Genomic DNA, 461,373 nt, shown 5'->3' with positions numbered 1-461,373 from the left:
TGGGCAGGTTCGCGGAGAGATGCAGGAGCGCATCCGCGAGTGAGGCACCTTGCGGAGCGATGTGCGGGTCGTTGTTGATGGTCAAGCTGCCTCCGCCGGCGCCGTTTGCAAACACGAAGCCGTCTTTGAGGGTGTCCACCAGGGCTGAAACGTCGTTGCCGTGGTGCGCGGCTTCTCCAGGGTTGTGGTCGGCGACGAACTCGGCGCCATGGGCGCTGCCGAATTTGAAACCGGGCGCGTTGGCCGCGGAAACGAGTGCGGTGAACTGTCCGGTCAGCGGATCGACCACGCCGAACGCATTGCCGACCGAGGCAAAGTAGTCGTTGGTGTTGAGGCCGGTGGCGTGAACCGCAAGCACGCGGTTGTCGGCGGTATCGGACAGATAGAACGTTCCGGCGCTGGCATCGACCTTGAGCACGTCGTCGAGCCCGGCGCCAGCCGGCTGGCCTTGCACCTGGGTGAAGGTGACCGATTGGTGCGAGGTGCCGGCATCGTGCACATCGATGATGACCTGGTCGCTGCCGCTGGCAAACAGCAGATCGCCATTCGGCGCGAGCTTGAGCGAGTCCGGATCGTTCTGTGGGATGACTTCGGTCTTGCCGGTTTCGAGATTGAGGCCAGTGTCGCCGAAGGCGAGGATTGGCTTGGTCTTGAGCGAACCATCCGGGTCATTGCCGTTGGTCAGTTGCACCAGTGTCGGATCGCCGGGATTGACCGGGTTGGTATAGCTCAAAAACTCCTTGCCGTGGGTGAACACGACGTCGTCATAGCCTCGCGTCGAGGAGGGATCTGCATAGGACAACGGCTTGCTGACCGTGTGGTCTTCGGGATCGATGATGCTCAGGGTGGAATTGCCGTCCTGGTTCTGCAGCGCCCAGATATCGCCGGTGTACGGATCGAACTTCAGACCGTCGACGTAACCGCCGATCTGATAGCTGTGATCGATATGCCCGTTGCGATCATATTCGACGATCGTGCTGTGACCCGACAGGCCGGTGGAGTCGGCGCCGTTGGTGTAGGCAACCCAGATGTCGCCGTTCGCCAGCGTGATGGAATCCGGCGACTTGCTGCCGGCGGGCGCGACCGCCAGGGTAGAGATGTGATCGACTTCGGCCGCTTCGGAATGGTGGTCGGCGACGAACTCGACGCCGTGGGCGCTGCCAAACTTGAAACCGGGCGCGTTCGCGGCGGAAACGAGCGCGGTGAACTGGCCGGTCAGCGGATCGACCTCGCCGAAGGCATCGCCGACCGAGGCGTAGTAGTCGTTGGTGTTGAGACCCGTGGCGTGGAACGTGAGCACGCGGTTGTCGGCTGTATCGGACAGATAGAACGTTCCGGCGGTGGCATCGACCTTGAGCACGTCGTCGAGCCCGGCGCCGGGTGGCACGCCTTGCACCTGGGTGAAGGCGACCGATTGGTGCGAGGTGCCGGGGTTTTGCACATCGATGATGACCTGGTCGCTGCCGCTGGCAAACAGCAGGTCGCCGTTCGGCGCGAGCTTGAGCGAGTCGGGATCATTCTGCGGGATGATCTCGGTCTTGCCGGTTTCGAGATTAATGCCTTGATCGCCGAACTTCAGGATCGCCTGGGTCTTGAGCGGACCATCCGGATCGTTGCCGTTGGTCAACTGCACCAGCGTCGGATCGCCGGGATTGACCGGATTGGTGAAGCTCAAAAACTCCTTGCCGTGGGTGAACACGACGTCGTCGTAGCCTCGCGTCGAGGAGGGATCTGCATAGGACAACGGCTTGCTGACCGTGTGGTCTTCGGGATCGATGATGCTCAGGGTGGAATTGCCGTCCTGGTTCTGCAGCGCCCAGATGTCGCCGGTATACGGATCGAACTTCAGACCGTCGACGTAACCGTTGATTTGATAGCTGTGATCGATATGGCCGGAGCGATCATATTCGACGATCGTGCTGGAACCCGACAGGCCGGTGGAATCGGCGCCGTTGGTGTAGGCAACCCAGATGTCGCCATTCGCCAACGTGATGGAATCCGGCGACTTGCTGCCAGCGGGCGCGACGGCCAGGGTAGAAATGTGATCGATTTTTGTCATGACAAAGATCCTGCGTTCGGCGGGGCGTGATGCGATTGAGAGGCAATCACATCGATGTAACCGCGATACGACGCTCGGATGTCGGGATCGCGGGAACCGCCGCCGGCGTCAGGACAATGCTTGCAAGCGGGTAACACCCGCCCGTTTGGTATCGGCGGGGCGCCCGGCCTTGAGGTGGTGACCAAGCTTGCTTTCTGACATAGCCAGGAGCGATGGGTTTCGCTTCGCTCTACCTATCTTGCGCGCTATCGCCTTCGCGATTTCCGTGCTCCAATGAAAATATAACTCGACTTGTCCTCTATAAGGGCAAGCGCATTTCAATAACGGGATGGAAGCGATGGAATTGAAGGGTACGGTTGCACTGGTGACAGGCGGCAATGGCGGGCTGGGGCAGCGCATCTGCCACGCGCTCGCAAAGGAGGGCGTACATATCGCCGTCATGTATGCGAAGAGCCGCGAGCAGGCGGAAGGCGTCGCCAGCGAACTGAAATCGCAATATCAGGTCAACGCGCACGCTTTCGCCTGTGACATCACAGACGACGCGGCCGTCCATCGGCTGATCGGCGAGGTAACCCAGGCGTTCGGCCGCGTCGACATCCTGATCAATGATGCCGCTTACAACCTCTCGATCCCGTTCGGCGATCTTGACAGTCTCTCGATGGAAGTATGGGACAGGATCATGGCCACCAACCTGACGGGGCCGATGCGCCTGACCAAGGCGGTGGCTCCCGTCATGAAGGCCCAGGGCCAAGGCCGCATCGTCAACATCGCGTCCGTCGCAGGGCTGAGCCCGACCGGCTCTTCCATCGCCTATGCGGTGTCGAAGGCGGGGCTGATTCACCTGACGCGCTGCATGGCGGTGGCACTGGCGCCCGAGACGCTGGTCAACTGCGTGGCGCCGGGCCTCCTGGACGGCACGCGCGCGACCGCCAATCTCAAGCCCGAGCAGGTCGAGCGCTCCGCGTCGAGTTCACTGCTGAAGAAGCCCGCCGACAAGGACGACTGCGCCGACATGGTGGTCACCATGTGCCGCACCGAGACCATGACCGGCCAGACGGTCGTCATCGACGCGGGGCGGATATTTCATTGAGAGGACGGGCTTGGCCGGATAGCAGATCCCGCGCGGCACGGCCTGCATCGGAGATCCTCCCAGCAACCGTCGAAGTGTTCTCGGCAACGATCTGAAGAAAGGACCGCCGATATCCTGCTGCAGAAAGCGGACGCGATAGCGTGCTCACGACAGCACCTCGCCGGTGTGATCCTTCAGCATCAGCACCGTTATCAGGCTGATGGTGGCCGCTCCCATCAGGTAGAACGCCACCGAGATCGGCTGCCCCGTCGAGCCGATCAGCGCGGTAATGATCGCCGGCGTAAATCCGCCGAAGATCGCCACACCAAGGCTGTAGGTCAGGGAAATTCCGGTCGCCCGAACCGCCGTCGGAAACAGCTCCGCCAGTACCGCGGATGCCGGCGCCGTGTAGATCAACATGCAGACGGCAACAGCGATCTGCGTGGCGATCAGATGTTGCGTGGATGGCGCTGCAATCAAATACGAGAATGCGGGATAAGCCACGACCACAAGGCCGAGCGCGCCCACGATCATGACGCGCTTGCGCTGGAACCGGTCCGCCAGAATACCCACCACCGGGCAGAACAGAAGCACGGTGCCGACCACCAGCGGCCCAAGATAGGATTGGGAGAGCGAGACTTTCAGCTCCCGCACCGCAAATGTCGGGAAGTAATTGGTGATGTATTGGGCAACCGTCCACAGCATGACGACCAGCATGCCCGTCAGAACCGCGCGCCAATGGTCTCGCAACACGACGAGGATCGGCAGCTCCTTTGCGTGCTGGGACGCCTTGAACAGCGGAGCATCCTCGAGCTCGCGGCGAATATACAGTCCAACGGGTGCGATCAGCAGGCCGACCACAAATGCGAGGCGCCAGCCCCAATCAAGGATCGCATCGGCCGGCAACAGCAGCGCGATGGTGGTCGCGACCAGGCCTGACAGCAATGTCGATCCGCCCTGCGACAATTGCTGGAACGAAGCATATAGACCGCGACGCTCAGGCGGCGCGTATTCGACCAGCGTCGACACCGCCCCGCCGATTTCGCCTCCGGCGGAAAAGCCCTGAATCAGGCGCGCCAGCAGAATAACGATGGGTGCCGCGATTCCGATGCTGTTGTAGCCAGGGCAGAGCGCGATGATGCCGGTGCCAAGCGCCATCAGCATGATCGTCAGGCTGAGCGCATCGCGCCGCCCGCGCCTGTCGGCATAGCCGCCGAGAAAGGCCGCGCCGAAGGGCCGCGCGACAAAGCCCAGCCCGAATGTTACCAGGCCCAGCATCAAGGAGACGACTTCGTTGTCGGCCGGAAAGAACGTCTTCGAGATCGGCACCGCGAACGCGGCATAGATCGTGAAATCGTACCATTCGAGCATGTTGCCGACCGTTGCGGCAACAACTGCGCGGCCGACCGATTGGCGTGGATTCGCCGTCGTTATTTCCGCAATTGCGCTCACCCCTACCCCCGATGTTGTTTGAGTTTCTTGAGACGTCAGAATCAACGGAGACATGACGAGGGCCGGATTCATCCGACAGTTCGACTCTCGTCAAAGCCATCACGTGTCCGCGCGCGCCAGCGGCGCCGCAAAGAACTTGCACGTAAGTTCCTGTTATGCAATTATTTATTTAAATTAGGAAAATCTATGCGAAAAATGAATAGTCAAAAGATGGCATCCGGCGCCGCGGAAGGCATCAGCGTTCGTCCCTCGCTGCGCGAGATCGAGGCCCTGCGCGCCATGGTCGCGACTGGAAAAACCACGCAGGCAGCGCGCGATCTCGGCACCTCGCAACCTTCCGTTTCGCGCGCGATCGCAAGCCTCGAAGCACGGCTGGGTCAGCCGCTGTTCATGCGAAGAAACGGCCGCCTGGCGCCGACCGCGGAAGCGCTCGCGTTCGAGGCGCGCGCGGCGGTGATCTTTGATCTGCTCGACCAGCTTGCCGCGCCGCGGGCCGGCATCGATGCCGTGACCACGATCCGCTTCGCAACTCCGCCAACGCTGGCAAACCTGTTTCTGGCGCCGATACTCGCCCGCTTCATCGCGAGCGAGCCAAGGGTGAGGGTTCAGGTCGAGATCGGCAAATCAACCGACTGCCTCGCGGCGGTGGCGGAAGGCAGCGCCGACCTCGGACTTGTCGACCAGACGCCATCCCATGACGGCGTCCGGCTGGAGGTCTTCCGGCGGGCGCGGCCGCATGCGTTGTTGCCGAAACGCCATCGTCTGGCGAGCCGGCCGGAACTGGCGATCGGCGATCTCGTCGGCGAACGCATCCTTGCCCTCAGCCGGCGCTTTTCGCTTCGCACCAAACTCGACGCCGCATTTGCGGCGCAGCGCGCCGAGCCGCTGATCGTCGCAGAAGCAACGACCTCGGTGTTTCTGGCCGAAATGGTGCGGGCAGGTCTTGGAATTGCCGTTCTAAATCCGTTCCCGCTTGAACTGCGTCCAGACAAAGCCCTGGTGTTCCGGCCACTGGACCTCAAGATCTCGCTGGAGACCGCCGTTGTCGTTCCGGCCAGAGGATCACTGGCGCCGGCGGCGCGCGCGCTGGCCAATTTCATCCGCGCCGAGCAGCCGGCCAGTCCTTTTTCGACTCCCGTCAAATGAACCACGCAATCGGCAATGCGTTGCGGTGCCTCATCCGATCGCGGCGATGACCCGATCGATCTCCGCAAATGCCTTGCTCTTCTCGTCAGCCGTCATCAGCGACGCCTCAATCCCGTTGCGAACCAGCGCGACGATCTCGTCGCGACCGAGCCCCAATGCCTCCGACACCGCGCGAAAATTCTGGTTCACGTAGCCGCCGAAATAAGCGGGATCGTCGGAGTTGACGGTCACCACCAGTCCCTTGTCCAGCATTCGCCGCAGCGGATGGTTGGCGAGGTCATCAACCACCTTTAGCCGCAGGTTTGACAGCGGGCACACGGTCAGCGCGGTCTTGTCCCGCGCCAGCCTGCCGACCAGCACCTGGTCTTCCATCGAGCGGATACCGTGGTCGATGCGCCCGACGCCGAGCACGTCGAGCGCTTCCCAGATGTAGCTCGGCGGGCCTTCCTCGCCGGCGTGGGCCGAGAGGAAGAAGCCGGCATCGCGGGCGCGGTTGAAGACGCGCTTGAACTTGCTCGGCGGATGCCCGGCTTCCGATGAATCGAGGCCGACGCCGACGATGCGGTCCCTGAACGCCAGCGCGGCATCCAGCGTCTTCTCGGCATCGGCCTCGTCGAGGTGGCGCAGGAAGCACATGATCAGGCTGGCACGGATGCCCAGCGTTTTTTCGGCATCGACGATGGCGCGATGCAGGCCGTTGATCACGGTGGCGAACGCAACGCCCCTGGAGGTATGGCCCTGCGGATCGAAAAACATTTCGACGTGCACGAGGTTGTCGGCGCGCGCCCGCTCCAGGTAGGCCCACGCCAGATCGTAGAAATCCTGTTCCGTGATCAGGACGGACATGCCCTGATAGTAGATGTCGAGGAAATCCTGCAGGTTCGAAAATTGATAGGCCCGGCGCAACGCCTCGACCGATTCATAGGGCAGCGAAATGCCGTTGCGGTGCGCCAACGCAAACATCAGTTCCGGCTCGAGGCTGCCCTCGATGTGAATGTGCAGTTCGCATTTGGGTAAACACGTGATCAGGGTTTCAATCATGGGCATTTCACCGCGTGTTGCCGGCATGGGCCGCTCCGGGGGGCGAAACAGCGAGCTTGCATATATCATGCCGGCGAATCATAATTTTCATTCGTTTCGCCGGGCACGGGCAGCGATCGCGCGGCCATGAAAGCCAACAATTGCGTTCGGCCCGACGCCGTGAAAAAATGGTTACGCCATTGTGGCGCAGCCGTTCGGGCTATGCCGCTTTTTCCGAATCGGCTTGGAAGTTTTTCGCGGTTCGCCTAACCAGGCTCAGGAAGTTGCGAACCACCGCTGAGGGGTCGCCGCGGCGCGATGCGAGAGTCAGAACGGCCTTCGGTTGCGCGGCGCCCTTGAGCCGACGGTAAGCTACACCGTCCATCGCCATTCGCTGCATGGAAGCCGGCACGACAGAAATGCCAAGTCCGGCGGCGACGAGACCCAGCGCCGATGTGACGCGAGGGGCTTCCTGGCCGAGGCGTGGGCTGAAGCCTGCCTTGAGGCACGCCACAGTCGTCGCGTCATACAGTCCCGGCCCATGTTGGCGCGCGTAGACGATGAAGGTTTCGCCGGCGAGGTCTTTCAATGACAATGCCGCGCGGTCACCGTCGTTCTGAACCAGCGCATGAGCGTTGGGCAAGGCCACCACCATCGGTTCCTCGATCAAGGGGGCGATGACAAGGTGCTCCGGCTCGGCCATGGGCGTTCTTAGAAAGGCTGCGTCCATCTGCTCGTTTCGGAGGCGTATGAGAAGTTCTGGGCTGAGGCACTCTTCCAATGTCAGGCTCACCAGCGGGAAGGCCTCCCGGAACGCGCGGATAACACGCGGCACGAACGGATGAAATGGACCGGTGGGCGTAACGCCTACGCAAAGCCGGCCCTGCTCGCCGCGTGCCGTACGCCGTGTCGAGTCGATTGCCCGCTCGTTATGCGCGAGCATCGCGCGCGCATTATCAAGGAAGACGCGGCCAGCTTCGGTCAACTCGACACCGCGCGCCTTGCGGCGAAAGAGCTGGACGTCAAGTTCGCGCTCGATCGCCTTGATCCGTTGGCTGAGCGGCGGCTGCTGGATCCCGAGGCGCTCCGCGGCCCGCGTGATATGCCCCTCTTCCGCGACGGCGATGAAAAACCGAAGATGCCTCAGCTCCATTGCCATATCCAATTCAATATGATTTTCGCTATTCTCATACTATATCTCGTCTTTCTCGAAAATGGTAATCTGGTCTCTTGGGGAGCATTGACGCCGAGGCAGTGCTGCAACGATGTTCCCTAGAAGCCGGGAGATCCGTCATGAGACTTTTGCGCCGGCAATTTCTGCAGCTCACGGCGGGTGCGGCCTTCGCGCCTATTCTGTCGACGGCTGCGTCGGCGCAAACGTATCCGACGCGGCCGGTGCACGTGATCGTTCCTTACGCAGCCGCCGGTCCGACCGACATCCTGGCGCGCCTCATCGCACAAAAATTGTCCGACCAGCTCGGAAAGACGTTCTACGTCGAGAACATCGGAGGTGCCGGTGGCAATATCGGCATCGGTCAAGGAGCGAGAGCCGCACCCGACGGTTACACCGTCCTTGTGGTTCCGCCAAATATCGTCGTCAATCCAGCCATGTACGATACGGTACCTTACGATCCCTACAAGGACTTCGACCCGGTAACGATTGCCGTTACCTCGCCCACGGTGCTCACGGTCCATCCGTCCCTGGCAGTCCAGACTGTCAAAGATCTCGTTGCATTGATCAAATCCAGTCCCGCCAAATACAGCTTCGCTTCTCCGGGAACCGGGACACCTCCACATCTGATCGGCGAGCACTTCCGTCTGTTGCTCGGCCTCGACCTTGTGCATGTACCCTTCAATAGTGCCGGCTTGGCGGTCGGCTCGACGCTCGCCGGGCATACGCCCATTGCCTTCACCTCGTTGCCGCCGGCCGTGTCGCAGATCACCGAAGGCAAGCTGCGCGCGCTGGCTGTGACGAGCAAGATGCGGTCGCAGGCACTGCCGGAGGTGCCCAGCATGGCGGAGGCCGGCTATCCTGAAGTAGAGGGCGAGGGATGGTTCGCGTTCATCGTTCCGGCCGGAACGCCGAAGGAGATTACCACGCTGCTTCATCGCGAGATCGTCAAGATCATCGCGCTGCCTGACATCAAGGAGAAAATGGCGACGCTTGGCTTCGTGGCGGTCGGCAATACGCCTGACCAGGCTGCTACCCTGTTCAGGACCGAAGGCGCGAAATGGGCAAAGGTCATTCGAGAGGCGGGCATCAAGACCCAGTGATCACGGCCACGCCGTCGGCACCGTGGTCACGACCCGCCGCCGGTTTCTGCGATGAATGCCGCGATCAGTTCCGCCAGTTTCTCCGGCTGGTCTTCCGCCGTAAAGCTGTAGGCGTCGGCGATGGTATCGACCCGGGCGTTCGGCAATCTCAATGCGTAGGCCTGCGCATGCGCGAGCGGAAACACCGGATCCTCCGCGGCCCAGGCCATCAGCACCGGTTTGCGGAAGTCCGCGATCAGCGCGTCGGCGGCGCGCCGCACATGCGTCTCCGACGCCGAGCGCATCGCTTTGGCGATATCGTGCAGGATGCGATCGTCCTCGACCACCGGCAGCGCGTAGCTGTCGAACACGTCATCCGGTATCGGATGTTTCGCCAGCAGCCCGAAGGCTTCCGGGCGCAGCCGGCGCTCGCGGCTGCGCAGCCCCTGCAGCGCGCCCTTGAGAAATTCGACCGACGCCGCCGCCTGGCGCAATCCGGTGAAGGGTGGCGGCGGAAACACGTCGTCCGGCGTCTCGCACGAGGCCAGCACCAGCCGCCCGATCCGCTCGGGGCGGGCGGCAACGCCGACTTGCGAATAGGCGCCGCCGGAATCGTTGCCGACCAGCGTCACGTCGGTGAGCCCGAGCGCCTCGATGACGTCGACAATGATCGCGCCGCAGCCGGGCGGGCTGAGGTCGGCCTCGCGGTCGACCGGGATGCCGTGGGCGCCGAGCGGCAGGTCGAGCGCGATGCAGCGGTAGCGGTCGGCGAGCCGCGCCACCACGTTGCGAAACAGGTTGGCATTGGCGAGCCAGCCATGCGCGAACACGATGGCCGGTCCGGCGCCGCGCTCGAAAACCCTGATGTCGCCGGCCTCGACGCGGACATTTCGGGCGGTGCCGAGCAACGGCGAGCGGTAGAGGTGGGCGGCCATTGGCGCATCGACGGTCATCGGACACTCCCTAATTAGTATACATACTATCTGTATGTTTATGATTGGAACCCCTCCCCTGTCAAGACCGGCGCGGAGCCTATATCGTCGCTGACATGAGCAAGTCAGATGCGCCGGCGCGCAAGAAACCGCGAAAGACCCAGCAAGAGCGCTCGGCCGCCACCACCGCGCTGCTGCTGCGCGCCGCGCGCGACCTGTTCGCGAAAAAAGGATTTGCCGACACCGCGACCGAAGACATCCTCACCGCCGCCGGCGTCACCCGCGGCGCGCTCTACCATCACTTCGACAACAAGGCGGCGCTGTTCCGCGCAGTGTTCGAGCAGGAGGAGGCAGCGCTCACCGCGCGCCTGATGAAGGTCGCCCAGGCCCAGCCCGATGCGCTGGCCGGGCTGCATGCCGGCTGCCGCGCCTTCCTCGAGGCCTGCCTCGACCCGGTGGTGCAGCGGATCGTGTTGCGCGATGCCCGCGCCGTGCTGTCGCTCGACGAGCTGCGCGAGATCGAATCGCGCTACACGCTGGCGGCGCTGCGCAACGGCCTCAGTGGCGCGATCAAAACCGGTGCGATCGCCGAGCGGCCGGTCGACATGCTCGCGCACATGATCCTCGGCGCGCTGTCGGAGGCGGCGATGGCGATCGCGCGGTCGTCGCATCCCAAGAAAGTGCTGAAGGATGCGCTGCGCGAGTTCGATATTCTGATCGACGGCGTGACGGGGCGCGCCGGGTCGGCCAAACCTGCTCCTTGAATGAAGCCCGCTCCCTGAACACGATCGGGTTGTCCTGTGACCTCCGATCTTGACTCGCCATTCACTCTACTTCAAGTTGACTGGACTTCGTAAAGCAATGACAGATGAGGGAGGAATGTCATGCGGCTTCACAGTATTGCGACGGGATTGGCGTTGCTTGGCGCCCTTGCGGTCAGCACCTTCACTGGACAACAGCCGGCAGTCGCCAAGGGCATATGCCCGCTCTATGTCCTCAAGGTTTGCGCGCTGAACCGGGACGGAACGCGCTCGACCTACAACAACGCCTGCTTTGCCCGGCGGGCGCACGCGCGCGTGCTGCACGTTGGCGAATGTTTCGGGTCGTTCTGTCCCTTCATCTACGACCCGGTATGCGCCCGCGATCCACAGGGCTTCCCGCGTACCTATCCGAACCTTTGCCTTTCGGAAAAGGCCGACGCGGTTTTCCTGCGCAAGGGCGACTGTAAATAGCTGAAGGCGCAGGCGTCGCGCAGGCGCTTGAAGCAACGGGACGAGGCGCGATCAGCCCTCGTCCCGCGCCGGGTGATTTATCGACAACGCCTCATGCGGCGTTCGATCAGTCGTCGCCGAACAGCCTGATCCGCGGCGTATCAAGCCTTGCCGGCTCGGCCATGAAGGCCTGCCGCGGCTCGGTCGCGTCGCGGACGCTCTGCTCGACCGCCTCCAGTTCCTGCTCGCGCGGCTGACGAACGCGGCGCTTGTCGGCCCATTGCTGATGACGCTCGGCGCGACGCTTCTCGGTGGCCGCGCGTTTGATGTCGGCGCCGCGCGCTTTGGCGAACGCCTCGCGCGGCGAAGCGGCCGGCTCACGCGCGATCTGGTCGGACGTCGGGGGCGTTGATGCTGCTGGTTGCGCCGCAGCCGCATTATTCGCCTGCTGTTCAACCGGCGGCGTCGCGGCAGGCGGCTCTGTCTGTGCCTGCGGTTGGCCCTGCGCCGGCGCGGCCGCGGCCACCGGCGTTGTCGCCGCGGGTTGCGTGGCGGCAAGATACGGCACCGGTTCCGACGGCGCCGAACTCACCGGAATCGTGCGGTCCGCCATCCGCTGCTCCAGCTTGGTCGGCTCCGCCGCATATTTCGGTTGGTGCGGCGCGACCATATTGGCGAACAGCAATCCGCCGCCAAGACCAGCGGCGATCGCGACCGCCACGGTTCCCACGCCTGCAAAATAGGCTGTCGTTGTGCGCATGGTATCGGCTCCTTGATTCACGCGGGCAACGCGCGGCACAGGGCCGATGTTCCGGGAACTTGGAGCGGAGAAGCATTGGAACCGGCGATGCCTGCGGCCGCCGCAACGCCTCAGATCATCGAGGCGACTTTGTCCAGCCCGATGATGCGGGCGAGCGAGCGCACTTCGCTCTTCTGGTCTTCACGGAGCTGGAACAGCAGCGGCATCGCCGCCGATTTCAACTGCTGGACTTCCTCGGCGTCGGGATCAATCGGCACGCCGGGCGCATTCGGATTGGCCTGGCGGCCGGCGTGGATCTTGCGGGCGACGGCCCGCAATGCGTTCTCGACCGGCGGCCAGTAGGATTCCTGCGAAGAGGAAAGTTTCAGCCGCTCCTTGATCCCGGCGATCTGGATGTCGCTCAGCAGCGCATAATTCTTCTGCGGCTGCGGCTTGGCGGCGGCCTTCGGCTTCGGCGGCACAGCGGTGGCGGGCGCAGGCGCCGCGGAAGGCGCAATCGCCTGCGGCACTCCGAGCGCCTGCGGCACTCCGAGATCGGCCGGCGACGTCGAGGCATAGGCCCGGCGCAGCGATTCGTTCAGCGCAGGGTCGGCCTGCACCGGTTCGGTCTGCACCTGCTCGAACGCGGCCAGCGCCTGGCTAACGACGGCGAGCTTGTCTTTCTTGTTTTCCCGGTTCGCAACCGGGGCCTGAATGCTGGAGGTGGAGGCGGAAGCCAGTTCGAAGCGCGCCAGGGGCACGCTGTCGCGACCGAGAATGCTGGTCGCGGCGGCGCCGACCACGAGAAAGCAGGTCAGCGCGACGATGGTCATGGCTCTGGTCAAAAAGGTCTCCATCCGCCCTTGCCGGTTGCTCGATAACTGAATGGTAATTAAGGCTTTACCATGCCGCCGGGACCATTAGCCCGGCTGCGAAATGCCCGCAATTGCCTCGAAATGATACGGAATCAGGCCGCAACGGCGAGGTCATAGGCCTCCTGGATATCGGCGACGATATCGGAGGCTTCCCAGAGCGCGTCGGGGGCGACCGAGCGCAGGCTGATGGTCCAGTTGCTTTTGCCGGTCCGGGGCATGCTGACGATGTCGAACTCGACGTTGCGGCAGAGCGGATGGCGGTCGAGCGCGCGGGTCACCCGCCACTTGATCTCGTCGAGGGTTGCCGGCGTCTTGGCGAAAAGCTGCTCGAGGTCCAGATCGCGGTCCATGTCGCGCCCTCTTCCGTTGCGGTCAGCCCGGCCGTGGCGGCGGGCCATCCTCTGGGGCTATTGTTGGGGCGGTTTTGGTTAATGGCCGGTTAAACCCGAACGCTGGCCGAGGGCGGCGCGACACATCCCAATGGCGGAAATAACGACATCAGCGACAGCGTCCGGAGCGAAACCGTCGGTTCGCGCCGCGCTACTGGCGGCGCTGGTCATCTCGGCCGTCACGCTTGGCATCGCGACCTTCGAATTATCGATGGCCGACTGGCCGTCGGGCTTTGTGCTGCTGGTGCTGGTGCCGCTGGCGGCGCTGACCTTCATCGGCTGCGGCCTGTGGTCGATGACCCTGCTGCTGCAGATCCGACCTCACGGCGTGAAGTTCGCCGCGCCCGTCCTGGTCTATGCGCTGACGCTCGCCACACTGATCTACGCGCCGCTGCAGGAGATCGCGCTGCAACGGAATTTCGCCTGGCACCGGGCCAGCCGCGAGCGCATCGTGGCCCGGGTCGAGGCCGGCGAACTCAAGCCCAATGTCAATTACAATGAAAACCTGATCGCGCTCGGCGACGGCGAGGCCAACGTTTCCGCCGGGGGTAACGACATCGTCGTCGATCGGATGGAGAAAGGCAGCTATGTGCTGTTCCTGACCTCGCGCGGGCTCAAGCACACTTTCAGCGGCTTCCTGCACGTGCCCGCGGGCGCGGACCCCAAGGACTTCTTCGAGTTCGACGACAAGCCGCCGAGCCGGCTCGTTCGCTACGACAAGGACTGGTACTTCGTGGCGAACTAGGCTGTGTGCCAATAAGCTTTGAGCCAGGGCGTGTACTCATAAATCGAGGTTCGTGAGCGAGCTCGACCCATGTCCGCTATGCGGCGTATTGCAGACTCAAACCGGGCATCGCCTCATCCATTCTCTCGGCAGCGAGTCAACGAGCCGGCCGCAGGTATCTCCATCTGAAGCACGCCGCCAGACCTCCCACATGCGATGATGCGAACTTCTGTTTCAGATCACTAGCGCTGGACATCACAGGGTGCTCCGTCAAAGCGAACGCGCGCGGCATGGATCTCGGAATAACGACGGTCGGCCCAATCGATGAGGCTCGCCATCGGGTCCAGCAGGGATTGGCCTAGCGGGGAAAGGCAATATTCAACGCTCGGCGGCTTGGTCGGAAAGACATGGCGGGTGATAAGTCCGTCGCGCTCCAAGTCGCGCAGCGTCTGGGTGAGCATGCGCTTGGAGATGTCGCGGATGGCTCTGTGAAGCTCGCTGAAGCGCTGCGGTCGCGTCGCGAGGGTCATGATCATGAGTATGCTCCATTTGTCGCCGATGCAGTCGAGCACGTCGCGCACTGGGCAATGTACGGAGTCTACTGACTGGGCGTCGTCCGATTGATATCGGCTGAATCGCTCGATCGCTCTCAATGCGTCGCTCATGCGGGTTCCCTTTTTCTCTCCTGGTTACAAAAACCTGCCTCCTTACGGTGCAGGTCTAAGGTCTTTATATGAGACCTACCCTAGAATGTAGACCATCTAGCACCGGGAGAATACGCATGTTTCTAGTTATGGGAATTACAGGAAAAGTCGGCGGCGCAACGGCCAGGCATCTGTTGGCTCACGGCAAGAGGGTCCGCGCGCTGGTCCGCAGTCGCGAGAAGGCGGCGGACTGGATCGACCAGGGCGTCGAACTGGTGGACGGCGACTGGAACGACACGGCAGCGATCGAGCGGGCGCTCGACGGCGTCGACGGCGCGTTTGTCATGCTGCCGGCAAACTGGGCCCCCTCGCCGGATTTCAAGGAAGCCAAGGCCGTCATCGCGAACTATGTCGAGGTGCTGACCAAGGCAGCGCCGCCGCGTGTGGTCGCACTCTCGTCGATGGGGGCGAACCGGACCAGCGGGCTGGGAATGATCACCGCCCTGTCGCTGCTGGAGCAAGGCTTTCGCGACTTGGCGTCGCCGGTCGCTGTCGTGCGCGCCGGCGGATTCTTCGAGAACTTCCTTTACGGCCTGCACGTCGCCCAGGGCGGCACGCTCCCAGTTTACTACAATCCGACCAGCCGGAAATCGACGATGGTCGCGACGAACGACATTGGTGCCGAGGTGGCGACGCTGCTGACCGGGCCGGCGTGGTCGCGGCATCGCGTCATCGAACTTGGTTCGATGGTCAGCGCGGATGAAGTCGCAGCGCAACTGGGCGATGTCATGCAGCGCGAAGTCAGGGCCTTCGCCGTCCCGCGGGCCGAGTGGCCGGCTGCGTTCGAGCAGTTTGGCATCCCGAAGGGCCAAACCGGACCGGCGGAAGCGATGTTCGAGGCCGTTAACGCGGGCTGGATGGACCTCGGCGTCGCCGGCACGGAGCACGTCGCCGGCACAACGCTTCCCCGCGATGTCTTGGCGGCGGCCCAGAAGGCCGCCACGGCGTAGGTCCGCGGATCAGCGATGAGATGCGACTTTCGGACCTGCTCCGGAAATTCGCATCTCCTTCGGAATGAATGCGTCGCGGCCGGTCGTCTGTTGGCGCGACCACACAGGTCCTCCGCGGTGCCCTGTCAGAAAAGGTCGGACAAATGTCAAAGATTTCCTGGCGCCAAGTCTCGGCCTTGGCACTTGCAGCTTTCTTCGTCGTGGGATCGCTCAGCAACATCTTCGCCCTTGGGTCTATCTACGAGGAATATCTGCGGTGGGGATACCCGCACTGGTTCCATTTCGTGACCGGATTGCTGGAACTCACGACCGCCGTTCTGCTGGCGCAGGCACGCACGCGGCTGTGGGGCTCGGCGCTCGGCTGCACCGTGATGTTGGCGGCGCTCGCGACCGTTACCCTCCACGGCGAATACGGGCACGGGGTGCCGCCGCTTATCGCGGCGACACTATCAATAGCCGTCGGCTGGATCTCCTGGCGGAAGCCGCTCCCCGGTTCGGCATGACGGTCGCCACTGGAGGCCGAGGGAATGTCCGCGTGCGAGCGTTCACGGGTGAAAATCTCAACATCGGGTCTAGCGGATTTTTCTGGCTCAGCCATTCGGTTGCAGGAACGCGCCGTATTGCTTGCTCGCGGCAACAGCAGCCGCGGCCTGTCCAATGACGCGCATCGCCGCCATCATGGGCCACGGCCCGAGACTCACCCGCCGAACACCGACGCAAGCGAGATCCGGGATTTCGGGAACACCCTGCGTCACCATGATGTTGACCGGCAAAGGCGTGAGTTGAACGAACTTCTCGATTAGCGCGAGATCGCTGAGGCCGGGTACAAAAATTCCATCCGCGCCGGCGTCGGCATAGACCTTGGCACGCCTTGCCGCTTCATCCAGGCATTCATTCGGTGATCCGAATTTCAGCAGAAACGGATCAGTTCTCGCATTGATGAACAGACGAATTCCGAATTGCTGCGCAGCGTCCCGTACAGCCTTGATCTTCGCCGCATGCTGTTCGGGATGGACGAGTTGCCGTTTTCCCGCGGACAGCCCGTCTTCGATATTGATGCCGATGGCGCCGGCCTTCAAAATCTCGGTCGCCGACCTCGCGGCGGCGTCCGGGGTGTCGCCATATCCGGCCTCCAGATCGATCGATACTGGAACCGGCACAGCCGCGGTTAGCCGCGCCACCAGACCTGTCACCACTTCGAGCGGGACATGTTCTCCGTCCGCGTATCCGAGTGCCGACGCGACCGCCCCGCTGCTGGTGGCTACGGCCTGGGCAGTCTTCGCAATGGCTTTGGCGGTGGCGACATCCCAGGCGTTGAACAGGACGAGCGGGTCGCCCTTGCTGTGAAGACCGTGAAATGTCTCGGCGTATTGCTGCTGTGTCTTGAGGTCCATTGCGCGCTCCTGATCAGATAACTTGAAAGATGTTGTGACCGCCCTGTGCGCTCAGTCGGGCGCGTGCGTCTTGAACCAGTCCATGATCAGACCGGTGACTTCGGCCTCACGCTCGAGGTGGGGGAAATGCCCGACGTCGGGCAGGACGATCCGCTGATGCGGCCCCTTGAAGAGCGGCTCTTCCTTCATCGAATACCGCGCCGTCGGATCGTTACCGCCGTAAATCGTCAACGTCGGCGTATGCATGTCGACGATCGGCAGCCTGCCCGCAACTCCCGCATCGACCAGGCCATTGTAGTATTTCAGCGCCGCCTTCATGGTGCCGGGAGAACTGAGCGTCTCCTTGACCGAGCGGATATGCTCGTCGTTCTCAAAGGTCGGCGACCACAACTTCCAAAGGTAGTCGACGAAGGGAAGCCCCTCGATGTTGACCGCCGAGTGAGCGCCAGGCACCGTAAAGAAATAGACATGGAAGACGGATCGAACGGCATCGGGATCGCTCCTGAGGCTCGCGACTGTGATCGGGTGCGCGGTGTTCATGACCACCGCAGCCTTGATCGCGGAGGGCGCCGTGGACAGCACCTGAAACGTCGACGTGCCGCCCCAATCCATGCCGACGACGCACGCTTGTCCGTCATCGCTCAGCGCCGCGATCAGCGCTTCGAGATCCTTGCCCAATGCGATCGGATCGAAGATCCCGTCCGCCGGAATCTCGGTCGGCGCATAGCCGCGCAGGAACGGCGCGACCGCGCGATAGCCCGCATCGGCGAACACCTGCAGTTGCTTTCGGTATGACCAGGCGTTGTCGGGAAAGCCATGCATGAACATGACAAGCGGCCCTTCCCCCTGTTCGAGGTAGGCAAACCGCACGCCATTGGCCTGCACGTATTTCAGGGCGGGTTCACGGCCGGCGGTGTCAGAAGTCTTTAATGCGGTGCTCTGGGTCATTCGCAGTTCTCCATGTCTCTTCGTGGTCAAGCCGCGCGTGAAAGCCGCCGGGATCGATGCCACCGGGGCCTCGTGCCTAGACCGTTCGGATCTCATCATCGCATCGTTGGCCCAATATGTGCGCTGCGCACATATCTGGTCAAGTTGTTTTTTGTGCGCAGCGCACATATTATTCACCGCATGGAAAACGGAATCGCGAATTTGCTGGGGGCGCTGTCGCTCGCCGTCATGGATCGGATCGAGCAGGGAGCGCGCGAGGTCATAGGCCGCGGCGGCGAGACGCCTGCGGCCCTCGTCGTCATCGGATACGGCCAGGGCATGACCAACGACAAGCTGCGGCGGATCCTCGGCCTGTCACATTCAGGAACGGTCCGGCTGGTGGACCGTCTGGTGTCGGATCATCTTGTCGAACGCCGTCCGGGAAAGGATGGCCGGGAGGTCGCCCTGTACTTGACGGCCAAGGGCGCTGCGACCCGGAACGATCTGATGGATTCCCGGATTTCAGCCGTTGCGTCACTTCTGGATGTGCTGTCGCCGGCTGAGACGAAACGACTTGGAACGCTGATACGCGAGTTGCTGGCAAAGCAGGACACTTCCGAACTGGATCGCTTCACGATCTGCCGGATGTGCGACGACAGCGTCTGTACGAATTGCCCGCTGCCCACGACCAAGGGCCAACAGAACCGCTAGATTCTTGCGCTAGACTCTCGCGCTGCTTGCGACCTGCGAGCTGCCGCCGCCGATTGCGCCAAGCGCGATCCCGCCGATGATCAAGGTCATCGCGAGAAACAGCGACGGCTCCAGCGGCTCGCCCAGAAGCACCGTCGCGCTGACGATCCCGAGCAGCGGCGTTGCCAATAGGCACAGCGAGGTGGTGACGGCCGGCAGGCTGCGGTTGACCATCGTCATCGCCCAATTCGCGAACGCCGTGCAGACAATCCCGCTGTAGAGCATCAACGCGGCAAGCCGCGGTGTCCAGGCGATATGCGGCGCGCCTTCAGTGAACCACGCCAGGACCGATAGCAAGGCAGCCGCCAGCAACACCTGCCAGAATACCAGCTGAAACGGCGTCGAAATCCAGCGGTGCGCCCTGACATAGACGATGTTGCCGGCCCAGCAGAACGCCGCGATCAGGATCAGGCCGCTGCCATACAGCGCGTTGCGGTCGCTCCAGTTCAAGGTGGCGGGATTGAAGATCACGGCAAGGCCGGCGATGCCACAACCGATGCCGATCGCACGCCTCGCCGAAATCGCTTCCGACAGGAATATGGACGCCCCGATCGCGACCCAGATCGGCGTCGTATAGCCGAGCACGATCGCCCGGCCCGCCGGCACGAATTGCAGCCCGGCCGCGACCAGTGCGGAAAACGCCACCAGGTGCAGGACCGAGGTACAGAGCACCACCGGCATGTCGCCGCGTTTCGGGATGATGAAATCGCCTTGCGCCCACAACAACGGCGCTAGGCCCGCGGCCGCGATCATGCAGCGGATCGCCGTCGCCCATAGCGGCGGCATCTCGTGCACGATCGTCCGGGTCACCGGCCAGTTGGTGCCCCAGGCAAACACGACCAGCGCAAGCAGCCCCGCCGCGCCCCGGGTTGAAAGTCCACCGCTCATATCGCGTTTAACGTCCTTCACCATTTTGACCCGCATTGCCTAGCGCCCAAACTGGCCCTAACAAAAGAACCAGTTCGGAAAAAATATGGGGGCCAGTTATGGACGACCTGCTGCCGGGAATGCTGCATCTCATACGCGACGGCAGCGAGACGCTGATGCGCCAGCTCACCGACCAGTTGCGGCTGCTGATCACCGGCGGACGTCTCGCGCCGGGCCAGCGCCTGCCGTCGAGCCGGCAACTGGCGCAGGCGCTCGACTTGTCGCGCAACACCGTCTCGTTTGCGATCGAGCAACTCGCGGCTGAAGGCTATGTCAGCCTTTCGACCGGACGCCGGCCGCAGGTCGCCGAAGGTCTGTCGCTCGATGGCGGCAAAGCGGCGTCGAAAGGCGGCCGCCCGCCGGCCGAGCGTCTGCTGCTATCGTCGTGGGCGCGCGGACTGCAGCGGGCAAACTGGCCGCCGGTCTACAACGTCAGGCCGCGGCCATTCCAGCCCGGGCTCGCCGACGAACGGGAGTTTCCGCACGAGCTGTGGAGCCGTTGCCTGCGGCGCGCCGCGCGCAACGCGCTGTCACGCCGGGACCGCGCCATCAACCATCCACCGTTGCAGGAAGCGCTGCTGTCGCATCTGGCCGTTCATCGCGGCGTCAAGGCCAAACCCTGTCAGATCCTGATCGTGCCGACCGCGCAGGCCGGACTTGCCATGATCGCCAACGCACTGCTGCAGCGCGGCGACCATGCCTGGATCGAAAGCCCCGGCTATGGCGGTGCCCATGTCGCGTTGCGGGCGGCCGGCGCCGTCGTGTCAGCGATCCCGCTCGACGAACACGGCATCACGCTTCGCGCGCACAAACATGCACCGCGGCTGATCTTCGTCACCCCGTCGCACCAATATCCGACCGCGCGGATGATGCCGATCGGCCGCCGGCTCGAACTCATTCGCTACGCCGACACGGTCGGCGCCTCTGTTATCGAAGACGACTATGACGGCGAATTTCATTACGAGGCGCGCCCGGTCGCCGCCCTGCAGGGGCTGGCGCCGTCGGGCCGCACCTTCTATCTCGGCACTTTTTCGAAATCGACCTATGCCGACATTCGCCTCGGCTATGTCGTGGTGCCCGAGCCGCTGGTCGCGACATTCGAGCTGGCGCAGCGCCACATGGGACTGCTGACGCCGCTCACGACGCAGGATGCGCTGGCCGAGTTCATCGCCTCAGGCGCCTATCTCGCCCATCTGCGCCGGATGACGCGGCTCTACAAGGTCAGGCGCGACCGCATGCTGCAGGCGCTCGCGACCGAAGCCGGCGACCGGCTCACGGTCGAAGTGCCCGCCGGCGGCATGCAGCTGCTGGCGCGGTGCCGTACGTCCGTGAACGACCAGCATCTCGCGGCAAGGCTGCGCGAAGCCGGGGTGATCAGCCGCCCGCTGTCGAGTTTGTTTTTCCACAAGACCAGGGAGCAGGGTTTGTTTCTCGGCTTCGCTGCGTGGAATGACGAGGAGATCGATCAGGCCGCGCGCATTCTGGGGCGGATCGTCCGCTGAATGCGCTACCGCAGGCGTAGATCTGCCGCCCGGTACTCCGACAACGTCCGCGCGATCATCTCGTCGACCGACAGCACCTCGGTAACACCCGACGTCGAGTGCCCTCCGCTCCAGATATCCTTCCAGCGTTTCGGGCGGCTTTCGCGGGCGCCGATGTCGATGTCCTTGCCGATGTCGATGGCGCCGCGCGCCGGCAGATCGTCGGGGTCGAGGCCGGCGGCTTCGATCGAGGGCCGCAACATGTTGGTCTGCAGCCCCGTGAACGCCGTGGTCAGCAAAATATCGTCGGCGCTGCTCGCAACCAGCATGTCCTTGTATCTCGGATCCGCCATGCTCTCGCGGGTCGCGATGAACTTGGTGCCCATGTAAGCGAGGTCGCAGCCGAGCGCCTGGGCGGCGCGCAGCGCGTGACCGTCGCTGATGCCGCCGGCGAGCACCAGCGGACCGTTGAAGAACGCCCGCACTGCGCGCACGAACACGAACGGATTGAGCCAGCCGGTCTGGCCACCCGCCCCCGCCGTCAGCAGCACCAGCCCGTCGGCGCCGGCCGCCGCCGCGCGCTCGGCGTGGCGGATCGAGGCGACATCGGCGAACACGATCGCGCCGGCATCGTGCAACGGCTTCAGCACCGGCGCTGGAGAACCGACCGACGTAATCACCATCTCCGGTCTGTGGCGCAACAACACCTGCAGATCCTGCTCCAGCCGCGCATTGGAGCGATGCACGATCAGATTCGCGCAGATCGGCGCCGCGGATTTTCCGGTTTCGTCGGAATGCCGGCGTAATCGGCTTTCGATCTCGCTCAACCATTCGTCGAGCTGCTCGGGGCTGCGGCAATTCACCGTCGGGAATGAGCCGATCACGCCGTTGCGGCATGCGGCTACCACGAGCTCGACGCCGGAAACGAGAAACATCGGGGCTGCGATCAGCGGCAGGCTGAGACGGTCGCGAAATCGCGAAAGCGGATCGATGGTTGGCAAGGTGTTTCTTCCCGGCTTTGTTGTGCTAGCGTCTCTTGGTTTTGACGCGTTTTCTTCCCGCGAACCGGTATCCACTTCGCTCGAAAACGCTATGCTCCAACATTGGCACGGGCTAACGCCAATTACAAAACACCCGGGAGGGATCAGGATGAGCAATCCGCTCTATGCGTTTCCGACGACATGCGAACAGACCCTGCGGGCGTTGGCGCGCTACCCGTCGCGCACGGCGTTCAGTTGGCCGGGCGGATCCATCACCTATCAGGGCACCACCGACATGATCGGCCGTATGCAGGCCGTGTTCACGAAATTCGGCTTCGCGCCCGGCACCCGCGTCGCCTTTCTCACCGCCAACCGCGCCGACACCTGGTGCGCCGGCGTCGCCGCGCAATTGGCGCGGCTGTCGATCACCTGGCTGCATCCGATGGGTTCGCTGGACGACCAACTGTTCCAGCTCGAGGATTCCGAAGCGCAGATGCTGATCGTCGACGGCGTCACCTTTCGCGACCGCGGCGGCGAACTCGCCGCCAAAGCCACCTGCCTGAAGACCGTATTCACACTCGGCCCGGCCTCTTACGGCGCGGACCTGCTCGCGGCGATCGAGGCCGTCGGCAGCGCCACCGCGCGCTCGTTCGCCGGGCCTGACGACATCGCCACACTGAACTACACTGGCGGCACCACCGGCAAATCCAAGGGCACAGTGCGCCATCACCGCGAATTGGGCGGCTTCGCCAACGCGATCCTGGCCGATTTCGAAATTCCGGACACGCCGCGCTACCTCACGGTGGCGCCGATCAGCCATGTCGCGGGGACAAAAGTGCTGCCGACCCTGATGCGCGGCGGCACCGTGCACATGCTGAAAGGCTTCGATCCCGAGGCGGTGTTCAAGACCATCGAACGCGAAAAGATCAATTTCACCCTGTTCGTGCCGACCATGATCTACGTGATGCTCGATCATCCGGCGCTCGACAAGACCGATCTCTCCTCGCTCGAACTGCTGCTGTATGGCGCGTCCGCGATGTCGCCGAGCCGGCTGGTCGAAGGCATCGAACGGATCGGCCCGGTGTTCTCGCAGCTCTACGGCCAGACCGAATGCTATCCGGTGTCGGTGCTGCGCAAGGCCGATCACGATCCCAAGACGCCGGAACTGTTTTTGTCCTGCGGTTTCCCGATCGCGGCCTGCGAGGTCAGGATACTGGACGACAACGACCAGGAAGTCGCGATGGGCGACGCCGGCGAGATCTGCGTGCGCGCGACCCATGTGATGGCCGAATACTGGAAGCGGCCGGAACAGACCGCCGAAACCCTCAAGAGCGGCTGGCTGCACACCGGCGACATCGCGCGCAAGGACGAGCGCGGCTACATGTTCATCCTTGACCGCAAGAAGGACATGATCGTCTCCGGCGGCTTCAACATCTTCCCGCGCGAGGTCGAGGATGTGTTGTCGCAACATGCCGACGTCGCGATGGTCGCCGTGGTCGGCGTGCCCGACGACAAGTGGGGCGAAGCCGTTACCGCGGTGGTCGTGCTGCGCGAAGGCGCGCGGCCGAACGAGCAGGAGCTGATCAACCTCGTGAAGGCGCGCAAGGGTTCGACGCATGCGCCCAAGCAGATCAAGTTTGTCACGGAGTTGCCGATGACCGGCGTCGGCAAGGTCGACAAGAAGGTGCTGAAAGCCGGCTTCTGGACCGGCCGCGACCGGATGGTGGGATAGGCGCACAGCCATCGCCGTCATGCCCGGCCTTGTGCCGGGCATCCACGTCTTGGCGCAAAGGCAGTCGTGGATGGCCGGGTCACCTAGCGCGAAGACGCGCTTCGCGCTTCTGCCCGGCCATGACGGAAAATGACGTGACGCCTCAGCCGGCCATACGGCGTTGGGAAGCCGCCTTCGACTTCTCGAAATCGTTGGGGACCTCGATATCGACTTCCAGGGTCGAGACGGTCTTGCCGCGATCGAGCCGGACGATCACCTTTTCCGGATCGAGCGTGACGTGCTTCGACACCACGGCGAGGATTTCCTCGCGCAGCGTCGCCAGCAGATCGGGCTGGCCGAGCAGCCCGCGCTCATGCGCCAGCAGGATCTGCAGCCGCTCCCGGGCGACAGGCGCGGACGTATCACGGCCGCCGAACAGCCGCAGCAATCTCATATTCATGCGGCCCTCCGTCCCAGCAAGCGGTCCATGAAGCCCTTGCGCTCGACCGGCACCACCATGGCGAGTTCCTCGCCCATCAGGCGTCGCGCGGCATCGACATAGGCGCGGGCCGGCGCGCTGTCGGCATTGTTCAGCGTCACCGGCGAGCCAACGTTGGACGCTTTCAGCACGTCCTGGCTCTCGGGAATGATGCCGAGCAAGGGAGTGGCGAGGATTTCGAGAATGTCGTCGATGGTGAGCATCTCGCCGCGCGCCGCGCGAGCTGCGTCGTAGCGGGTGATCAGGATGTGCTTCTTGACCCGCTCACCCTTCTCCGCCTTCACGGTCTTGGAATCGAGCATGCCGATGATGCGGTCGGAGTCGCGCACCGAGGAGACTTCCGGATTGGTGACGATGACGGCCTCGTCGGCGTAGCGCATCGCGAGCGTGGCGCCCCGCTCGATACCGGCCGGGCTGTCGCACAGGATCCAGTCGAACCGGGCCGAGAGCTCGGCGATGATGCGGCCGACGCCCTCGTCGGTCAGCGCGTCCTTGTCGCGGGTTTGCGAGGCCGGCAGCAGCCACAGATTTTCCAGACGTTTGTCGCGGATCAGCGCCTGCGGCAGCTTGGCGACGCCCTGCACGACGTTGATGAGGTCGAACACCACGCGGCGTTCGGCTCCCATCACCAAATCGAGGTTGCGCAGGCCGACGTCGAAATCGACGACGACGACGCTTTGACCGCTCTGCGCCAGCGCCGCACCGAGGGCTGCCGTGGAGGTGGTCTTTCCGACGCCACCCTTGCCGGATGTAACGACCAGGACTTTGGCCATACGTGATCTCCTTGCGCGTTAATTCAGCGGGGTAATTTTCATGGTGTCGCCCTGCAGCCAGGCCTGCGCCGGGCGGTTGCGCAGCGACGGGTCGATTTCTTCCGCGGTCTGATAATAACCGTCGATGGCGAGCAGCTCCGCCTCGATCTTCTGACAATAAATCCGTGCAGCCGAATTGCCGTTGACGCCGGCCATCGCGCGGCCGCGCAGCGTGCCGTAGATATGGATCGATCCGCCGGCGACGATCTCGGCGCCGGAACCGACCGAGCCCAGCACAGTGACGTCGCCCTCGGTAAAGACGATCGACTGGCCGGAACGCACCGGGCTGTCGAGCAACAGCGAGGTCGGCTTCGGCTTGGGTTCTTCCCGGGGCTCTTCGGCCTTTGCCGGTTCGCTTCGCGTGATCACGCAGGCCCGGCCGCCGGTCAAAAGCGGCGGCATGCCGGTCGACAGCCGGCTTTCGTCGACGCCCTCGACGCCGAGAACGCGAATGCCGCGCTCGTCGAGGCTGCCGAGGAGATGAGAGATCGCCGACGTGGAGAGATCGACGGCAGCAAGGTCGAGCACGATCGGCTTGCCGACGAAATAGCCCGGCGAGCGCGCCAGCGTGGCGTCGATTTCCGAAAGCCATTCGACGATCGGCACGACGGGGCTGAACACGAACGCGACATAGGACCGGCCGCGCAGCCGGACCAGTTGACGCGTGGGATCCGTTCGGACGTCCATGTGTTCGACTCGCCTTTCTTATTGAATGGTTAAGAAGAGACGAACTTGGTTAACGAGTGATTAATATCCACCGGGGGCGCGCGCGATGGCAGAAAATCCGGCGGAGATGCGGCCGTTTTTCAATTCGCACCGGAAAACAAGCCGGCATGCTGAATGAGGCCTTCACCATATCGCGTCAAAGTGGTGAAGCAAAAATCACTCACTTTGGTCACGATTTGAACCAAGATTCGTCACCGCGCAGTTCCATCAAAAACAGGTGAACTCTCGGAATATCCCCGATAGTTCATTCCGTTAGGTCAGCGGACAATTGCCGGGGGACGGGCAATGGAAGCGGTGGGAAGCGTGTCATCGCGGGACTTGATCCCGCAGACTGGCGCCGTCCGGAATGGACGTAGCGCCCGCGCCTTTGACTCAAATTTTCAGACCAAGTTTAGCGGTTGGTGGAGAGCCAGGGTGGAATCATGGCACCGCTCCTCGAAGCAACCTGATCGTTCGTCGCGTAACCAGTCCAGTATCATGAGGAGTAAGCGTATGAGTGCCCTGAGTGAACAAGAACACCTCAATCCCCGCGATCCCCGCTACTATGCTCCGCGCTGGTTGCGTGAAAAATCCGGTTCCCGGCCGATGAAGGAAGCCGCACCGGATACACCGTTCTCGCCGGCCTCGTTCGATTCCCAGCTCGAGGGCGCGGTATCCAACGCGCTGCGCCATCCGCATCCGCTCGATCCCGAGGTCATGCAGGAGCCCGGCTATCCGAACGAGCTGGATTCGCGCAGGGCGCTGCGCAGCATCACGGTGCGGTTCGCCGCCGCGGTCGGCGTCTCCGCTTTGGTGGCGCTGTTCTTCGTCGTCGCCGTGCCGGCGTCGCGACAGGCCGATGGCGAAGCATCCGGTCCTTCCGGGATCGTGCAGTCGATCAAGACCGCCTTGTTCCAGTCCGGTGAGGCCAACTCCGCGCCGCCGGCGGCGACTGCTCCCGCGGCTGCACCCACAAATGCAGCGGCCGCTGCACCCAGCGATTTCAAGGCCCTTCTGTCCTCGGCTCAAGCCAACGCGCCGGCGCCAAAGGGTCAGTCCGGCCAGTTGCTCAAGCAGTTCATGCAATGGGGTCAGAAGCCTGCTCCCACAGCGCCATAGCGCTGCCTGCAAGAAATCCAGACGGAGGAAGTAAAATGCCAGCGCCGATCCAGTTCTCACGGAGTATGCCATGACCTCGCGCAGGATATGGCTGCTGCTGGCCGCCGTGCTGTCCGGCACATCAGCCGCCGGCGCCGGCGACAACACCGACATCGTGCGCGATCTCGCTATACGCGTCGGACCGGTGATCGGTTCGGCACTGGCCTGCCGCGACATCGCACGGCCCCGTATTCAGGCCGTGGTCGAGAAATTCGCGGTCGTGATCCGCGACGCCTCGGCAAACGAAGCAGAACGCTCCGACCTCAGCCAAGTGCTCGATCGCAGCGTCAACGACGGCCGCGCCGCGGTGACGGCAGGAAAGATCGATTGCAAGGTCGCCGACCGTCAGCTCGCCGATCTCGAACGCTCGGTCGCAGGTCCGAGCCTGTCCAGCGTGATCGGGCCATCCAGCGCCGCCGCCGCCACCTCGATTGCGTCGGTATCGGCCGGTCCGTTGCCACGCGGAATCAGCGACAAGGAAATCCGTTTTGGCATCGCCGCCCCATTCTCCGGCTCCGCCCGCGAGCTCGGACGCCAGATGAAGCTCGGCATCGATACCGCCTTCAACAGGGTCAACGATGCCGGCGGCGTCGACGGCCGGATGCTCAAGCTGTTTGCCGCCGATGACGGCTATGAGCCCTCGCGCACCGGCGAGGCCATGAAGCTGCTCACCGAAAAGGACCAGGTGTTCGGCATCATCGGCAACGTCGGAACGCCGACGGCTGCGGTGGCGATCCCCTATGCGCTCGAACGCCGGATGCTGTTTTTCGGCGCATTCACCGGCTCAAACATTCTGCGCAACGATCCGCCGGATCGCTATGTTTTCAACTATCGCGCCAGCTACGCCGAGGAAACCGACGCCGTCGTCCGCTACCTGGTCAGGTTACGCAAGCTGCAACCCCGCCAGATCGCAGTGTTCGCGCAGCAGGATTCCTACGGTGATGCCGGGTTCGCCGGTGTGGCCAAGGCGTTTCGCGCGCTCGGCATCAGCGACGCGTCGATCGTGCGGCTCAACTACGCGCGAAACACCGTCGATGTGGACGAAGCCGTCAACCAGTTGAAGATTCAAAAGCCGGCGATCAAGGCTGTCGTGATGGTCGCGACCTATCGGGCCGCGGCACGTTTCATCGAAAAGACCCGAGATCTCTATCCGGCGATGATCTATTCCAACGTCTCGTTCGTCGGCAGTACGGCGCTGGCCGACGAATTGAAGCTGTTGGGGCCGCGCTACGCCAACGGCGTCATCGTCACCCAGGTGGTGCCGGCGGTGGCGGGCTATTCATCGGCGGTGCTCGAATACAAGAATGCGCTCGCCAAGTACTTTCCCGGCGAGGCGCCCGACTACGTTTCGCTGGAGGGCTATGTCGCCGCCAACGTCCTGATCCAGGCGATCAAGCGCACCGGGCCGCAGCTCGACACCGAAAGGCTGATCGACACGCTGGAGACGACGCGCAACCTCGATCTCGGCCTTGGAACTCAGCTCGGCTTCGGCCGTTCCGAGCACCAGGCCTCGCACAAGATCTGGGGCACGGCGCTGGACGAAAGCGCCCGCTATCAGCCGCTCGAGCTGGAATAGCCGTCGGTTCGCGTAAACGCGTCAAACAGAAGAGGTGAGCCCGGTTCTGATTCAATCAGATCCGGGCTCTATCGCTTTTCGATCACCAGGCTCTGCACCGCGCGGCCGAAATAGCCGCGCGCGTCCGCCAGCCGCGCCATCGCCAGCCCCGCGCCATCGGGGCCGATCCAGGATTCCGCGTCGAGCAGGATCCAGTCGCCGACCGGCTGGCGCGCGAAATTCACGGTGAGATCGGCGTTGAGAAACGTCCACTGCTGGAAATTCAGCACCGCCGAGGTGCCGTTGGAGAAATCCGCGGCGATCATCGCGCGCATCGCCTGCGAAATCGCAGCCCCCTCCACGATCGGCCGGTCCGCGCGATACCAGATCGCGCCGGGGCCCGGCACGCCGAATTTTCCGCGCGTGGCGCGCAGCGACATCCCGGTCACGAACGGGCTGGAGGAGAAATCGACGTCCTCGACCGGTGACTGATCAGGTCCCGGCAGGTCGACCGGCAGGATATCGGCCTCGGGCGGCAATTCATTTGCCTGCACCTTGATTTTCAGCACGGTCGCAGCGACCACGACGACGCCGTTCGCCGACAGCCTGACCGCGCAGAGCTGGATCTTGCGTCCCTCGCGCAAGACCTCGCTCTCGATCGTCAGCGGCGCCACCGGCACCGGGCGCAGCAGATCGACGGTCACCCGTGCGATCCGCATCTCGGTTGGTGTCGGGATTTTCTCCGCCGCCCAGACCACCAGCGCCGCCGGCGGCGAGCCGTGCTGCATGCTCGGGTCCCACGGCCCGGCCGCGTTGGGGCTGGTGACGACGTCGTTGCCGTCGACGCGAAAGATGGCGTCCATCAATGAGGGGTCCTGCTGGCTGTCCATATTCGCTTCTTGCCTGCTCGACCGGCGGGAGTCGAGGGTGCGGCAGGGTCGCCCACAGGCGTCATCCAGGCGTCTTGTCAGGTCGTGTTGGCAAGCTCCGCGGCAATGATCGCGCCCAGCGCCATATCGCTCTGTTGCCCGAAGCCGTGATGCACGATGCGGCCCGAGCGCCCGATCACAATACTGGTCGGCGTCCCCTGCATGCCATATCGCCCCATCGTGACCGGGATCGGCATATCCTCCGACGCTTCATCGACGCCGATCGGAAAGGTCAGCCGGTATTCATGGATGAACGCCTCCAGCGATACCGGCGTCATGGCGGCGTGATGTTCGAATACCGTGTGCAGGCCGATCACCTGAAGGTCCGAATTCTTGAACAGGTCGAAGGCGCGCTGCGTCTGCGGCGTGCCGTGCGCGACGCATCCCGGACACAGCATCTGGAATGCGTGCAGCAGAACCGGCCGGCCTCGTAGTGCCGACAACGTCAGGGGCTCGGAGGTGTTGAACCAGCGCGACACCGCGATTTCGGGAGCGAGACTCACGGGCTTATCTCCTCCGTCAGGTCAACGTCGTGCCGCGTTGAGGACGATGGCCGGCTCGGTCACGCCGCGGGCTCGTAGAACAGCACGACATTGCCATTGGCGAAGGGGCGCGATTTGGCGAGCTTCATCGGCAGCTTGCGCTGGACGCCTTCGAACAACGTCCGGCCCTGGCCCACGACGAGCGGATTGAGCACGATCTGGTACTCGTCGATCAACCCGGCTTCGGCCAATTGCGCGACGACGCTGCCGCTTCCCATCAGCACGATATCAGCACCCGCCCGCTGCTTCAGCTTGCGGACTTCCGCGGCCAGGTCGCCCTTCAACAGCGTGGTGTTGTTCCAGGTCACTTGCGCCAGCGTCGTGGAGCATACGAATTTCGGTAAGGCATTGAGCCGCTCGGCGACGACAGGATTGCTCTGCAACGCAGCTTGCGTCGACCAGAAACCTGCCATCAATTCGTAGGTTATCCGGCCGAACAAGAGTTGACCACCGCCGCTGGCGTTCTCCTTCACGAAGGCCTGCCATTCCGGATCCTGCTTGTGGGCCCAGCTCATGTCGCCCTTGGCGTCCGTGAAAAATCCGTCGAGCGACATCGAATTGTAAACAACCAGTTTTGGCATGCTCAGCTTCCTTGTTTGAATATGCGGTCGAACATTCGCGCGCGTTACCGATCACTTCACTTCGGACAGGTGTTCCCCGGCGCCCTCCAGCCAGCGCAGCGATCCCGGCGTCGTCAGCATCTCGCCGGATTCGAGCAGCGTCTTCAGTCCGGAGAGGATCATCGGCCAGCCGCCATAGAGCTGATCGTTGGCGCCTTCGCGCAATTGATCATGGGTGACCGTGAGGCGGCAGGAATCGCCGATGGGCACGATCTCCCAGGTGACCCGCGACGTGCCCTCGGCCTTGACGTCGTCGCCCCAGACCGCGCGAAAGTTCTGCACCAGCCGGCGCGGCGGATCGACTTCCAGATTCTCGCCCTCGAAGATCAGGTTGCCATGGCCGCGACCCTCGTAGCGTGAACCCTTTGCCCAGTCCGATGTGACGATGGCGCCGAAGGTATATTTGCTGCGCATCTCGGTGTCGGTGATGGCGTGCCAGAGACGCTCGGGCGTCGTCTTGATGTAGATCTCGAAAACCTTCTCCATCGTCTTCTCCATGTCGCGCTTGAGGTCGCTCAGTCCGGCAGCCCAAGGCTCGGCGTATTTGCTCACCCAGCGATCGTGGACGAGCCGAATCGGAACCGGGTTCAGAAAGTGCAGCTTCTCGCGGCCGCGCCGTTTGCTGACGACGAGGCCGGCCTCCTCCAGCACCTTGAGATGTTTCATCACCCCAAAGCGTGTCATCGGCAGCCGCTCCTCCAGCGCGCTCAACGTCTGTCCGTCCTGGCGGAACAGTTCGTCGAGCAGGCTTCGGCGGGTCGGGTCCGCGAGGGCCCTGAACACAGCATCCATGCGTCAACCATAGGTGACCATTCAGTCACCTGTCAAGTCCATCAGGCTGGGACGCCGGACGACGTCAGCTTTTCTCGCTTATCCAAGGATTTTGGAGAGCACTCTCAGATGAACGACATGCCGCCATTGAGAACGATGGTCTGCCCGGTCATGTAAGCGTTGCCGAGCACCATGGTGACAGCGTGCGCCACTTCCGCCGCCTGCCCCATGCGGCCGAGCGGGATGTTGCGCGCCAGATCCGTGCGGCCGCGCATCATGTCGGTTTCGATCAGCGACGGCGCCACCGAGTTGACGGTGATGCCGTCCTTCACCAGCCGCGCCGCGTATCCTCGCGTGAGGCCCTCCATGCCGGCCTTGGAGGCGTTGTAGTGCGGACCGATGGCGCCGGCGCCGCGCGCCGCACCCGAGGTGATGTTGACGATGCGGCCCCATTTGCGCGCTCGCATCGCCGGCACCACCGCCTGCGTGCACAGGAACGCCGATTTGAGGTTCACCGTAATGGTCCGATCGAAATCGTCCTCGGTCAATTCGTCGACGCTGCGCACGATGGCGATGCCGGCATTGTTGACGAGAATGTCGATCGGGCCGAGCGCCGCCGCGACCTGCTCGACCATTTTGGTCACGGCCGCCGCCTGCGACACGTCGGCCGCGACCGCGATCGCGCGGCCGCCCTTGGCCGTGATGGCGGCGACAACGGCGTTGGCGTCCTCCGCCCGCTCACGATAATTCACGGCGACCGCGGCGCCGGCTTCCGCCAGTGCCACAGCTACCGCCGCCCCGATGCCGCGCGAACCACCCGTCACCAGCGCGACACGCCTGCGAAGATCCTGCCCAGTCATCGATCCAACCTCACCCGCCGTGAATGACGGAGGCGACTATATCATTTGGTGCCGAACATGCGGTCACCGGCGTCGCCGAGACCCGGCACGATATAGCCGTGGTCGTTGAGTTTCTCGTCGACGGCGGCGGTCCAGATCGGGATGTCAGGGTGCTTGCGCTGGAATTGCGCAATCCCCTCGGGCGCGGCCAGCAAGCAGACAAAGCGGATGTCGCGGGCACCACGGCTCTTGAGCAGGGTGGCGGCCGCGCAGGCCGAATTGCCCGTCGCCAGCATCGGATCCATCATGATCACCGTGCGATCCGACAGGTCGTGCGGCGCCTTGAAGAAGTATTCGATGGCCTGCAGGGTTTCGGGGTCACGGTAGAGCCCGATATGCGCCACGCGCGCCGACGGAACCAGCGCCAGCATTCCGTCCAGAAATCCGACACCGGCCCGCAGGATCGGCGCGAACGTCAATTTCTTGCCGGCAATCGCCGGCGCCTTCATCGACGAAATCGGCGTCTCGATATCCACCAGCTCGAGCGGCAGATCGCGGGTGACCTCGTAGCATAGCAGCATGCCGATCTCGTTCAGCAGTTCCCGAAAGCCCTTGGTCGAACGGTCGCGTTCGCGCATCAGCGTGAGCTTGTGCTGGATCAGGGGATGAGGGACGAGATGAACGCTGCTGGCTGTCATGAAATTCCTTCCGGCGCTGGCCCGGTCATCACGAGGACAAAAATGCCTTATAGCGTTTTCGCGCAAAACCGGTTCGCCCAAAGCAAAACCGGTTCGCCCAAAGAAAGTGCGTCAGAACCAATCCCCACCCATCAAGCTCTCGAACCGGCGTTAGCCCGAGGGCATCAAACAGACGTTGCATCAAACAGACAGTGCATCAAACAGACATGGCGATGAAGCTTTACATGTTCTACGTCGGCGGCAATTGCGGTAACTCGAATGTCGAATTGCATGATGTGCGGTTTTCGATCGGGGAGACGCCGGAGGATTGCCACGACGACCTGCGCGAACAGTGGTGGGGCGATCCGAAAAGTCTGCATCTGGATTGCTGGGGCGCGGTCGAACAGGCCGACGGCTTCGACGTCGTGCTGACCACGGACGCCCCGCAGGACGGCGGCGACAGGCTGTTCTTCGTCAATCTCGGCGGCTACGATCCGGCTGAGTTCAGCGAACTGCACCGCAACGTCCTGCTGGTGGCGCCGGATGCGAAGGCCGCCAAGGCCAAAGCCCTGACCCAGATCGAAAGCTGGTCGCTGCCGCACAAGGACAATCTGTTCGAGGTCGAGAAGGCGATCGACGTCGCCGCTTCGCTGGAGGCTTACGGTTATACGTTGAGCCTGAAGCCGGCCACCGAGCAGAAGCCGTTCAAATTCGTCTGCGATTATCTGCCGATCGGGTGAAGCGCGGTATGACTTATCTTCGAATCGTCATCCCGCTCAATATTCTGTTTGAGCATGATCTCTTCGGAAAACCGGTACCCACTTTCCCCGATTATGCTGTTTCCCCGGATCGCGCATGGCAGATCCGGGGTCCGTTGCAGAGCATCACAGCGGCGGGTCGATCGCCTCGTCGTACTCTTTCTTGAACCGCGCGATCAGTTCGGCGGCGGGCAATATCTTCGGGATGCTGCCGACGCCCTGGCCGGAGCCCCAGATTTCCTTCCAGGCCTTCGGCTTCGCCCGTTCGCCGGAGGCGTCGGTGCCAAAGCTCATCTTCGACGGATCGGAAGTCGGTAGATTGTCGGGGTCCATGCCGGCCGCGACGATCGACGGTTTCAGGTAATTGCCGTGCACGCCGGTGAACAGGTTCGAATAGACGATGTCTTCGGCGGTCGAGGCCGTGATCATCTGCTTGTAACCCTCGACCGCATTGGCCTCCTTGGTGGCGATGAAGGCCGACCCGATGTAAGCGAAGTCGGCGCCCAGCACCCGCGCGGCGCGGATGGCGCGGCCGGTCGCAATCGCGCCCGACAGCGCGATCGGGCCGTCGAACCAGGCCCGCGTCTCCGCCACGAAGGCGAGCGGCGAAATCTCGCCGGCATGGCCGCCGGCGCCGGCCGAGACCAGCACCAGACCGTCGGCGCCCTTCTCGACCGCCTTGTGCGCGAATTTCTGGTTGATCACGTCGTGGAATACGACGCAGCCCCAATTGTGCGCCGCCTGGTTGAGTTCTTCACGCGCGCCGAGCGAGGTGATCATCATCGGCACCTTGTGCTTCTCGCAAAGCGCCAGATCCTGATCGAGGCGGTTGTTGGATTTGTGCACGATCTGGTTGACCGCGAACGGCGCCGACGGCCGCTCGGGGTGCGCGCTGTCGTAGGCGGCGAGCTCTTCCTTGATCCGCGCCAGCCATTCGTCGAGCAGCGCCGGCGGCCGCGCATTCAGCGCCGGAAACGATCCGACCACCCCGGCCTTGCATTGCGCGATCACGAGATCGGGCACCGAAATGATGAACAGCGGTGCTGCGATCACCGGTAGCGACAGGCGGCCCTTGAACAAGGCAGGCATGGACATTCGAAGCGATCCTTATGGGTTTCGGCTAGAGCCTTTTCCCTTCCGATTGAATCGGAACGGGGCTCTAGATTCTAGTTTGACGCGTTTTCTTCACGCGAACCGGTGTCCACTTCGCTTGAAAACGCTCCAGCATCAGGCACCATCCGGCGATGGATGCCGGGCATCATACCAACAAGGCTATCTTTCCAGTGTCAAGTATTGCGTCTGGACGCTGGCACGGGATAGCGTCTTTTCGAAATTTCATGCCACGCCGGACTGTCGAGCGAGCATGATCTTTCCGAAAAGGGGACGCTACTGGCACAACGCCCGGGTCACGTAATTTTCGGTCTTGCAGTCGCCCGGCTCGCGCTGGCGGCCGGGGATAAACACTTTCGGCGAGCATTTTTCGGCAGCGTCGGTGTCGAGGCTCTTGCCTTCCTTATAGCCCTTGCTCTGGCATAGCTTGTCGGCGCCCGCCTTGCAGTCCGGCGCGCCGTTGGCGGCGACCACACAGACCGCCCGTCCCTTCACCATGGTCGACGGCTTCGCCATGTTGCTCAGGTTGTCGCCGGCATCCTTTGCAGCATCCTTGGCGCGCGCGTTGAGATCGTCGAAGGTCTCGCCGGGGCTCTTGATCGTCGGCAGCAACGATTTCGACTTCTCGAACAGTTTTCCGATTTCGTTGATCAGGCCCGGATTTTCCGCAGGCGCGGGTGGCTGCGGCTCGATTGGCTGCGGCGCGGGCTGCACGGGCACCGGTTGCTGGGCCGGCGACTGCAGGCCGAGCGAAGGCTGCGGTGCCGTTTCTGACAACGCCGTGTCGGTGGTTGATGCCAGCAGCGACAGCGCAAGGCCTACCGTCGCGACTTTGGTCACGCACAGGCAGAGCTTTCGACCGACTCGATCAGACATATCCGGAAACGTAACCCGAAGGCAGGGCAACTTGAAGCCTTGACTGGGTTCCTGGCTGCGCAATGCCCGTCAGATCAGCCGGTATGCGATATAGAAGCCGAACACCAGCACCGCGGCGCCAAGCCCGACCCACAGGCCGAGCCGCTTTTCCAGTTCCGCCCGGATCACGTCGCCATAGCGATTGAGCAGTACCGCTACCACGAAGAAGCGGCCGCCGCGCGCGACGATCGAGCACAGGACGAACAGCCAGATGTTGTAGCCGGCAAAGCCCGAGGTGATGGTCACGAGCTTGTAGGGAATCGGCGTCAGGCCCTTGACCAGGATGATCACCGCGCCCCATTCGGCATAGGAGGCACGAAAGGCGTCGACCTTGCCGCTCAAGCCGTAGAGCTCGATCAGCCAGTGCCCGATCGAGTCGTAGAGCAGCGCGCCGATCGCATAGCCGAGCATGCCGCCGGCGACGGAGGCGACCGTGCACACCGCGGCGAACCACCACGCCCGCTTCGGCCGGGCCAGCGACATCGGCAACAGCATGATGTCGGGCGGCACCGGAAAGAAGGAGCTCTCTGCGAAAGCCACGGCTGCCAGAATCCAGAGCGCGTAGGGCTTGTCGGCGGCGTCGATGCACCAGTCGTATATTCGTCTCAGCATGGCCGCATGAACCATCCTGGCGCGGATTTGTCCATGCCGGGAAAACGGGGTTTTTGAGGGATCTATAGCGTTTTCGAGCGAAGTGGACGCCGGTTCGCCAAAGAAAATGCGTCAAAACAAAAGAGTAGAGCCCGGTTCTGGTCCAGTCAGAACCGAAAAGGCTCTAGTGCCGCTTGCGCAGTGCGCGGGGCTCCATCGCGACAATTCGCCGCCGGGCCAGAGGCTGAGCGGTCGTGTCGTTGGCAACGGCCTTGGTCAATTCCTTGGACATTTCCTTGGACAGTTTGGCCGCCGACTTCGGCAGCTTCTCGGCGATCCCGAGCATGTCCTCGCGCCGCTCCATTTCGCGCCAGACGTCCTCCGGCGTGACGCCGGCGGAGGCCCACAGAACGGTCAGGTTGTAGAGCAGGTCGGCACTCTCGCGAACCACGGCCGGGGCGTCGCCGTTGACGGCGTCGATCACGACCTCGATGGCTTCCTCGGCGAGCTTCTTGGCCATCTTGGACGGGCCGCGCTGAAACAGCCGTGCCGTGCGCGACGTCGCCGGGTCGAGATCCCGGGCCGCGAGCACCGCCAGATAAAGCCGTTCGAGCGAATCACTCATTCTGCAAGCCTAAATCAAAGCCGTGGCCAGCGTGTTAACGGCCGGCTTGACAACCTAAAAAAAAAGCCACCGGCTGGTTAAGCCGGTGGCTTCAATTTTCATGAAACGCCGCGACTACCAGCTGGCGAGCGGATGGCCGCGATAGTGCGGCACGCCCGAGTAACGACCACCGTAACCACCGTAATACGGGCCGCCACCATAGTAGGCCGGTCCGCCGCCGTAGTAGGCCGGCGGGGCGTCGTAGTAGCCGTAACTGTCATAATAGTCGCGGCGGTTCTGGCTGGCCGCAATCGCAATACCCGTGCCGACGATGCCGGCAAAGGCCGCGGCTGCCGCGGCACCGCCGCCACCGCGATAATACCGGCGACGGGCGCTGATATCGGTTGCGCCGCTGGTGCCGCTGGTTGCCGTTATGCCGTTGCCTTTCGGCGCCGATCCGGCGAACGCCATCGACGGCTCGACCGCCGTCAGCGCCACCGCCATCACCGTTGCCACTGCGCCGGCGCGGCCCATCAATGAAAACACACCTTTTCGCGCAAACATCTCAAAACCCTCCGTGGTCGCCTGGCCTGACAGGTCCTGGATGGCTAACCACTGAGCACACCTTAGGTTCCCGAATCCGAATGCAGGCTGAACGATCTCTGGCTAAATCGTGGCAGTCATCGATCATTCACAATGGATGCGGCACAATGTCGGCGTTTCCGGCCTGTATTGCCGTGCGCAGTGCCACGAAACTGATGTCATGAAACTGATATCGCCAGCGCGGCAACTTGTCTCACCTCCTGCTGACGTAAGCTCCATGCGTGCCATCCGATCCAACCTCCTCCGCATCATTCTGGCCGCGCTGCTCGGCCTGGCAGGCGCAGGTGTGAGCCCGGTGCGCGCCGCCGATGAAGCGCGGCCACCGCTCGCGATCCAGTTCTCGCTCGACCGGCCGATCGATGCGGCGGCAGCCCCGTTCGTGATGGCGGCGACCGGCGGCCTGTTTACCGCGGAGGGCCTTGCCGTCACGACCCACATCGCCGCCGGATCGCCCGACGCCATCGCGCGCGTCGCCGCCGGCAGCAGCGATTTCGCCCTCGTCGACATCAACGCCCTGATCCGGTTTCGCGATCGCGACAAGCAGGGCGTGCCTCGGGTCAAGGCGGTGTTCGTGCTGTTCAACAAGGCGCCCTACGCCATCATCGCCCGCAAGAGCCGCGGCGTCACCGCGCTGTCGGATATCGAGGGCAAGAACCTCGGCGTCGCCGAAGGCGACCTGTCGATCCGGCTGTGGCCGGCGGTGGCCCGTCTGAACGGCATCAAGACCGGGAGCATCAAGCAGAGCAGCATCAGCGCCGCGGTCCGCGAGCCGATGCTGTCGGCCGGCCAGATCGATGCCGTCACCGGATTTTCCTATCTGTCGGCGATCAATCTGCGCGACCGCGGCATCCCGGCCGACGATCTGGCGGTGCTGAAATTCGCCGATTACGGCTGCGAGGCCTATGGTTTCGCGGTCATCGTCAATCCGACGCTGGCGACCGCCAAGCCGGAGGCCGTGAGGGGATTCGTGCGCGCGGTGATCGGCGGCGTGAATCTCGTGATCAAGGATCCGGTCAAGGCCACCACCGAAGTCGTCAGCCGCATGGACGGCGGCTCGCGCGAACAGGAACTCGAACGCCTGCGCGCTATCCTGCGCGACAACATCCTGACCGGCGACGTCAAGCGCAATGGCATCGGCGGCATCGATCCGGCACGCTTCGAGCGGTCGATCGAGCAGGTCGCGGAAGATTTCAAATTCCAGAAGCGGCCGAACGCGTCCGATATTTTCGACGACCAGTTCTTGCCCCCGCTCACCGGCCGCCTGATTAATTGACTCCATCATGCCCGGCCTTGTGCCGGGCATCCACGTCCTTACAGCCTCGCAGCAAGAAAGGACGTGGATGGCCGGGACAAGCCCGGCCACGACGGAAAGGATTCACTTCAAAAGGCGATTGAGAAAAGCAGCCGCACTCTGGTTCTCGGCGGCGATCCCTGCTTAGATTGCAATCGCGTCCCGCCGTCCCGGCCTCCTGAGTCCGCATCCCGATGTCCCTGCTCCGCCTCTATACCCGCGTGCTCGAGCTGCTCGGCAAGGAGGCGCGGCTGGGCTGGATTCTCGCCGGCGCCAACCTGTTGCTGGCCGGCGCGCAATTCGCCGAGCCGGTGCTGTTCGGCCGCATCGTCGACGTGCTGTCCGGCAAGCCGCAGGCGGGCCCTTTGTCCGCCAACTCGGCCTGGCCGCTGCTCGGCGCCTGGGTGGCGTTCGGCCTGTTCACGATACTCTGCAGCGCCGCGGTAGCGCTGCACGCCGACCGGCTGGCGCACCGCCAGCGCCAGGCGGTGCTGACCGGCTATTTCGAACACATCATGCAGTTGCCGCTGACCTTCCACTCCGGCACCCATTCCGGCCGACTGATGAAGGTGATGCTGAACGGCACCGACGCGCTGTGGCGGCTCTGGCTCGGATTTTTCCGCGAGCATTTCGCCGCCATCATGTCGCTGGTGGTGCTGCTGCCGCTGTCGATGTACCTCAACTGGCGGCTCGCGATCCTGCTGTTCGCGCTGTGCGTGGTGTTCACCGTGCTGACGACGATGGTGGTGCGCAAGACCTATGGCATGCAGAGCGAGGTCGAGGCGCATTACAGCGACCTGTCGGCGCGCGCCTCCGATGCGCTCGGCAATGTGGCGCTGGTGCAGAGTTTCGTGCGCATCGACGCCGAGGTGCAGGGGCTGCGCTTCGTCGCCGACAAGCTGCTCGCGGTGCAGATGCCGGTGCTGTCGTGGTGGGCGCTGGTCACCGTCATCACCCGCGCCTCGACCACCATCACGGTGCTGGCGATCTTCACCGTCGGCATCTTCCTGCACGAACAGGGACTGACGACGGTCGGCGAGATCGTGATGTTCGTCTCTTTCGCCACCATGCTGATCCAGAAGCTCGAACAGGTCGTGAGCTTCATCAACAACGTCTTCATGGAGGCGCCGCGGCTGCAGGAATTCTTCGACGTGCTGGACGCCGTGCCCGCGGTGCGCGACCGGCCCGGCGCGATGGATACCGGACGGCTGGCGGGCCTCGTCGAATTCAACGACGTGTCGTTTTCCTACGACGGCAAGCGGCCGGCGATCGAGGATCTGTCGTTCACAGCACTGCCCGGCCAGACCATTGCGCTGGTGGGCCCGACCGGCGCCGGCAAATCGACCGCGATCGCGCTGTTGCACCGCGCGTTCGATCCGCAATCCGGCATCATCAAGATCGACGGCATGGATATCCGCGGCCTCAAGCTGACGGCGTTGCGGCGGAACATCGGCGTGGTGTTCCAGGAGGCGCTGCTGTTCAACCGCTCGATCGCCGACAATTTGCGCGTCGGCAAGCCTGATGCCACCGACGAGGAAATGCGCACCGCGGCGGCGCGCGCCCAGGCGCTCGAATTCATCGAACGCAGCGAGAAGAAATTCGAAACCCATGCCGGCGAACGCGGCCGCATGCTGTCCGGCGGCGAACGGCAGCGGCTGTCGATCGCGCGCGCACTTTTGAAGGACCCGCCGATCCTGATCCTCGACGAGGCCACCAGCGCGCTCGACGCCGTCACCGAGGCCAGGGTCAACGCCGCTCTCGACGAAGTGATGCGGGGCCGCACCACATTCGTGATCGCGCACCGGCTTTCGACTATTCGCAACGCCACCCGAATCCTGGTTTTCGACGCCGGCCGCGTGATCGAAACCGGAACTTTCGATGAACTGGTGGCAAAAGGCGGCCGTTTTGCCGAACTGGCCAAGGCCCAGTTCATGGTGCAGGAAAATGCACGCGCCGGCATCGACGCCAAATAGGTTCCGCGCCACCGCTGTGTGATTGAAATATCTGCCGAATTTCAGCCCATTTCGTCCACGATTTAATCGCCCGGGCTCTGTTCTGGACCTGCAAGCCGGTATAGGTTTGCGATCTGCCGCTTAGCGACGGCAACCGGAAACGCTTGAAACCCGAACGTTGATTACCGGACCTCCTTTTCGAAGGCGGGTCTCAAAGGACCGGAACGGAAAAGTGCATTTTCTTCGCCCGCTGCTTCGCAACCCGTCATTGAAATGGATTTTCGTCGGCGCGGCGCTTGCCGTGGTGACGCCGCGCGCTTCCGCCGAGGCGCTGCTGGTCGTCGAAGCCGACACCGGCAAGGTGCTGCAGGCCGACAACGCGACGATGCCCTGGTATCCGGCATCCGTCACCAAGATGATGACGGCCTATGTGACGCTGAAGGCGGTCAAGGAAGGGCGGATGACGCTCGAACAGCTCGTGACGGTGTCGCCGGTTGCCGCATCGCAGGCGCCGTCGAAGATGGGGCTCCGTCCGGGCACCCAGGTCACCGTCGAAAACGCACTGGCGATGATGCTGGTGAAGTCCGCCAACGACATGGCCGTGGTGCTGGCCGAAGGCGTCGGCGGCTCGATCGACGGGTTTTCCGCGCTGATGAACCAGAACGCGCAGCGGCTGGGCATGACGCAGACCAGCTACGTCAACCCGAACGGGCTGCCCGCGGACGGCCAGATCACCTCGGCGCGCGACCTTGCGATCCTGGCCCGCGCCATCATTCGCGACCTTCCGGAGTACGAATATTTCTATCACATCCCCTCGATCCGTTTCGGGCGCAGGGTCACCAACAATTTCAACCATCTGATCGGGCGCTATCCGGGCGCCGATGGCTTCAAGACCGGCTTCATCTGCGCGTCCGGCTACAACCTGGTGGGATCTGCGACGCGCAACGGCAAGCGGCTGATCGCGGTCGTGCTCGGCTCGTCCTCCGGTCACCAGCGCGCGGTGCGCGCCGCCCAGTTGCTCGAGCGCGGCTTTGCCTCAAACGGGCTCGGCTGGCTGCGTCCCTCGCTCGGAACCGTCGACAATCTGGTTCCGATCGACGCCTCGCCGCCGAATTTGCGTGACGAGATGTGCGGCGGCCACCGCAAGCGTCCCGCCAGCGACGAGGATGACGACACGACCCTCGCCTCCTCAGGCAGTGCCAGCGGCGAAGGCTCGGCGATGTTCTTCACCTCGGGGCTGCAGCCGGCGATGCCGAAAGCTTCGGAAATGCTGGCCGGAGTCCCCGCGGCTTCGGAACCGATGGTGGTCTATACCGGCCCCAAGAAGACCGGCCCGGCTTTGATCGCCGCCGTTGCGGTCGATTCCGAAAAGCAGACACCGGCCAAGCGTGGCAAGCGATCCCGCGTCGCGGCGCACAAACCAGATGCGGCAGCGGCGCCCAAGGCCGATGCGAAGGCTGATGCCAAACCGGCCGCGGTCCGCCACGCCAGCGTCAAGCCGGATGCCGCGGCCAAACCCGCCGCGGCCGCGCCCAAGCCACCGGCCAAGCCGAAGGCCGCCGCCAAGCCCAAGACTGATGCCAAGACCGACACCAAGCCGGCTGGTTAACGGGCTTTTGCCGAGCAAATAAGCGGTTTTGCCCCGCGCAGGCGCGCTGATTCAGATCAGCCAATGCGTCGATAGCGCACAGCCGCTTGCCATCGGCGGCGGCATTCACAATACTGCAAAAAAACAAGCGTCCCGGCCAATCAATCGGGCTCAAAACCAGAGGGGAAATACCATGGAGCGGATCTGGCTCAAGCAATATCCGGCCGGCGTGCCCGCCGAGATTGATGTCGCCCAGTATTCATCGCTGGTCGAACTGCTGGAAGAAAGCTTTGCGAAATTCCGCGATCGCAAGGCCTTCATCTGCATGGACAAGTCGATCAGCTACCGCGACCTTGACGAGATGTCGGCCGCATTCGGCGCCTACCTGCAGAGCAAGGGCCTGCAAAAGGGCGCCCGCGTCGCGCTGATGATGCCGAACGTACTGCAGTATCCGGTGGCGACCGCAGCGGTCTTGCGCGCCGGCTATGCGGTGGTCAACGTCAACCCGCTCTACACCCCGCGCGAGCTCGAACATCAGCTCAAGGATTCTGGCGCTGAAGCGATCGTGGTGCTGGAGAACTTCGCCACCACCGTGCAGCAGGTCGTGGCCAGGACCGCGGTCAAGCACGTGATCGTCGGCAGCATGGGCGACCTCTTGGGCTTCAAGGGCGTGATCGTCAATCTGGTGCTGCGCAAGGTCAAGAAGATGGTGCCGGCCTACAACATTCCGGGCGCCGTCAGCTTCAACGACGCACTTGCCGCCGGCCGCGGCATGAAACTCAGCAAGCCCAGCCTGACGCGCGACGATGTCGCCTTCCTGCAATATACCGGCGGCACCACCGGCGTTTCCAAGGGCGCGACGCTGTTGCACAAGAACATCCTCGCCAACGTGCTGCAGAACGACGCGTGGCTGCAGCCGGCGCTGAAGAAGCCGCCGATCGTCGATCAGATGGTCATCGTCTGCGCGCTGCCGCTCTATCACGTCTTCGCGCTGACCGCGTGCTACCTGCTGGGACTCCGCACCGGCGGCACCAATCTGTTGATCCCCAACCCGCGCGACATGGCCGGCTTCGTCAAGGAGCTCGGAAAGTACCAGGTCAGCTTTTTCCCTGCCGTCAACACGCTCTACAATGGTCTGTTGAACACGCCAGGGTTCGACAAGCTCGATTTCTCCAAGCTGAAAATATCCAACGGCGGCGGCATGGCGACGCAAAAACCGGTGGCCGAGAAATGGCTGAAGACCACCGGCTGCGCGCTGTCGGAAGGCTACGGGTTGTCCGAGACCTCGCCGACGCTGACCTGCAACCGCGCCGACATCGATGCGTTCTCGGGTACGATCGGGCTCCCGGTGCCGTCGACCGATCTCTCGATCCGCGACGACGACGGCAACGAGCTACCGATCGGCGAGGCCGGCGAAATTTGCGCCAAGGGTCCGCAGGTGATGGCCGGCTACTGGAACCGGCCGGAGGAAACCGCGAACGTGATGACGGCGGACGGCTATTTCCGCACCGGCGACATCGGTGTCATGGACGCCAATGGCTACACCAAGATCGTCGACCGCAAGAAGGACATGATCCTGGTCTCCGGCTTCAACGTCTATCCCAATGAGATCGAGGAAGTGATCGCAAGCCATCCCGGCGTGCTCGAATGCGCCGTGATCGGCGTCCAGGACGCAAGGTCAGGCGAGGCGGTCAAGGCCTTCATCGTCAAGAAGGACCCGAACGTCACGCCGGAGGACATCATCAAGTACTGCGGCACCCAGCTCACCGCCTACAAGGTCCCCAAGCAGATCGAGTTCAGGACCGACCTGCCCAAGACCAATGTCGGCAAGATCCTGCGCCGCGAACTGCGCGACGAGAAGAAGGCCGCGGCCTGAGCATGCATACGGACCTCTCGGCATGACCGAGACTGACGTCGCGCCGGCCGGTATTCTGGCTTTCTGGCGCGACGCCGGCCCTGACCGCTGGTACACGCGCGACGACGATTTCGATGCTGGCATACGCGCGCGGTATCTGGACCTGTGGCAGGCGGCCGTGGCCGGCGAACTGGCGTTCTGGGAAACGAGCGATGACGGTGCGCTGGCGCTCGTCCTCGTGCTCGACCAGTTTCCCCGCAACATTTTCCGCGGCCGTGCTGAGACCTATGCCAGCGATGCGCTGGCGCGCGATGTGGCGCGGCGCGCCATCGACCGCGGCGTCGATGCGCGGATCGATCCGGGCTTGCGCGAATTCCTCTATCTGCCCTTCATGCATTCGGAAGAGCTGGCCGACCAGATCCGCTGCATCGAGTTGTCGCGGCAAGCGGGCCTGGCCGACAGCGCGAAGTGGGCGGAGCACCATGCCGAGATCATCCGCCGCTTCGGACGTTTCCCGCATCGCAACGGCATCCTCGGCCGTGCGACCACCCCGGACGAGCAAGCCTTCCTGGACGAGGGAGGTTTTTCTCCCTGATGACGGAAGCGTGAACGGGCGCAACCGTTGCCGTTTCCGCTCCGCTCAATATTGTGCCAGCCGACTGCCCGGTCTAAGAAACACCCGCACATTCAAGGAGAATTGACGATGACCATCAGTGTTGGCGACAAGCTGCCGGAAGCCAAGTTTCGTGTGATGACGGCGGAAGGCCCGCAGGTCAAAACCACCGACGATATTTTCAAGGGCAAGAAGGTGGCGCTGTTCGCGGTGCCCGGCGCCTACACCGGCACCTGCCACAAGATGCACCTGCCCAGCATTTTCCTGAACGCCTACGCCATCAAGGACAAGGGCGTGAACACCATCGCAATCATCTCCGTCAACGACGCCTTCGTCATGAACGCCTGGAAGCGCGACACCGACCAGCGCGATGAAGCCGTGTTCCTCGCCGACGGCAATGCCGACTTCACCAAGGCGATCGGCATGGAGCTCGACGCCTCCGGCAACGGCCTCGGCATCCGCTCCCACCGCTACTCGATGCTGGTGGAAGACGGCGTGGTCAAGAAGCTCAACAAGGAGCCGGCCCCCGGCAAGGTCGAAGTCTCCGGCGGCGATACGCTGTTGGGTCAGCTCTGAGTTTTTTCGTCATTCCGGGGCGCGAAGCGAACCTCAGGGGTGCAATTGCACTCCCGGGGAATCTCGAACTTCCGGGTTCGATGCTAACGCATCGCCCCGCAATGACCGAATTCAAATGCCGTCGTGCCCGGGCAGAAGCGCGTCTTCGCGCTAGGTGTCCCGGGCATCCACGTTTTTGAGTCTCAACAAGCAAAGACTGTCATCGCCCGCCTTGTGCGCAATTGCGCACTGGGGCGGGCGATCCAGTATTCCAGAGGCGTCAGTAATCAATCGAGAGGCCGCGGCGTACTGGGTCGCCCGGTCAAGCCGGGCGATGACAGCTGTGGTCGCGCACGACTGTATCCGCCTACTTCAACCTCGCCATCGCCACGCCCTCGCGCGCCAGCTGGTCGGCGCGCTCGTTTTCGTCGTGGCCGGCATGGCCCTTGATCCAGTGCCAGTTGACCTGATGCGGTTTTAGCGCGGCGTCGAGGCGCTGCCACAGGTCGACGTTCTTGACCGGCTTCTTGTCGGCCGTGCGCCAGCCGTTTCGTTTCCAGCCGTGGATCCAGCCGGTAATGCCCTGGCGGACATACTGGCTGTCGGTGGTGAGGTCGACGACGCAGGGCTTCTTCAGCGCCTCCAGCGCCGAGATCGCGGCCATCAACTCCATGCGGTTGTTGGTGGTGTGCGCCTCGCCGCCCTTCAATTCCTTTTCGGTGTCGCCGAATTTCAGGATCGCGCCCCAGCCGCCCGGCCCGGGATTGCCCGAGCAAGCGCCGTCGGTGAAGACAGTGACATGAGGCAATTCGCTCAAGCGGCGCATCCCGGCTGCGTCACGCCGTAATCGCGCACGCTCTCGACGCTCTGGTGGAAGCGCAGGCTGCGGACATATTCCAGCGGGTCCTTTGGCTTCACCAGCGCACCTGTTGGCACGTTGAGGAAGTCGACCAGACGCGTCAGCAGAAACCGCATCGCCGCGCCGCGCGCCAGCAGCGGCAGCGCTTCCTGCTCGGCCACGGACAATTGCCGCTCGCGGCCATAGGCGTTGAGCAACGCCCGCGCCTTGGTGACGTTGAAGGAATGATCCGGCTCGAAACACCAAGCATTCAGGCAGATCGCCACATCGAAGGCGAGGATGTCGTTGCAGGAAAACGGAAAGTCGATCAGCCCCGACAATTTGTCGCCGAGGAAGAACACGTTGTCGGGAAACAGGTCGGCATGGATGACGCCGACCGGCAGGTCCGCAGGCCAGCATGTTTCGAGATGATCGAGTTCGCGGGCGATGAAATCGCGCAGACCCGGCTGAACGCTGTCGGCGCGCGGGGCGGCAAGATCGAACAGCGGCCGCCAGCCTGCGACCGACAGCGGGTTTTTCCGGAACAGCGGAAAGTCGCGTCCTGCCAGATGCATTTTGGCGAGCCCCTCGCCGACGCCGGTGCAATGCGCCGCGTTCGGCCGCCGCGGCCATACGCCTTCGAGAAAATTGATGATCGCCGCGGGCCGTTCGGCGAGTTCGCTGTAGACCTCGCCCTTGCGGTTCTTCGCCGGCTGCGGACAGCGCACCCCGCGCTCGGCGAGATGCGCCATCAAGGAGAGGAAATACGGCAGGTCGCCCACCGCCACGCGCTTTTCGTAGAGCGTGAGGATGTAGGCGCCCTTGCTGGTGTGCAGCAGGAAGTTGGAATTCTCGACGCCCTCGGCGATGCCCTTGTAGGAGAGCAACTCGCCGATGTCGTAGCCTTTGAGGAATTCCGCGAGGTCTTCGGCGGCAACGTCCGTGTAAACCGCCATGTGAAAAACCTTAGGCGGCGTCGGGCCGCAGCGAACGCGGCAGCGGGAAGAATTCGTTCTCTTCCGCGGCCGAGACCGTCTCCACATGCAGTTCATAGCGCTCGGCGAAGGCGCCCATGATTTCCTCGACGATCACTTCCGGCGCGGAAGCGCCTGCGGTGATGCCGAGGCTCTTGATGCCTTCGAACATTTTCCAGTCGAGATCGGCGGCGCGCTGCGCCAATACCGAGACCGGACAGCCCTCGCGCTCGGCGACTTCGCGTAAGCGCTGCGAGTTCGACGAGTTCGGCGCGCCGACCACGATCAGGGCGTCAACCACCGGCGCCACCTTCTTCACCGCGAGCTGGCGGTTGGTGGTGGCGTAGCAGATGTCTTCCTTGTGCGGGCCGGAGATGTTCGGAAAACGCTCCTTCAGCATCGCGACGATTTCGGCGGTGTCGTCGATCGACAGCGTCGTCTGGGTCACGAAAGCGAGGTTGTTCGGATCTTTTGGCGTGAAGGTCTTGGCATCGTCGGCGGTCTCGATCAGCGTCACCGCGCCCTGCGGCAACTGGCCGAGCGTGCCGACCACTTCCGGATGGTGCGAATGCCCGATCAGCAGGATTTCGCGGCCGCGCTTGAAATGGATCGCAGCCTCGCGGTGCACTTTCGTGACCAGCGGGCAGGTCGCATCCAGCGAGAAGAAATTGCGGGCACGGGCGTCCGCCGGCACCGACTTCGGAACTCCGTGGGCGGAGAACACCACCGGCGCGTTGGTGTTATCGGGGATCTCGGCCAGTTCCTCGACGAAAATCGCGCCCTTGGTCTTCAGGCTGTCGACGACATAGCGGTTGTGCACGATCTCGTGACGGACATAGACCGGGGCGCCGTAGATCGTCAGCGCCCGTTCCACGGTGTCGATGGCCCGCACCACCCCGGCGCAGAAGCCGCGGGGGGAACAAAGCACGATTTTGAGGTCTGGTTTGGCTGACATAGGGGCTATCCGGGACCGAATCACCCCTCGCCGGCGGGCGGGGAACGGTCAATTCGTATAAGGACTTGGGACTGCTTTTGGGCTCTGTCAAGGCACTTTAGCAGACCATTGCGCCAATACCCCCTGAAGGCGTATATAGACCCCGAATTCCCGTCATCACCGATGACCGCAGACTTCGCCTCCCCAAAAAGAGGTGGGCGAGGCACAAAGGAGATTTGCCATGAGCAATGCACCGCTGATGCCAAAGGCGACGGCCGTCTGGCTGGTTGATAATACCGCCCTGACCTTCGACCAGGTGGCCGATTTCACCAAAATGCACCCCTTGGAGGTCCGCGCCATCGCCGACGGCGACGCCGCCCAGGGCATCAAGGGCATGGACCCGATTTCAACGGGTCAATTGACCCGGGATGAGATCGAACGGGGCGAAAAGGACCCGGATTACCGGCTCAAGCTCGGCGAGAGCAAGGTTACCCTGCCGCCGGCGGCCAAGAAGAAGGGCCCGCGCTACACCCCGGTGTCGCGCCGCCACGAGCGGCCGAGCGCGATCCTGTGGCTGGTCCGCAGCCATCCCGAGCTGAAGGATGCGCAGATCATGCGCCTGGTCGGCACCACCAAGACCACGATCGCCTCAGTCCGCGACCGCACCCACTGGAATGCCTCGACCTTGACCCCGATGGACCCGGTGACCTTGGGCCTGTGCTCACAGATCGAGCTCGATTTCGAGGTGCAGCGCGCCGCCAAGGAAAAGCCGGTGCCTGCTGCCTATGGTGGCGCGACCCTGCTGCCGGCCTCCGAGACCACCCGCAAGGAGCCGGAATTCGAGCCGACCGAAAAGCAGCGCGACGACCTCAACGTCGACGCGGTGTTCGCCAAGCTGAAGACGATCGGCGGCAAGAAGCAGGACGACGAGGAATAGGCGTCTTCGTCGGTCGGAGAGATTTCGAAACGCGGTGGGGCAACCTGCCGCGTTTTTGTTTGGGGAGTTGCACGCTCCACTTTCTCGTCATGCCCGGGCTTGTCCCGGGCATCCACGTCTTAAGCGTATTGCGGCTTGAAAGACGTGGATGGCCGGGACAAGCCCGGCCATGACGGCGGTGTATTCCGCCTCTCACACCTTCTTCAAAAACTCCGTGCGCAGCACCAGGCCCTTGACCTTGTCGGTGCGGCCTTCGATCTCGTCCTCGTTGTCGGTGAGGCGGATGTTCTTGATCACGGTGCCACGCTTCAGCACGGTGGAAGAGCCTTTCAGCTTCAGGTCCTTGATCAGCGTGACGGTATCGCCCTCGGCGAGCTGCGCGCCGTTGGAATCCCTGACCTTGATGTCCATGTCGTGCTTTCCGCGCTGGCGCGCATTGACTGATGGGAAAGGCGCCGAGGCCTAACCCAGTTCGATCTCGCCGGTGATCTCGTGGCTGAGGCTGACGCCGCCGACCGTGAGCACGACCCTGGCTGGCAGGTTCTCGTTACCCTTGATGCGGCCGCTGGCGACGGCGTCGCGGACGGCCTTCTCGATCTCGCGCTGCGAGGTAATGCCGACCTTCTTGAGAAATCCGCGCAGGCTGGTGTTGAAAACATCCTCGTTCATGACCGTCTCCTTGGCTCAGGGCCGGGTCGGGTTGTTCAGCATGTATTCGCCGAGATTGCGCTGGCGGCGGTCGGTGCGGGCGTTGGCGTTGGCCTGCTGGACGTCGCGGTCCTTGCGGCAGGCGATGTATTCGGGCGAGCCGACCTTGACGGTACCGTTGGCCTGACAGAACGCGTCGTCGTCGCGGGTGGAATCGACCATGGTGGGCTGGCCGCGCTCCAGGCAGCCGCCGAGCAAGGGCGCCGCGAGCAGCAGGGCAATGAGTAGCGTGGTCTTGCGCCGCATATCTGAATTCCAGCGTTATTGCGATCTGTTCGTCATTGCCGGGCTTGACCCGGCAATCCATCAAAAAGATGGCATCTTGCATTGAAGATGCTGGATGCCCGGGTCATCTAGCGCGAAGACGCGCTTCGCGCTACTGCCCGGGCATGACGTGCCTCGTAGGGAACCCTACACCCTGCCCTTCAGCGCGTCGCCGATTTCGTCGAGCACCCTGGGGTCCTCGATCGTCGCCGGCATCGACCAGGTGTCGCCGTCGGCGATCTTCTTGATGGTCCCGCGCAGGATTTTGCCCGAGCGGGTTTTCGGCAGCCGGGCGACGGTGATCGCGAGCTTGAAGGCCGCGACTGGCCCGAGCTTTTCGCGCACCAGCGCCACCACGTCTTTCTCGACATCCGCAGGCTGGCGGCTGACGCCGGCCTTCAGCACCAGGAAGCCGCAGGGCACCTCGCCCTTGATCGGGTCCTTGATGCCGAGCACCGCGCATTCGGCGACATCGGGATGGGAGGCGAGAATTTCCTCCATACCGCCGGTCGAGAGCCGGTGGCCGGCGACGTTGATGATGTCGTCGGTGCGGCCCATCACGAAGACGTAGCCGTCCTCGTCCTTGTAGCCGGCGTCCGAGGTTTTGTAGTAGCCGGGGAATTCGGTGAGATACGCCTCCCTGAAGCGTGCATCCTGTTCCCATAGCGTCGGCAGGCAGGCCGGCGGCATCGGCAATTTGATCACGATCGAGCCCATGGTGCCCGCGGGTACGGGTCGGGCGGCCTCGTCGACCACATCGACCTGATAGCCCGGCATCGGCACCGTCGGCGAGCCATGCTTGACCGGCAGCATGCCGAGCCCCACCGGATTGCCGGCGATGCACCAGCCGGTTTCAGTCTGCCACCAATGATCGATGACCGGCACCTTCAACTGCTGTTCCGCCCATTCCACCGTCGGCGGATCGGCCCGCTCGCCAGCCAGAAACAGTGTGCGGAATTTCGACAGGTCGTATTTGCGGATGAAGGTGCCTTCGGGGTCCTCCTTGCGAATGGCGCGGAACGCCGTCGGCGCGGTGAAGAACGCCACCGCTTTGTGTTCCGAGATCACGCGCCAGAATGCGCCGGCATCCGGCGTGCCGATGGGCTTGCCCTCATACATGATCGAGGTCGCACCATGCAGCAGCGGGCCATAGACGATGTAGCTGTGGCCGACCACCCAGCCGATGTCGGAGCCGCACCACCAGACCTCGCCGGGCTTGACGCCGTAGAGATTGAACATCGACCATTTCAGCGCGACCAGGTGCCCGCCATTGTCGCGCACCACGCCCTTGGGGATTCCGGTGGTGCCCGACGTATAGAGAATGTAGAGCGGGTCGGTCGCGAGCACGGGCACGCAAGGGGCTTTCTTGCCGGCATCGAGCGCCGCGCGGCGCAACGACGCCCAGTCGTGATCGCGGCCGGCGGTGAGGTCGCAACCATGTTGCGGGCGCTGCAGAATGATGCAGGTCGCAGGCTTGACGCTGGAAAGCCGGATCGCCTCGTCGAGCAGCGGCTTGTATTGCACGATGCGGCCTGGCTCGAGCCCGCAGCTCGCCGAGAAAATCAGTTTCGGTTTGGCATCCTCGATCCGCGTCGCCAGTTCCTTGGCGGCAAAGCCGCCGAACACCACCGAATGAACAGCGCCGATCCGGGCGCAGGCCAGCATCGCGACTACGGCCTCCGCCACCATCGGCATATAAAGAATGACGCGATCGCCCTTGGCGACGCCGAAATCCTGCATCACGGCGGCGAGCGCCTGCACTTCGCGCAGCATCTCGGCATAGGTGAATGTCGAGATTGACTTGGCGAGCGGTGAATCGTGGATCAGCGCGACCTGATCGCCGCGCCCATCGGCGACATGGCGGTCGAGCGCGTTGTAACAGGTATTGACCACGCCGCCGGCGAACCAGCGGCCATAAGCGCCCATCGACGCATCGAAAATCTTTTTGGGCGGTTCGATCCAGTCGATCTCGCGCGCCGCCTCGGCCCAAAACCCCTCGGGGTCACTGAGCGAGCGGGCATGCACCTCGTGATACCGGCTCTTGTCGTGGATGTTCATGGCGTGTCTCCCGCGGCGTCACCTACCCCGTCATGCCCGGCCTTGTGCCGGGCATCCACGTCTTTCCTTCTCTCGGGAGAAACAAGACGTGGATGGCCGGGACAAGCCCGGCCATGACGGATTAGGCGGCAGTAGCCTTGCTTTCCGGACGCATTGTCACGGGAAGCGGCGGGAGATCAAGCCGGAACAGCTGCGACTATTAGGATAGGTTTACTGCCGGGCAATCGTATTGAGCTTGTCCAGCCGCTCTTCCATCGCCTGGCGCAGGTCGTAGCCGCGGCGGCCGAACGAGGCGTTGCGCTCGTTGACGAAATTGCGCTGTTCCTGGGTCAGCGCCAGCGCCGCGCGGTGACTGTCGGATTCCGCGTCCGCGATCACCCGCAGGAACACGTCATTGATGTTGCGGTCGAGCTGGGCCAGGCCGGGATCGGCGCAGATCGCCTTTTCGACCTGGCGCTTGGCGGTGGCGCAATTGAAGCTCGGCAGGTTCTTCTGGTACGCCAGCGCACCCAGATTCTCGATCTGCTTGGTGACGATGGCGTAATTCTCGGCCGCGTTCTTGTCGGACGGATCGAGGCGAACCGCCTCGGCGTAATCCGCTGTCGCCCGCTCCCGGTCGCCCTTGCGCTGCCACGCCGCGCCGCGGTTGTTGTACAGGCGCTGGAATTTCGGATCCAGTTTCTGCGCTGCGTCGTAATCGGCAATGGCGCGGTCGTAATCCTTGCGGGCCTGATACGCATCGCCGCGGTTGGTGAGGAATTTTGCCTCGGGATGGAGCTTGATCGCCTGGTCGTAGTCGGCGATCGCGCCGGCATAGTCGCCGTTGCCGGCAAGGCTCAGCCCGCGATTGTCAAAATATTCCGGCCGGGTCGGATCGATCCGGATCGCAGAGGTCTCGTCCTTCACCGCTAGTTCGCTGCGCCCGAGCTTTTTGAGCGCCGCGCCTCGGTTGGTGTAGGTCTGCGCGAAGTCGGGATTGAGGCGGATCGCTTCGTCGTAATCGGTGACCGCCTTCTGGTATTCGCCCTTGAAATACCAGGCGGCGCCACGGTCGGAGAACGCCTGCGCCATGTCGGGCTTGAGCCGCAGCGCCTCGTTGTAGTCCTCGATGGCGCGGTCGTACTTCTTGATGTTGTTGAAGACGTTGCCGCGGCTTTCATAGCCGTTGGCGTTTTCAGGATCGAGCCGGATCGCCTCGTTCAGCGCGGTAAACGCCTGCTCGCTCTTGCCGGTCTGGCGGAAGATTTCACCGCGGGCGCGGAAAGCGCGGGCGCGCTGCGGGTCCTTGGCGATGACGCCGTCGATCTCGGCCAGCGCCTTGTCGGTCTGGCCGCTGTTATGCAGCGCGACGGCGCGCGTGATCGTGGCATCGAGGCGGTCGGCCTCCGCGGTCGCGGGATCGTCGATGACAGCGGTGCAGCTTGGGATCAGCTTGGCGGGGGCCGCGCCGCTCAACGCGACGCAGGGGACTGGGGCATCGGTGGCGGTCTCGGCATGCAGGGCAACGGGAGTCAGGGCGGTGATGGCCAGCAATGCGCCGACGGCAACAGAACGGGTAAAGGGTCGCATGGCAAATCTCGGAATATGACGGAATGGCGCGGGTAACCCGCGCTTCGGTCAATCTGTCGCGGCAATACGGCAGAAGGTTCGAAAAGCCGGCCGCCCGGCCGGCCGTCAATATCCGTCGATGCCATTGATCTCCTGCAGCCGCTTTTTCATCTCCTGCTGCAGGTTGTAGCCCGGCCGGCCAAACCCGGCGTTGCGGCGGGCAATGAATTCCTCCTGTTCGCGCTGCAATTTGCGCTTCTCGCCGGGGTTCTGGATCTCGCCAAACGACCGCAGATACGACGCGTTGACTTCGCGGTCGAGGTCGGCGAGTTCCGGATTGGCGCAGATCGCCCGTTCCACCGCACGCCGCGCGGTGGCGCAATTGAAGCTCGGCTTGCCGGCGACGGCTTTCAGCGCGCCGAGCTTCTCCAATTCCAGCGCCAGCGATTTGTAGTTGGCCTTGGCGACGAAGTGGTCGGGGTTCAGCTTGAGCGCGGCGCCGAAATCGGCGAGCGCCTTGGGCCGGTCGCCTTTCTTGCGCCAGAGCTCACCGCGCGCGTTGAAGGTACTGGCCAGCGACGGATCGAGCTGCAGCGCCACGCTATAGTCGCCGATGGCGCGATCGGTCATGTCCTTGCGGCCGAAGGCCGCGCCGCGGGCAACCAGCGCCTTGATGCGGTCGGCCTTGTCGGTCTTTTCATTGTCGATCAGCGCGCCGCAAAGGCCGATGGTCCGGTCATCGTCATTCGCCGCAGCCGCGGCGACGCACGGTGCCGGGTCGATCCGCAAATCCTTGGCCGGCTCGACACCGGTCGCCAGAGCCCCATGCGCAAACGCCATCCACAGCAGGAAAGCGACGACGACGTTGCGGATGTCAGGACAGCCTCGCATCAATGGACCCGGAAAGCACGCACGATGATGAGTCGATCCTAGCAAGCGAACCGCGCTTCCGACAGCGACTATTGCGGATTTCGTTGATCGCCCGTGAATCGGATTTTGGCCGAAACATGACACACGTAAACCAGAACTTTCGCACCACGAACGGGAATAAATTGTCTTGAACCTTTCAGCGGATTCACGGACTCATCAACCATGACTACTTTGACTGAATTCAATCCGCCGCGCGCGATCGCGCAATCCGAATCATCCTATTTTTACTTCTACATGGCGCTGGCCTGCATGGCCGTCGCCTTTCTCGGCTTTGCGCCGACCTACTGGCTGCCGCTGGCCTCGCGGTCGTTCTCGGCCTCGCCGGTCGTCCATTTTCACGGGCTGCTGTTCTTTGCCTGGACGCTCTATTTCGCGTTCCAGAGCTGGCTTGCCGCCTCGGGCAGGATTGCCCGGCACCGGGCCATCGGAATGATCGGCATCTCGCTGGCGACCACGATGACGATTTTCGGCTTCCTGGTGGCGGTCGAGGCGATGAAGCGTTCCGCCGCATTGGGACAAACTGACGCAGGGATCGCCTTTGCGATCGTGCCGCTCAGCGGAATTGTTTTCTTTGCGGTGACGGTTGCGCTCGCCATCGCCGCGATCCGCCGGCCGGAGACCCACAAGCGGCTGATGCTGCTGGCGGGCATTTCGTTGCTGGACGCCGCGGTGGCGCGCTGGTTTCTGACCTTTCTCGCACCCCCCGGCCCGGCCGGCCCGCCGCCGGTCCCGGTGACCATTCCGCCGGCCTTCGTCGCCTATCTCCTGCTCGTGGTCGCCATAGTGTTCGACCGGCGCACCCGCGGCCGCCCACATCCGGTCTACATCTATGGCGGCGCGGCGCTGATCGCGGTGAAGCTGTTGAACTGGCCGATCAGCGTCACCCCGCTCTGGCATTCTTTCGCCGGCGGCATCCTGGCGCTGGCACAGTAGCACTTTGTCGTCCCTGCGAACGCAGGGACGACAACAATTGCAATACTACGCTCCGGACTTCACCGTGATCCCGCCATCGACCACCAGTTCGATGCCAGTGACGTAGCGGGATTCATCGGACGCGAGGAACAAAGCCGCGTTCGCAACGTCCCAGGCGTCGCCCATGTGGCCCATCGGCACCTGCGCATCGCGCGCGCGCCACATCGCCTCGACGTCTCCCGCCGAATAGCTGGCCGCGAGCCCTGCAGAATGCGCGACCATCGGCGTTTTCATCAGGCCGGGCAGAATGCAGTTCACCCGGACATGGTCCGCCGCGAATTGCACCGCCGTGGTCTTGGTCATCTGGTTCATCGCCGCTTTCGAGGCGCCATAGGTGACATAGGAAATGCCGAGATGGCGGATCGATGCGATCGACGAGATGTTGATGATCGAACCACCGCCCTGCTTCTTCATGACCGGGATAACGTGCTTCATGGCGAAATAGGCGCTCTTCAGGTTGACCGCGAAGACGTGGTCCCAGCTTGCCTCGTTGACCTCGACCACGCTGCCCATCTCGGCGATACCGACATTGTTGTCGAGCACGTCGATGCGGCCGTAGGCCTTCATGCAGGCCGCGACCATCGCCTCGACCTCGGTCTCGCGGGAAACGTCGGCGGTAAAGGCAGTAGCCTTGCCGCCTTCACCGGTGATGATGTCGACGGTTTCCTTGGCTGCCGCGGCATTGCGGTCGACGCAGAACACCTGCGCGCCCTCGCGCGCAAAGGTCGCGGCCGTCGCCTTGCCGTTGCCCCAGCCGGGACCGATCGAGCCTGCGCCCACCACCATTGCCGTCTTGCCCTTGAGCCGTTCCATCGACTTCTCTCCCTCGTCGTTTGTTATGGTTCGCACGCACGCATCGTCGTGACATTGACACCCACCGGACGTCCCAAAATCTCAGACAATGTTTTGCAGTTGCCATCATGGCACAGCCGCCATTCGCCGGCAGCCCCGGAATTGCCCAGCACCACTTCCGGCATCGGCGCGCGCTTTGGCGCCCACTGAAACCAGCCGTCGACCAGCCGCGCTTCTGATGGAGGCTCCATGCCGGCGCCGGAGCCTTTGATGCGCGCCTGTGTTAGCTCCAGCCCCCGCGGGGTGACGCGCCAGTCTTCCTGCCAGTCGACCTTTTCGATCGAATGGGTCCACACCAGCGTGAAGGCCATAACCGACAGCGCCTTCACGACGCCGGCTGAAGCGAGGCAGAGGCTCAAGCCGCCGCCACCGCGCTGCGCGGGCGCTGCCGCCATTGCCAGAGCACGACGGCCGCAGAGAGCGCGAAGCCAATGGTACTGCTGAAGGCGAAGTCGCCGAGCAGGCACAGCGCCGCGACGAAAGCCACTGCGATTTCGAGCAGCGTCAGCCGCGTGAACAGGAAACCGATCGCGACAATGCCGAACAGGCCGATTGCGACCAGCGCCTTGAAGGTCGCGAGCGCCACCGCGCCGTAGAAGCCGAGCTTGACCGCCATCGGATCGCCGGCCTGCAGCATCAGCGCGGGCGAGTAGACGAAGATGAACGGAATGACGTAGCCCGCCAGCGCGATCCGCATCGCTTCCCAGCCGATCTTGTCCGGGTTCTCTTTCGCAATCGGCGCGGCGGCCAACGCCGCCAGCGCCACCGGCGGCGAGAGGTCGGCCATGATGCCGTAGTAGAACGCGAACATGTGGCTCGCGATCAGCGGCACGCCGAGTTTTGCCAATGCTGGTGCGGCCAATGCCGCGGTGATGATGTAGGTCGGAATCGTCGGGATGCCGGTGCCGAGCAGGATCGACAGCAGCATGGTCATGATCAGCGCCAGGAACAGGCTCTTGGCGCCAAGGCCGATGATCCAGCTTCCGAAGATGGTGCCGACACCGGTCTGCGTCATCATACCGATGATGGTGCCGACGATGGCGCAGGCCATGCCGACGGTCAGCGCCGACTTGGCGCTGTCGGCGAGCGAATCGCGGCACGCGGCGAGCGTGGCGCGACCACCGCGGGTGATCGCGGCAATCACGATCAAGCCGACCACGACGCCGGCGACCGGAACGATCTCGAGCCCGTTGCGCGAAACGGCAGCAACGACCAGCGCCAGGCCGATCCAGAAAATATAGCGCAACACCATGTTGGAGAAGCCGAGCACGATGCTGGCGCCGAGGATCAATGCTACCGTCAGCGCCAGCCCCATGCTGCCGGCATACAGCGGCGTAAAGCCTTCGAACAGCATGTAGACCAATGCCGCCAGCGGCAACACCAGGTACCAGCGGTTCACCAGCGCCTTCCACGCGCTCGGGATTTCCGAACGCTTCATGCCGACGAGGCCGTGCTTGCCGGCTTCCAGATGCACCATCCAGAACGCCGAGGCGAAATACAGGATAGCCGGGATAACCGCAGCCCTGACGATCTCGGAATACTGAACGCCGAGCGTCTCCGCCATGATGAAGGCGACCGCGCCCATCACAGGCGGCATGATCTGTCCGCCCATCGAAGCCGTGGCCTCGACGCCGGCAGCGAACGCACGGCGATAGCCGAACTTGATCATCAGCGGAATCGTGAACTGGCCGACCGTAACGACGTTGGCGACGCCGGAGCCGGAGATCGTTCCCATCATGCCCGAGGCGAATACCGCGACCTTGGCAGGTCCTCCGCGGGTGCGGCCGAACAGGCCGAGCGATACATCCGTGAACAACTGGATCATGCCGGCGCGCTCGAGGAATGCACCGAACAGGATGAACAGGAAGATGTAGGTCGCCGACACATAGATCGGCACGCCGTAGAATCCTTCGGTGCCGAACGAAAGATGCGTGATGACCTGATCGAAATCATAGCCGCGGTGGTTGAACGGGGCCGGCAGATACTGGCCGAAGAACCAGTACAGCAGGCAGGCGCCGCTCATCAGCGGCAGCGCCGCCCCCATCAGCCGTCGCGTGCCCTCGAACACCAGCACCGCCAGCAGGGTTCCGACCGCGAGGTCGATCCGCGTCGGATCGCCGTCGCGGGCAATCAGGTCGGCATAGAAAATCCACTGATACAGCCCGCACAGGAATCCGGCGGCGCCGATCAGCCAGCCCAGCGCGCGGCCGAAATCGTTCTTGGCGGTGAAGTTGCCGATCAGGCCGAAGCTCAACAGCAGCAGGAAGCCGACATGAACGCCGCGCACCACTTGGCTCGGCAGATAGTTGAAGGCCGCGACATAGAGCTGGAACGCGGCAAAGGCGATGCCGACCACATAGGCCAGATAGCCCCAGCCGCCCGGACCGAAGCCCGGTGGAAACCCGTGCTCGAAATTGTCGAATTCGACCTTGATCGGCTCTTCCGTGCCCTCAGCCTGCAACATGCCCGCCACCCCCGCCTTTGCCCGCGACGCTTATAGCACCGCGACAGCATCCCCCAACACGTCATGCGCGGGCTTGTCCCGCGCATCCACGTCTTAATCCTGTTGCTGGCTAAAGGACGTGGATGCCCGGGACAAGCCCGGGCATGACGATAGACTGCTAAGGCCCCTTACTTGATCAGGCCCTTTTCCTTGTAATAGCGGATCGCGCCGGGGTGCAGCGGAACCGGGCTGCCGGTCGCAGCCGTCTCCAGCTTGATCTCCTTGCCGGCCGCATGCGAATTCGCGAGCTCAGGCAGCGATTCGTAGACCAGCTTGGTCATCTGATAGGCCAGATCGTCGGAGACCGCCGAGCTGGTCACGAGATAGTTGACCACCGCCGCGGTCGGGACGTCCTTGTCCTGGCCAGTATAGGTATTGGCGGGGATCATGACAGACACGAAGGGCGGGCCGATCTTGTCGACGGTTGCCTTCGGAACCGACACCACCGTGATGTCGGTCGAGGTCGAAAGATCCTTCAGCGAGGCCACGCCGAGGCCGGCCGACTGCAGCGTCGCGTTGAGCTGGCGGTTCTTCATCAGGTCGACGGATTCGGCGAACGGCAGATATTCGACCTTGCCCATGTCCTTGTAGGTCATCCCAGCGGCGGCCAGGATCGCGCGCGAGTTGAGTTCGGTGCCGGACTTCGGCGCGCCGACCGAGAGGCTCTTGCCCTTCAGGTCCGCCAACGTCTTGATGCCGCTCTCGGCAGTGGCGACGATCTGGATGTAGTTCGGATAGATCGCGCCGATTGTGCGCAGCTTGTCCAGCTTCGACTTGAAGCCGGCCTCTTCGTCGCCTTCCCATGCCGCCTTGAGCGAGTCGCCGAGCGTGAACGCGATCTCGCCGCGGCCCTGCTGCAGCAGGATCAGGTTCTCGACCGACGCCTTGGTGGCCTGCACCTGCGTCTTCACGTTCGGAATCTTGTCGCCGTAGATCTTTCCGATGGCGACGCCGAGCGGGTAATATACGCCGGATGTGCCGCCGGTCAGCACGTTGATGAATGCTTGCGCCTGCGCGCCGGGCGCAGAAAATACCGCCGCCACCGCAACGGCGGCTGCAATGAGCTTCGAATTCATAAGTAGTGTTCTCCCCTAATTTCGCCGGGAAATTGGACGGACGGGAGAGCCCGGTCAACCCGTCCAAAGGACGCACGCGACGGCCAAATACGCAGGGCTCGGCTGCCTTCGGTAAGGGTGGCCGCCGCGCGGATTAACGAATACGGTCCGCCAAATTTTTCAAGGGAACCTTCAATGCGCTCGAATAACCTCCACCTCAATCGCCGCGCCGTGCTGACCGGCGCCGCAGCCCTCGGCGGTCTATCGCTGCTGCCGCGCCGGGCGCGTGCCGCCGACCCATGGCCGACGCGGCCGGTGAAACTCGTCGTGCCCTTCGCGGCCGGCGGCACCACCGATATTCTGGCGCGGGTCGTCGCGGCCAAGGTGTCCGAGGAATTCGGCCAGCAGTTCATCGTCGAAAACAAGACCGGCGCCGGTGGCAATATCGCTGCCGATTACGTCGCCAAGGCCGAACCCGATGGCTACACCTTCGTGGTGGGCACGCCGGGCACGCACGCCATCAACCAGTTCGTGTTCAAGAACATGACCTATGATCAGGCAAAAGATATCGCGCCGGTCATCATCATCGCGCGGGTGCCCAACCTGTTTTCGGTGACGAACGCGTTGCCGGTGAAGTCGGTCGCCGAATTCATCGCCTATGCCAAGTCGAAGCCCGGCGAATTGTTCTACGGCACGCCCGGGCTCGGCAGCACCGCGCATGTCTCGACCGAATTGTTCAAGTCGATGACCGGTGTCGAAATGACTCACGTGCCCTACAAGGGCTCGGCGCCGGCGCTGACCGACCTGATCGCGGGCCGCGTGCAACTGATGATCGACAATCTGCCGGCGGCGCAGCCATTCGCGGAATCGGGTTCGATCCGCCCCATTGCGGTCTCGTCCGCCAAGCGCTGGCCGGGCTTCCCGGACTTGCCGACCATCGCGGAAGCCGGCGTCCCTGGCTACGAGGCGTCGTCCTGGTTCACCATCGGCGCGCCGGCGAAGACCTCGAAGGAGATCATCGGCAAGCTCAACGCCAGCGTCGACAAGTTCCTCAAGACCGAGGACGGCATCGCGCGCCTGCGCAAGCTCGGCGCCGAGCCCGCGGGCGGATCGCCGGAGGACATGCAGGCCTATGTGCTCTCGGAAACCGAGAAATGGGGCAAGGTCGCCAAGTTCGCCGGCATCAAGCCGGAATGACCTAACCGAATTCGCGCAGCGCCTCGCCGCGGGCGATCAGTCGCTTCGCGTTGGAATAAGTCGGCACCTCGATCAGCGAACCCTCGTGTTCGGCGCGCGCGCCGCCTTGCGCCCGCGCGGCCTCGAACGCGGTCACGATGTCGCGGGCGCGGCGCATCTCGTTGTCGTCGGGCGTCAGCACGCCATTGACGATGGCGGCATGCGAGGGATCGACCAAGCTTTTCGCGGTGTAGCCGAGCCGGCGGGCCCAGCGCGTGTCGCGCTCGACACCCGGCGCGTCGCTCCAGGTGTAGGGACAATCGACCGCCACGACATTGGCGGCGCGGCATTCGACGATGAAGCGCTGCCGGCAATACGCCAGCTCAATGCCATCGGTATCGCGTTCGGCGCCGAGATCGGCCGCGAGGTCTTCCGAGGCGAGCAGACAGGCGGTGACGCGCTGGCTGACGGTAGCGATCGCGCTTGTCTGCACCAGTCCACGCGCGAATTCGATATTGGGGAGCAGCGCGGTCGAGCCTTCGGCAATGCCGTAGTCGCGCTCGAAGCGGGTTACCGCCGCATCGAGCTCTGCGACGTGACGGGGCTCGGCGACTTTCGGCAATGCCACGATATCGGGACGGCCGCGCATGACCGCGGCGAGATCTTCCATACCGTCCTGATCGAGCGGATTGACGCGCACCGCGACCACGCGGCCTGCTTCACGCCATGACGCATAGAGATCGGGCGCCAGCACCCGCGCCTTCGGCCGCAGGGACGGCGGCGTGAAGTCCTCGAGTTCGTGGATCAGGACATCGGCGCCGCTTGAGGCGGCGCGTTGCAGCACGGTCTCGTTGGCGCCTTCGAGGAACAGCCAGGAGCGACAGAGCTTTGCCGGCCTGATCTCGCGCATGGCGCCAATTCCGGCTTCAGTTCACAGCGATGCCGCTCACTCGAATTTCATGTCGACGCATTTCGAAATATCGGAACCGAGGCCGGAGGAGATGGTGATGCAGCCGCGCACCTTCAGCGCCGTGTTATCGCTGGCCCATATCGCATATCCGCCCGGACCGAAGAACGAATTGGTATTCGGCGCTTCGGTCTCGGTGGCGTCGAACGAATAGCTGGCGTCGCCTTCGAAGATGCGGGGCTTCTTGGTGCAGCCGCCGTCGGTCTGCACGTTGATGACTTCCTTGTTGTCCCGCGTCAGCGCCAGCGAAACCTGGCAGCGGAAATATTCCGACGTCTTCGTATTAAAGACATACGCATAGGACTTGCAGGTCGCGGTGTTGAGCTTGCCGGCGCTTAAGCCCCGGCTGCAGGCGATCCGCTGGTTGTTGGAGAGCTTGAAGTCGTCGGCCAGCGCCGGAGCGGACAACGTCAGAGGGGCCAGGGTCATGAACGACAGCACCGCACTAAAACCAATTTTCACGACGTGGCTCATCCGAATCATCCCCATGACATTCCCTGCAATGGATCGCTTGTAGCCGGAAATGGGAACATAGTCGCGAAGTCGAACGCGGGAAATCACAAAGTCCAGAAGGAAAGGCGATCGCGCAACGCGATGCGGCGAAGGTGGCATTGACGAATTAATGGCGTTCGTGATTTGTTCAAGGTGTTGGGGCACCAAATAATTGGGACACGGGCCGTTTCGGCCGCCGGGAGGATGACCATGACGCGATTTTCAACGAGGACCTTTTTGATGGCCGCCGCGCTAACCGGGCTGGCGACATCCACGCTGACGACGTCCGCGCGGGCACAAGCCGCCGCACCGACGCCCTGGGAGCTGAAGGCCGACATGGGCTATGGCTACGACAAGGACGGCAAGACGTTCTCCTACAAGATGGGCACCAACAATGCCGGTACGCTGCTGAAGGGCGCCAAGAAGGTGCCGAAGGGCACGCTGTTCTTCATCGGCCACAACGGCCAGCTCTACATGCGCACCGGCCCTTATCTCGAGGGCGACGGCAAGTTCATGTTCGGCACGAATTGAGCGGCGAGCGCTCGCGATGATCTTCGTAGGGTGGGCAAAGGCGCTTTTGCGCCGTGCCCACCATCTGCCTGCGCGGTTGAAAATGGTGGGCACGCTGAGCCTGTCATCGGGCGCGCATTCGCGCGACCCGTTGGCTTTGCCCACCCTACAAGATAGCTAAAACGCCGCCGCCAGTTCCTTCGCGCCGGGCTTGTTGCTGTTGGAGTCCATGCGCTCGTCGGTCACCGCCAGCAGCTTCGCCACCGTGTTGTGGCGGATCGCGACCGGATTGCGCTCGTAGCCGCCGCGCTGGAAGAAATTCGAGGTCGGCACCTGCTCGCGCATCGCCTGCGGCATCGTCACCATATCGAGTCCGGTGCCGTCGCCGGTCAGGTTCATCATTTCGAGTTCGGCGGCGGTCAGCGGGCGGTTGTAGCCCTTGGCGCGCGCGAAGATCACCGAGGTCAGAAGCTTGTGGGTCTGCAACATCGGCCCGACGTCGATATCCAGCACCATGGCGTGCACCGCCCAGCCCTGCGCCGTATTGGCGAGTTTTTCATGCGCCGACCAGTCGTCCGGCACGGTGAGCGTGAACGCCACCATCTTCTTCAGCACCGCGAGCTTGTGGTCCATCGCCTTGCGCGCCGGCCCCGACAACGAGGCCGCCTTCGCCGTCAATTCCTTGACGAACTCACGGCCCTGTTCTGCCATCAACTCGACGCTGTTGGTGGTGAGCAGCTGGTTGTAGCCCATCGCGGTGGAGATGGCGCGCTTGCCGCCATGCTCGATGCCGGCCTGGACGTCGTAATTGCCGGTGCCGCCGGTCTCGAACGAATAGACCCGCACCGCCTGCTCGCGCGTCAGGCCCGAGGCCAGCGCGTAGCGGGCATAGGCGCGCTTGAATTCCATTTCGCTGGCGGGGCGTTGCGGCGTGAACTGGAACTCCTGAGCCGCCGCCTGCAGCAGATCAGACACCACGGGAATCGCCTTGCGCTCGCGCGGCTTGCCGTCGTCCTGCGGTTCCGGATCGATCGGCCGCTTCGGCCCGGTATAGAGCGGCGGGTGGGTCAGCACGTAATCGTCGAGCGTGATCTGTTGGCGATCGCGCCGCTTGGCGTTGCGGCCGCGCCGCTTCTCGGTGATCGAAGCCCAATAGGGACCGGCCACCTCCTCGAACTCGGCGCGGGCAGCCTGATATTCCCCGAGCTTGCGGCGATACTCGGCGATGGCCTGCGGCGATGCCCCTTGCGCCATCGCATCGGCGGTCGAGGCGGACAACGGCTCGGTCGCCACAGCCTGCGGCGCGCCCAGCAGCGCGAGCGCGACAATTCCAAAGCCCAAGCGAATCAATGGCTGATGCATCGCTCCGTTGTAGCAAGCGCGCGCGTGATGTCAGCCCCCAAGAGGTCATTCCCTATTTCCACGCAAACACCGGCTGCTCCAGCTCGGCCACCCGGGTATCGCGGCCGGCCAGCATTTCGCGGAATTGATAGATCAGCGCCGCGGTCGGCGCGTGGATGTGCTGGCCGTCGAGGCGGAAGCGGATCACGCGCCGTGTGCTTTCGGGGATTTTTGTGAAGGAGAACGCGTCGTCGCGTTCGATCTGCTCCAGGCCAATGTGGTGCACCGACTCGACCTCATCGGGGTTCGGAGCGATTGCGGCGCGCGTGCTCACCCAGACCACGACCGGCGTGATCAGATAGCCGGACCGGGTCGGATAATCGTCGAGCAGGCCCAGCACGTCGCCCTCCCCCAGTTCGACGCCGAGCTCTTCATGCAGCTCGCGCAATGCGGCCTGCGCCTGCGTCTCGCCGGGGTCGCAGCGGCCGCCCGGCAGCGCCCATTGCGCCGAATGCGCGCGCAGACTTGCCGCCCGTCGCGTCAGCAGGAACGCGGTCCCCGCCCCCCGCTCGGCCTGCGTGAGCGCGATCGCGACCGCGGCCCGCTTCAGCGACGGCGCGGCGCCGCCAGGCTGCTCGCGCCTGAACGCGGCGCAGAGCTCTGCGATATTCCGCCGGGTGGTATCGTCAAATGACCTGACCATCCCGCTTGACTACAACACACGCGCGACCGATGAAATGACCCCGACAGCATGACAGCCCGCCAGACCAACGGAAATCACGACATGACCAGCAAGGCCGCGGACAAACTCAAATCCGACGGCTGGAAGATCGTCGAAACCAGCGGTTTCCTGCATCTGATCGGCCCGTTGTGGGAACGCCTGGTCGACAGCGAGCACGAATACGCGCTGCAGACCGAGGACAAGCACCATAACCGCCGCGGCCTGGTGCAGGGCGGCGTGCTGATGACGTTTGCGGACCGCAGCTGCGGCATGACCGCGCGCTACGTCTCCGGCAAGCCGACTTTGGCGACGGTGCAGCTCGATGTGCACTTTGTCGAGTCCGGCAAGATCGGCGAACTCCTGGTGTCGCGGCCACACGTAGTGCGCTCCACCCGCAGCCTGATTTTCATCACTACCGAAGTCACGGTCGACAAGCGCGTCATCGCGATGGCGAGCGGTGTGTTCAAGATCTTGAAGAATGATAGTTGAGGGAGACGCCGCCCCCGTCATTGCGAGGAGCGAAGCGACGAAGCAATCCATTTTTTCTTGATGTGGCGAGATGGATTGCTTCGCTTCGCTCGCAATGACGGCCACTAAGGTTCGTGCCGCAAACAAAAGAGGACCCACCCCATGCAATATCGCAACCTCGGCCGCAGCGGCCTGAAGATTTCGCCGATCTGTCTGGGCACCATGATGTTCGGCGGGCCGACCGACGAGGCGACGTCGTCGCGGATTGTGGCGAAGGCGCGCGAGGCCGGCGTCAATTTCATCGACAGCGCCGACGCCTATAATGGCGGCAACTCCGAGAAGGTGGTCGGCCGCGCCATCGCGAATGTCAGGCAGAACTGGATTCTCGCCACCAAACTCGCCAACCAGATCGGCGGCGATCCCAACCATGGCGGGCTGTCGCGGCGCTGGGTGCTGCAGGCGGCGGAAGACAGCCTGAAGCGGCTCGGCACCGACTTCATCGACATCTATTACCTGCACAAGGAAGACCATGCGACGCCGCTCGAAGAGACGGTGCGGGCGATCGGCGATTTGATACGGCAGGGCAAGATCCGCTACTTCGGCGTCTCGAACTACCGCGCCTGGCGCGTCGCTGAGATCTGCAATCTCTGTGACGCGAACGGCATCGACCGCCCGATCGTCAGCCAGCCCTATTACAACGCGATGAACCGCATGTCCGAGGTCGAGCACTTTCCGGCCTGCGGCTATTACGGCCTCGGCATCGTGCCCTATTCGCCGCTGGCGCGCGGCGTGCTGACCGGCAAATACGCGCCTGACGCCGCGCCCGACAAGGACAGCCGCGCCGGCCGCGCCGACAAGCGCATGATGCAGACCGAGTGGCGCCCGGAATCGCTGCAGCTCGCGCAGGAGATCAAGCAGCACGCCGAAGCGCGCGGCATCACCGCCGGACAATTCGCGGTGTCGTGGGTGCTGAACTCGTCGTTCGTCACCGGCGTGATCGCGGGACCTCGCACCGAGGAGCAGTGGGACGATTATGTGAAAGCGCTCGACTATCGCTTCACCGCGGAAGATGAAGCGCTGATCGACCGGCTGGTGGTGAGCGGGCATCCGTCGACGCCGGGGTTCAACGATCCCGGCTATCCGATCGAGGGACGCCGGGCGCGGACGGGGTGATTGCACAATAAGCACCGCTGTCTCTTCTCCCTCCCTCTCCCGCTTGCGGGGGAGGGCTGGGGTGGGGGTGCCTCAGCGAGGCAGCTTGTCGTGTGGATAGAGCTTCCCCCACCCGCCCCGCGCTACGCGCGGGTCGACCTCCCCCGCAAGCGGGAGAGGTAAGTGAGAGCGGCACTCCCGTCTGCCGGGAACAATGTCCTGAATGGGCCGTTGAATTCCTGGCGCGCGGCGAATACAGCCGTTGGCGCCGTGGAGAATTCCCATGGAAATGATCCTGCTTATTGTCGTCGTGGTGCTGCTGTTCGGTGGCGGTGGCTATTGGGGTCGCCGTCGCGGTCACTGGTGAAAACACCTGTGATCGATTTTCCGAACCACAGCCGCTCCTATGACGTCACCCGCCGCGCGGTGCGGTTCTGGGGACACGACAGCGCGATCGAGGCGTCGTTCTATGTCAATGCGGCGGCGCTGGCGCGAATCCAGCCCGGCGCGCAACTCGATGAACCGGGTTGCCTCCGTGCCTTCGACGCCAATCGCGACAGAATATGCGCCGCAGCCGCGAAGGTTTACGTGCGCGGAAGCCGCGGATCGTACGATCTCGGCGTCGCCAACTTCTGACGCGGTGCGTCCGCGATCGACGTCATTCGATTCAACTGTCAAACAGCCCTCAGTGCCGTAGGGTGGGTTAGCGAAGCGTAACCCACCAACTTTCTTTGCGGACATCGGTCGGTTACGCCTTCGGCTAACCCACCCTACAAACGCGACTTCGCCTTCTCGCGGCGCGATGCGCCCGGAGTTATGCAAGAAAAACCTCACCCTCTCAATTCAGAGGGCGCAGGGAAGACCGGGTGCGCGCCGCACCCGCGGTCTCGTACGCGATAGTTGCAACAAGATTTGCGCACGAGCATACAGGTTTGGCGGAAGCCTCCGGCCTTCCCTGCGCAATGGCTTTACGGCTTATACGAGATCGTCCTGGTGACCCTGCTTTTTGTGACACCATCGCTCTCGGGCAGCGTTGGCTGCCTTCGAACTTGACGCCTGCATCGGGGCGTCGGACCCAAACGATTTCACCGTACGCAAGTGCCGCGCTCGTCAGTCGCTGCCTTACGTCCACCGCTCCCTGCCCCTCGTTTGCGACGACGGCCGACGCGCCCCTCTGGCGGGACAGGATGGCGGGAGTCCTAAATCTGATTTGCCCGACGGCTCAACGGAAATATTTTTATCCGAAGGGCTGGACAGACTTTTGGTGATTTGCCCGTCGGGCCATTTTGTCGCAGGTGCTCGCTCAACATCGTTCTTGCGCGAGGGAGCGACTCGGTGGCCGAACTTCGTAGGGTGGGTTAGCGAAGCGTAACCCACCACGGTCTTGCCGCGGCGAACGAGAGCGGTGGGTTACGGCTTCGCCTAACCCACCCTACGAACTGTCGCTTACCGCACCATCGCCCCGTAGACGATGTCCTGCACCTGCTCGCGATAATACTTCCGCATTTCGCCGGGCGCGGCGGTTCCGACCACCACAACGAGACGCTCCTTCGGATCGCAGAAGAACTGCGTGCCGTAGGCGCCGTTCCAGGTGAATTCGCCGGGATTGCCCGGCACGGACGACAGGCCCTCGCTGGTGCGCACCGCGACGCCGAGGCCGAAACCGAAGCCCGCGCGATGCGGCTCGATGTTGGCGACGTTGTTCTTGATCTCGGGACCTAAGTGATTGGAGGTCATGTGGTGCACGGTCTTGGGGCCGAGGATGCGCTTGCCGTCGAGTTCGCCGCCGTTGAGCAGCATCTGCCCGAAGCGGATGTAGTCGCCGACGGTCGCAAACGAGCAGGCGCCGCCACAGTCGAATTTGGTCGGCGCGTCCAGCAGCTTGATGGCTTGCGGCTTGCCGGTCAGCGGATCGTTGGCAAAGGGACGGGCGAGACGGGTGCGTTGCGCGTCCGAGGGATGGAACGTGGCGTCGGTCATGCCGAGCGGCTGCCAGACATTCGCAGCCAGATATTCGCCGAGCCGCTGCTCGCTGACCTTCTCGACGACGGCGCCGAGCACGTCGATCGAAAAGCCGTATTCGAACTCGGTCGACGGCTGGTGCGCCAGCGGCAGCTTGGTGATGCGATCGATGAAAGCCTGGGTGTCGCCCTCCAGCGCCGGCGCGGTGCCGTCCGGATAGAGCCGCGCCACCGCGCTCGAACTGTCGGGCCGCCCGCCATACATCAGGCCGGAGGTGTGGCGATAGAGGTCGTGGATCGCGATCGGCGAGGCCTGCGGATCCATCTTCAGCGCCCCGTCGCCTTGCGTGCTGCCGACCATCATGTTGGCGAAGCCAGGATAATAGTCCGAAAGCTTGGCCTGCAGCGGCAACCTGCCCTGCTCCATCAGCGTGAGACCTGCGACCGCCGCCATCGGCTTGGTCATCGACGCCAGCGCGAAGATCGCATCTGTTGGCATCGGCGTGCCCTTGGCGGCATCGAGCTGGCCGTAGGCCTTGTAGTGCACCAGCTTGCCGTCGCGGGCGATCGCGACCACCGCACCAGGCACGCGCTTCGCCGCGATCTCGCGGGCGAAGAAATCATCCATCCGCGCCAGCCCCGCCTGCGAGAATCCGACCTCGTCGGGTTTCGCTTCGGGCAGCGGCCCGGCATGTGCCACATCGAAAGTCACGGCGAAAGCAAGGCCTGCGGCGAGAGCCGCGGCAATTGGCGTCTTCATGGGATCCTCCCCGGGCGCGGATCGCGCCCGCGCGATTGTTATTATGGGATTTATGCGCCCGCCGACTTTATGCTTAAATGCCTGATGGTCAACGGAGTCAGCAAATGCCCGGATGTAACAAGCTTGCGACGATCGCGTTCATCGCCTCGGCGATGCTGGCCCCCTCGGCTCACGCGCGCAGGCCGCGCAATGCGGCAACGGCCCGGGCGGCTTCGAGGCCTGGAAGAGCGAATTCGCCCGCGAGGCCAGCGCCAAGGGCGTCGGCGCGACGGCGACATCAGCGCTGATGCAAACCAGTTACGCGAGCGCGACCATCAACGCCGATCGCGGCCAGCGCAGTTTTGGTCTCTCGCTCGATCAGTTCCTCGCCAAGCGCGGCGCCTCGACCATCGTCGCGCGCGGCCGTTCGCTGAAGCAATCGCAGGCAGCATTGTTCGCCTCGATCCAGGCGCGCTACGGCGTGCCGCCGGGACCGCTGATTGCGATCTGGGGCATGGAGAGCGGCTTCGGCAGCCAGCGCGGCAACCAGAACATGCTGTCGTCGATCGCGACCCTGGCCTACGACTGCCGCCGCCCGGAATTCTTCACCGAGCAACTCTACGCCGCGCTGAAACTGATCGATCGCGGCACGCTGTCCGGCGCCACCCGCGGCTCGATGCACGGCGAAGTCGGCCAGACCCAGTTCATGCCGAAAAACATTCTGGCCTACGGCACCGGCAACCTCGATGTCGCCGCCAACGCGCTGAACTCGACCGCCAACTTCCTCCGCGCCCACGGCTGGCGCGCCGGCGCCGGCTATCAGCCGGGCGAACCGAACTTTGCGGCGATCGAAGCCTGGAATGCGGCGGGGGTTTATCAGAAGGCGATCGCGCTGATGGGACGGCAGATCGATGGGGGGCAGTGAGGGACGTCAGCACGCGCCCGCCTGCTTCAGGTCGCGCCAGGCCCCGGCCGCGGCATTTCCGAGCTTTTCCCGTTGGCGGCGATAGCCCGGCGGGCGCTTGGCCCGTTTGTCTGCCGATGGCGACAGCCTGGCAAAACGCCTGAGGTCGCGCAGATCGCCCAACGTGCGCTGCAGCCGTTTTGCCGCACGGTGCATATGACGAAGCTCGGCACGGCTGCGCATCGCAACGATATCCGTCAACGCTTCCAGCATATAGCGGAAGCGCTTGGCCCTGATCCGGAGGTGATGACGGCGCGCGGTGTTCAAGCTCGCAAGATCCTTTCCCTTGCGGATCAACCGCTCGCGCCAGCGATTGAGTTCGCGCCCGCAATAGGCTTGCAGCGGCTCAGCGTCGCCGCGGCGGGCGGCCGCTTCCCAGCGCGCCAGCCACGGCCCCTGCCGGGTCCAGACCGCCAGCGCATCGATCAGGCGCCGGGCGCGGGCCGAGCGCAGGCAGCGCACCAGCCGCCGATGATCCTGCGTCCGTCGCCGATCGAGATCCGCACCGATGACGCGACCGGCCCAAGCCCGATAGCGCCTGCGGCGTGCATACTCCACCATCACATCGCTGTCGCGCGCGGCGCCGAGCGAGACGTTGAGCCAGGCGATTTCCTGTTTCAGGCGGAGCCATTCCGCGTCGGCGGCAATCGGCGCGAAGAACGACACCGTAGCGCGCAACCGGGTGATGGCGACGCGGATCAGGTGCACGGCCTCGGCATCGCCGGCACACGCGCTGCCGTGATGCGCCTTGATGCTGGCAACGCAATCCTGCGCGATCTTCTGAAAGACGGTCGCACAATCGGGGCGGGCCACCGCGACGGCCTTGCGCCGGCCGGATGCTTTGGCTTTATCGGCCTGCGTCATCGGCCCACGCCCAATGCGAGACCGGACACGCCGGCTGACGATGACGTCGCCATGGCTGCAGCCCTGCGGCGCCGATGATCTGCGCCACGCGCCATCCGGTCGGGACCCTGGGGTGCATCTCGTCCGCCATCCTCATGCCAGCGTGCACAGCCTAGCCGGAGCAACCGCCTCCGGCCTGATCCTCGTCAAACATCGCCGACCCGCCTCCTCTTGCATGGCATTCTGCCCATGGACGGAAGCGCTGCGCCAGCCCAAGACTGCCTCCATAAATACCTCGTAAGAATTACCTCGGAGGCGCCGTCATCAGATCCGCAGCCGCATCGTTGCCGCGATCGAGAACAACGACGGGAGCCCGTTCGGCCTCAACGTCATCGTGCGCGACGGCATCGTCCATCTCAGCGGCGTCACCGAGGCCCGTTCGCGCTCATGCTGATCCCTTATTTGGCTCCGAACGTCTGCGCCAGCCGACTTCAATGAGCCACTTCTGATAGTCGCGTTCAAAGCGTTCACGGTCGGCTGGCAAGGGCTGCGGTTTTGCACGGGCAAGAATTTCAGCGAGCGGTTCGAGACCGACAGCGTGACGTCGTTCATCCACTGTTTCCGGATCCTCAATCGCGTGGGGCCGCATGTTGCCATGCGCATCGGGCTTGAGCTGCGTGCCGTAGCGCTGCGGCCTGTTTTCGAACACGCGGATTCTGTCTTCCAGCATGGCTGGCTGCCAGAGCGGGACCGCGTGCTCGCGCGCGGCCTCGGCAAGAAACGTAAGGCAGGAGCGCTGGAATTCCGGCTGCGAAATGGCGTGCTGAGCGATCAGCCAGGCGGCCGTTGCGGCTCGTTTGCCGACCAGGCGCTCCGTCGGCCATCCGACCTGAGCCATGATCGCCTGGAGCCGCAAAGCGTTGTTCTCGTGAACAACGGCCATACGTGGATGATAGCCCTCGTATAGCGCGCCCGATGCCGCCAGCTCGTCACCGACCTTCCGGTCAAGTTCCGCCATGGCGATGAGTTCGTCTGCAATTCTGCAATCCATCCTGAATTACCTTGAGCAGGCGAGGCGCAGAAGCAATCGCGAATGATGCCAAGTTCGTTTGGAGATCAGCCCGTCGTCGCCCTTCGGGCTATGCCGGGCACGCTTCGCCCTTCGGCTTCTTGGTGGCTGCGCCACGCGAAGCCCGAAGGGCGAAGCGTGGTGCCCAGGGGCGGGATCGAACCACCGACACTGCGATTTTCAGTCGCATGCTCTACCAACTGAGCTACCTGGGCATACTCAGGCAGCCAAAGACGTGCCGAGCGGGCGGTTTATAGTGGGGTCGGGGGACGCTGTCCACCCGCCTTCGCCTGCGGCTTCGGCGTGGCAAGCCCGCCTTTGGAGTTCGGCCAGCCCGGGCGCGGCCCGTCCGCCAAATGCCTCCAGAATCAGGCTTATTCGGCGTCTTCCGGGTCGGTCTCCTTGCCGGGGATGACGTAGGAGCCGGAGAGCCAGCGGTTCAGGTCGACGTCGCGGCAGCGGGGGGAACAGAATGGCAGGGTGGCGGGATTCGCCGGCTTGCCGCATTCCGGGCAGGGTTTCGGGGTGGCGGCGGTTTTGGGGGATTCGGTTGGCATCATGGTGGGAGTTTACACGATGTTGAGGCTGGGCGGTGGCCGCCGAGCTCCCTCTCCCGCTTGCGGGGGAGGGTTGGGGTGGGGGTGCCGCCGCGAGTCACGCTGCCCGTGTTGAAAGAGCCCCCACCCGCCCCGCGCTACGCGCGGGTCGACCTCCCCCGCAAGCGGGAGAGGTAAGCAAGAGCGGGAGAGGTAAGCAGAAACGGGGAAACTACAACACTCACGCCTGCGCCGCGTTAGCTGGCATTCAACCAGCCGAAGCGGATCGGGAAACCTTCGCCGCCGAGCAGCGTGATCGATTCGTAGAGCGGCAGGCCGACGATGTTGCTGTAGGAGCCGACCATCTTGACCACGAACGATCCGGCGATGCCCTGCACCGCGTAGCCGCCGGCTTTGCCGCGCCATTCGCCGGAGCCGATATAGGCCTGGATGTCGTCCTCGCTGAGGCGCTTGAAGCGCACGCGGGTCTCGATCAGGCGCTGGCGGAACGCTTCCTTCGGCGTCACCAGGCACACCGCGGTGTAGACGCGGTGGTTGCGGCCCGACAGCAGCCGCAGGCACTGCGCGGCCTCGTCGACCAGGTTGGCCTTGGGCAGGATGCGGCGGCCGACCGCGACCACGGTGTCGGCGGCGAGAATGAAGGAGCCGCGCAGTTCGTCGTCGAGCTGGACGGATTTGAGCGCCGCGTCGGCTTTTGCTCTTGCGAGGCGGTTGGCGCAGGCGCGCGGCAGTTCGCCCCGCTTCGGGGTCTCATCGACGTCGGCGGGACGCAGCGCGTCGGGCTCGATGCCGGCCTGGTTGAGCAGGCTCAGCCGTCGCGGCGAACCGGAAGCGAGAACAAGTTTGGGACGGCCAAGCATGCGGGATTCGTCGAAGAAGAGGATTCGGGGGGCGAGCGCGCGCGGAACCTATCGGAAGGGGCTGCATTCCACAACCGGGGAACAAGTGATTGAGGGAACTACGAATCTTCTGTCGTCCCTGCGAACGCAGGGACCCATAACCACAGGCGGGTGTCGTAGGGATGACAGCGGCGACTGGCACTGCCTCAACTTGCACCGCCGCGGCGTATGGGTCCCCGCGCCCCGTGCGCAATTGCGCACTAGGCGGGGACGACGGGCTACTCGTTCGCTGCGCCCGCCTTCGCGAACCGCCGGCGGATCCGCATCATCAGGCCGTCGCAGACCTCGCGATAGGCGCCGAGCTTCTGCTCGCGGCTGCCTTCCAGCGTGGTCGGGTCCGGCGTCGGCCAGTATTCGACATCGGCGGCCACCGTGTGCGTCAGCTCCAGCGCCTTGTGATGGGCTTCGGGCGACAGCGTGATGATGAGGTCGAAGTTGAGCCCCTCCCAGTCCTCCAGTTCCGCAAACGTCATCGGCTTGTGGCCGGAAATATCCTGGCCGAGTTCGGCCATCACCGCGACCGCGAACGGATCGAGCTCGCCCTTCCGCACGCCGGCGGACTTCACATAGAGCGCGTGGGGAAACATCTGCTTCAGCAGGCTCTCGGCCATCGGCGAACGCACGCTGTTGAAGCCGCATGCGAACAACACGGCTTGCGGATTGCGCGCGCCCGGCGGCGCCACCATGCTATTTGCAGAAACGTTCTACACCCGACGGGGTCATGCGTCTTGCCCCTTCCAGTGCAGAACGCAGATCAGCGTGAACAGCCGCCGCGAGGTTTCGAAATCGATCCTTACCTTGCCCTTCAGCCGCTCCTGCAGCGTGCGCGAGCCTTCGTCATGGATGCCGCGGCGGCCCATGTCGATGGCCTCGATCTTGTCGGGCGTGGCGGTGCGGATCGCCTGGTAGTAGCTGTCGCAGATCATGAAGTAGTCCTTCACGATCCGCCGGAACGGCGTCAGCGACAACAGATGCGCCACCACGGGCGTGCCGTCCTCGCGGCGGATGTCGAACGCCAGCCGGTTGCCGGTGATGGCCAGATGCAAGGCGAACGGGCCGTCGGTGGCGCCTTCCGGCGCGAACAGGTTCTGCTCGATCAGGTCGTAGATCGCGATCGCGCGCTCATGCTCGATGTCAGGCCCGGAACGCCCGATCGATTCCTCGTCGAGCGTCACCGCCACGATGCGGTTCTGGGCGTCCTCGTCTGGTGGCGGTTTGGTCATGACAAATTGAGACGCAATCCGACGGAGCGTGAATGGGCATCGAGACCTTCCGCTTTCCCCAAGGTCATCGCGGCGGGCCCCAGCGCGCGCAATTGGTCGGGCCCGCATTTGAGAATCGAGGTGCGCTTCATGAAGTCTAGCACGCCAAGGCCGGACGAGAACCGCGCCGAACGCGCGGTGGGCAGCACATGGTTGGAGCCGCCGACATAATCGCCGATCGCCTCCGGCGTATGGGGCCCGAGGAAGATCGCGCCGGCATTGCGGACCTTTGCCGACAAGGCTTCGGCGTCCGCGGTCATGATCTCCAGATGTTCGGCGGCGATGGCGTTGGCGAGATCGACCGCCTGGTCCAGCGTTTTCACCAGAATGACGGCGCCGAAATCGTTCCACGAGGTCCGCGCGATCGCCGCACGCGGCAAGGTCGCGAGTTGCGATTCCACCGCGCGTTCGACGTCATCCGCCAATGCGGCGCTATCCGTGATCAGGATCGACTGTGCGCTGGCGTCATGCTCGGCCTGCGCCAAGAGATCCGCCGCGATCCAGCCGGCATTGCCGGTCTCGTCGGCGATGACGAGCACTTCGGAGGGGCCGGCGATCATGTCGATGCCGACCTTGCCGAACACCTGCCGCTTGGCGGCGGCGACATAGGCGTTGCCGGGGCCGACGATTTTGGCGACCGGCGCAATGGTCGCGGTGCCATAGGCGAGCGCAGCCACGGCCTGCGCGCCGCCGACGCGGTAGATTTCGGAAACACCGCCGAGGTGTGCAGCCGCCAGCACCAGCGGATTGAGCTTGCCGTCGGGCGACGGCACCACCATCACGACGCGGGGCACGCCGGCGACGCGCGCCGGCACCGCGTTCATCAGCACCGAGGACGGATAGGCCGCGGTGCCGCCGGGCACATAGAGCCCGACCGCATCGATCGCGCTCCAGCGCCAGCCGAGTTCGACCCCGAGCGCATCGGTGAAGCGTTCGTCTTTCGGCAACTGGCGGCGGTGGAACAGTTCGATCCGCTCGGCTGCGAATTTCAGTGCATCGAGGGTCTTGGCGTCGCAGGCCTTTACCGCCGCGTCGACCTCGGCCGCGGTGACACGCAAGGCCCCGGTCGCGATCTCGAGCCGGTCGAACTTTTTCGTCGCCTCGATCAGGGCGGCGTCGCCACGGGCCGCGACGTCGTCGACGATGGCGCGGGTCGCCCGCTCGACATCGGCGGAGACTTCACGCTTGGCGGCGAGAAACGCCGCAAACCGCGCGTCGAAATCGGCGCTGTTTCTGTCGAGGCGAACGGGCATGGCGGCTTTCTGACGGGATGTAATCCAGAGGTCTATGCTCAATGGCGCGGCGGCTGGGGGTCGTCAACCCTCCGGGGTGTCATTCCGGGGCGGTCCGCAGGACCGAACCCGGAATCTCGAGATTCCGGGTTCGATGCTTCGCATCGCCCCGGAATGACACTACCCCTCACGCCCCCAACCCGGACGATTCCGCGTCCACGCCGCTGGTGCCGAGATCGTCGTCGCCGAGGTCGGTCAGCTCGCATTCCAGGCACTCGACGTCCAGCCGCAGCGCCCCGCCATGGTTGAACAGCAACAGCGCGCTGCCGCCGGGGGGCTCAGTGGGGTGGAATTCGATCCCGACCAGTTCCAGCACCGCGTTTGGCGCCCCCAGGTCGATGTTGCGCGACTTGCAGGCCAGCACCCGGTCGAACCGCAGGGCCGCGATCAGCCGACGCGGGGCGGTTCCGCCGGACAGGGTCTGCTCCCAGTCCAGCCTGGACATGCCGACCACCAGGCGTTTCTCGTCCTGCCGCCAGACGATGTCGGAGGCCTGCACGCGGGCGTCCTGCACATGGGCCGAAATCACCGAGAGATCGTCGGCGTCGAGCGCAATCAATCTAAGCTGTTCCGGCGCCGGCATCCCGAGACCTTATCTTTACTTTTGTGCGTATCCTAATCGCTGATGCGCTGGATCGACGCGCCGCAGGCCGACAGTTTTTCCTCCAGCCGCTCAAAACCGCGGTCGAGGTGATAGATCCGGTTGACCATGGTTTCGCCCTCGGCGGCAAGGCCGGCGATCACCAGCGACACCGAGGCGCGCAGGTCGGTCGCCATGACAGGCGCGCCGCGCAGCGTGGCGGTGCCGTCGATGGTCGCGGTCTCGCCGTCGAGCGCGATCTTGGCGCCGAACCGCGCCAGTTCCTGCACATGCATGAAGCGGTTCTCGAAAATCGTCTCGGTTATCTCCGAGGCGCCGCCGGCGCAGGCCATCAGCGCCATCAGTTGCGCCTGCAGATCGGTGGGAAAACCCGGGAACGGCGCGGTCGACACTTTTACGGGCCGGATGCCGGCGCCGTTGCGGCTGACGCGGATGCCTTCAGGGTTGACCGATATGACCGCGCCGGCCTCGGTCAGCACGTCGAGCGCCGACTGTAGCAGCTCGGGCCGCGCGCCGGCGAGCTGCACCTCGCCGCCGGTCATCGCGACCGCCATCGCATAGGTGCCGGCCTCGATCCTGTCAGGCAGCACGGTGTGTCGCGCACGATGCAATTTCTCGACGCCCTCGACGGTAATGCGCGGCGTGCCGGCGCCTTCGATCCGCGCGCCCATCTTGTTGAGGCAATCGGCGACGTCCGTTATCTCGGGCTCGCAGGCGGCGTTGGTGATAACCGTGGTGCCCTTCGCAAGCGTCGCCGCCATCAGCGCCACGTGGGTGCCGCTGACCGTCACCTTGGGAAAATCGATCGCAGCGCCGCGCAGACCGCCGGGGGCTTTCGCGACCACATAGCCGCCGTCGATGACGAGTTCGGCGCCGAGTTTTTCCAGCGCCATGATCAAGAGATCCACGGGGCGCGTGCCGATGGCGCAGCCGCCCGGCAGCGACACTTTGGCTTCATGCATACGCGCCAATAGCGGCGCGATCACCCAGAAGCTGGCGCGCATCCGCGACACCAGTTCGTAGGGCGCCGTGGTGTCGATGATGTCAGCCGCCGAGATGTGCAGGGTCTGGCCCTGATATTCGCGGTCGCCGGGCCGCTTGCCCGCCGACATGATGTCGACGCCGTGGTTACCGAGAATGCGCTGCAACTGCGCGACGTCGGCGAGCCGCGGCACGTTGTCGAGGATCAGTGTTTCTTCGGTCAACAGCCCCGCGATCATCAGCGGCAGCGCCGCATTCTTCGCGCCTGAAATGGCGATGGTGCCGTTGAGCTTGCTGCCGCCGACAATACGAATGCGGTCCATACGCAAAATCCCCTGCTATGCACAAACTATAGAGTCCGAAAGACCACGGCAAAAGCCGGAACATTTAAGGCTATTTGATGGGGTGCACCGTCACCACCGTCATTCCGGGGCGCGCGAAGCGCGAACCCGGAATCTAGAGGTTATAATCTCGAACTTCCGGGTTCAGTCCTGCGGACTGCCCCGGAATGACAGCTCAGAACCCGTTGATATCCTCGCTCTCCAGAATCGGTTTCGGATAGCCTGATCGCGCCACGCTGATCATGGCGCGGCCGAGCTTTTCGCTTGTTGTCATGACCTGCGGCCGGGTGCGCGCGAGATATGACAGCAACGGCGCGGCCACGACATAGATCGCGTTGACCCAGCCGGTCTTGGAGCGCACGCCGTGCAGCGGCTGGATGCCGGCGGGGCGGAACATGTAAGCCGCCTTGAACGGCAGTTTGAGCAGATCGTTCTCGGTCTTGCCCTTGACGCGCGCCCAGCGCACCGGGCCCTGCTCCGTCGAATCCGTGCTGCGGCCGGTGACGTAGGTGAACACCATGTTCGGGTTGAGCCGCACCAAGGTCGTCGCCGCTGCCATGGTGATGTCATAGGTCAGATGACGGTAGCGCTCTGGATCCATGCCGACGGAAGAGACGCCGAGGCAAAAGAAGCAGGCGTCGTATCCGGTGAGCTCGGATTCGATCGCGGAGAAATTGGTGAAGTCGCCATGCAAAACTTCCCTTAGCTTGGGATTCTGCAATCCGGTCGGGCTGCGCCCGACCACCAGCACGCGCTCGACGCCGGCATCGACCAGGCATTCGCGCAGCACGCCTTGGCCAACCATGCCGGTGGCGCCGAACAAAATCACTTTCATGATGTGATGAACGCCAGCAGGTCGGCATTGATGGTCGCGGCTTCCGTGGTCGGCATACCGTGCGGAAAACCCTTGTAGGTCTTCAGCGTGCCGTTCTTCAGAAGCTTGGCCGACAACGGCCCGGAGTCGGCGTAAGGCACGATCTGGTCGTCGTCGCCATGCATCACCAGCACCGGCACGGTGATCTTCTTGAGGTCCTCGGTGAAATCGGTCTGCGAGAACGCAACGATGCCGTCGTAATGCGCTTTGGCGCCGCCCATCATGCCCTGCCGCCACCAATTCTCGATCACGGCCTCGGAGGGCTTGGCGCCGGGCCGGTTGTAGCCATAGAACGGACCGGACGGCAGGTCGCGATAGAAGATCGAGCGATTGGCGGCAAGCGCCGCCTGCAGTCCGTCGAACACCGACTTCGGCAGGCCGCCGGGATTGGCCGGCGTCTGCAGCATCAGCGGCGGCACCGCCGAAATGATCGCGGCCTTCGCCACCCGGCTCTCGCCGTGACGGGCGATATAGTGCACCACCTCGCCGCCGCCGGTGGAATGACCGACGTGAACCGCGTTCTTGAGATCGAGATGCGCGGTCAGCGCCGCCAGATCGTCGGCATAATGATCCATGTCGTGGCCGTCGCCGGTCTGGGTCGAGCGGCCGTGGCCGCGGCGATCGTGGGCGATGACGCGAAAGCCGTTGTTGAGGAAGAACAGCATCTGCGTGTCCCAGTCGTCGGACGACAGCGGCCAGCCGTGGCTGAACACGATCGGCTGACCCTTGCCCCAGTCCTTGTAGAAAATCTCGACGCCGTCTTTGGTGGTGATGGTGGGCATGGGGGACTCCTCGGGTTACGCCGTCATCTAGTTACGACGTCATTCCGGGGCGACGCAAAGCGTCGAACCCGGAATCTCGAACTTCCGGGTTCGATGCTGCGCATCGCCCCGGAACGACGTTAGCTACACCGGCCGGAAGCGCCTGACCGCGCCGATGATCATCAGCACCAAGAACACCAGCACGACGCCCTGCACCACCGCGAACACCGGTCCCGACGGCGGGTTGCCCGGTGCGATCGCGGTCAGTGCCGGAATCTTCAGGAAGCCCTGAATGACCAGCACGAAGGTGTTGAAGTACAGCGCCAGCAGTGCGGTGACCGCATAGATCCAGCGCCACGAACCCGACAGCTTCATGGCATAGAGTGCGATGCAGGCGATCAAGAGCAGCACCAGCGAGAGCGCGCCGATGATGTGCGACGGCAGCAGCTTGTCGGACACCAGCGGCGGGATCAGAAAGCCGGTCGCGCTGGTCAGGATCGTCAGCAGCAGGAAGATTGCGGCGAGGCCGCCCGGCCGCGTCGACTTGAGCATGCCGAACATCACGATAAAGCCCGCGACGATGGCGATGATGCTGATGATGGTGTGGACCAGAACGAACGTAGACAAGCTCATACCCAGTATCATGACGCGCCCCCGTTTTTAGAACCTGTCCAAGGTTACGACGGAGGAAACCAAATTGCCAGATGCATCACCCGTCGCTCAGACAACGCACGCATGCACGCCGGCGCACGCGCATCAACGAAAGTCGCAAGCTGCATCAAATGTTTGCACGCCTGTCACAAATCGCGGCAGCAACAGCCGATCCTAGTAGTAGCGCGGGATCGGACCGTTGTGCGGCGTCTTTCGCTTCGACAGATCGAACACGACTTCGTCGACATAGCACCAGCCCCAGCCTTCCGGCGGATCGTAGCCTTCGATCACGGGATGGCCGGTGGCATGAAAGTGCGCGGTCGCGTGCTTGTTGGGGGAATCGTCGCAGCAGCCGACGTGGCCGCAAGAGCGGCAGATCCGCAAATGCAGCCACGGGCTTCCGATTTTCAGACACTCTTCGCAGCCGAGCGCGCTCGGCGTGACGTCCCGGATGCCGGCGATATGCGTGCAGCCTTTGGACGCCATCGCGTCATACCTCGGCGGTTTCGAAGAAGCTCATCTCGACGCCGCCGGTTGCGAATTTCGGCACGTCGGCCGCGGTGACCTTGCCTTCGGGGCTGGCGAAAGCAGCGCCAATGGCCGCCATGCTGTCGAAGGTCAGGACCGCGATCAGGTACAGCGGCGACGGGCCGGCCGGCGTCGCGATCGGTCCCTTGCTGACGGTGTATTTCCGCAAGCCCGGAAGCTTCTTGGCGAGCGGAATGTGGATGTCGGCATAATATTTGTCGAAGGTGGCGGGATCGGTCGGGGTCTTGTAGAGCACAACGAGGTCGGCCAAGGCGCTTCTCCCTTTTGTTGTCGTATCGGTATCAATCAGTACTGGAATTACAGTAATTGGGACTATAGCGCCGGTTTCATGGCATCGGCCAGATAGCCGTGTAGCGCCGCCACCACCTGCGCGCCCTCGCCGATCGCGCCGCCGACGCGCTTGACCGATCCGGAGCGCACGTCGCCGACCGCGAACACGCCGGGAACCGATGTCTCCAGCGGCGGCACCGGGCGGCCGTGGTTCTGCTCGGACTGCGCGCCCGTCACCACGAAACCGCCGCGGTCGAGCGTGACGCCGCAGCCCGCGAGCCAGCCGGTCGCGGGATCGGCGCCGACGAACAAAAACAGATTGCGGATGTCGAGGGTGTGGACATCGTCGGGCGCAAAGCGGCTGCGCCAGCGCACCCGTTCGAGCGAGCCGTCGCTGCCCTCGACCGCCACCACCTCGGTGTTGAACATCAGTTCGATATTCGGCGCGGCCTCGATGCGGTCGATCAAATAGCGCGACATGCTGGCTCCGAGCCCGCCGCCGCGGATCACCAGATAGACCTTGCGCGCGTGACCGGACAGGAACACCGCGGCTTGGCCTGCCGAATTGCCGCCGCCGACCAGCACGACGTCCTGACCCGCGCACAGCCGGCCCTCGATCGGCGACGCCCAGTACCAAACGCCGCGGCCCTCGAAGGCCGCGAGATTTTCGATCTCCGGCCGGCGATAGCGCGCGCCGCTCGCCACCACGATCGACCGCGCGCGCAACTGCTGCCCGCATTCGGTCGCCAGCGCAAAGGCGCCGCTCTGGTTCGAACAATCGAGCGAGGTGATCGCAACCGGGATCATCATCTCGGCGCCAAACTTCTGCGCCTGGTTGAAGGCGCGGCCGGCCAGCGCCTGGCCGGAAATGCCGGTGGGAAATCCCAGATAGTTTTCGATGCGCGCGCTGGCGCCGGCCTGGCCGCCGAACGCCCGCGCGTCGCACACCGCGACCGACAATCCTTCGGACGCCGCATAGACCGCGGTGGCGAGGCCGGCCGGGCCAGAGCCGACCACGGCGACGTCATAGAGCTTGTTCTGCGCGCGGTTGCCGATCATGCCCATCGCCATCGCAAGCTCGGTCTCGGTCGGATTGCGCAGCACGGTGCCGTCGGGACACACCACCAGCGGCAGATCGGCGCGCGAGGCCGAATAGCGCGCGACGAGGTCGGCGGCGTCCTTGTCGGTGGCGGGATCGATCAGATGATGCGGCTGGCCGTTGCGGGCGAGAAAATTCTGCAGCCGCGCCATGTCGCCGAGCGACGCCGGCCCGATCAGCACCGGGCCGCCGACGCCGCCCTGGATCAGGCTGACCCGGCGCAGGATCAGCGCCCGCATGATGCGCTCGCCGAGATCGGCTTCCGCGACCAGCAGCGCGCGCAGTTTTTCCGGTGGTATCAGCAGCGTTTCGACATCGCCCTCGGCATGGCCGTCGACCAGCGCGACGCGATCGGAGAGCTGGCCGATCTCGGCGAGGAATTGCCCCGGCCCCTGGTCGATCACCGGCGTGACGTGGCCGAGGCCGTCGCGCTGGGTGATCGCGACATGGCCGGACAGCACCACGAACATCCCGGGCCCCGGCTTGCCGGTCTCGAACAGGGCCTCGCCGTGCTTGAAGCTGCGCGGCTCGCCGAACCGGCGCATGCGCTCGATTTCGTGCGGCGTCAGCGTCGGAAACGTCTGTTCGAGGCGTGGAAACGCATAGGAGGTTGCGCCGGTCGCCGGACCGGCCGTGATGTCTGCACTCATGTTGTCGCCCACAAACCAAGAGAATGGAAAAGAGAACATGCCGCACGCCACCCGACGAGTCATCGGGTTTGTCCCGACCGCTACTGGCCCGGCGTTTCTCCGTCTGCGTCATCTAGGGAGGCATCGGCAGGTTCGGAAGGTGCGGTACCGAGATCGTCGCGGCCCCGTGCCTGGGATTTTCGCCGCTTGAGATTTTCGCGCAGCGCGGCCTTGAGGCGATCCCGTCGCGGATCCCTGACATCCGCGCCCGCTTTTCCCTCGCGTTTGGCTTGATCGTCCGTCATGCAGGCCCGCCAAAAAACGCCGTTGATCGAAAGCGCCGCTGCCGGGGTGTCCCTGGCCGGGCGCCGTCGCCGGACCATAATGGGTTTCGATGGGCCGCGGTACCATCGCTGGCACCGGCGAAAGCCCGATCCGCGGCCACGATTCGGGCGTTCGCGGCCCCTCCGGGCGCCGATGGCGGCGGCAGGGAACCGGATCGCCGCCGCCATCGGCGGCTGGCGTCATTTTTTGCCCATTTTGGGCCATTCCCGGCCCCGCCGCGTGCTTGCGCCAGAGGGGTCCTTGTGGCAAGAACCGCCCGCCTGTGGGGGCCTTTGAGGGGCCGATTCCCGATACCGGCATGCTGCCGTAGCTCAGTGGTAGAGCACTCCATTGGTAATGGAGAGGTCGACAGTTCAATCCTGTCTGGCAGCACCAGTCTTTCTCTCGTAAAATCCCTGTAAAATCAGCAGAAATCGAAGTTTTCGTTCGGCCACCGGTTTCAGCGATATCAGCTGTTTCGGCCAGAACAGAGCATGAAGACCTGTGTCAGCTGACACAAAACTGGCACAACAGTTCGCATTTTGTCCGCACATTGAAATGGCGCAGCTTGCGGTCATTTCGCTTCGTGCGACAACGCCCCAGCAGGCCACGGTGGGGGCGTGTAAGGGGCCATGCGAGGTTCCGTTGCCAAACGGAGCGCAGACCCGCCCAGAAGCTCCTGGGCGCTTCTGATCGCGTCCTCAAGACCCACCGACGTGCACCCCGCTCCGCGGCTCATGGGCATCCCGAGAGCCTGTAGATAGAGCGACTGGTCGTCGGCTCTGACGGTCAGGCTTTCGTTGATGCTGCCGTCGTCGGTTCTTGTCGCCGTAAGCGAACGATTGCCCAGGCCGAACAAGCCGCCCAGCGTGATCTTTTAAGCGCCTCGCCGTCGCGGTAGGCGACGGCTGTGAATCGATTGGCATCCAATCTGCGGAAAGCGGTCTCGATGAGATTGCGCGCCTGCAGCGCCCGGAGTGATCCTTCGAAGAAGTTGGCTATGTAACCAAATCCGTCGTCCATAAAGCGGTCATGGTCCCTCTCGGTGAAAGTTTTCTAGAGACGAAGGTTGCTGGTGCGCGGCGGCGGCGCGGCGTGTCCCGGCCTGGGATTCGCGGCTCGTGCTGTGAGGGCGGGCGCTGACGGATGTAGCATCTGCCGAATCCTGACGGCGACGACCAGGAACGCCGCATCGTGGTCGGGCAGGAGACCACGGGCTTGCCGTGCTTCGGGACCGCCTACCGAACGGGGCCGTATGCCGGTCGTAGGGTCGCAGTATCACCGGAACGACCCGCGCTTCGCCTGCGGCGTGGCGATCGAGTGCGCGCTGCATCTCAATCTGGAAGCAATGGTCGGACGCGATGAAGTCAGGCGACACCAGCAGCAGCATGGTGTTGGCGCGGTTTATGTTGTCGTCGATGACGCCTGCGAATTCGCCCCCCGGTCGAATGGCCGATACCCGAGGTGCTTGATACGGCAGCGACGTCGGCCGCATAGGTACCCATGTCGTTGTCTGTGGCAGCCTATCGCGTGCAGCGCAGATCCGCTAAGAGCATCCCTCTCGTCGGGATGCACCATGAAAGCGTAGCCGCCACATCATGCGGACTCCCGCAAAATTTTGAAAGGGGCCCGGCCCCAAAGATTGGTGGCCGGGCCTAGTCAAGGGAGGAAACGCCCTAGTGGGCATCAACGGTGGAGACCACCGTTGAGTAATCTTATAGGCTTAAAATATATATACTTCAAGTATTTTTTCGTGGCTTACAGTCCCATAAACTGACGAATATTGTATGCTACAGAACTATCCGTTTCGCTGCGCGAACGTATCGGCCCTGAAAGCTCTCATCTTCCGCGTTCACCGAAAGGCAGCCAGGCACGCAGATGCTGCCACGTCATGCTGCGGTCGCCGAAATGCAACAGGCCCAAATAGTTCGAATTGACCGGCGATCCGATGCAGAGGCTGGGACCGGATGCACGATGACCGCATCGTACTCGCACCCAGAAACGACCAGCCGGGAACGAAGAGAGGGCGTGCTCGACGAATTGGGGCGACAGGAACCGGGTCGCCGGGAGGAGCAGCACTCAAACCATCCCATAGTCACGAAGCCGATCCATTTTCCTCGGTCCAGCCCAGCTGGTGCGCTACCCCGGCTTGCAATCTTTCCTGCCGTCTAGGCCTTGATGAGCTACTTTGGCGAGCTGTTTACAATTAACTCAATCTAAGCATGTCGTGTAGAAAAGTTAGCTTCCCGTCCGCTGAGGTTGTCCACGCCTTCGGCGTGATTTTTCCACTTTCACCTTTCCCGTTGCAGATGGTGATGCGTTAATTAGCGCATGCTCCAGCGGAAGACCGTATCAGGATCCTGTTCGGGAGAGCGAACTGGGAATGTTGGAACCAACTGAGGAGAGACGAGCATGACCAAAGCACTGACGCCGGACGACATCCGAGATTTTCTAAATCGCTTTGCTTCAGCTATCATGCGGGATCAAGTCCATGTCGACGCCTTGTCGCCGGATAACTTTCATCCCCAATACAACAGCGACATGTGGCTTGAGTGGCGTCTCGATCACCTGGCGTATCTCAATACGCTGCTCCTGACCCTGGATACGATCACGCCGAATCTGCTGAAGGAACTGACGCGGATAGCCGTCACTAAGAAGCCAGCCACGGTCCGGCGGGTCGCGATCGAACTTCTTGCCGAATGCTCGAGCCGCTGTTGTCCGCGGGAGGATGTTGCAACTGCGCGCCTTTTCTTCGGCCGATTGATACATGAGTTGAGCGACAGGCCTGAAGCCATTCTAACTGATCGCGATGCCAAGACTTCCATGTTTTTGTGGTTGGCTGCCACCGATCCTCTTGGCATTAGCCGCGACCCTGAATGCGGTTATGGCAACGCCGCCGGATTGACCGGTTGAGGACCGCATCGAAGAGACAGCATAGCAAGTGCCCCTAGCAAGCTCTCCTTGGTCAAGATGCGGTTGGCGTAGGCCAACCGCATTGATAACGTAGACCGGCTGGGAAGGACAGCAACTGGCCTGAAGCGCGATTGGCGGCAAGGCGATGCTGCCTCCATGGTCGAAGGGCTCAATCGGCGGCCGCCGGCTCGCGAACGCGGTCCAATCAGGATCACTGCTTAATTCTGCAAGCACTACGAACGCGCAGCTTCGATCAAGCCTGCAGCCTGCTCGCGCGTCACATTGAAACCATTGAGCGCCTCACCATTCCCGCGTCGTGATGCGGGAAGAGCTGATCTGGCGAGTTCCCATTGCAAACCCCAGCGTCTTGCGAACACGAGGGCATCAGTGACGTTGGCGTTGCGTCAGACTTGATCGCAAGATATCCGGGGCTGTGCGTGCCCCGGCCATTACTGCTCGTCCGCACGAAAACTCGGATAGCGCGGCTTCCAAGCTGGACCGAAGACGTTCTTGCTCTGACCAAGGTCAACTGAAACACTACCCCGTTTTTGACCAGAAGCTTCCGGCTCCCATCAAGGCTGCCCGCGAAGTCGGACGCATTCTCAAGCATATTGAATACGGGGTACCGACCTCGCCTGTATCGAACGAATGCGTGCTGTCGTGAGCGTTCAGAGGTCCGCGACCGGGGCAGTCACCTCCGGCCTCGTGTCGGTGTTATCGACCGCCTCGACGCGATGGCCGAGCAGGGTTACACTTTCCGGCAGTTGCCGGCGCAGCGCGTTCAATAGGTCGGCACGGTGAATGGTGAGTTGCGGCGCGCCGTATTTCTGTTCGGCCGCGTCGGCCATCGCCAGCCGCTTCCATAGGCAGCTGATGCGGTGCGTCGGCCGCGCCGCGGCTTCCTTGAGCGTCTCAACCACGCCGAAGCATTTCAGCGCGGCGCTGGACGTGAGGTTGATGTCGGGCCAACGCGGGCCTAGGACGCGGCCTGCTCCTAGACCTCGACGTCCTCGCCGCCTTGACGCAGCGCGATCGCCGCGCCCATGCCGCCGATGCCGTCGTCGTCGATCTTCATACGAATCTTCACTTACAAAATGTCAGTGCATCGAGAAGCCGCCATCGACGGCCAATGTCTGGCCGGTGATGAATTTGGCATCGTCCGACAGCAGAAAAGCCACCACGCCGTCGAGGTCGTCCGGCTGCTGCATGCGGTTCAGGATCGTGCGCTCCGCGTAGTCGTTCCAGCGCGCCTGTGGGATGTCTTTCGTCGCCTCGCCCATGGTCAGGCCGGGCAAGAGACAGTTGACGCGTATCATGCGCTCGCCCAGTTCGCGCGCCAGCGAGCGCGTCATGCCGACGAGCGCCGACTTGCTGGTGACATAATGCAGAAGCTTGGTCGCGCCCCAATAGATGGTGTCGGAAGACAACGTGACGATCGAGCCGCCGTTTCGCATCAAGGGCCCAAGCGCGCGGATCGTCAGCCAGGTGCCGCGCACATTGACCGCCATCATGTGGTCCCACACCTCGGGCGTGATCTCGTTATACAACTTACCCCCGACATTGTTGGCCCAACCGGCATTGGCGACGACGCCGTGAATGCCGTCGCAGCCTTGCGCGGCGATCTTCGCCATCGCGGCGACGGAGGCTTCCGAGGAAATGTCCGTTTGCACAAATCGGGCGTCGATGCCGGCGGCCTTCAACTTCTTCTCCGCTTCAGCACCCAGTGCCGAATCGATCTCGGCAATAACGACGCTCGCGCCCTCGCGACCGAGTCGCTCGGCAAAGGCGAAGCCCAAGCCTCTCCCTGCCCCTGTGATCACAATGCGCCTACCGGCAAATCGCTGCGTCATGATCGTCCTGTCAGATGCGGTCGTTTTCAGCCACAACAGCATATTGAAAGTAGTGCTCGCCGCTACGGTCGTAGAGCGTCACCGAGGCGCCGCCGCCGGCGCGGCCGGAAAATGGTTCGTTGCTTCCCTGCTCGACGCCGTCGAAGCCGACGTCGCCGACCAGCGTCAGGTCGATCGGCCCGCGCCCGTCCGGCAACACGATCTGCGTGCCTGCGATCCGCACATTCATCCCGGACGCCACATCAAGGAAGCCATGCGCCTTCGGCCTGATTTCGAAACTCTCGCCGGTGCCGAGCGAATGCACGCACACCGGGCAGCGCCCGGACCGTCGCCGATGCGCTTCCACTGCCACGATGCGCCGCAGATCAGGCGACATGGTCCCTACCCACGCGCGCGTCACGCATGACCGCGCCCGCTCTTGTCGATGCCGGCTGCCTGCCGCCGCGTGATGCTGTCGATGCCACCGACGATCGCCCATTCGGCGAACAGCTCAGGCTTCCGCTCGAAAGTGCTCGGCTTCCAATCCTCGGTGCAGAAGTCCTCGTCGGCGTAATATTCAAGCGGCGCTGCCAGCGGGTTTTCGAAGTACCAAAAATAGGCCGAGGAGATCGGATGCCGACCGGGGCCGATCTCCGTCTTCCAGCCCTTCTTGGCCATGGCGATACCGCCGCCGATCACCTCATGGATGTCGGTGACGGTAAAGGCGACGTGGTTGATGCCCGGCTTGCCGGGGCGGTTCAGCACAAAAGTGTTGTGATGATCGCCGATCTTTTGGCAGCGCATGAACACGCCGTGGTTCGGATATTCGTCGCTGATCACAAAGCCGAGCTTCTCCGTGTAGAACGCGCGCATGGCAGCGAAGTCGGCGGCGAACAACACAACGTGCCCGATATTGATCGGGCGCGCCTGGGAGTGGATCGGCGAGCGCGTGTTGACGCGCTGGTGCGAGCCCGGTGCGTTCGGCTGCGTCGGATTTACCGTCATCGGCGTGCGCTTGCTGACACGGAAGGCGAGGCTCATACCGTTCGGATCAGTGACGCGCGACAGCCCGTCGGCTCCGATGCGGAAGTTATCGACGGTCTTCAGCCTGGCAATCGTCTTCTCGAGTTCCTGCTCATCGGCGGCGCCCCAGACCACCTCGCGCACGGTATTGCCCGCTTCGATCGCCGGCGGCAGGTCGGCGGCCTCCTTCGGCCGCACGATCACCTCGGCGCCATCCCGGGTGCGGTAGACGAGTTTGTCGGCGGTCGCGGACACCTGCGTGACGCCCCAGTCGTCGAGGAAGCGTTTGGCTTCGGTCATGTCGGCGACGCCAAAGACGACGGCATCGATACCCATCAGCGTCATGAAACGAAATCTCCCTGCAAGCATCGCGCGTGCGCGCGGCCGCATGTTGCAACGATTGACCCCAAGATGGGATCAGCGCTTGACCTTCGCGAGCGGATGATCCGGCGGATAGGTCGGCGTCATCGGCTTGGGCGAACCGATCATGACCATCATGATCGCCTCTTCCTCACCGATATTGATCTCGCCGCGATAGACGCCAGGCGGCACCGAGACGCAGTCACGCTCGCCGAGCACGGCTTCCCAGTGCTCACCGTCCTTTTCCACCATGACCTTAACCTTGCCGCGCAGCACGAAGAACACTTCCTCGGCGTCGACATGCAAATGCATCGGCCCTTCCCCTCCCGCGGGGATGATCATGTTCGACAGCGTGAAATGCTCGGAAGGTATCACATTGGTGTCCGTGGCAATGCCGGTGCCGCCGGTGCCGATGAAACGTTTCTGGGCGCGGCGATATTTCGGATCAAAATCGGCCTGGAACTTGAGCGCGTTCCAATCGTACTGCCGCTCGCTCACGCGCGCGACGCGGCTCGTCATCCATTCTTCGAAGGTCGCGCCTTCCGGGCGATCCCAGGAACGTTTCTGGCGGGTGATGTCGTCCATGTCGAACTCCTCTGTTATCCGTGCCGTTTGCTGCACTTATCTTGCGGACAACCGCGCGGGCGGCAGGTCCTTATCGTCGGAATCGGCGGCCTGATGGCCGAGATCCCGTGAAATCGCTTCCGCTGCGGCGAGCACTTCAGCCTTCAACGGTCCGTTGAGTTCGGCGTCATTCGTCAGCAGCGCGACCGCCGAGATGTTGATGGCTGCGATGATTTGGCCGGTCATGTCACGGATGGGTGCCGCGATGCTGGCGATGCCGGGCTCGTAACCGGAGTTCTGCACCACCACGTCGGCTTCACGGTCCGCGGCGAGTTGCTCAAGCAGGCCGGAGAGCGTGCCGACCGTCTTCTTGCCGCCGCCGGCGAAAGGCTCATCACGATAAAGCTCCCGCACCTCGCCGGACGACAGGCCCGACAGCAAGATGCGGCCCATTGTCGTGAAGCGGGCCGGCAGCCGCGTGCCGACATGCACGGTCGACGCGATCGAGCGGCGCGTGGCGACGCGGGCGAGATAGACGACGTCGCGGCCATGCAACTCGCCGAGATGGGCCGACCAGCCGGTTCGGTCGCGCAGGCGCACGAGGTGCGGCATGGCGACTTCGACCGGATCGCGCGACGCGAGATAGCCGTAGCCGAGCCGCAGCACCTGCGGCCCGAGCGTGTAGGTCTTGGTCGCGGGATCCACGACCACGAAGCCCATGTGGCCGAGCGTAAACAGCAGCCGATAGGCGGAGGAGCGCGTCACACCGAGCGCCGCCGCCACTTCCGACAATGCCAGTCGGCGCCGCTCGCCCGAGAGTTCTTGCAGGATGTTCAGCCCGCGGATCAGCGCAGGCACCAGATAGCGCTCGGAAAGGCCCCCCTCAGCAGCAGCGGCTTTGAAGATTTTCGAGCCGCTCATTTTGTCGCGACGCTTGGGCATTCCCGCAATCCAGAATCCGCAAATGTTTTACCTGCAAAACCTTGTATATCATGCAAAACATTCCCGCGGAAGCCCGAAAGCGCAAACCACGGATTTTCAATGCGACGCGTGCGTCGCACGCGACGTATCACAGTGCACTTAGTGTCAGTGATTTGCTGATCGATGATGCTCGGCCACGTCCAAAATTAAATCGGCAACGCCGATTGACTCCCAAAGCCATTCGAGTTTGAATTGTCGAAATTACGAACCGATCGTTCAAATGCGAACAGTTCTTGAAAGGGAGGTTAGCAGTGCCTGCACTCAGCACTCACGTACTGCAATCGCAGGATGTCGCCCGCCGCTTTCCAGGGCGCTCCGTCGGAGCGGTGCCGTTCACTGCCAGGCGCAATCTCTCCTTCAAAGTCGGTCAAGGCGAATTCGTATCGATCGTCTGGCCGTCCGGCTGCGGCAAGAGCACGTTGCTCAATCTCGTCGCCGGGCTCGACCGCCCGAGCGAGGACACGGTGTCGCTACGCGGCATCGAAGTCTCCGGCCCCAATTCCATCGGCCTGCGCACCGTCATCGGCGTGATGATGTACTGGGAGGTCACCGGCATCGAAAACCGGATACTGCGTTACCTGCCGCGCGCAGTCGGCGCGCCGAGGCCCGCACCATGAGCGACGCTATCGCCATGACTGCCGAGATGGTGCGTCCGACGCCGGGCACTGTCGTCGGCATCGACTATCTGCACCGGCAGGGAAGCCGCGAGACTTTGCCTTTGGTGCTGCTGCACGGCATCGGCAGCAATGCGCGCAGCTACGAGTCGCTGATGGCGGCGCTGCCGCCGTCGCAGACGATCATCGCCTGGAATGCCCCCGGCTATGCGGCGTCGACGCCGCTGGCGGTGGCCACGCCCACACCGGGTGACTATGCCGCATCGCTGGCGCGCCTGCTGGATGCTCTCGATTTCAAGCGCGTCATCCTCGTCGGCCATTCGCTGGGATGCCTGTTTGCCGCAAGCTTCGCAGCGCAAGATTCGTCCCGTGTCGCCAGCCTGGCGTTGATGTCACCCGCGCTAGGCTATCGCGTCGCCCCCGGCGAGGCGTTGCCGGCCATCTTGCAGGCGCGCATCGACGAACTTAAATCGCTTGGCCCGAGAGCCTTCGCCGATAAGCGCGCCGCGCGCCTCGTCCACAATGCCGTACACAAGCCGCAGGTACTTGCCGCGGTACGTGAGGCCATGGCGTCGGTGAACCCGACCGGCTACGCGCAGGCGGTGCGTGCGCTCGGTGCCGGCGATCTGCTCGCCGACGCCGCGCACATCACCGCGCCGACACTTGTGATGGTCGGGGCGGAAGACGTGGTCACGCCGCCCGCCAATGCGCACGCCGCCTACGACGCTCTCACGCACCCCACCGGCTATCATGAGGTCACCAACGCCGGCCACGCGCTGCCGCAGGAAGACCCGGCAGTCGTGGCGCGTCTCCTCACTCAATTGATCGAGCACAGCGATGTCTGATCGTAGATATCCCGACGACAGCGACGAACGCGATGACGACCTCTACATCTCCCCTCCGGTCCAGCGCGCCGCCCGACTGCTGCGCCACATCGCGGAAGGCGACCACGTCACTAATATGTCGCGCACTGCGCGCGAGCTCGGCATCAATCGCACCACCCTCTTGCGGCTGCTGCACACGCTGGAGGCCGAACGCTTCATCGAGCCGCGTCCCGAGGGCCAAGGTTGGCGCATCGGTATCGGCCTGATCGGACTCACTGCACAGGCCTTCTTCTCGGAAGACTTGGTGCAGACCTCAGTGCCCGTGCTCACACGCCTTGCCGAGAATCTGAGCCTGTCCGCGCATCTCGGCGTGCTCGACGGGCTGGAGATCGTCTATCTTGTCCGCCGCGTGCCAAACCACACCTTCGCGAGCAACATCCGCATCGGCAGCCGCCTGCCCGCACATGCCGCCAATATGGGCCGTATCATTCTCGCGCATTTGCCGCCGGAGCGCGTCGACCGCATGTATGCCGGCGCGGAGCTCAAGGCGGTGACGCCGCACACGGCGGTGACGCCGGCACAGCTTCACGCGCAGTTCAACGCCGATCGCACGGCGGGGCTGGCATGGAGCAACGGCAATTACGAGGCCGGCATCAGCTCGGTCGCCGCCGCGATCTTCGACGCCACCGACACGCCAATTGCCGCGCTCAATGTCAGCGGCCAGGCCGCCGACTTCGCCGGCGCCGCGCGCCGCAGCCAGATCGCCACCCATGTGCAAGCCGCCGCAGCCGAGATTTCGCATCGTCTCGGCTGGCTGGGCCCTGCCAGATCCGCTTCGGGCTCGAACCAATCGTCCGGCGAACTCAAACGTAACGCCACATCACGCGCCATCGGCTGAGGAAACTTCAGTGGATCTTGGGCTCAGCAATAAAGTCGCAGTCGTCACCGGCGGAAGCTCTGGCATCGGGCTTGCGACGGCCAAAATACTGCTGACCGAAGGCGCGCGCGTCGTCATCTGCGGGCGTGATGGTGCGCGGCTCGCCTCTGCCAAGGCACAGCTCGACGCCGTAAGACCCGACGCGGCGCTCGCCGAAACCTGCGACGTGCTCGACAACGCGGCCGTGAACGCCTTCGCCGCTAAGGTCGGCGCATGGAGTGGCGGCCGTGTCGACCTGCTGGTCAACAACGCCGGCCAGGGCCGCGCTTCGACCTTCGCCAGCACCACCGATGCCCAATGGCGCGAAGAGCTCGAGCTGAAGTTCTTCAGCCAGGTGCTGCCTATTCGCGCCTTCAAGTCACTTCTTGATGCTGCGCCCTCGCCCGCCATCGTCGCGGTCAACTCGCTGCTATCGTTGCAGCCTGAGCCGCACATGGTCTGCACCTCCGCGGCACGCGCCGGCGTGCAAAACCTCTTGAAGTCACTCGCCGGGGAGTTCGCGCCGCGCATCCGCGTCAATTCGATCATGCTGGGCCTGGTCGACTCCGGCCAATGGCAGCGCCGCTTCGAAGCGCGCACCGATAAGGCACGGACGCGCGACCAGTGGTTCGCTGCACTGGCGCGCGACAAGCACATTCCACTCGGACGCCTTGGCGCGCCGGAGGAGCCCGCGCGTGCCATCGTGTTCCTCGGCTCGCCGGCCGCAAGCTACATCACGGGCGCCAGTCTCGAAATTTCGGGCGGCGTATCGCGTTCCATCCGAGCACCGGGTCTATGAACGTTATGAAATTCTGCGTCGTTACAGTCGAGCGCACCGATACGAAGGAGCACGCCGTGCCGACCGAACCGGTCGGGGACGCGATCGCCCGCGCGCTCGCCGACATGGGTGTGACCACCGTGTTCGGCGTCATCTCGATCCACAACATGCCGATCCTGGACGCCATCGCGCGCCACGGTCGCATTCGCTTCGTGCCGGCGCGCGGCGAGGCTGGCGCGATGAACATGGCGGATGCCTATGCCCGCGTGTCGCGCTCGCTTGGCGTCGCCATCACCTCGACCGGCACCGCCGCCGGCAACGCAGCCGGCTCGCAAGTCGAAGCGCTCGCCGCCGGCTCGCCAGTGCTGCACATCACGACCCAGGTCGACCGCGAATTCGTCGACCGCGACCGCGCCGCCATCCATGACGTGCCGCGTCAGCCCAACATGCTGAAGGCAATCAGCAAGGATTACATGCGCGTCTGGGAGCCGGCCGCCGCGATCGAATCGCTGATCGCCGCCGCACGTGAGGCGCTGACCGCACCCACCGGCCCGGTGACCTACGAGATCCCGATCGATGTCCAGCGCACCAACGTGCCGCAGCGGACGCTCGCCGGCATGCCGCCGATTGCGCGGCAAAGCCCAGATGACGCGGAACTTGATGTGCTGGCCGACCGCGTGCGCAAGGCCAAGCGGCCTATGTTGTGGCTCGGTGGCGGCGCTCGTAGCGCAGCTGATGCGGCAACGGCCCTCGTCAACCGCGGCTTCGGTGCCGTGACCTCGACCAACGGCCGCGCGGTGGTGCCCGAAGGCCATCCGCACAGCCTGGGCGCCTTCAACATGACGCGCGAGGCCATGGAGATCTATGCCCGCGCCGACCTCCTGATCGTCGTCGGCTCGCGTTTGCGCGGCAACGAGACCCAGAACAACCGCATGCCGCTACCGCCGATCGTGCAGATCGACGCCGACCCGACCCAGGCCGCGCGCAATTACCCGGTCGAGCAGTTCATCGCCGCGGACGCCAAGCTGGCGCTGGAAGGCTTGCTGGAACGCCTGCCCTCCCAGCTCGATACGGACCTCGCCCACATCGCACCGGCGCGCGAGCGTTCGGAAGCTGCGCTGCGCGAGGGCCTCGGCCCCTATGGCACGCTCGCCGACACCATCAACGACCGCGTATTCAAAGGCGGCCACCCCTGGGTACGTGACGTCACGGTTTCTAACAGCACCTTCGGTAACCGCTATGTGCGCCTTGCCGCACCGCATCTCGGCGTGCACGCGCTCGGTGGAGGCATCGGCCAGGGCATCGCCATGGGCATCGGCGCGGCGCTCGCCGGCGCTCCAGTCAAGACCGTTACTTTGCTCGGCGACGGCGGCACGCAGCTGATGATAGGCGAATTCGCCACCGCGGTCGAAATGCAGGCCGACATGGTCTTCGTGCTAATGAATGACAAAGGCTATGGCGTCATCCGCAACATCCAGGACGCGCAATACGGCGGCCGCCACGTCTATTCCAACATCCTGACGCCGGACTTCGCGTTGGTTTGCCAGTCGGTCGGCCTGCCGCACGAGCTCATCAGCGACATCGCCCAATTCACGGCCGCCTTCGACCGCGCGCTAGCCACGAAGGGCCCGCGTCTGATCGAGATCGACATGGTCGCCATCGGTCCCTTCAGTCATAGCTTCGCCGGTCCGCCGGCGGGCGCCGCGGGGAAGCCTACATGAGCCTCAAGCGCCTCGGCGTCATCGGTTGTGGTGGCATTGCGGACGTGGTCCTGACCACGCTCGCGAAAGAAATCGCCACGCCGCTGGCGCAGGTGTCGCTTTTGGTGCCGACGCAGTTCGTCGGCCAGGCGCGCGCTTTGCTCGACCGCCTCGGTGACAAGCTCGCCGTCTCGCGTTCTTCGCATACGGACGTCGCCAGCCTCCTCGCCGACAATCCCGACGCGGTCGCGGAATGTGCCTCGCACGTCGCAGTGCACGATTACGGCCCGGCCATTCTCGAAGCCGGCCGCGACCTCATCGTCATTTCGATCGGCTCGCTGTCGGACGAAGCCCTCTACACGCGCTTGGCGCAGGCCGCGACGACAGGCGGCGCCCGTCTGGTTCTACCCGCCGGCGCCCTCGGCGGCATCGATGCGCTGTCGGCCGCCCGCCTCTCAGGCCTTGAGTCCGTCGTCTACACCGGCCGCAAGCCGCCGAAGGCCTGGAAGGGCACGCCAGCCGAGAAGCTGCTCGCGCTCGATACGATCAAAGAGCCGGTCGTGTTCTTTGAAGGCAGCGCCCGCATGGCCGCTACCGTCTATCCCTTCAACGCCAATGTCGCGGCGACCTTGGCGATCGCCGGTATCGGTCTCGACAGCACGCAGGTACGGCTGGTCGCCGACCCCGGCATCGAACGCAATGTGCACGAATTCGCCGTGCGCTCGGCCTGCGGCGATTTCGCCGTCAAGCTGGAAGGCCGTCCCTCGCCCGCTAATCCGAAGACCTCGCTGTTGGCCGGCTACAGCGTCGCGCGCGAATTGATCAACCGTGCAGGCGGTTCAGTGGTGATCTAATGGACCAGGCATTCACACCGCAGGACAAGCTCTACATCGGCGGCGAATGGCGCCGTGGCCGCGGCGCGGAGATCGCGTCGAACTTCCCGGCCGATGGTTCGCTGAATGCCAAGCTGGCCGGCGCGTCGCAAGAAGACGTCGACGTCGCCATCGAGCGCGCGCAATACGCCGCCAGCGATCCGGCCTGGCGCAAGATTCTGCCGCATGAGCGCGCGACCTTCCTCTACAAGATCTCCGAGGGTCTCGCCCGCCACGCCGACCGCATCTCGCTCGTGCAGTCGCGCGACACCGGCAAGACCTTGAGTGAGACGCGCGCGCTGGCCATGAGCGCCGCTGGCACATTCCGCTACATGGCGGCGGCGCTGGAGACGATGGAAGACGCGCTGACCCCGTCGCGCAGCAATTACCTGACCATGTCGGTCTTCGAGCCACTCGGCGTCACCGCCGGCATCACGCCGTGGAATTCGCCGATCGCCTCCGACGCGCAGAAGGTCGCGCCAGCGCTTGCCGCCGGCAATGCCGTGCTGCTCAAGCCGTCGTCGTGGAGCCCGTTGGTCTGCCTCGAACTCGCGCGCGTGATCGAGGAAGCCGGGCTGCCCAAGGGCCTGTTCTCGACCTTGCCCGGCGCCGGCGCCATCGTCGGCGAGCGCCTGGTGACGCATCCGGCCATACGCAAGGTGTCCTTCACCGGCGGCACCGAGACCGGTCGCGACATCGCCCGCAAGGCGGCCGACAAGCTGATGCCAGTGTCGCTGGAACTCGGCGGCAAGTCGCCGACCATCGTCTTCGCCGATGCCGATCTCGACGTCGCCTGCGCCGGCGTGATGTTCGGCGTGTTCTCCTCGACCGGCCAATCCTGCATTGCCGGCTCGCGCCTCTTCGTCGAGCGCAGCATCTACGACACCTTCCTCGCCAAGCTGGTCGCGGCGACCGAGCGCCTGCGCATCGGGCATCCGTTCGAAGCCACCACCCAAATGGCGCCGCTGATCCGACCGAAGCATCGCGACGAAGTCGAAGACCATGTGAAGCGCGCCCGCGAAGACGGCGGCATTATCCTCACCGGCGGCGAACGCCCGGCTGGCGCCGACTATACCGACGGCACCTATTATCGCCCGACCATCATCGCCGGCCTCGCCAACACCAGCCGGCTCTGCCGCGAGGAAGTGTTTGGCCCGGTGCTCGCCGTTCTGCCCTTCGACAACGAAGACGACTTGATCCGGCAGTCGAATGACAACAGCTATGGACTGGCCTGCGGCATCTACACCAGCGACTTCCCGAAGGCGTGGCGGGTCGCGCGCGCGATCGACACCGGCACGGTGTGGGTAAACACCTACAAGCAATTTTCGATTTCGACGCCGTTCGGTGGCACCAAGGAATCAGGGCTTGGCCGCGAAAAGGGCCGCGAAGGCATCCGCGCCTGGATGGCGCAGAAGTCGATTTATTGCGACCTGAGTCAGGTCCCGCACCCCTGGGCGAAAAGCGCGTTGTGAGGACGAGACGATGGCGGATGCTGCAGAATTGATTACGACGGCGCCGCGTGCGGGCGAGCAAACGCTGTCCGTGCGGCTGCGCGCGCTCGTGTGGGAAGCGCCCGGCGTGGTCTCGCTCGAACTCACCGCGCCGGACGGCAGCGCTCTGCCGCCCTTCGAGCCCGGCGCGCACGTCGATCTCAAGCTGTCCGACGGCACGCTGCGGCAATATTCACTGTACGACGACCCCAACGACACCTCGCACTATCGCCTCGGCATCCGCGCCATTTCCGGTGGCGCATCGTCGGGCTACGTCCATCGCAAGCCGCGCGCCGGCGACCTGCTCACGGTGAGCTCACCCCGCAACAGTTTCCCGCGGGTCGACGCCAAGCACTACATCTTCGTGGCCGGCGACATCAGCGTGACAGCGTTCATTCCGATGATGCGCGAAGTGAGCCATAAGGGCCGGTCCTGGACCCTGCTCTACTATAATAATCGCGACGAAGACGCCCCGTTCCTCTCCGAGATCAAGAAGCTGGGCGGCGAACTGTCGCTGCACTCGTCCAAGGCCGGCACCCGGCTTGACGTCGCGCAGCGCTTTGCCACCGTCGAGAAGGACGTGGTCATTTACTGCTGCGGCCCCGAGAAGCTGATGACGGCCGTGGAAGAGGCCACCGCCGCTTGGCCGGAAGGCACCGTGCATTTCGAATGGTTCGCCCCGCGCTCGCGACCAGCCGACGAGGCCCGTGGCAGCTTTGAGGTCGTCTGCCAGCACTCCGGCCTGACGGTGACGGTGACGGCGCCCGCGGAAGAGTCGATCCTGGAAGTGCTGAGCGAAGCCGGCATCAACGTGCCGCGCTCCTGCGAGCACGGAAATCTGCGGCACCTGCGAGACGCGGGTGATCTCGGGAGAGGTCGACCACCGCGACAGCATTCTGTCGGCGTCGGGACGCGCCGCCAAACAAGCGATGATGACCTGCGTATCGCGGTCGCGCGGTCCGCGCCTCGTGCTGGACATATGGGGCAGCCAATGACGCATTGTGATGCACCGCCTGCTTCTGAATAGAATAATAACAATGGAGAGGATCCTATGACCCAATACGCCTATCCTTATCTCAATCCGATCCAAACCAGGACACACGAGGTAACGGCCTGGCAACAGGATCTCGCCAACGCGATCGAGAGCGTATTCTCCAAAGGCGCGAGGGAGCTCGACGAGGTGGTCACCGGTCTCAACAAGACGCGCGTGCGCTCGCCCGATGGAAGCGACTGGACCGAAGAGAACTTCACCACCTTGATGCGCGAACTGGGAGCCTAATCATGACCACAGCAGCTGTCGAACACCTACGCGCTGCCGCCACCGGCACGACCGACGCGCCGACGGATCAACAGGTGCAGACTTACTTGCGGACCGGATTGCGGAACCGTTGGTGGCCGATCCTGCCGTCGCGTTTCATCGAGGCCGGCGGCAAACCGCTCGGCATCACCCGGCTCGGCGAACCGCTGGTGCTGTGGCGCGACTCGAAAGGCGTCATCCATGTTCAGGTCGACCGTTGTCCGCATCGCGCGGTGCCGCTGTCGCGCGGCATCAACGAGGGCGACCGCCTGCGCTGCAATTATCATGGCGTCGAGGTCGGCCCCGACGGTAAGGTGCTCAGCGTACCCGGCCAGCCCGGCTGTCCGCTCGAGGGCAAGAAGGCGGTGAAGACCTATCCGTCGCAGGAAATCGCCGGCGCGATCTTCGTCTGGTTCGGCGACGCGCTGCACGAGGAAGCGCCGACATTCTTGCCGCCGCCCGAAATCACCGCACCGGAATATTCGAGCTTCCTGTGCTACGCCGACTGGGAGATGCCGTGGCGTTATGCTTTCGACAATCTCATGGACCCGATGCACGGCACCTTCCTGCACGCCAACTCGCACACCATGTACCGAGGCGACACAAAGGCGCAATTCGTCACGCGCGACACGCCGCACGGCTTCTTCTTCGAAAAGGTCGGACAGCGCGGCGTCAACTTCGACTGGAGCGAACTGGTCGACGACGGCGGGCTCTATGTACGGCTCGAAATTCCTTATCCGCCCTCCGGCGGCCCGGGCGGCAACTTCGGCATCACCGGTTTCGGCACGCCGATCGACGAGGACCGAATGTGCGTTTTCTTCTGGCGCACGCGCAAGGTATCAGGCTGGCAACGTGACATTTGGCGCTTCCTCTACAAGGTCAATCTCGAAAAACGCCACTGGCACGTGCTGGAGCAGGACCGCGAAATGCTCAATGGCCTGAAACCCGGCCTGGAGAAATATGAAATGCTGTATCAGCACGACGCCGGCGTGATCCGCCTGCGCCGCCATCTGGCGCAGCAAGCACGCAAGCAATTGGCCGACCTGACGGCCGCTGGCAAACTTTGAGTGAGCAAGACCGCATGGAGCCTGCAATCAAGAACTTGACGCGCCGCGCGGCCTTGGCTCTGCTCGCTTCGTCAGCAGCCGTTCCCGCCTGGGCCGCAGGGGGCCAAGCGGTGCCGGCCGCATTTCCGAAGCGGCCGCTGACGCTGATCGTTCCGTTCAGCGCCGGTGGTCCGGTCGATGTCCTCGGCCGGTTGCTGGCGCAGGAATATTCGGCACGGTCCGGCCAGACGGCAATCGTCGAAAACAAAACCGGCGGCGCCGGCAATATCGGCATCGAGGTCGTCCGCAAGTCCGCGCCGGACGGCACGACGCTTTTGCTGATCCCTGCCGGCAATCTCACCATCAACCCGACGCTGATGCCGAACCTGTCGTTCGATGTCGCGCGGGATTTTGCGCCGGTCACATCGCTCGCCAGCGCGCCGAATGTCATCGTCGTATCGCCGAAACTCGGCGTGACCTCGATCAAGCAACTTATTGAAAAGGCCAAGACGACCAAGCTAAGCTACGGCTCGCCCGGCGTCGGCAGCCAGCTTCATCTCGCCATGGAGCTTTTCAGCGAGAAAGTCGGCGTCGATATCCTGCACGTGCCGTATCGCGGATCGTCGCAAGCGCTCGGCGATGTCCTAGGCGATCACATAGACGTTCTGGTTACAAACCTTCCGGCGGCGCTTTCCGCCATCAAAGGCAATCTGGTCGTACCGCTGGCGATGACGACCGCTCAGCGCAGTCCGCTGGTGCCAGACGTGCCGACGCTGGAAGAAAGCGGCGTTACCGGCATCGACGTCACGTCCTGGTACGGCATGCTGGCGCCGAAGGCAGTCCTGAACGATGTGCGTGATGCCATTTTCACCGTGACCAAGGACGTCCTCACCACGCCCGCCTTGCAGGAAAAACTGCTGACGCAGGGCCTGAGCGTTATGATCGAAGCGCCGGACGTCTTGGCCGCGCGCATCAAGCGTGAAACGGCGCTGTGGGCCGGCGTAATCCAGACCCGGCACATCACTGTGAAGTAGAGCAAGGCGCGCGGCCGCCAAGGTTGCAGGACTTTTTTGATTGATGCTGGCCTACAAAGATATCACCACATGGGGAGGAACGAATGAAGGCAAGATTGAACCGATCAAATATGAACCGATCAATTATGAACGTTGCTGTATCGACAGGCTGGATAGGCGCACCCAATACGCTCACTTGAGTGAGATTGATCCACTGTGTAAAAATCGAAAAACTCGACATGGCAGCCGCGCCTTTCCGGCGGCAAGAAAGCCCACGTTGCAAGATATGGCAATCATCGAAGCGACCTCAATCTGCAAAAGTTTCCTTGACGCACAGACTGGCCGAGAAACCGTAACGCTCGATAACGTCAGTATAAGTGCCACCGACAACGATTTTCTTGTGCTCCTCGGCCCGAGCGGCTCCGGCAAATCTACTTTTCTCAACATCATCGCCGGCCTGACCTCGCACAACGGACCTCCGGGTCGGGTTCTGGTTCACGGTCAGCCGGTTTCGGGGCCCAATCCTAAACTGATGGCCTACATGTTTCAGGATTCGGTGCTGCTTCCCTGGCGAACGGTCGTCAAGAATATCGAATTTGGCCTCGAGGCCCAATCCCTCACCAAGGAACAACGGCGCGAGCGTGCGATGAAATATCTGGACATGGTTGGCTTGCGCGATTTCGCTGATTTTTACCCCCGGCAGCTTTCAGGGGGCATGGCCCAGCGCGTCGCGCTTTGCCGCGCGCTCGCGCTGGAGACCGATATTATTCTCATGGACGAACCTTTTGGCGCACTCGATGAGCAATCGCGCATCGTTCTGGGTGACGAACTGGTCCAAATCTGGCGAAAGGTTCGGCGAACGTTTGTATTTGTCACACACAGTCTAACAGAGGCGGTTTATCTTGGAGAGCGGATCGCCGTCTTCACCGCACGACCGGGAAGGATCAAAGCTGAGATCAAGAACGATCTTCCGCGCCCCCGCGCCGTCGGCTCGTCGGAATTTAATCGGATGGTAGACGCGCTGTGGGGACATCTCAAAGAGGAGTCGATTACCGCCCTTAACCGGGAAAAGGCGGGCGAAAATCATGTTGCCTTGCCAAAGGAGTAGGAAATGAAGCGCATCAATCCGGCGGTTACCAGAGCTGCGATTGTTCTTTGCGTGCTGGTCCTATGGGAAATCAATACGCGCTTCTCGTTAACCAGCCGCATTCTCGTTGCTCCGCCTAGTGAAATTTTCTGGCAGGTGCTGAACATTCTCGCGACAACCAGCAACGTCCCCAACTTTTATTCTAATGCCTGGATCACAGTTCAAGGGTTCATTGGCGCGTTTGCGGTCAGTGCCGTTCTCGGTGTAAGCCTCGGTCTTCTTTTTGCGAGTTCAAAACTAATGGGCGACGCATTCGAACCGATCCTGCTCGTGCTCTACGCCATTCCCAAGGTGATTCTCTATCCGTTGTTCGTGCTGATGCTCGGCGTCGGCATGGCGCCAAAAATCATCTTCGGAATCACTGTCGGGATTTTCGTCGTGATATTCAACACGAGCGCAGCTGTGCGCCAAATAGACCCGAATTACGCGCGCCTGGCGTATTCGCTCGGCTACGGCAACTTCTTGACCTTCTTCAAGATCATCTTGCCCGCAGCGGCACCGACGATATTGGCAGGGCTGCGGCTCGGGTTCGGTTACACCGTAGTTGGTGTGATGGCTGCGGAACTTCTCGTCGTAACGAACGGCCTTGGTTCGCTCATTGATTGGGCGTCTTTCAATTATTTCACGCCACAACTTTACGCGCTGATCTTCATCACCCTGGTGATCGGTCTCGTCGGAAACAGCTTTTTCAGCTTTCTCGAACGTAGGTGGGTAAAATGAGTATCACCACCGCCTCGTTGGCGCGCACATCTGCCCCCTTCGCCATTCAAGCCGCATTCGTCGCCGCGATACTTGTATTGTGGCACCTGTCGATCAGCCGAGAGTGGGTCGATACAATATTTCTTGCCAGCCCTTTGGACACAGCGCTTGCGTTTATCCCCACTACGATATCGGCCGAGCCGCATTTGGCCGCGACTTTTTCTAGTTTCGCTCCCTCACTTATCACGGGTGTTTTGGCCGCATTGATTGTCGGACTGCTGGTGAACACCTCCGAGTATGCCTACAAAGTGTTCATGCCCCTCCTAGTCCTCGGAGTCATCATCCCCAAGGTCACATTGCTTCCTCTATTCGTGCTCTGGTTCGGAATTGATAAAGCTACTGTCATCGTTTATGGAGCTTTGTCGGCATTCTTTCCGATGGTTGTGAACGTCTCCGCAGCGAGTCGGGAAGTGAAGCCCGCACATATCACCTTGGCGCGCGCGATGGGTTACTCTAAGTCCCAGATATATCTGAAAATCATCCTCCCGGCGATGCTGCCGGTGTTAACGTCAGGCCTCTTCTACGCCTGCAACGCAGCGCTGATGGGGGTATTCATCGTTGAACTCGCCTTGGCGCGTTTCGGCATTGGCGCGTTCGTGCGCACTCTCGCGATAACATTCAGAACGCCGGAACTTTATGCCGCCATCATCCTCACTTCTCTAATCACTGTCATCATCAATATGCTTCTATGGTCACTTTCACGCCGTTTCAGTCAATGGCGTACATGAAGGACTGGGCCGTCGCGTCCGCGATGTTTTGATTCACGGCTGTGGCCGTGCGCGAGGTTTCTCCTCGCTGCACACCTCGACCGCAATTCGGGCGTAGACGCAAGCGGCCTTGTAAAGGCTCTCGATTGAGAGCGCGCGCTGGAATTGGTGCGTCGTACTCCGCGGGCCGTAGGTCATAGCAGGAACGCCCAACTCATTCCACACGGTGAGATCCCGCCACATGCTGGTCGATTCAACGTATGGCGGCTTCGGCTCTTCGTCGAACGTCGCGCGGTGTGCACGCGTCACCGCATCAACGAATCGATCGATATTCTTGGCCTCATAGCCGGGTCGAAACGAATAGATTTCGACGCTATTCTTGATCCCCAGCTTGTTGACCACTTCACTGATCTCATCTTTGAGCGCAAGGACGTCATGGCCCGGCACAACAAACATATGGAAATAAAGTGAGCACAACTGAGGGCACAGGTACGGGCGATGACCATCACCGCCTCTAATACCTCCGAATTGCGCCTTGGGTACGACGGTGCCGCCCGCAGAACTGAAGACATTGTTCTTCTGATACTCAGCCGCCCACTCCTCTATGGCTCCGATGACCGCCGCACTCGCTACGATCATGTTCGGACTTTCGGCAAGCGTGGTCCTATCCGGAAGGTAGGCTGTGTAGAACGGAGGCAGGTCCGAGCGCAGCGTGATTTTCAAATAGCATTCGCCGGGCTCGATCCAAGCAAGGCCAAATCCGGTCCCTTCGGCAATGAGCGCAAAGTCGGCGATGCCTCCGTGCGTCGCGAGATAGCGCGCTCCAATTTCTTTCGCGTGGAGATACTCGCCGGGCAACTCGCCGTACGGCTCGCCACCGGTCTCATGCACCGCTCCGCTGACGAGCAGGTCTCCCTTCAGCTTGTGGCCCGAATCCTTAATCGCTTTGGCGGCAATTAGGAAAGCAGCCATAGGGCCTTTATCGTTGCAGATGCCTTCGCCGAATAACAGCCCATCCTGTTCCCAGGCGCTATGATAAATTTTGTTTGCCGGATCGGCGTGGATCATGTCCTCTGTGGCCGGCACCGCGGTGTCCATGTGGCTATTAAAGATCATGCTGTAGCCGCCCCCGGTCCCATGCAACGTCCCGAGAACATTGAAGCGGTCACTAAGCAAACCAATTTTTCGGGCGACGAAACCTTCGCGCTCCATCCAGTTAAAAATGTGATTTGCGACATCGCGTTCGTAACCGTATGGGCTATCGATATTACAAATCTCAAGCGCGAGCCGGGCTACCTCGTCTCGGTCGATTAGGGCGACGACGTCGTCTGCAACGGACATTTAGACTCTCCTTTCATGACTGACTTAGTCTTATCGAACTGCGTCGAGCAACAACTGGCTCATACGCGACTAGTTCGTATTAGAACAGGTTGTAAGCGAGCACTCGCGATTATAGCGAAACGAAACAGATGAGCATCTGATCAAATACGAACGGTGCGCAAGACCGCTTTACATAGTGAAATAGCCCGCTAACATCTCCGTACTTTAAATGCATAGCGGTGCTTTTCAGCATCAGGTCACGAGAGACTGGATTTACAAAATCCGCCGGCAGGCTGCAATGACAGCTTTGGCGTTGAACGTGCGAGATTCAAAAGTTGAGCTACGTCACTGAACTGGGACACGGGGTGCCATTATGAAACGTCTTTTTCTCTTAGCATTTGCCGTTTGCATCGGGGCCGTCTTGATTGGCCCAGCGACCGCTCAGGAAAAGCTCAGGATCGGCGGCGCTGTGCAGGTGTTTCCGCTCTACTACTTGCCAATCTATGCTGCGCAAGAAAACGGCATATTCAAAAAGAACGGGCTCGACGTCGAATGGGTGCCGTCACAGAGCGGTGCCGATCTGACGCGAGCCTTCGCAGCATCCGCGATCAAGATTGCACTCTCCTCGGCAGCGACTGACTCGCTCGCGATTGCACGTGGAGTACCGCTGTCGGTGATCGGCAACCTTCAGTCGTATGACGACTTTGCAATTTGGTCGTCTAGCAAAGGGCGCGTCGCAAAGGGCGAAGACCTCAAGGGCGGCAAGATTGGCGTTTCCCGCTTCGGGGGGCTCGAACATTCTTATGGGCAGCTCGCAGCTAAGAAGCTGGGTATCGACAAGGACGTCCAGTTCGTTTCAACCGGTGGCATCAATGAAAGCCTTGCCGCGCTCGTCACGGGATCGATAGACGCTGTGGTCCTTCCCGCAGCCAGCATGCTGACATTGAAGCTGGAAGGTAAAGTTAGAGAAATCGCGGAAATCCAATCTTTGCTGCCGAAGGAATGGATCTCCTACACCATTACTGCGCACAAGGACTTCATCGCGAAGGAGCCTTCGACGGTTAAGGCCGTAGTGCAGTCCATCTTCGAGGCCAACCGCTTCATCATGAGCGCCGACGGGAAGGCCTGGGCAATAGCGAAAATGCGGGAGATCAACGGCTATTCAGCCGAAGCCGCATCCGCTAGTTACGACACGTTGGGGCTCAGCAAAAACGGAAAGATCGATACGGAAGGCCTTAAGAATCTGCTCGAATTCTTATCCGATTATCAGATGATGAAAAAGGACGAAGTCCCCGCTGTTGAAAAGATCGTTGACGACCAGTTCGTAAAATAAACCTTTCAAGATCAAGTGCAGGCTGGGCGCCTGGCGTAATCAGACCTTACTTGCTGACGTTTCCGTCCAGCTGTGTGGTTTCCCGGGAAAATCGATTAACTCTGACTTGAGCGTCTCGATGAAGCGGATAGCACCTACCAACTTTACGACGTCTGCTTGCTTCGCGTGCGGCCGTCGCTGCGCCATTCGCCTGTCGTATAGATCACCGATAACCCGCGCGCGCTCGCAGCGGCAGGTAACTTCTTGATTACCCGATGCCTTCCCATGCGTCTTCGCCGCAGGGGTTACACCATCGTTTGATGGACAGCAGAATCGGCTCACGCTTGTCGCCACAGAAGTTATGGTTCACAAGCACAGCCGGACGCTGCCCAAACCCTTGTCGGACACCATAGCCGTTGGTTGCAAAAACTGTCTTCTAGATCGGTCAGAAAGCGGTTCTAGATCGGTTCGCTCAGTCTCAATCTAGCCTTCGGACAAAAGCTTTGCAGCGCGCTCCCTGAGATCGCTCCACATACTTCCGCCGGTGTTGACTTTTCCGACGCGCGCGACCGCTTCCTGAAAATGTGGCTCTGCAAGCGGCCTCCATTGAAGAAATTCTTCGACTTGCACGTCGGGAATCTGCGCGTGAACGGGCCCGGCGATCGATTTCGCATAATAATTGAACTGCGCCTGATGTTCGAGGTGCCAAGCATTCATGACTGCGTCCTCCATTGTCTTCCCCACAGTTGTCACGCCATGGCCCAGCAAATGCACGGCGTTCGCAGTGCCGAGACTCTTCGTCATATCCTCTCCTTTTTCGATGGAGGTCACTAATGCTGTGTGCGGATAAACTGGCAGCGGCTTCCTAACGAGCCCGATTCCCTCGAGCACCATCGGCACGATAGGCAATCCCATCACTGTCAACATGACACTAAAGGGCGGATGGACGTGAACCACAGAGTTCACATCCGAACGGGCCTTGAGCACGCAGGCATGAATCATGACCTCATTGCATTGAACCACCCCGGGAGGCCCATCAACTAATCGCCCGCTGAGATCGCAAATGACCATATTCTCCGGCCGCATGCGACGCAGCACATCGATCTCATAGCCTCTCCCCTTCACGACAAAGCGGTCGGGATTAAGGGGATCGCGAAGGCTCACATGCCCCATCGAGGAGCGAATTCCTGTCGCTAGGCCTATCATTTCCAGAATTCTGCTTCCCAGCGCGACTTCGTACTTTAGTTCATCGGGCGACATGGCGATCCTGAATGCGTGGGTGGTCTAACGAAGTTACAAGACAAGTCGCCAAAATGGGCGATCCAAACTGCCTGATCCACGCGAATCTAGGCGGATATGACTTTGCTGTCAGCTATTCAATATTGAACACAATTTTCATAGCGCCATTGTCTCCGATTTTGGTCCATTCCAATTTCTTGGTCCAGTGTGAGTGAGAGATTTCCGACCAAGAACAAGTCGAGCTGCAGAAGGCCCTGAAAGATGCCATCAGCCCACGGTTGCAAAGGAGAAGTCGCCCCACAGAGATCGTTCGCATCAGTGCCGGCGATATTATTGGAAAAGAGCTGTTCGATAAATCGACGGCACCGCTCCTGCGCGGCAAACACCTCAACGCAGATGGACCTGCTGATCCGACCAAGGGAAACCAGCCTCCTCACTTAGTGCGATCGTATGGCGACAGAACTAGCGTCGCAAGAAGCTCTATTCAATGGAACGATGCATCGCCAGCCAGCATCTGAGATCAGCACGGCTCAACAGCCGCAGATATCGCACGTGCAAGAGAACATCGTTCATCGCAAAAACATGACGATCCATTCAGCGCTCAACTGACGCATCAATCACGCGCGGACTTCAGCAGCGACCACAGACGGGCAGGCGTATATGGCATATTGACGTGGTAAATTCCGAGCGGCTTCAAAGCATCGCGCAGAGCGCTTCCAAGAGTTGGTACCGCGCCAGTCGTTCCTGCCTCGCCCACCCCTTTCGCTCCAAGCGGATTAGTCGGCGAATAGGTCGGCTCATCATGTAGCTCGAAGAAGGGAAGGTCGCGGGCGCGCGGCATAAAATAATCCATGAAGGAACCGGTGATAAGTTGGCCAGTCACGTTGTCATAGATGCAGGCCTCGCCGATAGCTTGGCCGACACCTTGAGCTATCCCACCATGAATTTGCCCAGCGACGATCGTCGGATTAATCAGTCGCCCGCAATCGTCGACGGCGACATACCGTAGGATCTCGAGCTCGCCTGTCTCTGCGTCGATTTCGATTTCGGCAGCGTGCGCGCCTGTCGCCCACGCTGTCACAGCAGCACTCTCCGTCTTCACGTCCAACGGGTGCTCTCCTCTTCCAACAAAGTAGCGTCGTGCAAGATCCAGCAAACCGATGGAGAGGTCGGTCCCTTCTACCCGGAACATGCCGCTTTTGAATGCGACATCCGGAACCGAAACTTCGAGGACGTCGGCAGCTAGCAGCGTGGCTTTCTTAATCACTTCTTGCGCGGCAAGAACAAAGCCGCTGCCATGGTTCATAAGCGTCCGGGATGAAATTGAGCCGAGACCTGAAAGGATCGGGCCGTCCGGATCATTGTAGCGCAAAACGACCTTATCCACGGGAAGGCCGAGATGCTCCGCAACAATTTCAGGAAAGACAGTTTCGTTCCCTTGTCCGGATGGGCCAACGGGCGAAAAAATGTCAACGCCTCCCCATGAAGCAAACTTGATCGACACCTCGTCCTTAAGCCCGCCGCCCGATGGCTCAATGAACATAGCAACGCCAAGCCCTCTTAGCTTGCCGCCTTTTGCGGAGCCGGCCCGTCGCTCTTCGAATCCAGCCCAATCACAGCTTGACAACACACGATCAATAAGACGATGGGGATCGCCACTATCATAAACTGCGCCGGCAGGAGTCTTGTACGGAAATGCGTCTTTCGGAATAAGGTTGCGTCGCCGTAATTCGATCCTATCGATCGCGGTTACCTGCGCCGCTTCATCGATTAACTGCTCGACGATGTACGCTGTATTTGGTCTCGCTGCTCCGCGATAAGCAGTCGTCGGCGTTGTGTTGGTGAATAGAAGTCGGTGGAAGCCAAAAGCGGTCGGCGTCAAATACGGCCCCGCTACCTGTCCCTGGTGCGCCAACGTATGGATATACGGACCTGCATTGGAACAAAATGCTCCCATATTGACGAGCCATTCTACTCTGATCGCCAAAAAGCGGCCATTCTCGTCGAGCGCAAGCTCCGCCATGTGCCTTTCCGCGCGTCCGTGATGATCACTGACAAAAGATTCCGAGCGCGTACCAAGCCACTTGACAGGTCGGCCTATCGTTTTCGCCGCCAACGCTAGCGCCATGTATTCGGGATACACCTCGCCGCGTACGCCGAACCCACCGCCGACGTCCTGCGCGTGCAAACGGATTCGTTCGATTGGCATTCCCAGTGCGGCCGCGAACTCGGCCTGCATCATGGACGTGCCTTGCGTCGGCAAATACATTTCGAGGGTGTCAGTGCCTGCGTCGTAAGATGCTAGACATGACTTAGGCTCCATCGGATTGCCAACCATGCGTTGGCAATCCAAATTAACCCGAGCCACGTGCCGCGCCCCCCGAAAGGCCTCGTCTGTCGCAGCGGCGTCGCCATATTCATATTCGAACGCGATGTTGTGCGGCTGATCCTCATGTAGAACGGGGGCGTCGGCGCGCAGAGCCTCTTCGGGTTCAATGATCGCATCACGATCGCGGTACTCTACGAGGATGTTTTCGATGGCGTCTAGGGCTATGGCCGCGGAGCTAGCCACCACCAACGCGACTTCCTGCCCTACATAGCGAACGCGATCCGTTGCGAGGCAAGGCCGCCGAGGCGTCCGCAATTTCATTTCGCCCTTTCCGAGAAACCAAACCGGGTTAGGAGCGTTTTTGTGGCCAGCCGCGATGACATCCTGTCCGGTCAAGACAGTTATGACGCCCGGCAGAGCAATTGCCTGGCTGGCATCGATCGAAACAATATCGGCATGCGCCCGGTCGCTTCGCAGGAAGCAGGCATGGGTTTCGTCTGGAAGCGACCAATCCGCCGTATAACGCCCCTGACCTTTGAGCAGCCGGACATCTTCTCGTCGTCCGCGGAATTCAATTGTCATGGCCCCCATCTCCGGTGTTTTCGATAGCACTGTGGTTCCCGCCAACGGCGGCCAATGCAACAACTTCGTGGATGCCAAGGGATCTTTGAATCGACTGTTGCTCGACCAAAATATCGCTCGTGCGGCAAGACAGCCTTTAGGAGAACGCGATCTCCCAAGCGCCGTATCAGGAAGGGCGGCCTACGGAAACTCTAGAGGCGATGGCGGCGTCCATTAACCGGCAGGCGCCGTCTCGGCAAGCCGGCACACCGCGTTTTCGCCACTCGCGCGCTATCGCAGCGAACTGCGGCTCGCCGAAGCCCTGCGACCGCAAGAAACATCCCAGCCGATTTCACCGATTCATTCCGCGGGATTGTTGACGCGCAAGCTTGAAGTCGGAGAGCGTGGGCTCGAGGTTGAATAACTTACGCGCATTCTCTCCCAGAATATTGCGCTTTGCCTGGTCGCTGAGATACGGCAGGTCAAAAATTGCGCTCGGCAAATCCATGTCCCAATGCGGGTAATCCGAAGAGTAGAGAAGCTGCGTCTCAGCATTGATCATCTTGAGCGTCAACTCAAGTGCTTCTCGGTTGTTTACCATCTCCATCGGCTGTGAAGTGTAGAACATCTCGCGCATATAATCGCTTGGAAGTCTTTTCAGACCAGGCACTTCCGATGAACGCATCATGTACTCGTTGTCGAGACGCTGCATCAAAAAGGGGATCCACGCCAGCCCGCTCTCAATCCAAATCACTTTCAACTTGGGAAATCGCTCTGGCATGCTGTTCATCAGCCAGTTGGTCATATGGACCATATTGTAAAAAGTGAATCCAAGCGCATGCACGGTAATGAATTTGTTAGCGGTCGAGATCATCTGGTCGTTCCAATTGTAGCCTGCATGAAACGCCAGCGGCAAACCTCGCTCCTCCAATGCCGCGTATATCTTCAGGTAGATATTGTCATAAATCGGTTTATAGCGAACGGTGGTCACAAGGAAGCCGATTACTCCAGGCTTGTCGCCGAACTCTTCGATCATCTTTAGTGCACGATCAGGATCGTTCATGGGTAGATAGAGCATCGATTTGATGCGCCTCTCCTGCGACATTACGCGCTCACAAAGCCACCTATTATACGCAGTCGCCAACTCGACCTCGACGTTAACGCGCGGGTGCATACCAAGAGCGAGCATCGGCGTCGGGAACAGACATGCGATGTCCACGCCCAACGCATCCATCCAGCGTTTAGTCAGCGTGATCTCGCGGTGCGGCTCTGGCGGCGTCTTTTCTCGGCGCCGCCCCGAATACCGCGTAATACGCCCTGACATCTCTTGGTTACCCATTGGACCTTGGCTTGCCAACAGAACTCCGCCTTTGGAGAATTGCGCAGCATGCCGCAGCACAGGATCCTCGATATATTCGATGATCTCAGAAAAATTATCTGTTTCGTAATGATGAGAATCCACGTCGACAATTAGGAAGTCTTCATATCCACGATCCTCAGCTTGCTTACGCGCATTGCCAAGCAGCTTAGTTGTATCGAATTCATCCAAAGAATGATCGCGGAAACCGCCGGGATTCATCTCGTTCATTTTTTTTATCCTTATTACTCGCCCTGATGCAGCGAGTGAGTGCCTGTCCAGGCCTGCCACATTCCGAGTTCAAACATCTGCACGTTCACGGCATGGAGCATGGCTGTCGTGGCAATCATGACGTCGGTTGCCGTCACGCCACCGCCTCCCTCTGGAAAGGCCCGCATACACTGACCATCGACATTCTTTTGACCGTATAATCGCACTGCGGCGCAGAGAAGCTGTTGGAGCGCCTCATCCGATAACAGCGAAGGATCACCAGATGCGGCACGCAGACGCAACGCGACCGCGGCGACATCCGCGCAGAGCAGATCGTCAGGCATCGACATAGATAACCCCGCCGCTATGCACAACTTCGTACCGCTTCAGTTTCATCTTAGGATCAACGGCGTTTTCACCAGTCAGAAGACGATACTCCCAGCCATGCCAAGGACAGACGATGTGCGGGTCGCTGTCGTCAAACACCTCGCCGGCATATCCACGGTCGGAATTCAAAATTTCGACCACTTTTCCAATTTTGACACCCTCGCAAACTGGACCGCCCTGGTGAACGCAATGATTCCGATATGCGTAATACTGGCCAGCGTGCCGATATACGCCGATTTCGCTTGTTCCCGCGCTCACGATACGAACGTCGCCGTCTTTGAGCTCTCCATCCTTGCACACGAAAACCCGCGCCATGACGCCCTCCCTATTTTCGCACTGGATCAACCGAAGCAGGAACGCCGCCAGCCGCTGCCATTAAGCAGTCCAATCAGACTTGATTTAAATTCACGCCTGAGCAAAACCGCATGGGCGGACTTTCTCAAGCAACTCAGCCAACCCCGAAGAAAAAATGATTTCGCATCATGATTTCGAAAGATGGGGCGACCCAATCAAGAAGGCGGCGCGCGATCCTATGAGTTTTTAGTTAGCATACTCGAATGGCCTCAGCAAGCGTTATAAGCTTAAAATATCTATACCTTGAATAGTTTTGTGAGAACCGTCTTCATCAGTGAAACATCTCGCGCTCGCTATCTGGCGGCCCCAGCCTCCCGGTGGATCAGAGAAGAGTTGTATCGCCATCTGAATCGAATTTCCGTCGCACATCCGAACAACGAACAAGGCTGTAGCCAGCGCAATCAACATTGTCACAACCGCACTAACGAAAGCTGCCTCCAACCGCCCAGCGATCGCGTCGCCAAACATGCGCGACGGCGGGAGATGACTAGTCCGCAGTATAACTTCCCTGCTCTGTCAGCAATCAGGCGTCCTCACGTCGTCCCTAAAACGCCGCTTTCACTGTTGTAACCCCCCTTTGACTCTAGCCTCCCGTTGATAACGAGCAATGTGCGCTCGCATCCGGCCCGCTGATTTGCGCTTCTAATTTGCTGCACTCTGCAACAGCGTTCCTAACGTAGAGCTGAGCATTCGTGCATTGCGCATCACCGTGGGATGGATCACAGCCACCGGGGCGGGATCGTCAACCGCAAGCTTGAAGCAGATGTCTTCGCTGCGAAGCGAACCGCTCCTCACACACAAGGGAGTCAGATGCTGTTGTCCATCGTGAGCCATCTCGGCGCTTACGGCCGCGGTAGTACGCGAATGTATCTTTGCGCTAGTCATTCGTCTATTCGGCATTCATCGCTGCCCGAACGCCGCATTGATAAGTCGGAGCGCGGCGAACTTTTCAAAAAAAACGTCCTCATTATCATAGTCGAAGTATTTAACGTTCTCTCGAGCGACGAGATAGTCGGGCACACCAGTATTCACGTCGTTCCGACGACTAACCTCCAACATGACCGATTCGTAAACTTCCTGACCAGGCCTGCTAACATACCAATTGGTGAACACCTTCGCCGCATTGGGATGCGGAATACCTTGGGCTTGCTTGATGACGCTAAATCCCGACGCCAAATAACCAGGCGCATCTTCCGGCAAAACAACGCCGACCGTTTTAAAGCTGGCGCGAAACCGCTCCACCTGGCTTTGGACCATGCCAATGACAATTGGTGTGGTTCCTCGAACAAGGCCATCCATTAACTGTCGATAGTCCACTGACATTTTTACTTGCCGACCGATATACAGCTCCTTGATGAAGTCCAGACCAAACGATCGAAAAAGCCAATTGGATACGCCCTGTCCTGATCCAGGAAAGCGTGGATCGACCGCTGCAATTTTTCCGAGAAACTCCGGCTTGAGCAGGTCTCTCCAGGTCGTAATTTCTTCGGGCTTAACTAGGTCGGTATTAACTACAAGCCAGCCAAAGACATAGTTCGAGCCGACCAGAAGGTACCGACCTGCGTTGTCGAAAAACTTTTGCTTACCACCGTGAAAATTCTCAGGTGCGACACCAGGAAGGATCAACTGCGGCAATATCGGCTCTAGCAAATTCTCCCTCATAAGCTGCAGTTCCCACGCGCCACCTATCGCTGCATCAATCGTCACATTTTTCGCTCGAGCTTCTGCTGCGAGGCGCGCTGACTGCTCCGCCGTATTGCCGCCAATAAAGTTTATTTGAATCCCGGTGTCCCGCTTGAAAGCAGCGCTCATCTTGGCGGAAAGCGCCGGAAACGCGGCTATATTTACTTGGCCTTCACGGCGAGCTGCAGCAAGAATGTCAAACCACTCCGGCGGGGCACCAGCCTGCCAGTCAGCGCTTGCTTGAGCGAGAGAGCGATGCTGTGAGCCAAACATTGCACCAGCTGCTAACGAACCTACGATTAGGTCACGACGAGAAATAGCTGAAGTTTTCGGCATGCTACGCACCCTTGATTCCGTGAGTGAATAAGATCGCTACACAAAGCCTAAAGCACCGCACTCTTTTCTAACAGAATAGCGCTACCTCGACTCCGCGAAGGTGCATCAGAATGCGCCTGCGTTGGCCTATCGATCCCACATACGGCTCCCAGCGCGGTACAGGGGCAAGCGGAGTGATCACATGGTGCCCACGAGGTTGGCGATCTGCAAGAACTCTAGAAGGTCGCCTTTAGCATTGATCCTAGATGTTGCCCCGTACCGGACGGACCGATACCCAGGGCGGACGAAGCTCGCTCACTTCGTCAGCGCGCAGCAGGTGTGACGCTATAGGCGAGTCCTAAAGCCACTAAACACGTACCAGTGAGAGAATTTCGATGACCTCTTGCGAGCACTCTACCCGCACGCGAATTGCACCCCGTTGCCGGCTCCTCGCATCCCCTGAAGATTACGACCTTTGCGATCAAGCTGACAGCAATCGATGCTTAATCAAATGTCTGAAGTTCTGAAAAGTTGTCTGTCGCGCAGATGGTCGGCTCCGTGTGGCGCTCTTCTCCCGCAAGCGATTTGTGAAGCATCTATAAGCTTTGAGCTTGAACTGTTGCTTTTGGACTTGCCTGCAGATTACTCGAGACATAAAATATACGCTGGCGCGACAGTTTCTCATGGAGAGGGAGTCTCACAGTTTCTTACCGAGCGGGCGTTGTGAAAACCTTCTTCGCGGTGATCGAGCAATGAAGGCACCATGCTCCCGAGCCCGCCCCGCCTCTGCGGTATGGCACTAACGTTGCGGCTAAAGCATTTACTCGAAACGACTTGGCGTCTGGTTCTCGCGCGTACGGCAGCGAGAGGTCGGAGTACATGGGGAAGCGGATGATCGAGGTCACTTGCGCCAACGTCCAGTAACCGTTCTTGCGGGTGTAGGTGACCAGGAGTTCGACGGACGTGTCATTATCTGCGACCACCCGTGTGCGATCTCTTATCGCTCAGCCCTTCGAGTGCGCCTGCCTTGTCGGCGTGGGCGGCAGCTTTGGCTGAGCATTGTATGCGCGTTGCGAGAGGGAATCCCAAAATCCGCAACACTGAAAACGTTCGCGAGGGGAAAATATGTTCCATAGCTTCGTCTGATATTCGCGATATTCACTCGTTTTGGTCTTTGACCAGCTCGCACTCTCGCTTCGTTGGACGGCCGAGTACCGACCCACCTCAATTTTGAAAGAAGGCTTCATGCTAAAAAAGATGCATTTCTACGATAGGGAAGCGCCCGATGTAGTCGCGGAGACGCTGGCCGGATCCAAGACGGAATCGGCTGGCTGGATGCGACATTCGTTCGGCGCCGATGCGCCACAATGTCATGAGGTCCACATGCCGCCGGGCTTCCGGACCGCAATCCATGCCCATCTCGAAGATGAGATTGTGTATGTCGTTGGGGGAGAGTTGATCATGGGCCAGCGCACGCTCGGCCCTGGATCTTCGGTCTATATACCTGGCAACACACTTTACTCTTTCATCGCGGGACAAAACGGAGTCAGCTTCATCAATTTCCGTCCGCGGGGTGACCAAACTCAGTTCAACCGAGACGAATTTGCAACGCTACAGACGCTCCAAGGCGCCGATCGCGAAGCGTTTATTCAAGCGAATGCTGCCGCTAACCGGGCGCGCTACGGTCTCGATTGAGGGCAGCCGCGAGCTGATAGGAAACATATTGCCGCAAGCCAAGTACTGATCGCTGGCCGCCTAGCTGGGGGCGCTGGTCTCGTCCAAACTAATGCTGCTGGCAGGACAGACCGACGCCCTGCCAAGATTGCTCACGATCGAATTCGCGAACAACCGTTCTGCCCTCAAAGTGCCCTCGATGACACCGGAAATCTGGATCGAACAGCTGTCTAAAATTCACACCAGATAGCAATCAAGAGCTCCGCCGATGTCCGCTCACGGAGTCAGAGCGGAAATCCTATCTCGGGACCGGCACTTCTGTTATTGCCCCCCGGAACGGACGTCGGGAAGCGGGCGGCACGCGGGGCCCAAACTACGAGAGCGGTCGCTCCGCGGAACGAGCGCAATCGTTCCCGAGGTGCCGTCTTTCGGCCCCGATCTCACGAACGGTCGCCAATAAACATATAGCGACTTATGCCGAGCTTGTTTGGTAGATGGATTATGTCATTCGTCGGCCCCTTCGCCTCGAGCGCCTTCAGCCATAGAAGCTTTTGACGGATATCGATCACAAGTGGATCGCTGGTGATCTCAACGGCGTCGCGGGCGGACGGACCAAACACGGAAGGTATATCATTCACGAACAACACCTTGGCTGTAGTTGGATCTTGCGGATTTGAAAGCTACAGAAAACGCGGCAGGTTGTCGGAGGTGAGTTCGTGTTTTCCACGCAATCGAACGAGGTCTGGTAGTCCCTCGATCGAGTCTCCGATGCTAAACGCTCGTGGAACAATCCATCGTGCTTCCCAACCAGCGTTGCTTGTATGCCGGCCCCAATCCTCGGCAAGCAGCGACGCAACCACCGCGCTCCGAGACGATCTTATTTCCGTCTGCGTTGCTGCGCTGGGCCAGCAGCGCTCTCTGACACGACTGCTCTTCTACACCCGGCTGCCGCCATCCCAGGCATCGTCTCTAAATGCAGCCGAGGCATAAATGATGGGAAGGTCCTTGACGCGCGCCGCTGAAATTGCCGGGCGCTTGCCGAAGCCTACGCGTTTGTCGTGGCCAGCGGCAGCGCGTACCTGCTGGTCGCGCTTGGACACGAAGCGATCCCACACCCTATCGGTCATTTTACTCCCCGTGTTTGTTGACAGCGAGGTTTTGTGACGATATTTTATATGTAAAGCTTTTATATATTATAGGCGAATGCTTCTCGACTGACTGCTTGTGAAAGAGCCTCGGAATGGCTGATGAGCTCCGATCGCGTATCAAGTTGGTCTCAAGCGCGGCGGCTATTTCCCGGCGCGATTTGCTCGGCGGTGCGCTAGCAACAGGCGCAGTACTTGGTTCCGGCAGCCGTGTCTTCGCTCAAGCGAATGCCGATTGGCAGGACGGCGCTCCACCGGAATGGAATCGTGTTCTCGCGGCGGCCCGCAGCGAAGGCCAAGTCAATGTTGCGGGATTTCCGACGCTGGCCGTGCAGATGAGCGCTGCTTTCAAGCGGGACACCGGTGTTCGGCTTAATTTCCTCGGCGGCAGTACCTCTGAGCAGTCGGTTCGTTTTGAAGCGGAAGCGCGCGCAAAGAATGTGACAATTGACGCTGTGCTGAGTGGCGGTTGGGAACTCATGATGATGAGGGACAATTTGCTGGAACCGATCCTGCCGCAGTTGATGCTTCCGGGTGTCGCGCCCCAAAATTTCCGCGACGGCAAATACAAGTTCTTTGACAATGCCGGTCAGTATCTTCTGCTCGGCGCAGACTACGTCTTCGGCTGGCTGGTGGTGAACACGGACGTCGTGAAGCCAGATGAAATCAAGACCTGGAAAGATCTACTCGACCCGAAGTACCGCGGAAAGATCGCAGCGCACGATCCCCGCTTCCCAGGATCTGGGCAAGGCGTCTCCAATTGGTTCTATAGAGCGTTCGGCCTCGAATTCATCAAGGACCTGTATCTGGGCCAGCAGGTCAAATTGTCCGTCGATTATCGCGCGTTGATGGAGGGCGTGGTTCGCGGGACGGCGCCGATCCTTATTGGTGGCGTTCAAAGCGAGGTTGAACGTTTCCGGGCCAATTTCAAGAACATCGGTGTAGTTTTGCCGGAAGATGCGCCTGGCTACTTGGCGTCTGGCTTCAGCGTCATCAAGCAAGCCAGGGGAGTTCCACACCCGAATGCCGCAAAAGTGTTCGCCAACTGGTATGTGAGCAAGCCCGGTCAGGAAGTCTATGAATCAGTCATGTTGGAGGTCAGCCGGCGGTCCGACGTTAACACCGGCGTGCCCAGCTATCTCGTCCCGCGCAGCGGGATCGAGTACATCGACAATGATACCGAGGAGGTTTTTTTTCAGCGCTTTGGAATGCTCAAAACCATCACTGATGCTCTGGGTCAGCGGTGATAGCGAGATAAAAAATAGCGGATGCAGGAGCATCTGCCTGCCGTGGCAGAGCAGACACTCTTGTCGCCGAGTATCCATAGCTAGAGTTTACCCGATACCCGTGGCGGCCGAAAAAGAGAGAGTAACAACTGGCCAATGTGGTTCGAGACAAGGAAGCAGATAAATTTGCTGAGTTAATCGCACATTCCGCCAACGGCTAAAGGAGGAAGAAGTGGTCCAAGTAGTTCAAGACAAGGAAGTAAATAAATATGAAGAGTTCGACAATCGCACAATCGGCTCGCGACGGGAGCGCGTAGCTGTAACGAATCTTCCTCTGATCGACCTCGATCCGTTCCTCAATAAGAGCACGCTCGAGGAGCGCAAGCGATCGGCTAATGCGCTGCATGAAGCTTGTGTCAATACAGGTTTCTTCTATCTCGGCGGTCATGGCTTCACTGCTGCTGAGTTGGACAATGTCGTGTCCGAATCGAAGCGCTTTTTTACGCTGCCACTTGCCGACAAAATGACAGTCGAGATGCAGGGCCTGGAGCGCCCCGGTTTTGTGCAAAACCGCGCTTCCGAGGCTGGCCAGACCGCTGACATCAAAGAGCGGTTCCTGTCGGTTCCTGAACCCGGGCCGGGCGAGCCTGCGATTGGTCATTTCAAGGAGGGAACCCGTACGTTATGGCCTGCGCCGGAAATCGCTCCGGGCTTCGAAATTATGTTAAAGGAATATCTCAGGCGCCTTGTCGGTGTCAGCAGGGCTCTGGTGCGTGCGTTCGCTTTCAGCCTTCACCTCCCTGAGGACTATTTTGATGCCTATGTTGAGGATCCGAGTTGCTGGCTCGCACTCAACTATTATCCGTCCGTCGACCCCGCCGTGGTGAAGCCGACGCAGTGGAGTTTTTCGCCACACACTGACTATGGCATGTTCACGATACTACTACAGGACAATGTGGGTGGGCTCCAGGTGCGGAATGCATCTGAAGAGTGGATCGACGTGCCGCCAAGGCCCGGCACGTTTGTCGTTAATGTTGCTGATCTCTTCGCGCGCTGGACCAACGATCTCTACGTATCCACGCTTCATCGCGGATTGAATATTAATTCCGCGAACCGACTGTCTGCGGCGTTCTTTGTATCGCCGCATGGCGACACGATAGTCCGTTGTCTCGAAACCTGTCAGGGACCCGGTAACCCTGCGCGTTACGAGCCTGTGGAAGCAGGAGGATACTACCAAGTACTGCTTGAGCAGGCGCAGCGCCAAGGTCGTGCGAGCGTAGCTGCTGAGACAGCTCAACGACTCAAGGTGAACAACGGGACGTAAACTAATCTTACTGCGTCATAAAGTTTTGTACTTCGGGAGGTGCCTGATCGGAGCGGCGCAGCAGGGACATCGCAGCAAGTTTTTGACGAGGGACGAGAACGAGCTGCCATCGCATGGTCGCAATTGTTCTCCTCGGATCCCCAGAGGACCGCGCGCGCCCGGTCCATAAACGCGAGCACTTCCTTGTTTGCCTGGGCGCGCGGCGGCGGTCGAGCGCTTCCCGGGGAGCCTACACCGGCGTGCGCTGACTTCGGCGCCGTCCCTGCCCGGCGGTCTGGTGCGGTGTGATTGCAAAACATCCTGTGCGCTGACCACGGCGACGGGCAGTCCCGGACCGGGAAGATCTACACCTATTACAAGTGCATCCAGGCTACCAAGCAGGGGCGGCATAAGGAGGCAGAGGGCGGGAATAGCGCCAACCACAAGATTCCTCCGCCCGGTGATTGAGAAGCTCATCGTCGAGACGCTGCCGACCAATTGCTTCAGCCGGAACGCATGACCTCCGTTTTGCCAGCCCTCAAGTCTCGGCGGGACGAACGACAGGCTTCTGCCGATCGCCGGATCGTCGATGTTGCCCGCCAGGCCGAAGAGCGCCTAGGCCGCCTCTACCCGGCTATTGAAGCCGGGACGATCGACGGCACCGACCCGAGCCTCAAGGAGCGGGTGTTCTCGCCGAAGGCCGCATGCGATCGGGCGGCCGAGGCCCTAGACTACGCCAGAAATCCAGCGCAAACCCGATCGAAATCGACCCTGTGGCCATCGAAATACTCCTCAGACACTAGGCTTCGGCCAAGATATTGCCGACCCGTCGTCGTCCCGCTTCTTCCGTTTCTACAAGCTGCTTGATGATACGCCGCACGCGTAGAGCGCCTGCGTCCGTGGGCAACATCACCGGCCGCATCTCGTGCAAATCGCCATTCCGCATTTCGGCTTGTACTGCCTCCAACATCGATCCATCTTCTCTCTCGATAGCGGCAACCTGAAAATCGGCGATCTGACGATCGAGTTCGAGGTTATCGAGGTCGAAATCGCGGGTGAACGATATGAAATAATGCGTTTTGTTGTCGCTCTCCGGAGTCGCTATGTGCGCAAAGCGATAGAACGGGGCGGTCGCTAGATCCCCCCCAACCGGAGCGGTCGCCATCTCAAATGTCATGACCTGGCCGGGATGCCACCGTATGCGGTACTGCAGATCGACACGATCGATAGAGCTGTTGAGCATGTGCGGGGGAGCCGGCGCATTGAACTGAGACAAGACAGTCATGACTTCATTGTTCGTTTCCGTGACCTTTATGTCGCTGCGCTCACATGCCCCGCTCGCGAATGAGCCCAAATGCAGATAGTCGGTATGTGTAAGATCTAGCAAATTGTCGACAAGAATGTCATGGCGATAGTTTGCTTCCAGATAGCGGTGAACTGTCTTGAGATTTGGCGCGGTCATGTACGAGAGATCTGGAATGACGTCGGGAGATGCCTTTTCGGGGTCGCCCGGCCATAGCCAGACCAAACCGTGTCTTTCGATCACCGGAAAACTTCTTACTCTATTGTTTGGCGCGATAACATTGCCATGAGGATTGTGAACGCAACTGCCGTCCGTGTTGAATTGCAGGCCATGATACCCGCATTGGACGACATCATTCAGCAGTTTGCCCCGACTTAGCGGCGCGAAGCGATGCGGACACCGGTCCCTGAGGGCAATGACTTGCCCGGCCTCGGTACGATAGAGCAGGACAGGCTCATCAACGATCACCTTACGACGCAATTGCCGATCAATCTGCTCAGACAAGGCACAGACATACCAAACGTTGTGCTGAACACGCATCTCGAATCCTTTCCAGGGTGTTGTTGATTGTCCCGCAGCAAGCCGTTTTATGAAACGGCCGCTCTCTCAGAAGCCCGGTAAAATTCAAACCACGGACGCAAGATGCGGCGGGTAGCAAGATGCCCAAACGCATTCCATGGCCCCTTTCCCCGACTTGATGATTGATTAGCGATGGCGCCTACGGCTCCGATTGCCAACGCAACGACGACAAAACTTCTTTCAAAAAACTGCTACCTTCGGTGCTGCAGCGCGATGATGAGCTTCAACTATTTTGATAGAACGACGACTCTACGTGCTATCATTGACACCAATCAAAAACCTAACTCAATGGAGGGAGCGTGGTTGTGCCCACGGCAGCGGAGCTGGCCGCGGACTTAGCGTTTCTGGAGTCGCAATATTCGAATGTGCCGATCCATCCTAAGTCCGAAGCCGAGCGGAAGTTCGAGCACGAACTGGAATTCGAGCACATGGCCCTTGAGCTTGGCACAAGGCTCGATCGCGATCATGCCGCGACCGCTCTGAAACGAGATTGCAGTCGCAACGATGTAGGGGTCGTCGGCCCATGTGGCTTTAAAGAGATTCCGTGGACGGACGGGTGTCCGCGCGACAGCCGCGGCCAAGGATACGGCTCTCATGGAAAGCAAACGTTGGAGAGGTTCTGCGTCTCATAGAGCGACTAACCACTAGTGGGAGCAATGAAGAGCATGAAAGCGGCGAAGCGCCCATAGCCATCCTGCCGTTCTTCTTCGTCAACGAGAACAGCCTGACTTATGTCTACCTGCCGAACGCTACCGAAGCCGGCTTCTCGAACAGGATGAACAAACAGGTTATCGCGTAGAATCAGCTTGACGTCTGGGCCTACGGGACGCACTTCGCGCATTTTTTAAACTCTATCGGCTCGGTGACGGAGAGTCCGGACCAATCGGCGTCAAAGGATCGCCTCCTGGCTAAACGAGCGCGGATACCGCACCCGCACGGGCGGCCTGTTCGGCGTCGCCGCTGTGCCCATGATTCTGACGAACACGGTCCCATATTGGCGAATGGATCTTGAACAAACGCTACGCCAAAACGCAGTGCGAGAATCCCGGCAGCGAGCATATCGTCATCGATGTTCCGCCGATTATATCAAAGAGCGAATTCGACGCGGCCACCGCCTCACTGAAGGGCCGAGATCCCCGCGCCGCTGCGCCTCGGATCGTGACTGGCCCGTTTCTTTTGAGCAGTTTAACGGTCTGCGCATCCTGCGGCGGGCGATGACGATGCGACAGGAACGTCGAAATCTGGCGTCGCTCATAAATATTACGCCCGCTCAACCTGCGTTCGCCAAGGCATGTGCCTGCGGTATGCGCTAGTCAATTCCGGGAGGAACGTTTCAGAGATGTATCGGAAGAGTTGACGATATCCGCGGCGATTTTTTTAGCCGTCAGGTTTATGACCGATACCCATTATATCCCGGCAATAGGACATGCCGCTAACGAGAGCACAGCAGCCCTTCTGCGCGAGGTCGGCCAGCAACCCGGGGGGACCACCGTGACGGCGGACCGATCCGAGGACGTGGTGAACCTTGCCAGGGAGGATTTTAAGTTCGGCCTGCAAATCAGCCGTAACCGCCGCCATTAACTCGTCAAGCCGGTGTCCCCAATCGGACTTGTTGAGTTCACCGATCCCCACCTGCAATGCATGTTCGGTATCATAGATTTCAATTAGGATATCTTTGGCAACGAGAATGCGGTTGTTCTTCAAGGCCTGGCTCAGCGCCATCCGTTTATCTTCGAGGTGATCCAGCACCATTGGCACGGTGATCGCATAGGCTGTCGCCGCTAGATCTTTGGCGTTAGAACCCTGGGCTATCTTGGTCGCGAGACGGATTTGCTGCCACGGTGTTTTCAAGCGCTTTTCCGTCATCGTGAGCGCGAATGGCAGCGCTTCAGGATGCTTTGTCGCGAACGCATCCAAAAGAGCTCGCACCTTGGCAAGCGTTTCACCCTCGAGATTATCTATCGTGGGTGGCAGCACCTCGTTGAAAGCGACAATCGCGTCCCGCGCCCGCATGGCGGACAATATCTTCGTTAGATCGCTAATGCAGCCGTGAGAACTTGTATATTTAGCGAGGCCACTTCGCACCCGCTCAGTCCCCTCGGGGGACGCCAGAATCCCTTCGACGCTTTTGACGACCTTGGATTGAAAGGCAGCGGCAACGAGTCCAGCCTCCTTCAGATCGTTCGCAACGATTAATGGCCTCATCTGGTCATCATAATCGCGCGCCATGGCTGGCAACACAGTCAAGCTGATCCAGTCCCAGATCGGCGCCAGCGACCCTCGCGATATCTGGCCGGAATTCGCACGCTCGGCCGCGCGATCGACGAACAGCGCTTCTATGGGCTTGAAGAAATAGCGCGATGGATTGCCGACCCGGCTATGAGACTGCCCGTCTTTTCGAAACTCCGCGCGCAATTCTGCGAGGATCGCCTCGAAGCCAGAGATATCCTGTCCATACATCTGCATCCGCTCGATTTCGGCGAGCAGGCTGCTGCGTGACTGCCGCGGCAAATGTCCGAGATATCCTCGGACTCGGTCTGCTGGAATTCTATCCTTTGTTGTCATCTGGAAAGTCCTAAGACTAGTTCTTTCATCGCGATGCGTGCAAAGGTCGCGTACTTGGACCAAATAATTGAGCGGGCGCTGGATTTAGAGTACAATCATAACGTTAGCAATCAGGGATTGACGGCCGCCGAACGCCTGCTCATCGCGTCGAACAGATCAGATGTCGGCCTTGAAGGAACCAGTCTTTGCACCGTCGACAGGCCATGCTTGCGATAATCATCCATAACAAGATCGCGACCTTCTGGAGCGGGAGTCTTCTAGGAGATCACAAAGCCTACGTATGTCTGTCGGGTGAGGTCGATGAAACTTTACGGTGGCTGCGAGCTCGAATGATGCCTCCCTTCCGCAAAATAGCGGTAATCTCGTTTGCCAGCAGCGGCTTTGAATAATAATAGCCTTGGATAGTGCGGCATCCCCAGCTCCTCAGCAGCTTCAACTGCTCAGCATTCTCAACGCCCTCGACGACGATATCAAGTTTGAGTTCGCGCGCGAGGCCGACGGCGGCCTTGACAATTATCCTGCTGTCGGACGACTCCATCATTCCGAAGATGAAATTCTGCGCTATCTTGATGCGGTCAACGGGGAAACGGCGAAGATAGTCTAGCGACGAATATCCGGTGCCGAAATCGTCGATCGCAAGGCGAAATCCCTCCTTGCGAAGTCGGAGTAGTACGTCATTGTGCTCGCCCGATGCTTCCATGAGAACGCTTTCCGTAAGCTCCAGCTCGATCAGCTTCGACGGCAACCCTGTTTCTTCCAAGACTGCGGCGAGATTCGCTTCCAGTTCGAGCGGCGTCTTGAACTGTAGCCCCGACAGGTTGATGGCAATCAGCTTTGGCGCCAGGCCGGCATCGAGCCATTTCCTTGTCTGCCGGCAGGCTTCGCACATCACCCAATTGCCGAGAGCAACGATCATCCCGCTGCGCTCGGCAATCGGGATGAATTCCCCCGGCGAAATCAAACCTCGTTCGGGATGACGCCAGCGAACCAGCGCCTCCAGGCCGACAATGCGACCAGTATCAGCATCTACTTGCGGCTGATACATGAGAAAGAGCTGCCCGGACACGATCGCCTTGCGAAGCTCCGCACTAAGCGTAACTCGTGCCCGCACTTCACTGTCCATCGCTTCGGTGAAGACCCGATACGTTCCCCGACCTTCCGCCTTGGCCCGGTACAGCGCCAGATCCGCATGCGACAAGAGCATTTCCGCGTCTGTAGACTCTGCTCCGTATACCGCAATCCCGATACTCGCTCCGGTGCGAATTTCGTCGCCGCCGATCAGGAACGGAGCGCCGATGGTATTCAGCACTTTGTCTGCCAGCACGGCGGCGTCCGCAGGTTCACTGATGTCGGTGTCGATAAGGGCGAACTCGTCGCCGCCGAACCGCGCCACGGTGTCTGTTATACGGATAGCCGCCTGTAGCCTCTCGGCGACGGATTGCAGCAACAGGTCGCCAATCGGATGGCCGAGCGTGTCGTTGACATCCTTAAAGTGATCGAGATCGAGATAAAGAACTGCAAAGTTCTTCCCGCCTCGTCCTACCCTGGATATTTCGCGTCTTAACGCGTTCACAAATGCTCGACGATTGGCAAGTCCCGTCAAATGATCGAAATGGGCCATTTGGGAGATCTGGTCTTCTGCCTTCTTACGTTCAGTAATATCCTGCATTGTGCCGATGGTCCGCACATGGCGTCCTTCCGCGTCGTAGGCGTTCCGGCCGATGTTGTGAACCCATTTGATGCTGCCGTCGTCCATGACCAATCGATGCTCGCACATGTAGTCCCCGTGATTGGCGGTACTGTTGGCAAATTCCTCCTCGAACGTAGCGCGGTCATCGGGGTGGACACGCGACAAATATGCTTCGTACGACCCATCAAACGCCTTCGGGTCCACTCCAAGAATGCGGTAACTTTCCGTGGAGAGGGTCGAAACATCGCTACAAGCGTCAAACGTCCAGCTCCCGAGATGGGCGAGTTCCTGGGCTTCAGCCAACTCCGCCTCACTCGCTCGCCGCTTGTCCTCCTCAGTTTGGCGTCGCTGATTAAGAATTCCAATTCCAATTTTATCCGCCAGCTGCTGCGCAAAGGCAATTTCGTCCTGCGCCCAGCTGTGCGGCTTGTCCACATGCTCGAAGCGAAGAATTCCCAGATTTCGGCCGCCAACCCGGATCACGGCATCCAGCATCGGTGTGATCCGCAGCGGCTTCAGATAGTCTTCGACATATTCGGCCATTCTTGTATCGGGCAGGGCATCGTCGACGGCGACATCGGTAGCCTCCTTCAGCGCCTCACATTCGTGACGGTATTCGCTCTCGCTCAATATCATTCCGGCGGAATGCGTTCCGCTTGAGGCCTCGTAGAGATCAATGCAAACCAGTCGCGTTTCGTCGACGTTGAATCGCCAAACGATCGCTCTTTCGCAGCCTAGCACCGCAACTGCTTCCTCGGTGATATGGCGCGCCAACGATTCGATATCGTCGGACAGGTCCATTCTGCTGATGACGCCAATGGCACGCATTTGCTCTCTAGCGCGTGCGAGCGTGGCCTGCGCACTCTCGACGGCGCGCGACGTTCGGTCACGTCTACCAAAACTCCCGAAACTTCCACCAGCGTGCCTGTGGCGTCTTGCTCGGGCGTTTATCGATTTTTTAACCAACAGCAACCTCCCCCTGATGTGTCGACGCAGCGAAATTCGAAGGTGCCCCGGCGCCGCTTCGTGCGGCTAAGAACGAGGCCTCGACAAGGCCGCGATCATCGGGATGGACGCGCTTGAGGTACAGTTCCGGGTCGGCAACTAGTTCAGCCGCGCTACTTCCAAGCATTGCTACATTGTCCGAGACATGGACCAGGCGCGGCGGGAACGTTTCTGTCGAAAATCGATCGAAGATGCATTGGACAAGTTCTCCAGATGATTTTTAGGCGTGATGGCCGCACCGATCATATCTGCCGGAACAGTCGCGGCTTCCTTTTCGACGAGTGCCAATGACCTCTCTGCATGGCAATCGTCAACGGAACCCTGACCAAGCAGCTTTCCATCAATCAGGACCGGGGCCTGAAGGATCGACTCAATCCTGAACATATCGAACACTTCCCTGGCGGCACCGCGGGTATCCCGTCGCAAAGCCTCAATCGGCTTCCCCTCCTGCAATGGCTTCTGCCATTCCGTCACTTCGGGAGGTTGGCTGGCCGGCAACGACGCAAGATACTCCGGGCGGACCTCGACTGGTATTCGCGAAGGCCTGGGTGCGATCTCGCCCGACGAACACGGCAAGACCGTCCGACGGCCCGACTTCAATCGGGACGTAACCATACAGAACGAGGACGCCGCGTATGTCGCAGGCTTATGCCGCGCGTACCTTGCTCAGGAATTCATCGACCGCATTGCGCAGCATGCCGGACTGATTGTCGAGCTCGCGGGCGTTCGAGAGCACGTCGGATGCCGCCTTGCCGGTAGCGGCGGCCGCCGTGGTGACGCCGCCGATATGAGTGCTGATCTCGCTGGAGCCGGCCGCGACCGACTGAATATTGCGCGCGATCTCGCGAGTGGCATCGCCCTGCTGCTCGATCGAGGTCGAAATGCTGACGGTGATCTCGCTCATCTGCGCAATGGTCTCGGTGATGCCGCCGATCGACACCACCGCGTCGCTGGTCGAGGCTTGCATCGCCGCGACCTGGGCGGAGATTTCTCCGGTCGCCTTGGCGGTCTGGTTGGCCAGCGCCTTGACCTCGGAGGCCACGACCGCAAATCCGCGGCCGGACTCGCCGGCGCGGGCTGCTTCGATGGTCGCATTGAGCGCCAGAAGATTGGTTTGGGCAGCGATGCTGTGGATCAGCTTGACCACCTCGCCGATCTTCTCGGCACCGGTCGACAGCGCCCGCACCGTCGCATCGGTGCTCTCGGCGTCGCTCACCGCCTTCCTGGCGATCTCGCTCGAACGCGCCACCTGGCGCGAGATCTCGGTGACCGAGTTCGACAGTTCTTCCGCCGCGGCGGCGACCGTTCCGACATTACTAGAGGCGCTTTGCGACGCCGCGCCAACGGTCGCGGCGCGCGCACTGGCGTCGCTTGCGGTGGAGGTCATCGACTGGGCCGTGATTTGCATGCCCGCGGCCGCCGACGCCACTGAACGAACGATGCCGTTGACGCTGCGTTCGAAGTCGCTGGCGATATTTTCCATTGCTGAACGGCGCTCCGCCGCAGCACGCGCCTGCGCTTCCGCTTCGGCCTTTTCGAGCCCGCGAATTCGGATCGCATTGTCCTTGAAGATCTGCACCGTTGCCGCCATCGCGCCGACCTCGTCGCCGCGGCCGGTGCCGGGAATCTCGCCGTCCAGTTGGCCGTCGGCCAGCGCCTGCATCCGGTCGCCAAGCAGGCCGAGCGGCTTGCTGATGCTGCGACCGATCAGCCACGCAATGCCGCCGCCGATCACCGCGATACCAAGAATGGCAAAGCCCAGGGTCCACGCGATCGGCGTCATCTTGGCGTCGAGATCGTCGAGATAGGCACCAGTCCCGAGCAGCATGTCAAAGCCTGGCACGTCGACGGCGTAACTGACCTTGCGGATCGGCTTTTCCTCGCCGGGCTTCGCAGATTCATAATACACCAGGATCGATCCGTGAGCCTGGACGCCATCTATCAATTCACGCGACAGCTTTCTGCCGTTGGTCACTGCATCCATGCGGTTGACGCCGATCTGTTTGGGATCGGGATACAGCAACGTGATGCCGTCATACGAGGTGCCGAACAGATAGCCGGCGCCCTTGTCGTAGGTCATGGAATTACCGCGGCGACCGAGTTCGGCGATTGCCTGCTCCTTGGTCATCTTGCCGGCGTCGACTTCTTTCTTGAGCCCGGCAGCCGTGCTGAGGCCCATATCGACAATCGCCTTGGCCTGGTCGAGGCGCGCATTCAGCATCTCGCGCTGCATCAGATAACCGGCCAGCGCACCGGCAACACAGAGGCCGAGCAGCGTCACGCCCACCAAGATACCGAGCTTGGGAGTAATCTTCAGGTTACTGAGCTTCACAGTGATCTCCGGGGATTGGGCAAGACCGCAATTGGCGGGACGAATTGCGTCACGGTATAGTGAAATGCTTTAGCACTTGGTTACCATCAATCCCCGTGGGGGTTTGGGTACCATCACTCCTGCGTGGAAGTACGGAGCGAAAAAATGCCGCCGCGCGCGGCCGGAAGAACGGCAAATCAAGACGCTGGAATCGGGAGGCGCCGGCGATCATTCGCAGTCTGAATCAACACCGAAGTGTCGAGAATGAAAGGCCGAAGTTCAAAGCGGTGACGCCGGAGGCGCAAATTTCACAACCGCCGGCGGAAGCTATGCCTTCGAACGAGAAGCGCTCGACCCGATCAATGCCGAGATCGTCGAAGCGCCGGCTAATGAAGACGAATTCGCCGCCGCCCGAACCGCCGACGCCATCTGCGCCAAGGGCCCCCGATCTCGAAGAAACGGCGAACGGACGACGCGGAGACGGCGGTCCGAAAAGGCTGACGTCGAAAATCTTCGCCGGATTCCCATCCGACGACACCAAGGGAAGGTCCGTGCCCGAGCATCACGTCTTGCGCTAAAAAATGGCCCGACCACTTTAGTGGCCGAGCCTAGTCTTGGGAGGAACGCCTATCAGGGCGGACCGACGGCGCGCAAGCGCGCTGCGATCCGGCGGATAGTAAGGACCGAAGCGTTGGTCCAATATAAAAGCGCCATCGCCGGTGATATATGAAGTTTATCAATAGAATTGCGGCACCTTGGCATTTCGATGTCCGCGGCCAAGAGTTGCCGCTTCTCGCTTACGAATTGCCCATCCAGCGCTAAGCATTCAGATCAAAATCTCGAACACGAACTGAGAGCTAGATTGCTGATCAAATTCGGCGAGTTGTCCGCGCAGCGAATCGATCAGGGCGATCCGCTGTCGGAACAGAACGCTCGGGATGTGGTACTTGCTCCGCGTCCTCTGGCAAGAAGACGGGCTGCCTCAAAGAGTATGTCACGCCGGATCGGAACGATGGAGCTGACGACTCTCGATGCGGTCGCTTCGATAGAGAAGAGCGATCTTGTCTGTCGCGTCCAAGATGAGAACGATCGTAGGAAACAGTTGATCCTTTTTTGACGGCGAAAAGGGGCTCGCTCAACGAGAAACGCGTTCCGCTTGCAGTCGAAGCGGTTCAGTCCGCGACCTCAGGACTGCCGATAGGGGAAATAACTATGTGCGAGTTCCGAACGCTGATAAACGTGTCGAAGGCCTGGTGGTGGGCAATTTTGCCTGAATGAATTCGATTCGTGCCCAAAAAGGTCGCGCCGATCTCAAGCCGACCTTTTGATGCGCGAATACGGCTTGCGTGCTCGATGGGCTTCGCAACGATTGCCAGCGGGGAGCATCACAACCAATGAAGTATCTCATCGTCGGCTGCCTCGTGCTTATCTCATTGCCCGCTTTGGCTCAATTATATCAGCCCGATATATTTTGCACGAGCGCTGCGGCCGCCGCAACTTTTAAAGTTGAGTGAGGTGGAAACATAACCAACAGCGACAAGGGACAGACCACCGTTAGCTACCAAAAATGATTATAGCGAGCGGCTGAATAAGTGCTTTATCTGAAAAACTTCGACGAGCTTCGAGAAGTATGGGGACCAGCACGAAGGGTTCAAGATGAAGCGGCTGTTCAATGAAGAACAACGAATATGCGACCTATTATGAGTTGAGAAAACGCAATGCACGTCGGAGCAAGAGTTCTTGCGACACATCAAGTGGTTCATGGAAAATTGAATGGTACGGGCTCCGGCGATGCATGAATGCGTGGCGCTAGGGTAACCAACGCCCTAGCAGGACGTACCGCCCGACCCATCCAATTGCCCACAACCCAAGTCCGACGGCGAGTGTTACGGCCTGCTCCTCCGGCGTGGTGCCGACTATGTGAAAACTGCCGAGCACGGCAACAACGACGCCGGCTAAGAAAAGTATCCAGTACGAAGCGTGAGCGAGACGTTCAATCAATGTGACACTCTCGCAACGTTGCTATTCGTTCACAGGTTGTTCTGTGGCGGGGCACTGAACTTAGCCATGGTGCTTGATGTGTTCAAAAACGTGCAAGCACACTTGGCAGCCAAGCTCGACGAGATCGAAGCCACGGGGGCGAATATCCATAAGGCACCCGACAAAAACTTGTCGGCTTTTGGGTATTACGCTGGGCTAAGCGGGGCCGTGATATCCTGATATAAAGATCTAATCCGCTCCAGCCGTGTCGTGCTGATCGTCGCCCCCTTCTCCATGCTTCCCAGGGCGTCGCGCAGCTCGCGAAGTCCGCCCGTGCATGCCTCGAGTGCCTGCACGACATCGCTCGTCGAGGATTCCTGTCGGGCAACCAAATCGGCGATGGCGGCGAGCCTTTCGCTCATGCCCCGAATGTCGCCGGTTATGGACTTGACGGATTTCAGTGACTCCTGCGAGGCGGACTGGATCTGCGCCACCTGTAACGCGATGTCTTCGGTCGCGCCGGAAGTCTGCTTTGCCAGAGCCTTGACTTCGGTCGCTACGACAGCAAATCCGCGGCCGATTTCACCGGCTCGCGCCGCCTCGATGGTGGCATTTAGTGCGAGCAGATTCGTTTGGCTGGCTATCTTCCTTATGAGCGAAACGACCGATGATATCTTCTCGACCGCAGTGGCGAGCGTACCGGAATTGACCAACGCCAATTCGACGTTTGCAGTTATTTGACTGATCGTCTGTGCAGCGGATTTCGATTGTAAAGAGATTTCGGCAATGGAAGCCCTGACGGCTTCTGAAGATGTCGCCGCATTGCGGGATCCGTTCTCGATGTGGACGCACGAATCGGTCGCTTGAGAGATAGCCACTCGTGCGTAGGCAACGGAATTGACCGACGTATCCAGAAGATCGTCGATGGATGTCTGGTGTTCAGGATTGGATAGCGCGCCGTATACATCGTCTGGTGCTGACGGTGACGGGTTTCCCCCTCGTACCTCGAATGCCGTAATCTCCTTGGCGAGCTCGTGCAATATCTGGTCGGCGGTAAGGTTGATCGCTTTTTTCGTTCCGAGATAGTGGGCAAATCGGCGTTGTGCAGACATTTTGCATCCTGGTCGGAAAGCTTTGCGCGTGTTGCTATTCGGCTTCGTCGGAGCCAAAGACGATATTCTAATTCGATATCTAGGCTGGGCAGCGCGTGGGGTCGAGCGCGATTTCGTGAGGTTCGGCAAGGAGACCTTCGATCTTCCTCTGGCGCATATAGTCACCACCACGATAGAACTCGACGTTACGAGCGGTGGAACTGCTGACGATGATTGCTGCCAAATCGGTCGACGCTGACATAACGATGCCGTCTCCGTTCCATGCGAGAATTTTGCCTACGCACTCCTATCATCAAGAGCATCGTCACTCCACAAAATAGTTTAAGCTTAAACTACCTCGTTAGCAGCTTTTTGGAAGATATTTACCCGACTCTGTCGGTCTGCCGCCCGCGGCGCCAGTTTTTCGAGTTTGGTACTTAAATGTCGCCCGAAGGGGAACTGCTTCGAGATACTAACCTCTGGCAGCCGAACCACATGCTTTAAACCACGCGTCGAACCGCTATTTCTCCCGTGGCGCTGCCGAGCCAGATTCACTTCGATACCGATCGGCGTTCTGCGCCGGTGGCCGGGCATAGTCGATCTGCAGGTCGCCGCGGTCGTTAGCGGTTGGCATCTCGGAAAATTGCTCTCTAAACCCTACGGCAGCGGACGCACCGCTTCTTCATTACTGGACCAGCGGGATGTCTGGCGGCAGTAATGTGTGCTAATTTAGTAAGCTACGTTACGTAACAATTTGGCGATGAAGAGCCCCGCTAGGTGGGTCCAGCTCGATATAGCTTTCGTGCAGCGTCACAGCCTGTTTCCGGCCATCCAAAAGGACCCGAAAGGAAGACCCGGTGGGACTTAATCCGACGATTATGCCTGCGCAGCTCTTAAGCCTGGGGCAACGTTCGATTCCCAGCGCGGATAACCTAAACCTAGAGCCGACTTTCAAACGCTTATTACGGGGTTGGTTTTTCATAGCATCACAGCCGATTGGTCCCAGATTTCAAAAGTGATCCATCCCTCCGCTCTTGGGTATCACCTGCGCAGCCTCATGTCCGCAGCTGCTACAGTATGCGCCACGCCGCTTCCGCCGGCCGACTATAGCTTCACTGGGGTCGACTTCGCCGCAAGACCCGCATGTGTGATGCGGTACGCCACACTGCTCCCGCTGTGGCTGCTTTCAATCCAGCCCTTGTTTAGAAGGCTCGCAATCAGCTTCGGGCTATCCGGCAGCGCGATGGCCTTTACCCATCCCGCGCCCCGCAGGTGCTGCATGAACTGGCGCTCTCGGTGATTGGCGGACATCATTTCTTCGTCTTCTGCCACCAATTCAACAGGCCAAACCAACTAGAGCCGCTCCGACGGGCGGCGGTCTCCACCATTTTAAGACCGGCGGCTAGGAGATCGTCATCGTGCGTTTTCCTAAGCGCGCGGACCCACACCACGAACCTGAACAGGCCGATTTTAGATCGACCCAAGCGAAGCCGTCGCCGCAACCCAGCTCTCATGCTCTTCTCAATAGGTCAGGCGAGGCAATCCGCAGCAGAAACTTCATGACAGGATTCGCCGAAGCGCACCCGGTGTGACGCCAAATCGTTTATAAAATGCCGTCGTCATGTGAGCTTGGCTTGAGAATCCGACCGTGTATGCGATCTCAGCCAGGGGGTGTTTTCCCTTCGCGATCAGCTCGTACGCTCGGGAGAGGCGACGAGCAAGAACGTATTGATGCGGAGAGTTTCCTAACATCTCGGTAAACGCATGTGCAAAAAAGAAACCACTTAGTCCGGTCGCATGTTGCGCAAGCTCCTCGACTGATAGCGAAGATGCGAGGTTCTCCTCGATAAACTCTAAAGCCGCGCGGATCTGCTGGGGTGCAAGCCGATAGCGACGCGTCTTGGCTTGCATCTCGTTGCATTTCATAAGACGGCCAATCGCCTGGAGCACGAAGCTCGCCGCGACGAGGGGCACATCTTTGTCCTCCTGCAGGAGCATCCTCCTAAGCTGCCGCGCGTGCGCTTCGACCAACGGGTCGATTAGATTAAACGAAAAAGCGGGTAACGGCCCCACAATTCCGGCTTCTTCAAAAAGACGATTAGCGGAACCGACATCGATACTGGCAAGTTCGCAATCGAGCGATTTTTCTTTTCTAACTTGGATAGTGGAGCCGGCGGCGACGAAATAAAGTGATCCTGATAGCATTACATTACTCGACCACCTCGCGGCGTTGAGGCGCGTATCTACGATCCCGGGAGTGAGATTCACTCCGACAAGATGATGTTCTAGATCGATATGTTCTCTCGAACGTTTCGCGGGCGAATAGAATATCGTGCCATAATCGTATTTGGTCTGCCAACGTGTTTCAGCAACAGACGCTTCACCTCGGTCCACACTTTCAGGAATGGGGTAATGCCTCCCCAAGCTCGAAACAGACAAGCTAGATGCCTTGAGTGGGATGTCCGAGCTGGTCACATCTTTCGCTCCACACCTCGTTAACTTATCGATCGATCACACTATTACTTTCGGTCAAGCACTGTTTCGAGCTTGCGCTTCCGCATCACGGATGGCACGCCAAACCTTGTGGGGTACCGCGGGAACGGCGATATCAGTGATTCCGTACGGCGACAGTGCATTAAGCACGGCATTGATTATGGCGGCGGGTCCAGCGGTATTGCCTGCCTCGCTCCCGCCCTTGGCCCCTATCGGATTGAGTTTTGTAGGCACCGGTGCCCACCGAGATACAATGTCAGGCATGAAGTCCGCACGGGGCATGGCGTAATCCATAAAAGAGCCCGTCAACAGCTGCGCGGTGCCCGGCTCGTAGAGCACTGATTCCAGAAGCCCCTCACCAACGCCTTGTGCGATCGAGCCGTGCAATTGACCATCGAGAGTAAGGGGATTGATAGCGGTGCCGGAATCGTCGACGGAATAGATACGATCAAGTCTTGTGACACCGGTCTCAGGATCGATCTCGACCTCAGCAATCATGCAGCCGTTGGGGAAAGTGCACGGTCCAGGATCGCTGCCTATAGCGTCGAGGCCAACGCCGAATTCAGCCGGGAGGCCCTCCGGAATATAAGATCTTTCGGCTACCTCGTGAAAGCTCAGCCCACGGTTGGTCCCCTTGACGAGGAAATGCGCATTCTCAAAGACGACGTCGTCCTCCGTGACTTTCATCGCCCAAGCGGTTATCCGACGAGCTTTGCGTATTACCTCATCAACGGCAACTTTCAATGCCGCACCACCCGTACTCATCGAGCGCTGGGCAAATGAGCCGCGGCCGAACAGAACCTGATCGGTGTCGCCGTGAAACAGACGCACTTCCTCGATAGGAACGCCGAGCCAAGAAGACACCATCTGTGCAAACATCGTCTCATGGCCTTGTCCGGTCGCGAACGTACCTGCGTAGATAGCGACAGCCCCGTTTTCTCCGATGCGGACCTCCATTCTTTCAGAAGCTTGGCCCGCGCGTTGACAGTGAAAGCAAAGACCGATTCCTCGAAGCAAACCGCGGCGCTCGGAATCCGCCTTTCGGCCTTCAAACTCTTGCCATTTCGCCAGGGCGAGCGCCTTATCGAGCACGCCCTCAAAATCACCGCAGTCGTAAACAAGACCACCCGGAGTGCGATACGGCATCTCCGACGAGCGAATGAGATTGCGCCGTCGGAGCTCAATTGAATCGATTCCAATCTCCGCCGCCGCCTTCTCCATGAGGCGCTCCAACACAATGGTTGCTTCCGGCTTGCCAGTGCCTCGATATGGACCGAGCTGGCACGTGTTTGTAAAGATCGCACGCACTTTGGAATGTATCAGAGGAATTCGATAGGGACCCGGGTAGTTCAAGATTCCCTGAAGTGGCGGAACTCCCGACGCTGAGGCGGGGTATGCTCCAATATCCGCCAAGACGTTAGTCCGGAGCGCAAGGACATGGCCATCGGCGTCGAGCGCCATTTCTGCGTTGGCAATCTGGTGGCGCCCATGCATGTCCGCAGCAAAATTCTCGCTGCGATCGCCCGTCCATTTGACAGACAGGTTGAGCTTGGAAGCGGCCCACACCACAAGCACTTCTTCAGGGTAAACCTGCCCCTTGAGGCCAAATGAGCCACCAATGTCATTGGCTTGTACCTTAATGGCGTACGCAGGGATGCGCAGAGAGCGGGAGATAAAATGCCGCACTTGGAACGGGTCTTGGGTGGTCGAAACCAGTGAGAATCGACCGCTGGAGGCCTCGTAGAACGCGATCGAAGAGCGTGGCTCGATAGGACTACCATTTGCGCGTGGGTAATGTACCGCCACCTTCGCTACATACTTGGCCGCGGAGAATTGTTCATCGACCAAGCGGCTGTCACCAGCTTCCAGAGCAAAGCTAACATTGCCCTGAGCTTCGTCCCAAACCTTCGAAGCATTGTCCTCATTCGCGTCGCTAAGCGTGACGGCGGGGAGCGGATCATAATCGACCACAATCCGTTCAGAAGCGTCTCTTGCGGCGTTCATCGTCTTCGCGACAATAAAAGCGACAGGGTCGCCGACATGCCGCACCTTTCCGATAGCGAGCAGCGGTTGCTCGGGTACGAAAGGCTTACCGACGGTCATCGGCGGCGTCCACACGCAGGGCAATCCTCCGACTTTCTCGCGGAGGATATCTTCGCCCGTCAGAATCAGAAGAACGTCGGGTGCTGTCAGCGCATCACTGACATCAATGCCGCGTATGACGGCATGCGCATGAGGAGAACGCAAGACAGAGGCGAATACCACATCTCTCGGATGCAGATCGTCCGCGTAGCGCCCGCGGCCGGTTAGAAGACGTCCATCCTCTACACGTTTCACCGGCGCGCCTATACCCGTGTCCCCGATTGGCCTCGTGCTTTGCGTCATCCCAAATTCCTATCTCGCGCGTCACTCTTGCACAGGGCCAAATCCATGCGATCTTTCAGTCAACAAGAACCGTACATGCCCGATCACGAAGTCCAATTTGCACCTGGTCGCCGACAGAGAACCTGTTGCTGCGCCCACACCGCGCCCTAAGCATCTGACCTCCCACAACTAGCCGGTACTCAAACGCATCGCCCAAGAACTGTACCGTCTCAATTTTTCCTAACCAATTCGGATCTCCGTTGGGCTGCGGTGAGGATAAGCTAATTCCCTCAGCTCTAATCGCTGCGGTGGCTTGGGTACCCTCCTGCATTGGAAAACGTCCGTATGCCGTAAAAGGCGCACCCCAGTTCGTCCTGGTTTCAAATCGAAAACCATTTTCGCCATGGACCAACTTGCTTTCTTTTGTGGCGATGATCTGCACTTTCATCAAATTTGCAGATCCTAAAAAGGAAGCGATAAATTGATTACGCGGGTAATCATACAAGGCTTCAGGCGCGTCTATTTGCTCGATACTTCCCTCGCGCAAAATCGCCACGGATGAGGACATGACCAGCGCTTCGGATTGATCGTGAGTAACGTATACTGATGTGACACCGAGTTGCGCCTGGAGGCGCACTAGCTCGATGCGCAGATCCTCGCGCAACTGCGTGTCAAGATTGGAAAGCGGTTCATCTAAGAGCAGCACGGGCGGCTGACTGACAAGAGCGCGAGCGAGCGCGAGTCTCTGTTGCTGTCCGCCCGAAAGCTTCGTGGCCCTGCGCTCGGCCAAGTGACCGATCTGGACTAGGCTCAGGTTATCGGAAACCCGCTTCCCAATCTCGGCTTTTGAAAAGGAGCCTCGCCTCGCACCCACCGTGAGAGGATACGCAACATTCTCCGCCGCGTTCATGTGGGGCCAGATTGCGTACGACTGAAAAACCATTCCAAGTCCACGGCGGCTGGGTGGCACACTCGTACGTTTTGCCGAAGAAAAAAGCACCTGGTCCCCCAGCGTGATTTCTCCGCTATCGGGTTGCTCAAGCCCCGCGATACATCGGAGAAGAGTTGTTTTCCCGCAACCCGATGGACCCAAAAGGGTGAAAAAATCACCCTCATTAATCGTCAGACTAACACCATTCAGCGCGGGTCTATCGCTTTCGGAAAGGCCTTTGATGTCGCGATGATAGTCTTTTCTAAGCTCAGTGATGACCAACTTCATGCGTTATATCCAAGATTTGTCAAAGCTAATGCTTCGAGGCACATCGTTACTTAATTGAGTTCTGCTCGCCCATTCGGATGACGAAAACCGCCATCACCAGCGCAATCAATACGGTGATGACACCAACTACTGAAGCGGCCTCCAGGCGACCCGAGAGCGCGTACCCAAACATGAGCAAGGGCAACGTTTCAGCGCCTGGCGCAGCCAAAAGCACCGTGGCGCTAATGTCCTTGACAGCCATCATGAACGAGATAACGAAGACGCTCGCGATCATCGGCGCAATTATGGGCGCAGTGATGCGATAGACCGTTTCGATCATTCCCGCGCCGCTCATCAAGGACGACTCCTCGAGCTCCCGAGAGATCTGCCCCGTAGACGCTTCAAACATGTGCGTTGCCAGCGGGAGCCCTTGAATCAGAAGTACGATAATCAGACCGACAGCCGAACCATTTATCCCGCGAAGCCCCGGCACATTCAGAAAGAGCGTCAAGCACGCCATACCAAGCAAAACACCTGGCAATGCCCACGGCAGCCAAATAGCAAGTGACAGAGCCGATTTCCCGTAAAACTGGTTACGCGCGATAAACCAGGCCAATGAAAAATAGACGATGGTGCCGGCCACCGAGACCACTACGCCGATTAGGGATGACTGATAGAGCGCACTCAAAAATTCGGAGCTCGAAAGAACGTCGGTCCAGTGCCGCACCGTCCATGGATGAGGAATATCAAAAAAGCCGAACAGGTTGCTAAACGAACTGAGAACGACCATCGAGAAAGGGAGCAGGACTGTGGCGGCAAGGAATAGAAAGAGTATCGCTGAAATGAAATAAGACGTCCTCGTACGCGGTTTAGGAAGGAACTTACCACCCTTACCGGTCATGGTCGCCACGGTTCGCGAGCGGTCAAGAAACATGCGATAACAGACAACTAGGAAGACGAGCACCAAAAGAAAGAAGGTGCTGAGCGCCATCGATTGCGCTTCGTCCGGCGGCGCCATGCGCAGCAAATTAAAGACACGGGTCGAATAGACAAGGACTCCCGCCGGCAAACCCAAAATCTCCTCAACCTCGAAGGATTCGAGGGACCGAATCACGCCGGCGATGAAAACCGTCAGTAGCGTTGGGGCGAGAAGCGGCAGCGTGATCCGCCACAGTGTCGTGGAAACTCCGGCCCCCGACATTGTCGATGCCTCCTCGTACGAAGAGTCAATAAAGCGCTGCGCCGGTTCGATCAAAATGACCATGATAGGAATCGTACTGAGGCTGAGATGAACCCAACTTATTCCGAACAGAGAATAAATATTGAAGTACTTCACTCCAAAGAAATAGAGCGTAACCTCGTTCAAAATGCCATAATTCGGATCGAGCAAAACGATCCAACCAAGCGTGACTGGTAGGATTGGCAAAAAGAACGCGAGCCACAGCCCCCCCATGATAACGTTCTTGCCAAAAACATCGTTCCTCGCGAGGTACCACGCGATAACGAACGCTATGGCAATCCCGACCGGATTTCGCAACGCGAGAAGAACCGAATACATCATGGAATAGAGCGTCTGCTCACTCTCGAAAGCGCGCTGCCACGGAGCGATCGAAAAATGAAAAGCCGTGAAAATATTGCCATCGCTCAAACCGCCGACGATCACTATCAAGACCGGCAGCATGCACGCCAACGCAGCTACAACAAGACCCACCCAACCAGCGACGTACAGCGCAGGCTGAACATACTTTTCGAGTTCAAATGGCCGAGATGCTGCAGCGACGTGGTTTCCCTCATGCTGTCTTGGCTGCGCTTCGAGATTGGTCATCGATCGGTCCTTAAGTAAACCAACAAAGTCTGGCGGGAGCCACATGCAATCATTTAGCACTGCTCCAGGTAACTGCTCCAGGTCACATGCATTTTTGCATGGGCGACGGGCTTACATTATTCAGCAAAAAGCAATATGTTTCAAGCTTAAAATACTTTACAGTTTAGCCGGACGATGGACGGCTCGGGCTCGGTGCCTATCGGCTTTGTGGCTTTGGGTCTTCCCTCGTTCTGCATTATGGCAGGTGAAGTTATGGTAGATCACTCGAAGGCTCCCACTTCTGGCGCTGAGCGCTCGGTCGGAACATCTCCGCTTCGCCGCGAGGATCCGAGATTTCTGACAGGGCGAGGGCGCTACCTCGCGGATGTTTCACTGCCTCGGATGTCGGTCGCGGTTTTTATCCGCTCTGATCTTCCAGACGCCCGCGTGCGAGGGATAGATGTCAGCTCTGCCCTCGGCGTTCCCGGTGTCGAGGCGATTCTTACGGCAAATGACTTGCCGCGCGCGACCCTCTGGCTTTCTAAACATCCGAACCTGAAGGTCACCCGTCAACCGGTACTTGCCGTAGATCGCGTGCGCTTCGTGGGAGAGCCATTGGGGATTGTAGTGGCCGAGAACCGGTATGCCGCTGACGATGCCTCAGAATTGGTCGTCGTCGACTACGAACCAGTCGACGGTTCCAAGATACCTCTCTTCGACCATATCCCGGATAACATTGTTTTTCGCGAGACTAAGCAGTGGGGAGAGATCGACAACGCCTTTTCCAACGCGACGAAGATCGTGTCTTCGTCCTTTCGAAATGCCCGGCAATTGGCGTGTCCACTGGAAGCGCGGGGCTGCATCGCGAGCTTTGATCCATTTTCCCGAGAGCTTATGGTTTGGGCCTCGACCCAAGTGCCGCATCGCCTGCGCAGCGACCTAGCGGCAGCCGTCGGCTTGCCCGAGAGCCGCATTCGTATCGTCATGCAGGACATCGGCGGCGGGTTTGGTCAAAAAATCCCGACCCATGTTGAAGAGGTCGCTGTCGCTCTAGCATCGATGAAACTTGGAAAGCCGGTGAAGTGGGTCGAAGATCGTCGCGAGAACCTGGTTGCCGCGCCGCATTCGCGGGATCAGGAGATAAAACTTGAATTGGCGCTGAATGACTCGTGCGAGTTTCTTGGCTTGCGCGCCGTTCTAGTCGGGGACGCCGGTGCATACTCTTTCAATAGTGGCACCTGTCTGACCGAAGCGTATCGTGCGGCCCAGGCCATCCCGGGAGGCTACAAGATCGGAGCGTACTCATACGACGTGACAATACGTCTATCCAACAAATCGCCTATTGCTCCCTACCGGGGGATCGGAGATGTGGCGGGAAACTGCGCGCGCGAGTTGCTGATCGATAAGGCTGCGCGCGAGTTTGGGGTTGACCGGTTCGAACTGCGCGAGCGGAACATAATCCGATCGGAGGATCTTCCCTCCAATTCCATTGTTGGTTGGCACCTTAGTGACGTCAGCTTCCTCGAAACGATGTCGGTTGCGCGTCGACAGTTTGCGTGCGCTTTGCGTGAGATGCCGCCGCCGCCGGAAGGGGCGATACGCGGAATCGGCATCGGTAACCTAGTTGAAGCGTCTGGCGCAGGTCCAGGGTTCCAGTCACATGATGCCGCGCGCGTAGTGATCGATCGCGAGGGCAAGGCGACTATAACGTTCGGAGCCCCGTCGATTGGGCAAGGGATTGAGACAACGATGGCGCAGGTCGCCGCGGATTCCCTTGGTCTCGAGCTTGATGACGTGGCCGTCAGCTGGACCGACTCGGCCCATGCGCCATTGAGCATTGGTGGAACGCGCGCCAGTCGAACCGCTATTATCATCGGTGGCGCTGTCGGCCGAGCTGCGCAGGCAGTAAAGCAACAGGTACTCGAAGTCGCGGCCGTTTTGTTGCAGGCTAGCGTCAACGATCTGGTTATAACAGGTGGAAAAATATGGCGCGTCGGGGAGGACGATCCAAAAATGTCGGTGGCCGATCTGGTTCGCATCGGCCTTCTCCGCACAGGGCTGCCGCCAGGCATGGAGCCCACGTTTGAGGCAACGAAGTCCTACAGTTCAGAGAAATCAAGCTTCTCCAACGCTTCGGTCGTGGCCGCCATATTGGTTTGGCCCGAGACGGGCGAGGTGCAACTGGAGCGCATCATCGCTGCGGAAGACTGCGGCGTGATGATCAATCCAATGATCGTAGAGGGGCAGTTCGTGGGTGGGGTCGTTCAAGGAATCGGCATGGCGCTATTGGAGCAGTTCGTTTACGACGAAAACGATCAACCGATCACAGGTTCATTTATGGATTACGCCTTGCCTACGGCAAAAGACACGGTTGAGGTGGAGATGACGCACATTATTACACCGTCCTCCGCGAACTGGGAAGGCGTCAAGGGCATGGGCGAAGGCGGATGCATTGCCGGCGCAAATGCTGTCGTTTCAGCTGTTGCAGATGCGCTGGCCCAGCTTGGTGCTGAGGTCGACTCTATGCCGATGACGCGAATGAAGATTTGGTCGATGTCGAAATTGTCCGCGCCGTGGATTTTGAGCCGGAGGCCCACGTAGATTTAAAAACTTCTTTTGCTCACCTCATTTGGTATCGCAATCGAATTATCTGACCGCGGCGATATCTGCAGTCAAAGCTTTTTTACGACGCGATAACAGCTGTAGAAAATGCATCTCTAGTGTGAGCCGTCCCGTTTGCATTCGCGAGGCGGCAAAAGCTCATCACATTCTCTTCGGTTATGCCCTCAGTACAGTTGAACAAGCACATCGTCGCACGATTATCTCGCGGTCTGAAGCAGCATCAAAATGTCAGCTGCCTGCTCGGTGCTTGAGGCATCACGAACTGATTATTTTATTGGCGGCGCATTTTGTCTTCAGACAAACAGCTACTCTTGATCTTACGCCGCCTCGGCTACCGCCCGCTTCGCCATTACCATCACCAAGTGGGCTCGATATTCCGCGCTCGCGTGGATGTCGGAGTTCAGCCCGTCTTCAGCTTGTTTGATGTTCGCGACAGCCTCAGGCGACCAGTTCCCGGAAAGTGCAGCTTCCATCTCGGTTTGGCGGAACACGACCGGGCCGGCGCCCGTGACAGCGACGCGCGCGCCACAGCTCGTCTTTGCAACAAACACGCCAACCACCGCATAGCGAGAGGCGGGATTCGGAAACTTTTTATAGCCTGCCTTTTCCGGAACCGGAAATGACACCGCTACAACGAGCTCGCCGGGTTCAAGCGCGGTCTCGAACATACCGACAAAAAAATCGTCAGCCTTAATCTCGCGTCGATTAGTCCTGACTGTCGCATCGAGGGCCAACACGGCGCTAGGATAGTCGGCCGACGGATCGTTGTTGGCGATCGAACCGCCTATTGTTCCGCGGTTGCGAACAGCCGGGTCACCGATATGGGAGGCCAACTTTGCCAGCGCAGGGATCAACTTGTTAACGTCGGGGTTGCGCGCGACGTCCACGTGACGAGTCATCGCGCCGATGGTGACGATTTTGCCGGACACAGTCACACCGACAAGCTCAGCAATGCCGTTCAGATCGATCAGCTCGGTCGGCTGAGCGAGGCGCTGCTTCAGCGTCGGAATCAGCGTCATGCCGCCGGCCAGGAGCTTGGCTTCGCCATCAGCGATGAGCTTATCAGCGGCATCGACGATCGATGAAGCCTTCTTGTAAGTAAAAGCGTACATACTGCTCTCCCAAAACTCGTGATCTCGAGGGGGGCGATCTCTTCAAAACCGGCGCAGCGGTGCGGCTTACTTTGCGCTCGCCATCGCTTTTGCGCCAGCTTCGATCGCCTTCACTATGTTGTGGTAGCCCGTGCAACGGCAAAGGTTGCCTTCCAGATGTTCCCGGATCTCGCGCTCGCTTAAGATAGACTGTCTCTGAGCGAGCGCGAGCGCGCTCATTACCATGCCGGGTGTGCAAAAGCCGCATTGAAGGCCATGATACTCGCGAAACGCTTCCTGCATTGGATGCATCTTGCCGTCCCTGGCCAGCCCTTCGATGGTCAATACGTTCTGCCCCTCGCACTGCACCGCCAAGATGCTGCAGCTCTTGATTGGCTCACCGTTAAGATGAACTACGCAAGCACCGCATTGGCTGGTGTCACAGCCAACGTGCGTTCCAGTCAAACCCAATTTATCGCGCAGCAGCTGCACGAGCAGCGTCCGACCTTCAACGACCGCGGACGAGAGCTGACCATTAACAGTTAAACTAATCTCAACCATCGTCGTCATCTCCAAAAAATTGGCTTCGCCGATTCCTTCAACTTGCCACGTGGTTTTCGAGGTGGCTCGCGCGAGATCGCGGGTAAGCCGACAACCGATTGCGCGGCATGGTATGTTCAAAATGTGGGCCGGTGCCTAACCGATTCATCGTCGGTGCGGTCGACTGCCCGCCTGTTTCCAGATTGGTTTTTCCGCCCCCTACGAGCCGGTAATTTGAGTGGCGCCGGGGGCAGAGCTAACCGCAGAAGCAAACTTACCGAAGAACTGTTCCGCAAGCTTGCGGCATGTAGCGTCCACAAGCCGCGAACCAAGTTGAGCGATCTTGCCGCCGACCTGTGCACTAGCGCTATATTGCAGAAGGGTTTCGTTACCCTCCTGCACCAATTTGACGTCAGCGGTGCCCTTCCCGAATCCGGCAATACCGCCGGAGCCCTCGCCGGTGATCTTGTAACTGTTGGGTGGATCGAAATCGGACAGCACGCCCTTGCCGGCGAACTTGGCCTTCACTGGGCCGATCGCCAGCACGATGTTGGCCTTAAACTCCGTATCGGATAGCTTTTCGACACTCTCGCAGCCAGGTATGCACTGCTTTAGGATGTCGGGATCGTTTAGCGCCAGCCAAACAGTTTCGCGAGATGCGGAAATCCGGTATTCGCCAATCAGTTCCATGTCTTGTCCTTGCCCAATGGCAATATGCATAAGTTGACATTTTTAGTGCGAGGTAGATGTCCTACCGCCTGAACACCAAATCATCATCATGATCGAGGCCTTCTCGACGGGACACAGCATGAACCCGGATTGATCGGCTGCCCCTCTGGCGTGTTCAATCCCTACGAAAGCACCTAGCAGATATGCAATCAGAGCTGCTATTGCAGCGAACATCAGCTACCCGTCGCCGTTCAGATCTCTCCGCATCAGCACCGCGCAGTCGAGCTGGTGGCGAGAAGCGCGTGGTCTAAGCAACGAGGATTGCATATGCTCGTCTGCGGTCGGGTCATTTTTGCAGACAATGAAATTTGGTCCAACACCTCCAAGCGCTTCCTCAAGTCGCGCACGGAACTCCTCAGGCTGATCGCACGTGTGTACGTGCTTTTTGTCCCATCCATTCGCCAATGCGAGCGCCCCTAGGTCCGTACCGAAACTGGTGGCAGTAGGCACCTTGCCGTCACCCGTTCCCCAGACCGTGTTATCAGTTATCAAGATTGTCAGATTTTTCGGACGCATGCGCCAGATCGTCGAGAGCGTGGTGGAGCCGGCAAAGAATGATCCCTCGCCCTCCACTACTAGAACCTTCCGATCCGGACGGCTAAGCGCTATGCCGAGCCCCATCGGGGCTGCGTAAGCCATGTCCATGTTGTAAATTGAGGCCGGACTGTCACCGTGCTCGTAAATCAGCCCTCCGCTGACACCAGGACCAACAATCAACGCAGCATCACCACGGGACTTCGCAACAATCAGCATTGCTTCACTGCGATTCATCAGCGGTCTCTCGTAAGATAGGGGGGAACAATCACGCCGTAACAAGTAAGTTGGCCACGGGTCGTTTGAACGCTTCGCTCAACCAGATCATCGAGCGACTCAATGTTGCTGGCGATCGAGTATGGAATGTTAAGCCCTCGAAAGACGCCCTCCGCGACCAAAAACGTCGCGCAATGATAGTCGAATAGTTCGCCAGGACCGTAACCGTGGCTAGCGACGATGAAAACCGGTGTACGCTGAGCGATGGCACGCGCCAGGATGAGTGGCGAATATCCCAGCCCCGACGATTCCATCAGGCAAATCGGGCTGCGCCCGCCAATATAGAGGCCCACCGCGGCAGCGATACCCTCATCTTCGCGAGCGCAGGGCAACATTAGGAACTTACCAGAGGATTCAAATTTTCGAATCGTCCCCGTTAGCACGCTGTCGGGGAGGTAAACGCACGAATCGATGCCGGCTCGCTCCGCACCGCGCACGATGGCGTCCGCCATGGCAGTAGCCAGAAGAGATCCCTGCCCGCTCTTGTTTGCATCAGTCATTAGTGCAGCCCCAGTGCATCGTTCGCTTCGTTGATCCGCGCGACGATCGAGGAATAACACTCCTCCCAATCATCCGTGCGCTGACGTTTACCCGGCTCGAGATAGGTGGCCACCTCGGCGTTAGCGGCACTGCGTCGGACGACTTCCGGCGAAATGCACTCCTCGGTCTCACGACCGGGCCCGTTCATGTACCAGCTATAAAATATCTTCGCTGCACTCGGGGGCGATACACCCTCGCCATGCTTACTCACACTAGATCTCCTCGTAGCAGCCGGACTCTCCCCGTGAAAGGAGAACACCGACATCTTGGAAAGACGCTTGGCAACGTCATGCGCATAAATGCCGATCTCTTCCGCTCGGTTGAATTGGTCACTTGTCCCCCAGCCCAGACTCCGGCCGTATGAAACAGTTAGAACGGCGAGGGCCTAACCTGAATATATTTTATACTTAAACTATTTGGCAATGCAAGCTTCTAGGACAAATGTTTTAGCGTAGGAACCGTAAATTGGTCGGCGATGGGGGACAGCGGCGGAATGGGCTAGACGCCCAAAGCCCAAGGCGAATGGACTGTCTATGCTCAGGCCGAAGAGCCGCTTGCGCCCATGCTGCAGACTCAGTTGGAACGCCTAATCGCGATATTTTATGAAAGCTCCATTGAGCGCGATCGATCCAAGGTCGCTTCATAGGGTCAAGCCTGGACGCAACAGTGCAGATTACGGTCGAGAACCTCTAAAGCAAACTGAAGCGAGAGCGTTTTGCTTGCTTGACGTCGACTCGTCCCTGCGATCGCGTTAACGCCTAGTTTTCTTGATCGCGAGCAAACGACGACCCGCAGCTGAGTTCGCAGATCATAATAGACGCACGGTCCATACTTCTGGCGCGCTCTAGCTCATTCCGGCGTTCGTCTTCCTACCATTAAGTGCCTGTTTAGTGGCCTGGCGTCGTGAAAGCTCCTGGCCACCATTCTCGGATCCATCTCACATTCGCGTTGCTCGTATGAAAACAGGCCCGTTGCGCAAATAGACACCTGCACCTGCGCTGGCCGCTCCCGACGTTCCGCACAATAGCGTCAAATAAGGCGTCACCGACGCTTCAAGAAAATTCTTAGCCGCGTCAACCCTCAGCGCTGCCCCAGTGCCTCGTTGATGCTCTTAACCAGAACCTCGCGCGAGAAGTAGGATTCTTCGTTGTAATCATCAAGATAGTTGAACTTACCTGGCACGAGATAGCTGGGCAAACCGGTGTTAACGTCAAGGCGCCGGCTGGCCTCAAGCATAATGGATTCATAGACTTCCTGACCGGGCTTGCTCATGTACCAGTTGGTGAACACTTTCGCTGCATTCGGGTGTGGTACACCCTTGGCTTGCTTGATAGCACTGTAACCTCCCGTGAGGTAGCCGGGCCCATCATCGGGAAGGACAACGCCAATATTCTTAAAGTTCGCGCGAAAGCGCTCAACCTCGATCTGAACTCCTCCCAGAAGGATCGGCGCCGTCCCACGAACAACCCCCTCCATCAACGAGCGATTTTCAGTGGAAAATTTGACCTGTTGTCCCAAGTAGAGATCCTTGATGAACTGAAGGCCTCTCGCCTTGTAAAGCCAAGTCGCAGCTCCTTGCCCCGGCCCAGGAAATCGGACATCGTACGCCGCAATCTTGCCGCGGTACTTTGGGTCCAACAGATCTTGCCATACCTTGATTTCGCCGGGCTTCACGATGTCGGTATTGACCGTTAGCCAACCAAAGACGTAGGAAGCTCCTTGCAAAAGATACTGACCGGCATCGTCCACGAATTTGTGCTTGCCGTCATGAAAGTTTTGAGGCGCAACGCCGGGAAGAATTAGCTGCGGCAGGATCGGCTCCAGCAGATTTTCCCGCATCATATGCAGTTCTCGGCCGCCGGCTATCATGACGTCGATAGTCACGTTCTTCGCGCGCGCTTCCGCTTCGAGCCGTGCCGACTGCGCCGCCGTATTACCGCCGAGGAAATTCAGCTGGATTCCTGTGTCGCGCTTGAACGCGGCGCTCATCGTCTCGCTCAACAGCGGAAACGCAGCGACAGTGACCTGCCCTTCGCTGCGGGCCGCCGCGAGTACTCGATCCCACTCCGGTGGAGCACCAGCCTGCCAGTCAGAATTGCCCTGAGCTAGACCACGGGAACCGGTGCCAAGCACCGCCGCAGCGCCCGCTAGTAAACCACGGCGGGAAATAGACGAAGCTTTTGACATGATGCTTTCTCTTCCGCTCGTTTAGATTGATGATACGCGCTCTGCGCGCGCAGATGCTAAGCTACCGGCCAGTCCGATCCGCTGTCCGGATCATGATCTTCCTTGAAGAAATTTTATACTTCGAGTTAAGGCAACAAATCACTTAGTTCTCAAGCGCGTCTAGCCTCGCGAAACCGATGTCGCCGTTTTTCGTACCCAGGATCTCCGCGCAGCGTCAGACAAGGTCGCGGAGCTGACATCTTTCCGTCATTACATCGAGCGAGAGGCGCAATCTGGTGATGCACCTCCGCTCCTACAGCTTGAAATTCCGCACCTTGTACAAACAGCCATCGGCCGAAGTGACGTAGAGTGTCTTCAGGCCGGGCCCGCCGAATGCACAATTGGTTGGTTTGCTCGGGCCGAATGAAAACTGCTCTAATATAATCCCCGTGTCAGACATCACTACTACTGCAGCAGATTCGCCATCTTTTCCGCCATCGAGGCATGCAACAATATTTCCACGCGATGTGACGCACATGCCTGTCACCGCAAAGCCATCCCAAGAATGGAGGACGGAGCTCTGCCCAAGTGTATCGTCAGATTGAAGAGGGTACACTCGCAACTCTGATAGCTTCCGTCCACCTCTAGGATTATCGGCGACATAAAGCGACCGCTCATCCTTCGAAAAGGCTATGGCCATCGGAAACTCAGTGTCCAGCGTCATACGCTTGAGCACCCACGCGCCGCCTCCGACATGGTCGAGGCGGAGCACCGAAGCATGATCAACCGGGGGCTCCATCATGCGAAGCGGAGGTTCGGGATCAGTAAACCAGATGCGACCGGTCCGATCGACTGCTAAGTCGTAGGGCTGATTGTGAAGGCGTCCATCGAGCCGATCGGCAAGCATCGAAAGAGTGCCATCAACATTGAACCGACCGACCCGGCGCGCCGAACCTTGACATCCGAAGAGGCCTCCCTCGGGGGCCAGCGCCAATCCCCGGGTATTATTGGTATATTTGCGGTATTCGACCACACGCCCCGCGTCGGGGTGATAACGCAGTATCCGGCTCTCGGTGACCAAAGAGAACAAGAGCGCTTCGCCATCCCATACCGGCCCATCGGCCTCGCCTGAGTATGGCCCAGCAACCCGTTCAATTACCCACGCCATTCTAACCCCCATCACCGACGTCGCACAGGTACACCTGGAATCTTTAGTTCGATTCGATAGATTGACTCCTGCAGTGTACAGAACATCCATCGCCAATCGGGACCGCCCCAGGCTATATTGCCCACCGGTGTCGGAAATCGGATGCGCACGAGAAGCTTGCCCTCGGGATCGATCACGTGAATCCCACCCGCGGCGGTACAATAAACATTCCCCTCCACGTCCACCTTCATACCGTCGAAAGTGCCAGGAAGGTCGGCCTCAGCTTCGTAAAAAAGCCGCCCATTCGCCAATGATCCATCTGGCTGGACGTCAAACACGCGTATGTGCTGACGAATTGTATCATTTACATACAGCAACCGTTCATCCGGCGAGAAAGTGATGCCATTTGGCAATGCAAAATCGTCCGCGACCGGTTCAACTTGTCCACTGCCTGGCCATACACGAAATACACTTTCGAAAGGCAGATAACGCTGAAGATCATCGGTACGATCAGCACCACGACCGTTACCGTTGAGTCCAGTAGCAGGGTCAGTCCAATAAATTGCCCCACTCGAATGCACGACAACGTCATTCGGCGAGTTGATACGCAACGCCCCGTAATGGGATGCGAGGACTGTCGTGGATCCATCGTGTTCGCGGCGCCAGATCGAACGCGATGACCAGCCGGCGACGACTAACCGCCCCTCAAGATCGAGCGTAGCGCCCAGACCCTTGCAGGGGCCGAAAACAAACTCAACTCCCCGATTGGGCCGCCATTTCCAAATCTTGCCCGGTGACCGATTCATCCATGCTTCGGTGAAAATGAGCGCGCCATCGGCTTCATCCCAGACGGGGCCATCCGCAAAGTTGGCGCAGCCCGTCAAGATTTTTTCTGGACTCCCGGTCTCAGGAACAATTTTACGCCAACCGGCGGATTCCTTATCGATCTCAATCACGCGGAATTCTTTCTCTCAACTATTTTAAGCTTATGCGAGACCATGGACATCCCGGAGAAACGGCGTAAGGGCTTCATTGAAGCCGTCCGGATTCTCCTCCTGGATGAAGTGTTGGCAATTAGGGACTTCGATCCATCGGCTCCCATCGCCGTATTTTGCAAGGCGCTCGCAGTCGCTCAACGTCATCTGAGCGGTGCCGCCCTGCGGAACGAGCAGCAGCATAGGGCAACGAACTTTACCCCAAACGCTGTCTGGAAGAGCGCCCACGTAGGGCGGCAACTCCGGACGAAGGAACTCTTCTCGCAAAACCGGATCGTATTTCCAGTTGATCCGCCCCTCGATCGTCCGACGGAATACGTATGGAGCGCGCTCTTCGGCCAGAGCCTGAACCGGTGGCGCCAATCCTTGGCGCAAAAAGGAGATCGCGTCTCCCCAACTAGCGAAATCCGACGGGATCGCCGACATTCGCTGCTTGACCATCGGAAGGTTCTGCGGTGGAAGTCCCGGCCCTCCGTCGATTAGAACCAGGGAACTTAACATATCCGCGTGCTGCGCCGCAAAGGCAACGCCAGCACCGGCAATTATCGGCGCGAACGCAATGACGGTCGGACGAGCGAGTCCCAATTGGCGGATTGTAGCTGCCACGTCGCTGACATAGTCGTTGACATCGGTGTTACGGCGCAGCATGGGGCCGCTGTCACCATGACCGCGCAAGTTGACCGCCACACAATGGAAACGGTCGTCAAGACGCTCGATGACTGGCTTCCAGAAATAGGCAGCAGAGCGTAAGGGACCGAGAAACAAGACGTCCGGCGCCCCAGTCTGCCCCCACTCGTGAAAATAAAGTGGATTACCTTCGTTCAAAACGTACCCGGATTTGACGGGAGCCGACTTCATCGACGTAATGCCTCCAATTGCGCGTTGCTCGCTTTAGCCGCTCAGATGCTATGAGCCTTCTCGAGAAACGGCCTGATCACGCCGACGAAGCCGGCCGGATTTTCCTCGTGGACGAAGTGAGACGTAACATTTGGAACCGCAACCCAGGAGCTCCCCGTTCCGTACTTGGCGATTTGCTCGCAACCTTCGATGGACAGATGCTCGCGTCCCTTTAGCGTCGTATTTTTCGATGCACCTTTGGCGACGAGGATGGGGCAACGCACCTGCTCCCAAACCTGCGCCGGTTGAGCGCCTGTGTTGCGGGCAAACTCTTCACCCGGCCAGCACTCGCGAAGAACCGGGTCGCTCTTCCAAATCACCGATCCGTCTGGAAGGCGTCGGAATGTATAGGCAGCGCGCTCTTCGAGGTCTTCTGGTGACGCAAAGGACTGGTCAACCATTCGACTGAAATAAAGCCGCGCAGCGTCCCAGTCTGGAAAGGTGCTCGGCATGGAACGAGCCCGTTCGCCCGCCGCCCCAGCCTGCTCCTGCGAATATCCGAGCCCGCCATCTACAAGCACAATGCCCTTGACCAATTCGGGGTGCGCTGCCGCGAATGCCACGGCGACGCCCGATATAACGACCGAAAAGCCCACAATGACGGCAGGCGCCGCGTTCAACTCGTCAACCACAGCCTTCAGATCTTCGACGTAACCATCGGGGTTAAATTCACGAACTGGAAACGGCGAACTATCCCCTTGTCCGCGAAGATTAACCGCAATAACGCGAAACCTGTCCTCGAGAAGCTCGGCTGTATGACGCCATTCGTAAGCAGCATTCCGGAAAGGACCCGAAAGCACCACGGCAGGCGCACCTTGCGCTCCCCACTCGAGATAGCTCAGCGCAAGCCCTTGGTTCATCACATAGCCGGACTTGACCGATACAGCCCCCACTGACGGGCGCTCCGCGTTAACGCAGCCCAACTTCACCGAGCATCTCTCGGAAGCGCGGCCACATTAGGAATCATGTCAGACGTGCGATGCCAGTCGTGACGTGGACGCCCCTCTGACAAAGCCCGCAAATCTCTCGTCCACAATCTCCGCATCAGCGCCAAGGATACGTCGCTGCTTCCCAAGTGCTCACCCTCACGGTTCCAGAGGACACCCTGACCCAACTGCGCGACGTCATCTTCAATATCGAACAGGCCAGGCGTTCCAGCAGCGATGACCGCGTCCATCGTCGTATCGCCATTTAGAATAGCCATCGCGATTTCGTTACGCGTCTTGTTGACGAGATCGAGCTGATCGCCCTGCGGTAGTTCGCTGTGGTCGCCGTCTGTCCAGTTCCACATGAACTGCATGTGACTGTGGTCATCTACGGGAACGCGGATGAAAAGCAATTCACCCCCACCCTCCCACTCTTTGCCCGCACCTTTGCCAATCGAGATATAATTGATGTTTGGCATTCCGAAGTAGGCAACAAGGTCAAAGCCATTCGGGTCGACCCGGTGCGTCTCCATACCCCACGAACACTCCCTCGTCGTGACCCGCGGAATGATAGTGTCAAGCGTAGGCTTGACCGGCGGAAAGGCCTGCTTATGCACGAAGGGCAGGTGCACAAAATCATGCGAGTTTTCGATGCGCTGGAAAAAATTGTAGGGCGCAATCTCAGCCATCAAGCTTAGATTGGGGGTACCATCCCAGCGCTCAAAACGCTCATATCTTGGGAACGGCGGCGGCTCGCCTTCACCAAAATACGCAAAGACGACGCCCAAATACTCCTTGACCGGAAAGCTGCGAATACGAATCTTATCGCAGAAGGGCTTAAGCTCGCCAGGCTGCTCAAGACACTGCCCATCGGCGCCGTACTTCCAACCGTGATAAAAGCAACGGATAGCATCACCCTCCACGGTCCCGGCCGATAGCTGGGTGCCGCGATGAGCGCACCGATGGTCAACAAGGTGCGGCTGCCCTTCTTCGCCGCGATAGAGAGTGAACTCCTCCCCGAGCACTCGCACAGGGCGCGCCCGCCCGGGCTTAACCAGCTTGCCCGCGTAAATCGGCTGCCAAAAGCTCCGCAAGTACCGGCCCCCTAGGGTACCCGGACCTGTGTAGAAGGCCATACGCGGATCAAACTCGGCGTTAGATTTTGGCTGAGCATCCATTATCGATCTCCATCGGAGCATACAAACATTGAGATTCTCGCATGCAGATCGCCTGCGGTTTACTTTAGACTTAAAATATAAACACCTTGAAGGTTATGTGTCAACAGCCAAACGGGGTTAGATCGGGTAGCAGTGGAAGAACGCCGCCGATGGCGTTCGCTCGTAACTCAAGTCATTGGCTTTTTTTGTTGACAGAGACACATGAGGATGCTTGTTTTAAGCATTAAGCAATTTCCCGTGTCACGTTTTTTTAAAGTGGGAGAAGCTTTGAGGGAACTGGCCATGCAGATCAAGACTGACCCGAGCAAGCGCGGGTCATTTGAGGCGCTATGACTGAGTCTTCGAAACTCGAAGTCGTCGTCAAGAAGGTAGCCGGCGAGGCGGAGGGCATTAGCGTCTGGGAATTTGGGTCAGTTTCTGGCGAGGATCTCCCGTCTTTTACCGCTGGAGCGCATATTGACATGCATCTTTCCAACGGACTGGTCCGCAGCTATTCGCTCTGCAATTCCCAGGACGAGCAACATCGCTACGTCGTCGCAATCAACAAGGACGCCCGCGGCCGTGGCGGCTCGAAGCTCATCCATGAAACATTGCGGGTGGGTGACCGGCTAAAGATCACAACGCCCCACAACAACTTTCCGCTTGTGGAAGGCGCCAAACACGTCGTGTTCATCGCCGGCGGCATCGGAATCACGCCAATCTACGGGATGATACAGCGCTTAGAGCAGCTCGGTGGATCTTGGGAACTATACTATAGCACGCGCGTGCCGGAGACGTGCGCGTTTAAGAACAAGTTGGAGACGCTGGAAGCCTACAGGCCCGGCCGCGTGCATTTCAACTTTGATCATTTGCCAGGCGGCAAAGTGCTGGACTTGGACAGGCTAATCGGCACGCTACCGTTCGATGCGCATTACTATTGCTGCGGCCCTAGCCCAATGTTGCGGGCGTTCGAAGGTGCATGTGTCGCGGCCGGCATCCCCTCAGAGCAGATGCACACCGAGTACTTTACCGCGAAGGAAGCTCCGTCGATGGAAGGCGGCTTCACCGTGGTGCTTCAGCGGAGTGGCAAGAGCTTCGAGGTTTCTAGCGGCAATACAATTCTCGACGCGCTTCTCGCCAACGGCGTCGCCGTGCCGTACTCGTGCATGCAGGGCGTATGCGCAACCTGCGAAACCAGGGTCATTGACGGCATCCCGGACCATCGGGATTCGGTGCTGAGTCCCGAAGAGCAGGCATCGAACAAGACGATGATGATCTGTTGTTCCGGCAGTAAAAGCAAAACTCTTGTTTTAGATATCTAGTTCACTAGACCGGGCTGAGCCGATGGTCGTCTGTCGTTCTAGATATGCTGAGTGCGGTGAGACCAGACCTGATTCCTAAAAAGGGGAGCTTGGATGACTTCAAACTCCAAATACGAGCCGGGTTTCTTTTTTGACCGGGTCGATCACAATACAGGGTTGGAGCCGAGCTGGCGACGCGGTCGCGTCATGCTGGTTCTCGTTCAGAAAGGGGCAATGATCGTTTCAAATGGGCAGTCGAGCAGCCAACTGCGGGCAAAAGAATGTGGCCTGATCCTCAATGACGGCTCTGATTCGATAACGGTACAGCACAACGGGCAAACGCAGATTCTACGATGCCTTATTCCTTTAAAATCTGTTCGAAACATCGCCCCCTCCAAAGGCGAGCTTCTCCCCTCGAAGGTTTTTGCATCGGATCAACTTAGAACCTTGTTTCAACTGGGCCTTGAACTCAGCGGCGCGGTTTCCGATGCGAACCTTCATCTTCGCGATGCAATAGGTGAGGCGGTGTTGGCTGCCCATATCGCAGGATTCGCCGATCAGTCACCACAGCGACTGCCAAGCTTCGTACGCAATGTTTGCGTGTATGTTAATTCACATTATCGCGAGGCGTGTGATCTTGATCTACTTTCCGAAATAGCAGGTGTCAGCAAAGGACATCTGACGTGTGAGTTCCGAAAGCATCTCGGAGTTTCTCCGGTTCGCTACCTTTGGGCGCAGCGCACAAAAATGGCCGCAGAAGCCATCAAAACGACAAGCCTAGGGCTTGTCGAGATCGCTGAGAGATGCGGGTTTCAATCTCATTTTCATTTGTCGCGCGAAGTAAAAGCGTTCACGGGCTTTTCTCCCCGCGAACTACGGAAGAATTGCTCGCTCGAACTGGACGCTCTCACCAAGATCGCTCCAGTCGAGGCGTTGAAATACATAAACACATTTGGCTGATCAGATTCGGTCTCGAATCGCCGCGAATCGTTCAGACAGCCTCCGCAATTGAATACCCCCGAGATGCTCGAGCCGCGTAACCTCTCATAACACTTGCGCTAAACGGTTTGAGGGGCTCCCGCCGGCGAGGGCCGCCTTGTTCGATTAGGGCGCGGACTCATTAGTCCGCAGCCAAATTCGGATTGATGCAAGCTTGATGAACGCCAGATAGTTTGCCGCGAGTTTGTCGTATCGGGTCGCGACACGCCGACACTGCTTGACCTTGTTGAAGAACCGTTCGACCAGATTGCGCGCGCGATACAGATACGGGCCGAATCAGATCGGATCTACGGTTTCGTTTCGGCGGAATGTTTGCCCATGCTCCTTGCTAACGAGCAAGCTCCCTAATCCAATCCGCATCGTATTCCCGATCTGCAAGCAGCATCGTTTGTGGAAGCAAGGCGCTGAAGAGAGCCGAACACAGCCAATTGTCGTGCGCTTCACCGGGCGTGAGGGCGAGATGGACCGGCAGGCCATTGGTATCCCAGGCCCCCTCGTGAGCGACCCATCTCTTGTGATTGTTGTCCACGATGCAGGCAACATGCTGGCGTACACGCACGACGGAGGTATCGATCATCTGCACCGTCGCGTCATGACCGGAGGCCAGCGTCTCCATTATCTGGTCTCAGATGCCAGCCCGTCGCCAGCGCACGAAGCGCTTGTAGCAAGTCGTGTATGGCCCATAGTTTTCCGGCAGGTCGCGCCACGGTGCACCTGAACGCAGCACCCAAAAGATGCCATTGAGCACGCGACGGCCATTTACACGCCGAACGCCGCGCGTCTTGTTCGGCAGCATTGGCTTGATGGCGGTCCATTCAATGTCGCCGAGTTCGTAGCGCATGAGTCGGGGCTCCGGTTTTCGGAGCTTGAATGACGTCCGTCGCGGAGCCGCTAATGCTCTGAATTTACATCCGCTTTCGGCGGCATAGCGGACATGGCCGCACTTACTGCTGGCTCGACCCGGTCGCGAATGACCCAAGTCGGAAGTCGAGCACCCCATTTGCTGTGACCCGCGAGGCCGCCACTCTTCCATCAGGCAGTGCTAAGTTACTCTACTCGGGCTGAGAGGTAGCTCGATGAAGCAACGACCCGGCATGACACTGCCAGCACGAAATTTGCAGCCGAGCTGCAAGCGCGCTACTACAGGAACTTATCGTTGCGGATGTGCCCTGGGAAACTTCAGGTGAAATGTGACCAAGGCGCTCGATTTGTCACTTGCTGATCGCAAGGCCGAGCTTCTGCGCTGGCTAAGCGAGGAGGGACGTTTTGCGCCCGATACCGGTGGGCTTCTTGAGATGCTCTGCGAGAAGCTCACCGTACTCGGGGCGCCGATAGCCCGCGCCACGGTGCAAGTCCGTACGCTGCATCCGGAATTCCGGGGAGTATCGCGTATCTGGCGCCGTGGACAGAGTACCGAGTTCCGAACATCGCGACACGGTATCGAGTCTACGTCGGATTACCAGAATAGCCCCCTTCAGTACGTTATCGAAACCGGACAGTGGCTTGATACTGTCCTTAGCGAAACCACCGATCGGCGCTTCCCGATCCTCGCAGCGCTGCGGGCGCAAGGCATTACCCATTACGTGATGGCGCCTCTTATCTTTTCGAATCGGATCGTTAACGCGATATCGTGGGGAAGCGACGCTCCCAACGGGTTTGGGGAAGCGGACGTTGAACTCTTTCGCCATCTAGTGCCGACCTTTGCCCCAGTTCTCGAAGTGACGGTCGGCCGGCGTATCTATGATGAACTTCTTGCCACCTATGTAGGTCGAGATCCGTGCGCGCGGATTATGGCGGGCGCTGTCCAACGTGGCAACGTCCGCCATATCAAGGCGGCAATGCTGCTCGCCGACTTGCGTGGTTTCAGCCGACTGACAGATGAGCTTCCGGAGCAAAGAATCATTGAACTCCTAAATGCCTTCTTCGATCTGGTCGTCCCTGGCGTCATCGGCAGCGAAGGGGACATTCTGAAGTATATCGGTGATGCGGTCATCGCGATCTTTCCAGTCACCGGCGATGATCCGGCGCCGGCCTGTGAGTTGGCCCTGGCTGCAGCGCAGACAACGCTGGCTGCGCTCCAGGCTTCACCCCCCGAGGTCCGGGAGCATATTTCAATCGATATTGCTCTGCACTATGGTGATGCCGCATACGGCAATATTGGCTCTGGCAATCGCCTCGACTTCACTGCCGTCGGACGCGACATCAACATCCTCAGCCGGCTGGAACTCCTCTGCAAGGATGTTGGCCGGCCACTGCTCATGACTGGTGCTTTTGCCGCAGAAGTCGCGGCACCGGTCTTTGAAATCGGCCATTTCGAATTGCGCGGCTTCCGTCAGCATCAGTCCTTGTACGGGTTGTGCCAAGACGGCGAGGTGCCTGCCGAGCCCACGTAGGCGGATGGCGTGTAGCAGGCTGTACGAACTGTTGGGGGCAAACTTCTGCTTTTGGCATATCGCGTCATTTCGCTGCGGCGCGGAATTTGGTCGCTACCGGCCTAGCGGACACTGATCAAGCCAGCACCAATCAAGCTCGATTTATGAGTGCGCGCCCTGGTCCAATTGGTGCGTAACAGTCCTTATGGACAGCCATAAGGCAGTACTCAGCTTGACGGGCTTGCGGTGGTCGAGATTGGTCGCCAGCAGCGATGGTCGGATGACGAGAAGCTGCCGATCGTGACCGAGAGCTTTCAAGCGCCGCGCGCGATGTCGTCGACAGCAAGACGCCATAGCATATCACGTTTGGTTGCTGATGACATGGCGGCGCTCGTTCGGTCTCGAGCCGATTAGCCCTCAAAGCAAGCAATCCGGCTTTGCGCCGGTCGTCCTTGCCGCAGAGGTCGAGCCAGCGGTTGCTGCCATACCGACGGGCGGGCAGATGGTGATCGTCCTTGGCAGGGATCGTCGGGTGATTGTCAATGCCGGCGTCGATGCGGCCGCCTTCGCGGGTGCTGCAGGTTCTGGAGCGCCGATGATCCCGATCTCTTCGAGCGCACGCATCTGGATTGCGACCGGCTACACTGACCTGCCGCAAGGGCATGCAGGGTTTGTCATTATCGGTGCAGGAAGGCCTCGGCCGCGACCCGTTCGCCGTGTTCCGCCGACGCGGCGGTTCGCTAATCAAGACCTTGTGGCACGATGGAATTGGATTGTCGCTCTATCGAAACGCTGAAAGCGGCGTTGATGATTGCTCGCGCGGAAGCCACGTCCGCCCGAGCTCAATAATCCGATGACCAGGCGCTGATCGCCATTTGAAGCTGTAGATCGAAAAACTCGACCGCAACGGCTATGGCCCGCGCTCGGAGCGTATCGCGCGGCTGCTGGATCAGTTCGAACTGACGCTGGAGGAGCTGGAGAGTTCGGCGACGGAGGACGAACTCGCAGCCGAAATGGCCGTGACCAAAACCACGAAGGTGGCGTCCTTCACGCGCAAGCAGCCGTCACGCCAGCCGTTCCCGGAGCAACGGCCTCGCGAGCGGGTGATCGTTCCGGGACCTGTGGCCGCGCCTGCTGTGGCGGCACGCGGCTGTCCAAGCTCGGCGGTGGTCTCCGTCGACGCCTGAGGCGCGCAAACCCCGCGTTCCGCCCGCTATTCACGCGACATGATCCGTTGCCGGCGACAAAGAGTCCATGAGAGCAAGTCACCTGTTTCGTCTGCGAAGTAGGGCAACGCGCCATAACGCATTACTTCCAGCGCCGCCATTCGAACAAGATAAACCAAATCAGAGACACTCATGCTGCGTGCTCCTATTAGGACACCTCCTGAGAGAGCTATGCTCAGGAGTCGCTTAGCGCGGGCGCAATCCTCGCCTGTCCAGACCAATCGGCGCCGCGTCAACGCGATTCGGGTGAGCAACGCGGACTAAAAGACGCATTTGCAGACCGTTGCAAATGAAGCTCATCATAAGCAGATGCTCGGCGAAAAGTTGCTCAAACAGAGGGTCTGTTTTACTAGCAACTTCTCGCTTTCACACCTGCAATGGCTTTCTTCGCCGGACCAATCCAGGCCAAACGGGGCATGAATGGCGGAACGTGCCGACGATGAGCGCCCAACGGCCCCCAAGAACCTAGAAAAATACCTTTAGGTTCGTTCCTATCCGTTGCCCCACGCCTGACGGACCGACACCTGGGGTGGGTTGTTGCAGCATGTTTAACTTGCCCCATATATACTCCACCCCGAGGCTAACGCGTTCCACGGGAGTCCAAATAAGGTTCGCATGGACCGAGGTCATATCCTTTACGGAATTGGCGGTATTGTCGGGGAATTCCGTGTTTAAATATCGGAAATAGCCGCCAGCAATGTTCGAGCGCAAGTTGTCGGCCCAATAGTGCTGATAGGAGGCAACACCACCGACTTGCCTGGTGTTTTCCAAACCGCAAACGATAGTTCGGGTTATGTTACAGAATTGAAGCGATGCGGCGGTACGGTTGTCAAGATCGCCGACTTGGTAGCGCCCCAAACCGCTTCCGCCTGAGACTTGCATGTTGATCGAATCCTTCCCGAACGTCTTTACCGAAAGGGCCACCATGGCCGCTTCGGCCACCGTAGTTTTAGTTCCAGGAACGAGTGGGTTCGCTACGGTGCCGACGAACGTCGCCGGATTCAGATTCGTACCTCCAGCAAGGCCCACGTCTCCCGTGTTGAGAGAAATATATCTGACCATGCCCGCTACCGCGAAGTGTCCCCAGCCACCATCGTAAGTATACTTCGCAACCACATCCGGGTAAGGTGTGGTCTGGTTCAAACTAGGAAGATTGGATCCGAGAATTGTCTGCTGAACAGCCCCTTCGAAATCGGAATTGGCATTTTCAACCGCTAAAATGAAATTGCTTCCGCCACCTAGATTGCGTGTGTAACGGACCATAGGCTGTCGAACATAGATGCCACCCACCGGTCCGTTTGGGTCGAGCGTTTCTGGATAAGCGATAAGATCCATGAAGGTCGACCACGTCTGACCGACGAGCAACTGATTGGCGCCAGAGTCCAATTGGCCGAAAGCTTCACGCAGTCGCGGAGAATAGGAGTTTGTCTGGACCGTACTGCCGTTATTGTTCGCGTTAAAATCCATAGACGTGAACGTTTTCAAGTCGCCTATGGGCGTCGCAGTGATCGTACCAAGCGTGATCTGCGTGTTCCGCGCACTGAAATCGATGCTGCCGCCGCGTCTCGCATTGTTCGAGCCGTCAAGGCTGATTAATCGGAAATCGGTACCCGGGATACCTCCGAGGCCCAGCCCGTTAATGCCGCGAATGGCGTCTACGCGGATCGATCCCCCGATTTTCATCGAGGTGCCCGTGCCAGGAATATCGAAATAGCCTGGATCGCGCACGCTCGGCAGAGGCCAGCGAGGATTAATGGTTGGGTCTCCCGAACTTGCGACGCGCGCAGCGTTAGGGTCTGAGCGCCCCGCCGCGGCTCGTTCCTTATTACGTTTCTCGAGTTCTCTCTTATCTGCCTCGAGCTTCTCCATGCGCTTTGCCATTGCCCGCATTTCGGCCCGCAGATCACTCAAATCATCTGCATAGGCAACGGATCCGACATAGACCGTGCCCACGGCTGCCAGACATGTGGTTGCCATAAGGCTCCGGCAAAGTCTTTTAACCCGCTTGATCGCCCGTGCGTCGTTCTTCATCGTCAGTCCCCCTGAAATATCTTTCCATGGATCAAGCTGACAGCAAGTTGACTTGAATTACATGTCTGAGAATCGGGAATTTGTCTGTCGAGCAGAAAAACGAAAGACTTAGCTATAATTCGGTCACATTCCGCACGACCCGAGGTTGCGTAGAGTTAAGCGAGACCGCGAGAGGCTGCATTTTTCAATTCTGTCTAAATCGCTTCGTTTCGTGATTCGACAGTAACCAGGCATCGAAACGCCAAGCGAGCCATACACATTATCGCGCGGCGAGTGGCGTTCAAATGCGAACGCTGCGTTGGTCGTAAGCTTAATCGAGCAGAGGAATGAAACTCCGTTTCCCGCGGAATGAGAAACTGGCGCTCCATGACAATACGCACTGGCGTTGGAAGTTATCTGCATCCTTGGCGACATCGATTAGCAAACTGCCAGTAGCTCGCTCCCTCGTAACTAGGGCTCCCCTCGAACCTCAGGTTTCGAGGCGGCGTATAAACATCCCTTGAACCGAACACCGCACACTTAGCGACCCGCTGATTGGAGTTAGCACTAACACGACCCTGCAACTTCGGCGAAGCCAAGGAAGCCGCTGAACTCACCGTCAATGCGCCTAAAGCCGCGACAAGAATCAGTACTCTCATGAGACTCTCCAAATTTCAGTTTTCCATCCATATGCATCCAATCAGTAAACATTTGGAATGCAAGCAGCAAAGCACGTTGCAGGGGATGAAGGGCACGTCGCAGGACCGGCGTCAGGAATGACAGCATGGAATGACTTCGACGCGCCCAGCGGTATCGAATGCGATTTCATTTCAAACGCCTGCAATACTAACGAAAAGAGCGTCTTAAATTGGGATCGTGCGCGACACGGGTAACATACGAAAAAGACATGCCGTTCCGCAATCCCAAGATGCGTTCGCGTCCGAGACTCGTGACATTGATAGCACCCTACTACGGCCCTCTTAGTTACGCGACGTTGCATCCTTTACTAAGCTGGTTGCTGCGTCTAGCAACGTGCATAGGGCAGCGATCGAGGGTTGATCTTCCCGGCTGGGCGGCAACGTGCCGGGATCATCAAGAAGCTTGACTGCCACTGTGCGCGTCGTCCTCACCGCTTATAGACGCCTGCACAGCTACCGAGAGACATTTCGAAAATTGACTGACGCGTCCGCGTACCGCGGCCTTCCGACATTTTGTGATTCGGTGGCAGTCTTGGCCCGCTAAAACTAAACCGTTGAACAGCAATCACGAAGACAACGGAAATTTGTCTAGAAATCCTTCATATTCCTCTTCCAGGTCAATCCGCAGCGCCGAGAGAAGACGAACAACGGAGTTATAATTGGCAATTACCATTAGCAGATCCATGAGAAGCTCGTCGTCGAGGTAACGGCGAAGGACCGCAAATATTTCATCCGATAGATCGATCTCAAGCGACATCTGACGTGCAGCGCAAAGCACCGCTTTGGTTAGCGGATCGAAATGAGTCGGCTTACCCGCGGTTTCATCAGCGACCGAAAGAATATCGGCTTCCGTCGCGCCGCAATCCAAGCTTAACGCACAGTGATGCGCATATTCGTACGCCGATTTTGTCACATAGCCGACCTGGAGGATTGCCAACTCGCGCAACCGCGGGTCTAGCTTGCTCTGTTGGCGGAAATACATTGAGAGAGCGCCCTGAACCTGCGCGGCGCGTGGGCTGTGGCAAACCGCGCGGCTGATGTTGTTCTTGCTGCGGGGCAGATCCGGAAAGCCAGGGATATCACCTTTGTTAAGATAAGGCAGGCGCGGCATGTGAAAGGCTCTCTCTCAAAGACACTTGGTTGCAGTCGCATCGTGAGCATTGTGACGCATCATACGTCAAACATGCAGACAGAAGAGTAAGCCTTCATTTTGTTCAACGCTTTCTCTCGCGTTTATCGGTTGACAAATAGGCATCTCAATGTTTCTTTAAAGCATAAAGCATTTCTAATGTCACTCGCATTCAAGACTGCGATCGAGAGTTTAGGTCGGCGCTTGGACTTGGGAAATTTAAGCCGGACGACCAGCTCGGTTTAGCGACTAGTTTGCTTGGCAAGCGTTTCTACATCCTGGCCAAGGAGAAGTTGTCCTTAGCCAGAAACAATTCAGCGATTCCTCTAAGAGTGGTTCGCGATGAAGAGGGAATATCCATGAGTGCCGATCGAAACACCGGAAAAGCGGATTCCGAGCTCCTATTTCTTCATCCAATCGGACTGGACCGCAACGTATGGTCGGAGGTCATACCCACCGGCGCTCGGACCCTTGACTTTCCTGGCCACGGCTCGGAACCGTCAGTCGATAATGTTAGTATCGCTCGGCTAGTGGAGTACGTCCTCGCGCACGTATCTGCCCCTGTCACTTTGGTGGGGCTCTCCTTGGGTGGCACTGTGGCTCTGCAGGCAGCCCTCCGCGCACCGCAGTCCGTCACATCGCTCGTCGTAGCTTGCTGCGTCGCGTCGAGCCCAAATCCAACAGGTCAGCGGGAACGCGCGAACGCCTTCAGAAAGGGCATGCAACACGTGGTCGAGGGCACTCTAGCGCGCTGGTTCACGAAGGAGGCACTCGCGACACCCAGTCATGCCGGCGTAGAGTATGCTAGGAGGCGACTACTCGAAGACGACCCTGAGGTCATCGCCACCTACTGGGAGGCGATGGCTGACAATGTTGTTGAGCCCAACTTGGCCGCTATAACTGTACCGACGACCTTTATCGCCGGGACGCACGACGGCGCCTCTACCGTAGCACTGATGGATCGGATGGCTCAATTAGTTCGTGGGTCGGTCTTGGACGTCATCGACGGTCCGCACATGCTGCCACTTGAGCGTCCGGCCGAATTCCGGGGGGCTCTCGCCCGGCATTTTAGCCGTTGTGACTGAGGATCTTCAAAACGGCTTCGTGCGGTACAGCTAGGATGGAGGGTCACGCCTAGCGGCCACGGCATCGCCTGCTTCCTAAAGCAGATGAGAAATAAGGGAATTCGATACGGATGAGTCGGTCTATTCGGCAGCAATGCGGGAATTTAATGACCTGCGCGATTGAACTTCTGGGTGACGATGACGGGATAAGAACTACGGCGCTATCGTGACGATCAAAATCCACAATTCGAAGGGGTACGGGCAAATCTGAAGCTTCCCGTCGAAATAGGATCAAGCGTATGACCAAAGGTAGGAATTCATGATCGCTAAACCCTTAATTGGAGGCCTGTCTGGCCTGCGAGAAAATGGCGTCCTGTCGTTCCATGGAATTCCGTATGCGAGACCCCCGATGGGAAAATTTCGCTTCGGCTCGCCACGACCAATAGAAAGCTTGGAGCCATCGCCTATTTCCGTCGATGCCAATAGCGTTGCCGCTCCAATTCAATGGCTGAATCCCGCGGCTGGTTGGATTTATGATCCGCCACACTTCATGGACGAAAGCTGCCTGACTTTAAATGTCTGGACGCCGAGGACAGATGCGAAACTGCCGGTGCTCGTTTGGCTAAATGGAGGCGCATGGCGGGCGGGTCATGGCAACGTAGCAGTTACGAACGGACGTGCGCTGGCACTTGCTGGCCAGGTTGTCGTCGTTACTATCACGTCACGTCAGGGAGCGCTCGGCTGGCTTGGCCACCCGGACTTGATGGATTCAGACACCGGCGCGTTTGCCAATTGGAGCATCCAGGATCAGGTTGAAGCGTTTCGTTGGATAAAACGTAATATTGCGATCTTTGGTGGCGATCCGGATAATGTCACAGCCATCGGCCAGTCCGCCGGCGGGCAAACCATCGCCGTAATGGCACAGTTTCATTCGGCAGAACGATTGTTCAACAAAGCCATCCTACAGAGTTCGGCGATGTTCGGGGCGCCTCGATTTATGGATCAAGCGCAGGCCTTCGGGTACTGCGAACGGCTTGCTTCACGTCTCGGGTGCACTGTTTCTGGCCTTAGAGAGATTCCTGCACTTGCGCTCCAGTTGGAGGAGCTTCGGCTGAGTAACGATCCCGAGTCTCAGCGGCATATGGGAGGACATCGTTATCTACCATTCGTCGACGGCAAAACTATTCCTGGCTGGCCTTTCGAGAGGCCGATCGGCGATATTCCAATCCTGATCGGCACGAATAGAAATGAAACAAATTTTTTCTTCAACTTGAAAGGTCCTGGCGACAAGATCCTCATGGAGGATATTCCCTCCAATGACAACCTTGTCGAGCGAGTTCACGCGTTCTCTTCCAGTTACTATCCATTTGACGATCGTCCGAGCGCGAGCGCGGTAGTTGACCACTTTCGAAAATGTGCACAAAGCAACATATCGACGAAGGCGCTGTGGCTGGATATTACGGCAGACGTAAATATGCGTGGTTACGCCTATCGCGCTGCAGCGATGCAGACTGCGGCTGGTGCACCCGCCTACCTCTACGAATTTGCAGAGCCATTGACGCCGCCTGGCGAAGGTTCGCCCCATTGCTCAGAAATGCCGTTTGTGTTCGGGACGTTCTCGCATCCGCACTTTCAGGGGAAGGTAGTGAACGACGATCGTGCAAGAGCGCTATCTGCTTCGATGATGAACGCTTGGTCATCATTCGCGCGTGACGGAGTACCCGCTTTGCTCAATGGGAAGGCGTGGCCAGCCTTCGATCCAGCGCGGCCTTCTGTTGCGATATTCGGTGGCCCCGAAGCAGTGACGGTTGTAGAGGCTCCACGCCGGCAAGAGCTTACAATTTGGCCAAAATTCCTCGCCGGTAGCTGATTCGACATTTCCGGTCGGAAAACCAATTGTTTCTATACAATCTGCAAGCGGCGCCAAAGCGCGTGCAGCTGTTACCAAGGACCAATGGCTAATCTTCTGGGAGCTTGGGCTTAGCAATACGATGGACGGGCGTGCCAGGACTGCAGTTTCGTCGAATTTTGCAATGGCAGTAGCGCGGGACGCCAATATTCTGATCTAGTTCCTTAGAACCGCGAAGGCGGAGACGCGGGGGATATTACGCTCGGTCCGAGTGGTCATCAGCAAGCGGTGTGCCGTGGTCACCTTCCTGAAGATGTCCTGATCTGCGAGTCTGGCGGTTCTCATAACCGTTAGGCTTAGAATGGACACAGTGGATAATGCTATCACTAAGCCGGTTCATCGGCTTGAGGTGTTCACCGATGCGGGTCGTCGGCGAACGCGGAGCGACGAGAACGAGGGACGGATTGTCGATGAGGTCGCGCGAGCGACGATTCTGTCTCTACGGTATCCCGGCGGCACGGACTTTCGCCGCAGCAATTATTTGGCTGGCGGCGGGAATTGCGAGCGTGCCAGACTGCGCTCTCGCATGCTGAAGAACTGCAGTTCGTTCCAGCAGTCCTGAACGTGGCACCGTCTTCTCCGTTTGTCCGTCGCCAACGCAAAATGCTGCGGGGGCAAAGTGAGCCCGGTGCGGGAATGATCGCGGTCGAGATCGACGGCGTGACGGTTCGGGTTGGCCGCGGCGCGGACGCGAAGACTGTTAGGGCGGTCCTCAAGTAGACTTCAAAAGCCGATAACCCCAAGGATAAACCGGTGGCATCGACCTCCAGCTGCACCGCCCGCTCTTCAACTAGCACGGCGCCGGAAGTTATTGGCGGTTTCGCGTGTCACTATTGCCCCTATCGACCTCGATTTGGCTAACTATAGCTGACTTCCGGCATTCCGCGCTGAACTTTTGATCTTGGCAAACAGGCGCATCAGTTCGCGGACTTCTTTAGCAGAGAGATCAGAAAAAATGTCCGCGACCCACTTGTGGTGTTCGTCCGACATTTTGCGAAACTCTGCACGGCCGGCCTTGGTCAGGCGTATTACCTGGACACGACGATCCGATGACGATGTACGCCGCTCAATATGACCGGATTCGACCAGCCGCTCAGCAAGCCCGGTAATGTTAGCGTTCGAGACCATCATTCGTTTCGAGACATCTGACAAGTTCATTCCATCGGGCAGCCGGTCGAGTTGAGCCATCAGGTCAAAGCGCGGCAACGTGACGTCGAACCGTTCCCGCAAACGGCTCCGTATCGTCCCTTCAATTAGCGTCGTACAGGTCAGAAGACGCAGCCACAACCTGAGTTCATCGTCGTGATCTGCAGGTAATTCGACGGCCTTCGTCTCGGCATCGAGGATCATGAAAATACACCTCCATATGCTTACGAGCGTATGGTAAAAGAGGATCAATACTTTGAACCTTAAGTAATTTAGGCGGGCTCTCAAGTCAAATATCTCTACCTGCGATTTTAGCCGCATATATTTTGCGTTGAGCCATCAAGGCGATCACGGAGCTGCGAGCAGTGGCGGAGATCGGGAACAATTTTCTTCTGAGGCATTGGCCAGACTTCTTGTCAAAAGCCATACACGGTGAGGCCGGGGTCATGCGATACCTCAGTGGCAGTGATACTGCGAAGTTCTTGCCGAGGTGACGACATCGGTCGGACCAAGCGGAGGCACGCTCGACAACAGCACAGAGGAAGAGGTTGGGCCGGCCGGTCGCTTGACCATCTCGATGATTTGCAGCCCAATACCGCAGAGCGCGTCGCGAAACTCATCTGGGCGATAAGTAAGGATGGACGCAGCTTGAGAAAGCGACATCGCAAAAGCATCGCGCCACGGAAATCTTTAACGTTATTCCGCCACCCAAGGCCTTCTCTAGAAGTGCTCGGAGAGGAAGTAGCGCGCGGTCTGGTCCTGCGGCGTTTGCCCAGCTTGAGACGTCAGAGCAGCCATCCCGGCCCCTTCCCGACCGTTAGACAGACTTCGGCACAATTGGACACACCGATGTCACCGGCGACCAGCACGGACTTCGGTGATAACTCGTCGAGCGCAAGGTGGTTGCGAGGAGCGGAGATTTCGAATGTCGACCCCACCTGCAACTGTTCGTGCACGGCGGGCGAGCGCAACTCGACGCCCACGATGCCTTGTGCTCCAAGGCGGATGGCTTGGACAACCACTTGCAGACGCGAACTACATGCATGGGAAATTTCGGATCTCGGGATTTCCTTTGCCGTTGCCTCGCCACCGAGATAGGTCACACGCAGGTAGCGAAGCTTGCTATCGTCGTTCGAGCATCTGCTCCAAGGCCCTCTCGGCCAGACCGGCCACAGCGTCAAGCTTCCAGGCATTGCGGGCCAATGGATGCGCTCGCGCGTCTAGCTCTTCGTCAAGCGCGCTGCGTAACACTTCGGACGAGAGCGTACGCCCCTGCAACCGCTTCTCGCTTCTGGTAGCGCGGAACGGTACAGGCGCGACCGCACCAAGGACGATGCGTGCGTCCTGGCAACGCTCCTCCTCGTCCAGTGCAATCGAGACGGCGGCGGATGCAACGGCGAAGTCGCCCTGCCAAAGATTCAACTTCTTGAAATGCGTGCGTCTGCGGACGGCCTGTTCGGGAATCACGATTCGGGTGATGACCTCGTTCACTCTCAGGCAAGTTTCACCCGGACCTGTGTAGAGCTCAGTGGCCGGGATGACGCGTTCGCCCGAGGGGCCGAAAATCGCCACGCTCGCGTCAAGCGCGGTGAACGTCGTCGCCAAGTCCGATGGTGTGACCGCCTGGCAGCGATGGCCGTCGATCACGGCGTGGTAGAAGCGATGATCACCTTGAATCGCGTAACACGGCGCGGTCGAAAGGCCTGTTCGTTTGTAGCACTGGAATCCATTGCGGAAGAACCAGCAGCGCTTCCACTGGCGCAGGTTTCCCGCCACGGTTGCGACGTTTCTGACCTGCGGCGACGCGATCTCGTCAATAGTCTCGGCGATTACTGGAAGCTTCGTGCGTAATGCGTTGGCTAGCTCCGAGAGCGTCACAGCCGCGCCGATGCTGATGTCTCCGCCTGCCTGCACAGTGACGCCCTGCATCTCCATCACGCGGGAGACAGAGACCAGCCGCTTAGGTGCGTACAGATGCTGCCGGCGGCAGAGCTGAACATCGGTCCCACCTCCGCAAGGCCTAGCGTCAGGCCCGAGATCGGCGACGAGTTCAGCTAAGCTGCTCGGCCTGCTGAGGGATTGAAGGGGCGCCACAGGCGGCGGCACGCGGTAGTTACGGATACGCAGCCAATGCAAGACCTTGAGCAGTCCGAGCGGATACGCCCGCCGCACCATTTCGACGTAAAGCACCATTGGCCTGCGCCAGAGCCGAAAGTTGCGCTTGCGTCCGGCTTTGGCCGCCAAAGCCGTCAGGACCTTATCGGGCGTGAACGGCGCCGACCGCAACCGCACACCGACCGCATCGTAGATGGCATTAGCGAGTGCAGCACCGACGGGATTTACCCCTAGCTCGCCGGTGCCCTTCGCCCCGTAAGGTCCTCTTTCGTCCGGCAGGCCCGCATGGACGATCCGGATCCGAGGCACGTCGGCGGCACGTGGCACCGCATAGTGCAGGAACGCCGGATTGACGACTTTGCCCTGCTCAAAGATCATTTCTTCGCCCAAAGCGCCGCCAAGGCCGATGACCGTAGCGCCAGCGATCTGGCCCTCAAGGTTGATCGGATTCATCACCGTGCCGGAGTCGCTGGCCGACACGTAGTCCGCAACCAGCACCTTGCCGGTCTTGGCGTCCACCTCGACGACGGCGGCATGGACCGCGTAGTTGTGCGTTGCAGTCCAGTCGCCGCTACCGTCGGGCTTGATGCGCTCAACGTCATCCTGCACGTAGGACTCGAAGTGCGTGAGCATGCCCTCCTTGGCTTCGCCGCTGAGGCCGACCAAGTTCCCCAGCGGCAGCGAGCCCCTGTCACCATGCACATAGCCGCCTTCCAGCTGGATAGGTCCATTGCCCAGCTCCCTGGCCGCTATCGCTTTCAAGCGTGCGGTGAAATTGCGGGCTGCTCGGCCAACGGAGTGACCGGTGTAGTGGGTACCCCTAGAGCCCCAGCCACCCCATTCGAGTGGGGTCTGGTCGGTGTCCATCGTCAGCACGTCGACCTGCTGCGGCCGCACGCCCAGTTCATGGGCCGCGATCTGCGCAAGCATGGTCCGCTGCCCGGTTCCGACATCGCTGCAGCCACAGCGTACGCGGAATCGCCCGTCCGGTGTGAGATCGATAAAAGCCTCGGCTCGGTTCGAGTCTGGGAAGGTATAGGCCCCGCTCGGGTGTTCGCCGAGTGCAACGCCGACTCCTCGGCCTTGCCCGTGCCGCGGATGCTCCTTCTCCTCTGTCCAGCCGATTGCATCGCGCACAGCAATCAGACAATTGGCGGTGCCATTCGTACCAATGTGGCCTATCAGCGACTGCACATGGGAGCCGTACGCATTCTGCAAACGTAGTTCGATAGGGTCGCGCCCCAGGCGCTCAGCCAATTCGTCGATCAGGCTCTCGCGGGCCAGAGTGGTCTGTGGCCCCCCATAGCCGCGCATGGCGCCGCCCGGTACCTTGCAGGTGTCGACGAGTTGGGCATCGACCGCCACAGCGTCAAGGTTATAGGCAGCACCGAGCACCGTCATCGAAGCCGCCATGACGGTCCGCCCCGCCCCGATATAGGCACCGTTGTCAATGGTAACCTTGCCGTCGAGACGGCGCATGCGGCCGTCCACATCACCGCTCAGCGACAGGTCGACCTTAAACGCATGCCGGGTGTAATTGGTCTCGAACTCCTCTTCGCGGGTCAACGCTATCAGCACCGGCCGGCTTGACTCCTGCGCCAAACGAACGGCCAACGCCTCATGCCCATTGATCTGGATCTTGGATCCGAAACTGCCCCCGACGGCTACCTCGTGCACGACGACGCGTTCGGACGGCAGCTCCAAAAGTGCCATCAAATGACGCTTCAACGCTAGTGGCGTTCCCGTCGCGGACCACACGTGCAGCCGCCCATCCTCCGTCCATTCCGCCAGCGTGTGCTGCGTCTCCATGCAGCAGTGGTTCTGCTGGGGAAACTCGAAGCACCCGGACACGACTACGTCGGCGTTGCGCCCCTTATCGAGGTCCCCCCAGGCGACGCGCAGTGTGTGACGTACATTCCTGGCTCCCTGAACCACGGGCTTCACCGCGGGCGCAGGCGCTGTGCCAGCAGCTGCGGGCACCTGTGCTGGTGGAGCATGCAGGAGGGGCGCATCTGGCGCCAGCGCCGCGGCGACGCTGAGTGGCGCCTTCAGGCGCCGGTAGCGGACGCGGATAGCCGCCGCCGCGGCTCGAGCCTGTTCGCGCGTATCGGCCGCGACCGCGGCGACTTCCTGCCCGATGAACCGCACGACGTCATCGGCCAAGGGCGGGCGATCGAAGTTGTTATAGGCCGCATAACGCGCGCCCTTGGGGAAGTGCCGCGCGGTGATGACTGCATGAACACCGCGCATGCGCTGTGCTTCCGAAAAGTCGATCGATTCGATTGCGGCATGCGGGTATGGCGAACGCAACACGGCACCAAACAACGTGCCGTCCGGCAGGATGTCGCCGACGTAACCGGCTCCCCCGGTGGTTCGCGCCTCCCAGTCGAGCGCCCAGACGCGTTGCCCGATCTGCCCTGCCGGAGGAAGAACGGTTGATTCGTCACGCACGTCGCCACGCCGCTTCGTCGCGCCGTGATCGCCGTCGGCTACGGTCATACAGCCCGCCCACCGTCGGACAAGCCTACCGCGCCCTCTGTCTCATTCGACAAGGCATCGCTGAAAAAGCTAGAGGCGTGCAACTTGATTCGCTCCCTCAGCCAACGATGTCCGGCGTCGTTGGCATTTTGCGGCAGCCAGACCATGCACTCGGTGAACGGTGCAAGGGGCATAGGTGGTTCGAGAAGGCGAAGATTGAGCTTCTTCGCCATCTTGAGCCCGAACTTCTCGTGAGAGAGGCTGATCAACCTGGTGCCCGGTAGCATAAAGTAGGCGAAGGTGAACCCAGCAGCGGTAACTTCGGTGTTCCGCGGAATTCCGAGCTTGTCGAGTTGAGCATCGGCCAGCGAACTCATCGAGCCTATGCTCGTCGCGAGGTAAGGAAGTCTCGAAAACTGTTCAAGCGTGATACTTGTGCTAACCTCGGGATGATCCGCGTCGCACACGCAAACGTACCGTTCGGTGAACAGGGGCTCGAAAGGATACTCCATCCGCAGCGGAAATATCTCACGCGGAATGATGAGAATGTCTGTGCCCGACGTTCGCACCTGCTCGGCGTGGTTGTTGTCGCGTACGTCGCTTGCAGGTCGAATGCGAAACTGCACGTTGGGCGCTTCCTCGGCCAGCAAGGAGAGCAACGGCTGAAGGAAGAGAAGGGTGACGTAGTCGCTGGCAATGATGGAGAAGGTCCGGCGATCCACTTTGGGGTCGAATTTCCGGTACATGGAAAGAGTGGACTGGACCAGCAAAAGTGCTTCGCGGACCGGCTCGACCAAACGCTCGGCCACAGGCGTAGCGACGAGGTGCCGACCTTGGCGAACGAGCAGCGGGTCTTCGAAGAGAACCCGCAGCCGCGCCAAGGCGGCACTCACAGCCGGTTGAGTGAGAGTAAGGCGCTCAGCTGCGCGAGTGACATTGCGCTCGCTGAGAAGCGCGTCGAAGGCGACGAGAAGATTGAGGTCGACGTTCTTCAACTCCATGCCTGTTCGCGATCCTCCAAGCTGCTCGTAGAGTGGGTGTCGCGTCCGCCGGTTCGCCGCGAACGTGCCGAAGACAACCTAGCTAGATCCTCGTTCTTAAAGGAGTCCACCGCTCCGTCCAGCATTATTTCGCTGAGTTCCGGACTGTCGAATTTTAAAGCCCGACGTCCGACGCAGAAGTGGCGAGAGGTCAACTCAGTTTCCGGGTAACGAAGTGGGATGTCCACATATGGACCGCATCGCCTCGGCTCGATGCAAGTCACGAGTGGTCATGAAGAGCACGAAGTCCGAAGGGGCACGCCAAGTGACGATCCGGGTCTCATGGCCAGGTCCCTTCGGGTTCTCCATGCAGCCTCTCCAGCTACGCGGTCATGGCGTAGCTTCCGCCCTTGTTGAGGCGACGCGAGCAATCTTCTTGGCAACCTCCACCACAGAGTCGAAGTTGTAGTGAGCCGTCACCAAACCCTTGTTGAATGGGCTGGTCTGGGCGTTGTATTGTTCGAACAGCAGCTGCCGCCCGCCGAAGGAATCGGCAATGTAGTCCCACGCCAACTTCATCATCTTGTAGCGATCAGTGGTGCGCGGATCCTGGCCCATCAGGAAGGTCTTGATGAGCTGGCCGATCTCAGGATTGTTGCGGTCTTGCTCGCCAGGCGCGAGCAAGAGACTTGACCCGCAGATTTCGCGCAGACGCTGCAGTATCTTCGGCAAGTTGTCCACGCCGTAGATGCGCCCAAGAACGAGTTGCTGGCGGTTGCCCAGCATCATGCCGGTGGGGGTCGTCGTAGCTTGCGCTTCGGCGGCTGTGAGAAACGCCCTGAGCGTTTCCAGATACGCAGTCATGTCGAACAAGGCCGCCTGCACGGCAGGCGTCTTCGTGGAGCCCATGTACTCCGCGATCGCAACGCCCGTTCCAAGCAGCACTTCGGCCTTAATCGCCATGCGAATGACGATGTGGTTAATGCCGACCGGCACTACACGCTCGAACATTCCGGGAAGCAGGTCCGCACGATCACGGAAGAAAATCCGATCGCGCGGTACAAAGACGTCGTCGAATATCATCCACGCGTCCATCTCGTCGTAGTGAGCAGCGAGGGGGTGATCCTCGCTGTTCTTGACGTGGGTGTGGCTGGCGCGACAGACAATCTTCAGGTTGCGTGAATTGAGCGGCACGGCGAACATCAGCACTTCTTCGGGCTTTAGGCCAGGGCGAGGGATCGTCAACCCGATGAAGTCATTCGCGAAGGGCGCGAGCGTCGCGACAGCCTTGGCCCCACGCAACGTGATGCCCTTCGACGTTTCATTGACGACCTTCAAGAACGGGAAGTTCGTGTCGACCGAACGATCGTGTGGGGGGTCAGCGAAGCCGTGCGTGCCGCACAAGTCTTTTTCCCGATACGACTCTACATAATTAATGATGTTGTCACGCCACTCCGGATTCACATTCGCGACATCGTCCCGGATGTCGTACAGGCCGAGAAGCAGGGGCGCCTTGTAGTCAGTCAGCCGACCAAGCGTCCCGCCACTTCGCCGGGCCAGGAACTCGATCATCGTTCGCTTTTTGCGCAGGTCGTCGCCCGATCGCGGCTCGAGATAAGCAAGGCTCACCGGGTCGCCAGTCGTCGGCGATTTCGTGACCAGCAGATCTTGGTGTTTCGGATCGTGCTGAAGATCGTAGATCTGGGCGAATGCGTCCACGCATGGGCGGAGCTGCTCGTGTTTAAGCACATTCACTTGCTTGCCATCGAGCCAGACCTGACGATCGTCGTCGAGGCTATCGATGTATTCTTTCCCCGTACGCAGGGCCATAAGAGATCTCCATAAAGAGGCATTCCTCGGTTAGGTATTTGTTCGATCGGGCAATGAGGGGTTGCCCTGCTTTACCTTGCAGCCGGGCTCAGAGGCTGTCCAACGCAATGCGTTGATGCCAATAATCAATGAGACTGCTGCCTGAGGCGATGGAGCATGAATGGACTACGCTTCGGTTCGGTCGGTCATAGGATGGTGGCGCGGACGGGGCGGTGTTTAACGATCGCTCGCGACAGGCAGCATTGCGGGATGTCAGCGTCAAAGGGCGCCTTGGCCATGGGATTCAATTTGAAGCTATTGACAGGAGCCGGACTAACCAAGTTCGGTGTGAAAAATTTAGCGGCGCAGCCTTCGTGCGCCTACTTGCCCGCGATCAGGCAGTCCACGCGGTGGGCAGCCACAAGTCCGCTTTGATGCGATTGCCGTGTGTCGATAAGAATCCCTGCCAAGACGGAGATGGGATGGGCTCGATGCGGCTGCGGTGGGTTGCCTGCCGCCCCCTTGTCGACAGAGAGCTTTCAAAATTGTGCGCCGCGTCATCACTGACACCGACGAAACGGCGTTGCGCCAGTTCCTCTGGTTAGCGGTTGGTCCGCGCCCCTCAGCAGGTCGAGTGAACCGTTGGCGTCAGCAAATCGCGAGGCGCATGCACGCCTGAACTGATTCGGCCATGCCAGCGTTGATGGGCGAGGAAAGACGTCGAACCACCAACCGGCGTCGGCACGATTTTTGCTTTGAAGCCTTATTGCTGATTGCGAAATGGCATACGCTTACGATAAGGTCGACGTTTCGAGGGCCAGTCAGCAAGTCCTCAAGTGCCGCACTAACCCGATAAAAATTGACCCGCGCGGCGAGCAAACCTGGAGCGCAGGCCTAAAGAGATGGTTTGCGGAATCGCCACGATGGACTTGAAGGGCATTGATCTTAACCTTCTGGTTGCGCTCGACATATTGATAGCTGAGCGCAGCGTAACGCGAGCGGCCGACCGGCTTTGCATCACGCAGTCGGCGGCGAGCGCTACGCTCGCTCGTCTTCGCGAATTGTTCAATGATCCGCTCTTGGTCAAGCAAGGGCGAGATCTCGTTGCGACGCCGGTCGCTCAAGGACTAGTTGCTCCGGTGAGCCAGTTCCTAGCGCTTGTTCAATCGGCATTCGATCGGTACCGAGATTTTGATCCTGCCAAAGACCGCAGGACTTTTTCGATTGTCGCCAGCGACTACGCCACCCTACTGTTTCTTCAGCCACTGATGAGGACGCTCTCCATCGAAGCTCCTAATATTCATCTGCGCATCGAGTTGGCGGGCGAAAACTGCGTTGAACAGATTCGGCACCAAGACAATGACCTCCTGATAGTTCCATATGACGTTCTCCCGGATAACGGTGACTTCATTGTCGAGCCCCTCTTCTCGGATCGCTATGTTTGCGTCGTTGATGCCGATCACCCTGACATTGGTTCCAAGATTACTCTGCAGCAATTTTCGAAGTTGCCGTATCTTGCAACAAGCTTCGGCAAAGCAAGCTCCTTGGTCGAGAGGCAGCTCGATAGGCTGGGAATTTCGAGGAATGTCGAGATAACTACTTCAGGCTCCACGCTTGCGTATTTCATGCTTCAGGGGACGCGGCGCATCAGCCTGCTGCACGAGAAACTCGGGGAAACTGTGGCCCAGAAACTGAACTTGCGTCTGCTGGAGCCTCCAATGCGGCTGAACGGATCGACAGAGAGCATAGTCTGGATGCCCCACAATCGGAATGACTTGGGCCATCGGTGGCTCAGAGAGCGCCTGATGCGGCATGCGGTTTCGGTGAGCGCCACCGGTACGAAACGCCGGATGGCGATGCCGTTGTGTCACATTCGCTAACTTAGCGACTGCCAAAAAGCGAGAGATTGATGGTTGCTATGGCGTCGAGCGCCTGCTCACGAGTCTGGGCTGCGACGACGGCAGCGCCTTCGCCAACATGGCGGACAACCCCGTCTGCAAGCAGCGGATAATAGAACTCGAATGGATAGCGCGCGAGCTCCGGGAAATTGTTGGCGGTGATATTCATATTGGCGCCGGGCATGCTGCTCGCAGCCAAGGCATCGATCGCTCCGATCGTCGCGTACGCATGCGGCGAACGCAGAGTTTTTCCGAAAAGCGTATCCTGCGATCTATGATCACCGACATAACGTGCTTGTCCAGCGTCGCGCGTTTCCCAGTCGATAGGCCAGGCGCGGCGTCCAAGACGGTTCCTGGGGTCATGGTATCTGCCCCGCCGTCTTGATCCCCTGGCGCCGGAGATAGGTCTGCAGGACCGCCTCGACTATGCCGTTATAGCCGGTGCAGCGACAGATATTCCCGCTTAGCTGCTTGCGAACATAAGACTCGAGATCAGCGACTGAATCGGCGGCGAGCCGCCGCAGGATCGCCGTCGCATGCACAACCTGTCCGGCCGTGCAAAAACCGCATTGGAAACCGCCAAACTCGGCGAACGCCTCGCGCAGATCTCGCGCTTCGTCCTGCAAGCCCTCGATGGTGGTCACCTCGCCCCATGTGAGAGCCGCCAACCGGCTACATGACGTTATGGGCTGTCCATCAAGCAGGACCGTGCACGCACCGCACTCGCCGCGCCCGCACGATTCCTTGGTTCCGCGCAGGTGCAGTTGGTTCCGAATAACAGAGAGCAAGGTCACATTCGGATCGGAGCCAGTGTCAACTGCCTGACCATTGACGCGTAGATGGAGGACATTGCCGCGGGACTGTGCCACGTCGTCGATATTTTTCCGCCTCTCCGCCTCCGCTGCCAAGATCTTCTCCTCTATTCACCCGGCGCGCAGCAAGAGTTCGGCACGGCTTCCGTCCAGCCAAATGAGCGGTGCCGCCGCGATGCCATCGATCACGTGCTCAACGACACCGATATGCAAACTGTGAGTGCCGTACGCGACAACGCGATCCAATCTGCAAAAGATCGCGGCGCGCCCGTTGGTCACGAATGGCAGCCCGAAGGCGCCGGTATCCCAATTACCGACCTTGAATCGCTGCTCCCGCAACTCGGACCGCGAAAAGCATTCGACGATGTCGAGCTGCTCCGCCCCCAGGACATTGACAACGAAATGACTGGCGCGCTCCAGGATACTATGGAGACTTGCGGCCTTGTTCACAGCGAACAGCATCGACGGCGGCTCCATGGACACGGAAATCACCGAGGATGCGACCATGCCGTGCGGATTGCCCTGCTCATCCAACGTCGCGACAACCGATACCGAGGTCGCATATTGGCGCATGACATCACGAAATGCCGCCCGAATGATTTCCTTGTCGCCTGGCTGCACGCCCCCCCTCCTTCTCTCGTCCATTCCGCCTGCAGTCGAAATGCAGCAAATTTGATGGAATGCGGAGTTATATTCTCGTCTTCATCTCGCTCCGCGCTCGTCGGCGCGGCACTTATGTCAGCCATGTTCGACGCAGCGACGTGAATTGATAAGTCATCTTTTGTTCAAGCGACGCCAAGCCGTAAACGAAGGCAAGTTATAATAGAGACGATACATGCAGACAAACGCATACGATTGATATCGAGTATCGACGCCAATCATGACACTCGGAGTTGAACCCATTTTAGCGTTTGCAGCGATGGCCTTGGGAAAATACGGACGCAAAAAGTGACGGCGGGGTTGGGGCGGGCGACGGTCCCGACCGGGCTCCATTGACGCCCGGAGACGCTCAATCCCATGCCGTCCGGAACACGATAAACGCAAACAGCGCCGTGGCCGCCACCACGATCAGCGACCCCACGATCGGCAGTACGATCAACGAGGGGCCCTTCAGGATCACAACGGCAACGCCGATCGGAAACAGGATGCCGCCGACGATGTGCAGCCAGCCTTGGATTTTGGCGAGCCGGCTCGCGCCGGCGGCTGGAATCAGCCGGTAATACAGCCCAAACAGAAACAGCAGCACACCGCCGACCAGATTGAGATGCGCGTGGGCAGGCTGCAGCGCGAAGTCTTCCTGCATGCCCATCGCAACGCCGGCCAGCGTTCCGATGAGCAGGATCACCACGCTCACGCACATCATCAACGATCCGATCATTCGAATTTCCTTGTAACGTCTGAGGTAACCATATCTGGCGTGAGCCTGTGACGACCACGAGGGTGCTGCACGCTATTCACCCGGCACGCAGCAAGAGTTCGGCACGGCTTCCGTCCAGCCAAATGAGCGGCGCCCCCGCGATCCCATCGATCACGTGCTCAACGACACCGATATGCAAACTGTGAGTGCCGTACGCGACAACGCGATCCAATCTGCAAAAGATCGCGGCGCGCCCGTTGGTCACGAATGGCAGCCCGAAGGCGCCGGTACCCCAATTACCGACCTTGAATCGCTGCTCCCGTAACTCGGACCGCGAAAAGCATTCGACAATGTCGAGCTGCTCCGACCCCAGCATGTTGACCACGAAATGACTGGCGCGCTCCAGGATACTATGGAGACTTGCGGCCTTGTTCACAGCGAACAGCATCGACGGCGGCTCCATGGACACGGAAATCACCGAGGAGGCGGCCATGCCGTGCGGATTGCCCTGCTCATCCAACGTCGCGACAACCGATACCGAGGTCGCATATTGGCGCATGACGTCACGAAATGCCGCCCGAATAGTTTCATTGTCACCTGGCTGCACGACACCCTCCATCTTCTCGTCCATTCCGCCTGCAGTCGAAAATGCAGCAAATTTGGTGGAATACGAAGTTACATTCTTGTCTTCATCTCGCTCCGCGCTCATCGGCCCTGCACTATGTCGACTATGCTTGACACGGCGACGTGAATTGACAAGCCCATCTTGTGTTTCAGCGGCACCGAGCCGTAAGTGAAACGACGCTAAAATTATAATAGCGACGATACATGCAGACAAACGCATACGATTGATATCGAGTATCGATGCCAATCATGACGCTCGGAGTTGAACTTATTTTAGCGTTTGCAGAGAGTGACCTGAGCCCCTGAAGTTCCTCCAAAAATAAGTAGAGTCCGTCACCTTGCGGGAGACGGAGGATGAGGCAGTCGAGGTTCACGGAAGGGCGGATTATTGCCATCCTGCGCGAGCACGAGGCGGGATTGAAGACCGGCGACGTCTGTCGCAAATACGGCGTCAGCAGCGCGACCTTCTACAAGTGGAAGGCCAAGTATGGCGGGCTGGACGTATCAGAGGCCCGGCGGTTGAAGGTTCTAACGGACGAGAACGCCAAGCTGAAGAAGTTGCTGGCCGAGGCGACGCCTCGACAACGCCATGCTGAAGGATTTCAACGCAGAAAAATGGTGACGCCCGCTGCGAAGCGGCAGGCCGTGGCTCACCTTTGCTCCTAGCACGAGGTCAGTCAGCGGCGGGCGTGTTCAGCGATCGGTGTCGATCGCACATCGGTGCGCTATCGCAGCCGGCGATCTGACGACGGGACTATCCGGGCAAGACTGCGTGAGCTGGCAACGACGCGGCGGCGGTTTGGTTATCGCCGTCTGCTTCTCATGATCCGGGGCGAAGGTTTGAAGATCAATCATAAGAAGCTGCGGCGTCTGTATGCCGAGGAACGGCTCCAGGTGCGCAGGCGTGGCGGACGCAAGAGAGCACTGGGAACAAGGGCTCCCATGACGTTGCCGCAAGCACCGAACCAGCGCTGGTCGCTGGATTTCGTCAGCGACACGCTGACCGACAGCCGCAAGTTCCGCATGCTGGCTGTCGTAGACGACTTCACCCGGGAGTGCATTGTCCTGGTCGCCGACACCTCGCTAGCCGGAGCGAGGGTGACCCGGGAACTGGATACGGCCATCGCCAATCGCGGTAGGCCGTTGATGATCGTCAGCGACAACGGCACCGAGTTCACCAGCATGGCGATCCTGCGCTGGTCCCAACAGACAGGGATCGAGTGGCACTAAATCGCTCCAGGCAAGCCGCAGCAGAATGCTTTCGTGGAGAGCTTCAACGGCCGTCTGCGTGACGAGCTTCTGAACGAGACGCTGTTCTCGTCGCTTGATCATGCCCGCAGACCGCTTGCCGACTGGCAAAAAGACTACAACACGGTTCGCCCACACAGCTCGATCGGCCGCCGGCAACTTACGCAATGCTCACAGCGTCCGACATGCAACGGGACGTGACGCTGCGCTATGTCGAGTGCTCCGCGCACCGTCCCGTTGCATCACCGAGCCACACAGGCTCAAATGATCCAAGGGCTCTACCTATCGTTGGATGAAAGATGGGGCTCAGGTCAGCAGGTCACTGGAGGCTGAGCTACTCGACGACGACTCAAAAAATTGTGGGAAAAAAGTCAATAACGACCTGATAGTATAGACCACTCAAAATTAGCGACAATCCAGTTATCTAACCCTCCTATGAAGTAGCGTAAGTTCTCGTTAGAGCGTTCTACCACCATGTCTCTGACTTTAATGTAGGACTTTACCTCTGTATCGTGCATAGCGACGGTCCTTTCTAGGGACTGCTGGGGACCTATGCCATAGTGATGCTGTAGAATAGTCGGAAGTGAATGAACCACTCGGCTAAGTTTGGTCTCTTTATAGTAAGAAAGAACATCATTGCTCCAACAAATGATGTTTACGGCAGAGCGCTTCAACATCTCTACGTCGGGATCACAATAATCGACGGATGATAACTCATACGCATCGATAATATCGAGTTGAGAAACGCAGGTAGGGACGGCACCGCTATGGTAGCGCATGTGTAAATATGCGGGGATCTGTGGGACCGACGAACGAGCACGATTTAGTGCTTCCCAGCCCATGGATAAAAAATAACCGCCGACTGAACTCTGAAACCGGGCTAATTGGACAGGCGTCGCGAGGTCCAAGAATTGCCGCATAAAATCCGCGAAAGAGGCTTCAAAAGGCCCGCTGTGGACGCCGTGCGGAGAGCCTTCCAAAATACCTAGAAGCCTCGTGATGATTGAAACCGTCTTTTCTGGGGAGCAGCCGATTGCTGACTCGTCGCAGTAATGATCGTCAAAGGCAAACAGCCATAACACCCAGTTTGCCGACATTTTTAGTCCTTCGGGAGTTCCGTTGGGGGAAATCAGTCCAACAAGCGGCCCGACACGAATCTGGCGGTACGTTTCCTGCTTAAATTCACTGTATATTCCGTGCGCCAATCCCCATTCAAATGCCGCTTGCCCCGCAATTTCAGCAAGAGGATGCATGGTGGGGGACCGGATTGGGTAGGAAATGGGTGGCAATTGAAGTTTGCGCCCCGTGGGATCATGCGGGGATAGCAGCGCCTCGGCAGATATAACGGTCATGTTTTCCTCCAACTGCATCATCGTTTCATCCCCTTAATTCCAGCAGCGCAGGAAACAAGATTTCTCAACAGAGATAGCGGGTAAATATCTTTCAAAAAGCTGCCATCGCAATCTCACTGATCGCTTGGAGCCTCGTTCCGATTTGCAAGGGTTAGGAGTATTCGGCTGTCCTGCCATCGAGCGGCGTGACCGTTTCCGCGGTCAGTCTCGTTGCGACGACAAAGGCGATAAGTGCGCCGACGGCACACAACAGCATTGCCGTAATGAAGGGGGTAAGGGTGGCGTCATATGCGAGCGCCAAAGTCGCGCCACTGACTCCAGCGAAGGCGTATCGCAAGACACCCAGCAACGAGGAGACTGCCCCGGCATAGCTGATGGGAGCGTTTTTCATGACGAGCGCGATGCCAGAGTTTTCCGCATATTTCCGGGCGGGTTGTGATTGTGGCTTTGACGCCTTCGCCGTGCCTGTTGGCAGACACATGATTTTCGCCATTTCCCTAACACTAGGGGCCGAACCCGACTTTCTGTTCCGCTAGTCGACCCCGGATTCCTAGACTGGTAATTCTCCCACGTGGCTGGTGTAGACCGTTATCCCATTGCCATCAGGATCAGCCAACTGGAAGTAATAGTGACCAAAAAATTGGTCCGGAGCAATTTCACCTACCGACAATCCATTTTTCACCAGAGTCGTCCTATACAATTCCAGGTCGCTCCTAGATTTGCTGTCAATCATCAAGTCGAGGCGTTCGCTAGAAAAATCTCCGCGTTGGCCAAGATGGCTAGGAATTATTGAAAATGGAAATTCATCATTTTTATTAAAAAGCACAATGTGTGTTCCGCCTCGCAATTCGATGATGCCTACGCCATCCGGAAATATTCCCATTGGGCGCAAACCAAATTTTGTATAAAATTGATAACTGATATTAACGTCATTAACCTTCATGACAAAATGTCCGAGGGCTGCTGCGGGTAAATTGCTGTTCATATTTCTAATCCTCTTCAGAAGGTTGTCCGACAGCGGCTCCGCCGACGAACTCGGTGAGAGATGTTTGCAAGTGCCGGGGCCTGCTCCGAGAGAACGCCCGATATCGCGGAAGCCCGGCAGATACAGGCCAATCGCCATCGATCGAAGGCGGTGATGACGCCCTAAGGCGTTTCTCCGGATTCATAAATTCTCCCAGTAAGTTAGCTGAGAGCAATCTTGCACTGCGCCCATCGCCATGCTAATCTGACCAACCAGTCGGAAATGTTATACGACTGACCAGTCGGAAAAGCAAGAGGCTATTTTGACGCGAAAAAAGGAAATTGATCCGGATCGGATTCTGGACGCGGTCGAGGCCGTGATCCTCGAATCTGGTGGCCGAAATTTCACGCTCGATGCCGTCGCCGAGCGTGCGGGGATCAGCAAGGGCGGTCTCGTTTACAGCTTCCCGACCAAGGATGGATTAATCCGCGCGGCGTTAGAGCGGGAAGTAACGCGCTTTCAAGAAGCGGTGCGCCAGCGGCTTGGCGGCAGGCAGGTTGAGCCTTTCGAATTGGTCCTCGCCCACATCGACGAAGCGCTGGATGAGGACGACGCCGCGACGCGCAAGGCGGCTTTTCTCGTTACCGCGTTGGTGCACGCGCCCGATATGATGGAACCAGCGAGACTTTATTACCGCGCGCTGCTCGATCCACTTCTGTCTAAGGCAGGCGCTGCCCACGACGTTCGTCACGCCCTGCTGGCTGTTGAGGGAATTTTCCTACTCCGAGGACTAGGCTTCGTCGAGGTCTCGGCGGCGGAGCACAAATCCGTCCTGCTCCACGCGCGAGCCATCGTCGTCGGGGTGCTAGCCGGACGTTGTCTCCCTTGCGGCGTTGGATAGATCGGCCTACCGCCCGCTCCGAGAATCAGAGGTCAACGATGAGCGCGGCGATCGCTCCATTCCGGGATGCCGCGTTCAACGCATCCAAGGTCGCCCGCTCACGGCAAGGGAAGCCGCTCAACGTCGAACAGAAGGGGATCGTATGGTGCATTGAAGACACCACGTTCACCAACCGACCTGCCGCCACTCATGTCGCGGTGATAGGCGCGCTCCAGGGCCAAAATACGGCTGCGTTTGCTTCTTGCCGCGATGCCGTCAGAAGCTTAGCGCCATTTTCAATGCAACTTCGACCGACGTCGACCCGCTATCAGAAAAAAGACGGACTCTAGGTGGTGTGGACTCTAAGGATTCCCTTTTAGGCGCAAATCAGATTCAAGGCTGCTTTTGGGGAGGCAGTCTTGGGTGTGAAGGACCGTTTGGTTTTGAGCGAAGCGGCGTGGGAGCGGATGGCGCCGCTGATTATCGGCCGACCTGACCAGAAAGGCTCCACCGGACGCGACAACCGGATGTTCGTGGAGGGCGTGCTGTGGATCGTGCGTACGGGCTCTCCCTGGCGTGATCTTCCGGAGGCGTTTGGGGATTGGAACAGCGTGTTCCGGCGCTTCAGTCGATGGAGCATCAAGGGTGTTTGGTGGCGGATCTTCGAGGCGATGTCCGATGATCCGGACTTCGAATATCTGATCGACGACTCCACCATCGTCCGGGCGCATCAGCATGCCGCCGGGGCGAAAAAAGGGGGTCTGAAGATCAGGCGATCGGCCGCTCGCGCGGTGGCCTGAGCACCAAGATACATATGGCCGTTCGCGGCTTGGGATGCCCGGTGCGGTTCACGCTTACCGCAGGTCAGAAGGGCGATGCACCGCAAGCCGCAGCATTGATCGAGGGATTATCCGCCGAAGTCGTCATGGCCGATACGGCCTATGACGCCGATCACTTGCGCCAAGCCATCGCCGCCAAGGGCGCGCTCGCCGTCATTCCCAACAACCCGTCACGTGCGCTCAAATATCCGCTCGACAAGCATCTCTATGCCCAGCGCCATCTCGTGGAATGCTGCTTCTCAAAGCTCAAGCAGTTCCGCCGCGTCGCAACCCGCTTCGAAAAGACCGCACGAAATTACAGGGCCGTCGTCACTCTCGCGGCCATCATCTTATGGATGCGATAAGTGTCCACACCACCTAGAGCATGATTCAACTGGGTTGAATCATGCTCGTCGTCCATCTTCTTCTCCGGGCAAACGTTTCGCGGGATCATGCGCTAGCTGCGCTCGATCGCGACGGCGGCCGCATCGAGGGCGGCGGCGATATCGCGGACCTGCTGCTCGGTAAGGGGACCGCGGGCCGCGCGCAAGCGAAGCGCCATCTTCAGGTTGATCCGGGCGCGTAGAATCTCCGGCGCGGGACCACCGCCATGCGCGGTGTTGACCGATTGCATGCGCGCCAGCGCCTGATCCAGCGCGGTTTTGTTCGCTTCGATGTAGGCGGTGCCATCGGGCGTGATGGTGTAGAGCTTCTTGCCGTCGGCTTCCGCCACGGTCGCGTGTCCGAGTTCTTCGAGCATAGTCAGGGTCGGATAAATCACGCCGGGGCTCGGACTGTAGGTGCCGGCGACGCGATCCTCGATCTCCTTGATGATCTCGTAGCCGTGTCGCGGGCGCTCCGAAATCAAAGCGAGCACGACCAGGCGCAGCTCGCCGTGATCGAACAGACGTCCCGATTGACGGCCGCGTCCGCGCCGGTGGCGGCCGTGCCCGTCATCATGCGGGTGCCTGGTATCGCTGTCGTCATGGGACCTGCGGCCGAAGTGCCTGCCGTAGCGGTCGTGGTGATCTCGATGTTCGTGATGTTCGTGGTCTCTATGTCCGTGTTGCATGTTGTTTCCCTAGATGCTATTTAGATATATCTGATTATTTGATATATCTAAAGTACATCGAAGCGGGATGCAAGAGAGAAAAGAAAGATCCGCAATTCTTTGTCTTTTTGTTTAATTTCAAATGCTTACGTAACAAACGCGCTTCGATGCGGAGAAAAAGGGGGCGTAATCTTCCGCGTCATCTGCGGCGACTAGACTAGCGCCGACGCGCAAGCTGTTCCGCCGGTTCGCGCGTGAAACCAGCGAAGATCACCTGAGCGAGACGGTCCACCTGATCCTTGATTGCCTGCACATGTGCGGATGACGATGACCGTGGGTCATGACCTACCTGGAGGAAATGGCGTCGAAGATGCGGCAGCCATCGGCGGTCTCGAGCCAGGCGACCTCATTCTTGGCAATCAGCGTCGGGCGGGCTGCACGGCATGCTGAGTGAACGGATGCCATATCGGAGACGTCGACTTCATCCGGCAGAGTCCTTCAACAAGTCGCCAATATTGAAATGGCGGGCAAAGGCGGCCCCTAGCGTGCCACCCGTTAGCGGAGCGAGATGCGGGAGGCGGCCAAGGCGCCGGGCGCGACCCATTTCGACGATGATACGCTCAGATTCGGGATTCTCGTCACCAATGAAGGCGATACCAAGAAGCGGAATACCGCGAGCACGCAGCGCCTCTATCGACAAGAGGCTGTGATTAATCGTTCCGAGCGTCGTCCGGGCACAGAGCGCCACCGGCTCGCACCACCGCGCAATGACGTCGATGTAAGCGACTTCTCGCGTCAGCGGCACTAGCAACCCGCCGGCCCCCTCCACCACCAGCGGCCGGTTCGTATCCGGCAGAACGAGCGCCTCTGGATCGATGGTAATGCCATCAATTTCGGCAGCAAGATGCGGCGAAGCCGGCGTCTTCAGCCGATAGGCCTCCGGCAACGCCCGCTCTTCAGACAGACCCGAAAGCCGCAGGACCGCTTGCCTGTCCGTCTCCTCTAGCAGACCGGCCTGGATCGGTTTCCAATAGATCGCTCCAAGAGCACCGACGAGCGCGGCAGCAAAAACAGTCTTGCCGACGCCAGTATCGGTACCAGCTACAATGATGCGCGCAGTCATCCGGCGTTTCGCATTTCTTCCGCGAGCGCTTCGAACAAACCTGCGACGATTGCCTCGTCGACGTTCGCGGTCAGCGCGATGCGGACGCGCGCCGTGCCCTCGGCAACGGTCGGCGGGCGTATCGCTCGGATATCAAAACCTCGTCGCTGCAAAGAGTCAGCAAGTGCAACAGCTGCCTGATCCGCGCCGACGATTATAGGAAGAATATGGGATCCAGACGGCTCGATGTTGCAGCGACGGCGAAGCTCGCTTCCCGCGAATTGAACCAGACGCGCGAGCCGACCACGGCGCTCGGGATTGGTTCGGGACAGTTCGAGGGCCACACGGGTGACCGCGGCGATCAGCGGCGAAGGCGCGGTCGCGTAGATGAAGGGGCGGGCGCGGTTGACGAGAAAATCGCGGACGATTCTCGGCGCAAGGATAAAGCCGCCGACCGTCCCTAGCGCCTTGCCGCAGGTGTGCACTGTGATGACATTGTCGCGGCCCTCGAAGGTTGCGGCGAGCCCCCGCCCCTGCGGCCCGAGCACGCCGGTCGCATGCGCCTCATCGATGACGACCATGGCTTCATGGCGATTTGCGACAGCAAATAATTCAGCAAGGTCCGGGCTGTCGCCGTCCATACTGTAGAGGCTCTCGACCGACAGCCAGGGCCGACCTTTGCCGCCGGCCGCGCGCCAACGGACGATTGCTGTGTCAAAGGCGTCGATATTGTTATGGGGAACTCCCACGAAATTCGTACGTCCCCGACGCAGGCCTTCGTGGACGCTCGCATGGATCAACTCGTCGTGGACTACAAGATCCCGCTGCTGCGGCAAAGTCGAGAAGATCGCAAAATTGGCTACGTAACCACCGCCAAAATACAGCGCTGTTTCGGCACCGAAATAGGCTGCGGCTTCGCTTTCGAGCGCTTCGTGCTCAGGATGATTGCCGCGCAACAGGCGCGATCCGCCCGCTCCCATGGGCACGCCACGTGCCACCGCGTCGGCAGCCGCACGCCTCAATTCCTCGGATTCGGCCAAGCCAAGATAATCGTTCGACGTGAAATCTATTCCTGAGCGCATCCGAAGCGAGCGCAACCGACCCTGCCCTGCGAGTTCGCGCAGATCCGTTTCGAATCCCTCATGCATTAGCTTTCATCCCGCACGGTTAACTAAGCCTGGCACTGCCTGGGTGTCCTCATCTGGATCGTCCTCTTCGACATCAAGTCTAGCTTAGCCGCTGCCGGCTTTGCGTGCCCGTCTCGTCAGCACAGCAGCGAGCCATTTCGAACCGATGCCAGCACTCGTCGGTGTCAACTCCTAGACCTCCTGATTCTTCTCGTTGACGAGGACGACGCGCGGTTGAAAGCCGCGCGCTTCAGCATCGTCGAAATTCGCGTAGGCGACGATGATGACTTTGTCGCCCGCCATCGCGAGTCGCGCGGCCGCGCCGTTTAGCCCGATGATACCGGAACCGGCAGGCGCCTCGATGACATAGGTCGAAAAACGCGCGCCGGTGTCGATATTATAGATATCGACGCGCTCGTTGAGGAGGAAGCCGGCAGCATCGATCAGCGTCCGATCGATCGAGATTGAACCTTCATAGTGCAAATCCGCTTCCGTTACGTGCGCACGGTGGATCTTGCCTTTCATCAGGGTGACTTGCATCGACGATATCCGTTTTTTGAGGGCCGGAATTGCAGGCATCGCGTTAGGACGCTCTCAGCCTCCGGTCAATCTTCAAGCTTGCCGTACAGATGCGCCGATAGGCTGCGCACCTATAGGCTATGACAATTGTGGTTGGCGGCTTCTCCCCGACAAAACTTTAGCCAATCAAAATTAGCTCGGCTGAAACGAGCGTCGTTCAAACGTTCTCCAAGTAATGGCTTTGCGAGAACGTCATCCTCCATAAACTCCGCCCACGCCCCCTTCACGATTACTCCTTCCTCGGTAGTTGAAAGTCTCGCCTCAGTCCGTCATTGAAACGATTGCAATGCCGCGCAGACAGTGCGCGCCTCGAACCAAATCATTTCATTCCAATTCAACGTCGCGCTGAACAATTCACCACGAGGACGCGATTTCTGTTTGTGATACCACTTATCTCACATGGACCGCACGGCGCTTGCTGTGTCGTAGTCCACGGCGAATCTTAGCTCTCGAAGCGGCCGTACGAGCCTGATGGCTTCTTCATAGAGCGCGTGTGCTTTATAGGCAGCAAGCGCTGTTTCATCATCGAATTCGCCATAGACGACGACATCGATCTTATTTTCAATTTGGTCCGTTTTTGCATTGCGCGCAATTTCGAATCGACGCGCGTGTGGGATCTTGGCGAGAAGCGCGAGGCCATCGATAACGCGTGCGATGTCGGCCTCATTTTTGGCGCTGAACAGAACGATGTGACGAATCATAATTATGTAGAAACTGAGGGGTGAAACTTTGGCGATTCTTCTCCGCCTCCTTCCGCTCGCTTCCGCTAACGGCTGAGGCGCTTCGATTGTATCAGAACGCCGCTATGCCCGTGATCGCGCGACCGAGTATCAACGCGTGAATGTCGTGCGTGCCCTCGTATGTGTTCACCACCTCAAGGTTCACCAGATGCCGCGCGACGCCAAACTCGTCGCTGATACCGTTACCGCCGAGCATATCGCGGGCTGTTCGGGCAATCTCCAACGCTTTGCCGCAACTATTGCGTTTCATGATGCTGGTGATCTCAACTGCGGCGTCGCCCTCATCTTTCAGGCGACCCAAACGCAAGCAGCCTTGCAGGCCGAGCGTAATGTCGGTGAGCATGTCGGCGAGTTTCTTCTGGACCAGTTGGTTCGACGCGAGAGGCTTGCCGAACTGCTTGCGGTCGAGCACGTACTGGCGCGCGCGCAGGTAGCAATCCTCCGCTGCACCGAGCGCGCCCCATGCGATGCCGTAGCGTGCGCTATTGAGGCATGTGAACGGGCCCTTCAACCCGCGAACATGGGGAAAGGCATTCTCTTCCGGACAGAAAACCTCGTCCAGAACGATCTCGCCCGTGATGGAGGCCTTCAGGCCGACCTTGCCGTGCACCACCGGAGCCGAGAGACCCTTGGCCCCCTTCTCCAGCACAAATCCACGGATCGAGCCCTCGTCATCCTTGGCCCAAACGACAAAAACATCCGCGATCGGGCTGTTCGTGATCCACATTTTCGCGCCGGATAAAGAGTATCCACCGCTTACCTTGCGCGCGCGCGTGACCATGCTGCCGGGATCCGAGCCATGGTTGGGCTCCGTCAGGCCGAAACACCCGATCCACTCTCCACTGGCGAGCTTGGGCAGAAATTTTTGCTTGGTGGCTTCGTTTCCGAATTCGTTGATTGGCACCATCACCAGCGAACTCTGCACGCTCATCATGGAGCGGTAGCCGGAGTCCACCCGCTCGACCTCTCGTGCAATGAGCCCGTAGCTCACATAATTCAGCCCCGCGCCGCCATACCCTTCAGGAATAGTCGCACCGAGCAGACCCAATTCGCCCATTTCCCGAAAGATCGCGATATCGGTGCGCTCGTGGCGGAAGGCCTCAAGCACACGCGGAAGCAGCCTATCCTGGCAATATTGCTGCGAGGTATCGCGCACGGCTCGCTCATCCTCGCTCAGCTGGTTACCGAGATGCAGGGGATCGGACCAATCGAATGCGGCATGTGACGAACTCATGTCAGGTTCTCCTCAACATTTTGCGTGGACATTTGCACGACCCGCGTTGTCATTCAGGCACGACGGCAGTGACTTCGATTTCAACTCTCGCGCGGTCGTCCATCAACGCGCTGACCTGAACCGCCGTCATGGCGATGTCATAACTGCCGATAATTTCGCGAAACGCCGCGCCGATGGAAGGCAACGCAGTCAGGTATTCCCGTTTGTCCATTACGTACCAGGTCATGCGCGAGATGTGCGCAGGCTTTGCGTCGCCTGCGCCGAGCACGGCCACGATGTTCTGCAGGGCTTGCCGCGCCTGCCCTGCGAAATCGTCGGTGTGGAATACCTCGTTGGCGTCCCAGCCAATCATACCCGACACGAAGATCTGCCGGCCGGTGACCGAGACACCATTGGCGTAACCCTTTGGACGCTTCCAGCCTTGTGGCAACAATGTATGCATCGCTGATTTCCTTGTTGATCCAGTGGTTATTTGCGATGAGCAAGCATCGCAGAAGCGTTCAATGGCGACGCGAAGGTCCGGCGGGATTGGCGTGGCCCAGTGCGTTTGAAGGCTTGTTGTGACGATGACTTGGCGCGCCCGGAGACGCTCCTCGCCACCAGATCTACAATACAGCAAAAGCACCAGGGAGCGTGTCCCGATTTTTTCCACTTGGAGACCGAAAGAGACGACGTCGCCCAAGCGACTGATGGCGCGAAAGTCGGTCTGCAAGCTCACGGTTGGCATGCCGATGCGGCGGCTGCCAATCAGGTCGGCATAGGAAATACCGAGACCATCCGTGATCCAATCCTCGACCAGACCGTTCAAGCGGACGAAATACTGCGGAAAAAACACGATGCCGGACGGGTCGCAGTCGCTGAAGCGAATACGCATCGTTCTTTCAAAACGTGAACGCCGGATAGGTTCGTTTGCCACGTCAGGCTCCGACAAAGTGGGTGCGAAGGTCGGGGTCACCGGTATTGCCGATAGGGCTAGTGAAAATCGTGCAGCTTGAACCGCTGCAGCTTCCCCGTCTGCGTTCTTGGCAGCTTCTCGATGAAGGCCACCGCGCGCGGATATTTATAGGGCGCCACGGTCTTCTTGACGAAATCCTGCAGCGTTTTGACCATCGTTTCGTCGGCAACATGGCCGGGCCTCAGGACGACAAAGGCCTTGACGATTTGACCGCGTTCTTCATCCGGCTCGCCAATCACACCACATTCGGCCACCGCCGGATGCAGCATCAAGGCGTCCTCGATCTCAGGGCTAGCAATGTTGTATCCAGCCGAAATGATCATGTCGTCGGTGCGCGCGTGGTAGTAGAAATAGCCGTCGGCGTCGCGCATATAGGCGTCTCCCGTGTAGTTCCATCCATTCCGAACATAGCTCTTCTGGCGATCGTCAGCGAGATAGCGGCAGCCGGTCGGTCCCTTTACGCGCAACTTTCCAACCACGCCGGGCGGCACTTCGTGATCGTTGTCGTCAACCACTTCGGCCCGATAGCCGGGCACGGGAAGTCCCGTGGCGCCAGGCCGTGCGTTCGCCTCGTCAGCTGAAATGAAGATGTGCAGCATCTCGGTCGCGCCGATGCCGTCGATCAATTCGATTCCGGTCGCCTCCTTCCACAACGCCCGCGTCGATGCCGGCAACGCCTCGCCGGCCGAGACGCATTTGCGCAGCGGCGTCCTGCGCAGCTCCACACCGCGTGCCGCCAAGGTCCGGTACGATGTCGGCGCCGTGAATAGCACGGTGGCGCCAAATTCCTTGATAGCGTCGAGCAATTGCGGAGGGCTGCACTTTTCGAGCAATACCGTCGAGGCGCCAATCGACATCGGGAAAAGCAGCATGCCACCCAGGCCGAAGGTAAATGCCAGGGGCGGGCTGCCAATGAACACGTCGTCAGGCATCGCGCGCAACACGTGCGGCGGCCAGCAGCGGCAGCTTGCCATAATATCCCGATGGAAATGCATCGTTGCCTTCGGCACGCCTGTGGTTCCCGACGTAAAGCCCAGCAAGCAGATGTCGTCCGAGGCGGTGTCGACGTTCTCGAACGGGGGGGAAAAGCGCTCCATGGCGTGCTCGAGGCTATCCGGGCCATCATAGTTGAAGTGACGCATCCAGCGCATGTCCGGACAAGCCTGCGAAGCTTCACGCATGTCGTCCGCCAGGCTGGCGTCACACAGCGCGTGACTGACCTGACCGATGTCGATGATAGCCTTCAATTCCTTGGCGCGCAGCAACGGCATGGTTGCCACCGCAATGCCGCCGGCCTTGATTACAGCAAACCAGCAAGCCGCGAGCATCGGATTGTTGGGCGCGCGCAACAGCACGCGATTGCCCGGAATGAGACCCATCTCATTGACCAGCACATGCGCGATACGATCAGCCTTGTCCTTCAAGTCACTATAAGTCCAGGTCAGACCGGGCGCGCGGATGCAGACGCGTTCCCCGCGTCCTTCGATAACATGGCGGTCGAGAAGCTCGGTCGCACAATTCATCCGCTCCGGAAACGTCAGCTCCGGCAATTCGAACAGGAACTCCGGCTGCAGTTCCGGGGCAGGCAACCTGTCGCGAGCGAAGGTGTCTATGTGGGCACTGGGCATGAAAGACCTCGTTACGGCAGTTCGATCCAGAGCATTTCCAAGCGAAGTGGATGCCGGTTCGCGCCAGGAAGACACTTCAAACTAGAGAGCGTCGATTCTGATTCAATCGGAACCACTAGCCGGGACTTTGACTGACGCTGCGCAACAACTCGCGCGCGATGATCAGCTGCTGTACTTCGGTGGCGCCCTCATAGATCCGCAGCGCGCGGATCTCGCGGTACAAACGTTCGACGGGCATTTCGGAAACCACGCCCAGGCCGCCCCAGAGCTGCACCGCGGCGTCAATAACCTGCTGCGCACCCTCAGTAGCCACCATCTTAGCCATCGCCGCTTCCTTGGTGACATTGCGGCCCTGGTCGCGCTGCCAGGCAGCGCGATAGGTCAGAAGGGCGGCGCTATCGATCGTAGTCGCCATCTGCGCCAACTTGGCCTGAGTGAGCTGGAAATCGGATAGCACGCCATTGAACATCTTGCGGCTCGTGGCCCGCGCGAACCCCTCGGCCAATGCGCGACGCGCGAACCCAACAGCAGCCGCCGCAACCGACGTGCGGAACACGTCGAGCGTGCGCATCGCCACCTTGAATCCTTCGCCCGGTGCACCCACGCGCTGCGTCTCGCTCACGCGGCAATTGGTAAATCGCAAGCGCGCCAGCGGATGCGGCGCGATGACATTGATACGCTCGGCGATCTCGAATCCCGGCGTGTCGGCATCAACGATGAAGGCGCTGATACCCCTCGCCCCTGGCGCCTCGCCGGTGCGCGCGAAAACAACGTAGAAATCGGCGATACCACCATTCGATATCCAGGTCTTCTCGCCATCGAGCACGTAGTCGCTGCCGTCGGCCCTTGCGGCGCAACTCATGGCGGCGACGTCCGAACCGGCCGCAGCCTCCGAGAGAGCAAATGCCGCGATCGCTTCACCGCGCGCAACGCGCGTCAGGTAGCGTGCTTTCTGCTTGTCGGTGCCGGCCAGACTGATCGCGCCGGAACCCAGACCCTGCATGGCAAATGCAAAGTCGGCGAGGCCCGAATGGCGCGCCAGCGTCTCGCGGATCAGACAGATCGCGCGCGTATCGATGGCATCCGTGGCGCCGCCCCATTCGCGACCGCCGACGGCATTGCTCAGCCAGCCGTCCGCCCCCAGAGCACGCACCAGCGCTCGGCATTCGGCATCGATGTCATGGCCATGGTGTTGCGACACTAAGCGTTTGGCCCATGCATCCAGCGTCAACGCCAATTCACGGTGACGCGGCTCAAAAAATGGCCAGTCCAGATAGCTTGTATCGGTCATGTCATGTCCCTCTCAATTGCCTTCGAATGCCGGCTTGCGACGATCGACGAAAGCCTCATAAGCCCGCTTGAAGTCCTGGGTGAGCATGCACAGCGCCTGCGCCTGCGCTTCAGCCTCGATCGATTGCTCGATCGTCATGGACCATTCCTGGTGCAGCATGGTCTTGGTGATCCCGTTGGCAAAGGTGGGACCGGCCGCGAAATCACGGGCCAGGCTCGCTGCCTCCGTCAGAAGATTCTCCGGCGTCACAAGTCGGTTGAAGAAGCCCCAGCGTTCCCCCTCCTCGCCACCCAGTGAGCGACCGCTGTAGAGCAGTTCGCTGGCACGACCTTGACCAATGATCCGCGGCAGAATCGCGCAGGCTCCCATGTCGCAGCCCGCCAGGCCCACCCGATTGAACAGAAAGGCGACCTTGCTTCGCGCCGTGCCCAGACGCAGATCGCTCGCCATCGCGACAATCGCGCCGGCACCGGCGCATACGCCATCGACCGCCGCCACGATGGGCTGCGGACAGCGGCGCATCGCAAGCACGAGATCGCCGGTCATGCGTGTGAACGTCAGCAGATCCGGCGCACTAAGCTGCACCAAGGGGCCAATGATCTCGTGCACATCGCCGCCAGAGCAGAAATTGTCGCCGGCCCCCGCAATCACGACGGCGTGCACGTCGGTTGCATAGGCAAGCAGACGAAACAGATCACGCAGCTCCGCGTAGCTCGCAAAGGTGAGAGGGTTCTTGCGCTCAGGACGGTTGAGGGCGATGGTGGCAACGCCGCCTTCCACCTGCCAGCGGAAATTCACGGCTCGATAGCCGTTGAACTGGCGGCGATTACCTTCCACCAACGCGGGATCGAGATGCGAGGTCATCGAATTTCCTTGCGATTGTTCCGGCGGGGCTTGCCTGGACTGCTCGATCTCTCACTGGGAGCGTCGATTTCCTTTCGGGACAGATGAACTCGAAACTGACCAAGGAGCTCGTGGAGCGCGTCCCTTTGGTCGATGCCGAGGCCGTCGAGCATTTCCACCAGCCAGGCCTCATGCGCTTCGGCCATCAGCAGGAATTGCTTGCGGCCGGCGACGGTGAGCTTGACGATCATCGAACGGCGGTCGAAGCTATCAGACGCCCGCTCGACCCAGCCATCGGCCACCAATTGATCGGTAAGGCCCGTTACATTACCGCCGGTCACCATCAGGTATCGCGAAAGCGCGCTCATCCGCAGGCCTTCGGGGTAGCGCTCGAGCTGGGCAAGATAATCGAAGCGAGGCAAGGTTGTCTCGAAGCGCTTACGCAGGCGGCTACGTATTTCCTGCTCGATTTGGGTGCTGCATGAGAGCAGCCGCAACCATAACTTAACCACACCATGGTCAGTCGACTGCGCGCGGGCCTCGCGCCCGATGCTGTTTTCGTCCAGCGCATCCGCCAACTTCAATTTAGGCGGCTTTTCCATCTCACATTACCTCGCCGCCACTGACGGAGATCGACTGGCCATTGATGGCGCTCGCACCGGAACTGCACAGCCAGGCTACGGTGCTGGCGACTTCTTCGGGCTGGATGATCCGTTCCTGTGGATTGTGCCGCGCGAATTCGGCGCGCGCTTCTTCGGCACCGCGCCCGGTCTTGGCGACGACATTATCTATACTCTCGCGCAACAGGTCGGTTTCTGTGTACCCCGGGCACACCGCGTTGACGGTAATGCCCTTGGAGGCAGCTTCCAGCGCCAGCGAGCGGGTCAAGCCAATGACACCGTGTTTAGCCGCCGCGTAGGCGCTGACATAGGCGTAACCGCGCTGGCCTGCCGTGCTGGAGATATTCACGATGCGGCCCCACCGGGCCGCAAGCATTCCCGGCAGCGCCGCGCGCGCGCATAGAAATGTACCGGTCAGGTTGACCGCGAGCATCCGCTGCCACAATTCGTCACTGGTCCGGCCAAACGGCGCACTCGCCGCCTGCCCCGCGTTGTTGATCAGGATGTGCGCGGTGCCGCCCGAGATCTTTCCGAACGCCAGCTTAACCACCGCCGGATCAGCGACGTCGCAGACGATCACTTGCGGCTCAGCGGAAGCAGGAAGTTCGGCGGCAAGCTCCTGCAGGGGCCCTTCCTGCCGTCCGAGCAGCGTGAGGTGCGCGCCATCCGCGGCTAGACGCCGCGCGATCGCCGCACCGATGCCGCGAGCGGCGCCGGTCACAACCGCACGTCGGCCGGCAAGGGATGAAACGATACCGTCGACCATCGACGTCAGAGCTTTTCGGGCACAGGCAGTGCAGCCATCGCCTTCTCGCGGGCGAAGTTTGCCTCCATCTGGACCTTCGCCGAGCGGTATTGTTGGGGCCAACTCACTTCCGTGAAGCCAATCTTCGCAGATTCGGTCAGCGTCCATGCCGGATTGGCCAGATGCGGTCGCGCAACGGCGCACAGGTCGGCGCGGCCGGCCGCGATGATGGAGTTCACATGATCAGCTTCGCTGATCGCCCCGACCGCGATCGTCGCAATTCCGGCCTCCTGCCGCACCCGGTCGGCGAAGGGAGTCTGGAACATGCGTCCGAACGTAATCTTTTCCTTCTTGCTGACCTGGCCTGACGAGCAGTCGATCAGATCCGCCCCCGCCGCCTTGAATGCCTTGGCGATTTCAACCGCGTCCGCCGGCGTGATGCCGCCTTCCACCCAGTCATGGGCGGAAATTCGCACCGACATTGGCAGATGTTCCGGCCATGCGGCGCGTACCGCGCGGAACACTTCCAGCGGGTAACGCAGCCGGTTCTGCAGCGAGCCGCCATATTCGTCGTCACGGTGATTGGTCAGCGGGGAAATGAAACTCGAGAGCAGATAGCCGTGCGCGCAGTGCAGTTCGAGCCAGTCAAACCCGGCCTGTCCGGCGCGGCGCGTCGCGACGACAAATTCGTCGCGGACGCGATCCATCTCGTCCCGCGTCATGGCGCGCGATAACTGGCTTTCGCCTTCGAGGTATTGCTGCGGAGAGGCACTGACGAGCGGCCAGTTCGGTTCGCCACCGCTTTCGGGCAACGGCTTATCGATGCCGTCCCATGGGCGGCGGGTCGAACCCTTGGCGCCGGAATGCCCGATCTGCATAGCGATCTTCGCATCAGAAATGCCGTGCACCCAGTCCACGATGCGCTTCCAGGCCTGCATCTGCTCGTCGTTCCACAGGCCGGGGCAGCCGGGCGTAATGCGCGCTTCCGGGCTTGGGCAGGTCATTTCGGCGACCACCATGCCGGCGCCGCCCATCGCTCGGGCGCCCAGATGCACCAGGTGATAGTCACCGGGAATGCCATCGACGGCGGAATATTGCGCCATCGGGGAGACGACGACCCGGTTCTTCAGTGTCACCGAACGCAGCTTGAAGGGCGTGAACATCGGCGGCAGAGCACGCAGCGATGGCGCCCGCTCCAACGGAGTGCGCGCCGCGAACCATTTCTCGTACCCCTCAAGCCACCCCTTGTCACGCAGTCGCAAATTCTCGTGACTGATCCGCTGGCTGCGGGTCAGCATTGAGTACATGAATTGCTCGGGCTCAAGCTGGTCGCAATAGCGTTCCCCGCAAACCTCGAACCATTCCATCGCATTCCAGGCCGCGTTCTGCAGCCTGAGCGTCTCGATGCGACGGGCTTCCTGATACTGCGCGAGAACGCCCGGAATATTCTCGGGCTTGTCGCCATGAATTTTGAACTGGCGGGCCAGCTCAATCGCATCCTCGATTGCAAGCTTGGTGCCCGAACCAATGGCGAAGTGCGCAGTGTGGACAGCGTCGCCCATGAGCACCACATGGCTGCCATTGCGGTTTTTCAGCCACCATTGTTCGCAAACGACCCGCTGGAAATTCAACCAGGCCGATCCACGAAGATGGGGCGCATTGCTCATCAGCTTGGCGCCCTCGAGATTGTCCGCAAACAGCTTCTCGCAAAAGGCGATCGACTGATCCTGGTCGGCCTTATCCAAACCATGGGCAAGCCAGACGTGTTCCGGACACTCGACAATGAACGTCGAGGTTTCCTTGTCGAATTTGTAGATGTGGGCCTGGAACCAGCCGTGTTCGGTGCGCTGGAAGTCGAACGTGAATGCGTCATACAACTTGTGTGTTCCAAGCCAGATGAAGCGATTAGGACGCACGACGATATCCGGCTTGAAGGTGGCCGCGTATTTTTCCCGGATTCTCGAATTGATGCCGTCGCTGGCAATCACAAGGTCCGCGTCAGAATAATCTTCGTCTGAGCCGGCTTCGCATTCGAAAACGAGCTTCACGCCCAGCCGCTCGCAACGGGCCTGCAGAATGTTAAGCAGCTTCTTGCGGCCGATTCCCACAAAGCCGTGCCCACCGGAACGAATACGCCCGCCCTTGAACAACAGGTCGATATCATCCCAGTGACTGAAGGACTGGCGGATTTCTCCGCAGGTCTCGGGGTCCCAGCGCTCCATGTTTTCCATGGTCGCATCCGAGAACACGACGCCCCAACCAAAGGTGTCGTAGGGCTTGTTGCGCTCAACCACTGTCACGTCATGCGACGGATGAAGCTTCTTCATGAGCAGCCCGAAGTATAGGCCGGCGGGGCCGCCCCCAATGCAGACTATCTTCATGCGCGCCCCTCACGAACATCGGCCAATTGCTTGTGGCCATCTGATGCACTCGAAAACTTCCTTTACACTTAAAATGTTTAAGTATCAAACAAATATTGACGCCAATTTTGGTTGGCCCCTAACACATTGCAAAGCAAGACGATTTCGGCACATGCTCGCCGGTAGGCGCGACCGCGCAAAACAACTGGTATCGGCGCCTACAGAGCTAAAGACGCCGAAATATTGGGGCGCTTTCGTCGGGCTTTTGCAAATAGAAGCCGCACTCAGCCCAACTACCGGATTAGTTCAGCTCCGAAAATCATGATATGCAATACGAGCCTCTGCGACGTCAGCAAGATCACGATGGGGCCTTGAGCTTGCTGTTAAGGCATTAGCTGACCTGGTCGTGGCGCTCATCCGCACAAAATCTGTTCCGCGTAACGCAATAGAGCGTTGCCACCGGCGATCCTTTGCTCGTCCGCGATCACATTCCTCTCGCTCTTTTGCTAGCCGGTAATTCTCCTGACGATCGTTCGAGGATGTTCACGATCTGATTTGTTATTGCATTCCACGTTGCTTCTGAGAATTCGAGAACCTTGAAGCCGCGAAGGAAAAACGCGCCTTCCGACGCGACAAAGGCGAGAGCCAAACTTCGACCCTCTTCCGTAGATAGATCGAGAGCATCAAGGCGCGTCTGATTGACTTTCCAATATTGCGCCAACCGCCCAGGTTGGAGCATCAAAAGGTTGAGCATCACCGATGAACGGCTCCAAGACTTTGCGTTAAACTCTCCTCGCCCGGCAGCTATGTAAGCGCGCATTGCGGTCGCTGGATCAGGATTCTCCCCCGCTATCGCCGAGACCCTGGCCTCAAAGTCATTCATCCACCGCTCGTACATTTTATCCAGCAACTGATCTTTACTGCCGAAGCAATACTGGACACCGCCCTTGGTAATACCGGCGGCCTTAGCGACGGCATCGATCGTAAGAGCTGCGGGCCCTTTTTCGCTCACAATGGCTTCAGCAAGGTCGAGTACCTGTTCGCGATCAATGGAGCGACGTCGGCCAGCCATTTTCTATCCTTCTTTTTAATTCCATACGTATGTATATAAACATCTGCGCTTAGCGCGGCGCGACCCCGTCACATCCAACTTCTGGTGAATGATGCTTTACAACAATAACAATAGATGGCTCGTGTTGGTCGTCGTCTCAACCGCACTTTTTCTCATTAGCATTGATATGACGGTACTTTATACGGCTTTGCCGCGGCTGACCCACGATCTTGGCGCCAGCAACAATCAAAAACTCTGGATCGTCAACGCGTTTCCGCTTGTAATGGCAGGCCTGCTCCCAACTATGGGTGCGCTTGGCGACCGGGTTGGTCACCGCCGGACCTTTCTTTGGGGCCTCGTCGCTTTCGGACTTGCCTCTCTAGTCGGGGCTTATGCGCCTTCTGCGAACACGCTGATCGCGGCCCGCGCTTTCCTTGCTGTCGGCGCATCCATGATGATGCCAGCCACACTTTCGCTCCTGCGACTAACGTTCACGACCGACAAAGATCGCGCGTTCGCAATCGGCATTTGGGCCTCGGTCTTTTCCGGTGGTTTCGCGGTCGGTCCGTTGATTGGCGGCGCTTTGCTGGGCCATTTCTGGTGGGGCTCCGTCTTCCTCATCAACGTCCCCGTGGTGTTGATCGCCCTTATCCTGACTCCGCTCGCAATTCCTTCTGAAAAAGGCAACTTGGGGAGGCAACTTGATCCCGTTAATTCGCTTCTCGCCGTGGCCGCAATGGTCAGCTTATTCTATGGACTGATGGAAGTCGCAAAGCCGGACGCAAAATGGCTAGACGCCGCTTTCGCGATCTTCATCGGCATCACGTTCGGGGTCCTGTTCGTTCGCCGGCAGAGCCGCTCGGCAAGTCCTATGATTGACTTCGCGCTGTTCAAAAACGAGCGCTTTACATCTGGCGCGCTTACCGCACTCGTTGCAACTGTGGCGGGTATGGGTGTACAACTCGCGCTCACACAGCGTCTGCAGCTTGTGATCGGCTATTCGCCGCTTTACGCGGCCGTTTTCATACTGCCTGTCTCGATCGCGTCCTTTATTGCAGGTCCCCTCAGCGGACTTGTGCTGCACACAATAGGCGTCGGTCGGGCGCTCTGGGCGAGTCTGGTCATCGCCGCGATTGGCCTCATCGGCTATACCATCTTCCGTGACAGCGGCCTTGTCGAGCAAGTCGTGAGCCTTGCCATATTTGGATTCGGTGTAGGCTTGGGGTCGGCGACGGCCTCAACCGCCATCATGATCAACGCGCCGGAAGACAAGGCCGGCATGGCCGCTTCGATCGAGAGCGTCGCTTTTGAACTCGGCGGTGTGCTTGGCATCGCCATCATGGGTAGCGTCCTGTCGTTCGTCTATGCAACTACTCTCGTACTACCGCAGGGACTTCATGACCCGGCTCTCGCCAGAGACAGCCTCGATCAAGCGTTACTGCTTGCCGAACACATGTCCGGCGACGGAGCAGTGAAATTGGTCACTCAGGCAAAAGCGGCCTTCGACAGCGCCTTCGTCGCCGTCATGGTCGCTGGCATCGTAATCTTTTTCCTGATGACAGCAGTGATCGCCTGGATCACAAGCGGGGCGAAGGCATCTGACCCCTCCCATTCGGCCCACGCATAGACTAGCCTTTTCAGGGTCATTGTCGAAGTCCGATGCCCCCCAGTCACGCGACGAGACCGCCGGCTCTGTGATCGCGGTGGTCTCGAAGCGCCGCGATGTAAGGCATCACGTCTATCTTGACAGAAACGTTGGTCAAGATAGGTGCCCTGCTGACATTCGTCTTCGCTGCGTCGGCGATTTGATTTGACCCGACGCGAAGCGTACACGATGGGAGCGCCCGGGGCGCCACACACTAAATAAAGTCCGCTGAATGATCTTCGTAGCAGAAATGAACCGATCTAAAGTCTTCGGCACTCTTCGTCCCGTGCTTCATGTCGATGATCTGGTCGAGCCGGGAACGGAACAGGTCCTGCTCTCCCGTCTCCCGCCGTTCCCGTGGCTGCATCTGGTCCCCCGCCAAAGCTTCAAAGGCGAGTGAATCACAAATCAATTTTGCAAGGAATCCCCTTCCGCAGGCCCGATTCCCAGCAAACTCGATTGCCGCAGCGTGCCGTTTCCAGATTCCAAATCAACGACTTGGGAATTCTTCACGCACGACGAAGCGCTGGAAAAGAAAAAGGCCCCGGAGCGTCTCCGGAGCCTTGTAGATTTCTTGCAGATTTCTTGCCTTTTTTTAGCCGCCGAACGGCTTCAAGCCGTCGCGGTCGCCGGCACCGCACGGGTCAAAGCTGCGTTACTTGCGCAGCAGCTCCGCCAGCGTCTTGCCGAGGCGCGCCGGGGACGGCGACACGGTAATCCCCGCGGCTTCCATCGCCACGGTCTTGGAACCGGCGTCGCCCTTGCCGCCGGAGATGATAGCGCCGGCATGGCCCATGCGGCGGCCGGGAGGCGCGGTAACCCCGGCGATGAAACCGACCATCGGCTTCTTGCGGCCACGCTTGGCCTCGTCCTTGATGAACTGGGCGGCGTCCTCCTCGGCGGAACCGCCGATTTCGCCGATCATGACGATCGAGGTGGTCTTGGGGGCGGCCAGGAACATCTCCAGCACGTCGATGAATTCGGTGCCTTTGACCGGGTCGCCGCCGATGCCGACCGCGGTGGTCTGGCCGAGGCCTTCCTGGGTGGTCTGGAACACGGCTTCATAGGTCAAGGTGCCCGAACGCGAGACGATGCCGACGCTGCCGGGCTTGAAGATATTGGCCGGCATGATGCCAATCTTGCACTCGCCCGCGGTCATCACGCCCGGGCAGTTCGGCCCGATCAGGCGCGATTTCGATCCGCTCAGCGAGCGCTTCACCCAGACCATGTCGAGCACCGGAATGCCTTCGGTAATGCAGACGATCAGCGGAATTTCCGCATCGATCGCTTCGCAGATCGCATCTGCCGCGCCCGGCGGCGGGACATAGATCACCGACGCGTCGGCGCCGGTCTTTTCGCGCGCTTCGGCGACGGTGTCGAACACCGGCAATCCGAGATGCACAGCGCCGCCTTTGCCCGGCGAGGTGCCGCCCATCATCTTGGTGCCGTACGCGATCGCGGCCTCGGAATGGAACGTGCCGTTCTTGCCGGTAAAGCCCTGGCAGATGACTTTGGTATTCTTGTCGATCAGAACGGACATCGCTTACTTCCCCTTCACAGCGTTCACGATTTTCTGCGCGGCATCGTCGAGATTGTCGGCGGCCACGACGTTGAGACCGGAGTCGCGGATGATCTGCTTGCCAGCGTCGACGTTGGTACCTTCGAGCCGCACCACCAGCGGCACTTTCAGGCCGACTTCCTTGACGGCGGCCACCACGCCTTCGGCGATGATGTCGCATTTCATGATGCCGCCGAAGATGTTGACCAGGATGCCCTTCACGTTGGGATCGGCGGTGATGATCTTGAACGCCGCGGCCACCTTTTCCTTGCTGGCGCCGCCGCCGACGTCGAGGAAGTTCGCCGGCTCCATGCCGTAGAGCTTGATGATGTCCATGGTCGCCATCGCAAGGCCGGCGCCGTTGACCATGCAGCCGATGGTGCCGTCGAGCGTGACGTAGTTGAGATCGTATTTCGACGCCTCGATTTCCTTGGCGTCCTCTTCGGTCTCGTCGCGGAGTGCTGCGACTTCCGGATGGCGGTACATCGCGTTGTCGTCGAACGACACCTTGGCGTCGAGCACGCGCAACAGGCCCTGCTTGGTGACGACCAGCGGATTGATTTCCAGCATCGCCATGTCCTTGGCGGTGAAGGCGTTGTAGAGCTGCGCCACCAGCTTCTCGGCCTGCTTGGCGAGATCGCCGGTTAGATTGAGCGCCTTCGCCACCGTGCGGCCGTGATGGCCCATGATGCCGGTCGCCGGATCGACCGAAAAGGTGATGATCTTCTCAGGGGTGTTGTGTGCGACGTCCTCGATGTTGACGCCGCCCTCGGTCGAGACCACGAACGAGACTTCGCTAGTTTCGCGGTTGACCAGGATCGAGAGATAGAACTCCTTGTCGATGTCGGAGCCGTCCTCGATGTAGAGGCGGTTGACCTGCTTGCCGTGCGCGCCGGTCTGGATCGTGACCAGGGTTGCGCCCAGCATCTGCTTGGCGAACTCGTTGACCTCGGCGACCGACTTGGCGATACGAACGCCACCCTTGTCGCCGGCCGAGGCTTCCTTGAACTTGCCCTTGCCGCGGCCGCCGGCGTGGATCTGGCTCTTGACCACCCAGATCGGACCGCCGAGTTCCTTCGCAGCCGCTTCCGCTTCGGAAGCCTTGAAGATCGGCACGCCGCGCGACACCGGCACGCCGAGCTCCTTCAACAACGCCTTCGCCTGATACTCGTGAATATTCATCGATTGCTCCTGAAGACTTCAATCCGAATGCTTGGGCCGCTTAAGCAGCGACGTTAAGCGACTTACTTAAGCAGATCCGGCGCGATCTTGCGGCAGGCGTCGACCAGGCCCTGCACCGAGGCGACCGACTTGTCGAACGCCTCGCGGTCCTTGCCGGACAGCTCGATCTCGACAATGCGCTCGACGCCCTTGGCGCCGATCACCACCGGGACGCCGACATACATGTCCTTCACGCCATATTCGCCGTTGAGATAGGCGGCGCAGGGCATCACGCGCTTCTTGTCCTTCAGATAGCTCTCGGCCATCGCGATCGCGGAGGCGGCCGGCGCATAGAACGCCGAACCGGTCTTCAAGAGATTCACGATCTCGGCGCCGCCGTTGCGGGTGCGGTCGACGATCTCGTCGATGCGGGCTTGCGAGGTCCAGTCCATCTTCACCAAATCAGGCAGCGGAATGCCCGCCACGGTGGAATATTTCGTCAGCGGCACCATGGTGTCGCCGTGGCCGCCGAGCACGAAGGCGGTGACGTCCTCGACCGAGACGTTGAACTCGTCGGCCAAAAAATAACGGAAGCGCGCCGAATCCAGCACGCCGGCCATACCGACCACCTTCTTGCTGGGCAGGCCCGAGGCTTTCTGCAGCGCCCAGACCATTGCGTCCAACGGGTTGGTGATGCAGATCACGAAGGCTTCGGGGGCGTATTTTATGATGCCGGCGCCGACCTGCTCCATGACCTTGAGATTGATGCTCAGCAGATCGTCACGGCTCATGCCGGGCTTGCGCGGCACGCCCGCGGTGACGATGACGACGTCGGCGCCATCGATCGCCTCATAGGAATTGGCGCCCGTCAGATACGAATCGAAGCCGTCCACCGGCGACGACTGGGCGATATCGAGCGATTTTCCCTGGGGCACACCCTCCGCGATGTCGAACAACACCACATCGCCCAATTCCTTCAGCCCGACCAGGTGAGCGAGCGTTCCACCAATCTGACCGGAGCCAATCAAAGCAATCTTGTTGCGTGCCATGGAAATCTGTCCTTTGAACCCAGCGGGAGGAGGGAGGGAAACTTGCCGTAAAGTCTTGCATGTCTTGCAAGGACGTCTTGAGGGGCTGTTAGCTCGTTCGCCGCACCCGCTCAAGTCGGTGATGGATCAATAATCCGGCTGGCGGCAAAGCTGCCCGAAAATTGGCAAACCGCGCGGCGGACGCCATCAGCTTCACACCATTGCCGTAGAGCGTATCGATCAGGGTAATGAAGCGCTTGGCGGCGCTGTTGCACGTTAAGCTGAAGAGCCAAGCCCACAAGGCGGCGTTATGTTTGCCGCGGTGCCGGCAGCTAAGCGCAGCTGCGGCCTCGCGACGATTTCCATCAGCAATCCGCCGACGCCCGTACCGACCGGCATCGATCGATCAGAGCTATCAATTCTGTCGGCTCCGCTATTTTAGGCGGAACCGACGAGCTCGTAGACGGCTAGGTAGCCAAGAGACCCTTCTTGATGGGCAGAACGCGTATTGTCTTGCCGGTGGCCGCCCTTAGAGCGTTGGCGACTGCGGGGCCGACGGGGGCCACGCCCATCTCCCCAACGCCGGTGGGCGGCTCCTCGGATGGAACAATATGCACTTCAACCTTGGGCATCTGATTGATCCGCAGTGGCGTGTAGGTATCAAAATTTTCCTGGTCAACCACCCCATTGGTCAAGGTCAGTTCCTCCTGAAGGATAGCGCCGAGCCCAAAGCCCACGGCACCTTCCATTTGCGCCCGGATCTGATCTGGATTGATAGCAATGCCGCAATCAACCGCGCAAACTACACGGTCAACGGAAAAGTCAGTACCGCCATTGAAAGTAATTTCGGCCACCTGCGCAACGAAGGTGCCCGGTTGCCCATGCGCTGGGATCTTTTCGTAAACGGCAACGCCGCGGTAGCGACCTTTTGGTAGCGGCCTGTCCCAACCTGCCTTTTCCGCGGCAAGTCGCAGCACAGTTGCGTGACGAGAATGCCCTTTAAGCATGGATAGGCGGAACTCTATCGGATCGCGCTTCGCCAAACTCGCCAGTTCGTCGATAAAGGTCTCGAGCGCGTAGATTGTGTGTCCGTTAGCAGTTGAGCGCCACCAAAGCACAGGGATTTTACTTTCCGCGTCCGTAATGCCGACATTAAGATTCTTCACTTCATATGGCAGATTATCGATCCCCTCCACAGATTTCGGGTCGACGCCATTTGCGACAATCTGCTTGAATATCGTGCCACTAAGGATCGATTGTCCAACCATATGGTCCTGCAACGCGACAAGGCGCCCGTCTTCGTCGAGACCGCCCTTAAACGAATGCACGAAGGCCGGTCGGTAGTTGCCACCTTTGATGTCGTTTTCGCGAGTCCATTGCAGCTTGATCGGCTTATCCGTGCCCAGCGCTTTTGCCGTGCTTACTGCATCGACAATCCAGTCGACATTTATTGGACCGCGGCGACCAAATCCCCCGCCCGTATTCATCAAGTGCAACTTCACTTTGTTTGGTGGGACCTGAGCGATACCAGCAACGGCATACTGGATCAGGCCGGGATGTTGAATACCCGACCAAATTTCGACCCCACCGTCGCTGATCTTCACCACCGCGTTGAGAGCCTCAAGCGGAGCATGAACGAGGTACGGGAATTCGTAAATGATTTCGACCTTTTGGACGGCTGTCTTTAATGCGGCGTTCGCATCACCGTCATTGCGCGCGATTGCCGCCGGCGTTCCCGCCGCAACCTTTTTGAAATCAGCGATCAGTTCCACCGATCCGCGCTGCTCCGCGGCGGTTTCGTCCCATTGTACCGATACCAAATCCCGCGCCTTCAGTGCGGACCACATGTCGCGGGCAACCACCGACACACCACGCGCTGATTGCACCACGTCGACCACACCAGCAACAGATTTCGCTTTGCTTGCATCGAAGCTCTTCACCGTAGCGCCGAACTTCGGAGCGTGAATGATGACGGCCGTAAGCATGCCTTCCATCTTCAGATCGATAGGATAGAGCTGCGTTCCATTAGTTTTGCGCGCTGAGTCGAAGCGGCGGACGTTTTCCGCACCGATCTTCGTCCATGCCGCTTTCGGTTTCAGCGGAACATCGACGGGGATAGGCATCTCGGCAGCGGCGGCCGCGAGCTCGCCGAAGGAAGCCTTTTTCGATCCGTGCACGATCACGCCATTGGCGACGCTGATTTCACGCTCCGCGACCTTCCATTGTTTGGCCGCCGCTGCCACTAGCATCATTCGTGCGGCAGCTCCGGCCTTGCGGTAACGTTGCCAGGATATCAGCATCGAGGTAGAGCCACCCGTGATTTCGAACGAGCCGTCACCCAGTGCAGTATTGCCGTAGTGTTTTGGATCCCCGTAAGCACCGACCACTTCCACCTGCGACCAATCGCCACCAAGTTCTTCCAGCACGAGGGTCGCGATGCCGAAGTGGACGCCCTGCCCCATATCATGCTGAGCGGTTCGAATCCGAATTCGGTTCTCGGGCGTTATCTCGACGTACGCCTGAACATCGTTGAGCGTTGAGCCCCCGGCCTGTCCGGCAGCCGGCGAGGCCACGGTCAGCCGATAGCCAACTGCGAGTCCCGCTACGGCTATCGTGCCAAGCATGAATTGTCGGCGTGACGCGTGTACGGTGTTTCTCAAATGCAACTGCATTATTTCCTCCCCAAACGGTGAGCTACCTCATGAATTGCTGCACGAATGCGATGGTAGGTAGCACAGCGACAGAGATTTCCGGCCATCGCTGAATCAATGTCATTGTCGGTCGGCTTCGGATTCTGCGACAAAAGTGCTGTCGCTGACATGATCTGTCCTGACTGGCAATAACCACACTGCGGAACGTCAAATTCAGTCCAAACCCTTTGAACCGTTTGCCCAACTTTGTTCGACAGGCCTTCAATCGTCACAACGGATCGGTTCGCCACATCGCCAATCGCGGTTTGACAGGAGCGAACAGGAACATCATCGACATGGACCGTGCAAGCGCCACATTGAGCGATGCCGCAACCATATTTCGTCCCCGTCAGGCCGATGACATCGCGAATTGCCCAAAGCAGGGGCATATCAGGATCAACGTCAAGCGCTCTGGATTTTCCGTTCAATGTAAGATTAATCAATCTATCCTCCTGTAATCTGGATGTTCGTTGGCAGAAGAACGGTCACAGGCTCGACACTGCTTAATCTCGTGGCGGGTCGTGACTTAACGGTAGATCACATCGAAGAGAATTACGTTCACTAACTCGGATCACGCCGGACAGAATGCCGGCGTTTGTCTCGGCGGGCTGCTCGGCGGCCCATGCGACGTGACCGTCGGGACGGACCAAGACTGCCCGCAGACCCGCCCAATCTGGCTGTCCGGTCTCGACGACGCGTCCAGACCAGACACGGACACTGTCGATCACGTCGAGCCCTGAGCGCGGTGCCTCGCTTCCTCGAAGATGCATGAGGAGCGGCTGCCCACCATGAAGCAGGCGGTAGAGACTGGTGCTCTGCCCGTCTATTCCCGTCAGCTGAAGGTCGGGCGCCCGTTTGCCGGTGATAGCGTGAGAATCCTTGCTCGCGGGAGGATAAGCGACATCGAGAGCCGACGAGCGGCGGGCGAGTTCGAGCGAGACCTGCGAATTAAGAGCGACGAGTTCGTTGAAGAGTCCGCGCAACGCCTGCGCCGATGGAGTGGTAGCGTAGATGAGTGCGACCTGGGCTTTGGTGCTCTGCAAAAGCGCGTCACCAACCGGCCATCGCTCTGCATGGTAGCTGTCCAAAAGGCCCTCCGGTGCCCGGCCCTGCACTTGAGCGGCCAACTTCCAACCAAGGTTCATGGCATCCTGGACACCCACGTTGAGGCCGACCCCACCGGCCGGGAAATGAACGTGGGCCGCATCGCCGGCTAACAGGACGCGTCCGCTGCGGTAAGAGGCCACCTGGCGACTGGCGTCTCCGTAGCGCGACAGCCAGACCGGGTCGCGCATTCCGAAGTCGGTGCCAGCCAGGCGAATCACGCTTTCCCGAAACTCCGAGTACTCGAGCTTGGAGTTGCCCTGCTGCTGGGTTGCGTCAATGCCCACGATGCGCACGCTGTCCCCCGGCTTGGGGATGATCATCAGCATGCCGCCGGTCGAGTTGACGTTGAAGCCTGGCGGCGGCGGATCATCCACCGTCACGTCTCCAAGGAATCCATAAACGGATGAATCGGTGCCCCGGAATTCGACGCCGATGGCACGACGAACAAAGCTCGAAGCGCCGTCGCAACCGACGACGTACTCGCTTCGGATTTTTTCCGCACCGCGCGGACCAACCACATCAACGTCCACGCCATCGGGATCCTGGCTCACCGCGGTTACCGTATGATTGCGGTCGATCCTGGTGCCAAGCTCAAGCGCTATGTTCTCGAGCTTCCGCTCGGTCTCAGACTGAGGATGCATCAACACAAACGGAAATCGCGTATCGAGCGATCGAAAATCAAGTCGGCTCGTTAGTGCACCGAAATGGCTGCTGAGGATCGGCAAGCCGTCATCGAGAAAGGGCTGCTCACGTCCGCGCATCGCCAGCACCTCCAAGGTGCGCGGCTGGACAGTGAACGCCCTCGAGTTTAGACGGCGCTCGGCTGCCCGCTCGACAATGCGAACTTTGACCCCAGCGAGCTGCAACTCAGCCGCAAGCCACAACCCGACGGGGCCCGCACCAACAATCAGAATTTTCTCATTCACGCTTCGCCTCAGCTTGACCGCCTGCACGCGGCGCCTTGCCGGGCGGCACAAACGTGAGGCCGTGCGTCCCGCCGTAGCCGCGACCGACATTGTTGTGGAGCTCCGCGATGACCCGCACCTCGGCGAGGTCGACGACGCTTACCTTACCGTTGCCTAGGTTGGACACCCACGCCCTTGAGGCATCCGCCGAACCCCGAACGGTAATAGGCATAGGACCGACGTCGACTCTCCCCTGCACAGTCATTGTCTTGCCGTCCACCACGATGAGTTCCCCGTTCGGAAGCGCGCGCGGCGCGCCAGGAGGACTTTCGACGCCGCGATCAAGGAAGCGCATACGGGTAACTAGGACCCGCCCATCAGTGGTGACGCGAATTCCGGAATTGTAGTCGTCGAACTCAATCTCGCCAACGATTTCGTCAGTCCGCGTGTCGATCTTTACTAAGCGCGGGACGACATCGCCGTCGCGGAGCGGAACGCGGAAGATTTGTCCAGGAGCACCAACTTCGTACTTCACCTTGGGCGTCACCACATAGACGTAGTCGCCGCTCGGGTCAGCATCGAGCTCCTCGGCCCCGCCCGGCATAGGGATAGTCGCCACCACCTCTCGCGCTGTAGGGTCGATAGCCGAGACGACCGGAGCTTCTTTATGGGTTACGTAGACCTTGCCGGCAGGCGTCACCGCGAGCCAGTGAGCGTTGGGCGCCGACAGCGGCACGTTGCCGACGATCTTGCGCTCGGTTGGGTCTATCATGACTAGCCCATTGCGACCGTCTATATCCTCAACGCCGACATATAGGAGGTCACGCAACTGATCGTACTCAATGTCGTGAGGCGCCTTGTAGGGCGCGATGTTGATGATGCCAGTAATCTCCTGCCGATCGACGTCGATAATGCTGATCTCGTGCGCTTTTTCGTTGCGCTCGCCGTAGGCACCGGCACGGTAGGTGTGCGTGATGTAGGCAAGGCGGCGCGTGGGATCGAGCGCGATCTCGTGAGGTTCGGCAAGGAGGCCTTCGATTTTCTTCAGACGCGTATGGTCCACAGCACTATAGAACTCAAGATTACGAGCGGTGGAACTGCTGACGATGATTACTGCCAAATCGGTCGACGCGGACATAACGATGCTGTCTCCGTTGCATGCGAGAATGTTACCTACTCACTCGCTATCACCAAGAGCATCGCCATTCTATAAAATAGTTTAAGCCTAAAATACTTCCATAGCAGCTTTTTGAAAGATATTTACCCAACCCTGTGTGCAACGATCGGCACCTTAATTGATGTTAAGCATGAACTTTGGGGGTATCTGATGAACTATCGCTTTCGCCGAACTGCAGTGGCAGTGTTCTCTCTTGCGACGCTTACTCCGCTGCAGTACGCAAGCGCAGCGGACGTTCCTGCTTCGCCTCCGATCCTCCCTACAAAGGCTGTTAAGCCCATATTCGATGTGCCGTTCTTCTTCGTAATAGATAACCGGGTGACTTATTCTTGGATGCCGAAAGGCACGGATCCCGGGTCGTATTCCATCCAACCGAACGGCTCCATCAACGGAACAACGGCAAAGAGCGTCTATTCGTTCAGCCATTTCGACGCGTGGGCATACGGTACCAACTTCTTCAGTATCTCGCTGTACAAGTCGGACAAGAATGATCCCGCGGGTCCATGCGTGAATGCAGGCGTCCTTCCTAGCGGCGCTCCGGCGACTTGTGCTGGCGCGAGCGATGTCTACGGTCTCATCCGCAGTACCTTCGGCTGGAATGAACTCTTCAACACCAAGGCCTTTACCGCCGGGCCCTTGCATAACATTTCGTTCGAGGTCGGCGCGGGCGCCGAAACGTCGAATACGGCCCTCGCGCCCGCGTCGCGCGAATTCCTGGCTGGTATCCAATTCGCCTTCGATCTACCCTACAAAGGCTACATCAACGTGGCGCCCCTAGCATATCAGAAATATACCCACATCGCGTTCGACCAGTGCGGTCTTTTTGGTCCGGGCGTCCCTGGGGTGACGTGCCTCGCCGACGGAAACGTCAAATTCAAGCCCACGTGGGCGGTCGAGACCAACTACTACATGGACCTGGGTTTCCTGCCTGAGAACATGCAATACTTCTCGGTCAGCGGCCGCCTGGGTTGGTACGGGGCGAGGGGCGATGAGAACGCGCCGCTCGTCGGCACGGGCACCGGGCGGTTCTCGACGGCAACCAAGACTGAGTTCAACGCCGAGCCTATCCGTCTAACGTTCGATGCTTCCAAGGCTTTCGTCGGACCGAAGTACTCGCACTTCGTTGACGTATGGGTTGCCTACCGCTATTGGCAGAACAAGTACGGCCTCGACGCCAACGCCTCTCCAGGGATCTGCACCGTCGCGGCAACAGGCGCTAGCACCAATAGCTGCACAGAATCCACCGTCTATGCCGGTATCACTGCAAAGTTCTAGTGCCTGACGGACGAAGAGGATCGGATTTCCAGTCTTGATTTTCTGGTTTCCCTTTTCTCGCCCGATCTCCCATTCGCAGATCATCACTTCGAAAAGAACAAGCCTCAACGTTATAATCTCCAGCCTCCTGCTCTTTCAACTGGCGTCGCGATGCTTCCGCGGCGCCAGTTTTTTTAGAGTTTCGTACTTAAAAGTCGCCCAAAGGGTCAGCAGCCAAACAACGTGCTCTAAGCTATTCATCGAACCGCCATGTCTCGCGTTGCGCTGCCGCTCCGGGTTCACTTCGATGCCGAGATCGGCATTACTGCGCTGGCTGCGCCGGTGGCCGCGCATAGTCGATCTGCAGGTCTCCGCGGCCGTTAACGGCTGGCATCGCGGCAAATTTCTCTCTGAAACCCTGCGGCGGCGGCCGGACAGCTTTTCCAGTCGGGCCGACGTTCTGATGGCTGCCAGCGCGCACGTAAGTCTCTTGTGCAAACGAAGACGTTGCCGACAACGCAAGCATACTTGCGCTGAACAGCGCAATCGTAAGTTTCTTGGTCATGGACTTTCTCCTATTGACCAGCGGATCACGAAAGAAACCATATCCTTATCTCGTAGATAGTAAGGGCCGAAGCGTTGGTCCAATATAATAAGCTACCGCCTGTGATATACGGAGTTTATCAATGGAATTGCGGCACCTTCGGTATTTCGATGTCCTCTGCCAAGAGTTGCATTTTGCGAAGGCCGCTGCTCGCTTACGAATTGCCCAGCCAGCGCTAAGCATTCAGATCAAAAATCTCGAACACGAATTGGGAACTAGATTGCTGCAGCGAAGCAGGCGGAAGGTGGAGCTTACGCACTCGGGTGCGCTTTTTCTGGTGGAGGCCAGAAAGACGTTGGCGCAGGCGCAGAATTCGATCGATGTTGCGAAGCGAGCCGAGCGCGGCGAGGTCGGCCGAATCTCTATCGACTTCACCCGCCACGCCGCCCACGCGGGCGTGCTCTATACATGGCTCCATGCGTTTAACAAACGCTACGGTGACGTGGAGGTGCTTTTACGTGAAGTGACACCGCGAGCGCAATTTGACGGCTTGAAGGACCGCACCGCGGATATTGCTTTCGTGACCACCTTTGCGGACGGAGCCGCTCTGAGCCTCGCTATCCAGGAGATTGCGAAAATACCCATGGTCGTCGCACTCCCGGCGTTTCACCGGCTCGCCAAGCGCAAACGGATCTCCATCGACGAACTTCGCGACGAAGCATTCGTGGCCTTGAATATCAACGAGACGCTGCCAGTGCGGGATGTGCTCGGATTTACTCCACGGACTGTTCGCTCAGTCACGAGTGACGTATCCATGTTGAATTTGATCGCGGCCGGGTTCGGTATCGGCATTGTCCCGCAAACCGTGTCAACTTACGGCATTTCGTCCTCGGTCAAATACTGCCGTCTCGAGCCTGCTGGCCCTGAGATCATCGTAGGACTGGCATTCGATGCCAGCGCCGTCGATCCAGTCGTCAAGGCGTTTCTATCCTGCGCGTCGAGCCGCTAAACGATCGACGAAAGCGGATCTCACGCTTGAGCCTCAACGCTGTCGTCGATCGTGCCAAATGTACGCCGTAGATACCGTCTACCCGCAAGGACACTTGTCCGAAGGCGCGATTGAGGGGCAGGGCGGCGCATTCGCCCCAGTCTATCACGTCCAAACCGCCGGCCTTCACTCGATAAGACCGGGCAACCGGCGTTTCCGAGATTTTCCCGTAACCGGCATCCTCTGAAGCGCCAAGATCGACGCGAATGACCCAGCCTGTGTGAAAACGGCTCACAAATGATATGTTTCTCCTGTGATTTGCCGGGAGGATTCGATGACGCGCTTTGTCGTTGGCGATGACCGCAGTCAGAGCACGTTATTTCCCGATCGGCTGGATGACTATTTGGGCGAGGACAATCCGGTCCGGGCGATCGATTTGTTGGTCGATGAGCTTGACCTGGCCAAGCTCGGCTTTGACGGCGTTGAACCGGAGGCGACAGGAAGGCCGGCCTATCATCCTGCGACGCTGTTGAAGATTTACGTCTACGGCTACCTCAACCGGGTGCAGTCGAGCCGTCGGATGGAACGGGAGTGCCAGCGCAACATCGAGTTGGTTTGGCTGACGGGCAGGCTGACGCCGGACTTCAAGACGATAGCCGACTTCCGTAAGGACAATGGCGAGGCCATCCGCAAGGTCTGCCGTGAGTTCGTGGTGCTGTGCCGCCGCCTTGAGCTGTTCAGCGAAGCAAGCGTTGCGATCGACGGCAGCAAGTTCAAGGCCGTCAACACGAGGGATCGGAACTTCACCCAGGCCAAGATGCAGCGGCGGCTGGTGCAGATCGACGAGAGCATAGCCCGCTACCTCTCACAGCTCGACAGCGCCGATCGCCAGGGGGAAGCCGTACCAGAGGCCAAGATCACCCGGCTCAACGAGAAGATTACAGCGCTGCGCCAGGAGATACAGCGCCTGAACGGTCTGAACACTCAGATGATGCAGACCGAGGACAAGCAGATATCGCTGACCGATCCCGATGCTCGCTCGATGGCGACCAGCGGCCGAGGCAGCGGGATGGTCGGTTACAATGTGCAGAGCGCCGTCGATACCAAACATCATCTCATTGTTACCCATGAGGTGACCAATGTTGGTTCTGACCGGAGCCAGCTATCCCGCATGTCTGAGCAGGCACGCGCAGCGATTGGTTCCGAGACCATCGAGGCTGTAGCCGATCGCGGCTACTATAGCGGCGAGGAAATTGTCGCCTGCGAGCAAGCCGGCATCACAGTTTATCTTCCGAAGCCGATGACCTCGGGCCTTCTCGCCAAAGGCCGCTTCGGCAAGCAGGACTTCGTCTATGTCGCCGCGGACGACGTTTATCTTTGTCCCGCCGGTGAGCAGCTAACCTATCACTACACCAATGAGGAAGAGGGTAAGACACTGCGTCGCTATTGGACCACCGCCTGTCAGGCCTGCGCGCTGAAGAGCAACTGTACAACAGGCAAAGAGCGGCGGATCTCCCGTTGGGAGCACGAAGCCGTCCTTGAGGCTGTGCAAGCGCGGCTCGATCGGAACCCGGCTAAGATGCGAGAGCGCCGCCAAACTGTGGAGCATCCCTTCGGTACGATAAAGTCCTGGATGGGAGCCACGCACTTCCAGATGAAAACGCTCAAGAACGTCGGTACCGAAATGGCGCTGCACGTCCTGGCCTACAACATGAAAAGGGTAATCAGCATTCTGGGCGTTGGTGGTTTGATGGAGGCGATCCGCGCCTGAGCTAGGCCCGGTGTCACCATGTCGAGTTCGCCTGCCTAAAGCATCATGTTTTTACACGGCCTGGACCCTCAACGGACATTCCGCCCTCTGCCGGAGGTCGGAAAGACTTTTGGGGCGTGGCAATCTATTCTCACGCACACCCGGTGCCGTCCGTGATCGTCACGGAGCAGGGCAAATGTCTCGCGGGGCTTGACCGCCGCACATGACCCGTCGAACTCTCCCGTCAGATCGACCTCTTCGCGGTTACTGCGACTGATTAAGGCGATCGTGACGGTGATATGCCGCGCGTTCAAAGTATGAACGCTCAAAGTCTGAACAAACTCTCCGCGTTACCATGCGCGATCCGCGCGCGGTCAGCGGCGGAAACCGGAATCTGTTCCAGAAACGAGCGTGCCTTAGCCATTGAGCCGTAAGGATAGTCGGCCGAGAACATGATACGGCTGACCCCGACCTCGAGCAGCAGATCGAGAAATGTCGGCGGAAAATTAAAGCCGGCGAAAGTATAGTGCAGATTGTCGCGTAAATACTCGCTGACCGGGCGTTTGAGCTGCGTCAGCTCGACCGGCATCATGTCGACCCGTTGCATGAAGAACGGCAGGCCCTCGCCCATATGGCCGATCACGATCTGCAGCTTGGGAAAGCGGTCGAATACGCCGCCCAGTATCATGCGCAGCACATGCACTGCGGTCTCGATGTGCCAGCCGAAAGCCGGCCCCGCCAGCATCTCCGTGACGTGCGGCGCAAAGCCGCCGAACGACGCTGCGATCACCGGCTTAGGCGGCGGCGTCGGATGCAGATAGATCGGCGCGCCTAGCGATTCGGCGGCCTCCAGCACCGGCCAGAAAAATTTGTCGTCGAGATAGCGACCGCGCTGGTGGCCGTTGATCACCGCGCCGGCGAAGGCCTGATCGCTGAAGCGGCGTTCGAGCTCTTTAACCGCCTGATCCGGTGCCGCAATCGGCAGCGCAGCGAAGCCGGACAGTCTTGTCGGTTGCTTGGCGATCGCTTCGGCCAACGCGTCGTTGGTGTCGCGCGCGAGCGCCACTGCCTCGGCGGCTTCCAATTGCTCGACACCCGGCGCGTTCAGCGAGACAACCTGCATGTCGATGCCGGCGGCATCCATCTGGGCGATCCGCCCTTCGCCGATGTCGCACAAGTCGCGCATTAGCCGCTCGGCGTGGCTGCCGACCTGGCGCGCCTGTTCCTTGAGGTCGCGGCCCGGGCCATCGAGAAAGCCTGTCGTGGCGAAATGCTCCTCAAGCGTTATGGTGCGCATGGCCCTCATTTCTCCGATCGATTCGCACCAGGCCCCGAGGTCACGAGCGGTGGAACTGCTGATGATGATTGCTGCAGGTCGACGCCTACATAACGATGCTGTCTTCGTTGCATACAAGAATGTGATCTCGCACACTCAGAAGCGGCGCATTTGTTGAAGACTGGGGCAAGCCTGCGCATTACCCGCACGATGGCATCAGCCGTTGCAACAGCGGCAGACGCCATCTTCAAGTTCTTGATTGCCACGACCATCACCGCTGCCCCAGCGTGTCGTTGAGGCTCTTAACCATTGAACTGCGCGATAACAAATAGTAATCTTCGGTGTAATCGTCAGTGTACTCAAACTTACCTGGCACGACATAGCTGGGCGGGCTGGTCCCGAGATCAATGCGACGGCTAGCTTCCAGCGTGATGGACTCATATAGTTCCTGACCTGGCTTGCTCATGTACCAGTTGATGAACACCTTCGCCGCATTTGGGTGCGGCACCCCCTTGGCTTGCTTGATCACGCTAAATCCTCCCGTGAGGTAGCCAGGCCCGTCTTCCGGCAGAACAACGCCGATGTTCTTGAAATTCGCTCGGAAGCGCTCGACCTCGAGCTGAATTCCGCCAAGAAGGATCGGCGTCGTCCCGCGAACAACGCCCTCCATCAACGAGCGATTCTCGGTGGAGAATTTGACTTGCTGACCGTGGAATAGTTCCTTGATGAATTCTGGGCCGCGCGTGTTGTAGAGAAAAATCGCGGGACCTTGTCCGGGCCCCGGGAAACGAAAATCGTATGCCGCTATCTTGCCACGGTACTTCGGATCGAGCAGATCCTTCCAGACCTTGATCTCTCCGGGCTTCACGACGTCGGTGTTTACCGTCAGCCAGCCAAAGACATAGGATGCTCCTTGCAGGAGATACTGGCCGGCATTATCGACGAATTTGTGCTTTCCATCGCGGAAGTTTTTGGGAGCGACACCGGGAAGGATCAGCTGTGGCAGGATCGGCTCCAGCAGATCTTCCTTCATCATCACAAGCTCTCGCGCGCCGCTTACGAGAACGTCGATGGTCACATTCTTCGCGCGCGCTTCCGCTTCGAGACGCGCCGACTGCTCCGCCGTATTGCCGCCGAGGAAATTGAGCTGAATACCCGTATCTCTCTTGAACGCAGCGCTCATCTTCTCGCTCAGCAGCGGAAAGCCGGCCACCGTGACCAGCCCTTCGCTGCGTGCTGCCGCGAGCACGCGATCCCATTCCGCGGGAGCGCCCGTCTGCCAGTCAGCATTCGCTTGAGCCAAACTTCGGGAGCCGGTGCCAAGCACCGCGCCTGCAGCCGTGGCGCCCGCAAGCAAACCGCGGCGGGAAATATACGAATCTTGTGTCAAGATGCCCCCCTTATCCATTGTTGAATTACGTCTGAGATGCGCGGACACACAGATCTATGCCGCCATTTGATCGAGCGCGCCAACAAAAGTATTCACGATGCTCTTTCCCACTTTCGTAAAACTAGCCGGGCTCGCTCACCGCGACGAAGTGGGTAGGCCCAGCTGCATTATGTTTTATATCTAAATGATGGACAAGATTTAGAGGACAGAGGTTTGCTCAGAGGACATGTAGTTGAAAAATTTATTAGCAGGATTCTGATAGACGGCAACCGGTTCGATGTTCGCTGCTGGACGTCAGCAAAGCTTCATTCAAGCCATTGGACGCTGCCGACCTTTTGCTAAAATAGCGACAATGAAAAATTTGCAAGAATAGCGACAATGAAAAACCGGCCAAAGGGCCGGTTCCATGCCAGGAGGTGAGCCATGTTGGTGACCAGAATGCTTGCGCGGTTGACGATATTTGCCGGCTTAATGGCCCTGCCAGGTACAATCCCCATCACTGTGTATGCGCAGCAGGCCGTAGCGATCGGCGCCACCGACATCGGCGGCACGGTCGTCGGCGCGGCGGGCCCCGAAGCCGGGGTCTGGGTGATCGCCGAGACCACCGAGTTGCCGACGAAGTTCGCGCGCATCGTCGTCACCGACGATTCCGGCCGCTACCTAATCCCGGATCTGCCGGCCGCGAATTACAGCGTCTGGGTGCGAGGTTACGGCCTGGTGGATTCGGCCAAACTCACCGCAAAGCCGGGCCAGGTTCTCAATCACACGGCGGTGCCGGCACCGAACGAAGCGGCGGCGGCGCATTATTATCCGGCGATCTACTGGTATGCGATGATGAAAATTCCGCCTGCCAGCGATTTCGGCGGCAAGAGCGACATTCCCGAAAAGCTGACCCAGACTGACTGGCTGAAGGAGGTGAAGAACATCGGCTGCATCGGGTGCCATCAGCTCGGCCAAGAAGCCACTCGTACGATACCGGCTGCTTTCGGCAAGTTCGATTCCGGCGCAGCGGCCTGGATGCGGCGCGTTCAATCGGGGCAGGCCGGCGAGTGGATGACCAACGAGATTGCCGGCAATTTTGGCGGCGTCCCCTTCAAATATTTCGGAGACTGGACCGACCGCATCGCCAAGGGCGAACTGCCCAAAAGCAAGCCGCCGCGTCCACAAGGCGTCGAACGCAATATCGTGATCACGTCATGGGAGTGGTCGACGCCCGACAAATATTTGCACGATCTGATTTCGTCCGACCGGCGCAATCCGATGGTCAATGCCTATGGCCCGCTTTACGGCTCGCCGGAATATTCGACCGACAACATGCCGATCCTGGATCCGAAGACGAGTAAAGTGTCGTTCTTCAAGATGCCGGTCGCGGACCCCAAGACGCCGGAAGCGTTGGGTCCCGGGCATGTCGCCAGCGTGAAGCCGCTGGCGCCGTCCGCCTATTGGGGCGAGCAAAAACTCTGGGATACGCGAGCCAACAACCACAACTCCATGTTCGACGAGAAGGGCCGGCTCTGGCTGACCGCCGCCGTGCGCGGCATAGATAACCCGGCGTTCTGCAAACAGGGTTCTGACCTCCCGTCGGCCAAGGTGTTCCCGCTGGAAGAGTCGGCGCGCCAGGTGGCGATGCTCGATCCCAAAACGATGAAGTACAGTTTCATCAATACCTGCTTTGCCACCCATCACCTGCAGTTCGGCTACGACGCCAACGACACGCTGTGGTTCAGCGGCACGGGCCCGGTTGCCGGTTGGATCAACACCAAGATGTTTGACGAAACCGGCGATGCCGCAAAGTCGCAAGGCTGGTCGCCGTTCGTGCTCGACACCAACGGCAACGGAAGGCGCGACGATTATGTCGAGCCCAACGCCCCGCTCGATCCGAACAAGGACCAGCGGATCGTCCCGGGTTCGGGATCTTACGCGGTGATGCCGTCGCCGGTCGACGGCTCGATATGGTACACCGTAGCCGTCTTCGGCGGCCCGCCGGGGGTCCTGCGATTTGATCCGGCGACCGGGCTATCGGAGGTGTTCAATTTACCCGCGCAGGCAATCGGAATCCGCGGCGGCGATATCGACAAGAACGGCGTGGTCTGGGCGTCGCTCTCGAGCGGCCACCTCGGCAGCTTCGATCGGCGCAAGTGCAAGGGCCCGCTCAACGGGCCGGCCGCCACCGGCAATCATTGCCCCGAGGGCTGGACCATCTATCAATATCCCGGCCCCGGCTTCGACGGCATCGGCGAGAACAGCGCGGAGTCGAGCTATTACACCTGGGTCGACCAGCACAACACGTCCGGACTTGGCGAGAACATCCCGATGTCCACAGCCAATCTCGGTGACGGCTTCGTAGCGTTAAAGGACGGCAAGATGATCACGATCCGAATTCCGTATCCGCTCAGCTTCTACGCCAAGGGTTTTGACGGGCGTATCGATGATCCCAACGCCGGGTGGAAAGGCCGCGGGTTGTGGAGCACGAGCGGCGACCGCACGCCCTGGCTCAAGGAAGGCGGCAAGGGCTCGATGCCGCGCGCCGTTCACATCCAGTTTAGGCCCGATCCGCTGGCGAACTGAGGTTCGCCAGAGAAATTTCAACGCCCGGCGTCCCGTCGCTGGGATGCGTTCTCTCAATCATACGTGCTCAGTGACCGCATCTGGCGGATATTGTTGAAAAAGTCGAAAATCGACCGCCCCCAAAAATCCCGCAAATGCTGCATTTTGCACAATTCCACCGTTGGGATGCGCCGCAGCGCCGATGCGAAAGTCCGTGGTCGTTTTTCTGAGATGCGACGAGGTCCCTCATATCGTTGCTCACAACCCGCATCAGCGGCTCTAGAAAATTTCGTCCGCCAACCCGAAAAGACTTTTTCAACAGTATCGGCGCAAAACGGACCTGCTGCCATGAACAGTCGTCGAAGACGGGGCAGTCCGCCGGGTAGACGGATCACGTCGTGGTTGACGTGACGAGTTTTGGTTCTGGGAGCAATCGGCTAGTCACGGCCTTCGGTCTTGCCGCCGAGCGCATGCGTCGCCCGGGCCGCACTATTCAGGAGTGCTTTCACGCGCCCGAATTGATAGATGGCGTCCGGGTTTACGGGTCGAACCTGGTGTATTATGAAGCTGCGAAGCCCGACGAGGAAAAGCCGATCCGCAAGGTCAGTTACGCCGTCGACGTGCTCGACTTGATATGTTGCTCGCGACCGGGACCTATCTCAACGCCAAGCTGAAGCCGATCGTGTGGCTGCTGGGCCTCGCCACCCTTGCTATCGTCATAGTCTCGGACGGCATCGCCTGGCTGCTGGGCCGCAGAATCAGCCGTCCGCTCGGACTGCTCGGCGCCCGGATGCGGGCGCTGGCCGACGGCAAACTGGACGAAGAGATCCCCGGCATCGGCCGCGGCGACGAGGTCGGCGCCGTGGCGGCCACGGTGCAGATCTTCAAGGACAATGCGGCGCGCATTCGCGGGCTCGAAAAGGCGAAGCGGAAAGACAGGCGCGTGCCGCGGCGGGACGTCGTTCGGCAATGAAAGATATCGCCAACGACTTCGAGCGCAGCGTCTACGGCATCGTCCGCTCGGTGGCGACGGCCGCCGCAGGCATGCAGACCACGGCGCAATCGATGACGGCGACCGCCAGCGACGCTAGGCCCGGGCGGCGACCGTCCGTGCGGCCTCTGAAAGTGCTTCGAACAATGTCGGAACGGTTGCGGCGGCGGCGGAAGAGCTGTCGAGCTCGGCCACGGAGATTTCGCGCCAGGTACCGAAATGTCTTTCCATTACACGAAAACTGTGACTGGTGAGCGCTATTTGCGAGATCGGGCAAGTGTGTATATTGGGAAGGTTGCCCTGGCTTTCTCCTCTCACGGCAAACACGCCGCAGGCCGCGTTCGAAGCTTCATTCCGCCCTCATGATTTCAAGCCATGATACCAAAGAAGACGTCGCCCATCTGGCATCCGTTCACGCAACACGCGCTTCAAGACGAGATGACGAAGATTGTGCGTGGTGATGGTGCCTATCTATACGCCGCGGATGGTCGTCGAATCATCGATGCAATCTCATCCTGGTGGGTCGTGACCCACGGTCATTGCCATCCACATATTGTGCGCGCCATCCAGGAACAGGCAGGCAAGCTCAACCAGATCATCTTTGCCGGCTACACCCACGATCCGGCCGAAGAAGTTGCTGCACAACTTTTGAAACTCGCCCCCCGTGGCTTGGACCATGTGTTCTTCTCCGACAGCGGCTCAGCCAGTGTAGAAGTGGCTTTGAAAATGGCACTCGGCTATTGGTATAATATCGGCAAACAGCGAATACGCATTGTCGTGATGCAACATTCCTACCACGGCGATACGGTTGGGGCGATGTCGGTTGGTGCCCGAGGCGTGTTCAATGCGGCGTACGGGCCCCTGCTGTTCGACGTAACCTCAATCCCGTTCCCCGCGAGAGGCCATGAGCAGACCACGCTCGATGCGCTCGAGTCTGCATGTAGAAACGAAACGCCAGCCGCCTTTATTGTGGAGCCATTGATATTGGGGGCGGGCGGGATGCTGATGTATCCCCCTTGGGTGTTGAAAGAGATGAAGCGAATCTGCGAGGCCTCGGACGTGCTGTTCATTGCCGACGAGGTCATGACGGGGTGGGGCCGCACCGGAACATTATTCGCCTGCGAGCAGGCCAATGTCACGCCCGATATCGCCTGCTATTCGAAAGGCCTCACGGGAGGAGCACTTCCGCTCGCAGTGACACTCTGCCGCGGAGATATTTTTGAGGCTCACTATTCGAAGGATCGCACGCGTACGTTCTTTCATTCGAGTTCATATACCGCAAATGTAATGGCTTGCGCCGCGGCAAAGGCCAACCTGGATCTCTGGCAAGATCAGGAATCTCGCCAATGCGTCGCGTCGGTCGCTAGTATGCAAGAGCAGGCAATTGAGCCATTCCGCGCCGACCCGCGCTTTGCAAACGTTCGTCGCTTAGGCACCATCACAGCACTCGATCTGAAAGCGAGCGATGCGGGCTATCTGGCGGACATCGGTCCGAAGCTTCAAGCTTTCTTTAGGAAACGAAATCTGCTGCTGCGCCCGCTTGGCAATACGATCTACGTAATGCCGCCTTATTGCACTACGTCAGCAGATCTTAGCGAAATATATTCCGGGATCCGCGATGCTGCCGATGCGCTGGGCTGAAGGCGTGCTTCGCGCGCGGACTACCCGGGAGCCAATTTTGACGATCCCATCGGGAATGTGATGATTATCCTACCCGAATTTGAACGCAAAAGTAGGCTGCAGGCCAAGTATCTGGTCGACGTTCTTATTTGAAAGCGCGTGACCGTTGGACGTTTTGATGCGTCTGTCTTCGACTCTAGAGGCGCAAGTTTCCCTTTTTCGTACCGGGGACAGCTTTCTCTCGCCTTTCTTAGGAAGAGACGACTTCAGGGATGCGGGCCAGTCGACTGGTCGGGATCTAAGATGAGCCATTTCGGAGCGGCCTGTTGAACGCGTCACGATTCCAGTCCTGCAGGGATAGAAGGAGGGAGCGACGTATCGCAATGCCTCTGCTAATCGGTCGCTCGCAGGGGCAAATCGGAGGTGATCAGAACAGAAGCAGACCCACGCAAATGACTGATGCCGATAATGTCCCGAGATTGGCCTCTACAACGCATGCGGCTTAGCCCGGCGTAAAAAGCAATTCCGATAATCGCCTTAATAGCTTGTTCGCTTGAGGAGTTTCAAGATCTCGGCGCGCGCACAGCAGCGTTTTGACCGGCCGAAGCGCGGGGAGATAATATTCCTTCGCCTCTACCAGAGACGGTGGAATCGTACGTTTGGGCAGAGCGGCCAAGCCGATCCCTGTTTCCAGTGCCCTAACAGTCGCGTGATAGTCGGGGCTGTTGAATACGATCGTGTACGTGCTCCCTTTTTTCGTCAGCGCGCGGACCATCATATCATCCCCGGGCCAAGTCAGCAGAGGAATTGGCGCACCCGGGCTGAGAACAAAATCCTTTGATCTCACCCAAACGAAAGGCTCTTCACGCTCGCGGACGACCAAATTGGAAACCTCCGCTCCCGCCTCCGAACTATCTAACATACACGCGATGTCAATGTAGCCGTCGATCAGGCCCTTGGCGATCCCAAGTGAATCCTCAGTATACATGACGATGCCAGCCAGGGTTTCGGCGGTTTCGTGCTCAAGGAATTCCTCTACAAATAAGGTGCTGATCCCGAACCGAATCGGCTGAGGACCCTTATCAGTTCCTCCAAGTCGAAGCATCTGGTCGTTGGCTTCCAACATCCTGCGGCCTTGATTAAGAACCATTTTGCCAAGCGGCGTCGGAGCGGTCCCATTTGGCGTTTTTCTGAATATTTCGCCACCGAGCAGATTCTGGATGCGCTTCAATTGCGCACTTACGGCCGTTTGGCTGAGGCCGAGCCGCTTTCCAGCCCTGGATAGACTTCCTGTCTCTGAAATGGCCAGTACGGTACGTACTATTTCGAGCGGAACAATCAAATGCTCAGGTCGTCCGTGCATCCCGATCAGCCTCATTACGAGAAACCCAGAGGGCAATATCTATAGTTGTATGAAATTGTTTGGCCTGGGGGAACCAAAAGGCTATCCAGTAATTGCACTATCAACATAAAATGCGTCAAAACCTCAGCCTCCTATTCGCGTAGCTCGCGAGTACGTTCTGCCATCTACCGAGGGTGACCGAATGCAAGAGCCGCCGAAGGATCAGGTTGCACCCGAGCGGTCGCGGTGTCCGAATTGTCAAAGCGAATGATGATTACGAATGCTTCTATGGAGGTAGAGCACCGCACTTATAAATATCTGCGGTGCCGCCACAAAATGCCCGTGCCTCCGCCCCAGTAATGTGTTCCGGTGATCATGGAACCACCGCCCAACTTCGACCTCGGCGTCAATCCTAGCAGCGCCGGCGCGATCGGTTTTGCGCTTCCTCAACATTCCCGTTCACTCACGGCAGCGTCGGCTGACCGCTTCTGGCACTTTTGCGAAGTCGGAGCCGAGACCAAGTACGTCCGTTCATCGGGGTAGATCGGAAGTCAACAGCCGACGATCTAAACGACGTCGCGTTGCCCGGCTTCGTTATCGGACAACTCGGAACCGCGATGAACTCCCGCGAGGACCGTTGCTTTCCACCCCAAGCTCCCCTGCCACCCTGTTTGCCAATCACGCACCGCCATTCCGCCGGCGCTCGACAGATGCTGCTTCATCCACACGGCGAGCTGCGGCACGCACCCATCAGGCAAGACTGCATCGAGACGTCAACGAAGTCTGAGGTGGTGACGATCTCATGGTTGCAACTTGCCGGAGGGGAGAGACTGCAGCGCACGGCGATGATCTTGATCATGACGGGAGGACCCCGTCGCTGCGCTGGGCACGGCGCTGCTGACCGGATGATCTACCAGTGCCGTGTCCTCTGCTCGTTGACGGGATCAGCTGGCGGAAAGACGCCGTCGTATGTCGCGCGGGCTCTACGGGCGACCCGAGCCGGACCGGGAGCTATTTTAGGTCGAAGCGGCGGATCTAGTCATGACGATCAGCCCAGAAAGGCGCACGCCGGTGAATGCAATTTCCCAAGGTAGCCACCTTGTCCGTCGCATCGACGAAACGGGCGGCGTTTTTCTAGTCTCATTCTCTGACCTCGCGGCCTATTACCCCCCACCTCTAGCAGACTATCCGCGCGGCGCATGCGGCGAAACGCGAAGTCTGTTTCTCGGCCAATCGGCATTGCGAAATTCTTTCGGTCACAATGCAGCCGCCGCGGCGGAAACGCGCGGCGAGTGGCCAATGAACTCCGGTAAGCATGCAGGGGCTTGATCGATGTTATCACCCGGCGCAACACGCGCTGGATATTGCAAAGCTATGCGCTCGACCAGCGATGCTAATGACAATCGGACGAATTGGTTGCGCCGACCAGCGTATCATTAACGGCGTGAGGATGTCGGTTTCACTTCCGCTTTTCGTTCAATGGCGGAGATATAACGGATGTCGCGGCGCTTCGCATTTATGCCCCTAGGCGACATGCACGATTGCTTCGCAATGAAAGAGGTCGCCAATTGAGGCGGCCTTACGTCTAAATTATTGAGACCTGTTAATCGGTTAGTTAATGGCCACGAACTTAATCATTCCTTGACGGTGTTTCGTAACTACACCTTAGGTGAAAATGCGCATCGTCCCTTCGGGGTAGCCTTAGAGCAGCTTCCTGGGGAGCAGATGCCATGGCACCACGCAAGAACATGAGCTGGATATTGGCGGCCTCTAATGCTGCCAACGAAGCGTTACTGCGGACGGCGACAGAGGAAGAACTCTTTCAGCACGTGTGCGAGGCTGCGACTGCCGATGGACAATTTGTCCTTGCCGCAGCCATGCTGGCCGGACCTGACAATTTGCTTCACGTCGTTGCCGGCGCCGAACGCGGGATCGACGGCGCTCGCGCACAGACACTTTCGGTTGAGCCACGCTCGGAGCATGGCGACGGACTTGCTGCCACCGCATTTCGGACCAATCAGCCGGCGATTGCCAACGACTATTTTCGCGACCCCCGCGTCCGGCGCCTGTGGCAGGAGGCTAAGCGCACCGGGATGCGATCGGCCGCCGCCGTTCCGATCAGGAAGAACGGATTGAGCGTCGGCGCGCTGCTGTTCGGTCTGCAGCAACCGAACGTGCTCGACGATGAGATCGTGAAGCTCCTTCATAGAATGGCCGACAATGTGTCGTTTGCCCTCGACAATTTCGAGCGGGAGAAGCAGCGCCGGCTATCGGATCAGGCCAACGAGCGTTTGGCGTGGATGTTTGCGGCCCTCAGCGAAACCAACGAAGCCATCATGCACGCCCAGAGCCGAACTGAGCTCTGTGACCTGGTCTGCCGCGCAGCCGTGCGCGGCCGAACCTTTACGTCTGCGGGGATCGCTTTGATCGAGCCTGATCGACGTTCTCTTCGTGTGGTTGCTATTGCAGGAACATTAGCACCTGCGATGAAGGATTTTAGATTTCTGGTTGATGCCTCTGATTCCGGCGCGCGCACGCTGTCCGAACTCGCTTTTAAGTTGGGAAAAGCGTGTATTAGCAATGACTATTTGAATGACCCTCGATTTGAGGTCCTTCAGAGAGTTATCCGAAAAGATGAGTCACTCGGGTGTTTTCCCCTCTTTAAGAATGCAGAAGCGATCGGGACTGTAGTCTTCCAGTCGCGTGATTTGAATGCCTTCACGCCGGACCTGATCGAGCTCCTGCAGCGGCTTGCCGACAACCTTTCATTCGCGTTCGCAAATTTCGATCGGATTGACGAAAAAGCCCGGACCGACGAACGGATCAACTATCTCGCCACGCATGACGGCCTGACGGGCCTGCCCAACCGCGTGATGTTCAGCGAGTTGCTGAAGGTATCGATCGAGACCTCGCAACGCCATGACCGGCAATTCGCGCTGCTGTTCGTCGACCTCGACAGATTCAAGATCATCAATGATACACTCGGCCACGCCGAAGGGGATGCATTGCTGGTCAAAATGAGCGAGAGGTTCCGTGACAGCGTGCGCGCGAGCGACGTGGTGGCCCGGCTCGGCGGTGACGAATTCGTCATCATCCTTCAGGAAGTAGCCGACCGCGAGCAGGTCGCCGACATCGCCCGCAAGGTGCTGTCTGCCGCGACCAAGAGCGTGCTGCTGAGCGGGCAGGAATGCAGAATCACCGCCAGCATCGGCGTCGCGATGTTCCCCGCCGACGGCGACGACGAGCAGACCCTGGTGAAGAACGCCGATATGGCCATGTATCTTGCAAAGGACGAGGGGAAGAATAGCGTCCGCTTCTATTCCACGGAGATGAAAGCGCCTTCTACGGAGCGGTTGATGCTGGAGGCGAGCCTGCGTCGCGCGATCGAGCGCAACGAATTGGTCATCCATTATCAACCCAAACGCGCCCTCAGGACCGAACAGATCACGGGCGTTGAGGCACTGCTGCGCTGGAATCATCCGGATCTCGGCTTGCTGCCACCTAATCAGTTTATCCCGCTGGCCGAAGAGACCGGCCTGATCATCCCCATTGGTCTGTGGGTGTTGAAGACGGCCTGCCGTCAAAGCATGGAATGGCAGCGTCAGGGACTTCCACTGATGTCCATGGCGGTCAACCTTTCGCCGCGGCAGTTCACCCATGACGGACTGCTGGCGTCTATTGAGGAGGTGCTCACGGAGACCGAAATGCCCCCGCAAATGCTCCAACTGGAGATCACCGAGGGCATGGTGATGCAAAATGTGGAGCGGTCCATCGAGGTGCTCAAAGCCCTCAAAGGCTACGGCGTGCATCTGGCGATCGACGATTTCGGCACCGGCTATTCGTCGATGTCGTTTATTAAGCGCTTTCCGGTCGACACCCTCAAGATCGACCGATCCTTTGTCCGGAATTTGCCGGCAGATACAGACGACAAGGCCATCGCCGACGCGATCATCGGTCTCGGAAGGGCACTGGGACTCACGATTGTCGCCGAAGGCGTGGAGACCGCCGAGCAGGAAACGTTCCTGCGCGATCATGCCTGCGATGAAATGCAAGGCTTCCTGCTCAGCAAGGCGGTACCGGCAGATGAAATCGCTGAATTTTTCTGGATTCCGCACATCGCCGCACCAACGCTTCAACCGAAATCTGGCGCCTCCTTTGGGAAGCCGGTGGCACGGTCGGGACGACGGAAGACTGCTGGGCGTATCGACGCGCAAAGTGCCTGATTGAGCTACCGCAGGTCGTACTCTGGTAGGGAGCGCCAGGCAGGAGTGCCTCTATCTGCTCTGGACAACCCGCGATACGAAGCGAACGCAAGAGCGCTTCCTGGAGAATAGGAATGTGCAATTCATTGAGCAGCAGATCGGGTCCAGCAGTCTTGGTTGGCCACCCATAGTGCTGGAGCCGGTCGAAAAGCCAACCCGCGAGATCGGAGCCAGAGGGTAGCCTTACCTGCCGAGGTCTGCGAGTGGATAAGACGAGATGGAGGTTCGGTCTTCCAATACATGCGAAATCTAGTGACCCGAATGCCCGTGAGGCCTGTCCGCTAATGAGGTCGCATCTGTGCTGATACCCATCATGGCCAGGAGCACAGGGCTCCAACCAAAGGCCGGAGACATTGATGCAAGACCGCTCACGACCGAGTCGTTGGAACCTCTTGCAACTCACGGCCGGGCGACGCGTTGGGGCAATCTCGACTGAATTGAGCTGTCCGCATCATGTCCGGTTTACCCGCGATAGCGACAGCAGAGCTGAGCCCGGGTTCAGCAGCTTCGTGCCAAAGAGCGACTTCGACTCGATCACGATCCGTCGGCTCAGGTGGCCGGGATCGTAAACTGAAAGAGAGCACCGTGCGGTTCGCACGGGATCGCCCACAGCCGTCCGCTATGGGCTTCGATGATCGAGCGACAGATGGATAGGCCCATGCCCATGCCCTCGGGCTTGGTCGTGTAGAATGGCTCGAACAGACGCGAGAGGCTCTCCGGGCTGAGTCCCGGGCCGGTGTCCCGCACCCCGACGCGCACGCCACTTTCGAACGGAACTGCATCGATGCTGATTTTTAATTCGTGCGCACCTTCCCCGGTACCGCTCATGGCCTGAACGGCGTTAACGATTAAGTTCACCATCACTTGTTGCAGTTGGACCCGATCTCCCTGGACAGGCGGCAGGCCTGGTGCGAGCTGCGTCCGTACCAAAACGTCATTGTTCGCCGCTTCGGCGCGGGTCAGCGCCACGACTTCGAGAATCGCGTCGTTTATAAAGACTACATCCTTCCGAGGAGGTGCTTTTTTTATAAGCCCACGGATTCGCCCGATGACATCGCTCGCACGATTACCCTCCTTTATGATAAGGTCGAGCGCCTCGCTCACCTCGCCTAAATCCGGTGGCTCCGCACTTAACCAGCGCCGAGCGGCTAATGCGTATGTGACTGCCGCTGTGATCGGCTGGTTCACTTCATGGCTGATCGAAGCCGAGAGCTGACCCATGGTGGCGATGCGGTTCGCGTGTGCCAGCGCCATCTGCGCCTCGCGATATTGCCGCTCGCGGCGGGTACTCTCTAAGGCAATGGTCGTCTGCGCGGCGAAGTCCGTAACCAAGTCAATCTGACGGTCCGTGAACGGCTGTACCTGCTCACGGTTGATCCCCAGCGCCCCGATTAGCTCATTGTTCTTGAGCAAGGGCACGAGCAGGCACGTCCGAACGCCCGCCAATTCGACCAGAGCCACAATGCGAGGGTCGCGCCGAAGATAAGCCTGATCGGCGGCCAAGTCAGCGATGTGAACTGGCGACCCGCTTTCGATGAGTCGCGCGACGGGATCGCCTGGGCCTATTGGCTCTACGAGGCCCAACGGCCACCGCTCGGCATAAACCGGATTCACTGGACCTCTTCGCGCAACGCTCCGATAGCCTTTTTCCTCGAAGAGGAGCAAACCGCCGTACGTAGCTCCGCAGAGGCGCGTGGCATTGATGAGGATCGTGTCGAAGATGGGCTGCAAGTCGTGGGGCGAGTTCGCAACGGCGCGTAGCACTTCCGAGATTGCCGCCCGTTGTTCAACGAGTTCGGCTACCTGCTTTTGCAGCTCAGAGCGGGACCGAACGAGGTGCCTCATGGCTTTTCCTCCCGGCAGATCTCTCTCGTTCATGCGCAGCCGTTCGTTGGCTCGGCATAGAGAACAGCATGATAACAGATCAGCCGCAATTCGCGATAGCCCCTCATGGCTGTCTCAGCCAGAAGAATGCACCCGAATGTCCGAGGTCCAGTGTGGGTTAAGAGCTACCGAATCGGGCTGTCCACAGCGGAAAGGGGGGCGCGGATTGACCCGCATAGCTACGATACGGGATAGAAGATCAATGGCAAAAAGTGCCACGTCCCACTCGATACCCAAGGCTTGCTGCTCCACGCCCTCGTGCCTTCAGCGGACATCCAGGATCTTGACGGCGGAGTGCTGTGATGGCCACACTGTTTGGCCTGCATCCATAACTGATGAAGCTCCATGCCGACGGCGGCTATCAGGGCCGATCTTTCAGTCCGCCGTTCGCAAAATCCCCCAGCAAATCGACGTCGAGATCGTCAAGCGTTCCGAAATACCAAACGGCTTTGAGTTTTGCCCAAGCCATGGATCGTCGAACGTACCATCGCGTGGCTCAACCACTGCCGCCGCTTGGCTAGGTGCCAGCATGATCCCGGACACACTCTCAGCAACTAACGGCGTGGATCCAAACAGGTGAACGATCGTCTCGCTGTTTCTTTCGGACCGCATCGGGATCCCAGGCCGCCGCCCGGAGACAATCCACAGATGGCCATCGTTGGTTCGCCCCTGGTGAAGGGCAGACCTTCGTATAGTCCCGTGCCCCCTTTAGATAACCGACATTTCCCTACGTTCAATTGAGCCGTTAAGCTCGATCGTCTTAGGTTGGGTCCCTCGGAAGAGCGCACAGGCTCGTCAGGTGCGACAGTGAAAAGGATGATCGGCGAACAGTTACGATAAACCAAGAGGAGACCACGATGCCCCCCTGCCCCGAAAGACCTAGGCATGGCAGAGTCACGCGATGCGCAGTCTGTGCTGGCAAGTTCGGTCTCGTCCGGCACTACTCGTGGCGAACCCCGCTTTGTTCCCAGAACTGCGTGAAGCGCTTCAGATCTCGCCGGGAAGGTGATCTCAATTGGCTGAGTTGGCTCCAAGTCATCTTCGACCAGCCGCCAGAGAATCGCTGAAGAGCTATATGACGTTCCCGATCTCACACAACGAGGCAAAGAATATTTTAAAACAGCACGGACCTTGCTCCGCGCTGCCAAGAAATGGTCGACGTGCTCAATGCTCTCTCTCGCGGCGACCGAAGGCAGAGAGTGCGGGGACCGACCCGAAACGAATTTTGGAGGATCCTGACAATGGCTGAGATTGGATTATCTATAAACGGTCAGCCCTCGTCCATAGTCGAGGGTCGAACGTTACTGGAACAGCTGCTGACCGGCGCGAGTGTAATTGAAGGAACGTTACAGAGCCACTTAGGCGAGCGGTTCGATGTCACGTTGCTGCGCTTTGACCTGATGGCCCAACTCGACCCGCTGCCCGACGGAATGGACTGGTCAGATCTCTCCAAATTAATGATGGGCTCGAATGCCAACCTCACCGAGCTTGTGGGGCAGCTGGTTAAATCCGGTGACATTGACCGGCGTACATCGCTATGCGATCGCCGTGGCCAGGTGATCCGGCTGACCAAGGCTGGTCGGGCAGCGTTTCGCAAAATGGCCGCCGAACACCGGAAGTGGATCGCGGATATATTTTCCGATTTCGCGGCTAATGATATCCTTGAGATGACGCGTCTTTTGGCCAAGATCAAGAGTTGAGCGCGAAATCGGGGACGTCGGTACGCACGATGCTCCCTCCTCGACGATTACGTCCGGCCAGACGTGGTCGATCAGCGCCTGCTTTGCGATCACCTCGCCCGGGCGCTCAGCAAGCTAGACCAAATATCCAAGCCCGTTCAACGAGAGAATGACGGGAACGCGGAGCACGAGCCGATACGACCATCCTCCGCTGCGCGTCCAGTCGCTGGATTCGATTAAATAAAGATCATTCGGCAAGTATCGGACTAGTCTTATGCTCGCGCCCTCTACGAAGGCCGGTGTTATGGAGCTTGCATCGTCGATCGCTGGCGGAGGCGACCGGTCGCGTGCCCAGTGGCCACTGATTAGGGCGGAGCTGCATTTCCCTTTGTGCGATCTAGAGCAGCCTGAATACAATTCAGGAGGTCGCTCTCATCGAACGGTTTGGGCAGATAGCAGATGACCCCAGCTTGAAGTGCGCGGGCACGAATATCATCGTTCGGATAGGCAGTTATTAGTACGGTGGGAATCTCTTTGCCCAATCGAGACAAATTGTTGTGCAGATCAAGACCGCTCATCTTGGGCATGTCAAAGTCGACAACCAAGCAACCGGTGCGGCTCAGTTCGGGCGAGCGCAAGAACTCCTCCCCCGACGAAAATGCGCGGGCAACCAACCCTATCGAACGCATTAAAACTCGAATTGCGTTCCCAACCGCTTCATCGTCATCGACTATGGCAACTATTGGTCTGCTATTTGGCACTTGGCAAGACCGACCAGGAGCGGCTTTTACGGAGGAACGGATATCGCTCATCGATTCTAGACGCAACCGCTACGTGTTTCGATTATACAAATGTATAGGAACTCAATGATTGGCTGCGGTCGCCACAAATCTTGCGGTCTATAGAGCAAGCTACGTCACAGGGATCGACCTTCGTATCACGTAGCTCTGTCAGCTCAAAAGAACCCCTCCAGCTTGACGGCGCTGGAGGGGCAAGGGAGAGGCCGAGGGAGCGATCAGCCTCGAGGCAGGAGAACTTCACCATAACGGCACTAATTGGCTCTCACTATTGATCTAGAGGAAAGATCGAGTACCAAATAGGAGCGGGCGGACTATACAAAGGTTGGGCTGCCAGCTTCGTCGGTTCAGCTTTGGTAGGCATCTGGCGTCTGACGCAGAACCTGGCCGACTTCAACCGGCCAATCGCCGATGGCTGCGATTACTCCGAGCCGAATTGGGCTGGTCATCCCCCCTATCGCTCACGCGATAATCTCGCTATGATTTCATGGTGAACGAGCAAAGCTAATGCACATGTCAATGAGGAACATGTGGTAGAGCAATCGCCAACAGTGATGGTCATCGATGATGATCCGGGAGTGCGGGACTCACTAGGCAAGCTGCTTCGATCGGCGGGCTTTCGGGTCAGCCTGTTCGGTTCGGTGAGCGAATTTCTTGCGGCGGATCGGCCAGAAGGTCCCGCTTGCCTGGTGCTTGACGTGCGGCTTCCCGGCCAGAGCGGACTCGAACTGCAGCGTGAACTAGCAGGTGCCCAAAGACCACTGCCGATCATCTTCATCACCGGACATGGTGACATTCCGATGTCGGTTCAGGCGATGAAGGGTGGCGCAATCGAATTCCTAACTAAGCCATTCCGAGAGCAGGATTTGCTTGAAGCGATTCAGCTTGGTCATGCCCGTGATCGAGCGCGGCTTGAGCAGGAACGAAATATGGCAGAGCTGAGAGTTTGTTTCGAAAGCTTGTCACCGCGGGAGCGAGAGGTCATGGCGTTCGTGGTGAGCGGGCGTTTAAACAAGCAGATCGCAGCCGACCTCGGCGTGAGCGAAATCACGGTAAAGGTTCATCGCGGCCAAGTGATGCGTAAGATGCGGGCGTCGTCCTTGCCTGACTTGACCCGCATGGCCGACCAATTGCAACTGACGCCGACAAAGCCGAACAACCCGGGTCGGGTTGCCTAGCGCAGGGCTCAGCCTGCACCTGCCGTAATTGTACTAGTCGTCTCGCCGTGGAGGGTGAGGGTGCCTGCGAAACTCGACGTCCTCAACGCCGCGATCCGAAGCGGCACCACGCGCGCGATGCGACAGCTGGATGAGTAGGCGCAATGAATCCAAAGATGGCGCCACGTGGCACGTTTGGTGCTCGCCCACATGCGTCCGTTATGCGCTTCGATCGTCGACCGGCAAGATTGCTCGACGATTCATTCCTCGCCCTCGGGCAGCACTCGCACCCGTGAATGATCCGAGCTACTGACCAATGCGTGAGAGCTTACTTCGTTAACAGATCTACCTCCGGTTGCCAATTCAACGTCATATCCACGTCGCCCGAGACAATCCGCCACTTTGAACCGACGGCAAATCTACCAAATGGCTCTTGGGATGTTTGCGGATTCTCATCGACAGATTGCGCGCGCTCGACAGGACGCCAGAGGCAGTTAGGTCACGAAGCGTCGGGAGGCGGCGAATGTCGCGATGCCGGAGAGGACAAGCAGGTAGACGGCTCCGGCTATTCTTCCCTGATTAAAGCGCCAGATATTGCCCGAACCTGCATCAGAGCCAATATTGCAGGCTGAATGGCAGCGAACTCTGGACTCCGCCGGCGGAACAAGAGCGAATCCAGGGGAGTAGGTTCTATCACTACCGCCCGATATCTGGTTCCCCACTTCGGTGGTATCGAAACTACCTATGATCCGCCAAAACTTCATTGTAACGCAAATTCCTTTATTTTATAAAATATGCTTATCTTGATGATATAGGGGTTGCCCAGCCGCAGGCGTCGATGGCGCTCTGGCGAAGTAGGGTTTGAAAGATTGCCTGAACTACCGGAAACCTCTCTTGTTCTGAATGGAAACCTAATGCGCCTTGTAACGTACCGCAGCTCCCCTGCTGCAGCCGGCCGGCTGGGCATCATCGAAAACGACCTCGTAATCGACGTTGAGCGCTTGGGCGCCGCGAGAGGTGTCACGCTGCCTTCGTCTATGAACGAGTTCATCGACATGGGGCCGACTGCCTTAGCCACGACGATCGACCTCGTAGCCAATAGCGCTACGGCGTGGCCGGCGGGGGTCGCGCTCCCAGTGGCCAATGTGAAGCTCCTGGCTCCAATTCCGCGCCCGCGCAAAAACATCTTCGGTATCGGCTTGAACTACGTCGAGCATGTCGCAGAGTCCAGCCGCACACTGAATACTTCTAAGGCGCTCCCAACAGAGCCGGTCATCTTTTCGAAGCCCCCGACAAGCGTGATTGGTCCTGGAGACGCGATCGAGCACAATAGTTCGATAACCCAACAACTTGACTGGGAGGTGGAGTTAGCGGTCATCATAGGAACGGCCTGCAAACGTGTAACTGAGGCGAATGCAATGAATCACGTGTTCGGTTACAGCGTGATGATCGACATAAGTGCGCGTGATTGCAGGCGAGCCGGGCAATGGATCTACTCGAAGGGGCAGGACACCTTCGCGCCATTCGGTCCCTGCATTGTTACCAAGGATGAAATTCCGGATCCGCACAATCTCGACTTATGGCTCACCGTCAACGGTACCACAAAGCAGAAATCGAACACGCGCCACATGCTTTTTAAGATACCTTTTCTAATCGCAGATATCAGTTCGGCTATTACGCTCGAGCCCGGCGACGTCATCGCGACTGGAACTCCCGATGGGGTGGGAGCTGGTCGCGAGCCGCAGGAATGGCTTTGGCCGGGCGATGTAGTCGAGGCTGCCGTTCAGAATATTGGGCACCTTCGTCACCCTGTGGTGTCTGTATAATTTTAGACTCATTGACACGACGGTATCTCTTTAAAACGAGTTATGCCATGCAGAGCGCTAGGTTGCGTGTTGCCGTCTATGTTCTGGCGCTGACCGCAGCCAACACGGTCAGAATCCGCTTCATTACGACTGTTTCGTCTCCAGCGCGCCGAATTGGCGAAGACGAAAACATCGCAGTGTATCAATCGGTCGATGACAGGCCCAAACTGTCCGTCTCGACCGCCAAAAATTCGAGCGCACTGGGGTGAGGTCGATCATGTTATTCGACATGAATGCGCTTCCGGCAGATATCCGATACAAGATACTCACCGCAACTGTGACTCCACGGCCAATCGCATGGATCACGACGCAGGCCGCTAACGGGACGACCAATGCCGCACCGTTTAGTTTCTTTAATGTAATGGGTCATGAACCTCCGACCGTGGCAGTCGGCATCCTGCGCAGTCCCGAGCGCGGATTTAAAGACACGGCAAATAACATTCTTTCGACCGGAGAATTTGTTATTCACTTGGTTACTGCCGCTATGGCCGAGGCCATGAATGCAACGTGCGTGAATGTTCCTCCGGAGGTTGACGAACTGAAATGGGCGGGCATTCGCGTTGAACCATCCAACATGGTTGCACCGCCTCGTATCGCCGATTGTCCGGTCGCTTTCGAGTGCCGCAGTTTAGCATCTGTTGTTACCGGCCCCTATCAGGTAACTGTTATAGGCCAGATAGTCTGCGCCCACGTCTCGGATGAGTTCGTAGTCGACGCACGGCGCGGATACATTGACACGCCAGCGCTGAAGCTGATTAGTCGCATGCACGGATCCGGTTGGTACGCACATTCCACAGACCTTTTCCAACTAGCACGACCTGAGTGACCCTTGAGCTGATACCTCGATAACCCGAATCGGACAGCGGCCGTGAGGTAAAGACTCGTTGCGTTTCTGGAGGATGAACCAGAACTCTTACACAAATACTCAACTTGGTCCAAAGTGTCCCACCTAACGCCACCGCTGCTCGCGCATCCGGAAACCGATGTATTTTGTGAACGGCCTCCGGCCCAAATTCTCACGCCTCAATGACCACACCGGCAAACGACGCGCACAACGAATCTCGCGGAAACTTATCGCGCCTGCAGCTGCGGCCGTTAGCGCCTCGGTAGCAAATTAGGCATCGTCGCGCTACGATAACGCGGTAGCGAAGGGCATATCTGACCAGTAACGCAACAAACGTCATTTGCTTGTCTAGGATCAGACCGGCTGCTGGCCGTCATTGTCACCGTAAGCTTCCTCTCGATAGAGCCCCAATGACCACATGACTGGTAAATCATTGAACGAAAACAGGCACGCATCTTCCGATCGAGATGAATTACCGTGCTCATGCCATGCCCAGGAAGGTACGCAGAAAATGTCGCGCTCATTCCAATCAAAGCGCTTGCCATCTATGATAGAAAATCCAGATCCCTTAGCGACTTGATACATGGTGCTGCCGGTATGCCGGTGCGATCGTGTGCGCTCACCTGGTCGCAGCATTTGCATCGCAGCGCCGATTGTCTGCATCACCGGCCCACCAGTAACCGGATTGACATAATTCATCATCACGCCATCAAAAAGCGAGCCATCGGTGGCGGTAGCGTAACGGCTGAGTGCTTCGTATGTCGGCGCCCACTCGTATTTAAACAGAGGAGAATAGCCCTTTGACCACGGGCCAGCCGAAGGACGCAGTCCGGGACTCCCCCAAGCGTTGCGCATGTCATCTATGGGATAGCCAACCGCCTGGTTGCCCTCAGGGTGAACAGTGTAAAAATTCGCCTCAAGCGCGTTGACAAGTGGAATGTCGAGACCGTCCTGCCAAATGCTGGGCGATCCGGACGCGTCCACGCCGTGCTCATGCCACGTCCCGTTAGGCGTGAGAACGAAGTCATTGACTCCAAGTGTTAACTTGTGACCGTCGACAATCGTATAGGCTCCCGCGCCCTCCATAATAAATCGCAGCGCGGAAGCTGAATGGGCATGGGCCGAAGCCACTTCGCCCGGATTCATGACCTGCAGCCCGGAATACAACCAGCCCACTGCAGCCGAAACGTCACGGCGGCCGGGATTGTTCAGATAGACCACACGGCGCCCTGCCTTCTCCGGCGTCACCAAATCGACCGATCTAAGAACATGGTCCCGTAGATCCTTGTAGCGCCACAGAACGGGCACGGAAGTTGATTTTGGTTGCCACGGCTCGATCTTGTTCGCAACTGTCCAGAGCGCGCCAGCCTCGAGTGCCTCTAGTTCGTCATAATACGCAAGAAGCTCGGGTGTCTCCTCCACATTTGCACGACCTGCGACGTCTTCCCGGTGATTTTCACGAGATGCTTTGACCATCACTACTTCTCCCTGCGGCGTTATTTTATAAAATAAAACTATTTTCGGAACAACGGATTTTTGGACTAAATGGCGAGTTCTACGATAACATTGGCATTTGGCTGAACCCTCTCCATAGCAACATCGCTTTTGATGGAGCAAAACCGTGATCCCCAAGAGAAAGTCGCTACCTAGGAATGACCGGGTTGTGACCGACGTCCCGGCTCAAGGTCCGACCGTTGCAGAGACCGCCTACCGGCGTATTCGAAACGATATCATGGCCGGCGAGTTAAAGCCCGGGCTGCCCCTGCGCCTCCAGCTATTGAGACAAAGATACGGTTTCAGCTTCTCACCAATCCGCGAGGCACTAAATCGTCTCCAAACAGAACGCCTTGTGGCGTCGATTGCATTGCGCGGTTTTTCCGTAGCACCGTTCTCTCGGGAAGAAATCGTGGACACAATGGACACACGCATCCTTATAGAATGCGAGGCCTTGCGGCGATCGATCGCGAACGGCAAACAAGAGTGGGAGGAGGCGATTGTCGCGACATTTCACGCCTTGAGTTGGCATGCAAAAAGCGTTGTGCAGGCAAAGCACGCTCCCACCAGCGAACTGATCGAAGGTCTGGAAATTCGACATCGAAATTTTCACAACGCACTCATTACCGCATGCGGATCGCCGCGCCTTCTCGACTTCGCAAATCAGCTTTACGCTCAGAGCGAGCGCTATAGGCGGCCCTCTTTGCTCGACGGAGCCAGTGGAAAGCCTTCGCGCAATGTTACCGCTGAGCATAAGAATATTATGGATGCCACACTGAACCGCGATTCAAAAAAAGCATGCGCTCTGCTTAAAGATCACTATCGTCGCACAGCGGCCTCAATCGATAGATTCATCGAGAATTTTGGCTGAGTCCCGTCTTATCTGAAGATCTCCGCTAGCGTACCTCGTAGAAGCGTCGTTACCAACCCAAAGCTGGTCTTTGGGAGCTGAAGGAGACTAGAAATCGTCGTGCTTCGGGAGCAATGTGACTCTGCAAAAGTATCGTTCCTGGGCTCGACTTAAGCTGTGGCAGCGCGACATGGTCCGTGATCCTCACGCTCAAGAAGTCTCTGTAAGTCGCAAGAAGTTTGTAAGCAGCGTGTGTCCTTGCTGGGTGAGTATCGATTCCGGATGGAACTGCACGCCATAGGTTGGTTGATGGCGATGCGCGAGGGCCATGATCTCGCCTTCACTGGACCACGCTGTCACCGTGAGATGCGGCGCGCATGACTCATCAAGCTCAACGACAAGAGAATGGTAGCGCCCGACGCAAAGTGGGGACGGGAGTTCCTTGAACAGCCCTCGGCCGTCATGCGTTACGTACGAGGACCGACCGTGCATGGGACGACGTGCGCGCGCCACGCATCCACCAAAAACGCTCCCAATACACTGGTGTCCGAGGCAGATGCCAAGAATTGGGACGCGACCTGAAAGTTCCTGCACGACGGCCGTAGATATTCCGGCCTCACTTGGGGTGCAGGGACCGGGCGAGATGACCACTGCGCGCGGCCTGAGGTCAACAAGCTCGCTGACGCTGACCGCGTCGTTCCGGATCACTTCCGTTGCTTCACCAAGCTCGCGGAAATAGCGGGCAATGTTGAAGACAAAGGAATCGTAGTTGTCGATGATGACGATCAAAATGCACCAGATCTTTCAGCACGAAATGCGTCAAATATTCGCTGCGCCTTGGCGAGCGTCTCCTCGTATTCGGCCTCTGAGTCCGACATCGCCGTTATCCCACTACCCGCATGAAATACAGCTAGGCCGTCGTCGATCGTTACAGTGCGGATCGCAATATTCGTATCCATGTTCCCGTTGAAGCCGATGAAGCCGATCGCCCCGCAATAGACACCTCGTGTCACACGTTCGATTTCCGCGATAATTTCCATCGATCGCACCTTTGGCGCCCCAGTAATCGAGCCGCCAGGAAAGCAAGCTCGAAGTAGGGTGACCGCGTCTTGGTCTCTTGCAAGCTCACCCGTAACGATCGACACTAGGTGGTGCACTGAGGCGTAGGATTCGAGGTCGCAGAGCACTGGAACCTCGACCGAATGCGGAGTGCAAACCCGTGACAGATCGTTACGCATAAGGTCGACAATCATGGTGTTCTCGGCTCGGTCCTTTTCGGACGTGACTAGCGTTTCAGCACGGCGCTGGTCTTCCTTGGCATCACCGGAACGCGCGATCGTGCCCTTGATAGGTCGCGTTTCGACCTGTCGTCCGTCGAGCTTCAGGAATCGTTCCGGCGAGCTCGATGCAATCGTCAGTTCGCCGTAGCGCAGGAGGGCTGCAAAGGGTGCGGGGTTCAATGACCGCAGCTGGCAGTAGAAGGCGAGAGGATCAAATGAGGTCGACAGGCTGGCGCTGAAGCGCTGCGCAATGTTGGCCTGGAAGACGTCTCCAGCCAGGATCAAGTCGATAACGCGCTGTACCGCCGCGAGGTAGCTCTCGCGGCTGAAGTTCGACTGCCATGCCCCCACTTTGCCCGGCGAGTCATTCCGCGGCAACTTTGAGAAGGAAAGGAGTGCTGCAAACTCATCGGCTCGACGGCGTGCTCGCTCGCTCCGACGTGCGGGATCCTGCTCCGGCCATCCGGTAGAAACGATCCAGCACCTCTGGTCACGTTGGTCGTAGCTAACTACCACGTCATAGAAATGCAGGATGGCTTGGGGCAGGCGCCGACCGGGAATTACCGGCGCCGGCAGTCGCTCCAGCGTCCTGTTCAGATCGTAAGCAAGGTACCCGGCCGCACCTCCCTGGAACGGCGGAAGATCGGGACGAAACTCTTGCGGATACTTGGCAAGAAGGGTGCGAAGAACGCCCCATGGATCGCCCTCGAGAGCCACGCCGTTGCAACTCACCTGTCCGTCCGCGACAATGTAGCTGCTGAACGGGTCGCAGGTCACATATGAGTAGCGCCCGAGCAACTCAAGCGTTGCTGCACTATCGAGAAACGTAAGGTGCGCTCGATGCGCGAGACGTCGCATTGCTGTGACAGGCTCAATCCACTGCAGTTCGCGGACGTGCATCGGGCTGTCAGTCACCAATGACTGGCGTGCCGTGAGACGCGCTCCAACGGAGTGCGCGGTACCTTGGCATATTCCCACCGTTGAGACGAAACGCGCAATTGCTGACACATTGCAGTCGGCCGCGAACCCTCCCGCATGGTCGATTCCTAGTGCAGCTCATGCGCTTTCTAAGCTGCGAGTTCTGTCTCGTTGTCAAACTCACCATAGACAACGACATCGACATCGTTGCCGAACTGGTCGATCTCGCGATTGCGAGCAGGCCTTCGACCATTTGGTCGATATGGGCCTCATCTTTGGCGGTGAACAGGACGATGTGACGATCATAGATGGCCATTGAAACGATTTCGGAAGCGGGTCGCATAAGTATCTTAGGATCGACCCCGCTGCAACGTTACCGCCGCATGCCACGTCAAGCGGCAAGACGGGTCGGTGCCTTGACGGCCTTGCGATGCCCGCGATCCGCAACGAAACTCGCCAGATCTCATCCCTGGTCAGGACGCGGGAAGGGCAAGGCGCTCAATCGTTTGAATGTGGCGCGAGCAGGATACAGGCCTGTGCGCGCTCGCGATTGACGGCTTGCAACAGTCATCTCGAGATTCAAATCGGATGGTGGCGTGGAACGTAGACACGTCTAACGACGACGGGTCACCATTGTATCCCGGAGCATTTGACCCAAATCGACTTCATCGTGCTCGACGGGATCGGCTACCTTCGTTCGCTCAATCCGGCGGCCAGTTGCTGTTCCACCTCGTCAGCCGCTTCTACGAGCGAACGTCCATCGTCGCCACCACCAATCTCGCCTTCGGCGAATGGCCCGGCGTGTTCGGCGACGCCAAGATGACGACCGCGATGCGTGACCGCCTGACTCACCGCTGCGACATCGTCGAGACCGGGAACGACAGCTAGAGATTCAAGAGCCGCGACGACGATTACACAGCACAGCGCGGTCAAAAAAATGGCCGACACAGGGCTCATTGTGCCGACCGAGGTTGGGAGGAACTGAAATGTCGAACCGAAGTTGCTCTGGTTGGCGGAGCTCACGGCTCAACGCACAAGACCCCCATTTTCTCCGATCGATTGACACCAAGCCCGGAGGTCACGAGCCGTGGAGCTGCGGACGATGAGTACTGCCGGATCGGTCGAAGCGGGCATAACGATGCTGTCTTCGTTGCATACGAAAATGTTATCTGCAAACTCAGTATCACCAAGAGCATCGCCATTCTATAAAATAGTTTAGGCTTAAAGCACCTTCCGTAGCAGGTTTTTGAAAGATATTTACGCAACTCTGTCTGGAACGATGACCGCTCGAATTAGTGGCACTGTTCTCTTTTGGTTACACTTGCTCCGATGAGATACGCGGGCGCGGCAGGCTTTCCTGCTTCCCTCGATCTTCCCTGCAGAAGCTGTTTAGCCCATAATCGCGATGCCGTTCTTTTTCGTAAATAGATAACCGGTGACGTATTGTTGAATGTCTAAAGGCACGATTCCCGGGGGTAGTGTAATGCTCTAATCCTCTAGCCGCCTGCTCTTTCAAAGGGCGTCGCGATGCCCCTGAGGCGCCAATTTTTTAGAACTTCGTACTTAAAAGTTGCCCAGAGGCCGCTGCTTCAAAATACTGTGAAACAGCAACCTCTGGCAGCCGAGCAACGTGCACTAAGCCACTCATCGAACCGGCAGGCTCACGTAGCGCTGCCGCCAGATTCGTGTCTTGGCCGATCGGCATTACTGCGCCGGCTGCGCCGGAGGCCGCGCGTAGTCGACCTGCAGGTCTCCGCGGCCGTTAGCGGTTGGCATCGCAGCAAACTGCTCTCTGAAATTCTGCGGTAGCGGGCGGACCGCCTCTTGACGGGTCGCTTTTCCAGTCGGGCCGACGTTCCGATGGCTGTCAGCGCGCACGTAGGTCTCCTGTGCAAACGACGACGTTGCCGACAATGCAACCAGGCCTGCGCTGAACAGCGCAATCGTAAGTTTTTTGGTCATGGACTTTTTCCTATTGGCTATCGGATCCCGAAAGAAACCAGATCCTTATCTCGTAGATAGTCTGGGCCGAAGCGTTGGTCCAATATAATAAGCTAAGGCCTGTGATATATAGATTTTATCACTGGAATTGCGGCACCTTCGGTATTTCGATGTCCTCAGCCAAGAGTTGCATTTTGCCAAGGCCGCGGCTCGCTTACGAAGCGCCCAGCCAGCGCATTCAGATCAAAATCTCGAACACGAACTAGGAACGTGGGCTGTGCCTGGCCGGAGGGTGGAATTCGCAGCGGGTCATTTGCGCTTGGCCTGATGGAGAGGCCGTAGCCGCTTCTGACAAGAGCTCAAGACCATTGCCCGCGGTAGCCTGAAAAACTTTAGTTGACTAGTTTGACGTTAGCCCGTGGATCAAGCTCCATGAACCGACAGATCAAGTACATGGATGTAATTGTTACGGTAAACTCCGATGCGTGGGGGCATTGGACCCAGCAGCAAAGACATTGCCCCGGCATTCAACTGGATCGTGCGTTGATGGCGTTGCGCTAGGCCAACGAGTCCGGGCTCCAGCAAGGGGAGCGCAAGAATTCAATTCTGAAGAACCATTTTCGCACGAGCTTCGGTTTGTAATTCGCCATGGATCGAGCAAGAACATTTCGAAAAATACAAGCCGCCTACCTAGAGGGGGTTAATACGATCACCCTCATCCGCCTTCACCGCTGACCCAGAGCATCAGTGATGGTTTTGATCATTCCATAGCGTTGGAAATAAGTGTCCTCGCTATCATTGTCGATGTAATTGATCCCACTGCGCGGGATGAGATAGCTGGGCACGCCGGTGTTAACGTCGGTCCGCCGGCTGACCGCCAACATGACTGATTCATAGACTTCCTGACCGGGCTTGCTCACATACCAGTTGGTGAACACTTTTGCGGCATTCGGGTGTGGAACTCCCCTGGCTTGCTTGATGACGCTGGATCCTGATGCGAGGTAGCCAGGAGCATCTTCTGGCAAAACAACGCCGATGTTCTTGAAATTGGCCCGGAAACGTTCAACTTCGCTTTGAACGCCACCAACAAGGATCGGCGTCGGCCCGCGAACCAGGCCCTCCATCAACGCGCGATTGTCGACGGACAATTTTACCTGCTGGCCCAGATACAGGTCCTTGATGAATTCGAGGCCGAACGCCCTATAGAACCAATTGGATACACCTTGCCCAGCTCCAGGGACGCGTGGATCGTGCGCTGCGATCTTTCCCCGGTACTTCGGGTCGAGTAGATCTTTCCAGGTCTTGATTTCATCTGGCTTCACGACATCCGTGTTCACCACCAGCCAGCCGAAGACGTAGTCTGCGCCGAGCAGAAGGTACTGACCGGCATTGTCAAAGAACTTGTATTTGCCATCGCGGAAATTTTGGGGCGCGACACCCGGAAGCATCAACTGCGGCAGGATCGGTTCCAGCAGATTTTCCCTCATCATCATGAGTTCCCAACCGCCACTCAGCACAGCGTCAATTGTCACATTCTTTGCGCGCGCTTCCGCATCGAGACGAACCGACTGCGTAGAGGTACTTCCGCTGATGAAATTAAGCTGAATACCGGTGTCCCGCTTGAAAGCAGCGCTCATCTTCACCGCCAGCGTCGGAAATCCCGCAACATTGACTTGGCCTTCGCTGCGTGCTGCCGCGAGAATACGGTCCCATTCCGGTGGAGCGCCAGCCTGCCAATCGGCATTCGCTTGAGCTAGACCGCGAGTACCGGCCCCAAGCACTGCACCTGTGGCCAACGAGCCCGCGAGCAGATCACGACGAGAAAAAAATTTCTCTTGTGTCATAATGCGGCTCTTCAAAAAGGTTTGTCTCCGCAGATTTGCGTCCGATACCCCGAGCGGGTTTGAGGATGATAGTCCCAAATGGCCTTGTGCTGGGCCGCGCGGTTATCCCAGAAGGCTATGGAGTTGGGACGCCACCGAAAGCGGCATTGAAACTCCTCCTGCCGACCATGTTCGTACAAGTAATTTAGCAAGGCCTCGCTTTCGGCCTTGGGAATTCCTTCGATATGCGTCGTGAAACTCTTGTTGACGTAGATTGTCTTTCGCTTGGTCTCTGGATGAGTGCGGATCACGGGATGGGACGATCGGGGGAATTTTGCGGTAGAGCGCTTCTCCTCGTCGACCGTGTTCAGGGTCTCAGCCAACGCCAAACTGGCGCGGGCATCATGAATCGCATTCAGTCCCTCCAACTGTTGCTTCATACGATCCGACAGAGCGTCGTAGGCCGCGTACATGCTGGCGAAGGCGGTATCACCGCCAACCTTCGGCACGGTATGAAGATAAAGAATAGACCCGAGTGGCGGTTCGGCATCGCAGCTCATATCGGAATGCCAAAGCTCCCCTGGAACCCTGACGGACTTTTCATCGATATGAAGCTTCACGATTCCGGGGTGATCCGGCACACGAAAAGGAGCCAATGCCGGCGGAAGATGCAATTCGCCGAAATGACGCGACAACGCTTCGTGGCTCGCAAAATCCAGATCTTGGTCGCGAAAGAAGATCACGAGGTATTTCAGGAAGGCCTGATGTATCGCCTCAACCTGCTCGTTCGACAGAGGCCGCGTGAGATCGACCCCTAAAATTTCTGCTCCTATCCAAGGCGTGAGCGGTTGAATTTCCATCGTGTTAGACGTCATCTGATAACCTCGCTTGCGTTGTCCATGGTCACGGCAGTCAGAAACAGATCAGCTCATATCTCATGCTTTAGGCGGGAACCTTCGAATATTAGTAGCCTGTCGATGGATCGAGGGCTAAAGCCGAATGCCTTAATCACTCGGGAGGGCTTCAGGCACGGCCACCCAGGTCCATCGCGGTGAGCACCACGCAATCGAGCTGATGCCGGATCGTGGGGAGCCGCGCTGCGCGTGACGCCTTCAGTAGGAACTGGTCGCGCGCGGGATCCGTTTTGGCGACGATGAACTGCGGGCCGGGCCGGCTGAGGGCCCTGGCAAGAGCCGCGCGAAACGCTTCCTCTTCGCTCACTTCGGCGACCCTGTCATCGCTCCAGCCTGCCGCGACCGCCAATTGGGCCAAGTTCACACCGCAAGATGTCGCCGTCAGCTCCTTGCAATCCCCGGTCCCCCAGATACCGTTGTCATTCACGATGATGCAGAGATTGGGAGGTTGCATTCGCCAAACCGTCGAAAGCACCGTTGAGCCGGCGTAGAAAGAGCCCTCCCCCTCGATGGCGAGAACCCGCCGAGCCGGACGTGCCAGCGCGATGCCAAGTGCAACAGGCGTCGCGTAAGCGAGCTCCATACCGTAGATGGATGCCGGCGCGTCGGCGCGGGCGAACATGAGGCCGCTATTTGCGCCCGGCCCGACCACGATGGCGGCGTCACCGCGCGCCGCGGCAATGACGTTGATAGCCTCGTCTCGGTTCATGTCAGATTCCCGCTGCGACGTACGGCGGCAGTAGCAAACCGAAGCACGTGCGTTGGCTCTGCGCCGTCTGGATTATCCGAAACAGCGCTAGGTCAAGCGCCGTCTGCTCGGTGGCGACCTCGAACGGAATCTCGAGACCCCGGAATATGCCATCCGACACCCGTATTGTCGCGCCGTGATAGTCGAATTGCTCGCCGCCGCCCCGAGTATGACTCGCGATAACTACCACTGGCGTGCGTTGAACCTGCGCTCGCGCCAGGATAAGGCCGCTGAATCCGAGTCCCGACGCCTCCATGAAGCAGATGGTGCGGCGGCCGCCAAGCTGCAGTCCAACGGCAATGCCAACCCCCTCGTCCTCGCGTGCGCAAGGCACGATCGTCAAGCCGGGCTGCGCCTGAAACGCCCGAATGATATGCGTCAACCCGCTATCGGGCAAATAAACGCAGGCTTCCACGTTGGCTTGCAGAGCGCCCTTGACCAAGGCGGCCGCGACGGGATGTTCAATTGCCGACATGCGCGAGCCTTGGGAGCCGGTACGCGAGTGCGGCAAATGACAGTGCTCCCGCTATAATTCCTGTGTGATGGAAAGACATTCCAGTTGTTTCTCTTGATGTCAGTCGCAATGAGAGAGTTCTGCGAGAAACTAACGATCCTGGGGCAACTTCACATGTCTGCGATGAAACATGTTGTCTGCCATTCAGAAAATCTTTCATTCAGCTTATAATTCGACCATCTAGCGAGAAAAATTGCCATAAAACGTATGCTGGCTAGATGACGTTAATATTCGCCGACAGCACTTGAGCACTATTGCCGAAAATTGAGTCGCGGGTTGGTATCTCTCGTAGTCATCCCTCAAGTGATCTCTTCTCAGCCACGCTGCAACCTGACCAACGGTCCGCAACTGGCGCTCTTGATGTGATCCCGTCACTCAAGGCCGCCAGCCGATCGATGAGTTCGATCTGCCCTGGCAGATCGAGCGGTTTCCAAGTCGAACCACTCTGCGCGGTTGACCTCCGGAAATGCCTGGAGTGTGCCGCTTCTCGCCGCCCAAAAAGATCTCGAAAGTATTGCGGGATCGGCACGCCGTGTCGAAATATGTTTGCCCGCAGAAAGCGATTACGCGCCTGCCGCCGCGCTGGCAGATCTCTCTCAAGCTTGCAGGGGCCCCGAGCGACGCCGGTCTTTTTTGTATGCTTCGTAATTCTTGATCTGGCCTCGTCGCGGAAGTCGAACGCTTTTACCGTTCAGTACAGGTGTGCATCTGAATTGGTTTTGCATAAAAATAGACCCTCCCGAGCGTCTTAACCGAACAATCCTGTTAAGGCCTGACGTTTCTGGATATCCAGCTTGGGATGAATTTTTGGCATCTGACGGTATGGCGCAGCCCGCTCGTCCTGCACACAGGCCAGGCGCTGTAGCGGCTCCGACGCGCGGCCGGCGCAACCACGGCGTTGACGGCTGCAAGGAGCACCGAACGATCTAGCTTGCGCCAGGATGACTTTGCTTTCACCGGCGCAAACGTTTTTCCAATGAAAGGCACTGACACTCGCTAACAGTCGGTTGACGGAGCACTTTTTGTAATCAACAACGTCAACGCAACGGAAGGACCGTAAAGGCATTCAGGATCTAAAGCTATGCGCAACGGATCGGAGAGAGGAAACCATCTCGCCAACGAAACCGTAGCACTTTGATCGCATGCGGTTGCCCTTGCTCGCTCTTGAACCTGCCTGATCAAATCCTCAAACAACAGGGCTGCCGTTGCATATTCATCCTGATCGCAACAACTGCTTACGACTTCGGAGAGAATTTCAAGGATCACAGCGCGAATAACTTCGGGCTCATACGAGCGCGCAATCGTCGATAGTTTTTCAATTGTCACGAGCGGAACGTCCACTACGGTCGACACCAAGCGATTTAGGTAAATTCTGTGGCCGCGCCGCCAATCTCGCCACATGACGTCGTCGTATGACGGGTGAAATTTCGCCCGCGGCATAGCGTCGATACGACGCTGATCTCGCTCGATCGCTGCGCTAAACCTTCTCAGTACGGTTTCAATATCTGCGTGCTGGAGTATATCAGTCACCACTTGCGTACTTTCCATGCTTCGATTCTCGCTGGCCACGCTATAGTTCTTGGAACAATTATAACCAAGAGATGTGCCGACCGATATCTGAGGAGATCATGCGTTCTTAGGGTTCAACTGCCGGACGTGAAAACTTCGTGCGCGCGGCTGGTTTGTTCCTTGGATTGATTATGCGTAGGATCTGTCAACGTTTGCGATTCACACGGTCGTGAGTCAATCGCGCGAAGAAGAGTTAGCTTCCCAACGGATGGAACCGCAGAGGCTTCGTTGACGCAAACAATCCTGCCCCTTCAAGCGAACAACCGAGTTCGTGATTTTGTCGACCGCTGTAATCTCCACGGTTTTTCAATTATCCCTCGGAGATTCACTCAATGCTCGAGTTGAACGTGAGGGAAGGTCAGCCATTTACAAGGAATTCATTGTCCACAGCTTGTCCACAGGACGAACGGCTTTAAAAGAGGGCCACTGCCGTTCTCGCAGACGTCCTATTCCAACTTCCCGCCGGTGGAAGTCAGAAAGGCTTGGGAATGGTCGATCCGAAGGAGAACATGTTCGTAGTGTTCATGGCGCAGACCGTTCGCAGCGGGGAAGAATTCGCGTAGCCTTGAAGAATCTCGTCTACGGCGCGTTTGACAAATAAAGAATATCGGTCGAACCGCCCAAACAGGAATATCAGGCCTATGCGTATCTGCGTTTTCGGTGCGGGCGCCGTCGGCAGCCACGCAGCGGTACGGCGGGCGCTGGCGGGACACGATGTATCCTGCGTGATGCGGGGCCGCCTCTCGAAGCGGTCAAGGCCAAACGCTTCACGCTGCGGACCGGAAGTACTGATTTCAAGGCCAGGGTGAACGCATCCGCCGATCCGGTCGCGCTCGGTCAGCAGGATGTCGTGATCAGCACGTTGAAGGCTACGGGGTGAGCGGTCTCGCCACCGGACTGCCACCGTTGCTGCGCGACGACACGTCCGTCATGTTCGCGCAAAGCGGCATTCCCTGGTGGTACGATATCGAGCTTTCTCTCGCTCATCCGGCGGTGCCGGATCTCGGCTTTTTCGATCCCGGCGGGCGGCTGCGTGCCGCGATCCCCGGGGAACGCATCATCGGCGGCGTGATATTTTCGTCCAACGAAATCGTTGGACCAGGCATCGCCGCCAACCTCTCGCCCGAGCGCAACAGGCTCCTGATCGGCGAATGCGACGATCGCGCCAGCGAGCGGATTGCCAAGCTGCGCGCGGCGCTGAACGAGGCCAGAATCGAATCGCCGGAGGTTCCGCAGATCAGGGAAACGATCTGGTCAAAGCTCCTGACCAACATGTCGATGTCGGTGCTGTGCTCGCTGACCGGACAAACCGCACGCGGCGTCCGTGACGATCCTCCCCTCGCCGAGGTCATTCCGCGCCTGCTCGACGAGGCCAACAGCCTCGCGCAAACCTGTTTTCCGGAGGTCAAGCGCGTCACCCGCACCGGCCGGCGCCGGATCACAAGCCGTCGATCCTGCAGGATTACGAGCTTGGCCGCACGATGGAGATCGACGTGCTGGTCCGCGCTCCCCGCGCGTTCGCGCGCGCCGCCGGACTTTCGACACCGATGCTCGATCTGATGGCCGCGCTGGCGATCCGCCAGGCGCGGGCGAAGGGGCTATATCGGGCAGGATAGCGGGAGCAGTCGCGACGTCAGGCCGGCTGCAGTCCCAGCCGATTGAACAGCCTTGTGTCGGCCTCGTTTCCCGGATTGCCCGCGGTCAGCAAGGTGTCGCCGACAAAGATTGAATTCGCACCGGCAAAAAAGCAGAGCGCCTGCATCTCGTCTGTCATGGCTGAACGACCGGCCGACAGGCGAACATGTGATCTCGGCATCATGATGCGCGCCAGCGCAACTATCCTGACGAACTCAATGGCCCCGATCGGGGCGGCGTTGGCCAGCGGCGTGCCGGCGATCGGAATCAGCATGTTGATCGGCACGCTTTCGGGCGGCTCGGTCAGGTTGGCAAGCGTCAACAGCATATCGACGCGGTCGGCTTCTTCCTCACCCATTCCGAGGATGCCGCCGCAACAGACCTTCATGCCGGACTGGCGGACATTTTCCAGCGTGTCGAGCCGATCGGTGAATGTGCGGGTGGAGGTGACCTGCGGATAATAGCGCTCCGACGTATCGATGTTGTGGTTGTAATAGTCGAGACCGGCCGCGCTGAGCCGATCCGACTGTTCGCGGTCGAGCATGCCTAGCGTCATGCAGGTTTCGAGCCCGAGTGCTTTCACCGCGCCCACGACTTCAACGATGGCGTCCATGTCCCTCGGCTTCGGATTGCGCCAGGCAGCACCCATGCAGTAGCGGCTCGCACCCGCCTCCTTGGCCTTGCGCGCCTCGGCGACGATCTTTTCGACATCCATCAGTTTGGAAGCCGCCAGGCCCGTCGCGTTGTGCGCGGACTGGCTGCAATAGCCGCAATCCTCCGGACAGCCCCCGGTCTTGATGTTGAGCAGCTTGCTCAACTGCACACGGTTGGGATCGAAATGCTGCCGATGAACGGATTGCGCCTTGAACAGCAGGTCATTGAACGGGAGCCGGTAAATCGACCATGCAGTCTCGGCTGTCCATGCCGGGACGACCGCGGTCGCTAGAGTCATTTCGCCGCCCAATTCAAGCATTCTCACTCTCCGAGATTTCGATTTCAGCGGGCATATTGCACAGAGGCAACGCCGAAACCAGCGCGTATCAATAATCCGCGTGACCGACATTGATCACGCACCACGCGCTGATAACGATCTTGCGATAAGCAAGGCAGCGAATGCCGCTTCGAGAGCACGTCCTGGTCGTCGAAAATGTCCCGATCGAGCATATCGGCCCCGATCCCGCGCAGGGACCTGATCGCGAGGACGGTCGCAGTTCCGGCCAATCTCGGAATCGACAAGACCGGCTTCGCCTTGCGGCTGGGCGAAGTGGTCGAGAAGACTGTCCACTACATCTACGACCGGCCGCAGCCGCCGCTGGACCAGAACGGAAAGCCGGGGCCGCCCTTGAGTGAGGCGGTGCGCAGCGCATCGACGGTTATATGCCGAATGAAGTTCGCGGCGAGTTTGCCTACAAAGTACGTCCGCTCAGCGGCATCTGGGCGACGCCGCCCTATCTCCATAACGCTTCGGTTCCGCCCGTCTACGCGCTGCTGTCCTCGATCGAGGAGAGGCCAAAGACGTTCTATCTCGGCAACCGCGAATACGACCCCGTCAATCTTGACTACAGGACCGATTACCTCGCCAACGGTTTTGAATTCGACACTTCGATCCGCGGCAATTCGAACAGCGGCCACCAGTTCAGCAAGGAATACGACGAGAAAAGCCCGTCAAAGGCATCATCGGACCGGCTTTTTCGCCCGACGATCAAAAGGCGCAGATCGAGTACCTCAAGACGCCTGACCGAGTGTGCCGTAGACAAAGCCGCGTTCTACACACTCCGTCATGCCCGGGCTTGACCTGGGCATCCACGTCTTGCTTGAGCAAAAGTAAGAAATTTAGCTTAGTCCTTATCATGCAGGAGATGCTGCTTGCATTTGAACGACCGCTTCGCGCGCCAAGACGGTCGTTGATCAGGGAAGTGCGTCATGTCCACATATGTGCGAACAAAGGTTCGCCATCACGACGAACGACATCGATATTACTTCGCAGCGGCCTTAGAGCGTGGTTCCAAACGCCCGGCAGAAGGGGAATGGGTGCGCCTGCCAATCATGTTGGAATAGCGTCTTCGGCAACCTCACGCGGCACGAAATCCGTGCAATCAGGCCCGCGAAGTCCGTCGATGCAGGTCTTAGACCTCATTTCGGCAATGCGGTCGGCGAGCAAGCTAAACCGACGTCTTAGGAGCCTTTCTGCCCTTTCGCTTGCCCAGCCATTCCCTGACTGCCTCTTCGACGGCGTGGGACATCGGCACTTCGTCCTCAAGCGCAGCCATCTTCACCGCCTTGATGACGTCCTGATCAAGGATGACGAGCATTTGCTTCTTGCCTTTTGCCGCCCTCGGGCCGCCTTTGGCGGGCTGCTTTTTCTCGTCCGCCGACATGGTTCACCTCTCGATTCGCGCGTTAACCATAACGCCCTCGAGGATCAATGACAAGATAGCTCTATAGTATTATAGTGCACTATTGACATAGTGCATGCTGCTCGCTATAACTCCCGACATGTTAGTCAGGGAAGAGCAGACGCGATGAACTACGCAACCTACATTTCCAGCGCCAAGTGGAGGCGCAGCGAGGCGAGGCTGGGAGAGCTGCAGTCATCCGGCTTTCGTTGCCGAACCTGCAACGCTTCGGCCGGAACCGATCCGCTCGAGGTCCACCACCGTACATACGAGCGTCTCGGTCGCGAGTTGGTAGGCGACCTGACCGCGCTCTGCCGAACGTGTCACCTCGGCGTCACCGACATCCTGCGCGGCCGCCGCTATGCGCTGCTTCCCCCCATGACGGCCGACATCATGACCTCGCTGGTGCATCCCGCAGTCCTCTTCGACCATTCGCGCGCGGGAGCCCAGTCATGAGCGTCGAGATGATCCACCTCACCTTCGAGGGCGTCTGCCCCCTGCTAATGCATTCGGGGCGGTTGGCCGATCCGCTCGACAACATCGCAATCGCACTCGCCGCGGTGACCAGCAAGCGTCCCAAGACGCGTTCCGACCACAAGAGGATCGCGGAACTCGAGTGGCACGGAAGCCTCTGGCTGCACCGCGGGCGGCCCTGCATTCCGCCCGAGGCGATCGAAGCAGCCTTCGTGAATGGTGCGAAAACGCGAAAGAAAGGGTCGGCGGCCCGCGCTGGCCTCGTGGTGAACAACCCGGCAATCCTGGATTACGAGGGGCCATCAGACGTCAAGAAGCTTTTCAAGGATCCGAGCTTCACGCTGCGCGCCCTCGTGAGGGTCCGCGATTCGCGGACCATCCGGACACGCCCGCGCTTTCCGCTCTGGAGCGTCAACGTCAGCGCTTCGTTCCTTCCGAGCCTGCTCAACCGCGACGAAGTCCTGGAGTATTTCCGGATTGCAGGATCATTCGGCATCGGCGACTGGCGGCCGCGCTACGGGAAGTTCGTCGTTCAGGAACGTCAACTCGAATAGTTGGAACGCGGCGGGGCGTGGCCCGGCGAGGCATGGCATAGGCCCGGCGTGGCGAGGCATGGCGAGAGCCCGAAAGGGCTTCTCCTTTAAATTATCAAATCCACCGCGACGGTGGCTGACGCGCTTCGGCGTGATCGGGAGAGGTATGTGTGATGCGTAGGAACAGCAGAATGGGCAAGACCGTCAAACCGAAGCCGGTACCCGCGGTCTCTGGTCGCTTAACCCGAAACGACTACGATCGTCCCGACGCACTAGAAAGCGCGTTCGAGACGCTGTCGCTCTGGCGAACGCTATCTGCTCACCAGTTTATCGCCTCGGACATGCTTTCGATGCGGCATGCAGTCGCCAAGGTTGTGCCGTTCGGTGTGAAAAAGTGGACCGGCGTCCCCGACGACGTCGCCGCCGCGGTCGGGGCTGCGGCTGCTTTCCTGCCGCTGGAGAAACTGACAGTTCCCTTCGACTTGTGCATGACGGCGCTCGCCGTCCACGCGATGGAAGGAGATGCCGCCGCGGCGATCGTACTGTCCAACGTCCTTCGAAATCTGCCCGGTCACGCCAGAGCACACCGCCGCATCGCGACGTCCTGGTTTGTCGCAAACCTCGCAACCACGGCCGCACGGGCCCGGGATACGGCCAAGCTGCCGTCCGGTCGCCCGGCCCCGGCCCGAAAGTCGGAGAGACCGTCATGAGAATCCAGTTCTTCAGCGATCTGCATGTCGGCGTCGCTCCGATCAAGCGCATCACAATCGGTCCTGACGTCGACGTGGTGGTTGTGGCAGGCGATGTCTGCGAAGGCGTCAAGAACGCGTTCGAACATCTGCGCCGCATCGTTCCCGAGCGCATTCCAGTCGTGATGACGGCCGGTAACCATGAATTCTATCGTCGCGTTTGGTCGGAGCAGATCGCCCAAGCGAAGACGCTGGCCGGAGAATTCAACATTCTCTTTCTCGAGGACGATGTCGTCCTGATAGGCAGCACCCGGTTCGTCGGTTCGACGTTATGGACCAACTACCGCTTGTTCGGCGACGCGAATGCGGCCGTGGCGATGGAAACGGCGCGACGCGGGATGAACGACCATCGGCTGATTACGTGGCAAAAAGATCCCTGGAAGAGGTTCCGGCCCGAAGAGGCACTTCTTCTTCACGAACGATCGCGGACGTTCATTGCCGACGCGCTGACGACGCCGTTCACGGGGAACACCGTCGTCGTGACCCACCATGCGCCGCACTTCGGCTCGGTGGAAAAGCGCTTTCAAAGTGACGTTCTGACCGCAGCATTCGCCTCCGATCTCACCGCCGTGATCGTCGGCCGCGGCGCCGGCGGCGATTCGAACGATCGCGTCGGCCACCACAGCGGCGGCGCAACGATCTGGAATCACGGTCATGTCCATGCCTCAAGCGACTACTCGGTCGGCGAGACCCGTGTCCTTGCCAATCCGCACGGATATGGAGCGGAAAATCCGGCCTTCAATCCGCAATTGGTCGTCGAGGTAGGCTCATGACACGGACGATCGTTTCAACCCGACACGCGGCCCGCAAGCCTATCCATGAGCGGTCGCAGCCACCGCCGCCTCCAGGCAGGCAAAGTTGGCCCCGTAATTCAAACGCGTGACGAGTTTGACATGTTGACCGAAAATTTTCCATTTCTGCTGCCGTGCCACATCGAGCGTGGGCTCCCTGCCAGGCTTTGCCGGCTCGCGGACGATCTCGAAAAAATCCGTGACGGCGGCGCGCCCACCGACGTCGAGCTTGCGCGCGCCCCTCTGATCCAAGACTGGCAAGTGGTCCTTACTCCGCTGGGCCTGCGGATGGCCGGCCTCGTTTCGAACCATCCGCGGCTCGGCACGCGGCCCGCGCTAATTTCCCAGATCTGGGCGGCCGACCCCGATGGCCGGTGGGTGCGTACGTTGTCGCGCTTTTACAGACTTGGCAGATCGGTCGAGGCGGATATGGCAGGAGCCGCCGCCGGACAAGCCGTGTCGATCGATAACAGCGATGGAACGCCGAGCGATGTCTGATCGCGCAACCACACCGGAGAGCGGCGTCACGGGTTCGAGACCCTCTTCGCACGCGATGGGACCGCTTGAGCTTGCGGTCTACAAGAACGACTGGCTGACTTCACGCATCTATCACCGGCATGTTGCAGACGTCGCCGCCCGGCGGGAGCTTGAGGCCGCGGCCCGGGCGGCTCAGGACCAGGTCATGAAGGCGGCGGGCATGAAGCCGGAGCGTACGGCCGACGCCTCGCGAAAGCCCTCGCGCCGCGGCCCTTCCGCATTACGGGCGTCTGTGGGCCGCGACGACGAAGATCAGGCTGAGCGTGACATCGAGGCCCCAACGCCCGGGCGCGTCGCCGCGCGCCTGCTTCTCGCGCGCATGTTCGACCGTTCCCCCGCGATGATGCAGATGCTGCGAACGTCTGCCCCGGTCCTGGTGGTCGACGTCGCCGACCGCGGCCTGCTGTCCCGGATCGCGCACCAGTGGAAGGACGCACTCGGACTGGAAGACATGCGCTTCGTCGAGCTTGTGCAATTGCCGGACCGCGCAAAGCGGGAAGACTTCGACGCAATCAGCGCTCTCTTCGCAGAACCCCTGCAGCCGAAGGACCGTCTGGCCGCGGATGCGCGTGCGTTCTCCGCAGTGCAGCTCGCGCTGCCCATTCTCGCCTTCACTCCTTCGGCCGAAAGCCATCTATCCAAGGTTCTGCTCGATGCGGCGACCTTCCGGGAATCCTTGCCGACCTTCGACGCGTCGCTGATCGTCGAAGTGATCCGGATTGTCACAGGCAAGGCCTGCAGGGTACGGATTTCCGATGAGGTCGTCGCCCATACCGGGTTGCACGAACTTCTCCTGTCCGTCCGGTTCGACCGGACGCCGGAGCAGTGCGTCCAGCAGCTCATCGAATTGGCGCAAACGAAGATCTCAAAAAAGGGGTCGCGCGAACTTTCATTGGATGAACTGCACGGCCTGGATGAAGCGGTCGCATGGGCGAAAAGCGTCATTGTCGACATCGAGGCGTGGCGGCGCGGGGAGATCGTCTGGGATGCTATCGATGCCGGAATAGTCCTGGACGGTCCTCCCGGGGTCGGCAAGACGTTGTTCTGCAAGGTCTTTGCGGATGAAACCAAGCTTCCTCTAATCACCGCGACGCTGGCGCAATGGCAATCGTCGGGAGAAGCGCATCTTGGACACCTGCTGCGCGCAATGAGAAGGGATTTCGAGGACGCCCGCGCCAAATCGCCGGCGATCTTGTTCATCGACGAACTGGACTCATTTCCAAACCGAAGCAATCTAACGCACAGCCACCGGGACTACGTCATCGAAGTGGTGAACGCTTTTATCGAGCAACTCGACGGCGTTCAGGGACGCCAAGGTCTTATTTTCGTGGGCGCGACCAACGACGTGCGCCGCTGCGATCCAGCGATCGTGCGCTCCGGCAGGCTCAACCGCATCATCAAGATAGGGCTGCCGGATCCTGCGGACATCGAAAAAATGATGCGCGTCCGGCTCCGCGGCGACCTTGCCGGCGAGTCCCTCTCGGAAATCTCGCTTCTTGCGATCGGGGTGTCCGGCGCCGATGTCGAACGGATCATCAAGGATGCCCGTCGCATCGCGCGCCAGGAGGAACGGGCGCTATCACTTGCGGACGTGAGGCGCGCAGTGCTCGGATGCGACGAGAGCCTCTCACCGGAGCAACTGATCCGGGCCTCCGTGCACGAGGCAGGACACATCATTGTAGCAGTGATCCACCACGGTCCCCGGGACATCCATGCAGTAGTCGCCGGATCGCGGGACAACGCGGGCTTCGTTGCGTCCCGCAAGTCGGGCTTCACCGCGGGCACATTGGAAGATTACCGCCGTACGCTGCAGGAACTCTTGGCCGGACGTGCCGCAGAAGAGCTCGAATTAGGCGCGGCAGGCCACGGCGCCGGCGGCTCGCATCGGTCGGATCTAGCGAAGGCCACCAGCATTGCCGCGTCACTGGTCGGCAGCCTGGGGCACGGCGGTCCGCATCCCCTGCTGTTCATTGCAGAGCATTACGAGACGAACACGATCCTGGACCAGGCCTACCTGCGCGCTGCGGCGCACGAGGAGTTGGCGGCTGCTTTCGTAGAGGCAAAACAGCTCCTTGGGCTGCACCGCCAGGCGCTCAAGGAGGTCGCCGGCATCTTGCAGGAGCGCGGGCGGATTGACGGGGTCGAGGTCGCCGAAATCGTCGCCGCAGCAGCCCTGCGTGACACCCCGGCCAACCTTCCATGACTGAAATTCAAACTTAGACCTAGAGGAGACCGAAATGAACGAGCCACAGATCGCGTGCCCGAAGTGCAGCACCCAGATAAAACTCACTGAATCTCTCGCAGCGCCGCTGATTGCGGAAACCCGCAAGCGGTTCGAGCAGCAGCTCGCTTCAAAGGAGGCGGACTTTGCCACGCGCGACGCCGCGCTGAGGCGTTCGCAGCAAGAGCTCACAAGAGCGCGCGAAACGATCGATGACGAAATCGCGAAAAGGCTGACAAGCGAACGGACGGGAATTGCGGAAACCGAAGCCAGGAAAGCCCGCCTCGCCCTCGCGAACGACCTGGAGCAGCGCGACAGACAACTTACCGAGCTTCAGCAAAGCCTGGCCGCGAACAATGCCAAGCTCGCCCAAGCCCAGCAGGCTCAGGCCGATGTCATCCGCCAGTCCCGCGAACTGGACGATGCGCGACGTGAGCTGGATCTCGACGTCGAAAAGCGGGTCCAGGAGTCGCTGGCCGCCGTGCGCGCCAAGGCAAAACTTGATGCGGAGGACGGCCTCAAGGCGAAGCTCTCCGAGAAGGAGACGCAGATCAGCGGCATGCAGCGACAGATCGAAGATCTCCGACGCAAGGCCGAACAGGGCTCCGAGCAGCTCCAAGGCGAATCGCTGGAAGTCGAGCTTGAATCCCTGCTCCGCGCGCGCTTCCCGCATGACCTGATCGAGCCGGTTGCAAAGGGCGAGACCGGCGGAGACATCCTCCACCGGGTTCGAGGCCCGTCAGGGCAGGCGTGTGGATCGCTCCTGTGGGAGTCAAAACGCACAAAGGGCTGGCACGACGGATGGCTGGCCAAGCTGCGGGAAGACCAGCGTAACGCCAAAGCGGAGATCGCGCTAATCATCTCGACTGCGTTACCCAAGGGCATTGAGACATTCGATCTAGTCGACAACGTCTGGGTCACGCATCCCCGCTTTGCCCTTCCGCTCGCGATTGCACTTCGGCAATCGCTGCTTGACGTTGCGAGCAACCGACAGGCACAGGAGGGGCAGCAGACCAAGATGGAACTGGTCTACCAGTACCTGACCGGTCCCCGCTTCCGCCACCGCATCGACGCCATCGTCGAGAAATTCACCGATATGCGGGCTGATCTCGACCGCGAGCGCAAGGTGGTCACCAAGCTGTGGGCGAAACGCGAGGAGCAGTTAGGCGGCGTGCTTGACTCGACAGCCGGGCTCTATGGGGACCTTCAGGGCATTGCCGGACGCGCAATGCAGGAAATCGAAAGCCTCGATGTGCTCATGATCGAGACCAACGAGGTCGCCGGCGAACGTCCGTGCACGGTGGAACAACGACATCTCGAAGATCGCGGGTGAAGCGATAGCCTCGCATGTGTCGGACGATCTCAGAAATCTTCGGGCGCCTCGGGCCGCACGGGACATAAATCGCAAAACACCTCTCGATGAACCTCTCGTCGCGATCTGAAAGCTCTGTCGCCCGGTACCTCTCGCTGGGCGACCGAGCCCTGTCGCGTTCGTTCAGGTCGGAGATTCACCGCGTGGAAGGAATATCGAAGGAGCCTTACTCAAACAGTGGGGTGGATAGCCGACGACGTTGAAGCTTCGGCATGCTGGTCGTTTGGATTCCTCAACACTGGCGCGATACCACGATTTCCTGAGGCGGAATGTTACCCATTGGGAGGCGCCGACGTCTGCGGAGGAAAAGACAAACCAGGCGAAAGCTGACGGTGCCTATGGCTCACCGGTCATGTGGCTTGAGGAAAACCCGTAAGGGCTTCCCGCTCGTTGATAAGGAAAACTCTTAATACAGATTCCGCCGTAATTTTTTCGCTATGCGAGCAATTGGTCTCGTTGTCTGTGCGCTCGCAGCAGCCGCCTCGCAGGCTGTAATTTATGCGCAAACGCATGAGTTCACGACGACTGCACTCTGGGCTGTATCGTCTGCACCAAGGCCCGAGATTTGGGCCACGATTGCAATAGATATTGTCGCGCTTATTGCTTGGATCGCTGTGGCCAACGATCAATGGGTGCGGCAGGCCGGTGACCAATACGCGGATGCACTTCTTGCCGCCTGCGGCAATGGCTAACGGTAGTTATTTTGAGGTCAGTCATTTTAACAATTGCCCTTCTGTAGGCAATGTTCGCGACCCTCTTTGTCGGTGCGAAATCCTTCGATATAGCCGCCCTGCCGCTGTGTCACGAAAACCGTCCTGCCGTCGGCGCCGCCAAACGCCAGATTGGTGGGCTCTTTGCCTTGGAGAACGACGTCCTGTATCAGTTTGCTATCTGGATCCATGACAGAAATTGTCCCTTTTTGAATCCGCGCAATCAGCAGCTTCCCATCGACGTCGGTACGCAGACCGTCAATCGTGTCGGGTTCAAACGTCTTGAGAAGCTGCGCCGAGGTCAGCTCGTTTCCGCTGATAGTGTAAGCCCACAGTTGGCCGGTCAGTGATTCACCGACGTACAGCGTCTTGCCATCGGGACTGAGATCAATGCCGTTGGTCGTTCCCATGGCGCGTGAGGCAGTCATCACCTTGCCCTGCACCTGCCCGTCCGTTCCTTTTGAAATCCGCCAGATCTGACCTGCGTGGGCCTTCCAGTTCGGGTCGCTCGCATAGATCGTACCACCACTGGCGATCGTCAGGTCATTGGGCTGGTTCATCTGTTCGGAATGAAAGTAGACCTCCGGCTCCAGACTGCCCTTCCTGATCGCAAAAATGTTGTGTTTCTTGTAGTCGGCGATGAACATTGTTCCATCGCGATCGAACCGGATGGCGTTGCCCACGCTTCCCTCAGGAAGGCTGATAAACTTCTCGGACTGCGCGCTTCCAACCGCTAGCTTGCCGATTGTGCCGGGCTTACCCAGGTTGACGACGAAAAGATTGCCATCAATGTCCGCAGCCGGTCCCTCGATGCCGAACGTATACTCACCCGCGGGCGTCACCTGACGGCTTTCAAACAGCTTTGGCTCGGCCCAGGCAGAGGTTGCCATGGTGGAGATCAAAAGTACCCTACAGAGGCACCAGAAACTCCTGCTTAATGTAATAGCCATCTGCGTCGGTGCACTCGCCGTTGAGGAATTGGTCGGCCGGTTTGTAGAAGCGGCTGTAACCGGGCTTATCTACGGCCTGCCTTTGTGTCACCACGACGACCTTTACGGTCGGAATCTCGCCGCAGAGCTTGTCGGTCCTGCTGAAAAACTCCCGGCTTACCCGGCCAGGTTTTACCCGCATCCTCGTGCCGGGAACCATTTTGCCGGCGAGGTAATCTGCGAGGTCGAGCACCCTCGCATATCCAGGTTCGGTCTTTGGCAGGCCCTCCCCACCGGGAGGCATCAGCTTCTCGGACCCAAAGCCTCTCAGCCGGGTGCGCAGCCTTCCGGAATCGGGGTCTCCCGGATAGATCCAACCGTCCTGCGACAGCATGAAGCGAAGAACGGCGTCGTCTTTCTCGGCGTCGGACTGCCCTTTCTTCAGGCCGAAATCGGAATGGCAGCCTACGCAATGCTTTTCAACCAGACTGGTGCGGACTGCAGTAAGACGCGCCTTGTTTTGCGCGTCGTTCGCGACGAACCGGACCAGCTCATCGATTTGGGCCTGAGTTCGCACGTCACACGGCTGTGGTTCCGGGGGCTTAGCTGAGGTCCGATCGATCCGGATAACGGATTTGTTCTTGTCTTCCACCAGCCAGATTGCGCCATCGGCCGCGACCGTGAAGCCGACAGGCGCTCCTTGCGGCCGCGCCCCATTCACCCGGAACCATCCCGAGACCAACTCGTCGTATGATGCTGCGGCTACTTCACCCTTGTCGGTCTGAAACGCGCGCGTCGGCTCGGCGCCACAACTCACTTTGTAGCGAACCGGCGGTGGACTTACCTTGGGAAAACCATGGTCATCCACGTCGTAGATTAGCAAGCGGCTGCCCGTCGGGCGATAGCCATGTAGCCCGACGATCAACTTGCCCTCCAGTTCGGGGAATTTGCTGCCATGGTAGTAAAGCATGCCCAGCGGCGCACCATGCGGCGGCAATAGTGAGTAAGGCTGCTTGTAGGCTGTCGCGTTGTTGCAGAGGTTCTTGTAGGGGCCCGCCTGAAGGACCTGTTTGAATTCCGGGCTCGGGGTGGCGTTGTCATAACAGTAAGGCCAGCCGTAGTGCTTGCCCTTTTCGATAGCGTTGAGTTCTTCGTTGGGCTTGAACACATCCTGCAGGTCCCTGGCATTCTCTCCCTGCAGAAACGCAAACCCCGGCTCGGGAAACCGCGGATGAACGGCGAGCGCCATCGAGTTGCGAAGCCCACGCGCATAGATCTCACGCGGCGGGTTGAGGTCGTTAGGCTTCAGGGCCGAAAAAATGCCACTGGCTGGCGGTGTGAACATCCAGATCGATGCCCACGGTGACGACCCTTCGCCGGCTGGGCAAGGCTTGGTGATCGGTGCCGGCGTGATGCAATCATCGCTATGCGAACCGACGTTGATGAATATCCGACCCGTCTTGTCGAAGACGAAGTGCTTCAGCGAATGGCTGCTCTCCGTCACCTTGGTTCCGTCGGGAAGCGTGACGTTGCGGCCGGGCAGATCCTTGATGATCAATTCCACGGTGGATCGTGGATTTGTTGCCAGCGGGTCAAAGCGGAAGATTGTCTCCGCGGTCGACGCATAGACCTTCTTGTCCAGACCAATCGCTAGACCGAAGGGATACTCCTGATCGGTGAGAACCTCCCGGATCCGCTTTCCTTCGGCTGCGTGCGGGTCCAGCACCAGCAATCGGCCGTCTTTACGATTCCACTCGCCCATATCTGAAATCACGAACTGCTCATGGCCTGGAATTTGGACAATCGAGCGCGGGAATTCGAGGCCATCGTCCCCACTTGCGACGATCCCCGCGCAAAATCCTTCCTTCATGTCGATCTTGAGTCTGGGAAACGACAACGATCCGCTGCCGCAACGCTCTGGTCCGATTGCATAGCCGCTCTTCTTGGTGGGTTCTGCTGATATCGCAAGGGAATTACAGATTACGGCAGCAACGACAGCGGCCGTACATAGCCCAACCCTCCGCAAAAAAATGGTGATGCCCGCTATCATGATTGCCCCCCTTGGTGCTCCGGCCGTGTCGCCCCCATTCGCCCGCGCGCGCGCGTGCGTAACGCAGGCTAAACCACTTTTAATTGATTCTCGTCGATCCCAATACTGCCCTGCTCGGACAAACTGTGCGAACTTTGCCTCATTGGTAAATGGTATTTCGCGCGATATGGTAGACCGCGCACAAGGTAATCCCCTTACTCAAAAAGGCCGTCGCACCCACCGTCGTCACGGTGGCGTCCAGCCTTGCCTATCAAACCAAGCCTGGGATGGATCTCTACGGCACAGATGCCCACTGATTTTGCGTTTCCGTGAAATTACCAAGCAAGCTATCTGACTCAGCCGTGATCGAGCTGTCACATCCGCCGTGGCCAGCACTAATTTAGGATGGTTCTAATTGCGTATCTGTCGGGCCTCGGGTTGGGTGCCATCATAGGCAGCGCAGCAGGGTAATCACTTGGATAATAAGGAAATGACCTATAACGCGGTGCGCGCTCAGGCGGTCGCCTCCCGACAAATCGATTCGACAGAAATGCTTCAACTCGCCGGACTTCTTCCGACCCGGCAACGCGTTGCCCTTGCAGACCTGCTATTTCGCGACGGCGACCGCCATATTACAGCGGAAATGCTTCATATCGAGGCCAGACAGAACGGGGTCTCAGTCTCGCTTGCGACTGTTTACAACACGATCAACCGTCTCGCGCACGTCGGTCTACTTCGTCAGGTTTCAGTCGATGGCAGCAAGAGCTATTTCGATACCAACGTTTCGACCCACCATCATTTCTACCTCGAAAACAGTCACGAGTTGATCGACATCCCTGATCCGCAATTCGCGCTGAGCAAAATACCTGAAATTCCCCACGGATACGAGATTGCGCGCATTGAAATGGTCGTGCGTTTGCGCAAGAGGCGCGGGTAGATCCCGTCGCTGCCCTGGGCGCATCTCGGGCGCCGCCGTACGGGAGGGCAGCCGTCCGAGTATTGCCCGAAGCAACTCGCACTGTTCGAAGCCGGCGATATCTCGGCGACGGAAATGCACGACCGGGTGATCCGTCACGCGCAGAAAGAATGGAAGGCCTGACGATTACTTCGCTGGCGCTGCCGTCGATGAGCCTCCGCTGCTTTTAATAAATTCCAGATATCACAGGCGACATCTCATTATATTGGACCGACGCTTCGGTCCCCCCTATCTACAGTACAAGGATCTGGTTTCTTTCAGTATCCGATACGCGATAGGAGAAAGTCCATGACCAAGAAACTTACGATTGCGCTGTTCAGCGTGAGCATGATTGCATTGTCGGCGACGTCCTCGTTTGCACAGGAACCCGACGTGCGCTCTGGCAGCCATAAGGCTACGCGTCAAGAGGCGGTCCGTCCGCTGCCGCAGAGTTTCAGAGAGCACTTTGCCGCGATGCCGACCGCCAACCGCGGCGATCTGCAGATCGACTACGCACGGCCCCCGGCGCAGCCCGCGCAGTAATGCCGATCGACCCGCAGTCGCCAACCAAAACCCCGCTTCCTTCGAAGCGGGGTTTGCATTTCAACGGTGAGAATCAGTCGGACCTATTCGCATTTTCCGTTTGGGATCGGCCTCGATCAAGAGTCCGAAATATCTCGTTCTTCGCCGCATCCAGCGACCACACTCATCGCTCGGGTACAAACGACCAGCCCGGGGGGGGCAGTGCTATGGCCAGCTTCGCAATCCGGCCCAGCATCACCGGCCACATCGACCGTAGCGCAAAGACCAATCAAGAACTAACATCTACACCGGACCACCTAATGGGGGCCGACCAGTGGTGGGTGCTGAACTGCCCAGGCGCCTGCCAACCGAGACATTTCAATACCTTATGCAACATAAGCCAGACCGCCCCAATCGTTACCGCGACCCCGAGTCGGCGAACCTTGCGATGACCGGCGACAAGATGCCGGCGGCGGAAGCGGTTTCCGATCCGGGTGCGGAAGAGCTTGCCGAGTCCGGTCTGGCGCCGGTCGGTATCGCGGGCGTCGATATCGTCGCGATTGCGCCGGATGCCGGCGCGGCGTCGGCGGGCGATCAGCCTTTGCCGGGCCGCTGGGTGCTAACCGATGCGGAAATCCGGCCGATCATTCTCGGCGTCTGCACGGCGATGTTCATCGCTGCGCTCAACCAGACCATCATTGCGACCGCGCTGCCGACCATCGGCCGCGATTTTCACGACTTCGACAGTCTGTCGTGGCTGATCACGGCGTATCTCCTCAGTTCGACGATTGCCGGGCCGCTGTGCGGCAAGCTCTCCGACATCTACGGCCGCAGGCGCGTGATGATGTTGGCGCTCGGCATGTTCGTGATCGGCTCGATTGCCTGTGCGCTGGCGCCGAACATGCTGACCCTGATCCTGATGCGCGGCCTGCAAGGCATCGGCGGCGGCGGCATCGTCCCGCTGGTGCAGGCGACGGTGGCCGACGCCGTGGCGCCGCGCGAACGCGGCCGCTATCAGGCCTATATCGGCACGGTCTGGGTCGCGGCCGGCATCGCCGGGCCGGTGATGGGCGGCTATATCGCCGATCATCTGCACTGGTCGTGGGTGTTCTGGGTCAACGTGCCGCTCGGTCTCGGCGCCGCGTGGATCATCAACCGCGAGCTCAAGCGGCTGCCGGTCAATCACCGCAAACACAAGCTCGATCTGTTCGGCGCCTTCCTGATGATGTCGGCGGCTATCTCGCTGCTGCTGGCGCTTACCTGGGGCGGGGTGCGATATCCGTGGCTGTCGTCGACAATCATCCTGCTGGTCGTATTTTCATTCGCCCTCACCATAGCGTTTGCCTATCGCAGCGCGCATGAGGCCGAGCCGTTCCTCCCGCTCTCGATCCTCGCCAATCCGGTGGTTCGCTGTGGCACTGCGGCGTCGTCCTGCGCGGTCAGCGTCGGCATCGGCCTCACGGTGTTCATGCCGCTCTATTATGAAAGCGTGCATCACCTGTCGGCGTCGGATTCAGGGCTCGCGCTCATTCCCATCGCGGTGATGTCGACGCCGGGCTCGATCCTGTCGGGCCGCGTCATGCTGCACTTCGACCGCTACAAGTGGCTGCCGATGATCGGGCTTTCCAGCGCCGCGCTGGCGCTGGGTTGTCTCGCGATATGGCCGGCGGCGAACCTGTGGATCGTCAGCTCCTTGTTGTGCGTCTTCGGCGTCGGCATCGGCACGGTGTTTTCGCTCGCGACCGTCAGCATCCAGAACGCGGTATCGCGCTTTCAGGTCGGAACGGCGACCGGCGTGATGAACTTCTTTCGCGCGCTGACGTCGGCGCTGGTCGTCGCCATCATGGGCGCGATCATCTTCACCAGCCTCGGCCGCGACGGCAAACCGGTCGATGTGCTGGCGGCCATGGGCGCCAGCGGGACGGACCTCGCCGGCATTTTCCGCTGGGTGTTCGTGGCCAGCATGTGCTTTCTGCTGCTGTCGATCTTCTCGCTTGTCATGATGGAGGAGCGGCCATTGCGGGGCAGGAGTGAGGACGGCGAAGGTAAAACCGGGTAATTGCGCATCGTGGCGGCGCACATTATTAATGCCTCCGCCGCCGGTCACTTCGTGATGGCCATCACATTCTTTAAAACCCACCGGCAGGTTAAGACTAACACCACAAGTCCTTAGTTCAAGCCGCCGCCGGGCACTGGCGCCGCCGCCACATTGTGGTGTTTACTGGAATTCAAGAACGCAGCGACGAGATCGCGCGATGATGGGGATGTTTTGGAATGTCAGAGACACGTTCAGCGCGCTGAATGATACTGTTGCGGCGGCCACTCTGCGGCATCGAAGCGCCATAGGGTGGTTGCGTTAGAGCAAACCACATTGAGGGGAGCCGTCCATTAGCGAGGTTAGCACAATTGCTCTTGATATTGCGAAGTCGGTATTCCAGGTGCACGGGGTCGATGTTGCGGGCGCGGTTGTAGCCGGCACCGAGATATCATCCATCGACAACGGCATCATGAGGCGAGCCGTCGGCTGGCGGAGATCCCGGGCATCGGTCCGGTCGGCGCCACAGCATTGGTTGCCGAGATCGGTGACTGGAAGACATTCTCATCGGGGCGCAGTCTTGCGGCCTGGATCGGGTTGGTGCCGAAGCAACATAGCACCGGCGGCAAGGACAGGCTCGGCAGCATCGCCAAGCAGGGCAATCGATATTTGCGGTGGCTGCTCGTCGAAAGGCGCCCTCTCGCCCCCCAGGCGACGTGCTTAGGAGCGGGCGCCGGATGAAGACGGAGACTATTCTCTACCAGAGTACGACCTGCGGTAGCTCAATCAGGGACGTTGCGCGTCGATACGTCCAGCAGCCTTCCGTCGTCCCGACCGTGCCATCGGCTTTTCAAAGGAGGCGCCAGATTTAGGTTGAAGCGTTGGTGCTGTGACATTCAACGAAAACTCAATGGGTAATCCTTGGAAGAATATTACAGAAATCCGCCCCTAGATTCGTAGTCTAGGCCAGGCCATTGAAATCATTGATGTCTGTTACCATCGGTGCCTTTTTTGTTATTTGCTACTGGTTCCGTTACGCTAAGAAAGCCCGCCCCCAACGGAATTAGAGCACTTCATTGGTAGCGGTCGACAGTTCAATCCTGTCTGGCAGCACCAGCTTTTTCGGCTTTCAGCGCTTTAGCGGTTTGTCCCGCACTGCCTTCTCACACAATCCTGCCCGTATGCCGTAACCGCTGTGTGGTAAAATTAGCGCGTTGCAGCGAGTCGGCCCTTTCCCGTTTTTCAAAGCAGGGATTTCGATGCCCGAAAGCAAAGTTAAGAAGGATGCTAGACTAAGCCACTGGTCGAGCGTCAGCGACGAGCGGCTAATCGACCTTGATTTCGAGATCGACAACCCGGAAGTGCTTGCAGGGTTGGTGAGACAGGTCCCGGCCAATTACGGAGACGCTCACGTAGAATTTAAATACGACCTGCGCGGCGCAGACGTACCAGAGTTCACGTGCGTGCACGGAAGCCACCAACACAAGGCTGGCTTTGTGATGAACGTCGGCGGCGTTCGGTTTATGGTAGGCTGGATATGCGCCAAAGCCATCTACAATGAAGATTTTGACAGATACACGGCGGATTTCGAGGCCGCGATCGGGCGGCGCGATGCGTTAAGACGCGTTCGAGAATTACGCGACGCGATGGCACAGTTTTCCGCTTGGCTCGACAAAATCGGCTCTTCGAACGTTTTGGAGGCATTCGCTCGCGTCAACAAGCAACTCGAAAACCACATGCCCTGGGTCTTTCAGACACTTCAAGCTGCGAACGGACGGGAAATCGAGGGCATCACGATGCCACGGGCCCTTTTCATGACGCCCACGGATATTGAAGGCGAGTTTGGTCGCCTGATGATCGCATCGGCCGCGGCGACCCTTTCGCTAACTGGCGATGCTCAGCGAGTCGCGGCTTCGCTGGGAAAGATCCGAACCGAGATCGACGGGCTAGTTCGCCGCACGGAGTTGATCTTGAAAAAGCTTGCTGATCTGGAACTGTTCTTCCAACCCTCTACTTTAGAGGCAATTTGCCAACACGCCGAAAAGGCTGTTCCTAGGAGAAGCAAACATTTCGCTAGTCAACTAAAGCTATCGACGCGAAACGTCTCGATAGAAATGCCGAAGGATTTCAAGGTGCCGTCTAGCGCACCGGTTCAGGCGTTGCGCGCTGCGCTAGGTGATATAGCTCCGATTCCGGAAGCCAAGGGGCCTACAATCGTCAACGTGTCAGGCCAACGTTGCACCGTCAGGACACATCAAAAATCGAAAACGACTTGGGTCGCATCCGGCGATTACAACGGCGTCCGGCACACCGAGGAAAGCCGAACCGAAGGCGATGCTGTCGCGCGGTGGCAAAAGTGGGCAGCGTACAAGGCTAACTCAAGGCCTTTTTTCGGGATTTGAACGGTGTTGGATCGTACTTACTCAAGCGCGCTTACGGGGCGGACAACGATTACAGCGTGCTGAGATCATCGGGCACAGCGCCGAACACCCTGATTACCGTAGCGTCGCCCGTCGCAGGATCTCCCGTGCGATTGAACGCAACGGTGCCGACGTGCCCTCTTTGCACGACAGCGCTTCGGCACGCATCACGGCGGCGTTGGGATTGAAGCACTCTGTCGGCTCGCCGGCGGCCACACCGCCGTCACACAATGGACTTCCTGCGTGACGTCCGCAGCCGCATCATCAGCCAACCTGAGATCAGCAGGGAACGGCTTCCACCCCTACCGGAATCCGGGATGCCCTTCGGCGACAACGCCCCGCATGGCGTCATCGTAAAGACCGACAGCGTAACCATCGGGCAAAGGACCGTCACCCGTTGCAGCCCGACTCAAGTAGAATTCTAAGCCGTGTAGTATCAGGGGACCCGGATCAGTATGTCTCCACCAGCTACGTAACCTTTCGCTCCGCATGGGCCACCCGGTTGACGACGGAAGAGGCTGGATAACCGTCGCGCTGTACGTCGCGCATTACAATCTCTGCCGGACCATGAAGCCCACCGGACGGTGCTAGCAAGGCGCTGGGTGCGCGGTGGACAGGACTTGGTGCAATTTCAGCTTGTGGACGCTGTGCTTGCCGTTGCCGCAACCCTGCCGACTGAGACCCTTCCGGATCGCCAGGCGCGGGTTCACGGGTAACTCAGGTGGGAAACCATAACACGCGCATCACAGGGCAATCACGTCGATTTTTGCTGCATTCCCCGCGAGTCAGGTCTAAGGACAGGAACCCTTTTGAACCGAGAGGGTTGGTGCCCCGACTAAAATCTGTGATCGCATGTTGTATTTTAGCCACATTAACGCTAAATACACCATGCTATGGAACACTACTGGTTGTTGAGTCCTGCGCGAACTCGGATTCGGCAACCTTGCGCTATATGGGGAATGCGCGGGAGATTGGTTATGAATAACGCCATTGAAAAAGAGAAGACGCCCCTATTTATTAAGGGATATTTGACTGACCGCTTTGCGGCAGGCAAGCGCCCGATCTATGGCTTTCCGACTAACCACCTTCCGGAAACGACTGGCGAAGATATGGAAGCCACCACAGGCTTCCTTGCGCCTTGCGATACCACTAAAAATTAGCGTTTGAACCCGACTCGCGCTAGACGAGAACCCGGTTTTTCGGGTGGATGACTTATGCGTATTACCAGTATGACCCTTGAATCAATCAAGGATGAAGACGCGTTTTGCCGGGAGTTTACTAATTTTGCGATGAGTGTTGGGTCGCCAGCGCGGCTCTTTCCCCAATTTTCCCGTCCTCGCTTAGACGAAGCTCACGGCTCTTGGCTCGCGGACCTGAGGCGAGTCAAGGATCACGAAAAACACCTCATCAACGGCTTGGATCACTTCAAGCAATGCGGGCATCTGGCTTTTTGGATACGTCGGTTAAGCCCGATTGTTGAATTTACGGACTTGGATTTTGGCGAATCCGAGATGCCGATGCTGCCGAAAGAAAGGGCTCTTCGTGAGCTGTTGACCGGCTACGTGAATGAATATCTAGCCTTCGATTTTGGCTACCAGATCTGTAAATACTACGAGACGAAAAACAAAAGTAACCCGTCTCCCCGCGCTCCCATTTTGGCTCTCTCTCCTGACTACTACCAGATGACGAGCCATTTCATGAAATTCAAAAACGTTTCGCCTCACGCGATGCATCTTATCTACAAATCTCTTTTCTATTTTAATGGCATGGACGCGGCTACGTTGTCGGTGGTTGCCAAAGAACCTGAAATTTAGGTCCTTACATCACATCACTGGTCTGTTTTGAATCCGCGCAGACCCCGTTGCACATCAGTCCGAACACCGTATTAATCAGGGCTGGCGTGGACAGTCAGTACGGCTATCCGAACAGCCAGGCGATTGGCGCTTATCAGGCGGTGGCGCAGCACGTGTTTGCCACGAACGTCGAGGGCGGCGTGTCACTATTCACGGGACCAAACGGTCAAGATTTCCGGACGGTTCTAGTTCGGTAAACCCGGTCATCCGAAAGCAGGCGGCTTCCTGGGGTCTTCCTTTGGCCTTCCGTCGTTTCTGCCAGTGGACGGCTATTCTACAAATGGTCGGCTGGGATCGAGGGTCTCTTGTTCGAGAAATTTGGGGTCCGTTGTCATGGACATCCACTCCGCCAGGTCGGCTATTGCGCTGTTGGACCCGCCAATCGCACGCAGCGAACTATCGGCCATCATCGGCTTTCCGAATTCTTCGGCAAGCTCCCGGGTCATGAGGTGCGGCCGGGGTGGGCGCCGTAGCGTCTCTTCCAAGAACCGGAATATCTTCAACCCTCCCGGATCAATGTCGCCCCAATGGAAGAAGGGCACGTCATCGCGGATTTCGGAAAGTAGTCGATCCAACAGCGAGACAACGCCGGCGGACGGAAAGCCGCCGAGATAGACGATCAGTCCGTCGTTCTCGATTTCGCGCACTTGTCTGTTGAAGCTTGCGTAATTCTCAACCGTGAGCAGGAAATGCGGCTGACCAACCACCTTCAAGAGCGGCAGCATCTCCGGATGAACGGACGCGAACGGCGTTGCATTGCCGTCCACCAGCACGCCCACGCGACCTTCCACCAGAACCGGACCCTTCAGATGAATCGGGTGGCTGAAGCGCTCAAGTCCGACGTTGGCCCAGACCCGTTCGGCGGCCGCGCCCGGTTCCTCCATCCGCGCTCCCAGTACGGCGAGCATCCGCGACGCATGCCGATCGAACGCCTTGGTGTCACCGGTGGCCCTGAGCGAGAAAGTGCGGGCATCCAGACGGAACGCCTCGTTGCGCGAAACAGCGGCAAGCAATAGCAGGAACTCTTTTGAGGGATCGAGAGGGACGGGCGCAAGTCGGTAGGCAGTCTCTCCGCGCGCCCAGCGCGAAGCCATCTCCTCGAGAAGCTGGAGTACCCAAGGCTCTCCGGCCGACGCAATTGGCCGCAATTCCGCCTTGGCAATCTCAGCTATTTGGCTTGCCGGCGTCCGCCCGAGGTACTTCGCCAGCAACGTCTGGTCCTTGACGCGGATTCTGTCCATCAAGTGTGAGCGCTCGCGCCGGCCGCGCACGATCTCGACGGCACCGAATTTCTCGGCCGCGGTCATGCGCTCCTGAAAGCGGGCGAGCTGATCCGCCCTCGGAAGACTGTCGTAATCCGGCGCGGCCGACGCGGCGCGAGAGCGGTCCGGGCTGCGCTCGCTCAGGTAAAGAAGCCGCTCCAGGAATCCGACCCCGACGTCCGAGTTGCGGAAATCTGTCATTCGGCCGCCTGGTCTTTCGGAAGGACCGCTTCTTCAGCCGCCACAAGTTCGGCCTTGAACGTGTCGAACCCTTTACGATACGGATCGGCCGCTGCGAGCGCATTCCTTGCCTTCTCGGTGAGGTGCTCGGTATCGATCATCACCTCATTACCGATCCGATTTACGTTCACGATCGTGTCAACGACCTCCATGAAGACATGGCGCTTTTCATCCGGCGTCGCGAGCACGACCTGCAAGCCGAGATCCTTCATAAAGTCCGCACAGGCGCCGATCGCCTTGGTATCGAGGCGGTTGAACGCTTCGTCGAAGATCGCCAGCGAGAGTCCGCTCTCGCCTGTTCGGCGGTTCTGGTAAGTTGCTGCGAGCGAAGCGCCAATCGCGATATAGAACGGCAGTTGCCCTTCGCCGCCGGAGCCGGTGCCGGCGCGACTCGTCAGCGAGGACCGGATCCTCCCCTGATCGTCGTAGATGTACAATTCGAAATTGAAGTATTTACGCGGGTCTTCGATCTCGTCCGTCTTCGCATCCTGGTTCAAGAGTATCTCTTCGATCCGGCGTACGGCTCTCGACACGGGGGTCTCGGTTTCATCTTTAGCCTGGGATGATCCGAACAGCGGAAGCTGGAAATCGGGGCGCCGCGATTCGCGTACCAGGTCGATTAAGTCCGCGTGGGTACCGGATTCGCTTGAGCGGAAGACGTAGTAATCCCGTCCATGGAATTGCCTGTCCTTCAGGTGGCGGTTGAGTTCGGCGAGCGTTTCTTTGATCCCCTCGAATTCGTCGTGCAATCGGTGCAACAAGTCGTCCCTGAACGCAGCCGTCATCTCGGCAGCGGCCGTTAAGCACTGATCTTCGTACTGGACGAGTTCGTGCGTATCCAGGCGGTGTTTCTCGCACGCCGCCCAGGCGCCAACGACGTCGGCCGTCGCGTCGGTATCGGAGAACGGCAGTGTCACCTGAAACTGCTGATGATGCTTCATTAAGGCCGTCGTCATCTCACGATACAACGACGGCCGGCGGTCGGTAACCCGCCTTTGGCAGTCCGCAGCCAGTCCGCCTACGGCTTCCGGAATTGCTTCGAGAACCATGCTCCGCGCGCGCTCTCGGAACCCGGAGATATCGGCGGCACTCCCGGAATTCCGGATGCTCCTGGATCGGTCTCGTCGTTCCGACCGCAAACGGTCGTGATTGTCCTGGATCAGCGTTTCGTATCGGCCTGCCACCCTGTTCTTCGCCGCGTCCGCATCCCGCAGGGTCTTATCTGCCTCGAACTTGTCCGTTCCGGCGGTTTGGCGCTGCGTCCGAAGTCTCTCCTGCTCCTCCAGCAGCTTCGGATCACGGTGACGACGGGCTTCTTCGATGTTAGCTCCGAGCCCGGCGATGCGTCCGTCGAAGGTGACGAGTTTCTCACCCAACCCGACGGACGTAATCGACTGCCGGCGCAAGTCGGCGAAATCCCGCGTGATCTCGTCGATGAGGGCGCCGTCGCCCTTTAGACGGATCGCAGTTTGAGCCTTCTCGGCCAGTGCTGCCTCCAATTCCGACCTCTCGGTCCGTAGAATCCGGCGCGTTTCCTCAGCGGTAGTCCTGCCCAGCTTCAAATAGTCGGGCCGTGCCAGCCGCTTCACGGTGCGTCCGGACTGCATCATTCGGTCGGGAGTGATGGCATTTTCCGCAGCGACCATCCGGTCCATCGTCTCCACCATCATGAGTCGGCCAAGGCGGTAGTCCAGGAACGCGCGGGCATGAGCGTTGTCGGTGGTAATGACGGTGGCTAGGGATCCCTTGTCGGCGGAGCGGGTTTGTGACGATTTGGTGGTGTTGACGACTTCTGCTCCCCGGTAAGCGTCCTCGCCACCGGTCCGGTAGGCTTCCAGGGCCCGGACTGCGCAGCCCGGCTCTACGATGAGGGCTTCCCTCGATCGTCCCAACGCCGCTTCCGCAGCGACGCGCCACTTCGGGTCGCGAACCTCGACGAGATCGCAAAGTGGCTTTGCCTCGATGCCGACCGATTCAAGCTGGCGGATCAGCGCGCGGGTTCCGCTGTCAATTGGGCTCAAGCCCTGATCGAGCCTTGAGAGGTTGCTGTCGATCTGTTCGATACGGTTCTGGATGTCCCTAACCTCGAGTTCGGCCGCGACGTAGGCATTCCCGGCGATCTTTTGGATCGCCGACAGCCTTTCGGTCGTGACCGCATCGAGTGCAACGTCCAGATGGCCTGCCGCCTCCTGCCAGTCTTCGGCAAGCGCTTCGCCCCAGTGAGCGAGAGGCACTTTCTTGCGGGCGATCACGACGGAGCTCAGGAGCCCGTGGAGGATGTCGTCCCGCCCGGCTATCAGACGGCGATCCACCACCGTCTCGACCACGGCGGTCAACCGCTCCAGAGCCTTCGCCGGGCCGAGTGCGTTCGTCCGCTCGGCCATAGCGAGACTTCTGTCAGATTCGTACATCAACGCGAGTTGTTCGCCGTCGCTCGTCTTGATGGTCAGTCCAACGCGCGTGAAGTCAGTCTCGATCCGCGTGAGGCGCATTGCAGCGATTTCGGCGGCAACTTTCGCCGTGGCCGCTTGCTTCTCCAACGTTTCGAGCTGCTCCTGCAGACGGCGGGCGTCGCGAAAGAATATCTCCCACCGGAGCCGGGCAATCTGCCATTCGGTCTCGATAACGACCCGTTCGTTCTCGTTCACGCGCGCGACGATCCGCTGGATCTGAGAGAGGCTTGCGCTCTGCGCCTTGAGGTTCTCGATGCGACCGCTGAGATAGCGCCAATGGTCGATGCTGCGGCGTAGACGGTCGATCTGGATTGGCTGAGCGTCGAGCACATAGTTGCGGACAAAGTCGGTGGGATTGTCGACCGGCTTGAACAGAAGCGCGTTGCGGAATGCTTTCACAAACCGCCGGGCGTTGAGCGGGAAGCCGGCCGGCGACAATGCGTGCAGCATCTCCTCGACGAATTCGGAGGCGCTAGAGTAGCCGTCCTCGACCTCGATGCCTTTGGAACGAAGTGCGTTCCTGACCGCGTGCCACTGCAGCGTCTCGACTTCGCCTCCGCCGACGGGCGCGAGCAGATCCGACGTGTCGATCGGTCCGCGCACCAGGAACCGCGCTTCGCAGGACTCATCGCCCTTCGCGGCGGATGCCGAGAAGGCTATTCCGATGCTGGTCGTCGAGCCACTGTCGACGTCCTCGAACCCGAGAACAACATAGGTATAGGCATGCGAACGGGTCGGCTCCGAGCGTTCGCCCTTCTCGTCAAGCGACACCACGCCGAGGCAATAGTCCCTGATCGAGCGTTTGCTCTTGGTGTTGCTTTGAGCGCTGGGATTGAAACGGATACTGGTCATGTTGGCGCCAGTCAGCACCGTCTGGACGGCGTCGATCACTGCCGACTTTCCTGCGCCATTGGGACCGATCAGAGCGGTCATTCCGCGCATGTCGACCTGCTCGGCGCGGAACAGATACCAATCGATCAAGACAATCCGGCGGAGTTCGATCATGGTGTCGCTTCGTCGCTTGTCGGTTCTCTGGACTCGTTATTGCCCGATCTGGCGACGAAATCCTCCAGCGAATCCAAAGTGTCCTCCCCAACGACCATCGGCAAGGCAGGCCGCAAAAACAGCGTGAAATTCCGATTGTCCCCCTGCTCCACGATGCGAACCAGGCCGCGCTGCTTGAACTCGCGCAGGATTTCGTGGACGCGACCGATGGTGGGACGCGACCGGCGGGTACGTTCTTCGTAGACCTGCAGAATGGTCTCACTCTCGACTTCGATTTCGCCGAACTCGCTTATCTCGAAGCGCTTGAAGGCTTCTTCATAGTAGAGCCGCAGCACCAACAGCAGCAGACTTTCGTCCAACCGCATCGCTTGCCGGGGAGGAAGTTCAACCGCCAATAGGCCGATGAAGCGGTCGGCCGGCCGCCCAACGATGCGATAACCGAGGGCGTCAAACAGGTTCTCAAAGTAGGCGGTGTGCTGGCGCAGAAGGTCGTACGACGTCTTCGTGCCCCAGTCGTTTTCGTAGATGAACTGGGCGCGCCAAAGCTGCTGGGCCGCCTGACGGAGGTCCTTTTCGAGCCGTTCGCCGTCGCCGCCGGAGGAATCCTCCTCCTCTATCAGTTTCGAGAGGTCACGCAGCATGGCGGTCCGTCCGTGCCGGTGAGATCCGTTCGACCCGGAAGGACTTTAGGTCGATCCAATCGTTTTGAGCTCGGCTCTCCTCCAAGATGACCTGGAAGGGTCCGACGCGCGCGGATCCCTGAACGGCCGCCAGGCCGGGCAGTGCGCGAAACGCGAACAGGTCCGCAAGGGTCTCCAGCCGCATCTGGTTCGCCGCGAGCCTATCCTTGCCTTCCATCTGCCCCGTCAGGAACGCGGTGATCTTGGCGGGCGTGACGCGGGCCAGGCGGTCGAATTCGGTAGTCGCCTGGACGTACGCTCGCTGGTACGGGTCGCGCTGCGGCAGCTTGAACCGGGTTCTTTCCGGAGGCGCCCTCGGCGGCGGCGGCGTGTACAGCGCTTGCGAACTGATGGGGAATCCGACGTCGGGCGCCCGGGAGCGCACCTCGATTTCATCCAGTCCAAGTTCGGCCAACCGTTCGATCAGGCGGGCCAAGCGCTCCGCAGAGCCCTCGCCCATGACGTCCATGTAGTGGACCGTAGTCCGGACGCGGCGCTCGAGCCGATCCCGGAAGTCTTCGATCCGGTCCATGAAAGCGCCAACGTCCTCGAAAACGCGTTTGATCTTTTCGAGCTCGGCGATGATCCTTTCCTCGGCGACGGCAATCGAACTTCCCGGCGGCACTACACCCTGCTCCTGGTAAGCGCGAGCGATCCGTCCCAAACGTTCGGTGTCGTGCCGCAACTCGCCAGCGAGCGTGCTGATGGTCCTGCGATGCCGGTAGGGATTGTTGGAGGTCTTTAGTTGCTTGTAATCGGCGATGAGCAGCCCGTCGACAAAGTCCTGAAAGAACGTACGAAGAATCGATGCGGCGTTCGGATTGCCGAGGATCCGCTCCTCGATGTCGCGCATGCCGGCCAGGATTCGGCGCATGCTGCGAGCGAAGCGGACGGCGGTGTCATGCGCGTTTGCGAGCCCCTGAGCCATCGCCTCGGGCTCACGCATCGCCGCCTCGAGGTTGCTCTTCACCTCGACGACCGCGCCGGCCACCCGAACCCTGCTATTTCCAAAATCGATGATCGCACCCAGAACCATGAAGGCATCCGGGTTCATGTCCACGTACACCCGCCACTTTTCGTGCTCTTCCGTCAGCCATCCGGTGTCCTTGAGCCGATGGTAGGCCAGATAGTGAGCCTGGCCCATAGGGTGTTCGCCTATGGCATCTTCGGACAGTTGGTCTGAAGACCCGATCCCTGCTTCGGAAAGGCCGATTTCGATTTGACGCAGTACGTCCTCACGCAGCGGCGTTTCGAGTATTCTTGCCGAGAACACGCGCTCGTACAGACGCATCAGCAGACGCGCGTAGATATGTTTCTTCGGGCCCGAAAGGGGCTGGAAGAGTGACTCTGGCAGGTAACCAAACAACTTCATGACGGAGTCTTCCAACCGGCAACGGGATTGAACCCTCCCCATCCTGCAACCGCAAGGTCGGTTAACCCGAAAGTCCAACGTTTTCTGCTCTTTGGTGCAGTGCAACATTCTCGCCCCGAGTGCAGCCGAACGCCGGGAGGCGCGTCACTCCCACTCCGTCACAACGCCTCAGACCTGAAATCGACGGGCCCTTGCCGATGGTCTCTTTAAGGCGTCTCGCGTTCACCCAAACGACCTCAGGGATTCTTCCTCTTCCGGGGTGAGAGGCGTCTGTGCGTCGGCCAAGTCCTGAAACTCGGGACCGGCTAAGATCGCCTTGATCACCGATTCAAGGTAACGATATTGCCGCGCGACGTGACTACACGTGCTTATGGATTGCGCCAATCGCAACAATGCTGAATATCGGTGTAGCGAGGTCGTCTCATCGACCGCTCGGCGCACAGCATATTCGAAGGTCGATGCGACCGGAAGCATCTCCGGCAAATCCGGCGCCTCTGATCCATAGGACCCCTTCCACAATCCGAAGGAAGGTTTATCAATCGGCAATTCTCTGAGCAGATCACAGGCCTCTCTGAACAACGCGTCGAGCGCAATCTCCATGAGCGACGGCTGGTTTGGCAAATCCATTACGACTTCGATGCGAGGCATTGAATGAACCGTCGAATATGCACTGGCGGCGGCCGCCTCCGCTTGCTTGAAAAATTGAAATTTCGCGCCGCGCAAACTATAATGAATGGACGGTGGATCACCGGCTCCTTTCCAGAGATCCCCTGCCGCAGGATCCCATAACCTATCTGGACTTGTGCTGATGACCCATACTTTGTCCTTCTCTTTCCAGCGGGTCAGATTCCGGCGCTTCACGTAAATTGGATGGCCTCCCAATACGTATGCGCGGTGCCTGAAAAGCATAAGGTTTCCGAACGCTCTAATCTGTGCGCGCGCGAGCCCTTCGTCGTAGCGTATCCACTCGACCGATCGGATTGGAACGGTTTCGATGGGCTGAAGGTCACGGATGCTCAAATGCCGCTTAGAGCCGGCATTTTGGTACATCCTCGCTGGGTCAATACCGCTGATCGCTAGTTCCTCGATACATCTGGCTGCTGAGTTCGGGTCTGTTGCGACATCGACGTCCGGGAGCCGGATCGGCCACCAGAGTTGGTCATCGAATTGCAGTATTTCGAACGTGTATTCTTGGTGGTCCGAAGAGTGGGGGATGTGAATCCGATAAGCTAAGGCTACCTCGTGCGGCTTCGCTTGGCGGATAAGACCGGTATCCTTCCCGAGGAAGTAACGCTCCCGAGGGATGCGACCGCCCTTTGGAACGAACCTGGCATCGTAGGCAAAGGCAAGCCCGACCGGGAGCAATTCAGGCATTGAGCGATTCTCCTTACTCGCGGGTCCGGCCATCCAGATCTGGACCAACGGCCTCTTCAATGGAATGACGCTAAACGACGCCTTCTCGACATTTGCTGTCGCCATCGTCGATCGCCGCTTTCCAAAAACGCGACGTTGCCGTGTCTATGTTGATAGAAGTAGCAGATCCCAAACGCTCGCGATCAGCTAACCGCCTGGGCTCGGTGCAACTTGATCTGCGACCACAATTGACGTGGCATTCTCAAACCACCGCGTCCGGTGCAAAGCGAGCGCGTCGATGTGCAGGGCAGAGCCGGCTTCGGCCATTGACCTTACGTGATCAATCGCATCCTGGTCGTTGTTGAAACGACCATTTGGATCCGCATCGAACCTCTGGATTTCGAGCCAGCCGTCCGAACAACTCCAAAGCCCCCAACCTTCGCGCCACATCTGGGCTTCTTCCGCCGACCCCGGCCGATTCCCGCCGAACTCTTGCGTCGCGCCCGTCTGCATTGTCGCTCCCGGCTCATGGCTCATGGGGTAACCTCTGCACCGGCGAGGGCGCCCTCCACTTCAGCTCAATGTCGGCCGTAGCTTCGTCGAGGTCTTTCCGCCCGTACCTCTTTCCGAGCATCTCGCCCGCAAGCTCAAGCGCGCGAGCTTTCGTTATTCCCGGCATCGTACGATTGGCCGATCCGCTCCGCCACGTTCGCAAAACGCTCCACATGGCCAGTTCGCGATAGGCCGCGATCGCGCCGCCAGTTGCAGCGACAGTTCCTTGTTTCGCCATCTCGACATCCCCTTTCTACGTCCCATTTATATTGTGACGGCTTTCAGAGAAGCATGGCCACACAAAAGAGCAAAGCCGCTACAGAGTTTAGGTCTCAGAAATACGGGGACAGCACAGGGAAGCTAACTCGAGATAGCTTCCCATCTAAATCGGTGCCATGAGGATGAGCGTCGCGATCCACTCTCTCGAAGCCCGGGCCCCAAGGATCGGGAGAATATCGCGGGGCAGGCCTCTGCAGGCGGAAACTTTCATCCATTGGTCGACCGAATACGCGTCAGCTCCGGTCCGACGGCCTCTTCAAGAGGTTGATGCGTTCACAATCCGCACGACGATTTCATCGGAATTTTCCGCGCTTACGTTCGCCAGTATCTCGTCGAGGCCGGCCGCGCCCGGAAAACTTTGCCCGGAGCAAAGTCCTGACGGTCGCCTTGGCGCCATCGTCGATTGCGCTTTTCAGAATGGGAATGTTTCTAACGTTCACAATGAACGGCATTTGGTTATCTCCTGCTCGACTGCCATGGCTCCCATCAGGGCCAAGCCACACCTGAGGCGATCATTTCAAGATCGCCCGGATGGTATCGGGGCCTCGGCCGCCCGCGGGGACATCGCGATCGTCGCGTTTGCCGCGCCTCTATTCACCGGTACGGCTCCGGTTGGAAAACTCTGGTCCGATAGCCTCCTGAAGGGAGGAAGCGTTCACGATGCGAACGATCATCTCATCGGAATTTTCCGCGGTCACGTTCAACAGCATTTCGTCGAGACCGGCGGCGCCCGGAAATTTGGCCCGGAGCAAAGCCCCTACCGCCGCCTTGGCGACGTCGTCGATTGCATTTTTTATGAAAGGAATGTTTCTTGCGTCTACGGTGATCGGCATTTTACTAATTTCCTGATTGACTGTTTCGATTATTTCCCTGGCTTCCGCCAGGACCAGAAGTGCCGTCAAGTTTCCCATTAGCGGTGAGTTTGGATCCCCGGCTATGCGTCTGAGAATGGCCCGGATGGTCGCGGGGTCTTCGCCGCCCGCGCAGATGACCGCGAATATCGCGTCGGTAATGAACCCGCTTTCCAGCAGGCCGCTGCCGTCGATCGTCTTGGAATCCAGGATCTCGAACTTGTCGGCGAAGTCCGGCGGCTGGGTGATGAAGTTTTCCATGTCCGGCCTTCCGGCGCCAACGAAAACCACCTTCTGCTGAATCCTTGGCAGGGCAAGCTTTCGCCGGCCTGCTGGATGCGGGGCGGCGATCACCGCTATGTCGGCAAGGTACGAGAACATCCGCAGCGCCATGGCGGGATCGTTGCGGGTTTGAAGTTCGACGTGGATGAACGACCCATCCGCATTCTTGCCCAGGAAGTCGACCTCGGTTTCCCGGATCCGCGGGAGCCGCGGCGTGGTGGCAACGGCGTCCCTCGCGATCCCGATGCGGTCCTTGAAGACGGGGCATTCCCGGCGAAGAAGTGCTTTTAAGGTGATGTCGTACTGGCCCATAGGGCTCTCCTGTTGTCGTTGCAGTCCGAAGCGGAGAACCGCATTCGGACGCCTGAAGCAAGTCTCGTGACGCTCCTGTTCTCCCCAAAACACCCACAACATAAACAAAGTAAATTTTGTTTATGTTGAACGTGCGGAAATCAGATTTTTCCCGGCGTTTTCAGATTTCCTCATGACACCGAAAACCAATTTCTGACCGTTTTTTATTGAAGAGTTGGAATTCTGAAATGAGCTGTTGAAACCATTCGCGGGTTCTCATTTCCCAGCTGGACTTAGGATGGATCAACACCAATCCTAACATCGATAGCGATGAAGGATGATCTTGATGCAGTCGGATTTGATGGGGGTTGAGGTCACACCAAACGCCCTGGGACGAACCATAAAGCAATTCTGCGAGATAAGACTGAATGCGGCGCAGCCGCGGTACCTGCCGGTCCGCCCGACGCGATACACGGCATCGGAGTACTGTCATCAGGCAGTCGCTGCGCAAATCGAGCAAGAGGGTGGCGCGGCGCGATTCGGTTGGATCATCCGCGAGCACCCGGGACTATACCTAACGGCCAGATCCTATGCGGTGTGGGAGGACACCGGGGGAAACCTGGTCGACGTCACACCGAACGGCATCGGGCAGCCTAGGATTCTCTTCGCCGTTCACACCGGCTCCCAGCCGGCAGATTCAACGATGCGGCACGGCACACATTTCCTGCGCACTTTTCGGCCAAAGACCTATGGCGACTACGCACTCGAGGCCGCCGTCTCGGGGGCGGGCGAGTCCAGTCAACACGCGAACACGGACGATGGCCAGCCGGGGGTAGACGATTGGACGATGCAGGACGACCAGGAAGACCCCCTCGCAATCGCGATCGATGATTTTCTCATGATGTCGGTCTGTCGGAATGCGCTCATTACGATGACTGCGGACGGACCGGTTTGCAACGATCCCACCGCCTACGAGCTTGTATCTCGAACCCGGTCGCAATGTCAGAAGGAAATGATGAGGCTTTGGGGCCATAGCCTCATTCGTAAGGCCGATGCCCAATTCCTCTTCGACAGCGCCGTATGAGGATTTTGCTTCTCAGTGAGGAAATCGGCGTGAGGTGCGTCACTCGTGGTCCAACGAAAAACGGGGCGGACAAAAAGATCGGTCGTTGACGTTTGTGCTGGGGCATCAGACGATTCAAGCACCTCGCGAAAGACAGACGCTGGCGTCACGGAGTGCGGCCTATGATGGTGAACGAAAAATTCCCAAATCTCCAGCGGTGCCGCGGGGCGAGGTTACGACCGAAGAGCTCAGGGCGTTTCGCTCGGCAATGATCGAATACGAAGTGGAACTGAAGTAATTTTCGAGGACTTTTGTATGCGTCTCGAACCCACCCCGCTGGGGTTTACATATAAAATCATCTATGTGCCGAAAGGGGCGCAGAATCCGCGTACCGCCCTGCTGGGAGGAACCGATACTGCAGTTGTCCGGCACATAGAGCCCGCCGAAGCCGCTCCGGCGTTCCGCATCCAACGTCCCAAGCTGGATATTTGGCCGCTTACGTTCCCTCGGAAGCCCCGAGATGACCACAGGGGCCTCACCAAAAACGCGTTCACCCTCGAATTGCTGTTTTACGAAAACGTCATCTGGTGGCCTTATTTGAGCGAGTTCAGGTCTAGGTTCGAGGACCACACTGCAGCCGATTGTCTGAGCCAGTTCGGGTCTAGGCTCAAGGAACGCACCGCAGCCGAATGTCTCGAAGACATCGGAACCGATTTTGATCTTTTCGAGCCTCGGTACGTCGATTATGACTCCTCGGACTTCCTGGAAGAGCCTCCGGCGATCAGGACGCTTGTCGAAACGGATCACGATCAGAAGCTCGCGATCGCGAAACGCAAGGCCTACGAAAATTTTCTTATTTGCGGCGATCGCCCCTACGTCAGAGGAGGTCTGCCCGTTTTCTTCCGCAATGTTCATGGCAATAAGGAATTCGTTTGGGAAATCGAGGTAGGCAGCGCGGGGTCTGACCGGCGAGGAGATCCCTGGACGCACGGTTTGCAGGACCCGCCAGGTTCCTTTCTTGAGCTCGGCGCGGAGCGGGCTTTCGGAGGCGGCGCATTCTGGTTGCCGAACGAGTTCGCCGCAGCGAGGTTCGCCGGACATGGCCGCCAGACAAAATTTCCACAGATCGAGGTGTTGATGCCCGAGCTGATTGTCGATGTGCGCCAGCAGATACGGCTCGATTCCTTGTTCCGAGAGGTAGTTCGGTTGCTCCGTTATCATACGAGAGGGAGAGTTTGGACGGATAGCCGTCGTCGTAATAGCCGCGCCAAGTTCTATTTGGGCCCGTGGAAATTCAGAACGCTCGAGAGGGAGTTTGACAAGCTTTGCGACCCCGTGCTCGACGATCGGGAGTTGTCCAAACGACGTCTCGATCTTCTCCGCACATTCGCCGTTACGCTCGAGGAGCGCCTTCCTCGAGAGATGTATCGCATCCAGCGGGATATCATCTCCTTCGGCGAGCAGGAGCAACGCAGCCCGACTTGGCCGGTCGACTTGGCCCGCGAGGACGAGGAAGCGATCGGTTCGTTGGGAAGTTGACGTTCCGTCAGGTCCGGACGACCGGCGTGAAGTGCGACACTCGTGGTCTAACGGAAAACGGGGGAGACCAGAAAATCGGTCGTTGACGTTTCTCCCGCGGCGTCAGACGATTCAAGCAGCCTCGCGAGAGACCGAGGCTGGCGTCACGGAGTACGGCCTATGATGTTGGACGAAAAATACCCAAATCTCCAGCGGTGCTGCGGGGGCGAAATTACGACCGAGACGCTCCGGTCGTTTCGGTCGGCAATGATCGAATACGAAGCGTACAGCAGCAAACTGCGTTCGTGGATAAACGGCGAGATTGATCCGCAAACGGGCAAGCCGACGAAGAATCCCCCTCTCCCGGCCGACCTCCTCTTCGATCGATCCGGGGCCTAGTATGCGGGCGTTGCTGATCGACCCTTTTGAGCGCGAAATATCCGTCACAAACATGCCGGAGTTCTCCAGCGACGTGCAGAAACGTATCGGAGGTCCGCTCTTGCTCGCCGCTCGTTTTCCGAACGGCGACGTCCTTTATGTCGCCAAGGATTGCACGTCTCAGGAAAAGTTGAGCGTAGGCGGATCGCAGGTATTCAGCGGTTACGGGGTGGTGTTGGGACGCCGCGGACGGTTCGGCGAGTTCAAGAACGCGCAGGGCAAGCTGGATTCGATCGCGGGCATCACCTTTTTCGACAGCAGCCAATCGGAGAAATAATCTTCGATCCTTGCTCGCGACCCTGCTTAAGCCCATCGACCTTGAGGACATATCTTCTTGAGCATGCCACGGCGGTCTGGAACCGGCGGTTCGTCCTTCGGCTTCAAAGGCCGGGGATCCTTTGCCGCCAATTCCACAACACCAATCGTACCCGCTTCCAAGAGCTTCAAAATGTCTATGGCCCGGCGCGGGAATCTGGAGTCGCTATCGGCCGTGAAGACAAGGAAGTATCGCCGGAAAAAGGTGGCCGCCACGACCGCGCGGTTCAGCTGGTCCGAAAACAGCGTCTCCGTCATGGATGACGGCGCATAGATAAATTCGAACCCGTCGGCCGTCTCGTAGTTCTCGTCAAGCCACGCTATGGCATCCGTGCGGACCGGCGCCACCGCGACGCCCAACGGCCGGTGAAACACGACGATCGGACCGCTGAGCTTGGGAAGCAAGGCTTCCACCTTTTCATAGGTGATCTCCTCCCGCATCCGTCGAGCCGAGGCGGCATACGACCGCGGGACGGGCGCCGAAACCAGCGTCATCCGTCTGGCGGGGTGAGGGTTGAATTCAAGCGGTACCTCATCGCGCAAGTTCTTCAGCTCCTTCCTGATCGCCGACACCCGCGTGCCCGGTTGCCCGAGCGTTCCGAGAATTTCGCGGGCCTTGGCCGGATTCCGCCGGTTGATCCGCTCGATCAATTCGATTGCGGTGAACGAGGCCTCCACCACCGTCGGCTTGGGCTTGGTCCGTTCCGGCAAGGACTCGATGAAGTTGAGCGCTACCACGAAACGCTTCAGCATTCCGACGGTGTAGCCGGAGTTCGTGGCGGTCTCCCGCTGAAACGCCGCGCCGCCCGACCCACCGCTTTCCTCCAGGCCCTTGCGGAACAGCGAGGCGACCTCGACCCAGGACCTCTTTGCCTTCTTGGCGCCGGTCAGTCTTTCCTTCGAGCCTTTCATCGTCCGCCCCCTCCGGCCGACCACCTCAATGCACATGGTGCACCCTAGAGTCTGCATCCGTGCATCATGATTAGACCTGCGGGCCGCAAGACGCAACCGGTTCAAGGATTCGATTTCCAAGCCTCAGCGGAATCCTTCGGGCCATCACGACCTAGCAGGCAAGGGGCAGGACAGCGGGAACGAACCATTAACCACGCGCCGACAGACCGGATTGACTCATCGATGCAGAACGTGCGATGCATATACTACGATGCAGAAACAGGATGCATCGATAACCAGAGGAGATCGATATGGTACCGAGCAAGAACGACCGCAAGGCGGACAAGCATGTCTGCGAGCGGTCCGTGCCGCGCGCCGCCTACCGCCCGGCAACCGACATGTACGCCAAGTTCTCGGCAGGCTTGCATGACCCACGTCATGTCGTTGCCTTCCAACTGTTGTTCTACGGCGGGCTTCGCGTCGGCGACGAGACGACGAGCCGGGCCGCCACCCTCCGCACGGCGGGCAAGCAGGGTTCGTAATGTCGTTGCGGATCCCGAGAACTGGCTGCAAGCGGCATGCACAGGTCGCGTTCCGAATGGGACACGCCGGCATTAAGGCCGGCGTGCCCGCAGAGTTCTTTGGAGCCACCTTCCTCTGCGAGCCCGGTCGGGACCGTGGTGACGCCAATGCCTATCTCTACGCACTGTTCACGGGCAAGTTCGGCGAGAAGCGCCGGACCAACGCCCCGCCCTGGATGGGACGCAGCCGTAAGCTGAAGCTCGGCGGTCGTTCGCTGAAATGCGAAGCCGGCGACTTGTCCCGGGGCTTTCGGTGGCTCGAAGACCACGGCCTGTCGATCCGGAATATGACGGAAGACCATCTGGACCAACTTGCCAGCGAGCTCCAGGCGGACATCGAGGACGGCACGGTCGGAGCCATTCAGATGAGTCTCCTCCAGTGCGCGCAATGGACGGCCTGGCGGGGCCGGCGTCCGGAGTTGGTGGTCTCGTGGGAGCCGGTCGCCGGCCACCGCGATTCGGTCAACATCCTGGTGGTGCGGAAGCAGCGTCGGCAGGGCCCGGTCGACTACATCGAGCCGGCGCAGGCGCGCGCGCTCTGCCAAGCTGTTCCGGACGCCGCCTATCGCATCGCATTTCGTCTGATGTTCGGCAGCGGCCTTCGTCCATCCGAGCCCGGCGCCGTGAAGGATTCGAAGATGCCGCATACGGCGCGGCGGTCGGCAATCGCGCGAGACGTCTTTTCCGTGGTCGGCAAGGGCAGCGTGAAACGCCACCCTCAGGTAGATTCCGAATTGATCGATGATATCAACGAGTACCGGCTCCTTCACCGGCCCGCACGTGTCAAGAAATACCAGGCGCATCGCGGCGAGCCGCCGACCCATCTGCTGTTGAATTCCAAGAACGGCGACCCGATCAGCTACCAGGGGCTGTACGAAGCATTCGTAAAGGCCTGCAAAATCATCGGCATCAAGGCGCGCATGCATTGGGCGCGACACGCGTTCGCTTGCAACCATCTCGTCGACACCGTCATCGGCCAGATCACCGCCGCCAGGAATGCAGGTCTCGACGTCAGTCTGGCCGATGTCGAGCCGCTGCTCCATGCCGCCCGCGTCGAACTGATGATCCTTCTCGGGCATGCCGCCCTGGAAAACTCCTCGATCTATCTGACGCAAGTCAATCGCGCCATCACCCATGCCTTCCAGCACTCCTTCCCGCAATCCGGAATGAACTCATGAGTCCGTCATCCAACCTCTCCATCAAGGTGAGGGCGAAGCGCACCCTCTCGGGCCACATCACCGAGCCTGCCGAATTCGATCTGCAGCAACTAAAGGACGGGCGGCCGCCGGCGGCAGGCGTGCGGGGCCATTCCGGCCGCCCGCGCCTCGCCGAGCAGATCGTGTCCGCGATGCGCGGCCGCCTGACACTCAAGAAAAAGGACCGTTCCAAATCGTGGAAGAGGGGTATCTCGTACTTCTGGAACGCGCTCGACAGGATCGAACAAGCCGACCCCTCGATAGGGAAAGTCGTCGACGTGCTCGATATTCCGGGCGCCGTCTGGCACGCGTTCACGGACCACCTCGACGACGACGAGAGCATCGCGAATAAATCGCAGATCTACATCGACTGCGCCGCCGCGGTCACCGCAGCATGTGCAGCTCTCGGTCGAACCATCGAGCTTCCGGCGAATTCACACGACACGCTGCTGCCGTCCGAGCGGCGAAGTGTGGAGGTGCCGTATTCCTCGACGGTCGACGACGCGATTACGGTGGCCTTTCGTAGTGAAAGGCAGCGCACCCAGCGGCGTTTCGAGGACGCTCATAGGTTCGCCGACAGCAGCCAGCTGGCTCCCGAAGTCCTGATAGGCCTGTTCGCCAAGGACAAGCGAACCCACCCCAACCGGGCGGAAGCGCTTTCGCGCGAGAACGTGTTGCGTTTCATCAGGGATGAAGCACTACCTTGGCTCCCGAACCCGGGTCAGTTCGAGCAGCGTTACGGCTTCCAGCCGCGCAAGATCGGACATCCGCCTGACGTGATCTCGGCGAAACTCGAGGAGATGGAGAACCCGGTAACAGGCGTCCGCCGGGACGCAGGGTCCGGCCTCGGACTGGCAGCCCTCTACCGATGGTTCGTCCCTCACCTCTTTGACCTGGTGCCGATCATCAATGAAATCGTCCATACAACCGGCCTAAATCTCGGTCCGGTGCTCGATATAGACCGCTTCAACTGGTTCCGGGGCAATGTGGAAAACGGGACTGTCACCGTCTTCAGCCGAAAGGCGCGCGCCCGCGGCGAGGTCGTCGAAGAGGATAGCAGCACCACCGATCCGGACGGGATCTACGCCATCATCAAGAGCGCCATTGAGATCACCGAGCCGCTTCATCGCTTCGTGGAGAAGGAGATCGCACGCCTGAAGGCGGCGCCGAGATCGCCCGACACCCAGCAGGCGATCGACAAACTTACCCCGCTGCGAAAACGCGTCTGGCTTTGGCTGGGCTTGAAGCGCATCGGTGTAAACGACATCGATACGGAAAATGACCCGTTCCACGAGATCGCACACGAAATTCTTCGGCGTCACAACGTCAGGGAACACGGGGAGGCAGTGAAGTGGGGCGGGAGGCGCGTGCGTGACGGGTTCGCGGAAGGGGTCCATGTCGCCACCAAATTCTCACCCGAGGCGCTTCAAAAAAAGCTAAAGCACAAGCGCGTCGGAACGTCGGCCAAATACCTCAAGCAGCCGGCCATCGCCGGACGCGAGTGCCGAATGATCGGCGAGCGCGTCTCACTTCTTATGGACGATCCGAAGACCCGCGCGGCGCATTGGCCGTCGAGGGCCGAAAAGGAACCCGTCGTCGCAACGGGTCGGCCCCGGACGACGATCCTCGTCATGCCGGGCAGCCGGCAATGGCTGGCTGCGGCCGGAGCGGACAATTCACTGGCCGGTCTGATCAACGACCGAGCGAAAGGCAGTTCGAAATGAGCGTCGTAAGCAAGAGCCGAATCGAATGGAATCGCCTGGCGCTTGATCCGCGCGACGATAAGTTCTGGTCGCAAAAGATCGCAGCTCCGACCGACGAATGCCCGACCGGCTCCGCGGTAGAAGATGCCGTCTGGTACTTCCCCAAAGACCTCATGGGCTCGCTCGCGATTACCGCAAGAACCATCAATTGGAACGTGAAGATCGGCAAAACGCAGCGGTTGACCGACGAGGAGTATGAGCCGCTTCTTACGCTATGCAAAAGCCTTGCCGTTGCCCTGTTTTGCAAGTCCGGGCGTTTCAGGCATTCGGCGATCTCAACGGTCAAAAGCCGCCTCGAGAAGTTTCTCGACCTCGTCGCCTATATGGCGGCGTGGCCCTGGCAGGAAGGGAAAACAACGCTGCTTCAGCTCACGGCCGCGGACGCCGAAGCGTTCGTCGCATGGACGTCGCAGTCGTGGCGCCCCGGAGCAAGTACGTTCGACGGGCTGAGCGCGACCCTGCGTGAAGTCCAGCGACTCGGAAAGAACGGGATCCTGAGGGATAGGTTCAACGACGACACGCTGAAAGCCGCCTTGTCCGCATGCGATACCATCCATCACGCGGAAGATGACGGTGAGAAGGACGTCAACGCGCCCAGCGAATTCAGTGCGCCGCCCTACTCCAACGAGTATTGTCTCGCCCTTCTGGACATATCGGACTTCTACATGTCCGAGCTCTCGGACGACATTTGCATCCATCTGCGCGAATTGATCAGCCTCCAGCAGGAGCAGGACGAGGTCCTTGCGAAAGTCGGACGCATGTATTGCAGGGATAAACGCTGGGCCCGCAACCGGTACAAACTGTTTCTGAAGAATCACCCATTCAAGGCGGGGGCCCTCCCTTTCGTTCATCGCTACCATTTCCCGCCCAAAAATTCGTTCGACCTCATCACGCTCGTCGTCATGCTTCAGACGGCCAATCTGCAACGCATTGCCATGTCAACCGCCGGTCGCGAGGGCGAGCTGCTGTGGATGGACCGCGGTTGCTTGTCCCGCGCTGTCGCCGACGACCGGGAATTCGACCTGATCTCCTCCCGCAGGTTCAAGAATTCCAGCCGGCTCGGCGGATTTTCGATCGACTGGCACGTGTCATCTTCGGCGGCGGAAGCGGTGAGGATCCAGGAAAAGCTCGCCGACGCGGCGGACAGCGAGCATCTCTGGCTGCAGATGGCCTACAACCGGGTCGGCGGCCGGGGACGCCTTACCGGGTCAACCTCTACCAAGCTCCAGCGCTTCGCCGAGCTTCACGATCTCGACATCGGCCCCTGCGGCACCGCTTATCTGCAACGTTTTCGTCCTACGATGGCGCTACTTCTCATGAAGGGACCGAAAAGGCATCCCCATCTCGTCCAGCGTGCCCTGGGGCACGACAATCTCGAAACCTCCATCAAATATCTCAAGATGAACCGCTACCTGCAGGCGGATCTTGCCGTTGCTCTGCATGGAGAGAGGAAAGCTTCCCCCGATGTGCAAGAGGGACCGACCGTGCGCAGTTCGGAGGAAGAAATCGATGCCGCCGCCCTCGACGCAATCCTCTGCGAGCAGCAGAGGTCCGGAATGACGGCCCGCATCCTTGCGCCGGACGTCATTGCCTTCATCGAAGGCGGTCAGTCGCTCGATGAGATTGACACAGAGGCCGGAGGGTCGGCCGCGCTGGGGTATGCGTTGGGCAAGCTCATACAGCGTGACGTCCGCCACTTTCCTGATCTGGTCGGTTGGTATTCCAGCGAGGCCGTCCGACTTTCCGAAGCGTGGCCGACCGCGGAGTTCTCACTCCCGGGACGCCTCAAGTCGTTCCTCTCCGTTTTGCGGGACGACGTCGGGTCTCCGTCCAGTGGTTGAACGAACATGAGCGACGATCGATGTTCAATCGCACCGCGAATTTTACTTGACGATGCACATTCTTTGATGCATATTATGCATCGTAGAGTGTGCATAGGTGTAGTTGTGCCCGTCAAGCAGAAGACCCGAAGGCCTATTGAAGTACCAGTCGTCGTCGCGGCCCCTCCCGCAGCGAATTGGCAGCTCGCGGCTGCTGCGCGGCGGAATGCTGCCGATCAAAAGTTGGCATCGGCGCTGTCAGCCATGGAAGGGGAGTTAGCCCGCGGCGAGCTTACCGGTTTCCTGACGATAGCCGACGTACTGCGCCGCGCCAATATCGATCGTAAAACCTTGTTTAGTCCAAAGTTTCCGGACCGTGCCGGGCTCGTCGACGGATTCCTCCGCAGGGCCGGCGCCGCGCCGAAAGCCAAGCAACCCGCCAAACCGAAGAAGCCGACGTTCTACGAGCGCATCTCGGTCAATGCGCAGGAAGCGGAAGCAGTGCGCCTGCTCAAGCAAGCCGAAATAGACCTCCTGGAGTCCAAATTGAGCGCAGCTCTCGATCAGATCGCCGCGTTCCGTGCCGCCGCAAGGTCCCCGGGACAGGGCAAGAAAGGTAGCAGCACGGCGGTGAAGCATTCGGTCACCACAGGCAACGCCTCCAGAAACCTCAGCTTCTAACTAAACCGCGAGTAGGCTGTTTGCGAAGCGCGTGAAGGCCCGTTTTCAGCGTGCAACATGGTCCGCGGCCGAAGCTTGCCGCTTCACCGCCTTTGCTTGGCATCCTGCTCTGCCAAGGCGCCCAAAGCCTCATGCTCTTCCTTGACCAAAGGATCCACTTCGATATGAACGATCTCGACTTTCGGGGATGTCATGGCCGGGAGCTTACGCAATCGTTCGTTTGCCTTGGCTTCGACGAGACCGCACCGTCGGCGATACTCGTCGAGTTCGTCTCTTTCGGGCAGGGCAAGGATGACCCTGTCGTATGTCCACGCAAGGCCGAAAGCCTTCGTGATCCAGTCGGAGCAGCGGTGGGCGTAGAGTTTTTTGTTCGTGTAGGGTCCGACGAGGAGGACCGCCAGTTTACGCTCATCGCCGGCGTCCGACTTGATCGTGAACAAAAAATCGATGGGCTGGCCGCTTGCCGTATCCCTTACCAGCTTTTCCGGCGGTGGTAGCCGGACGCCTTTCATCAGGGCGCCTACCGCTTCGACCACAACGGACTCCGCTGCGACTAGAAAGGACTTTGCATAGACACTACCCGTTTTTCCCTTGAACCCGAGATTCCGCGAATTCTGCATGTCGGCTGCGATCGACCTGACCGTGCCCTTGCCCTGCCCCCACTCTCTTGCGACCGACAGCGCCTTGAACGCATCAAACGCATGCCATCGCGCGATGGTCTCGACGATCGTCTGTGGCGCACGCATCAGGATTTCATGGACGGACGGATTTTCCACCCGCAACCAGTCAAGAAACTGATAGGCGAATATCGCTCGCCTCAACGCGGAGGTATCTTTATGGCCGTTTCGCCGAGCGATGGCCTGCATCTCTGTTTCACGCTCGCCGTGCCCGACGCGCTGCAGCTGCTCAATGGCGGTCCGGGCCTCATTCCTCCAATCCCGACCCATCAGGACCTTCCGCCTGAAAGTAGGTCTTTGTTAACCACCTCCACCAACGGCGACGGCCTCATAGCATCAAAGGACTTGCCAGCTAATGTAACCTGATTTAGGTTACATCCATACGGTATCCTCTGAACCACTTTGAAAGAATGCGTCTTGGCTGAAAGTCGATCCAACATACCCTTGCAACCTAATTCAAGCGACAACGGGGCGCAACAGACTTTGGATGTCGCGCAGACCGCCGCCCGGTTGGACGTGTCGCCCGCGACGCTAAAGGGCTGGCTCGCGGAGGATCAAGACCGCGACCCGGAAAAACGGAAATTCGACTTCCACCGGTGGCGAGGCAGGCGCCGGAAATGGACCGAAGAGGGCTTTCGGAAGCTCGAACTGGCAATCCACGAGGAAAGCCAGACAGGCGTGCTCTCCAAATGGAGGACGCGCGAGAAGACCAAGGCGGAATCGCCGCCGGATCCGGACGCAGAGGCAGCCCTGGCGGAAGTCCTGGGTACGAAACACACGCGGACCTACTGAAGGAAGATTGCAATGCCGAAGCCAATCAGCGCAACGAAGCTGGCACGCGCGACCGAATTGAGAAACGCGGCGGTCGACATGGTCGCCGCGCACGGAAAAATGGTCGGCGCAAAGTTCATGGACAAGACCATCGAGATAATGGCGTTCGAAAACGAACACGTTGCAATTCTGTACAAGACACCGCGCCTCAATCTTGATTGCCCGTGGGCTCCCGCAAGCGCCAACCCAAAGGGCTTTCTCGTCGACATCTTCGCGGCTAACCGCAAGACCTTTTCGGTCCAATGGGACAACGACGAGAAGATCGAAGTGCTGCTCTACAAGTCCGGTGGCTGGGAGTCTTTCCTCGATGCCCAACCCCAACCGCCGTCCGGATTTCCCGTGTAGTTTTACCACCGACGCCGAGCAAGCCTCGGGGCAATGCAACCTAATTCAGGCCACGTCGACCATTCGTCCGTTGAACTCCGCGAAGCAAAAACGTCCATAGCAGAATTCGAACCCGCGACCGAAAGAAGAGGCAACTGTCTTGCGTGCAATAATCATCGACCCATTCCTCTGCGAAGTCAGGGAAGCCGACATCGAGAACACGCTTGAGGAATTCCAACGCATCGTAGGCGGCGGATATATCGAGTTCGGCGTCTGGATCAACCGCGGCACCGACGTGCTCTACGTCAACGATTTCGCATTTTGGGAAGAGCGTTTCATGATCGGTCCCCGCCACGTTTTCTCCGGGTGCGGGCTGATAACCGGCCGCGACCCGCCTGGCAATAGCAAGGATATGGCGCGCCCTGCCCGCGTGCCGCTGGCCGAAATCCAAGGCGTCGTGCGTTTCGCGCCCAAGCGCGCGGCAAGCCCGGCGCCGCGCTAATCAAAACTCGTTGGTTGAAATTTCATGCGTGCAATCGTCATCGATCCGTTCAATCGGGAAATTCGTGTGGAGGATGTCAATCCGCAGATGTTCGTGGTCGGCCCCGCCGCCGGCGGCGGCTTTGAATCCGGCTTTCTCATCTCCAGGAGCGGTATTTTGTTCGTTCACAGCTCCCAAGCGGGACAACCTGCTTTCGAATTGCGCGAACAAAATATCTTCTTCGGCTGCGGATTGATCGCGGGCATCGACAGGCAGGGGTTCCCCCGGTCTACCGGTCTCTCGGTAGATCACGTAGCCGGGATCGTTCGGTTTCTTGAACATTTTGAAGACGGCCTCCGGTACGCGTCATGAAGGCCGCACGAAAGACCACGGTGACCATCCAGCCCTGGGATTGCGACGGGCTGGAGATCTACGTCCGCGGAAAAACATTTCATGTCATCGGAACGCTGCGCGTCGGAAAGCGGTCGCAACGCGTGCGCGAAACGCTCGGAGTGCCTGCGACCAAGGACAAGCGGCAGGAAGCGGAACGCGAGGCCCGACGGATCGCGGCAGGAGTTCGTGGGCGCCTTGGAGGCGGCGCCGTCCGGAAGAGCGTCGCGACCCTGGTGTCCGAACGATTCCAGTCCCGCATCGGACCTACGGACCGTCGGGTTCTGACTGAACTCACGGCGGAATTCACCGCCCGGATACTTTACGACATCCCGCCAACGGAGATCGTCGCCTTTGTCGACAAGCGTCACCTCATGAACAAGGCCGAGACCCGCGAAAGGTACATTTCGTCATTGTGCGCGTTCCTGAACCGTCAGATCGCTGCCGGCCAATACCCGGCGATGCCGGAGTTCGTCCGCGACCAGGAAGCGCGGAATCCTGCGGAGCGGTCAACGCGGGACGTTTCGCAGTTCCGCCTCGCCCTACTGGAAGACGTTATCGATGCTGCGCACCCCACGATCGCCATTCAGCTCCAGGTGGAATATTGCGGTGGAACGAGAGTGTCGAGTGTCCTCCATGGTGCGGCCCTGAAGGATCTCGACATGCAGAAAATGGTCCTGACGTTTCGTAAGACGAAGAACAAGAAAGACGTCCCGGTGGCCCTCCCGGAAACGATGAGAGAGCCGATGACGCAATACCTGAAATGGCGGAAGGAACAGGTCCGCGCCGGACGGGTCGGACCAGGCTCCAATGAACGTTTATTCCTCAGCTATCGAGGACGCCCCTACAAAGAAAACGGATCCAAATGGGGGACGCAAAACAAGACCGGATTCAACGCAGCGAAGCGGCGCGCGATCAAAACGGTCGGCGAACGCTACGACAACGCGATCGCGGAAATGAAGGCGGCGAACGACCGGAACGAAGTCGACCGCTTAATGCGTCTAAAAGAAGACGATCTGAATATTCTGAGGCGACTCACACAGCATTGGCTCAGGCATAAGTTCGCGACCGAAGCCGGCCGATCGGATCTGCGAGCAGCCATGCTGCAGGGCGGCTGGCGCGACGTTCGGTCGATCATGGGCTATCTGATCGCCGACGCGGAATATCAACGTAGCATCGTCGAAAACCGTGGGTCTCCGCGTTCAAAAGAACTGCAGCAGAGCGCATGAGGTCGATGTCAAGTCTTCGACGCCGTCCGAAGTTTATCAGATTGCCCACCACGTCGCTGCGGCTATACAGGAGTAACAGGATATGAATCGACAAGTAGCCGAAGTATGCCAAGCCGTTCTCGATAATCCGTCGATGGTGCCCCCGCGGGCCGCCGAAGCGGCGGCGCGTCTTATGAACTCGTTCGGAGACCGCGACTTCGGACGCATTCGCCACCGCGACTTCGACCGTTATCTTGAAGTCGCGACGGCCGGTCCGCGATCACAGTCATGGACGTTCGGCAGCCCATCCGAAGTCGCCTGCTACGACATCTACATCTTGGGGACGTTCGCACTGTGGAAGGGACAACCCGCCTTCTTCGCACAGGTCGAAGACTGGCTGCGCCCTCACATGCATAAGATCGCATCGAGGCCGTCATGAGCACGATATGGGAATGTGCCGTGCGCGGCGAAGAATATGGTTCCGCCCGATTCGCCCGCAAAGTCGGGGAAATACTGCAGCGGAATTCGAAGGATGTCTCACTGCACCTTGCTGCCCTGCTTCGAGCCGGGAGGATACCCATTGAAACGACCGCAGCCCAGGCCGAATGGGCGGCCTCGCAGGAGGCCGCACGTATCCTGGCGGCCATCGGCAGCCGGCAGGTCAACCCGGCATCGGTTGTCCGAGTATCGGATCGCATTCTCGCGATGGCGCACCAGTGCTACATGACTAATGGGCGCGCGCGTCGTGACGTTTCGTCGGTCGGGCCCCCGACCACGTTCGAAGCAGGCTTGTCCACGGTCGTGTCGGCGGTATGGGCCTCAAACAAGCGCGTGACGGGCTTATCGATACCTCCCAATGTCACGATGACCTGGAACGAGGGAGGATCGGTTCTTTACGGTACCATCGATGACCCGAAGTGCGGCGTGACCGCACTGTATTCGACCGAAAGAATACCCGCGCCGCTCGGAGCATCCACCGAAGCTTGGGATTTCGTTCGAACCGACTCCGTTGGCGGCTCGGGATTCTCTTCGCTAGAACTTCTTGGCTTTGCCGAACTTGTTCTCGACGCCGTCGAGGCGACGAATATTCTCGGATATGGATCGAACAACGGGTGATGGATTCCATCAGGTGCCGTCAAGGGCTCAGATCATGGACGTGCGACCCTGCAACGATAAGGACTGAACAATGACCGAGATACTCGCGGACGTGAACGTGCCATACGACGTGGTGTATATCCCGCGTCGCGGCCGTACGCAGCGTCGCACCCGGCTTTGGACAAAGCGCGATGTATCCATAGCTACCCCCTCCCCCACGGAGGCGCTTCCGGCATTTCGAGTCACGTCGGTTAAACCGTCGCATGAACCGGAGATACCCTACGATATCCGCTCGTTCGACAAAGCATTTTGGTGGCCCGTACTCGATCGTGCCCGTAATTTAATGCGGAGCAATGCCTTCCTGAGCGGATTGGCTTCCGGCAAATACGAATCGCTTCAAATCCTCAATCCCGCGCTGCTCTGGTTCAGTGGCTATCAACCGACCTACGAACAATACTTTGGCGACCGGGTCGGCGATAGGATCGAGGAGAACTCGAGCGAGAAGAGCTACGCCGAGATCCAGCGCGGGGCGGCTCGGATCATGCTTTGCGATGACGTCGTACATTTTGCCGGCGGGGCCCCGGTGTTTTTCGGCTGCTGGTCCGGCCATTCTTGCGAGCAGTCCATGTCCCTACAGGTGGGCAATTTGGCGCGGGGGCCGCAGCCCTTGCTGTTGGGACCGAGTCCCAAAATGAAGGGCGACGCCCGATGGGAGGGCCATGTCTTCGACCTCCCTCATCTCGATCAAGAAATCGCACTGCTGGAATCGCGCGGGCTCAAAGTCGATCAGGTGCATAAGATCGAAAACTTCGGCGATATTCCGTCAGAGGACACGGCCTTACATCTCTGCGCGGACGAGGCGGTGAGCCGATTATTCACGACCTCGACCACGATTCGAGCGGCATATCGGCACCTGATTGCCGACCGGGCGCGTCATGACGGGTCAAAATTGGTTCCGCTCGACATTTGTCGAACGATCTTAAGCGATGCTGTCCGGCGCCAATGGCCCAGGGAGCCGGGATGGGGACAAACCGCTGTGGCTCTCACGGATGCGACGAACGTCTTGAAGCGCCTGGAGCTGAAGGACGAGCTTGGCTTGGCCCCGGAGGACGAAGAGGCGATTGCGTCGCTGTAGACCGATCCGGTACCTGGGATGAGAGCGGATTGATCCTCTGCAGAACGATCGATAACACGAAGCGCGGCGTCCGGGCACTCTATTCGACCGCAAAGATATCGGCTGTTGCCGCCTGGAGCATGCAGGGCATTTTGGACTGTTTTTCTTCTTGTGAACCGCTCCTTTCCCCGAACGGACGTCTCGGGCAGTGACATTGCGTCATGCGGAGCAACCCATCTCGGCAGGTCGGCGTGGATCATCATCCTTCATCTCTTCATCGAGAAGTTAGCATCTTCTTCCGAACGTCGACCGGTGATGAACGTATCCTGGCCGGATGTAGGCAAGGCAGCGCCAGTACGACCCTGTCATATTTCCATGCAAGGCCGAAGGCCTTCGTAATCCAGTCGAGCAGCGGTGGTCATAGAGTTTTTCATTGGTGTTTGGTGGCGGGGGTCATGACGGTGTCGGCGTCGAGGCTCCTGCCACCGCGCTGTTGATCATCGCCACCGACATGTCGATCATGGTGATCACCATCATGATGGCGATGATCGGCACCGATGAGCGGCGGTACGATGGTGATGGCCGCGCGGGTCATGATCATCACCGGCGCCGGCACCCGCGGTGGTTTCGATTCCTGATGGTCCGTCAGGGGACCCAGATTCCGGCAAGAGGACGGTGATCATTGTGCCGCAACCGTCTTCTCGTCGTCATACTTGCCGTGCCTGACGGCAGCAAGGGCCGGACGGAATACTGGCTAATGGCACTTTTTATCGAATAAAGTAACTTATGGCAATTTTTACCTTATAAATTAAAGCACTTGACCTCATCAATTTATTCTGTATGTTAAATTTCGTTGAAACTTACCTTATAAGTGAAACAATGGAACAGAAGCCAACCAGAGAGCGCTTGGGTGCTCAACTGACGTCGGCCCGCCGGAGCAAGGGGTGGACGCTGAACGATCTCGGTCATCGCACTGCAAACGCAGCCAGCCGCCTGAGCAGCATCGAACACGGCAAACTCAACGCGACTATTGATGCCCTTGCCCAGGCCGGCGAGGCCGCCGGATTGACCCTGACCTTCGTTCCCGCCGAAAAGCTGGAAGAAGTGATGGCACTGATCGAGAAGCCGCAACCCGAAACCGCCTATCCCGAGCACGTCCAGAGCGCGCACGAAGAGGTCTTCATTCCGGACCCCCCCGAAGAGGAGGAGACGATGAGCCAATATGGACGTTCTTAACCGACCGGGCATCCTCGGCATCTTCCTGCGTCCCTCCGCGGACCGCGAGGTCCGGGTGGGAACGCTGGTGCGCGACGCGACCGGTACCGTCACATTCGAGGTCGACGAACAATACATTCGGTTGGGTCGCGCGCGACCAATCATCAGCCTGGCGTGGCATGGCGCCACCGAAGAAGACTCGCTCAAACGCCTCAGAACGAGAAACGACAAAATCGCGCACGGCCGTCACCTGCCGCCGTACTTCGACAACCTGCTTCCGGAAGGCGCGCTTCTGGATCTCGTCGAGCGGGAATTCGGAACGGGCACATTCGACAATTACGACGTTCTTTTCCGGCTCGGCGGTGACCTTCCTGGCGCCGTCGTCGCCCTCCGTGAAGCCGGCGAGCCGCCCCCCAAGCGAACGGCGGGCGAGGCCGCCCGCGAACCTGCAGCCAGCAAGTCTATCAGCTTCTCGCTCGCCGGCGTCCAATTGAAATTCTCCATGCGTGGAGACAATCACCGGCTGACCGCGCCCGGCGCGGACGAAAGCGGCGATGTGATCCTCAAGCTTCCAAGTGAAAAATACCCCAGCCTCGTCGAGAATGAATTCACCTCCCTGCAACTCGCGAGACTCGCCGGCGCGAACGTCGCCGAGTCTCGACTTGTCGACGTCGGTTCGATTGAAGGCGTTCCGGAAGGATTCCTGAAACTGGGCAAGCACGCCCTGTCTGTGAGTCGCTTCGATCGCGCACCGGGAAACATCCGCATCCATACCGAAGACTTCGCGCAGATCGCAGGCGCCATCGACATCGACAAGTATTTCAGGTGGAACCAGGAAACGCTTATGAACTCGGTCAAGCGATTCTCCGCCGACCCCATTGGCGACCTGCTCGAGGCGCTGCGGCGGCTGGTCATCGACATGATGCTCGGCAACTGCGACGGACACCTGAAGAACTGGTCGTTCGCTTATCCCGACGGACGACATGCGCGGCTATCGCCTGCCTACGACATCGTGTCCACTCTGACCTATCTTCCCGACACCATGGCGTTGAGGTTCTCCGGCACCAAGGATCCGAAGATCGTCGATACCGGCCGCATCCGCCGCATCGCTCCTTTTCTTGGCGTCGATGCCAAGCTCCTCGCCCGAGAAATGCGCGAGACCGCGACGCGCGCCCTGGACACCTGGCCGGATGCCATCAAGGATCTTCCTGCGCCCGACAACATCAAGAACGCCATCTTGTCCCGCTTTGGCAAAATGGCCCTCGTCGGCGAGGTCAGGCCGACGATGATCCAGGGCCACACACCGGACTCAGAGCCGGCGGAGAAGCCGACGTCGTCGTTCAACTCATAGATGCCGCGTCGAAAGTGAAATCGCGTACCCCCATGATAAGATGATGATCGTGGTGCGCGGCGCGTCCAAGGAGGACGTTGCGTCCGCAGCTAACGAGCAACCGCGATTCCAGGAATATGAACCGAAGCACCACCGGCGTCGTGAAATTCAGCAAGCACGCTGCCGATAGCGATCTCGGGCAGGTGCTTGTATGCCTCATGACGGCCTGCAACGACTTCTCGATTGCGAACGAGATGATAGGCCAATGACCGAAAGCCGACCGAGTATTCAGCCATTTCCGACACGATGCGAAACACCGTCAACAGCATGAACTGGATCGCGATGTCCGCACCGATCTGATCTACATGATGTTCGGTCTTCAGCGGATTGTCCTTTTCATATTCTGCCGGCATATGGTCTCACTCCTTAACTGCCAAAGATCGCGCTGGTCATCGCGGCCAATCCGGCCGTCATCCGTCCTCCTCATGACGTCCTGTTCGAACTTGGCAACCATCGTCCAGCAGGCGCTGGCCGACCTCCCGTCAGGTCGCATGAGGGCCGTAGAGCTTCACGGCATCGAGCCTTTGGATTTAGACGGCGCGCCCGCAGCGTGAGCAATCGACCCGCAACGGTTGCGGGGGATCTCCGACAGCCGCATCTGCTGGATCGGAAACCAGGGCTTTCCGGCGGCTCCGGGGTCACGGAGAACGGCATCCCAGTATTCCGCCGGCATCCTGAAATATTCCGCCAAAACTCCATCTTTCTTTCAAGAAAAAGTGTTGCGTCGATCGGTTGAGATCTCATTCCAGACGCTTAAATCAATCGGTGCCGATAGACGGAAACTGAATTTGGAGAATCTCATGAAAGTACTTGTTCTTGTCGCTGCTTTAGGCGCATTGGCGATGAGCTCAGCGGCCTCCTTGGCTTCGCCGATGTTGCAGGGTAACTCCGGACCGCGAGTCGTTAAGCATGCGGTGTTCGGCTCAACCGATGTTTATACGCCTCCTCAAAACGAGAATTTTGAGGGGAGCCCTAGTTACGAGGGATCGAGCTACTGGCGGTTTGGTTATCCCTGTCGCCAAGGATGCAGATAACTTCCAACGCCAGTGCGTATTTCATGGAACGCCGGCTTTTTATCCTACGGGAAGCCGAGTTTCATTGATCTGCTCGATCAGGCTTGCGGCCAACGCAGCGTCCGCTCGTTTGAATGCTAATCGGCAAGCTATACTTAAAGTGTAGAGGCTGGCTTTTGCGCTGCGATGATCTCGGGCGTTCCGGCACTCTCGCCCTCCCCCTTTTGCGCATTCTCTGACCGGCATTGAGCGGTCCGATTCCCGGCAAGCAAAGGCCAAATGGCAGTATCGAAAGACAGTATCGAGCCGTGCATCGAGAAAAGCTGAGGTTTGATGAAACCCGGCATCTACGGGGACTTTAATTTCCGCCATTTAATCAACTCAACTAAATGCCCTTCTATCACGAAAATTACCCGCTGCACTCGGGGGAGGATGCGGCAGGCACAGGGTTGAAGTCTCGGGAAGAAAACTTCGCAATTCCAATGCGATTCCTGTGTCCGATATCCGCCAAGGGGTGACTTTTCCGCGTTCAAGATTGGCCTACGGCTTTTCTTCCCGACCTATTTCGCGCGCCGGCGCGGCCATCAAGAGCAGGAACAGGGCGCGTTCAGCTTGGTATCTAGCCTTCGCGCGTTTGGATGCCCCGCCCTGCATAACGGTCTTGCCAGACGAACCAATGACTCGCCATTCCCACCCCCGCCCCCGTTTCGAAAGCGCAATGTCGAACATCAAACTTCCCCGGAAATAAACTCCGTCCGGCAGCCGATGGCAAGATTTTACCTTGAAAGACTCTAGGTAGGCTTACATATTTCTGCTCCGATGACACCGGTGTGCCCAGTCTGCGCTAAAACGATGCAACAGAATGGCCGTGCATTTCAGTGCGAGCCATGCAGGCAGATTATCATCGTTTTCAAGGTATCTGATGCCTCGCCATTTCTTGAAATGAAGTGGCAATCTGCCCAACAAACGGCTCAGTCGAAGTCAGCGCACAGGCCGTCGGCACGCTGGACCTGAAACACCAGATTAGCGACCGTCAGTGGTGCCTCGCTGGACGACGCACGCCTGAAAACTTCTGATGAAAAAGACCGGTCGCAAATTCAACCGAGCAGAGATGTCCGGCCTGCAATGCACCGGGTTTATCCTCACACTTCGGCGGCACAGTATCGACCTCAACGGGAACGTGTCGCCGAGCGTGGTTTGTCCCGCACCAGGCTGCAACTTTCACGAATTCATCCGACTCGACGATTGGACCTTCGGAGAGGTCGATTAGGGCAGTCCGATGCTTGGGAAGAGCGGCGTCGGCTCCTTGCGCTGCGACATATGCTTCGAAATGAAGGCGCTCTGCGATTGATCATGGGCCCAGACGAAACGGCGAGCGCGACCGACCAAAAACCGGTTGGAGTTGTGGACGATGTCGCGGGGCGGCAGTTTGCGCAACTGCTGCAGGCGGTCGGGCGTGTTGACGGCCACGAAAAGCTTGGTCGGGCCGATCGGCAAATACGCCACCCCGTCGGCATTGTTGAGATTGGCGAACACGGCAGCACGGTCCGATAGGAGGAAGCGGTACGGCGACTGACCGACGTCGATCACGCCCCAAGTCATGTTATTGAGGTGTTTGCCCAGCATCTCGTTGTCGAACACCTTCACGATCATGTTGACGCTGACCTTGATCGCGGTCAACGGATCGCGCACCGCAAGATATTCGTCGAAAGTCGGCGGGTCCTCGGGCTTTCTGATCGCCTCATACTGGGTTTGATAGGCATCGCCGCCTCCATCCCACACGGATTTGGCAGCAGCACGCAATTCCGGCATCGCGTCGGGATGACGCAAATGCAGTGCGATGACGAAGCGCGACCAGGCGCTGATCAATTCGGTAGTCCACGGCACCGGCGCCGCCGACAAGTGGTTTCGCAGCGCGTCCGCCGCAACGCGATCCGCATAGTTGAAGAAAACGGCCTCGAGGAAATGCGCGGCATCGGGCGGCAGTTCCGGAAACGAATACAAGTGCTGCTCGTACCCCGTCGCCCGCGGCCCGACGGGTTTCGCGATCACCTTGTCATGCTTGATCGTGTACTCGACCAGTTTGCCGCTGCCGTCAGTCCATTGCGCCAAGAAAAACGCCGGGATGAAATGATGGTCGATCGGAGCGTTCATCACGGCGGGTCACGCGGCACAAGGTCGGCGCCGAGCCGGCGCAGCTCGGTTCGCAGGAAATCCTCGTCGCAACGAGGGCCGGCGATGATCTCCCGGATCGTGTTATCGGCGAAAGCGGCCCTGAAATCGAAGTCGAGGTGCAAGTGCTGCGGAAAGGCGATCTCGGTACGATCGTCCAGGACGAATTTGCCGATCCCGAGCGCGGACAGCGAGATGCGCAGTTCGCGTTCTTCGGCGAACGGTCCTCTATCCTTCAGGTAGGTGTACATGATCGGGTTGGGCAACCGGGACTCGTTGGCGCGATGGCTCGCCCAATCGACGTAGTCGACGATGCCATAGTTCAGGTCGAAGATCTGGCAGCACCGGACGCCGTTGAATTCCAATGCGGCTCCGCCCGATAGCAGCTTGCGGTTCAGGGTGGCCCGGAGCTTGTCGAAGTCGAACACCAGGCCGACGTTGCCCCTGGCAGTGCCGCCACCGTAGGTCCACACGTGATCGGTGTCTTCGAGCGCGGCGCAGAAGGCGTACGTCCGCGATCGCGACCGGTCGTAGTAGTGGGCAGCCGAGAACCCGGGCGCCTTTGCGAAGCCCGCGGCCGCGTTGCCCGCGCGGTCGCCCGGCAATTGTTCGCCGTCGTGACAGTCGGCGTCGGGGAAGTCTTTGTAGGAATCGACGCGGTTGAAATGCAGATAGCCGCCTTCGATCGAGCGGACGCAGTTCTCCACGCTCATGACCTTGTACAGCACCTGACCGGAGGCAGGCTGCCGGAGCAGCCCGGCATGAGGTTCGATCCAACCCAGCGGAGCCAGGGCGGTAGAAGTCGGAGCGGTAGGCATGGCCGCGATGTGGGGATGGTGCCTCGGAAATCAAGCGACGGCGGTTCAGTTCGGGCTTCCGCTGGCGGCTCAATGATAGCAATTTGAGCCAGCCGCGGGTCCCACCAGGGTCTACACGGTGGTTCTCCACCACCTGCATCCGGTGGCTCTGGAAAAGCCTTTTTTTATAGGATTTTTCGCATCACGGCAAAGTCTGGCGGAGAGGGAGGGATTCCCGACCGGCGACCGCGGAAACTCCAAAAACACCGTAAAATAGGGCATTCCCGAAAACGCCGGCGAAGGTTTGCGACCACCGCCGTGTACCACCGGATCGGCCTTTCCGGCCGTCAACCTCAGCCGATTTCGAGGCGGCTCAAGACACCGGTCACGGCGCGCACGGAAGCTCTCTGTCCTTGTGTTTGCCCATCCAGACGTCTTGCTCGTTCGACGGCTTCGCCAGTTTCTTCGCGGCAAAAGCCGCCTCCGGAAGCAGGCGAAGCCCGCTGAGCACAGCCAACCGGTGAGTGCCGTCGATCGGGCTCAGGCCTTCCGGCCGGCGCATGACGACCGGCGAGACTGGGAACGAGCCGTCGTTGAGGACGTAGCGGAACAGGTTGTCCCAGCGTCGTTTCGTGGTCGGGTCGGGCTTGCCGCCCTCCATCTCCTTGCGGATGTCCATTACGTCCGCCTTCGCCTTCGGCGTGAGGCCGTCGATGCCGCAGTCCGTCTTCTCCAGCGTCCAGGTGACGTCCCGCCACCATGAGATGGGCCGCTGTCCGAGCAGCCTTCCCCAGCGGTGGTTGCCGTACGGCTCGGGCGGAGGCCATCCCATGCCGGGATCGTTGGCGAATTCGATCAACCAGGGTTCGATCACGCCGGCAGGCCAGTCCGGGAGATCCTTCTGGATGTCCGCGACGGTAATCATCGAAATGTCCTCCGATCGGTGATGGTCACGGCGTCGCTCCGGGCGGACTTCGACGAGCGCGGACCGCCTGCTCGATGCTTTGGACGAGATCCCTTATCGAGAGTCCGCCGTGTGCTGCACGAACGCCTTGGTGAAGACTTTCAGTTCCTGTCCGTCCGTGTCGGATCCGTTCCGATGCGCGCAATCGTGCCGCAGGAGATGCTGCTGCACTTGGTCGTTCGGAGCTGTTATTCTTGCGCGCCGATGTTGATCGTGGTGCCAATCTTGAGCACGCGATGAGCCAACGAGCCGGCGATGTAGGCATAGATACTCTATCGGTGGCTTCCCGAGGTTGGTTTGCGGGGTTTGGTCGCCTTGCCGGGCGCACCAAACCTGACCGCCCGTCCGACTGCCCGTCCAGGAGGGTTCGCCTCTTCGACGGGTAGCGAGAAGACGAACATGGTGTCCGATCCGGATACGGTTTCCTGGAAGGCTCCGCCGTTCGTCTCGACGATCGCGCGACAGTAACCCAGTCCGGAAGTGGTTACAGCCTGGAAAGGATCCAGATGCGGATTAACATCGGGGGTTTTCACGCGCACCGTCGTGACGAGGTTGGATCCCTTCAGCGCGCCGTGGAAATCGTACGCGCCGTGACGCGTGCCCAGGATCACCACGTGACTAAGGACCGCGCGCATCGTGTCCACGACGCCGCGCACTTTCGGCACGCTTCCGAACGATGCGGTCGCTTGGGTGCTCGGGTAGAGGTCCTTGGCCGTGCTCATGGCTTCCGCGACGATCTGGCGCGGATCGAGCCAACCCGACACGGGCTTGCCGTGATGCGTGACGAAGTGGACAGGAACCATGAGGTCGCGAACCGCCACCTGCATCGCGCCGAGATCCTTCTCGACGGCCAGCAATGCGGGCGGGACCACGTGCTCCGCGGACGCCACCCAAGCGTGCCGCACGTCGCGCACGCGTTCGTTCGACCGGGCGGCGACGGTCATGATCTCATTCCGGATGTGCGAGTTCGCGGACTGATACGCGACCAGGCAGTTCTCCGTATCCGCGAATTCGCGCCGGGCCCGCGCTTCCGCCTCCTGCGCGATCTTCAGCGCAGCCTCGACGTCGCTCATGGCTTTCATGGTGACCGAAACGTCGGATCCCAAGAGACACAAACGGCCGTCCGGCATTACCGTTTCGACGAACTGAATCCACATGACGTCGTCTATCTGCAATCGCCACGTGTCGGTGGACGCCATCCGATGCTCAAGGGCCGCCTTCGCCAGCGAAATCTTCCAATCGTCGAATGCCTGAAGCGCATGCGGCTCCTGTGCGCGCGTCAATCTGTAGAACGCCGCGTTCGCGCCGACCGGCCGTCCGTCGGCCTCCCATACCGCGATGGGGAACGGAGCTTCGTGCCACCATTCCCGCTCGGTGCCAGGGTCTTTGATATCGATGTTGAGCTTCTTGGCGACCTGGCGTCCGCGGTCGGTCAACGTGAAGCTGGCTTCCTTTCCGGAGGACGTTCGCTCGATCAGCCCCGTCCCCTGAAGCGCGCCAGTCACGCGCGACAGGTTTGACTCCCGAAGGCCCAGGATGCTCATCAGCGCGATATTGGTGATCGACTTACCTGCGCCCGCCAGCGCCGTCAGAAGCGCTTTCGTGTGTTTGCGGTTCAGAACCTCTTCGAGCGGCTGCAACTCGGCGAACCTGGCCGACTGGGAGATCAGATCGGCGAAAGCCAACATCTTCGCGGCCACGCCGCCACCCGTCTTGCCGCCTGTCAGGGCGGCGGCATGCCGGATCACGTCGAACCAGTTCGGCAGTTCGTCCCCGAACGACCGGGACGTGAGCGTGCGCCACGTGACGTCGCGCAGCGCGTCATAGACACGCTCGACGAGCGAAGGTTCTGCTGCCAGCGCAGTGCGGATCGCCATGGCGGCTTCCGCCGGCGTCGCATCGCCCCGCCCGATGCGATCGAGCGTGGTTTCGAATGTTTTGCGATCTGTGCAGGACATGACGCTTGCGTGGAGGTCCAGAGGGAACTCGTTTGAGTACGCTTTACATTGGGCCGAGTTAACGTCAAGTCAACGGTTGTAAAACGTCTCAGCCCAGAAATAGGCTCCATGCCACCGCGACACGAAGTCCATCGACCGTCCAAGCGGCCGTCAGGCCGTCCGGATTAAGGACGTAGCCGGCGGCATGCTGCAGGGGCGGATACGCCTGCTGCACCACGAAACTGCGCGTATTTCGCTCGTTGTGCAGGTCCTTTGCCGTACGGATGTGGCCGTCCATGGTAGCATCGTTGCCGCAGGACGGTACTATCACGAAATCGACGTCAAGCCAGCCGTATGGGGTATGATAGCACCTATTGCAGAAATCGAGACAGATGCCGAAGCCGAAGAGCGCCTCCTCCAAAACCAGAATGGTCAGTTCGGTTCCGTGATGGATGTCCTCGACCCGTCCGTCCTGGTCTTTGAAAGCCATCCGCTTCTTGTGACGCGCCACCTCGTCGCCGTGGCCGTCATAGATCGTCGCGATGTTGTAGCGCTTGCCGCCGTCCATCTCGTGCCATGAGCCGGCGACGACGATGCCCGGCGCTCCAGACAAGTCACCGTCGGCAAGCCAAGGCTTCGATGCAAGATGCGACTGGATGCGGTCGCGCGCGTTGGGGTCGATCATCAATTCGGGAAAGACGGTGGCGAGACACGCGTCGTCGTGCGCGGACTTGCACGCGGCGGCGATGATCGCGTCGCCGCCCGGAATCTTGACGCCCTCGATGAAGAACTTCGTCGCGGTCTCCCGGCTGTCGAAGGTTGAATCCGGAAAGAGCACCGCTCCGAACGCCGACGGCGTCCGCTTGGCTACCCGGTCGACCTTCTCGATCCGGACCTTCGCGCCGTCGACGATCGCCGGCACGAAACGAAGGCGAAGCAGGCCGCGCTGATCGAAGCTGCGCATGTCTAGGGACGGATCTTTCTTCTCCCGCCAGGCGACGCGCCCCATCGGAATCAGGTGGGCGCTGTGGCCACCGTAGTCGACGCGCCATTGTGTGGGGTCGGTGGGCCTCGATCCGAGATCGTTCTCGGTGTATTCGCGCTCCATGGCGCGGAGGCACCCGCCGAGCCGTCTCACGATCTCGTCGTATGCCTCGGTGCCGTCGAACGAGAGCCCGTAGTCGGGCGCCTGCATGTCGAGCGTGTCGGCGAACGCGAGTATCTCAGATTCCCGATAGTGGGAGTACAGGTGCTTGATGGTGGTCGAGGCCATCGCAAGCCGCGCCCATACTACCAGCATCGCCTCCCGCAGGCCGTCGTCGTCCTCGCTCCGAGGCACAGCCCCGAGTTCGCCAGGAATGCCTAAGGCATCCTTCCTCCATTGTTCGTCGCTGACCGACAAGCACCTACCCCCGGGGGATCGAATCGTGTTCGCTGGGACCGTTCGCTGTCTAGCCGAGACGCACCTGGCACGCTACTCCTACCGAGTATGCCCTCAAGACGAGTGGAGCAGGAGAACCCTTTCCGGCTTCCGCGGCGGCGGCATCAGCAGCGGAGATCGCAAGCTCGCGGCTGCTGATGCGGATCAGGCAGCCGGCGCCGGGAACGCCTCGGGGTCAAAACTCGAGGGAGGCCGATCGATGAGGGCGGCAGTGAGAACGATCCGGCCAAGGGTGCCGAAAATCCGTCTTGATCAATCCGGCGCCTCGGGCAGCGGAGCACCCCCCAGTGAAATGGGTCCAGACGGTTTCGGCGCCGGAGATTGTTTCCGTTGTGTGAGAGCAACCGGCCGACGCGGCACGACGGGCGAAGACGGAATTGCTCCGGCTTGAGTCAGGGACACCGGCGGCGCGCGTGCTGGCGCACTTTGCGATGCATCCATTCTCAACACCAAAGCAGCAAGCTGGTCAGACAATCTTTTCAGATCATCCTTTTGCGCATCCAACCTTGCGATCGCGGACAGCAAGGAATCTGTCGTCTGCTGCTTGAATGCCTCAAAATCTGCCCGACTGACGACATCTTCCCCGCGAGCGACGACCGGAACGCTGACCGGCGACTCCGCAAAAGCCACCGATCGGACCTGGTCGGCGTAATTGAGCCCCAGATAGGCTGCGCCGCTGGCCACGAAGACAAACAGAATAACCGCGATTACTATCCCGGATGAGCCGCGCCGGCGCTGCGGCGGAACTGGCCGATGCTCAGGTTCTAATTCTAAATTCAGGTCGTCGGTCACGCAAAGCCTCAGCGTCAGTTTTGGCTTTGCTGCACGACAATCGCCCTTCAAGCAAGCTGGATTTCAACAGGCCGGTTCGACCAAAACTGTTCCGGGATCCGCCAGGAGCATCCCCATTCCATATAATAGTTTAAGCCTAAAATACCTCCATAGCAGCTTTTTGAAAGATATTTTCCCAACTCTTTCGTGCTGCGCCAAGTGTTGACCGAAGGTGTCAGATGAGACCACAAATGACATGAAGGCTGCGCACGAGATACCCAAGGGCGGAGGGATGGAGGACCAGTTCGATGACAGTCGACTGAAAACTGCAAAGCTGCGTATTCGGCAAACGCCCCGTTTTTAACACCGCCGGGAAGGTTCGATGGACGGCAGCGCGAATCCGATAGCGAACGTTGTCGTCTACGAGATCGTCCGCTTGACCGCTCGAAATCGCTCTCCGCCGAGGCCTCGATCAGCGAGACTATTTCTGATCGATTTGAGATAGCGCTGTCCGCCACATTTGTCCGCGACGACTTCGATCAGTTCGACAAGGACTTCGTCGCGGCTCAGCAGATTCTCGGCTATCTCATTCACTGGGCTGATACCAGAGAGAAGTCTTGGATCAGCGCGATTTGCCTAACGCGCGGCGGCAGGGACGTCAGAAATGCTAGGTGCGATCTTCAACGCTTCGATATTCTACGAACGGGAATCGTCTCAACCTATAGCAGTTGATCGGTATCCCAAAGTTCTCCATTCATGAAAATCATGCGCTCCGAGCGGGCGAAAAGGATCAAGCCGTCGACTTCGGGCAGCGCCGACATCGCCCTACAGCTATGAAAGGCGGAGCCGCGGTTCAGCGAATGAGGCCGGCCGGCTGGCGGAGGATATAACCGGTACGACCAACCGGTGACGGAGTAGGAGGCGGCCGGCCCGGAGGTGCGGCCGGCGAGAAGTGCGCCGTCGTGGAATTCGGGATTTGCCAGAAGCGCCGTCTGATAAACGTTGCGAAACGCATCGTCCAGCAAAGCCCCCAAGGGAGCACTCGGGCTTCGCGGCATAGGTTCGGCAAAGCGCGGCAATCCAGAATCATCATGCAGGCAGATAAGCAGAGGAAACTGCGGGTTTGAGGCGTAGGCCGGCAGCAGAAAAGCGGCTACGCTTCTCAAATCGTCTCCGATAGCTACGCGAGTTTCTAAGTGCTCCATCTGCTGCGCCTCAATCTAGTCATTTACTTCGCCACACTCTGCGCGAGCTGTGGTGCGCTTCTGTACGCCGGCATGCCACTCCTTCGATCCGTCGCACTCGCTGCGATGGTCGCAGGTCTGATGCAACTTGCAACACTGGCAATCATCTTTTTTGCGTGGAAGTGGATACCCGGCTTTCCTATTCTCGTTTTCCCAAACATAGCGGGCCGGTGGCACGGCACTATCCGCTTTATCCGCGAAGGACAAGTTGCGGAAACGCCGGCGACGCTTGATATCGAACAGAATCTGAACGTCCTATCTCTTGTACTGGAAACGGACAGCGCCGAATCCGATACGATCGTCGTTTACCCGAGACGCTTAAGCAACGGTCGGCGGGAACTGCTCTACGTGTACGAAACCCGCCGCAAGGAGGGCAAGCCTCCGCCCTATTACCGCTACCGCGGAACGGCGGTCCTCCGGATCGAAAACCGGCATAACTCACTGGTGGGAACCTACTACACGGAGCAGGGCGGCACCGGCACCGTTTCCTTCGCGCGAGGCGTGGTCAATCTTCAAGATCAGCTGCCGGCCGGTTGAAGAAGACCGGCTTGAGCGGGGCGCGTGACGGGAATGCATTCAGACGGGATCGGCCGAATACATCTGATAGCTGCCTTCCGCCAATCCCAGCAGTGTCCCTTTCGCATCTTGGTCGGCAAAGTCCAACGCCAAGTCCGCCTGTTGCTCCTCCAGCTGGCCCGCATCTATCCTGAGGTACGGATCTCCCAGGTGATGACCCAGCATATAGTCGACGCGCTGTTGCTGGGAGACACGATGGTCGCGAACAACCGGCCGCGCCACATCCATTTTAGGCTGCCAGGATTGCAAGCGTCGCGATGGGGCGGCTGCGGAGCCTTCGAGGCCCCACCTGCCTACGATCAGGTCCGCGATGAAAACGGCTGCGATGCTTGCGGCGAAACTCGAATAGCAAAAGTCTGCAATCCGGACGGGAATCGCCGGCGTCCTGCAGCACGGAGATCGCCCATCCGCGCAGCGTCCGGATCGCCGGTCTTCGTTCCGTTGCCATCGGCATCGGTTCCAGCTGACTGAGAATCCATACGCCCATCGTACGTGCCCGGCTGCTAACACAGAATAGCGATTCCAAATTGCCGATGCAGCGGTTCCACGCGTTCCGACCTTCGAATCTTTTCAAGAGTTCAGGACGCCGAAGTCTTCCTTTTTAAGGGTCCCGGAAGGAATGCGTCGATTTCATCGTCGGAAAACGTAAGGTCTTCTTTATTCTTCAGGGCGTCTTGCGCCTGCCCGTAGGCTTTGCCGTCGGTATGCGGCGCCGACCGATATATTTTGTGTAACGCTTCCTGCAGATCATCGCGCCGTTGGCGAAGTTGAGTCATTGAACACGTGGGATCGCGGATGTCGGTTAGTAGGCTGAGATAGGCTTCCCGAATGTTCCAGATATCCGATGCCGCTTCCCGATGAAGTTGAGCATCCTTGCCGGGATCCAGATCCTTCACGTAGCTGTTCACGATCAACAGCGAGATTGACAACAGCGCGGTAGCGTATGGAAAGATCAAAGAACTCCGATCGAACACGACGCCGGTCGCACCGCCTGCGGTGAGCGCGGACAAGACAATCTGACACCACTTCATGATGCGCTGCCGGCGCGATCCGCGGTCCGCCATTTTTTCGTGGGTCTTGTGCGTATACGCGCAACGCCCGAAGCATTCGCGCACCTGGCTATCCAGTGCGTGCCGCTCGCCTTCAGTCGGGATAGAGGGTTCCAAAGACTTCTCTCCACTTCTGCCGCCGGGACCACTCCTGGTGGGCCAAGTCAAAATTCACCGCTTCAATAGAACGCAGCTGCGCGCTCCGGGCTTTGTGCTCAAATATACCTGTGCGACCGACGCGTGACCCGCTTCCGGGAGCGCGCCAGACCGTCTGCGTCTGCACTTGCTGCGATAGGAATTCGAAGAAGTCCCGCATCATCAGGTCGTGGTAGAGGAACGATTTATCGCGGTTTACATAGTTTTCGATGAATTGATAGGCCAAGGTGTCGATCAGCATGCCGCTCATCGGTACCGAGCAGTGCGCGCACCAGACCCGCGTCATTCGTCCTAGATATTTCAGGTTTTTGTTGGTTTCCGCGCTTCGCTTCGCGACCGCCTTTATCTCCGCGCGCGGATTGCAGACTTTCCAGCTACCGCCGTTATTTGCGTTGGGGTACGTCCAGCTGTCGGAATCCTTATTGTTGAAAACCGGAAGTATCTCGAATCTCACGCCGTCGTCGAAGGTGATGACCACGACCTGACCGTCGCCGAAACTCTCGGAGATCGGATAGGTGTTCTGTATCGACCGCTTCACCGCCTGCAGCAGCGCCGACTGGCCGTTCGTCGAGAAGGCGTGATACTTCGCATACTCGGCGTACGGCAGGATGAACGCCATGTCGAGGTCACTCAGTCCCTTCGCCGCAGTGTCCCGGCCATAGGACCCGACATACATGCTGTTTGCGGTGTCCGAAGTATTGTCGCGAAAATCGGTGTTCAACTGACGCGTGATGCGCTTGTAGCGGTAGGAAATGGAGCTGATCTTTTCCTGGGTGATCTGATAATTGTCCCGGAACGTAGCAAAGTCTTCTCCGACGCCCATCGCTACCTCCCAACAGTACGTTGCCGCGGGCCTGGCGGCCGGCGTTCGAGAATCCCGATCATTTCGTGTCTCATCCGGGCGGCTGGCCTGTCGCAAGCTGCGCCGCCGGGGGCTGCTTGGCGGCGAGTTTGGCCTGCTGAAATTCCACGTGATCGACTAGGTTGTTCGGCAAATAATCGATGGTCTCGTAAAAGTGGGGGACGCGTTCGGCGACCGCCCGTTTGTAGACCGAGGGATGCAGAACCGCCTGCGGATCGATGTGTCGGAGGCCCTTTGGCCAGCGGATTCCCCAGAGGAAGCCCGGCTCCCGCTCGTCGTGCTGCGGACCCAGCGGATCCGGACAAACTTGCAGGAGCGACGGGTTGATCTTGATGCCGTGGCCGGTCGGCCCGGTTTCGTCGGGCAGGTTCGCGGCGACGTACGTCATCCAGTCGAGGGAAATATCGGACAGCCGGGATTCGTTTTCCAGATAGCTGCCGCCGACATCCGAGTGGTTGCCGACAAACCATATTTGCTCGAGCCATTCGGGGTCGGTTTCCTTGCGTGGCGGACCCTTGTTGCTTTTGCTGCCCCACTTCACGATCGCGAAGTCCGCGCGGTTTTCGTCGATCGAGAGGGCGTGTCGGGCGTACCGGACCTCGTTGTCCAAATGGGGGTCGTAGAACTTCATCTTCGGCGACGTGAAGTGCAGCGTCTGCCAGAACGAATAATCCTTCAGCCCGGTCGCGTAGCGCAGATGGGAGATCACATACCAGATGCCGGCGCCGGCCAACGCCACGGCAACCAGCAGCCAAAACGCGGTCCAGAACGGAAGCAGGATCGACAGCAGCCAGCTCAAGAGCAGTATGAGGACAACGGCGCCGCCGAACATCCCCGCCGAAAGCGGATAGCTTCCCAAGGATGCGACGGTATCGAAGACGCCGATGAAGTATGGGTTGGCGTTCGGAAACCCCGCGGCATCGGACTTGTATTTCAGGCGAAAACGCAGCGCGATGGCCTTGCGTTGGTCGACATACTTCTCGTCTGCCGGCGAACTGACATGCTGGTAGACGTTTTTGACCGCCTCGCTCGCGATCTTCTTGACGGATTTCGCGTCTCGACGCAGTGGCGTCTTTCCGTCTCCCATCGTGGTCGGCACTCCGCACAGCGACAGCACCGCGGCAAGACATCGCACGGTATATGCTCCTCTGGAGAAGCCGATCACGAAAATTCGGTCACCGGGTTGCCACATGCTCAAGGTCGCCGCGTAGCAGTCGATGATGTTGGTGGTGATGCCCAAGCCGGTTGCGAGACTGAAGAGATTGTGCAGCCAACGATACGCCCGAATGGCGAAGAACGCGCCTTCCGGCGGCATCGAACCGAGACCGGCATCGTAGTAGGTCACCTGTTCGGAGGGATCGATGGTGGTGTCGGGACCGCAGCGCGTGGCGCGGTATAGCTTGTAGACGTTGCTGCGCCGTTCGTCCGGTCGAAGGCCACCGACCTGGCCAGTGCCGTCCGAGAATATGATGATGTTCTTCGCCATCGGTGTCTCGCTAACTCAGTCTTGCGACTGGGACTTGAGGGAATGGAATGGAGCAAATGGAAGCGTCGGTTCCTGGAAGAAATTACGCCGCAACTCCGGAAGCTGCTCGCGCGCCTCGGCAACCGCACGATCCTTCATTTCTGCAATCCTGGCCGCGTTATCCAGCGTATAGCGGCCTTCGGGCGCGACCTGATCAATGCGCCAGATCGCCTTGTGATCGTGGCCGTCGCCGGTGATGATCTTCGCGGCGCCGAGGGCGCTGTGTGACTGTCCGGCCATGAACAGGCGTGTCACCGAAGTCGCCATCGGAAGCTTGCCTTTCCACTTCGGCTGCGCTCTTACGTCGCTGGTCGTGCCGACGCTGAGAATTTTCAGGCGGTCTGCCGGCCATCCCAGCATTCCGACCGCTTCAACGGCCGCGACACCGATTGGATTGTTGGCCCACACCCCGCCGTCTACGAGTTCGACAGCCTCGTTCGTTAGATGCGGTTTTAAGAACGTTGGAGCGGCGGCCGTCGCCATTGCTGCATCGATCGCCAATTGTTTGTAGTCAGTCTCCAATCGCGGATGGTGCGCCGTCTTGTAGAGATACACCCGCTCCAGCATAGGGTGCCATGCCGGAATAACCAGGCGAGTTAGGCTTTCGCCCAGCTTGCGGTTCCCGAGCACGCCTTCCAGCGCAGTTCGGAGGTTATCCGACGAGTATTTGGATCCGAATAGGTGAAGCATGGATCGGCCACGTTGTCGCATCCACGTCTTCACCGGTCCGTGCTGTTGATCGAAGATCGCCGGTCCTTGTTCTTCGTACAGACGCAGGATATCTGCGGCCGACAGGCCAACTCCAAGTCCGATTGCGATAATGCCGCCGGTCGACGTACCAACGATAAGATCGAAATAAGAAGCGATAGGGTGTTCAAGATTTTCTTGAAGCTTTGCGAGAAACGCCGCGGGAAACACGCCACGAATTCCGCCGCCGTCGAGCGAGAGAATGCGGTACGTCGGCTGGCCGGACGGCGGGATGCTCATGATGACGCCGCCTCATCGTAAGAGCGCAGGCGTTTTGGTCGCCTAGCGGGCAGGTCGGATGCGACAGGATGTTCTCCGCCGCCTTTCCAATCGTCGGACGACAACCACTCCTCGAAATAGAACAGCCAGAGGATTGCCCAAGGCACGATGGTATTGTCGATCCTCATCCAGGCCTGCCACTCGTACGTTCTCGGCAAGTACAGGCAAAGTTGTACGGGATCCTGCTGATAAACGTGGGGAAGGCGGCGTCCGCCGGACAATAGCTTCAAGTTGGGACGCTCGACGTACACATCAGGCGTATCGCCCTGACGGTAATCGATGCGAAGGCCGTAAAACCGGCTGAGCGGTGACGGCGTGGCTTCGAAGCGCCAGACAAACGAACCAGCATGGGGGGCGCCATTTCCTCCAGCAGTGAGCGGATTAGCTTTCAGATTCACAAGTTGCTGGCTGGCCGTCAGCGGCCGGCGCTGACCGAGTCTCATGAACTGTCGCTTCCGTGGAAGGTGTTGGCCCGCACGGACGTGGAAGACGCAACCGCCGCAACGCTCAATCCCACGGCTGGCGCTGCGACAAGGCGGCCAGTGCGGCGGGCCGCCGAAACCGGTTCGGTCAGGCCGTCGAGGGCGCGAGCGGCGGGCGTCGAACCGAAGGCGGATCCCAAACGCTTCGTGAGAAGGTCAAGGCCTTCGATGTGCGTGAGGCTTTCAAGGTCAGCGAGCAATTTGGCATGCCAGGTGTAGAAGGCGTTGGCTCGACGAGGATCCGCATTCCATTTTTCCGCGAAATTCTCGTGGTCGGTAGTTTCGTTCCAGATGAACCACTGGCGCCGCCCGCTGGAAGTGTCGACCTGGATGAAGTGGGGCATGTGACGGACGACGTCGCAAAGCAGGTCCAATTCGCTGTCGTACACGGTGTTGAGCGCGCAAAACTCGTAGGCGCGTGACGCAAGCGTCGTGATGATGACCGAGATCGGCGCCAGGCTGGGATCAAGCTCCTGAAAATGGATGTCTCGATGCCGCTTCGAGAGCTGCACGGTGCGGGGCAGAATTCCCTTGAAACTGACCTGCTCCGGATAAGGCTCGACGACGGATCGCGCGCTGTCCATCGCGGCCATGCTCTTAATAAGTCGCATCTGCGGCATGATCTTGGCGCGTTCGAGGAACAGCGTCTTGTATCCTTTGGGATTCGAAGGGGTCCACGACCGCAGCGCCTTATCCGGCACCAAGACGCCGCCCTTGGGGCATCCCGGGTTGGGAATCGAAGGCGTGATATCCAAATGAAACTCGCCGGCGTAGTTGATCCGCCAGCAGCGCCCCATTTCCTCGAGAATCGGCGCGTACAAACCGTTGGAGCGAAGGCGATTGCCAATCGCAAACTTGAGGGTCGCGGGAGAGATCAGTTGATCCGGCTCAGCAACGTGGGAGACCAGGTCTACGTCATGCTCAATTCGTCCAATCGGCTTGACGGTCGTCCCGATTGCGGTGGATCCTTGCGGGTAGATCAGGACCGTATGGATCAATCTGTCTTCGGCGCCGGCGAGCCAGCGGCCGACCGCGTCATAACGAGCCTTTGCCAACTCGAACTGGCTATCTGTCAGTTCCAGCCCTTGGCACAAGCGCTCCAACACGCCGACAAGTTGAGCATTCCGCATGATCGTTCGCTGATCGGCGTACATTTCATATCTCCGGTTTCCAGCGCCAAATCACCCCTGGTCGGTGCCGCGGTTAACCTGAAAGCCCAAAAACTGGACCTCGCTATAGGAGCAGTTTAACTATCGCTACAGCGAACATGGCAGCCCGCTTGCCGGAAGTCAATGATTCGATATACTGCTGTTCCGAACAGGGAATTTGCATGCCTAAGACGTTGTCTCAGAAGATCGGTGAGCAGATTCGCAAGCTAAGGCTTGAGAAGAAGCTCACCCTGGACAAACTCGCCGAGGATGCCGGGTTGAGTAAGTCCTACCTTTGGGAGCTTGAAAATAAGAGCCCGCCCCGCCCGTCAGCGGAAAAGCTTGCCGGGATAGCCAAGGCTTTAGGTGTTACGGTCGACTACTTCATGGGCGCTGATACGCCGGAGGAATTGGAGACAGCGGAGGACAAGGCGTTCTTCCGCGAGTATCAGCAGATGAGCGCTCCCATGAAGGAAAAGCTCCGTCAGATGAAGAAACTGTTGGATAAAGACTGATGGATACGCGGGGCTGGGGCGTAGATCGGTGGGCAAACCACCTTTCTCTTTTGCTAAACGCCGCGAACCCGGCCGATCGTTACCGCTTCGATATTGGTCAGCTCGCGATCGAGGTATCTCGAACGTTTTTTCCGGATGATCCTATCACCAAGGTGATCGAGGATGACCTCGAGGGGTTCGGCGGGGCGTTGCTTCCCTCGGAGTCCGGGAAAAGGTGGGGCATTCTCTACGACCGCAATACAAGTCCACAGCGCCGTCGTTTCACGATTGGTCACGAATTGGGGCACTATCTCCTTCATCGGAAGAAGTTTCCGGAGGGCATCCGCTGCAACGAAGCAGCGGTTGACGGCCGAGTCAGCGCAGAAGTTGAACGCGAGGCTAATGCCTTCTCGGCCTCGGTCCTGATGCCTCTTGACGATTTTCGGAAGCGCATCACGCCCACAGATGTTCCAAACTTCGATGACTTGGGTGCCTGCGCGGATCGGTACGACGTTTCGCTCACCGCCGTCATCCTACGCTGGCTCCGCTACACGCAGCGTCGGTCCATCATGATTTTGTCGACTGAGGGCTATGCGAAATGGGCGTGGTCGAGCGAACCGGCCTTTAAGTCCGGCCGCTTCATAAAGACGAGCATCAGCCCGCCTTACGAAATGCCTGCCAGATCCGGTATTGCCCGTGGCGTTTCCGCAGAAGAATTGAAGGATGGTGTCGATCATCCGGCCGGAGTGTGGTTCGACGAACCCGTCCGCGAGTTATCATTCCATTCGACGTCGCAGAATTGCAGGTTCACGTTACTGCATTTGAAGAACGCCGACCGTGGGGCCTGGCATGCAGAGCAGCAAACCGAGGACACTTACGATCGCTTCATGCGGCGGTGACGAACAGTGTCGAAGTCGATTAGGCACCACCGTCTTCCCTAATCAAGGGCTACAAGGAGCCGCCGGGAAAATCCTCGTGCCTATGACGATGGTCCCGCAGATGGACGAATAGACCGATGTTGAACGTGGACCCTCCTCCTCACCGCCAATTTTGTGATACAATTTCGACGATGAAATCCGACCCTTCGCCGCTGAATTGAACCCGACGCAAGTGCAGATCGATGCGACGAAGATTTCTTGGGCCAAACGCCGGATCTACTGGCACAAAACTGACACAAGCCCAGCTTCGAAATCAAGCTAAGTGACTGGCGGGACGGGGTATTTCCAAAACCCGCCCCCTCCATTGGTAATGGAGAGGTCGACAGTTCAATCCTGTCTGGCAGCACCAGCCGTTCTCTCGCCAAAGCCCCCTAAAATCAGCAAAATTCACGTGATCGCCGGTGTCGGCCGCCCTGAAAGCATGTGACGCGTTTTCTTGACGCGAACCGGATCAAGTCCGAGGACATGCTTCGCTGGAAAACGCTCTAGCCGTCCTAGTGTCGCGGAGGTCAGAGCCATCGCAAGGTCACGACGGCGATCTGAAGGTTGAGAGCCAAGGTTGCCTGCCCGCTCCGCGGCCAATCGAACGTTTATCAGTGCATCAACCTGCCGCCTGCAACGTCGATCGTGGCGCCGGTGATCCATGAGGCACTTTCTGAGGCCAGAAAGAGTGCGGCGGCCGCAACGTCAGCCGGCGTTCCAAGCCGGGAAATCGGGTGCAGGGCAGCGATCAGCGATCTCTTCTCTTCAGGCATATGCAAAGCTGTGCGTTCGGTGAGAATAGCGGAAGGCGAGAGACAGTTGGCGCGAATATTGAAGCCGCCAACCTCCCGTGCCACATGGCGGGTCAACATGATCACGCCGGCCTTTGCAGCAGCATAGGCCGAGGAAGCTGGTGAGGAGGACCGGCCAGCGGTCGATGCCATCGTCAGAATAGAACCCGACCGCCTCACCTTCATGCCGGGAAGGAATGTCTTCAGCGTCAGAAAAGTCGCGGTAAGATTGTGATCGATGCCAGACCGCCAATCGCTTTCGGAGGTCATTTCGACTGGCGCGGGCATGGCAGTACCGCCGCCTGCGAATGCGACAAGAATGTCTATTGGCCCCAGGCGTTTTTCTGCATCACTCCGCGCACGCTCCAGCGATTCCCCATTTGTGCATTCCGCCGGGATCGCGGCCGCTTCGGCGCCTGCCCCCGTCAATTCAGCAACAACCTGGTCCAGCGCCATCTTGTTGCGTCCGCTAACGGCGACCTTGACGCCATTCTCTGCCAACCAGCGACAGGTCTCCGCGCCAATGCCACCGGATCCACCGGTGACGAACGCTATCTTTCCCTTCAGGTCGGGGTACGTCGGCTTGCTCAAGGCTGTCTCCATTTTTTTGAAAGTACGCATCGATCGACAACGACGAATCGCGATTCGATGCCGGTCATGCTGAAGCGCTTCAAAACGCAATTTTGAATGCGGCTTGGCCGCCGTAGTCGTCGCCGCCCCGTCGGCCGAAGGTGCTGCTCGCAAACACCTGAACCGACATCCGTGAATTTATCGCGCCTGATACGCCGCCTGCGACGCGCCCATAGACGCTATGGGAGTTGCCGTCGTGGATATTCAAGGTATTGACGATGATCGGAGCGGAAGTCGCACCGTATTGGATAAGCCGGCTATCGCCCAAAACATCGCTCTCGGCGGTCAAGTTGATGAACGGCTCCAATCCGAACGCAGGCAACGTGCCAGGAAAGCGGAACTGCGCACCAGCGCTGGCAACGAGCGCTTCCTTGGTCTGCTTGCCTACGCTGAGCGTCAGCGCGGCGTCGCCGCTCTCGGTGTAGTTATCGACCCGGGCGCGCCCATAAATCAGTCCGGCGATCGGTCCGGCGCGAACCCCGGAGAAATCGAACAGCTTGCCGACCTTGCCGCCGACGGCGAGGGTACTGCCGTCCGGGCTCGACGAGATGGGGTCGAATACTCCCGGCCGGGTGTTGTGATAATTCTGGAAGCCGACGATGCCGATGCCCTGCGCGAAGAAGTTGGCACTGGTCCAGCCGCCGTATAGGCCAAATTGATAGGAGTCGGTTTCAGTTTTGGTTCGTCCGTCACCCAGCGCAATCGTTGGCTTGGAATAGTTGAAGGCTGCACCGACAATTGCATTGGCGCTCAGTCTATATTCCGCGCCGACCGAACCACCGAAGGATGTGAATTTGTAACCCGATGCGGTCGTGGTGCTTTGCTGTTCGCCGCCGCCGCCATCGACCGAAATGTAGACCGAGAGAGGCGAGCCGACCGGTGGCTGTACCGGCGGAGCCTTGGCGAGGCGCGACGGGTCGTACGCCATCGCCTGCCGAAAACCCCCGCTCTGGGCGGTGCCGCCAAACATGTCGAGGCGGCCAAACAACGATTGCGCGAATGACATCTCGGCGATCGCGCCGGTTTCCGCCTGCGGCCCAAATGTCAGTGGGGCGTTCAGTCGATTGACGATGTACTCACCGACTACCGCGAAGCCATGGGACGTAAGGTGAGTGCTATCGATATAAAAGAGGTATTTGGCTTGCTCCGTGCTGTTGCCGTAGCACGCCATCGTACAGGCCCCAGCGCTGGCAAAGCCATATGCTGCCGGGTTCGAGCGGATTTTATCCAGGATAAGGCTGACGTCGAGATACTCGACCCGGACGCCGGCGGCCGCGACGGAGGATAGGCCCGATTGTATGATCGAGTTGGCGGTCCGGTTGAATGCCGAGGCGATCGGGGCATGCACAGGATCAGCCGTAGCCAGCGGAAACGTGCCGGTGTCTAGCGCAGTGAATACGATGTTGCGAGCTCCGGCCGCCACCAACGCGTTGATCCCGATCAACGTTTGGGTGGCGGCATAACCCGCTGCCGCAGCCACGCCGGCCATCGTTCTACCGATCCCGCTCGGGAAAAAGCCTCCCGGCGGCGACGCATATTGGAGCGCGTCGTTTGCAGTCACATTCAGAAGGACCAGATCGGTGGAGGCAATTCGCAAGCCCCCCGAACCGGCGAAAAGTCCCCATTGTTGCGCAAACCCCGGCTGGCCCGGTTGCGCATTGGTGTTGTCGGTCTTCGCGCCGCCATAGGCAAAGTTCAATTGATTTGCTTGCGCGATGCCCAGCAGACCCGAAACCGTATCGACATAGTTGGTTCCGCCGCTGAAGCGTCCGGTCGAATAGAGGCCAACATAGTAGGCCAGATAAGCAAACTTGACGGGATCCGACTTGTACAGGTCGACCAGCGGTTTGATGGCGTTCCCGGTATCGGGAAAGCTGTCGCCGAACGCCACCGTCCTCGTGAATGCAGTCTGAGCTTTGGCGGGCTCAAGACGAAATGCTGCCGATGCCACCAGAAATACGACGATGGTCACTCCGCAAACGCGCGGTGTGATGATTTTACCCCGAGCCATAATTTTCCCCACCCTGTTCGTTGGCGTTTCAAACAGCGGGGATCATGATATTTGATATACAGTATGTCCAGTTAATTATTTAGCAGTATTTCGTCTTAGACGTGAGAATTCTCAGTAAATCAGATCAAAGTTAGACAATATGTCTAGTAAATTTGGACGACGATGAGCGCGCCCACCACAGGGGTTCGCGAGGATGCGCATCGGCCCAAGAGGCGACCAGTTGCGGCGTTGACTGAAAGATCGACCTACTTTTTTCGTCGAGGATTGGCCAAAACCGGGGAGTCTTCATCGTTTCGAAGCGGCTTTGACTTGGCGAAGCAGAGCGACCGGATAACGGCCTCGACCAGTTCGAGCATTAGCGCTTCCACCTCGGCTTCCGAGCGTTCGGTCGCTATCAATTGACCAATAAATTCGTAGCTCGTCATTCCGTGAAGCGCATCGATTAGATCGTCGGCGCGATCGAGCGTCAGTTTCTGAGCAAGGCGACCAACAATGACGGTTATACCGCGGCGGCGGCGCTCCGATCGAGCCGTCAATCGCGCTCCCGCTTCGTCGTCCGCTAATTCACGCGAGAGGCGCGGCCAAACTTCTCTCTGCGCGATCCAAAACCTGACAAAAACGGAAGTAAATTTCTTCAGCGCCTCCACAGGATCTGGTTCCGTGAAGGCCTCAGGCAAAACGCCCAATCCCCCTTCGTTGGCGATCGTGTCGAAGACGGCTTCGAGCAGACTCCCCCGGCTCTCGAACTGCAAATAGACCGTCGCGCGCGCCACGCCGGCCTTTTTTGCCACCGCGTCCATCGAAAACGGCGTCCGATGACCGCGTTCGCTCAATATCTTCCGAGCTGCCGCAATTAATTGAGAGCGGGTATTTTCGGCTTCCGCCTTCCTGCCGCTGTTGTCGTAGATCCGCTTAGCCATATGCGACGTCGTTCATCGTCAAACCTTCGAGTTGGGAAAAACCGCCCGCGGCAATGTCTCGGTTGCGATCTTCGACGATTCTGGCGGCCGACTAAATATATAGCACACCTTGCCACGGGGCGGCGGATCCGGTCATCCGGCAGAGCGCACTATGGCAAGTGATTGTCAGGACGGGATTTTTTCAAAACCCGAGCACTCCATTGGTAATGGAGAGGTCGATGGTTCAATCCTGTCCGGCAGTACCCGTTTTTCCCATTAAGATCGACGGGCGGGATCGGCAACGGCTGAGCAAGCATTTCACCGTCGGTGGCCGCTTAGCCCGAGCCCTGCGCACTCGAGCAACTTTTCCCGGCCGATCGTGAACCAGACCGGCAAATCCCGCTACCATAGTCCTGGATAGCAATTTCGCTCCAGGAGACCGCATGAGCCGCACGACATGGAGACTTTGGAGCGCGCTTGCTGCCGCCATGACGCTCCTGAGCCACGCCGCTGCCGCCGAGCCGTGCTACGATCTGCCAGACCCCGACGCCAGGATCGCCGCCTGTACCCAGGGTATCAATTCGGGGAAATTGACTGGAGCCCAGCAGGCCATCGGCTACAGCAACCGGGGCGTCGCCTATCACCAGAAGGGCGACACCGACCGCGCCATTGCCGACTTCAATGAGGCGATCCGGCTCGATCCCACCTTCGCCCCGTCTTTCTTCAACCGGGGCCTCACCTGGCGCGACAAACACGAATCCGACCGCGCTATCGCCGACTACAACGAGGCCATGCGGCTCGGTATCAAGGACAGCGGGATCTTCAACAGCCGGGGGATCTCCTGGTTCGACAAGGGCGACACCGACCGCGCCATCGCCGACTTCACCGAAGCGGTCCGGCTCGATCCCAAAAACGTCACGGCAATCGGCAATCGCGGTGCCGCCTACCACCAGAAGGGCGACAACGACCACGCCATCGCCGACTACAGCGAGGTGATCCGGCTCAATCCCCGGGACGCCGCGACCTTTTTCAAGCGCGGTAAGGCCTACGGCGACAAGGGCGACAACGACCGTGCCATCGCCGACTACAGTGCGGCGATCCGGCTCGATCCCAGGGACGCCACCGCCTTCTTCAATCGAGGCCTCGCCTACAGCGACATGGGCGACAACGATCGCGCCATCGCCGACTTCAGTGCGGCGATCCGGCTCGATCCCAAGGACGCCACGAACTTCAACAGTCGGGGCATCGCCTATAGCGACAAGGGCGACGACGATCGCGCCATCGCCGACTTCAATGAGGCGATCCGGCTCGATCCCAAATATCTCAATGCCTTCACCAACCGAGGCATCGCCTTTAGCGGCAAGGGCGACAGCGACCGCGCCATCGCCGACTTCGACGCGGCGATCCGGATCAATCCCAAATTGGCCGTTGCCTTCAGCAGCCGAGGCAGCGCCTATAGCGACAAGGGCGACAATGACCGCGCCATCGCCGACTACACCGAAGCGATCCGGCTCGATACCAAACGCGTCAAGGCGTTCTACAACCGAGGCATCGCCTGGCTCGACAACGGCGACGGCGACCGCGCCATTGCCGACTTCACCGAGGTGATCCGGCTCACTCCCAAAGACGTCGATGGCTTCAACAACCGGGGTCTCGCCTATCGTTTCAAGGGCGAAAATGACCGCGCCATCGCCGACTACAATGCGGCGATCGGGCTCGATCCAAAATCCACCACGGCCCTGGTCGGCCGAGGTACCGCCTACCAGGGCAAGGGCGACAACGACCGTGCCATTGTCGACTACACTGAGGCGGTTCGGCTCGATCCGAAATCCGCCGCGGCCTATTTTGCGCGCGGGCGTTCCTATCTCTTTACCGGCTCGGCCGACAAGGCACTGACCGATCTCAATCAGGCCAGCGCGCAGGCGCCGAAAAATGCCTATATCGCCCTGTGGGCCGATATCGCCGGCCAGCGCAACAAGCTCCCGAGCCGTCTGGCGCAAACCGGTTCGAAGATCGACATGACCGTCTGGCCGGCGCCGGTCATCAAATTGTTCATGGACCAGATGACGCCTGCTGCGGTACTTGCTGCGGCTGATGATCCGGATGCCATCAAAAAGTTGGGCCAGATCTGCGAGGCAAATTTCTACAGCGCCGAGCTTGCGCTGGCCAAGGGGGCGAAGGACGAAGCCATTCGTCAGTTTCGTTTGGCGGCAAGCGATTGCCCGCACGGTTTTACCGAGCGGGACGCCGCCAATGCCGAACTGAAGATGCTTGGCGCAATCCCATGAGCAGGTTTGGCTCCAATGCTCTTGCTGCGGGCTACTCCTTTTCCTTGGCAAATCCGGCAACGGCCTTGACGACTGGCGAACGCCATCGCTCGCTGGTCGTCAGCATCCAGCACTCGTATTGAAAATCCGAATCGAGCGCCAGTTCCACCAGATCGCCCTGCTTCAATTCGCTGTCGAATACGAAGCGCGGGCCGCGAGCGACATGATCGGTTTCGAGCGCCATCCGCCTGATCAGGTCGTAGTCGTCGGACAAGAAAGCTTCGAGGTTACGTTTCTGCTGGGCGTTGACGACGCCGAGCCAGGATCTGAAATCTGGCGTCAGGCCGGCGCTCGCCAGCGGCAAGCGCATGAACGCGAGCGGTGACAGCGGAGCCGCCTTCAGCGCCGGATGATCCCGCCGCGCGACGACCGTGTAGCTATCCTCGAAAACCTTGACGCGGATGAAGTCGTCTTCCAGCGTCGTGAGTTGCTGGTTGCAGAACACCAGGTCGAAGGTCCCGGCGCGCAAGGCGCGCATCATCAGGTTCGGCCCGGCATAGCGCGTCACGAATTGAAGCCGCGGAAACGCACGGGCCGCCTTCTGGATGACCTTCGGCAGCGGATACAGCCGCGTCGCGGGCCCGACCCCGATTCGTAACAGTCCAGCTTCGCCCTTCGCCATCTGCTCCAGTTCACGGCCGAGCGTGCTGACATTCTGCAGCAGGCCCAGGGCCTGGTCGGCGACGAACTGGCCATAGACGGTCGGACGCGCGTTGACATTGGAGCGCTCGAACAGCTGCACACCAAGCTTTGCTTCAAGCCGGCCGATGCTCTTGCTCAGCGTCGGCTGCGCGATCCCCAGGGCTTTCGCGGCTCCGCTGAAACTGCCCGCGCGGCAAATGGCGACGATCTGTTCGAGATGATGCAGCTCCATCCCGTGACCTTAGCAGACGCCGGGGTTGCGGCTAAGGCCCGGATCGCCTGATCCTGATCGGGATCACGACGAGGGCGCTCAACAGCAGCGATACGCCCCCGACCGCCAGCGCCATCGAGAAGCTGCCGGTCTGGGTCTTAACGACACCGAAGAAGTAGGGACCAACGGTGCCGCCGAGATTGCCGACGCCATTGATCAGGCCGATCCCGACCCCCACGACGCGCGCCGGCAACACCTCGCTGGGCAGGGTCCAGAACGGACCAAAGCGGCCGGTGAAGACGCCGATCCCGATCGACAGGCAGATCACGGTCGCCAGCGTGCCGCCATCTGTCAATTGCAGAACCAGGAGCGGGACGCCCGCAGCCGCGGTCATGACAATCATGTGCCATTTGCGCTCGCGCAGCCGGTCGGAACTGGCCGCGACTCCCAGCATCAAGGTGATCCCGAGCACGGAAGGGAGCGTGGCGAGCAGGCCGACCATTCCGATCGAGAGCCCGGTTTCCTTCAGTACCGTCGGGAACCAGAAATTGACGCCCCATTCGGCCATCAGCGCGAGAAAATTGTAGAGCGCGAGCAGCAGCACACTCGGATGCCACAGCGTCGAGAGCCAGTGACCGGATATCTTGACGGCGGCCTCTTCCTCGCGCGCAAGCTCCGTGACCAGCCGGGCCCGCTCATCTTCCGCAAGCCATTTCGCGTCCTGCGGACGATCGTCGATCGCCCACCACCATATCACCGCCCAGATCAGGCTCGGCATCGCCTCGATCACGAACATCCATCGCCAGGACAGGTAGGTGAGAATCAAACCCGAGACCGGTCCCGCGATCATCGGCGCGATCGGGAATGTCAGCAGGAAGAGCGCATTGGCGCGGGCGCGCTCGGCCTTGGTGAACCAGTTCCGGATCAGGACCAGCGTGCAGGTGAGCACGCCGCCCTCGGACAGGCCGAGTGCGAAGCGGTTGATCGACAGTTCAAGCGGCGTGTTCACGAACGCGGTGGTGAGCGAGATCAAACTCCACAGCAGCATCTGGCCGAACAGAACCCGTTTCGGGCTCCAGATCGACGCAAGGCGTCCCGCCGGAATCTGCAGGATGATATAGCCCCAGAAGAACAGGCTGGTGGCGAGGCCGAGCGCCGCCGGCGTGAGGCCGAGGTCGTCCCGGACGAAAGGTGCGGCCATCGACAGGTTGGTCCGGTCGACAAAGGCCATCACATACATCACAAAGGCGACGCCGAGGATGCGCACCCAGCGATTATTCACGATCAGCGCCCGCAGGTTTCGCCTCGCGGGCAACGAGCTGTCAACAGCGACCAGGGAATGCGGCTGATCGAAGCCCGGCGCCGCGCTTTCGCTCACGAGATCAGTCCGATCGGGACCGGCGTGTACATTTTTTTGGTCGGCAGGTTCGCCATCACCTGATCGGGGCCGCCCTTGCTCTCGATCAGCGCGCGCTGCGCCTCGTTCGCGCGCCGGTCCGCGTCTTCAGGATCGACGATGCCGCGCAGCATCGTCTCGAGCTGCTTCATCGTCGCGTCATATTCCGGAAGCTGCGCAAGATTGCGGCTCTCCTCCGGATCGGCTTCGAGGTCGAACAGTTCGGGCGCGAAGCCAACGTAGTAGATGTATTTGAACCGCCCCTTGCGCAGCATGTAGGACGCCGAGGGCGAGGCGGCAGCATGATATTCCGAGAAGGCGAGACGCTCCCGATCGTCGGCCCTGGCGGCAAGATCGAACAGCGAATGGCCGGGGACGCCATCCGCATCGGCCGACAGCCCGACGCCATCGAGCACCGTCGGGTAGGCATCCACGAGCGAGGCCGGCGTCGCGCAAGTCTTGCCGGCGGGCACGCCCTGGCCGGCGACGATCATGGGGATCGCGACTGCCTCCTGGTAATGGTTCGACTTGCCCCAAACCCCGCGCACGCCGGCGTTCTCGCCATGGTCTGAGGTGTAGAGGATGCGCGTGGTGTCGCGCAGGCCGGATTCGTCGAGCGCGGACAACACGCGGGCGACCTGGGCGTCCATGAAACTGATCAGCCCGAGATAGGCGGCCAGCGCCTTGCGCTGGTCCTGCGGGCTCGGTGCGCCACCCGCAAGCAGATCCGCGAGCCACGGATGCGGCACATAGCCGGAGCCGGGTCCGTATTTCGGATCGGGCATCTGATCGACCGGATAGAGATCGAAAAACTCTTTCGGTGCCACCAGCGGATAATGCGGCGTCACGAAACTGACGAACAGCACCCAGGGTGTCGGCGCCGTCGCGGCATTGCGTAGCCATTGCACGGCAGTATCGGCGACGCGCCGGTCGTACAGCGTATACTCGCTCTCGCCGACACTGGCGGCTTCGGCGATCGCTGAACGCTTGCGCGGCGGGGCTACGAAATCCGGAAACTGCTTGCGGATCGACAACTGGATCATGCCGACGCCGCCGGTGATGTGCATCGGAATGTGTTGCTTGTCGAAGCCGGTCGGATCTTCCTCGAGCCGGTAGTGCAGCTTGCCGATCGACTCGGCGCGAATGCCGGCTTCCTGCAGTCTGTGGCCCCAACTCGGCACCCGCCCGTCATAGGCGATCGAGTTGTCCCAATATTCGATATCATGGATGTAGCGACCGGTCGCGAAGCTGGCCCGCGCGGGCACACAGATCGGACACGTGGTGTAGGCATCGTCAAATCGCGTTCCGCGAGCTGCCAGCGCATCCAGGTTTGGCGTTTTGGCCAGCGGATGGCCGGCACAACCCATCATCCGGGCGTTGTGCTCGTCGGACATCAAAATGAGCAGGTTCTGAGGCGTCACGTTCCGGCCCTCCCATCGTTTTTGACGTGCGCTCATCGAACGAAGGCGCACGAAATTTTCTTGACGATGCCAGAGCCGGCCGAGCCGGAGTACAGACAATTCTTAACGATAGCCATAGCCGCAGGCTATGGGGACCCGGGGCTTCCCTTGCCCGGCTTCACGCCACCAGCGCCACGTTCCTGAATGCCTTGACCAGCGAGTTTTCCAGCTTGCCGTCCATGCCGCACAGGATCTGGTAGGCGGTATGCCGGGGCATCGGCGCCCGATACGGCCGTGCCTCGATCAGGGCGGCGAAGATGTCCGAGATGGTCAACAGTCTCACCAGATCGGAAATTTTTGACGACGTCAGTCCGTCCGGGTAGCCGGTGCCATCGAGATATTCGTGGTGGTGTCTGACGCCATCGAGGATCTCAGGCGTCATGCCCGAAATATCTTTCAGCAGGTCGTATCCGGTCCCGGGATGACGCTTCATGATCTCGTCTTCACCGGCGTCGAGGCGTCCCGGCTTGTCCAGTATCGACAGCGGAATACAGGCCTTGCCGATGTCGTGGAGCGTTGCCGCAATCCCGAGCCGCGACACGTCGACGCCGGAAAATCCGATTTCGATTCCAAACCCCACGGCAACACCGGTGACCAGCAGGCAATGCTGGAACGTACCTTCGTGATAGCGGCGCACCTCGTCGAGAAAGCAGGTGAGCCCGCTGCGCTGCACACGATCGATGATCTGCGAAGTGGCGCGCGTGGCATCCGAAAGACTGATCGGCTTGCCGGCCCGCACGGCCAGGAACATCGAAGCGAATGCGGCTGCGCAATCGGTCAGCGCGGATGGGACCGCCAGGTCGCGCTGTCCGGCCTTTTGCGCCTCCTCGATATGCGCGATCCGGAAGACGGCTTCCTTGGTCGAGGAAATCACGGCTGTGGCCCCGAGCGCGCGGGCTTGCGCAACCATCGAGCCGACCTGGTTGTGCACGACAAACAACTTGTGGCAGGTGCCGCTCAGTGGCCGCAGGACGAGCCGGACCTGCTCGATACGACAAGCCTGCCGCAGATCCACATCCACGACGAACACGCCATCCGCCCCGATTTGAGCGTCGCAGCCTCCAAGCACGCAGGCGACCAGTTCATGCCGCGGGTCAAGCATGGCGCGGACAGCGGGTAACTTCGTCGGTTCATCCGTTATGAAGTGGACGAGCATGTCAAAATCCCGCCGTTAAATTTGAGCGGTGGCAAAATAAATCAATTCAAAAACAGACCTCGTATTGTACCGGTCAACACTACCTTGCCGTTAAGTTACGGGTCCGTACTACTACGGTCCCCCCTGCGTCGCAGCGCCGCGGCAGGCCATGCCGCCGCGGCGCCGCCCGTATCGAAAAACACAGGAATTTCAGTTGAATCTGGCAGCGCGCGCTCGCAGAAATAAAGTGTTAACGGAGACAGGGATGGGCGGAGAATTCCAGTATCGGAGTTTGGCTGACTTCGCGGGTTCCCGCCGCGAATGGGCGCCGCACGTGCTTGGCCTGATTGCTTGCCTCCTCACGTCCGCCCCGGCTTTCGCGCAGGCCGATCTCGCCGACGCGCCGCCAAAGCTCGCCTTGCAGGTCGCGGCCGCTTCGCTCGGCGACGCCTGCCGCCGTGTCGAAACCACCGATCCCGCCGCGCTGGCGCAGGTCTCGCTGCACCGGACCTTCCACGACGATTTCGACGCCCATCCGCTGTCCAGCGACCGCTGGATCCCGCACTACGCCGGCGGCGCCGCGTGGCCGGAAGCGCGGTATTGGGGCGGCGAGGGTTCCGACTTCCGGCGCAAGGACACCTGGAACGGCGAACAGCAGATCTATGTCGATCCGCGGTACGGCGGACGCGACGCGACCCCGCTGGGGCTCGACCCGTTCAGGGTGCACGACGGCGTTCTCTCGATCATCGCCAGCCGCACGCCGGCGGCGCTGAAGCCGGTGCTGTTCAACAACGAATATGTGTCGGGCATCCTGACGACCCAGAGCCGTTTTTCGCAGAAGCACGGCTATTTCGAAATCCGCTCGAAAATACCGGCCGGCGTCGGGGTGTGGCCGGCGTTTTGGCTGCTCGCCGATGACGGCGGCTGGCCGCCGGAGATCGACGTGCTGGAGGGCCGCGGGCCGAAGTCGAACAACCTGGTGATGACGACGCATTGGCGGATACCGGAGACGCAGCGCGTGTTCTCCTGCGGCTTCGACTTCGCGGTCGCCGACACGTCGACCGCGTTCCACAATTACGGTGTGCTGTGGCAGCCGGACCGCATCACCTATTTCATCGACCGCAAGCCGGTATCAGAGATCAAGACCCCGGTCGGTTTCGACGATCCGATGTACATGATCGTCAACCTGGCGATGGGTTCGAACCATTTTCCCGGCGTGGGTTTCGTCGACAGCGAGTCGCCTGTTGCGGTCACGTTCGAGATCGACAGGATTTCCGCCTACCAGATCGACGAACGTTGACGGAGAAATCATGTTCGGAAAATTCTCGCGACGGCAGTTCGGCAAACTTGCCGGCCTTTCCGCGCTCGGGGCAGCGACCGCGGGTAACGCAGCGAAGAGCCAGCCGGCGCCGGCGGTGGACCGCCATGCGCCCGCGAGCTTCCCGAAGGATTTTCTCTGGGGCACCGCGACGTCGGCCTATCAGATCGAAGGTGCCGTCAACGAGGACGGCCGCGGCCGCTCGATCTGGGACACCTTTGCGCACACGCCGGGCAAGATCGAGGATCACACCACCGCCGACCGCGCCAACGATCACTATCACCGCTACAAGGAGGACGTCGGCCTGATCAAGGCGCTCGGGGTCAAGGCTTACCGGTTCTCGATCGCCTGGCCGCGGATATTTCCCGATGGCACCGGCGCGCCCAACCCCAAAGGCCTCGACTTCTACAACCGCCTGATCGACGAACTGCTGGCCAGGGGCATCGAGCCTTACGCGACGCTGTATCACTGGGACCTGCCGCAGGCGCTCGAGGACCGGGTAGGCGGCTGGCGATCCAGCGATACCTCGAAAGCGTTCGCGGATTATGCGGGCTATGTGGCGGAGCGCGTGAGCGACCGCGTCAAAAACATTTTTACGCTCAACGAAGCCGGGCGTTTCCTCAACTTCGGTTACGGATGGGGCATCGACGCGCCCGGTCTCAAATTGCCGACAAGCGAGCTAAACCAGGCGCGGCATCACGTAGCCCTGGGGCATGGCCTTGCGGTGCAGGCGATTCGCGCCAAGGCGCGCCCCGGCACCAAGGTCGGCCCGGCCGAGAATATCGCAGCCTGCGTGCCCGCCTTCGACACGCCGGACAATGTCCGCGCCGCCGAGATGGCGACGCGCGAACTGAATGCGGGCCTGCTCGGGGTGATGCTGGAGGGCAAATACACCGACGGCTTCCTCGAATATTCCGGCAAGGACGCCCCGAAATTCACTGCCGAGGAACTGAAGATCATCGGCGCCAAGAACGATTTCGTCGGGCTCAATATCTACGCGCCGCAATTCTATATCGCAGCGTCAGACCAAAAACCCGGCTGGAAGGTGCTGCCCTTCCCCGCCTCGTTTCCGCACATGAATTCGGAGTGGTTGCGGGTCGGGCCGGAAGTGATCTATTGGGCGCCGCGGCTGGCGGCAAAAATCTGGAACATCGACACCATCTACATCAGCGAGAACGGCACCTCGTCGGAAGACAAGATCGCCGCCGACGGCCAGGTCTACGACCTCGATCGCATCATGTTCCTGCGCAACTACCTGCGCCAGTTGCAGCGCGCGACCGCCGAGGGCGTGCCGGTGCGCGGCTATTTCCTGTGGAGCCTGATGGACAATTTCGAATGGATCTTCGGTTTCGAAAAACGCTTCGGGCTGTACCACGTCGATTTCGAGACGCAGAAGCGGACCGCCAAGCTGAGTGCCGCGTTTTACCGCGAAGTGGTGGCGCAAAACGCGATCGGCGCCTGAGCGGCAGTCATCATCAAGATCAAGTCAGAGTCAGTCGTTGGCTGCGAATTGAGCGATCGACCGCGTTTTAACACCGGTCGCCACAGTGGCGGCGGGTTCCTGCGCCAGTCTCCGCGATGATTCGTGACTGACAAAGACACCTGCTGCCGTGACCATCACCACAACGTAAAGAACGAACATACCGCCGACCAGTCGCCAGTAGATCCGGCCATCGTCGGGCGTCAGGCTTTGGATGAGCGAGCGCATGGTTGCCTCCTCAAGAAGCGAATGCGTTGCGTATAGCTCGCTCCCCGCGCGGCGTGTGTGACGCAGTTCACAGAGACTTTTCGAAACGGAGCGACCGTGACCGGCCCGGAATTGAAGAAACTGCGCGAACATCTCGGCGAGGCCATCGGCCGCAAGCTGACGGTAGCCGACATGGCCAAACTCTGCGGGTTGCCGGAAGAGGACGGCGCCAGCACCATCCGCAAATGGGAGGTCTCAGGTCCGATCGGCCCGGTGGCCGAACTGCTACGGATCCTGGCGATGGCCAGCGACCATTATCCGATCCTCGAAATGTTCAACGTGTTCGACCGTCACGACGTCGCGGTCAAGGACCGCCCCGCCCGCCGGCAGGCGTTCCGCGAGCAGATGCGCGGCGACGTGCTGCGGCGGATTGGTTAAGCGAAGCTTGCCGGGCGGCCGTTGGGGCTCCGAAAATTAAGCCTTTCTTCAGCTTTGATTAGGCCCCTGTTAAGCACGAAAAACGTTTATCCGCCAATGGGTTGGGTTGCCATCCACTGTGTCCGGCGAGTGACAGCATTTTATTCAAAAGCTGTCTAAGTGCCGGCCATGGACGACGCCGGCACGCGGTGTCCCCCAACCATTTCGGAGACCAACACCATGAAGAAGTTCCTGCTCGCCACCGTCGCCCTCGCAGCGTTCGCCGCTCCGGCCCTCGGCGCCGATCTCGGCGCCCGCCCCTACAATTACAACAAGGCGCCGGCCTATGCCGCGCCGCTCTATAACTGGACCGGCTTCTATATCGGCGGCCATGTCGGCGGCGCGTTCGCCGGCAGCAACAATTTCAACGGCCTGGTTCTGAGCGACTACAGCGCCCGCTTCCTCGGCGGCTTGCAGGCCGGCGCCGACTACCAGTTCGCGCCCAACTGGGTTCTCGGTGTCGAAGGCCAGTATAGCTGGCTCAGCGGAAACTTCGTCAACGCCACCTTCCCGGGCGGCGCCATCTACAACAACAACCAGCGCGGCCTCGGCTCGATCACCGGCCGCGTCGGTTACACCTGGGGTCCGGGCCTAGTCTATGTCAAAGGCGGTTACGCCTATTCCGACAACCGTGACACCCTGACCTTCGCAGGCGCGCCGGTCGCCTTCACCCTCGATAAGAACCACAGCAACGGCTACACCGTCGGCGCCGGCCTCGAATACATGTTCGCCCCGAACTGGTCGGCCAAGGCCGAGTACATGTATTACGACTTCGGCAGCACCCGTTTCGTGACGCCTGGCGTGCTGGCGCCGTTCGGCAGCTGGCGCAATGACGAGCACACGCTGAAAGTCGGCGTCAACTACCGCTTCAACCTCGGCGGCCCGGTGGTCGCCCGCTACTGATCGCTTTCAGCGGGAAGTTGCACGAGAGAATACGAAAGGCCGGCTTCATGCCGGCCTTTTTGCCGTCGCATATGGCTGTCCCAAGGCGTTTTCCGGCTCACGGGAATCTCGTCAAATCAACCGTTAACGCAGAAAAAATCGCAGACCGACCCGTGGTTTTCCCGAGTTGTTAACCGGGTACCTTGATACTGCCGCGCGAGGAAACATCCCAAGGTAGCGTTAAGCGGGGGCGGCGGACACATGACGTTCAAGATCGGCAAATTCAAACTCAAGGGTTTCAGCTTTCCGCGGTTCGGCGTCAGAGGCAGCCTGTTCGTCGCCTTCGGCGTCATCGCCGGCATGGCGATCGTCATCAGCGCCGGCGCAGGCCTCGAACTCGGACGTCTCGGCGTGACCATGGTCGACCTGAGCGGACGGGACATCCCCCGCCTCGCCGCCAGCCTGCAGCTTTCGGCGCAGAGCGCGAGCCTTGCCAGCCAGGGGCCGGCGCTGCTCGCCGCGCGCAGCGAAGAAGCGCTGAACGAACGCTCCAAGAAGATGAAGGAAACCCAGACGCTGGCGCTGCAGAAGCTCGGCGAGATCATCGAACTCGGCGCCGACAAGAACGTCGTCGCGGCGCTCAACGAGACCGTCAAGAACATCGACGACATGATCAAGAGCCTGGGCTCGGCCGCGCGCGAGCGGCTCGACGTCGGCGCCCTGCACGACAAGCAATACGCCGCCTTGCGCAAGGCGCAGGCCGATTTCGTCGCCACCTCGGCGCCGGCGATGATGGACGCGCAGGCGCAGATCAATGCGATCCTGGGCGCCGCCAACCTGTCGCCCGACGACGCCAGCGAGGCGGCGCGCAACGTCGAACTGCTCGGCAACGTGATCGCCTCTACCAACCTGATGGCCTCGGACATGACGGCGGCGCTGTCGGCCAACAACAGCGACACGCTGGAAGCCATCGAAAAGGAATTCAAGGAGACGCAGGCGCGCGTCAAATCCAACCTCGAGACCCTGCCCAAGAACGCCAGCACCAAGGCGCTGACCGAGGCGGCGATGAAACTGCTGTCGCTCGGCGAGGGCAAGACCCGCGTCTTCAAGATCCGCCAGCAGGAACTCGACTCCAGCGACTACGGCGAGACCATTCTGGAGGAAACCCGCAAGCTCAATGTCGGCCTCGGCATCAGCGTGCAGCAACTGGTCGACGGCGTCCGCAAGGAAACCGACACCTCGACTTGGCAGGCGCGCCAGGAGATTTCGCTGGCGACCATGGTCATGCTCGGGGCAGGCGTGCTGACGCTGATCGGCTCGATCCTGTTCGTCTGGCTCTATGTCGGCCGCAGCATCCTGCGCCGGATCCGCAGCCTGCAGCGTTCGATGCAGCAGCTGTCGAGCGGCGACCTCGACTCCGAGATCTACCAGAGCCACCAGAAGGACGAGATCGCGGCGATGGCCGACTCGCTGCTGGTGTTCCGCGACAGCATGATCCAGAGCCGCGCGCTCTCGGCCGACCAGGACAAGGACCGCATCGCCAAGTCCGAACGCGCCACCCGCATGGAAGCGCGCATCGTCGAATTCGAAACCACCGTTCGCTCGGCGCTCGACAGCCTGCAGTCGGCGGCGGGCTCTATGCAGACCACCGCGCAGAGCATGTCGACGACCGCGGATCAATCCAGCGCACTGGTCAACGCGGTGGCTTCGGCCGCCGAGGAAACCTCGGTCAACGTGCAGACCGTATCCTCGGGCACCGAACAACTGTCGTCTTCGATCGAGGAGATCAGCCGTCAGGTCGTCACCTCGGCGGAAATCGCCCGCAAGGCGGTCGAGGAAGCAGGCGCCACCGACGCCACCATGCAGGGGCTCGCCGAAAACGCCGGACGAATCGGCGAGGTGGTCGATCTGATCCAGAGCATCGCCTCGCAGACCAACCTCCTGGCGCTGAACGCCACCATCGAAGCCGCCCGCGCCGGTGAAGCCGGCCGCGGATTTGCCGTGGTCGCCTCCGAAGTGAAGAACCTCGCCAGCCAGACCGCGAAGGCCACCGACGAAATCCGCCAGCAGATCGGCAGCATGCAGACGGTGACGACGTCGGCGGTATCGGCGATCCGCAGCATCTCCGGCACGATCAGCCAGATCAACGACGTCACCACCGCGATCGCGGCCGCGGTCGAGGAGCAGGGTGCGGCGACGCGCGAGATCGCGCGCAACATCCAGCACGCCGCCGGCGGCACCAGCGAGGTCTCCAGCAACATCGTCGGCGTCTCCTCGGCCTCGACCGAAGCCGGAACCGCCGCCGGCGAGGTCTTGACCGCCTCCAGCGCGCTCCGTCGCGAAGCCGACGTGCTGCGTGAGGAAATCGACGCGTTCCTGTCGAATATCAGGGCGGCGTAATGCCACGCACCGTCATTCCGGGGCGATGCGTCAGCATCGAACCCGGAATCTCGAGATTCCCCGGGGTGCAATTGCGCACCTGAGGTCTGGTGCTGGCGCACCATCCCGGAATCACTGCCCAAATTGCAACGGGCGGCATCCCTCAACCCATGCCGTTTATCCAAACGGCTCCCCGCTTTTTCATCTAGCGCCCCGCCGTGGGTCCCGCTAAGCCGTAGCGATGGACACAAAAACAGACACGGTGCAGTCCTCGGCCGAGGCACTGCGATACCCCTGGGAAAACCACCCCGGCCACGACCAGGTCGTCGAGGTCATGCCGGGTGTGTTGTGGGTGCGGCTGAAGCTGCCGTTCCGGCTCAACCACGTGAACATCTACCTGCTCGCCGACGGCGACGGCTGGGCGATGGTCGATTCCGGGTTCGGCAATGAGGAAACCATCGCGGCCTGGACCACGCTGTTCGAGGGCCCGCTCCGGCATGTGAAGATCACGCGGCTGATCGTGACCCATTCGCATCCCGACCACGTCGGCCTCGCCGGCTGGATCGTCGAACGCTTCAACTGTCCGCTGCAGATGTCGCAGGTCGAGTATCTGCAATCGGTCTACCACCAGAACCGCGGCACCGAGGAGCGCGTGAACGCGCAGCGGCTGTTCTTCCGCCGCCACGGCATGGACGAAGACCTGACCGACAAGCTGCTCGGCCGCGGCCAGGATTACCTGAAGCGGGTTTCGGTGCTGCCGCCGTCCTATCGCCGCATCTCGCATGGCGACGAGATTTCGATCGGGACGCGGCGTTTCAAGGTCATCACCGGCGGCGGCCACGCCCTCGACCAGGTGATGCTGTATTGCGCCGCCGACAAACTGTTCCTGTCCGCCGACCAGGTGCTGAGCAAGATCTCGCCCAATGTCAGCGTCTGGGCGGTCGAGCCCGACCAGAACTCGCTCGGCGAATATCTGGCCTCGCTGGCGAGCCTGACCACGACATTGCCCTGGGACGTCATGGTCCTGCCCGGTCACGGCGTGCCGTTTTACGGGCTGAAGACGCGGATCAAGCAACTGGCCGACCATCACGAGGATCGTTGCCGGCTGATCGCGGAAGCCTGCCGTGTCGTTCCGCAAACCTCGCGGCAACTGGTCCCGGTCGTGTTCCACAAATACGAACTCGACGTGCACCAGATGGGCTTTGCCGCCGGCGAACTGATCGCGCATGTCAATTACATGCTGAACGAAGGCCGCCTGACCTCGGAAGTGACCGACGGCGTGCTGCGTTTCCGGACCACCTGACAGCGACGGCGCGGGAGGCTGGATGCAGACCGCGTTTCGCATCCTGGCCAACACCCCGATCTGGGTCTTCGTCCTGCTCGCCTATCTGATCTGGCAGGGGCTGCAGGCGTTGCGGTCGCGGACGCAAGCGGTCTGGCGCATGCTGATCGTGCCGCTGGTGTTCTTCCTGATGGGCCTGTCGCGGCTGGTGCTGGCGCGCGACAACGCCACCGCGCCGCTACTGGTCTGGCTGGTGGCGCTGCTGCTGTTCGCCGCGCTTGGACTGTTCAATGGCCCGCGGTTGCTGGCGGTCGACCGGCAGAAGGGCATGGTGACCCGACCCGGGACCATCGGGCCATTGTTGCGCAACATCACGGTGTTCTCGCTGCAATATGGCGTGGCGGTCGCGACCGCCATGAAACTGGAACCGCATGCGGCCGTGGCGGTCATCGGTTACGCGGTGTCGGGCGCCAGCGCCGGATATTTTTCCGGCTGGGCCGCGGCACTTTGGCGCCGCTACCGGAATTTTGATCAGGGCCAAAATCCAGCGATGTAGATCACCGCTAGCGCCTTGATCAGGATCAACATTTGCCCTGCCTCGGGTGCATGCCGGAGGCCCGCCGGAAATGTCAGGTTTCGCATAGACATCAAACCTGGAAAAGCTCTAAAAAGACCTCAAGCCAATCCGGCCAGTTGCTTTCAGGTCACCTGCCAGGTCTCGCGATGGATTACAGCCAGTTTTTCAGTGCCGCCCTCAACCGCCTGCATGACGAGCGGCGCTACCGGGTTTTCGCCGACCTCGAACGGATCGCGGGCCGGTTCCCGCATGCGCTCTGGCACTCGCCGAAGGGCCCGCGCAACGTCGTGATCTGGTGTTCCAACGATTATCTCGGCATGGGCCAGCACCCCAAGGTGGTCGGCGCCATGGTCGAGACCGCCACCAGGGTGGGCACCGGCGCCGGCGGCACCCGCAACATCGCCGGCACCCATCATCCGCTGGTGCAGCTCGAGGCCGAACTGGCCGACCTGCACGGCAAGCAGGCTTCGCTGCTGTTCACCTCGGGCTATGTCTCGAACCAGACCGGCATTTCGACGATCGCCAAACTGATTCCGAACTGCCTCATTCTATCGGATGCGCTGAACCACAATTCGATGATCGAAGGCGTCCGCCAGGCCGGCTGCGAGCGCCAGATTTTTCGCCATAACGACACAGCCCATCTGGAAGAATTGCTGATCGCAGCCGGACCCGACCGGCCCAAGCTGATCGCCTGCGAAAGCCTGTATTCGATGGACGGCGACGTCGCGCCGCTTTCGAAGATCTGCGATCTCGCCGAGAAGTACGGCGCCATGACCTATGTCGACGAGGTCCATGCGGTCGGCATGTACGGCCCGCGCGGCGGCGGCATCGCCGAGCGTGACGGCGTCATGCACCGGATCGACGTGCTGGAAGGCACGCTGGCAAAAGCCTTCGGCTGCCTCGGCGGCTACATCGCAGGCAATGCCGACATCATCGATGCCGTGCGCTCCTATGCGCCGGGCTTCATCTTCACCACCGCGCTGCCGCCGGCGATCTGTTCCGCCGCCACCGCCGCGATCCGTCACCTCAAGACCTCGAGCTGGGAGCGCGAGCGCCACCAGGACCGCGCCGCCCGCGTCAAGGCGATCCTGATTGCCGCCGGCCTGCCTGTGATGTCGAGCGATACCCATATCGTGCCGCTGTTCGTCGGCGACGCCGAGAACTGCAAGCGGGCCTCCGACATGCTGCTCGAGGAGCACGGCGTCTACATCCAGCCGATCAACTATCCGACGGTCGCCAAGGGCACCGAACGCCTGCGGATCACGCCCTCGCCCTACCATGATGATGGCCTGATCGACGGCCTTGCCGACGCGCTGCTGCAGGTCTGGGAACGCCTCGGCCTGCCGCTGAAGCAGAAATCGCTGGCGGCCGAGTAACCCTACCCCTCCGAATCCCCTCAAATTGAGGCCGGTGGCGCGATGCGCTGCCGGCCCAATGCGTTTATACTCCGTACTCCGGCCATGGGCCGAGAAGGGAGCAAGCAGCGATGCTGCACGACTGGGGCGTAATCGCCGCCGCGTTCGCCTATATCGGGCTGCTGTTCTTCGTCGCCAGCCAAGGCAACCGGCTGTCGCCGAGCCAGCGCGGCCACGCCGGCATGCTGATCTACCCGCTGTCGCTGGCGATCTATTGCACCTCCTGGACCTTCTTCGGCTCGGTCGGCTTCGCCACCCGCACCAGCGTCGACTTCCTCGCGATCTATGTCGGCCCGATCCTGATGATCGGGCTGTGCACGCCGCTGCTGCGCCGCGTGATCCAGCTCGCCAAGTCGCAGAACATCACCTCGATCGCCGACTTCATCGCCGCGCGCTACGGCAAGAGCCAGGCGGTCGCCGCCACCGTGGCGCTGATCGCGATCATCGGATCGGTTCCCTATATCGCGCTCCAGCTCAAGGCGATGGCGTCGTCGCTGGAGACTATCCTGAGCGAGGACAAGGCGTTCTCCTCGATCCCGATCATCGGCGACATCGCCCTCGTCGTCACGCTGGCGATGGCGGTATTCGCGGTGCTGTTCGGCACCCGCCAGACCGACGCCACCGAGCATCAGCACGGCCTGATGCTGGCGGTCGCCACCGAATCCATCGTCAAGCTGGTGGCCTTCCTCGCCGCCGGCGCCTTCGTCACCTTCTGGATGTTCACGCCGGTCGAACTGATCGAACGCGCGATGAAGACCCCGGAGGCGGTGCGTGTCATCGACTACGTGCCGGGGATCGGCAATTTCCTGACCATGACGCTGCTGTCGTTCTGCGCGATCATGCTGCTGCCGCGGCAGTTTCACGTCAGCGTGGTCGAGAATTCCAGCATGGCCGAGGTCAACCGCGCCCGCTGGCTGTTTCCGCTCTATCTGGTCGCCATCAACCTGTTCGTGATCCCGATCGCGATCGCCGGCCTCATCACCTTCCCGTTCGGCGCCGTCGACAGCGACATGTACGTGCTGGCGCTGCCGATCGAGGGCAACGCGCACCTGCTCAGCGTCGCGGTATTCGTCGGCGGCCTGTCGGCCGCGACCGCGATGGTGATCGTCGAATGCGTCGCGCTCTCGATTATGGTGTCCAACGATATCGTGGTGCCGCTGGTGTTGCAGCGTAGCGGCGAGACCCGCGACGGCCAGAAGGATTTCGGCGACTTCCTGCTCAAGGTGCGGCGGTTTGCGATCTTCGCCATCATGGTGATGGCCTATTTCTACTATCGCGCGCTCGGCAACACCCAGCTGGCGGCGATCGGCCTGTTGTCGTTCGCGGCGATCGCGCAACTGGCGCCGGCGTTCTTCGGCGGTCTCTTTTGGCGGCAGGCGACCGCGCGCGGCGCCATGAGCGGCATGCTGATCGGCGTCGCGGTGTGGATCTATACGCTGTTCCTGCCGAGCTTCCTGGAGACCTCCACGGCCGGCCTGATGCTGCTGCAGCACGGGCCGTTCGGCATCGAAGCGCTGCGGCCGCAGGCGCTGTTCGGCGCCGACCTGCCGCCGTTGCTGCATGGCGTAGTGTGGTCACTCTCGCTCAACGTCCTGACCTACATCGTGATGTCGCTGGCGCGTCAGCCGTCGTCGATCGAGCGTTTGCAGGCCGATTTATTCGTGCCGAACACGCTGGCGCCGATCGCGCCGACCTTCCGGCGCTGGCGCACGACCGTGACGGTGCAGGACATCCAGAGCACGGTGGCGCAATATCTCGGCCCCGAGCGCGCCCAGCATGCCTTCGAGGCCTTTGCCGCCGCCCACCCCCGCGCGCTCGATCCGGGCATACCGGCGGATTTCGAGCTGCTGCAACACGCCGAGCGCCTGATCGCTTCCTCGATCGGGGCGGCGTCCTCGCGCCTGGTGATGTCGCTGTTGCTGCGCAAGCGCACCGTCTCCGCCAGGGCCGCGCTGAAACTACTCGACGATTCCCACGCCGCGCTGCATTTCAACCGCGAGATCCTGCAGACCGCGCTGAACCATGTGCGCCAGGGCATCGCCGTGTTCGACGCGGAACTGCAACTGATCTGCTCGAACCGGCAGTTCGGCGAAATTCTCGCGTTGCCGCCCAACCTCATTCAACTCGGCCTTCCCTTGCAGGAAATCCTCGAATTCATGGGCGCCGTCAGCCCCGCCGCTTTCGGCGACGCCGATGCCGAGCTGCAGCGGCGGCTGGAAGCCTACACCACCGAAGGCGAGCCCTATCTGGAACGCCTGCCCGAGCGCCACATGGTGATCGAGGTCCGGTCCAACCGGATGCCGGGCGGCGGGCTCGTCATCACCTTCTCCGACGTGACGCCGAGTTTCGAGGCTGCCGAAGCGCTGGAGCGCGCCAACGCGACGCTGGAAAAGCGCGTGCGCGACCGCACCGAGGAACTCACCCGGCTCAATTCCGAACTGGCGCTGGCAAAAAGCACCGCCGAGGACGCCAACATCTCGAAAACCCGGTTCCTGGCCGCCGCCAGCCACGACATCCTGCAGCCGCTCAACGCCGCGCGGCTCTATGTCACCAGTCTGGTCGAACGCCAGAACGGCGGCGAGGATTCGCGGCTGGTCGAGAACATCGACGACTCACTCGAAGCGATCGAGGAAATCCTCGGTGCGCTGCTGGACATCTCGCGGCTCGATGCCGGCGCAATGACGACCGCGATCACGAGTTTCAAGATGGCCGACCTGATGCGCTCGCTCGAAATCGAGTTCGCACCGATCGCGCGCGCCAAGGGGCTGGATCTCGCCTTCGTCCCCTGCTCGCTGCCGGTGGAATCCGACCGCTTGCTGCTGCGCCGGCTGTTGCAGAATTTCATCTCCAACGCCATCAAATACACCCCGCGAGGGCGCGTGCTGGTCGGCTGCCGCCGCCGCGGACAAAGCTTGCAGATCGGCGTCTTTGACACCGGCGTCGGCATTCCCGTGATGAAGCGCGGCGAAATCTTCAAGGAGTTCCATCGCCTCGAACAGGGGGCGCGGATCGCGCGCGGCCTCGGCCTCGGCCTGTCGATCGTCGAGCGGCTGGCGCGCGTGCTCAACCACGGCATCTCGATCGATGCCAACGCGTCCGGCGGCTCGATGTTCTCGGTAACGGTGCCGATTGCGACCGCCATCAACCATACCGCCGCCGTCACCAGCGCGACGCCGCTGTCCAGGACGCCGATGAGCGGCGCGCTGATCGTCTGCATCGAGAACGATGCGGCGATCCTCGACGGCATGAAGACGCTCTTGAAGGCATGGGACGCCGAGGTGATCGCGGTCACCGATCCCGAGGCCGCGATCGCGGCGATCGAAGCCTCCGATGGCAACGTCACCGGCCTCCTGGTCGACTATCATCTCGACCGCGGCAACGGCGTCGCCGCGATCCGCGAAATTCGCCGCCGCTTCGGCGAAAACATCCCGGCGATCCTGATCACGGCGGATCGCAGCCCGCATGTCCGCGGCGCCGCGCGCGAGGAAAATATCGCAATCCTCAACAAGCCGGTCAAACCGGCTTCGCTGCGTGCTTTGCTCGGCCAGTGGCGCGCCCAGCAGATGGTCGCGGCGGAGTAGTCGTCACCACTTCATCGTCGCATCGACCAGCCTGAGCAGCTCGGCGTCTTCAAAATTCCCGGCCGTCATGACCGCGCCCGCGCCAAACAGGTCGTCGTGGCCCAGGCTCGTCCGCATTCCGATGGTCGCGATCCCGGCCGCGGTGGCGGACTGGATGCCGGAGCGGGAATCCTCGAACGCGAGCGAGAGATTCGGCGCTGCGTTCACGGCGCGCAGGCCTTCGCGATACGCCATCGGGTGCGGCTTGCCGTGCGCGAGTTCGTCGCCGATCACGACAGCCTTGAACCGATGCATGATGCCGAGCCCGGAAAGCATCATTTCGGCGTTCAGGCGCGGCGCATTCGTCACCGCCACCATCGGGATGCCTGCATGGTCGGCGCGGTCGAGCAGCGTCATCAGGCCGGCCAGGGGCCGAATTTTTCCCGAAGCCAGCTTACGGAAAGCTTCTTCCTTCTCCGACATGATCGCGGCCTGGCGTTCGGGCGGTTCGTCGGCGAGAAACCGCGCGCCGATCGATGCGTTGGAAAAGCCCGTCAACTCCTTCGCGGCACGCGCGCGATCGAACGCATGGCCGCGTGGGGCGAAGATCTGATTGAAGGCTTCCACATGCAGCGCATCGGTATCGGCCAGCGTGCCGTCGATGTCGAACAGCAGCGCCCTTCCCGGTCCCGTCATGGTCGTGATTACGCCGTCGGCGTTCCCTGCCGCCACTGGCCGCCGGCGATTTTCGCGGCAGCGATCACGGCCTGGGTGCGGCTCTCGACGCCGAGCTTCTGCAGGATCGCCGAGACATGGGCCTTGATGGTCGCCTCGGAGACGCCGAGCTCATAGGCGATCTGCTTGTTGAGCAGTCCCTCCGACAGCATCATCAGCACCCGCACCTGCTGCGGGGTCAGCGTCACCAGCCGGTCGCGCAGCTTCGTCATGTCGGGGTCGTTGGCGGACGAGAGATCGGTGTCCTGGGGAACCCAGACGTCGCCGTCCATTACCTTCAAGATGGCGTCGCGCAGCGTCTCGACCCCGAAGCGTTTTGGAATGAAACCCGAGGCGCCGAAATCGAGCGACCGCCGGATGGTTCCGGCGTCGTCGCTGGCGGACACGATGACCACCGGAATCGCGGGATACTGTGCGCGCAGATAGATCAGGCCGGAGAAGCCCGAGATTCCCGGCATCGAAAGATCGAGCAGGATCAGATCGACCTCGGAATCCCGCTCCAGCAGTGCCGTGAGATCGTCGAACGAGCCGGCCTCGCTGATGGTGGCCAAGGTCAGGACACCTGCCACCGCCTGCCGCAAGGCGTCGCGGAACAGCGGATGGTCATCGGCGATGACGAGATGGGTAGTGGCAGCGGTCGTCATGGATGTCTCTTCTGAGGGCGCGCGCGATGAGCCCGTATTTGCTTGTCCCTTGCCGGGGCGTCGTGTGCAAGCGTGCAATTCTAGCACGTTTGAAAGCAGTTAATCCGCCGCTTGTGCGGCGCAATATAACCGGGCTCACGGCATCAAGCCCAGAGATGGTGCGCGCTGTCGAAACCGCAGGCGCCGACGGGGCCGTGCAAAGGGCCGAAAGTCGTATTGGGGCGACTTTCACGGCGATGTTACCTTGATACCAAGCCCACAGATCAATCCGGCCAAGTTCGGCAAGGGGCGGACTTTGCATCAATAAATTTGGGGAGCGCTTGAAATGTCCACAATGACTGCCACGCCGGCCCGGACCGGAGGAATGACGAAGGACGAACGTTTCGTCATCATCGCTTCCTCGCTCGGCACCGTCTTCGAATGGTATGACTTCTACCTCTACGGGTCGCTCGCCGGCATCATCGGCGCGCAGTTCTTCTCGGCCTATCCGCCGGCAACCCGCGACATTTTCGCGCTGCTCGCATTCGCCGCCGGCTTCCTTGTGCGTCCGTTCGGCGCCATCGTATTCGGGCGCGTCGGCGACATCGTCGGACGCAAATACACCTTCCTCGTCACCATCATGATCATGGGCCTGTCGACCTTCGTCGTCGGCCTGCTGCCTGGCGCCGCGCAGATCGGCATCGCGGCCCCGATCATTCTGATTTCGCTACGCCTGCTGCAGGGCCTCGCGCTCGGCGGCGAGTACGGTGGTGCGGCGACCTACGTGGCCGAGCATGCGCCGCAGGGCAAGCGTGGCTACTACACGTCATTCATCCAGACCACGGCGACGCTGGGTCTTTTCCTGTCGTTGCTGGTGATCTTGTTCACCCGCACATGGACCGGTGAAGCCGCTTTCGCGGGGCTTCCCGGCGAGTATTGGGGCGGCTGGCGCGTTCCGTTCCTGGTCTCGGTCATACTACTGGGAATCTCGGTCTGGATCCGGCTGCGGCTCAATGAATCGCCAGTGTTCCAGAAGATGAAGGACGAGGGCAAAAGCTCGAAGGCCCCGCTGACCGAAGCCTTCGCCAACTGGAGCAATGGCAAGCTCGTGTTGCTTGCACTGCTTGGTGGCACCATGGGTCAGGGCGTGGTCTGGTACACCGGCCAGTTCTACGCGCTGTTCTTCATGCAATCGATCCTGAAGGTCGACGGCTATACCGCCAACCTGCTGATCGCCTGGTCGCTGTTGCTCGGCACCGGCTTCTTCGTCGTGTTCGGCGCCCTCTCCGACAAGATCGGCCGCAAGCCGATCATCCTGGCGGGCTGCCTGATCGCGGCGCTGACCTTCTTCCCGATCTTCCGGATGATCACCACCAACGCCAACCCGGCGCTGGAAAAGGCGATCGAGGCGACGAAGGTCGACGTGGTGGCCGATCCGGCAGGTTGCGGCGATCTGTTCAACCCGGTCGGCACCCGCGTCTTCACCGCACCCTGCGACACCGCCCGCGCCTTCCTCGCCCAGTCGTCGGTCAAGTACTCGACCAGCTACGGTGCCGCCGGCTCCGGCGTGAAGGTCGTGATCAACGGCAAGGACGTGCCATATCCGGATGCCAAGGCCGGCAACCCGGCGGTCACTGCTGCGGTCGCCGCCGCGGGTTATCCCAAGGCTGGCGACGCCGGCATCGTGAAGATGTCGAACCCGTTCGATATCTTCCGTCCGCAGGTCGCGGCCGTAATCGGACTGCTGTTCATCCTGGTGATCTTCGTCACCATGGTGTACGGGCCGATCGCCGCGATGCTGGTCGAACTGTTCCCGACCAAGATCCGCTACACCTCGATGTCGCTGCCCTATCACATCGGCAACGGCTGGTTCGGCGGTCTGTTGCCCGCGACCGCATTCGCGATCGTGGCGTCGACCGGCGATATCTACGCCGGCCTCTGGTATCCGATCATCTTCGCTTCGATCACAGCGGTCGTCGGGTTCTTTTTCCTGCCCGAGACCAAGGACGTCGACATCAGCAAGACCTGAGTTTGATCCGGCGCGATGTTTGATCCGGCGTTGTCGCCGGTGACCTCGAACAAAACGGCCGCGGAGCAATCCGCGGCCGTTTCTTTTTAGTCCACTCTGCCGATGAACTGCAGCACGACCTCGCGGCGGTGCGGCCGCGCCCGGTGCTCGACCAGATAGATCGCCTGCCATGTGCCGAGCGCCAGCGCGCCCTGCAGCACCGGGACCTGCAGCGAGGTCGCGGTCAGCATGGTCTTGATATGCGCCGGCATGTCGTCCGGACCTTCGGTGTCGTGACGCCATCCGGCATGCTCGGGCGCCAGCCGGTTCAGTGCCGTCGTCAAATCGGCAAGCACTGTCGGATCGGCATTTTCCTGGATCGTCAGCGACGCCGAGGTGTGGCGGATGAACAGCGTCACCACGCCTTCGCGCGCACCGGCATCCCTTACGAATTTTGCGACTTCGGCGCTGAGGTCGGTGAAGCCGACGCCACGGGTCTCTACCGTCAGCAGCGAGGACACGATGGTGGCGGCGCTGACGGTGGAAGCAGTGGTGCGGGAGATGGCTTTGGGTGCGGTCATCAATGGTCTCCCAATGCGTCGTCCCTGCGAACGCAGGGACCCATACGCCGCGGCTTATCAATTTGGCGCAGTCGCAGTTACCTTCTGCAACAACTGGCGACGGTGGTTATGGGTCCCTGCGTTCGCAAGGACGACGTGTGGAGAGAGTTCGCCAGTCCCGCTCAAATCTTGCCGTTGACGTCCTTCTGCACCCGGTTGGCCATCTCGATCAACCGTCGCCAGGCCCGCTCCAGGAACGACATCACACGATCCATGTCGCGGTCGCTCGGCAGCGGGATTTCGAGCTTGCGTTCGCCCTCGGCGACCTTCGGCTCGCCCTTCTTCAGCGAGTCCGATTTCGGCAGCGGCTCTTCGATCTTGCCTGACACGGTGGGCTCGCGCTCGGCGAGTTGGGCTTTCATCTTTTCATTGTCGGCCTGCAGCCGGCCGATTTCGGCGTCCAGCGCCGCGCGCTCGTCGGGCACGGCATAGCAGGCCCAGCCCGCGCCCGAATTGCTGCAGGTCGAGACCGCGCCGGTTCGGGTGTCGAGCCGCAGCACGCCATCCGCCAGCGGCGACAGCGCGTAGCGGCCGTTGTCGGTGTCCGGCAGCGCCCCGGCGCGCGCCTGGCCGGCGACACAAAACGTCAATGCCGCGGCCGCGATGATGGGTAGAAATTTCGAGGACGACGTCGCTGTGCTCATGAGCTTGCTCCCGCCTCAGTACCAGTATGCTCTAAACGTGTGAGCTATAGGGCGCGCGGCCGGACTTCAACGCATCTTCAAGCAATTCGATCCGGTCCTGTCCCCAGAACACTTCGCCATCCAGCACATAGGCCGGCGAGCCGAACACGTCATTCGCCAGCGCATCCTGGCGGTTCTGCTCATAGGCCGCGCCGATCGCCTCCTGCTCCGATCGCTCCACCAACTGTTGGCCCGGCAGACCGAATTCGTCAGCCAGTTTCGCAACCATCGCGGGATCGGCCAGACTGAGCTGATCTTCCCAGACTGCGGCAAAACCCCGCGCCAGATAGCGGTCGGGGTCGAGGCCGAGTTCGATCGCGGCGATCACGACGCCGTCGGCGAGCCGGGCGTTGAACGGCCAGTTCGCCGGATGCAGATGGAATTTCAGGCCGCGCTTGTCGCGCCAGCGCTGCAGCTCGACCAGCCGGTAGCGCTGCCGCACCGGGTGGCGCTTCATCAGCGGCAATCCGCCGGTCTCCGAGAACAGATCGACCAGCACCACGGGTTTGTGATTTACCTTGAGATCGTAGGTACTTACCAGGCCCCGAAATGTCCGATGTCCGACATAGGCCCACGGCGATTGAAACGAGAAGTAGTAATCGACCTGACGCGGCATGCCGGCTCCGAAGCGTGGATCTCGTGATCGCCTCACGCATCCCAACAGACCGGCGAAATCCGCGCAAGATCGATCCGTGACGCACGAGCTGCTGCACTGCGATGACGGGTCCACAGGGCCGTGGACGGCCTTCAAATAAATCCAGTTAAATCAATGCACTAACTGGTTACGACGTAATCTTGACTTGATTAGACGCGGTAAGTATGGTCCGCGCGGCTTCAAGGGTGACGGGCGCAATTTCCATCAACCGCGGCATCGTTTAGGGTCTTGGGCATGGCCGAAGACAACAACGACAACGCAAGTGGAAAACGCGATCATTCGTCTTCCGACGAAGCTGCGCTTTCCGCAAGGCTCGGAAGTCTGGATCACCGGTTGTCCGAAATTCGTGACAGCCGAAAAATCAGGACTGACCAACCCGGAACCGAAAGCGGAGATGCGGCGGCCAGAGCTTCGGCGATGGCGATCGGTTTCCGCCTTTCCTCGGAGTTGGTTGCGGGCGTTGTCGTCGGGGCGGCGATTGGCTGGGGGTTCGACCGTTTGTTGTCGACATCGCCGTTCGGTCTCATCGTGTTCTTGCTGCTCGGCTTTACCGCCGGCGTGGTCAACGTGGTGAGGTCTGCGGGCGTATCTTCGGGCAAGCGCTGAGCGTCGGCGGGAAGTCACGACATTTGAAATTCGATTGCCGGCCAGGCCGGTGGACAAAGAGCCGCGCGGATGAAAATCGACCCGATCCATCAGTTCAATATCGAGCCGCTGTTCACCATCGGCCATATCGGCAACCAGACGATCGCCTTCACCAACTCGTCGCTCTACATGTTCATCGCGGTCGCGGTGATCTCGATCCTGATGATCGGCACCGGACGGCAACTGGTGCCCGGGCGCCTGCAGTCGGTCGCCGAAATCAGCTACGAGTTCGTCGCCAGCACGATCCGCTCTACCGCCGGCTCGGAAGGCATGAAGTTCTTCCCGCTGATCTTTTCGCTGTTCATGCTGATCTGCGTTTCGAACCTGATCGGCATCATCCCCTACACCTTCACGATTTCGAGCCACATCATCGTCACCGCGACGCTGGCGCTGCTGGTGTTCTTCACCGTGCTGATCTACGGCCTCTACAAGAACGGCTTCAAGTTCTTCAAGATCTTCGTGCCCTCGGGCGTGCCGATCTACATCCTGCCGCTGGTCATGTTCATCGAAATCCTGTCGTTCTTCCTGCGGCCGGTCTCGCACAGTGTGCGTCTGTTCGCCAACATGCTGGCCGGCCACATCGCGCTGAAAGTGTTCGCGGGCTTCGTCGCCATGCTCGGCGCCTCGCTCGGCCTGCTCGGCTGGGCCGGCGGCGTGCTGCCGCTGGCGCTGACGGTCGCGCTGACCGCGCTGGAGCTGCTGGTCGCCTTCCTGCAGGCCTACGTGTTCGCGATCCTGACCTGCATCTACCTCAACGACGCCATTCATCCGGGACACTAAACGGTCCGGGGAATTTCCACCCTCACTTTGTCTTACCTCTCAAGGAGCTCAAGAAAATGGAACCGGCAGCAGCAAAACTTATCGGCGCGGGCATCGCATGCATCGGCATGGGCGGCGCAGGCGTGGGCGTGGGCGTGATCTTCGGCAACTACCTTGCCGCAGCCGTGCGCAACCCGTCGGCAGCCCAGGGCCAGTTCGGCAACCTGATCTTCGGCTTCGCCGTGACCGAAGCGCTCGGCATTTTCTCGCTGCTGATCGCGCTGCTGCTGCTGTTCGTTCCGCTCTGAGCGGCACCCTGTCGCGCCGTCCGTTCCGGGCGGCGCGTCTGACAGCAACAGGAGGACCCCGTGGCTGAAAAGAGTCATGGTACCCCGGCCAAGGGCCACGAAACCGGCGCCCACACCGAAGCCCCCGGCGGACACGGCGGAGGATTTCCTCCGTTCGAGTCGTCGACCTACGCTTCGCAACTGGTGTCGCTCGTCATCGCGTTCGTCGCCCTTTATCTGATCGTGTCGCGTATTGCGCTGCCGCGTGTCGGCGGCGTGATCGATGCACGTGCCAATGCGATCGAGGGCGATCTTTCGGCGGCGCAGAAGCTGAAGGACGAGTCGGATGCGGCGCTGAAGGCCTACGAAACCGAACTCGCTTCGGCGCGTTCGCGGGCCCAGGCGATCGGCAACGAAACCCGCGAGAAGCTGAACGCGGCTTCGGAAGCCGAGCGCAAGACGCTGGAAGACCAGCTCTCCGCCAAGCTTGCCGCCGCCGAAAAGCAGATCGCGGCGACCCGTGCGACCGCGATGGGAAACGTGCGCGGCATCGCCGCGGATGCGGCCAGCGCCATCGTCCAGCGCCTCACCGGCGTGCTGCCCGACGGCACCACGCTGAACAGCGCGGTCGACGCTTCGTTGAAGGGATAGTCTGATGTTCTTCGAACCGGAAACCTGGGTCGCGGTAGCCTTCGTCATTTTGATGGTGCTGTTCGCCTATCTGGGCATCCACCGCACGGTGCTGACGGCGCTCGACAAGCGCGCCGACCGCATCAAGGCCGAACTCGACGACGCCCGCCGTCTGAAGGAAGAAGCCGCCAAGCTGCTCGCCGATTACAAGTCCAAGCGAACCAGCGCCGAGCGCGAGGCCGAAGAGATCATCGCCAACGCCAGGGCCGAAGCCGAGCGCATCGCGTCCGAAGCCAAGGCCAAGATGGAAGACTTCGTCGCCCGTCGCACCAAGACCGCCGAGGGCAAGATCGCGCTCGCCGAAGCGCAGGCTGTGGCGGACGTTCGTTCTGCTGCGGCCAACGCCGCCGTCGCCGCCGCCTCGACCATCCTGTCGCAGTCGGTCAAGGGTTCGGTGGCCGACGACCTGCTCGCCAAGGGCATCGCCGAAGTTCGCGCCAAGCTGAACTGAAGCAGTTTCAACCAATCAAAAAGCTGGCGCGAGATGATCGCGCCGGCTTTTTTGTTTGCCTAGTTTTTTGTTTGACGCGTTTTCTACCGCAGATAAGTCTACGCAATCTGCGTAAACTTGATTGCTATGCGAACCGGCATCCACTTCGCTCGAAAACGCTATGGTTGCTTCTTTTTCTTCGGCGCCGGCGCGGGACGCTCGGGCTTCAGCGCCTGGGGGTCGAAGCCGATATAGAAAATGTAGCTGTCGCCGACGCCGCCTGATGGCACCGGATAGACCAGATCCTCTGCCACCAGCGTAAACGGGTCGCTGCCGGTTTCGGTCAGGTTGACGGTGGTCTGGTAGGCCTTGGTGGCGATGGTTTTCTCGTTGACGCCGCCCTGCACCACGGCGACACGGATCGGAACCTGGATCGACGACGGCGCGCCGGCGGGGCCGGCAATGACGCGGCCCTGAATGCCGATCCGCGCGGTGATGGTGCCGCCATTGACGCTGCATTCGCGGGCCATCTTGGTAATGGTCGCCTGAAACCGCAGGTCGTTGCCGACCGGCTGCTTGCCGGGCGCCGCCACCGCGTAGGTGGAGGCGCCGGCCCGGACCGTGACCGGCGGGCAGGTCAGGTCGCCGGTATCTTCCGGCACGGCCGCTGCCGGCGCTGCCGTAGCCGGCTCGTCCGACTTGCCACCGAACAGGCTCTTGAAGCGATCGCCCAGCGATTGCGCCGACGCCGGCACGGCCAGCAGGCTACAAGCCATCCCGGCCACTACAGCGACTTTGACCAACCGATTGTCACCCATGCGGCGTCCCTGGATCCTCGTCATTTCGTCGTCATCGTCCACGGCGGCCTTATAGCAGGCCAATGGCGGCGAACCCAAGGCACCGATTAGGAGGGTGTCAGCCGCGAAAATCCTCGTGCAGCATGCCGAACAGCAGATGGTCCTGCCAGACGCCGTTGATGCAGAGATAGCGCCGCGCCAGTCCCTCGCGGGTAAAGCCGCATTTCTCCAGCACCCGGATCGACGGCGTATTGGTCGGAATGCAGGCGGCCTCGATGCGGTGCAGATTGAGCTCGCCGAACAGCGTCGGCAGCAGCACGCGCAGCGCCGTGGTCATATGGCCGCGATGGGCATGCGGCTCGCCGACCCAATAGCCGATGGTGCCGGCCTGCACGATGCCGCGGCGCACATTCGCGAGCGTGATGCCGCCAATCATGGTGCCGTCGGACTCGCGGAAGACGATGAACGGATACGAGCGGTCGGAAGCGATGTCCTCGGCATAGCGCCGCAGCCGGCGGCGGAAGCCTGCCCTTGTGAGATCGTCCGACGGCCAGATCGGCTCCCACGGCGTCAGGTAAGCCCGGCTGGATTCGCGCAGGTGGGCCCATTGCGGGAAGTCCGACATCTGCGGGGCGCGCAGCAGCAGGCCATGGCCGCGCGGTACGAGCGCGGCCGGTCCGCTGGTTGGCAAACGAAACAGGGCCATGCCCTACACTCCCCCGCAAAGAGCAATCTTCAATGCAGCAGCGTCTTCGCCTTTGACCTGGTCAATCCTTCCGCAAAAGCCACCGCCGTGTCCAGACCCCTGCCGCTGCCAAGCGCCACCACCGCCGGACGGCTGCGGGACAACAGGCCCCGCGCGGCGTTGCGGGTCGATTCGACGCTGACCGCGTCGATCCGCGCCACCAGCTCCTCCACCGTCAGCGGCCTGCCATACGCAAGCACATGGCGTGCCAGTTGCTCGGCGCGCGATGAACAGCTTTCCAGCGCCATCAGGAGCCCGGCCTTCATCTGCGCCTTGGCGCGGTCGATCTCGGCTTCGGTCAGGGTTTCGACCGCGTCGTTGATGACGTCGACGATCACTTCCATCATCTCAGGCGCGTCGGCCGGGTCGGTGCCGGTATAGAGGCCGAAAAAGCCGGTGTCGGCATAGGGCGCGTGGAAGGTGTAGATCGAGTAGCACAGGCCGCGCTTTTCGCGCACTTCCTGGAACAGCCGCGACGACATTCCGCCGCCGAGCGTGTTGGTGAAGACCTGCATCGAGAACAGCGACAGGTCGGTCTGCGGTATGCCTTCCAGCGCCAGCGTCAGGTGCGCCTGTTCGAGGTCGCGATGCACCACGCGCGAGCCGCCCTTGCCGAACATCGCCGCTTGCGGCTTCGGCGCAGGCTGGCCGTCGAAGCTGGCGAACTTCTGCGCCACTTCCTCGACGACGCGCTTGTGGTCGACGGCGCCGGCGGCGGCGACCACCATGTTGGGCCCGCGATAATGCGTCGAGAGATAATTGCCCAGCATATCGCGATCGAATTTCTTCAGCGTCTTGGCGGTGCCAAGCAGCGAGCGCCCCATCGGCTGATCGGGATAGCAGAGCTCGTTGAGATGTTCGAACACGACGTCGTCGGGCGTATCCTGCGCCGCACCGATCTCCTGCACGATGACGCTCTTTTCGCGCTCGAGTTCGTCAGGCACGAAGGACGGATTGGCGAGAATGTCGGAGAGCACGTCGAGCGCCAGCGGCACGTCGGCCTTCAGTACCCGCGCATAATAGGCGGTGGTCTCGGTCGAGGTCCCGGCGTTGAGATCGCCGCCGACCGCCTCGATCTCCTCGACGATCTCGCGCGAGGAGCGCCTGGTGGTGCCCTTGAACGCCATATGTTCGAGCAGATGCGAGATGCCATGCTCGTTGGGCTTTTCGTCGCGGCCGCCGACGCCGGTCCAGACGCCGAGGGCGGCGGTTTCCAGATGCGGCATGGTATCGGTGATGACGGTCAATCCGGACGGCAGCTTGGTGACGTCAACGCTCATCCGGCAACTCCCTGCTTCGCGGCACGGCTGACCTTGCGCACGAATTTCTCGACTTCGGTGGAATCATTTTTCATCACCGTGATGTGTTCGGATTTGGTCATGAGGCCGTCGAGCCAGGCCGGCAATTGCGGCCGCACGCCACAGGCGGCTTCGACCGCGTCGGGGAACTTTGCCGGATGCGCGGTCGACAGCACGATGTTGGGGATCTTCGAATCCGAGGTGTCGCGATCGGCCACCGCCAGCGCCACCGCGGTATGGGGGTCGACGAGATCGCCGGCCTCGCGCCAGGCGGCGCGGATCGTGGCCGCGGTCTCGGTCTCGTCGGCGCGTCCGGCGTCGAATTCCTCGCGGATGGCGGCAAGCACAGCATCCGGCAGCACGAAACGCCCGGATTGCTTGAGCGAGGCCATCAGGCGGCGAACGCTGTCGGCATCGCGGCCGCTGGCTTCGAACAGCAGCCGCTCGAAATTCGAGGACACCTGGATGTCCATCGACGGCGAGGCGGAAGCATGAACCTCGCGCACCTCATAGATGCCGGTCTTCAGCGTGCGCGGCAGGATGTCGTTGACATTGGAGGCGATCCGCAACCAGCGGACCGGCAGCCCCATCTTCTTGGCGACATAGCCCGCAAAGATGTCGCCGAAATTCCCCGTCGGCACGGTGAAGTCCACGGTGCGCGCGGGCGCACCAAGGGCGACCGCGGAGGTGAAATAATACACCACCTGCGCCACGATGCGCGCCCAGTTGATCGAGTTGACGCCCGACAGCGAGACCGCGTCGCGAAAGCCGTGGTGATTGAACAGCGCCTTCACGATCGCCTGGCAATCGTCGAAATTGCCTTCGATCGCCAGCGCGTGGACATTGCCGGCGCCCGACGTGGTCATCATGCGCCGCTGCACGTCGGAGATCCGGCCGTGCGGGAACAGCACGATCAGATCGACATTGTCGAGATTGGCAAAGGCATCGACCGCGGCGCCGCCGGTATCGCCCGAGGTCGCGACCACGATGGTGGTGCGCTGCGCGCGCTTGGCCAGCACGTGATCCATCAACCGCGAGATCAGCTGCATCGCGACGTCCTTGAACGCCAGCGTCGGGCCGTGGAACAGCTCCAGCAGGAATTGATTGGGACCGGTCTGGTCGAGCGGCACCACCGCAGGATGGCGGAAGGTAGCGTAGGCCTCGTTCGCCATGCGGCCGAGATCGGCGTCGGAAATCTCGCCGGCGACAAAGGGGCGGATCACCTCGACGGCGACTTCCCAATACGGCCGTCCGAAAAATCCGGCGATGGTCGCGTGCGAGAGCTGCGGCCAGATTTCCGGCACGTAGAGCCCGCCGTCACGGGCGAGCCCGGTCAGCATCACGTCGCAGAAACCCAGCGTGGGGGCTTCGCCTCTGGTCGAAATATACCGCGTCAACTTGCCCTCCAAAGGCCTGACCCCTACGCCAAGCCTTTGATATGTATGAGATATGCGTCTCCGCGCAGCGCGAAGCGCTGGGCACCATAGAGCGTTTTTCGGCCAAGGGGAAATGCCGGATTGGCCGGAAAGGCTGGGGTCGGGGGCCCCCTCCCCGTCATCCCCGCCGCGGTCTATCCACGTCATTGCGAGCGAAGCGAAGCAATCCATCACGCCACAGTAAGAAAGAATGGATTGCCGCGTCGCTTCGCTCCTCGCAATGACGTTGTGAGACATGCGCTCTTGTTCTCGCGGCGCGATGCGCCCGACGTTTTGAAAGAAACCTTACCCTCTGAAACGGAGGACGCAGAAAGACCGGGTGCGCGCTGCACCCATGGTCTCGCGTGCGATTGCACAAAACAAACTGCCCACGAGCCTACAGGTCAGCGGAAACACTCCGGCCTTACCTGCGCAAGGCAAATCGCATCGCTGCGATCCGAGGAAGGGAACAAACCGGGTGCCCGGAACTTGGTTCGGAAATCGCAACCCTGCGATCGGGAGGAAAATCGGATGAAACGTATCTTGGTGATTGGTGTCGCGCTGTTCGCTTCAATGCTCGGACTGACCGCGTCAGCCTCGGCCAGACTGGGCATGGCCCCGATGGCCAACCAGGACGATTCGGTGATCCAGGTCCGGGGCGGTCATGGACACGGCGGCGGCCATATGGGCCGCGGCGGGCGCGGCCATCACTACGGCTGGGGCCGAGGCCGCGGACATCATTATGGCTGGCGCCATCACTGACCCCATCTTCACGGGAAACCGCGCCCGCCATACCATTGCCCAGGCGGAATCGAATTCCCGATAGCAACCGGTCGCGCGCAGGCGCGGCCGGTTTTTGCTTACCAGGCCTCTGCAGCCCTCGCATGCGAGTAACTTCGTAGCCGTTGCGGCGATCAGGAGGCCGCGCGCTAGATCTGCTTGCAGGTGTGCCTGCGCGTGCTCATGCCACCGGCCGACTTGATCCACAGCACCAGGCTGCCGTGCGACTTCGGCTCGATCGTCACGATCTTGTGGTCCAGTTTCAAGCCGTACGCAGTGAGGATGGCGATGTTGAGTTCGCAACTCAGGCGAAAGTCGCAGGTGTTCTCGATATCATAGGCAAAGAATTCGCGGTCGCCTTCGCCGCCGTAGGAGGAAGCCGCGTCCGACGTGCACTTCTCGGTCAGCGTTTCTTCCGCGGACGCGATGCCCGGAAGCAACAGCATCAACACGGCAAGCGCATACTTCATAAGAGGCTCCCTTGGCTGTTCCTTGGACGGCAGCCAAAGGGATTGGGTTCAATGGCGGCGCTGCGCGCGCCACCACACCGCAAAGGCGATCGCCATCACGCCCGCCAGGGCGAACCAGGTGACGGCATATTGCAGGTGGTCGTCCTTGAGATGAACCGAGAGCGCGCCTGGCTTTGGAATGCCGCTCTCAGGCGCCGGGCTTTCCAGATCGATATAGAACGGCGCCAACATCCTGCCGTCTGCGCTCCAGCCGAGCGCGCGCGCCATTGCCACGTGATCCCGGGTGAACCAGAGCCGCTTGACGGTGTCCTCACGCGGCGTCAGCGCGCCCGCGGCTTCGGGAAAACGGAGATAACCGGTGAGCTTTACCGGCTGTCCGGTGATGAGCCGGCCCACCGCGCGATCCTCCTGGGCGCGGTCCTGCATCGTGTTCTGCACGAAACCTGCGTTGACCGCGACGGTCGCGCCGCCGGGCAGTTGCGCCGGCAAGAAGGCCCAGGTGCCAGGACCGGAGACATCGTCGCGGACGGCGGAGCCGGAAGAATAGACCATCGCATCCGGCAGCCGCGCATAGTTGGCCATGAAACTGACGCGGCGGAATTCGTCCCGCGCCGGCGTCAGCGCGCTCCACTGCGACGGCTCCGGCAGCGCCCCGGGCGCAGCCGCCAGCCGCTCGTCGAGGGCTGTGATCAGCGCATGCTTCTCGAGCCTGCGCTGCAACTGCCAGAGGCCGAGACCGACGCAGACCGCCACCATCACAAGCGTGAAGATGGCAAAGCCGGCCGTCCCCCGTCGTCGCGCAAGCTCGCCGGTCATTTCGGCTCGCGGTCGATCAGGCGGCCGGGTGCGGCCTTGTGATGAAACTGCAGCGCGATCAACAGCGATTTCATCGAGCGCATCGGCAACAGCGTGGTCGCAAGAATCAGCGGCAGCCAGAGTGCGGCGTGAACCCAGAACGGCGGCTGGTATTTGACCTCCACGATCAAGGCCGCGGTGACCACGATCGCACCGGCCAGCATGATCAGGAAAATCGCGGGCCCGTCGCCGGTATCGATGAAGGTGTAATCGAGCCCGCAGGCCTCGCAGTTCGGCCGCAGATCCAGGAAGCCCGCATAGAGCTTGCCCTTGCCGCAGCGCGGGCAGCGGCAGGCGATGCCGCGCAGCGCGCTCTGGGACAGGGTGGGTACCGCCTCATCCGACATGCTCATCCAACCTAGCTTGCCTTCGCAAATGAAAAGGGGGCGGCCCTCAGGACCGCCCCCTTGTAGCACTTAAAGCTGCGATCAGTGCGCGCCGTGGGCGAGGCCTTCGGGGCCGCGGAACCAGACGTAGATGCAGATGAACAGGAACAGCCACACCACGTCGACGAAGTGCCAGTACCAGGCGGCGAATTCGAAGCCGAGATGCTGGGTCGGGGTGAAGTGGCCCGCATAGGTGCGCATCAGGCAGACCAGCAGGAACACGGTGCCGACCAGCACGTGGAAGCCGTGGAAGCCGGTCGCCATGAAGAAGGTGGCGCCGTAGATGTTGCCGGAGAAGTGGAACGCGGCGTGGGCATATTCGTAGGCCTGCACGCAGGTGAAGCACGCGCCGAGGATGACGGTGAGGATCAAGCCGTACTTCAGGCCCTTGCGGTCGCCTTCCAGCAGCGCGTGATGCGCCCAGGTCACCGTGGTGCCCGAGGTCAGCAGCAAGAGCGTATTGAGCAGCGGAAGATGCCAGGGATCGAAGGTCTCGATGCCGTGCGGTGGCCAGGTGCCCGGCACGCCGCAGGCGCCCATCGCGGTGCCGGCGCCGCAGCCGAACACGGCGTCGCGGGTGGCGTGGACCGCGTCGGCCGGGAACAAAGCGGAGTTGAAGAAGGCCCAGAACCACGCGACGAAGAACATGACTTCGGAGGCGATGAACAGGATCATGCCGTAGCGGTGGCTGATCTGCACCACGCGGGTGTGGTCGCCCTTGTACTGGGCTTCGCGGATCACGTCGCCCCACCAGCTCGCCATGGTGTAGAGCACGCCGACGGTGCCAGCACCGAAGATGATCGGCGCGGCCGCGAACATGTGGTGCATCCAGGTGATGGCGCCGACGGCCATGATGAAGGCCGAGATCGACCCGACGATCGGCCACGGGCTCGGATCGACGAGGTGGTAGTCGTGGTGCTTGACTTGCGCCGTGGACATTGCGGTCTCTCCGTTAGCGGTGCCGGGTTCTACGGCACATCTTCGTCTCAAAAATCAAACTCCGACATCCCGCAAGATACGGGAGTCGGCGGTTACAGGTTTCCCGTCACAAGTTTCTCGTTACAGGTTTCCCTTGCGCTTGTCCGGTTCGCTCGCAGCCAGAGGCTTCGGCGCCGGATCGCGCACGGCATAGAAGGTGTAGGACAGCGTGATGGTCTTGAGGCCGTCGTTTTCGGAATCGGCGACCAGCGCCGGATCGACGTAGAACACGACAGGCATCTCGCGCTTCTCGCCCGGCGCCATGGTCTGTTCGGTGAAGCAGAAGCAGTTGATCTTCTGGAAATACGCCCCGACCGTCAGCGGCGCCACATTGTAGGCCGCCTGGCCTGCGGTGGTCCGCGCCGACTGGTTGGTCACGTTATAGAAGACGGTGACGACCTCACCGATCTTGACCTCGATCTCGGTCTGCTCGGGTTCGAACTTCCAGGGCAGGCCCGGCGCGACATTGGCGTCGAACCGAACCGCGATTCTGCGCGCCAGCGGTGCGCCTGATGGCGCCGAGGTCGCGACCTGGGTGGTGCCGTTGAAGCCGGTGGCGCGGCAGAACCAGTTGTAGAAGGGAACGGCGGCATAGGCGGCGCCGAGCATCAGCACCACGACGAAACCGCAGATCGACGCCACCACCGCATCGCGCGTCAGGCCGCGACGCGAAGCCGGCTCGGAAGTCGCCTTGGGGCTCGCTGTCGGATCCTCATGCATCGTCGGCTGGTTTTCCATTGGTTACATCGGCCTGACTAGAACACCCGGTCCCTTGACCATGGTGACCGCGAAAAACAGCAAGACCAGCACACCGAGCGCGAGCGCGATGGCGATCGAGCGGGAACGGCGGCTTCGCTTTTGCGCCTCGGTGAGGACGATACCTTCTGGCTGCTCGTTATCCATGCCGTCGCCATGCGCCCCCTACCCGAACAAGGGTGCGACAGCGCGGACAACGACCTCGAGCAGCAGGGTCGCAAACAGCGCAAACAGATAGAAGATCGAGAAGGCGAACAGCCGGCGCGTGGCGCGGCCGGCTTGCTTGCCTTCGCGGTGACGGTAGACGTTGATCGAAAGCGCCATCATGCCGGCGCCGAGCACCAGCGAGGCGATGCCGTAGATCGCGTCGAAATAGCCGAGCGGCCATGGCGCCACCGCGACCGCGACCAGCACGATGGTATAGAGCAGGATCTGCAGCCGCGTCGCATCGGGACCGGCGACGACCGGCAGCATCGGCACGCCGGCGCGGGCATAGTCGTCGTTGCGGAACAGCGCCAGCGCCCAGAAATGCGGCGGGGTCCAGAAGAAGATGATCAGGAACAGCAGCACCGGCTCCATCGACAGCGAGCCGGTGGCCGCGGCCCACGCCACGACAGGCGGCAAGGCGCCGGCGGCGCCGCCGATCACGATGTTCTGCGCGGTCCAGCGCTTCAACAGCATGGTGTAGATCACGACATAGAAGAAGATCGTGAACGCCAACAGCGCGCCCGCCACCCAGTTGACGAGGATGCCGAGCGTCATCACCGAGAAGAACGCCAGAACCATGCCGAAGGCCATCGCCTCCGGCGGGGTGATGCGTCCGCGCGGGATCGGCCGGTTGGCGGTGCGCGACATCAGCGCGTCGATGTCGGCCTCATAGGCCATGTTCATCGCACCCGAGGCGCCGGCGCCGACCGCGATGCAGAGGATCGAGGTGAAGGCCAGCACGGGATGGAAATGGCCGGGCGCGATCACGAGGCCGACCAGCGCAGTGAACACCACCAGCGACATCACCCGCGGCTTCAGCAGCGCGAGGTAGTCGCCGACCTCCGCCTCGGAAATCCGCGGAAACTCGATGGCGTGGTGGTCGACTACCGACAAGATCGATCTCGCTTGGTTTAGAAGACCGCGGCGCGCGATGAAGCGCGCCGCGAATTAAGCGTTACTGCACCTTCGGCAGCACTTCGAACTGATGGAACGGCGGCGGCGACGACAGCGTCCATTCCAGGGTGGTGGCGCCAGCGCCCCACGGATTGTTGGCGGCCTGCTCCTTGCGGACGAAGGCATCGATCACGCCGTAGATGAAGATCAGCACGCCGAAGCCCGAGATGTAGGAGCCGAGCGACGACACCAGGTTCCAGCCGGCGAACGCATCCGGATAGTCGACGTAGCGGCGCGGCATGCCGGACAGACCGAGGAAATGCTGCGGGAAGAACACCAGATTGACGCCGATGAAGGTGAACCAGAAGTGCAGCTTGCCGATCCGCTCGGAGTACATGTAGCCGAACATCTTCGGGAACCAGTAGTACCAGCCGGCGAAGATGCCGAACACGGCGCCGAGCGACAGCACGTAGTGGAAGTGCGCGACGACGTAGTAGGTGTCCTGCAGCACGCGATCGACGCCGGCATTGGCCAGCACCACGCCGGTGACGCCGCCGAGGGTGAACAGGAAGATGAAGCCGATCGCCCAGATCATCGGCGTCTTGAACTCGATCGAGCCGCCCCACATCGTGGCGATCCAGGAGAAGATCTTCACGCCGGTCGGCACCGCGATCACCATGGTGGCGGCGACGAAATAGGCCTGCGTCGCCGAGGACATGCCGACGGTGTACATGTGGTGCGCCCACACCACGAAGCCGATGCCGCCGATCGCGACCATGGCGTAGGCCATGCCGAGATATCCGAACACGGGCTTCTTCGAGAAGGTGGAGACGATCTGGCTGACCATGCCGAACGCAGGCAGGATCAGGATGTACACTTCGGGGTGGCCGAAGAACCAGAACAGATGCTGGAACAGCACCGGATCGCCGCCGCCGTCGGCGGCGAAGAAGGTGGTGCCGAAATTGCGGTCGGTGAGCAGCATGGTGATGGCGCCGGCGAGCACCGGCAGCGACAGCAGCAGCAGGAACACCGTCACCAGGATCGACCAGACGAACAGCGGCATCTTGTGCAGGGTCATGCCCGGCGCGCGCATGTTGAAGATCGTGGTGATGAAGTTGATGGCGCCGAGGATCGACGAGGCGCCGGCCAGATGCAGCGAAAGGATCGCGAAATCGACCGCCGGTCCCGGATGACCCGACGTCGACAGCGGCGCGTAGATGGTCCAGCCCGCCCCGACGCCGTTGGCGCCCGGCTCACCCTCGACGAAGGTCGACAGCAGCAGCAGCGCAAAGGAAGCCGGCAGCAGCCAGAACGAGATGTTGTTCATGCGCGGGAACGCCATGTCGGGCGCGCCGATCATCAGCGGAACCATCCAGTTGCCGAAACCGCCGATCATCGCCGGCATCACCATGAAGAAGATCATGATCAGGCCGTGCGAGGTCACGAACACATTGTAGGTGTGGGTTTCGTGGAACAGCTGGACGCCGGGATACATCAGCTCGATGCGGATCGCGATCGACATCGCCGCGCCAATGACACCCGCGATGATCGCGAACACCAGGTACATCGTGCCGATGTCCTTGTGGTTCGTCGAATAGACGTAGCGCCGCCATCCGGTCGGATGGGCGTGCTCGTGATCGTCATGACCGTGTTCTTGGGCGTGATCGTCGTGTGTCGCTGCGCTCGTTGCCATGTTCAAATCCTGCCTTGCAGTCGTGTCTTGCGGTCGTGTTGGGACTCTGCAGTCCCGTCGCCCTTAGCTCTTAGCTTGATTGCTTTGCCTTGCCGCCCTGCGGCTGATCGATGCAATCGTCCTTGTTCGATTGAACGCACTTCTTCCAATCGTCATAGACCTGATCGTTCACGACCTTGACCACGATCGGCATGAAGGCGTGGTCCTTGCCGCACAATTCGGAGCATTGGCCGTAATAGATGCCCTCCTTGGTAGCCTTGAACCAGGTTTCGTTGAGGCGGCCGGGTACCGAGTCGATCTTGATGCCGAAGGCCGGCACAGCGAAGGAGTGGATGACGTCGGCGCCGGTAGTCTGGACCCGAACTACCTTGTTCACGGGCACGACCAGTGCATGGTCGACACCAAGCAGGCGCGGCGGGGGCGAGCCCAGCTTCGCGCGGTCCTCGTTGCTCAGGATGATGGAGGTGTATTCGATCTTGTCGTCAGGATAGGTGTAGGTCCAGTTCCACTGGTTGCCGGTGGCCTTGATGGTCAGGTCGGCCTTGGGAATGTCGAGCTCCTGGAACAGGAGGCGGAACGACGGCACCGCGATACCGACCAGGATCAAGACCGGAATCAGCGTCCACGCTACTTCGATCAGCGTGTTGTGCGTGGTCTTGGAGGGGACCGGGTTGGCCTTGGCGTTGAACTTCACCACCACCATGATGAGCAGCGCCAGCACGAACAGCGTGATGATCGTGATCAGCACGAACAGGAAGTTATGGAACCAGGTGATGTTCTCCATTACCGGGGAGGCCGCTTCCTGCAGCTTGTATTCCCACGGCGCAGGCTGCCCCAATTCGGCGAATGCCGTTCCGCCGGCGACAAGCGCCATGCCTGCCACCGCTAGTCCCAGCAACCGACGGCCGATCTGGCCCTTCGACATCTTCATGCCGCTCGCGCTCCCTTGATAAATCCCCAAAGCACTCCCGCCGGATAGCCGGAAATGCCGCACGATCCGCTCAGACAAACGGCCAACCGGAGGTACTTCAGAAGTACACCTTGAAAAGTACCTGCAACAGGCGTTGCGACAGTACCCGGGCCAGATCGTTAGAACGCGTCGAAATCAAGCCTCTCAAACCATAATTCTAGGGCTCTCGCAATGCAGTAGTGAGACGCCAAGCCATGCGTCACCTTCTATTCGCTGGATGTCAGGTTTTCCCGCTAAATCAGGCCAAACCTGCCGCTTTGCGACCCGGCTACGCTTGACAGGCGGATTGCCGGATGTAGGCACAGGCGGGGTGCTCCCGGGGTGCCTGATTCGCCTGCCGTGACGGCGGTTCCGGCGCCAAAACCGCCTTCAAGGTGCCGTCATTGCGGTATCAGTCCGGGTCAGACCAGTTGGTAGCGCGTGCGCCCGGCTTCCGCCGGAAATACATCTCCGGCAGCTGCCGGCAAACGTCAGAGGATCGACCCGGATGGGGCGTTCGACACATCAGGTGAGACGTGATTTTGGCCGCTGGCTGAGCGGCTTGCTCGCCGCGGCATGTTTGCTTGCCGTGGGCTGCCTGCTCGGCCTGACCGGGGCGGCAAATGCCCAGGGCGCGGTGCGCTCGGTCCATGGCGACTGGCAGATCCGCTGCGACACCCCGCCGGGCGCGCAGGGCGAACAATGCGCCCTGATCCAGAGCGTGGTAGCCGAAGACCGCTCCAACGCCGGCCTCACCGTGATCGTGCTGAAAACCGCCGACCAGAAGAGCAAGCTGATGCGGGTGGTGGCCCCCCTGGGCGTGCTGCTGCCCTCCGGCCTCGGGCTGAAGCTCGACAACCAGGACGTCGGCCGCGCCGGTTTCGTCCGCTGCCTGCCCAACGGCTGCGTCGCCGAGGTGGTGATGGACGAAAAGCTGCTCGGCCAGCTCCGCACCGCCAAGACTGCGACCTTCATTATCTTCGAGACCCCCGAAGAGGGCATCGGCTTTCCGCTCAGCCTGAACGGGCTCGGCGAGGGCTACGACAAGCTGCCGTAGGCTCCTACTTAAAGAGCAGGCTCATCAGATACGTGTTCTCGCAGACGCCATCGACCTTCATGGCGTCGCGCATCAGGCCTTCGATCTCAAACCCGATTTTCTTGTAAAGCGCGATCGCGTTCTTGTTGTCTTCCCGCACCGTCAACTCGACCCGATGCAGCCCGAACGCACGCGCGGCGTCGAGCGTCTGCCCGATCAGGCGCTCGCCCAATCCGCAGCCCCGGAATTCCGGCAGCAGCGCCACGCCGAGAACGCCGACATGGGCATAAACCGGCCTCGGCTTGGGCAGGATGTCGCACCAGCCGACGACCTCGCCGGCGGACAACACGACCCATTGCGGATAGCCCTGCGCGATATTGTTGAGAATGAAAGTCCGGGTCTCGCCGGGCGGCGGGGCTTCGAGAAACGCCAGATAGCGCCGCTCGCGCGCGACGAAATCGAGGGCATGGTGGAAGCCCTCGATATGGTCTTGGGATATCGGAACAATTTCGACGGCCATCGTCTCGGCAACGTGTTGATCCCGCCCCTCGCGGAATGCCCAGAAAACACCTATCTTGGACGTGCCCCTCCGACAACGGACCGATTGAATGACCAATCTCGCCACAACCTCCCTGATCGACCGCGCCAATCTCGACCGTGATGCCGTCCGCCGCGAGATCGCGCGGGGGCTCGAGGGCGCCGACGACGGCGAGCTGTTTCTGGAATATGGCCAGACCGAAGCGCTGGCGTTCGACAATGGGCGGCTGAAGCAGGCCACCTATGACACCAGCCAAGGGTTCGGGCTGCGCGCGGTCAAGGATGATGCGGTCGGCTATGCGCATTCGTCCGACGTGTCGCTGCCGGCCTTGATCCGCGCCGCCGACGCGGTCGCCGCCGTGCGCGGCGGCTACAGCGGGCAATTCTCAGCCGCCCCCGCCCACACCAATGTACGGCTCTATGGCGACGACAATCCGCTGGATGCGCCGGGTTTTGAGGCCAAGGTAAAACTGCTGGCCGAGATCGACGCTTACGTGCGCGACAAGGATCCGCGGGTGCGGCAGGCCTCGATCAGCCTCGGCGCCACCTGGCAGGTGGTGGAAATCCTTCGTCCCGACGGCGAGAGCTATCGCGACATCCGCCCGCTGGTGCGGGTCAATATTTCCGTCGTCGCCGGCCAGGGCGACCGCCAGGAAAGCGGCAGCAAGGGCTATGGCGGCCGCGAGGGCTATGCGCGCTTCATCGAGACCAAAGCCTGGCGCGAGGCCGCCGACGGCGCCATCCGCGAGGCGCTGGTCAACCTGGAATCGATCCCCGCCCCTGCCGGCGAGATGGACGTGGTGCTGGGCGCCGGCTGGCCCGGCGTGATGCTGCATGAAGCGGTCGGCCACGGGCTTGAGGGCGATTTCAACCGCAAGCAGACCTCGGCTTTCGCAGGATTGATGGGCAAGCAGGTCGCGGCCAAGGGCGTCACCGTCGTCGATGACGGCACCATGGCGTCGCGGCGCGGTTCGCTATCCATTGACGACGAGGGCACGCCGACCAACCGCACGGTGCTGATCGAGGACGGCATTCTGGTCGGCTACATGCAGGACCGCCAGAACGCGCGGCTGATGAACATGAAGCCGACCGGCAACGGGCGACGTCAAAGTTATGCCCATGTGCCGATGCCGCGCATGACCAACACCTACATGCTGGCCGGCCAGCGCGACCCGGCGGAGATCCTGGCGTCGGTGAAGAACGGCATCTACGCCGCCAATTTCGGCGGCGGACAGGTCGACATCACCTCCGGCAAATACGTGTTCCAGTGCACCGAGGCCTACAAGATCGAGAACGGCAAGGTCGGCGCTCCCCTGAAGGGCGCGATGCTGATCGGCAACGGGCCGACCGACCTGCACAGAATAACCATGATCGGCAACGATCTTGCGCTCGATACCGGGATCGGCACCTGCGGCAAGAACGGCCAGGGCGTGCCGGTCGGCGTCGGTCAGCCGACGCTGCGGATGGAACGGATTACGGTCGGAGGAACTGGCTAGTGAGCATCGACAAGAACGAGCTCGTGAACATCGACAAGGACGCGCTCGTGAGCGAACAGGAAACCCCTGTTGCGAAGCCGATCAGCTGGCGCGCGCAGGCGGCCCAACTCGCGGCGATCATCGCCGTCGTGTTCATCGCCAAGGGCGCGCTAGCCGAGCCGTTTTATGTTCCGTCCGGCTCGATGGAGCCGACGCTCCTGATCGGCGACGCGCTGCTGGCGTCGAAATTCCCCTATGGCTATGGCGCGGCTTCGCTGCCGATCCAGATCACGCTGCCGGAAACCGGCCGCCTGTTCGGCGAAACGCCGAAGCGCGGCGACGTCGTCGTGTTCCGCTGGCCCGGCGATCGCTCGCAGGCCTGGGTCAAGCGCGTCGTCGGCCTGCCCGGCGATCGGATCCAGCTTCGCCAGGGCCAGCTCTTCATCAACGACCACGCCGCAACCTTGACGCCCGACGGGACAGGCGAAGCCGAAGACGACAGCGGCGGCAGCGAACAGGCCTATCGCTTCATCGAGACGCTGCCGAACGGCGTCACCCATGCGATCTTCAAGATGCGCGACAACGGCCGCTACGACAACACGCCGGAAGTGACGGTGCCGGCCGGCAAGCTGTTCGTGCTCGGCGATAACAGGGACAATTCCGCCGACAGCCGCGTCTCGCTGCGCGACGGCGGCGTCGGCCTGTTGCCGATCGACAATCTGATCGGCCGCGCCGATGCCGTGGTCGGCTCCTGGGACATGGGCGTGCGCAACCAGCCGGTCTGGACCTGGCTCTCGGGATTCCGGATGGCGCGGTTTTTCACCTCGGTGCATTAGCCAGAACCTCATGGTGAGGAGGCGCGCCAGCGCCGTCTCGAACCATGAAGCCCCGATGCGGCCATCCTTCGAGACGCCGCTTCGCGGCTCCTCAGGATGAGGATTTGTGATGACCTTCGACGACGTCAGAAAATTCGCGCTTCTCTGGACGGAGGTCGAGGACGGCACGTCCTACGGCACGCCGGCGCTGAAGGTGCGCAAGAAACTTTTGGCGCGCCTGAAGGAAGACGGCGACAGCCTGGTGATGCCCGGCGTGCCGCAGGACGAGCGCGCGATGCTGGTGGAAAGCCAGCCTAAGATATTTTACTTCACCGATCACTACCGAGATTATCCGATTGCGCTGATCCGGCTGTCGAAGGCCAAGCGCGCCATCGTCGAACCGCTGCTGCGCCGGCACTGGCGCACGCTGGCGTCAAAGGCGGCGGTGAAGGAATTTGATTCGAAAGCGTAAGGCCCCCGTAGGGTGGGCAAAGGCGCGATAGCGCCGTGCCCACCATCTTTGTCGCGATCACATCATGGTGGGCACGCTTCGCTTTGCCCACCCTACGGCAGCGCTGATGACCCGAGACGAATTCCTCGCCGCCGCGTTCCAAAATCCCGTCAACGCGACCATTGTCGACGAGCTGTTCGCACTCGCGCTCCCCGATGCCTGGCTGGTGTCCGGCTGTCTGGTGCAGACGGTGTGGAACGTGCGCACCAACCGCTCCGTCGGCTACGGCATTAGCGATTACGACGTGTTCTATTTCGATCCGGATACGTCATGGGACGCCGAGGACGCCGTCATCCGCACCGTGGCGAAACGGTTCGAAAAACTCGGCGTCACCGTTGAAGTGCGCAACCAGGCGCGCGTCCATCTCTGGTACGCGCAAAAACACGGCCTGCCGTATCCGCCGCTGCATAGCACGACCGAGGGCATCGACCGCTTCCTGACCCGAAACACCCGCATCGGTATCCGCCGCACCGAGGCTGGCTATGACGTCTATGCACCGGATGGTTTTGACGACGCCGCCAATCTGATTGCCCGACCGAACATGACCGCGAATTTCTCGGCAGAGAATTACGTGAAGAAGACGGCGCGCTGGAAGGCGTTGTGGCCGGAGGTGACGGTGCTGGGGGTGGAATGAGCCGTCATTGCGAGCGAAGCGAAGCAATCCATCTTGCCACGAAGAAAGAATGGATTGCTTCGTCGCTGCGCTCCTCGCAATGACGAAAAAATGCAGTCAGCTTCGAAGCCCTACCGCACCACGCCGGAAATAAACCCGGCTTTGCGGCGCGGCGGCTTGATGTCTTTTTTCAGGTAGCAATGGGCGTCGCGGCCGGCATAGCCCGGCCGGGCATAGGTCCAGGCCCGGCATTTGTTGTCGGCGGCGCAGGCGGCCTTGCAGGCGTCGTCGCCTTCCGAGCCGTTGAGGTCGAAATTCTTGTAGTCGCCGCCGAAGCGGTCGATCGAGGTTTCGATCGTGGTGTTCTTCGGCTCGACCACGCCGGCGCCACGCACGCCGGAGACGCAGCAATTGTCCTGCGTGCGCGGCGGCACATTGCTCTTGAGCCAGCATACCGCGCCGTTGGTCGCGTCGGTCGGATAGCTGAAACTCCAGGCGTGGCAGCGCTTGTCGCGCTCGCAGACCAGCGCGCAGTCCGCCGGATCGCCCGAAGTAACCGGCGCACTCAGATAATCACCGCCGGGACGGTCGAAATTGGCCTGCGCCAGCGCCGGACGCGCGGATGCGGTCGCCGCCAGAAAGGCGAGCGCCACCACACACGCCCTGAGCAGGCGGCCTATCCCCATCTGCGATTGCTTTCGAGTCCGCGTCGCGAGGCCTCATTTGAGCGGCCTCAACCTGTACGGTGGATGAACGGCCCAAAAATGCGGCATTCGGGCGCGCCGGCTGCGCCAGGAAAACGCGCCGGAACAAGGCCTTCAATCCGAAAGGCCCACAGCGTTTTCGCGCGAAGCGGAATCCGGTTCGCGCAAAGAAAACGCGTCAAAACAAAGAATAGAGCCCGGTTCTGATTCAATCAGAACCTAAAAGGGCTCTAGAACGCGTATTCCTGATAGGCCGGTTCCACCGAGCCACCCCAGGCGCCCTGATACTTTTCCAGCATCTCTTCCGCCGGGGTCCGACCGCAATCGAGGATCCGCTCCAGCGGCTCGAGAAACCGGCTCTCGTCGCGGCCGGAATGATCGACGCGGTTGCGCCGCCGCAGACCGGCATGCGACAGCTTCAGGCATTCCCGGGCGACCTCGAACAAATAGCGATCGCGGATCCGGGCCTTGAAGCCCAGCCGCGGCACGTCGTCGCGCAACGCCTGGCGCTCATAGGCATTCCAGTGGCTGACCAGATCCCAGGCCGCGTTCAGGGTGTCGTCGTCGTACAGCAGGCCGACCCAGAACGCCGGCAGCGCCGGCAGCCGGCCCCACGGCACGCCGTCGGCGCCGCGCATTTCCAGATAGCGCTTCAGCCGCACTTCCGGAAAAATCGTCGAGAGGTGATTGGCCCAGTCCGACAGCGTCGGGCGCTCGCCGGGGAAGGCCGGGTTCTTGCCGTCGAAGAAGGCGCGGAACGACGAACCCGATACGTCGATATATTCGTCGCCGCGCTTGACGAAATACATGGGAACATCGAGCGCGTAGTCGACCCAGCGCTCGAACCCCATGCCGTCCTCGAACGCCCAGGGAATCATGCCCGAGCGCGCGTTGTCGGTGTCGCGCCAGATTTCGGAACGGAAGGTGAGGAAGCCGTTGGGCCTGCCTTCGGTGAACGGCGAATTCGCAAACAGTGCGGTCGCGACCGGCTGCAGCGCCACCGATACCCGGAGCTTCTTGACCATGTCGGCTTCGGAGGAGAAGTCGAGATTGGTCTGCACCGTGCAGGTCCGGAACATCATGTCGAGGCCGTATTGGCCGACCTTCGGCATGTAGCTGCTCATGATCTTGTAGCGGCCCTTGGGCATGACAGGGATCTGCTTGCGCGACCAGGACGGCGTCATGCCGAGTCCGAGAAAGCCGATGCCGAGCGGGGTGGCGATCTCGCGCACCTGCGCCAGATGCGCCATCAGCTCCGACTGGGTCTGGTGCACCGTCTCGACCGGCGCGCCCGACAATTCGAACTGCCCGCCGGGCTCCAGCGAAATCGCGCCGCCGCCGGTGACGTCGTAAAGCCCGATGATGTTGCCGCGCTCCATGATCGGCTCCCAGCCGAGCAGAAGCTGCATGCCTTCGAGCAGCGCGCCGATACCCTTGGCTCCTTCATAGGGCACAGGATGGTGGCCCTCGAGCGTGAACGGGGTCTTCTCGTGTTCGGTGCCGATGCGGAATTCGCTCGGCGGCTTCACGCCGGCCTCCAGCCACGCCACGAGTTCGTCGCGCGATTGCAGCGGCGTCATATCGATCTGGTCACGCGCCATAGAAAATCCGGATGTGGGGCGATTCGACCGAACGCGCCGTATGGCCAAAGGGGATGCGGACGGCGTTGTCCGCAGCAACGAAAGGGTTCGGGGTTATCATCGCGCCGGCACGCCCTCTCGGGCGGCCACGGCCTTGATATCCTCGCAGGAGCAGCCGAGCCGGTCGAGCAGACCGCACAGCTTGACGGCATCGGTATCGGAAAGTTTGGAGCCGACGTATTTTTCGATCGCCGCCGAATAGGCGTTCCACATCTTCTTCTGCAGCTCGCGCCCGGCCTCGGTGATCTCGACGAACTGGCCGCGCTTGTCGATCTTGCATTCGCGCCGCGCCGCCAGCCCCTCGTCAACCAGACGGTCGATCAGCCGCGAGGTCGAGTATTGCGGGATCAGCATCTGCTTCTCCAGCTCGACCGGGCGCATCTCGCCGGACGGCGCGCGCGACAATTCCAGCAGCGCGTCATACCAGGCCAGCGGCGGGAAGCCGGCCTTCTTCAAATCCTGCTCGACGGCATCGAGCACCCGGCTCTGGACCCGCATCAGGCGGATCCAGGCGGCGGTCGCCTCGGTCGAAGGTTTGCGTTTCATCGTTCAGTCCGTCTCTGTCACGGATCAGTGTACCGCACTAAATGCAGCTGCATCAATCTTGACTATTTCATGCAGATGCATTTAGTCACTCCGGAACGTTTTCAAACACCGGTCCCGTAAAGAAAACGTCACACAACAGCGGTTTTGGACCCCACCGGTTCTGATAGGCTCGGGGCCTCAGGCCCAAAAGCCACACTCCATAAATTTCGAGGGAAGGAAAATCCGATGAAATTGTATTACTCGCCCGGCGCCTGCTCGCTCTCCCCCCACATCGCGCTGCTCGAAGCCGGTCTGCCCTATGACCTGGTCAAGGTCGACCTGCGCGCCAAGAAGCTGGAAAACGGCGACGATTATCTGCAGATCAACCCGAAGGGCCAGGTGCCGGCGCTGGCGCTGGACTCCGGCGAACTCGTCACCGAAGGCCCGGTCATCGTCCAGATGATCGCCGACAAGGCCGGCAAGGGTCTCGCGCCCGCCCGCGACAGCGACGAGCGCTACAAGCTGCAGGCCTGGCTCACCTATATCAACAGCGAATTGCACAAGAACATTGGCCCGCAGTTCAGCCCGGTGCTCGCCGATGACGCCAAGGCGTTCTTCAAGGACCGCGTGATGGGCAAGTTCAAGTATGTCGACGGCGAACTGGCCGGGAAAGACTATCTGATGGGCAAGCAGTTTACCGTGGCCGACGGCTACATGTTCACGATGCTGTCCTGGGCCGAGCGGATGAAGTGGGATCTCGACGGCCTGTCGAACCTGATGGCCTACAAGGCCCGCGTCGGCGCCCGCCCGAAGGTGCAGGAAGCCCTCGTCAAGGAAGGCCTGATGAAGGCGGCGTAAGGTTTTGTAATCGGAATACGAAAGGGGCCGGATCGATGATCCGGCCCTTTTTTTGTTTTGCATTACGTATCCATCCCCCGTCGTCCCCGCCTAGTGCGCAATTGCGCACGGGGCGCGGGGACCCATAACCACCGGCCGTGGTTATTGCGAAAGGTGGCTACCGTCCGCGCCCAACCGATAGGCCGCGGCGTATGGGTCCCGGATCGCGCTTCGCTTGTCCGGGACGACGGAGGCTACGCCGCCGCCTTCTTCGGCGGGAAGCGGCCATAGAATGTCTCGTCCTTGGCGGCCATCTCGACCAAGAGTTTCGGCGGCGTGAAGCGCGAGCCGTATTTGGCCTCTAACTTGTGGCAGAGTTCGACGAACTTCTTCGTCCCCATGAAGTCGATATAGGACAGCGTGCCGCCGGTGAACGGCGCGAAGCCGAAACCGAGGATCGAGCCGACATCGGCCTCGCGCATGTCGGTGATGACGTGATCCTCCACCGTGCGCGCGGCTTCTACCGCCTGTACGACGAGAAAACGCTGCTTCAACTCCTCGACGCTTAGCGTATCGGGATCGAGCTTCTTCGGCTGCAGGTCGGCCAGGCCCGGCCACAGGCTCTTCTGACCCTTGCCCTTTTCGGGATAGTCGTAGAATCCCTTGCCGTTCTTGCGGCCGAGGCGGTTCTGCTTCTCCACCAGCTCCACCATCAGCTTCTTCTGATCGGGATTGATGGCGTTGGGGCCGAGATCTGCCTCGGTCGCCTTGATGACCTTGAGGCCAAGGTCGAGCGCGACCTCATCCGACAGCGACAGCGGGCCGACCGGCATGCCGGCCATCTTGGCGACGTTCTCGATCATTGCCGGCGGTACGCCTTCGAGGAACATCTCGTTGCCTTCGGCGATGTAACGTCCGACACAGCGATTGGCATAGAAGCCTCTGCTGTCGTTGACCACGATCGGCGTCTTGCCGATCGCACGGGTATAATCGAGCGCGGTGGCGAGCGCTGCATCACCGGTGTTCTTGCCGACGATGATCTCGACCAGCATCATCTTCTCGACCGGCGAGAAGAAGTGGATGCCGATGAACTTGCCCTGGTCTTTGAATTCTTCCGCCAGCGAGTTGATCGGCAGGGTCGAGGTGTTGGAGGCGAAGATCGCGCCGTCCTTCAAGAGCGGCTGCGCCTTGGCGTAGGTATCCGCCTTGACCTTGCGATCCTCGAACACCGCTTCAATGACGAGGTCGCAATCCCTGAGCACGTTGTAATCGGCGGTCGCGGAGATGCGGCCCAGGATGGCGTCGCGATCGCTTTCCTTGGCGCGGCCCTTCTTGATCAGGTCGTCGATCACGGCACTGGCGTGGCCCTTGCCCTTGTCGGCGCTTTCCTGGTCGCGGTCGATCAGCACCACGTCGATGCCGGCGCGCGCCGAGACGTAGCCGACGCTGGCGCCCATGAAGCCGGCGCCGATCACGGCGAGCTTCTTCACTTTGGTCGGCGGCACGTTGGCCGGACGCCGCGCGCCCTTGTTCAGTTCCTGCATCGACAGGAACAGGCTGCGGATCATCGCGGCGGCTTCGTTCGAGCGCAAAACTTGCGTGAAGTAGCGCGACTCGACCCGAAGTGCAGCGTCGATCGGCAACTGCAGGCCTTCATAGACGCAGCTCATGATGGCGCGCGCCGCCGGATAGTTGTCGTAGGTCTCGCGGCGGTAGATGGCGTTGCCGGCCGGGAACATCATCATGCCGGCCTTGGAGAACACCGCCCCGCCGGGCAGCTTGAAACCCTTCTCGTCCCAGGGGGCTACCGCCTTGCCGCCGCCCTTGATCCACTCCTTCGCGGCCTGGATCATCTCGGCGGCAGGAACGATGGCGTGAATCAGATTGAGCGCCTTGGCTTTCGCCAGATTGATCGCTTCGCCCTTCAACAAAAGCTGCATCGCATCCTGCGGCGAGACGATGCGCGGCACGCGCTGGGTGCCGCCGGCGCCGGGGAACAGCCCGACCTTCACTTCGGGCAGACCGAGGCGGGTCTTCGGATTGTCGGCCGCGACGCGGTAGTGACAGGACAGCGTCAGCTCGAAACCGCCGCCGAGCGCGAGGCCGTTGATGGCCGCGACCCACGGCTTGCCTGAGGTCTCGATCGAACGAAACACCTGCGAGAAGCGGCGGCTCTGGTCGAACAGCACCTGATTGGCCGCGACCTCGCCCTTGTCCTTGAGCAGCGCGGCATAGGTGTTGGCCATGCCCTCCATCATCGACAAATCAGCGCCGGCGCACAGCGCTTCCTTGCCGGAGGTGATGACGACGCCCTTGACGGCGGCATCCTCAGAGGTCTGCTTGATGATCGCCTCGAGTTCGCTGATCGAGGTTTCGTCCAGCACGTTCATCGAACGGCCGGGCGTGTCCCAGGTCACCAGCACGATGCCGTCGGCGTCGGTCTCGGTCTTGAAATTCTTGAAGGCCATGTGTTGCTCCCTCGATGCCGGCTGCCCGTTCGAGCGCGGCGGTTGTCCGTGATTTCGTAGGGTGGGTTAGCGAAGCGTAACCCAGCGCCTTCGTTGCCGCAGCATGGTGGGTTACGGCTTCGCCTAACCCACCCTACGGCAGTTACACTCGTTCGATGATCGTAGCTGTCCCCATGCCGCCGCCGATGCACAGGGTTACCAGCGCGGTCGACTTATCGGTGCGTTCGAGTTCGTCGAGCACGGTGCCGAGGATCATGGCGCCGGTGGCACCGAGCGGATGACCGAGCGCGATCGCGCCGCCATTGACGTTGATCTTCGAAGGATCGATCTCGAACGCCTGCATGTAGCGCAGCACCACCGAGGCAAAGGCCTCGTTGAGTTCGAACAAGTCGATGTCCGACTTCTTCATGCCGGAGCGTTCGAACAGTTTTTCGGTGACGTCGACCGGGCCGGTCAGCATCATCGCCGGCTCCGAACCGATATTGGCGAAGGCGCGGATTTTCGCGCGCGCCTTCAGGCCGTGCTTGGCGCCCGCCTCCTTGCTGCCGAGCAGCACCGCACCGGCGCCGTCGACGATGCCCGACGAATTGCCGGCGTGATGCACGTAGTTGATGCGCTCGACTTCGGGATGCGCCTGGATCGCCACCGCGTCGAAGCCGCCCATCTGGCCCATCGCCACGAATGACGGCTGCAACTGGCCGAGCGACTGCATGGTCGTGGTCGGCCGCATGTGCTCGTCCTTGGCCAAAATCGTCAGGCCGTTGATGTCCTTGACCGGCACCACTGAGTTATTGAAGCGGCCCTCGTCCCAGGCCTTGGCCGCGCGCTGCTGGCTCTGCACCGCATAGGCGTCGACGTCGTCGCGCGAGAAACCGTATTTGGTCGCGATCAGATCGGCCGAGACGCCCTGCGGCATGAAATAGGACGGCACCGCCATCGAGGGATCCATCGGCCAGGCGCCGCCGGAGGCGCCGATGCCGACGCGGCTCATCGATTCGGCGCCGCCGCCGATCACGAGTTCATGCTGGCCGGCCATGATCTGGGCGGCGGCGAAATTCACCGCGTCGAGGCCGGAGGCGCAGAAGCGGCTGATCTGGACGCCGGGAACGGCCTCGCCGAGGCCGGCCTTCATCGCCGCAAAGCGGGCGATGTCGGAGCCGGCTTCACCGACCGGATCGACCACGCCGAGGATGACATCGTCGACGACGTCTTCGGGCAGGTTGTTGCGTTCCTTCAACGCCCTGAGCGGCACCGTCGCCAGCGCCAGCGCGGTGACCTCATGAAGCGAGCCATCGGCCTTGCCGCGGCCGCGCGGGGTGCGAACGTGATCGTAGATATAGGCCTCGGGCATGCTGCCCTCCTTATATGAGGATCATAATATATAAGCTGAAGTCGTCGCGGAGTCTCGTCCGCGACGAAGAATCTCAGAACGCTTCCGCCGCCAGTTCCATCGTGGTCGCGGCCCCGGACTGGATCCGTGCCAAATGGACGGATGTTTCCGGCAACATCCGCTCCATGAAGAAGCGGCCGGTCACCAGTTTGGTGGAGAGATAGGACGTGGCGCCGGAGCCTGCCATCTTGTCCTGCGCCACTTTGGCCATGCGGGCCCACATGTAGCCAAAGGTGACGAGGCCGAACAGTTGCATATAGTCGGTGGCGGCAGCGCCCGCGTTGTCGGGCTTCGCCATCGCATTCTGCATCAGCCAGCCGGTGGCCTGCTGCAGGTGGCCCAACGCGGCCGACAGCGGCGCCACGAACGGCTTCATGGCATCGTCTGCGCCGTGCTCCTTGGCAAACGCGGCGACTTCGCCGAAGAACGCCATTACGGCGCGGCCGCCGTCGCGCGGCAGCTTGCGGCCGACGAGGTCGAGCGCCTGAATGCCGTTGGCGCCTTCATAAAGCATGGCGATGCGTGCATCGCGCACGAACTGCTCCATGCCGTGTTCGGCGATATAGCCGTGGCCGCCATACATCTGCTGCGCCATCACCGCGTTGGAGAAACCGACGTCGGTCATCACGCCCTTCATGACCGGGGTCATCAGGCCCATATGGTCGTCGGCCTCCTGGCGATCCTTGGGATCGCTCGAACGGTGGGCGACGTCGCTCTTCAGCGCGGTCCACACCACCATGGCGCGCGCCGCCTCGTTGAAGGCGCGGATGGTGAGCAGCACGCGGCGCACGTCGGGATGCACGATGATCGGATCGGCCGGCTTGTCCGGCGCCTTCGGCCCCGTCAGCGAACGGCCCTGCAGGCGCTCGCGCGCATAGTTCACGGCGTTCTGATAGGCGACTTCGGATTGCGCGAGGCCCTGGACGGCGACGCCGAGGCGAGCTTCGTTCATCATCACGAACATGCCCTGCATGCCCTTGTTTTCCTCGCCGATCAGCCAGCCGGTGGCGCCGTCGTAATTCATCACGCAGGTCGAATTGCCGTGAATGCCCATCTTGTGCTCGATCGAACCGCAGGAGACGCCGTTGCGGGCACCGAGCGAGCCGTCGGCATTGACCAGAATCTTGGGCACCACGAACAGCGACACGCCCTTGATGCCGGCTGGAGCGCCTTCGATGCGCGCCAGCACCAGATGGATGATGTTGTCGGCGAGATCGTGCTCGCCGGCGGAGATGAAGATCTTGGTGCCCGTGATCTTGTAACTGCCGTCGGCCTGCTTGACGGCCTTGGTGCGCAACAGACCGAGATCCGTGCCGCATTGCGGCTCGGTCAGGTTCATGGTGCCGGTCCATTCGCCCGCCACCATCTTCGGCACGAACATCTTCTTCTGTTCCGGCCTGCCGTGCACCATCAGCGCTGCGGTCGCGCCCATGGTCAGGCCGCCATACATCGAAAACGCCATGTTGGCCGCGCTCTGGAATTCGGTAACGACCTGGCTCAGCGTCACCGGCAACCCCTGCCCGCCATATTCCGCCGGCGCCGACAGCCCGAGCCAGCCGCCTTCGGCGACCTGCTTGAAGGCTTCCTTGAAACCCTTTGGCGTGGTGACGCTGCCGTCGTCGTGGCGGACGCAGCCTTCGAGATCGCCGCTGCGATTGAGCGGTTGCAGCACCTCTTCGCTCAACTTGGCCGCCTCGCCGATGATGGCTTCGCGCACGTCGGCGGAGGCATCGGTAAAACCGGGCAGGTTGTCGTAGCGATCGATCTGGAACACGTCATTGAGCAGGAAGGTGACGTCTTCCACGGGGGCTTTGTAGGTCGGCATGGCGTTCTCCCGGCAGGGGGCGGAATGAGTGCGGACTGCGTTTGGTGAAAGCTGAACTGGAAGCGGAGTTTTGCGGCGTTCCGGATTCGGACCTTATCCGGTTCCGGACGCCGCAGGGAGTGAGCGAAGCAGCAAATATCGAGTCGTTCGACGCGTCATGGCGGCGCCGGGCATTGGCCTCACGCCTTGGTCGCCTGGGCCAGTTGCTCGCCCATCAGGCGATGCAGCAAATTCATTCCCTTGAGCGGACGCACCATCACCTTGAAATGAACGATGCGGTCGTCGGCGCTGAAGGTGATGATATCGACGCCGTTGATCTTGATGCCTTCGATCTCGTTTTCGAATTCGAGCACCGCGCCGGTGTCGTTGCGCCATTCCCCGACATATTTGAAGCCCGGGCCGCCGAGCACCTTCTCGGCGCTCGCCAGATACTTGAAGGTGATGTCACGGCCGCGTTGCGGCGTGTGGACCACGGGACTTTCGAATACCGCGTCGGGATGCAGCAGCTCCCACAAGACAGCGGTGTCATGGGACTTCATGTAGCCGTACCACTTGTCGAGTGCGGTCATGGTCATCATGTCTCCTGTGCGGGCGATGACGTGCTTGAGCGCGACACGCAAACCGCCTCAATTTATGCGCGTTGACGCATATGCAACTTTATGCATAATGTCAACGACAGCAGCTCCTGAAATCCGGAAGGCTTCGGAATACCTAAATACCGCAAAAGCTGAGGAGGGTTGACGTCTTGGCGCTTGGCGACGCGATCCTGGCCTGCCTGACCGAACATCCGATGACGGGCTATGAGCTCGCCAAGACCTTCGATTCGTCGATCGGGTTCTTCTGGAAAGCCGACCACCAGCAGATCTATCGCGAGCTGTCGCGGCTGCGCGACCGCGGCCATATCCAGGGCCGCGAGGTGGTACAGTCCGGCAAGCCCAACAAGCTGGTCTATACCCTTACACCCGAGGGCCGTGCTGCGCTCCGGCACTGGGCCGCCCGGCCGAGCAGCCCGTCCTCGATCAAGGACGACCTCTTGGTGCGGCTTTACGCGCTCGACAGCATCGATATCGATCCGCTGCGCGACGACCTGATGGCGCGGCTGGAACACCACCGCGACCGCTGCTCCCGCTATGAGCGGATCCTCAACAAGCGCTTTCCTCACGGCGTCGCGCCGCCGGCCGACCTGGGCAAGCTGCTGCTGCTGCGGATGGGCCTTCGCCACGAGCGCAATGTCGCCGACTGGTGCGAAGAGGCGCTCGACATGCTCTCCGCCCTCAGCCACGGGGCCAATGTCGTCCCGATCGACGGCGGCCAGCGCGAAAACAACGGCTAGACTGGCCGCTTAGCTCTCGGCCGGGCAACTTTACTGACCGGCGGCCCCAATCCTTAACCCGTTATTTACCGTAACGCGAAAAAGTCAGGATCTGAGGCAGACGACCTGCGCGGAATTCGATTGTCTCTTGGTGGGGACGCGCGGGGAGGCTGATGGCGCAAGTATAGCGCCGGAGTCGGAACCGGACCTGAGCATGAATTCGCGCGTATCGTGGAGTGTTGACGGCATCGATCCCTCGGTTCGCGAAAGGGCCGAGGCAGCCGCGCGCCGCGCCGGCATGTCGCTCAGCGAATGGCTCAATTCCACCGTCGGCGAACCCGTCGGGGCCCCTTCCCGTGACTCCCACGATCAAGGCCCGGCGATGCCGAGCCGGGAAAGCCGCGATGTCGCCGACATCCATCAGCGGCTGGATTCCATCACCCGGCAGATCGAACAGATTTCAAAGCCCGCACCGCGCAGCGAAGCGCCGCGTGGCGAAGCCATGCCGGCCGAGCCGACGGTGGCCCGTCAGCTCAACGACGCCATTTCCCGCCTCGACGCCCGGCTGTCTCAGATCACGAGCGCAGGTGCTTCACGCCAAACCTCGTCTCAAGTCCCATCGCCGAACCGTGAGGCCCAGGCCGCGATGGTCGAGCGGGCCGCAGCCCAGGTCTATCGTCCCTCGCCGCCGCTAAGCCCGGTCTCGTTTGACGCCGCGATCGCCGAGATCGCGGCGCGACAGAACGAACTCGACGGTTCGCCGCAGCCGTTGCCGCCGCGCAGCGCGCCGCCGATCGCGCCCGCAGCAGTCGCCGGCCCGGACTTCTCCTCGCTGGAACGTCATCTGCTCAAGATCACGAGCCAGATCGAGTCGCTGCGCCCCTCCGATCACATCGAAGCATCGATCGCGGCCTTCCGCGGCGAACTCGCCGAAATCCGCCAAGCCATCACCGAAGCGATGCCGCGCCGGGCCATCGATTCGATCGAGAACGAAATCCGCTCCCTGTCGCGCCGCATCGACGACAGCCGCCAGAGTGGCACCGACGGCCAGATCCTTGTCGGCATCGAGCGCGCGCTCGCCGAAATCCATGGTGCGCTGAGCAAGCTGACGCCGGCCGAGCAGCTCACCGGCTACGACGACGCGATCCGCAGCCTCGGCGCCAAGCTCGACCTGATCCTGCGCTCCAACGACGACCCATCGACCGTTCGCCAGCTCGAAGACGCGATATCGGCGCTTCGCTCGATCGTCTCCAATGTGGCCTCCAATGACGCGCTGGCGCGGCTTTCCGAGGACGTGCATTCGCTGTCGGCCAAGGTCGACCAGCTCGCCCGCGCCGATGGCAACGGCGATTCCTTTGCCATCCTCGAGCAGCGCCTTGCCTCGCTGACCTCGTCGCTGGAAAGCCGCGAACGCCCCGCGGCCACTGAGCCTTCGGAATTTGTCGAAGGCGCGCTGCGCTCCCTGACCGAACGCCTCGACCGCATACCTGTCGGTAACGACAATGCGTCGGCGTTTGCCCATCTCGAACAGCGCGTATCCTATCTCTTGGAACGGCTGGAAGCTTCGACCGACCGCGGCGCCGCGCCGTCGCTCGATCTCGGACGGGTCGAGGAAGGGCTGCTGGACATCCAGCGCTCGCTCGAACGCCAGCACGCCAATCTGGTCTCGCTCGCCGACACCAGCCGCAGCGGCGGCGGGCCGGCAGCGATGGACTCCGACATCGTCGACGCCGTCAAACGCGAATTGTCCGACATCCGCTACAGCCAGTCGGAAACCGACCGCCGCACCCAGGACTCTCTGGAGACGGTTCACAACACGCTCGGCCATGTGGTCGATCGGCTGGCGACGATCGAGGGCGACTTGCGCGCGGTTCGCGCCGCGCCGATCGCGGCCCAGCCGATGGCGTCGTCCGCTCCAGCCGTCACCATGCGCGAGGAAGCCTCGCGCGCGGCAATGCCGCCGCAAACTTCTGCGCCGATGCCCTATACGCAGGCGCTGGCGCCGCAGCCGAAGCCGGAATTGCCGAATCCCGCTTCCATGCAGGAAACCTTCGCCGCCGCCCCGCGCGAATTCCATGCCGCCCAGCCGGTAGCGCCGCCGACGCCGCGCGCGATCAGCGAAATCCTCGAACCGCACGCGGCACCGCCGCGCGCGGCGATCGCGCCGGATCTGCCGCCGGATCACCCGCTCGAGCCGGGCACCCGGCCGGCCGCGCGGATGTCTTCGCCGTCGGAGCGAATCGCCGCTTCCGAAAGCGTGATCAACGAGATCGCGGCCGGACCGAAAGAACCCGTCAGTTCATCGAGCTTCATCGCCGCCGCGCGCCGCGCCGCGCAGGCTGCTGCCGCCGCTCCTGCCAATGAGAAGGCCGCTCGCGCCGCTGCCAAGGCCGCCGCCAAAGACAAGGGTGGCGACAGCAAGATCAAGGTCGGGGCGAAGATCGCGCAGCCCGGCGACACAACGCCGTCCAACATGACCTCCCGGGTCCGCTCGCTGCTGGTCGGCGTCAGCGTGGTCGTGATCGTGCTCGGTACTTTCAAGATGGCGATGACACTGCTCGACACCGGCAGCAGCACGCCGATGCCGGGAATCGAAAATTCGACCGAATCTGCCGCACCGCCACCCGCTCCGGCGGAGAGCGGCGCCAAGCCCGCGATGCCGGCGCCATCAGCGCCCTCGCTGATGTCGCCGACCCCGGCCGACCGGCAATCGAACAACATGTCCGCGCCGAACACGCTGGACAGCGCGCGTGTCGTGATCCCGCCGCAGGCGCAGTCCTCTCTGGCCCCGGCGGCGGCTGCGGCCCCGGCGCCGGCCGGCGACGTCACCGGTGCGATCCCCACCGTGCAGGGGACTTCATCAGGCAAATTCTCGATGGTGCAGGTGCCGCCGAGCGAGCGGCTGCCCGACGCCATCGGCGGTCCGGTGCTGCGCGCCGCCGCTCTGAAGGGCGATCCGACCGCGGCCTACGAGGTCGGCGTGCGCTTTGCCGAGGGCAAGGGCATTGCTGCGAATCTCGACGAAGCCGCCAAATGGTACGACCGCGCGGCGCAGGCCGGCGTGGTGCCCGCGATCTTCCGGCTCGGCACCTTCTACGAGAAGGGCCTGAGCGTGAAAAAGGACGTCGATATCGCGCGACGTTATTACCTGCAGGCCGCCGAACGCGGCAACGCCAAGGCGATGCATAACCTCGCGGTGCTCGACGCCGACGGCGGCGGCAAGGGCGCCAACTACAAGAGCGCGTCGCAATGGTTCCGCAAGGCGGCCGATCGCGGCGTCGCCGACAGCCAGTTCAACCTCGGCATTCTCTATGCCCGCGGCATCGGCGTCGAACAGAACCTCGCCGAATCCTTCAAATGGTTCAGCCTCGCCGCAGCCCAGGGCGATGCGGATTCCAGCCGCAAGCGCGACGACATCGCCAAGCGCCTCGACGCCCAGTCGCTGGCGGCGGCCAAGCTCGCGATCCAGACCTTTACGCCGGAGCCGCAGCCCGACGACGCCGTCAATGTCGCGGCCCCGCAAGGCGGCTGGGACTCGGCGCCGGCGACGGCCAATGCGACCAAGCCCGCGGCCAAGCCGGTGGTAACCAAGCGCGCGGCGGTCACGCCGCGATAACGCCACCGGCAATGCCGCTGGCATTGCCGCCACATCCTCGGCCATAACGTCGTATATTGGACCTGATGAGTTCAGGTCCCATTGGCTTTGTGACGAGGGTCGATTGTCTGCGGACGATAATCAGGACGGTGCGGATCGCTTCCGAAGGTCGCCGACAGGGCCTTCTGTCGCAGCGCCGCGCATGCCGGCCGCTCCGCCTCCGGCGGCTTCCGTCAAAGCACCGGGCTTCAGGCCCCGTTTCTGGTCGGTTGCCGTGTTTGTCCTGGTCGCTTCCGGCATTGGCATTCGCGCCTATCGCGACCTGTCGCGGCCCGATGCCTGGGACTACTGGAAAGACCAGTACATCTCACCGAGCCTGACGGCCTCGCTGGTCGCCAAAGCCTATCTCGGCAACGCCGATCAGGGCCGGCGGACGCTTGCGGTCAGTGGGACGATCGGCCCGGCCGCAGCAACCCTGTTCCGTCAGCGGCTCGACGAAGCCGGCCTCGCCGCCGGCGACCTGGTATTGCTGTCGTCGCCCGGCGGCGATCTGAGTCAGGCCGTGATCATGGGCGAGATCATTCGATCGCGCGCCCTGGCGACGGCGGTCGGCACCGCCGACGCCTCCGGCCGCGTCAAACCGGCTTATTGCGCCAGCGCCTGCGTGCTGGTCTATGCGGGCGGCAAGCCCCGCTTCGGGGTGCTGGGCTCGGCGCTCGGCGTCCACCGGTTTGTGACCTCCAGACCGGTGAGCGATCCCGTCGCCGACACCCAGCGGATTCAAGGCGCCGTGCTCGGCTACATGACCAAAATGGGGGTCGCCTCATCCGTCGTCGAAGCGATGTCCGAAACCCGGGAGATCCGCTGGCTCGCGCCCAAGGACGCGCTGGCGATGAACCTCATCACCGAACCGCTCAGTAAGCCCTAAGGCCCACAGGCCCGGGGCGATCAGGCGCGTTCGCGGCCCGTTAACCGCACCTGTTCACCACAGCGGAAAAATGCGTCAAAGCCGAAGGCAAAAAATTGCCTGCGAGCGCATTCTTTAGTCCATCCTGCCGTCGAATTCGGTTATGCAAAGGCCGCGGTAACCGGCTCCGCGCACGCGAATCGCGCGGCCTGCCGGATGCCACTGCCGGCACCACCACAACCATGCCGTGAGCGGCCTCCGCGAGGCCAGCGGCAGAACGACAAAAAGCGGACGCGCGTGCAGCTCTACCTTCCGATCGCCGACATTCCGGTCAATGTCTTCCTCATCCTGGCGATGGGCGCGGCGGTTGGTTTCGTCTCCGGCATGTTCGGCATCGGCGGCGGCTTCCTGATGACGCCGCTGTTGATCTTCGTCGGCATCGCGCCTGCGGTCGCGGTCGCCTCTGTCGCCAGCCACATCGCAGCGTCGTCGTTTTCCGGCGCGTTGTCCTACTGGCGACGGCGCGCCATCGATCCACTGCTGGCAGCCGTGCTGTTAAGCGGCGGCACGATCGGGACGGCACTTGGCGTCTGGACCTTCACGCTGCTGCGTTCGCTCGGCCAGCTCGATCTGATGATCGCGATGTCCTACGTGATCCTGCTGACCACCGTCGGCGGGCTGATGTTCTGGGAAGGCCTGCGCGCGCTGTTGCGGACCCGCCGCGGCGGCGCGGCCACGATCCGGCGTCCGGGCAGCCATGGCTGGATTCACGGATTGCCGCTGAAGGTGCGCTTCAAGCGCTCCAAGATCTATCTGTCAATCATCCCCGTCATCGTCATCGGCCTGATCATCGGCTTCATCGGCGCCGTCATGGGCATCGGCGGCGGCTTCATCCTGGTGCCGCTGATGATCTATGTGCTGCGGGTGCCGACCTCGACCGTGATCGGCACCTCGATGGTACTGACGCTGGTCACCATGGTGTTCGCCACCATGCTGCACGCGGTCACCAATCATCTGGTCGACGCCGTGCTGGCGCTGATCCTGATGATCGGCGGCGTCACCGGCGCGCAGTTCGGCGCGCGGGCGGGCCAGAAAATACGTGGTGAACATCTGCGGCTGCTGCTCGGCCTCCTGGTGCTTGCCGTCGGCGTCCGCTTCGCCATCGAACTGGTGATCCGGCCCGAAGACCTGTTCACGATCCGGGAAACCGGAGGCGCCGGATGATCGCGCGCGCCCTGCTCACGCCTGCCGCCTGTTTGCTCGGTGCGGCGCTCGCGGCGTCGCCCGCAGAGGCCGAGCGGCTGATCGTGTCGGTGTCGAACCACCGCGTGACGGTGACGCCGAATTATTCCGGTGAGGAGCTGGTGCTGTTCGGCTCGGTCGAGAAGGACGCTTCCACGCCGGCCAGCCGCAACAATTACGATCTGGTGGTGACGGTGGCCGGCCCGCGCGCCGACATGGTGACGCGCCGCAAGGAACGCAAGTTCGGCATCTGGATCAACACCGACTCCCGCCAGTTCCTGAAAGTGCCGAGCTATCTCGCGCTGTTTTCCAACCGGCCGTTCGACACCATCGCTTCGCCGGAAGTGCAGCGGCGGCAGCAGCTCGGGCTGAACAACGTGCTGTTGACCCAGCGCGTCGGGCCCGACTATGCCGACGTGGTGCCGAACGACGCCTTCCGCAGCGCCTTCGTGCGGCTGCGTTCCGAGCACGGGCTCTATCGCGAGGCGACCTCGGCGGTGACGTTCCTGACGCCGACGCTGTTTCGCACCGGGATTCCGCTGCCGGCGGAAGTGCCGATCGGCACCTATGACGTCGAGATCAAGCTGTTCGCCGACGGCGCGCTGGTGACCAAGACCGAAACCGCGTTCGAAATCGTCAAAGTCGGCTTCGAACAGTTCGTCGCCACCACCGCGCGCCAGAACGGCCTGGTCTACGGCCTCATCACCGCCTTCATGGCGCTGATGACGGGCTGGATGGCCTCGATCGTGTTCCGGAAGGATTGAGTCAGCTCCTCATGGTGAGGAGGCGCAACGCGCCGTCTCGAACCATGAGCTCGTGGCCCATCCTTCGAGACGCGCGCAAGAGCGCGCTCCTCAGGATGAGGTTGGCGGGTGCAGCCTACTTGCCGCCGACAAACATCCCGACGCCCATCGCCAGCACGCTCAACAACATCGCCGCGGTCGATAGCCAGCCTAGCCAATAGAGCGGGCCGCGGATGACGAACTTTCCCATCACATTCTGCTGCCGCGCCATGATCATCAGCAACACCATGACGGGAACGGCGAGCACGCCGTTGACGACCGCGCTCCAGTACAGCGCCTGGATCGGATCGATTTTGGTGAAATTGAGCGCGATGCCGATCGCGGCCGACAGCGCCAGCACGGAATAGAACGCGATCGCTTCCTTGGGCTTGCGCGCGAGCCCGACCGGCCATCGCCGTCCCTCGCCCACCGCATAGGCGGTGGCGCCGCCGAGCACCGGGATCGCCAGCAGACCGGTGCCGACGATGCCGAGCGCAAAGATCACTTCGGCGAATTGGCCGGCGATCGGGCGCAAGGCTTCCGCCGCCTGCGCCGAGGTCTGGATGTCGGTCTTCCCCGCCGCATGCAGCGTCGCCGCGGCGGTGATGATGATCGCCAGCGCGATCAGGTTGGAGAATGCCATGCCGACGATGGTATCGGCACGGATGCGATGGAACTCCTTTTGCGCGCCGTAGTGCTTGTCGATCAGCGGCTGCTTGGTGACGTCGACGCGCTGGTCCTCGGCTTCCTGCGAGGCCTGCCAGAAAAACAGGTAGGGCGAGATCGTGGTGCCGAAGATCGCCACGATGGTGGTGAAGTAATCCGCGCTCCAGGTCAGGCGCGGCACCAGCACGCCGGTCAACGCCTCACCCCACGACACATGCGCAAAGGCGAGCGCTGCGACATAGGCGAACAGGCTCAGCGTCAGCCATTTCAGCACCGACACGTAGCGCTTGTAGTCGAGAAAGATCTGCGCCACGACCGAGGTGACGCCATAGAACAGCACGTAGATCATGCCGGGCCCGCCGATCAATAGCTTGGTGGCGTCCGCCATGGCGCCGAGATCGGCCGCGATGTTGACCGTATTGGCGATGAACAACAGCGCCACCACCACGTTGAGCAGCCACGGCGAGTAGTGCCGGCACACATTGCCTGAAATGCCATGACCGGTGACGCGGCCGACCCGCGCGGAAATTTCCTGGATCGCGGCCATCAGCGGGAAGGTCAGCAGCATGGTCCAGCCGATGCCGTAACCGAGTTGCGCGCCGGCCTGGCTGTAGGTGCCGATCCCCGACGGATCGTCGTCGGAGGCGCCGGTGATCAGCCCGGGACCGAGCGCTTTCAGAAAATAGCGGACGCTGAACGGCTCCTTGACCTTGTCCTTGTTGGCCTCGGCCTTCGGTGCCGGCTTGTCATGGCCGGTCTTCTTGTCGTGGTGCTTTGAATTTGAATGTTTGTGATCTGACATGCCCGATTCCAGCCGCCGCGACAACGAACCGGACAAGGTTCGGTTCCAGTCATAGGAACCTGCCTTAGGGACCCCAGGCACGCAAGGCAATGCGCTCGATCAAACAGGCTGAGTGCGCGGTGACTCTTGTTACGAGGATCGGGCGACCGCAGCCGCGGGACGGGTCACCAGATAGATGCCGAGCGCGACCGGAACGATCCCGAGCAGGTCGCGGAATTCGACGTGTTCGCCAAGCACGAGAAACGCGAACAGCATGCCGAGCGGCGGCATCAGGAAGTGATAGGCGCTGGCGGCGGTGGCGCCGCAGACCTTCAGCAGGTGAAACCACAGCAGATAAGCCAGGATCGATCCGCCGAACACCAGGAACGCGAAGGCGCCGAGCAGCCGCGCGCTCGGCACGATATCGCCGACATCGGCGAACGTGAACGCGATCGGCAGCAGCACGATGCCGGCGGCGAGGTTCTGCACGCCATTGCCGACCCAGAGGCTGCCCTTCGGCGCCAGCACCTTGAACAGGATGGTGCCGACCACGATCGAGGCCAGCGAGGCCAGCGTGAACAGGATGCCGTGCAGGCTGTCCGTGCCGACGGACATGCGGTGCCAGACGATGAAGCCGACGCCGGTGATGCCGAGCACAAGCCCCGTCACCTTGCGCCAGTTCAACGCCTCGCCGAGAAACAGCGCCGCAAGTGCTGCGGTAAACACCGGATTGGCGCTGACGATGAGGCCGCCGAGACCGGCCGACACCGTCTTGAGCCCGGTGTAACCGAGCCCGAGATAGAGCGCGTTGTTGGCGACGCCGAGAACGGCGAACACCGCGGCATCGCGCCATGTGAGGGATGACCAGGCTTCGCCGCGCAATGCCGTGATTCCAAGGATCACAATCCCCGCCAGCGAAAAGCGCGCCGTCAGCAGGATCAGCGGCGGGCAATCGGTGACGCCGATCTTGCCGGCGACGAAAGCAAAGCTCCAGAGCAGGCAGAACAGCGCAATATAGAGCGGCAGCGGATTGAAGCCGGTGCGGGGAACCGCGACCGAGGGGGCGAGCGACATGGAAAGTCTCCTTTCCCATCAGGTAGGCCTCGACCTTGATATTTGGAAATTAAATGATAAACTGATAATCAGTGGATTTATAAATGGAGCATGTATGCTCGATCTGGAGCTGCTGCGCAGTTTCGTCTCGGTGGTCGATGCCGGCGGTTTCACCCGCGCCGGCGAGCGCGTCCATCGCACCCAGTCGACCGTCAGCCAGCAGATCAAGCGGCTGGAAGACGATGTCGGCCAACCCCTGCTCAATCGTAGCGGCAAGGACGTGACGCCGACGGAAGCCGGCGAGCGGCTGTTGTCCTACGCACGGCGGCTGCTGGCGCTCGCCGAAGAGGCCCGCGATGTGATGGCGCGTCCGGGCAGCGAAGGCGCGGTGAAGCTCGGCATCCCCGAGGACTTTGCCGCCTACCGCCTCGCCAAATTGCTGGCGACATTCTCGCGGTCGCGACCGGGCCTGCGGCTCGATGTGCGTGCCGACCAGAGCACCTATCTGCGGCGCGACATCGAACGCGGCGACCTCGATCTCGCGCTGCTCAAGCGCGACGCCGGCGAGAAGGGCGGCATCGCGGTGTGGCCCGAGAAGGTCCACTGGGTCACCAGCAAGACGCATCCGATCGACAGCAAAACCGGCTCGGTGCCCCTGATCGGCTTTCCCGCCGGCTGCCTCTACCGCTCGCGCGCGATCCACGCGCTCGAAAGCGCGGGACGATCCTGGCACATGGCCTATACCTCGTCGGGCCTCGCCGGCATTCAGGCCGCGGTCGCCGCTGGATTGGGCTTGAGCATCCTGTCCGACATCGCCATCCAGGCCGATCATCGCATGCTGACGGCCAAGGATGGTTTTGCGCCGATCGACAAGACCGAAGTGGCGCTGGTGGCCTCGCCCGACGCCAGCCCGGCGACGTTGCGGCTCGCCGATCGCCTCGCCGAGTTCTGCGACACGGTGCAGGCGAAGGCGGCGTAGACCCGCACGCGGACTATTCTTGCTCGACCAAAACTTCCTTGGCGAGAATCCAGCCGGAAAGGCCGTACGACGCGTTTAAATCGAAGGCCTGCATTCCCATTACCGCGAGTGCTTGCGCCGCAGAACCGAGATCAGCCGCCCAAGCTGGGGCGCCCGTCATACGATAAGACTCGGCGATCTGACCCCCACGTTCAACGATGAGTTGCCCAACAGGAATTCTCTGTAATGAGAAAATGATGTTTCCGAATGCGTCGTTCTCGAACTGGTATCCCTCTACGCCATTGAAAACGATAGTGCGATCTCGCTGGAGTTCGTTTCCCGGGATCCTTGGGTCGCGCGTTGCGCGGAGCTTGATCTGACGTGCCTCACAATTCACCTCGTACGAAACGAGGAAGTTATCATGGAGCGAGGGCACAGCGATCATTTTCAATAACACCGCGACGCGGCGATGGCGTGCAGCTTGTTGTCGCCGAGCACATGCGCCATCAGGCCCGGCGCGCGAAAGATCTTTGCGAAGGCCGCATCGCGGATGCTGAGTCCGCCGGTATAGGCGCCGAACGCCGGCATCACCGCGCGCTCGCCGTCGCAGGCAAAACATCGCCGCTCGATCGAACGGCCGCGCGTCGGCACCCGCGCCTTGGGATGCAGATGCCCGGCGATTTCGCCGGACGCGCCGGTCGGCTCATGGCGGAACACGATCGGTCCGATCGCGACTTCGCTGGCGACCACGCCGCCGAGATCGGACGGCAAATGCGGATCGTGATTGCCCGAAATCCAGATCCAGTCGCGCCGCACCTGCATTGCCGTCAAGGCTTCACGGTCGGGTTCCGACAGCCGCTCATGCGCGTCGCGGTCATGAAAACTGTCGCCGAGCGCGATCACCATGCGGGGATCATGCCGCGCGATCACGGCCGCCAAGCGGCTCAGCGTGGCTATGGTGTCATAGGGCGGCAGCAGCACGCCGCGTGAGGCGAAGCTGGAACCTTTTTCCAGATGCAGATCGGAGACAACGAGCAGGCGCTGCTCCTGCCAGAACAGCGCGCCGGAGAGATCGGCGAGGAACATGACGTCGGCAATGGCAACCTTCGATACGCGCATGTCCTGATCGTATCCCGAAACCTGCGCCCCTGCCGTCACGTTTTATCCTGTCGCCTCTTTGACCAGTCCATCGGCGGCTTCCGCCAGCAACTCGTCGGCCGCCTCGCCATAAACCGACTCACGGCCGATTTCCAGCATCACCGGCACCGCCAGCGGTGAGACGTGATCGAGTTCCCGATGGGTGATTCGCCCCTGAATGCGGGCGAGCATATCACCCAATCGCTTGAGATCGAGCAGCCCGGTGGCGGCGTCGGCGCGGGCGGCACGCAACAGCACGTGGTCGGCCTGGTGCTTGCGCAACACGTCATAGATCAGGTCGGTCGAGAACAGCACCTGGCGGCGGGATTTTTCCTCGCCGGTGAAGCGCCGTGCGATCAGGCCGGAAATGACAGCGCAGGTCCGGAAGGTGCGCTTCATCAAAGCGGATTCGGCGAGCCAGGCCTCGAGGTCGTCGCCCAGCATGTCCGGATCGAACAGCGCGTTGAGATCGAGCTTGCCGTGGCGGATCATGAACGACATGTCGCCGAGCCCCCACACCGCCAGCGCATATTCGTTGGCGACGAAACCGAGCGGCCGCACCCGCATCCGCTCCATCCGCCGCGTCAAGAGCATACCGAGCGTCTGGTGCGCCAGCCGGCCTTCGAAGGGATAACAGACGAGGTAATGCTTGTTGCCGCGTGGAAAGGTTTCGATCAGCAGTTCGCGCACCGCCGGCACCTTCGAAAAGTCCTTCTGCAGCGACAGCCAGTCGCGCACCTGATCCGGCAACGCGTTCCACTGCCGCTTGTCGTCGAGCAGTCTGCGGACGCGTTCGGCGAGGTACGTCGAGAGCGGAAACTTGCCGCCCATATAGGACGGCACCTTGGCGTCTTTGTCGTTGGCGCGGGAAACGTAGACATTGTCTTCGGCGAGGGCTTCGTAACGCACGACCTCGCCGCCGAATACAAAAGTGTCGCCGATCACGAGGCCTTCGATAAAGGCTTCCTCGATTTCGCCGAGCATGCGGCCGCCGCGGCCGAGCGCACCCGTCGAACCCGAGCCGCCGCCGCGCGAGCGCACCAGCTTCACCTTCAGCATGGTGTCTTCGACGATGGTGCCGACGTTGAGGCGATAGCTTTGCCGCACCCTTGGATTGGCGACGCGCCAGCGGCCGTTCTTGTCCTGCTTGATGCGCGCGAAACGCTCATAAGATTTCAGCGCGTAGCCGCCGGTGGCGACGAAATCGACCACGTCGTCGAAATCCGTACGCGTCAGGCCGGAGTAAGGCGCCGCCGTCAGCACCTCCTGATAGAGTTCGTCGGACAAAAATGGTTCGCCGCAGGCGCAGCCGAGCACATGCTGCGCCAGCACGTCGAGCGCGCCGATTCGCAAAGGTGGTGTATCCTGCGCATTGTCGGCGATGGCGTCGATCGCGACCGCGCATTCCAGCACCTCGAAACGATTGGCCGGCACCAGCACCGCCCGCGAGGCTTCGTCGATGCGGTGATTGGCGCGGCCGATCCGTTGCATCAGCCGCGACGCGCCCTTGGGTGCGCCGACATTGATGACGAGATCGACGTCGCCCCAGTCGACGCCGAGGTCCAGCGACGAGGTGCAGACCACGCCGCGCAATTTGCCGGCCGACATCGCGTCCTCGACCTTGCGGCGCTGGGCGACGTCGAGCGAACCGTGATGCAGCGCGATCGCGAGGCCCTCCTCGTTCATGCGCCAGAAATCCTGGAACAGCATTTCGGCCTGGCTGCGGGTGTTGACGAAGATCAGCGTGGTCTTGTTGCGCTTGATCAGTTCGTACATTTCGCCGAGCGCGTGGCGCGCGCTGTGGCCGGCCCAAGGGAGCCGCTCCTTGGTATCGAGCATTTCGACGATTGGCGCCGCGGCGCCGCCCGCCACCACGATGTCGGCGGATACTTCATTGCCGTCGCGCTGCGGCACCAGGAACCGCGCCAGCGATTCCGGCTCGGCGACGGTTGCCGACAGACCGATGCCGCGCATGTCAGGCGCCAGTTGCCACAGCCGCGCCAGACCGAGTGACAATAGATCGCCACGCTTGGAGGTGACCAGCGCATGCAGTTCGTCGAGCACGATCCTTTTCAGCGAGCCAAACAGGAACGGCGCATCGTCGGACGACAACAGCAGCGCCAGTTGCTCGGGCGTGGTGAGGAGGATGTCCGGCGGATAACGCCGCTGCCGCTGCCGCCGCGACACCGGCGTGTCGCCGGTGCGGGTCTCGACCTTGACCGGCAGGCCCATCTCGGCAATCGGCGTCTCCAGATTGCGCGCGATGTCGACCGCGAGCGCCTTCAGCGGCGAGATGTAGAGGGTGTGGAGGCCGCCACTGCGCTTGACGCCGCGGCCGGTGGAGATGACGCTCTTCTTCTCCCCTTCTCCCCTTGCAGGCGACGACGACAATTCCACCAGCGTCGGCAGAAATCCCGCGAGCGTCTTGCCGGCGCCGGTGGGCGCAATCAGCAGCGCCGAACGGTCGTCGCGGGCCTTGGCCAGTAAAGCGAGCTGATGTTCACGCGGCGACCAGCCGCGCGAGGCGAACCACCGGCGAAAACGGTCCGGCAGCAGCGCAGCCGTTTCAAGCGGCGTAAGGGGCAAGGGATCGGTTGACGGCACGCCCCAAGAGGTAAGCGGTCAGGGCCGCTTCGTCGAGGGCGGCGAGGGACCGAATCGCTTGTACGCCCCTCGTGTCCCGGACGCGGTGCAGCGTGCAAACGCTGCTCCGCAGAGCCGGGACCCATGGACCCCGGAACAGCAGCGCACCACTTCGTGCTGCGCTGCATCCGGGGAACGCCGCGGGACTTTACTCCGACACCGCCTTCTCCGAAATCTGCCATTCCTTGCCGTCGAAGATCGAGATGTGCAGCGTCTTCATCGGCGAGTAGTCGTCGGGCGTGTAGCTGAAATTGATGTCGTCGAGGAAGAACGGCGAGTGGAAGCCGGCCAGCGTCGTCGCCTGCTTCAGCACGTTGGCGCGGGTCAGGTCGTCGCCGCAGCGGCGCAGGATTTCGCCCATCGACACCGCCTGGCCATAGCCGGCATAGGCGATGGTGTTGTCGGGATCGACGGTCGGCAGATATTTGGCGCGCAACGCCTCGAACGCCATCACGTCCTTGTCTTTTTCCCATCGGCCGGGACCGGCCTCCTTGGAATAGCGGATGGCAACGATGTCCTTGGCGTTCTCGACGCCCGCGGCCTTGAGAATCGAAAGCCCGGTCGATCCCGCGGACAACAGTTGCAGCGGCTTCCAGCCGAGCTCGGCCACCTTGCGGATCGACTGCGACGTCGCCTTGCCCGTCGTGATGTTGTAGAAAACATCCGCGCCCGATTTCGAGAGGTTGATGAGCTGGCTGTCGACCGTTGGCTCGGTCAGGTCGTAGGTCTGCTCCATGATCACTTGCGCCGTGCCGCCGGCATCCGCCAGCACCTTCTTGAAGGGGCCAAGGAAGTCGCGGCCGAAATCGTCGTTCTGATAGAGGATGCCGATCTTGCCGTTCGGTCTGGTGGCAACGACGTGCTTGGCGAGAATGCGCGCTTCGGTCGGATACAGCGGCAGACCCGCCATGGTCCATTTGTTGTTCTTCGGATCGTTCCACTTCGACGCGCCGGTGTTGAGCAGCAGCTGCGGCACGCCCCGCGAATTGAGATATTTGTGCACGGCGGTCTGCGGCGCGGTGCCGAGCGAGCCGTACAGCGCCAGCACTTCGTCCTGCTCGACCAGCCGCCGCGTCGCCTCGACGCATTTCGGCGGGCTGTAGCCATCATCCATGGTGAGGAACGTGACCTTGCGGCCGTTGATGCCGCCCTTCTCGTTCAAACTCTGGAAATAGGCTTCGCCGATCCGCCCGAGCACGCCATAGATCGAGCCGGGGCCGGAATGCGGCACGGTCTGTCCGATCTTGATCTCGGTGTCGCTGGCGCCGGCATCGTATTTCTTCTCTGCGGCCGAGACGAACGGCGCGGGCAGGATGGATGCGGCGGCGGCGGCAACTACGGTGGCGCCAAACTCGCGCCGCGTCTGTTTCTTGTTCATTATTGTTTCTCCCTAGGTTACGCGCATGATGAACATTCCGAACGCATCGGCAATAGTGAATTTGCCGCAATGCCGCCATCGGGCGCCCCGCGTAGCGCCTAAACTCAAGTTTTCGCGGCGACGACGACCAGGCCCGGCACGGGAACGTTGTCTTCGTTGCGGGCGGAGCGATCCTCGAGCAGCGACAACGTGAGCCCGGCGGCCGCAACGGCCGCACGTACATATTCCGCCGCGTGGGCATAGCGCAGCCCCGCGCCGAGGATGACGCCCTCGCCGCCATGGGTCTCGGTGGTAAAGGCGAGCAGACCACCGGCGGCCAGCACCCGCGCGGCCTCGACCAGCACCGGCACAATATCGGCGACATAAACCATCGCATCCGCGGCCAGAATGAGATCGGCGCTGGCATCACTCCGGCCGCGCAGGCCCTGCAGCATGTCGGCGACATCGAGCTCCGCATAGAGGTCGGTAGCGCGTGACTTCTCGATCATGCGCGGCGACAGATCGATGCCCGCGAAGCGATCGACATTTCTGGCGAAGGCCGCGGCAGCCAACCCCGTGCCGCATCCAAGATCGATCGCGCGCTTGAAGAACGCGGGCTTCCTGGCAACCGCATGGACCCACAACACCGCCTTGAAAAGGATGGCCGGGCCGCGATAGCCGAGATCGTCGACCAGCGAGGATTCAAACCGCGGCGCATATTGATCGAACAGCGCCCGCACATAAGCCTCCGGCATGCCGGCCACCGGTGCTGCGCCGAGCCGCATCAGCCGCAGACCGGCGCCGTGGCGGTCATCGGCATTGCTGGCCTGCGCCGCGCGAAAGGCTTCGATGGCTGCGGCGCGTTCGCCGAGTTGTTGGCGGAGTTCGCCGAGCGTGAACCAGGCCGAGGTGAAATTCGGCGCCAGTTCGATCGCCTGCAAGAGCAGGTCGGCGGCGGCGGCGAGATCGCCCTTCAATTGCAGGTCGCGCGCAAATTCGAACCGGCGGTCGGCCATCAGATCGCCGGAGGAGAAAAACAGTCGCGCGGGCATTGGAACCACATTCGTCATCGCCGGGGCTTAGTCGCTTGTGCCAACGGCGTAAACCCGCCTGCATGCCCGGCCATCGATCCCGGATTTTTCCGGAAGACCTGGGCACAGGTCAAGCCCGCACTGGATGACTAAAAGTCTCAGCTAGAGGCCCTATATGCCGTACATGCGTCCACAAGACATCCTGCTGCCAGCTCCCGCCGGCCTGTGCTGCAAGCCGGGCGGCTTCCATATCGACCCGGTTCGCCCCGTCGAGCGCGCCGTCATTACCCACGGCCATTCCGACCACGCCCGATCGGGCCATGGCGCGGTGCTGGCGACGCAAGAGACGCTCGACATGATGCGGCTGCGCTATGGCGACAATTTCGCGCGCTCCACGCAGGCGATTGCTTACGGCGAGGAACTGCGGCTCGGCGACGTCACGATCAAATTTCACCCGGCCGGCCATGTGCTGGGCTCGGCACAAATCGCCGTGTCCTGCAAGGACACCTGCATCGTCGCGTCCGGCGACTACAAGGACGCGCCCGATCCGACCTGCACGCCGTTCGAGGTGGTACCGTGCGACGTCTTCATCACCGAAGCCACCTTTGGTTTGCCGGTGTTCCGCCATCGCAACGCGGCGGATGAGGTGAAGAAGCTGCTGGCGTCGGTGGCGCTGTTTCCGGAGCGTGCGCATCTGGTCGGCGCCTATTCGCTCGGCAAGGCGCAACGCGTGATCGCGCTGCTGCGTTTGGCCGGCTACGACGCGCCGATCTATCTGCATGGCGCGATGGAGGCGATCACGTCCTACTATCAGAGCCGGGGTGTCGCACTCGGTGAGTTGCGTCCGGTCAAGGGCATGAAGAAGGCCGATCTTGCCGGCACCATCACACTGGCGCCGCCATCGGCCACATCAGACATCTGGACCAGACGGTTTCCCGACCCGGTGACGGCGTTTGCCTCGGGCTGGATGCGGGTGCGGGCGCGCGCCCGGCAGCGCGGCGTCGAATTGCCGTTGGTGATTTCCGACCACGCCGACTGGGACGGGCTGACCGCGACCATCGCAGCCACCGGCGCCGGCGAGATCTGGGTCACGCATGGGCAGGAAGACGCGCTGGTGCATTGGTGCCAGACACGCGGCCTCGCGGCGCGGCCGCTTGCGCTGGTCGGCTATGGCGATGAGGATGAGCACGAAACGGCCGCGCCCGACGAGGCCGCCTGCGAGACCGACGCATGAATCGTTTCGCCGAACTGCTGGACCGCCTCGCCTACGAGCCCGGCCGCAACAACAAGCTGCGGCTGATCACGGGATATTTTCGCGAGACCGCCGATCCCGATCGCGGCTACGCGCTGGCGGCGCTGACCGGCGCACTGTCGTTCAAACACGCCAAGGCCGGGCTGATCCGTGACCTGATCACGGATCGCACCGATCCGGTGTTGTTCGGGCTGTCGTATGATTACGTCGGCGACCTCTCGGAGACGGTCGCGTTGATGTGGCCGAAGGCGGCGGTTGATCGCAGCGAGTCTTTGCTGGGCTACCCCTCTCCCCAACCCTCCCCCGCAAGGGGGGAGGGAGCCGAGCGGAATGCTGGGCTGTCAGCTCGATCCACATCCAAAGCCACGACCACAATTCTAACCGTTCCCTCCCCCCTTGCGGGGTCCGAGGCGAGCGAAGCTCGCTCTCGAGGCCAGGGAGGGGGGTACCGCGAGTCCGATGCTCATGATGGCCACGGCCCACGCCACAACAACCCGCCTCCCCCCACCCTCACCGAGGTCGTCACCACCCTGCGCACGCTCGGCAAGACCGAACTGCCGAAACAGCTCGCGCGCTGGCTCGATGAGCTCGACGAGACCGGCCGCTGGGCGCTGCTAAAACTCGTCACCGGCGCGATGCGGATCGGGGTTTCGGCGCGGCTGGCGAAAACCGCGGCGGCGGCGCTCGGGAACAAAGACCCGCACGAGGTCGAACTGATGTGGCCGGGACTGACCCCGCCCTATCTCGACCTCTTCGCCTGGCTGGAAGGCAAGGCCGACAAGCCGGTCAATCGCGATCCGACGCCGTTCCGTCCGGTGATGCTGGCGCATGCGATCGAGGATTCGGATTTCGCCAATCTCGATCCGGCGGACTTCATCGCCGAATGGAAATGGGACGGCATTCGCGTCCAGGCGGTCGCGGGCCGCGACGCGCGCGGCCACATGCAGGCGCGGCTCTATTCGCGAACCGGCGAGGACATCACCACGAGCTTTCCGGACCTGACGCCGTCGCTACATCTACCGGGCGCCATTGACGGCGAGCTGTTGGTGCTGCGCGACGGTCGTGTGCAGACGTTTAACGTGCTGCAGCAGCGCCTCAATCGCAAAATCGTTTCGCCCAAGCTGATGAAAGAGTATCCGATCCATCTGCGCGCTTACGACTTGCTGGCCGACGATGAATCCGATCTGCGCGAACTGCCGTTTGTCGAGCGTCGCGCCCGGCTGGAAGCGTTCATCAAAAAACTCGACGACCCGCGTATTGATCTCTCGCCGACGGTCGCGTTCGACAGTTGGGACGCGCTGACGGCGGCACGTGCCGATCCCGCCAGCGCCGGTGCGGACGAGGACGCCGAGGCCGTCGAGGGCGTGATGCTGAAGCGCCGCGACGCGCTCTATCTGCCGGGCCGTCCCAAGGGCCAGTGGTGGAAGTGGAAGCGCGACCCGCATCTGATCGACGCCGTGCTGATGTATGCGCAGCGCGGCCACGGCAAGCGCTCGTCCTATTATTCGGACTACACGTTTGGCGTCTGGACCGATGGCAACGAACTGGTGCCGGTCGGCAAGGCCTATTTCGGCTTCACCGACGAGGAACTGCTGCAGATCGACCGTTTCGTCCGCCGCAACACCACCGAAAAATTCGGCCCGGTCCGCCATGTCGTGCACGAGCCGGACCAGGGCCTGGTGCTGGAAGTGGCTTTTGAGGGGCTCGCCCGCTCGCCACGGCACAAATCCGGGGTCGCGATGCGGTTTCCGCGTATCAACCGGCTGCGCTGGGACAAACCGCCACGTGAGGCCGACCGGCTGGAGACGCTGGAGCGGATGTTAAAGAATGTGACAACAAATTAAGGTGCAAGCGGCGCATGGCTGCCATTGACGCCCATATGCGGGTTCCCCATGTGCCCTGCCGTGACCTATACTGTGCGGCATAAGACCGCTGGAGAGATCGATGCCCAACGACGTGAGAGATTTGCCGGCCAGCAGCAATGACGGCCTCTATCGATTTCTCGGCGGCTCGCCGCTGTCGGTGGCGTTCCGGCTGATCCTGCTGTCGGTGCTGGTCGGCGTGGTGCTTTCGGTGATCGGGTTCGATCCCTGGAATATCCTGCACAGCATCCAGACCCTGTTCCGGCGAATCTGGGATCTCGGCTTCGACGCCGTCAACTGGCTGTGGCGTTACTTCCTGCTCGGCGCCGTGATCGTGATTCCGGTCTGGCTGCTGTCCCGGATGTTCGGCTCCCCGCGCGGACGACAATAGGCTGAGCCAGCGACGCTGCAGTGTCGCCTCCCCCATCGAAAGTAACGACGGCGCAGGTGTTCGCCATCGCCGGTCCGGCGATGGTCGCCAACCTGACCACGCCGCTGATCGGCATCGTCTCGACCACGGCGATCGGGCGGCTCGGCGACGCCACGCTGCTCGGCGGCGTGGCGATGGCGTCGGTATTGTTCGACTGCATGTTCTGGCTGTTTGCGTTCTTGCGCATGAGCACGGTCGCCTTCACGGCGCAGTCGCTGGGCGCTGGAGAGATAAGCGAGTTGCGCGCGATCCTGGTGCGCGGCTTCATCGTCGCAGCATTGATCGGCACGGGCCTCATCGTGCTGCAAATCCCGCTGGCCACCGTATTGCTCGGCGCGATGGGCGGCAGCGAGGGCGTTACCCGCGCCGCCAAAACCTATTTCACGATCCGGATCTGGTCGGCGCCGCTGGCGCTCGGCAATTATGTCGTGCTCGGCTGGCTGATCGGACAGGCTCGCGCCAGACTGGCGCTCGGTACCCAGATCACCATCAACGTCATCAACATGGCGGCGACGATGCTGCTGGTGCTGGTGTTCGACTTCGGCATCGCAGGGGCCGCGATCGCAGCCTTAATCGCGGAGGCGGCAGGGCTGCTGCTCGGCGTCATGATCGCGCGGTGCCTGCAGGGGCAACTGGCGGTACCGCGCGCGACGCTGTTCGACCGCGCCAAGCTGATGCGCATGCTCGCGGTCAACCGCGACATCATGATCCGTACCGCGTCGCTGATCACGGCGTTTCTGTTCTTTACCGCGCAGGGCGCCCGCGCCGGCGACATGACGCTGGCCGCCAATGCCGTGCTGAACAATTTTCTCCTGATCAGCGCGTTCTTCCTCGACGGCCTCGCCAACGCCGCCGAACAGCTTTGCGGCCGCGCCTATGGCGCCCGTGATCGAAGCGCTTTCGCCGGCGCGGTACGTCTGGTGCTGATCTGGGGCTTTGCCTTTGCCGTTGCGGTGGCCGCTGCCTTCGCGCTGTTCGGAACCTCGTTCATCGACGTGATGAGCGCCAACACCGAAGTCCGGCGCATCGCCCGCGACTATCTGCCGTTCGTGGTGCTTGCACCCCTGCTCGGCGTGTTCGCCTTTGCCTATGACGGCGTCTATATCGGCGCCACCTGGGCGCGCGATATGCGTAACCTGATGGTGCTGTCGCTGCTGGTCTTCCTCACCGCCTGGTTCGCGCTACGATCGTTCGGCAATGCCGGACTGTGGGGCGCGCTGCTGGCGCACTACGCCGCCCGCGGCGGGCTGGAGGCGCTGAGGTATCCAGTGTTGTTGCGGAAGTCGTTTGGGACGTGATCGTAGCCCGCTACTTCACCGGCCAGTCTTCGGCCGTGATCGTCGCCGCATCGGCACCGACGATTTCGGAGAGCGAATCTCGGCCCGTACGCAGCAATGTCGAAGCCAGATCGCTCTTGATGTCCTCGACCAGGCCGAGACCCTTGTAGACCAGCGACGAATACAACTGGATCAGGCTGGCGCCGGCGCGAATTTTTGTCAGCGCCGCGCCGCCACTATCGATGCCGCCGACGCCGATCAGCGGAAACGCACCTTCGGCCCGCACATAGGTCTCCGCCACCATGCGGGTCGACAATCGAAACAGCGGCCGTCCCGACAGGCCGCCCTGCTCCTTGGCGCGGTTGGTCTCGCGCAGGCTGGAAGGCCGCGCCAACGTGGTGTTGGCAACGATCATGCCATCGACCCGGCGCGAACGGGCGATGTGAACGACGTCGTCGAGTTCGTTCAAACTGAGATCCGGCGCGATCTTCAGCAGCACCGGCGAATCGCCGGCGTTCTTGCGCACCCGCTCGCGGGCATCGATCACCTTGGCGAGGAGATCGTCGAGCGCCGCCGATTGCTGCAGGTTGCGCAGCCCTGGCGTGTTGGGCGAGGAGACGTTGACGGTGAAATAGCTCGCGACCGGTGCAAAGGTCTCGATCAGCTTGACGTAATCGGCAACACGATCCGGCGAATCCTTGTTCGCCCCGACATTGACGCCGACGATGCCGCCCAGATGCGCGCGCGCGGCGAGCCGACGCAGCGCTACTTCCGCGCCGTCATTGTTAAAGCCCATGCGGTTGATCACCGCTTCATCGCGCTCCAAGCGAAACAGCCGCGGCCGTGGATTGCCGGCTTGCGGCTTCGGCGTCACGGTGCCGATCTCGACGAAACCAAATCCCAGCCGCAGCAGCGCATCGGGCGCCTCCGCGCTCTTGTCGAAACCCGCGGCCATGCCGATCGGGTTCGGAAAATTCAGCCCGAACGCCCGCACCGCCAGTTTCGGATCGTCGGTGCGCGGCTTGGTCGGCGGCAGCAGCCGCAGGCCGTGGATCGCCATGCGGTGCGCGTCTTCCGGATCGAACCAGCGCAGCAGCGGCAGCGAGAAGGCGTCGAAGGCGCGGATCACGGCTTCAACTCCGGAATGTCGTGATTGCCGTCGGACTGTGCCCGCATGTCGAGGATCGCGGTAACCGCGCCGATGTCGAGTTCGCCATAGAGATGCGGGAACAGCTCGTCGTTGCGCGAGCGCTCCCAGCGCAAGGCGTCGCCGAGCGCGTCGGCATCGACCGCGATCAGAAACAGGCCGGTCTGCCCGAAATAATGCTTCCGCGCCGTTTCCGCGACCTGGGCGGCGGTGGAGAAGTGAATGAAGCCATCGCGCAGGTCGTCCGCACTACCCCGGTAGACGCCCTGCCGTTCGGCCTCGCGCCAGGCCGAGGCGGGACTGATTTTGTAGATCGTGGGCACGGCGTTGCGGATTCCCTGCTTGTTGTTGTTACTCTTGGGATTTTCCCGGAAATGCCCCGGGGCAGGCGCAGACCGTAATGGCGGCAGGCCGCTAACTCAAGCGCCGCCGAGACGGGATTTGCGCAGAGCCGCCGAATGAGGCAATAATTCCTAGATCGGTTGGGGGTTTTCAATGGCCAAGCAGAAATCAAACCGCATTCTCACCCACGCCCAGGTCTGGACCGCCCTCGACCGGCTGGCCGAGCGCGCCGGCATGTCGGCCTCGGGGCTCGCCAAGCGCAGCGGCCTCGACGCCACCACCTTCAATAAATCCAAACGCGTCACCGGCGACGGCCGCGACCGCTGGCCGTCGACCGAATCGGTTTCCAAGGCGCTCGCCGCCACCAATTCGTCGATCGAAACCTTCGTGCAGCTGATCGGCGACGGCGCGCGCGGCGCGCAATCAGTGCCACTGCTGGGACTGGCGCAAGCCGGCAACGGCGGCCATTTCGACGACTCAGGCTTTCCCGCCGGCAAGGGCTGGGACGAGGTAGCGCTGCCGTCGTCCGGCGACGAGCACGCCTATGCGCTGGAGATTTCGGGTGATTCGATGAAGCCCGTCTATCGCGACGGCGACATCGTCATCGTCTCGCCCGGCACCGCGATCCGGCGCGGCGACCGTGTGGTGTTGAAGACGTCAGGTGGCGAGGTGATGGTCAAGGAATTGAAGCGCCGCACCGCGAAACAGCTGGAATTGCAGTCGCTCAATCCAGTTCATGCCGACCGCACGCTGGATGCCGATGACGTCGCCTGGATCGCGCGGATCGTGTGGGCGAGCCAGTAGTTGTCACGATGACGGACGTCCTGCACGACCTGCTGCGGGAACAGCTTCTGGTCGTGTTATGCGGAACCGCCGCGGGGACGACGTCAGCGGCAGCCCGGGCCTACTATGCACACAAGCAAAACAAGTTCTGGAAGATTTTGCATGCGACCGGACTGACCCCGGAGCAGTTGCAACCGAACCAGTACCGCGACCTGCTGCAACACCGCATCGGCCTGACCGACCTGGTGAAGGCTGGTGCAGGGATGGACCGCGCAGTACTGCCAAAATTGACGGCAGAGGATCGCAGTCGCCTGCGCGAATCGATCATGACGTTTCGTCCAAAATTCCTGGCGTTCACCAGCAAGACAGCGGGACAGAAATTCTTCGGCAGCAAACGCGATTACGGCGAGCAGGCCGAGCGGATCGGCGAGACGCGAATCTGGATTTTGCCGTCGACGTCAGGCGCTGCGAACGGAAGCTGGCGGCCGGAAGTCTGGCACCGGTTTGCGGATGAGGTGAAAAGAGACTTTCGATGACAAGAAGCCGGTGTCGTCCCTGCGAACGCAGGGACCCATAGCCACCGGCCGCCCTTATCGTGATCAGGTGTCGACACCGTTTAATCGCAACGGCACGGCGTATGGGCCCCTGCGTTCGCAGGGGCGACGACGGATTACGTCGCGTAGTCCGGCTCTTTCCGGTCCAGCATCCGCTTCAGCGCATCGAAGTGCCGCTGCGCCGGGGTCGGGCCCTGGTAGAGATGATCGTCGCTATAGTCGCGCTGGGTCTTTGCGACCACGGGCGCCGGAAGCTGCTTCAACCGCTGCCCGGTCCACATCGCGTAGATCTGCACCTGGGCAGCGCGCTCGACATAATAGAGCATGTCATAGGCGTCGGCGACGGTGGACCCGACCGTCGAGATACCGTGGTTGGCCATGAACAGCACTCGCTTGTCGCCGATCACGCCGGCGAGCCGCGCGCCTTCGGCCGGATCGAGCGCCGGCCCGGTATATTCTTCGTCATAGGCAATGGCGCCGGAAAGTCCGACCTCGGTCTGGCCGATCTCCTTGATGCGCGGGTCCTCGAGCCGCGTCAGCGCGCTCGCATAGGGCATGTGGGTGTGAAACACCGCTTTGGCCTGCGGCAGCGCCTTGTGGATCGGCGCGTGGATGCAATAGCAGGAGCGCTCGACCTCACCCTCGCCGCGCTTGACCTCGCCGTCGTCGATGCCGACTTCCATGAAGCAGGAAGCGGTGACTTCCGACCAGTGCGTGCCGAACGGAATCTGGTAGTAGCGGTCGGTGCGGCCGGGCACCGTGAAGGTCAGGTGGTTGAAGATGCCTTCGGAAAAACCCTGGTTGAAGGCCAGGCGATGCGCGGCGGCGAGATCGACCCGCGCCTGCCACTCCTCGGCGCTGGAGTTATCGAGCGCCTTCGGCGAAACCCTGTCGTGCATAGGCATCCTCCTGCTGAGCTAGCGATGTGGCCGGCCCCTCTGCGGAAGAGGACTGCGAGCCCGCAGTGTAGCGCAATTCAGGCCGGCCACGGCTGAAATTGGCGGGGGCCTGCTATCTCGATTTGCGGCTCTCCGTCGCAGCGGGCAATGATCTTTCCTTCTCCCCTTGTGGGAGAAGGTGCCGGAGCGAAGCGGAGGCGGATGAGGGGTCTCTATCCGCGGAGACAGACCCCTCATCCGGCTCGCTGACGCTTCGCGCCAGCGATCCACCTTCTCCCACAAGGGGAGAAGGAAGAAGGGGACAGCGGAGAGGTCTACGCGCTCCGCGCCAGTGCGCCGTCGATCATCGCGACTGCGTTTGGCACGCCATAGACCGCAACGAACGAGCCGAAGCGCGGGCCTTTTTCCTGACCGAGCAGCACCTGGTAGAGCATGTTGAACCAGTCGAGCGAAACGCCGGGACGGCCGTCCTTGCCCTTCTTGACGGGATCGAGGAACGGCTCGCGGCGGCCGATCTCGTAGACCACGTTCTGGATGTCCTCGGCCGATGCGCCGGCCGGCATGTTGGAAAGCGCATCGCGCAGATCCTGCAGCGCGGCACGCTCGCCGTCGGTCGGTTCGCGGAACTGCTTGGTCGGCGCCACGAAGTCGCGGTAGTAGTTGATGGCGTAGCCGACCATCGCATCGAGCTTCGGGTGGGTCTGCGGCGTGACGCCCGGACGATAGCGGCCGATGAAACCCCACAACGTCTCGGCGTTTTCCGCATTCGACGACGACACCAACGTCAGCAACAGCTGGAACGTGACCGGCATGTCGGCCTGCGGCGGCTCGCCGGAATGGATGTGCCAGACCGGATTGGCGAGCTGCTGCCTGGCGTCCTGCCGCGTATAGCCGTCGAGGAACTGCTGGTAGTCGTCGACGTTGCGCGGGATCACGTCGAAATACAGCCGCTTCGCCGCCTTCGGCTCGCGGTACATGAACAGCGACAGCGATTCCGGCGACGCATAGCGCAGCCATTCGTCGATGGTCAGGCCGTTGCCCTTCGACTTGGAAATCTTCTGGCCCTTGTCGTCGAGAAACAGTTCGTAATTAAAACCCTCGGGCGGCGTGCCGCCGAGCGCCGCGCAGATCTTGCCGGACAGCTTCACCGAATCGATCAGGTCCTTGCCGGCCATTTCGTAGTCGACGCCGAGCGCGAACCAGCGCATCGCCCAATCCGGCTTCCACTGCAACTTGCAATGCCCGCCGGTCACGGGAACGGTGACGCTCTGCTTCGTATCCGGATCTTCATAGGAGATGGTGCCGGTCTTGGCGTCATGCGCCGTTACCGGCACATACAGCACCATGCCGGTGCGCGGGCAGATCGGCAGGAACGGCGAATAGCTCGCGGCGCGTTCCTCGCGCAACGACGGCAGCATGATCTTCATCACGGCATCGAGCCGCTCCAGCATGCGCAGCAGCGCGGCGTCGAACCGGCCCGAGGTGTAATACTCGGTCGAGCTGGCGAATTCGTAGTCGAAGCCGAAGGTGTCGAGGAAGGCGCGCAGCCGCGCATTGTTGTGCGCGCCAAAGCTGTCATGGGTGCCGAACGGATCCGGCACCTTGGTCAGCGGCATGCCGATATGCTTCTCCAGCAACTCCTTGTTCGGCACGTTGTCCGGCACCTTGCGCAGGCCGTCCATGTCGTCGGAAAACGCCAGCAGGCGCGTCTTGATCTTGTCCTCGGTCAGCACGCGAAAGGCATGGCGCACCATGGTGGTGCGCGCGACCTCGCCGAAGGTGCCGATATGCGGCAGCCCCGACGGACCGTAGCCGGTCTCGAACAGCACCTCGTCCTTCGGGCTCTTCTTCAGCCGCGCCACGATCGCTTTCGCCTGCTCGAACGGCCAGGCGTTGGATTGTTCGGCGAGCGCGCGCAAATCATTCGGGCTGTGCATCAGTGGTCTCCGGGGCCGCGGAAACTAGCGCTTCCGCGTCAAAATGCAAAATGACGGCGAAGCCGTCAGAACGGGCTGATGGAAAAATAGCGCAGCCACAGATCGGTGAAGCGGCCCTTTTCCCAGATCCGGAACAGCGCCCAGTTCAGCGACTGCCGCAGCAAATCGTTGCCCTTGCGAACGCCGATGCCGATGCCCTCGCCGAAATAGCGGCTCTCGACGAACGGGCCGCCGGAGAACGCGCAGCACTCAGCCGAATCGGTGCCGTTGATCCAGAACGCCAGCGCGATCGCGTCGCCGAAGATGAAGTCGACCTCGCTCCGCCGCAGCGCCAGCCGCAGCGCGTCGTCATTGGCGTAGGACTTGATTTCGGCGTCGGTGAACATCGCCTTCAGATAGGCCTCGTGCGAGGTGCCGGCGATCACGCCGATCTTCTTGCCTTCGAGATATTCGGGCCGGATTTCCGGCATCACGGCGTCGCGGCGCGACACGAAGCGGGCCGGCGCGCGGTAATAGGGATCGGTGAAATCGAGCCGGGCGCGCAATTGCGGCGTCACCGCCAATGAGGCGATGATGGCGTCGCCGCGGTTCGAGGTGATGGCATCCACCAGCGTCTCGAACCGGCGCATCTGGATGGTGCAGGTGACCTTGATCTCGTCGCACAGCGAGCGCGCCAGATCGACATTGAAGCCGGCCGGGTTGCCGTCGGGGCCGGTAAAGTTGAACGGCGGATAGTCGGTCTCGGTCAGGAACCGGATCACGGTAAGGCGCGACAGGTCCGGCCGATCCGGGCGCCGCCGCGGGTCCCAGAACCCGGGCACCGCCTGCGGGGCCGCCTCGACCGCCGGCCGCGCCGGGGTTTGGGCCTGCGCCGGTCCGAAGCTCAGCAGCACTGCCAGCCCAGCCACGGTCGCCCATCCGGCCCAAGCGGCGCGGACGGTACGGGACAGGCTAACGTGGGACAACAGCGCGGTCAGATGGGGCATGGCCGGGAATTATCAGGGATTTGACGGCCTTATAGACCATCCGGCCCCCGATGCGAGGGCCGTTTTGCGGCGTTTACCGGTCGGATGCGGATTAAAGATACCGCTTCAGGTCGCTAGCTGCTTCCTCGGGCGTCCGTTTCAGGTTGAACGGCGAGACGAAATGGCCGTCGCGATCCATCAGGTAAATCAGCGCGGTATGGTCCATGGTGTAGTCGCCGTCCTTGAGCGGGACTTTCTTGGAATAGACCCGGTAGGCCGAAAGCACCTTGGCCACCGCCTCCGGATCGCCGGTCAGGCCCTGCAGATGCGGATCGAAACTGGAGAGGTAGTCCTTCATGGCGGCCGTGGTGTCGCGCTCCGGATCGACCGAGACAAAATAGGCATTCACGCGGTCGGCGTCCTTGCCCATCGCCTTCAGCACCTCGGAAATCTCGAACAGCGAGGTCGGGCAGACGTCCGGGCAATGGGTGAAGCCGAAGAAAACCAGCGTCGGCTTGCCCTTGAGGCTGGTGTCGGTCACGACCTGGCCGGCCTGGTTGGTCAGTTGAAAGGGGCCGCCGATCGCGGCCGGAGCGGTCACGCTGCGCAAGCCGCCCAGCGCCCACAGCATGATCACGAGCCCGACCACGAGGCTGCCGGCAAAGGCCGCAAAAATCACCAGCGGGCGGGTGGTCCGGTCCATGATGGAATTCCCTTTTGCCGGATCAGAAGCAGGCCGAGATGCCGGCGGCGATCATCTCAAAAAACACCGTGGTGCCGTAGTGGAACCACAGCGACAGCGCACCGAGCAGGGCCACCGCGCCGAGGCCGGCGGCGGCCCAAACGATGACGGAAGCCACCCTGCCCTGCGGCCGGGTTGTCGCCATCACGCCCTGCTGGGTGGATATCGGCTGAACCATAACAGGGAGATAGGGCCCATTTTCCGGGCAGGCAAGCACAATGGCCGCGGCGCCGATCACGTCATGCGGAGGGAATCGGCACTTCCGGGCGCTCTGGAGGGGCCAGACACAAAATCGCGAAAACAACCCCATGCAAAGTAGAACGGGACATGAAAAAAGGCCGGGCGTCGCGGATCACGTCATACGGAGAGCCTCTCTCCTCGTCATGCCCGGGCTTGACCCGGGCATCCACGTCTTAAGGGTTCGTGGCTGCAAAGACGTGGATGGCCGGGTCAAGCCCGGCCATGACGACTGATTGAATAGCCGAAATCAGCGCGAGGAAGCAGCGGCCGGCTTGGGCGCGGGCATCGCGGCCTGGGCGTCGAGGTAGCAGGGTTTATAGAGCGCCTGCAATTGCTTGCCCTTCAGGAAGATCATGCGCGGGGTCAGGCCGCCGCGCGCCGAGATCCACCGCTTCACCGCCTGCGGATACATCGAATACAGCATCTGTGTCGCTTCGGTATTGGTCACCGCGCGGCCGTTGGCGCCGAAATCCCAGGCGGCATGGAAACCGAGATTGGCGTGCGAGGTCACGCAGATCTTGTCGGGCGAAATCGCGCCGAGAACGATGGTGCAGGCCGAGGCGCACAGGCCGTCGATGATCACCGTCTCGCCCGAAGTACGCAGGCCCTGATACTTGTCGACATAGGTTCCGATCCGTCCGCCGCGATCGTCGGCAATCCGAACCACCGCATGGCTCGCCCCAACCCCTGCCAGCAGCAGCACCGCTGCGAGCAACCCCGTCAACAGCTTCATGTCCCAGCCCCAGTCGAAAATGTCGAAACCGAATCTGACTGTCTTGGTGATGCAAGACTGACGACAAGGTCTTTCGAGATCGTGATTTTGTCTAGGAGGCGGAGGCCGTTCAAAAGCAATTCAAATCAAGTGTTGCTGGCGCGCTGCACCCGGTGCCCAAAAAAATCCCAAACTGAAACAGGTTGCGGCTCCGCCGGTGGCCGCACGGCCACAGGCAAGCGCCATTTGCCGTTGACCGCGCCCGATGGCGCAGTCTTGAATCAAACGTAAACGGGGGAGGACGCGATGGCTGAGGACACAGACGTAATCGTGGTCGGCGGCGGGCTGGCGGGGCTGGTCGCCGCGACCGAAATCGCCGATGCCGGTAAACGCGTCATTTTGCTGGACCAGGAAGGCGAGCAAAACCTCGGCGGCCAGGCGTTCTGGTCGTTTGGCGGGTTGTTCCTGGTCGACAGCCCCGAACAGCGCCGGCTGGGTATCAAAGACTCCCACGATCTGGCGCTTCAGGACTGGATGGGCACCGCCGGCTTCGACCGCGAGGAAGACCTGTGGCCAAGGAAATGGGCCGAAGCCTATGTGGCCTTTGCCGCCGGCGAAAAGCGCGACTGGCTGCGCGCGATGGGCCATCGCATCTTCCCGGTCGTCGGCTGGGCCGAACGCGGCGGCTATGACGCCATGGGCCACGGCAACTCGGTGCCGCGTTTTCATGTCACCTGGGGCACCGGTCCCGGGATCGTCGAGCCGTTCGAACGCCGCGCGCGCGAGGCCAACAAGAGCGGCCGGCTCATTTTCAAGTTCCGTCACCGCGTCGATGCGCTGATCGTGACCAATGGCACGGTCGAAGGCGTCAGCGGCGCGATCCTAGAACCCGATGCCATCGAGCGCGGCAAGAGTTCTTCGCGCAAGGTGGTCGGCGATTTCACGCTTCGTGCACAAGCGGTCATCGTCGCCTCCGGCGGCATCGGCGGCAATCACGACCTGGTCCGGCAGAACTGGCCGAAGCGCCTCGGCACGCCGCCGAAGTTCATGATCTCGGGCGTGCCCGAACATGTCGACGGCCGCATGATCGGGATCACCGAGGCCGCCGGCGCGCGACTGATCAACCGCGACCGGATGTGGCACTATGTCGAGGGCATCCGAAACTGGAACCCGATCTGGCCGCGCCACGGCATCCGCATCCTGCCCGGCCCGTCCTCGATGTGGTTCGACGCCACGGGCAAGCGTCTGCCCGCGCCGCTATTCCCCGGCTCCGATACGCTCGGCCAGCTCGACTACATCATGTCAACCGGCCACGATTATTCCTGGTTCATCCTGACCCAGAGCATCATCAAGAAGGAATTCGCGCTCGCCGGCTCCGAACAGAATCCGGACCTCACGGGAAAAAGCTGGCGCATGACCATCAAGCGCGCCACCAACAAGGGCGCACCGGCGCCGGTCGAGGCGTTCAAGCAGCACGGCGCCGACTTCATCGTGCGCGACAACCTCGCCGATCTCGTCAGCGCCATGAACGCGCTGTCCGGCGACAACCTCTTGCAGCACGATCACATCAAGGCGCAGATCGACGCCCGCGACCGCGAGATGGACAACGCCTTCGTCAAGGACGCGCAGGTGATGAACATCCACAATGCGCGTCGTTACATCGGCGACAAACTGATCCGCACCGCCAAACCGCACAAAATTCTCGATCCCGAACACGGCCCGCTGATCGCGGTCAAACTCAACATCCTGACCCGCAAGACGCTGGGCGGCTTCGAGACCGATCTCGACTCCCGCGTGTTCGGCAATCACGGCCAGATCATCAAGGGGCTTTACGCCGCGGGCGAAGCCGCCGGCTTCGGTGGCGGCGGCGTGCACGGCTATCGCTCGCTGGAAGGCACCTTCCTCGGCGGCTGCCTGTTCTCCGGAAGAAATGCCGGCAGAGCAGCGGCGAAGGCGGCGTCTTAATAGATTTCGTCATGGCCGGGCTTGTCCCGGCCATCCACGTCTTTCTTGCTTACAAGCAAGTCGTGGATGCCCGGATCAAGCCCGGGCATGACAGCTATCTTACGACTGTCGGTGCAATAACGCAGTGGCGCGGGCCGCATCGGCGCGCTAAGTAACCGGCCTCACAGATCAGGAGAGCAGTATGACCATCCAGCGTTTCGAAGTCGGACCTCGCATGAGCCAGGTCGTGGTTCACGGCAACACCGTCTATCTCGCGGGTGTCGTCGCCGGCAAGGCGGCCGGGAAAAGCGTGACCGAGCAAACGCAGGATATTCTCGGCATCATCGACGGCCATCTCGCCAAGGCCGGCACCGACAAGACCAAGCTGCTGTCGGCGACGATCTACATCACCGACATGAAGACCTTTCCCGAGATGAACGCGGCGTGGGACGGCTGGGTTTCCGCCGGCAACACGCCCGCCCGCGCTACGGTCGAAGCCAAGCTGGCGGCGCCGCAGTACAATGTCGAGATCATGGTGATCGCGGCGAAGTAATTTCCACCGTCATTGTCTGCAACAAACGCGAAGCGTTTGTGCATGCGAGCGAAGCGAAGCAATCCAGCTTTTAACAAGCAAGACTGGATTGCTTCGTCGCTGCGCTCCTCGCAATGACGAGGAGCCCGATTAGCTACGTCACGCCGCTTTCGCCGCGTTGCGTTCCGCCTCGATCTTTCTTGCCAGCACCCACCTGAAATACGTCAGCGCCGCATCGGCGCCGATCGCGAGCAACTGATAGTTCGGATCGGCGTCGAACACCTTCTGCTGCGCCTCGATGATCGCCAGGTCCTCGTTGAATGCCTCTTCGAGGCTGTTGCGCAGCGACAGCACGATGTTCGGATTGTCGAGATCGAAATCGTGCAGGTAGTTCCAGAAGAAGTGCGTGGTGCTGCGCGTTTCCGGCGTCATGAACTGGGCGTTGCGAAACTGCCGCGTGCCCGGAACCTGTACGCCTTTCTCCGCACCCTGCCCTGCCGGCGCGAACATCGTGTCGAGCAGGAAGGTGCCGGGCACCAGCATGCGCCCGATATTGCGGCGATCGACCTTGTCGGTCTTGTTTGATATCACCTTGCAGAGATAGGGCGGCGGCTCGGCGCCCATGTGCCAGCGCTCGACGCGAAAGCCGTCGTCCAGCTTCTCGATCGCGACCGGCTTGGTCTTGTAGGCATATTCCTCGGAGCCGCCGAGCGTATGGGTATGCACGAAGGCGAGATGCGCGAAGTCGCTCAAATTGTCGACGATCAGGAGCCAGTTCGCCTTGTAGTGCATATAGCCCGGCAGGCCGCGCCATTTGGCATCGGCGAGCGGCGGGTAGTCCACGATCAGGTTCGGATCGGCTTTCTCGACGTCCCCCATCCAGATCCAGATCAGATTGTAACGCTCGACAACCGGATAGCTGCGGACGCCGAGTTTCGGCGGGATGGCGTCCTGGCCGGGGATCTGAATGCACTTCCCGCCCGGCTCGAATTTCATGCCGTGATACATGCACCTGATATCATCGCCCTCGATGCGGCCCATCGATAGCGGCGCGGCGCGATGGCAGCAGCGGTCGTCGAGCGCGACGACTTTTCCGCTGGCGCCGCGATAGATCACGACGGGGCGTTCCAGGAGGGTGCGGGCGAGCTTCGCGCCGTCGATCAGTTCGTGATTCCAGGCCGCGACGTACCAGGAATTGCGAAGAAAGATTCCGTCGTCCGACATGACACCCTCCCTATATGTGGTTTGCGTAAGCGCTTTTCTTTTTCGTTACGGTCATCTTCTATGTCATCGGGATTGGCCGGGATATCCGAATTCCCTGGACACACTGTCCCGCCACATGGACGATTGCCCGATGGACTGGCGCGATTGGGAGCTGTTTTGCGAGGTTGTTCAGCACGGCGGCTTTAGCGCCGCCGCGCGCGTGCTCGGACATCCGAAGTCGAGCCTCAGTGCTGCAGTGCAGCGACTGGAAAGCAATCTCGGGCTGCGGCTGATCGAGCGCACCACGCGGCATCTGCGCCTGACCGATGCCGGCGACACCATCTATCAGCGGGTCAAGCCGCTGTTCACGGCGCTGCACGATACCCATGGCGAGGCGCTGGCGATGAGCAGCGCCATCTCGGGCACCTTGCGGATCAAGTCGCCTTACGAATTCGGCGCGAACCATGCCGGACCCGTGGCCTGCGAACTGATGAACCGCTATCCGGATCTGGCGGTCCGGATCGACGTCGAGCACGAGATCGTGAGCCCGGTCGCCGAGAATTACGACATCGTGTTTGCGATGCTGGAGGCGCCGCTGCCCCCGACCGGGATCGTCATCCGCCGGGTGTCGTCGCTGGAACGTGGCCTCTATGCCTCACCCCGGCTGCTGGAAAAATTCGGCGAGCCGCGCACGCTGGCTGAACTGGCAAAGCTGCCGATGCTGACCGCCCCGAATGACGCGCCTTGGGCGCTCACCACGCCTGATGGCGGCACCGAACATCTCGCTTTGCAGAAAGCGCGGCTGGTCAGTTCGAATGCGGACATCAGATTGCAGGCGGCGCTGGCCGGGCTCGGCGTGTTGCGGGTGACGGCGAGCTTTACCAATGCTGCGGTCGCGGCGGGACTGTTGCGGCGGCTGCTGCCGGATCATGTCTGCGAGCCGCTCAACGTGCACGCTTTGCTGCCGGCCCGCCAGTTCGTCCCGGCCAAGGTGCGTTGTTTTCTGGATGCACTGGAAGCCCATGGCCGCGGAGGCGGACTGGAGGAAGCATGATCCGGATCGTTGCCATCGTGGCTGCGCTCGCGTTCGCCGCCGGCCCGGCCGCCGCCGAGACGATCGAGATCGGCGGCGTGGCGCGCACATTCCTCACCCAGTTTCCGGACTTAAAACCGGCGCCGCTCGTCATCGTACTCCATGGCAACACCCAGACCGGCGCCGACATCAAGACGCGCACCTCCTGGCCCCTGGTCGCGAACCGCGAGCGCTTCGGCGTGATCTTTCCCGACGGGCTCAACCGCGCCTGGGCCGATTTGCGGCCGGATGCCAAGCGCGCCGGCCGCGTGCCGCCCAAGGGGACCGACGATGTCAGCTTCATCGTCAAGCTGGTTGAAAAATATGTCGCCGACGGTTCGGCCGATCCGAAGCGCATCTATGTCACCGGCCTGTCGAACGGCGGCGCCATGACGATCGCGCTGGTGTGTGCTCGCGCCGAGCTGTTCGCGGCCGCCGCCAGTGTCATCATCAACCTTACCGACGAAGCGGCCGCCGCGTGTCACCCTTCGCGACCGATGCCGATGCTCATGATGAACGGCACCGCCGATCCCCTGATCCCGTTCGAGGGTGGCAAGGGCAGCAGCCGCTTCGCGGTGGACGGCTTCTGGCCGGCGATGAAAACGCTGGCGTTCTGGCGGAAGCTCAATGGCTGCGAAATCGGGGATGGCGCGGTGACCGATCTTGGGGATCGCGATCACGAAGACCAGAGCACGGTGACACGGATCGAGTCGCGCTGCCCGCCGGCCCGCGACGTCGTGCTCTACCGCGTCAACGGCGGCGGCCACCGCATGCCCAGCATGTTCTCCGACGCGCGCTTTCCGCGCATCGCCACCGCGTTTTTCGGTCCGCAAAACCACGACATCGACGGCGCCGAAACGATCTGGGCGTTCTTCAAACGATTTCCGTGAACGGCCAAATCCTTGACCTCCGAGGTAATCGATTGGCGCGCGGCATTGTCCGATAGTCGGTCAGCCGATCCATTCGGCGCCACCTAAGGAGATGATGATGACCGACATTACGACGATCGCCCGCAACTATATCGATCTGTGGAACGAGCGGACGCCAAGCCGCCGCCGCGAGATCCTGGCCACCAACTGGACCAGCGATGCCCGCTATGTCGACCCGCTGATGTCGGGCGACGGCCTTGACGGCGTTGACGCCCTGATCGCCGGCGTTCAGCAGAAGTTCCCGGACTTCAAGTTCTCGCTGATCGGCCAGCCCAACGGCTTCGGCGATCATGTCCGTTTCTCCTGGGGCCTCGGCCCCGATGGCGCCGACAGCCCGATCAAGGGCACGGATTTCGCGGTACTCAAGGAGGGCCGCATCCGCAGCATCACCGGGTTCCTCGACCAGGTGCCGCAGGGGGCGTGAGAAATATCGCTGCGTAGGGTGGGTTAGGCGTAAGCCGTAACCCACCATTACGGCAAAGAAGCCGGTGGATTACGCTTCGCTAATCCACCCTACAAAGGACCCAATTATTTCGGGAACCTTCCCGCCTTTGCGGCATCCAACCCCAATACCCTGTTATTGGTGAACCATGATGCGTCAGGCTCATACCCCGCAAATTGCGGCCGCCGCCACCGGCGACGGCGAACTGGTACGTCGGGCGCTGGCCCGCGACGAGGCGGCGGTACGCGTCATCATGCAGGCCAATAACCGCAGGCTGTACCGACTCGCCCGCGGCGTGCTGCGCAACGACGGCGAGGCCGAGGACGTGGTGCAGGAAACCTATGTCCGCGCCTTCACCCATCTGGAAAGCTTTCGCGGCGACTCCAGTCTGGCGACCTGGCTGTCGCGGATCGCCATGAACGAGGCGCTGGGCCGGCTACGCCGCCAGCGGCCCGGCGTAGACATCGACTCGCTGCCGCAAGGTGTGCTCGAAGCCCAGATCATCCAGTTTCCCCTTGCCGCCACTGAGGATCCGGAAAAATCCATGGCCCAGCGCGAAATTCAGCATGTCGTCGAGCATGCCATCGACGAATTGCCGGAGGCGTTTCGTCTCGTCTTCATCACCCGCGTGATCGAGGGGATGAATGTGGAGGAGACCGCTGACATTCTCGGGCTGAAGCCGGAGACCGTCAAAACCCGGCTGCACCGCGCCCGGACGATGTTGCGCGACAACGTCGAGAAGAAGATCGGCCCTGTCGTGATGGAAGCGTTTCCGTTCGCCGGCAAGCGTTGCGAACGGCTGACGGAGGCCGTGCTGAAGCGGCTGGGTATGCCGTTTTAGTTTTGTATATCATTTTTCCGGGAACCTCCGCGCCCGGGCGTCATCCAACTCCTGTGACCAACCACGCGCGCGGCCCCGGGGCCGGCGCCACAGGAGTATCAAACCATGTTCATTCGACTGAGCGCGGCGGTCGCCGCGTTGAGCCTGCTCACCGGCGCAGCGCTGGCGCAGGCCACAAAACCCACCGATCCGCAGATCGCGCATATCGCCTACACCGCAGGGGTGATCGACATCACTGCGGCGAAACAGGCCATTTCGAAAGCCGGCAGCAAGGACGTCAAGGTGTTCGCGGAAGACATGGTGCGCGACCATGAGGCCGTGAACAAGCAGGCGCTCGACCTCGTCAAGAAGCTGAAGGTGACGCCGGAGGACAACGACACCAGCAAGGCGCTGTCGAAGCAGGCCGCCGACAAGCTCGCCGAACTCGCGAAGCTCAGCGGCGCTGCCTACGACAAGGCCTATGTCGCCAACGAGGTCGCCTATCACAAGGCGGTCAACGGTGCACTGGAGACGCAACTGATCCCCTCGGCCAGCAACGCCGAGCTGAAGAGCCTGCTGCAGACCGGCCTGAAGATCTTTCAGGGCCACCAGCAGCACGCCGAACACGTCGCCGCGGCGCTGAAGTAGACCTAGAAGTAAAGGAACCTGCCATGCTGCCGAGACGCATTCTTCTAACCGCACTGGCGCTCGGCGCAATGGCCGTCCCGGCGCATGCGGCGACGATTCAAGTCGTGATGGAAAATCTCGTGGTGTCGCCGGCCGAAGTCTCGGCCAAGGTCGGCGACACCATCGAATGGATCAACAAGGACATGTTCGTGCACACAGCGACGGCGCGAAACGGCGACTTCGACATCACCATGCCGCCGAAGAAGACCGTGACATCGGTGCTGAACAAGGCCGGCATGGTCGAATATTACTGCCGCTATCATCCCAACATGAAGGCGGTGCTGAAGATCGCGCCGTAACGGCCCGCAGCATCACTGCGTAGGGTGGGTTAGGCGTAAGCCGTAACCCACCAACTTTCTTGCACGCATCACGGTGGGTTACGCTTCGCTAACCCACCCTACGAAGCTACGAAGCAATGTCGGCCGCGGCGGCATCGGTCAGGCGCTGCACCACGGCGGTATCGCCGATCCGCACCATCGCCAGCAGCGCAAAACGCGCCAGGAACAGCGGCGCGCGGGCTTCGCCGAGCTCTGTCATGGTCTTGCACAGATGGGTATAGGCGGCGTCGAGTTCGGCTTCGGTCATGGTTGGCGCACTTGTCATGGTTGCAGCAAATGATCGATCGCTTCGGTCACGGTCGCGGCGTCGAACCGGCGCCAGCGTCCGATCACATGGCCGTCGGGCCGGACCAGATAGAGCGCGGCGGGCGCGGCATCATACATCGGATACATTTGGCCGGACTCGTCCCAGCCGCGCGCCGCGGTCGCGCCGGCGCGATTCGCCAGCGGCACGACGGCAAACGGCACGCCACCGGCGCGCATCGCCGTGTCCAGCTTCGACAGTTCTTCCGGCACGACGCCGTCGTCACTGAAATACAGCGCCGTGATCACAGGGCCGATCAGGTCGGTGAGATGGCCATTGCGCGTGAGGCCACTCTCGATAATTCCGAGTGGACACTCCGGCAGCACCTGGCCGGGACCGGGACCGGCGCGGAATTCTGTTTCCTGCGCGGCCACGTTGAGCGGCGAATGCGTGTAGGCGATCGCGGAAGACTGTCGCGGATTGATCAGCGAGCGCAATTCGGGAAATTTCACGGCGAGGCCGAGTACGGCCTTTCGCATCAGTTCGAACGCGAACGAAGGCGGCGCCATGAACTCGGTGCTCTTGGTGCCATAGCTGAGGTTTTCCCGTGCGGCGACGACCCGCTCGGCCGAGTAGCTGTCGAGCAGCCGCGGCGACGCGAGCCCCTTGACCACGAAAGCGAGTTTCCAGGCGAGGTTGTCGGCGTCATCAATGCCGGAATTGGCGCCGCGCACGCCGAAGATCGGCAGCAGATGCGCGGCGTCGCCGGCAAACAACACGCGGCGGTGGCGGTAGTCGTCGAGCGTCAGCGCGTTGGCCTTGTAGATGCCGATCCAGACCGGGCTCCACGCGCCCGTCTCGCCCATCATCCCGAGCAGGCTCTCGACGCGCGGCATGACATTCTCGGGCTTGATCGCCTCGTCGGGGTCTTCGCCGTCGCGCAACTGATAGTCGACGCGCCAGACACCTGACGGCTGCTTGTGCACCAGCACCGTCGAGCCGGGATTGCAGGGCGGATCGAAATAAGCCAGCCGCTCCGCCGGGCGCGCGCTGTCCAGCACGATGTCGACGATGACATAGCGGCCCTCGTAGCTGGTGCCCTTCAACTTCAGTCCGAGCGTTTCGCGGAGAAAGCTGCGGCCGCCGTCCGCGGCCACGACCCAGTCGGCCTCCATGGTGTAGGCCCCGGCGGGCGTTTCAATGGAGAGCCGCGTGCCGTCCTCGCGCGCATCGATTGCGGTGACGCGATTCTGCCAGCGCACCTCGACCAGGTCGCGGCGTTGCTCGGCGGCGTCGAGCAGCAACTGCTCGATCGAATATTGCGCCAGATTGATCATCGGCGGATGCTTCTGGTTTTCATCCATCGGCATTTTGAAGTGCAGCACTTCGTCGTCGCGATAGAAGCTGCGGCCGCCGGTCCAGGGCAGGCCCTGCTTCAGAAAGCCCTCGGCCGCGCCGAGGCGGGCGATGATCTCCAGGCTGCGCCGCGAGATGCAGATCGCGCGGCTGCCGAAGCAGACGGAATCATCCGCCTCCAGCAGAACGACCGGCACGCCGTGGCTGGCGAGCCCAAGCGCCGCGCAATAGCCGACCGGACCGCCACCGACCACCACGACGGGATGCCGCGCTTGATCGACGCCGCCGTCCAGCGGCGGCAGCGACGCCGGATATTGCTTCGCCGTAAACGGATAGGGCTTGAACGGGCGGTTCACGAATCTTCCCTGGAGGTTTTTTGCCTTGACGTTTTTTGCCTTGATTGTCTTTTTACCCGCGCTCCCGCTGCGGAGACCGTCGGTTTGCTCTGTCAGGCAATCATTGTCAGGAAAGCCGGCGCCGGCGCAAGGCCATCGCCAGCCGGACCGCCACCGCCGCCTGCCAGACCGGATAGAGGAACGAGGTCTGGTCGAGGCCGAGCGCATTGTCGAGCGCCAGCAACGTGCCGGCCAAGGTGCCGGTCAAAACCATCCGTATCCATGTCACCGCATCGCGCGGGCCCGCCGGCAGCAGCGCGATCCCGAGCGCCATCAGGGCGCTGCCGGTGAAACCGCCGGCGAGGCCCGCCAGGATGTTTCGCATCATCTTGTCGGCGCCGTTGCTCTGGCCGTCGATGAAGACGGCGGCGTTCACTGCGCAGACAAAAGCCACCATCGTGAGCACGGCGGCCAGCACCGCCGCCCATGGCGGGTTGGCGCTGAAGCGGCGGACCACGAAGAAGACCAGAACGGCGAAGGGGATGGCGACCAGCGCGAGGCGGATGTCGGCGGGCACGCCCGCGATCTTGTCGAGCAACGTCGGCAACAGCGGGGTGAGAATGCCGGACAGCAGGCCGCAGCCTGCCACAACAAGCAAATTGCGAGAGGTGTCAGCCGAAGCGATCGCCTGGGTCAATACGCACCTCGTTTCAAAGCACTTGGAGCGATCAAACGGAAGCTAACCCTTCCTATGAAAGTTGAGAAGTTAGAATTTACTCCGTGACGATCAAAAGATACGAAGGAGAAGTCACCACGCCCCTGCAGGCTGCTATAGCTTTTCATCTTCCTCCGCGCCACGAAGCGATTTCCTTCTTCAAATCGGGATCAGAAGCCAATTCCTCGATCGCTTGTTTGGCTGCCGCACTCTTGGATTTCTTCAAGACCCTCAGCAGCAGCAGGCGACTACTACCGTGTGACCGATCCTTGGCGATTGCTATCAGTTCGTCCATCACGTTTTCGGTCGCTATCGCGGCTAGCGCCGCGGCAAGACCGCTCTTTGCACCCAATCGAATGCCGTTCTCTTCGCCTGTAGGAGCTTTGCGATACTCCGCCGCAAGTATAGACCATGCGTACCGCGCATCGCGAACGGCGAGGGCTCTAGCCAGAGTCTCCCGCGTAACATCTGAATAGGGCAGCGCGAGATGTTTCAGGAGGATCGGAACGGCAGTTGGATAGGGAACCGACCTCGTAAGAAGGTCGCGCAGAAAACGAAGCTGTATGCCCGCCTCCTGAAGCTCCGACACAATTGGAGCTTGCTCTTCACGATGACGCGCAACTCGCTTAGCCAACGCAAGCTCGCGCTCTTGTTGTCTTGCAATAAACTCGGGACTTGCCTGCAATCTGGCGGCCAGTTCAGCTGCAGTTACAGGAGGCTCTCTTTTTGTCATCATGGAATAATCCGCCGTTCTAGCTTCCCTGTTCGAGCCGCGTGAATACCATTCAGCTCGACTCTAGATTTGCAATTTGACCGATACAATGGGTCGAAAATGCTCCTCTGAAGACCGTGGGACGGGCTGATGAGCGTCGCGCAATCCGCCGTAATCTCGTTCCGGCTTGTGCACCACAAAATAAAGCCGCGCCAACCCGAAGGTTGACGCGGCGATGGCCGTTCTGTTGCCAGGTGGACCAACCCCGAACAGGTTACGCCGCGAGGCGCACTTCGTTCAATGCAACGTTATCGTTTGCATTTAGGTTTTTGACCCGATAACGGCGGTATCATGCCGAGCACAATTCAGAGCTTCATTGCGACCATCGATCCTGGTTCGCCCCCGCCCTAGCAGCTTTGGAATCTAGCCTTGCGGCCAAATCGATCTCACCGTGATGAGACCTTTAAGCTCAAGCTGCTAAGGTGGAGGCGCCGGGTACTGCCCCCGGGTCTGCCCGCAGTCCACTCTAAGGTTCAGCGCCATCGTCTTGCGACCCGCGGATAGTAGGCGTGATCGCTGTCGAAAGATAGGCCGCTGTTGAGCCGAACGGCATCGAAGCACCGCTTCTGCGCCGGTTTTCAACGGTATCACCGCAGAAGCGGACATCGCTCCGTGAGGGTGACACTCCCGAAAAGTGCCACAGGGCGGTCACCGGCGTTCCAAAAGCCGGATCGTCACCGTGTCTCCAGCCTTCTTTCCGATAGCAGCCCGCAGGTCCGCTTTGATAGGCAATTTATGGACACCGCCGCCTATCGCCATGAATGCCGTGCGTAGCGGGTAATCATCGACCGTACAACTTACCTTTACCAAGCCCTTTGTAGCAAAGAACGCTGCGGACTTCGGCCATATGACATACGTCCAGCCGCCCTTTTTTGGACTCTTCTGAAGCCGGGCTTTGAACTCCTTGTTCAGAACAACCATCGCAGCGACCTCCTTTGCTTGAACCGCTCGTGAAGCGGCACGTCGATGGGCCGCCTCCTTACAAGACGGCCCGGATGGTGCCGGACCGACACGTCGCGCATATTTTTGCAGGAAGCTTCTGGGATGGGTTGAGCCGGGCTCAATGCATCGGACGGTCGCAGGTCCGGAAAATCTGGAGCGGGCGAAGGGAATCGAACCCTCGTATGCAGCTTGGGAAGCTGCCGTTCTACCATTGAACTACGCCCGCGAATGGTCGCCCATGATTAGCCGACCCCGCACGATCCGCCAAGCGGTTCCCGCCGCTCCGCCCCCGCCCTTAACCGACGTTAAAGATTCCAGATGCGCCGGTCTGTGACGGTGTTATGGTGCCCGCCGGGGAAGTGGCGTATGGCGGGGCTTGGGTACACGATATTCGACACCGGAATCGGCCGCTGCGGCATCGCATGGGGTCCATCCGGCATTATTGGCGTACAGCTTCCCGAGGCCCGCGAGATCGACACCAGGCGGCGGCTGTTCCAGATCTATCCCGACGCCCGCGAACTGCGCCCGCCGCTGAATGCCGAGATCGCGATCGAAGGCATTGCAGCGCTGCTGCGTGGCGGCGACAGCGACTTCTCCGACGTCACCCTCGACATGACCGGCATCCCGGCCTTCAACCAGCGTGTCTACGCCTTCGCCCGCCAGATCCCGCGCGGAGAAACCCGCACCTATGCCGAGATCGCCTCCGGCCTGCGCGCCTCGGGCGCGGTCTATTCGGTGGCGCAGGCGATTGCCCGCAACCCCTTCATGATCATCGTGCCGTGCCACCGCGTGCTCGAGGCGGGTAACTATGCCGACAAGATCTCGCCGAACGGCGGCGCCATTTCCAAGCGGCGGCTGCTCTCGATCGAGGGCGCACACCCGACCACCAGCAAGACCCTGTTCGACGTGCTGCTGCCGGTTGCGCCACCCCGGGCGCCTACCTAAATTGGCGGGATGACCGCAACCACGCTGCTCGATCGCCCATCCATCTCGGTATCCGACTTCCGCTGCGAGGCCGGCCCCGGTGACAGGCCGTTCGTCGAGCAGCATCGCTGTCACTCGATCTCCTATGTGCGCAAGGGCAGTTTCGGCCTGCACTGCCGCGGCAAGTCCCATGAGTTGGTGGCGGGATCGGTGCTGATCGGCCATCCCGGCGACGAGTATACCTGCACCCACGAGCACGTCTGCCGCGACGAGTGCCTGTCGTTTTTCCTCAAGCCGGAACTGGTCGAGACGCTCGGCGACAGCAAGACGATCTGGCAGGCCGGCTGTGCGCCGCCGCTGCCGGAACTGGTGGTGCTCGGCGAACTGGCGCAATCGGCGGCAGATGGCAACAGCGACATCGGCCTCGATGAAATCGGCCAGCTGCTGGCGAGCCGCTTTGCCGAGGTTGTTTCCGGCAAGCCGCGCAAGGCTGGTTCCCTCGCCGCCCGCGACCGCCGCCGCGCGGTGGAAACCGCCTTGTGGATCGATGCGCATTCGCACCATGCCATCGGCCTGGAAGACGCCGCCGATCAGGCCGGCATCAGCCCGTTCCATTTCCTGCGGCTTTTTTCGGACACGCTCGGCGTCACCCCGCACCAATATCTGGTGCGCTCGCGGCTGCGCCACGCGGCGCGGCGGCTGGCGGACGACGACAGCGCCATCACCGACATTGCCTATGACGTCGGCTTCGGCGACCTCTCCAATTTCGTGCGCACCTTCCACCGCGCCGCCGGCGCCTCGCCTTTAAAATTCCGCCAAGCCTCGCGGGGCGACCGCAAGATTTTCCAAGAACGACTTGCCCTCAACTGACTAGGGTTGCTCCAGGCCGCGCGGCAATCCCGCGCGCTTGTCACTGGAGAACACCATGTACGACCACATCGGATTGCGCGTCGGCAACCTCGACGCCAGCGTTCGCTTCTACACCGCAGCCCTCGCCCCCTTGGGCTTTGTGCTCTGCTCGCGCGACGATAGCGGCGCGGGCTTTGGCCCGAAGGGTGAGCCCGCATTCTGGCTGCATCTGCACAAAGGCAATTCAGGTACCGGCGCGCATGTCGCGTTCCGCGCGCCCGATCATGCGGCGATCGGAAAATTCCACGCAGAGGGCCTGAAAGCCGGCGGACGCGACAATGGCGGCGCCGGACCACGCGCCGATTACAGCCCGACCTACTACGCGGCGTTTTTGACCGACCCCGACGGCAACAACGTCGAGGCGGTGTGTACGTAGGGCGCGCCGTTACTTATCCACCGTCATTGCGAGCGCAGCGAAGCAATCCATCTCGTCGCGCAAAGAAAGAATGGATTGCTTCGTCGCTTCGCTCCTCGCAATGACGGCTCAACTCAATCATCCCTGTCCAAGAAAGACTTGAATCATGGCTTCCATCCAGAAAGACATCTCCATCGACGCCACCCCTGACGACGTCTGGGACGCGGTGCGCGATTTCGGCGCGCTGCATACACGGCTGGTGCCGGGCTTCGTCACCGATACCAAACTCGACGGCGATGCGCGCATCGTTACCTTCGCCAGCGGAACGGTGGCGCGTGAACTGCTGGTCGATTGCGACGATCAGCACCGACGGCTGGCCTACGCCATCGCCGCCAACGAGCGCGTGAAGCATTACGCCGGGTCGGTCCAGGTGCTCGCCGACGGCGCCTCACGCACCCGGGTGATCTGGATCGTCGACCTGCTGCCGAACGAGATCGCGCCCTACATATCCGCGCAGATGGACCAGGGGGTGCTGGCCATGCAGAAGCAACTGAGGCGCAGTGCGGCATGATCTCGCCGTTTCTCAACGCGCTCGGCGCGGATGGCCCTGCGGCCGACCGCGCCGGCCAGATGGATCTGTACGGACGCTTTGTCGGATCCTGGGATCTCGATGTCCGGCAATACTCTGAAGACGGCAGAGAACTCCGACGCGCCGGCGAGTGGCATTTCGGCTGGGCGCTGGAAGGGCGTGCGGTTCAGGACGTCTGGATCGTCCCAAAGCGCGGCGAATTGCGTCGCGGCGATGCCGCGGCCAACGTCAATTCCTATGGCACCACGCTGCGGGTCTATGATCCCGATATCGACGCCTGGCGCATCCAGTGGACAGACCCGGTGACCCGGAATTTTCTGCAGATGATCGGCCGCGCCGAGGGCGACGAGATCGTTCAGCTTGGAAATGGGCCGGACGGAAAATTGATGCGGTGGAGTTTTTCGGAGATCACCCCTGACTCCTTTCTCTGGCGCGGCGAGGTCTCCGCCGATCAGGGCGCGACCTGGCGCATCAACACCGAGTTCACCGCCCGGCGAAGCGCTCGCGATCATGCGCTAGCGTGATCTTTCTCACAGATCGGCCGACCACCCTCTCCTAGCCTCGCCCCGTGCGTTCGAATGGCGCCGCGTCCGCGGGCATTGCGAGCCGCACGGGGAGTCGAACCATGACCGGAGCTGACAAGGTGGTGTGCCAGGCGGCGACGCTGCTGCTGCTGTTTACGCTCACGTCGATGCCGGCCAACGCGCAGTTTGTGGGCGGCGGAGGCGGCGGCGAAGACATGATGACGCAGATGGCGCCGATGCTGGAAATGATGAAGGCGAGGATGGGCAAGCGCCGCTTCGCCATGATGATGCAGACCATGGGGCCGATGATGGGCCGCATGATGGAAGGCGGCGGTGGAATTCCCGGCGGTTTCGGCGGAATGATCCCCGGCGGCTATGGCGGCGGATACGCGCCCGAAGGTTACGGCGCCGGCATCGGCGGCTACGGCGGCAGCGATTTCATGGGCATGCTCGGCGGCGGTGGCGGCGACCTGATGGGTATGGTGCCGCAACTGATGCGCATGGCCAATGTCGGCGGCGGCAGGCACGGGCGAAGGCATCGGCGAAGGTAGTTACCGCCCTCGCCGTCATTGCGAGGAGCGAAAGCGACGAAGCAATCCAGACTTACTTTGCGGCTAGATGGATTGCTTCGCTTCGCTCGCAATGACGATCTCAAACGACGACGCTGGTCCCGACATTACGACAACGCCGGCCGTGCGGCCGGCACCTCGGCCTGCTTCGGCCCCCACCGCGTCAGCACAACGCTGGCGCAGGACAACACGCCGAGCACCACCATTGAGGCGGCCGCCAGCATGAAGAAGTCCTGCGCGGTGGCATTGTGGGTCGACAGCCACCAGCCGCCGGTGCCGATGAACAACAGCCGCGCGCTCTGCGCCATGACCGGGCCGATCACCTTGGCCGCGCCCTGCGATGAAAAATACATCGACGACGCGAGACCAATGAAGGCGTACATCGGCGCCGCCGTCGACAGATATTGATGGCTCGCGGCACGCACGCTGGCATCCTTGGTGAACAGGTTGACCCAGACGTCGGGGAAGATCGCGATCAAGGTCGCGATGGTGCCGACCGCGAGGAACGAAACGAACCCCGCGGTCCATGCCACGCGCCGGGCCCGCGCGATGCGTCCCGCGCCGACCGACATGCCGATCATCGGCACCGAAGCGATGCCGACCGCGAACGATACCGACGTCAGCAGGAATTCGAGCCGCGCGCCGATGCCGTAGCCGGCAAGAATTTCGGTGCCGAAGCTCGCCAGCATGTGGGTGAAGATGCTGATGGTCAGCACCGATTGCAGCGGCGAGAAGCAGGAGATGGCGCCGACCTTGAGGATGTCGAAGAACATCGCCCCTTGAATCTTGAGGCCGAAGAGTTTTGGAATCACGCGCGACCGTCCTGAAAACAGGTACCAGGACATCACGGAGATGCTGATGAGATAGGCGGTCAGCGAGCCGGCGGCGACGCCGCGCATGCCGAATTGCGGGATCGGACCGAGACCGAGGCCGAGCGTGCCGCCGAGAATGATCTGGCAGACCGCTGATGACAGCATCATCAGCGACGGCAGTTTCATGTTGCCGGTGCCGCGCAGCACGCCGGCCATCGTGTTCATCAGCCACGGCGCCACCGCGCCACCGAAGAAGATTTGCGTATAGGCGATCGCCTGCGTCAGCACGTTGCCGCGGCCACCGAGCAGTTCCAGCAGCTTCGGACCGAAGATCAGCATGCCCAGCATGAAAGTCAGCCCGAAGCAGACGCCTATCAGCAGCGCGTGGGCGGCCAGCGTCGAGGCGCGCTCGACATCGCCGGCGCCGAGCGCACGCGCGATGGCGGAGGCGACGCCGCCGCCCATGGCGCCGCCCGACATCGTCATGGTCAGGATCACGCAGGGAAACACCAGCGCCATCGCAGCCAGCGACTCGACGCCAAGCCGGCCGATATAGGAGGTCTCGGCGATGACCACGCAAGTGCTGGCGCTGAGCGCGATCACGTTGGGCCATGCGAGCCACAGCAATGTCGGCAGAATCGGGCGATCGAGCAGCGCGTTCTTCGCCGGCGCTTCCGGCGGCGGAAGCGGACGCTCGTCCTCGTCTACGGGCAGTTCGGCGACGGCAATATCGGGCATTTCGTCTCCCGCCGCGCAGTCTGATTGCTGCGCCGCGGGGTTGTCCTACCACGACCGGGCCGGATTCCCTGTGCACGGGGCGCAAGGGGGGCCTGCACGATTGCAGGCGAGCGGGTTCTTCTACCCGATCGACCAGACAAACGGCGCCTTGCCACCGACCGGCGGCTTCAAGTGCACTGGAATGTGGCGGCCGCAGCCGGCCGCCAGGCCCTCGAACAGACCTGTGAGAACGTTGGCGCAGGCCGGGTGATAATCGCCGACATCGGCCATCAGCTTCCAGCTCTGCTGCCGCACTTCGAAGGCGCCCTCCGAGGTGCTGATCTCGGCGACATCGTCCTGCGACTCGAACAGCACGCGCAGGAACGCGACGAAATCCTTCGACGAGCCTTTCGCTGCATCCTGACCCATCGCAAAGCTGTTCGCGATCTCGTGGAAATACTGCATGCCGATCAGCTTTCCGGTGAGGTGCAGCAGATAGCCGGCGTCTTCCGGCCCGAACACCTGCACCATCACCGGAGCCGCGGTCTTCACATATTCCATCGCGTAGTTGCGATAGGCCTTCTCCAGCCGCGGCTTCGGCCAGCTATCGACCGGCAGCGCCGGCGCGGTGGCCGGATCGAACAAGGGCGCTTCGAGGTGCCGCGCGAACACCAGCCGCGCGTCGAGCTCGAGCGGATGGTCGTATTCGCAATAGTAGCCTTCGAGCCCGTCCTGGCCGTCAACGCTCTGCTTGGTACAGACGAAGCCGAGATTGAGGTTGCCGAGCGCCACACCGTTGTTGGCGTGCCAGCCGCGCAGCATCGCGCGCGAGACTTCGCCGGGCACGCCGCAGATCGCAGTCCCCCGCCAGATCCAGCGCGGCGGTGGATAGCGGATCCAGGCCTTGCGATCGGTCTCGTGCATGTATTCGACATGGACGCCGCCGATCCAGTTCGAGAGATAGTGATATCGCGCGGCCGCGACCGCCGGCGGCAGATGATCGAGGCCGAGTTTGACCAACCCCGGCAGGAAGCGCTCCTGCTGCTGGCGGCGGAACACCCGGAATACGAATTCGGCGGCATCCGCGGTGCCGCGCCTGGAGACCACGATGAGAATGAGGCCGGTGAAAAACGCATGGTAGAGATCGGCGACGCTGCGCCATTTCGTCCATTGCGCTTCGCGTTCGCCATCCTGCCCTGCCATCGCTTCACTCCCATTTTTGTGGAAGCACATTGTCATCGCGCGCGAGGCGGCGCAATGCGCCGCGCGCGAGGCTGGATTGCCTTGACGCGGACGCTTGCGAAACTAAGGTCCGAAGCAACGCCGAAGGGATCGATTGCATGACACTACCGATGAGCTGGGACGAGTGGACGCGACACGACGGCACGGCGTTGGCCGCACGCGTCCGCAAGGGCGAACTCACGGCAAAGGAATTGGCGAAGCAGGCGGCGGCCGGGATCGCCAAGGTCAATCCCGCGCTGTCGGCCGTCGTCGAAGTGTTCGAGGACGCGATCGCCGATCCCGTCAGCAACGGCGCCAACCCCGACGGGCCCTTCGCAGGTCTGCCGTTCCTGATGAAGGATCTCGGCCCGACCATGAAGGGCCGGCTGCAGGAAATGGGTTCACTGATCATGCGCGGCAACCGCGCGACCGCAGATACGTTCCTGACCGGAAAATTTCGTCAGGCGGGACTCAATCTCATCGGGCGCACCACCACGCCGGAGTTCGGGGTCTGCAGTTCGGCGGAAAATCCCGCCGTCTATGTCACGCGCAATCCCTGGAACACCGACTACACCACCTGCGGATCGTCGGCCGGCAGCGCCGCGATGGTTGCGGCCGGTGCGTTGCCGATCGCGCATGCGACCGACGGCGGCGGCTCGATCCGGATTCCGGCCGGCGTCAACGGCAATATAGGGCTGAAGGTGTCGCGCGGCGTGTTCTCGCTCGCGCCGCATCTGTCCGATCTGACCGGGCTGGTCTCGATTCAGGGCTGCCAGTCGCGTTCGGTGCGCGACACTGCCGCTTTCGTCGACGCCTGCCGCGGGCCCGCGCCCGGCGAGTTCATGCCGTTCTGGACCACGCCGGAGCCTTATACCGAAATGATCAAGCGCGATCCGGGCCGGCTCCGCATCGCGCTCTCGCACCAATGGGGCGCGTATCGCGCGACGCCGCAGATCGCGGCCGAACTCGCGCGGGTCGGAAAATTCCTCGAAGGCCTCGGCCATCACGTCGATTACGCGCTGCCGGAACTGGACTTTCCCGCAGCCTTCGAGGCGCAGACGACCTGCTATGTCAGCAACTTCGCCCAGGTGATCGGCAACATGCTGGCCGCGCGCGGGCTCGACCGGCCGCCGGCCGACCTCATCGAGCCCGTCAACATCCGGATCTGGGAAGCCGGCCGGCACACCAGCTTTACCGAACGCGCGCGGATGCAGGCGGTGTTCAACACCACGTCGCGCGGCTTCGGCGATTTCTTCGAGCGTTGGGATATTATCCTGACGCCGATCACCGCGCTGCCGACGCCGAAGGTCGGCACCACGGAGTACCTCACGATCAGCGACAATCCGTCGGTAGCGGACTGGTTCGGCAATCTCTGGCGCAATTTCGCGTTCACGCCGCTGGCGAACCTCTGCGGCATCCCCGCGATCTCGCTGCCGATGGCGACACATGAACACGGATTGCCGCTCGGCATCCAGGCGCAGGCGAAGCAGGCCAATGACGGCCTGCTGCTTCAGCTCGCGGCCCAGATCGAGCGGGCCATCGATGGCAAATGGAATGCGGGCGAGCGGCCCGGCGTGCACGTAACGGGCAGTTAACTCACGCCGCTCGATATCCCCTGAGGAATACGCCGACGCATTTCCGGACTCGTGCTTCGATTTGCGGGCGCGATGGCAATGGAAGGCCACCGAACATGGTGGCGCGCCGTGGCGCATCCGCGACCATGCCAAGCAACATCCCGGCGGCTTCTTCGGCATCGTCGAGCCTGATCAACCCGCGTTTCTCCTGCGTGGTCAGCCAGTCGGCCAGCGCCTTGACGGCCCGCTGGATTCCGTTGCGGTAGAACGCTCCGGCCAGATCGGAGAATTTTCCGGCCTCCTGCAGCACCATGCTCTGAAGCGCAACGACCTCCTTGTCGAGCGCGAGATCGGCGCAGGCCATCAGCGCCGCGAACAGCGCTTCGTCGATCTCGGCATGATCGATCGCCTCCAGATTGATTTCGGACAGAAACCGATCGATCCGATCCGACGTCATGCCTTCGAACAGCGCCGCTTTGTTCGGGATTAAACGGTAGAGCGTTTTGGTCGAGACCCCGGCGCGGCGCGCCACGCTCTCGATACTGGTCGCGGCATAGCCATTGTTTGAGAACTCGTGCCGTGCCGCTTCGTAGATGACCTGGCGCGTTTCGTCGTCGGGGCGAACCCGTGGTCGCCCCCGGAGGCGGCGCTCTTCGCAGGGATCCCCGCTCTGGTCGGGGGCTCGGGTGATCTTGATCTCAGCCATGTGATTAAATGATGCCTGTCATTCTATTGACAGTTCAAAGGTAGGGTCTATTTTGGAAAATATCAAGTTTCCTAATTGAGGGCGACACCCATGACCCGCCATTCCACCTCCTTCGAGATCGAGAGCCCGGTTCCAGCCGACATCAGCAAGGACTTGCTGCCCGGCCTCACCGAAACGACGGCCCCGGCCCAGCCGGCAGTCAGAAAGTTTAATTTTCGCAAGGCCTTGCTGACCGGTGCGGCGCTGGCCGTACTGGCCGGTGGCGTGTGGTATGGGTGGGATTACTGGACGGTCGGGCAATACCTGGTCTCCACCGACGACGCCTACGTGAAGGCCGATAACACCACGATCGCGCCGAAGGTTTCGGGCTACCTGCATCAGGTGCTCGTCGGCGACAACGAGCGCGTCAAGGCCGGACAGGTCCTGGCGCGGATCGACGACCGGGATTTCAAGGTCGCGCTCGACCAGGCCAAGGCTGATGTCGCCGCGGCGCAAGCGGCGATTACGAGCAAGCAGGCGCAACTCGAAGTCCAGCAGGCCGTCATCGCCGCAGCCGAGGCCACGCTCGAAGTCGACCGGGCTACGCTGACTTTCGCAGTTCAGGAAAACAAGCGCTATTCCGATCTTGCGACCACCGGATACGGCAGCGTGCAGAATGCGCAGCAGGCGCAATCGCGCAACGGCGGCGCACAGGCCGCGTTGGCGCGCGATACCGCCAACCTGACGTCGGCGCAAAAGCAGGTCGACCTGCTCAAGGCCGAGATCGTGCAGGCCAATGCTGCATTGTCGCGGGCTCAGGCGATCCAGAATCAGGCCGAACTCAATCTCGGCTACACCACCATTACAGCTCCGATCGACGGCGTGGTCGGCAACCGCACGCTGCGGGTCGGCCAGTTCGTGCAGGCTGGCACGCAGTTGATGTCGGTGGTGCCGGCCAGCGGCGCCTATGTGGTTGCCAACTACAAGGAGACGCAGCTCACCGACGTGCATGAGGGACAGGCGGTGGACATCGCCGTCGACATGTTCCCCGGCCAGATCGTGCACGGCCATGTCGACAGCATCGCACCGGCCAGCGGCCAGGAATTCGCGCTGCTGCCGCCGGACAACGCCACCGGCAACTTCACCAAGGTCGTGCAGCGCATTCCCGTGAAGATCGCGCTCGACCGCGGCAACGCTTCGCTCGTGGAGCTGCGGCCGGGCATGTCCGTGATCCCGACCATCGAGACCCGCGCCAAGGCGCCGATCCGCCAGGCGGGGGCCGCAACCAAGGTTTCGAATTCTGTTCAGGGAGCATCGTGCCATGTCAAATCTCAGCCCGTCCGCCTCGACATCAGCGCTTCCGACCTCGCCCACAACATCTGATCGCGCCAGCGCCACCACCTGGATCGCCGTGCTCGCCGCCATGATCGGCTCGTTCATGGCGATCCTGAACATCCAGATCACCAACGCCTCGCTGCTCAACATCGAAGGCGGCATCGGCACCGGCGTCGACAACGGCTCGTGGATCTCGACCTCCTACCTGATCGGCGAGATCGTCGTCATTCCCCTGACCGACTATCTCAGCCGCGTGTTCTCGTTCCGCCGCTACATGCTGGCCAGCGCCGCATTGTTTGCGGCCTTCTCGGTGGCGTGTGCCTTCACCCACGATCTGCCTTCGATGATCGCGATGCGCGGCCTGCAGGGTTTTGCCGGCGGCGTGCTGATCCCGATGGCGTTCACGCTGGTGCTGACCAAGCTGCCGAAGCCGCAGCAGCCGGTGGGCCTCGCCATCTTCGCCCTGTCGGTCACCTTTGCACCTGCGATCGGGCCGACCATCGGCGGCTATCTCACCGAGAATTACGGCTGGCGAACCATCTTCTTCGTCAACGTGGTGCCGACCATCGTGATGGTGACCGCGCTCTATTTCACGCTGGAGCGGCAGCCGATGCAGTTCAAGCTCTTGAGAGAGGGCGACTGGGCCGGCATCTTCACCATGGCTATCGGATTGTCCGCCTTCCAGACCGTGCTTGAGGAAGGTAACAAGGACGACTGGTTCGCCTCCCCCTTCATCCTGCGACTGGCTGTTATCGCGCTGGTAAGCCTGTCGCTGTTCGTCTGGATCGAACTGACGGTCGAAAAGCCGCTGATCCGGCTGCGGCTCCTGAAGCGGCGCAATTTCGGGTTCGGCACCATCGCGGTGACGCTGCTCGGCTTTGCGCTGTTCGGATCGGTCTATATCCTGCCGGCCTATCTCGGCCAGGCGCAGGGCTACAATGCCGAGCAGATCGGCGCCGTGCTGGCGTGGACCGGTCTGCCGCAATTGCTGCTGATTCCGCTGATCCCAAGGCTGATGCAACGCCTCGACGCCCGTTATATCGCCATCACCGGCCTCCTGATCTTCGCTTATAGCTGTTTCATGAACACGGCGATGTCGCCCGACTATGCCGGCGACCAGCTCTGGATTCCCAACATCGTGCGCGCCATCGGCCAGGCCATGGTGCTGACCCCGTTGACCTCGGTATCGACAAGCGCCACCGCGCCGCAGGACGCCGCGGCCGCGTCGGGTATCAGCAACATGCTGCGCAACCTCGGCGGCGCGATCGGCACCGCCGTGCTCGCCACCGTGATCACCAAGCGCGAGCAGTTTCATTCCAACATCATCGGCCAGTCGGTGACGCTCGGCCGCGAGGAAGTGCGCAACCGGATCGCCCAGACGACCGACTATTTCATGGCGCATGGCGTGCCCGATCCGGCCGCCGCGCATCAGCAGGCGATCATCGCGCTCGGCAAGACCGTGAAGCATCAGGCGCTGGTGATGGGCTTCAGCGACACCTTTGCGGTGATCGGCGTGGTGCTTGTGATCGCAGCCCTGGCGGTTGCGCTGACGCGGAAAGCGAAGACGGCCGCGGCCGCGGCGCATTGAACAAGATGTCCGGACTCAGACCTTGAAATGCTTGGAGAGCTTCAGGCCCTGCGCCTGATAGTTCGAGCCGATCTTCTGGCCGTACATCGCGTCGGGCCGCGCCAGCATTTTCTCGTAGACGAGGCGGCCGACGATCTGGCCGTGTTCGAGGATGAACGGCACCTCGCGCGAGCGCACCTCCAGCACGGCGCGCGAGCCCTGCCCGCCGGCGCCGGCATAGCCGAAGCCAGGATCGAAGAATCCGGCATAGTGGACGCGGAATTCGCCGACCAGGGGATCGAACGGCACCATTTCCGCCGCATAATCCGGGGGCACCTGCACGGCCTCTTTCGACGCCAGAATGTAGAACTCGCCGGGATCGAGAATGAGACTGCCGTCGGGCCGCGCCTCGATCGGCTCCCAGAATTCGCCGACTGCATAGCCGCCGCGGCGATCGATATCGACCACGCCGGTGTGGCGCTTGGCGCGGTAGCCGACAAAGCCGTTTGCGTTCTCGCCGGACAGATCGACCGACAGCGCGACGCCGTTGGCCAAATCTGCATCGTCGATATCGACCAGCCGCTCGGCCGCGTGCAGCGCATCGAGTTCGTCGGCATTGAGGATCGCGTCGCCGGTGCGGAAACGCACCTGTGAGAGCCGCGAACCCTCGCGCAGCAGCACCGGGAACGTCTTCGGGCTGATCTCGGCATAGAGCGGGCCGTGATAGCCGGCGCCGATCATGTCGAAGCGGCGCGTGCCGTCGGCGATCACGCGGGTGAACACGTCGAGCCGCCCGGTCGAACTCTTGGGGTTCGCAGCCGCAACGATCTCGCGCGGCAGCGCAAGGCTTTCCAACAGCGGGACGATGTAGACGCAATTCGTCTCCAGCACCGCGCCGTCGCTTAGATCTATTTCATGCAGCTTCAATTCGTCGATGCGCTCGGCCACCGTCGCGCCCGGCCCGGGCAGGAAGCTCGCGCGCACCCGGTAGGCGATATCGCCGAGGCGCAAATCGAGGCTCGCCGGCTGGATCTGGCTTTCGACAAAGGGGTATTCGGGCAGGATGAGACCCGCATCCGCCATCGCTGCGATCATGCGGTCGGGCAGAATTCCATTGGCGTCGGGCGGCAGCGAAAACGACACGGCGTGGTCCTCTGAGGCGGCCCGTCGGATGGCCCAAATGCCATCCAGACCTCATAAATAAGGGCTTTTACGGGTTATCCGATGGCCGCCTTGACGAAAAGGGCGCGAGGGAATATCAGCATGACTTATCCCGTGGTGATTTGAGCCGGCCGGCTTGCAGCCACGTTAAATAAGTCGCTAAACAGGCCGGGGACGCGTGTGATCCCGGCTTGTGGAAATTTTTCCAGGCCGGTTTTTTTGTGACCATTTTCGAAGGATGGTCACGACGGAGGTCACATGTCTGAGGCTAATTCTACCACCCGCTATCGTCCCGAAACCAAGCTGGTCCATTCCGGCACCCTACGTTCGCAATACGGCGAGACCTCCGAGGCGCTGTTTCTGACCCAGGGGTTCATTTACGACAGCGCCGAGCAATGCGAGGCGCGGTTCAAGGGCGAGGATCCCGGCTTTCTCTATTCGCGGTTTTCCAATCCCAACATCTCGATGTTCGAGCGCCGCATGATCGAGCTCGAAGGCGCCGAAGCCGCCCGCGCGACCGCCACCGGCATGGCCGCGGTGACCACCGCGATCCTGGCGCCGCTGAAAGCCGGCGACCACGTGGTGGCGGCGAAGGCGATGTTCGGGTCCTGCCGCTATGTGGTGGAAGACCTGCTGCCGCGCTACGGCATCCAGTCCACCCTCGTCGACGGTCTCGACCTCGACCAGTGGAAGAAGGCGATGCGGCCGAACACCAAGACGTGCTTCCTCGAAAGCCCGACCAATCCGACGCTCGACGTGATGGACATTTCGGCGATCGCCGAGATCGCGCATCAGGGCGGCGCGCGGCTGATCGTCGACAACGTGTTCGCGACCCCGATCTGGCAGAGCCCGTTGTCGCTCGGCGCCGACGTCGTGGTCTATTCCGCCACCAAGCACATCGACGGCCAGGGCCGCTGTCTCGGCGGCATCATTTTGTCGTCGGAAGCCTTCATCGCCGAGCACATCCACAACTTCATGCGCCAGACCGGCCCGTCGATGTCGCCGTTCAATGCCTGGGTGCTGCTGAAGGGGCTGGAGACGCTGGCCGTGCGCGTGCGCGCGCAGACCGAGACCGCCGCGAAGGTGGCGGATGCGCTCGCCAGCCATCCGAAGATCTCGCGGCTGATCTATCCCGGCCGCGCCGATCATCCGCAGGCTGCATTGGTGAAGAAGCAGATGCGCGCCGGTTCGACCCTGATCGGCTTCGAGGTCAAGGGCGGCAAGGCCGGCGCGTTCCGCTGCCTCAACGGGTTGAAGATCTCGCGCATCTCGAACAATCTCGGCGACGCCAAGAGCCTCGTCACCCATCCCGCCACCACGACGCACCAGCGGCTGGCGCCGGAGGCGCGCGCCGAACTCGGCATCAGCGAAGGCTTTATTCGCTTCTCCGCCGGGCTCGAGCATGCCGATGATCTGATCGAGGACTTTGCGGCGGCGCTGGAGAAGGCGTGAGGCGCATTCACCGTCATTGCGAGCGAAGCGAAGCAATCCAGTCTCGCTTGAAGCAAGTCTGGATTGCTTCGTCGCTTCGCTCCTCGCAATGACGGCGGATGGAGTACGTAGGGTGGGCAAAGCGAAGCGTGCCCACCCTCGCGTATCACAAAGACTGTTGGTGGGCACGGCGCAAGTGCGCCTTTGCCCACCCTACGAAGCCGCCGTTCATTATATCCGCCGCGGCGTATGGGTCCCTGCGTTCGCAGGGACGACAGCTACATCGGCCGGTAGGTCCGCACGTCGGACGGCACGTTGACGCCGAGCTTGATCTGGCCGACCGACTTGATGATGTCGTCGCCGAGCAGTTGGGCGAAGCAGGCGTAGCCCCAATCGTTCATGTGCAGGCCGTCGGAGATGACGAAGCTGTCGATCGGGATCGCCTGCCTCTCGTGCCAGTCGCGCATCACCTCGAAGCGCGGAAACACGCCGACGTGACGGAGTTCGGCGACCCTGCCGAGCAGCTTGACCATCTTGCCGGTGCTCTCGGGGTGCTCGTTGACGCGCGGCGAATATTGCGGATCGACCAGCACCAGGTCTGCTCCCGCTTCCTGAATCCGTTTGACGCCCGCCTCGACCATGGTGGCGGTCTCGCCCGGATCGAGGTTGCGCAGCACCGCGTTGGTGCCGACCTGCCAGATCACCATATCCGGATGCATGTCGATCACTTCGGCCTGCAACCGCTTCATCATTTCGGGCGCGTCCTCGCCGCCCTTGCCACGGTTGACGACGGTGATGTCGGCGGTCGGATAGTGCCGGCGCAACTGCGCGGCGAGCCGGTTGGGATATTTGAATTCCGGCGACGACGCGCCGTAACCGTCGGTCGACGACGAACCGAACGCGACGATCACGACCGGCTGCCCCGCGGCGAGTTTGCTCGCGACATGCGGCAGCGAGCCCATCGATTTTGCACCGCCCTTCGGCGACAGACACGGCACGCGGCTGAAGATATCGGACGCCGATTTCGCGACCTCCCTCACCTTGTCGATCGCCCGGCCGGCGATGCCCTTTTGCGCCGCCGGATTGGCCGGATCGACGGCCACGACATTGCCGGCGCCGGCGGCACCCGTGGTCGCTGAACCGCCCGTCGTCGGCGCAGCCTGCGGTTTGACGGCTTCAGGCTTGGCGGCTTCAGGCTTGGTAGCTTCAGGCTTGGCGTTGCCGCCGAGTGCGGCCTGCTGTGCCACCTGCGGCTGGGCAACTTCCGCGTGCAGCGGCAAAATGCAGGCAGGCGCCAGCAGCGCAAAAACGGCGACGGCAAATGTGGTCAAACGAAAAGGGTAGTGACAACTCATTAACGCTAGTTCCCTTAATTCTGCTGCGCCGCATCAAGGTGGGCGCTATCGATCACGAATTTCGACAGCGCGCGGCCGAGACAGGCGTGAACGCGCTCGACCAGATCCAGGCCGTGCGCGGTACTAAACAGGTCGAAATCGCCGGCGTCGTTCCAGTGGCGCATGATCGCAAACCGGTCGAACAGCGGAACGTCGTGCTGCTGCGCCACCACCCGCATATTATCCAGATAAGGCGGCGCTGAAATCATCGTCTCCGTGCGCGGACTGTATTGCAGATTGACCAAGACCACATCGGTTCCGGCGGTTTGCAGCGCAACAACACCTTCGTCCAAGGCGCTGCGAAACTCGTCGGGATCGACGGATCGCATAGCATCGACGGTGCCGGTCTGCCAGATAACCAAAGTAGGCTTTTTTGCTTCCACCAGCTTAACGAGCGTGGCGGCCGCCTCATCGGCGGTTTTCGCGCTCTGTAGTTCTACGGATAGGTTGATCGGCAGCGTCGGCAGCCGCTCTTTCAGCGCCGCCTGCAACCTTGCGGGGTAGGCGCTGGCTTCCGCGGAGGGGATCGAGGAGGAACGGCTGCCGACCACCAGGATGGTCAGCGGCTGGCCTTTTTTCACGGCCTCGGTGACTTTCGGCAGCGAGCTTTCGCTGGTCAGGAGATAGGCCGGCACATCGCAGGGCTGGGGCGCATCCTCGGCGCGCGCGAAGCCGGTGGCCGCCAGGCCGGCGAGCAGCGTCACACCCAGCAGAGTCCTGACAGCGGACCTCATGCGCCCCCTCCGGCCATATCGGCGTTGCCGGCGGCGCTTTTTGTTTTCGACGCACCCTTGTCGGCGGAGTGCTTGTACCACGAAATCACCCACGCCATTCCCCACATGATGAGGATTCCGGAGATGCTGACCAGCAAGTGCATTGCAGCACCGCCGGAGACTTCGGCCAGCACGAAATGCCCTGCGAAAGCCAGGAAGACACCGAGGCAGAATATCTCAAGCGAATGCTGGCCGCACAGGATCAATGGTCGCAGCCAGGGCGATTTCAGCCCTGGCCAATCCCTGGGCAGGAAGCGCACGGTGATCGCCGCCAGCGCCAGGAAATGGGCGAAGCGCAATACGTCCAGATCGGTCTTGTCGATCGGATACATCCACTGCTCGACGATGCGGGGCAGGCGGCCGAGTTGAGGCACAGACCAGGTCAGGGCGACGCAGAAAGCGGCAAACAGATAGACGAAGCAAATCCACATCGTCACCGGCGACGACAGCAGCCGCGACATCCGCTGCGCCCCGCCCATCGCGCACCAGGCCCCGAACACGAACAGCAACTGCCAGGCCAGCGGGTTGAAGAACCAGAAGCCGTTCGGATAGGCGGTGAGATACCAGTCGAAGTGCCAGGTCAGCACATAGATCAGCGCCGACAGCGCCAGTGCGACGTCGGCCTTCCATTTCATCAGCCACAGGATCAGCGGCAGGAACAGCATCAGGACAATATAAAGCGGCAGCACGTCCATGTTGACGGGGCGGAATCGCAGCAGCAGCGCCTGGACGATGGTGACATCCGGCTGCTTGAGAAAATCCATGATGCCCATCTCTTCGCTGTAGAGCGGGTTCTCGAAGCTGGTGGCGACGTAGGAAATCTCGGCCAGGAAGATCGTGAACAGGAACACGTGCGCGACATAGATCTGCCAGACCCGCCGCAGGATCCGCGCGGTCGCCACCACAAAGCCGGCCTGCAGCATCGCCCGGCCATAGACGAAGGCCGCGGTGTAGCCGGAGATGAAGATGAAGATCTCGGTGGCGTCGGAAAATCCGTAATTGCGGATCGTGAACCAGGTCAGGATGTTCGGCGGCAGATGATCGATGAAGATCAGCCAGAGCGCCAACCCGCGAAACAGGTCGAGCCGCAATTCGCGCTCGCCGGCGGCCGGGAACGCGATCGCCGGTGCTGCAGCGACGGCCGCCGCGTCGCCGGTCGCGGACGCGGCTTTGGCACCGTCAACGGCAATGGGATCGGCAATGGACGTCATCAGGCACCGTCTGGACAGTTGGCAATTTTACGCTGGCACTGACCGAAATCGATCATATCGGCCCGCAAGTTGCACACAAGGTACGCATCGAGATACGGGCCGGCCGCACGCGGGGTGCGCTATAGAACGGAACTATGTTGAAACCGCGATGAAACCTGCGTCGATTGGCCCTGCCGGCCCGCCCGGCGATTGGTTCCGCCAGCTTTGTTAGGTATGATGTGCGACAGGATTTTCGAAAGCTTTTTTGCATGTACCGCGCCGTCACCCGTCAAATCGAAGTTACCGTCGAACCGAACTTCATGCCGGAACGCTCGGCGACCGAGAAGGGCCAGTATTTCTGGTCCTACACCATCGTGATCGTCAATACCGGCGCCGAGACCGTGCAGCTCCGCACCCGGCACTGGGTCATCACCGACGCCACCGGGCGCAAGCAGGAAGTCCGCGGCGAAGGCGTTGTCGGCGAACAGCCCGTGCTCGCGCCTGGCGAACGCTTCGAATACACCTCCGGCGTGCCGCTGCCGACCGCCTCCGGCTTCATGACCGGCCGCTACCAGATGGTCACCGAAAGCGGCGAACGTTTTGAGATCGACGTGCCGACGTTCTCGCTGGACAGCCCGGAAGGCAAGCGGGTGTTGAACTGACGGTCGTGACTCCATCGTTGCCTTCGTAGGGCGGATTAGCGAAGCGTAATCCGCCGAGTGGAGAGCGAGATGGCGGATTACGCCTCCGGCTAATCCGCCCTACAACACACTTTCGCGATCTCGCGGCATCATCTGCCCGAAGTTTTGCATTTCGTTGGCCCTCCGAAAGAGAAGAGGGCGCGGGGAAGACCGGATGCGCGCTGCACCCGCGGTCTCGCAGGCGTGTTGCATAGGAATATGCTGCCCACGAGCATACAGGTTCAGCGGAGAACATCCGGCCTCCCCCACGCAATGGCTTTACGGCTTATACGAGATCGTCCTGGTGACCGGCTTTCTTGCCACCATCGCCGGCTTCAGCTTTCGCTTCCGCCAACTTGACGCCAGCACCGGGGCGTCGGACCCAAACGATTTCGCCGTACGCAAGGACCGCGCTCGTCAGTCGCGACCTCACGTCCACCGCTCCCTGTCCCTCGTTTGCGACGATGGCCTACGCCCCTTGTGTCCGCGAGATCTGCCAGAATGTGCGAACGGGCGGTTGCCTACCAACCGCCCGTTCGCTGGAACTGAGCCCGCAACGCCCTAAGGCGACAGAGCCTGTATCAGAGCGAGGGACAGCTCCGGTGTCTTCCTCAACCCGAACAGTTGCATGGGCTTCGAGCCCGCACGAGCAAGGAAGGGAGTGGATGATGGCACAAAACGGTCTCATCGTCGTGGGCATCGATGTCGCCAAGGACAAGATTGATGCATGCATTCGCGTGCTGGCACTGCGGCAACCGTACCCGAGCAGCGCGCAGGGGCATCGCCGGTTGGTTGCCTGGCTGCGCAAGCACAAGGTGAACAAGGCCGTCATGGAGGCCAGTGGCGGCTATGAGCGGGACTGGGCCAAGGTACTGCGTCAGGCCGGCATCGCGGTGCGGATTGTCGACCCCAAGCGGGTGCGCAGCTTCGCCCGATCGGCCGGACGCCTGGCCAAGAACGATGCGATCGACGCGGAGATGATCGCTTGGTTCGCCGAGACATTCAACGAGGCACCGGAGCAGAGCTACGATGCCGCGCATGAGGAGATGCTGGCGCTGGTGAAGGCGCGTATCGCACTGGTTGAGTTGAAGACCCGCTTGCAGAGCCAGAATGAGCATGCTGCACCAGGATTGGTTCAGAAAGCCCATGCCCGCATCTTGAAGGACCTGGCCCGCGAAATTGCTGGGCTAGAGGCTGCCATTGCGGCCAAGATCAAGGCCACGCCACACCTTGCCGAGCGTGCCGAGATCATCGCGAGCGTGCCTGGCTTCGCCGCGACGAGCGCCGCGAACCTCGTCGCGGGCATGCCGGAGCTTGGGCAGGTTAGCAACGAGGTCGCCGCCGCATTATTGGGTGCGGCTCCTTACGATGACGATAGTGGCCAACGGCGCGGCGAGCGTCATATCAAGGGTGGCCGCCGCTGGATTCGCACTGCGATCTACATGCCCTGTCTCGGGGCCGTCACGCAGAACAACCCGGCGCTCAAGGCCTTCTATCGACGCCTGATCGCCAAGGGCAAGAAGCCGAAAGTCGCGCTCATTGCCTGCATGCGCAAGCTGATCGTCATCTGCAACACGCTGATCGCGCGACGGCAGAAATGGGACCCCAGCCGTTACGCGCTGAGTTGAGCGAGTGCATCCTCTCGCGCTCGGTCTGCGACCGAGCGCATGGTCGACCTCAAAGACCGGTGAGCGGACGGGGTCAAGGCCGTCAGCCGCCGAAGGCGGGGGCGCGGCAGCGCCAGTCTTGAGCCCCGGCCGATCGCCGGTCTACCAGCACAGTTGCTCTGGTGGGACAGGATGGCGGGATTCCTACTTCTGATTTGCCCGACGTGGCTAGAGATTTATTTTTGATTCGAGGGATTGACACCATTTCCGATAATCAGAAATGATTTGCCCGTCGCATTGATTTGACAAAGATTAGTAAGGCCGATTGAGGCTTGCGATCGCAATCGGCTGCAGGCGAGCCTTACATGACCCGGATCGGAAACCGGACGCGAACGCCGCGTCCGGCCGGAAACAGCGCTTCGAGCACGACGAAATCCGGGCCGAGATAACCGCGCTGCGAAACATAGGTCGCCACCACGCCCGAAACGCGGCGGCGGTTGCACACGCTTCGGGGATTGGCTTCGGAGAATGACGGAAACACACCGGTCTGCCGGATGCCCGACCATGCTCGGGCGGCTGCGCCACCCGGAGAACCACCGCTCCGGCCGACGAACAATCGGGATTGGCCGCAGCAGCCTGATAAAGCATCAACGGCCGGCCGGAGGCCACGACCTTGTCCGCCCGTGCGGGCACGACGGACAACAGGAGTCCGAGAGCAACACATACAGTTCGCATTTTTGATTTCCCCCAGCGCATCGGCCCGTCAGGCGACGGTGGGGAAATCTACACGCAGCAATTGCGTTTCGTCGAGAGGCTTTTGCCCTACTCCACGCCCGCTTCTTCCGGCGTGAACTCATACACCGACGAGCAGAACTCGCAGGTCACGACCACCTTGTTGTCCTTGACCATCTCGGCGCGATCCTTCGCGGCAAAGCTTTTCAGCATCGACGAGACCGCGTCGCGCGAGCAGGAGCATTGCGCGCGCAGCGACAGCGGCGAAAACACCCGCACGCCGCGTTCATGGAACAGACGATACAGCAGGCGCTCGCCGGACAGATCCGGATCGATCAACTCGACGTCCTCGACGGTTGCGATCAGCGACTGGCCTTCGACCCAGGCGTCGTCTTCCTCGATCTCGGGCTTCGCCACGCCTTCGGGCACGTCACCGGGATCGAGATCATGTTGCGCCCGTTCGGGGGCCTTGGGCAGAAACTGCAGCAGCATGCCGCCGGCGCGCCAGCGATGCTTCGGGCCATCGCCGCCACCGCGCCACTCCTCGCCGACGGCGAGCCGCACCCGGGTCGGGATCTGCTCGGAGCGCAGGAAGTATTCATGCGCGGCGTCTTCGAGATTGCCGCCGTCGAGCGCGACCAGGCCCTGGTAGCGGCTCATGTCCGGGCCCTGGTCGACGGTCATCGCCAGGTGGCCCTTGCCGAGCAGGGCGCCGGAATCCTGGCCGTCCTTCAGTTGCGTGGCATCATAGCGCGCATACGCACGTAAACGATCCGGCGCCTGGAAATCCACGATCAGGAACGACACCGGGCCGTCGGTCTGGGTCTGCAGGATGAAGCGGCCGTCGAACTTCAGCGACGAGCCCAACAGCGTCGTCAGCACGATGGCTTCGCCGAGCAGCTTGCCGACCGGGGCGGGATAATCGTGCTTGGTCAGGATGTCGTCGAGCGCGGGGCCCATGCGCGTCAGCCGGCCGCGCAGGTCGAGCTCACTGACCTCGAACGGCAGCACCGCGTCATCGACGGGAACCGACGATGGCGCGCGGATGGGGGCCTCGGCCGTGATTTTGATATCTGGGGATTGGGACATGGCGCTTTATCTGGGGTCGGCGGAGGTGGAAAGAAAGGGGTATTTTGTTCCTCCCCCTCGTGGGGAGGGTGGCACATCGTGAGCGTAGCGAACGATGTGACGGGTGGGGGGCTGCTTCAACAAAGGGATTCTTCGCGCACTGCCGTGCGCTACCCCCACCCGGCGCTTCGCGCCACCCTCCCCACAAGGGGGAGGGATAAAGAGGCAACCCTAAGCCACTGTCCCAAAGCACCAGGCCAGAATGCCCTTTTGCGCGTGCAGGCGATTTTCGGCTTCGTCGAACACCACCGATTGCGGGCCGTCGATCACCTCGTCGGTGACTTCCTCGCCGCGATGGGCCGGCAGGCAGTGCATGAAGATCGCGTCCTTGCTGGCCAGCGACATCAGCTTGGCATTGACCTGATAGGGCTTCAGCACGTTGTGGCGATGTTCGCCTTCCTTGTCGCCCATCGAGACCCAGGTGTCGGTGACGACGCAATCGGCGCCGCGCACGGCTTCCTCCGGATCGGCGCCGAGCACGATCGGGGCTTGCGTTGCCTTGATCCAGTCCTTCATCGCCTTGTTCGGCGCGAACTGCGGCGGGGTCGCGACATTGAGCTTGAACTTGAAGCGCTCGGCCGCATGCGCCCACGAGGCCAGCACGTTGTTGTCGTCGCCGGTCCAGGCCACGGTGCGGCCCTCGATCGGCCCGCGATGCTCCTCGAAGGTCATCAGGTCGGCCATCACCTGGCAGGGATGCGAGCGCCGTGTCAGCCCGTTGATGACGGGCACGGTGGCGTGCGCGGCCAGTTCCAGCAGCGCCTCGTGGTTGAGGATGCGGATCATGATGGCGTCGACATAGCGCGACAGCACGCGCGCGGTATCGGCGATGGTCTCGCCGCGGCCGAGTTGCATCTCCGCGCCGGTCAGCATGATGGACTCGCCGCCGAGCTGGCGCATGCCGACGTCGAACGAGACGCGGGTGCGGGTCGACGGCCGTTCGAAGATCATCGCCAGCGTCTTGCCTTCGAGCGGCTTCTGGTTCTTTTCATGCGCCTTCAGCTTCGCCTTCATGGCGGCGCTGGCGTCGAGCATGTTGCGCAGCTCGGCCAGCGGCAGTTCCGAGATGTCGAGGAAGTGACGGACGGGCTTGCTCATCACCCCGCCGCCTTCTTTAACGTTGCGCCCGACAGCGCGACACAGGCGCGTTCGAGCATCTGCACGGATTGCTCGATCTCGGATTCATTCACGATCAACGGCGCGAGGAAGCGCACCACATTGTCGCCGGCGCCCACCGTGAGCAGCTTCTGATCGCGCAGCGCATTGACGAGATCGCCCGAGGGCACCACGGCCTTGACGCCGACCAGAAGCCCCTCGCCGCGCACTTCCGCCAGCACGTTCGGATAGCGATCGACCACCGAGGCCAGCTTCTGCTTCAACAGCAGCGACATCTTCTGCACATGATCGAAGAAGCCGGGCTTCAGCATCACGTCGAGCACGGCATTCGCCGCCGCGATCGCCAGCGGATTGCCGCCGAAGGTCGAGCCATGCGAGCCCGGCGTCATGCCGGAGGCGGCTTCCGCGGTGGCGAGACAGGCGCCGATCGGGAAACCGCCGCCGAGCGCTTTCGCCAGCGACATCACGTCGGGGGTGACGCCGAGGCGCTTGTAGGCGAAGAGATCGCCGGTGCGGCCCATGCCGGTCTGCACCTCGTCGAACGCCAGCAGCAGGCCGTGCTTGTCGCACAATTCGCGCAACGCCTTGAAGAACGCGTTCGGCGCCGAGCGGACGCCGCCCTCGCCCTGCACCGGCTCGATCAGGATGCCGGCGGTGTGCGGGCCGATCGCCTTCTTCACCGCTTCGAGATCGCCATGCGGCACCTGGTCGAAGCCGTCCATCGGCGGACCGAAACCTTCGAGATATTTGGCCGAGCCGGTCGCGGCCAGGGTCGCCAGCGTGCGGCCGTGGAACGCGCCTTCGAAGGTGATGATGCGATAGCGCTCGGGATGACCCTTGGCGGCGTGATACTTGCGCGTCACCTTGATCACGCATTCCAGCGCCTCGGCGCCGGAATTGCAGAAGAACACGAAGTCGGCAAAGCTCTGCTCGCACAGCCGCGCGGCGAGCTTGTCGCCGTCGGGCGACTTGAACAGGTTCGACATGTGCCACAGCTTGGTGGCCTGCTCCTGCAGCGCAGAGACCAGATGCGGATGGCAATGGCCGAGCGCATTGACCGCGACGCCTGAGGTGAAATCGAGATAGCGATCGCCGTTGGTGGCGACCAGCCACGCGCCCTCGCCGCGATCGAAGCCGAGATCGACCCTGGCGAAAACGGGGAGCAGATGCGACGCGGCGCTGTTGGTCATGGCGATCACTGAAGGGTTGAGACCGGCCGCAGAGAACACCCGTATTGGTGCACTCACGGCTGTGGTCAGTCATCCGAAAACAAAACGTGCCGCCTTTTGAGGCGGCACGTGAGAGGCATTCTATGCTGGCGGCCAAGGCTGTCAACATGCCGTAGGGCCTGCTTGCAGGCCCGTTAATCTTCTTGTTTGAGCATGATCTTTTCGGAAAACCGGTGTCCATTTTTCCGGATCATGCTCCAGCCGCTCTCGTGCACTGCAAGAAAAGGCAATCCGTACATTTCCGGTGTGGTGGAAAACTCACATTGCAATGCCTAGATGTCGGAACATGTGGACGCGCTGCCCCGGACTCTTGCGCCAGAGTCACGCCATATTGTAGCGTCTGGGCTGTCGGGTACGACATCTCGTGCGGCAGTTCTGATCTCAAGAGTCTATTTGTACGGCGTTCACGTTCGGGCACGGCTTTCGCGCCCGGCGAGGGCTAAGGGATTCTGACCGCAGGGATATTTGAGATTTGGCATCGCCAGCGCTGCCCCCGATAGGCCAGCGCGAAGCGAAGGGAAGAATGCGATGACGGTATTGACATGGTCCGACGATCGCGTCGAGCAGCTTAAGAAGCTCTGGGAAGGCGGCCTGTCCGCCAGCCAGATCGCCGCGGAACTCGGGAATGTGACGCGCAACGCGGTGATCGGCAAAGTGCACCGGCTCGGCCTGTCCGGCCGCGCCAAGAGCCCCTCTTCGGCAGCACCGCGCCAGCGCAAGGCCCGCCCCGCCCAGCACATGATGCGGGTGGCGCGTCCGGTGTCGCGCGGCAACACCGCGCTTGCGCATGCGTTCGAAGTCGAGATGGAGCCGGATCCGATCGCCTTCGACAATGTCGTGCCGATGAGCCAGCGGCTGACGCTCCTGGAATTGAACGAGGCGACCTGCCACTGGCCGGTCGGAGATCCCTCGACCGCGGACTTCTTCTTCTGCGGCGGCAAGGCGCTCGCCGGCCTGCCCTACTGCGCGCACCACTCGCGCGTCGCCTACCAGCCGGCCTCCGATCGCCGTCGCCCGGCGCCGAAGCCGACAAGGTAATTCTCCGTCATTGCGAGCGGAGCGAAGCAATCCAGACTTGCTTCGCTGACGGATGGATTGCTTCGTCGCTACGCTCCTCGCAATGACGAAGCTTCGTCGTCCCGGCCTAGTGCGCAATTGCGCACGGGGGCCGGGACCCATAACCGCCGATGGATCGCGGTTATGCCGAGCTGGAGCTTCAGCTCTTTTCTAACAATTACATTTTGTGGTTATGGGTCCCGGCTCAAGGCCGGGACGACGGCGGAGTTTGTTGCTCCGCCTGCCCCTACAAGAGCCCTACGGCTCCGCCTTCGCGAAGCGATCATCCAGCGCGTAGCCGGCGCCGCGCACGGTGCGGATCGGGTCCTGCTCGCGGCCGGGGTTGAGCAGCTTGCGCAGGCGGCCGATGTGAACGTCGACGGTGCGCTCGTCGATATAGATGTCGCGGCCCCAGACGCTGTCCAGCAACTGCTCGCGCGAGAACACGCGGCCAGGATGCTCGAGGAAGAACTCGAGCAGGCGATACTCGGTCGGGCCGAGATCGATCTGGCGGCCGGAGCGGGCGACGCGGCGTTTCTCGCGGTCGAGCTCGATATCGCCGTAGGTCAGCACGGTGGCGAGCCGCTCGGGGCTGGCGCGCCGCAACAGGCCTTTTACCCGCGCCAGCAATTCCGGCACCGAGAACGGCTTGACGATGTAGTCGTCGGCGCCGGTGGCCAGGCCCCGGACGCGCTCGCTTTCCTCGCCGCGCGCGGTCAGCATGATGATCGGCAGTTGCTTGGTCTCCGGCCGCGCCCGCAGGCGCCGGCACAGTTCGATGCCGGACAGGCCCGGCAGCATCCAGTCGAGCACGATCAGGTCGGGCACCCGCTCCTTCAGCCGCGTATCGGCATCATCGCCGCGGCCGACGGTCTCGACTTCGTAGCCTTCGGCATCAAGGTTGTAGCGCAGCAGCGTGGTCAGCGCTTCCTCGTCTTCAACCACCAGAATGCGTGCGTTCATCGATTTGGCTTCCCTATCGTTCTGACGCGTCAGTTACCGGGTACTGTCGTGGCGAACGTCGTCATGTCGCCCTTCGGGCGCTTGTCGAGAATCTGCTGACCCTCGATCATGTAGAACACGGTTTCGGCAATGTTAGTGGCGTGGTCGCCGATCCGCTCGATATTCTTGGCGCAGAACATCAAATGAATGCAGAACGAGATGTTGCGCGGATCTTCCATCATGTAGGTCAGGAGTTCGCGGAACAGCGAGGTGCAGATGGCGTCGACTTCCTCGTCGCCCTTCCACACCGCCATCGCCGCCGGCAGGTCGTGCGCGGCATAGGCGTCCAGCACCGACTTGACCTGCGACTGCACCAGATCGGTCATGTGCTCGAGGCCGCGGATCAGCTTCAAGGGCTGGAAATCGTTCTCCAGCGCCGCGACCCGCTTGCCCATGTTCTTGGCGAGGTCGCCGATCCGCTCCAGATCGGTGGCGACGCGCATCGCGCCGACGATCTCGCGCAAGTCGATCGCCATCGGCTGGCGCCGCGCGATGGTCAGCACCGCGCGTTCCTCGATGATGTGCTGCAGGCGGTCGATCTCGAGGTCGGAGGTGACGACGCGGTTGCCCAGCGCGATGTCGCGGCGGACCAGCGCATCGACGGATTCGGTGATCATGCGTTCGGCAAGGCCGCCCATCTCGGCAACGAGACGGGTGAGTTCCTGCAGATCGCCGTCAAACGCCTTGGCGGTATGTTCAGAAGCCATTTGATCTCTCCTCAATCATGATCCGATCGGATCGGAGCATGATTTGAATTTCCCTTTTGAGCACGATCTCTTCGGAAAACCGGGTCCCACTTTTCCGGATCATGCTCAGCCGAACCGGCCGGTGATGTAGTCCTGGGTTCGTCGATCGCTCGGCGAGGTGAAAATCCTGTTGGTGTCGTCGAATTCGATCAGTTCCCCGAGATACATGAAGGCGGTCTTGTCGGAGACGCGCGCTGCCTGCTGCATATTATGGGTAACGATGGCGATGGTGTAGTCCTCCGCCAGTTCCTGGATCAGTTCCTCGACCTTGGCGGTCGAGATCGGATCGAGCGCCGAGCAGGGTTCGTCGAACAGGATCACTTCGGGCCGCACCGCGACCGTGCGGGCGATGCAGAGCCGCTGCTGCTGGCCGCCGGACAGGCTGAGGCCGGATGCGTTGAGCTTGTCCTTGACCTCGTTCCACAGCGCGCCGCCACGCAGCGCCTTCTCGACCCGGCCGTCCATCTCGGATTTGGAGATCTTTTCATAGAGGCGGATGCCGAAGGCGATATTTTCGTAAATCGTCATCGGGAACGGGGTCGGCTTCTGGAACACCATACCGACGCGGGCCCGCAACAGGTTGAGATCGAGCTTGGGGTCGAGAATGTTGGTCTGGTCGAGCATCAGCTGGCCAACGGCCTTCTGGCCCGGATAGAGATCGTACATCCGGTTGAAGATCCGCAGCAAGGTCGACTTGCCGCAACCGGACGGGCCGATGAAGGCGGTGACGCGGTTGGTGCCGAGCGTGAGGTTGATGTTCTTCAGCGCGTGGTGTTCGCCATAGTAAAAATTCAGGCCGCGCGCGGTCACCTTCGGGGGCGCTTCCGGCAGCGCCGATGCCGCGGGAGGAAGGCCGCCGGCAGCACTCATCGATGATACGGATACGTCGGTCATTTTGCTGTCCTCTCGGCGCCGAGGATGCGCGCGCCAATATTCAGGGCAAGAACGGTCAGGGTGATGAGCAGAGCCCCGCTCCAGGCGAGCTGTTTCCAGTAGACGTAGGGGCTTTGCACGAAGTTGTTGATGGTCACCGGCAGGTTCGCCATCGTCTTGGTCAGGTTGAGGCTGAAGAACTGGTTCGACAGTGCTGTGAACAGCAGCGGCGCGGTTTCGCCGGCGACGCGGGCGGTGGCGAGCAGCACGCCGGTGATGAGGCCCGAGCGCGCCGCGCGGTAGGCGATGCGGCGGATCACCAGCGAACGCGGCAGGCCGAGCGCGGAGGCGGCTTCACGCAACGGATTGGGCACCAGCCCCAGCATGTCCTCGGTGGTGCGCACCACCACGGGGATGACGATCACGGCGAGCGCCAGACAGCCGGCAAAGGCCGAGAAGCCGCCCATCGGAACCACGATGGCGCCATAGACGAACAGGCCGATGATGATCGAGGGCGCGCTGAGCAGGATGTCGTTGATGAAGCGGATGATCGACGTCAGTTTGTCGTGCTTGCCGTATTCGGCCAGATAGGTCCCGGCAAACAGGCCAAGCGGCGCGCCGATGCCGACCCCGATCACGGTCATGATGATCGAGCCGACGATGGCGTTGCGCAGGCCGCCTTCGGTCGAGCCGGGCGGCGGGGTGTCCTGGTAGAACACCGCGAAATTAATGCCGGCGAGGCCGTTGTAGAACAGCGTGAACAGGATCAGTGCGAGCCAGGTGACGCCGAACAGAGCGGCACCGACGCATAGCGCCCGGACGACGATGTCGAAGCGTTTGCGCGAGGAATAAATCGGGTTCATCTCAGTTCCCCGCCTTCTTTTCCAGCCGCATCAGCATCAGCCGCGCGGCCGAGAGCACGAAGAACGTCAGCACGAACAGCAATAGCCCGAGCAGGATCAGGCCGGACTGGTGCAGCCCGTCGCTCTCGGCGAATTCGGATGCGATCGCCGCCGAGATCGTGGTGCCCGGCGCGAAGATCGAGGACGAGATCTTGAACGAGTTGCCGATGATGAAGGTGACCGCCATGGTCTCGCCGAGCGCGCGGCCGAGCGCCAGCATGATACCGCCGATGACGCCGACCCTCGTGTAGGGAATGACGACGTTGCGGACGACTTCCCAGGTGGTGCAGCCGACGCCATAGGCGGCTTCCTTGAGGACCGGCGGCACCGTCTTGAACACGTCGACCGAGATCGAGGTGATGAACGGCAGCACCATGATCGCCAGAATCAGCGCGGCGTTGAACAGCGAGAGATAGGACGGGGGACCCGCGAAGATCGTGCCCAGCACGGGAACGCCGTCGAAGATGCTGATCATGAAGGGCTGGAACGTGTTGGCCAGGAACGGGCCGAGCACGAAGAAGCCCCACATGCCGTAGATGATCGAGGGAATGCCGGCGAGCAGTTCGATGGCGAGGCCGATCGGGCGGCGCAGCCAGAGCGGACAGATTTCGGTCAGGAACACCGCGATGCCGAGGCCGACGGGAATGGCGATCATCATCGCGATCACCGAGGTGACCAGCGTGCCGTAGATCGGTCCGAGCGCGCCGAGCACCGGCGGATCGGCCGATGGCGCCCAGCGCGAGGTGAACAGGAAGGCGAAACCGTATTCCTTCATCGCGGGCCAGGCGCCCACGATCAGGGAGATGATGATGCCACCGAGAATGAGGAGCACCGAAATCGCGCAGGCGCGGGTGATCCAGTAGAAAGCGACATCGCCGAGTTTGAAGGCGCTGAGGGCCCGGGCACGATCGTAAGGTCCAGCAGCAGCTTCCATTACGTCGCCTTGAACCGCCATGTCTGCCACGCCAATCCCCTGTACTTATAACCCATCGACCCGAATCCGATGCACGGGTTTTGCAGCCGGTTTGGCCGCGAATTGTTCTTGGTTCTTACGGCTGTGTTCTTGGTGTTGTTATTGCCCTGCCCCGCCGGGAGGGAAACCCAACCCGGGGTGAAGCCGGGTTGGGCGGAGGGAGCAGGCTCCCGTTGTCGTGTGAGTTCGTTATCGCAAGATCGAAACGGACCTTAGCTCTTGATGTCGGCCGACCAGGTCTTTTCGATCAGCTTGACGACCGAGTCCGGCATCGGGATGTAGTCGAGTTCTTCAGCCATCTTGCCGCCCTTTTCGAACGACCACTTGAAGAACTTGATGGCTTCCTGGGACGCTGCCTTGTCGGTCGCATCCTTGTGCATCAGGATGAAGGTCGCGGCAGTGATCGGCCAGGAGGCATCGCCGGGCTGGTCGGTCAGGATCACGTAGTAGCCGGGCGCCTTGGCCCAGTCGGCGTTGGAAGCGGCCGCCTGGAACGCTGCGATGGTCGGCTGCACGGTCTTGCCGCCCTTGTTGATCAGCGCGGTGTAGGTCAGCTTGTTCTGCTTGGCGTAGGCGTATTCGACATAACCGATCGCGTTCTTGGTCTGGCCGATGTTGCCGGCAACACCTTCGTTGCCCTTGGCGCCAACGCCCGCCGGCCATTCAACCGCGGTGCCGGAGCCGACCTTGGTCTTCCACTCGGCGTTCGACTTCGCGAGATAGTCGGTGAAGTTGAAGGTGGTTCCCGAACCGTCGGAGCGGCGCACCACGGTGATGGCGTCGGTCGGCAGCTTCAGGCTCGGATTGAGCTTGGCAATCGCGGCGTCGTTCCACTTGGTGATCTTGCCGAGATAGATGTCGCCGAGCACTTCGCCCGACAGCACCAGCTCGCCCGGCTTGATGCCTTCGAGGTTCACGACGGGGACGATCGCGCCCATCACCATCGGCCACTGCACCAGGCCGTCCTTTTCGAGCACTTCGGCCTTCAGCGGCGCGTCGGTGGCGCCGAACGTCACGGTCTTGGCCTGGATCTGCTTGATGCCGGCGCCGGAACCGATCGACTGGTAGTTCAGACCGTTGCCGGTCTCCTTTTTGTAGGCGTCAGCCCACTTCGAATAGATCGGGAACGGGAAGGTGGCGCCCGCGCCGGTGATATCGGCCGCGAAGGCCGACGTCGAAGCGGCGACCAGGCCGGCAGCGACGATTGTCTTGATGAAATTCATGGTTGGTCTCCATCTGGTGAGCGAAGCGTCTGATACGCCCGATCGCGCTCACGCCGCCCGTTTAGGTGCGGTCGATAGAGCTTTTACGAAGGTTTGATGACAGTTGGATGACAGGCACAAGCGACTGAAATCGCTTGCCTTTATGCCGGTATCGAGGTCTTCGCCTGGGGAAAACAGGCGGTAAAGGTCGCCCCGTTTTTGGGCACGCTTTCGATCAAAAGCCGGCCGCGATGGCGGTTAACAATATGTTTCACCAGCGATAAACCGAGCCCGGTTCCACCCTGCGCGCGGCTGTCGCCGACATCGACCCGGTAGAAGCGCTCGGTCAGCCGCGGCAGATGTTCCGGGGCGATGCCGGGGCCGAAATCGCGCACCAGCACGCGCAATTCCGGCGCGCCCTCGGCGGAGTTGGCCTGGACCAGCGACACGATCACCCGGCCACCGGAGGCACCATATTTGAGCGCGTTCTCGATCAGGTTTTCGAACAGCCGCAGCAACTCCTCGCGGTCGCCCGGGATCGTCGCCGGCGTTTCCGGCAGGTCGATCTCGATCGCGACCTGGCGCTCCCTCGCCAGCGGTTCCAGCCCGTCGGCGACCTGGCGGATGATCGGCACCAGATCCACCGAGGTGTCGGGGCGGACATGGGCCGACAACTCGACCCGCGACAACGACAGCAGGTCGTCGATCAGCCGCGCCATCCGCGTCGCCTGCGCGTGCATGATGCCGAGAAAGCGCTCGCGCGCCTTGGCGTCGTCGCGGGCCGGTCCCTGCAGCGTATCGATGAAACCCGACAGAGCCGCGAGCGGCGTCCGCAGTTCGTGGCTGGCATTGGCGACGAAATCGGCGCGCATCTCTTCGACCCGCCGCAGCGGCGTCTGGTCGTGGAAGGTCATCAGCATGCATTTGTCGGTGCCGCCGAACAGCGTCGGCACCGGCACCGGCGTAATGATCAGTTCCATCCAGCGATCGACCGGCACGTGGTCGAGATAGGTCGCACGGCGCGGCTCGGTGGTCGCGATCGCCTCGCGCAAGGCCGTGATGATCTCGGGCGAGCGCAGCGCGAACTGGGCCAGTTCGTTCTTGCGCAGCGCCGGCGCGAGCTGGGCGGCCGCGGCGTTGAGGTGCAGGACGCGGCCGGCGCGGTCGAGCAGCACCGCCGGATCCGGCATTCCGGCCACGACGGCGCTGACGGCGGCGGCCTCGACCGGATTGACCCCGCGGACGTCCTCGCGGGACGTGACCGCATTATGCAGCCGCCACGGCACCAGGGCTGCGGCAGCGATGCAGAGGAACACCGCAGCGGCGCGCGCCGCCGAGAGTTCGGCCAGCACCACCAGCACGGAAAGCGCGATCGCCGCGACCAGCAAAATAATGGCCGCATGGCGCAGGCGGTCCGGCCATGGCGCAAAGAAGGTGGATGAGGAGGAATCGTCTATCGCCATCGCGCCGGCTTTCTTCCCTCTGAATTATCGAGGCGTCTTATCGAGGCGCTTTCCGCGTCCTCAGGCGCCGGAGTCTCCGCGCTCGCGCACATAGACCGCCTCATGTCTCGGCTCGGCGTCCGGGCCAGGCGTCAACTGGCGCAGGCGCTTGAGTCGCGCCCCGATGATAACCTCCCGAAACGTCAGCAAGATTACAGATATGACGAAGGGCGCAATATAATAGAGCACGCGGAACAATAGCATCCCGGCTAGCAGGTCTTCCCGGTCCATCTGCCACAGGCCTACCAGCATGGCGGCGTCGAACACCCCGAGCCCGCCGGGCGAATGGCTGGCAAAGCCTAATAGTGTCGCCGAGACGAATATGACGGCGACGACGACGAAGCCCAAATTGGGCTCGTCCGGCACCAGCACATACATCGCCAGCGCGCAGAACCCGAGATCGACGATGCCGATCGCGATCTGCAGCAAGGTCAGCGGGCCACCCGGCAGCGTGACGGTCCACGGTCCGCGGCCGACGCCGCGCGGCTGGGTCCAGACCCAGACCACGTAACCCACCAGGCCGACGATGATCGCGAACGCCGCGACGCGGTTGAGCCAGGCCGGCAACTGGTCGATCGAGGCGGCGGCCTCGGGATGATAGGCGATGCCCAGTCCCAGCACCGCGGCATTGCCGAGCCAGAAGGTCAGCCCGGCGAGGAAGCAGATCTTGGCGACGTCGATCGCGTTCAGTCCCCAGGCCGAATAGATCCGGTAGCGCACCGCACCGCCGGTGAAGACGCTGGCGCCGACATTGTGGCCGATCGAATAGGAAGTGAAGGCAGCGAGCGCGTTGACGCGATAGGGAATGTGTCCGTGGCCGATCGCGCGCACCGCGAACCAGTCGTAAAATGTCAGCGTGAAATAGCCCGCCGCCACGAACAGCGCCGCCAGCCATATCTGGCGCGGCTCCGTGCCCTTGATGGCCTCGATCACCTCATTGGAGTCGATGCCGCGCAGCATGTGATAGAGCACGTAGCACGCGATCGCGATGACCGCGACGCTAATCACAACCCCGAGCTTATGCAGGACTTGCTTCTGGCGCAGAAACGAAATCGCCCTGCGTATTGCTTCCAGCATCTAGACCTCGAATTGCGATCCCGCGGCGGCGCCAACGGAGCGAAGCCGCCAGCGCCACGCTGCTCCCCGACCCCTCTGGTAGCGCGTTTTGGGCCAGAGTGGAATTCGCCGAACGACAATAAAACGCGCTTCTTCAACATATTAGGCCGGGTAGATGACAGCGGAAGCACAGTTTTGCTGCATTTGGCGCCCCCCAAATGAGCTTTCAGTACGGGAAACGGACCGGCTGACAGCGCGGGACGGCGGCAGGGTTGGGCCATGACCTGCCCTGCATCGGCGTCAGGCCGCAGGCTGGCTGCGCGAAACCACCCAGTTGCGCAGCCACGATCCGATCGCGCAGCCGCCAAGATACAGCGCAAACATGATCAGGCCGAGGTCGAGCCAGTAGCCGAAACGGCCGGGAACCACGCGGGTGAGGGCCGCCGCAACCAGCGCCGCCGCCAAGGCCGCCAGCGCCCATCGCCATTTCCGGGGAACGCCGTCGCCGTGCTGGACCACGGAAATCCAGCCCATCGCCAGCCCAAGCAGCGCTGAACCCAAAAGCCAGCCCCAATAGAATGTCGCCAGATAGGCCATGCTATTTCACCACGAAATCGATGCGGCGGTTCTGCGCCTTGCCGTCTTCGGTATCATTGCCGGCGATCGGCTGCGCGCTGCCGTAGCCGACCGGCATGAAGCGGTTCGCCGCCAGCCCTGCCCTGACCAGATAATCGGTGACCGCCTGCGCCCGCTTCTCCGACAGCGTCTGGTTGGCCGCCTCGTCGCCGTCGGTATCGGTATGTCCGGCAATCTCGATATTGGCGTTCGGACAGCGCAGCGCGGTTTCGATCAGGCGATCGAGCAGTCCGGCGGAATCCGCCACGATATCGGCCTTTCCCGATTCAAACCGGATCCGCGCCTTGCCGAGCAATTCGGCGAATAGCTGCTGACAGACGGTGGCATCGACCGGCGCCGCGGCAGGTTTCACCGAAATTTCCGGCTTGAACTGCCAGCCTTGCGGAAAATCCTTGCCCAGCCCTGCCCGGATCTGATTGGCGGCGGCTTCATAGAGCGCGTCGCCCGACAGTTTCACCTCGCGGTCGCTGACCACGAGCGTGCCGGTCGACAGCCGCGATAGCGCGCCGAGCGCGGGCACCACCGCATTGGCGAATCCGCCTGGCGCGCCGACACTGGCCTTGAGATTGTCGACCACCTTTTCAGAGAAGAACTTGCGGCCCGCAGCCGCCACCAGCGCCGCATGGACGTTGTTGTCGGGTACATAGCCGGTCAGCGTCAGCGTCACCGCGACCGGATCCTTGTAGGCCTGGAAGATGTAGGGCGGTGCCTTGACGTCGTTGGTCGCCACCGAAAACCCTTCGGGAAGGTTCTTCAGCGCGGCGGATATCGCTTCCCTGCCGCCGAGATCGCGCGCCATGCCCGACAGGCTGACCTTGGTGTCCGACAGCGTGATCTTGCCGTCCTTCAATTTACCGATCTGGTCGAGCAACAACAGCGCGGCGTTGTCGAAACGCGGTGGCGCGCCGCGCGACAAATTCATGCGATCGACGACCTCAGTGCCACCGAGACTGGCGCGCGCCGCCTCGGTCAGCTTGGTTTTGCTCGCCGGCAGCGGCGAACTGCCTGACAGCGTCACCCGGACGACATCGCGCTCGGCCGACCAGACGAACGGCTTGGCTTCGGGAACGAGACGGGTTTCGTCATTGACGAGACGCACGCCCGGTACGGCTTCGACCGAAGCGACCGCGCTCTGACGGCCGTCTTCCGAGAACGCGTCCGCCACGAAGGTCACGTCGCGGCCCTCGACCGCGATACGCGTCTTGTCGAGCACAGTATCCTTCAGTGCGGCGGTGGAACGCTGCGCCAGATCGGCTTCCAGCGGTTCGGTGCTGGTCCAGGCCGCGATAGCCCAAAAGACGGCCAGCGGAATTACCCCCGGCCACCATTTGCTGCTCCACCTGAAAAGTCCGTGCATTCGAGGTCCTGCGGATCCGGGGGAATTGAGAGAAAACAAACCCTTGCGAGGCTGTCAAACCCGAAATACCACAGAAACCTCGGCGCGCGGGTATTTGGTCCGGCTAACCTTTTGTTCAAGGGTCAGCCGTTAACTTGCAGTCGAACTCCAACCGGCCGACCACTTGTGATGAAGCAGCTCCGCAACACCGTTATCCGGGCCGGACTGGAAGTGCTGTCCCGGTCCGGGGTGCATCACCTGCTGCGACCAATCTTCGCAGGTGTCGGCGCCGTTTTCATGCTGCACCACGTCCGCCCGGGACGCGACGCCGAATTCCAGCCCAACCGTCATCTCGAGGTCGAGCCGGAATTCCTGCGCGCGACGTTGCAGCATCTGCGCGCGCTCGACATCGACCTCGTCACCATGGACGAAGTGCATGCGCGGCTTTCGCAACGCCATTTCGCGCGGCGTTTCGCCTGTTTCAGCTTCGACGACGGTTATCGCGACAACCGCGATTTCGCGCTGCCGGTGATGCGCGAATTTGACGCGCCCATGAACGTCTTTGTCGCCACCGATTTCGCCGAAGGCACCGGAAGGCTGTGGTGGGTCGCGCTCGAGCGGGTGATCGCCACCGCATCCTCGATCGAAATCCCGATCGGCGGCAACACGACGCGCCTCGATACCTCAACGCCGGCAACCAAGCAGGCCGCGTTCGACCGGATTCACGACTGGCTGCGCGCTTTGCCCGGCGAACACGACCAGGAACGCGAAATCTCGGCACTCTGCGCGCGCCGTGGCGTGGACGAGGCCGCGATCGCCCGCGAGCTCTGCCTGTCCTGGGACGAATTGAAACCGTTCGCAGACGATCCGCTGGTCACGATCGGCGCGCACACGATCAGCCATTGCAACCTCGCCCGACAGTCCGAAGCGACCGCTTCGTTCGAGATCGCCACCAGCCGGGCGCGGATCGAGGATGCGCTGCAGCGGCCCGTGCTGCATTTCTGCTATCCCTATGGCGACCGCAGCGCCGCCGGGGTACGCGAATTCGCAGCGACGAAGGCGGCGGGATTCAAGACCGCGGTGACGACGCGGCCGGGCATGATCTATCCGGAAAGCGCCGACCACCTGACAGCGCTGCAACGGGTCTCGCTCAACGGCAATTACCAGGACGTCCGCATCCTCCCCGTCCTGACCTCCGGCACCGCGACTGCGATGTGGAACGGCTTTCGCCGCATCGACGCGGCGTAAGCCGTCGTCCCTGCGAACGCAGGGACCCATAACCACCGGCTGCAATAGTTGAAGAAGGTGGCAACTCCATCGCCGACCCGATAGGCCGCGGCGTATGGGTCCCTGCGTTCGCAGGGACGACAGAAAATGGGTTCCTTGACTCGCTCCGCGCCCACGCCCAAAACCTCCGTCAAATCAAATGGAGGAACGCATGAAGGATCTGTTTTCGCTGAAGGGCCGTATCGCTGTCGTGACCGGCGGGTCGCGCGGCATCGGCAAGATGATCGCGGCGGGATTTCTCGCCCAGGGGGCGGCGAAGGTCTACATCACCGCGCGCAAGGCCGGGCCCTGCGAAGCCACCGCGAAAGAACTTTCGGCCGCCTATGATGGCGAGTGCATCGCGCTGCCGATCGACATTTCGACGGTCGAAGGCTGCGACAAGCTCGCCGCCGAAATCATCAAGCTGGAGCCGAAACTCGACATCCTCGTCAACAATGCCGGTGCGGCCTGGGGCGCGGAATTCGACGAATTCCCCGAAAGCGGCTGGGACAAGGTCATGGACCTCAACGTCAAGTCGCTGTTCTTCCTGACCAAGGCGCTGGCGAAGCCGCTACGCGCCGCGGCAAGCCACGCGCGGCCGGCCAAGGTCATCAACGTCGCCTCGATCGACGGCATCTTCGTCAACCCGGGCGAGACCTATTCCTACGCCGCGAGCAAGGCCGCCGTTATTCACCTGACGCGGCGGATGGCGACCAAGCTGATCAAGGACAACATCAACGTGACCGCGATCGCGCCGGGCGCGTTTGCCTCCGACATGAACCGGGCCGCGCGCGACCACGGCGACGATCTCGCCGGGCGAATTCCGTCCAAGCGCATCGGCACCACCGAGGACATGGCGGGCGTTGCAATCTACCTCGCTTCGCGCGCCGGCGACTACGTGGTCGGCAACACCATCGCGGTCG

The 461,373-nt window shown here is 60.9% G+C and carries 426 protein-coding genes, 3 tRNA genes, 1 other RNA gene, 14 pseudogenes and 1 riboswitch (2 of these 445 running past the window's edge); of the genes and pseudogenes, 178 read left to right on the top strand and 266 right to left on the bottom strand.

The genetic code is table 11. From position 1 onward, the window contains the following. On the bottom strand, positions 1-2,059 hold the 5' portion of the coding sequence (locus BLS26_RS22330) for a hypothetical protein (RefSeq protein WP_092514686.1). 83 nt of this gene lie to the left of the window's left edge; only the first 2,059 of its 2,142 coding nucleotides appear in the window; its start codon is at positions 2,057-2,059; the stop codon falls past the left edge of the window. Between the two features lie 337 nt (positions 2,060-2,396). Between BLS26_RS22330 and BLS26_RS22325 the strand changes: the two genes are divergently transcribed. Next, positions 2,397-3,149, top strand: coding sequence for an SDR family NAD(P)-dependent oxidoreductase (locus tag BLS26_RS22325; RefSeq protein WP_157676548.1), 753 nt, complete (start codon positions 2,397-2,399; stop codon positions 3,147-3,149). Positions 3,150-3,293: 144 nt separating this feature from the next. Here the strand turns inward: BLS26_RS22325 and BLS26_RS22320 are convergent, their stop codons facing one another. Next, complete coding sequence (locus BLS26_RS22320) at positions 3,294-4,580, bottom strand: MFS transporter (protein ID WP_197681269.1); 1,287 nt, start codon at positions 4,578-4,580, stop codon at positions 3,294-3,296. A gap of 195 nt (positions 4,581-4,775) precedes the next feature. Between BLS26_RS22320 and BLS26_RS22315 the strand changes: the two genes are divergently transcribed. Then, positions 4,776-5,726, top strand: a complete 951-nt coding sequence (locus BLS26_RS22315) for a LysR family transcriptional regulator (protein WP_172804665.1) — start codon at positions 4,776-4,778, stop codon at positions 5,724-5,726. A 30-nt stretch (positions 5,727-5,756) separates the two neighbouring features. On the opposite strand, the gene BLS26_RS22310 is transcribed toward BLS26_RS22315, so the two are convergent. Continuing rightward, entirely contained in the window at positions 5,757-6,794 is a 1,038-nt protein-coding gene (locus BLS26_RS22310) for an adenosine deaminase (protein ID WP_244541656.1), read from the bottom strand. A 172-nt stretch (positions 6,795-6,966) separates the two neighbouring features. After that, the gene (locus tag BLS26_RS22305; RefSeq protein WP_092514683.1) at positions 6,967-7,905 is read right to left on the bottom strand and encodes a LysR substrate-binding domain-containing protein; all 939 of its coding nucleotides are present in this window, start codon (positions 7,903-7,905) and stop codon (positions 6,967-6,969) included. Between the two features lie 134 nt (positions 7,906-8,039). Here BLS26_RS22305 and BLS26_RS22300 point away from each other — a divergent pair, with 134 nt between their 5' ends. After that, on the top strand, positions 8,040-9,020 hold the full coding sequence (locus BLS26_RS22300; RefSeq protein ID WP_092514681.1) for a tripartite tricarboxylate transporter substrate binding protein: 981 nt from the start codon (positions 8,040-8,042) through the stop codon (positions 9,018-9,020). 26 nt (positions 9,021-9,046) lie between these two features. Here the strand turns inward: BLS26_RS22300 and BLS26_RS22295 are convergent, their stop codons facing one another. After that, positions 9,047-9,952 carry an alpha/beta fold hydrolase gene (locus tag BLS26_RS22295; RefSeq protein ID WP_092514679.1) on the bottom strand — a complete coding sequence of 302 codons (906 nt, stop codon included), beginning with the start codon at positions 9,950-9,952 and terminating at the stop codon, positions 9,047-9,049. A gap of 95 nt (positions 9,953-10,047) precedes the next feature. Here BLS26_RS22295 and BLS26_RS22290 point away from each other — a divergent pair, with 95 nt between their 5' ends. Both BLS26_RS22290 and BLS26_RS22285 read left to right on the top strand, forming a co-directional pair. After that, complete coding sequence (locus tag BLS26_RS22290) at positions 10,048-10,695, top strand: TetR/AcrR family transcriptional regulator (RefSeq protein ID WP_092514677.1); 648 nt, start codon at positions 10,048-10,050, stop codon at positions 10,693-10,695. 120 nt (positions 10,696-10,815) lie between these two features. Then, positions 10,816-11,163 carry a Kazal-type serine protease inhibitor domain-containing protein gene (locus BLS26_RS22285; protein WP_092514675.1) on the top strand — a complete coding sequence of 116 codons (348 nt, stop codon included), beginning with the start codon at positions 10,816-10,818 and terminating at the stop codon, positions 11,161-11,163. Positions 11,164-11,269: 106 nt separating this feature from the next. Here the strand turns inward: BLS26_RS22285 and BLS26_RS22280 are convergent, their stop codons facing one another. The 3 genes from BLS26_RS22280 to BLS26_RS22270 all read right to left on the bottom strand — a co-directional run bounded on the left by BLS26_RS22280 (position 11,270) and on the right by BLS26_RS22270 (position 13,106). Beyond that, positions 11,270-11,902, bottom strand: coding sequence for a hypothetical protein (locus BLS26_RS22280; RefSeq protein ID WP_092518389.1), 633 nt, complete (start codon positions 11,900-11,902; stop codon positions 11,270-11,272). Positions 11,903-12,012: 110 nt separating this feature from the next. Next, positions 12,013-12,726 (bottom strand): hypothetical protein, encoded by a 714-nt coding sequence (locus BLS26_RS22275; RefSeq protein ID WP_092518388.1) that lies wholly within the window; start codon positions 12,724-12,726, stop codon positions 12,013-12,015. Positions 12,727-12,848: 122 nt separating this feature from the next. After that, the gene (locus BLS26_RS22270; protein WP_371360655.1) at positions 12,849-13,106 is read right to left on the bottom strand and encodes a hypothetical protein; all 258 of its coding nucleotides are present in this window, start codon (positions 13,104-13,106) and stop codon (positions 12,849-12,851) included. A gap of 130 nt (positions 13,107-13,236) precedes the next feature. Here BLS26_RS22270 and BLS26_RS22265 point away from each other — a divergent pair, with 130 nt between their 5' ends. After that, positions 13,237-13,890 carry a hypothetical protein gene (locus tag BLS26_RS22265; protein WP_092514674.1) on the top strand — a complete coding sequence of 218 codons (654 nt, stop codon included), beginning with the start codon at positions 13,237-13,239 and terminating at the stop codon, positions 13,888-13,890. Between the two features lie 221 nt (positions 13,891-14,111). Here the strand turns inward: BLS26_RS22265 and BLS26_RS22260 are convergent, their stop codons facing one another. After that, complete coding sequence (locus BLS26_RS22260) at positions 14,112-14,534, bottom strand: helix-turn-helix domain-containing protein (protein ID WP_092514673.1); 423 nt, start codon at positions 14,532-14,534, stop codon at positions 14,112-14,114. Between the two features lie 116 nt (positions 14,535-14,650). On the opposite strand from BLS26_RS22260, the gene BLS26_RS22255 reads away from it, so the two are divergent. After that, complete coding sequence (locus BLS26_RS22255; protein WP_092514672.1) at positions 14,651-15,523, top strand: NmrA family NAD(P)-binding protein; 873 nt, start codon at positions 14,651-14,653, stop codon at positions 15,521-15,523. A gap of 143 nt (positions 15,524-15,666) precedes the next feature. Continuing rightward, a complete protein-coding gene (locus tag BLS26_RS22250; protein ID WP_092518384.1) occupies positions 15,667-16,026 on the top strand; it encodes a DoxX family protein in 360 nt (119 codons plus the stop codon). Positions 16,027-16,113: 87 nt separating this feature from the next. On the opposite strand, the gene BLS26_RS22245 is transcribed toward BLS26_RS22250, so the two are convergent. Continuing rightward, positions 16,114-16,917, bottom strand: a complete 804-nt coding sequence (locus BLS26_RS22245; RefSeq protein WP_092514671.1) for an isocitrate lyase/phosphoenolpyruvate mutase family protein — start codon at positions 16,915-16,917, stop codon at positions 16,114-16,116. A 51-nt stretch (positions 16,918-16,968) separates the two neighbouring features. Then, on the bottom strand, positions 16,969-17,865 hold the full coding sequence (locus BLS26_RS22240) for an alpha/beta fold hydrolase (protein WP_092514670.1): 897 nt from the start codon (positions 17,863-17,865) through the stop codon (positions 16,969-16,971). Positions 17,866-17,877: 12 nt separating this feature from the next. On the opposite strand from BLS26_RS22240, the gene BLS26_RS22235 reads away from it, so the two are divergent. Further along, positions 17,878-18,555, top strand: coding sequence for a MarR family winged helix-turn-helix transcriptional regulator (locus BLS26_RS22235; protein ID WP_244541655.1), 678 nt, complete (start codon positions 17,878-17,880; stop codon positions 18,553-18,555). Between the two features lie 9 nt (positions 18,556-18,564). Here BLS26_RS22235 and BLS26_RS22230 read toward each other — a convergent pair whose 3' ends face one another. Next, on the bottom strand, positions 18,565-19,518 hold the full coding sequence (locus BLS26_RS22230) for a DMT family transporter (RefSeq protein ID WP_244541654.1): 954 nt from the start codon (positions 19,516-19,518) through the stop codon (positions 18,565-18,567). A gap of 62 nt (positions 19,519-19,580) precedes the next feature. Here BLS26_RS22230 and BLS26_RS22225 point away from each other — a divergent pair, with 62 nt between their 5' ends. Continuing rightward, positions 19,581-21,023: a PLP-dependent aminotransferase family protein gene (locus BLS26_RS22225; protein ID WP_092514667.1), complete on the top strand. Its 1,443-nt coding sequence runs from the start codon at positions 19,581-19,583 to the stop codon at positions 21,021-21,023. A 5-nt stretch (positions 21,024-21,028) separates the two neighbouring features. Here the strand turns inward: BLS26_RS22225 and BLS26_RS22220 are convergent, their stop codons facing one another. Beyond that, entirely contained in the window at positions 21,029-22,003 is a 975-nt protein-coding gene (locus BLS26_RS22220) for a nitronate monooxygenase family protein (RefSeq protein ID WP_244541653.1), read from the bottom strand. A gap of 148 nt (positions 22,004-22,151) precedes the next feature. Here BLS26_RS22220 and BLS26_RS22215 point away from each other — a divergent pair, with 148 nt between their 5' ends. Next, positions 22,152-23,714 carry an AMP-binding protein gene (locus BLS26_RS22215; protein ID WP_092514666.1) on the top strand — a complete coding sequence of 521 codons (1,563 nt, stop codon included), beginning with the start codon at positions 22,152-22,154 and terminating at the stop codon, positions 23,712-23,714. 142 nt (positions 23,715-23,856) lie between these two features. Here the strand turns inward: BLS26_RS22215 and minE are convergent, their stop codons facing one another. Genes minE through minC form a run of 3 tightly spaced genes read right to left on the bottom strand, consistent with a single transcriptional unit; the run spans position 23,857 to position 25,691 of the window. Continuing rightward, entirely contained in the window at positions 23,857-24,153 is a 297-nt protein-coding gene (minE, locus tag BLS26_RS22210; protein ID WP_092514657.1) for a cell division topological specificity factor MinE, read from the bottom strand. Then, complete coding sequence (minD, locus tag BLS26_RS22205; RefSeq protein ID WP_092514655.1) at positions 24,150-24,965, bottom strand: septum site-determining protein MinD; 816 nt, start codon at positions 24,963-24,965, stop codon at positions 24,150-24,152. Before minD ends, minE begins: the two co-directional genes overlap by 4 nt. Positions 24,966-24,983: 18 nt before the next feature. Beyond that, complete coding sequence (minC, locus tag BLS26_RS22200; protein ID WP_092514654.1) at positions 24,984-25,691, bottom strand: septum site-determining protein MinC; 708 nt, start codon at positions 25,689-25,691, stop codon at positions 24,984-24,986. 531 nt (positions 25,692-26,222) lie between these two features. Between minC and BLS26_RS22195 the strand changes: the two genes are divergently transcribed. Then, a complete protein-coding gene (locus tag BLS26_RS22195; protein WP_157676547.1) occupies positions 26,223-26,828 on the top strand; it encodes a hypothetical protein in 606 nt (201 codons plus the stop codon). 70 nt (positions 26,829-26,898) lie between these two features. Further along, positions 26,899-28,443 (top strand): ABC transporter substrate-binding protein, encoded by a 1,545-nt coding sequence (locus BLS26_RS22190; protein WP_244541652.1) that lies wholly within the window; start codon positions 26,899-26,901, stop codon positions 28,441-28,443. 68 nt (positions 28,444-28,511) lie between these two features. Here the strand turns inward: BLS26_RS22190 and BLS26_RS22185 are convergent, their stop codons facing one another. From BLS26_RS22185 to upp, 6 genes are all read right to left on the bottom strand, one after another. Continuing rightward, the gene (locus BLS26_RS22185) at positions 28,512-29,285 is read right to left on the bottom strand and encodes a thioesterase family protein (protein ID WP_092514652.1); all 774 of its coding nucleotides are present in this window, start codon (positions 29,283-29,285) and stop codon (positions 28,512-28,514) included. Between the two features lie 104 nt (positions 29,286-29,389). Further along, positions 29,390-29,854 carry a peroxiredoxin gene (locus BLS26_RS22180; protein WP_092514651.1) on the bottom strand — a complete coding sequence of 155 codons (465 nt, stop codon included), beginning with the start codon at positions 29,852-29,854 and terminating at the stop codon, positions 29,390-29,392. A gap of 59 nt (positions 29,855-29,913) precedes the next feature. Further along, entirely contained in the window at positions 29,914-30,474 is a 561-nt protein-coding gene (locus tag BLS26_RS22175; RefSeq protein ID WP_092514650.1) for a dihydrofolate reductase family protein, read from the bottom strand. 51 nt (positions 30,475-30,525) lie between these two features. Then, positions 30,526-31,305 (bottom strand): metalloregulator ArsR/SmtB family transcription factor, encoded by a 780-nt coding sequence (locus tag BLS26_RS37295; protein WP_092514649.1) that lies wholly within the window; start codon positions 31,303-31,305, stop codon positions 30,526-30,528. 104 nt (positions 31,306-31,409) lie between these two features. Further along, positions 31,410-32,144, bottom strand: a complete 735-nt coding sequence (locus BLS26_RS22165) for an SDR family NAD(P)-dependent oxidoreductase (RefSeq protein WP_092514648.1) — start codon at positions 32,142-32,144, stop codon at positions 31,410-31,412. A 41-nt stretch (positions 32,145-32,185) separates the two neighbouring features. After that, positions 32,186-32,821, bottom strand: coding sequence for a uracil phosphoribosyltransferase (gene upp, locus BLS26_RS22160; RefSeq protein ID WP_092514647.1), 636 nt, complete (start codon positions 32,819-32,821; stop codon positions 32,186-32,188). Between the two features lie 206 nt (positions 32,822-33,027). Between upp and BLS26_RS22155 the strand changes: the two genes are divergently transcribed. Continuing rightward, complete coding sequence (locus BLS26_RS22155; RefSeq protein ID WP_244541651.1) at positions 33,028-33,540, top strand: DUF1543 domain-containing protein; 513 nt, start codon at positions 33,028-33,030, stop codon at positions 33,538-33,540. Positions 33,541-33,684: 144 nt separating this feature from the next. On the opposite strand, the gene BLS26_RS22150 is transcribed toward BLS26_RS22155, so the two are convergent. From BLS26_RS22150 to BLS26_RS22130, 5 genes are all read right to left on the bottom strand, one after another. After that, positions 33,685-34,653 (bottom strand): nitronate monooxygenase family protein, encoded by a 969-nt coding sequence (locus BLS26_RS22150; protein ID WP_092514642.1) that lies wholly within the window; start codon positions 34,651-34,653, stop codon positions 33,685-33,687. Between the two features lie 291 nt (positions 34,654-34,944). Further along, on the bottom strand, positions 34,945-35,544 hold the full coding sequence (locus tag BLS26_RS22145) for a hypothetical protein (RefSeq protein ID WP_092514641.1): 600 nt from the start codon (positions 35,542-35,544) through the stop codon (positions 34,945-34,947). Positions 35,545-35,613: 69 nt separating this feature from the next. Next, complete coding sequence (locus tag BLS26_RS22140) at positions 35,614-36,195, bottom strand: YqaA family protein (RefSeq protein ID WP_092518376.1); 582 nt, start codon at positions 36,193-36,195, stop codon at positions 35,614-35,616. A 163-nt stretch (positions 36,196-36,358) separates the two neighbouring features. Beyond that, entirely contained in the window at positions 36,359-36,799 is a 441-nt protein-coding gene (hisE, locus tag BLS26_RS22135) for a phosphoribosyl-ATP diphosphatase (protein WP_092514640.1), read from the bottom strand. A gap of 114 nt (positions 36,800-36,913) precedes the next feature. Then, positions 36,914-37,342 (bottom strand): hypothetical protein, encoded by a 429-nt coding sequence (locus BLS26_RS22130; protein WP_092514639.1) that lies wholly within the window; start codon positions 37,340-37,342, stop codon positions 36,914-36,916. 256 nt (positions 37,343-37,598) lie between these two features. Here BLS26_RS22130 and BLS26_RS22125 point away from each other — a divergent pair, with 256 nt between their 5' ends. The 6 genes from BLS26_RS22125 (at position 37,599) to BLS26_RS22100 (ending at position 45,256) form a co-directional block, all read left to right on the top strand. Continuing rightward, positions 37,599-38,654: an ABC transporter substrate-binding protein gene (locus BLS26_RS22125; protein WP_172804664.1), complete on the top strand. Its 1,056-nt coding sequence runs from the start codon at positions 37,599-37,601 to the stop codon at positions 38,652-38,654. Between the two features lie 212 nt (positions 38,655-38,866). Then, on the top strand, positions 38,867-40,645 hold the full coding sequence (locus BLS26_RS22120; RefSeq protein WP_092514638.1) for a glucan ABC transporter ATP-binding protein/ permease: 1,779 nt from the start codon (positions 38,867-38,869) through the stop codon (positions 40,643-40,645). A 211-nt stretch (positions 40,646-40,856) separates the two neighbouring features. Further along, positions 40,857-42,233, top strand: a complete 1,377-nt coding sequence (locus tag BLS26_RS22115) for a D-alanyl-D-alanine carboxypeptidase family protein (protein WP_092514637.1) — start codon at positions 40,857-40,859, stop codon at positions 42,231-42,233. A 172-nt stretch (positions 42,234-42,405) separates the two neighbouring features. Then, positions 42,406-44,088 carry a long-chain fatty acid--CoA ligase gene (locus BLS26_RS22110; protein WP_092514629.1) on the top strand — a complete coding sequence of 561 codons (1,683 nt, stop codon included), beginning with the start codon at positions 42,406-42,408 and terminating at the stop codon, positions 44,086-44,088. 22 nt (positions 44,089-44,110) lie between these two features. Then, positions 44,111-44,662 carry a DUF924 family protein gene (locus BLS26_RS22105; RefSeq protein ID WP_092514628.1) on the top strand — a complete coding sequence of 184 codons (552 nt, stop codon included), beginning with the start codon at positions 44,111-44,113 and terminating at the stop codon, positions 44,660-44,662. A gap of 108 nt (positions 44,663-44,770) precedes the next feature. Next, the gene (locus BLS26_RS22100) at positions 44,771-45,256 is read left to right on the top strand and encodes a peroxiredoxin (RefSeq protein WP_092514627.1); all 486 of its coding nucleotides are present in this window, start codon (positions 44,771-44,773) and stop codon (positions 45,254-45,256) included. A 346-nt stretch (positions 45,257-45,602) separates the two neighbouring features. Here BLS26_RS22100 and rnhA read toward each other — a convergent pair whose 3' ends face one another. Genes rnhA through ispH form a run of 3 tightly spaced genes read right to left on the bottom strand, consistent with a single transcriptional unit; the run spans position 45,603 to position 48,002 of the window. Beyond that, positions 45,603-46,061 (bottom strand): ribonuclease HI, encoded by a 459-nt coding sequence (rnhA, locus tag BLS26_RS22095; RefSeq protein ID WP_172804663.1) that lies wholly within the window; start codon positions 46,059-46,061, stop codon positions 45,603-45,605. Then, complete coding sequence (locus BLS26_RS22090; protein ID WP_092514626.1) at positions 46,049-47,029, bottom strand: homoserine kinase; 981 nt, start codon at positions 47,027-47,029, stop codon at positions 46,049-46,051. The genes rnhA and BLS26_RS22090 overlap by 13 nt, the downstream gene beginning before the upstream one ends. A 10-nt stretch (positions 47,030-47,039) precedes the next feature. Next, a complete protein-coding gene (ispH, locus tag BLS26_RS22085) occupies positions 47,040-48,002 on the bottom strand; it encodes a 4-hydroxy-3-methylbut-2-enyl diphosphate reductase (RefSeq protein ID WP_092514625.1) in 963 nt (320 codons plus the stop codon). 220 nt (positions 48,003-48,222) lie between these two features. On the opposite strand from ispH, the gene BLS26_RS22080 reads away from it, so the two are divergent. After that, complete coding sequence (locus BLS26_RS22080; RefSeq protein ID WP_074822959.1) at positions 48,223-48,918, top strand: DUF1013 domain-containing protein; 696 nt, start codon at positions 48,223-48,225, stop codon at positions 48,916-48,918. Between the two features lie 192 nt (positions 48,919-49,110). On the opposite strand, the gene BLS26_RS22075 is transcribed toward BLS26_RS22080, so the two are convergent. From BLS26_RS22075 to BLS26_RS22045, 6 genes are all read right to left on the bottom strand, one after another. Then, positions 49,111-49,329: an alkylphosphonate utilization protein gene (locus BLS26_RS22075; RefSeq protein ID WP_092514624.1), complete on the bottom strand. Its 219-nt coding sequence runs from the start codon at positions 49,327-49,329 to the stop codon at positions 49,111-49,113. 51 nt (positions 49,330-49,380) lie between these two features. Beyond that, the gene (locus BLS26_RS22070; RefSeq protein WP_092514623.1) at positions 49,381-49,587 is read right to left on the bottom strand and encodes a DUF6494 family protein; all 207 of its coding nucleotides are present in this window, start codon (positions 49,585-49,587) and stop codon (positions 49,381-49,383) included. 15 nt (positions 49,588-49,602) lie between these two features. Continuing rightward, positions 49,603-49,872, bottom strand: coding sequence for a hypothetical protein (locus BLS26_RS22065; RefSeq protein WP_172804662.1), 270 nt, complete (start codon positions 49,870-49,872; stop codon positions 49,603-49,605). 165 nt (positions 49,873-50,037) lie between these two features. Beyond that, positions 50,038-51,948, bottom strand: coding sequence for a propionyl-CoA synthetase (locus tag BLS26_RS22060; protein ID WP_092514621.1), 1,911 nt, complete (start codon positions 51,946-51,948; stop codon positions 50,038-50,040). Between the two features lie 210 nt (positions 51,949-52,158). Continuing rightward, the gene (locus tag BLS26_RS22050; protein WP_092514617.1) at positions 52,159-53,517 is read right to left on the bottom strand and encodes a tetratricopeptide repeat protein; all 1,359 of its coding nucleotides are present in this window, start codon (positions 53,515-53,517) and stop codon (positions 52,159-52,161) included. Positions 53,518-53,622: 105 nt separating this feature from the next. Next, positions 53,623-54,336 carry a tetratricopeptide repeat protein gene (locus BLS26_RS22045; protein ID WP_092518365.1) on the bottom strand — a complete coding sequence of 238 codons (714 nt, stop codon included), beginning with the start codon at positions 54,334-54,336 and terminating at the stop codon, positions 53,623-53,625. Positions 54,337-54,588: 252 nt separating this feature from the next. Between BLS26_RS22045 and BLS26_RS22040 the strand changes: the two genes are divergently transcribed. Next, positions 54,589-55,359 carry a hypothetical protein gene (locus BLS26_RS22040; protein ID WP_092514615.1) on the top strand — a complete coding sequence of 257 codons (771 nt, stop codon included), beginning with the start codon at positions 54,589-54,591 and terminating at the stop codon, positions 55,357-55,359. Between the two features lie 45 nt (positions 55,360-55,404). Here the strand turns inward: BLS26_RS22040 and BLS26_RS22035 are convergent, their stop codons facing one another. The 4 genes from BLS26_RS22035 to BLS26_RS22020 all read right to left on the bottom strand — a co-directional run bounded on the left by BLS26_RS22035 (position 55,405) and on the right by BLS26_RS22020 (position 59,829). Then, positions 55,405-56,211, bottom strand: a complete 807-nt coding sequence (locus tag BLS26_RS22035; protein ID WP_092514613.1) for an SDR family NAD(P)-dependent oxidoreductase — start codon at positions 56,209-56,211, stop codon at positions 55,405-55,407. Positions 56,212-56,234: 23 nt separating this feature from the next. After that, positions 56,235-56,645 (bottom strand): DUF1850 domain-containing protein, encoded by a 411-nt coding sequence (locus tag BLS26_RS22030; protein ID WP_092514611.1) that lies wholly within the window; start codon positions 56,643-56,645, stop codon positions 56,235-56,237. Beyond that, on the bottom strand, positions 56,606-58,714 hold the full coding sequence (locus tag BLS26_RS22025) for a TRAP transporter permease (protein ID WP_092514609.1): 2,109 nt from the start codon (positions 58,712-58,714) through the stop codon (positions 56,606-56,608). Before BLS26_RS22025 ends, BLS26_RS22030 begins: the two co-directional genes overlap by 40 nt. Before the next feature lie 167 nt (positions 58,715-58,881). Continuing rightward, positions 58,882-59,829, bottom strand: a complete 948-nt coding sequence (locus tag BLS26_RS22020; RefSeq protein WP_092514607.1) for a TAXI family TRAP transporter solute-binding subunit — start codon at positions 59,827-59,829, stop codon at positions 58,882-58,884. A 174-nt stretch (positions 59,830-60,003) separates the two neighbouring features. Here BLS26_RS22020 and BLS26_RS22015 point away from each other — a divergent pair, with 174 nt between their 5' ends. Next, positions 60,004-61,005 carry a tripartite tricarboxylate transporter substrate binding protein gene (locus tag BLS26_RS22015; RefSeq protein ID WP_092514605.1) on the top strand — a complete coding sequence of 334 codons (1,002 nt, stop codon included), beginning with the start codon at positions 60,004-60,006 and terminating at the stop codon, positions 61,003-61,005. Position 61,006: 1 nt separating this feature from the next. Here the strand turns inward: BLS26_RS22015 and BLS26_RS22010 are convergent, their stop codons facing one another. Next, on the bottom strand, positions 61,007-61,894 hold the full coding sequence (locus BLS26_RS22010) for a CoA ester lyase (protein WP_092514603.1): 888 nt from the start codon (positions 61,892-61,894) through the stop codon (positions 61,007-61,009). A 36-nt stretch (positions 61,895-61,930) separates the two neighbouring features. Then, the gene (locus BLS26_RS22005) at positions 61,931-62,425 is read right to left on the bottom strand and encodes a hypothetical protein (RefSeq protein ID WP_092518364.1); all 495 of its coding nucleotides are present in this window, start codon (positions 62,423-62,425) and stop codon (positions 61,931-61,933) included. 228 nt (positions 62,426-62,653) lie between these two features. Between BLS26_RS22005 and BLS26_RS22000 the strand changes: the two genes are divergently transcribed. Continuing rightward, complete coding sequence (locus BLS26_RS22000) at positions 62,654-62,974, top strand: hypothetical protein (protein ID WP_092518363.1); 321 nt, start codon at positions 62,654-62,656, stop codon at positions 62,972-62,974. A gap of 156 nt (positions 62,975-63,130) precedes the next feature. Here the strand turns inward: BLS26_RS22000 and BLS26_RS21995 are convergent, their stop codons facing one another. Then, entirely contained in the window at positions 63,131-64,315 is a 1,185-nt protein-coding gene (locus tag BLS26_RS21995) for a hypothetical protein (protein WP_092514601.1), read from the bottom strand. A gap of 52 nt (positions 64,316-64,367) precedes the next feature. After that, the gene (locus BLS26_RS21990) at positions 64,368-64,997 is read right to left on the bottom strand and encodes a CoA pyrophosphatase (protein WP_092514599.1); all 630 of its coding nucleotides are present in this window, start codon (positions 64,995-64,997) and stop codon (positions 64,368-64,370) included. An 81-nt stretch (positions 64,998-65,078) separates the two neighbouring features. Between BLS26_RS21990 and BLS26_RS21985 the strand changes: the two genes are divergently transcribed. The 3 genes from BLS26_RS21985 to BLS26_RS21975 all read left to right on the top strand — a co-directional run bounded on the left by BLS26_RS21985 (position 65,079) and on the right by BLS26_RS21975 (position 67,271). Then, positions 65,079-65,504, top strand: coding sequence for a PaaI family thioesterase (locus BLS26_RS21985; RefSeq protein WP_092518362.1), 426 nt, complete (start codon positions 65,079-65,081; stop codon positions 65,502-65,504). A 141-nt stretch (positions 65,505-65,645) separates the two neighbouring features. Further along, complete coding sequence (locus tag BLS26_RS21980; RefSeq protein ID WP_092514597.1) at positions 65,646-66,656, top strand: aldo/keto reductase; 1,011 nt, start codon at positions 65,646-65,648, stop codon at positions 66,654-66,656. 354 nt (positions 66,657-67,010) lie between these two features. Then, entirely contained in the window at positions 67,011-67,271 is a 261-nt protein-coding gene (locus BLS26_RS21975; protein ID WP_092514595.1) for a DUF1488 domain-containing protein, read from the top strand. A gap of 810 nt (positions 67,272-68,081) precedes the next feature. Here the strand turns inward: BLS26_RS21975 and BLS26_RS21970 are convergent. Continuing rightward, positions 68,082-69,356, bottom strand: coding sequence for a serine hydrolase (locus tag BLS26_RS21970; RefSeq protein WP_092514593.1), 1,275 nt, complete (start codon positions 69,354-69,356; stop codon positions 68,082-68,084). A gap of 169 nt (positions 69,357-69,525) precedes the next feature. Between BLS26_RS21970 and BLS26_RS21965 the strand changes: the two are divergent. Beyond that, positions 69,526-70,260 (top strand): annotated as a pseudogene (locus tag BLS26_RS21965) (lytic transglycosylase domain-containing protein); the annotation flags it as partial. 6 nt (positions 70,261-70,266) lie between these two features. On the opposite strand, the gene BLS26_RS21960 reads toward BLS26_RS21965, so the two are convergent. The 16 genes from BLS26_RS21960 to BLS26_RS21885 all read right to left on the bottom strand — a co-directional run bounded on the left by BLS26_RS21960 (position 70,267) and on the right by BLS26_RS21885 (position 82,998). After that, positions 70,267-71,163 carry a CHAD domain-containing protein gene (locus BLS26_RS21960; protein WP_092514591.1) on the bottom strand — a complete coding sequence of 299 codons (897 nt, stop codon included), beginning with the start codon at positions 71,161-71,163 and terminating at the stop codon, positions 70,267-70,269. 424 nt (positions 71,164-71,587) lie between these two features. After that, positions 71,588-72,193, bottom strand: coding sequence for a DUF6624 domain-containing protein (locus BLS26_RS21955; RefSeq protein WP_092514589.1), 606 nt, complete (start codon positions 72,191-72,193; stop codon positions 71,588-71,590). Between the two features lie 157 nt (positions 72,194-72,350). Beyond that, positions 72,351-72,426 (bottom strand) — tRNA-Phe (locus tag BLS26_RS21950). 159 nt (positions 72,427-72,585) lie between these two features. Next, the gene (gene yacG, locus BLS26_RS21945; RefSeq protein ID WP_092518361.1) at positions 72,586-72,768 is read right to left on the bottom strand and encodes a DNA gyrase inhibitor YacG; all 183 of its coding nucleotides are present in this window, start codon (positions 72,766-72,768) and stop codon (positions 72,586-72,588) included. Positions 72,769-73,004: 236 nt separating this feature from the next. Beyond that, on the bottom strand, positions 73,005-73,628 hold the full coding sequence (locus BLS26_RS21940) for a Maf-like protein (protein WP_092514587.1): 624 nt from the start codon (positions 73,626-73,628) through the stop codon (positions 73,005-73,007). Between the two features lie 257 nt (positions 73,629-73,885). Continuing rightward, positions 73,886-74,353, bottom strand: a complete 468-nt coding sequence (locus BLS26_RS21935) for a low molecular weight phosphatase family protein (protein ID WP_092514586.1) — start codon at positions 74,351-74,353, stop codon at positions 73,886-73,888. 33 nt (positions 74,354-74,386) lie between these two features. After that, on the bottom strand, positions 74,387-74,890 hold the full coding sequence (locus BLS26_RS21930) for a UPF0262 family protein (RefSeq protein ID WP_092514584.1): 504 nt from the start codon (positions 74,888-74,890) through the stop codon (positions 74,387-74,389). Next, complete coding sequence (hisD, locus tag BLS26_RS21925) at positions 74,887-76,182, bottom strand: histidinol dehydrogenase (protein WP_092514582.1); 1,296 nt, start codon at positions 76,180-76,182, stop codon at positions 74,887-74,889. The genes BLS26_RS21930 and hisD overlap by 4 nt, the downstream gene beginning before the upstream one ends. 166 nt (positions 76,183-76,348) lie before the next feature. Beyond that, positions 76,349-76,804, bottom strand: coding sequence for a DUF2948 family protein (locus BLS26_RS21920; protein WP_092514580.1), 456 nt, complete (start codon positions 76,802-76,804; stop codon positions 76,349-76,351). A 32-nt stretch (positions 76,805-76,836) separates the two neighbouring features. Then, on the bottom strand, positions 76,837-78,126 hold the full coding sequence (gene murA / locus BLS26_RS21915; protein ID WP_092514578.1) for a UDP-N-acetylglucosamine 1-carboxyvinyltransferase: 1,290 nt from the start codon (positions 78,124-78,126) through the stop codon (positions 76,837-76,839). Between the two features lie 193 nt (positions 78,127-78,319). After that, positions 78,320-78,979: an NAD(P)H-binding protein gene (locus BLS26_RS21910; RefSeq protein WP_092514576.1), complete on the bottom strand. Its 660-nt coding sequence runs from the start codon at positions 78,977-78,979 to the stop codon at positions 78,320-78,322. Then, the gene (locus BLS26_RS21905) at positions 78,976-79,800 is read right to left on the bottom strand and encodes an alpha/beta fold hydrolase (RefSeq protein WP_092514574.1); all 825 of its coding nucleotides are present in this window, start codon (positions 79,798-79,800) and stop codon (positions 78,976-78,978) included. Before BLS26_RS21905 ends, BLS26_RS21910 begins: the two co-directional genes overlap by 4 nt. A 123-nt stretch (positions 79,801-79,923) precedes the next feature. After that, positions 79,924-80,424 (bottom strand): hypothetical protein, encoded by a 501-nt coding sequence (locus BLS26_RS21900; protein WP_092514572.1) that lies wholly within the window; start codon positions 80,422-80,424, stop codon positions 79,924-79,926. A 180-nt stretch (positions 80,425-80,604) separates the two neighbouring features. Then, positions 80,605-80,916: a UBP-type zinc finger domain-containing protein gene (locus BLS26_RS21895; RefSeq protein ID WP_092514570.1), complete on the bottom strand. Its 312-nt coding sequence runs from the start codon at positions 80,914-80,916 to the stop codon at positions 80,605-80,607. Positions 80,917-80,920: 4 nt separating this feature from the next. Beyond that, the gene (locus BLS26_RS21890; protein ID WP_092514568.1) at positions 80,921-81,229 is read right to left on the bottom strand and encodes an EthD family reductase; all 309 of its coding nucleotides are present in this window, start codon (positions 81,227-81,229) and stop codon (positions 80,921-80,923) included. 62 nt (positions 81,230-81,291) lie between these two features. Continuing rightward, positions 81,292-82,998, bottom strand: coding sequence for an FAD-dependent oxidoreductase (locus BLS26_RS21885; protein WP_092518360.1), 1,707 nt, complete (start codon positions 82,996-82,998; stop codon positions 81,292-81,294). A 624-nt stretch (positions 82,999-83,622) separates the two neighbouring features. Between BLS26_RS21885 and BLS26_RS21875 the strand changes: the two genes are divergently transcribed. Then, positions 83,623-83,697, top strand: a tRNA-Thr gene (locus BLS26_RS21875). A gap of 393 nt (positions 83,698-84,090) precedes the next feature. Here the strand turns inward: BLS26_RS21875 and BLS26_RS35900 are convergent. Then, the gene (locus BLS26_RS35900; protein ID WP_157676546.1) at positions 84,091-84,324 is read right to left on the bottom strand and encodes a hypothetical protein; all 234 of its coding nucleotides are present in this window, start codon (positions 84,322-84,324) and stop codon (positions 84,091-84,093) included. A 7-nt stretch (positions 84,325-84,331) separates the two neighbouring features. Further along, positions 84,332-84,796, bottom strand: a complete 465-nt coding sequence (locus BLS26_RS21865) for a toll/interleukin-1 receptor domain-containing protein (RefSeq protein ID WP_092514564.1) — start codon at positions 84,794-84,796, stop codon at positions 84,332-84,334. A gap of 917 nt (positions 84,797-85,713) precedes the next feature. Here BLS26_RS21865 and BLS26_RS21860 point away from each other — a divergent pair. Continuing rightward, the gene (locus BLS26_RS21860) at positions 85,714-86,214 is read left to right on the top strand and encodes a hypothetical protein (RefSeq protein WP_092514562.1); all 501 of its coding nucleotides are present in this window, start codon (positions 85,714-85,716) and stop codon (positions 86,212-86,214) included. Between the two features lie 668 nt (positions 86,215-86,882). Here BLS26_RS21860 and BLS26_RS21845 read toward each other — a convergent pair. From BLS26_RS21845 to BLS26_RS21820, 6 genes are all read right to left on the bottom strand, one after another. Beyond that, positions 86,883-87,134: a hypothetical protein gene (locus BLS26_RS21845; protein ID WP_092514560.1), complete on the bottom strand. Its 252-nt coding sequence runs from the start codon at positions 87,132-87,134 to the stop codon at positions 86,883-86,885. A gap of 177 nt (positions 87,135-87,311) precedes the next feature. Continuing rightward, a complete protein-coding gene (locus BLS26_RS21840) occupies positions 87,312-88,010 on the bottom strand; it encodes an SDR family oxidoreductase (RefSeq protein WP_197681268.1) in 699 nt (232 codons plus the stop codon). Positions 88,011-88,074: 64 nt separating this feature from the next. Then, positions 88,075-88,440: a hypothetical protein gene (locus tag BLS26_RS21835; RefSeq protein WP_092514556.1), complete on the bottom strand. Its 366-nt coding sequence runs from the start codon at positions 88,438-88,440 to the stop codon at positions 88,075-88,077. A 20-nt stretch (positions 88,441-88,460) separates the two neighbouring features. Continuing rightward, positions 88,461-89,411, bottom strand: coding sequence for a VOC family protein (locus tag BLS26_RS21830; protein ID WP_092514554.1), 951 nt, complete (start codon positions 89,409-89,411; stop codon positions 88,461-88,463). Positions 89,412-89,483: 72 nt separating this feature from the next. After that, on the bottom strand, positions 89,484-90,011 hold the full coding sequence (locus BLS26_RS21825; RefSeq protein WP_092514552.1) for a cupin domain-containing protein: 528 nt from the start codon (positions 90,009-90,011) through the stop codon (positions 89,484-89,486). A 36-nt stretch (positions 90,012-90,047) separates the two neighbouring features. Beyond that, a complete protein-coding gene (locus tag BLS26_RS21820) occupies positions 90,048-90,932 on the bottom strand; it encodes an IclR family transcriptional regulator (RefSeq protein WP_244541650.1) in 885 nt (294 codons plus the stop codon). A gap of 290 nt (positions 90,933-91,222) precedes the next feature. On the opposite strand from BLS26_RS21820, the gene BLS26_RS21815 reads away from it, so the two are divergent. The 15 genes and pseudogenes from BLS26_RS21815 to BLS26_RS21750 all read left to right on the top strand — a co-directional run bounded on the left by BLS26_RS21815 (position 91,223) and on the right by BLS26_RS21750 (position 104,155). Then, a complete protein-coding gene (locus BLS26_RS21815; RefSeq protein WP_305764651.1) occupies positions 91,223-91,588 on the top strand; it encodes an ATP-binding cassette domain-containing protein in 366 nt (121 codons plus the stop codon). Continuing rightward, positions 91,585-92,430 carry an alpha/beta fold hydrolase gene (locus BLS26_RS21810; protein ID WP_092514548.1) on the top strand — a complete coding sequence of 282 codons (846 nt, stop codon included), beginning with the start codon at positions 91,585-91,587 and terminating at the stop codon, positions 92,428-92,430. Before BLS26_RS21815 ends, BLS26_RS21810 begins: the two co-directional genes overlap by 4 nt. Continuing rightward, positions 92,423-93,307 carry an IclR family transcriptional regulator gene (locus tag BLS26_RS21805; RefSeq protein ID WP_092514546.1) on the top strand — a complete coding sequence of 295 codons (885 nt, stop codon included), beginning with the start codon at positions 92,423-92,425 and terminating at the stop codon, positions 93,305-93,307. The genes BLS26_RS21810 and BLS26_RS21805 overlap by 8 nt, the downstream gene beginning before the upstream one ends. Positions 93,308-93,317: 10 nt before the next feature. Further along, entirely contained in the window at positions 93,318-94,124 is an 807-nt protein-coding gene (locus BLS26_RS21800) for an SDR family oxidoreductase (protein WP_172804507.1), read from the top strand. Continuing rightward, complete coding sequence (locus BLS26_RS21795; protein WP_244541649.1) at positions 94,121-95,824, top strand: thiamine pyrophosphate-binding protein; 1,704 nt, start codon at positions 94,121-94,123, stop codon at positions 95,822-95,824. The genes BLS26_RS21800 and BLS26_RS21795 overlap by 4 nt, the downstream gene beginning before the upstream one ends. Then, positions 95,821-96,657, top strand: coding sequence for an aspartate dehydrogenase (locus BLS26_RS21790; protein WP_092514540.1), 837 nt, complete (start codon positions 95,821-95,823; stop codon positions 96,655-96,657). The genes BLS26_RS21795 and BLS26_RS21790 overlap by 4 nt, the downstream gene beginning before the upstream one ends. Beyond that, on the top strand, positions 96,657-98,147 hold the full coding sequence (locus tag BLS26_RS21785; protein WP_092514538.1) for an aldehyde dehydrogenase: 1,491 nt from the start codon (positions 96,657-96,659) through the stop codon (positions 98,145-98,147). Before BLS26_RS21790 ends, BLS26_RS21785 begins: the two co-directional genes overlap by 1 nt. Before the next feature lie 10 nt (positions 98,148-98,157). After that, positions 98,158-98,439 (top strand): annotated as a pseudogene (locus BLS26_RS37290) (oxidoreductase); the annotation flags it as partial. A gap of 586 nt (positions 98,440-99,025) precedes the next feature. Beyond that, positions 99,026-99,160, top strand: coding sequence for a hypothetical protein (locus tag BLS26_RS37285; protein ID WP_371361004.1), 135 nt, complete (start codon positions 99,026-99,028; stop codon positions 99,158-99,160). A 56-nt stretch (positions 99,161-99,216) separates the two neighbouring features. Further along, positions 99,217-99,444: a recombinase-like helix-turn-helix domain-containing protein gene (locus BLS26_RS21775; RefSeq protein ID WP_092514534.1), complete on the top strand. Its 228-nt coding sequence runs from the start codon at positions 99,217-99,219 to the stop codon at positions 99,442-99,444. Between the two features lie 2 nt (positions 99,445-99,446). After that, entirely contained in the window at positions 99,447-100,529 is a 1,083-nt protein-coding gene (locus tag BLS26_RS21770) for an aromatic ring-hydroxylating dioxygenase subunit alpha (RefSeq protein WP_092514532.1), read from the top strand. A 110-nt stretch (positions 100,530-100,639) separates the two neighbouring features. Continuing rightward, the gene (locus tag BLS26_RS21765) at positions 100,640-101,542 is read left to right on the top strand and encodes a tripartite tricarboxylate transporter substrate binding protein (protein ID WP_197681267.1); all 903 of its coding nucleotides are present in this window, start codon (positions 100,640-100,642) and stop codon (positions 101,540-101,542) included. Positions 101,543-101,585: 43 nt separating this feature from the next. Then, a complete protein-coding gene (locus tag BLS26_RS21760) occupies positions 101,586-102,629 on the top strand; it encodes an ABC transporter ATP-binding protein (protein WP_092514528.1) in 1,044 nt (347 codons plus the stop codon). A 3-nt stretch (positions 102,630-102,632) separates the two neighbouring features. Beyond that, positions 102,633-103,388 (top strand): ABC transporter permease, encoded by a 756-nt coding sequence (locus BLS26_RS21755; RefSeq protein ID WP_092514526.1) that lies wholly within the window; start codon positions 102,633-102,635, stop codon positions 103,386-103,388. Beyond that, positions 103,385-104,155, top strand: coding sequence for an ABC transporter permease (locus BLS26_RS21750; protein ID WP_092514524.1), 771 nt, complete (start codon positions 103,385-103,387; stop codon positions 104,153-104,155). Before BLS26_RS21755 ends, BLS26_RS21750 begins: the two co-directional genes overlap by 4 nt. 33 nt (positions 104,156-104,188) lie before the next feature. On the opposite strand, the gene BLS26_RS21745 is transcribed toward BLS26_RS21750, so the two are convergent. Beyond that, a complete protein-coding gene (locus tag BLS26_RS21745) occupies positions 104,189-105,475 on the bottom strand; it encodes a M20/M25/M40 family metallo-hydrolase (protein ID WP_092514522.1) in 1,287 nt (428 codons plus the stop codon). A gap of 352 nt (positions 105,476-105,827) precedes the next feature. On the opposite strand from BLS26_RS21745, the gene BLS26_RS21740 reads away from it, so the two are divergent. Beyond that, positions 105,828-106,787, top strand: a complete 960-nt coding sequence (locus BLS26_RS21740) for an ABC transporter substrate-binding protein (protein ID WP_092514520.1) — start codon at positions 105,828-105,830, stop codon at positions 106,785-106,787. A gap of 462 nt (positions 106,788-107,249) precedes the next feature. On the opposite strand, the gene BLS26_RS21735 is transcribed toward BLS26_RS21740, so the two are convergent. The 6 genes from BLS26_RS21735 to BLS26_RS21710 all read right to left on the bottom strand — a co-directional run bounded on the left by BLS26_RS21735 (position 107,250) and on the right by BLS26_RS21710 (position 115,222). Continuing rightward, positions 107,250-108,026, bottom strand: a complete 777-nt coding sequence (locus BLS26_RS21735; protein ID WP_092514518.1) for a class II aldolase/adducin family protein — start codon at positions 108,024-108,026, stop codon at positions 107,250-107,252. Between the two features lie 592 nt (positions 108,027-108,618). Further along, on the bottom strand, positions 108,619-110,916 hold the full coding sequence (locus tag BLS26_RS21730) for a xanthine dehydrogenase family protein molybdopterin-binding subunit (RefSeq protein ID WP_172804660.1): 2,298 nt from the start codon (positions 110,914-110,916) through the stop codon (positions 108,619-108,621). Between the two features lie 331 nt (positions 110,917-111,247). Further along, entirely contained in the window at positions 111,248-112,483 is a 1,236-nt protein-coding gene (locus BLS26_RS21725; protein WP_092514514.1) for an amidohydrolase family protein, read from the bottom strand. A gap of 14 nt (positions 112,484-112,497) precedes the next feature. Next, on the bottom strand, positions 112,498-112,812 hold the full coding sequence (locus BLS26_RS21720) for a hypothetical protein (protein ID WP_172804659.1): 315 nt from the start codon (positions 112,810-112,812) through the stop codon (positions 112,498-112,500). Continuing rightward, positions 112,799-113,164 (bottom strand): Rieske (2Fe-2S) protein, encoded by a 366-nt coding sequence (locus BLS26_RS21715; RefSeq protein WP_092514510.1) that lies wholly within the window; start codon positions 113,162-113,164, stop codon positions 112,799-112,801. The genes BLS26_RS21720 and BLS26_RS21715 overlap by 14 nt, the downstream gene beginning before the upstream one ends. Before the next feature lie 939 nt (positions 113,165-114,103). Continuing rightward, entirely contained in the window at positions 114,104-115,222 is a 1,119-nt protein-coding gene (locus BLS26_RS21710) for an ABC transporter substrate-binding protein (protein WP_092514508.1), read from the bottom strand. 1,224 nt (positions 115,223-116,446) lie between these two features. On the opposite strand from BLS26_RS21710, the gene BLS26_RS21705 reads away from it, so the two are divergent. Then, entirely contained in the window at positions 116,447-116,896 is a 450-nt protein-coding gene (locus tag BLS26_RS21705; protein WP_157676545.1) for a cupin domain-containing protein, read from the top strand. Between the two features lie 419 nt (positions 116,897-117,315). Here the strand turns inward: BLS26_RS21705 and BLS26_RS21700 are convergent, their stop codons facing one another. Both BLS26_RS21700 and BLS26_RS21695 read right to left on the bottom strand, forming a co-directional pair. After that, complete coding sequence (locus BLS26_RS21700; RefSeq protein ID WP_157676544.1) at positions 117,316-117,513, bottom strand: hypothetical protein; 198 nt, start codon at positions 117,511-117,513, stop codon at positions 117,316-117,318. 297 nt (positions 117,514-117,810) lie between these two features. Next, positions 117,811-118,002, bottom strand: a complete 192-nt coding sequence (locus BLS26_RS21695) for a hypothetical protein (protein WP_092514502.1) — start codon at positions 118,000-118,002, stop codon at positions 117,811-117,813. A gap of 113 nt (positions 118,003-118,115) precedes the next feature. On the opposite strand from BLS26_RS21695, the gene BLS26_RS21690 reads away from it, so the two are divergent. Further along, complete coding sequence (locus BLS26_RS21690; RefSeq protein ID WP_092514500.1) at positions 118,116-119,267, top strand: ABC transporter substrate-binding protein; 1,152 nt, start codon at positions 118,116-118,118, stop codon at positions 119,265-119,267. Between the two features lie 211 nt (positions 119,268-119,478). After that, the gene (locus tag BLS26_RS21685; RefSeq protein WP_092514498.1) at positions 119,479-120,570 is read left to right on the top strand and encodes an isopenicillin N synthase family oxygenase; all 1,092 of its coding nucleotides are present in this window, start codon (positions 119,479-119,481) and stop codon (positions 120,568-120,570) included. 778 nt (positions 120,571-121,348) lie between these two features. Here the strand turns inward: BLS26_RS21685 and BLS26_RS21680 are convergent. Together BLS26_RS21680 and BLS26_RS35895 are read right to left on the bottom strand one after the other, a co-directional pair. Beyond that, positions 121,349-122,392, bottom strand: coding sequence for an aromatic ring-hydroxylating dioxygenase subunit alpha (locus BLS26_RS21680; protein WP_092514496.1), 1,044 nt, complete (start codon positions 122,390-122,392; stop codon positions 121,349-121,351). A gap of 374 nt (positions 122,393-122,766) precedes the next feature. Further along, positions 122,767-123,012, bottom strand: a complete 246-nt coding sequence (locus BLS26_RS35895; protein WP_157676543.1) for a hypothetical protein — start codon at positions 123,010-123,012, stop codon at positions 122,767-122,769. 427 nt (positions 123,013-123,439) lie between these two features. Here BLS26_RS35895 and BLS26_RS37280 point away from each other — a divergent pair, with 427 nt between their 5' ends. Continuing rightward, positions 123,440-123,649 carry a hypothetical protein gene (locus BLS26_RS37280; RefSeq protein ID WP_157676542.1) on the top strand — a complete coding sequence of 70 codons (210 nt, stop codon included), beginning with the start codon at positions 123,440-123,442 and terminating at the stop codon, positions 123,647-123,649. A gap of 159 nt (positions 123,650-123,808) precedes the next feature. On the opposite strand, the gene BLS26_RS21670 is transcribed toward BLS26_RS37280, so the two are convergent. The 4 genes from BLS26_RS21670 to BLS26_RS21655 form a co-directional block, all read right to left on the bottom strand. Next, a complete protein-coding gene (locus BLS26_RS21670) occupies positions 123,809-124,996 on the bottom strand; it encodes a hypothetical protein (protein WP_244541648.1) in 1,188 nt (395 codons plus the stop codon). A gap of 274 nt (positions 124,997-125,270) precedes the next feature. Further along, entirely contained in the window at positions 125,271-127,514 is a 2,244-nt protein-coding gene (locus tag BLS26_RS21665) for a bifunctional diguanylate cyclase/phosphodiesterase (RefSeq protein ID WP_092514492.1), read from the bottom strand. A 306-nt stretch (positions 127,515-127,820) separates the two neighbouring features. Then, on the bottom strand, positions 127,821-128,189 hold the full coding sequence (locus BLS26_RS21660; RefSeq protein ID WP_157676541.1) for a hypothetical protein: 369 nt from the start codon (positions 128,187-128,189) through the stop codon (positions 127,821-127,823). Between the two features lie 148 nt (positions 128,190-128,337). After that, positions 128,338-130,023 carry a methyl-accepting chemotaxis protein gene (locus BLS26_RS21655; protein ID WP_092514488.1) on the bottom strand — a complete coding sequence of 562 codons (1,686 nt, stop codon included), beginning with the start codon at positions 130,021-130,023 and terminating at the stop codon, positions 128,338-128,340. A gap of 841 nt (positions 130,024-130,864) precedes the next feature. Here BLS26_RS21655 and BLS26_RS21645 point away from each other — a divergent pair. Next, positions 130,865-131,119, top strand: a complete 255-nt coding sequence (locus BLS26_RS21645) for a hypothetical protein (protein WP_092514484.1) — start codon at positions 130,865-130,867, stop codon at positions 131,117-131,119. Between the two features lie 1,069 nt (positions 131,120-132,188). Here BLS26_RS21645 and BLS26_RS21640 read toward each other — a convergent pair. The 7 genes from BLS26_RS21640 to BLS26_RS21610 form a co-directional block, all read right to left on the bottom strand. Next, positions 132,189-133,094 carry a methyl-accepting chemotaxis protein gene (locus tag BLS26_RS21640; RefSeq protein WP_092514482.1) on the bottom strand — a complete coding sequence of 302 codons (906 nt, stop codon included), beginning with the start codon at positions 133,092-133,094 and terminating at the stop codon, positions 132,189-132,191. 79 nt (positions 133,095-133,173) lie between these two features. Continuing rightward, positions 133,174-133,335 carry a hypothetical protein gene (locus BLS26_RS36590; protein ID WP_210186250.1) on the bottom strand — a complete coding sequence of 54 codons (162 nt, stop codon included), beginning with the start codon at positions 133,333-133,335 and terminating at the stop codon, positions 133,174-133,176. Between the two features lie 842 nt (positions 133,336-134,177). Next, a complete protein-coding gene (locus BLS26_RS21635) occupies positions 134,178-134,426 on the bottom strand; it encodes a hypothetical protein (RefSeq protein WP_157676540.1) in 249 nt (82 codons plus the stop codon). Positions 134,427-134,630: 204 nt separating this feature from the next. After that, positions 134,631-135,548: an AraC family transcriptional regulator gene (locus BLS26_RS21625; RefSeq protein ID WP_157676539.1), complete on the bottom strand. Its 918-nt coding sequence runs from the start codon at positions 135,546-135,548 to the stop codon at positions 134,631-134,633. Between the two features lie 54 nt (positions 135,549-135,602). Continuing rightward, positions 135,603-137,951 carry a xanthine dehydrogenase family protein molybdopterin-binding subunit gene (locus BLS26_RS21620; protein WP_092514474.1) on the bottom strand — a complete coding sequence of 783 codons (2,349 nt, stop codon included), beginning with the start codon at positions 137,949-137,951 and terminating at the stop codon, positions 135,603-135,605. A 55-nt stretch (positions 137,952-138,006) separates the two neighbouring features. Beyond that, a complete protein-coding gene (locus BLS26_RS21615; RefSeq protein ID WP_092514472.1) occupies positions 138,007-139,149 on the bottom strand; it encodes an ABC transporter ATP-binding protein in 1,143 nt (380 codons plus the stop codon). Positions 139,150-139,195: 46 nt separating this feature from the next. After that, positions 139,196-140,953, bottom strand: a complete 1,758-nt coding sequence (locus BLS26_RS21610; RefSeq protein WP_172804658.1) for an iron ABC transporter permease — start codon at positions 140,951-140,953, stop codon at positions 139,196-139,198. 381 nt (positions 140,954-141,334) lie between these two features. Here BLS26_RS21610 and BLS26_RS21605 point away from each other — a divergent pair, with 381 nt between their 5' ends. Next, positions 141,335-143,533: a xanthine dehydrogenase family protein molybdopterin-binding subunit gene (locus tag BLS26_RS21605; RefSeq protein ID WP_244541647.1), complete on the top strand. Its 2,199-nt coding sequence runs from the start codon at positions 141,335-141,337 to the stop codon at positions 143,531-143,533. A 338-nt stretch (positions 143,534-143,871) separates the two neighbouring features. On the opposite strand, the gene BLS26_RS21600 is transcribed toward BLS26_RS21605, so the two are convergent. The 12 genes from BLS26_RS21600 to BLS26_RS21545 all read right to left on the bottom strand — a co-directional run bounded on the left by BLS26_RS21600 (position 143,872) and on the right by BLS26_RS21545 (position 154,573). Continuing rightward, the gene (locus tag BLS26_RS21600; protein WP_092514466.1) at positions 143,872-144,666 is read right to left on the bottom strand and encodes a xanthine dehydrogenase family protein subunit M; all 795 of its coding nucleotides are present in this window, start codon (positions 144,664-144,666) and stop codon (positions 143,872-143,874) included. A 66-nt stretch (positions 144,667-144,732) separates the two neighbouring features. Beyond that, a complete protein-coding gene (locus tag BLS26_RS21595; protein WP_092518353.1) occupies positions 144,733-145,206 on the bottom strand; it encodes a (2Fe-2S)-binding protein in 474 nt (157 codons plus the stop codon). Between the two features lie 198 nt (positions 145,207-145,404). Then, complete coding sequence (locus BLS26_RS21590) at positions 145,405-145,875, bottom strand: CoxG family protein (protein ID WP_092518351.1); 471 nt, start codon at positions 145,873-145,875, stop codon at positions 145,405-145,407. A 216-nt stretch (positions 145,876-146,091) separates the two neighbouring features. Then, positions 146,092-146,685 (bottom strand): thiamine pyrophosphate-dependent enzyme, encoded by a 594-nt coding sequence (locus tag BLS26_RS21585; RefSeq protein WP_092514464.1) that lies wholly within the window; start codon positions 146,683-146,685, stop codon positions 146,092-146,094. Then, positions 146,685-147,176 carry a hypothetical protein gene (locus BLS26_RS21580; protein ID WP_157676538.1) on the bottom strand — a complete coding sequence of 164 codons (492 nt, stop codon included), beginning with the start codon at positions 147,174-147,176 and terminating at the stop codon, positions 146,685-146,687. Before BLS26_RS21580 ends, BLS26_RS21585 begins: the two co-directional genes overlap by 1 nt. Before the next feature lie 47 nt (positions 147,177-147,223). Beyond that, entirely contained in the window at positions 147,224-147,475 is a 252-nt protein-coding gene (locus BLS26_RS21575) for a hypothetical protein (protein ID WP_157676537.1), read from the bottom strand. Between the two features lie 869 nt (positions 147,476-148,344). Continuing rightward, complete coding sequence (locus BLS26_RS21570) at positions 148,345-149,451, bottom strand: ABC transporter substrate-binding protein (protein ID WP_092514458.1); 1,107 nt, start codon at positions 149,449-149,451, stop codon at positions 148,345-148,347. Positions 149,452-149,743: 292 nt separating this feature from the next. Further along, positions 149,744-150,598: an SMP-30/gluconolactonase/LRE family protein gene (locus BLS26_RS21565; protein ID WP_157676536.1), complete on the bottom strand. Its 855-nt coding sequence runs from the start codon at positions 150,596-150,598 to the stop codon at positions 149,744-149,746. A gap of 11 nt (positions 150,599-150,609) precedes the next feature. Continuing rightward, on the bottom strand, positions 150,610-151,533 hold the full coding sequence (locus tag BLS26_RS21560; protein WP_092514454.1) for an SMP-30/gluconolactonase/LRE family protein: 924 nt from the start codon (positions 151,531-151,533) through the stop codon (positions 150,610-150,612). A 30-nt stretch (positions 151,534-151,563) separates the two neighbouring features. Beyond that, the gene (locus BLS26_RS21555) at positions 151,564-152,430 is read right to left on the bottom strand and encodes an alpha/beta fold hydrolase (protein WP_092514452.1); all 867 of its coding nucleotides are present in this window, start codon (positions 152,428-152,430) and stop codon (positions 151,564-151,566) included. Between the two features lie 41 nt (positions 152,431-152,471). Continuing rightward, positions 152,472-153,362, bottom strand: a complete 891-nt coding sequence (locus BLS26_RS21550) for an alpha/beta fold hydrolase (RefSeq protein ID WP_157676535.1) — start codon at positions 153,360-153,362, stop codon at positions 152,472-152,474. Positions 153,363-153,394: 32 nt separating this feature from the next. Continuing rightward, positions 153,395-154,573: a Rieske 2Fe-2S domain-containing protein gene (locus BLS26_RS21545; RefSeq protein WP_157676534.1), complete on the bottom strand. Its 1,179-nt coding sequence runs from the start codon at positions 154,571-154,573 to the stop codon at positions 153,395-153,397. A 329-nt stretch (positions 154,574-154,902) separates the two neighbouring features. On the opposite strand from BLS26_RS21545, the gene BLS26_RS21540 reads away from it, so the two are divergent. Together BLS26_RS21540 and BLS26_RS21535 are read left to right on the top strand one after the other, a co-directional pair. Beyond that, positions 154,903-155,874, top strand: coding sequence for a PDR/VanB family oxidoreductase (locus BLS26_RS21540; protein WP_092514446.1), 972 nt, complete (start codon positions 154,903-154,905; stop codon positions 155,872-155,874). 93 nt (positions 155,875-155,967) lie between these two features. Beyond that, complete coding sequence (locus BLS26_RS21535) at positions 155,968-156,813, top strand: AraC family transcriptional regulator (protein ID WP_092514444.1); 846 nt, start codon at positions 155,968-155,970, stop codon at positions 156,811-156,813. A gap of 144 nt (positions 156,814-156,957) precedes the next feature. Here BLS26_RS21535 and BLS26_RS21530 read toward each other — a convergent pair. Beyond that, a pseudogene (locus BLS26_RS21530) lies at positions 156,958-157,693 on the bottom strand (IS5 family transposase). Between the two features lie 349 nt (positions 157,694-158,042). Here BLS26_RS21530 and BLS26_RS21525 point away from each other — a divergent pair. From BLS26_RS21525 to BLS26_RS21510, 3 genes and pseudogenes are all read left to right on the top strand, one after another. After that, the gene (locus BLS26_RS21525; protein WP_092514442.1) at positions 158,043-159,245 is read left to right on the top strand and encodes an adenylate/guanylate cyclase domain-containing protein; all 1,203 of its coding nucleotides are present in this window, start codon (positions 158,043-158,045) and stop codon (positions 159,243-159,245) included. A 641-nt stretch (positions 159,246-159,886) separates the two neighbouring features. Continuing rightward, the gene (locus BLS26_RS37275; RefSeq protein WP_092514440.1) at positions 159,887-160,081 is read left to right on the top strand and encodes a hypothetical protein; all 195 of its coding nucleotides are present in this window, start codon (positions 159,887-159,889) and stop codon (positions 160,079-160,081) included. A gap of 30 nt (positions 160,082-160,111) precedes the next feature. Then, a pseudogene (locus tag BLS26_RS21510) lies at positions 160,112-160,389 on the top strand (transposase); the annotation flags it as partial. Between the two features lie 48 nt (positions 160,390-160,437). On the opposite strand, the gene BLS26_RS36585 reads toward BLS26_RS21510, so the two are convergent. The 3 genes from BLS26_RS36585 to BLS26_RS21500 form a co-directional block, all read right to left on the bottom strand. Next, entirely contained in the window at positions 160,438-160,584 is a 147-nt protein-coding gene (locus BLS26_RS36585; protein WP_210186249.1) for a hypothetical protein, read from the bottom strand. Positions 160,585-160,915: 331 nt separating this feature from the next. Further along, complete coding sequence (locus BLS26_RS21505) at positions 160,916-162,481, bottom strand: DcaP family trimeric outer membrane transporter (RefSeq protein ID WP_092514438.1); 1,566 nt, start codon at positions 162,479-162,481, stop codon at positions 160,916-160,918. 1,242 nt (positions 162,482-163,723) lie between these two features. Continuing rightward, positions 163,724-164,269, bottom strand: coding sequence for a carboxymuconolactone decarboxylase family protein (locus tag BLS26_RS21500; RefSeq protein WP_197681266.1), 546 nt, complete (start codon positions 164,267-164,269; stop codon positions 163,724-163,726). A gap of 377 nt (positions 164,270-164,646) precedes the next feature. On the opposite strand from BLS26_RS21500, the gene BLS26_RS37270 reads away from it, so the two are divergent. The 3 genes and pseudogenes from BLS26_RS37270 to BLS26_RS36860 all read left to right on the top strand — a co-directional run. Beyond that, on the top strand, positions 164,647-165,372 hold the full coding sequence (locus BLS26_RS37270) for an alpha/beta fold hydrolase (protein ID WP_371361002.1): 726 nt from the start codon (positions 164,647-164,649) through the stop codon (positions 165,370-165,372). Positions 165,373-165,760: 388 nt separating this feature from the next. Continuing rightward, positions 165,761-167,221: a carboxylesterase family protein gene (locus tag BLS26_RS21490; protein ID WP_244541646.1), complete on the top strand. Its 1,461-nt coding sequence runs from the start codon at positions 165,761-165,763 to the stop codon at positions 167,219-167,221. 513 nt (positions 167,222-167,734) lie between these two features. Further along, positions 167,735-167,980 (top strand): annotated as a pseudogene (locus BLS26_RS36860) (IS66 family insertion sequence element accessory protein TnpB); the annotation flags it as partial. A 141-nt stretch (positions 167,981-168,121) separates the two neighbouring features. On the opposite strand, the gene BLS26_RS21480 reads toward BLS26_RS36860, so the two are convergent. From BLS26_RS21480 to BLS26_RS21460, 4 genes are all read right to left on the bottom strand, one after another. Then, on the bottom strand, positions 168,122-168,610 hold the full coding sequence (locus tag BLS26_RS21480; RefSeq protein WP_092518347.1) for a MarR family winged helix-turn-helix transcriptional regulator: 489 nt from the start codon (positions 168,608-168,610) through the stop codon (positions 168,122-168,124). Between the two features lie 918 nt (positions 168,611-169,528). Then, the gene (locus BLS26_RS21470) at positions 169,529-173,020 is read right to left on the bottom strand and encodes a molybdopterin cofactor-binding domain-containing protein (RefSeq protein WP_092514430.1); all 3,492 of its coding nucleotides are present in this window, start codon (positions 173,018-173,020) and stop codon (positions 169,529-169,531) included. Then, on the bottom strand, positions 173,017-174,000 hold the full coding sequence (locus BLS26_RS21465; RefSeq protein WP_092514428.1) for a LysR family transcriptional regulator: 984 nt from the start codon (positions 173,998-174,000) through the stop codon (positions 173,017-173,019). Before BLS26_RS21465 ends, BLS26_RS21470 begins: the two co-directional genes overlap by 4 nt. 369 nt (positions 174,001-174,369) lie before the next feature. Continuing rightward, positions 174,370-175,809 (bottom strand): 4-hydroxyphenylacetate 3-hydroxylase N-terminal domain-containing protein, encoded by a 1,440-nt coding sequence (locus BLS26_RS21460; RefSeq protein ID WP_092514426.1) that lies wholly within the window; start codon positions 175,807-175,809, stop codon positions 174,370-174,372. A gap of 902 nt (positions 175,810-176,711) precedes the next feature. Between BLS26_RS21460 and BLS26_RS21455 the strand changes: the two genes are divergently transcribed. After that, positions 176,712-177,668, top strand: coding sequence for a LysR family transcriptional regulator (locus tag BLS26_RS21455; protein ID WP_172804657.1), 957 nt, complete (start codon positions 176,712-176,714; stop codon positions 177,666-177,668). Position 177,669: 1 nt separating this feature from the next. On the opposite strand, the gene BLS26_RS36855 is transcribed toward BLS26_RS21455, so the two are convergent. The 5 genes from BLS26_RS36855 to BLS26_RS21430 form a co-directional block, all read right to left on the bottom strand. Continuing rightward, the gene (locus tag BLS26_RS36855; protein ID WP_244542018.1) at positions 177,670-177,930 is read right to left on the bottom strand and encodes a hypothetical protein; all 261 of its coding nucleotides are present in this window, start codon (positions 177,928-177,930) and stop codon (positions 177,670-177,672) included. Between the two features lie 115 nt (positions 177,931-178,045). Next, entirely contained in the window at positions 178,046-178,594 is a 549-nt protein-coding gene (locus BLS26_RS21445; RefSeq protein WP_244541645.1) for a (2Fe-2S)-binding protein, read from the bottom strand. A gap of 15 nt (positions 178,595-178,609) precedes the next feature. Then, the gene (locus BLS26_RS21440) at positions 178,610-179,119 is read right to left on the bottom strand and encodes a flavin reductase family protein (RefSeq protein ID WP_157676532.1); all 510 of its coding nucleotides are present in this window, start codon (positions 179,117-179,119) and stop codon (positions 178,610-178,612) included. A gap of 388 nt (positions 179,120-179,507) precedes the next feature. Next, positions 179,508-179,876 carry a hypothetical protein gene (locus BLS26_RS21435; RefSeq protein WP_092514418.1) on the bottom strand — a complete coding sequence of 123 codons (369 nt, stop codon included), beginning with the start codon at positions 179,874-179,876 and terminating at the stop codon, positions 179,508-179,510. Between the two features lie 76 nt (positions 179,877-179,952). Continuing rightward, positions 179,953-180,486 carry a flavin reductase family protein gene (locus BLS26_RS21430; RefSeq protein WP_157676531.1) on the bottom strand — a complete coding sequence of 178 codons (534 nt, stop codon included), beginning with the start codon at positions 180,484-180,486 and terminating at the stop codon, positions 179,953-179,955. A 347-nt stretch (positions 180,487-180,833) separates the two neighbouring features. On the opposite strand from BLS26_RS21430, the pseudogene BLS26_RS36850 reads away from it, so the two are divergent. Then, a pseudogene (locus tag BLS26_RS36850) lies at positions 180,834-182,023 on the top strand (IS3 family transposase). Between the two features lie 75 nt (positions 182,024-182,098). Here BLS26_RS36850 and BLS26_RS21420 read toward each other — a convergent pair. The 3 genes from BLS26_RS21420 to BLS26_RS21410 form a co-directional block, all read right to left on the bottom strand. Beyond that, on the bottom strand, positions 182,099-183,100 hold the full coding sequence (locus BLS26_RS21420; protein WP_092514414.1) for a hypothetical protein: 1,002 nt from the start codon (positions 183,098-183,100) through the stop codon (positions 182,099-182,101). 130 nt (positions 183,101-183,230) lie between these two features. Further along, entirely contained in the window at positions 183,231-183,572 is a 342-nt protein-coding gene (locus BLS26_RS21415; protein WP_157676530.1) for a hypothetical protein, read from the bottom strand. A 57-nt stretch (positions 183,573-183,629) separates the two neighbouring features. Further along, positions 183,630-184,064, bottom strand: a complete 435-nt coding sequence (locus tag BLS26_RS21410; RefSeq protein ID WP_092518345.1) for a VOC family protein — start codon at positions 184,062-184,064, stop codon at positions 183,630-183,632. Between the two features lie 301 nt (positions 184,065-184,365). On the opposite strand from BLS26_RS21410, the gene BLS26_RS21405 reads away from it, so the two are divergent. From BLS26_RS21405 to BLS26_RS21395, 3 genes are all read left to right on the top strand, one after another. Next, a complete protein-coding gene (locus BLS26_RS21405; protein ID WP_092514410.1) occupies positions 184,366-184,944 on the top strand; it encodes a TetR/AcrR family transcriptional regulator in 579 nt (192 codons plus the stop codon). Between the two features lie 38 nt (positions 184,945-184,982). Further along, positions 184,983-185,273 carry a hypothetical protein gene (locus tag BLS26_RS37265; protein ID WP_157676529.1) on the top strand — a complete coding sequence of 97 codons (291 nt, stop codon included), beginning with the start codon at positions 184,983-184,985 and terminating at the stop codon, positions 185,271-185,273. A gap of 69 nt (positions 185,274-185,342) precedes the next feature. Then, positions 185,343-186,106 (top strand): IS5 family transposase gene (locus BLS26_RS21395; RefSeq protein WP_092514408.1). Its coding sequence is split into 2 segments (ribosomal slippage): positions 185,343-185,678 and positions 185,681-186,106, totalling 762 coding nucleotides; the frame shifts between segments, so codons are not numbered across the junction. Between the two features lie 92 nt (positions 186,107-186,198). Here BLS26_RS21395 and BLS26_RS21390 read toward each other — a convergent pair. The 16 genes and pseudogenes from BLS26_RS21390 to BLS26_RS21315 all read right to left on the bottom strand — a co-directional run bounded on the left by BLS26_RS21390 (position 186,199) and on the right by BLS26_RS21315 (position 201,088). Beyond that, positions 186,199-186,813 (bottom strand): PadR family transcriptional regulator, encoded by a 615-nt coding sequence (locus BLS26_RS21390; RefSeq protein ID WP_092514406.1) that lies wholly within the window; start codon positions 186,811-186,813, stop codon positions 186,199-186,201. A 205-nt stretch (positions 186,814-187,018) separates the two neighbouring features. Next, positions 187,019-187,277 (bottom strand): annotated as a pseudogene (locus BLS26_RS36840) (aminotransferase class III-fold pyridoxal phosphate-dependent enzyme); the annotation flags it as partial. Further along, entirely contained in the window at positions 187,274-187,915 is a 642-nt protein-coding gene (gene bioD, locus BLS26_RS21380; protein WP_092514404.1) for a dethiobiotin synthase, read from the bottom strand. The pseudogene BLS26_RS36840 and the gene bioD, both read right to left, overlap by 4 nt. Next, positions 187,912-189,042 (bottom strand): 8-amino-7-oxononanoate synthase, encoded by a 1,131-nt coding sequence (locus BLS26_RS21375; RefSeq protein ID WP_092514402.1) that lies wholly within the window; start codon positions 189,040-189,042, stop codon positions 187,912-187,914. Before BLS26_RS21375 ends, bioD begins: the two co-directional genes overlap by 4 nt. A gap of 171 nt (positions 189,043-189,213) precedes the next feature. Continuing rightward, complete coding sequence (gene panD / locus BLS26_RS21370; RefSeq protein WP_092518344.1) at positions 189,214-189,561, bottom strand: aspartate 1-decarboxylase; 348 nt, start codon at positions 189,559-189,561, stop codon at positions 189,214-189,216. Positions 189,562-189,995: 434 nt separating this feature from the next. Further along, a complete protein-coding gene (locus tag BLS26_RS21365; RefSeq protein ID WP_092514400.1) occupies positions 189,996-190,301 on the bottom strand; it encodes a Dabb family protein in 306 nt (101 codons plus the stop codon). Positions 190,302-190,392: 91 nt separating this feature from the next. Further along, positions 190,393-191,574, bottom strand: coding sequence for an acyl-CoA dehydrogenase (locus BLS26_RS21360; RefSeq protein ID WP_092514398.1), 1,182 nt, complete (start codon positions 191,572-191,574; stop codon positions 190,393-190,395). A gap of 49 nt (positions 191,575-191,623) precedes the next feature. Continuing rightward, positions 191,624-192,016: a RidA family protein gene (locus tag BLS26_RS36835; RefSeq protein WP_092518343.1), complete on the bottom strand. Its 393-nt coding sequence runs from the start codon at positions 192,014-192,016 to the stop codon at positions 191,624-191,626. Positions 192,017-192,139: 123 nt separating this feature from the next. After that, positions 192,140-192,448 (bottom strand): annotated as a pseudogene (locus tag BLS26_RS37260) (acyl-CoA thioesterase); the annotation flags it as partial. A gap of 98 nt (positions 192,449-192,546) precedes the next feature. After that, positions 192,547-194,052, bottom strand: a complete 1,506-nt coding sequence (locus BLS26_RS21345) for an AMP-binding protein (protein ID WP_371361000.1) — start codon at positions 194,050-194,052, stop codon at positions 192,547-192,549. 220 nt (positions 194,053-194,272) lie between these two features. Then, positions 194,273-195,448, bottom strand: a complete 1,176-nt coding sequence (locus tag BLS26_RS21340; protein ID WP_092514394.1) for an acyl-CoA dehydrogenase family protein — start codon at positions 195,446-195,448, stop codon at positions 194,273-194,275. A 12-nt stretch (positions 195,449-195,460) separates the two neighbouring features. Continuing rightward, positions 195,461-196,312: an enoyl-CoA hydratase family protein gene (locus tag BLS26_RS21335; protein WP_092514392.1), complete on the bottom strand. Its 852-nt coding sequence runs from the start codon at positions 196,310-196,312 to the stop codon at positions 195,461-195,463. Then, positions 196,309-196,893 (bottom strand): MarR family winged helix-turn-helix transcriptional regulator, encoded by a 585-nt coding sequence (locus BLS26_RS21330; RefSeq protein ID WP_092514390.1) that lies wholly within the window; start codon positions 196,891-196,893, stop codon positions 196,309-196,311. Before BLS26_RS21330 ends, BLS26_RS21335 begins: the two co-directional genes overlap by 4 nt. Before the next feature lies 1 nt (position 196,894). After that, positions 196,895-197,677: an SDR family NAD(P)-dependent oxidoreductase gene (locus BLS26_RS21325; RefSeq protein ID WP_092514388.1), complete on the bottom strand. Its 783-nt coding sequence runs from the start codon at positions 197,675-197,677 to the stop codon at positions 196,895-196,897. Positions 197,678-197,682: 5 nt separating this feature from the next. After that, complete coding sequence (locus BLS26_RS21320; RefSeq protein ID WP_092514386.1) at positions 197,683-200,037, bottom strand: bifunctional salicylyl-CoA 5-hydroxylase/oxidoreductase; 2,355 nt, start codon at positions 200,035-200,037, stop codon at positions 197,683-197,685. Positions 200,038-200,500: 463 nt separating this feature from the next. Continuing rightward, positions 200,501-201,088 carry a TetR/AcrR family transcriptional regulator gene (locus BLS26_RS21315; protein WP_092514384.1) on the bottom strand — a complete coding sequence of 196 codons (588 nt, stop codon included), beginning with the start codon at positions 201,086-201,088 and terminating at the stop codon, positions 200,501-200,503. Positions 201,089-201,176: 88 nt separating this feature from the next. Here BLS26_RS21315 and BLS26_RS21310 point away from each other — a divergent pair, with 88 nt between their 5' ends. Continuing rightward, positions 201,177-202,694 (top strand): MFS transporter, encoded by a 1,518-nt coding sequence (locus tag BLS26_RS21310; RefSeq protein WP_244541644.1) that lies wholly within the window; start codon positions 201,177-201,179, stop codon positions 202,692-202,694. A gap of 673 nt (positions 202,695-203,367) precedes the next feature. Here BLS26_RS21310 and sucD read toward each other — a convergent pair. The 7 genes from sucD to BLS26_RS21275 all read right to left on the bottom strand — a co-directional run bounded on the left by sucD (position 203,368) and on the right by BLS26_RS21275 (position 212,299). After that, entirely contained in the window at positions 203,368-204,252 is an 885-nt protein-coding gene (gene sucD, locus BLS26_RS21305; protein ID WP_092514382.1) for a succinate--CoA ligase subunit alpha, read from the bottom strand. A gap of 3 nt (positions 204,253-204,255) precedes the next feature. Then, entirely contained in the window at positions 204,256-205,452 is a 1,197-nt protein-coding gene (gene sucC / locus BLS26_RS21300; protein ID WP_092514380.1) for an ADP-forming succinate--CoA ligase subunit beta, read from the bottom strand. Between the two features lie 62 nt (positions 205,453-205,514). Continuing rightward, positions 205,515-206,480 carry a malate dehydrogenase gene (gene mdh / locus BLS26_RS21295; protein ID WP_092514378.1) on the bottom strand — a complete coding sequence of 322 codons (966 nt, stop codon included), beginning with the start codon at positions 206,478-206,480 and terminating at the stop codon, positions 205,515-205,517. 446 nt (positions 206,481-206,926) lie between these two features. Further along, positions 206,927-209,131, bottom strand: a complete 2,205-nt coding sequence (locus BLS26_RS21290; protein WP_092514376.1) for a xanthine dehydrogenase family protein molybdopterin-binding subunit — start codon at positions 209,129-209,131, stop codon at positions 206,927-206,929. Further along, positions 209,131-209,538, bottom strand: coding sequence for a (2Fe-2S)-binding protein (locus BLS26_RS21285; RefSeq protein WP_371360998.1), 408 nt, complete (start codon positions 209,536-209,538; stop codon positions 209,131-209,133). The genes BLS26_RS21290 and BLS26_RS21285 overlap by 1 nt, the downstream gene beginning before the upstream one ends. Positions 209,539-209,652: 114 nt before the next feature. Next, the gene (locus tag BLS26_RS21280; protein WP_197681264.1) at positions 209,653-211,182 is read right to left on the bottom strand and encodes an FAD-dependent monooxygenase; all 1,530 of its coding nucleotides are present in this window, start codon (positions 211,180-211,182) and stop codon (positions 209,653-209,655) included. Continuing rightward, a complete protein-coding gene (locus BLS26_RS21275; RefSeq protein WP_092514370.1) occupies positions 211,175-212,299 on the bottom strand; it encodes a YncE family protein in 1,125 nt (374 codons plus the stop codon). The genes BLS26_RS21280 and BLS26_RS21275 overlap by 8 nt, the downstream gene beginning before the upstream one ends. A gap of 189 nt (positions 212,300-212,488) precedes the next feature. Here BLS26_RS21275 and BLS26_RS21270 point away from each other — a divergent pair, with 189 nt between their 5' ends. Further along, positions 212,489-213,613 carry a hypothetical protein gene (locus BLS26_RS21270; protein ID WP_092518341.1) on the top strand — a complete coding sequence of 375 codons (1,125 nt, stop codon included), beginning with the start codon at positions 212,489-212,491 and terminating at the stop codon, positions 213,611-213,613. A 301-nt stretch (positions 213,614-213,914) separates the two neighbouring features. On the opposite strand, the gene BLS26_RS21265 is transcribed toward BLS26_RS21270, so the two are convergent. Further along, positions 213,915-214,157 carry a hypothetical protein gene (locus BLS26_RS21265; RefSeq protein WP_092514368.1) on the bottom strand — a complete coding sequence of 81 codons (243 nt, stop codon included), beginning with the start codon at positions 214,155-214,157 and terminating at the stop codon, positions 213,915-213,917. Positions 214,158-214,278: 121 nt separating this feature from the next. Here BLS26_RS21265 and BLS26_RS21260 point away from each other — a divergent pair, with 121 nt between their 5' ends. Next, positions 214,279-215,145, top strand: coding sequence for a LysR substrate-binding domain-containing protein (locus BLS26_RS21260; protein WP_092514366.1), 867 nt, complete (start codon positions 214,279-214,281; stop codon positions 215,143-215,145). A 313-nt stretch (positions 215,146-215,458) separates the two neighbouring features. Beyond that, positions 215,459-216,895 carry an IS1182 family transposase gene (locus tag BLS26_RS21255; protein WP_092514364.1) on the top strand — a complete coding sequence of 479 codons (1,437 nt, stop codon included), beginning with the start codon at positions 215,459-215,461 and terminating at the stop codon, positions 216,893-216,895. Positions 216,896-217,199: 304 nt separating this feature from the next. Here the strand turns inward: BLS26_RS21255 and BLS26_RS21250 are convergent, their stop codons facing one another. After that, entirely contained in the window at positions 217,200-218,288 is a 1,089-nt protein-coding gene (locus tag BLS26_RS21250; RefSeq protein ID WP_197681263.1) for an amidohydrolase family protein, read from the bottom strand. 133 nt (positions 218,289-218,421) lie between these two features. Continuing rightward, a complete protein-coding gene (locus BLS26_RS21245; protein ID WP_172804656.1) occupies positions 218,422-219,540 on the bottom strand; it encodes an ABC transporter substrate-binding protein in 1,119 nt (372 codons plus the stop codon). A gap of 423 nt (positions 219,541-219,963) precedes the next feature. Here BLS26_RS21245 and BLS26_RS21240 point away from each other — a divergent pair, with 423 nt between their 5' ends. From BLS26_RS21240 to BLS26_RS21225, 3 genes and pseudogenes are all read left to right on the top strand, one after another. Continuing rightward, positions 219,964-222,108 (top strand): carboxypeptidase regulatory-like domain-containing protein, encoded by a 2,145-nt coding sequence (locus BLS26_RS21240; RefSeq protein WP_157676527.1) that lies wholly within the window; start codon positions 219,964-219,966, stop codon positions 222,106-222,108. Between the two features lie 494 nt (positions 222,109-222,602). Then, positions 222,603-223,319 (top strand): annotated as a pseudogene (locus BLS26_RS21235) (HAMP domain-containing protein); the annotation flags it as partial. A gap of 134 nt (positions 223,320-223,453) precedes the next feature. Continuing rightward, entirely contained in the window at positions 223,454-224,719 is a 1,266-nt protein-coding gene (locus BLS26_RS21225; RefSeq protein ID WP_092514356.1) for an adenosylmethionine--8-amino-7-oxononanoate transaminase, read from the top strand. Positions 224,720-225,200: 481 nt separating this feature from the next. Here the strand turns inward: BLS26_RS21225 and BLS26_RS21220 are convergent, their stop codons facing one another. Continuing rightward, on the bottom strand, positions 225,201-226,076 hold the full coding sequence (locus BLS26_RS21220; RefSeq protein ID WP_244541643.1) for a LysR family transcriptional regulator: 876 nt from the start codon (positions 226,074-226,076) through the stop codon (positions 225,201-225,203). 1,005 nt (positions 226,077-227,081) lie between these two features. Here BLS26_RS21220 and BLS26_RS35865 point away from each other — a divergent pair. Both BLS26_RS35865 and BLS26_RS21210 read left to right on the top strand, forming a co-directional pair. After that, positions 227,082-227,369, top strand: coding sequence for a hypothetical protein (locus BLS26_RS35865; RefSeq protein ID WP_157676526.1), 288 nt, complete (start codon positions 227,082-227,084; stop codon positions 227,367-227,369). 401 nt (positions 227,370-227,770) lie between these two features. Further along, positions 227,771-230,263: an EAL domain-containing protein gene (locus tag BLS26_RS21210; protein ID WP_092514354.1), complete on the top strand. Its 2,493-nt coding sequence runs from the start codon at positions 227,771-227,773 to the stop codon at positions 230,261-230,263. Between the two features lie 588 nt (positions 230,264-230,851). Here BLS26_RS21210 and BLS26_RS21205 read toward each other — a convergent pair. After that, positions 230,852-232,147: a sensor histidine kinase gene (locus tag BLS26_RS21205; RefSeq protein WP_157676525.1), complete on the bottom strand. Its 1,296-nt coding sequence runs from the start codon at positions 232,145-232,147 to the stop codon at positions 230,852-230,854. 180 nt (positions 232,148-232,327) lie between these two features. Between BLS26_RS21205 and BLS26_RS36820 the strand changes: the two are divergent. Continuing rightward, positions 232,328-232,708: pseudogene (locus BLS26_RS36820) on the top strand (transposase); the annotation flags it as partial. Positions 232,709-233,427: 719 nt separating this feature from the next. Beyond that, a complete protein-coding gene (locus tag BLS26_RS21195; protein ID WP_157676524.1) occupies positions 233,428-233,886 on the top strand; it encodes a MarR family winged helix-turn-helix transcriptional regulator in 459 nt (152 codons plus the stop codon). Between the two features lie 344 nt (positions 233,887-234,230). On the opposite strand, the gene BLS26_RS21190 is transcribed toward BLS26_RS21195, so the two are convergent. Then, entirely contained in the window at positions 234,231-234,554 is a 324-nt protein-coding gene (locus tag BLS26_RS21190) for a response regulator transcription factor (protein ID WP_371360654.1), read from the bottom strand. A gap of 638 nt (positions 234,555-235,192) precedes the next feature. Between BLS26_RS21190 and BLS26_RS21185 the strand changes: the two genes are divergently transcribed. The 4 genes from BLS26_RS21185 to BLS26_RS21170 all read left to right on the top strand — a co-directional run bounded on the left by BLS26_RS21185 (position 235,193) and on the right by BLS26_RS21170 (position 238,510). Further along, the gene (locus tag BLS26_RS21185) at positions 235,193-235,840 is read left to right on the top strand and encodes a response regulator transcription factor (RefSeq protein ID WP_371360653.1); all 648 of its coding nucleotides are present in this window, start codon (positions 235,193-235,195) and stop codon (positions 235,838-235,840) included. A gap of 893 nt (positions 235,841-236,733) precedes the next feature. Beyond that, positions 236,734-237,645 carry a fumarylacetoacetate hydrolase family protein gene (locus BLS26_RS21180; protein ID WP_092514344.1) on the top strand — a complete coding sequence of 304 codons (912 nt, stop codon included), beginning with the start codon at positions 236,734-236,736 and terminating at the stop codon, positions 237,643-237,645. A 47-nt stretch (positions 237,646-237,692) separates the two neighbouring features. Then, a complete protein-coding gene (locus tag BLS26_RS21175; RefSeq protein WP_157676523.1) occupies positions 237,693-237,893 on the top strand; it encodes a hypothetical protein in 201 nt (66 codons plus the stop codon). 8 nt (positions 237,894-237,901) lie between these two features. After that, a complete protein-coding gene (locus BLS26_RS21170) occupies positions 237,902-238,510 on the top strand; it encodes a flavin reductase family protein (protein WP_092518332.1) in 609 nt (202 codons plus the stop codon). A gap of 372 nt (positions 238,511-238,882) precedes the next feature. Here the strand turns inward: BLS26_RS21170 and BLS26_RS21165 are convergent, their stop codons facing one another. Beyond that, positions 238,883-240,004, bottom strand: coding sequence for a cupin domain-containing protein (locus tag BLS26_RS21165; RefSeq protein ID WP_092514340.1), 1,122 nt, complete (start codon positions 240,002-240,004; stop codon positions 238,883-238,885). Positions 240,005-240,191: 187 nt separating this feature from the next. Here BLS26_RS21165 and BLS26_RS21160 point away from each other — a divergent pair, with 187 nt between their 5' ends. Next, a complete protein-coding gene (locus tag BLS26_RS21160) occupies positions 240,192-240,893 on the top strand; it encodes a GntR family transcriptional regulator (protein ID WP_244541642.1) in 702 nt (233 codons plus the stop codon). 189 nt (positions 240,894-241,082) lie between these two features. On the opposite strand, the gene BLS26_RS21155 is transcribed toward BLS26_RS21160, so the two are convergent. The 3 genes and pseudogenes from BLS26_RS21155 to BLS26_RS36815 form a co-directional block, all read right to left on the bottom strand. Continuing rightward, positions 241,083-241,661, bottom strand: a complete 579-nt coding sequence (locus BLS26_RS21155; protein ID WP_092514336.1) for an aminodeoxychorismate/anthranilate synthase component II — start codon at positions 241,659-241,661, stop codon at positions 241,083-241,085. Then, positions 241,658-243,052: an aminodeoxychorismate synthase component I gene (gene pabB, locus BLS26_RS21150; protein WP_172804655.1), complete on the bottom strand. Its 1,395-nt coding sequence runs from the start codon at positions 243,050-243,052 to the stop codon at positions 241,658-241,660. Before pabB ends, BLS26_RS21155 begins: the two co-directional genes overlap by 4 nt. Positions 243,053-243,222: 170 nt before the next feature. After that, a pseudogene (locus BLS26_RS36815) lies at positions 243,223-243,413 on the bottom strand (Dabb family protein); the annotation flags it as partial. 318 nt (positions 243,414-243,731) lie between these two features. Between BLS26_RS36815 and BLS26_RS21140 the strand changes: the two are divergent. Then, a pseudogene (locus tag BLS26_RS21140) lies at positions 243,732-243,958 on the top strand (ATP-binding protein); the annotation flags it as partial. Positions 243,959-244,774: 816 nt separating this feature from the next. Here BLS26_RS21140 and BLS26_RS21135 read toward each other — a convergent pair. Continuing rightward, a complete protein-coding gene (locus tag BLS26_RS21135) occupies positions 244,775-245,032 on the bottom strand; it encodes a hypothetical protein (RefSeq protein WP_092514334.1) in 258 nt (85 codons plus the stop codon). 127 nt (positions 245,033-245,159) lie between these two features. Here BLS26_RS21135 and BLS26_RS21130 point away from each other — a divergent pair, with 127 nt between their 5' ends. Continuing rightward, positions 245,160-245,339, top strand: a complete 180-nt coding sequence (locus BLS26_RS21130) for a LysR family transcriptional regulator (RefSeq protein WP_371360652.1) — start codon at positions 245,160-245,162, stop codon at positions 245,337-245,339. A gap of 397 nt (positions 245,340-245,736) precedes the next feature. On the opposite strand, the gene BLS26_RS21125 is transcribed toward BLS26_RS21130, so the two are convergent. The 5 genes from BLS26_RS21125 to BLS26_RS35860 form a co-directional block, all read right to left on the bottom strand. Then, complete coding sequence (locus BLS26_RS21125; protein ID WP_157676522.1) at positions 245,737-246,855, bottom strand: ABC transporter substrate-binding protein; 1,119 nt, start codon at positions 246,853-246,855, stop codon at positions 245,737-245,739. 11 nt (positions 246,856-246,866) lie between these two features. Then, the gene (locus BLS26_RS21120; protein WP_092514328.1) at positions 246,867-247,709 is read right to left on the bottom strand and encodes a TauD/TfdA family dioxygenase; all 843 of its coding nucleotides are present in this window, start codon (positions 247,707-247,709) and stop codon (positions 246,867-246,869) included. A 148-nt stretch (positions 247,710-247,857) separates the two neighbouring features. Continuing rightward, entirely contained in the window at positions 247,858-248,457 is a 600-nt protein-coding gene (locus BLS26_RS21115) for a thiamine pyrophosphate-dependent enzyme (RefSeq protein WP_092514326.1), read from the bottom strand. A gap of 1 nt (position 248,458) precedes the next feature. Beyond that, positions 248,459-248,971 carry a thiamine pyrophosphate-binding protein gene (locus BLS26_RS21110; RefSeq protein WP_092514324.1) on the bottom strand — a complete coding sequence of 171 codons (513 nt, stop codon included), beginning with the start codon at positions 248,969-248,971 and terminating at the stop codon, positions 248,459-248,461. A gap of 1,035 nt (positions 248,972-250,006) precedes the next feature. Beyond that, positions 250,007-250,558 carry a hypothetical protein gene (locus BLS26_RS35860; protein ID WP_157676521.1) on the bottom strand — a complete coding sequence of 184 codons (552 nt, stop codon included), beginning with the start codon at positions 250,556-250,558 and terminating at the stop codon, positions 250,007-250,009. A 951-nt stretch (positions 250,559-251,509) separates the two neighbouring features. Here BLS26_RS35860 and BLS26_RS37255 point away from each other — a divergent pair. Continuing rightward, positions 251,510-251,926, top strand: a pseudogene (locus BLS26_RS37255) (oxidoreductase); the annotation flags it as partial. A 134-nt stretch (positions 251,927-252,060) separates the two neighbouring features. Next, a complete protein-coding gene (locus BLS26_RS37070; RefSeq protein ID WP_256385879.1) occupies positions 252,061-252,195 on the top strand; it encodes a hypothetical protein in 135 nt (44 codons plus the stop codon). Between the two features lie 17 nt (positions 252,196-252,212). On the opposite strand, the gene bioB is transcribed toward BLS26_RS37070, so the two are convergent. Beyond that, positions 252,213-253,187, bottom strand: a complete 975-nt coding sequence (bioB, locus tag BLS26_RS21100; protein ID WP_092514322.1) for a biotin synthase BioB — start codon at positions 253,185-253,187, stop codon at positions 252,213-252,215. 404 nt (positions 253,188-253,591) lie between these two features. On the opposite strand from bioB, the gene BLS26_RS21095 reads away from it, so the two are divergent. After that, a complete protein-coding gene (locus BLS26_RS21095; protein WP_092514320.1) occupies positions 253,592-254,008 on the top strand; it encodes a hypothetical protein in 417 nt (138 codons plus the stop codon). A 368-nt stretch (positions 254,009-254,376) separates the two neighbouring features. Here the strand turns inward: BLS26_RS21095 and BLS26_RS21090 are convergent, their stop codons facing one another. Further along, the gene (locus BLS26_RS21090) at positions 254,377-254,592 is read right to left on the bottom strand and encodes a hypothetical protein (protein WP_092514318.1); all 216 of its coding nucleotides are present in this window, start codon (positions 254,590-254,592) and stop codon (positions 254,377-254,379) included. Between the two features lie 144 nt (positions 254,593-254,736). On the opposite strand from BLS26_RS21090, the gene BLS26_RS21085 reads away from it, so the two are divergent. The 7 genes from BLS26_RS21085 (at position 254,737) to BLS26_RS21055 (ending at position 261,248) form a co-directional block, all read left to right on the top strand. Then, positions 254,737-255,066 (top strand): HNH endonuclease, encoded by a 330-nt coding sequence (locus tag BLS26_RS21085; RefSeq protein ID WP_092514316.1) that lies wholly within the window; start codon positions 254,737-254,739, stop codon positions 255,064-255,066. After that, positions 255,063-255,638 carry a hypothetical protein gene (locus tag BLS26_RS21080; protein ID WP_092514314.1) on the top strand — a complete coding sequence of 192 codons (576 nt, stop codon included), beginning with the start codon at positions 255,063-255,065 and terminating at the stop codon, positions 255,636-255,638. Before BLS26_RS21085 ends, BLS26_RS21080 begins: the two co-directional genes overlap by 4 nt. Positions 255,639-255,808: 170 nt before the next feature. After that, the gene (locus BLS26_RS21075) at positions 255,809-256,327 is read left to right on the top strand and encodes a hypothetical protein (protein ID WP_092514312.1); all 519 of its coding nucleotides are present in this window, start codon (positions 255,809-255,811) and stop codon (positions 256,325-256,327) included. Further along, positions 256,324-257,139 (top strand): metallophosphoesterase, encoded by an 816-nt coding sequence (locus BLS26_RS21070; RefSeq protein ID WP_092514310.1) that lies wholly within the window; start codon positions 256,324-256,326, stop codon positions 257,137-257,139. Before BLS26_RS21075 ends, BLS26_RS21070 begins: the two co-directional genes overlap by 4 nt. Before the next feature lie 120 nt (positions 257,140-257,259). Next, positions 257,260-257,655, top strand: a complete 396-nt coding sequence (locus tag BLS26_RS36330; protein WP_210186244.1) for a DUF6634 family protein — start codon at positions 257,260-257,262, stop codon at positions 257,653-257,655. Then, positions 257,648-259,897, top strand: a complete 2,250-nt coding sequence (locus BLS26_RS21060) for an AAA family ATPase (RefSeq protein ID WP_172804653.1) — start codon at positions 257,648-257,650, stop codon at positions 259,895-259,897. The genes BLS26_RS36330 and BLS26_RS21060 overlap by 8 nt, the downstream gene beginning before the upstream one ends. 34 nt (positions 259,898-259,931) lie before the next feature. Beyond that, positions 259,932-261,248 carry a DUF2130 domain-containing protein gene (locus BLS26_RS21055; protein WP_092514304.1) on the top strand — a complete coding sequence of 439 codons (1,317 nt, stop codon included), beginning with the start codon at positions 259,932-259,934 and terminating at the stop codon, positions 261,246-261,248. Positions 261,249-262,005: 757 nt separating this feature from the next. On the opposite strand, the gene BLS26_RS21045 is transcribed toward BLS26_RS21055, so the two are convergent. Continuing rightward, positions 262,006-262,887 carry an SMP-30/gluconolactonase/LRE family protein gene (locus tag BLS26_RS21045; RefSeq protein ID WP_244541641.1) on the bottom strand — a complete coding sequence of 294 codons (882 nt, stop codon included), beginning with the start codon at positions 262,885-262,887 and terminating at the stop codon, positions 262,006-262,008. A gap of 19 nt (positions 262,888-262,906) precedes the next feature. Next, positions 262,907-264,976, bottom strand: coding sequence for a sorbosone dehydrogenase family protein (locus BLS26_RS21040; RefSeq protein ID WP_092514298.1), 2,070 nt, complete (start codon positions 264,974-264,976; stop codon positions 262,907-262,909). A 469-nt stretch (positions 264,977-265,445) separates the two neighbouring features. On the opposite strand from BLS26_RS21040, the gene irrA reads away from it, so the two are divergent. The 7 genes and pseudogenes from irrA (at position 265,446) to BLS26_RS21000 (ending at position 272,701) form a co-directional block, all read left to right on the top strand. Then, on the top strand, positions 265,446-265,892 hold the full coding sequence (gene irrA, locus BLS26_RS21035; RefSeq protein ID WP_305764650.1) for an iron response transcriptional regulator IrrA: 447 nt from the start codon (positions 265,446-265,448) through the stop codon (positions 265,890-265,892). A 327-nt stretch (positions 265,893-266,219) separates the two neighbouring features. Then, positions 266,220-266,453, top strand: a complete 234-nt coding sequence (locus BLS26_RS21030; protein WP_092514296.1) for a hypothetical protein — start codon at positions 266,220-266,222, stop codon at positions 266,451-266,453. 427 nt (positions 266,454-266,880) lie between these two features. Then, positions 266,881-268,491, top strand: coding sequence for an MDR family MFS transporter (locus BLS26_RS21025; protein ID WP_092514294.1), 1,611 nt, complete (start codon positions 266,881-266,883; stop codon positions 268,489-268,491). Positions 268,492-268,947: 456 nt separating this feature from the next. Continuing rightward, positions 268,948-269,154, top strand: a pseudogene (locus BLS26_RS36805) (transposase); the annotation flags it as partial. Between the two features lie 572 nt (positions 269,155-269,726). After that, a complete protein-coding gene (locus BLS26_RS21015) occupies positions 269,727-270,869 on the top strand; it encodes a hypothetical protein (protein WP_092514290.1) in 1,143 nt (380 codons plus the stop codon). A 995-nt stretch (positions 270,870-271,864) separates the two neighbouring features. After that, positions 271,865-272,047, top strand: a complete 183-nt coding sequence (locus BLS26_RS21005) for a hypothetical protein (protein ID WP_092514288.1) — start codon at positions 271,865-271,867, stop codon at positions 272,045-272,047. A gap of 54 nt (positions 272,048-272,101) precedes the next feature. Next, positions 272,102-272,701 carry a hypothetical protein gene (locus BLS26_RS21000; protein ID WP_092514286.1) on the top strand — a complete coding sequence of 200 codons (600 nt, stop codon included), beginning with the start codon at positions 272,102-272,104 and terminating at the stop codon, positions 272,699-272,701. A gap of 308 nt (positions 272,702-273,009) precedes the next feature. Here BLS26_RS21000 and BLS26_RS20990 read toward each other — a convergent pair whose 3' ends face one another. The 7 genes from BLS26_RS20990 to BLS26_RS20950 all read right to left on the bottom strand — a co-directional run bounded on the left by BLS26_RS20990 (position 273,010) and on the right by BLS26_RS20950 (position 283,381). Further along, positions 273,010-274,203, bottom strand: coding sequence for a Wadjet anti-phage system protein JetD domain-containing protein (locus BLS26_RS20990; protein ID WP_092514282.1), 1,194 nt, complete (start codon positions 274,201-274,203; stop codon positions 273,010-273,012). Then, positions 274,200-277,700, bottom strand: coding sequence for an SbcC/MukB-like Walker B domain-containing protein (locus BLS26_RS20985; RefSeq protein ID WP_092514281.1), 3,501 nt, complete (start codon positions 277,698-277,700; stop codon positions 274,200-274,202). The genes BLS26_RS20990 and BLS26_RS20985 overlap by 4 nt, the downstream gene beginning before the upstream one ends. Beyond that, positions 277,697-278,341, bottom strand: a complete 645-nt coding sequence (locus BLS26_RS20980) for a DUF4194 domain-containing protein (RefSeq protein WP_092514279.1) — start codon at positions 278,339-278,341, stop codon at positions 277,697-277,699. The genes BLS26_RS20985 and BLS26_RS20980 overlap by 4 nt, the downstream gene beginning before the upstream one ends. Then, positions 278,331-279,752: a Wadjet anti-phage system protein JetA family protein gene (locus BLS26_RS36325; protein ID WP_172804652.1), complete on the bottom strand. Its 1,422-nt coding sequence runs from the start codon at positions 279,750-279,752 to the stop codon at positions 278,331-278,333. Before BLS26_RS36325 ends, BLS26_RS20980 begins: the two co-directional genes overlap by 11 nt. 222 nt (positions 279,753-279,974) lie before the next feature. After that, complete coding sequence (locus BLS26_RS20965) at positions 279,975-281,126, bottom strand: hypothetical protein (protein ID WP_157676520.1); 1,152 nt, start codon at positions 281,124-281,126, stop codon at positions 279,975-279,977. 186 nt (positions 281,127-281,312) lie between these two features. Further along, positions 281,313-281,618 (bottom strand): hypothetical protein, encoded by a 306-nt coding sequence (locus BLS26_RS20960; protein WP_092514275.1) that lies wholly within the window; start codon positions 281,616-281,618, stop codon positions 281,313-281,315. A 908-nt stretch (positions 281,619-282,526) separates the two neighbouring features. Further along, on the bottom strand, positions 282,527-283,381 hold the full coding sequence (locus BLS26_RS20950) for a hypothetical protein (RefSeq protein ID WP_157676519.1): 855 nt from the start codon (positions 283,379-283,381) through the stop codon (positions 282,527-282,529). 316 nt (positions 283,382-283,697) lie between these two features. On the opposite strand from BLS26_RS20950, the gene BLS26_RS20945 reads away from it, so the two are divergent. The 3 genes from BLS26_RS20945 (at position 283,698) to BLS26_RS20935 (ending at position 286,656) form a co-directional block, all read left to right on the top strand. Then, positions 283,698-284,444, top strand: coding sequence for a hypothetical protein (locus BLS26_RS20945; RefSeq protein WP_092514269.1), 747 nt, complete (start codon positions 283,698-283,700; stop codon positions 284,442-284,444). 294 nt (positions 284,445-284,738) lie between these two features. Continuing rightward, positions 284,739-285,962, top strand: a complete 1,224-nt coding sequence (locus BLS26_RS20940; RefSeq protein WP_092514267.1) for a hypothetical protein — start codon at positions 284,739-284,741, stop codon at positions 285,960-285,962. Between the two features lie 379 nt (positions 285,963-286,341). Then, positions 286,342-286,656 (top strand): hypothetical protein, encoded by a 315-nt coding sequence (locus BLS26_RS20935; protein WP_092514265.1) that lies wholly within the window; start codon positions 286,342-286,344, stop codon positions 286,654-286,656. 26 nt (positions 286,657-286,682) lie between these two features. On the opposite strand, the gene BLS26_RS20930 is transcribed toward BLS26_RS20935, so the two are convergent. After that, positions 286,683-287,726 (bottom strand): hypothetical protein, encoded by a 1,044-nt coding sequence (locus BLS26_RS20930; RefSeq protein ID WP_157676518.1) that lies wholly within the window; start codon positions 287,724-287,726, stop codon positions 286,683-286,685. Between the two features lie 170 nt (positions 287,727-287,896). Between BLS26_RS20930 and BLS26_RS20925 the strand changes: the two genes are divergently transcribed. The 5 genes from BLS26_RS20925 to BLS26_RS20905 all read left to right on the top strand — a co-directional run bounded on the left by BLS26_RS20925 (position 287,897) and on the right by BLS26_RS20905 (position 293,626). Next, positions 287,897-288,127: a hypothetical protein gene (locus BLS26_RS20925; RefSeq protein ID WP_092514261.1), complete on the top strand. Its 231-nt coding sequence runs from the start codon at positions 287,897-287,899 to the stop codon at positions 288,125-288,127. Between the two features lie 56 nt (positions 288,128-288,183). After that, entirely contained in the window at positions 288,184-289,344 is a 1,161-nt protein-coding gene (locus BLS26_RS20920) for a site-specific integrase (RefSeq protein ID WP_157676517.1), read from the top strand. Next, on the top strand, positions 289,341-291,086 hold the full coding sequence (locus BLS26_RS20915; RefSeq protein ID WP_092514257.1) for a hypothetical protein: 1,746 nt from the start codon (positions 289,341-289,343) through the stop codon (positions 291,084-291,086). The genes BLS26_RS20920 and BLS26_RS20915 overlap by 4 nt, the downstream gene beginning before the upstream one ends. Further along, entirely contained in the window at positions 291,083-292,966 is a 1,884-nt protein-coding gene (locus BLS26_RS20910) for a hypothetical protein (RefSeq protein WP_092514255.1), read from the top strand. Before BLS26_RS20915 ends, BLS26_RS20910 begins: the two co-directional genes overlap by 4 nt. A 105-nt stretch (positions 292,967-293,071) precedes the next feature. Continuing rightward, on the top strand, positions 293,072-293,626 hold the full coding sequence (locus BLS26_RS20905; RefSeq protein ID WP_157676516.1) for a hypothetical protein: 555 nt from the start codon (positions 293,072-293,074) through the stop codon (positions 293,624-293,626). Positions 293,627-293,709: 83 nt separating this feature from the next. Here the strand turns inward: BLS26_RS20905 and BLS26_RS20900 are convergent, their stop codons facing one another. Continuing rightward, positions 293,710-294,573 (bottom strand): hypothetical protein, encoded by an 864-nt coding sequence (locus tag BLS26_RS20900; protein ID WP_092514251.1) that lies wholly within the window; start codon positions 294,571-294,573, stop codon positions 293,710-293,712. A 147-nt stretch (positions 294,574-294,720) separates the two neighbouring features. Here BLS26_RS20900 and BLS26_RS20895 point away from each other — a divergent pair, with 147 nt between their 5' ends. The 7 genes from BLS26_RS20895 (at position 294,721) to BLS26_RS20860 (ending at position 299,767) form a co-directional block, all read left to right on the top strand. Beyond that, positions 294,721-295,095 carry a hypothetical protein gene (locus BLS26_RS20895; RefSeq protein ID WP_172804651.1) on the top strand — a complete coding sequence of 125 codons (375 nt, stop codon included), beginning with the start codon at positions 294,721-294,723 and terminating at the stop codon, positions 295,093-295,095. 12 nt (positions 295,096-295,107) lie between these two features. Next, positions 295,108-295,479, top strand: a complete 372-nt coding sequence (locus BLS26_RS20890) for a hypothetical protein (protein ID WP_157676515.1) — start codon at positions 295,108-295,110, stop codon at positions 295,477-295,479. Between the two features lie 139 nt (positions 295,480-295,618). Continuing rightward, positions 295,619-295,960, top strand: coding sequence for a hypothetical protein (locus tag BLS26_RS20885; RefSeq protein ID WP_092514245.1), 342 nt, complete (start codon positions 295,619-295,621; stop codon positions 295,958-295,960). 24 nt (positions 295,961-295,984) lie between these two features. Continuing rightward, a complete protein-coding gene (locus BLS26_RS35855; protein ID WP_157676514.1) occupies positions 295,985-296,311 on the top strand; it encodes a hypothetical protein in 327 nt (108 codons plus the stop codon). Next, a complete protein-coding gene (locus BLS26_RS20875) occupies positions 296,308-297,558 on the top strand; it encodes a tyrosine-type recombinase/integrase (RefSeq protein WP_092514241.1) in 1,251 nt (416 codons plus the stop codon). The genes BLS26_RS35855 and BLS26_RS20875 overlap by 4 nt, the downstream gene beginning before the upstream one ends. A gap of 414 nt (positions 297,559-297,972) precedes the next feature. Further along, positions 297,973-298,653, top strand: coding sequence for a hypothetical protein (locus tag BLS26_RS20865; RefSeq protein ID WP_092514237.1), 681 nt, complete (start codon positions 297,973-297,975; stop codon positions 298,651-298,653). A gap of 70 nt (positions 298,654-298,723) precedes the next feature. Continuing rightward, positions 298,724-299,767: a hypothetical protein gene (locus BLS26_RS20860; RefSeq protein WP_157676512.1), complete on the top strand. Its 1,044-nt coding sequence runs from the start codon at positions 298,724-298,726 to the stop codon at positions 299,765-299,767. Between the two features lie 409 nt (positions 299,768-300,176). Here the strand turns inward: BLS26_RS20860 and BLS26_RS35850 are convergent, their stop codons facing one another. Continuing rightward, the gene (locus BLS26_RS35850; RefSeq protein ID WP_210186243.1) at positions 300,177-300,347 is read right to left on the bottom strand and encodes a hypothetical protein; all 171 of its coding nucleotides are present in this window, start codon (positions 300,345-300,347) and stop codon (positions 300,177-300,179) included. A gap of 278 nt (positions 300,348-300,625) precedes the next feature. On the opposite strand from BLS26_RS35850, the gene BLS26_RS20855 reads away from it, so the two are divergent. Together BLS26_RS20855 and BLS26_RS20850 are read left to right on the top strand one after the other, a co-directional pair. Continuing rightward, complete coding sequence (locus tag BLS26_RS20855; RefSeq protein WP_157676510.1) at positions 300,626-300,982, top strand: helix-turn-helix domain-containing protein; 357 nt, start codon at positions 300,626-300,628, stop codon at positions 300,980-300,982. Continuing rightward, a complete protein-coding gene (locus tag BLS26_RS20850; RefSeq protein ID WP_092514231.1) occupies positions 300,969-302,312 on the top strand; it encodes a type II toxin-antitoxin system HipA family toxin in 1,344 nt (447 codons plus the stop codon). Before BLS26_RS20855 ends, BLS26_RS20850 begins: the two co-directional genes overlap by 14 nt. Positions 302,313-302,401: 89 nt before the next feature. On the opposite strand, the gene BLS26_RS20845 is transcribed toward BLS26_RS20850, so the two are convergent. The 9 genes from BLS26_RS20845 to BLS26_RS35840 all read right to left on the bottom strand — a co-directional run bounded on the left by BLS26_RS20845 (position 302,402) and on the right by BLS26_RS35840 (position 312,651). After that, on the bottom strand, positions 302,402-302,704 hold the full coding sequence (locus tag BLS26_RS20845; RefSeq protein ID WP_092514229.1) for a hypothetical protein: 303 nt from the start codon (positions 302,702-302,704) through the stop codon (positions 302,402-302,404). Positions 302,705-303,904: 1,200 nt separating this feature from the next. After that, a complete protein-coding gene (locus tag BLS26_RS20835; protein ID WP_092514225.1) occupies positions 303,905-304,093 on the bottom strand; it encodes a hypothetical protein in 189 nt (62 codons plus the stop codon). A 537-nt stretch (positions 304,094-304,630) separates the two neighbouring features. Next, complete coding sequence (locus tag BLS26_RS20825) at positions 304,631-305,518, bottom strand: DUF4238 domain-containing protein (RefSeq protein ID WP_092514221.1); 888 nt, start codon at positions 305,516-305,518, stop codon at positions 304,631-304,633. Next, complete coding sequence (locus tag BLS26_RS36500; RefSeq protein WP_197681262.1) at positions 305,518-306,354, bottom strand: hypothetical protein; 837 nt, start codon at positions 306,352-306,354, stop codon at positions 305,518-305,520. Before BLS26_RS36500 ends, BLS26_RS20825 begins: the two co-directional genes overlap by 1 nt. 364 nt (positions 306,355-306,718) lie before the next feature. Then, on the bottom strand, positions 306,719-307,258 hold the full coding sequence (locus BLS26_RS20815; protein WP_092514219.1) for a hypothetical protein: 540 nt from the start codon (positions 307,256-307,258) through the stop codon (positions 306,719-306,721). Positions 307,259-307,569: 311 nt separating this feature from the next. After that, on the bottom strand, positions 307,570-309,255 hold the full coding sequence (locus BLS26_RS20810; RefSeq protein ID WP_092514217.1) for a hypothetical protein: 1,686 nt from the start codon (positions 309,253-309,255) through the stop codon (positions 307,570-307,572). 88 nt (positions 309,256-309,343) lie between these two features. After that, positions 309,344-310,636 carry a hypothetical protein gene (locus tag BLS26_RS20805; RefSeq protein ID WP_157676509.1) on the bottom strand — a complete coding sequence of 431 codons (1,293 nt, stop codon included), beginning with the start codon at positions 310,634-310,636 and terminating at the stop codon, positions 309,344-309,346. A gap of 291 nt (positions 310,637-310,927) precedes the next feature. Further along, a complete protein-coding gene (locus BLS26_RS35845) occupies positions 310,928-311,467 on the bottom strand; it encodes a hypothetical protein (protein WP_157676508.1) in 540 nt (179 codons plus the stop codon). 698 nt (positions 311,468-312,165) lie between these two features. Then, positions 312,166-312,651, bottom strand: a complete 486-nt coding sequence (locus BLS26_RS35840) for a hypothetical protein (RefSeq protein ID WP_157676507.1) — start codon at positions 312,649-312,651, stop codon at positions 312,166-312,168. On the opposite strand from BLS26_RS35840, the gene BLS26_RS20795 reads away from it, so the two are divergent. Next, a complete protein-coding gene (locus tag BLS26_RS20795; protein WP_092514211.1) occupies positions 312,643-313,227 on the top strand; it encodes a hypothetical protein in 585 nt (194 codons plus the stop codon). The genes BLS26_RS35840 and BLS26_RS20795 overlap by 9 nt on opposite strands. Positions 313,228-313,266: 39 nt before the next feature. Here the strand turns inward: BLS26_RS20795 and BLS26_RS20790 are convergent, their stop codons facing one another. From BLS26_RS20790 to BLS26_RS20760, 7 genes are all read right to left on the bottom strand, one after another. Next, positions 313,267-313,494: a hypothetical protein gene (locus BLS26_RS20790; protein ID WP_092514209.1), complete on the bottom strand. Its 228-nt coding sequence runs from the start codon at positions 313,492-313,494 to the stop codon at positions 313,267-313,269. A gap of 350 nt (positions 313,495-313,844) precedes the next feature. Further along, positions 313,845-314,432, bottom strand: coding sequence for an SLATT domain-containing protein (locus BLS26_RS20785; protein WP_092514207.1), 588 nt, complete (start codon positions 314,430-314,432; stop codon positions 313,845-313,847). Further along, positions 314,410-315,294, bottom strand: coding sequence for a nucleotidyltransferase (locus BLS26_RS20780; protein ID WP_092514205.1), 885 nt, complete (start codon positions 315,292-315,294; stop codon positions 314,410-314,412). The genes BLS26_RS20785 and BLS26_RS20780 overlap by 23 nt, the downstream gene beginning before the upstream one ends. Before the next feature lie 70 nt (positions 315,295-315,364). Beyond that, complete coding sequence (locus BLS26_RS20775) at positions 315,365-316,819, bottom strand: DUF2235 domain-containing protein (RefSeq protein WP_092514203.1); 1,455 nt, start codon at positions 316,817-316,819, stop codon at positions 315,365-315,367. 15 nt (positions 316,820-316,834) lie between these two features. Further along, complete coding sequence (locus BLS26_RS20770) at positions 316,835-317,845, bottom strand: CBASS cGAMP-activated phospholipase (protein ID WP_092514201.1); 1,011 nt, start codon at positions 317,843-317,845, stop codon at positions 316,835-316,837. After that, positions 317,842-318,327: a hypothetical protein gene (locus BLS26_RS20765; protein ID WP_092514199.1), complete on the bottom strand. Its 486-nt coding sequence runs from the start codon at positions 318,325-318,327 to the stop codon at positions 317,842-317,844. Before BLS26_RS20765 ends, BLS26_RS20770 begins: the two co-directional genes overlap by 4 nt. Further along, positions 318,324-319,520: a nucleotidyltransferase gene (locus tag BLS26_RS20760; RefSeq protein WP_092514197.1), complete on the bottom strand. Its 1,197-nt coding sequence runs from the start codon at positions 319,518-319,520 to the stop codon at positions 318,324-318,326. The genes BLS26_RS20765 and BLS26_RS20760 overlap by 4 nt, the downstream gene beginning before the upstream one ends. Before the next feature lie 176 nt (positions 319,521-319,696). On the opposite strand from BLS26_RS20760, the gene BLS26_RS20755 reads away from it, so the two are divergent. Together BLS26_RS20755 and BLS26_RS20750 are read left to right on the top strand one after the other, a co-directional pair. Further along, positions 319,697-320,029: a helix-turn-helix domain-containing protein gene (locus tag BLS26_RS20755; protein WP_092514195.1), complete on the top strand. Its 333-nt coding sequence runs from the start codon at positions 319,697-319,699 to the stop codon at positions 320,027-320,029. Beyond that, a complete protein-coding gene (locus BLS26_RS20750) occupies positions 320,029-320,907 on the top strand; it encodes an ImmA/IrrE family metallo-endopeptidase (protein ID WP_092514193.1) in 879 nt (292 codons plus the stop codon). Before BLS26_RS20755 ends, BLS26_RS20750 begins: the two co-directional genes overlap by 1 nt. A gap of 632 nt (positions 320,908-321,539) precedes the next feature. On the opposite strand, the gene BLS26_RS20745 is transcribed toward BLS26_RS20750, so the two are convergent. The 3 genes from BLS26_RS20745 to BLS26_RS20735 form a co-directional block, all read right to left on the bottom strand. Further along, positions 321,540-322,310: an SDR family NAD(P)-dependent oxidoreductase gene (locus BLS26_RS20745; RefSeq protein WP_197681261.1), complete on the bottom strand. Its 771-nt coding sequence runs from the start codon at positions 322,308-322,310 to the stop codon at positions 321,540-321,542. A 79-nt stretch (positions 322,311-322,389) separates the two neighbouring features. After that, complete coding sequence (locus BLS26_RS20740) at positions 322,390-324,321, bottom strand: autotransporter domain-containing protein (RefSeq protein WP_244541640.1); 1,932 nt, start codon at positions 324,319-324,321, stop codon at positions 322,390-322,392. A 284-nt stretch (positions 324,322-324,605) separates the two neighbouring features. Continuing rightward, positions 324,606-325,280, bottom strand: coding sequence for a TetR/AcrR family transcriptional regulator (locus BLS26_RS20735; RefSeq protein ID WP_092514187.1), 675 nt, complete (start codon positions 325,278-325,280; stop codon positions 324,606-324,608). Between the two features lie 422 nt (positions 325,281-325,702). Here BLS26_RS20735 and BLS26_RS20730 point away from each other — a divergent pair, with 422 nt between their 5' ends. Then, positions 325,703-327,547, top strand: a complete 1,845-nt coding sequence (locus BLS26_RS20730) for a tetratricopeptide repeat protein (RefSeq protein WP_092514185.1) — start codon at positions 325,703-325,705, stop codon at positions 327,545-327,547. 31 nt (positions 327,548-327,578) lie between these two features. On the opposite strand, the gene BLS26_RS20725 is transcribed toward BLS26_RS20730, so the two are convergent. The 4 genes from BLS26_RS20725 to BLS26_RS20710 form a co-directional block, all read right to left on the bottom strand. Then, entirely contained in the window at positions 327,579-328,460 is an 882-nt protein-coding gene (locus BLS26_RS20725; RefSeq protein ID WP_092514183.1) for a LysR family transcriptional regulator, read from the bottom strand. Positions 328,461-328,491: 31 nt separating this feature from the next. Further along, a complete protein-coding gene (locus BLS26_RS20720) occupies positions 328,492-329,817 on the bottom strand; it encodes an MFS transporter (protein WP_092514181.1) in 1,326 nt (441 codons plus the stop codon). Beyond that, positions 329,814-331,256 (bottom strand): sulfatase-like hydrolase/transferase, encoded by a 1,443-nt coding sequence (locus tag BLS26_RS20715; protein ID WP_092514179.1) that lies wholly within the window; start codon positions 331,254-331,256, stop codon positions 329,814-329,816. Before BLS26_RS20715 ends, BLS26_RS20720 begins: the two co-directional genes overlap by 4 nt. A 157-nt stretch (positions 331,257-331,413) precedes the next feature. Then, positions 331,414-332,451, bottom strand: coding sequence for an HD-GYP domain-containing protein (locus tag BLS26_RS20710; RefSeq protein ID WP_092514177.1), 1,038 nt, complete (start codon positions 332,449-332,451; stop codon positions 331,414-331,416). A gap of 244 nt (positions 332,452-332,695) precedes the next feature. Here BLS26_RS20710 and BLS26_RS20705 point away from each other — a divergent pair, with 244 nt between their 5' ends. Together BLS26_RS20705 and BLS26_RS20700 are read left to right on the top strand one after the other, a co-directional pair. Then, the gene (locus BLS26_RS20705) at positions 332,696-333,730 is read left to right on the top strand and encodes a family 16 glycosylhydrolase (RefSeq protein WP_092514175.1); all 1,035 of its coding nucleotides are present in this window, start codon (positions 332,696-332,698) and stop codon (positions 333,728-333,730) included. Between the two features lie 10 nt (positions 333,731-333,740). Then, positions 333,741-335,210, top strand: a complete 1,470-nt coding sequence (locus tag BLS26_RS20700) for a GH1 family beta-glucosidase (RefSeq protein WP_092514173.1) — start codon at positions 333,741-333,743, stop codon at positions 335,208-335,210. 30 nt (positions 335,211-335,240) lie between these two features. Here the strand turns inward: BLS26_RS20700 and BLS26_RS20695 are convergent, their stop codons facing one another. Beyond that, positions 335,241-335,456, bottom strand: coding sequence for a hypothetical protein (locus BLS26_RS20695; protein WP_092514171.1), 216 nt, complete (start codon positions 335,454-335,456; stop codon positions 335,241-335,243). A 96-nt stretch (positions 335,457-335,552) separates the two neighbouring features. On the opposite strand from BLS26_RS20695, the gene BLS26_RS20690 reads away from it, so the two are divergent. The 7 genes from BLS26_RS20690 to BLS26_RS20660 all read left to right on the top strand — a co-directional run bounded on the left by BLS26_RS20690 (position 335,553) and on the right by BLS26_RS20660 (position 346,028). After that, a complete protein-coding gene (locus BLS26_RS20690; RefSeq protein WP_092514169.1) occupies positions 335,553-335,873 on the top strand; it encodes a DNA-binding transcriptional regulator in 321 nt (106 codons plus the stop codon). Between the two features lie 219 nt (positions 335,874-336,092). Further along, positions 336,093-336,815: an outer membrane protein gene (locus BLS26_RS20685; RefSeq protein ID WP_092518325.1), complete on the top strand. Its 723-nt coding sequence runs from the start codon at positions 336,093-336,095 to the stop codon at positions 336,813-336,815. A gap of 240 nt (positions 336,816-337,055) precedes the next feature. Next, entirely contained in the window at positions 337,056-339,194 is a 2,139-nt protein-coding gene (locus tag BLS26_RS20680) for a methyl-accepting chemotaxis protein (RefSeq protein ID WP_092514167.1), read from the top strand. 220 nt (positions 339,195-339,414) lie between these two features. Then, a complete protein-coding gene (locus tag BLS26_RS20675; protein ID WP_092514165.1) occupies positions 339,415-340,476 on the top strand; it encodes an MBL fold metallo-hydrolase in 1,062 nt (353 codons plus the stop codon). Between the two features lie 22 nt (positions 340,477-340,498). Then, positions 340,499-341,011 carry a DUF6622 family protein gene (locus BLS26_RS20670; protein ID WP_092514163.1) on the top strand — a complete coding sequence of 171 codons (513 nt, stop codon included), beginning with the start codon at positions 340,499-340,501 and terminating at the stop codon, positions 341,009-341,011. 167 nt (positions 341,012-341,178) lie between these two features. After that, on the top strand, positions 341,179-342,408 hold the full coding sequence (hemA, locus tag BLS26_RS20665) for a 5-aminolevulinate synthase (RefSeq protein WP_092514161.1): 1,230 nt from the start codon (positions 341,179-341,181) through the stop codon (positions 342,406-342,408). 110 nt (positions 342,409-342,518) lie between these two features. Continuing rightward, on the top strand, positions 342,519-346,028 hold the full coding sequence (locus tag BLS26_RS20660; protein ID WP_092514159.1) for a PAS domain-containing hybrid sensor histidine kinase/response regulator: 3,510 nt from the start codon (positions 342,519-342,521) through the stop codon (positions 346,026-346,028). A gap of 3 nt (positions 346,029-346,031) precedes the next feature. Here BLS26_RS20660 and BLS26_RS20655 read toward each other — a convergent pair whose 3' ends face one another. Both BLS26_RS20655 and BLS26_RS20650 read right to left on the bottom strand, forming a co-directional pair. After that, positions 346,032-346,703, bottom strand: a complete 672-nt coding sequence (locus tag BLS26_RS20655) for an HAD family phosphatase (RefSeq protein WP_092518324.1) — start codon at positions 346,701-346,703, stop codon at positions 346,032-346,034. 8 nt (positions 346,704-346,711) lie between these two features. Beyond that, positions 346,712-347,386 carry a response regulator transcription factor gene (locus tag BLS26_RS20650; RefSeq protein WP_092514157.1) on the bottom strand — a complete coding sequence of 225 codons (675 nt, stop codon included), beginning with the start codon at positions 347,384-347,386 and terminating at the stop codon, positions 346,712-346,714. A 364-nt stretch (positions 347,387-347,750) separates the two neighbouring features. Here BLS26_RS20650 and BLS26_RS20645 point away from each other — a divergent pair, with 364 nt between their 5' ends. Continuing rightward, positions 347,751-349,394 (top strand): MFS transporter, encoded by a 1,644-nt coding sequence (locus BLS26_RS20645; protein WP_172804809.1) that lies wholly within the window; start codon positions 347,751-347,753, stop codon positions 349,392-349,394. An 86-nt stretch (positions 349,395-349,480) separates the two neighbouring features. Here BLS26_RS20645 and BLS26_RS20640 read toward each other — a convergent pair whose 3' ends face one another. The 3 genes from BLS26_RS20640 to BLS26_RS20630 all read right to left on the bottom strand — a co-directional run bounded on the left by BLS26_RS20640 (position 349,481) and on the right by BLS26_RS20630 (position 351,292). Further along, positions 349,481-349,954 (bottom strand): secondary thiamine-phosphate synthase enzyme YjbQ, encoded by a 474-nt coding sequence (locus tag BLS26_RS20640; protein WP_092514153.1) that lies wholly within the window; start codon positions 349,952-349,954, stop codon positions 349,481-349,483. Positions 349,955-350,115: 161 nt separating this feature from the next. Beyond that, positions 350,116-350,637 (bottom strand): hypothetical protein, encoded by a 522-nt coding sequence (locus tag BLS26_RS20635; RefSeq protein WP_092514151.1) that lies wholly within the window; start codon positions 350,635-350,637, stop codon positions 350,116-350,118. Positions 350,638-350,668: 31 nt separating this feature from the next. Beyond that, the gene (locus BLS26_RS20630; protein ID WP_092514149.1) at positions 350,669-351,292 is read right to left on the bottom strand and encodes a 2-hydroxychromene-2-carboxylate isomerase; all 624 of its coding nucleotides are present in this window, start codon (positions 351,290-351,292) and stop codon (positions 350,669-350,671) included. Between the two features lie 273 nt (positions 351,293-351,565). Between BLS26_RS20630 and BLS26_RS20625 the strand changes: the two genes are divergently transcribed. From BLS26_RS20625 to BLS26_RS20605, 5 genes are all read left to right on the top strand, one after another. After that, the gene (locus BLS26_RS20625; RefSeq protein ID WP_092514147.1) at positions 351,566-351,937 is read left to right on the top strand and encodes an AtpZ/AtpI family protein; all 372 of its coding nucleotides are present in this window, start codon (positions 351,566-351,568) and stop codon (positions 351,935-351,937) included. 69 nt (positions 351,938-352,006) lie between these two features. Beyond that, positions 352,007-352,756 (top strand): F0F1 ATP synthase subunit A, encoded by a 750-nt coding sequence (locus BLS26_RS20620; protein ID WP_092514145.1) that lies wholly within the window; start codon positions 352,007-352,009, stop codon positions 352,754-352,756. 56 nt (positions 352,757-352,812) lie between these two features. Continuing rightward, positions 352,813-353,043, top strand: coding sequence for a F0F1 ATP synthase subunit C (locus BLS26_RS20615; RefSeq protein ID WP_027537362.1), 231 nt, complete (start codon positions 352,813-352,815; stop codon positions 353,041-353,043). A 60-nt stretch (positions 353,044-353,103) separates the two neighbouring features. Further along, complete coding sequence (locus BLS26_RS20610; protein WP_092514143.1) at positions 353,104-353,673, top strand: F0F1 ATP synthase subunit B'; 570 nt, start codon at positions 353,104-353,106, stop codon at positions 353,671-353,673. A 4-nt stretch (positions 353,674-353,677) separates the two neighbouring features. Beyond that, positions 353,678-354,163 (top strand): ATP F0F1 synthase subunit B, encoded by a 486-nt coding sequence (locus tag BLS26_RS20605; protein WP_092514141.1) that lies wholly within the window; start codon positions 353,678-353,680, stop codon positions 354,161-354,163. 158 nt (positions 354,164-354,321) lie between these two features. On the opposite strand, the gene BLS26_RS20600 is transcribed toward BLS26_RS20605, so the two are convergent. From BLS26_RS20600 to thrC, 4 genes are all read right to left on the bottom strand, one after another. Then, on the bottom strand, positions 354,322-354,960 hold the full coding sequence (locus BLS26_RS20600) for a hypothetical protein (RefSeq protein ID WP_092518323.1): 639 nt from the start codon (positions 354,958-354,960) through the stop codon (positions 354,322-354,324). Between the two features lie 97 nt (positions 354,961-355,057). Next, positions 355,058-355,645 carry a GNAT family N-acetyltransferase gene (locus BLS26_RS20595; RefSeq protein WP_092514139.1) on the bottom strand — a complete coding sequence of 196 codons (588 nt, stop codon included), beginning with the start codon at positions 355,643-355,645 and terminating at the stop codon, positions 355,058-355,060. Positions 355,646-355,674: 29 nt separating this feature from the next. Further along, entirely contained in the window at positions 355,675-356,964 is a 1,290-nt protein-coding gene (locus BLS26_RS20590; protein ID WP_092514137.1) for a pitrilysin family protein, read from the bottom strand. Further along, positions 356,961-358,379, bottom strand: coding sequence for a threonine synthase (gene thrC, locus BLS26_RS20585; RefSeq protein WP_172804650.1), 1,419 nt, complete (start codon positions 358,377-358,379; stop codon positions 356,961-356,963). The genes BLS26_RS20590 and thrC overlap by 4 nt, the downstream gene beginning before the upstream one ends. A gap of 549 nt (positions 358,380-358,928) precedes the next feature. On the opposite strand from thrC, the gene BLS26_RS20580 reads away from it, so the two are divergent. Then, complete coding sequence (locus BLS26_RS20580; protein WP_092514133.1) at positions 358,929-359,159, top strand: hypothetical protein; 231 nt, start codon at positions 358,929-358,931, stop codon at positions 359,157-359,159. A 167-nt stretch (positions 359,160-359,326) separates the two neighbouring features. On the opposite strand, the gene BLS26_RS20575 is transcribed toward BLS26_RS20580, so the two are convergent. The 9 genes from BLS26_RS20575 to coxB all read right to left on the bottom strand — a co-directional run bounded on the left by BLS26_RS20575 (position 359,327) and on the right by coxB (position 366,347). Next, positions 359,327-359,647, bottom strand: a complete 321-nt coding sequence (locus BLS26_RS20575; RefSeq protein WP_092514131.1) for a hypothetical protein — start codon at positions 359,645-359,647, stop codon at positions 359,327-359,329. Positions 359,648-359,695: 48 nt separating this feature from the next. Beyond that, positions 359,696-360,463, bottom strand: a complete 768-nt coding sequence (locus tag BLS26_RS20570; RefSeq protein ID WP_092514129.1) for an SURF1 family protein — start codon at positions 360,461-360,463, stop codon at positions 359,696-359,698. Then, positions 360,460-360,855: a DUF983 domain-containing protein gene (locus tag BLS26_RS20565; RefSeq protein ID WP_371360651.1), complete on the bottom strand. Its 396-nt coding sequence runs from the start codon at positions 360,853-360,855 to the stop codon at positions 360,460-360,462. Before BLS26_RS20565 ends, BLS26_RS20570 begins: the two co-directional genes overlap by 4 nt. A 75-nt stretch (positions 360,856-360,930) precedes the next feature. Continuing rightward, complete coding sequence (locus BLS26_RS20560; protein ID WP_092514127.1) at positions 360,931-361,827, bottom strand: cytochrome c oxidase subunit 3; 897 nt, start codon at positions 361,825-361,827, stop codon at positions 360,931-360,933. A 120-nt stretch (positions 361,828-361,947) separates the two neighbouring features. Further along, positions 361,948-362,586 (bottom strand): cytochrome c oxidase assembly protein, encoded by a 639-nt coding sequence (locus tag BLS26_RS20555; protein WP_371360995.1) that lies wholly within the window; start codon positions 362,584-362,586, stop codon positions 361,948-361,950. A 21-nt stretch (positions 362,587-362,607) separates the two neighbouring features. Next, on the bottom strand, positions 362,608-362,769 hold the full coding sequence (locus tag BLS26_RS20550) for a CoxF protein (RefSeq protein WP_092514123.1): 162 nt from the start codon (positions 362,767-362,769) through the stop codon (positions 362,608-362,610). An 18-nt stretch (positions 362,770-362,787) separates the two neighbouring features. After that, on the bottom strand, positions 362,788-363,723 hold the full coding sequence (locus tag BLS26_RS20545) for a heme o synthase (RefSeq protein ID WP_092514121.1): 936 nt from the start codon (positions 363,721-363,723) through the stop codon (positions 362,788-362,790). A 61-nt stretch (positions 363,724-363,784) separates the two neighbouring features. Continuing rightward, a complete protein-coding gene (gene ctaD / locus BLS26_RS20540) occupies positions 363,785-365,416 on the bottom strand; it encodes a cytochrome c oxidase subunit I (protein WP_092514119.1) in 1,632 nt (543 codons plus the stop codon). 70 nt (positions 365,417-365,486) lie between these two features. Then, positions 365,487-366,347, bottom strand: coding sequence for a cytochrome c oxidase subunit II (gene coxB / locus BLS26_RS20535; RefSeq protein ID WP_092514117.1), 861 nt, complete (start codon positions 366,345-366,347; stop codon positions 365,487-365,489). 526 nt (positions 366,348-366,873) lie between these two features. Between coxB and BLS26_RS20530 the strand changes: the two genes are divergently transcribed. Further along, on the top strand, positions 366,874-367,422 hold the full coding sequence (locus BLS26_RS20530) for an invasion associated locus B family protein (protein WP_172804649.1): 549 nt from the start codon (positions 366,874-366,876) through the stop codon (positions 367,420-367,422). Between the two features lie 4 nt (positions 367,423-367,426). Here BLS26_RS20530 and BLS26_RS20525 read toward each other — a convergent pair whose 3' ends face one another. Next, a complete protein-coding gene (locus tag BLS26_RS20525; RefSeq protein ID WP_092514115.1) occupies positions 367,427-367,921 on the bottom strand; it encodes a GNAT family N-acetyltransferase in 495 nt (164 codons plus the stop codon). Between the two features lie 88 nt (positions 367,922-368,009). Between BLS26_RS20525 and tldD the strand changes: the two genes are divergently transcribed. The 4 genes from tldD to BLS26_RS20505 all read left to right on the top strand — a co-directional run bounded on the left by tldD (position 368,010) and on the right by BLS26_RS20505 (position 371,373). Further along, positions 368,010-369,434 carry a metalloprotease TldD gene (tldD, locus tag BLS26_RS20520; protein ID WP_092514113.1) on the top strand — a complete coding sequence of 475 codons (1,425 nt, stop codon included), beginning with the start codon at positions 368,010-368,012 and terminating at the stop codon, positions 369,432-369,434. A gap of 47 nt (positions 369,435-369,481) precedes the next feature. After that, the gene (gene lepB / locus BLS26_RS20515; protein WP_092518320.1) at positions 369,482-370,249 is read left to right on the top strand and encodes a signal peptidase I; all 768 of its coding nucleotides are present in this window, start codon (positions 369,482-369,484) and stop codon (positions 370,247-370,249) included. A gap of 109 nt (positions 370,250-370,358) precedes the next feature. After that, a complete protein-coding gene (locus BLS26_RS20510) occupies positions 370,359-370,700 on the top strand; it encodes an MmcQ/YjbR family DNA-binding protein (protein WP_092514111.1) in 342 nt (113 codons plus the stop codon). 106 nt (positions 370,701-370,806) lie between these two features. Beyond that, positions 370,807-371,373, top strand: coding sequence for a nucleotidyltransferase family protein (locus BLS26_RS20505; protein WP_092518319.1), 567 nt, complete (start codon positions 370,807-370,809; stop codon positions 371,371-371,373). A 110-nt stretch (positions 371,374-371,483) separates the two neighbouring features. Here BLS26_RS20505 and BLS26_RS20500 read toward each other — a convergent pair whose 3' ends face one another. The 3 genes from BLS26_RS20500 to BLS26_RS20490 all read right to left on the bottom strand — a co-directional run bounded on the left by BLS26_RS20500 (position 371,484) and on the right by BLS26_RS20490 (position 374,242). Further along, complete coding sequence (locus tag BLS26_RS20500) at positions 371,484-372,038, bottom strand: PAN domain-containing protein (RefSeq protein ID WP_172804648.1); 555 nt, start codon at positions 372,036-372,038, stop codon at positions 371,484-371,486. A 248-nt stretch (positions 372,039-372,286) separates the two neighbouring features. Continuing rightward, entirely contained in the window at positions 372,287-373,657 is a 1,371-nt protein-coding gene (locus BLS26_RS20495) for a glutamate--cysteine ligase (RefSeq protein ID WP_092514107.1), read from the bottom strand. A 96-nt stretch (positions 373,658-373,753) separates the two neighbouring features. After that, complete coding sequence (locus BLS26_RS20490) at positions 373,754-374,242, bottom strand: MarR family winged helix-turn-helix transcriptional regulator (RefSeq protein WP_092514105.1); 489 nt, start codon at positions 374,240-374,242, stop codon at positions 373,754-373,756. A 225-nt stretch (positions 374,243-374,467) separates the two neighbouring features. On the opposite strand from BLS26_RS20490, the gene gstA reads away from it, so the two are divergent. Beyond that, positions 374,468-375,079 carry a glutathione transferase GstA gene (gene gstA / locus BLS26_RS20485; protein ID WP_092514103.1) on the top strand — a complete coding sequence of 204 codons (612 nt, stop codon included), beginning with the start codon at positions 374,468-374,470 and terminating at the stop codon, positions 375,077-375,079. A 233-nt stretch (positions 375,080-375,312) separates the two neighbouring features. Here the strand turns inward: gstA and BLS26_RS20480 are convergent, their stop codons facing one another. The 4 genes from BLS26_RS20480 to BLS26_RS20465 all read right to left on the bottom strand — a co-directional run bounded on the left by BLS26_RS20480 (position 375,313) and on the right by BLS26_RS20465 (position 381,316). Then, the gene (locus BLS26_RS20480) at positions 375,313-377,526 is read right to left on the bottom strand and encodes an FAD-dependent oxidoreductase (protein WP_092514101.1); all 2,214 of its coding nucleotides are present in this window, start codon (positions 377,524-377,526) and stop codon (positions 375,313-375,315) included. A 142-nt stretch (positions 377,527-377,668) separates the two neighbouring features. Next, entirely contained in the window at positions 377,669-378,877 is a 1,209-nt protein-coding gene (locus BLS26_RS20475; RefSeq protein ID WP_092514099.1) for an acetyl-CoA C-acetyltransferase, read from the bottom strand. A gap of 73 nt (positions 378,878-378,950) precedes the next feature. Further along, positions 378,951-380,741 carry an acyl-CoA dehydrogenase C-terminal domain-containing protein gene (locus BLS26_RS20470; RefSeq protein WP_092514097.1) on the bottom strand — a complete coding sequence of 597 codons (1,791 nt, stop codon included), beginning with the start codon at positions 380,739-380,741 and terminating at the stop codon, positions 378,951-378,953. A gap of 179 nt (positions 380,742-380,920) precedes the next feature. After that, on the bottom strand, positions 380,921-381,316 hold the full coding sequence (locus BLS26_RS20465; protein WP_092518318.1) for a nuclear transport factor 2 family protein: 396 nt from the start codon (positions 381,314-381,316) through the stop codon (positions 380,921-380,923). A gap of 170 nt (positions 381,317-381,486) precedes the next feature. Between BLS26_RS20465 and BLS26_RS20460 the strand changes: the two genes are divergently transcribed. The 5 genes from BLS26_RS20460 (at position 381,487) to BLS26_RS20440 (ending at position 388,561) form a co-directional block, all read left to right on the top strand. Continuing rightward, the gene (locus tag BLS26_RS20460) at positions 381,487-382,074 is read left to right on the top strand and encodes a PadR family transcriptional regulator (protein ID WP_092514095.1); all 588 of its coding nucleotides are present in this window, start codon (positions 381,487-381,489) and stop codon (positions 382,072-382,074) included. Positions 382,075-382,267: 193 nt separating this feature from the next. After that, positions 382,268-385,669 carry a tetratricopeptide repeat protein gene (locus BLS26_RS20455; protein ID WP_092514093.1) on the top strand — a complete coding sequence of 1,134 codons (3,402 nt, stop codon included), beginning with the start codon at positions 382,268-382,270 and terminating at the stop codon, positions 385,667-385,669. Positions 385,670-385,850: 181 nt separating this feature from the next. Further along, positions 385,851-386,576: a hypothetical protein gene (locus BLS26_RS20450; RefSeq protein ID WP_244541639.1), complete on the top strand. Its 726-nt coding sequence runs from the start codon at positions 385,851-385,853 to the stop codon at positions 386,574-386,576. Positions 386,577-386,852: 276 nt separating this feature from the next. Continuing rightward, entirely contained in the window at positions 386,853-387,779 is a 927-nt protein-coding gene (locus tag BLS26_RS20445) for a sulfite exporter TauE/SafE family protein (protein WP_092514089.1), read from the top strand. After that, positions 387,776-388,561, top strand: a complete 786-nt coding sequence (locus BLS26_RS20440; RefSeq protein ID WP_244541638.1) for a TIGR02186 family protein — start codon at positions 387,776-387,778, stop codon at positions 388,559-388,561. Before BLS26_RS20445 ends, BLS26_RS20440 begins: the two co-directional genes overlap by 4 nt. A 115-nt stretch (positions 388,562-388,676) precedes the next feature. Here BLS26_RS20440 and BLS26_RS20435 read toward each other — a convergent pair whose 3' ends face one another. Further along, positions 388,677-390,047, bottom strand: coding sequence for an NRAMP family divalent metal transporter (locus BLS26_RS20435; RefSeq protein WP_092514087.1), 1,371 nt, complete (start codon positions 390,045-390,047; stop codon positions 388,677-388,679). Positions 390,048-390,176: 129 nt separating this feature from the next. Continuing rightward, a complete protein-coding gene (locus BLS26_RS20430; protein ID WP_092514085.1) occupies positions 390,177-391,100 on the bottom strand; it encodes a DMT family transporter in 924 nt (307 codons plus the stop codon). 94 nt (positions 391,101-391,194) lie between these two features. On the opposite strand from BLS26_RS20430, the gene BLS26_RS20425 reads away from it, so the two are divergent. Continuing rightward, positions 391,195-392,058, top strand: coding sequence for a LysR family transcriptional regulator (locus tag BLS26_RS20425; protein WP_092514083.1), 864 nt, complete (start codon positions 391,195-391,197; stop codon positions 392,056-392,058). A gap of 13 nt (positions 392,059-392,071) precedes the next feature. Here BLS26_RS20425 and BLS26_RS20420 read toward each other — a convergent pair whose 3' ends face one another. The 5 genes from BLS26_RS20420 to BLS26_RS20400 form a co-directional block, all read right to left on the bottom strand. Further along, a complete protein-coding gene (locus BLS26_RS20420; protein WP_092514081.1) occupies positions 392,072-392,482 on the bottom strand; it encodes a hypothetical protein in 411 nt (136 codons plus the stop codon). A gap of 2 nt (positions 392,483-392,484) precedes the next feature. Next, complete coding sequence (pdeM, locus tag BLS26_RS20415) at positions 392,485-393,156, bottom strand: ligase-associated DNA damage response endonuclease PdeM (protein WP_172804808.1); 672 nt, start codon at positions 393,154-393,156, stop codon at positions 392,485-392,487. A gap of 42 nt (positions 393,157-393,198) precedes the next feature. Further along, on the bottom strand, positions 393,199-395,760 hold the full coding sequence (locus BLS26_RS20410; RefSeq protein ID WP_092514077.1) for a ligase-associated DNA damage response DEXH box helicase: 2,562 nt from the start codon (positions 395,758-395,760) through the stop codon (positions 393,199-393,201). Positions 395,761-395,965: 205 nt separating this feature from the next. Further along, positions 395,966-397,195 (bottom strand): ABC transporter substrate-binding protein, encoded by a 1,230-nt coding sequence (locus BLS26_RS20405; RefSeq protein ID WP_092514075.1) that lies wholly within the window; start codon positions 397,193-397,195, stop codon positions 395,966-395,968. 104 nt (positions 397,196-397,299) lie between these two features. Beyond that, positions 397,300-398,226, bottom strand: coding sequence for a class I SAM-dependent methyltransferase (locus BLS26_RS20400; RefSeq protein ID WP_092514073.1), 927 nt, complete (start codon positions 398,224-398,226; stop codon positions 397,300-397,302). 163 nt (positions 398,227-398,389) lie between these two features. Here BLS26_RS20400 and BLS26_RS20395 point away from each other — a divergent pair, with 163 nt between their 5' ends. The 4 genes from BLS26_RS20395 (at position 398,390) to BLS26_RS20380 (ending at position 403,047) form a co-directional block, all read left to right on the top strand. Further along, the gene (locus tag BLS26_RS20395) at positions 398,390-399,439 is read left to right on the top strand and encodes a ligase-associated DNA damage response exonuclease (protein WP_092514071.1); all 1,050 of its coding nucleotides are present in this window, start codon (positions 398,390-398,392) and stop codon (positions 399,437-399,439) included. Further along, on the top strand, positions 399,436-401,301 hold the full coding sequence (locus BLS26_RS20390; RefSeq protein ID WP_092514069.1) for a cisplatin damage response ATP-dependent DNA ligase: 1,866 nt from the start codon (positions 399,436-399,438) through the stop codon (positions 401,299-401,301). Before BLS26_RS20395 ends, BLS26_RS20390 begins: the two co-directional genes overlap by 4 nt. A gap of 100 nt (positions 401,302-401,401) precedes the next feature. Then, entirely contained in the window at positions 401,402-401,710 is a 309-nt protein-coding gene (locus BLS26_RS20385) for a DUF6460 domain-containing protein (RefSeq protein ID WP_092514067.1), read from the top strand. 80 nt (positions 401,711-401,790) lie between these two features. Further along, the gene (locus BLS26_RS20380; protein WP_092518314.1) at positions 401,791-403,047 is read left to right on the top strand and encodes an MATE family efflux transporter; all 1,257 of its coding nucleotides are present in this window, start codon (positions 401,791-401,793) and stop codon (positions 403,045-403,047) included. Positions 403,048-403,057: 10 nt separating this feature from the next. On the opposite strand, the gene BLS26_RS20375 is transcribed toward BLS26_RS20380, so the two are convergent. Further along, a complete protein-coding gene (locus tag BLS26_RS20375; protein WP_092514065.1) occupies positions 403,058-404,155 on the bottom strand; it encodes a quinone-dependent dihydroorotate dehydrogenase in 1,098 nt (365 codons plus the stop codon). Further along, the gene (locus BLS26_RS20370; RefSeq protein WP_092514063.1) at positions 404,152-404,496 is read right to left on the bottom strand and encodes a DUF952 domain-containing protein; all 345 of its coding nucleotides are present in this window, start codon (positions 404,494-404,496) and stop codon (positions 404,152-404,154) included. Before BLS26_RS20370 ends, BLS26_RS20375 begins: the two co-directional genes overlap by 4 nt. A 172-nt stretch (positions 404,497-404,668) precedes the next feature. Between BLS26_RS20370 and BLS26_RS20365 the strand changes: the two genes are divergently transcribed. Beyond that, entirely contained in the window at positions 404,669-405,319 is a 651-nt protein-coding gene (locus BLS26_RS20365; protein WP_172804647.1) for a helix-turn-helix transcriptional regulator, read from the top strand. 8 nt (positions 405,320-405,327) lie between these two features. Beyond that, entirely contained in the window at positions 405,328-405,834 is a 507-nt protein-coding gene (locus BLS26_RS20360; RefSeq protein ID WP_092514061.1) for a mismatch-specific DNA-glycosylase, read from the top strand. 134 nt (positions 405,835-405,968) lie between these two features. Here BLS26_RS20360 and BLS26_RS20355 read toward each other — a convergent pair whose 3' ends face one another. The 6 genes from BLS26_RS20355 to BLS26_RS20330 all read right to left on the bottom strand — a co-directional run bounded on the left by BLS26_RS20355 (position 405,969) and on the right by BLS26_RS20330 (position 411,368). Continuing rightward, entirely contained in the window at positions 405,969-406,751 is a 783-nt protein-coding gene (locus tag BLS26_RS20355) for a class II aldolase/adducin family protein (protein WP_244541637.1), read from the bottom strand. A 314-nt stretch (positions 406,752-407,065) separates the two neighbouring features. Next, positions 407,066-408,688, bottom strand: coding sequence for a lysine--tRNA ligase (locus tag BLS26_RS20350; RefSeq protein WP_092514057.1), 1,623 nt, complete (start codon positions 408,686-408,688; stop codon positions 407,066-407,068). 65 nt (positions 408,689-408,753) lie between these two features. Next, on the bottom strand, positions 408,754-409,674 hold the full coding sequence (locus tag BLS26_RS20345) for a transporter substrate-binding domain-containing protein (RefSeq protein WP_244541636.1): 921 nt from the start codon (positions 409,672-409,674) through the stop codon (positions 408,754-408,756). 91 nt (positions 409,675-409,765) lie between these two features. Then, positions 409,766-410,356 (bottom strand): SCO family protein, encoded by a 591-nt coding sequence (locus BLS26_RS20340; protein WP_092514055.1) that lies wholly within the window; start codon positions 410,354-410,356, stop codon positions 409,766-409,768. A gap of 22 nt (positions 410,357-410,378) precedes the next feature. Beyond that, the gene (locus BLS26_RS20335; protein WP_244541635.1) at positions 410,379-410,540 is read right to left on the bottom strand and encodes a hypothetical protein; all 162 of its coding nucleotides are present in this window, start codon (positions 410,538-410,540) and stop codon (positions 410,379-410,381) included. A gap of 342 nt (positions 410,541-410,882) precedes the next feature. Next, entirely contained in the window at positions 410,883-411,368 is a 486-nt protein-coding gene (locus BLS26_RS20330) for a hypothetical protein (protein ID WP_092514052.1), read from the bottom strand. Between the two features lie 285 nt (positions 411,369-411,653). Between BLS26_RS20330 and BLS26_RS20325 the strand changes: the two genes are divergently transcribed. Beyond that, positions 411,654-413,312, top strand: coding sequence for an FAD-binding dehydrogenase (locus tag BLS26_RS20325; protein WP_092514050.1), 1,659 nt, complete (start codon positions 411,654-411,656; stop codon positions 413,310-413,312). A gap of 181 nt (positions 413,313-413,493) precedes the next feature. Continuing rightward, on the top strand, positions 413,494-413,844 hold the full coding sequence (locus tag BLS26_RS20320) for a RidA family protein (RefSeq protein WP_092514048.1): 351 nt from the start codon (positions 413,494-413,496) through the stop codon (positions 413,842-413,844). Positions 413,845-413,982: 138 nt separating this feature from the next. Here the strand turns inward: BLS26_RS20320 and BLS26_RS20315 are convergent, their stop codons facing one another. Then, positions 413,983-415,047: an aromatic ring-hydroxylating dioxygenase subunit alpha gene (locus tag BLS26_RS20315; RefSeq protein ID WP_092514046.1), complete on the bottom strand. Its 1,065-nt coding sequence runs from the start codon at positions 415,045-415,047 to the stop codon at positions 413,983-413,985. A gap of 130 nt (positions 415,048-415,177) precedes the next feature. Between BLS26_RS20315 and BLS26_RS20310 the strand changes: the two genes are divergently transcribed. The 6 genes from BLS26_RS20310 to BLS26_RS20285 all read left to right on the top strand — a co-directional run bounded on the left by BLS26_RS20310 (position 415,178) and on the right by BLS26_RS20285 (position 419,275). Beyond that, positions 415,178-416,080 (top strand): LysR family transcriptional regulator, encoded by a 903-nt coding sequence (locus BLS26_RS20310; protein ID WP_092518308.1) that lies wholly within the window; start codon positions 415,178-415,180, stop codon positions 416,078-416,080. Further along, positions 416,077-416,988: a PHB depolymerase family esterase gene (locus BLS26_RS20305; protein ID WP_092514044.1), complete on the top strand. Its 912-nt coding sequence runs from the start codon at positions 416,077-416,079 to the stop codon at positions 416,986-416,988. The genes BLS26_RS20310 and BLS26_RS20305 overlap by 4 nt, the downstream gene beginning before the upstream one ends. A 97-nt stretch (positions 416,989-417,085) precedes the next feature. Beyond that, positions 417,086-417,451 carry a nuclear transport factor 2 family protein gene (locus tag BLS26_RS20300; protein ID WP_092518306.1) on the top strand — a complete coding sequence of 122 codons (366 nt, stop codon included), beginning with the start codon at positions 417,086-417,088 and terminating at the stop codon, positions 417,449-417,451. Between the two features lie 169 nt (positions 417,452-417,620). Next, positions 417,621-418,310 carry an RNA polymerase sigma factor gene (locus BLS26_RS20295; protein WP_092518304.1) on the top strand — a complete coding sequence of 230 codons (690 nt, stop codon included), beginning with the start codon at positions 417,621-417,623 and terminating at the stop codon, positions 418,308-418,310. Positions 418,311-418,415: 105 nt separating this feature from the next. After that, positions 418,416-418,937, top strand: a complete 522-nt coding sequence (locus BLS26_RS20290) for a DUF4142 domain-containing protein (protein WP_092514042.1) — start codon at positions 418,416-418,418, stop codon at positions 418,935-418,937. Positions 418,938-418,960: 23 nt separating this feature from the next. After that, positions 418,961-419,275, top strand: coding sequence for a cupredoxin domain-containing protein (locus BLS26_RS20285; protein ID WP_092514040.1), 315 nt, complete (start codon positions 418,961-418,963; stop codon positions 419,273-419,275). Positions 419,276-419,381: 106 nt separating this feature from the next. Here the strand turns inward: BLS26_RS20285 and BLS26_RS20280 are convergent, their stop codons facing one another. The 7 genes from BLS26_RS20280 to BLS26_RS20250 form a co-directional block, all read right to left on the bottom strand. Continuing rightward, positions 419,382-419,561, bottom strand: a complete 180-nt coding sequence (locus tag BLS26_RS20280; RefSeq protein WP_092518302.1) for a DUF2783 domain-containing protein — start codon at positions 419,559-419,561, stop codon at positions 419,382-419,384. Positions 419,562-419,575: 14 nt separating this feature from the next. Beyond that, positions 419,576-421,270 carry an FAD-dependent oxidoreductase gene (locus tag BLS26_RS20275; protein WP_092514038.1) on the bottom strand — a complete coding sequence of 565 codons (1,695 nt, stop codon included), beginning with the start codon at positions 421,268-421,270 and terminating at the stop codon, positions 419,576-419,578. A 106-nt stretch (positions 421,271-421,376) separates the two neighbouring features. Next, positions 421,377-421,946, bottom strand: a complete 570-nt coding sequence (locus BLS26_RS20270; protein WP_157676505.1) for a hypothetical protein — start codon at positions 421,944-421,946, stop codon at positions 421,377-421,379. Positions 421,947-422,088: 142 nt separating this feature from the next. After that, complete coding sequence (locus BLS26_RS20265; protein ID WP_092514034.1) at positions 422,089-422,700, bottom strand: hypothetical protein; 612 nt, start codon at positions 422,698-422,700, stop codon at positions 422,089-422,091. Positions 422,701-422,907: 207 nt separating this feature from the next. Continuing rightward, positions 422,908-423,269: a transfer-messenger RNA gene (gene ssrA, locus BLS26_RS20260) on the bottom strand. Positions 423,270-423,384: 115 nt separating this feature from the next. Further along, the gene (locus tag BLS26_RS20255; RefSeq protein ID WP_172804646.1) at positions 423,385-423,657 is read right to left on the bottom strand and encodes a DUF1905 domain-containing protein; all 273 of its coding nucleotides are present in this window, start codon (positions 423,655-423,657) and stop codon (positions 423,385-423,387) included. Between the two features lie 173 nt (positions 423,658-423,830). After that, positions 423,831-423,904, bottom strand: a tRNA-Gly gene (locus BLS26_RS20250). A 140-nt stretch (positions 423,905-424,044) separates the two neighbouring features. On the opposite strand from BLS26_RS20250, the gene BLS26_RS20245 reads away from it, so the two are divergent. The 6 genes from BLS26_RS20245 (at position 424,045) to BLS26_RS20220 (ending at position 427,530) form a co-directional block, all read left to right on the top strand. Continuing rightward, positions 424,045-424,623: a methylated-DNA--[protein]-cysteine S-methyltransferase gene (locus BLS26_RS20245; RefSeq protein ID WP_092514032.1), complete on the top strand. Its 579-nt coding sequence runs from the start codon at positions 424,045-424,047 to the stop codon at positions 424,621-424,623. A 9-nt stretch (positions 424,624-424,632) separates the two neighbouring features. Next, entirely contained in the window at positions 424,633-425,472 is an 840-nt protein-coding gene (locus BLS26_RS20240) for a helix-turn-helix transcriptional regulator (protein WP_092514030.1), read from the top strand. A gap of 55 nt (positions 425,473-425,527) precedes the next feature. Beyond that, on the top strand, positions 425,528-425,887 hold the full coding sequence (locus BLS26_RS20235) for a VOC family protein (protein ID WP_092514028.1): 360 nt from the start codon (positions 425,528-425,530) through the stop codon (positions 425,885-425,887). Positions 425,888-426,032: 145 nt separating this feature from the next. Continuing rightward, positions 426,033-426,437, top strand: a complete 405-nt coding sequence (locus BLS26_RS20230; protein WP_092514026.1) for an SRPBCC family protein — start codon at positions 426,033-426,035, stop codon at positions 426,435-426,437. Beyond that, positions 426,434-426,979, top strand: coding sequence for a hypothetical protein (locus BLS26_RS20225; RefSeq protein ID WP_092514024.1), 546 nt, complete (start codon positions 426,434-426,436; stop codon positions 426,977-426,979). Before BLS26_RS20230 ends, BLS26_RS20225 begins: the two co-directional genes overlap by 4 nt. A 101-nt stretch (positions 426,980-427,080) precedes the next feature. After that, positions 427,081-427,530, top strand: coding sequence for a hypothetical protein (locus tag BLS26_RS20220; RefSeq protein WP_092514022.1), 450 nt, complete (start codon positions 427,081-427,083; stop codon positions 427,528-427,530). A 125-nt stretch (positions 427,531-427,655) separates the two neighbouring features. On the opposite strand, the gene BLS26_RS20215 is transcribed toward BLS26_RS20220, so the two are convergent. Both BLS26_RS20215 and BLS26_RS20210 read right to left on the bottom strand, forming a co-directional pair. Next, a complete protein-coding gene (locus tag BLS26_RS20215) occupies positions 427,656-429,098 on the bottom strand; it encodes an MATE family efflux transporter (protein ID WP_092514020.1) in 1,443 nt (480 codons plus the stop codon). A gap of 120 nt (positions 429,099-429,218) precedes the next feature. After that, a complete protein-coding gene (locus BLS26_RS20210; RefSeq protein WP_092514018.1) occupies positions 429,219-430,280 on the bottom strand; it encodes a hypothetical protein in 1,062 nt (353 codons plus the stop codon). A 137-nt stretch (positions 430,281-430,417) separates the two neighbouring features. Here BLS26_RS20210 and BLS26_RS20205 point away from each other — a divergent pair, with 137 nt between their 5' ends. Beyond that, entirely contained in the window at positions 430,418-431,893 is a 1,476-nt protein-coding gene (locus tag BLS26_RS20205; protein WP_172804645.1) for an amidase, read from the top strand. A gap of 1 nt (position 431,894) precedes the next feature. Here the strand turns inward: BLS26_RS20205 and BLS26_RS20200 are convergent, their stop codons facing one another. Continuing rightward, entirely contained in the window at positions 431,895-432,578 is a 684-nt protein-coding gene (locus BLS26_RS20200; RefSeq protein ID WP_092514014.1) for a TetR/AcrR family transcriptional regulator, read from the bottom strand. 90 nt (positions 432,579-432,668) lie between these two features. Between BLS26_RS20200 and BLS26_RS20195 the strand changes: the two genes are divergently transcribed. Continuing rightward, a complete protein-coding gene (locus BLS26_RS20195) occupies positions 432,669-433,940 on the top strand; it encodes an HlyD family secretion protein (protein WP_092514012.1) in 1,272 nt (423 codons plus the stop codon). Beyond that, positions 433,879-435,480: a DHA2 family efflux MFS transporter permease subunit gene (locus BLS26_RS20190; protein ID WP_172804644.1), complete on the top strand. Its 1,602-nt coding sequence runs from the start codon at positions 433,879-433,881 to the stop codon at positions 435,478-435,480. Before BLS26_RS20195 ends, BLS26_RS20190 begins: the two co-directional genes overlap by 62 nt. 15 nt (positions 435,481-435,495) lie before the next feature. On the opposite strand, the gene BLS26_RS20185 is transcribed toward BLS26_RS20190, so the two are convergent. After that, positions 435,496-436,602 (bottom strand): 2'-deoxycytidine 5'-triphosphate deaminase, encoded by a 1,107-nt coding sequence (locus BLS26_RS20185; protein WP_092514008.1) that lies wholly within the window; start codon positions 436,600-436,602, stop codon positions 435,496-435,498. Positions 436,603-436,724: 122 nt separating this feature from the next. Next, positions 436,725-436,804, top strand: a riboswitch (SAM riboswitch). Positions 436,805-436,878: 74 nt separating this feature from the next. Here BLS26_RS20185 and BLS26_RS20180 point away from each other — a divergent pair. Next, a complete protein-coding gene (locus BLS26_RS20180; protein ID WP_092514006.1) occupies positions 436,879-438,072 on the top strand; it encodes an O-succinylhomoserine sulfhydrylase in 1,194 nt (397 codons plus the stop codon). Positions 438,073-438,329: 257 nt separating this feature from the next. Here the strand turns inward: BLS26_RS20180 and BLS26_RS20175 are convergent, their stop codons facing one another. From BLS26_RS20175 to BLS26_RS20165, 3 genes are read right to left on the bottom strand one after another with little or no spacing between them, the layout of a single operon-like run. Continuing rightward, positions 438,330-439,406 (bottom strand): SGNH/GDSL hydrolase family protein, encoded by a 1,077-nt coding sequence (locus BLS26_RS20175; protein WP_244541634.1) that lies wholly within the window; start codon positions 439,404-439,406, stop codon positions 438,330-438,332. Between the two features lie 14 nt (positions 439,407-439,420). Then, positions 439,421-440,179: a lipolytic enzyme gene (locus BLS26_RS20170; protein WP_092514004.1), complete on the bottom strand. Its 759-nt coding sequence runs from the start codon at positions 440,177-440,179 to the stop codon at positions 439,421-439,423. Further along, positions 440,176-441,429 carry an OpgC domain-containing protein gene (locus BLS26_RS20165; protein WP_092514002.1) on the bottom strand — a complete coding sequence of 418 codons (1,254 nt, stop codon included), beginning with the start codon at positions 441,427-441,429 and terminating at the stop codon, positions 440,176-440,178. Before BLS26_RS20165 ends, BLS26_RS20170 begins: the two co-directional genes overlap by 4 nt. Before the next feature lie 248 nt (positions 441,430-441,677). On the opposite strand from BLS26_RS20165, the gene apaG reads away from it, so the two are divergent. Continuing rightward, entirely contained in the window at positions 441,678-442,070 is a 393-nt protein-coding gene (gene apaG / locus BLS26_RS20160; RefSeq protein ID WP_092514000.1) for a Co2+/Mg2+ efflux protein ApaG, read from the top strand. A 710-nt stretch (positions 442,071-442,780) separates the two neighbouring features. Next, positions 442,781-443,716, top strand: coding sequence for an IS110 family transposase (locus BLS26_RS20155; RefSeq protein WP_244541633.1), 936 nt, complete (start codon positions 442,781-442,783; stop codon positions 443,714-443,716). Between the two features lie 340 nt (positions 443,717-444,056). Here BLS26_RS20155 and BLS26_RS36790 read toward each other — a convergent pair whose 3' ends face one another. From BLS26_RS36790 to BLS26_RS20135, 4 genes are all read right to left on the bottom strand, one after another. Continuing rightward, a complete protein-coding gene (locus BLS26_RS36790) occupies positions 444,057-444,236 on the bottom strand; it encodes a hypothetical protein (protein ID WP_244541632.1) in 180 nt (59 codons plus the stop codon). A gap of 281 nt (positions 444,237-444,517) precedes the next feature. After that, the gene (locus tag BLS26_RS20145; RefSeq protein WP_092513998.1) at positions 444,518-445,516 is read right to left on the bottom strand and encodes an Hsp33 family molecular chaperone; all 999 of its coding nucleotides are present in this window, start codon (positions 445,514-445,516) and stop codon (positions 444,518-444,520) included. 210 nt (positions 445,517-445,726) lie between these two features. Then, positions 445,727-446,653, bottom strand: coding sequence for an ornithine carbamoyltransferase (argF, locus tag BLS26_RS20140; protein WP_092513996.1), 927 nt, complete (start codon positions 446,651-446,653; stop codon positions 445,727-445,729). After that, positions 446,653-447,861, bottom strand: coding sequence for an aspartate aminotransferase family protein (locus BLS26_RS20135; protein WP_172804806.1), 1,209 nt, complete (start codon positions 447,859-447,861; stop codon positions 446,653-446,655). The genes argF and BLS26_RS20135 overlap by 1 nt, the downstream gene beginning before the upstream one ends. A 567-nt stretch (positions 447,862-448,428) precedes the next feature. Here BLS26_RS20135 and BLS26_RS20130 point away from each other — a divergent pair. Next, positions 448,429-448,938 carry a GcrA family cell cycle regulator gene (locus tag BLS26_RS20130; RefSeq protein WP_092513994.1) on the top strand — a complete coding sequence of 170 codons (510 nt, stop codon included), beginning with the start codon at positions 448,429-448,431 and terminating at the stop codon, positions 448,936-448,938. A 276-nt stretch (positions 448,939-449,214) separates the two neighbouring features. Here BLS26_RS20130 and phoB read toward each other — a convergent pair whose 3' ends face one another. The 10 genes from phoB to BLS26_RS20080 all read right to left on the bottom strand — a co-directional run bounded on the left by phoB (position 449,215) and on the right by BLS26_RS20080 (position 459,205). Next, positions 449,215-449,919 carry a phosphate regulon transcriptional regulator PhoB gene (gene phoB, locus BLS26_RS20125; RefSeq protein WP_092513992.1) on the bottom strand — a complete coding sequence of 235 codons (705 nt, stop codon included), beginning with the start codon at positions 449,917-449,919 and terminating at the stop codon, positions 449,215-449,217. Positions 449,920-449,948: 29 nt separating this feature from the next. Next, positions 449,949-450,665, bottom strand: coding sequence for a phosphate signaling complex protein PhoU (gene phoU, locus BLS26_RS20120; RefSeq protein ID WP_092513990.1), 717 nt, complete (start codon positions 450,663-450,665; stop codon positions 449,949-449,951). A gap of 105 nt (positions 450,666-450,770) precedes the next feature. After that, positions 450,771-451,598, bottom strand: coding sequence for a phosphate ABC transporter ATP-binding protein PstB (gene pstB / locus BLS26_RS20115; RefSeq protein WP_092513988.1), 828 nt, complete (start codon positions 451,596-451,598; stop codon positions 450,771-450,773). After that, entirely contained in the window at positions 451,595-452,440 is an 846-nt protein-coding gene (gene pstA, locus BLS26_RS20110) for a phosphate ABC transporter permease PstA (RefSeq protein ID WP_092513986.1), read from the bottom strand. Before pstA ends, pstB begins: the two co-directional genes overlap by 4 nt. Before the next feature lies 1 nt (position 452,441). Further along, positions 452,442-453,443 carry a phosphate ABC transporter permease subunit PstC gene (pstC, locus tag BLS26_RS20105; protein ID WP_092513984.1) on the bottom strand — a complete coding sequence of 334 codons (1,002 nt, stop codon included), beginning with the start codon at positions 453,441-453,443 and terminating at the stop codon, positions 452,442-452,444. A gap of 221 nt (positions 453,444-453,664) precedes the next feature. Continuing rightward, complete coding sequence (pstS, locus tag BLS26_RS20100; protein WP_092513982.1) at positions 453,665-454,675, bottom strand: phosphate ABC transporter substrate-binding protein PstS; 1,011 nt, start codon at positions 454,673-454,675, stop codon at positions 453,665-453,667. Between the two features lie 140 nt (positions 454,676-454,815). Next, positions 454,816-456,117, bottom strand: coding sequence for an ATP-binding protein (locus tag BLS26_RS20095; RefSeq protein ID WP_092513980.1), 1,302 nt, complete (start codon positions 456,115-456,117; stop codon positions 454,816-454,818). A 60-nt stretch (positions 456,118-456,177) separates the two neighbouring features. Next, a complete protein-coding gene (locus tag BLS26_RS20090; RefSeq protein ID WP_092513978.1) occupies positions 456,178-457,233 on the bottom strand; it encodes a lysylphosphatidylglycerol synthase domain-containing protein in 1,056 nt (351 codons plus the stop codon). A gap of 279 nt (positions 457,234-457,512) precedes the next feature. Next, entirely contained in the window at positions 457,513-457,809 is a 297-nt protein-coding gene (locus BLS26_RS20085) for a hypothetical protein (RefSeq protein ID WP_092513976.1), read from the bottom strand. Position 457,810: 1 nt separating this feature from the next. Then, complete coding sequence (locus BLS26_RS20080; protein WP_092513974.1) at positions 457,811-459,205, bottom strand: OmpA family protein; 1,395 nt, start codon at positions 459,203-459,205, stop codon at positions 457,811-457,813. Positions 459,206-459,373: 168 nt separating this feature from the next. Here BLS26_RS20080 and BLS26_RS20075 point away from each other — a divergent pair, with 168 nt between their 5' ends. Together BLS26_RS20075 and BLS26_RS20070 are read left to right on the top strand one after the other, a co-directional pair. Then, positions 459,374-460,432 (top strand): polysaccharide deacetylase family protein, encoded by a 1,059-nt coding sequence (locus tag BLS26_RS20075; protein ID WP_092513972.1) that lies wholly within the window; start codon positions 459,374-459,376, stop codon positions 460,430-460,432. 190 nt (positions 460,433-460,622) lie between these two features. Next, positions 460,623-461,373: the 5' portion of an SDR family oxidoreductase gene (locus BLS26_RS20070; RefSeq protein ID WP_092518295.1), read on the top strand. 47 nt of this gene lie beyond the right edge of the window; 751 of the gene's 798 nt are visible here — the first part of the coding sequence; it begins with the start codon at positions 460,623-460,625; its stop codon lies beyond the right edge, outside the window.

It is taken from the genome of Afipia sp. GAS231 (assembly GCF_900103365.1).
Lineage (GTDB): Bacteria > Pseudomonadota > Alphaproteobacteria > Rhizobiales > Xanthobacteraceae > Bradyrhizobium.
Note: the sequence above shows the minus strand (reverse complement) of the source record. Positions and strands in the feature narration are given on the sequence as shown.

Bases quoted from the DNA above. Each gene is read 5' to 3' on its own strand.
- BLS26_RS22325 (WP_157676548.1), top strand. From the start codon at position 2,397: ATGGAATTGAAGGGTACGGTTGCACTGGTGACAGGCGGCAATGGCGGG.
- BLS26_RS22315 (WP_172804665.1), top strand. From the start codon at position 4,776: ATGAATAGTCAAAAGATGGCATCCGGCGCCGCGGAAGGCATCAGCGTT.
- BLS26_RS22310 (WP_244541656.1), bottom strand. From the start codon at position 6,794: ATGCCGGCAACACGCGGTGAAATGCCCATGATTGAAACCCTGATCACG.
- BLS26_RS22305 (WP_092514683.1), bottom strand. From the start codon at position 7,905: ATGGCAATGGAGCTGAGGCATCTTCGGTTTTTCATCGCCGTCGCGGAA.
- BLS26_RS22300 (WP_092514681.1), top strand. From the start codon at position 8,040: ATGAGACTTTTGCGCCGGCAATTTCTGCAGCTCACGGCGGGTGCGGCC.
- BLS26_RS22295 (WP_092514679.1), bottom strand. From the start codon at position 9,952: ATGACCGTCGATGCGCCAATGGCCGCCCACCTCTACCGCTCGCCGTTG.
- BLS26_RS22290 (WP_092514677.1), top strand. From the start codon at position 10,048: ATGAGCAAGTCAGATGCGCCGGCGCGCAAGAAACCGCGAAAGACCCAG.
- BLS26_RS22285 (WP_092514675.1), top strand. From the start codon at position 10,816: ATGCGGCTTCACAGTATTGCGACGGGATTGGCGTTGCTTGGCGCCCTT.
- BLS26_RS22280 (WP_092518389.1), bottom strand. From the start codon at position 11,902: ATGCGCACAACGACAGCCTATTTTGCAGGCGTGGGAACCGTGGCGGTC.
- BLS26_RS22270 (WP_371360655.1), bottom strand. From the start codon at position 13,106: ATGGACCGCGATCTGGACCTCGAGCAGCTTTTCGCCAAGACGCCGGCA.
- BLS26_RS22265 (WP_092514674.1), top strand. From the start codon at position 13,237: ATGGCGGAAATAACGACATCAGCGACAGCGTCCGGAGCGAAACCGTCG.
- BLS26_RS22260 (WP_092514673.1), bottom strand. From the start codon at position 14,534: ATGAGCGACGCATTGAGAGCGATCGAGCGATTCAGCCGATATCAATCG.
- BLS26_RS22255 (WP_092514672.1), top strand. From the start codon at position 14,651: ATGTTTCTAGTTATGGGAATTACAGGAAAAGTCGGCGGCGCAACGGCC.
- BLS26_RS22250 (WP_092518384.1), top strand. From the start codon at position 15,667: ATGTCAAAGATTTCCTGGCGCCAAGTCTCGGCCTTGGCACTTGCAGCT.
- BLS26_RS22245 (WP_092514671.1), bottom strand. From the start codon at position 16,917: ATGGACCTCAAGACACAGCAGCAATACGCCGAGACATTTCACGGTCTT.
- BLS26_RS22240 (WP_092514670.1), bottom strand. From the start codon at position 17,865: ATGACCCAGAGCACCGCATTAAAGACTTCTGACACCGCCGGCCGTGAA.
- BLS26_RS22235 (WP_244541655.1), top strand. From the start codon at position 17,878: ATGTCTCTTCGTGGTCAAGCCGCGCGTGAAAGCCGCCGGGATCGATGC.
- BLS26_RS22230 (WP_244541654.1), bottom strand. From the start codon at position 19,518: ATGCGGGTCAAAATGGTGAAGGACGTTAAACGCGATATGAGCGGTGGA.
- BLS26_RS22225 (WP_092514667.1), top strand. From the start codon at position 19,581: ATGGACGACCTGCTGCCGGGAATGCTGCATCTCATACGCGACGGCAGC.
- BLS26_RS22215 (WP_092514666.1), top strand. From the start codon at position 22,152: ATGAGCAATCCGCTCTATGCGTTTCCGACGACATGCGAACAGACCCTG.
- minE (WP_092514657.1), bottom strand. From the start codon at position 24,153: ATGAATATGAGATTGCTGCGGCTGTTCGGCGGCCGTGATACGTCCGCG.
- minD (WP_092514655.1), bottom strand. From the start codon at position 24,965: ATGGCCAAAGTCCTGGTCGTTACATCCGGCAAGGGTGGCGTCGGAAAG.
- minC (WP_092514654.1), bottom strand. From the start codon at position 25,691: ATGGACGTCCGAACGGATCCCACGCGTCAACTGGTCCGGCTGCGCGGC.
- BLS26_RS22195 (WP_157676547.1), top strand. From the start codon at position 26,223: ATGAGTGCCCTGAGTGAACAAGAACACCTCAATCCCCGCGATCCCCGC.
- BLS26_RS22190 (WP_244541652.1), top strand. From the start codon at position 26,899: ATGACCTCGCGCAGGATATGGCTGCTGCTGGCCGCCGTGCTGTCCGGC.
- BLS26_RS22185 (WP_092514652.1), bottom strand. From the start codon at position 29,285: ATGGACGCCATCTTTCGCGTCGACGGCAACGACGTCGTCACCAGCCCC.
- BLS26_RS22175 (WP_092514650.1), bottom strand. From the start codon at position 30,474: ATGCCAAAACTGGTTGTTTACAATTCGATGTCGCTCGACGGATTTTTC.
- BLS26_RS37295 (WP_092514649.1), bottom strand. From the start codon at position 31,305: ATGGATGCTGTGTTCAGGGCCCTCGCGGACCCGACCCGCCGAAGCCTG.
- BLS26_RS22165 (WP_092514648.1), bottom strand. From the start codon at position 32,144: ATGACTGGGCAGGATCTTCGCAGGCGTGTCGCGCTGGTGACGGGTGGT.
- upp (WP_092514647.1), bottom strand. From the start codon at position 32,821: ATGACAGCCAGCAGCGTTCATCTCGTCCCTCATCCCCTGATCCAGCAC.
- BLS26_RS22155 (WP_244541651.1), top strand. From the start codon at position 33,028: ATGGCGATGAAGCTTTACATGTTCTACGTCGGCGGCAATTGCGGTAAC.
- BLS26_RS22150 (WP_092514642.1), bottom strand. From the start codon at position 34,653: ATGTCCATGCCTGCCTTGTTCAAGGGCCGCCTGTCGCTACCGGTGATC.
- BLS26_RS22145 (WP_092514641.1), bottom strand. From the start codon at position 35,544: ATGTCTGATCGAGTCGGTCGAAAGCTCTGCCTGTGCGTGACCAAAGTC.
- BLS26_RS22140 (WP_092518376.1), bottom strand. From the start codon at position 36,195: ATGCTGAGACGAATATACGACTGGTGCATCGACGCCGCCGACAAGCCC.
- hisE (WP_092514640.1), bottom strand. From the start codon at position 36,799: ATGAGTGATTCGCTCGAACGGCTTTATCTGGCGGTGCTCGCGGCCCGG.
- BLS26_RS22130 (WP_092514639.1), bottom strand. From the start codon at position 37,342: ATGTTTGCGCGAAAAGGTGTGTTTTCATTGATGGGCCGCGCCGGCGCA.
- BLS26_RS22125 (WP_172804664.1), top strand. From the start codon at position 37,599: ATGCGTGCCATCCGATCCAACCTCCTCCGCATCATTCTGGCCGCGCTG.
- BLS26_RS22120 (WP_092514638.1), top strand. From the start codon at position 38,867: ATGTCCCTGCTCCGCCTCTATACCCGCGTGCTCGAGCTGCTCGGCAAG.
- BLS26_RS22110 (WP_092514629.1), top strand. From the start codon at position 42,406: ATGGAGCGGATCTGGCTCAAGCAATATCCGGCCGGCGTGCCCGCCGAG.
- BLS26_RS22105 (WP_092514628.1), top strand. From the start codon at position 44,111: ATGACCGAGACTGACGTCGCGCCGGCCGGTATTCTGGCTTTCTGGCGC.
- BLS26_RS22100 (WP_092514627.1), top strand. From the start codon at position 44,771: ATGACCATCAGTGTTGGCGACAAGCTGCCGGAAGCCAAGTTTCGTGTG.
- rnhA (WP_172804663.1), bottom strand. From the start codon at position 46,061: ATGCGCCGCTTGAGCGAATTGCCTCATGTCACTGTCTTCACCGACGGC.
- BLS26_RS22090 (WP_092514626.1), bottom strand. From the start codon at position 47,029: ATGGCGGTTTACACGGACGTTGCCGCCGAAGACCTCGCGGAATTCCTC.
- ispH (WP_092514625.1), bottom strand. From the start codon at position 48,002: ATGTCAGCCAAACCAGACCTCAAAATCGTGCTTTGTTCCCCCCGCGGC.
- BLS26_RS22080 (WP_074822959.1), top strand. From the start codon at position 48,223: ATGAGCAATGCACCGCTGATGCCAAAGGCGACGGCCGTCTGGCTGGTT.
- BLS26_RS22075 (WP_092514624.1), bottom strand. From the start codon at position 49,329: ATGGACATCAAGGTCAGGGATTCCAACGGCGCGCAGCTCGCCGAGGGC.
- BLS26_RS22070 (WP_092514623.1), bottom strand. From the start codon at position 49,587: ATGAACGAGGATGTTTTCAACACCAGCCTGCGCGGATTTCTCAAGAAG.
- BLS26_RS22065 (WP_172804662.1), bottom strand. From the start codon at position 49,872: ATGCGGCGCAAGACCACGCTACTCATTGCCCTGCTGCTCGCGGCGCCC.
- BLS26_RS22060 (WP_092514621.1), bottom strand. From the start codon at position 51,948: ATGAACATCCACGACAAGAGCCGGTATCACGAGGTGCATGCCCGCTCG.
- BLS26_RS22050 (WP_092514617.1), bottom strand. From the start codon at position 53,517: ATGCGACCCTTTACCCGTTCTGTTGCCGTCGGCGCATTGCTGGCCATC.
- BLS26_RS22045 (WP_092518365.1), bottom strand. From the start codon at position 54,336: ATGGCGTTTGCGCATGGGGCTCTGGCGACCGGTGTCGAGCCGGCCAAG.
- BLS26_RS22040 (WP_092514615.1), top strand. From the start codon at position 54,589: ATGACTACTTTGACTGAATTCAATCCGCCGCGCGCGATCGCGCAATCC.
- BLS26_RS22035 (WP_092514613.1), bottom strand. From the start codon at position 56,211: ATGGAACGGCTCAAGGGCAAGACGGCAATGGTGGTGGGCGCAGGCTCG.
- BLS26_RS22030 (WP_092514611.1), bottom strand. From the start codon at position 56,645: ATGGCGGCAGCGCCCGCGCAGCGCGGTGGCGGCGGCTTGAGCCTCTGC.
- BLS26_RS22025 (WP_092514609.1), bottom strand. From the start codon at position 58,714: ATGTTGCAGGCTGAGGGCACGGAAGAGCCGATCAAGGTCGAATTCGAC.
- BLS26_RS22020 (WP_092514607.1), bottom strand. From the start codon at position 59,829: ATGAATTCGAAGCTCATTGCAGCCGCCGTTGCGGTGGCGGCGGTATTT.
- BLS26_RS22015 (WP_092514605.1), top strand. From the start codon at position 60,004: ATGCGCTCGAATAACCTCCACCTCAATCGCCGCGCCGTGCTGACCGGC.
- BLS26_RS22010 (WP_092514603.1), bottom strand. From the start codon at position 61,894: ATGCGCGAGATCAGGCCGGCAAAGCTCTGTCGCTCCTGGCTGTTCCTC.
- BLS26_RS22005 (WP_092518364.1), bottom strand. From the start codon at position 62,425: ATGAGCCACGTCGTGAAAATTGGTTTTAGTGCGGTGCTGTCGTTCATG.
- BLS26_RS22000 (WP_092518363.1), top strand. From the start codon at position 62,654: ATGACGCGATTTTCAACGAGGACCTTTTTGATGGCCGCCGCGCTAACC.
- BLS26_RS21995 (WP_092514601.1), bottom strand. From the start codon at position 64,315: ATGCATCAGCCATTGATTCGCTTGGGCTTTGGAATTGTCGCGCTCGCG.
- BLS26_RS21990 (WP_092514599.1), bottom strand. From the start codon at position 64,997: ATGGTCAGGTCATTTGACGATACCACCCGGCGGAATATCGCAGAGCTC.
- BLS26_RS21985 (WP_092518362.1), top strand. From the start codon at position 65,079: ATGACCAGCAAGGCCGCGGACAAACTCAAATCCGACGGCTGGAAGATC.
- BLS26_RS21980 (WP_092514597.1), top strand. From the start codon at position 65,646: ATGCAATATCGCAACCTCGGCCGCAGCGGCCTGAAGATTTCGCCGATC.
- BLS26_RS21970 (WP_092514593.1), bottom strand. From the start codon at position 69,356: ATGAAGACGCCAATTGCCGCGGCTCTCGCCGCAGGCCTTGCTTTCGCC.
- BLS26_RS21960 (WP_092514591.1), bottom strand. From the start codon at position 71,163: ATGACGCAGGCCGATAAAGCCAAAGCATCCGGCCGGCGCAAGGCCGTC.
- BLS26_RS21955 (WP_092514589.1), bottom strand. From the start codon at position 72,193: ATGGATTGCAGAATTGCAGACGAACTCATCGCCATGGCGGAACTTGAC.
- yacG (WP_092518361.1), bottom strand. From the start codon at position 72,768: ATGCCAACCGAATCCCCCAAAACCGCCGCCACCCCGAAACCCTGCCCG.
- BLS26_RS21940 (WP_092514587.1), bottom strand. From the start codon at position 73,628: ATGCTTGGCCGTCCCAAACTTGTTCTCGCTTCCGGTTCGCCGCGACGG.
- BLS26_RS21935 (WP_092514586.1), bottom strand. From the start codon at position 74,353: ATGGTGGCGCCGCCGGGCGCGCGCAATCCGCAAGCCGTGTTGTTCGCA.
- BLS26_RS21930 (WP_092514584.1), bottom strand. From the start codon at position 74,890: ATGACCAAACCGCCACCAGACGAGGACGCCCAGAACCGCATCGTGGCG.
- hisD (WP_092514582.1), bottom strand. From the start codon at position 76,182: ATGCCCGTTCGCCTCGACAGAAACAGCGCCGATTTCGACGCGCGGTTT.
- BLS26_RS21920 (WP_092514580.1), bottom strand. From the start codon at position 76,804: ATGCCGGCGCCGGAACAGCTTAGATTGATTGCGCTCGACGCCGACGAT.
- murA (WP_092514578.1), bottom strand. From the start codon at position 78,126: ATGGACCGCATTCGTATTGTCGGCGGCAGCAAGCTCAACGGCACCATC.
- BLS26_RS21910 (WP_092514576.1), bottom strand. From the start codon at position 78,979: ATGAAAGTGATTTTGTTCGGCGCCACCGGCATGGTTGGCCAAGGCGTG.
- BLS26_RS21905 (WP_092514574.1), bottom strand. From the start codon at position 79,800: ATGCCCACCATCACCACCAAAGACGGCGTCGAGATTTTCTACAAGGAC.
- BLS26_RS21900 (WP_092514572.1), bottom strand. From the start codon at position 80,424: ATGATACTGGGTATGAGCTTGTCTACGTTCGTTCTGGTCCACACCATC.
- BLS26_RS21895 (WP_092514570.1), bottom strand. From the start codon at position 80,916: ATGGCGTCCAAAGGCTGCACGCATATCGCCGGCATCCGGGACGTCACG.
- BLS26_RS21885 (WP_092518360.1), bottom strand. From the start codon at position 82,998: ATGAGTGCAGACATCACGGCCGGTCCGGCGACCGGCGCAACCTCCTAT.
- BLS26_RS35900 (WP_157676546.1), bottom strand. From the start codon at position 84,324: ATGGACGACGGATTTGGTTACATAGCCAACTTCTTCGAAGGATCACTC.
- BLS26_RS21865 (WP_092514564.1), bottom strand. From the start codon at position 84,796: ATGCGGCCGACGTCGCTGCCGTATCAAGCACCTCGGGTATCGGCCATT.
- BLS26_RS21860 (WP_092514562.1), top strand. From the start codon at position 85,714: ATGACCAAAGCACTGACGCCGGACGACATCCGAGATTTTCTAAATCGC.
- BLS26_RS21835 (WP_092514556.1), bottom strand. From the start codon at position 88,440: ATGTCGCCTGATCTGCGGCGCATCGTGGCAGTGGAAGCGCATCGGCGA.
- BLS26_RS21830 (WP_092514554.1), bottom strand. From the start codon at position 89,411: ATGACGCTGATGGGTATCGATGCCGTCGTCTTTGGCGTCGCCGACATG.
- BLS26_RS21825 (WP_092514552.1), bottom strand. From the start codon at position 90,011: ATGGACGACATCACCCGCCAGAAACGTTCCTGGGATCGCCCGGAAGGC.
- BLS26_RS21820 (WP_244541650.1), bottom strand. From the start codon at position 90,932: ATGCCCAAGCGTCGCGACAAAATGAGCGGCTCGAAAATCTTCAAAGCC.
- BLS26_RS21810 (WP_092514548.1), top strand. From the start codon at position 91,585: ATGAGCGACGCTATCGCCATGACTGCCGAGATGGTGCGTCCGACGCCG.
- BLS26_RS21805 (WP_092514546.1), top strand. From the start codon at position 92,423: ATGTCTGATCGTAGATATCCCGACGACAGCGACGAACGCGATGACGAC.
- BLS26_RS21795 (WP_244541649.1), top strand. From the start codon at position 94,121: ATGAACGTTATGAAATTCTGCGTCGTTACAGTCGAGCGCACCGATACG.
- BLS26_RS21790 (WP_092514540.1), top strand. From the start codon at position 95,821: ATGAGCCTCAAGCGCCTCGGCGTCATCGGTTGTGGTGGCATTGCGGAC.
- BLS26_RS21785 (WP_092514538.1), top strand. From the start codon at position 96,657: ATGGACCAGGCATTCACACCGCAGGACAAGCTCTACATCGGCGGCGAA.
- BLS26_RS21775 (WP_092514534.1), top strand. From the start codon at position 99,217: ATGACCCAATACGCCTATCCTTATCTCAATCCGATCCAAACCAGGACA.
- BLS26_RS21770 (WP_092514532.1), top strand. From the start codon at position 99,447: ATGACCACAGCAGCTGTCGAACACCTACGCGCTGCCGCCACCGGCACG.
- BLS26_RS21760 (WP_092514528.1), top strand. From the start codon at position 101,586: ATGCTGGCCTACAAAGATATCACCACATGGGGAGGAACGAATGAAGGC.
- BLS26_RS21755 (WP_092514526.1), top strand. From the start codon at position 102,633: ATGAAGCGCATCAATCCGGCGGTTACCAGAGCTGCGATTGTTCTTTGC.
- BLS26_RS21750 (WP_092514524.1), top strand. From the start codon at position 103,385: ATGAGTATCACCACCGCCTCGTTGGCGCGCACATCTGCCCCCTTCGCC.
- BLS26_RS21745 (WP_092514522.1), bottom strand. From the start codon at position 105,475: ATGTCCGTTGCAGACGACGTCGTCGCCCTAATCGACCGAGACGAGGTA.
- BLS26_RS21740 (WP_092514520.1), top strand. From the start codon at position 105,828: ATGAAACGTCTTTTTCTCTTAGCATTTGCCGTTTGCATCGGGGCCGTC.
- BLS26_RS21735 (WP_092514518.1), bottom strand. From the start codon at position 108,026: ATGTCGCCCGATGAACTAAAGTACGAAGTCGCGCTGGGAAGCAGAATT.
- BLS26_RS21730 (WP_172804660.1), bottom strand. From the start codon at position 110,916: ATGACAATTGAATTCCGCGGACGACGAGAAGATGTCCGGCTGCTCAAA.
- BLS26_RS21725 (WP_092514514.1), bottom strand. From the start codon at position 112,483: ATGAACGAGATGAATCCCGGCGGTTTCCGCGATCATTCTTTGGATGAA.
- BLS26_RS21720 (WP_172804659.1), bottom strand. From the start codon at position 112,812: ATGTCGATGCCTGACGATCTGCTCTGCGCGGATGTCGCCGCGGTCGCG.
- BLS26_RS21715 (WP_092514510.1), bottom strand. From the start codon at position 113,164: ATGGCGCGGGTTTTCGTGTGCAAGGATGGAGAGCTCAAAGACGGCGAC.
- BLS26_RS21710 (WP_092514508.1), bottom strand. From the start codon at position 115,222: ATGCCGAAAACTTCAGCTATTTCTCGTCGTGACCTAATCGTAGGTTCG.
- BLS26_RS21705 (WP_157676545.1), top strand. From the start codon at position 116,447: ATGCTAAAAAAGATGCATTTCTACGATAGGGAAGCGCCCGATGTAGTC.
- BLS26_RS21695 (WP_092514502.1), bottom strand. From the start codon at position 118,002: ATGACCGATAGGGTGTGGGATCGCTTCGTGTCCAAGCGCGACCAGCAG.
- BLS26_RS21690 (WP_092514500.1), top strand. From the start codon at position 118,116: ATGGCTGATGAGCTCCGATCGCGTATCAAGTTGGTCTCAAGCGCGGCG.
- BLS26_RS21680 (WP_092514496.1), bottom strand. From the start codon at position 122,392: ATGCGTGTTCAGCACAACGTTTGGTATGTCTGTGCCTTGTCTGAGCAG.
- BLS26_RS21670 (WP_244541648.1), bottom strand. From the start codon at position 124,996: ATGACAACAAAGGATAGAATTCCAGCAGACCGAGTCCGAGGATATCTC.
- BLS26_RS21665 (WP_092514492.1), bottom strand. From the start codon at position 127,514: ATGCGTGCCATTGGCGTCATCAGCAGAATGGACCTGTCCGACGATATC.
- BLS26_RS21640 (WP_092514482.1), bottom strand. From the start codon at position 133,094: ATGTCTGCACAACGCCGATTTGCCCACTATCTCGGAACGAAAAAAGCG.
- BLS26_RS36590 (WP_210186250.1), bottom strand. From the start codon at position 133,335: ATGTCAGCGTCGACCGATTTGGCAGCAATCATCGTCAGCAGTTCCACC.
- BLS26_RS21620 (WP_092514474.1), bottom strand. From the start codon at position 137,951: ATGACGCAAAGCACGAGGCCAATCGGGGACACGGGTATAGGCGCGCCG.
- BLS26_RS21615 (WP_092514472.1), bottom strand. From the start codon at position 139,149: ATGAAGTTGGTCATCACTGAGCTTAGAAAAGACTATCATCGCGACATC.
- BLS26_RS21610 (WP_172804658.1), bottom strand. From the start codon at position 140,953: ATGACCAATCTCGAAGCGCAGCCAAGACAGCATGAGGGAAACCACGTC.
- BLS26_RS21605 (WP_244541647.1), top strand. From the start codon at position 141,335: ATGTCGGTCGCGGTTTTTATCCGCTCTGATCTTCCAGACGCCCGCGTG.
- BLS26_RS21600 (WP_092514466.1), bottom strand. From the start codon at position 144,666: ATGTACGCTTTTACTTACAAGAAGGCTTCATCGATCGTCGATGCCGCT.
- BLS26_RS21595 (WP_092518353.1), bottom strand. From the start codon at position 145,206: ATGGTTGAGATTAGTTTAACTGTTAATGGTCAGCTCTCGTCCGCGGTC.
- BLS26_RS21590 (WP_092518351.1), bottom strand. From the start codon at position 145,875: ATGGAACTGATTGGCGAATACCGGATTTCCGCATCTCGCGAAACTGTT.
- BLS26_RS21585 (WP_092514464.1), bottom strand. From the start codon at position 146,685: ATGAATCGCAGTGAAGCAATGCTGATTGTTGCGAAGTCCCGTGGTGAT.
- BLS26_RS21580 (WP_157676538.1), bottom strand. From the start codon at position 147,176: ATGGCGGACGCCATCGTGCGCGGTGCGGAGCGAGCCGGCATCGATTCG.
- BLS26_RS21570 (WP_092514458.1), bottom strand. From the start codon at position 149,451: ATGTCAAAAGCTTCGTCTATTTCCCGCCGTGGTTTACTAGCGGGCGCT.
- BLS26_RS21565 (WP_157676536.1), bottom strand. From the start codon at position 150,598: ATGGCGTGGGTAATTGAACGGGTTGCTGGGCCATACTCAGGCGAGGCC.
- BLS26_RS21555 (WP_092514452.1), bottom strand. From the start codon at position 152,430: ATGAAGTCGGCTCCCGTCAAATCCGGGTACGTTTTGAACGAAGGTAAT.
- BLS26_RS21545 (WP_157676534.1), bottom strand. From the start codon at position 154,573: ATGGATGCTCAGCCAAAATCTAACGCCGAGTTTGATCCGCGTATGGCC.
- BLS26_RS21540 (WP_092514446.1), top strand. From the start codon at position 154,903: ATGACTGAGTCTTCGAAACTCGAAGTCGTCGTCAAGAAGGTAGCCGGC.
- BLS26_RS21535 (WP_092514444.1), top strand. From the start codon at position 155,968: ATGACTTCAAACTCCAAATACGAGCCGGGTTTCTTTTTTGACCGGGTC.
- BLS26_RS37275 (WP_092514440.1), top strand. From the start codon at position 159,887: ATGCAGGGTTTGTCATTATCGGTGCAGGAAGGCCTCGGCCGCGACCCG.
- BLS26_RS36585 (WP_210186249.1), bottom strand. From the start codon at position 160,584: ATGAGTGTCTCTGATTTGGTTTATCTTGTTCGAATGGCGGCGCTGGAA.
- BLS26_RS21505 (WP_092514438.1), bottom strand. From the start codon at position 162,481: ATGAAGAACGACGCACGGGCGATCAAGCGGGTTAAAAGACTTTGCCGG.
- BLS26_RS21500 (WP_197681266.1), bottom strand. From the start codon at position 164,269: ATGCCGCGCCTGCCTTATCTTAACAAAGGTGATATCCCTGGCTTTCCG.
- BLS26_RS37270 (WP_371361002.1), top strand. From the start codon at position 164,647: ATGAGTGCCGATCGAAACACCGGAAAAGCGGATTCCGAGCTCCTATTT.
- BLS26_RS21490 (WP_244541646.1), top strand. From the start codon at position 165,761: ATGGGAAAATTTCGCTTCGGCTCGCCACGACCAATAGAAAGCTTGGAG.
- BLS26_RS21480 (WP_092518347.1), bottom strand. From the start codon at position 168,610: ATGATCCTCGATGCCGAGACGAAGGCCGTCGAATTACCTGCAGATCAC.
- BLS26_RS21470 (WP_092514430.1), bottom strand. From the start codon at position 173,020: ATGACCGTAGCCGACGGCGATCACGGCGCGACGAAGCGGCGTGGCGAC.
- BLS26_RS21465 (WP_092514428.1), bottom strand. From the start codon at position 174,000: ATGGAGTTGAAGAACGTCGACCTCAATCTTCTCGTCGCCTTCGACGCG.
- BLS26_RS21460 (WP_092514426.1), bottom strand. From the start codon at position 175,809: ATGGCCCTGCGTACGGGGAAAGAATACATCGATAGCCTCGACGACGAT.
- BLS26_RS21455 (WP_172804657.1), top strand. From the start codon at position 176,712: ATGGACTTGAAGGGCATTGATCTTAACCTTCTGGTTGCGCTCGACATA.
- BLS26_RS21435 (WP_092514418.1), bottom strand. From the start codon at position 179,876: ATGATCGGATCGTTGATGATGTGCGTGAGCGTGGTGATCCTGCTCATC.
- BLS26_RS21430 (WP_157676531.1), bottom strand. From the start codon at position 180,486: ATGGACGAGAAGATGGAGGGTGTCGTGCAGCCAGGTGACAATGAAACT.
- BLS26_RS21420 (WP_092514414.1), bottom strand. From the start codon at position 183,100: ATGATGCAGTTGGAGGAAAACATGACCGTTATATCTGCCGAGGCGCTG.
- BLS26_RS21415 (WP_157676530.1), bottom strand. From the start codon at position 183,572: ATGGCGAAAATCATGTGTCTGCCAACAGGCACGGCGAAGGCGTCAAAG.
- BLS26_RS21410 (WP_092518345.1), bottom strand. From the start codon at position 184,064: ATGAACAGCAATTTACCCGCAGCAGCCCTCGGACATTTTGTCATGAAG.
- BLS26_RS37265 (WP_157676529.1), top strand. From the start codon at position 184,983: ATGAGCGCGGCGATCGCTCCATTCCGGGATGCCGCGTTCAACGCATCC.
- BLS26_RS21390 (WP_092514406.1), bottom strand. From the start codon at position 186,813: ATGCAACACGGACATAGAGACCACGAACATCACGAACATCGAGATCAC.
- bioD (WP_092514404.1), bottom strand. From the start codon at position 187,915: ATGACTGCGCGCATCATTGTAGCTGGTACCGATACTGGCGTCGGCAAG.
- BLS26_RS21375 (WP_092514402.1), bottom strand. From the start codon at position 189,042: ATGCATGAGGGATTCGAAACGGATCTGCGCGAACTCGCAGGGCAGGGT.
- panD (WP_092518344.1), bottom strand. From the start codon at position 189,561: ATGCAAGTCACCCTGATGAAAGGCAAGATCCACCGTGCGCACGTAACG.
- BLS26_RS21365 (WP_092514400.1), bottom strand. From the start codon at position 190,301: ATGATTCGTCACATCGTTCTGTTCAGCGCCAAAAATGAGGCCGACATC.
- BLS26_RS21360 (WP_092514398.1), bottom strand. From the start codon at position 191,574: ATGAGTTCGTCACATGCCGCATTCGATTGGTCCGATCCCCTGCATCTC.
- BLS26_RS36835 (WP_092518343.1), bottom strand. From the start codon at position 192,016: ATGCATACATTGTTGCCACAAGGCTGGAAGCGTCCAAAGGGTTACGCC.
- BLS26_RS21345 (WP_371361000.1), bottom strand. From the start codon at position 194,052: ATGAATTGTGCGACCGAGCTTCTCGACCGCCATGTTATCGAAGGACGC.
- BLS26_RS21340 (WP_092514394.1), bottom strand. From the start codon at position 195,448: ATGACCGATACAAGCTATCTGGACTGGCCATTTTTTGAGCCGCGTCAC.
- BLS26_RS21335 (WP_092514392.1), bottom strand. From the start codon at position 196,312: ATGACCTCGCATCTCGATCCCGCGTTGGTGGAAGGTAATCGCCGCCAG.
- BLS26_RS21330 (WP_092514390.1), bottom strand. From the start codon at position 196,893: ATGGAAAAGCCGCCTAAATTGAAGTTGGCGGATGCGCTGGACGAAAAC.
- BLS26_RS21325 (WP_092514388.1), bottom strand. From the start codon at position 197,677: ATGGTCGACGGTATCGTTTCATCCCTTGCCGGCCGACGTGCGGTTGTG.
- BLS26_RS21320 (WP_092514386.1), bottom strand. From the start codon at position 200,037: ATGAAGATAGTCTGCATTGGGGGCGGCCCCGCCGGCCTATACTTCGGG.
- BLS26_RS21315 (WP_092514384.1), bottom strand. From the start codon at position 201,088: ATGGCTGGCCGACGTCGCTCCATTGATCGCGAACAGGTACTCGACCTT.
- BLS26_RS21310 (WP_244541644.1), top strand. From the start codon at position 201,177: ATGATGCTTTACAACAATAACAATAGATGGCTCGTGTTGGTCGTCGTC.
- sucD (WP_092514382.1), bottom strand. From the start codon at position 204,252: ATGTCCGTTCTGATCGACAAGAATACCAAAGTCATCTGCCAGGGCTTT.
- sucC (WP_092514380.1), bottom strand. From the start codon at position 205,452: ATGAATATTCACGAGTATCAGGCGAAGGCGTTGTTGAAGGAGCTCGGC.
- mdh (WP_092514378.1), bottom strand. From the start codon at position 206,480: ATGGCACGCAACAAGATTGCTTTGATTGGCTCCGGTCAGATTGGTGGA.
- BLS26_RS21290 (WP_092514376.1), bottom strand. From the start codon at position 209,131: ATGCAGTTGCATTTGAGAAACACCGTACACGCGTCACGCCGACAATTC.
- BLS26_RS21285 (WP_371360998.1), bottom strand. From the start codon at position 209,538: ATGCCCCTGCTTTGGGCAATTCGCGATGTCATCGGCCTGACGGGGACG.
- BLS26_RS21275 (WP_092514370.1), bottom strand. From the start codon at position 212,299: ATGTCCGCGTCGACCGATTTGGCAGTAATCATCGTCAGCAGTTCCACC.
- BLS26_RS21270 (WP_092518341.1), top strand. From the start codon at position 212,489: ATGAACTATCGCTTTCGCCGAACTGCAGTGGCAGTGTTCTCTCTTGCG.
- BLS26_RS21265 (WP_092514368.1), bottom strand. From the start codon at position 214,157: ATGACCAAGAAACTTACGATTGCGCTGTTCAGCGCAAGTATGCTTGCG.
- BLS26_RS21260 (WP_092514366.1), top strand. From the start codon at position 214,279: ATGGAATTGCGGCACCTTCGGTATTTCGATGTCCTCTGCCAAGAGTTG.
- BLS26_RS21255 (WP_092514364.1), top strand. From the start codon at position 215,459: ATGACGCGCTTTGTCGTTGGCGATGACCGCAGTCAGAGCACGTTATTT.
- BLS26_RS21240 (WP_157676527.1), top strand. From the start codon at position 219,964: ATGTTGGTGACCAGAATGCTTGCGCGGTTGACGATATTTGCCGGCTTA.
- BLS26_RS21225 (WP_092514356.1), top strand. From the start codon at position 223,454: ATGATACCAAAGAAGACGTCGCCCATCTGGCATCCGTTCACGCAACAC.
- BLS26_RS21220 (WP_244541643.1), bottom strand. From the start codon at position 226,076: ATGAGGCTGATCGGGATGCACGGACGACCTGAGCATTTGATTGTTCCG.
- BLS26_RS35865 (WP_157676526.1), top strand. From the start codon at position 227,082: ATGACGATCAGCCCAGAAAGGCGCACGCCGGTGAATGCAATTTCCCAA.
- BLS26_RS21210 (WP_092514354.1), top strand. From the start codon at position 227,771: ATGGCACCACGCAAGAACATGAGCTGGATATTGGCGGCCTCTAATGCT.
- BLS26_RS21205 (WP_157676525.1), bottom strand. From the start codon at position 232,147: ATGAGGCACCTCGTTCGGTCCCGCTCTGAGCTGCAAAAGCAGGTAGCC.
- BLS26_RS21195 (WP_157676524.1), top strand. From the start codon at position 233,428: ATGGCTGAGATTGGATTATCTATAAACGGTCAGCCCTCGTCCATAGTC.
- BLS26_RS21190 (WP_371360654.1), bottom strand. From the start codon at position 234,554: ATGCGTTCGATAGGGTTGGTTGCCCGCGCATTTTCGTCGGGGGAGGAG.
- BLS26_RS21180 (WP_092514344.1), top strand. From the start codon at position 236,734: ATGCGCCTTGTAACGTACCGCAGCTCCCCTGCTGCAGCCGGCCGGCTG.
- BLS26_RS21175 (WP_157676523.1), top strand. From the start codon at position 237,693: ATGCAGAGCGCTAGGTTGCGTGTTGCCGTCTATGTTCTGGCGCTGACC.
- BLS26_RS21170 (WP_092518332.1), top strand. From the start codon at position 237,902: ATGTTATTCGACATGAATGCGCTTCCGGCAGATATCCGATACAAGATA.
- BLS26_RS21165 (WP_092514340.1), bottom strand. From the start codon at position 240,004: ATGGTCAAAGCATCTCGTGAAAATCACCGGGAAGACGTCGCAGGTCGT.
- pabB (WP_172804655.1), bottom strand. From the start codon at position 243,052: ATGCACGTCCGCGAACTGCAGTGGATTGAGCCTGTCACAGCAATGCGA.
- BLS26_RS21135 (WP_092514334.1), bottom strand. From the start codon at position 245,032: ATGACCAAAAAACTTACGATTGCGCTGTTCAGCGCAGGCCTGGTTGCA.
- BLS26_RS21125 (WP_157676522.1), bottom strand. From the start codon at position 246,855: ATGACACAAGAGAAATTTTTTTCTCGTCGTGATCTGCTCGCGGGCTCG.
- BLS26_RS21120 (WP_092514328.1), bottom strand. From the start codon at position 247,709: ATGACGTCTAACACGATGGAAATTCAACCGCTCACGCCTTGGATAGGA.
- BLS26_RS21115 (WP_092514326.1), bottom strand. From the start codon at position 248,457: ATGAACCGAGACGAGGCTATCAACGTCATTGCCGCGGCGCGCGGTGAC.
- BLS26_RS21110 (WP_092514324.1), bottom strand. From the start codon at position 248,971: ATGTCGGCAATTGAACATCCCGTCGCGGCCGCCTTGGTCAAGGGCGCT.
- BLS26_RS35860 (WP_157676521.1), bottom strand. From the start codon at position 250,558: ATGGAAAGTACGCAAGTGGTGACTGATATACTCCAGCACGCAGATATT.
- BLS26_RS37070 (WP_256385879.1), top strand. From the start codon at position 252,061: ATGGAGATCGACGTGCTGGTCCGCGCTCCCCGCGCGTTCGCGCGCGCC.
- bioB (WP_092514322.1), bottom strand. From the start codon at position 253,187: ATGCTTGAATTGGGCGGCGAAATGACTCTAGCGACCGCGGTCGTCCCG.
- BLS26_RS21095 (WP_092514320.1), top strand. From the start codon at position 253,592: ATGCCGAATGAAGTTCGCGGCGAGTTTGCCTACAAAGTACGTCCGCTC.
- BLS26_RS21090 (WP_092514318.1), bottom strand. From the start codon at position 254,592: ATGTCGGCGGACGAGAAAAAGCAGCCCGCCAAAGGCGGCCCGAGGGCG.
- BLS26_RS21085 (WP_092514316.1), top strand. From the start codon at position 254,737: ATGAACTACGCAACCTACATTTCCAGCGCCAAGTGGAGGCGCAGCGAG.
- BLS26_RS21080 (WP_092514314.1), top strand. From the start codon at position 255,063: ATGAGCGTCGAGATGATCCACCTCACCTTCGAGGGCGTCTGCCCCCTG.
- BLS26_RS21075 (WP_092514312.1), top strand. From the start codon at position 255,809: ATGGGCAAGACCGTCAAACCGAAGCCGGTACCCGCGGTCTCTGGTCGC.
- BLS26_RS21070 (WP_092514310.1), top strand. From the start codon at position 256,324: ATGAGAATCCAGTTCTTCAGCGATCTGCATGTCGGCGTCGCTCCGATC.
- BLS26_RS36330 (WP_210186244.1), top strand. From the start codon at position 257,260: ATGTTGACCGAAAATTTTCCATTTCTGCTGCCGTGCCACATCGAGCGT.
- BLS26_RS21060 (WP_172804653.1), top strand. From the start codon at position 257,648: ATGTCTGATCGCGCAACCACACCGGAGAGCGGCGTCACGGGTTCGAGA.
- BLS26_RS21055 (WP_092514304.1), top strand. From the start codon at position 259,932: ATGAACGAGCCACAGATCGCGTGCCCGAAGTGCAGCACCCAGATAAAA.
- BLS26_RS21045 (WP_244541641.1), bottom strand. From the start codon at position 262,887: ATGGCAACCTCTGCCTGGGCCGAGCCAAAGCTGTTTGAAAGCCGTCAG.
- BLS26_RS21040 (WP_092514298.1), bottom strand. From the start codon at position 264,976: ATGATAGCGGGCATCACCATTTTTTTGCGGAGGGTTGGGCTATGTACG.
- irrA (WP_305764650.1), top strand. From the start codon at position 265,446: ATGACCTATAACGCGGTGCGCGCTCAGGCGGTCGCCTCCCGACAAATC.
- BLS26_RS21030 (WP_092514296.1), top strand. From the start codon at position 266,220: ATGACCAAGAAACTTACGATTGCGCTGTTCAGCGTGAGCATGATTGCA.
- BLS26_RS21025 (WP_092514294.1), top strand. From the start codon at position 266,881: ATGACCGGCGACAAGATGCCGGCGGCGGAAGCGGTTTCCGATCCGGGT.
- BLS26_RS21015 (WP_092514290.1), top strand. From the start codon at position 269,727: ATGCCCGAAAGCAAAGTTAAGAAGGATGCTAGACTAAGCCACTGGTCG.
- BLS26_RS21005 (WP_092514288.1), top strand. From the start codon at position 271,865: ATGAATAACGCCATTGAAAAAGAGAAGACGCCCCTATTTATTAAGGGA.
- BLS26_RS21000 (WP_092514286.1), top strand. From the start codon at position 272,102: ATGCGTATTACCAGTATGACCCTTGAATCAATCAAGGATGAAGACGCG.
- BLS26_RS20990 (WP_092514282.1), bottom strand. From the start codon at position 274,203: ATGACAGATTTCCGCAACTCGGACGTCGGGGTCGGATTCCTGGAGCGG.
- BLS26_RS20985 (WP_092514281.1), bottom strand. From the start codon at position 277,700: ATGATCGAACTCCGCCGGATTGTCTTGATCGATTGGTATCTGTTCCGC.
- BLS26_RS20980 (WP_092514279.1), bottom strand. From the start codon at position 278,341: ATGCTGCGTGACCTCTCGAAACTGATAGAGGAGGAGGATTCCTCCGGC.
- BLS26_RS36325 (WP_172804652.1), bottom strand. From the start codon at position 279,752: ATGAAGTTGTTTGGTTACCTGCCAGAGTCACTCTTCCAGCCCCTTTCG.
- BLS26_RS20965 (WP_157676520.1), bottom strand. From the start codon at position 281,126: ATGCCTGAATTGCTCCCGGTCGGGCTTGCCTTTGCCTACGATGCCAGG.
- BLS26_RS20960 (WP_092514275.1), bottom strand. From the start codon at position 281,618: ATGCAGACGGGCGCGACGCAAGAGTTCGGCGGGAATCGGCCGGGGTCG.
- BLS26_RS20950 (WP_157676519.1), bottom strand. From the start codon at position 283,381: ATGGGCCAGTACGACATCACCTTAAAAGCACTTCTTCGCCGGGAATGC.
- BLS26_RS20945 (WP_092514269.1), top strand. From the start codon at position 283,698: ATGATCTTGATGCAGTCGGATTTGATGGGGGTTGAGGTCACACCAAAC.
- BLS26_RS20940 (WP_092514267.1), top strand. From the start codon at position 284,739: ATGCGTCTCGAACCCACCCCGCTGGGGTTTACATATAAAATCATCTAT.
- BLS26_RS20935 (WP_092514265.1), top strand. From the start codon at position 286,342: ATGCGGGCGTTGCTGATCGACCCTTTTGAGCGCGAAATATCCGTCACA.
- BLS26_RS20925 (WP_092514261.1), top strand. From the start codon at position 287,897: ATGGTACCGAGCAAGAACGACCGCAAGGCGGACAAGCATGTCTGCGAG.
- BLS26_RS20920 (WP_157676517.1), top strand. From the start codon at position 288,184: ATGGGACACGCCGGCATTAAGGCCGGCGTGCCCGCAGAGTTCTTTGGA.
- BLS26_RS20915 (WP_092514257.1), top strand. From the start codon at position 289,341: ATGAGTCCGTCATCCAACCTCTCCATCAAGGTGAGGGCGAAGCGCACC.
- BLS26_RS20910 (WP_092514255.1), top strand. From the start codon at position 291,083: ATGAGCGTCGTAAGCAAGAGCCGAATCGAATGGAATCGCCTGGCGCTT.
- BLS26_RS20900 (WP_092514251.1), bottom strand. From the start codon at position 294,573: ATGGGTCGGGATTGGAGGAATGAGGCCCGGACCGCCATTGAGCAGCTG.
- BLS26_RS20890 (WP_157676515.1), top strand. From the start codon at position 295,108: ATGCCGAAGCCAATCAGCGCAACGAAGCTGGCACGCGCGACCGAATTG.
- BLS26_RS35855 (WP_157676514.1), top strand. From the start codon at position 295,985: ATGCGTGCAATCGTCATCGATCCGTTCAATCGGGAAATTCGTGTGGAG.
- BLS26_RS20875 (WP_092514241.1), top strand. From the start codon at position 296,308: ATGAAGGCCGCACGAAAGACCACGGTGACCATCCAGCCCTGGGATTGC.
- BLS26_RS20865 (WP_092514237.1), top strand. From the start codon at position 297,973: ATGAGCACGATATGGGAATGTGCCGTGCGCGGCGAAGAATATGGTTCC.
- BLS26_RS20860 (WP_157676512.1), top strand. From the start codon at position 298,724: ATGACCGAGATACTCGCGGACGTGAACGTGCCATACGACGTGGTGTAT.
- BLS26_RS35850 (WP_210186243.1), bottom strand. From the start codon at position 300,347: ATGATCATGACCCGCGCGGCCATCACCATCGTACCGCCGCTCATCGGT.
- BLS26_RS20855 (WP_157676510.1), top strand. From the start codon at position 300,626: ATGGAACAGAAGCCAACCAGAGAGCGCTTGGGTGCTCAACTGACGTCG.
- BLS26_RS20850 (WP_092514231.1), top strand. From the start codon at position 300,969: ATGGACGTTCTTAACCGACCGGGCATCCTCGGCATCTTCCTGCGTCCC.
- BLS26_RS20845 (WP_092514229.1), bottom strand. From the start codon at position 302,704: ATGCCGGCAGAATATGAAAAGGACAATCCGCTGAAGACCGAACATCAT.
- BLS26_RS20835 (WP_092514225.1), bottom strand. From the start codon at position 304,093: ATGTTCGACATTGCGCTTTCGAAACGGGGGCGGGGGTGGGAATGGCGA.
- BLS26_RS20825 (WP_092514221.1), bottom strand. From the start codon at position 305,518: ATGAACGCTCCGATCGACCATCATTTCATCCCGGCGTTTTTCTTGGCG.
- BLS26_RS36500 (WP_197681262.1), bottom strand. From the start codon at position 306,354: ATGCCTACCGCTCCGACTTCTACCGCCCTGGCTCCGCTGGGTTGGATC.
- BLS26_RS20815 (WP_092514219.1), bottom strand. From the start codon at position 307,258: ATGATTACCGTCGCGGACATCCAGAAGGATCTCCCGGACTGGCCTGCC.
- BLS26_RS20810 (WP_092514217.1), bottom strand. From the start codon at position 309,255: ATGTCCTGCACAGATCGCAAAACATTCGAAACCACGCTCGATCGCATC.
- BLS26_RS35840 (WP_157676507.1), bottom strand. From the start codon at position 312,651: ATGGAGCACTTAGAAACTCGCGTAGCTATCGGAGACGATTTGAGAAGC.
- BLS26_RS20790 (WP_092514209.1), bottom strand. From the start codon at position 313,494: ATGGATGTGGCGCGGCCGGTTGTTCGCGACCATCGTGTCTCCCAGCAA.
- BLS26_RS20780 (WP_092514205.1), bottom strand. From the start codon at position 315,294: ATGGGCGTCGGAGAAGACTTTGCTACGTTCCGGGACAATTATCAGATC.
- BLS26_RS20775 (WP_092514203.1), bottom strand. From the start codon at position 316,819: ATGGCGAAGAACATCATCATATTCTCGGACGGCACTGGCCAGGTCGGT.
- BLS26_RS20770 (WP_092514201.1), bottom strand. From the start codon at position 317,845: ATGAGCATCCCGCCGTCCGGCCAGCCGACGTACCGCATTCTCTCGCTC.
- BLS26_RS20765 (WP_092514199.1), bottom strand. From the start codon at position 318,327: ATGAGACTCGGTCAGCGCCGGCCGCTGACGGCCAGCCAGCAACTTGTG.
- BLS26_RS20760 (WP_092514197.1), bottom strand. From the start codon at position 319,520: ATGTACGCCGATCAGCGAACGATCATGCGGAATGCTCAACTTGTCGGC.
- BLS26_RS20755 (WP_092514195.1), top strand. From the start codon at position 319,697: ATGCCTAAGACGTTGTCTCAGAAGATCGGTGAGCAGATTCGCAAGCTA.
- BLS26_RS20750 (WP_092514193.1), top strand. From the start codon at position 320,029: ATGGATACGCGGGGCTGGGGCGTAGATCGGTGGGCAAACCACCTTTCT.
- BLS26_RS20735 (WP_092514187.1), bottom strand. From the start codon at position 325,280: ATGGCTAAGCGGATCTACGACAACAGCGGCAGGAAGGCGGAAGCCGAA.
- BLS26_RS20730 (WP_092514185.1), top strand. From the start codon at position 325,703: ATGAGCCGCACGACATGGAGACTTTGGAGCGCGCTTGCTGCCGCCATG.
- BLS26_RS20725 (WP_092514183.1), bottom strand. From the start codon at position 328,460: ATGGAGCTGCATCATCTCGAACAGATCGTCGCCATTTGCCGCGCGGGC.
- BLS26_RS20710 (WP_092514177.1), bottom strand. From the start codon at position 332,451: ATGCTCGTCCACTTCATAACGGATGAACCGACGAAGTTACCCGCTGTC.
- BLS26_RS20705 (WP_092514175.1), top strand. From the start codon at position 332,696: ATGGGCGGAGAATTCCAGTATCGGAGTTTGGCTGACTTCGCGGGTTCC.
- BLS26_RS20700 (WP_092514173.1), top strand. From the start codon at position 333,741: ATGTTCGGAAAATTCTCGCGACGGCAGTTCGGCAAACTTGCCGGCCTT.
- BLS26_RS20695 (WP_092514171.1), bottom strand. From the start codon at position 335,456: ATGCGCTCGCTCATCCAAAGCCTGACGCCCGACGATGGCCGGATCTAC.
- BLS26_RS20685 (WP_092518325.1), top strand. From the start codon at position 336,093: ATGAAGAAGTTCCTGCTCGCCACCGTCGCCCTCGCAGCGTTCGCCGCT.
- BLS26_RS20680 (WP_092514167.1), top strand. From the start codon at position 337,056: ATGACGTTCAAGATCGGCAAATTCAAACTCAAGGGTTTCAGCTTTCCG.
- BLS26_RS20675 (WP_092514165.1), top strand. From the start codon at position 339,415: ATGGACACAAAAACAGACACGGTGCAGTCCTCGGCCGAGGCACTGCGA.
- BLS26_RS20670 (WP_092514163.1), top strand. From the start codon at position 340,499: ATGCAGACCGCGTTTCGCATCCTGGCCAACACCCCGATCTGGGTCTTC.
- hemA (WP_092514161.1), top strand. From the start codon at position 341,179: ATGGATTACAGCCAGTTTTTCAGTGCCGCCCTCAACCGCCTGCATGAC.
- BLS26_RS20660 (WP_092514159.1), top strand. From the start codon at position 342,519: ATGCTGCACGACTGGGGCGTAATCGCCGCCGCGTTCGCCTATATCGGG.
- BLS26_RS20655 (WP_092518324.1), bottom strand. From the start codon at position 346,703: ATGACGGGACCGGGAAGGGCGCTGCTGTTCGACATCGACGGCACGCTG.
- BLS26_RS20650 (WP_092514157.1), bottom strand. From the start codon at position 347,386: ATGACGACCGCTGCCACTACCCATCTCGTCATCGCCGATGACCATCCG.
- BLS26_RS20645 (WP_172804809.1), top strand. From the start codon at position 347,751: ATGACGAAGGACGAACGTTTCGTCATCATCGCTTCCTCGCTCGGCACC.
- BLS26_RS20640 (WP_092514153.1), bottom strand. From the start codon at position 349,954: ATGACCGCACCCAAAGCCATCTCCCGCACCACTGCTTCCACCGTCAGC.
- BLS26_RS20635 (WP_092514151.1), bottom strand. From the start codon at position 350,637: ATGAGCACAGCGACGTCGTCCTCGAAATTTCTACCCATCATCGCGGCC.
- BLS26_RS20630 (WP_092514149.1), bottom strand. From the start codon at position 351,292: ATGCCGCGTCAGGTCGATTACTACTTCTCGTTTCAATCGCCGTGGGCC.
- BLS26_RS20625 (WP_092514147.1), top strand. From the start codon at position 351,566: ATGGCCGAAGACAACAACGACAACGCAAGTGGAAAACGCGATCATTCG.
- BLS26_RS20620 (WP_092514145.1), top strand. From the start codon at position 352,007: ATGAAAATCGACCCGATCCATCAGTTCAATATCGAGCCGCTGTTCACC.
- BLS26_RS20615 (WP_027537362.1), top strand. From the start codon at position 352,813: ATGGAACCGGCAGCAGCAAAACTTATCGGCGCGGGCATCGCATGCATC.
- BLS26_RS20605 (WP_092514141.1), top strand. From the start codon at position 353,678: ATGTTCTTCGAACCGGAAACCTGGGTCGCGGTAGCCTTCGTCATTTTG.
- BLS26_RS20600 (WP_092518323.1), bottom strand. From the start codon at position 354,960: ATGGGTGACAATCGGTTGGTCAAAGTCGCTGTAGTGGCCGGGATGGCT.
- BLS26_RS20595 (WP_092514139.1), bottom strand. From the start codon at position 355,645: ATGGCCCTGTTTCGTTTGCCAACCAGCGGACCGGCCGCGCTCGTACCG.
- BLS26_RS20590 (WP_092514137.1), bottom strand. From the start codon at position 356,964: ATGAGCGTTGACGTCACCAAGCTGCCGTCCGGATTGACCGTCATCACC.
- BLS26_RS20580 (WP_092514133.1), top strand. From the start codon at position 358,929: ATGAAACGTATCTTGGTGATTGGTGTCGCGCTGTTCGCTTCAATGCTC.
- BLS26_RS20575 (WP_092514131.1), bottom strand. From the start codon at position 359,647: ATGAAGTATGCGCTTGCCGTGTTGATGCTGTTGCTTCCGGGCATCGCG.
- BLS26_RS20570 (WP_092514129.1), bottom strand. From the start codon at position 360,463: ATGACCGGCGAGCTTGCGCGACGACGGGGGACGGCCGGCTTTGCCATC.
- BLS26_RS20565 (WP_371360651.1), bottom strand. From the start codon at position 360,855: ATGAGCATGTCGGATGAGGCGGTACCCACCCTGTCCCAGAGCGCGCTG.
- BLS26_RS20560 (WP_092514127.1), bottom strand. From the start codon at position 361,827: ATGTCCACGGCGCAAGTCAAGCACCACGACTACCACCTCGTCGATCCG.
- BLS26_RS20555 (WP_371360995.1), bottom strand. From the start codon at position 362,586: ATGCATGAGGATCCGACAGCGAGCCCCAAGGCGACTTCCGAGCCGGCT.
- BLS26_RS20550 (WP_092514123.1), bottom strand. From the start codon at position 362,769: ATGGATAACGAGCAGCCAGAAGGTATCGTCCTCACCGAGGCGCAAAAG.
- ctaD (WP_092514119.1), bottom strand. From the start codon at position 365,416: ATGGCAACGAGCGCAGCGACACACGACGATCACGCCCAAGAACACGGT.
- coxB (WP_092514117.1), bottom strand. From the start codon at position 366,347: ATGAAGATGTCGAAGGGCCAGATCGGCCGTCGGTTGCTGGGACTAGCG.
- BLS26_RS20530 (WP_172804649.1), top strand. From the start codon at position 366,874: ATGGGGCGTTCGACACATCAGGTGAGACGTGATTTTGGCCGCTGGCTG.
- BLS26_RS20525 (WP_092514115.1), bottom strand. From the start codon at position 367,921: ATGGCCGTCGAAATTGTTCCGATATCCCAAGACCATATCGAGGGCTTC.
- tldD (WP_092514113.1), top strand. From the start codon at position 368,010: ATGACCAATCTCGCCACAACCTCCCTGATCGACCGCGCCAATCTCGAC.
- BLS26_RS20510 (WP_092514111.1), top strand. From the start codon at position 370,359: ATGACCTTCGACGACGTCAGAAAATTCGCGCTTCTCTGGACGGAGGTC.
- BLS26_RS20505 (WP_092518319.1), top strand. From the start codon at position 370,807: ATGACCCGAGACGAATTCCTCGCCGCCGCGTTCCAAAATCCCGTCAAC.
- BLS26_RS20500 (WP_172804648.1), bottom strand. From the start codon at position 372,038: ATGGGGATAGGCCGCCTGCTCAGGGCGTGTGTGGTGGCGCTCGCCTTT.
- BLS26_RS20495 (WP_092514107.1), bottom strand. From the start codon at position 373,657: ATGGCGCGTGACCAGATCGATATGACGCCGCTGCAATCGCGCGACGAA.
- BLS26_RS20490 (WP_092514105.1), bottom strand. From the start codon at position 374,242: ATGAAACGCAAACCTTCGACCGAGGCGACCGCCGCCTGGATCCGCCTG.
- gstA (WP_092514103.1), top strand. From the start codon at position 374,468: ATGAAATTGTATTACTCGCCCGGCGCCTGCTCGCTCTCCCCCCACATC.
- BLS26_RS20480 (WP_092514101.1), bottom strand. From the start codon at position 377,526: ATGGCCTTCAAGAATTTCAAGACCGAGACCGACGCCGACGGCATCGTG.
- BLS26_RS20475 (WP_092514099.1), bottom strand. From the start codon at position 378,877: ATGCCCGAGGCCTATATCTACGATCACGTTCGCACCCCGCGCGGCCGC.
- BLS26_RS20470 (WP_092514097.1), bottom strand. From the start codon at position 380,741: ATGCCGACCTACAAAGCCCCCGTGGAAGACGTCACCTTCCTGCTCAAT.
- BLS26_RS20465 (WP_092518318.1), bottom strand. From the start codon at position 381,316: ATGACCATGACCGCACTCGACAAGTGGTACGGCTACATGAAGTCCCAT.
- BLS26_RS20455 (WP_092514093.1), top strand. From the start codon at position 382,268: ATGAATTCGCGCGTATCGTGGAGTGTTGACGGCATCGATCCCTCGGTT.
- BLS26_RS20450 (WP_244541639.1), top strand. From the start codon at position 385,851: ATGCCGGCCGCTCCGCCTCCGGCGGCTTCCGTCAAAGCACCGGGCTTC.
- BLS26_RS20440 (WP_244541638.1), top strand. From the start codon at position 387,776: ATGATCGCGCGCGCCCTGCTCACGCCTGCCGCCTGTTTGCTCGGTGCG.
- BLS26_RS20435 (WP_092514087.1), bottom strand. From the start codon at position 390,047: ATGTCAGATCACAAACATTCAAATTCAAAGCACCACGACAAGAAGACC.
- BLS26_RS20430 (WP_092514085.1), bottom strand. From the start codon at position 391,100: ATGTCGCTCGCCCCCTCGGTCGCGGTTCCCCGCACCGGCTTCAATCCG.
- BLS26_RS20425 (WP_092514083.1), top strand. From the start codon at position 391,195: ATGCTCGATCTGGAGCTGCTGCGCAGTTTCGTCTCGGTGGTCGATGCC.
- BLS26_RS20420 (WP_092514081.1), bottom strand. From the start codon at position 392,482: ATGATCGCTGTGCCCTCGCTCCATGATAACTTCCTCGTTTCGTACGAG.
- pdeM (WP_172804808.1), bottom strand. From the start codon at position 393,156: ATGCGCGTATCGAAGGTTGCCATTGCCGACGTCATGTTCCTCGCCGAT.
- BLS26_RS20405 (WP_092514075.1), bottom strand. From the start codon at position 397,195: ATGAACAAGAAACAGACGCGGCGCGAGTTTGGCGCCACCGTAGTTGCC.
- BLS26_RS20400 (WP_092514073.1), bottom strand. From the start codon at position 398,226: ATGCCCGCGCGACTGTTTTTCTCCTCCGGCGATCTGATGGCCGACCGC.
- BLS26_RS20395 (WP_092514071.1), top strand. From the start codon at position 398,390: ATGCGTCCACAAGACATCCTGCTGCCAGCTCCCGCCGGCCTGTGCTGC.
- BLS26_RS20390 (WP_092514069.1), top strand. From the start codon at position 399,436: ATGAATCGTTTCGCCGAACTGCTGGACCGCCTCGCCTACGAGCCCGGC.
- BLS26_RS20385 (WP_092514067.1), top strand. From the start codon at position 401,402: ATGCCCAACGACGTGAGAGATTTGCCGGCCAGCAGCAATGACGGCCTC.
- BLS26_RS20380 (WP_092518314.1), top strand. From the start codon at position 401,791: ATGGTCGCCAACCTGACCACGCCGCTGATCGGCATCGTCTCGACCACG.
- BLS26_RS20365 (WP_172804647.1), top strand. From the start codon at position 404,669: ATGGCCAAGCAGAAATCAAACCGCATTCTCACCCACGCCCAGGTCTGG.
- BLS26_RS20360 (WP_092514061.1), top strand. From the start codon at position 405,328: ATGACGGACGTCCTGCACGACCTGCTGCGGGAACAGCTTCTGGTCGTG.
- BLS26_RS20355 (WP_244541637.1), bottom strand. From the start codon at position 406,751: ATGCACGACAGGGTTTCGCCGAAGGCGCTCGATAACTCCAGCGCCGAG.
- BLS26_RS20350 (WP_092514057.1), bottom strand. From the start codon at position 408,688: ATGCACAGCCCGAATGATTTGCGCGCGCTCGCCGAACAATCCAACGCC.
- BLS26_RS20345 (WP_244541636.1), bottom strand. From the start codon at position 409,674: ATGCCCCATCTGACCGCGCTGTTGTCCCACGTTAGCCTGTCCCGTACC.
- BLS26_RS20340 (WP_092514055.1), bottom strand. From the start codon at position 410,356: ATGGACCGGACCACCCGCCCGCTGGTGATTTTTGCGGCCTTTGCCGGC.
- BLS26_RS20335 (WP_244541635.1), bottom strand. From the start codon at position 410,540: ATGGCGACAACCCGGCCGCAGGGCAGGGTGGCTTCCGTCATCGTTTGG.
- BLS26_RS20330 (WP_092514052.1), bottom strand. From the start codon at position 411,368: ATGAAGCTGTTGACGGGGTTGCTCGCAGCGGTGCTGCTGCTGGCAGGG.
- BLS26_RS20325 (WP_092514050.1), top strand. From the start codon at position 411,654: ATGGCTGAGGACACAGACGTAATCGTGGTCGGCGGCGGGCTGGCGGGG.
- BLS26_RS20320 (WP_092514048.1), top strand. From the start codon at position 413,494: ATGACCATCCAGCGTTTCGAAGTCGGACCTCGCATGAGCCAGGTCGTG.
- BLS26_RS20315 (WP_092514046.1), bottom strand. From the start codon at position 415,047: ATGTCGGACGACGGAATCTTTCTTCGCAATTCCTGGTACGTCGCGGCC.
- BLS26_RS20310 (WP_092518308.1), top strand. From the start codon at position 415,178: ATGGACTGGCGCGATTGGGAGCTGTTTTGCGAGGTTGTTCAGCACGGC.
- BLS26_RS20305 (WP_092514044.1), top strand. From the start codon at position 416,077: ATGATCCGGATCGTTGCCATCGTGGCTGCGCTCGCGTTCGCCGCCGGC.
- BLS26_RS20300 (WP_092518306.1), top strand. From the start codon at position 417,086: ATGACCGACATTACGACGATCGCCCGCAACTATATCGATCTGTGGAAC.
- BLS26_RS20295 (WP_092518304.1), top strand. From the start codon at position 417,621: ATGCGTCAGGCTCATACCCCGCAAATTGCGGCCGCCGCCACCGGCGAC.
- BLS26_RS20290 (WP_092514042.1), top strand. From the start codon at position 418,416: ATGTTCATTCGACTGAGCGCGGCGGTCGCCGCGTTGAGCCTGCTCACC.
- BLS26_RS20285 (WP_092514040.1), top strand. From the start codon at position 418,961: ATGCTGCCGAGACGCATTCTTCTAACCGCACTGGCGCTCGGCGCAATG.
- BLS26_RS20280 (WP_092518302.1), bottom strand. From the start codon at position 419,561: ATGACCGAAGCCGAACTCGACGCCGCCTATACCCATCTGTGCAAGACC.
- BLS26_RS20265 (WP_092514034.1), bottom strand. From the start codon at position 422,700: ATGATGACAAAAAGAGAGCCTCCTGTAACTGCAGCTGAACTGGCCGCC.
- BLS26_RS20255 (WP_172804646.1), bottom strand. From the start codon at position 423,657: ATGGTTGTTCTGAACAAGGAGTTCAAAGCCCGGCTTCAGAAGAGTCCA.
- BLS26_RS20245 (WP_092514032.1), top strand. From the start codon at position 424,045: ATGGCGGGGCTTGGGTACACGATATTCGACACCGGAATCGGCCGCTGC.
- BLS26_RS20240 (WP_092514030.1), top strand. From the start codon at position 424,633: ATGACCGCAACCACGCTGCTCGATCGCCCATCCATCTCGGTATCCGAC.
- BLS26_RS20235 (WP_092514028.1), top strand. From the start codon at position 425,528: ATGTACGACCACATCGGATTGCGCGTCGGCAACCTCGACGCCAGCGTT.
- BLS26_RS20230 (WP_092514026.1), top strand. From the start codon at position 426,033: ATGGCTTCCATCCAGAAAGACATCTCCATCGACGCCACCCCTGACGAC.
- BLS26_RS20225 (WP_092514024.1), top strand. From the start codon at position 426,434: ATGATCTCGCCGTTTCTCAACGCGCTCGGCGCGGATGGCCCTGCGGCC.
- BLS26_RS20220 (WP_092514022.1), top strand. From the start codon at position 427,081: ATGACCGGAGCTGACAAGGTGGTGTGCCAGGCGGCGACGCTGCTGCTG.
- BLS26_RS20215 (WP_092514020.1), bottom strand. From the start codon at position 429,098: ATGCCCGATATTGCCGTCGCCGAACTGCCCGTAGACGAGGACGAGCGT.
- BLS26_RS20210 (WP_092514018.1), bottom strand. From the start codon at position 430,280: ATGGCAGGGCAGGATGGCGAACGCGAAGCGCAATGGACGAAATGGCGC.
- BLS26_RS20205 (WP_172804645.1), top strand. From the start codon at position 430,418: ATGACACTACCGATGAGCTGGGACGAGTGGACGCGACACGACGGCACG.
- BLS26_RS20200 (WP_092514014.1), bottom strand. From the start codon at position 432,578: ATGGCTGAGATCAAGATCACCCGAGCCCCCGACCAGAGCGGGGATCCC.
- BLS26_RS20195 (WP_092514012.1), top strand. From the start codon at position 432,669: ATGACCCGCCATTCCACCTCCTTCGAGATCGAGAGCCCGGTTCCAGCC.
- BLS26_RS20190 (WP_172804644.1), top strand. From the start codon at position 433,879: ATGTCAAATCTCAGCCCGTCCGCCTCGACATCAGCGCTTCCGACCTCG.
- BLS26_RS20180 (WP_092514006.1), top strand. From the start codon at position 436,879: ATGTCTGAGGCTAATTCTACCACCCGCTATCGTCCCGAAACCAAGCTG.
- BLS26_RS20175 (WP_244541634.1), bottom strand. From the start codon at position 439,406: ATGAGTTGTCACTACCCTTTTCGTTTGACCACATTTGCCGTCGCCGTT.
- BLS26_RS20170 (WP_092514004.1), bottom strand. From the start codon at position 440,179: ATGAGGTCCGCTGTCAGGACTCTGCTGGGTGTGACGCTGCTCGCCGGC.
- BLS26_RS20165 (WP_092514002.1), bottom strand. From the start codon at position 441,429: ATGACGTCCATTGCCGATCCCATTGCCGTTGACGGTGCCAAAGCCGCG.
- apaG (WP_092514000.1), top strand. From the start codon at position 441,678: ATGTACCGCGCCGTCACCCGTCAAATCGAAGTTACCGTCGAACCGAAC.
- BLS26_RS20145 (WP_092513998.1), bottom strand. From the start codon at position 445,516: ATGTCCCAATCCCCAGATATCAAAATCACGGCCGAGGCCCCCATCCGC.
- argF (WP_092513996.1), bottom strand. From the start codon at position 446,653: ATGAGCAAGCCCGTCCGTCACTTCCTCGACATCTCGGAACTGCCGCTG.
- BLS26_RS20135 (WP_172804806.1), bottom strand. From the start codon at position 447,861: ATGACCAACAGCGCCGCGTCGCATCTGCTCCCCGTTTTCGCCAGGGTC.
- BLS26_RS20130 (WP_092513994.1), top strand. From the start codon at position 448,429: ATGACGGTATTGACATGGTCCGACGATCGCGTCGAGCAGCTTAAGAAG.
- phoB (WP_092513992.1), bottom strand. From the start codon at position 449,919: ATGAACGCACGCATTCTGGTGGTTGAAGACGAGGAAGCGCTGACCACG.
- phoU (WP_092513990.1), bottom strand. From the start codon at position 450,665: ATGGCTTCTGAACATACCGCCAAGGCGTTTGACGGCGATCTGCAGGAA.
- pstB (WP_092513988.1), bottom strand. From the start codon at position 451,598: ATGACCGACGTATCCGTATCATCGATGAGTGCTGCCGGCGGCCTTCCT.
- pstA (WP_092513986.1), bottom strand. From the start codon at position 452,440: ATGAACCCGATTTATTCCTCGCGCAAACGCTTCGACATCGTCGTCCGG.
- pstS (WP_092513982.1), bottom strand. From the start codon at position 454,675: ATGAATTTCATCAAGACAATCGTCGCTGCCGGCCTGGTCGCCGCTTCG.
- BLS26_RS20095 (WP_092513980.1), bottom strand. From the start codon at position 456,117: ATGGCGATAGACGATTCCTCCTCATCCACCTTCTTTGCGCCATGGCCG.
- BLS26_RS20090 (WP_092513978.1), bottom strand. From the start codon at position 457,233: ATGCTGGAAGCAATACGCAGGGCGATTTCGTTTCTGCGCCAGAAGCAA.
- BLS26_RS20085 (WP_092513976.1), bottom strand. From the start codon at position 457,809: ATGGCCTATCTGGCGACATTCTATTGGGGCTGGCTTTTGGGTTCAGCG.
- BLS26_RS20080 (WP_092513974.1), bottom strand. From the start codon at position 459,205: ATGCACGGACTTTTCAGGTGGAGCAGCAAATGGTGGCCGGGGGTAATT.
- BLS26_RS20075 (WP_092513972.1), top strand. From the start codon at position 459,374: ATGAAGCAGCTCCGCAACACCGTTATCCGGGCCGGACTGGAAGTGCTG.